This window comes from Desulfatiglans parachlorophenolica (assembly GCF_055394735.1).
Genome location: NZ_AP042460.1, coordinates 1,091,344 through 1,547,328, shown reverse-complemented (window position 1 = coordinate 1,547,328; position 455,985 = coordinate 1,091,344). Strand labels below are relative to the sequence as shown.

Sequence of the window (455,985 nt, the reverse complement as noted above, 5' to 3'; positions counted from 1 at the left end):
GCCGATAAAGAGAAAGATGACGGCCAGAACGAGGATGAGGCCGGAGATGATGTTGTTTTCGAGATCGGCGATCATAAGCCGTACATCGTCGGACATATCCGAGGTCAGACTGATCCTGAGGGCGGGTGGCAGGAGCGGCTTCATCTCTGCAACCACCCGTTTGACCTCGTCCGTCACCCGGACGATGTTTTCCCCCGTGCGCTTTTTGATGGCGAGGGTCACGCTCTGCTCGCCGTCGATGCGGCTTCTGGTCAGGGGATCCTTGTGGGTGTCCTGAATGACGGCGATGTCCCGCAGGTAGACGGGTTTCCCGTCGCGAACGAAGACGACGATGGAGAAGATCTCCGAGGGGTGTTTGAAATCCTCCGGGACCCGCACGAGGTACTTTCCTTCGCCGATATCCATGCTGCCGCCCGGCATGTTGACGTTGCTCCGGGTGACCGCTTCCACGATGCTCGAGAAGGGGACGTTGTAGGCCGCCACCCGGTCGAGGTCGAGGGCGACGTGGATCTCCCGTTCGAGCCCGCCGCTCAGTTCGGCGTCCAACACACCCGGGACGGCCTCGATGCGGTCCTCCAGATCCTCGGCGAAATTCTGCAGGCGCCGGAGGTTGAACGGGCCGGAGAGCACCACACGGATCACCGGGAGATCCGAAAAGTTCACCTCCTGGATGACCGGTTCGTCCGGCAGGTCGTCGGGCAGGTCGGGCTTGGCCTGGTCCACCTTGTCCCGGACCTTCTGCAGGGCATCGTCGATGTCGATGTCGGGAAGGAATTTGATGGCCACGGTGGCGATCCCCTCGGCCGATGTCGAGCGGATTTCCTCCACGTCCGAGAGCCCTTTGAGCTTCCGTTCAAGGGGGACGGTGATCAGCTCCTCCATGTCCTCGGGCGCGACGCCTTCATAGGTCGTGGTAACGAAGACATAGGGAATGGTAATGTCCGGAAAGGATTCCCGCGGGATGGTCAAGTAGCAGTACAGGCCTGTGATTACGATCAGGACGAGCAGCGCGAAGACGGTTACCGGGCGTTTGAGGGCGAGTTGATTGACGATCATTGAATCCGGACCCTCGTTCCCTCTTCGATGTCGCGCTGCCCTTTGACGATCAGCCGGTCTCCAGGTTCGAGCCCCCGGGTGATCTGGACGCGGTCTCCCTCGATGACGCCGATCTCCGCCTTGCGCGCGTGGGCGACGCCCTCTTCGGCGACAAAGATCAGACGTTCACCGCTCCTGTCGACGACGGCAAAGAGGGGAACCGACAATGCGTCCGAGATGACGCGGCGCAGGAAGGCGAGCTTCGCGATCATGCCGGGCCGGATTTCATGGGCCGGGTTTTCCATCAGGACCTTTACCCGGAAGGTCTTGGTGGCCGGGTCGGCCTTGAAGGCGACGAAATCGATCCGTCCGGTGAATTCCCTGCCCGGGATGGCATCGATGCGGATCAGCACGTTCTGACCGTTCCGGAGATAACGCACATCGCGTTCGGGGACGTTGGCGACGATCTCGATCTGTTCGATGTCGACCAGATCCATCAAAGGGTCGCCCCGGTTGATGAACTCACCCTGGTCGACGTGCAGGAAATTGACGCGGCCGCCGATCGGCGCGTGCGGGAAACCGTCCTGGTATTCCACGCGGGCCTGCTCGAGATCCGCTTCGGCCCCGGTCAGTTCGGCGATGCTGTAATCCAGTTCCTCCTGGGTGGAAATCCGCCGATCGAAAAGTTTCCTCCGCCTTTCGTGAACACTCCTGGCCAGTTCATAGGCAGCCTTCGCCCGGTCGAGGGCCGCCTTGCGCGCCGCGACATCGATTCTGGCGAGAAGATCGCCCTCCTTGACGGCGTCCCCTTCGCGGAAAGGCAGCGCTTCCACCCTGCCGGACGCATCGGAGGAGACCCGCACGTCGAGGTGCGGATCGGTCTCTCCAGGCAGGATCAGGATGTCGCGGATCGGGGCAGGTTGTATCGTAAGGACGGATACAGTCACTTCAGGAGGTTCGGGGCGGGCGGCTTCCCCGGCGGTTTCAGGATCCCGGCATCCGGAGGCGAAGAGAAGCCCCAGGAAGACGGCGCAGATCAGCAAGGGCGAATAGCCGGTCCTCGATCCAATGGGTGTCACGGGGTGCGACCTTTCAGTGAGCGGGTTTTAAGGTTCATCCTCTGCAAAACAGTCCAAGAGAAAAGAGAAGATGCCCGCCCCCGGAATCAGGCTTCGCTCTCCGTGGCGGGGATGGTCCATCGTGATCCGCGGCCCTTCAGGGCTCTGCTCGGGTCCAGTCCTTCATCAAGGCGACGATTTCCTCGGCCAGTTCATCGGCTGCAGGGTAGGGGGCGTGCGAAAAAGAGGACTCGATGACGCCCACTTTTGCCAGTGCCGCTTTGATCACGGCCGCCGGGGAGGGGTCGTAGCGTTTCTTGACGAGGCGCAGAAAATTGCCGAGTTCCCAGATCTGCCGCAGAAAATCCGGGTAGTTTTTCGAGGATCCCTCGAGGTGCAGAGAAGACTGGGTGATGGCGCGCCAGCCGCCCGAAAGGAGGTTTGCGCCGCGGGAAACCACACCGCTCATGCTCGGGTAATCCAGAAAATGCTCCTCGTCGCCGTCGTAGATCCGAAAATCGGGGCGTGCCCTCACGGCTTTCTGATAATCCCGGGCTCGGTCGAGGGACCCGTGAAAGACGAGCCCCGCGAGCTGCGGGAGCGCACTCAGCTCTTTCAGAATGGCGGTGCGGATGTTGCTTCGCTTAAGCCGTTTCGCCGTCGAACCGACCAGCACCGGGTCGTTGTAGAGCAGAAACATCCCGTCGCCGGTCAGCTCCCTGTATTCCTGATACAGGGCGCTCAGGCCCCGGTTGCTGTGGTAATAGAGGGGGGCGTCGACGAAAAACACAGGATCTCCTGCGGCGTGCCGTTTGCGCAGGCGATCCAGGAGGATGAGGGTTTTCCGGGTGAGTTCCGCATCCTCGGCGGTGATCCAGATCAGGATCGGTCTGCGCCCGCGGAGCACCAGCAGGGCGTCTTCGAGGAGTCTGGCCCTTGCATCCGGATCGAGGAAGGTGCCCTCACCGGTCCTTGGGCTTGCGAGGAGCACCGCCTGGCAGTCTTCCGCCACGCGGTCGAGCAGGCGCCCGAAGCTCCGGCTGTCGAGCGATCCGTCGCTTTGCAGCGGCGTTGCGAGATCCGTCAGGAGCCCTCTAGGAAACTGAATGTTTGCCATTGATTTTGAACTCCTCCCGCCCAAGCAGATCATGAAGATGGACGATTCCGACCACGCGGTGGCTCCGGTCCACGACGGCAAGGTGCGTGATCTCGTAGAGCTCCATCAGCCCCAGGGCTTCGAGGGTGGTCTGACCCTCGTCGACGGTCTTGGGGGAGGGGGTCATGACGGTGCGTATCGGTTGGCCGAGATCGGGGTGCTCGGAAAGCAGGATGCGCCGTATGTCACCATCGGTGAAAATGCCCTCGAGGGTACGCTCTTCCCCGACGACGAGCGTTGCGCCGAGATCCTTGACGTTCATCTCCCGGATGGCTTGGGCGATCGTCGTGTCCAGTGTCACGATAGGGATGCGGTCGCCGGTCAGCATGATCTCACGCAGTTCGACCGACAGTCTTTCACCGAGGCTTCCGCCTGGGTGAAAACGGCGGAAATCATCCCGGCTGAACCGATGCTGGTTGATGAGGGCGACGGCTAAGGCGTCTCCCATGGCGAGGGCGGCGGTTGTACTGGCTGTCGGGGCCAATCCCATCGGGCAGGCCTCCCTGTCCACCCCGACGTCGATCAGTTCGTCGCAAAGGGTGGCCATCGAGGAGTCGAGCCGCCCGGTAAAGCCGATCACGCCCGTACCCATCTGTTTCAAAATGGGGAGTATCGTGTTGATTTCATTCGTCTGGCCGCTGTTGGATATAGCCAGGACGATGTCATCGCGCGTCACCATCCCGAGGTCTCCGTGGATGGCCTCTGCGGGATGGAGGAAGAGGGCGGGGGTGCCGGTGCTGTTCAGGGTGGCGGCTATCTTGCGGGCGATCAGACCGGACTTGCCCATGCCCGTCAGGATGACGCGCCCTTTGGATTTGAGGATCATTTCAATGGCCCTTACAAAGGGAGGGCCAACCTTGTCCACCAGGGCAAGGATGCTTTCCGCTTCGATCGTCAAGACCTGTTTTGCCTGATTGAGGATTTCCCTGCCCGAACGTTTCTGTTTCGTCATGTCTTTAGGGTCCTGGTATTCTTTTCGCCGTTTGAAATGGGGTGTTCGAGAGAATATATGTTTAACACCGGGCTGGATGGAGCTCAAGTCTTTATTGTTTCCATCCGGAAATGGTCTTTTTGCCAATCTCGGCGTCAACGTGCACGTTTGCTTGTGCGGCGGCCACCAAGCCTCCTCCGCGCAAACGCCTGTTTTCCTGGATATTAGCAAAAACTCCTCATTTTCGGATTGCAAACTTGATGGTGCCGGGTAATCATCTCCAGATAGGCAGCCCTCTGGTGTGGAACCGGCGGCTTGGAATGGCTGATCCGCTCGAAACAGTTTCCATCCGGAAATGGTCTTTTTGCCAATCTCGGCGTCAACGTGCACGTTTGCTGGTGCGGTGGCCACCAAGCCTCCTCCGCGCAAACGCTTGTTTTCATTTATATTTGCCAAACAGGGACCCGCCGCGGAGCGTGTGAAGAAAAGGTCCTCATTTCAGGATCGGAAACGGGGTTGTACCGGGAAATCATTTCCGGATAGACACAATATAATGGATACGGGAGGATTCGACGATGGCCGATACCGACAAACGAAATGGAGAACCGCTCGATTTTTGCAGGACCGCTCCCTCCGCCGAACACGCGAGCGCCGCTGAGGCCGACGAGCCCTGCGACGATTTCAGGGCGGGCACCGGCATCAGCCGCTCTGAGGCTGAAGCGGGCGCTGTTTCCGTGCAACCGGGCCCGGGCGATGCCCTGCTTCTCATCGACATTCAGAACGACTTTATGCGGGGCGGCGCGCTGGAGGTGCCGGGCGGGGACGAGGTGGTCCCGATCTTGAACCGTTACATGAAGATCTTCGAGGACCGAGGGCTGCCGATCATTGCGACGCGTGACTGGCACCCCCCGGATCACAGCTCTTTCAAGGCGCGGGGCGGACCTTGGCCGCCGCACTGTGTTCAGGGGACGCCCGGGGCGGCCTTCGCCCCGGGGCTGCATCTGCCGGGATCCACCGTCATCGTCTCGACGGGTTCGGATGTGGCAAAGGACGGCTATTCCGGCTTCGAAGAGGAAACCCTCGAGTATCGCCTTAAGGATGCTGGTGTAAAACGGCTCTGGGTGGGCGGGCTCGCCACGGATTACTGCGTCCGCAGCACGGTTCTCGATGCCCTTGGGCGGGGCTATGAGGTTCTTCTCCTCGAGGATGCGGTCCGCGCAGTTGATGTGAGCCCGGGAGACGGGCAGGAGGCGATCGAGGAAATGCAATCCAAAGGAGCGAAGGTCAGCCGTTTGGCGGCGGTCCTCGGCTGATTTCGGGACGGTCGTTTTAGGGGTAGCCTCGCTGGTTCGATGCGCGTAAGGAGTCGAAGCCGTTCATCCCCGAGGACGGTTTTGTTGCGGGGCAGGGGAGGGGGTTTCGGGTCCCGAGGATGGGAGAGGCCATGTGTGCCGGGTGGTCCGCTCACCGGGATTGAAGAGAACCCCTTTGTGCATCGAAGACGCCGCGTGCAAAGGAAAGGAAGGGAAGGCCTTCGGCTGCCGCGGTTCCAGTTTGGGCATGCTGCAGGATGGGTTTGAGGGTCTCCGGTCACCTGGAATCGGTGCCCGGGATTTTCGATGGCCTAGGTTCGTCTGGTATGATCCAGGCAGTGGAGAGCCTGTGCCGTGGCGTGAAAATGGGGATCTTTTATACTGTCTAAATATGTCTTTGATCTGTCTAAATACAAGGGTTCAAATTTAGACAGATACATTTATCGATTGACTTTTCCTGATGTGTCTGTCAAAACGGTTTTAAACAGTGTAATGGCTCAGACAATTCATTCCCTCGGTTTATTTCACAATGACTGGATATCCGTTGCGAGAGTGGATTTCAAGTAAAAGAATTCTTGAAATTACAGGCATATCCAGGGCAACCCTCAACAATTATATCCGCTTGGGCCTTTTACCGAAGCCTGTCTTGGCAAACCCTCGATTCGAGACAGGCGGCCCGAAGCGCTTGGGCTATTTTCCCCCCTCTGTACTGGATCGTATCGAAGAAATTAGACAATTGAAGAAGAGCGGCAAGACGATCGAAGAGATCGGCTTATGGTTCCACAAGCGCTCGACGGAAAGAGACGATCTTCCGACCTATGGCGATGAGGCCCATTTGCAGCCTCCTGTTCGGGAAAAGGAAAATGCCCGCTGCGGACCTTCTTCCAGCATGGGCGGCGCCGATGGCGGACTGTGCCTTACGTTCGATGCGGAGGGGGACCCAGCCTATCTGATCGATAGGTCTCTCCGGGTGTGCTGGATGAACCGGGCCGCCGAGGAGCGTTTTTTCATGCAGGAAACCCTCGGTGGTGAGATTGAAAAGGGCTTGAGCATCTTCAAACTGCTTTTCCATTGGAAGGTGCATGAAAGCGTCTCGAACTGGAAAGACCTGATGCGGTTTCATATGACCTATGCAAAGGGCTGGATAGATCCTGAAAAGACGGATCTTCTTTATGCGGGCATTACCAGAAGCGAAGCTGATCTGTTGCAGGAGCTTTGGGAGGTGACGGACGAGATCTCGGATACGGTCTTCCGAGTAGCGCGGATTCCTTTGCTGACCAGAGATGGGCTGGCGGAAACGATTCGGATCCACAGCCTGGTGTTTCGAGAGGGGGTTCTCTTTGTGGTGGGAACCGATGCTTCCCATTTGGCTTGACGGCAGGGCTCTTCTCATATTCATCCGAAGGTGGCCTTTTTCTGAGCAGGTGCAGCCTGGGGGGAGAGGTCTCGTTTTTGTATCGGCAACCTGATTGTTCCCAAGAATCATTCCATTACGGACATTCTTTAAATGTTGACACGGTTGGAAATGGGAGTGGGACGAAGATGGAGAAAGGCAAGGCAGCGGATGTGGTATCGGGGTCCGGCAAACCGAGAGCAGAGATCGTCCTGCTCGACAGTCAGCTTCCTCCCTCGCTTTTTAAGCATAGCGATCTGATCGAGAGCGGAGGGGAAGGTTCTTCGGTTGATGAAAAATATATCATAAACATTTTGAATTTCATGAATTTTACTGAAAGCGGGGTTCTACTCCGTTTGCAGCATTCACGGTTTGAGGAGAGCATTCTGATTCGGGTTTATCCGAATGTGTGCGTCGGGGAGGGGTTGAGCTGCCGATGGGAGGGGGAGCCGCCTGCCGGGTTTCTGGAAGATGCTGTGAATACAGGGCATTTGCTGATCGACCGGGGAGCCTCTGTGCTCGTTGTCCCAATCAGTCTCAGGATGGGGGAGGGGGGGGAGCCTGTATTGCAGTTCACGCAAGGGGCCTATTCGGTGGCACGTCGGCAGACACGGCGCTATATCTGCCAGAAGCTTCTGCACGTCGAGGTTTTTCAGAGCGGTTTTCTCGCTTCAGGCAGTCTGATGGATTTCAATGCACGGGCCTTCAAGGTCTGCGTGCGTCCCATGTCGTCCGGGGCTTTTCACTGGCTCAACACGGAGGAGCCGATCGGTTTACAGATCAAGACCGATCATGATGTCATTTACTCCGGTCTTTGCCGGTTTGTACGCGGACAGCAGCCCCCGCTTACGATGACGGAGGACAGGCAGATCGTCCTCGAGCCCGCTCAGAAAGAAATCAGCCGCTTTCAGCGGAGGCGGATCAGGAGCCCCAGACAGCATCTGTCGCCACCGCCCATGGTCAATTTTCTCCATCCACTCCTCGATACATCCGTGACGCTGGATGTATGTGATCTTTCGACATCGGGATTTTCCGTCCGTGAACACGGTGATGAAGGGCTGTTGATGCAGGGGTTGATCGTTCCTGATTTGGAGATCGAATTTGCAGGCGGTGCCTGCGTCACCTGTTCGGCTCAAGTCATTTATAGAAGAGAAGAAGAGGATGCGGGAAGCTTTCGATGCGGGTTGGCCATACTCGATATGAGTTTGAAAGATTTCAATAAATTGGCGAATGTTATCAATAAGGTCCAGGATCCGCATGCCCATGTTTCTCCGCATGTCAGCCCGGATGCCCTCTGGGAGTTTTTTTTCGAAACGGGGTTTATATATCCGGGGAAATACCTCCTGATCGATGCGGAGAAGAGCGAATTCAAAAGGACCATCAAGAAGCTGTATGAGGAAAGTCCTGACATCGCCTGCCATTTTACCTATCAGCAGAACTCGAAGATCTTTGCACACGTCTCCATGGTGCGGGCCTACGAAAAGGCATGGTTGATCCAGCATCATGCGGCCAAGGTTCTGGAAAGCAAGCCGACCGGGTTTCATGTGATCAAACAAATTATGTATTATCTGTACGATATGTGTCGCCTGCCGTCCGCAAATATGGATTATCTGCTCTGTTATTACAGACCTGATAATAAGTTTCCGGACAGGGTTTTTGGCGGTTTCGCCAGGCAGTTGAACGATAATAAAAAATGCTCGACGGATATATTTTCATATTTCCCATTTTACAAGACAATTCAAAGGGATATAAATCTTTCAAATTTTGATCTGAAATGTTCTAGTAAAATGGATTTGTTTCAATTAGGCCTATATTATGAACATGTATCAGGCGGTCTGATGCTGAATCTATTTTCAATATTGCCTGAAAATGTGCAAAGTGGCAAAACGCTGGAAAATATTTTTAAAAATGTGGGTTTCACAAGGAAAATAAGGTTATATTCTCTATTTTATAACAAGAAATTATCCGCGGTTATTATCCTGGACCAATCTGATTTCGGCTTTAATTTTTCAGAACTGATGAATGGCATCAAGGCGATTGTCCTGGAGCCGACATCCTTGCCATGGGTTGTTTTTTACGAGGCCATCAATCAGTTGTCGTCGGAATATAAGACGGACAAGGTACCCGTCATGGTTTTTCCAGACGATTATGTTTCTTGTGCGAATAAGGTTCCGAAAGATCTAAAGCAGTACGTGCTTTGGTCTTATGATGTTGCTATTATATCACAATTTATTGAATTTCTTAAGAAAAAATTCCGTATCCGCTATTGGGAGGAGCCTGTGAGTGAGGATGCTTCTCCAGAAAAAGCTTCTTGATATTTTCCCCTTTATTAAGTATAAGTCCTGATAATCATAATAAATTCCTCCGTCTCCCCTAACAGAGCGGTGCCAATCCGAATAGGGGTTCATCGTTGCGTGCCCACACCGGGGTTGTTCCCGAGGTGGATCTGTCTCGAGTATGGGGGTGTTTTGGAATTTGTTTCCATCCGGAAATGGTCTTTTTGGCCCATCTCAGCGTCAATCTGCACGTTTGCTTGTGCGGCGGCCACCAGGTCGCTTCCGCACAAACGCTTGATTTTCTTGATATTGGCCAAACCGGGACCCGCCGCGGAGCGGTGGGACTGAGCGGCGAAGCGGTGAAGAAAAATCCTCATTTCCGGATTGGAAACTTTACCGCGCCGGATGCTCTTTTCTGGATGGAAACTTCCTGATCACCGACGGATATTTCCGGATGGACACTGATCTGATTTGTTTCTGCATTTCAGGATGTTCGATCCTGAGCCTAAACTCATTTCCGGATGGATACTACACTCGTGTCCATCCGGAAATGATTTTCTTATAGAACCCAGTTTCCAATCCGGAAATGAGGATTTTTTGCCAATATCAAGGAAATCAAGCGTTTGCGCGGAGGCGACCTGGTGGTCGCCGCACAAGCAAATGTGCAGATTGACGCCGAGATTGGCAAAAAAGACCATTTCCGGATGGAAACTACACTCATGAGAAGGCCGGGGACAGGCTGCCATGATGGAAGACGCAGCGATCTACAATAGCAGGATCACCAAAGGATACATCGAGTTTCTCAAGAGAGAATACCCTGAAATTGCGGTAGAAACGCTGCTCCATTATGCCGAGATGCCGGTTTATGCGGTGGACGACGAGGCCCACTGGTTTAGCCAACGCCAGGTCGATCGTTTCCATGATATTCTGGTCGAGAAGACCGGAAATCCCGGTATCGCCCGGGATGTCGGCCGGTTTGCCGCCTCATCCAATGCGATGGGCGTCGCGAAAAAATACACCCTCGGACTTGTCCATTTAAGCACCGCCTACCTCCTGATGGCCCGTCTCTACCCCATGATCAGCCGGGGGGCGGATATCACCTCGAAAAAGCTGGCTTCCAATCAGATCGAACTGGTCGTGACCCCCAGAACCGGCGTGGAAGAGAAGCCGTACCAGTGCGAAAACCGCATGGGGACGTTCGAGGCGCTCGCTCGGTTTTTCACGGACAAGTTCGCGACCATCGAGCATCCCGAGTGTTTCCACAAGGGGGGGAAGGCCTGCCGCTACATCGTCAGCTGGGAGAAGACGCCTTCCAGCATATGGAAGATGGCGCGTAATTATGCCATTCTGTTCGGGGTGCTCTTGACGGGGGCTTCTTTGTTCTTCTGGCATTTCGAAGTGAGCATCGCGATAGCGGAAGTCTTCGCTTTTACGGTTCTGGCGCTTTCCGTGTATGCAGATAACCTGGAAAAACAAGAGCTTGCCAAGACGCTCAAGCAACAGGGCGATACGGCGAAGAAGCTTCTCGATGAGATGAATATCCGCTACAACAATGCGCTGCTCGTAGAGGAGATCGGCCGGGCCACGTCTGCAGTTCTTGACATCGACCAGCTTTTGGAAGAGGTGATGGCGGTGATTTCGAAGCGGCTCGACTTCGATAGGGGGGTCATCTGGCTTGCGAATCAGAAAAATGACAGATTGATCTACAAGTCCGGTTATGGATACAGTGCAGAGGAAGAAAAGGTCTTGAAGGAGGCGGAATTTCACCTGGACAATCCGGATTCCAGAGGGTTTGCCGTCCAGGCCTTCAAAGAGCAGAAGGGATTTCTCCTGGATGATGTGGAGGCGGTGAGAGACGATCTTTCAATGAAAAGTTATGAATTGATTAGTCAGTTCAACGCCAAGTCGATCATCTGCGTCCCACTGGTATACAAGGGTGAATCATTAGGGGTACTGGTCGTTGACAATGTTGAAACCAAAAGGTCTTTGACCCAGAGCGACATGAATCTTTTGCTGGGCGTGGCATCTCAAACAGCCGTGAGCATTGTAAATGCACGCTCCTTTCAAGAATTGCAGAATAGTGAAAAAAAATACCGCGAACTCGTTGAGAACGCCAACAGTATTATCATGCGGGTCGATCCTGGATTCCATGTGACTTTTTTCAATGAGTTTGCCCAGAATTTCTTCGGCTACAAGGAACTGGAAATTATGGGGAAAAATGTCCATGAAACGCTTTTTTCCTCGAACACGGGTGCGGGTTTGAACCTCTATCGTTTGTACAAGGACATGAGAGGAACGCCGCAATCGCTTCTGGTTGCAGAAGGTGAATGTACAAGGCATGACGGCCGCCAAGTGGTTGTGGCGTGGACATTCAAGCCTATTTTCAAGGGTGCGCAGCAGGATATGCAGGAGATCCTCTGCATCGGTAATGACGTAACTGAGTTGAAGAAGGCGGCGGATGCCAACAGGACCTTGGAGATTCAGTTGCAGCAGGCCCAGAAGATGGAGGCGATCGGCACCCTGGCCGGAGGGATCGCGCATGATTTCAACAATATTTTGACGGCTATCATCGGGTACGCCGAGATAGCCAAGCTGCGTCTGCCGGGTGAGAGTCGGGCGAGAGAAAGTCTTGAGGAGGTCCTGCGGGCCAGCGATCGCGCGAAGGATCTGGTCGGCCAGATCCTTTCGTTCAGCCGGCAGGGACAGCAGCAGCTTTTGCCGGCCCAGATCGGCCCGATCGTTAAGGAGGCACTGAAGCTTTTGCGTGCATCTTTGCCTTCCACCATAGAAATCAATCAGAATATCGATCCGGATGCGGGGGTGGTCAAGGCGGATCCTACCCAGATCCATCAAGTCCTGATGAACCTTTGCACCAACGCCCTCCACGCCATGCAGGAGAGGGGTGGGATCCTCAGCGTAAGCCTTCGCAACTCGATGGTGGATGAAGTTTTTGCCTCCCGCCACCCTGGACTCGAGCCGGGACTGTATGTGAAGCTGCATGTTCAGGATACGGGGTACGGGATAGCGCCGGAGGTCCTCGACCGCATTTTCGAACCTTATTTCACGACGAAGAAAACGGGGGAGGGGACCGGGCTTGGGCTCGCAGTGGTGCACGGGATCGTAAAAAGCCATGGGGGGGTCATAACCGTCTCGAGTCACCGAGGAGAAGGGACGGCTTTCGATGTTTTTCTGCCCGTCATCGAGGGGGATGAACTGCCTCTGCAGCAGCAGTCCGAGGAAATGCCGCGGGGGGACGAGAGGATCCTCTTCGTGGATGACGAGCAGGCTCTGGTGCATTTGGCCAAAGAGATGCTGGAATTTCTGGGGTACCGTGTAATGACTTGCACCAGCGGTGTAGAGGCGCTCCAGGCGTTTCGGTCCATGCCGGATGATTTCGACCTGGTCATAACGGATCTGACCATGCCGCATCTGACAGGAGAGGGGCTGGCGCAAGAGATCCTATCGCTCAGGAAGGATATTCCGATTATCCTTTGCACGGGATTCAAGCAGAAGATGACAGAGCGGCATGTGAAGGAGATCGGCCTCCGGGCCCTACTCATGAAGCCGTTGACGATGAAGGAGATGGCCGAAACCATCAGGAGTGTGCTCGACAACGGCGGACGGATGGATGAGCGTCTTGAGGCCTGATCCCCCTGCACAGGATGACGGGGGTATATGTGAATCGGCTGGGGTCGTTGAAGAAGGCCCTGAACGCCTCGAAGAATCCGCTTCTTCCACCCGGGTAGTCCTTGAAAAGATGCTCCGCCTTGCGGGTCACGACCTCGGCCTTTTTCAGCCAGTTAAACAGGTCGGTGTCCTTCGGAGGGCCGTAAATCAGGTGATGCGCACGCATGTCCACCGTGATGTCCCGGTACCCGGCGTTATAGAGGCAGGCGTATAGTTTGCGGCCGGCATAGGGGTCGAAGTTGAATTTTTCCTCCAGAAGATGCATGAGATCCACAAGGCGGCTTTCCATGGCGGGCGGCAGAGGATAATGACTGAGGCAGTTGTAGTCGAGATCGATCAAAGAGATGATGCCTTCCTTTTTCAGTGCCGGGGTCAGGTTGTTCACGATCCGCTCCGATTCGGCGAGGTTGTATTCCAGAACGAACCGGACGATGACGGCGTCAAAGGAGCAGAATTCCCTCAGCGGTTCCCGGATATCGTGTGTCTCGAAGCGGATACCGGGGGTATCGGCGTACTTTGTGCGGGCGTATTCGATGAGCGTGGGAGAGTAATCGATACCCAGGGCCTCCCCGCCGGGCTGAACCATGCGGTGGATGATAGCCGTAGTCAGGCCCGGTCCACAACCTGCATCGAGGACGCGCATGCCGGGGCGGATGCCGGACCATTCGGCTTGGGCTTGAAATGCCTTCGGATCGGTTTTGGTCTCGAGGCGAAGCCATTCTTCATCGTTTTCCATCAGGTAGGTTGAACCGGTGGGCATGCGGTTCCTCGCATCGTTTAGGATGAACTCCATGCGGCTATAGACATTTTCCTCACAGTCCTTGCCCAGGCATTTCCACTCCTGCGGGAGGGGGCCCGATTCGGCTGATATCGGCGTCAGTCTGCACATTTGTTTGCCCGGCGGCCTTGCCGGGTAAGCCTGTGTACGGCGTTTACCCGATGCAGCGGGCTTTGTTCGGATCGGTCGGGGTATCATATAGCGTCAAGCCGGAGTTTGCCAATCGGAAAAAGCCGGGTTTGCCCGCCGGCAGATCTTTTCATGTCCCGGGATCCATCCACCGTGCTTCTTCACACGAGTGCCGTGTTCGCTCCTCTATCGAAAATCTGAACGATGTGGATCTCTCCTCCCGCCCTTCCGGCCCGCCTGCGGTGCGACCCCGTTCGCTTTTCGAGGGCGAGGGGCGTATCCTGGAATGAGGTTGATATATTTCGGGAGGTCTGTCATATTTAAAAGCCGATTTCCGGAGGCAAGTGGCTTCTTCTACCCGTTTTCGCGGCGGGCCGGGCGCAGCGATGGACCAAAGAGCCCCTTTCCGGGTCGGAAACTGGCTCCCGGATGGAATCTGGCCGAAAAAATGCAGTTACAGGGAGTTGTCCAGGATCATGAGTCGCAAAACATTCGAGCAGGGGCCCATTCGGCCGCCGAATGAGGCGCGCAGCCTTCTTCTGCGGTTTACGCGGAATTGTCCTTGGAATCAGTGCCGCTTTTGTCCGGTCTACAAGAATCGGAAATTTTCGCTGAGGACGGTCGAAGAGATCAAGGAAGACATCCGCACCGCGCGTGAGATCGCCGATGAGATCAAGGCCCTTTCCCGGGAGCTTGGGGAAGCGGGCGAGGTGACTGACAAGGTCGTGAGCCGCATCTTCAGCGGTGGAGGCTACAGCGATGCCTATCATAGCGTGGCGGGATGGCTCTATTACGGCACGGGGGCCTGTTTTCTTCAGGATGCCGACAATCTCGTCATGCCGACCGAGGATCTGGTGGCCTGTCTGAGCTTTCTGCGGGAGACATTCCCGGAGATCGAGCGCGTCACGACCTACTCCCGGTCCCGGACGATCGTACGCAAAAGCCTCGAAGCGATGAAGGCCATCCATGCCGCGGGGCTCGATCGGGTCCACATCGGGCTCGAAAGCGGCTACGACCCCGTGCTCAAGCTCATGAAAAAGGGCGTGACGGCCGCCCGGCACATCCAGGCCGGGAGACTGGTGGTGGACGCGGGCATGGAGCTATCCGAATACGTGATGCCCGGGCTGGGGGGGCAGGAGATGTGGCGGGAACACGCGGTCGAGACCGCCAGGGTCCTGAATGCCATCAACCCTCATTTTATCCGCTTGAGAAGCCTCCGCGTGCCGAAGCGCGTCCCTTTGTACCAACTCCTCGAGAGAGGGGAGTTCACCATGCAGACGGACGACATGCTGGCCGAGGAGCTCAGGGTCTTCATCGAACACCTCGAGGGAATTACGAGCACCGTCACGAGCGACCACATCATGAATCTGTTGGAGGACGTTGCGGGAAAGCTGCCTGAGGACAAGGATAAGATGCTGGAGGCCATAAAGCGTTACCAGGAGCTTCCGGACGAGGAGAGGCTGGTCTACCGTGTCGGCAGGCGCGGGGGCGCCTTCCATTCGCCGCTCGATCTGAAGCGGGACCCATCGACCTATCAGAAGATCCAGCGGTTGATCCAGGATGTGGAAGGGCGGGAAGGCCGAGACGGGGTGGAGAAGTTCATCACGGAACTCGTGGATCGCTATGTTTGATGAGGATCGGACGTGAAGACGTCTTTTGAGGCAGGCGGGCTCAGCCCGCGGGAAGACCCATGAAGTATTTTCCGGTCATGCTTGCGCTCGAAGGCCGGCGTGCGCTGGTCGTCGGCGGCGGAAAGGTCGCCGAACGAAAGGTCGAGACGTTGCTCGAGTACGGGGCGGAGGTCACGCTCGTTTCGAGGGATGTCACCCCGCTGCTGCAGAACCTGGCTGAAACCGGCCGGATACGCTATATCGGGGAGGCATACGATGCTTCATGCCTTGCAGGCGCCTTTCTGGCGGTTGCGGCCACCGATGACGCAGCGCTCAATCACACCGTCAGCGAAGACGCCCAGGCGCGCGGGATTTTGATCAATGCGGTCGATCAACCGGCCGACTGCACCTTCATCCTGCCCTCCATCGTAAAGCGGGGAGATCTCGTGCTGGCCATTTCGACCTCGGGCCGCAGTCCGGCAACCGCCAAACGGATCCGCCGGAGGCTCGAAACCCTGTTCGGCCCCGAGTACGCTTGCTTTCTGAGGATGATGGGCTGTGTCAGAGAGGCTGTCATGGCGCTGGGCCTGCCGCAGGAAGAAAACAGCCGGATCTTTCATGAATTGGCGGGCTCCCGGGCCCTCGAAGCCATCGGCCAGGGCGCATGGAGCGAGGTTGAAGGCATCCTCGCCGGGATGCTGCCCGCCGGGATCGATCCGAAGGAAATTTTTCGAAGCGCGCGAGAGGGCGCAGAGGCGGAGGGGTAAAGCGCTTGCTGTGGTTTTATCTGGCCCTGATTCTCGAATGGATCGCCACCGCCGGTTTCCTGGTCTTCATCATCACGCGCCGGAAGGCGTTTTTCCAATGCGGCTACGGATTCCTTCTGACCGGGTTCATCGCGCACACGATCTTTCTGGGTTATCGATATTATCTTCTGGAGACTGCGCCCGTCTTGAACTTCAAGGCGGCGCTCGGATTCTTCGCCTGGAGTATCGTCCTGGCCTATCTGATTTTCGAGGTCCGATTCAAACTCAAGGTCCTCGGTTCGTTCGTCGCGCCTTTCGCCGCCTTCCTGATGGCCCTCTCGTCCACCTTGACCGGGGTCGATGAGCCGGTCAAACCTATCTTCAAAAGCCTTTGGCTGACGGTGCACGTGGTGACGGTCTTTGCGGGAAACGGCCTCTTCACGATCACTTTCGTGGCGTCCGGGATGTACCTCCTCCAGGAGCGATTCATCAAACGCAAACGGCTCGGAGCACTTTACAGCCGGCTGCCGTCCCTGGCGACCCTCGATGCGATCGCCCATTATGCCCTGATTTACGGGTTTTCTTTTCTGACGGTCGGGATGATCACGGGCTCCATCTATGCACAGGTGGCCTTGGGGACCTATTGGCAGTGGGATCCGAAGGAGGTCTGGTCGCTGATCACCTGGCTCTTTTACGCCGTGCTGCTGCACCAGCGGCTGACAGTCGGCTGGCGGGGCCGGCGCGCGGCCATCATGGCGATGGTCTGTTTCGCGATGCTGATCTTCACGTTTGCAGGGGCGAGCTTCTGGCTGGGGGGATACCATAGCTTCGAGAGTCTCGGTGCCCGGAATGGATTGAGATGAGCATCATCGGCATCGGCATGAACCACGAGACCGCGCCTGTGGAACTGAGGGAATGCTTGGCGGCGGACGCGGGCAGCGCCGGGCGGGCCTTGAGGGCCATGCGCCAGATCGACTGCCTTCAGGAGAGTTTTTTCCTTTCGACCTGCAACCGGGTGGAGGCCCTTTTCACGACGGACGCCCCCGGGCCGGCGGTGGACGCGGTGATGGAGCTTATGGCCCGCATGGGGAGGATCGAAAGAGTCGCCTTCCGCGGGCATCTCTATGTGCTCGAGGACACGCAGGCCGTTGCGCATGTGTTCAGCGTCGCCTCGAGCCTCGATTCCATGGTGGTGGGGGAGCCGCAGATCCTGGGCCAGATCAAGGAGGCCTACTTCCTGGCGACCCGCGAAAAGACCTCGGGGGTGATCCTGAACCGGCTGATGCATCGCGCCTTTCACGTCGCCAAACGGGTCCGGACCGAGACGGGCATCTGCGAGGCGGCTGTCTCCATCAGCTACGCCGCCGTGGAACTGGCGAAAAAGATCTTCCACGAGTTGGAAGGGAAGAAAGTCCTCCTCATCGGGGCGGGCGAAATGGCGGAACTCGCCGCCAAGCATCTTTGCCGTCAGGGCGCAAAAGAGATGCTTGTCGCTAACCGGACCCTCGAGCGGGCGCAGCAGGTCGCCGCTCCTCTCGGTGCGGTGGCGGTTACACTCGAGCAGGTCGATGCGCGTCTGCAGGACGTGGATATCGTCATTGCCTCGACCGCCGCCTCCGGCTATGTCATCACCCATGCCCAGGTGAAGGGCTGCCTCAGAAGGCGGCGCAACCGCCCGCTCTTTTTTATCGACATCGCTGTTCCGCGGGATGTGGAGCCGCGAGTCAACACGCTCGATAACGTTTATGTTTACGATATCGACGATCTGAAGGGGGTCATCCAGTTCAACATGGCACAGAGACGCCAGGAGGCGCTCAAGGCGAAGGCGATCGTCGAGGAGGAGGTCCGCAAATTCGAGAAGTGGCTAAAGACCCTTTCCGTGGTTCCTACGATCGTATCTCTGCAGCGCAAGGCTGAAACGATCGTGCAGGCAGAACTCAAGAAGAGCCACTCGGCGCTGGGGACGCTGCCTGAATGGCAGCGGGAGGCTGTTGCGACCCTTGCACGCTCGATTGCGGAAAAGCTGCTGAACGATCCCATCCTCTTCCTGAAGGGGCGGGCGGACCGCAAGACGGTCAACGATTATCTCGACGTGGCACGAAGGCTCTTCAACCTGGACGAGGAGCGCGGGGGCGCAGCGGCGCACGGCGCGGAAGAAGGAGGCGACGATGGATTTGAACGCTATGATACAGACGCTTAAACGACACCCCCAATTTCATGCAATGGGCATGATCGCGAGCCATCTGGGGATCGTCAGGGGGCATTCCTTGAAGGGGGGACAGGTGAAGGCCATCGAGGTGGTCTTCGATCCGTCGGTGATTGACCGTATTGTTAAGGAAACCAAGTCAATGAATGGCATCGTTGATGTTCTGGTCGAAGTAAATCCGGGGCGTCTTTCGGTGGGGGATGAAGTCATGGCCGTTGCGGTCGGGGGGGACACCCGGGAACACGTGTTCCCGGCCCTGGAGCTGACGGTGAACCGCATCAAGGCGGAGGCGAGCCGCAAGCAGGAGATCTTCCAGGGAGACGAAGGAGGGCATTGAAGATGGGGATGATCGATGTGGGTGCCAAACCGGTGATCAAGCGGGAAGCCGAGGCCGCCGGGGTCATTCATTTGCGGACCGAAACGGTTGCGGCCCTCAGGCGCGGAGAGATCCGGAAAGGCGATCCGCTCCCGGTGGCGGAGGTCGCCGGGATGACGGCTGCCAAGCAGACCCACCTGCTGATCCCGCATTGTCATCAGATCCTGCTCGAGACGGTGAGTGTCCGCTTCGATGTGAGAGACACCAGCGTCGAGGCCCGCTGCCTTGTGCGCGCCGAAGCCAAGACCGGCGTCGAAATGGAGGCCTTGCTTGGGGTTGCGATGGCCCTCAACACCATCTGGGACATGGTGAAGTACCTCGAAAAGGATCCGCAGGGGCAATACCCTGAAACGCGGATCGACGATATCCGGGTGCTTTGGAAGAAAAAAGGTTAGGCTGAGAGGGGTAAGAGGAATGCGCATATTCGGTCCGGCGCTGGGATGGGTTCTCCTGCTGCTGATAACAGGTGGTTCCGCTTGGGCGGAGCGGGCGTACGTGACGGATTCTTTCCAGGTGACGGTCCGAACGGGGCCGAGCACGGGGCACAAGATCATGGCTTTTCTCGATTCCGGGTCGCCCGTAGATATCCTCGGGGAGGAGCAGGGCTGGAACAGGGTGCGTTTGCGCGATAAGGAAGACAAGACGGTCGAAGGCTGGGTGTTGACGCGCTATCTCATGGGGCGTGAACCCTGGGAGGCGAAGGCCAGATCTTTCGAGGAAAAATACGAGCGGCTGAAAGCCGTGACGTCGAAGACGAAAGTCGAATGGGAGTCCGTCTATGAGGAGAATCAACGCCTGACGACCCAACTGGCTGAAAAGACGGGTGCTTTACAAATGATTGAACAGGAGCACGAAACGCTCAAAAGGGAATCGGCGGATGTCCTTGCCATCAAGGAGGCCCACCGCCAATGTTCGGAATCCTTGGCGGGGCTCGAAAAGACGGTTGGCGAGCTCCGTGATGAAAATGCCTCGCTGCGCTCGAACGAGCGGAATAAGTGGTTTGCCACCGGCGCGTTGGTGCTTTTTGCGGGTCTCATCATCGGGCTCGCTCTGGGGCGGCAGCAGAAGAAACGCAAGTCGCTTCTGATGGACTGAGACGGCTCTGAAGAGGGGTTGAGACACGGCAAGCTCGATCCAGGCAGAAACTGCCTGTGTAGGATCCAGAAAGATTTTCATAAGCTTCTATTTTTGTTGATGCCATATCTTCGGCAATGGGAGTCATCGAGTGTCTTCAGTCGTTGAAAAGCGTCCTGACGCAGGGAGGGGTGCTGGCCTCCAGGACTGTGCGGTCGTCACCATCGGCACCGAGCTTCTGCTCGGGCAGATCGTGGATACGAATGCCTGCTACCTCGCCGAGCAGTTGGCCGAAGCAGGACTGCGGGTCAGGTTGCGCATTGCGGTCGGTGATGAAATCGGGGAGATCGTCGATGCCCTGAAGGTGGCCCTCGACCGCACCTCTCTGGTGATCACGACCGGTGGGCTCGGGCCCACGCTGGATGATCTGACCCGGGAAGCCGTGGCGAAAGTGGCGGGGGTTCCGCTCGAATTCCAGCAGACGCTGATGGCGGATATCGAGGCGATCTTCAAGCGCTATGGTTATCATATGGTTGAAAACAACCGCCGCCAGGCCTTTGTTCCACAGGGAGCCGAGGCTGTGCCGAACCCGGTCGGGACCGCCCCGGGCTTTATCTGCAGGATCGATGGGAAGGCCATCGCCTGCCTGCCAGGTGTTCCCCGGGAACTCGAGTACCTTTTCCCTCGCGCGGTGCTCCCCTGGGTCCGTCGTTTTTTCGACTTGCCGGAGCAGGTGATCTTTTATCGGACGCTCAAGACCGTGGGAATCGGAGAGAGCCAGGTGGATCAATCCATCGGGGATCTGATTAAGGCGGGCGGCGATCCGGAGATCGGCCTCCTGGCTTCCGAGGGGGAGATCAAGATCAGGATTGCGGTCCGCGCCCGAGATCGGGAAGGTGCCTTGGGCCGGATTGCACCGTTCGAGGAGGAGATCCGTGCACGCCTGGGTAGACGGATCTTCGGCTATGACGAAGAGACCCTGGAATCTGTGATCGCGGGTCTGCTCACTTCCCGCGGCCTGTCGCTGTCGATCCTCGAATCGTTCAGCAGCGGTGCCGCCGCCTCACTTGTCTCCCGCATCGAGGGCTTCCCCCTGGAAGAGGCGCTGGTGATCCGGAGCGAATCATCCCTTGCCTCCTGGACTCGTGGCCCTCGACCCGATTCATGGAATCAAGCCCCTCGAAGCAGTCTATGGGAAGACGAGGCGGAGCATAAGCGCCTTGCAGAGCGACTCCTTTGCGAAAATAGGGCCGATCTGGCGCTCCTGCTCCTGGGTTTTCCCGAGGAAGGCGCCGACGGTTGGCAGGTGGACGCGAACGCGATTGTCGCCGGCAGGATGGGGATTCTGAAGACCTTTTCATGGCACATGGGCGGCGCCTACGAGACGCTCCGTTCCCGCGGCGCAATCACCGGGTTGAACACCCTCCGGCTTGCCCTGCTCGATTCTGCCTGTCGGTAGGTTTCCCGGCCTCATTTTTTTGCTGCAATGAAGAGCCTTTTGCGGTATAAAACAAGTTTAAAGTATTTTACGCGCCTGTAGCTCAGTTGGATAGAGCAGCGGACTTCTAATCCGCAGGTCGGGGGTTCGAATCTTCCCAGGCGCGCCAAGAATTTCAAGGCTTGAGGATATGACCTTAAGCCTTTTTTTGTTGGTGCGTGAATCGGTGTGCGACTTTCGTCGAAGTTTTTGTCCAGGTAATCCAAGCCGTTCCTTTCCGCTTCCCCGATCGAGTGCAAAAAGATCCCGGTCGGGGTTCTGTTCGCATACCCAAAAAGCCCCTGAATCGATTCGAGGGAAAGCTATTGTTGGTTGGCACGATTGGCTGTTGGGAAAATGGCGGAATTTTTCACCGATGACGCAGATTACGCAGATGGAATAAAGGGAAACGTGCTGGAGTTCACCCGTGAGAGTTTCATTACATGACAATAACTGACGATGCATGACCAAGGCCTTATGATTCATGACAACCCTTGACGATATATGACCGGATCCAACCCGCTGAAGCAGTAGCTTCGCGTCGATGAAGAGGCCGACTATTTCGCCGTATCGGTGAGGACCCTCTATCGCCTCATTGACGAGGGGGAGCTGGAGCGGACCAAGATCCGGGACGGCCTCCGGGTGCCGGTCTGGGAGATCGAGCGGGATGGGAAGGAGCTTGAGCGTGGGATTGGGCAGGTATAACCGTCGCATCCTGGTTTAAAAATATTGTCATTTGATGATGCATAATAATGAAATAGAAATAAATCCAAACTAACCCTTGACTTTGGTTTAAAAATATGGTTATTTAATGAGCATGTTTAACGAAACGAAATCGAAAATAAACCGTCTTGTCAGTGAGTGGCCAAGAGGCACCCCCGCTGCCGCGTCCTACTTGAAAACAAAGGGCTTCAGCCACGATCTCCTTACCCAATACAAGAAAAGCGGTTGGACCCAGTCCTTCGGAAGAGGTGCCTACATCCTGAGCGGTGATCGTGTGGAATGGCCGGGGGCTGTCTACGCCCTTCAGAGCCAACTGGGGCTGAACGTCCATCCGGGCGGGAAAACCGCCCTCGAACTGAAAGGGTTTGCCCATTACCTCCCTTCCGGCAACAGAACGATATTCCTTTACGCAACCCAGGGCCTGGTTTTGCCCACCTGGTTCAAAGGGGAGCGATTAGGGGTGGAGGTCTCGCTGACTCGCACCAACCTATTCCCCGCAGCCCCGGAACTGGGGTTCTCCGAGGTCGAGGAAAAGGAGTTCCGTATCAGGATATCCGCACCGGAAAGGGCCGCCATGGAGATGCTTCACCTGGTGCCCGGGACCGTCGGTTTCGACGAGGCCCTCCTGATCATGGAAAACCTTGCGACCCTCCGATCCGAGACGGTTCAAAGACTGCTGCAAGCATGCCGGTCCATCAAGGTCAAGAGACTGTTTCTGGCTATGGCGGAAAGGCACGGCCATCCCTGGGTCTCCGAACTGGACCTCTCGCCGGTCGATCTCGGCAGGGGCAAGCGGATGATCGTGCCAGGCGGGCGTTACGACAAGAAATATCGGATCACGGTCCCTATAGACAGGTATGAAGAGGCGGCGGGATGAAGGACACCGTCTTCTTCAGGCAGGCGGAGCTACTTCTGAGAATCCTGCCGCTGATACACAAAGAAGAGGCCTTCGCCTTGAAGGGAGGCACGGCCATCGATTTTTTCGTGCAGGATCTCCCTCGGTTGTCCGTGGACATCGATCTGACCTATTTGCCCTTGCACGAAAGGGATCTCGCTCTGGATGAAATCCGCAACGGCCTGGCAAGGATAGCCGAGGCGATCGAAGGCAGGATGCCCGGCACGAGAATCCTGCTGAAAAAGATCCATGAAACCGATGTCGTGAGGGGGTTGATTATCGAGAGAACGTCCCCTTGCGGGGGTGCAGACCCGCGATACTATCGCAGGTGGGGTTGACGATACTTATCGTACATAATCGCCAAGCCTCATCCGAACTCAAGAGAAAAACGCCATTATCCGCCCAATAAGGATATCAGTCCCAGATAGCATTGTCGTTTTCAGAGAAACAAAAATGCGTTTTTCTGAAAAAAATCCCCTCGCCTGTGACCGTATCTGACAAACGCCTATGCTAAGATGGCCCCGTTTCGATTGACATCTCCAGCATGAAAGACTATGAAATTATCGGAAAAAGTCAATTTTCACTGCCCGTTGGGTGAAAGCCGGGGGCGCGGCTTCGGACAATTCCAGGGCGAATCGGGAAGGATCCGAAAGTTATGCATTGCTTCGAAGGAACTCGCAACCAGAAACAGCGATCGAACCGGAAAATCTGGGCCGTGGATTTGTTCTGCGGTGCCGGGGGCCTGACTCACGGACTCGAAAGAGCGGGCATCGATGTCCAGCTCGGGATCGATATCGACCCCGCTTGTGAATATCCCTTCTCGGCGAACAACAAAGCCAAATTCCTCCTGAAACCCGTCGAGGAATTGACGGCGAGCGATATCGAGAGATTTTTCCGGAAAAACGGCATCCGTCTCTTGGCCGGATGTGCCCCCTGCCAGACGTTTTCCACGTACAACCAAAAGGCCACTCCGGACGACAAACGATGGTGGCTTCTTCGGCAGTTTTCCAGACTCGTTCGGGAAATTTGTCCTGAACTGGTCACGATGGAGAACGTTCCACGACTCAGGGGTCAAGGGGTCTTCGAGGAGTTTATCGGGGCCCTTCGCGACGCCAATTATCACGTCGACATCGAGACCGTAAATTGCGAGGACTACGGCATCCCGCAGCACCGACAGCGACTCGTGCTGTTGGCTTCGAGTCTCGGGCCCATCCGGTTGATTTCTCCTTCCGAATTCAGCACCGATCGAACCACGGTTAGGGAAAGCATAGCCGATTTACCCCCATTGAAAGCCGGAGAAGTGGACGAAACCGATCCTCTGCACCAGGCAGCTATCTTGTCGGATCTGAACAAGAAGCGCATCGAGGCCTCGAAACCCGGTGGCACTTGGCGAGATTGGCGAGAGACACTGGTCGCCGACTGCCACAGGAAAGGAACAGGCAAGACCTACCCGAGCGTATACGGTCGCATGTGCTGGGATGAACTGGCTCCAACGATCACGACCCAGTTCTTCGGCTTCGGGAACGGTCGTTTCGGGCACCCCGCTCAAGACCGCGCCATTTCGTTGCGCGAAGGCGCCATCCTACAGAGCTTCCCGAAAGACTACGCGTTCGTGCCTCCCGGGAATCCCATCCACCGGAAATCGGTCGGAAGGTTGATCGGCAACGCCGTGCCACCGAAACTCGGAGAGGCGATCGGACTGAGCGTACTCGGCCACGTCGCTCGGTGGGACCGGGATCGAAGGAAAACCGGTTCGGGAGCGAAAGCGGATGCCTGAAAGAACACGACCCGACACGAACGGTTATGTCTGGAATCGGTCGGTACCGGACCCGGGTCAGTTCGTCGAGGTCAGACGCCGTCAGTGGGTGGTCGGTGACGTGGCGACATCGGCCTTTTCGTCGACGGGCAACGGAAGACAACACCTCGTCACTCTGGCCAGCCTCGACGAAGATTACCTTGGCGAAAGCCTGCAGGTCCTGTGGGAGTTGGAGCCGGGTGCACGCGTCCTCGAAAGAGCGGGACTGCCTAAAATCACCGGTTGGGACGAAACGGACAAACTGGAGGCGTTTCTGGACGCCGTTCGCTGGGGAGCTGCGACCAACGCGGACAGGTCATTCCTTCAGGCCCCTTTCCGAAGCGGAATTACCATCGAAGACTACCAACTCGACCCCCTCGTCCGTGCCATCGACATGGCTCGTGTCAATCTGTTGATCGCGGACGATGTCGGTTTGGGAAAAACCATCGAGGCGGGCCTGGTCATTCAGGAGCTTCTGGTCCGTCACAGAGCGAGATCCGTCATGATCGTCTGTCCCGCGTCTCTTCAGGTCAAATGGCGGACGGAAATGCAGGAAAAGTTCGGACTCGAGTTCCGTATCGTCGATACGGATTACGTCAAGACGCTCCGCCGGGAACGCGGCATCCACGCCAATCCGTGGACGTCTTTTCCACGACTCGTTTCCTCCATGGACTGGATGAAATCCGGGGAGGGCCTGCGGCTGCTCGAGGACATCCTCCCTCCTCACCCGATCTATCCACGCAAGTTCGACATTCTCGTGGTGGACGAGGCCCATAACGTCGCTCCCGCCGCCGCGACCCGATACGCCCTGGAAAGCCAGCGCACGCGATCGATCCGCACCCTGGCTCCCCATTTTTCCCATCGTCTCTTTCTGAGCGCGACCCCTCACAACGGATATCAGGAATCGTTCACCTCTCTTCTGGAGTTGCTCGACGACCAACGCTTCGCCAAGACCGTGATGCCGGACGAAAAGCGACTTCACCGGGTCATGGTCAGACGAATGAAGAGCGACATCGTCGACGCCGACGGCCAACCGGTCTTTCCCGTTCGGCGACTCGAGTGCCTGGAAATCGCCTATTCGGAGGAAGAACGGGATGTCCATCGCCTGCTGCGCGATTTCACGGCCGTTCGAGCCAACAGCGTCAAAGGGACAAGATACGAATTCGGTACCGACTTCGTGCACATGCTGTTGAAGAAGCGCCTGTTCTCGTCGCCGATGGCCTTCGCCATCACCCTGGCGAAACACAGAGAGACGCTGCTGCGCGGTCGCCCCCGGACAATTTCGACACTGGACGATCGAATTCTCCGCAAGGCGATCGTTCGAAGCGAGGAAGAGTACTCGGACGAAGGGAGAGCGGAAGAGGCCCAGCTCGAAGCGGTCGAAGTGGCGAGCGAAATGGCCGTAAAGCTCGGAGAAACGGAACGCGCCATGCTCGACCGCCTCGGCGAACGGGCCGAGAAACACAAGAATCGGGTGGACGCGAAGGCCAAGGCCATCCTCCGCTGGCTCGAAACCTACCTGAAACCGGACCGACAGTGGAACGAAAAGAGGGTTATTCTCTTCACCGAATACCGAGCCACCCATGTCTGGCTCCATCAGATTCTGACGGCCAATGGGTACGGTGGAGATCGTCTCGCCATCCTGCACGGAAGCATGCGGCCCGACGAACGCGAAGCGGTCAAGGCGGCCTTCCAGGCGCATCCGAGCGTAGCCCCGGTTCGAATCCTGCTGGCGACCGACGCGGCCTCGGAAGGGATCGACCTCCAAAACCATTGCAACTATTTGATCCACATCGAGATCCCCTGGAATCCCAACGTGATGGAGCAGCGTAACGGCAGGATCGACCGTCACGGCCAGAGGCGGAAGGAAGTCTTCATCTGGCACCCGGTGAGCCAAGGATTCGATCCTCGTGAAATAGCCAGACACCGGAAGGTGGGTGAAATCGAAGGCGATCACGAGTATCTCATGAGGGCCGTCCTCAAGGTGGACACGATCCGAGAGGACTTGGGCAGCGTAGGCCCCGTCATCGCCAAACAGATAGAAGAGGCCATGCTCGGGAGACGTAACGGTTTGGATACCGGGGCCGCCGAGGCCAGGGCGACGAAAACGCGCCGTTTCGTCGTCGCCGAGAGAAGGTTACAAGAGCGAATCGCTCGCCTTCACGAAAAACTCGTGGAGTCGAAGACGGATTTCCATCTCGATCCGGAAAACGTGCGCCGTGCGGTCGCGATAGCCCTCGAACTCGCCGAGAAGCCGCCTCTGAAAGCGGTTCCGTTGTCGGGCGTTCCGCATGACAAGGCGTTCGAAGTCCCGGTGCTGCCCGGTTCGTGGGGAAGGGCGACGATCGGACTCGAACACCCGCACACCGGTGTGCGCCGTCCCATCACCTTCGATCACGAAGTGGCCAAGGGACGGGACGACGTGGTCCTGGTCCACCTCGAACACAAGCTGGTCCAGATGAGCCTTCGTCTGCTGCGCGAGGAAATCTGGAAGTTGGACGACGTCAAGTTGCTGCATCGCGTCACCGTTCGGACGGTTCCCGACCGGGAACTCGATCGCCCTGCGGTGGCCATCTGGTCGCGCCTGGTCGTGACGGGCGGCGGGCATCACCGGCTACACGAGGAATTGACCCTCTCCGGCGGCGAACTGGAACATAAGTCGTTCAGAAGGATCGCCCAGGTCGGGAGGCTCGAAGCTCTCGTCGAAAAGGCGGATTCGGTCGCCCCCGGCGACGATGTTTTCGCGGTCTTGAAAGATCGATTCGAAAGGCACGAGGAAGCGATACGGGCAGCCGTCGAGGCGCGTTCCCGCGATCGTTTGAAGTATCTCGAAAATACCCTGAATCGCAGAAAGGAAAGCGAGATCGCCGATCTCATGGCCGTCCTCGACGATCTGGAGAAAAGCATCCGGAAGGAACTCGCCGACTCGGGACCGCAATTCGTGCAATTGACGCTCTGGCCCGACGAAGAACGCAACCAATTGAAGCGGGATGTCGAGGCATTGAGAGCCAGACTCGCCCGCATCCCCGAAGAGAAGAAAAGCGAGGCAGCGGCCATCGAAAGCCGCTACACCGCCCCCACAGCCAGAACCTTTCCCGTGGCGGTCGTCTTTCTCGTTCCCCGTTCCTCGTTCGGAAAGGTACGACCGACATGACCAAGCCATCGAGACATACGGAGTGGCTTTCCCTTGTCGAGGTTTCCGGGCCTTTCCTCGCCGTCCCTGTCCTGGAGAAGGCGTTTCCCCAGGGTTTGGACGTGGTCGAGACTCCGAAACGCCAGCGCCTTCGTGCGGCCTACGAAGAATGGCGCGATGCGGTCGACGACAACGACCCTCTGCTCGCCGACCTTCATCGCGAGTGGATTCGACTCGTGTTCACGGAAATCCTGGAATACGACGGTTCGACGCTGAAGACGGATGCCGAAACCTCCAACGCCTACATGGTGTCGTCCCCGGAGCGGACGGAGACCTTCGTTCCGGACTGGACGGTGGTTTCGCTTTCCGGCGACAAGCCCCGTCTCTTCGTCTCCATCCAACCTCCGGGAACGGATTTCGAAAGGGTGCGCAAGGACGACAGGTGGCCAGCGTCGCTTATCGAGCGAATGGTGGCGCTCTGTAGAACTCACACCGTTCGACTGGGAGTGTTCACCGACGGCGAACGGTGGATGCTCGTAAACGCACCGGTGGGAGGGATGTCGAGCCATGCCTCGTGGTATGCTCGACTCTGGTTCCAGGAGCCTGTCACCCTCAAGGCGTTCCAGTCCCTGTGGAGCGTTAGACGCTGTTTCGGTCCGTCGGAAGAGACCTTGGAAGCGCTGCTCGACAGATCGCTCGAACATCACGAAGAGATCACGGACACCCTCGGCGAGCAGGTCCGCCGTGCCGTGGAAGTTCTCGTGCAATGCCTGGACAAGGCCGATGCGGACCGCAACAGGGAGTTGCTCCGGGACGTTTCGCCCACCGAGCTTTACGAAGCCGGGCTGATTGTCATGATGCGGCTGGTGTTCGTTCTTTGCGCCGAGGAGAGAGGTCTCTTGTTATTGGGCGATCCCGTTTACGACGAGTGTTATGCCGTCTCCACGTTGCGCGCTCAGCTCGCCGAGGAAGCCGATCGCCACGGTCCCGAGGTGCTCGACCGGCGTCACGACGCCTGGGCCCGCCTTCTTTCGGTCTTCAGGGCTGTCTACGGCGGGATCGACCACGAGTCCCTTCGCATGCCCGCCCTGGGTGGGTCACTGTTCGATCCGGACCGCTTTCCCTTCCTGGAAGGCCGGCCCAAGGGGACGAGTTGGCGCGATTCGGACGCCGCCCCGCTGCCGATAGACAACCGGACGGTCCTGCTTCTTCTGAACTCGCTTCAACTGCTCGAACAACATGGTGGAGCCCTTCTGCTGTCCTACCGGGCGCTCGACGTCGAACAGATCGGCCATGTCTACGAAGGTCTTCTCGAACACACCGTCGCCCGTATGCCGTCCGTGACCGTAGGCCTGGTAGGTTCCAAAAAGGCGAAGAACCCGAATCTCCCTCTTTCCGAGATGGAATCGGCGCGCATGGCCGCCGAGGATACCCTGGTTTCTCTGGTCAAGGAAACCACGGAGCGCAGCGAGGCTGCCATAAGAAAGGCGTTGGCTCGCCCTGTCGACGACGCGCTCTTCGGACGCCTGCTCGCCGTATGCGGTGGCGACACGACGCTCGCCGAACGCATCCGCCCGTTCGCCAATCTCGTCCGTACCGACGCTTGGGACGATCCCATCGTCTATCGCGAGGGGGCCTCCATGGTCACCCTCGGAGCCGACCGTAGGGAGACGGGAACGCATTATACGCCCAAATCGCTCACCGAAAGCATCGTGGAAACGACACTCGAACCGATCGTCTATTTCGGTCCCGCAGAAGGAAAACCTCGCGAAGAATGGCGGCTCAAAACGCCGGCCGAACTGCTCGACCTCAAGATTTGCGATATGGCCATGGGCTCCGGGGCGTTTCTTGTCCAGGTGTGCCGGTATCTCGCCGAAAGGCTTGTAGAGGCTTGGGCTGCAGAAGAGGCTACCGGCAAATTCGTCACTGCAGAAGGAGAGGTCAGGCCATCGGCCGATGATGCCGATCCCATTCCAAAAGGTCTGGACGAAAGGCTCCTCATCGCGAGACGTCTGATCGCGGAGCGGTGTCTGTACGGCGTAGACATCAATCCCCTCGCCGTCGAACTGGCCAAGCTGTCCATCTGGCTGGTCACCCTGGCCAAGGGGCGTCCCTTCGGGTTTCTCGACCACAATTTGCGGCATGGAGACAGTCTCCTGGGCATACACCGGCTGGATCAGCTAACGAAATTCAAATTGAACCCGGGCGACGGTCCCTACCAGCAGCGAATCTTCGGCCAGAACGTAGCCGGTGCGGTCGCCGAGGCGGTGAAAATTAGGAGACGACTACGTGCCATACCGATCCGGGACATTCGTGATGTCGAGATAATGGCCCTCTTGGACACCGAAGCGAGGAAGAAACTCCAATCGATAGAAGTGGTGGCCGACGCCATGATCGGAGAAGCCCTAAGGTCGGATGACAGAGCCCGGTCACTGGATTCAGCATTGGATTCACTTGCAGTTCAAGCTGGAGAATTTCTTACCGGAAACGGAAGTATGGGCGAGATTATAGCCAAGCGAGCCCAGGCTGTATTATCCGTAGGCCTGTCTGAAGGCAAACCATCGCGACACCCGTTTCATTGGCCGCTTGAATTTCCAGAGGTATTTTGTCATGAGAACGGTGGATTCGATGTAATGATGGGTAATCCGCCATTTCTTTGGGGGCTTCGAATATCAATCAGGATATCAGTTCCGTTTAGCCATTTCCTAAAAAGAGAATGGCCTCATGCCAGGAAAAACGCAGACCTTTGCACCTATTTTCTATTACGTTCAAATTTAATATTACGGGCGACCTCATCAGCAATGGGTTTTATTACAACGAAATCTATTGCCGAATCAGACAATAAGGAAACGTCCTTTGATTATTTGTCTACAAATGGCCTGACTATTTTTGCAGCAAATACAGACATCAGATGGCCAGGAACTGCGATGGTTATTGTTTCAACAGTCAACTTGTTCAAAGGAACGTGGAGTGGGTCATTTTCACTAAACGGGGAAATGGTGAAGAGGATTTCTACTTCGCTTTCTGACGAGATTTCTATTGGAAACCCTCGCAGGCTTTTGTGTAATAAACATAAATGCTTTCAAGGATCAGTTCCTTTGGGAGATGGATTCTTTTTGGCTGAAGCTGAAGCCAATAAGTATCTTAAAATTGGAAACAATAAGAAGGTTATTTTTCAGTACATTACAGGAAAAGAGCTTAATAATTCATACTCTTTTGAACCAAGTCGTTGGGTAATATATTTCAGCGATTGGTCACTTGAGGAATGCAAAAAATATCCTGAATTGCTAAGTATCGTTAGGGAAAGTGTTAAGCCAGAGAGAGACAAAATCATACCCAAGAACAATATGGCAAGGCAAAGAAAGGACCTATGGTGGAAGTTTACCGGACCAACAGTGGATCTATATAGAGCAATATCAGCGAATGAGAGAGTGTTAGTATCTGCTGTTGTAGGTAAACATCATGCATTTGCTTTCATACCAGCTAATTATATTTATGCAAATACAATCAACGTATTTAGTTTCAATGATTATGAACATTTCATTGTCCTACAAAGTAATTTTCACATGGCTTGGTCATTACATCAAGGATCCAATTTGGGAGAGACACCAAGATATAATGTCAGTGATTGTTTCGAGACTTTTCCTTTCCCCGACCCATTTATAGATATCAATTTTATTGGCATCAAATACCATAATCACCGACGAAATATGATGTTAACGAGAAAAGAGGGCCTGACAACGATATACAACCACTTTAATAATCCCAATGAATTGTCTGAAGACGTCAAAATGTTGCGTTACTTACACGTCAAAATGGACAATATCGTAGGTGCTGCTTATGGCTGGTCAGACCTCAACCTGGGGCACGGCTTCCATCAAGTCCGGTCTCTACCTGGGAATGACTGTGTCCGGTTTACAATCTCTGAAGTGGCGAGGCTCGAAGTGTTAAAGCGACTATCGGACGTAAATCGACAGCGGTATGAGGAAGAAGTTGTCAGGGTGCATGAAAAAAAAGGTAAGCCAACCAGTAATTCACGTAAAAGGTCATCAAAAGAGGGAAACGGCCTACATTTGACTTGCCCAAAACAGACCTATTCTTCGAACCAACCCGCACAATTAAGATTACCCATTGATGAAGAACGGCAATTGTCCTATGGAGCGGACTTTAGCAACTTGGGTCGAAACGGTTCATTGAGGTGGTCTGGTTTATCGGCGGTCATGTCCTATCTTCGTGCCCATCCCGGCTGGCACATGAAAAAGGACATTTTGGCCGCTACAGGCCTAATCGACAGTCATTGGAACGCCTCCATCGCCGACCTTATACGAAAATGCCTCGTCGAAAGTCAGGGCGAAGGGCGCAGTACGAGATACAGGGCAAAAAAAAGAAGAGGTAATCCGGATGATTGATGAGAAACAACAAGACAAGGCAATTGCCATCCCGACCAAAACGTTTTTTGTCTCCATGTTGACCAGGGACATCAGCTTGGCCGATGCGATTTTAGATCTCGTTGACAACTGCCTTGATGGAGCGCTCAGGTCCGCAAATGGAGGCGAAGTCGATTACTCGCAGTTTTTCGTCAAAATCTCATTGAACGATGAGTATTTCTCTATTGAGGACAATTGTGGGGGTATTCCAAGAGAAATAGCCAAAAACTACGCTTTCAAGATGGGGCGCGAGCCTGATGACAATCGTGACTTGGATAACGAGACTATCGGCATGTATGGGGTTGGTATGAAACGTGCGATATTCAAGATGGGTCGCGATGCAAAGGTCAAGACCCTTTTCAAGGATGATGCATTCGAAGTGCCCATCACCTGTGAGTGGCTCGAAAACAAAGAATGGGATCCGCTACCGATTATGGATACCGATACGAATTCTCGGTTGCCTTTTCCGGGCACACACATCAAAGTTGACAAACTGTATCCTGGAGTTTCAAAGCATTTCACTAACGATGCTTTTCGAAACGAGCTTCGAACATCAGTCTCAGAGCATTTCACAATGTTCCTTCAGCGAGGTCTCAGAATATTTGTTAACGAAAAACCGATAGAACCGGTACTCGTGGAGGTTCTTGTTTCCGAAGATTCTCAGGGGCCAGCTCCTTATATATTCCAAAAAGATATAGAAGGTGTCATCGTATCGATCACGGTTGGCCTAAATACTGGACGGGGGCTGTCTACAGACGACGATGAAACCCCAGAGTTCGAGAGAGATAGATCCGCCGCCACTGCGGGATGGACCGTTTTCTGTAACGATCGTGCGGTGATCTTTGGCGACAAGAGCCGTCTTACGGGGTGGGGAGATAGTATTCCTCTGTACCATTATCAGTTTTCGATCATCACTGGGATCGTCGAATTCAGATCCAAGCGGGCAGAAAAGCTCCCGATCACTACAACCAAACGTGCTCTCGATGCATCATCCGATATCTGGCTTCAAGCACTTGTCAAAATGAAGGAAGGTATGCGTGTTTGGATCAATTACACAAATACATGGAAAAACCACCCGAGATCCGATCAAACAAAGCATTGGGAAACAGCCAAATCAATGCCATTGAGGCAGGCTGTCGAAGTAGTTTCGGCAAGGGAGAAAGTAATTAAAAAAAGTGGTGAGATTGAATTCAATCCACAGAAACGAAATGTCATTCCACTGCCTCCAACAAAAAAACCTTCATCGCGTAGGATAGTATTTTCTAGACCTATCGAAGAAATCAAGACTGTCTCGAAGTCGCTTTTTGATAGATACGACGAAAAGCCGGGTGTTATAGGAGACAAATGCTTCGAAATTGTGCTTCAAGAAGTGCGAAAGGGGGATGGCGATGAGTAAAGAATCTACTCTTCCTTATAAACTGAGGCCGAACAAGGCTGTTGACAGGGAACTCTTCATTGCACTTTTGGCTAGACTCGCTGCAACTTTGAAAATCGAAACCTATCGTTACATAGGTCTGGGAGGCGCTTTTTTGGAGGATTTTCGGCTTATTCACGCACGATTGGGCATCAAGGATATGGTATGCGTCGAGTTCCTTGAGAGCACTCATTTGCGCCAAAAATTCAATCGCCCAGTCGATTGCATCGATTGTGTCTATAGCACTCTTGAAGAATACATTGATTCGACAGAATTTGAGAAGCCCGTAATAATCTGGTTCGATTACACCGATCCGAGGAAAATAACCAGCCAGATAGAAAGGTTTGCGAGAACTATTTCGGAGGTTCAAACTAACAGTATTCTGAGGATAACGCTCAACTCTAATCCATCCTCGCTGGGTGAACCTGATCCCAAGGAAATTGCCACCAAGGTGGGTACTTTGGAAAGTGAAAAAGGTCAGAAAAAAACCATTCATGAATGGCGATTGGATCGTTTTCGTGAGCGGATGGGTAATTTGTTCCCGATTGATTTAAACGCCGAGGGAATGACCTTCAGAACCTTCGGAAAGAGTGTTTTGAGGGCTCTTTACCTCGCGGTCGAAAGAGAGATTTTAATGCTTCCAGACCGAAAAGTCGTTTGGGCTCTGGCGACCCACTATGCAGATGGTCAGCCGATGGTCACCGCAAGTCTCATTGTCTTAGACAAGGACCAGCAACAAATTGAGACGCTGGCCCGAGACTGGCAGTTTGCATCGACCCCAGAAGAGCCTTTGAAGCTCGATATGCCTGCTCTTTCTACACTGGAAAGACTGACAATGGAGTCTTGCCCAAACCCGAAGGAAAAAATGGGCTACGACCTTCCTATGTCGGAACTCGGTGAAGATCCATTCAAGATGTTTCGGCGCTTTTACAGGGTTTACCCACATTTCGCTCGAATCGATCTATGAGCAGAAGATACGATATGAACGATTATCCAATTTCCAAAACTACGGCAACTGATGTTGGACAAAATGCTTGGCTGATTCTGATAGGAGTGGAAGCTCGGTTAGAAGGATGCACTATCATCGTGGATCAGGTTTCTTCGGAACTCGGGGGGGGGGTCCGTGAAGGCGACGCTGTTTTGATAGTTGAAGAAGAATCGGGCGCACTCATTGTCGTGTTTTTCGCACGTGTCTATCGCTTGCGACGCGCCCTTCACGAAATCACGCTGCTTGTCGACGGGCTGGTTCCAGTCGAACCTCCCCGTCCCCTGGGCGATTTTGGCATCCAGCCGCCGACCGTGGCGGTCTGCCGCTTGGAATGGCGGTCGTTCGAAACGGCCCTGAAGAAGGCCTGTGGCATGGATTTTCCTGCACTTCCTGTTTTCGAGGGGAAAACCTCGCGGGAACAGGACTACATCCGAGACCTCCTGCAATGGGCGGTCGAAGACGACCTGCTCGGGCCCGCCGACGGACCCGCCGAAGAAATCATAGGGATGAGCGTGAGGGACCGGTACCTGGTCGGCAAGCTCGCTCCGCCGGATACGCGAGTGCAGGACGACCAGGTGGAGGATCTGGCGGACGCGGCGACCACCGACCCCGAAGCTGACGACCGAGAAACCGAAGCCTCCACCAGCAATTCGCTGGTGCCTTCGTCTTTCGGCTTCACGTTCTGCGTCGACGGATCTGCGAAGGCCGTCGAGGTTCGCGCCAATTGGGGAAGGTACGAACGCACCGAAAGCGAGCGGATGAACGAGAAGACCGACAAACCCTTTCGCTGCTGGAAAAGAATACCCTCGGGCGGCACAGTGACCGTTTCGTTGGACCGCCGGATCGTCTCTCCCATCGTCATGGACAGCGCCTGTCCCGATGTGGTCGTCCAGGGACCCGTCGGCGATCCGCTGCCGAGTGGCGACCGGTTGGTGACCCTTTTCCTGGTGAACGGGCAGACCAAGCCGAACGAGAATCAGGACCGGGCGTGGGTTTTTCAGCCCGAACTGATCGTCCGGGACGGAGAGGGACGATCCATCTTCAGGAAGAGACCTTTGCTATCCGATATCGGCTGGGACGAAGAACGCGAATCGCTGGAGATGATCTACCGACGGCGGGTGGAATTCGCCGTCGGACACGGCGTTTCCGTGCACGCCACACCATCGGCGGACGATCCGGAACGGGCGTCCGAGGTCAGGACCCGCGTCATGCCGCGTCACGAGGTCTCGGTCACCGAGACACCCGGAACCGCACCGGAGGACAGACCCGTGATGAATCGGCTCGTCTCGGACGGCTCGCTCGACATGCTGCGTCTGGCGGAAATGGAGCGTGCCGATCTCGTCGCCGTCCTCGATGCACTGGCGGACGACTACGCCGCATGGATCGGAGAGCGACGGGCAAGGATAGGAATCGACGTGCGGGGGTACGACTCTTCGGCGACTGCCGCTTTGGACAGATGTGAAGCCGTTCTCGAAAGACTTCGAGAAGGGATCGGTGTTTTGGCATCGACCGACTCGGCGCTCGAAGCGTTCCGTTTCGCCAACCGTTCGATGGCGTGGCAGCGTGTTCACAGCGTTTATTCCCTGAAGGTGCGGCGGGCGGAAACCGTCGATCTCGGGAGCCTCGACGTCCCCGAAAACCGTTCGTGGAGGCCGTTCCAGTTGGCCTTCATCCTGCTGTCCGTTCCCGCCCTGACGAATCCCGTTCATCGCGACCGCACGGAACCGGTGGAAGCCTACGCCGATCTTCTGTGGTTCCCGACCGGCGGCGGAAAGACGGAGGCCTACCTCGGGGTGGCCGCTTTCGCCATGGCGATCCGTAGACTGCAGGGGAACCTCGGCGGACTCGACGGTAGCCGGGGGTTGGCGGTGATCATGCGCTATACCCTGCGATTGCTCACCATCCAGCAGTTTCAGAGGGCCACCACCCTGATGTGCGCCATGGAGGTGCTGAGACGGGCCGACACCGCCAAGTGGGGCGCCACGCCCTTCACGATCGGGCTATGGGTCGGCCAGCGCGTGACACCGAACACCACAGAGGAAAGCCACGAAGCCATCGAGAGGGAAAGGGACGGCAAGTACGGAACCGGTTCGACGCCGGCGCAGCTCACCTTCTGTCCATGGTGCGGCTCCGAGATCGTACCCGGGCGAGATATCAGGGTGGACCGGGACATCGGCCGAACGTTCATCCACTGCGGAGACAAATACGGAAACTGCGAATTCGGAAAGGTCAAGTCTCCGAACCTGGGCCTGCCGGTGCTCGTGGTGGACGACGAGATATACCGTCATCCGCCCTCCATGCTCATCGCCACGGTCGACAAGTTCGCCATGATGGCCTGGCGCGGCCAGGTGCGAACGCTGTTCGGAAAGGTCGATGCGGAATGCCCGCGTCACGGTCTTCTCTGGCCAGGGGCCGAGTGCAGCGGGATGCATCACAAGAAGGGGTCTCTTCCGGCCACGAGGCCCCGGCCCATGACGCCGATTCGCCCTCCCGACCTGATCATCCAGGACGAGTTCCACCTCATTGGTGGTCCGTTGGGCACCATGGTAGGTCTCTACGAAACCGCCGTGGACGAACTTTCGGTCTGGACCTTGGACGGCAAGACCGTGAGGCCGAAAGTGATCGCGTCGACCGCGACCGTTCGCAAGGCCGACGAGCAGGTCAACAACGTCTTCCTCCGTCGCGTGGCGGTCTTTCCCCCGCACGGCATCGAGGTGGAAGACAATTTCTTTTCCGTGCAGCGATCGATCGATCGGAAACCCGGACGCCAGTACTTGGGCATCTGTTCGCCCGGCAGCTCGCGTCCCGCCGTCCTCATCCGGGTCTACGTGGCACTGCTGACGGCCGCACAATCCCTGTTCGAGCGATTCGGGCAGGCCGCCGATCCGTACATGTCCCTGGTAGGGTATTTCAATTCTCTGCGCGAATTGGGTGGAATGCGTCGGCTCGCGGAAGACGACGTCCAGACGCGTTCCTACCGTGTCCAGATGAGCGACGTGTCGCGACCGGGGCTGAGCCAGCGCTCGATTCGAAACGTGGACGAACTGACCTCGCGCGTTTCGAACAAGGAGATACCCAGAAAACTGGATCAACTGGAGGTGAAGTTCAAAGCGACCTGGGCCAAGGGCGAGACCCGCGCCATCGACATCGTCCTCGCCACGAACATGCTCTCGGTCGGTGTGGACGTGAACCGGCTCGGCCTGATGGTCGTGAACGGGCAACCCAAGAACACCGCCGAATATATCCAGGCCAGCAGCCGTGTCGGTCGTGTCTTTCCGGGGCTGGTCTGCACGGTACTGACGTGGTCCCGTCCCCGTGATCTGTCCCACTACGAGACCTTCGAACACTACCACGCGACCTTCTACAAACACGTGGAGGCCCAATCCGTCACGCCTTTCGCGCCACGGGCACTCGATAGGGGCCTGACGGGAACGATGGTGAGCGTCATGCGCCTCTTGAACGAAACCTTGAACCCGAATCTCGGGGCCGGCGCGCTCGACAACTCGGGGCGACCGGAGGCCTCCGCCGCGAGATCCGTGGTCTCGGATCGTGCCTGGAAGGTCAAGGACAGGGCGGCCCGGCAAAGGGCGGACACGATGGTGGCGGATCGCATCGATCGTTGGGTGAAGGAAGCTGTCAAGCCAGGGAGACGGCTCGGCTACGAGAGCGCCAAGGACGATGTCGTGGGTCTGTTGCGAAAACCGGGAGCCACGGCATGGGACGAGTTCACCGTGCCGTTTTCCATGCGGGAGGTCGAACCTGGCGTCCGCCTGGTCATGGACATGGCGAAGCTCTCCGACGCTCCAGAGTGGTGCGCCAGAGCGAGAGACGCGGAAGGCGACGGAGGGGAGGCATGAGTACCTATCTCGTGGGGCAAGTCCGCCCGAGTCAGTTGCTCTGGACGTACGGTCCCGGAGCGCTGGTCGATCTTCCGAACCTCTCGGTGGTGACGATGGGTCTGGATCGGTGGGATGTCAACCAATGTCTGCCGGTGGAGGAAGCCAGATTGCTCGCCGCGGTTCGTCGGGTGCTCGGCCCACAGGTCGAGCGTCTGCGGGTCCCTCCTTTCGTCCGTGAGGAAGGGGCCAGCCCCATGTCGGCGGAGGGCAAGATCGGCGTGCCGGTGAGGCCTTTCCCACGATGGTTGCGCTGCGTGAAATGTGGATTGCTGGCCGAATACGACTCCGGCCTTTTCGACATCAAACCGGACCCATATCGACCGGAACGGACACATTTCGTGCATTCGAACTGCGAAAAAGGAAGAAACGCGGACGCGGTCCCGGCCCGTTTTCTGTTGGCCTGCAGGAACGGACATCTCGACGATTTTCCTTGGCACTGGTTCGTTCACGGAGGGCCGTCCGAATGCCGGGGGACGCTGCGGTTTTTCGAGAGAGGGGCTTCTCTCCAGACCGAAAACCTCTGGGTGAAATGCGATGGGTGCGACGCCGCGCGCTCGTTGGTTCACGCATTCGGCCGGGAAGCCAGGGAAAATCTACCGGCCTGCAGGGGTAGACACCCGCATCTGGATATCTTCGACGCGTCGTGCGACGAGCCACCCCGGGCGGTGCTGCTCGGAGCGACGAACAGTTGGTTTCCCATGAGCTTGTCGGTCCTGGCCATCCCCTTGGAGGACGACCCGGTCGTTCAGGTCGTGAAAGACGGGTGGACCTATTTTCAGGACGTGGAATCGGCCGAAGAGACCGGCTACGTCCTCAAGACGCTGAAGAAAACGGGAACCCTTCCGGGAATCCAGGTGTGCGAGCCCGAGAGAACCTGGGAGATCATCGAGGCGAAACGGGAAGGCACCCTCGAAACGTCGGTGGCCGTGGAGGACCTCAAGTGGCCCGAGTGGCAGGTGTTGACGGCCGCGGCGCCTCCCACCGACTGGCCCCAATTCATGAGCCGGGAAGTGAGCCCACCCGCCCCATACGTCGGGGAGATAACCCGTGTCTTGCTTTTGGAGCGGTTGCGGGAGGTAAACGCCTTGATCGGTTACACCCGAGTCGAGGCCCCCGAAGAAAGCGGCGATCCCGACGACCGCCCGGAAAGGGGGCCTCTTTCTCGAAGGAGGCCGGAATGGGTGCCGGCGTGCGAGGTTCACGGCGAGGGGATTTTCATTAGATTCGACGAGGAGTCCGTCGAATCTTGGGAATCCCGGCAGTCAATAAAGAGACGGAACACGAAACTGGAAAACGGGCATCGAGGATGGCGTAACGCCAGACGGCTACCCCCGGACGAGGGCTATCCGGGTGTCCGATACGCCATGCTTCACACCTTCGCCCACCTGCTCATCCGCGAACTGGCCCTGGAATGCGGATACAACGCGGCCAGCATTCGTGAACGCGTCTACGCGAGTTCCGATAAGGAAAAACCCATGGCAGGCGTCTTGATCTACACGGCGGCAGCCGATTCGGACGGAACTCTGGGCGGACTGGTGGAGCTGGGGAATCCGGAAAATCTGGGGCGTCTGATGACTCAGGCACTCGATCGGGCGTGTATCTGTTCGTCGGACCCGTTGTGTTCGGAACACGATCCAGGGATCGACCGGTCCCTTCACGTCGCCGCTTGCCACGCATGCACGTTCGTGTCCGAAACTTCTTGCGAGAGAGGCAACCGTTATCTGGACAGGGCCTTGCTCGTGCCCACTTTCGAGTGCCGCGATGCCGCTTTCTTCGGACGAAGGGGCGAGGACGATGGATGAGCTGTGGCGAATCGTCGCCGAACTCGGACTGGAGCTGCACCCCGACCGCATCGCTGCCGTCGCCACCAAAATCGAATCGGCGGGTTCGATCGAACGGTTCGCATCGGTGAAACCCGCCTTCGGTCCCAATGCGGACAAGTCCATGATCGGCCGTCTGGACGCCGCCTGGCGGGATGCGAAGGGCGTGACGCCGAAGGAATTGGCCGCCGCGTTACGGGGCGCTTCCGCGACCGCTTCGATGCAAGAGGGCCGCAGCGCCGTCGAGATGGTCTGGACGGGCCCTTCCTCCGGCATGGTCCCTGTCCGACACACGGAACAGGTCCTCTGCGAGGTTGTCGACTCGGCACGCAATCGCCTCTTCATCGTGAGCTTCGTGGCCTACGAGGTGGGCTCGATCGTCCGGGCGTTGCAGGAGGCGACTCGACGGGGGGTTCGAGTGGGCGTTTTGCTCGAATCCTCGACCGAGCGAGGAGGAAAGGTCACGGTGGACTCGGTCAAGACGATGAAAGCGGCTGTTCCGTCCGCCGATGTCTATGTGTGGCATACCGGAACCCGGAACGAGGGGGTCGGCGCCACGATAGGCTCGGTACATGCGAAATGCGCCGTAGCCGACGGCAAACTGGCGTTCATCACCAGCGCCAACCTGAGCACGGCGGCGATGGAGCGAAACATGGAACTGGGTGTCCTGGTCAGAGGCGGACACCTGCCAGACGAACTCCACAGACATCTCGAGGCCCTCGTCGCGACGGAAACGGTGGACCTCGTTTGAATGGATACGGTCGACAGAAAAACGAGATCGCGGATCATGGCCAGCGTGGGGCAACGCGACACCGGTGCGGAGATGGGGCTTCGGCGTGCGCTTCATCGGCTCGGGCTGCGATATCGGCTGCACGACCGAAAGCTGCCGGGTTCGCCCGATCTCGTGTTCCCGCGGTTTCATGCGGTCGTCTTCGTTCACGGTTGCTTCTGGCATGTCCACGAAGGCTGTAAGTACGCTACCATGCCCTCTTCGAGGAAGGCATTCTGGGGTGAAAAATTCGAGGCGAACAAGAAGAGGGACAAAAGAAGTTACGACGCCCTCTTGGCTGCCGGGTGGAGGGTCCTGGTCGTATGGGAGTGCGCGATCAAAGGAAAAAAGGACGAGGAACTCGATAAACTGGGTGCACACGTGCATGCATGGCTATCGTCCGAAGAGCGGTGCGGTGAAATCGGTAACTCGGACAAGATGCGGGTCCTTGACCGAGGAGTGAAGAAAAACTCCGTAAGGTGAGACATCTCGAAGAGGGAAAGGTGATGAGCGATAACGACCATCCATATCGAATGACCGTCGATCTCAACGTACTCGATCATTTGGCAGACGGACTTTACAGTAGCGTCGCCGCCGTGATCACGGAGACCGTGGCGAACGCCTGGGACGCCGAAGAGCTCGAGCGAGCGTTGTCGAGAGGAGTGGATGCCCTTCTACGACTGCTGGCCGACCGGGACTCTTTGGAGGCGTCGTTTTATCGAGATATCGTGCACAACCGATTGGAGATAATCCAGGAGCTGCAGGGGTTGGTTGACGAGAATTACCGGGAACGCGTTCTGCAAAAGTATCTGTTCGATCACCTTTGGCTGCTCGACCCCGCGTGGGAACGCGCCACAGGCAGTGAGGAGATGGAGCGGAGATTGCGTCTGCACGATCCGTTCCGCGATGACGATAGGACTAAGGACGAGTATGGTCGGGTCGACATTCGGTACAGCACTTTGGCTGGCAAACACGTGATTGTAGAGTTGAAGAGAGCATCGGTTCGCGTCGGTATCTACGAACTCGCCGGGCAAGGGGCCAAATACGTAGACGCCATAAAGGAAATCTTGCCTCCGGAGGAAAAAGACAGAGCCCAAATCGAAGTCGTGTTCGTCGTCGGCAGGAACCCGCCCGATCCCTCTCAACGGATCGAGGATGCGATGAACAGTGTATCTCCCGGTTCGAGAATCTTGACTTATGAACTTCTGACCGGTAGGGCTCGGGCCGCATACGCCTCGTATCTCGAAAGCGCGAAAGCGGCGGATCGAATCGATGGGTTGTTCGCCCAGAGGGACGGGAGTGCTAATCCAGAAACGTCTGCGGAGGGATGATTGCTTGAGGCATGGACCCACGGCAACTGTTCATCGATAAACGTCACACCGGCATGTGTGTTTATTGTGGCACCTATCCAGATACTGGTGACCACGTGCCCTCGAAGGTCCTGTTGGATGAACCCTATCCGCTGGAGCTGCCGGTTGTCGGTGCTTGCCGAAGATGCAACGCCTCGTTCTCGCTGGATGAGCAATATCTGGCTTGCTTTGTGGATTGTGTCATCTGCGGCGATGCTGAGGCATCAGATGCCCATCGTCCCAATGTAAAGCGGATTTTGGAAGATAATCCGGCGCTGAGATACAGGATAGAAGATGCCCGGAAAAGGGACGAGGCGGACAACTTGCTTTGGGAAACGGAAGCCGATCGGATTAGAAACGTGGTCCTGAAGCTCGCAAGAGGACAGGCTGCGTATGAGTTGTACCCGAAACTGGAGGAACCGAGCATAGTCGGTTTTGCACCGTTACAGATATTGAGCGATGACCGAAGATTCGCCTTCGAGCAGGTTGCCGGCGGCGACAGAATCGGGTTGTGGCCGGACATCGGCAGCCGGTCGTTCCGCAGGGCGTTCGGGAAATCTCCTGATCGACTCCCGTTTTCAGGTGGTTGGGTTGTGGTTCAGCCTGACCGTTATCGATATGGAGTGGTCGAGACCGGTGGCGTGCTTGTGCGAATGGTCCTTAGTGAATACCTGGCCTGTGAGGTCGTATGGGATTGTTGACAAAATGAGCCTTTGCGTAGGAATTCCTTCGATGGAGATCAGTCTGATCTACTTTGTAGCGACAATGAGATGTAACCCATGGCCGGACCTTTCACCCATTTCCTGATTGCTGATGCAGCCAAGCGAAGGCTCGCTTCTCGCCCTTTTCTATACAGGATTCTCAACAGGCACTCCGAATTTCTCTATCTTGGCGCGGTGAGTCCAGACTTGCCCTATCTGAGCCTCAAAACGGGAACTGTCAATTGGGCGGACCTGATGCACTACAAAACGACGAATGGCATTGTTTTGCACGGTTACGCCGACATCAAAAACACCTGGGCCGAGGGTCCTCTCGGTCCCACGGATGAGCGTATTCTAGCCTGGTTGTTCGGTTATGTCTCCCATCTCATTGTGGATGCGACCATTCATCCCATTGTCGAAGCCATCGTCGGACCCTACGAAGAGAATTCAAAAGAGCACCAATTATGTGAAACCACCCAAGATTCCCTGATATATCATCAGGTTAAAAAAATGGATGTCAGGTACACCGAGTTTTCCTCTGTCTTGAAATTTTGTGGTCAACAAGAAGAGGATTTCGAGGCCCTCATGGAATTCTGGCGAAAACAGACCCAGAGAACCTATCCCGATACGGGTGAGGAACCCAAGCCGTCTCTTTGGTTTATCACTTATTCAAACGCCATCGATGCCGCAGAGGGTGGATCGAGCATCGTCGCGCTTTTCCGCCATGCCGGGATCGCCAATAGACTTTTGTACAAGACACGCGACGAAATCGCTGCCAAATACCCTGAGGAACAGGAAAAATACTACATGAAAGTCAGGATGCCTGGAGGTGCGACAGGAAGGTTTAGAGCCGTGGGGTTCGACAGGGCTGTGAACAATGTCGTTGGTGCATGGGATCGGCTGTACGACGGTTTCGAATCGGCTGTCCAGATTGCAGAGGTCATTCGGAATTGGAATCTGGACACGGGTGTCGATATGGATTCAAGCGACCAAATCAAGACCTATTGGGTGTGAGATGAGAATCGGGTTGAAAGCGACGATATGGCTGTCCCTCACGGTCTTTTTCATTTCTTCTTGCGCCACCCTCGATGAGCACCGCAAACAGGAGTACGGAATCCTCAAATCGGCGGTGACCTTTTCGAGTGACAAGGTGATCGGGGAATATGGCGATCAGATCCCGGTGGATTTTGACGACAAGCGGTTTATTGAGTTTGTCAGAGACAAGATACCAGGAGATTACCTCGATGCACTCAAAAAGCACAGATTGGAAGTCGATCCTCGTGGGTGGTATTATCTCATCAAGGTTTATCGAGACGGAACCCTGATCCTTTTCGATTACACCTGCACTATCGAACTGGATGGTCCTGTCCTGGACTGTCCTGACGTATTCGACCTGAGCAATATAGATAACTACGATAAATGTAAATAAAGTCGAGAAGAGCTTTGAACGAAGTCAACTCGAAAAAGGACGATACAGGTGGGTCAGGCGATTCAGATTATACCTGTCACCCCCCTCGAAGCACCTCCTCGTGTCGCTGAATATATTGTTGATAGTGGATATGGTTCCCCGAGTCCTTTACGCTGCCTTGAGCCGCAACAAATTCTCTTATCCTCTGCTCGAGCCTGTCAGGATCTCCCTCTCCGATGCACGCCAGCAAATGATTCCGGCTGGTTAGATCCAGCCCCCATTGCTTGTACCTATTAGCCAGGTCTTCCCGGTCCGAAATGACTGCGGTCCCACAGAACAGAGCTTCTGGGACCAGGTTCGAAAAGACCGGAAAGGGAAGTTCGCCTTCAAAGTGGAAGAGAATGTCTACGGACCCGAGCAGAGCGGGCATTTCCCACGGAGGGACAAAGGGTCTCCAGCTTACCCGATTTCCGAGACGCTCTCTCGCGTATGTTTGAATTCCTTCCAAACCGATCCCCTGGCTGATCACCACAAAATCGAATCCTTCTCCCATCCTTGACCAGATATCGATCACCCGGTGCCATCCCTTGTGTTTCCAATGATAATTGGCCTTTCCAATGAGGGCCAAAACAGGGCGATCTCGTCCTTTTCGGGGGACTGCTGAAAAAGCAGCCGGGTCCGGAACATAGGGCACGCCGACGCGGGTCCGGGCATTGTATTGGTTCATTTCGGGCCTGTGCTCCGTGTCAGTCATGATGCACCTGGCATTTGAAAGGACTTCGCTCAATAGATCAGGCCAGATACCGCCTTCAACGAATTTCTTTACATCAGATCCCCCGTGCTGGAGCATATATGGAAGCCCTGTTATTTTGCCCGCGAGATACGCGACCAGGCCATAAGGGACCAGATAGCCCGCCTCGATCATATCCGGCCTTTGCCTTTCGACAACTTCCAGTGTCTTGTTCAGGAGACGCAAGGCCCGATGCTCATTATGTGGAATGTGCCACGGGACCTTTTCTTCGGGTCTATGTATCGTTACATTGGGATGGTTTGGAATCGGCCTTCTCGAGTGGGCGGTGTGGACCTTGTCCTCTCCTTCCCGGTCCGTGACCACATGGATGTGGTGCCCCCGCTTTGCCAGGGCATGGGCAAGCCAGTAGGTCTTGGAGGCGATACCGCCCTCCAAAGGCGGGTATTTGCCGATGTAGACTACTCGGGCCACAATCGAGCCAGAAAGGAGTTTTCAGGCGGGGCGTCGGCGTGGTGGTCCCAGCCCTCAAAAAATATCTGTTCAAAGAGATCGAAAAGGAGAAGATTCATCTTTGAACCTAGGATTTCCCCAAGCGGGTGGTGGTGAATCTCTTTGTCTGAAATGGCCTGATCCACCTCATTGAGAACCTCCCGGTCCAGGTGTGAGATCGCCGAAGGCATACCCGTTTTCAGCCTTGTCAGGACCCAACCCAGACCGAGCTTCCTGTAATCTTGTTCAAAGGCGTCTCGAAGGATCTTCTTGGTCGTATTTTTATCCGGCACTTTGTAGTCAATAGGGAGTTCCATCGCCCACTGGGACAGGTCGTCCTCGAGATACAAGGGCCTGATCTCGAATCCAAAGGCCCCGCCGGAGCGGTCCACGCTCTGCAAGTGGTAGTTGGACAGTCCTGCGCGCAAGAGGTCATCAAACAGGTTACGCCTGTAGACCTTTTCCTCCTCTGGGCGAGGGAACAGCTTCTCTATGGCGTTTCTGAGTCCTTTATTATTCTTTACGGGACCCAAGTTGTTTCTCATACGATCCGAGAAGCCCAGCGGGTGGGTGTAGATCCAGTAATATCCGCCGAAAAGCTCGTCCGCCCCCTCCCCTGAAAAGGCAACCCTCACATGTTGGGACACGAATCGGGACAATAAGTGAAAGGCCAGGCCTCCCTGGATATGAAATGTGCCCCCTGCCATGAGGCCCTCATAGTGGGCCACGTAGTCGGGAAGCCAGCGCCAATAGTCATCTATCGAGACCATGAATTCTCGGTGTTCTGTCCCAAGTGCCCGAGCTACCTTCCTAGCAGCGTTCAGGTCATCGGTGTCGGCACCATCGGCGAGCGTGAAGGTCTGAAGCGGATACCCCAGTTCTTTGCGTGCCGCAAATGCAAGGGTGGTGGAGTCCAATCCCCCTGACAGATAGAGTCCCTTTTCCATCGAGCCGTGCTGGAACATGCGCTCGGCTGCCTGAAGGACACGGTTTCTTGTTTCTCGTACGGCGGCCGGATACTCGGGTACGGGAAATCCGTTCAGGTAGCGGGCCTGGGGCAATACCCCAAAACGTTCCTGCAGGCCAACTCCCTCGGAGCCAAAGCGCATGGCCGTCCCTGGGAGGACCTGCTTTATGCCCTGAAAAAGGGTTTCGTCCTGTGAATGGACATATCCGAAGACCCGCGTCTCTTCCAGGGCATGGACATTCAGAAGGGGGGTCACCTTGGGATGGGCGAGGATCCCCTTGATCTCGGAACATACAAGGATGCTTGTGTCGCTTTTTGTGTAGTAAAGAGGCTTGATCCCGAATCGGTCCCTCGCGAGAACCAGGCGTTGTCCATCAACGATTGCGATGGCGAACATGCCCTTTAACCGTCGGGCAAACCCCAGGCCATGGATCTGGTACAACCTGGCAATGAGCTCTGCTTCCAGATCATTTTTGGGGTGGTACCCTGTTTTAGAGAGTTCCTGCCGTAAGTCTCGATAGTTATAGATCTCGCCATTCAGGAGCGCCACCAGTCCGGTTCCCGGATCGTGGTAGATCATGGGTGCATTCGGATTACCGAAGATGGACAGGCGACAACCGGCTGCACCATGTTTTTCGTTGGTCCAGACCTCGAAACTATCCGGACCCCTGTGGCGAACGGCTGCTGCCATTTTGCGGAGGGTTTCAGGCTGGTTTTCATTGAAGGTCACGACAATGGTGCACATGATGATTCCTTGGTTGCCAGTGCCTTCATGGCAGAAACGGCCCCGTTCAATGCCAGAGATGTCCCGTCATCCAGATAATGGTAAGGCCAGTAACCGGACGGCAGTTGGGTTTTTCTGAGCCAGTCGATGGCCTTTTCAATCACAAGGGGGTCCACATGCTCTATCCATCTGGAAAGCCCCCATAGCACAACCCCCGTTGACCACGGGTCACTCCCAGTGGGATGCTCTTTCCATGGGCCGAAACCACCGTCCTCGTTCTGATCTTTGGCCAGATGGTCTATTGTCCGAAACACAAGGGCATTTTCCTGATCTCGGGGCGTTCCCAGCAGAAAGAATCCCCCTTTGTAGGAAAGCCTCACCGGTCCTTCAAAATCCCGGTTCCATTCGGATCGCATCCAGTCCACATCCCTTTGCTCAACTACGTCAGGCACCAGTGCCGAGACCAGACCGGTTATCGGTATCCGAGCCATGTCCCTGGGGTGCCGACCCCATCCACCTCCCGCTTTACGTTCCGACCTGAGCCAGCTCTTCGCAGCCGCAAATCCAGCGTCCTTTTTCCCCTTTACAGCACGAATAAGACCAGCAGCCCAAGCCGTTTCCTCGGGGTCGGACCACCCGCCGTCCGGGCTTTGCTTTTCAGCCAAACAGTCTAAGAGGACTGAAAAGACAGCAAACCGTGACTCACAACCCACCGAGATCAAGGTCCAACCGACCCGAGCTAAGCGAACTGGCTCCAAAGACCTCTTAATCGCGTCATTGATGAAAGTACAAAGCGCACAAGTGGCGCAGAGGAAGAGGTCATCCGATTTGCCACTAAGACACATCATATTCAATTCGCATCGCAGGTTTCAACTCGCGGCCTATCTCATAAAGCTGTCTAAGTTTATTTTGCCTCACATCGTCAGGGGTGGCCTTTTTACACGTCTTGCAAATGTGAAAAATGGCTTCATCCTGCCCGAACCTGAAATAATCAATTTCTGTTATTGGACGATGTTCATCGCACAGGGCACACAAGAACTTAATGCCACCTGATTCATTCCCCCTTTTACTGTAATCGTACAACAAAACATCAAATCCTACGTCCACCGGCACAATCGGCCAGCCAGAAAAACCTTCACCTTGAAGACGTTTAACTATATCGGTGCGAATACCTCCGCGCAATTCTTCGCCGAATTCGCCTATCAATATCAGCTTGTTACGCCTCTCTATTCCATCAATAAAATTATTACCAGGATACCCGAGCTTCTTCAGAAAACGAATTGTACCCATGAGATACGGATGGTTTTCTCTTCTTATTAGTCCTTCGCACTTATCAGGTTCATTATACTCTTTAAATGTCTTCCCTTTCTTATGATCGATAAGTGAACCAATATGAAACAGTAATACATTGCAGTTCTTATATTGTGATGCGACGTCTATATTTTCTTTTGGATAAAGGTCTTTGTCCACCCACTTTGTATCCCCGGTATATCCGAAGCGCAAAAACTTGCTTGGATCTTGTCTGTCTAACGGAATGGAAATAACAAATCCAAAACTATCAGATATGCCTGTGTAGTCCTCATGATAGGCGTGGGTCGGTCGTATTTTGATTTCTCCTTCTTCTTGGTTCCCAAGAAGAGGCAGAACTGGTATCCAATGTATTGGACTTATTTTGTTATCTTCTTCAATATTTGTCTTAAATCTAAAATTGCAATGAATTGACTCGCTAATATTGCTAAAGAAGTCTTGGTCAATCTCCTTCCGAATATCCACTACCAAAGGGTTGATGAATTTACGCAGTTTTGGATTTTTGATAATATGCCTAAGTCGTTCATAGATTCCGAGCGTCATAATCACATTGAGTCGATGGGTAATCTTCTTTTTCCGTTCCAGTTCACCCAACAACTGAACCAAAGTCTCGAAATCCCAGAGATGATCGGGGTGGGCATGGCTGATAATCACGATATCAATATCTCTTAAGCTAAAGCCCATCCGAAAGAGATTGCGGACAAAATCGAATCCAGGGTCGATTGCTATTCCCAAATCGACATTCCCTTTGCTATCTGTGCGATAGATCAAATATCCGCCACCAACTGATTTTCCCTGGGCAGGAGTTAGTGAATTCCATCTTTGCAGTCCAACAAAATGGAGGCCTTCTTTGTGAGGTTTCTGTTGAGAAGGAGTTTCCAAGTGTTTGATAAAGTCTTCTTCTGCCTTCTCCATAATGCGCTGATAATCTTCATCATATAAGAACTTATCCAGTTTTTCCACCGGTCGACCTTGGCATGCCAATACCCCAGGGAAGTAATAAGGACAGTCTTTCGAATTAGCTGCATTGGCTTCCGCTTCGTCTTTGCATTTAGTTTCTTCAAGGCATCCTTTGCATTCTTTAGTAACATCTGCAGTCAAAAATAGCCTTTCGTTACCTCTTTCAAGTGACTTTATCTTTTGATTCTCCCCGAATTCGATTTCATATTCGTCGAGAGCGTCCAATAATTGAATATGATGTTTCTTCAAATAGTCGACAGGCTCTCCATTATTGACTTCCTTCAGCTTTTTTTCCACCAGCACTTTCAGATCTTGAGAGAGCCCTTCTTCTTCTGGTCGTAATAATATATCACCCATTTTTTTATAAAAAGTAGAAAGTCCGTTGCTAAAATCAGGGAGGTCATCGGACCTGAGATTCTCTAATTCAATTGTAAGGTTGGGCTTGGGACGGTTTTTGCGGACTATAGGCAAGTTATCTGATTGTGAGAGATACAATTCTATTGTGACTTTGAGAATCTGAGAAGAGGCATCTTTAGGAAAAGTAAATTGGCCATTTCTTGCACGTTTCGTTTTGCCGAGCTCACAAGCGGTCTCCATCCCAAGTTTAATTATCTGTGCCCATCGCGAATAAAATATGCGTTCATCCTCTTTGTTTCCTTCAATCCACTTCCAATAATCTTTAAATGCTTCAATCGTTTTTGTTATGTGATTGAAACTGAATGCCATGTTTTCTTGATGCTTATCAGGCGATTGGGAATTACGTATGCTGGCGGCTGTCCTTCCAGCTTCTTGATGCCACCAATTGACAGCATGCTCTACGAATTGAGTTGCGATTGCCCCTAACTGATGATGATCTATAGGTGGTAGGTTTACATCAGTCACCTTCCATCTGTTCCCCCTTGCGGCCTTGCCAAAAATAGCGCTATAGCTTTTTTCAAGGCGTTCTTGGGCCTCCTTCAACATTTCCAGTTGAAGCAAAGCCTCTATTCTGTGGAGTTCTATACGGATTTCAAGATGCTTAACGGCAGCACCAATCAACTTGCAACGATATTTCGCTTTAATATCAATAAGATTTGTATCTATCTCTTTTTCTAATGTCTGCAGAGCATGGTATCCTAACTGGAGCTTGAGATTGATAGCGGTGCGTTGGAGGTAAGCCGGGACGATATTGACCAGATATTCCAAGACAGCGTCAAACCGATTGAGTTCTTTAGGAAACTTTCTAATTACCTGATTGAATTCCAGGACGGCTTTCTGACTGCGATCAATATGCTGATAGGCCGTGCCCATATTCCACCAAATCCACCGGTCATAAGGCCCTCTTTCAGGGTCGTCGCAACAAGAGAATAAGAACTTGACTAATTTCCTGGCTCTTTCAGCGTAGCCGAGACTAGCTTCGCCATGGGTAACAGCAGATAATTCCATAAGATAACTGAATTGCGTCACATAGAAATCTGCTTTAACTCCACCAGGAGGGATCCTTGAGGGCATTCGAGTCTCCAAGAAAATGGTCAGATCCTCGTATCTATCCAGCCAGTCGGCCTGATTATATTTTTGCAGTTCGGCCCGGACTCGTTTCGCCCAAAACAGATCCGACCATGATTTGAGAAGGGGAAAATCTTTTCCTTTTTGCTTGAGTTCGAATGGTGGTTTTTCAGACTTGAAAAGCTGCGAGTTCTGAAAAAGCTCGGCGAATTCAGGCATAGAGATCCTTCCAACGCTTAGAATTGGAAAACTAATGTTGGAAAAATCGAATTCTTCAAGAGATGTCTTGCCGTCAGTGTCTCTAAGTTTTCGTAGAAATTGGGAACACTTTCTCCCTCCTCGCAGAATTCGATCTACGTATTTATATAGCTCTCGGTCAATGCACAAGTCGATTATCTGGTTAATTCTTTCTAATCCATAGATAAGGTCGGAAACTTTGGAGTTCGTGTTGTTAGGCATATGTGATGTGTTCATCTGTAATGGCGAAGAGACCATATGTAGCGTTACCGGCAATTGTGGCACGAAGAGCACTGCCTGCAGACAACCCCTTTACCCGTGGCCTCGATGATGTCGAGGGGGAATCGCATTTTGTCTTTCTTCACGATTCTTGGTTTCTCGTAACCTTTTGATTTTTGTTTCTCTTTCATGTCTCCACCTCCTTGATGATCTGGTTTTTCATGCCAAAGCCGAGGACCTCGGTCAGGTCCTCGTCCACAGTTCCAGGATCGATATCAAACTGACCTTCAAAGCGTTCACGTAATTCTGCTAAGGTTACACCTTGCCCAATTGTCTCCAGCACCCAATATGCAGTGTGATTCAACTCGAAGTGATCTCCGTTTGCCACATTGAAGGCATAATAGTGGTCAAGCTCCGGGATGGCCTGGAGCATGATGTCTTCTGTCAGAGCCAACCGGGTGCCCAACTTCATCGCCAGCATTGTGGATCCTCCGCCATATAGTCGCCGGTGGTAAAGTAGGCCATGGCGCGGCAGCCCCGGCATTGGGTAATTAGGTCGCATTCCTTGCATTTGCCGCCGAGGTTAGCGGGGTTCCTGAGTCGCCAGAGAACTTCAGAGCCGTACCAGATCTTGAAAAAGCCGTCCGTCAGGACATTTCCGATCGAAATGGGCAGCCGACGGCACGGGTATACGGTTCCGTCCGGCATAATGGTCAGGGCATTGTTGCCAGCCGAGCAGAGCGCCCCTACAGTGGGATCCCCTGGCGACAGGAGGGCAAACAGAGGCCGATAAAGGAGTATCCGAACAGGCGAACCATTTACGGCAATATGATAGATGCCCTCATACACGGTTTTCAGCTCTTGGGGACTGAGCACCTGATCCGAAAGCCTTGCCCCTGTCCCTTCCGGGATCAGCCGTTCCAGTGCCAGGGTAGTCACTCCTTCTCTACCGGCCAGATCTATCAACGCAGGGATCTCATCTTTATTGAATCGGCTGATGGTGGTCATTACCGAGACTGCAATGCCCGCGTCCTTCAAAAGCCGTATCGCAGAAACCGTGGATTCAAAAGCTCCTGGACCTCGAATCTCATCGTTGGTCCTGGGTGAGGCTCCTTCCAGGGATACCTGCACGCGTCTCAAACGGGAATGTTTTGCTAGAGTCGACGTTTCCGTTTCCGAAATCAGGGAACCGTTGGTCAGGATGTCATAGTATGCCAGGCAGTCCGATCTGTCTATGCGGTCCATCAGTGCGTGGAGATCGTCCCGGCGGAGGTAAGGTTCGCCCCCCGTCATAGACAGGGTTCCCTTCTTCCCCCACTTCCTGACAGCCTCTTCCATTCGATCTATAATGGTCAGGAGATCTGGAAGGGCGAGTTCTGCCCCCGGAATACCATTTTGATAACAGTGTTTACAGGCGCGGTTACATCTTTCCGTGATGTGCCATTGAAAATAAAATTCTTCTCCGGCAGTCAGATCATCTGTTGAGATTTCTTTATCTTTGAGCATAGCTAACCGGGAGATATCGGTGGGAGAATTGATATTTTTCCGTACTTTTATCTTGAGGATAATCGTATTTTTTTATAATGTCAACAGGTTAATTGCCCATCGCAACGGGTACTCTTACGGATCAGTATCCGACCCAAAGCCGAAGAACTGCATGAAGGGAGATGAAAATCCTTCGAAGGGGTACACCGGTATGTCCGATGGAATTGGACCTATTGCCGCCATGGTTGCATTCAACGGCTCGTTCTGACCCGGACCAATACCAGGATGAAGAAACCACAGAGAATTCGTATTCTTCTTGTTTGGTGAATCAAAAATGTTTTGATGCTGATTGAGATCCCCCCTTCAGGCTTTTCGAAGCGCCCAATCCTTTGTCCAAAGTTTGGCTCCCTGCCCATCCAGATCCACCAGATACTTCTCGCCATCGATCTCGACGACCGTCCCTGTGCCGTGCTGGTTTTCACTTTATCGCCGACCTTGAAGCGTTTCTTGCTTAGCGGATTGGGCTCGGGGGCCTTGGCCGGCGATGGGGTGGAGCGGGTAGCTGAATGAGCACGGAGTTCCGTTCGTGCAGGTTTGGGCCGGGGAGCATGGGCGATCTTGGGAGGCGGGGGTTCGAACCGCTCGAGGGCCGCCTGCCACTCGGGGGTGAGGATGTCCTTGAAGTCCGGGGGGAGATAGGGTTGCCGGATGGCACGGGTGAAGGCCAGGTAGGCGATATTGGCCTCGTCGCCGAATGTGGGGGTCACGAGGGCCTCCGGTCTGGACAGGGAGGCGGCGATGTCGGCAGCGATATAGATCCGGTCGTATTCCTGGCCCTTGGCCCCGTGGAGAGGATGATGCCGGGACCATTCGGGTTGTCGGCCGTGCTCTTCGAGATCTTCATGATGTCGAAGACGGCGTCCGGGAGGATCCGGGCATATTCCCTGACCACTTCGACCATGTTGGCGAACTGGAAATCGTCCAGGTCTTTGGGCACATGTTTCGAGGCCCTCCAGGTCTTCGAAAGGCCGAATGAAGGGGCCCCTGATCTTGCCGCGTGTCCCTTCTGACAACCAACACAGATCCACCGATATCCGACCCAGAATCCCGGATATATTCCCCTGCAATGAAAACGGAATCCCGGTTCTGCGAAGACCCAGGGCGTGTTCGAAGAGGGCCAGGTTGGTCCGGCTCAGGATCGCGCATCGCTCGCCGGCCTTGGGTCTCGGGGGGTTCGCATAAAAGGCCATTCTGGATTTCTTTTCCAGGTTTCCCTTGCTCCCGAATCCCTTCTCTCCCTTTGCCTCCCGAATGAAGACCGATGCCAGGTCCGCGATCTTCTTGCCGAAACGAAAGCTCAGGGTCAGGTCCCGCCTGTCGTCACAGGAAAATCGCTTCATGGTGTCGATGGCATAATACCGGAAGCTGTAGATCTGCTGGTGGGTGTCGCGCACGATGAAGATCCGTTTTCGGAACCTGCTTTCCAAAATTTGCGCCAAACTTTTTGGATTTCTTAACAATTTATATTCATTTCGCTGAATTTTTTCAACGGCACCGTTTGTCTGAAGGAGATTTCTCGCAATCCTAAGCTCCCCTTCAGCACCGTTTCACTTTTTCTCGTGAATCTCGTCCGCTGTTCCTTACAAAGGGAACTCGACGGTTTTTTCAACTACTTGGATCTTCCGATCGCTCTGAAAGAAAGGTCATGGCTGGCGCGTTCTGTCGAGCCAGGAGCAAATTTTCTTTCGAGGCTTTCGTTGATTTGAATCGGAAACTGCTTTTCTCCTTCTATCAGTCTTTCCCCATTCGGCGCTGGACGGGATTTCGTCTGCCGGCTATCGACGGATCCACCTTGTGTGTCCTTGATGACGATGAAACCAAAAAGTTCTTTGGTGTTTGGCATCTCGCCAAAATCAAGAAAACCCGTCCCTTGGCCAGAGTTTCGTCGCTCTATGACGTCCTGAATCGGATCACCGTCCATGCACTCATGGCACCTGAAAGCGAAGGCGAACGGTCATTAGCCGCTAAACAGATGCAGGGAAGGGGACCTTTTTCTTCTGGATCGGGGATGCTCCGCATACTGGCTCTTTGCCCTGATCTTGAACCGTGGCTCTCAATTTCTTTGTCGAATGAAAAAGAATTCAGATCTTGTCAGGGAATTCCTCCACTCCGGAAAGCGTGAGGCTATCGTTACCCTCAAACCGTGCCCCGCGGCCAAAAATTTCTGCGAAGAGAACAACTTGACTACCAACCCGCTGAAAGTTCGTGTTCTCCGGTTCACACTGAAAAACAGGGTTAAGGTCGTTCTCTTGATTTCCCTCCTCGACAGGCGCCCGTTTCCGTTGGCTGAACTCAAAGAGCTGTACATCAAGAATCCGCAGGTCGGGGGTTCGAATCTTCCCAGGCGCGCCAAGAAAATCAAGGATTGAGGATATGACCTTAAGCCTTTTTTTGTTGGTGCGTGAATCGGTGTGCGACTTTCATCAAAGTTTTTGTCCAGGTAATCCAAGCCGTTCCTTTCCGCTTCCCCGATCGAGTGCAAAAAGATCCCGGTCGGGGTTTTGTTGGTTGGCAGAATATACTCCGGGCGTTTTGGATGCGGGTATGATCTATCTAGATCATATGAAACGGGCTGGTCCGGGGTGTAAAATACACCCCAGCCAAGAAATCCAAAACGGAGGACCAGCCCATGAAAAAAGTAGCGTATGTCGGTGTAGATTACCACATGAATTCTCTTTCGATCGCCGTAGTGGTCGAGGGTGAGAAGAGGATTCACCAGATGATCTGGACCGCTTCGCCGCTCAGTCCCACCGCTACGCGGCGGGTCCCGGTTTGGCCAAATCAAGGAAATCAAGCGGTTGTGCGGAGGCGACCTGCAGGTCGCCGCACAAGCAAACGTGCAGATTGATGCCGAGATTGGCCAAAAAGACCATTTCCGGATGGAAACTATCTATTACGACCATAAGGAATTCCCAGCTTTTTCATCCGGTTTCTGAGCGTGCTGGGATGGACTCCCAACAAATCTGCAGCGCCATCCGATCCATTGATCTTGCCTCCTGTCCTATTGAGGATCCCTTCGATATGTTTAAATATAACATCATCCAGTTTGATGGATCCGTCACCTGAGGCTCCGTCGCCATGGGTTTCTTCCCTCGAAACGCAGGGCTCAGGATCAAACAAAAGGGGGCCGTTCTTATAGCGGAGCAGGGCGCGCTCCACCACATTTTCCAGTTCCCGCACGTTTCCTTTCCAAGGGCAGGCGGTCAGGCGATCCATGGCGCCGGGGGCCAAAGGCGGGATGGTCTTAAGTTTGAGTTCCCCGCTTTTGCGTCTCAAAAAATGATCCGCCAGCATAGGAATATCCTCCCTTCTTTGTCGTAGCGGGGGTATACGAATGGGAAACACACTCAGCCTGTACCACAAATCCTCTCTGAATGTTCCGGCCGTCACCATATTTTCCAGGTTACGGTGCGTGGCGGCGATGATGCGGATATTCAGGGAAATCGTTTCGGTTCCGCCCACCCGTTCGATCTCTTTTTGCTGGAGAACCCGCAGGAGCCTTATCTGGGCCTGCATGGGGAGATCCCCGATCTCATCCAGGAAAATGGTCCCCCCATGGGCCCGCTCAAAACGACCCCTCTTTTTCGAAACGGCCCCGGTAAAGGCGCCCTTTTCGTGGCCGAACAGTTCGCTGTCCATCAGGGCATCGGGAATAGCGCCGCAATTGACCTTGATAAACGGTCCATCGCTTCGGGGAGAGGAATAGTGAATGGCGTTGGCGATGACCTCCTTTCCCACCCCGGTCTCTCCCAGAAGGAGCACCGGCGTGTCGCTCGGGGCCGCTTGCCGGACCATTTGCATGACATGTTTCAGGCCGAATTCCGCACCGATGATGGTGTCCCCGCTAACATGCCGAAGTTCATTCTTGAGATAGCGGTTCTCATCGTTGAGCAAATCTTTCAGGCGCAGGACCTCCTCATGCTCATGGATGTTGGCTGCTGCAACGGCAAAGGGATCATGCAAGAGAGCTAACAACCGCGCATGCTCCCCGGTGTATCGGTCATATCCCGAGGCCCTGACGGTTACCCCTCCCAAAGGCACACCCCCAATACACAAATGCAGGATCAGCAGCGAGGAATGGGCCACCTCGAGGGCATCCCATACGAGACGGCGTACCGGCTCACGGTCCGGCCGATTGATAACCACCACTTCTTGGGTTCCCTCTTCCCGTTTCACTACGTCGTCTTTCAAGTACCGTGGCATGGGAATGATCCGGTTCACTTTTTGTGCGTTCTCAGCGGTCGCCCTGGCCACGCAACGGACCGCAAAGAGGTCCGGATCATAGTGGTTCATAATCATTTCATCCATGGGTATGAAATCCTTCAGATACTGAAAGCATTCCATCATGGCCTGCTCGATCTCCAGGCTTCCGCAAATACGTACCGTGGCCTGGTGAAAGAATTCTCTCTCGTCGATGGACATGAGCTCTCCTTCCTACGGGTGCGATACCCCTTGAGGGCTTCCGGTTCGGGTTGCCATATTCGGAAGATCGTACAAAAGACTTCCATATATGGAAAGTATTTTATCGTATTTGGAAGTACGGATTTCATGTAGCATTCTATCTATTTGATATATAGATAAAAATCTAATTGGCACGATTTGAGCGAAGATTCTCTTTGAAAAAGAGTGACCTGGAAACCCGGAGAGGGGCAGCAGATCATGAATTGGCTTGAGATCATCCATCTTCGAACCAACCAGCGTAACCAGGAAACGCTTCTGCGGAATCTCGCAGGACCCATAATGGCGATCGAACCCTATGAGAACCTGGTGGCAATCAGAATCCATGCTCATCCTCGAGTGGATACAGCCCTGATCATCCATGTCCATTGGAAGGGCGACAGAGCGCAAGCCCTGGAGAGTCCGCTTGGGTTGCGGCTTGAGACGTTACGGAATGAATATGGGGTAAAGAATCATTCCATTTGGCTGGAGATGATGGAAAACAAGGAGGTGCCGGATTCCTTTCGAACCCCATCGGTTAATGGTTCAGGATGGGAAGACTGAAACGCACATATATCGAGATCCGAAGCCGCGACAGAGACCATTGGTTCGCCAATATGTCCATCGGGTTCCTGGTTGGCTATGGGACCGTGGCTTTTTCGTCTACATCTCACAATATTGTTGACGCGACCTATCTTTCACAAACGCCGTTTCCGGCAACCAGGGCAGTTATGGCACACTTGTTTTGACGGTTTTCCTGGGTTGGGCTATGCGGTTTGCATAAGAAAAGGAAGGACTTTTCCAATAATCGATATGTCCCACATCACCCATCGTTTTTTTTGGAGAGAAAAAATGAAAAACATCAAACACAAACTTGTCGATTTTTCCATCAATCATTACAAACTGGCAACCCTTCTCATGGTTCTCCTGACCCTGGCTGCGGCCGCATTTTTTCCGTGGGTGGAAATCGATACCGATCCCGAGAATATGCTCCCTGCTGACGAAATTCACCGCGTGTTCCACAATCAGACCAAGAAAGCGTTCTCTCTCAGTGAGATAGTGGTGGTGGGCGTCGTCAATGAAAAGGACCCGGACGGCGCCTTTAACCCGGAAACGCTTTCCCGCATCTATGAACTGACCGAATTTGCCAAAACGCTTCGATGGCCCGATGAAAAAAAACCCGGTGAATTCACAGGGGTCATCGAAGCGGATATGGTCGCGCCGTCGCTGACGGATCATATGAGCCAGGGCGGCCCCGGGGAAATCCGATTTGAATGGCTCATGGGCAAACCGCCCAAAACCAGGGCAGAGGCACGGGCCGTCAAGGACAAGGCCTTTTCAAACCCGCTGCTCAAAGGGCGGATGTTCTCGGATGACGGCACGGTCGTCTGTATCTATCTGCCGCTCACCGACAAACACCTGAGTTACCGGATCTACAATGAACTACGGCAAAAAGTCGCTCGAATGGGAGGGGAGGAAACCTATCACATCGCCGGTCTGCCGGTGGCCGAGGTGGCCATCGGTGTGGAGATGTTTTCCCAGATGGCCTTCGGCTCTCCCCTGGCCATGGCCGTCATTTTCGCGCTTCTGTTCTTCTTTTTCCGCAAATTTCGCCTCATTATCCTGCCCATGATCATTGCTGTGTTTTCCGTCATTACCACTATGGGTTTGTTGATTGCATCGGGTTTTCCGGTCCATATCCTGAGTTCCATGATTCCTATCTTTCTGATGTGCATCGGGGTGGTGAGTTCCATCCATATACTCTCCGAGTTTTTTGATATCTATACCAAAGAAAATGGACGGGAAGAAAGCATCAGGGAAGTGATGCACACCCTCTTTACGCCCATTTTGTATACGTCGCTGACAACCGCTGCAGGATTCTTCTCTCTGACCTTCACATCCATACCTCCGGCACGCGTCTTCGGCGCGTTTCTCAGCATCGGTGTCATGATCGCATGGCTGTATACCGTCATATTCGTTCCCGCCTATATTATGATGATTCCCGATGCAAAGCTGGAAAACTTCGGTATGTCCGCACGCGGCAAGGAAAAGGAGAACGGGTTGACAAGAATCCTGAAGGCCACGGGGAGACTGACCTATTATCGCGCGAAATCGGTTTTGGTCTTATCGGTCATCCTGGTCGGCGTGGCCATATGGGGCATCACGCAAATCCGTATCAACGACAATTACGCCAAGCGATTCACCGCAAGCCATCCGATCCGCCAGGCCGATGTGGCCTTCAACAAGCACCTGGACGGCACCTATGCGGCCTATCTGATACTGGAAGGGGAAAGACCTGAACGCCTCACGGATAAGGGCATAGAGAAAGCAGCCCAAGACTTGATGCATTTTGGCGATGAAATCAAACCCCAATTCCCCCAGGCCCCGGATTTGGCCAAACGTATTCAGGAGAGCCTGCCGAAGTTGAAGAGAAATAACATCTCCTATGAAGATTTTCTCGGTGCGGTCATGGCACATATCGATGCACTGGCCGAGCCCGCGTCGGATGAGGACTATGACGCTTTTCAGGAACTCCGTGGCTTTCTGGGCGTTGAAAAGGAAAAGCTCAAGGTCTTCAAGCGTCCGGAAGTGTTGAGGTACATGGCCGGACTTCAAAGATACCTGGAGGAATCAGGACTGGTGGGGAAGAGCACCTCCCTTGCGGACGTGGTGTGCAAGGTCAATCAGGAACTCATTGACGGAAAGTCGGAAAATTTCCGCATACCCGATACATCTCCGGGCATTGCGGAGTGTTTTCTTCAGTTCCAGCAAGGACACCGTCCCCATGATCTGTGGCATATGGTCACACCGGACTATATGAAGGCCAATATCTGGATGCAGTTGAAAACCGGCAACAGCATGGACATGAGAGCGGTGGTCAAGGCGGTGGATTCATATATCAGGGAGCACAAACCGCCCGTTGAACTGATCTATCGCTGGGCAGGGCTCCATTATATCAATCAGGTCATGGAAGAAGAACTCATCTCGGGCATGTTTACCTCCTTTATGGGCAGCTTTGTCGTCGTCTTCCTCATGATGGCCTTCCTGTTTCGCTCACCCCTGTGGGGGCTGCTGTGCATGGTGCCTCTGAGCATTACCATTCTGGCCATTTACGGCATCGTCGGGCTTTCGGGAAAAGACTACGATCTGCCCATTGCGGTGCTGGGCGTTCTGGCCCTGGGCATGGCCGTGGATTTTGCGATTCATTTCCTGCAACGCTCCCGTATCAAATACAGAGAAAAGGGAAACTGGAAAGAGGTCATCACTCTGATGTTCGGCGAACCGGCCCGGGCCATCAGCCGAAACGTGCTGGTCATCGCCATCGGATTCCTGCCGCTTCTGGTGGCGCCCTTAATCCCCTATAAAACCATGGGTGTCATGCTGTTTGCCATCATGTCTCTTTCAGGGATTATCACCCTGGTGGTCCTGCCGTCCCTGCTGACCCTGTGCGAAAAACGGTTCTTCAAGAAACGAAATGAAAGAGATGCAGATGCGGGTTAATGGCTGTCTGTTGGCTGCTTGACGCCAAAAATCCGCGGGTGAAACAAACCGAAAAAAAGGAGGACAACATGAGAAAAATCAAACGGCTTTTATTCGTGATGGTGGTTGTCTTGCTGGCCCCGGCGACGTTGGCCTTGGCCGATGAAGATCCGAAGACCATGAATGTGGATGAGATCATTCGAAAGGCCAACCATGCGGCCCTATATCAGGGAAATGACAGCAAAGGAAAGATCAAGATGGTGATTACGGACAAACAAGGGCGATCACGGATAAGAGAACTCAACATGCTTCGAAAAGATGTGGGGGACACGGATGGGGATCAGAAGTATTTCGTCTACTTTCAGTCGCCGGCCGATGTCCGAAAGATGGTCTTCATGGTGCACAAACATGTGCTCTTGGGCAAAGAAGACGATCGCTGGCTCTATATGCCCAGCTTGGACCTGGTGAAACGAATCGCAGGGGGCGACAAACGCACCAGTTTTGCCGGTTCGGACTTCCTGTACGAAGACATATCCGGTCGCCACGTGGCCGCGGACATCCATGAACTGATTCAGACAACGGATCGGCACTACGTGGTCAAGAACACACCCAAAAGCCCTGACGACGTGGAATTCGAATACTACACCGCCTATCTGGACAAAACCACCTTCATCCCCATGAAGATGGAATATTTCCGCAAAGACGGGCGGCTTTATCGCGTTATCAAAACAACCAACATTGCAAAGATTGAGGCAGAGGAAAACGGAAGCAAGGTCGTTTATCCGACGGTTGTGGAATCAACGGCCGAAGACCTGGAAAGTGGGAGCAAGACCATCATGACCTTTTCCAACGTTCAGTACAATGTGGGGCTTGATCATGGCATTTTTTCAGAACGCTATCTCAGAAGGCCGCCGAGGGAGTTCATGCGATAGACACATGAACACCTTTGCTAACATCCTCTTTTCGATGTTGTTGTGGGCGCTGATCCCCCATCCATGGCTTCACGCCGGGGAAGGGGGTGAAGGCGCCCTGTGGGATTCATTCGTACCCATTGAATTCAACGGCTTTGTTGAATTGAGAGGGGGCATGCGTACCCAGCACGATCCCTATGAAAAGGATATTTCTGTGATGGAAGCCAGGGCACAGGTGGAGCTCTTCACTTACACCGATTGGGCGGAATTCAAGTATAAAGGGGACGGCTGGGCCGACGGCGTCACGGAGCGGTTCGAGTACGATACCCGCGAGGCTTTTATCTTTTCCCGGCCCACCGATTTCATGGATGTCAAGGTCGGCCGTCAGATCCTGACCTGGGGGACGGGGGACCTGGTCTTTTTAAACGATCTGTTTCCAAAGGACTGGCAATCCTTTTTTATCGGGAGGGATGCCGAGTACCTCAAAGCGCCTTCCGATGCCATGAAGGTGAGCCTGTTCATGTCGGACATGGCGAACGTGAATCTTGTTTATACCCCCAAATTCGATCCGGACCGCTTTGTCGACGGGGAATATCTTTCATATTGGAGTGGCGCGCTAAACCGGATCGTGGGACGGGATGCCATCGTCGTTTCCGATACGCCCGACCGATGGTTCAAAGACGATGAAATCGCGGTCCGCATCTACCGAAACATGCACGGCTTTGAACTGGCCCTTTACGGCTATTGGGGGTTTTGGAAAAACCCTGCCGGAGAGACGCCTACAGGCATCGCCCTTTTCCCCGGCCTGCATGTCTACGGCGCCAGCGCCCGGGGGAATGTGGGACCGGGAATCGGAAATATCGAGATAGCTTGCTATGACTCCACAGATGATTCCAACGGCGCCAATCCATTCATCAGAAATTCGGAGATGCGCTACCTTATGGGATATGCCCAGGAGATCGGAAAAGATTTCAACGGGTCCCTTCAATACTATGTGGAACAGATGCTGGATTATGACAACTACAAGAAAGGCCTCAAGGGAGGTCTGGATAAAGATCACTTCAGACATGTCATCACACTGCAATTGACGAAATTGCTGATGAACCAGAACTTGGAACTGGGCCTGTCCGGCTACTTCTCTCCGAGCGACAGGGATGCCTACCTTATGCCGAAAATCCACTACAAATACACCGACAAGATCGGATTGGAGATCGGTGCCAACATCTTTTTTGGCAGTGATGACGATACCTTTTTTTCTCAGTTCGAGAATGATACAAATGTCTATGGGGCAATCAGGCACAGCTTCTGACGGGCTTAAATAGGACAGAAGATTATAGGAATCAAACCTGTCCCTTGCCAGGGCAAGGGACAGGTTTTTCCCCAAATGACAGTTATAGAGGAGACGAAACCATGCTGAGCCTGGGATTGGATATCGGATATTCATCCATCAAGCTGGCAGTGATCAATACAAAGGGCACGGTGTTGCACCATTGTTACGCACTGCACAGGGGAGATATCCGCGACACCTTGTGCACCATCATCAATCATTTGCCAACATGCCTTGACGCCACAGAGATAAGACAGGGCGCTGTTACCGGCAGCGGCGGCAAGTTCCTTTGTAAGAGAGGCGAGATCACATTTGCAAACGAGGCCACCGCCATTGTGGAAGGCGCCATTTGGGAAAACAATGCCTGCGAATCCATTGTCGAAATCGGAGGGCAGAGCGCAAAATATATTGGCGGATTCAGTGCCACAGATCCATCCGGAATCAAAATTGCCATGAATTCCAACTGTTCTGCGGGCACCGGCTCCTTTCTGGAAGAACAGGTTTCCCGACTGAAGCTGAAGTTGGAGGACTACGCCCTGTACGCTGGAAGGGCCAAAACCATCCCCCGCATCGCCGGCCGGTGCAGCGTATTTGCCAAGACCGATATCATCCATCACCAGCAGGAAGGGGTTCCGGTTGAGGATATCCTGTGGGGATTGGCATGTGCCATGGTCCGAAATTACCGGGGTGCGGTGATGCGAAAAATCCCTTTGAGGAAGCCGATCCTGTTTGCGGGAGGGGTGGCCCATAATCAAGCCATTATCAACGCTTTTAAAGAGATCCTCCATCTGAGAGAAGACGAATTCATTGTCCCTGAGCATTTTGCCGTTATCGGTGCGCTGGGGGCCGCGCTCATAGCGAATAAGGAAAATTGCCTATTGAATGTGGATAGGTTGTTGGTGGCCCTGGAACAAACCCATGACTTCATCGATGAGGACCCGTCAAAAACGCCATGGCCTGATCTCTCGGGCTTTGGCAGCGACGATGCATCCGGCAAGCATGACTTTAGGCCCGTCACCCCGGGTCTGAATGGACTGAAATGCTGGCTCGGCATCGATGTGGGCTCCACAAGCACCAATCTGGTTTTGACGGACCCAGACGATCGTATGGTGTCGTTCCAGTATCTGAGAACCATGGGCAAGCCCCTGGCGGTTGTACGGGAAGGGCTTAGAACCATCCAGAAAGAATTCGGAAACAGGATCCAGATTGTTGGGGTCGGCGTCACCGGCTCCGGCAGGCTCATGATCGGAAGGGTGGTCGGGGCCGACGTCGTAAAAGACGAGATTACCAGTCAGGCCAGGGCCGGCGTTCAGATCGATCCCACTGTAGAGACCATATTTGAAATCGGAGGGCAGGACTCTAAATACATCCGCCTGAAGGACGGCACTGTAACGGACTTCCAGATGAACAAGATCTGTGCGGCCGGGACCGGCTCCTTTATCGAAGAGCAGGCTATCAAGTTTGACATCCCGATTCAGGATTTCGGCAAAATGGCCCTTAACAGCACCCACCCCATTTCATTGGGGGAACGATGTACGGTCTTCATGGAAACCAGCATCGCGGCCCATCTGGCGAGGGGGGCGCGCCCGGAGGATATTGCCTCGGGGCTTTGCTATTCCATTGTTCAGAACTACCTCAACCGGGCCGTGGGTCAGAAAACCATCGGGGAGAAGATTTTCTTACAGGGAGGCATTGCCTACAATCAGGGGGTTGTCAACGCCTTCAGGGCACTCACCGGAAAGGCCGTCTTTGTGCCGCCTTTTTTCAGCGTCACCGGGGCCTATGGGGTTGCCATGCTGGCCCGGGAAGAGATGGCTGGTGCCAACACCCGCTTCAAAGGATTCGATATCCACTTGGATATCCGGCATGACAACGTCCAGGAACGCCGGGAAGACTTACATCGCTCCGAACGATTCAATCAATCGATCGCCAATCTTGTCTTTGAGGGATATGACGGCACCTTGGACCCGGAAAGGAAGACCGTGGGTATCCCCAGGGCACTGTTCACCTATGGCATGTTCCCCCTGTTCAACGCTTTCTTCAAGGAGTTAGGCCTGAACGTGCTGTTGTCGGAACCTACCAGCGAAGAGACGATTAGGGCCGGCCAGGAATATGCCCTGGATGAAACCTGTTACCCGGTCAAGCTGATCAATGGGCATGTTGCGGAACTGGTTCAAAAGAAGGTCGATTACATCTTCTTTCCCGATCTCTTCACGGTGGAGCATCCAGGGTCCCATACCAGGCAGAATTACGGATGCGCCTATATGCAGCTCGCCTTCAAAATGGTCAACCAGGCCATGGAATTGAACACCCGAGGCATCGAACTCCTGGCGCCAACCATCGCCTTCAGCCTCGGAAGGGAATTCATGATGAAGGCTTTTTCAAACCTGGGAAAGCAGATGGGGAAAACACCGGAGCAAACAAGCACGGCCCTTCAAAAAGGGATGATGGCCTTTCAGGCATATGAAAAGAGGATTGAAGTGTACCGAAAGGCCGTGATTCAGGAAATCGGGCCGGACGAAAAAGTGTTTGTCATCATCTCAAAGATCTACGGTGTCGCAGACAGGGTCCTCAATCTGGGGGTGCCCGACAGGCTCATGGATATGGGGTATCGGGTCATCCCCTTTTTTGCATTGCCGGAAGCGGATATTTCCAGAACACACCCCAATATGTATTGGCCGTTTGGCCAGCATATTCTCCAGGCGGCTCAACTGGTCAAAGCGCATCCCAATCTCTATGCGGTTCTTCTGACCCACCACGGTTGCGGCTCTGATTCGGTCTTGTCCCACTATGTCAAAGAAATCCTGGACGAAAAACCCTACCTCCATATGGAAGTGGATGAACATGCGTCCCATATCGGGGTGATTACCCGATTAGAGGCCTTTGTCAACAGCCTGCACAGCAGAAAGGCTGAACAGGCAGGGCCGGTCGATCATTACTTAAAGAAAACCGTTTCGAAAAGGATAAAGATCGATACTGATTGGACGCGTTTAACAACCTACGAAAGCGTTCTTTTGCCCCATGTCTTCCCCTATTCGGAAATATTCGCAGCATGGCTGACCCGCAAAGGCGTGAAGGCCCGGGTATTGCCGCCGACCGATCGGGCCGCTATCGACCTGGGAAGGAGACACACCCTCACCAATGAATACTTTTCATTGATCGCCCTGCTGGGGGACGTGCTCAGGGCCTTTCAGGGGGCAGACCCCGGCAGGGAATCAGCCCTGTTGATCCCCCAAACCGAAGGCGCTGAGGTACAGGGACAATACAGCCGTTTCATCAGGACCAAACTGGATCAGGAAGGCCACGAGGGGGCCAATATCATTGCGCCGTTCGTGGAAGATGTCATATATGAAAGCGATGAGGTCCTCGATGCCGTGTTTTTGGGTTTGCTGGCCGGGGATGTTATCAGATCGGCTCATTGGGCACACAGAAACCGATATCTGACCGAACTGATGGAACTGATGAAGAGCAGGCCCCTCGGCATCCGCCATGTTGAAGCAATGGCAGCACAGATCCGGGTTGAATTAACAGCTATTGGACGAAAAAAGCGGATCCTTGCGGGAGGAGAGCCATTCATCCTCTATAACGATTTTCAGAACAACTTCTCCTTCAGGAACCTGGAACAGGACCATCACAGGGTTCTCTACAGCCCTCTCAGCGAATCCATGTGGTTGATGTGGAAAGACTTCCTGGATCAGAACCAGGGAAAGGATCAACAGGCTCCAAGAGAGGCGCTGAAAACACTGGAAGATTATATGCACGGCATATCCGCTATACTGAAAGATGAAAGTCCTTTTGAAGATGATTTGAACCGACTGGTTGCGTTGGCGGACCATGTGGTTGGATACTATGCCGGGGCAAACGGGAGATACAGAGAGGCAAAGATGCATTGCGATCTGCCGAATATCGACGGCATTATCAATGTCACGCCGATGTATGAAAACACCGGCATCGCCCTCGGCATACTGCATCAGCAATTTGACAATAACAAGCCTGTCCTCAACCTGACGTTTGACGGGAACCAAAATGAAAACGACCAGACCAAGATGGATGCTCTTCTGCGTTATTTCTAAGCCGGCCTGTCAAAAAGGAAAAATCATATGAAAAGATCCTCTGACACGTCCGATGTCTCCCAAACAGCCTTCGACCCCATCGTCCTCAGGCCGGTAGGCGTTATCCGAAACGAAATTGATGAACCCTTCCTCAAGGCTGGAGAAGCGGGCATTGAAATGAAGGAACGGATGGCCGCCATAAAGGCCCAAGTTCGCAAAATTCGTAAAATGAAATCGGAGATTGTCATCACCCGGGAATTGAGCGGGATTCTGGATGGTCTGAAAGCTTACTCCCACCTGGTTATTCTCTACTGGGCGCACCGGGTCCCCGAGCAGAGCAGGTCCATCACCCGGGTCCATCCCATGGGAAGAAAGGACATTCCCCTTACGGGCATCTTTTCCACGTGCAGCCCGGTCCGGCCCAATTCAGTGCTCACCACCGTTGTCCAACTGGTCAAAATAAGTGGAAACATCCTGGAAGTGGTCGGCATCGACGCCATCAATGGAAGTCCTGTGATCGATATCAAACCGTATGCCAGACAATGGTATCCCCAAGAAGGGGTTCGAATTCCTGAATGGATGCGTCGCCTGCTTGAGGAAGTGGGGGAAGATGATTCGGACATATGAAAAAGTCGACTGCCAATTCAAAGATCGAAACAAGAGGAGAAGTCATGGAAGAGATTGAAACAGAAAGAGTCGAGAATGGATCCAGGTTACCTGCTCGCGATACAACGTGGATCGAACAACTCAAACAAAACCCCAGAAGAGATTTCATTCAAGCCATACGCGACAACGATGCGGCTCGCTGTCTGGTAAAAACGGCCGAAATCCACGGACACTTTTGTCCGGGGAGCGCACTGGGCGTTATGGCCTCTCTCTGCGGCCTCCGGCGACTGGGGGGAGAATCGATTCCCTCCGATGGATTGGAAAATCTGATGGCCATTGTCGAGATAAACGCCTGCTTTGCGGACGGCGTGCAGGCGGTGTCAGGATGTACCCTCGGTAACAATGCGCTGGTATATCGAGACCTGGGTCGCATGGCGGTAACCTTTGCGATCCGCGGAAAGGAGTCGGGGGTGCGCGTCCGGGTTCATCCGGAGTTTCGCTCACACATCACGCGGGCGGTTCCGGAGTTTCACCCCCTTCTGGAAAAGGTCATCAAAAACCGGGAGGGGGGGCCCGAAGAAGAAACGGCCTTCAAGAAAAAAGCGCGGGAGGCGGCCTTTGCCCTTATTGGCCTGCCCTTTGAACTGCTCCTGATTACGGAGAGCGTCCGACCCGATTTGCCGGAATACGCCCCCATAACCGAAAGCGTTGTGTGCCCGGCCTGCGGAGAAACGATCATGGCGACAAAGGTGGTAAGCGATGGAGAAAAATCCGGTCTCTGTTATATGTGCGCGGGCGGTCCATACCGTCAGGTGGAAGGGCGGGGGATCGTCACCGTCTCCCACGGGAAGTAGCTTGTTTTACCGAGGGGCCGCTTCAGATGGCCGTTTAAAGAAAGGAAATCGGGACCATGGATAACGCAGGATGCAACCACCACCATCAAGGGCATGGAAAACTGAGACGGGGACCCAGCAGTTTCTGGATGCACGATCCGGAAGTGATCTTCGATCAGCTCTCCCTGAAACCGGGGGATCATTTCCTGGATCTGGGGTGCGGGCCGGGCGAGTATGCCATTTATGCCGCCAGGCTGATTGGAGACTCGGGCGTTGTCTACGCGTTAGAGAAGTGGGACTACATGATCGACGGTCTGGCGCAAGAGGCGGCAGCCCAGGGGCTTTTGAACCTCAAACCCATGACTGCGGATATCACCGAACCGCTGCCCATTAAAGATAAATCCATCGATGTCTGTCTTCTGTCAACAGTGCTCCACATCTTCGATCTTTCCAAGATTGAAAAAACCCTGTTCAATGAAATCCGACGCGTCCTGAAACCCGATGGGCGCGTCGTTATTATCGAGTGCAAGAAGGAGGACCAGTCCTTCGGTCCGCCCAAACATATGCGGTTATCGCCCGAAGAGGTGGAGACTTCTATTGCAAAATACGGATTCAAGAAGCTCAGCTTAACGGATTTGGGGTACAACTACATGGTCCAATTTGAGATTCATCGCCCCTGATTCATGCACGCAAATAAAGGGACGGGACCATCCATATGAATAGGATAGACCATTCAGGATCAAAAGGAGAACCATGGTAAAAAAGACAACCTCCCTTACTCTCACCTTTTCCGGCCTGATACTGCTGATTTCCAGTGTCGTCCTTTACATCGGGCCGCCCGGCCATGTGGGCCATTTCTCACCATGGCGACTTTTGGGGCTGTCCAAACACTATTGGGGTGTGTTGCATCTGAACAGCGGCATCCTTTTCTGCCTGGCCATGATCATTCATGCCTGTTTTAACTGGAAACCGCTGATCTCTTATCTGAAGAAGGGGGCCAGGGAGAAGATTCCGTTCCTCCCTGTGGCCGCCTCCCTGGTTTTGACCGGCTATATCTGTGTGGGCGCCTGCCATGAGGCGTCTCCCATGGGGCAGGTCATGGATTTTGCACGGAAGCTGAAGATGGGGGCCGTGAAACGATATGGTTCTCCCCCCTATGGAACATCCAGAGCATATCCCATCAAAATCATCGCCTACTACATGGGTTGGAATGTGAAAACCGCATTGGCGCGCCTGGCCGAGCACAACATCAGTGTCGCGTCTCCGGATGAGCCGCTTAGGGACGTGGCTTGGAACAACGGGACAACCATCGGCAGTCTGCTGGATATCATGGCCGGGGACCAGGAAATAGGTGGTGATAAGATAGAAGGTCGATGATAAAGAAAATGACTGTAGATCAAGATGGATTTTCGAATAATGAAGGTGCCGTGGCCACGGCATCCAAATACCTCAACCGGGCTTCACCGTCTGAAATCATTGTAGAGTATGCAAAACAAAACAGTGACTTTTTGTTGGAAAATATCCCCCTCAGGCCCGGACTTCAGATGATGATCTGTAATCACACCCGCCGAGAGGGCTTTCGAATGATCTATGAAATCGAGCATGCGCCCATCGGCTTCTCTTTCAACCTCTCCCAAAAGATTCGACTGACGCTTAACGTTGGTGGAAAGAGCCGGATCGTGGAAAGATCGCCCGGGGACGTCCTGGTCACCTATTTGCCGCGTACAAGCGGGCTTGTCGAGTCCTCCGGAGGACGGGTTGCGGGTGTATCGTTCTACTTCACCCCGCACGCCTTTAGAGACCTGTTTCAAAAGACGCCCGAATGCCTGAAACACCTCGGCCTCAACCCTTGCCTGGTCGTTCCGGAAAAACGGTTTTTTCATCAAAGCATCTTCAATGGAGATACATTTCTGATCCTGAAACAGATTTTCGAATGCCCGTATCAGGGCGGACTCCGCAGGCTGTTCCTGGAAGCCAAGGCCTTGGAACTGGTGGCGAACAAGCTGTCTGAACTGGAAAACAACGCCAAAGGGAATGATTCGACGTTAACCCGCCAGGATCTGGAACGGGTCCATGAGGCGCGTCACACCCTTTTGACCAGGCTCGACGATCCTCCAAACTTGACGGCCCTGAGCCGGCTGGCCGGAATCAACCGCAATAAACTGAATCATGGCTTCAAACAGCTCTACGGAAAAACCGCCTTCAACGTCCTTCGCGATGCCAGGCTCTCCAAGGCCCGGACACTCCTGCAACAGAGCGATTTGAGCCTGACCGAGGTGGCCTTCTCAGTCGGGTACAACAGTCAGGCCAATTTCACCAAGGCCTTTCACAGACATTTCGGACAGACCCCCAAAACAGTCCGTCGGCAGGGGATGGTCGGAAGTTTTTTATAAATGTGATAGTGGCGTTTGGCTGTACCGGCCGTGCATTTCACACAAAAAAAAGTGCATTGCGGAAAAGACAATAGCCATATCCTTCTGCTATGCATACCCCGTCGATAATCAATCGATGGCCTCAAAATAATGCCTCGAAAAAGTTCCGATCAGGTGTGAGGCATATTTTTTTATCAATTTGGTTAGATGAATGAAACAAATATAGTGCATCAAACTAAACTTAACGGTATGGAATTAGGTCTAGGGGAGACGGCCATAGGTATGGATAAAGATGCCAGTGAGGCAGTTCAGAACAAAGTGGAAGGGACCGCATTTAAACTCATGCTGCTGGCATCCATGTATACCTGCCAGACGATTCCCGTGGGATTCATCATCAGTTGTCTGCCCGTGGTGTTGCGGCACCAGGGGATGACTCTCCGTTCTGTCGGGTTCCTTTTTCTGCTGCAGGTGCCGTGGGCGATGAAATTCCTGTATGCCTCTCGGATCGATCGATTTTACATAAAACGCCTGGGCAGGCGGAGAACCTGGATATTCCCCCTTCAATGGATCGGCGCAGGGCTCTTCTTCGCCCTTTCTTTCGTCCCACCGGATCGATCCTTCGGGCTTATGTTCATACTCCTTCTCTTGTTCAATACGGTCATGGCAACCAACGATATTGCTGTCGATGGCTATGCGACCGATATCCTCTTGCCCGAGGAGCGGCCATGGGGAAATACCATTCAGTCGGGCGCCAGACCCATCGGGATGCTCTTGGGTGGAGGGTTGGTCCTGGTCTTTTTGGAGACCGTGGGATGGCAGGCCATCTGTTCTGTGCTGGCCGTAACGATTCTGCTCCTAAGCCTGCCGGTGGTGCTGCATCGGGAAATCGCCTCTGTCTATCCGGAACGGCCCATACCGCAGCGCGGCTGGAAAGGGAAGTCAGGACTGCGGGAATTTCTGAACCAATCCGGGATCCGATGGCTCATGTTGTTTCTGTTATTGCCGACCCTCTTTTTCTTTAACGGTTTCCAGATGCGGATGCCGCTCTTGACTGATCTCGGACTGAATCCGGGCGCCATTGGAAAAATTCTCATCCAGTTCGGATATCCTGTCGGATTCCTGGGGACGCTCCTGTGGGGATGGTTCTTCCACAGAGTGGGGCCGGTGGCTTTTCTTCGAACATTCGGCGCCCTTTCCCTGATGTTGACCGCTTTCACCATCTTTGTGGCTGCCAAAGGCATGATCTGTCCCTGGCAAGGAATGCTGATCCTGGCTGGCGACAATATGATCCTGGGAGGCATCCATATATGGGGCTTCACGCTGATGATGAAGGCGAGCGTGGGAGAACGGTCCGGAACCGGATTCGCCTTGTTGAGCACGGTTTTTATACTTCCACCTCTCCTTTTGGGACCCCTGTTCGGCGCTCTGGGCGATGCCTGCGGTACGCTCATTCTTTATGTAACGATCGGGGCATTGATGGTTGCGGGGCTTTCGGGCGCCGAACTGATTTTGCATTTTCGATTGAAGGAATTCGTATCAGGCCGTTCCCGTGCGGCACATCAGAGGCAATGTTCTGTTGCGTAAATGGGGATGAAGGCCCACGTAAGACGGCGAAATCAGAAAACCCAATTGACTTCAAGGAGGTAGGTTCAATGAAAAATTGCCGGTTTTTGAGGATACTCACCCTGTCCGCAGCCATCACCCTGATATGTTCGATGGCACATGGAGAGACATTCGGCGAAGACCAGGCCCAACAACTGGAAGACCTTACGGTCACCGCACAAAAAACAGAGGAGAATGCACAGGAGGTTCCCATCAGCATGGATGTCTTTTCCGAGATGGAAATGGAAGACGCAAAGATTGAAAACACGCTTGATTTGACCAAGTTTTCCACAAACGTGTTCATGCAAAATCGCTACACCGAACATGTTGTGGTGATGAGGGGCATCTCTTCATTTAAGGGGTGCAACTATTCACCCGCAGGCTTTCATGTGGATGATGTGAGTTATCCGCTCCACTACATGCAAAACATCGAATTTTTTGATCTCGAACGCGCCGAGGTTCTCAAAGGCCCACAGGGCACCCTGTATGGCAGGAATGCCGAATCCGGGGTCATCAATATCATTACCCGGCAACCCGGCAATCAATTGAGCGGCAAGGTGTTGGGCGAGTATGGGAACTACAACACGTTTCGGACCGTCGCAAATATCAGCGGACCCGCGGTCAAAGATACCCTCTTTCTGGGGGGCGCATTTCAATACAAATCTTCGGACGGGTACGTGGAAAATCTCTATAACGGCGATGACCGTGCCGCGGATCTGAGGCATCTCGCCGGCCGTGCTACATTGCGGTGGACCCCTGCCGATCCATGGGACATCTCCTTGATTGCGGACATCATGGATCTGGATGATCACGGGGGCGGGTACAGACTGATTGACGGTCCCCATGCCACCGATCCCTTCAAGGTCCGTAAGGATTGCGACGAGTATCTCAAGCAGGAAGGGAACAGCCAAGTCTTGCGGGTGAGGTACGGCGGTAATGAATTCAACGTCGTGTCCATTACCAATGTCCTAAACCAGGATTTCGACAAAGTCAATGACGCAGATTTATGGGACGATCCCACCAATGAAAAGCTGGAATACGCCAAGATCAAACTGAATCAATACAGCCAGGAATTCCGTGTCGCTTCCCAAACCGGTCCCTTCGAATGGCTGGCGGGTCTTTACGGGTTTATTGAAAAGACAGACTACAATTACAGATACGACATTGCGTCAAAACACATGACCTACCTGAATCCGGAGACAAAAGTGGACGCTTCCGGCTGTGCCGCTTTTGGTCAGGGCACCTATACCCTGTTAGAGAGACTTCATCTGACAGCGGGGCTCCGTTTCGACCATCAGGACCAGGAAGGAAATCTTAATGATCCTATCAGAAGAATAACCTGTCACAAAGATGTGAGTCACAATGAAGTGTTGCCAAAGTTTTCTGCGGCCTATGACATGTCAGCAGATGCGATGATCTATGCGTCAGCATCCAAAGGCTATTTGATAGGCGGATATAACTGGGCGATGATGCCAACCCAGGAGAGCTTTTATTATGACCCTGAATACACATGGGATTATGAAGCAGGGGTGAAGACCACCTGGTTCAACGATAAATTACTGGCCAACCTATCGGTTTACTATATTCACATGGATGACAAGCAGGTTACCCAGATGGACGCGACCCGGTTGGCAACCACCATCACCAATGCGGCAAAGGCCCACTCCAGAGGAGCTGAACTGCAGTTTGAGGCAAGGCCGATTCAGGGATTGAGCCTATCGGCGGGATTCGGTTACACCGATGCACAATTCGATGACTTCAAGGCCATGGAGTGGAACTCCACACAGACGGCGCTGGTCATGAATGACTATAAAGACAACTACCTGCCTTTTGCGCCGAAGTACACCTACAATGCGAGCGTTCAATACCGCAGTCCCAACGGTCTCTTTGCTCGGGCCGATATCCTGGGAACAGGCCCCTTCTACGGGGATGCCGCAAACAAGGCCGAGCAGAAGGCATACGAAACCGTCAATCTGAGGATCGGATACGAAATAAGGCACTTCGACGTTTACCTCTGGGTGGAGAATGTCTTTGATCAGGAATATCTTACCTGGCTCTCCCCTTATAACAACAACACCGTTGGACTTGATGGTCCGCCCAGGACCTTTGGCGCGACATTGGTCTGGCGGTTTTGATGCATGAAGGCCATTTGCCAAAAGACAAGACTCGGAGATGTACATGCGCGTTTGGTAGGCTTGCATGGGTCAAACCGGGCACATTCGAGCAGGGCGCCCAAAAAGACGGATAAGAGACGGAGGACGAGAGGATTGAAAAGAATAACATGGATCGCCGGGTGCGTTGTTGGCGTGCTCTGCCTTTTTCAAGGCCAGCCAGGATTCTCGGAAGACCTCCCGGCACGGGTGAAGAGGCCGGTGGACGAATCCATAACCATCCGTCAGTCGACGCAGAAGGCCGAGGACAAATGGGCTGAGGAGCGACTGAAGCTCAAGGCGGAGTATGAAGTCTTGGAAGGCGAAAGGGATCGACTAACGGCTGCGAACAATGCATTGAAACGGGAGGTTGGGGCACGCATGGCCTCGGTTGAGGCGCTTGAAGAGGAGATGGCGCAGATCGGGCGGATCTCCAATGAACTGATCCCGTTTCTTGAAGAGACACATAACCGGCTGGCGGCCCTGGTGAAGGAGGATGTCCCCTTTCTTTCGGAAGAACGGAGGAGCCGCCTTGAGACCCTGAGGCGGACCCTGGATGATCCCATGGTCTCTGCCGGGGAGAGGTTCAGGAAGACCATGGAGGCCCTGTCTGTGGAGCCGGAATGCGGTAACACCGTGGAGGTGTATACGGAAGAGATTGGCCTGAATGGAAAAAAGATCCAGGTGCATGTTTTCAGACTAGGACGGATCTCCCTGTTCTTTCAGTCCTTGGACGGGAAGACATCGGGGTATTTCGATCCAGCGGTCTTTGAATGGAAAACACTCCCGCCGCGATACAACCGCCAGATACATGCGGCCATGGAGATGGGGGCGAAACAACGACCGGTGGATTTGCTTGTTTTGCCCATTGGAAGGTTGGTGAAGGAATGAAAAGAGGGTTTGCATGGGGTCTTGTCATTGTCTAGGGCCTGCTTTTGGCGACAGGCGCCTATGGCGAAGATATGCGTGCCGTGCAGAAAGAGGCCAGGGACAAAAAGGCGCTCCTGCTCAAGCAAGCGAAGGAAGAGAGGGAGCGCGCTGAAGGGGAGGCCGCGGAGAGCAGACAGAGGATATTTGCGGACAAATCGGCGCTTAAGGCATCGATAGAACAACTGAAAAGGGAGGATGAGGACCTCGCGGCCCAGAACCGGGCGCTCGATACGACCCTAAAGACCTTGGAGACCAAAGAGACGGTGTTGCGCGCCCAGCGCGAAGAGATGGAAGGGACGGTGCGGGAGTTGGTCGGATCTGCCCGGGTGAATGCCAGAGACGTGGAAACCCTCCTAAGCCGAAGCCTCCAGAGTGCCCTTGTCCCGGGCCGGGAGGAGGCCCTCCAACCGATCCTGAACCAGACGGAATTCCCCGGAATGGATCACATCCGGTCAATGGTGGATCTGTTGTTTGATGAGATCATGCTCTCGGGTCAGGTCCGGATTCAGAAAGGCCCATTCGTGAATCGGGCCGGGCAAGAGGTCGTAGGTGACATTTTGGTACTGGGCAATTTCTCGGCAGCCTATCAGATACCTCAAGAGTCCGGCTTTTTGCTCTATCCTGAGGATAGCCGGCGGTTGTTTGCCCTGTCCAAGCCCCCGCCACCCCGCATGGCAGAAAAGTTAGAGGCATATCTAAAAGGCGAATCCGAGGACGTTCCCATGGATATGTCCAAGGGCGCGGCCCTGCGGCAAATGACCCATCAGTTGAGCCTCCCGGAACAGATCCCCAAGGGCGGCCCCATCGTGTATCCGATCCTCGGCATCGGGGTCCTTGCCTTGCTGATTATTCTGGAGAGGACCTTCCATCTTTTCCGGAAAGGCATGAAAACAGACCGCTTTGCGGATGCGGTGTGCACCCATGCGACCCGGAGCGAGTGGGACAGATGTTTAGACCTCTGCAGGCAGGCCGGGAAAAGGCCGATACCCACCGTGCTCCTGGCCGGGGTCAAGAGCCGGGACATGGGCCGTGAGGACCTGGAGAATGTGCTCCAGGAGGCCATTCTGAACGAGGTGCCGAAACTGGAACGGTTTCTGTCCACCCTGGGCATGCTGGCGGCCATTGCGCCGCTGCTGGGGCTTCTGGGGACGGTTACCGGCATGATTAACACCTTTCATGTGATCACCTATTACGGCACCGGCGACCCGAGGATGATGTCAGGCGGGATATCCGAGGCCCTGGTGACCACCATGCTGGGGCTGTCAGTGGCCATTCCCATCATGCTGTGTCACACCCTCTTGTCCGGAAAGGTGGAGAACCTGATCGGCCAGATGGAGAAAAAGGCGGTTTCGCTTGTCAACACCCTGTTCAAGACACGGGACGGAGGATGATGGGGATCCTATACGAGCATATCCTGGACATGGAGGACTATTTTTTTCAGCCGGGGGCCTCGTCATGATCCCTCTGGCCGTCATTGTGGTGGCCCACCGGGAAAGCCGGACCGGCATTGCCATCGACGTTATGGACGAATGCAAGCTGGCAGGGGCCAAGAACGTATCCTTGGGAGCAGGGCTGCCATCGGAGAGAGGGGAGTAATGCCATGGGCATGGTGATGGAATCGGTCTCGCCGAACCGGATGGAAACCTGGAAGGGCATGCGCTCCTCCGGGATCTGGACTGTCGCGGTGATTGCTTCCCTGATCCTCAATATGTTTCTGTTTGACCTCATGCCGCGCTTGATCGACAGGGACTTGGGAAGGCCTGTGTGCGGCCCATCTATCGAGAGGGTCAATGTGGTCCGGATCAAGCGGCCCGAGCCCCCGGCCCGCAGGGAAGAAAAGAGGGAAGCGCCCAGGCCTCGGGAACCCCCCCAAAAGCCGAACCCCCAAAAGAGGGTTTATGAAAACCGTCCGATGAAACAGGCCGTTGATCTTCCCTTTGAGATCAACCCGAAGCTGCCCACCATTTCCGGCACGGTGCCGGCCCTCCCCATGCAGACGGTTTCACTGGCCGCACCGGACCTGAAGGGGTCCTATGGGGTGGGAGAGATCGATCGTCCCCTGACGCCGCTTGCCCGGGTCCCGCCCATATACCCGATGCAGGCGAGACGGAGGGGGGTCGAAGGGTGGGTCAAGGTCCGGTTTATTGTGAACGAGGCGGGGAAGGTCGAGGATATCCGGATCATTGAAAGTCATCCGCAAGACGTGTTTGACGAGGCGGTCATCCGCTGTGTTTCAGACTGGCGCTTTACGCCCGGGACCGTGGGCGGGGTCCCGGTCAGGACGTGGGTCAAGACGACCATTCAATTTGATCTTCAGGAGGAGCGAAGATGATCCCGTTGTCAAAATATGCCTTGGGTCTATTGGCCTTCATTATCGGGCTAATGGCGTCTCATGGCATCTCCTGGGGAGGCCAGGGAGAAACCGATATCCCCCTGCCAGTCCGGGTAGCCATCCACGAGGCCCAGCAATTGATGGAAAAGGAGCGGTTTGCAGAGGCCGCGGCTGTTCTGAAACGATTCACGGAACAAGGGGAAAAACTGGACGCGAAGGAAAAGGCGTCAAAGGGGTATGACCATTACCTGGTCCATTTCATTCTAGGGAACTGCTGTTTGATGAGTAAAAGCCACTCCGCAGCGGAGAGCCATTATCGATCTGCTGTGAGCCGGAACCCCCAATTTTACGAAGGCTGGATGAACCTGGCCAGGTGTTGCTATGACATGAGCGACCATGGCAAGGCGGCCGACGCCTTCTTAAGGGGGTACGAGACCGCCCCCAAAAAGGACCCTGAAACCCTCTATTACGGTGCGATCTGCTTCATGACTGCAAGGGATGTCAGAAGGGGGCCCTGGCCACCTTTCAGAGGCTTTTGAATGAGCATCCTCATTCAGACATCAAACTTGAATGGAAGGAGGCCCTGGTCCAGACATTTCTGGATTCGGATCAGCCTCTAAAGGCCCTGCCCTTTATCGAGGACCTCTCCGAGAAGGCAGAAGGAAAAAAACGCCAACAGTGGCAGGAACTGAGACTGCACACCTATCTCTCTCTGGGCATGAAGGCAAAGGCCCTTCAGTACGTAAAGCGCCTGGTCATGGAATACCCGTCTGAGCCCAAATGGTGGAAGGGACTGGCCCATTTTTACCTGAAGGAGAATCAGTACAAACACGCCCTGGTGGCGCTGACCGTTAAGGGGTTCCTTGAGCCCCTCACAGCCCAGGAGGAAAGGATTGTCGCGGATCTCAACATGACCCTTGATGTCCCGGTGCAGGCGATTCGGATGTATGAAAGGCTTGCAGGGCAAAAACCTGGGCCCGATATGGCATACCGGATCGCCCAGGGATATATCCGGCTCCACCGGCCTGAAAAGGCCCTGGAATGGGTGGAAAAGGCCCTTTCCCTGCAACACAGTCCCCGTCTGGTGTTGCTGAAAGGAGACCTCCTTTATGAACTGGAAAGGTATCCGGAGGCCGTGAGCGTTTTTGAAAAGGCCGCCCAACAAAAGAAGAATGCCGGGAGGGCCTGGCTCATGGCAGGGTATGCGGCCTGGAATGCAATGGATCTCCATAGCGCGCACCGCGCGTTCCAGAATGCGGCCAGGCATTCAAGTCAAAAGGATGCCGCACTCGAGGCCTTGCGGCAACTGGGGCCGTAAGGCTGTAAATGATATCAATGAGAAGACGCGTTGCCTTTTCAGCCATGCCCTTCCTGTGAGCGATTCGACATGGGCCTTCATGAGCTAGCCCGGATTCAAACCGATCTCTATGACCATCCCGGAAAGGCTATTCATTCAGGCAGCGCTTTCCCTCAAAACTGAAGTGAGCCACACGGCTGCTCCCTGAAGACATCATCTGATTCAGTGAGAGAGCACTGAAGATGAATGGATTATTGTGCATATCTCACAAGAAAACGTGCATTGCGGAAAAGACAAGACCCATCCAATTGTTCTAATTGACTGGTGTCGCGCAAAATGTGGGCTTGCAATCCTTCGGGAAAATCATCCGACAGAGCAACCTCGACATGTCGTGCTAAAACCCAAGGTGCATCATTAGATAACATCAAGAAGATGTTGAAATAAGAATCACCGGGTAAGGCGTATTTATCAAAAGGCCATGAAGGCATACAGACAAGAAGTCTGTATTCTTTTCATGGCCTTTTTTTGTTTTTGACGCATGAAAATATCCAAAAGCGGATCAAAGAGGTGAGAGAAATGCACATTACAGTAGCAAAAATTCTAACGACCGTGGTTGCGACCCTGCTCTGTTCCAACGCATATGGCGATTCCCTTGAAGAAGAGAACGTCCTTCAACTGGAAACCGTAACCGTGACTGCGCAGAAAAAGGAAGAAAATGTGCAGGAAGTTCCCATCAGCATGGATGTGTTTTCGGAGATGGAGATGGAAGATGCACGGATACTGGATACGCCCGATATGGTGCGCTTCTGTCTCAACGTCAGCATGATGGAGCGCTCTTGCGAACATATCGTTGTCATCAGGGGCATCTCCCCTTTCAGGGGTACTACCTATTCAAACGCCGGCTTTTATGTGGATGACGTGAGCTATCCGTTGCATTATGGCCAGAATATCGATTTTTTCGATCTTGAACGGGCGGAAGTGCTCAAGGGTCCTCAAGGCACGTTGTATGGAAGGAATACCGAGTCCGGGGTCATCAACATCATTACCAAGCAACCCGATAATCAACTCAGCGGCAAGATACTGGCAGAATACGGAGATTACAATTCATTCAGGTCGGTTGCAAATGTCAGCGGACCCATCGTGGACGACACCTTATATCTGGGGGGTGCGTTTCAATACCGATCTTCGGACGGGTATGTGGAAAATGAATCCAATGGCGATGACCGGGCCGCGGATTTGAGCCATCTGGCCGGACGCGCCACGCTCCGATGGACGCCTTCCGATCCATGGGACATGTCCCTGATTGCGGATATCATGAACGCCGATGATCATGGCGCCGAAACCAGGTTTCTTACCGGCCCCCACGAAACAGACCCCCATAAAATCCGGAGAGACACCGATGCCTATTTGAAACAAAACTGGAACAGCCAGATCATGCGCGTGAAGTACGACTCGGATGCCCTTCGCTTTCTCTCGGTAAGCGGCGTGTTATATCAAGATCTTGACAAGGTCAATGACTGTGATATGTGGGATAACCCCAAGGACAAAAAGATAAATCCCACGCAATTGAAGGAACGGCAATACAGTCAGGAGTTTCGCGTATCTTCACAGGCCGGCCCCTTTGAATGGCTGGGGGGTCTGTATGGATTCATTGAGAAATCACGATTCAACTACAAGTATGAGATTATTTCAGCGGGAAAAACCTATATGAACCCGATTACCGACGTGGATTCAACAGGATGTGCCGCTTTCGGTGAGGGGACCTATACATTCATGGACAACTTCCATTTGACCGCAGGTCTGCGTCTGGACCACGAGGAAATGGAGGGCAATCTCAAAGACCCGGTTCAGAATAAGGCGTACGGAAAGGATCTCAGTTATAATGAAATGTTGCCGAAATTCTCCCTCTCCTACGATGTCTCAGGGGACATTATGGCCTATGCATCCGCATCCAAGGGGTATCTGGTGGGCGGGTACAATTGGGGCCTGACCGGAACGCTGGAAACGTTCACTTATGAGCCCGAATACACATGGAATTATGAAACCGGCATCAAATCCTCCTGGCTGAATGACAGACTGATGGCCAATCTGTCGGTGTTCTATATCTCCATTGACGACAAGCAGGTGTCTGAATTGCACCCGACCATTGCCATGACCACCATTACCAATGCGGCAAAGGCCCACTCCCAAGGTCTTGAACTGGAACTCACGGCAAGGCCATTGCATGGATTGGACCTGTCTGCAGGGTTCGGTTACAACGAGGCCCGATTTGACCGGTTTATGGCAACTGTATGGAACGACGCAGGCACGGCGCAGGTCAAGAAAGACTATAAAGACAACTATCTCCCCTATGCCCCCAAGTATACCTACAATCTGAGCGCCCAATACCGGAGCCTCAACGGCCTTTTTGCCCGGGCCGACCTCCTGGGAACAGGTCCATTTTATGGGGATGCCGAGAACGAGGCCGAGCAGAAGGCATACGAGATCTTGAGTCTGCGTGTCGGATATGAGTGGAACGACTTCGATCTTTCCTTTTGGATCGAAAATGTGTTTGACGCGCAGTATTGCACCTTCCTGAGCCCTTTTCAGCAATCCATTGTGGGCATTGACGGCCCTCCGAGGACCTTCGGCGCCACATTTACATGGCGGTATTAATCCGATTCATTTAATGCCCTTTCAGGAACGTGTATTCCAATTCGAAATCATGATCAGACATCTTTAGAGGTCGCTTCTGGGTTTTGGGGTGCCTTTAAACTGAAAGGGAGGCCTTTCTTAAGCCTCCCCTTCATCCCAATTCTCACCCAATGCCGAATTTCCGTTAGACAATTTTCCGGTCTGCATTATATGGAGGCTATTCCTTCAAATCGCACTACCCCTCAAAGGTGAAATCAGCCCAGGACCCGCACCGATCATTATAATCGAAATTTCGATTATGGTTCTTGTAGTTCCAGAAGTCGGTGTGGCACGCCGTTACCAGTCCGAGAAAAGGCAACAATACGTTTTGAATCGTCACTGGTCCACCTGAAGGTCCGACTGTTTTGGTTTGCTTCATCTCGCCGAAAGCCATTTTGATATGAAACGTGTCGCCTTGTTCAATAACCGACACAACCGAACTGGAAACCATTTCGGTTACGGCCCAAAACTCCACCTGGATGGCCAACCACGAAAGGGCCGGCATCGCCCAACAGATGTCCCGGATGGCATTCGATCTTCCGGAGTTCCCTTCCTTTCAGAAAATGCTCGATCTGGGAGGGGGACCCGGGATATTCGGCATTGCCATGGTGAAAAGGCATCCCTCCATGAAAGGGGTCATCTTTGACCGGAAAGCCGTGGTAAGCGTTGCATAGACCTTCATTAATGAGTACCAACTCAAAGAAAGGGTGTCGGTCCTTGCGGGGGACTACAACAAGGACCCCATCGGAGAGGGATACGATCTCATCTGGGCAAGCGCGACCTTGAATTTTGCGCAGCACAACATGGATGCGGTCATGGCAAAGATCTATGACGCCCTGAATCCGAAGGGCCTGTTCATCAATCTGTCCGAAGGTTTCACAGATGAAGGGACCCGGCCCCGCGTTTGGGCCATCCACAGGGTGGGTTGGGCCATGAGCAACCCCATGACACCCTTTGAACAGGGCGTCATTGCCGATGCCATGCTGAAGGCAGGCTTTAGATCGGTGCGATCCCGTACCCTGAGCACGGGATGGGGCCCCATGGACCTGGACATCGCTCGAAAATAGCTACCTGGTGTCCATCCGGAAATGATTTCCCTATAGAACCCAGTTTCCAATCCGGAAATGAGGATTTTTGGCCAATATCAAGGAAATCAAGCGTTTGCGCGGAGGCGACCTGTGGGTCGCCGCACAAGCAAACGTGCAGATTGACGCCGAGATTGGCCAAAAAGACCATTTCCGGATGGAAACTACCTGGTTCCTGTTCTGTTCGATACAATCCTTATTCAACCGGCCTAAAACCCCACACAGGGCAGGTGCCTGCGGATATTGGTGCATCCATCACAAAAAAATGTGCATTGCGGAAAAGACGGCGTTCCATTTTCCTGCTATTGTTCCCCTTTCGATGAGCAACCGTTTCGAAACAACAGCCCAGAAAGGTCTCCGTTGGGCACGAGGCATATTTTTTTTGCGCTCGAAGTTAGTTATCTGAAACAACATTAGTATTTTAAAATCAAATTTGCAGGTTTAACCATATGGATAAAGATGCCATTAGGGTGGATCAGAACAAACGGTGGGGCATTACATTTAAACTCATGCTTCTGGCATTCCTGTATACCTCCCTGATCGAGCGATTCCCCATTAAAGGCCTGGGCAGACGCAAGACATGGGTCTTTCCCCGTCAACGGATTGGAGCAAGGTGCAATACGAAGAGAGGATCAAGAGTGGAATTCTCGACTCTGTGTGTCAGAGTCGGGCATTTTTTTGTGGATAAAGAATAAACCCATAGAGGCAACATCGTGCATAGCGGCGTCCCTTGCGATCGCCGATAGGTTTTGCATATCATCAGCGAGCGAATCTATGAACATCACCAAAGCTGTTTTCCAATCCCGCCAATGTGTATGGTCCACACTGCACAAGATGGGACTCTTGTTCCTCATGTACCTTTCGCAAAAGATTTTCCTATGCTTTTCCTGGGTTCTGCTGCCCATAATTCTGCGGAAACAGGGCATCAGCCTGGGCGCTATCGGATTTACAGCCCTGGTTCACAGCCCCTGGGCCCTGAAATTTCTTTACGCCTTCATGGTTGATCGCTTTTACAGCACGCGCATGGGAAGGCGAAAATCATGGGTCGTCCCCTTGTTGATGGTTTCACTGTTCATGCTGCCCTGTATTGCCCAACTTTCTCCCCAAGAAGACCTTAGGCTTCTTCTGTCCGCTGTGTTTGTGCTGAACTTCATTTTCGCCACAGTAGATATCGCCGTGGATGGCTATGCCACGGATATCCTGAAGCCCGATGAAAGGCCCTGGGGTAATACGGTCCAAATAGGCGGCTACGTCATCGGCTATATGATCGGTTCGGGCGTTTTTCTCATTATCTACCAACAACAAGGCTGGCGAAATACCCTCATGATCATCGCGGCTTTGCAGCTTCTCATCATGGTGCCCATTGTGATTCACAAGGAAATGCCCCCCGTGTTCCGCGAAGAATCGGGACATAACGGATTGAAAGGATGGGGGCTCAAGCTCAACGCATGGGAATTCATCAATCAGCCGCAAAATCTGTTTTTTTTACTATTTGCAGGATTGATTGCGCTGTTTGATCGAGGCGGTTCCCAACTCCGTCTCCCCATGGTGACGGACATGGGCATCGAACCGGTCGTTTTAGGAAAATTGAACATATGGTTCAGTTCACCCATGTGCCTTTTTGGAGCCGTGATGGGAGGAACCCTATTAAGAAAGCTGGGAAATCAGAAAATTCTTGTTCTGGGTTGCCTCATTGCCGCGGGGGTCAATTTTTTTTCGGCCATTGTGTCTCAATGTCCATCGTCCGGTTGGTTGAGCATCGGAATCATGATGGGGTCCGAAAAACTGATGGGCGGCATTATATCCATCTTGATCTCCAACATGATCATGACGTTGAGCGTGGGATCTCAGTCCGCCACCCACTACGCAATACTGTGCAGTTTGGTCTCCCTGTTCGGGATGGGAGCAAATCCCCTAATGGGGAAATTATGCGATGGCGCAGGGTATTTTAATTATTACATGGGGCTTGGGGTATCCAATATCCTCATCATCTTCGTCGGCACTGTTTTATTGAGGCGTATCCCTAACTTAGCCAAGTGACGAGGGTTTCATTCGGGCATTCGACCCGCGGATTCACTGGAACAGGGCTTTTAAATAGTGTCCATCCGGAAATGATTTCCCTATAGAACCCGGTTTCCATTCCGGAAATGAGGATTTTTGGCCAATATCAAGGAAATCAAGCGTTTGCGCGGAGGCGACCTGGTGGTCGCCGCACAAGCAAACGTGCAGATTGACGCCGAGATTGGCCAAAAAGACCATTTCCGGATGGAAACTAAATAAATTCAATGAGGACTCATACAACAGAAAGGAGGAGGAAAGGGGTGGGAAGAACGACTTATTTTATGATTGTATCAATATTTGTGCTTTCGGCGCTATACGGTTCGAATGTTTACGGGGATAATTCGGATGATGCGGAAAAAGCCGGGAATACCCAACTGGAATCCATTACGGTCACTGCACAGAAAATCGAAGAAGATCCCCAGGAAGTACCTATCAGCATGGATATATTTTCGGATATCCAAATCGAGGATAATCGGATTGAGAATACATCCGAGCTGGTGAGGTTCTCCCCCAATGTATTTATGCAAACAAACCCCTTTGAGAACCAGATCGTCATCAGGGGAGTATCCTTTCTCCCTTCATCCATTTATGCTCCTGCAGGCTATTATGTGGACGGTGTAGCGTATTCTTTAAACTGGATGCAGAACAACGAGTTTTACGACATCGAACGGGTGGAGGTCCTCAAAGGCCCACAAGGGACGCTATATGGTAGAAATGCCGAATCCGGTGCCATCAACATCGTTACCCGTAAACCGGATAATCTGTTCCGAACCAGTGTTTATGGCGAATACGGAAACTATCATTCAATCAGGGCGGGTGCAAACATAAACGGCCCGATTGTCAATGATCAATTCTATATGGGCGCAGCCATCCTGTACAGAACGTCGGACGGATATGTGACCAATGAATTCAACGGCGACGACAAGGCAGCCGACATAAACAATAAAAACGGACGTGCCACATTGAGGTGGACCCCCACCGACCGCTGGGACATTTCCCTGACGGCCGATGCCATGGAGGCGGATGACCACTGCGGCCAATACAGATATGTCACAGGCCCCTATGCAACTCCTGCCCATAAAACCAACAAGGACGAGGCCAATGAATATTTGAAGGAAAACGGCAATAGCCAGACCCTGCAACTGAAATACGGAGGAGATGTTGTTGATATCAAATCTATCACGGGCATTTTGTACAGATGGCGGGAGAAACTCAATGACTCGGATCTAACCGCCAATCCCAAAAACCCCACGACCAATCTTAATAAATATGATCTTCATCAGTACAGTCAGGAGGTTCACTTTTCCTCGGTTCGCGAAGGCCCCTTTCAATGGCTGGGCGGTCTGTACGGATTCAGTGAAGATACCCACATGGATCACAAGAACGAATATACCTCAAGTGGAAAGATACTTAAGCATCCGGTTGCTGATGTCGCTACCAAAGGCTATGCGGTCTTTGGTCAAGGCACCTATTCCGTATGCGGCAGGCTCCACCTGACCGCCGGTCTTCGTTTTGATCACCAGGATCTGGAAGGAGATTTCAAAGACGCGGCCAGAAATGTGATTTGCGACGACGGCTTGCGTTACAATGAGGCATTGCCCAAGTTTTCCGCCGCATATGATCTTTCAGGCACCGCCATGGTCTATGCGTCCGCAGGCAAGGGGTATATGACGGGCGGATTCAATGTATTTGCAGACCCCACCCAGAACACGTTTACCTATGATCCCGAGTATACGTGGAATTATGAAATAGGGGCAAAGAGTACCTGGTTTGAGGGAAAGCTTATGGCCAATCTGTCTCTTTTTTACATTGATATTGACGACAAACAGGTCATGGGTATGAATCCCGAAACCTATGAATACAGAATCACCAACGCTACAGGCGCCCATTCCCAGGGTCTTGAATTGCAATTACAGACAACTCCGGTTCAAGGCCTGAATCTGTTTGGGGGATTTGGTTACACCGATGCCAGATTCGACGATTACAAGTCCTTCGATTGGAACGCGGATTATACCCAGCGCGTCCTGAACAATTTTGACGGCAACGCCCTTCCCTATGCCCCCCGGTATACCTACAATCTGGGTGCCCATTATCGTACCCCCATCGGCATTTATGTCCGGGCCGAGCTTTTCGGAACAGACGGGTTCTATGGGGAGGCGGCCAACCTTTCCGAGCAAAAGGCCTATGAACTGGTGAATGCTCGTTGTGGATACGAATGGAAGGGTGTCGACCTCTGCCTGTGGATGGAAAATGTGTTCGATACTGAATACCTCACCACCATCAAGTGGAAAAAGAGTGGCATTGTCGGACTCGACGGCCCGCCGCGCAGCTTTGGCGTCCAATTAACCTGGCGGTATTGAGTCCAACTTATCGAGGTATTGCCCGGTCCATTGACAATAATCAATCCGCCTGGGCCTGGCCAGGGCGGCCTCACAATTTCTATTAACGCCATCAAAGACAAGAGGAGAAGCTACCATGAGTCTGCCGGAAGTAAACGTCAGTCCTGAAAATCTCTATAGAATGAGTTCTGCAACCATCCAGTTCAGACTGCTGACCACAGCCATTGAACTGAAGATCTTCAACCAGTTGTCCGAGCCCAAGTCCGCAGAACAGGTGGCAGAGGCCATCAGCGGCCACCCAAGAAACACAGCCTTCTTCCTGAATGGTCTGGTTGCATGCGATCTGCTGACCAAAAAAAACGGCGTCTATTGCAATACACCGACCTCCCAGACCTTTCTGGTGGAAGGAACCCCCACCAGCCTGGGACAGGGCTTTCTTCATCGGGCTGTCATGTCAGAAAGACAGCTCGCAGATCTCTCCAAGCTGATTTTGGAGGGACCACCCTCCCATGCTTCCGGCCATGCGGTGCATTCCGAGGAAGAATGGGGCAGCCGTGCCACCTGGATGGCCAACCACGAAAGGGCCGGCATCGCCCAACAGATGTCCCGGATGGTAGCCGATCTTCCGGAGTTCCCTTCCTTTAAAAAAATGCTCGATCTGGGAGGAGGACCGGGAATATTCGGCATTGCGATGGTGGAGAAACACCTGACCATGAAGGGAATCATTTTTGACCGGGAGCCGGTGTTGAAAGTTGCGAAAGGATTCATCCATGAGTACGGCCTGGAAGACAGGATCATGGTTTTGGCGGGGGACTACAACAAGGACCCCATCGGAGAGGGATACGATCTCATCTGGGCAAGCGCGACCTTGAATTTTGCGCAGCACAACATGGATGCGGTCATGGCAAAGATCTATGACGCCCTGAATCCTAATGGCGTGTTCATCAATCTGTCCGAAGGTCTCACAGATGAAGGGACCCGGCCCCGCGTTTGGGCCATCCACATGGTGGTCTCGGCAATGAGCAACCCGATGACACCCTTTGAACAGGGCGTCATTGCCGATGCCATGCTGAAGGCAGGCTTTAGATCGGTGCGATCCCGTACCCTGAGCACGGGATGGGGCCCCATGGACCTGGACATCGCTCGAAAATAGGCACCCGATTTTTGTTTGATACAGTCCTTATTGGGCCGGGCCAAAAGCCCGGCCCAAGGCAGGTGCCGACCGACCTTGGTGCATCCGCCACAAAAAAAGTGCATTGCGGACAAGACGGTGCTCCATTTTTCTGCTATTGATCCCCTCCCGATGAGCACACTGCCTCGAGATAAAAACTCAGAAAGGCTGTAATTGGGCGCGAAGCATATTTCTTTGCGCTATAAGTTAGCCTTTTAAAACAATCATGGCAGACCAAAAGTACGACTCGCGAGGAAAGCATATGAATATGGGAGTCGATAGGGCGGTTCAGAGCAGAGCGGAAGGGATGGCATTTAAACTCATGCTGCTGGCATCCATGTATATCTGCCAGACCATTCCGGTAGGATTCATCATCAGTTGTCTGCCCGTGGTGTTGCGGCACCAGGGGATGACTCTCCGTTCTGTCGGGTTCCTTTTTCTGCTGCAGGTGCCGTGGGCGATGAAATTCCTGTATGCCTCTTGGATCGATCGATTTTACATAAAACGCCTGGGCAGGCGGAGAACCTGGATATTTCCCCTTCAATGGATCGGCGCAGGGCTCTTCTTCGCCCTTTCTTTCGTCCCACCGGATCGATCCTTCGGGCTTATGTTCATACTCCTTCTCTTGTTCAATACGGTCATGGCAACCAACGATATTGCTGTCGATGGCTATGCGACCGATATCCTCTTGCCCGAGGAGCGGCCATGGGGAAATACCATTCAGTCGGGCGCCAGACCCATCGGGATGCTCTTGGGTGGAGGGTTGGTCCTGGTCTTTTTGGAGACCGTGGGATGGCAGGCCATCTGTTCTGTGCTGGCCGTAACGATTCTGCTCCTAAGCCTGCCGGTGGTGCTGCATCGGGAAATCGCCTCTGTCTATCCGGAACGGCCCATACCGCAGCGCGGCTGGAAAGGGAAGTCAGGACTGCGGGAATTTCTGAACCAATCCGGGATCCGATGGCTCATGTTGTTTCTGTTATTGCCGACCCTCTTTTTCTTTAACGGTTTCCAGATGCGGATGCCGCTCTTGACTGATCTCGGACTGAATCCGGGCGCCATTGGAAAAATTCTCATCCAGTTCGGATATCCTGTCGGATTCCTGGGGACGCTCCTGTGGGGATGGTTCTTCCACAGAGTGGGGCCGGTGGCTTTTCTTCGAACATTCGGCGCCCTTTCCCTGATGTTGACCGCTTTCACCATCTTTGTGGCTGCCAAAGGCATGATCTGTCCCTGGCAAGGAATGCTGATCCTGGCTGGCGACAATATGATCCTGGGAGGCATCCATATATGGGGCTTCACGCTGATGATGAAGGCGAGCGTGGGAGAACGGTCCGGAACCGGATTCGCCTTGTTGAGCACGGTTTTTATACTTCCACCTCTCCTTTTGGGACCCCTGTTCGGCGCTCTGGGCGATGCCTGCGGTACGCTCATTCTTTATGTGACGATCGGGGCATTGATGGTTGTGGGGCTTTCGGGCGCCGAACTGATTCTGCATTTTCGGTTGAAGGAATTCGTTTCAGGCCGTTCCCATGCCGCCCATCCGGGACAACATCCTGTTGCGTAAACGGGAAATCAAGGCCCCCAGGGCGCATTGTATGGAAGAAACGCTGAATCTGACGTCATCGACATCATTACCCAGCAACCCGGCAATCAACTGCGCGGGAAGGTTCTTGGCGAATACGGGAATTACAGTTCATTCCGGACCGTCCCAAATATCAGTGGACCCGTGGTCAAGGACAAAATCTATCTGGGAGGAGCATTTCAATATAGGTCTTCGGATGGATACGTGGAGAATCAACATAACGGCGATGACCGTGCCGCGGACCTAAAGCATCTGGCCGGACGGACTACACTGAGGTGGACCCCGGACGATCCCTGGGAGATCTCCCTGATTGCAGATCTCATGGATGCTGATGATCACGGCGGCGGGTACAGACTCGTTGTGTCGAGCAGGAAGCATACGAGACCGCCAATCTGAGGTTCGGATATGAAATGCGACACGTCGACATTTATCTGTGGCTGGAAAATGTCTTTGACCAGGAATATCTTACCTGGCTGTCACCTTATAACAATAATACCGTCGGGCTTGACGGTCCGCCCAGGACCTTTGGCGCGACAGTGGTCTGGCGGTTCCGATGCATCGAGGCCATTCTCCGAAGAAGAGAACTCGGAAATATCCACACGAGTTTGGCGGGCTTGCATGGGTGAAACCGGGCATATTGGATCAGGGTGCGGAAAACGGCGAATATTAGAGTTGGAGGCTGAGAGGATAGAAAAGAATTGCATTGGTCACTGGCTGTGTTGTTGGGGGACTCTGCTTTTTTCAAGGCCAGCCAGGATTCTCTGAAGATCTGTCGGCAAGGGTCGAAAAACCGGTGGATGAATCCATAGCGATCGGGCATGCGGCCCAGGACGCCGAGGATCGATGTGCGGAGGAGCTACGCAAACTCAAGGGGGAATGCCCAAGACGTGAGGGCCATGCAGGCGGAGGTTAGAGAGAAAAGGGCGCTCCTGCTCAAACAAGCGAAAGGAGAAAGGGATCCTACCGAAAGGGAGGCCGCGCGGAGAGCAGACAGAGGATATTTGCGGACAAGTCGGCGCTTGTGGCATTGATACGGCAGCTTTAGGTGGTTTGGGGGCAAGGCGATTTCGGCTGTCTTATACCTTGAGCGGAATTTGCTGATTCACCAGATTCATCCGCTAGATCCGGTAGTTGATGAGCTTTCCGCTTTCAAAAAGATCCACCAGCCGCCAGACCTCCTCGCCATCCTGCTCCAGCACATCTACCGATGCCATGATCGAGAACTCTGCATCTCCTTCGGCAAGATACGCATTGGATTCACACACACTCTAATATCTCCTTTACGAGGAGCACAGCCTCCTGTACCAAGTGGGGGAGGGGTTCTCCGAGCAGGCCGACGATCCGGACACTCTCTTGCGTGAGGGGAATCAGGATCTTCGGCACAGGACTTGAGGTTATGGCCATAGCCATTTTTGGGGTCACTTCGCCCAGCATGGCATTGGCCCATGTCACAGCGATCGGAGCCACGATGCAATCGGCCTCCAAAATGCCGCAGCACACGGCGTTTTCGCCGGACGCCCCTTTGTTGGCCCCCGCTTTGAGCATTTGGGCCGCAGCGATGGCGCTTGTCCCCAGGGCGATGATCAGAACGTCTTCTTGCACTACCGGTTTCAAATATTTGATCAGGGTAGCGCCGATGCCGCCGCCTTGGCCATCGATAACACAAATGGATTTTCCCACAATGATTCCGCTAACCTCTTGATTTATAGGGCGTTTTGGCTGTCGATGTTTTTTGCGATGGCAGGAAGATAGACAGTGAAACAAGTGCCTTGGCCGATCTGACTTTTCACATCAATCCAGCCTCGATGCCTTTCGATGATGGCGCGAGCCATAGTGAGGCCCAATCCGGCATTGTCTCCGCTATTTTTTGTTGATACGAACGGATCGAAAATTCTTGGGATAAGGTGTGAGGAAATACCTGGCCCGGTATCGGATATTGCCACTGCTGCGAAGTCGCCGCCATTGGTATCAGCGTGCTGCTGACAACCAACTTCTTCCTGGCGGATACTTTGGCTCGTTATCATGATCTGGCCGCCTTCGCCAACAGCATCTTTAGCATTATTGACGAGATTCACGATAACTCGGCCCATCTCGGAGGCATTGCCGGCAACGGCGGGTAAAGAGGGGTCGAGATCCATTTTAATCTGGACGTTGTCAGGCAAGGTCCCTCCAATTAAGGCCGCCCTTCGCTCTACCTCCCTATTCAGATCGATCTCATGAAGAGAGTTTTGATCGCCTTTGGCCAGGCAGATCGTGTCATTCACCAATTCGAATGCCATACGACACACATCGATAATAAGATCACACTGCTTCACCATCTTGATGTCCTGTGTAGATTTCTTCATCCTGTTGGCGCTTACGGCGATGATGTGGATGAAGTTCCTGAAATCGTGGGCGATACCCCCGAGCATGTGCGAAGGCCCGGCGGAGTTACATGCGTCAAGATTTTCGACGGGCACATCATGGTCCAGACTGAGCGACATGTTTCGACCTCCTCTACACATATGGACAAATACGTCAGCTCTTGATGCCCAACTCTTCCTGTAATTCTTCCCTCAAAGCGGGCAAGATGGACGCCAAGGTCGAACAGAGCCTCTTTGCCTCGGGTTCGGATCCCGAAAAAGCGACCCAGCAGTCCCAAAGCTCATCCTCACTCTGCCACGTATTCCCATCCGGTTTCAGCAATCCTTCGCTTTCATAGATTCTCGCAAACAGATTGACTTTCTTGATAAAGTCCGACTCGGGCTTTTCCCCGCCTTTTTGCCTGTATTCGGCATAGAGTGCGTCTGCGGCCCTCTCATAAATGCCGTTCCGAAAATCCTGGATCATCCTGGGCAGGAAGGGTTGTATCCACGACATGTTGCTCTTTATGAACCATTCACGGCACAGCCTTTGGCCTTTTTCCATTGCTGCGATCGATGCTCTGTTAATCGCCTCAACGTCCATATGACCATCACTGGTTTGAGGCAATGAGGAAAACCATTCACTATAGGCCCTCTCGATTTCTTTTCGCGTGCGGTCATCGATCGCATCGCCCTCCAGCCCGCTCAGGTCCAAGGCTCTATCAGGTTTCAGCTCGACAAGGCCGTGTCTGTTGGTGCAGGAATACAGTGCTCCGGTTGCCTCGTCCGTGAATTTTTCATCAACGATGTGCATGTACTGGACAGCTAATCGAAGATCTTCACTGACGAGGAGGCGTGCACCGCACTCCTGTCGAATGGGAGGCCGATGTTTGAACCGGCCGGACTCATGAAGGTTAAAAACGTTCGGGTTTGCGTATTCCGGTTGATATAGCACAAACCAGCCTCTTGGCGTTTTCATGGGTAGGTACAGAACACTCATTTCCACTGTAGTTTTCATTCGATCGATCTCCTTCTTGCCTACTTTTTATGGTTGCGCTTTCCTTGTGGTCGATCTTTTCGATGGTAAAAGGGAGGTCATACCACATGAGATGCCGGCTTAGAGCTCCTCGAATAGGATCTTTCTTTGCGTGTTGTCATAGCGTTTGAGCCGGGCCCTGATGGCTTTCTGCTCCCCAAAGATGTTGATCAGTTTCACATCATCGACTTCTATTTCTACAATATCAACGCTTTCGAGCAGCTTCTCCTCCTGCTCGTTTCTGCAAATAAAGGCATGCGCTTCGCACATAATAAACCTCCTATTATCAGCATATCAAAATATTGTCTGGGAACTGTTTGGATAATTGTTGGCCCGCACTATCAATACCGCCACTTACTGTATGCATTGTGCTCTCTCATTCTTGCTATTTGATTCCAATTCGGTGCAAAATGTTTGTATTCATTTATATGATCATTGCTATTTTCATTGCAGTGATTAATAAATTTTCGTGACTTTCCAATAAATTACATAGCATATCCTTTCAGTGAATGCCGAATCGCCGGGAATCTATATTGATTTCTCTGAAACATGGGACACAATACATTGCACCATCGCGTTCAATGATGCGGCTTTTTAATGCTTGTTCTCGACATTTGCAGCAGGTTAGATAAACGCTGGTCAACTCCGTCGGGTCTTGTCGGGGTTCAACAGCGGCTGCAGCATAAAGATTTTCAGGAGACAGACTGAGAAGGTGTTTCACGCGACTGTCCAGCAGTCCCTGAAGTTGGAGCACGTCATCCAGTACCGCCTGATTGTGCACGATCCTTTGTTCGAGTGCGTTGTATGTTTTTTCGTCCCCGTAGAATTGGGGCAACAGTGAGAGTCTGAAGGCCGCGGGTTCGGCTTTGCTCATAAAGGTATAATTGTGCTTTCCAAAATCCATAACCCTAAGACGCTGGTTCCCGATCATGGCGCCCAACATAACTTGAATTGCGTCGAGAGCGGATGTCGAATTTTCAGTGATAATGGAGATGCCTCCTGCCAATTTTCCGTTCAATGACAGCAGTTTCTGCGCATATTGGCAGGCTTTGCCACCCAACACCAGATCTGGGCATAGGTGCCCATGAAAATCGACAACTCTTTTTAACGTCATATGGACGAGCATTTTTCTATCCTCCCGATACAGGGCCATCAATTCACCATCCGTCAGGATCCGAAAGGAGAGGACCCAGCAGCCCTCGTGGAATGGACTGCGATGATTCACAATCCAGGTGTAAAATTCAGGAAATAGACCTCGTCGCTGGCTGCGCAGATCAAAAACGCATTTTGAGGGCTTGTTTCATGCAATCTGAATCGGCCTAGTATCTCCCGGATCCTGTAGGTCTTTCCTGCAAAAAGAAAGGAGGTCGGCATCTGCTTGATATGGTCAAAATCCACCGGTACGCTCTCCTGAATATATTCCACCAACTCATAGGAAATAGAACGTAAGGCTTCCGTCCTTTCCATCGTCAGTCTCCTTTATGTGGATAAACGGGGTTGACGCTGAAGAACCGAGATACCTTCAAGGCCTTCTCAGGCAATAACCCTCTCGCAGAAAGCCGTTGTTTGATCTCCCCAACACCTTTCCACATTGCCTTGCGCATTTGGCCGGACATGCCAAAGCCTTCTATCTTGTAGGGTTCGATCCATAGGAATGTGAGGTCTTTCGGCAATCCTCCCGCCAGTTCGGCCCTCGCCAGAGCCTGTGCCAAAAACTGTATCGTTTGATATACATTGGCCATCCAGTCGACATGGCGTTGAAACACCTTATAGGACCACATGTGGAACCGGCCAGGTGGTCCGCCAAGAGCGAAAGCCCCGACAATGAGGACCAGGTCCGCAGCGTGGATCAATCCTCCAGCCCACCGCGGATCATCGCCCAAATAGGTGAGATGGACCGAGTCGCCAGGAATATCCTGTGCGAGGATCTCGATGAGGAAACTGCCGACTCCCTCATCCCCCTTCAGAACATCGCCGAGACCGATGATCAATGCATTTTTCAAGGTGTGACACCCCGTATCCACAAATCTATCAGTCCGCCGACCCGATAGCTTCATAAGGGTTGTTGCTGACGGATATCATCTTCACGCATATTTCCGATGTCAGCTCAATCTTTTTGGCTATGCTGACAAACCCGAATGAGCCCACCCACTCAGGATGCCGGTAAGGCTCAGTGCCTCGCTTGGGTCGCCGAATTGTTTCATGACAGGCGTATAGGAAAATGTTGAACCAAGCTTCTGTGTTTCATGAAAGGGCAGGGGCAGAGCCACCAGAAGATAGCCGTCGCGCGAAACAAAAGCGCTCATAAAATATCTCTTGCAAGAAAAGGGCTTCTTGCCGAAATTCGGTTCTTGAAGGTTGGATATTCGGACAGGTTGGCGTCCTTTCCACAATGGTGGGGCGGACAGGCGCTTCTCCGAGCCGTCATGTTGGAAGTCGGTTTTTCAGGACCATAGGACCTTCAATGCTATGTAGTTTCCATCCGGAAATGGTCTTTTTGGCGAATCTCGGCGTCAATCTGCACGTTTGCTTGTGCGGTGACCCACAGGTCGCCTCCGCGCAAACGCTTGATTTCCTTGATATTGGCCAAAAATCCTCCTTTCCGGATTGAAAACCGGCTTGTACCGGGAAATCATTTCCGGATGGATACTATGTATATATGGAACACCATGGTTTATCCGCTCATCAGGCGAGGGAATCCAGGACTTCTTGTAAGTCCCCTTTTTCAATAAAAAAGCCACTCACACCTTTCCCCTTCTGGGGGAACAGGCCTTCGTGGCTTTCAGTCAAATGGATTCGAGACTCTTTAAAACGAGGGAACTTCTGTTCCTATTTGCTAATTTAACAATATATCTTATACAGAATTAAATGGTCTCTGTCAAGGGTTTTCCTTTGTCAAGGGAATTTTTTCGTATGGCAGGTTCCCCTTGCCTGAGCGTTTTGAGTTCTATGGCGTTGATGTTGCTTGATAGGATATGCTGTTGGGAAAGGGACGGAATTTTTCACAGAAGTTTGATTGGAAGGGGCCGGATGTCGGAATATTCTGACTTTGGGAATTGGGCGAAAGCGAACATAGAAAAGAATTGGGGTAAACGATGTATGGATGTCCCAGGTATCCAGTGATGACTATGAAGGTGGGGGCGTAAGTGGATAACCGAGGGGCACCCAAAGCGCCGCTTTTTGAAGTCCAAAACGTGCTGCTAAGCTGCTCGAAGTGCCTCTTTTGCCCATGTTTTCTTTGTTTTGCAGTTGGTTATCTTGGTCCGAACCCAAGAAAACTAAGAAGTGGAAGCTTCTTTCGCTAAATACGGCTTTGCCAAGATGCGTTTAACCGATCTTGGATACAATTATTTGATCCAGTTCAAAATTGCGTACCCTGAATCATCGAATGCCAACCCGAAACTCCATGGAAAAATGTTATGAACCGGTACATTGATGTAACAGAAGAGGAAAAGGTGTCAACACGATCGAGTCTTTCCAAAGATCCTTGCCCATCGGAAATCGTTGTGAACCACGACGAAGAGAACGGGGAAGGGATGTTTGAGAATATCTATCTCAGGTCCGGCCTTCGGATGATTGTAGGCGACCGTGTAGCGTCTCGTGGCTTTCATATGGCCTATGAAGTCGAGCGTGCCCCGCTGACCTTCTGCTATAACCTTTCCCAGAGAATGCGAGTCACCATAAAGAGCGGCGCTAGAAATGAACAGGTGGTGGAACGATCGCCCGGAGACGGTGTGATAGCCTATTTGCCAAAGACTAAAGGCATGGTTGAGTCCCAGGGAGGCCGGATTTCCGGCGTTTCTCTCCACTTTTCCATGCTCGCTTTTGGAAAGCTGTTTGACAAGCTTCCTGGGTGCCTGAGAAAGTTGGACATAACCCACTATGGCACCTTTCGGGAACGACGGCTTTTTCGACAAAGTGCCTTCAACGGAGACACCTTTCTGATCCTGAAACAGATTCTTGAATGTCCGTATCAGGGAGAACTCCGCAGACTGTTCCTGGAAGCCAAGGCCCTTGAACTGGTGGCGCTCAAGCTATGGGAACTGGAAGACACCGTGAGACCGAATGCCTGGGAATTGAGCCGTCAGGACCTGGAGCGGGTGCGCGAGGGGCATCACACCCTTTTGGCCAGGCTGGACGAGCCTCCGAGCCTCACGGCCCGGAGCCGACTGGCAGGAATCAACCGCAATAAACTGAATCAGGGCTTCAAGCAGCTCTACGGGAAAACTGCCTTCAATGTCCTTCGTGATGCCAGGCTATCCAAGGCCCGAACCCTCCTGCAACAGACCGATTTGGACCTGGCCGAGGTGGCCTTCTCAGAGGGGTTGTCGTCTTTCACAATAATCTGACATTTTTTTTCTGATTATCCTGGACGATTGGTGGTGATTTTCGGGGTAATTTGGACAGACTTGTTTTCGATGATGGTCTTGGCCTTGGCGATGGTTCTATCGAGGTAGGCATTTTTCCTCCGTTCGCCCTGGTGATGATCCCAGGAGGTCCGTTGCTCGATGAGCAAGGACTGGATATCGTGTTCGGAGTACCCGCGTCTGAGGAGGGCGAGGATGTAGGCGAAGTCGGTTTCGGATTCGGTAGCGCGCACATATCTGGAGCGAGATGGAGGGGAAAGAAGACACACGGCCCCCCCTGTGGGGGTAAAGGGTGCTGCTGCATCCTTTACCCCAATTGCTTTCGATGCCCGCTTTCGCCCTATTCCCAAGGCCAGAATAATTCGACATCCGACCCCCTCTAGTCAAGCGTTTGTGAAAAATACGGCCCCTTCCCGACAGCATATTCTGCCAACCGACACTTTGATTCAATGAGGATATGCGAGGAGACCTCCGGGCCATAAAATTCAAAATAAGGTTCTATCTATTCGTAATATATATGGATTTTTTCCTGGCGCAAACCGAAAGGTGAGGATATTGTCGAAGTAAGGAAATGTGCAAGGAGCGCTTACGAAAGAAGCGCAGGCGGAGAATCCAGGCATTTTGTTGTTTGAAAGGGGCTTACCTTCAAAGATTGACATCATGGGCGCAATTTATACATGACGACATAGATGATAGTTGCGCATAATGGAAACTGTTGATATGCTAGCCTACGAAAGGAGATGGAGCATGCGCAAGTTGGAAATTACAGATCCCGATATCATGGGGATGGCGATCCAGGACGAGATCATGAGATCCAAGGAATCGCGTTATTACGGGCAACATAATGCATTTCCATTTCTACCACGTTGTCTGCCCTTGACCTTCGTCAGGAGATCTTCCCCCGGAGATGGAAATATTTGATGCCCCGGTAATACGATCATCGACTTCATGGCGTTCTGCTGGTCAGCCAGGGATTCAGTTGTGCGAAGGTTTCAGTCAACTGGCGCTTTTTCACCTCAAGGCTCTCACGGAACTGTTGAAAGCCGATATTCGAGACAAAATGACACAAAACGAACCGCTTTTCGGCTTTTGCTTTGGGTAGTGCAACTGATCTGAAATAGAGAAAAGGAGTGTAAAGATGAAACATTTTTGTCTTTTCGCAACTTTACTCATGACATTTGTGTTAACCGGAAACAGTTCGTTTTCCGATGAATGGGTTTTTGGTATGGAACCTGTCGAACCTAATGGGATGATGAGCGATTTATCGGTTTCAAACAATAGAAAATGCGGACCAGTGAATCAGATGGGATATGATGAGTTTTCTAACACTGAACTAACAGCAAAAATAATCAACCCTTTCTCCCATATTCAGGAATATTCCGACAGTTCTATAGCGTTCGAGGGTTCTGCAACTGGGGGAACGCCACCCTATTCTTATTATTGGGATTTTGAAGGAGCACCCGATTCATCACAAGAGTATCCTGGAAACATAAGTTTCAGTTCGGGAGGTGAGCATTATGTTTCTCTTACGGTTACAGACAGCAAAGGTAGTTCCGCAACTGACTGACTAATCGTATACAATGAAGATCCTGATAATTATTCTATTGGTAACCCGACGGACATAGTTCGAGATCCTGACACAGAAAGCTGCACAAAATTCAACATTGGAAACGAAACACTGGAAACAATATCTTGTGAGTATTCTACTAGTGAAGATGACGATTGTTACCATTACGTAGTCCATTTTCATGTTGCATACTGTGGAGCTGACCAGGGCCACAAGAAATTTTGGACAGGGATGATAGGGGAAGTGCGCGAAATATGGCTCTCAACAAAGAATATCACTATCGAAAAAGGGAGCATATTGACTGGAGTGCGATATCATAAAAGCGTGAACCTTTATGATACTGCTTATCTTAACCAAGCTTATCCTTCGGAAAGAGTTGCAACCTGCGATTGTAAATTCCCCCATTCCTCCTGATCCCCCTGAACCTGAACCATCGTGGAATACTGCTTATGAGAAATTAATCTTCGATTCACACCAGTTAAGAAAGCTTAGAAAATATCGGGACGAATTTCTTTCTAAGACAAAAAGAGGAAAATTGCTTGTAAATTTGCTTTATGAAAGCTCTGAGGAAGTGTTGGATGTACTTCTCAATAGTCCAGTCCTTATGGAGCAGGCAAGATGCATCATTCAAGACAATATGGAAGCTGTTCAATCCGTCCTTCGTGGCGATGAAGGTGTTTTGCGAAATACTGGCGGAATCGCTTATTTCTTGACGGAATTTGCCCAGGAAGCACCTCAGGAATTGAAGCTTCTGGCGATAGCGGTCGAAAAAGAAATGTTGCACAAGCAACAAAAAGGAGAAAATTTTTTTGGCTTCTGGTTAAATTAAGTTAAGTATGACTTGCACTTGTTTTAAATGGTTTTAAAATAGCATGGTGCAGGCACGAGTTTTAACTATAACATCTTTTGTAACTAATCGAGTTTGACAGCAATTCCGTAGTTCAAGTTTGAAGTTCAGAACTTCTGTCCGGCCGGGTTTTTTTGTTCGGCTCTTGAGGCAATTTTCAGATCCAGGACTGAATGCTTGAACTCAAAGGGGAGATGGATTGCTATGTTCAAGAGGCTGAGTGCTTTGATGATCCTTCTTTTGGTGACCTTCCTGCAGTTGCCAGAAGCCGGGGCGGTCGTGCCTCGTATCTTTTTCGTTGAACCCGCCCAGGCCGGCCTCGGCGGCAAGTTTCTCGTCAAAGGCGTAGGTTTTGGGAATCGGGGCGGTCTCGTGAGAGTGGGCGGCGCACCCTGTCGAGTGCTCCGATGGAGCAGCAGGGGCATATATTGCGTCATGGACAAGGCTCTGTCACCCGGTCCGCACGACATCGTCGTCAGGCCTTTCTCAAGGCGCTCGTTTCCTCCTTGCACCCTGCTGGACGGTATGAACGTCATGCCGCCGGAAATCCATACGCTGATGGGACCCGCCAATGTTGTGCCCTACGAGGAGGTGACGATTCACGGCGCCTTTTTCGGCACGCTGACAGGCACGGTGCAGATGGTCAGCGGAGAGACGCGCATTCCCTGCGAAATCGTCGAGTGGCAGATGGACCGTGTTACCGTGACCGTGCCCGATGCGCCAGGCGGCGTATATGGGATGGAGGTTTCAAACCTCATAGGGATCGCCTGGGATGACGACTTCCTGAACCTTGTGCCCGATTCGCCCATGCCGGGAGATTATGTGGGGGGTGACTGCTCCATGTCCGCCCTCAAAAACGCGCAGGCGGTGTACTATCTCGGAAAGCTGTGGCTGTTTTTCCCGGTCAACTACTCTCATAACATCGAAGCCATTGCCTTTATCCGCTATGATCTGACTACTGGGATCTGGGAGAGTGAATGCCATTACCTGAAACTGTCGGACGGCACCATGCCGGTGACCGGCAAAGGGGTGGTTCCCCTGCTGGTGCGTGACGGACTGCTCGTGTTCTGGATGGAGGAAAACAGCAGCTACCGCTGCGCCTTTCACCGTGAGGAAACCCTGTACGATCAGGGTAAAGGTGAGTTCTTCGTGGAGGATGTGTGGGACATCGGCGATCTTCCGTACATCAAGGATGCCACGGATGAACCCGCTCCGGTCTATAATCCCACCACCAACCGCCTCGAACTTTATTACAAACTCGCCAACAAGCACGTTTACTGGATATCGGCGCCTGTTCCACCTTCAGACCAACCGCTCCTGCTCAATTGGGATCGCACCCAACGCGAAGTGGTCTTTCAGAACGGGGGGGTGGTTTATACCGACAGCGCACCTACCGCCACATTTGTGCGTACCGGCACCGATCCCGGGACACAGGATCCCGTTTATCAGACCATGCTGGCTTACCGCGATACGGACAGTCACATCAACATCGCCTATCTCAATCAGAACGGCACGGGCGTCAAGCACAGTGCGCTGAATGAAAAAACGGATACCAACCCCTTTGTCACCAATACAGGCGTTGGACAGGTGGCCCTGGTGTGGCGGGGCACAACCGGTTACGTCAATATTCTCTATTACGACGAGGCGAATCCCGACCAGGGGGACCACGGCTGGGTCGACAAGCACAAGTGGGGAACCATGACCATGCGCCACCCCACTGCGACGGTGGCTTACGCGCCTTCGACCTCGAACGCCGGGGCTGATCCCTCGGGCGGGACGACTTACCCGGACCTGATCGGTGGCCTCTATGTCTTCTACGATCCCCTTTTGGGGCTATGCCACTGGCGAAAGGAAAAGGATCTGGGCTCCTGGCGCTACCAGGGTACCACGACGGTCGATTTCGACAAGGAGCTTTCTTCGACCTTCGACCAGTGCCCCATTCTGGGGGTGGTGGACGCGCCGCCGTTCGTCTACAACGGTGGGACGGTCGAGGAAAACCTGACCTGCCTGACCCTTTACAGGGACGACCAGGAAACCACCTCCTTCGAATTGGACTTAAAGGCGGGGGCCTTTTTCGAAGAGGGCGGGAAAAAGTCACCGATAGAAATGCAGGTGAGCGTCGGGGCGCACTATGCCTACGGCACGGAATTCACCCGGTCACTGGCGGTGAGCAACGCAAATTGCGCGACCGACGGGGCGGACATCATGTTGGTGATGCTGGTGCCCGTGTTCGACTTCGTGGAGTATGAGTGGTTCGACTACGATGAACACCCCTCGGGGAATACCGTTATTTCCATCAGTCTCAATCAGACGCTCTTCATACGTCCCCAGCAGTTCGCCGCGGACAGCTCCTACGTTACGGACTATCTCCCGGACCTGCCTACCCACGTGGCCGGTTGCGTAAACACTTACAAGGATGAAGATGTGCCGGACGGCGAAATCTATGCCCAGGCTTCTGCACATTGGTACTACGTCCAGGACGAAACCGCCATATCCGCTCAGTTGGTGTTGGAAGACTCTGTCATGGACACAGTGGGCGGTTATGCGAAATTCAAAATGGACGCCAAACTGGGGCAACTCTTCAAAGTGGGTTTCGAGGGTGAATTCAACGTGAACTGGACCAACGTCACAAAAGTGACCAGAGAGTCGAAGCTCAACCTCTGGAATCCCAAGGACAAGCAAGAGGGCGATGTGAGCGACTTCGACGTCCATGTTTACTGGATCGAGCCGGATGCGGATGGCGCATGGGTGCCTTCCTGCCGCAAGGATTCCGGAGACAGGCCATGGTACATCACGTATTCGGTCAGAAACATCGAGTACATGGGCGGGATGACAACCCCGGGTTGCGAATCGTTCGAGGACTGACGCGTGAAAAGATCCCCCAGGTGCAAGGCATCTCACCGGCCGGCATCGATTGTCAGCCCAGCCAGGTTCCCGGCGGTAATCGTGTCCAGGCCGAGTCGGTCACACAGATCGTTGAGGTAAAGGATTTCCTCGATGCTGTCGATCTCGCACAGTCCGCCGAAGGCATAGATGGTTTCATATTCCGGGCCCTCCAGCCGCAGGCCTTTGTGGAGGCCTGATTTGACCGTCGAGAGCCGTCCGCAGGCCATGAAACATTTCAGACAGGACCGGGGCTGGACGTCGCAACCCGGATGCAGTGCATCGGCATTGATTCCGGCTGTTCCCTCAAAACGCCCTTTCTGCCAGTAACGCGTAGGGAACGCGCCGATCTTGTTCATGATATCCATCAGCATGGACGTTCCTTTGGTCTTGTAGGCGATGACCTCCGGATTTTCCTTCGACTCGGCGGCCATCTCGGCGAATTTGCGCATGTTGCCGAGCATGTATGTTGAATGAAACGGCGAGCAGACCTAGTTTCCATCCGGAAATGGTCTTTTTGACCAATCTCGGCGTCAAGCTGCACGTTTGCTTGTGCGGCGACCTACAGGTCGCCTCCGCACAAACGCTTGATTTCCTTGATATTGGCCAAACCGGGACCCGCCGCGTAGCGGTGGGAATGAGCGGCGAAGCGGTGAAGAAAAATCCTCATTTCCGGATTGGAAACTGGGTTGTACCGGGAAATCATTTCCGGATGGATACGACCTAAGATGAGAATTTGGCTTACCGCATCGAGCTTAGGGCGGATTCGTGATGACGTGCACCCGAAGACGGGGCCGGGGACATCTGAAGAGCGCTTTAAGGTTGGCATTTTGAGTTCTAAAAGGGGCTTCTAAGCTCCTGGGAGTGCCTCTTTCGCCAATTTTTTGCTTGTTTTTCATTTATTTATCTTGGTCCGACCCCGACCTCAACCTGCAAACGATGCAAAAGTTCATGAAACTCAGCGTGCTTGCCCTCGCCGATACGTTCCCGTTCGAGTCGCTCGAATGCTTCAAAAAGCTCTGCGTCTTTATCCGGATCCAATTTGGCATCCGCCATGGGAAAAAGAACCGTGTTTTCCTTGTCGATATGTTGGCTAAGGAGTGCGACATATTCTGTAATGATCACCTGGGCCTCTTCCATGCGCGAGAGGACCCCGGACCCATGGCCTGACAGGGCGTCTTTGAGCCTCGCAACCAATCTGCGGCCCTGTTCGTGTTCCTGCAACATAACCCCGATGGGACCTCCTTCACGCGGCACACCAGCATTTTCCAAGGCTGGGAAAAGGAATTCTTCCTCCTTGCCATGATGGCATTTGTCGACGAAGATCGACAGGAAATCAAGGATGCCGGACAGATACTTTTCGTCCACGTCTTGGCCGTGTTCGAACCTGTCCGCAACTGCCTGCAAGACCCGAAGCATGATTTCAATGCCGTGGTGTTCGTTTTTGAGTTCCTCAGTTGCCTTCATCCTGACATCTCCATGAATTTTGGTTTATGCGCAGCGAGGCTGCTTCAGAAAGTCAACCTTGACGCCGCGAGGTTGCGGTCCAAAAAAATAGGGCGCTTATCCATTTTCCATGGTTCTTGGCAATCACATCCCCTCGATGATCTGGTCAATTTTTTGCGAACGGATTTTCTGGGCGATTTTCTTCACGGGCTGAATTTATTCTCAATGAAAGAATCATCCAAAGTCCAGGGTTTTTGTTCTCTGATGAGCGGGTAGAGAGGGGGTGGATTTCGCGGCCTGCGCCGCTGAACTTTTTCGCCAGGCCTCAATTCTGCAATCTTGCTTGTGCGGTCAACACCAACTCTCTCGCACTCAACAGATTGATTTCCTTGCTGTTGATAAGTAAGGCCCATTTCGGGAGTGAAAATTGCTCTTCCTGGGGTAGCCATCTCCGGTATATTCTGTTTTTTAAGGTCGAAAAGGTGCATCTAAGCTCCTGGAAGCGCCTCTTTTGCCGATGTTTTCTTTGTTTTTCAGTTGCTTATCTTGGTCCGACCCCAAAGGAGGAATGCCATGAGGACATACGATTATGACATGGGCATTATCGGCGGTGGGGCGGCGGGTTTGACGGTGGCGTCGGGTGCGGCCCAGTTGGGTGCCAAGACCCTCCTGATCGAGAAGGAAAAGGTGCTGGGCGGCGACTGTCTCCATGTCGGTTGTGTGCCGAGCAAGACGCTGATCCATACCGCCCGGGCCTATCATACCCTGAAAATCGCTCAGGACTTCGGGCTCCCCGCCCTCAACCTGCCGCCGGTGGACTTCGCGAAAGTGCGGGAGAGGATCCAGTCGGTGATCGCGGCCATCCAGAAGCACGACTCGGAAGAGCGGTTTTGCAGTCTTGGCGTCGGCGTGGCGTTCGGTGAGCCCGCCTTCGTTGACGAGCACAGCGTCCGAATCGGCGGCCGAACGGTCTCGGCCAAAAACTGGGTCGTGGCCAGCGGTTCCTCACCGCAAAGGCCCCCTGTCGAGGGGCTGGAGAAAACGCCCTACATCACCAACAAGGAGATCTTCTCCCTGGATCGGCTTCCGGCATCCATGGTCGTTTTGGGCGCCGGGCCCATTGCCGTGGAGATGGCTCAGGCCTTTTGCCGCCTCGGGACGAAGGTATCCGTGGTCCAGCGGAGCGGACAGATCTTGAGCAAAGAAGACAAGGACATGGCCGACGGGATCATGCAGGTTCTGGCTGCTGAAGGCGTCGTCTTTCATCTCGATGCCTCGGTGATCGGGGTCGGGGATCTGGGGCATGAAAGAGAAGTCCGCATCAAGACCAGGGAAGGCGTCGCCATCTCTCTGAAGGCGGAGCAGATCCTGGTCGCCATGGGACGCGAACCGAACCTGACGGGTCTCAACCTGGAAGGAATCGGCGTTTCATTCGACCGTAAAGGCATCGAGACGGATGCGCGGATGCGAAGCAGCCGGAAGCACATCTATGCGGCGGGCGATGTCACCGGGGCGTTTCAGTTTACCCATGCGGCAGGCTACGAAGGGGGAATTGTGGTGAGCAACGCGATTGTTCATCTTCCCAGGAAGGCCGATTACACGTTCCTGCCCTGGTGTACCTACACCGACCCTGAGCTCGCCGGCATCGGGATGAACGAAAAGGCGGCCGGGGAAGCCGGTCTGGAGTACGACGTATTTACGGAGGTCTTCGAGGACAACGACAGGAGCCTCGCTGAAGGGGAGAGGGTCGGAAAGATCAAGATGCTGCTGGACAAGCATGAGAAGCCGATCGGGGTTCAGATCCTGGGGCCTCGGGCAGGCGAACTGTTGAGCGAGTGGGTCGTTGTGCTGAACGGAAAGGTGAAGCTTTCCACCTTGGCCTCCGCGGTCCATCCCTACCCGACCCTCGGGGAAATCAACAAACGGGTTGCGGGCGCCTACCTTTCACCGAAGATTTTTTCCGACAAGGTGAGGAAAGGACTCAAGTTTTTCTTCAATCTGAAAGGCAGGGCCTGTGGGCTGGAGGATGGGGCATGAGGCCGCTCTTCAAGGCACTCTTGTTCGCAGCGTTTATCGCTGCGGCCGTCTATGTGGTCAGGTTTACGCCGGTGAAGGGATTTCTCACTGCCGACGCGCTTGGCCGGTTCCTGGACAACGCAGGCCTATGGGCGCCCGTCGTCTATATGGTCGTCTACGCCGTTGGGGTGTGCCTGTTTCTCCCCGGGACCCTCCTCACCGGGCTGGGTGCGGCGATTTTCGGTCCCTACTGGGGGTTTCTCTATGTGTGGGTCGGCGCCATGCTGGGGGCGAGTGCAGCCTTTATCATCGGCCGAACTTTGGGCAGGGAGTTTGCCGCCTCCCTTATCGGAGACCGACTGAAGAAATACGACGATGCCGTCGAGCGAAACGGCTTTGCGACGGTGCTCTATCTCCGATTGGTCTACTTTCCATTCACCCCCATGAATTTCGGCATGGGGCTCACCAAGGTCCGGTTCTGGGACTATGTGGCCGGCACGGGTCTCGGCATCATCGTGGGGACCTTCATCTTCACGTTTTTCATGGGAACCGTGAAAGAGGTGTGGGCCTCGGGCAACTGGGGCGAATTCCTCTCTTTCAAGGTGTTTTTCTCGGTCGGCCTGTTCGTTTTCTCATTTTTTATCCCGAAGATCATCCAAAAGATCCGGGGCGAGACTGCGCCGGGTCGGCAAAGGCCTCTCGATGATCAGCGACGGGCTGAAACAGGGCGGCTCTGAAGTGGAGGCATGGTTGGAGAGGCGGTTTTCATGTCCGTCTCCAGGCCTTTCTGCCGCCACGAATGGAGGCTGTTAGATTCCTTTGATACGGTTGCTTGAAAAAGGTCGAAATGGAGCTGCCCGGGAGGGGGCGGGTTTCATCTGGGAGGAGTGGACGAAAAATGGGGTGGAAAATATCCTCGAGGGTAAGCGATATACTGGAGAAGGCGGGGGGCTTTGAAGGAATCAGCCGGGAGGATGCGGGTTTTCTTCTAAGGCTTGATCTTGAAGCGAGAGAGGTCTATGCGCTCATGGAAACCGCCAATCGGCTGTCCCGAGAGCAGTTTGGAAAGAAGGGGGAGAACCATCTCCACATCGGGGTCAATGTGGCGCCCTGTCCCTTCAACTGCGCCTTCTGTTCCCTGACAGAGCATGCCGGGATCTTCAAGGAAGATGTGGACTTTACAGAAGACGCTATCCTGGCGTGGGCCAGAATGGGAGAGGCCCAGTCTGCGGATGCCCTCAACCTGATGACCACAGGCACATTTTCCTTCGAGCGGCTCCTGGAGATCGGAAGGCTTCTCAAAAAGGAGGTCAGGGTTCCTCTTGTGGCCAACACCCGCGACATCACCCATCGGGAAGGGGAGCGGCTCCTGGAGGCCGGTTTCGTCGGGGCCTATCATGCCGTCCGGCTGGGCGAAGGGGTGGACACCCCTTTCAAGAGAGAGAAGCGCATTCAAACCATCCGGGTCCTCAACGACGTGGGGCTGCTGTGGATGAACTGCATCGAACCGGTGGGGCCGGAGCATGCCCTGGACGAGATCGTCGATCTGATGTTCCTGGCAAGAAGATATGGGGCCGTTTACAGCGGGGTCATGCGGCGCATCAATTTCCCGGGGTCGCCCATGGAACGGTTCGGGATGATCACGGAGCGGGAGATGGCGCGGATGGTGGCGGTCAGCCGGTTGGTGATGGGGGATGTGCCGCGCGCCCACTGCACCCACGAACCGCACTCGGCATCGTCGATGGCAGGGGCCAACCTCTTTTTCCCGGAAGTGGGCGCCAGCCCCAGGGATGGAACGGCGGACACGGGAAAGGGCCGGGGGAAAAGCCTCTCGGTTTGCAGCGAGATCCTGAGAGAGATGGGATGGGATCCGCACTTGCCGTCTAACTGCTTTCCCGCAGTCGCTGCCCGGTAAGGAATCGGTCTGTCAGGGTTCGAGGATGTTTGCGCAGAGAATGATCTCGGGACGGAAATCCGAACGGCTCGCAGGAGGTGAATATCATGCGTCGGCCAACCGCAGTTTTTGGAATATTGCTTGGGGTCGCCGCTATTTTAGTGATGGCCTCCTCCGGGTCTCGGGCGGAAGACATCCGGGTGGGCACCTGGAAAACGCCCCAAACCATACAGCCCTTCTTTTATGGGCGGTTTTTTCCCGCGAACCAGAAGGTGACGGTCTATTCTTTCACCAATCCGGCCGACCAGAAGACGGCCCTCCTGGCCGGGAGCCTCGATATGTGCGGGACGACGCTGGCGCATGCAATCCATTCGGCCTCACTGGGTCAACCCGTGGTGGTGGTCGCAGCCCTGTGCAACAAGAGCTCGGCTCTGGTGGTCAAAAAGGGGGGACCGATCAAGAAGGTTGGAGACCTTATCGGGAAAAAGATCGGTTACGTTCCAGGAACCATGCACGAGATCCTGCTGAGGGGACTCCTGACCCGCAACGGTCTTTCTCCTGAAAAAGACGTCTTTCTGACCCGCGTGGATTTTTTCGACATGGGGATTGCCCTGGCAAGGGGCGGTATCGACGCCTTTCTCTCCGGCGAGCCGCTTCCGAGCCTTGCCGTTGCCCAAGGATACGGTAAAATCCTCGCCTATCCTTACTATGACGAGTCGATCGGTGCCATCAATGCCGGGATGCTGGTGCGGCGGGATACCATTGAAACGGATCCGGAGCGGATTCTCAGACTGGTCAGGGCGCACGCGCAGGCTACCCAATACCTTCAATCCCATCCCGAGGTCTGGCTTCAAAAGGCCGTGTCTTTCGGCACGGAGCGGAATATCCTGGAACAGGCCGCGGCCAACATCGAGTTGGCTTGGGACATGGACGCTGATTTTGTCCGGAAGGCCAGTGCGCTGGGGGAACGGATGGAAGCCCTCGGAATCATCCGAGAGCAGCCTGATTACGAGCGGCTTTTCGATCTGTCATTCGTGAAACGGGTGGTGAAATGATAGTGTTTGATGGCAGGAAGACCGTTAACCCAACCGGGTGGTTTCTGCCCTGGGTGATCCCTGCTCTCTTCTGTTTTCTCTGGTGGGCGGTGAGCGCCACGGGGCTGATGCCTGCCTATCTGTTGCCTTCCCCCAGGGCTATCGTCGAGGGCGGCTATGCATACATCCTGGGGGCGCCCGAAGGAGGCCCTTATGCCGGCCGATTTGTCAAGGACTTGGTGGCAAGCCTCTGGCGGGTGTTTTGCGGTTTTTCGCTTGCTGTGGCCTTTGGTATGCCTCTCGGGATTCTTTCGGGGCGTTTGTGGATTGTCCAGCGGCTCACAGGCACGACCGTCAATGCGTTGCGGGCCGTCCCCGGCATTACCTGGCTGCCGCTGGCCCTGGTCTGGTTCGGCATCGGGATGAAAACCACCGTTTTCCTGGTGGCCCTGGCCGCGTTTTTCCCGGTCTTCCTGAATGCGGCTGCGGGGGCCAGGCAGGTGAACCCGCTTCTTCTTCAAGCAGGTGCCATGATGGGCGTCAAGAGGGTGAGGGGCACCTTTGCCATCCTTCTCCCCGGGGCCATGCCCCATATCATGACCGGGCTGCGTTTGGGATTGGGGATCTCCTGGGCCTATCTGGTCCTGGGGGAGCTGACCGGGGTCCCGAACGGGCTGGGCGCGGTGATCATGGATGCCCGGATGCTCGGGCGCATTGACATGATCGTGGTGGGGATCATCGTGATCGCTGTCATGGGGCGGATCACGGATAAGCTGCTTCAGGGCGGGTTGCGTCTGTGCTTCAAGAGCGCGAGGAGGATGACATGAGGACGCGCCTGAAGGCGGTGGCTGGAAACCGGCCTGCACCAAGAAGGGAGGAGATCCTCAAGCTCGAGCGCATTTCGAAGGGGTTCCACACGGCCGGCGGGTACCTTTCGGTCCTGGAGGATGTGGGCTTTCAGGCGGAAAGCGGGGAGTTGGTTTCGATTCTCGGCAGGAGCGGATGCGGAAAGTCGACCTTGCTGAAGATTGTGGCGGGCTTTGTCTCTCCGAGTTCCGGGAAGGTGCTGCTGAACGGAATACCGGTGAAAGGGCCGGGCCCGGACCGCTGTGTCATTTTTCAGGAGGATGCCCTGTTTCCCTGGTTGACGGTGGGAGAGAATATCGCCTTTGGTTTGAAAGGGCGGAAACAGTCCCGTAAGGCCAAGGCTGGAGAGGTGAGTCGTTTCCTGAATTTGGTCGGGTTGAGCGAGTTCAGGGATTATCTCCCCAGTGAGATCTCCGGGGGCATGAAACAACGGGTGGCGCTGGCCAGGGTGCTTATCCTGGAGCCCGAAGTGCTGCTCATGGACGAGCCGTTTGCTTCTCTGGATGCCCAAAGCCGCGAAGAGATGCAGCACCTCCTCCTGACGCTGTGGCAGGAACTGGGCCACACGATTCTTTTTGTAACGCACGATGTCAGCGAGGCCGTGATCCTGGCGGACAGGACTCTTCTCATGAGCAAGAATCCCGGTCGGATCCGTGAAGACATCCCTGTGAATCTGCCGCGGCCACGGGAAAGGGAAAGCGCCGCCTTCGCGGGCCTCAGTCGAAGGCTGCATGCAGCGCTTCGGGATTAGCTCGTTTCCATCCGGAAATGGTCTTTTTTGCCAATCTCGGCGTCAATCTGCACGTTTGCTTGTGCGGCGACCACCAGGTCGCCTCCGCGCAAACGCTTGATTTCCTTGATATTGGCAAAAAATCCTCATTTCCGGATTGGAAACTGGGTTCTATAGGGAAATCATTTCCGTTCCATAAGGTGTTTTTATCGACCGGCTTGTTCATCTTTGATTATTCATACCGATGATCGTCAATCGCCGCTCTTGGCTCCTCGCTTGCCGATGGCGTAGGTTCCGCCCTTGCCTATGAAGGGGAGAGCGATCATCCAGGGAAGGGTCAGGCGGGATGGGTCCCTGAACTGGTTCAGGCCGATGGTCATCTGTTCGTGGCCTTTCGTGGGTTGGGGTTTGTACGTTCCACACAGACGATCCCACCACGGAAGGTTGAAGCCGAAGTTGGAGTTGGTTTCATTGGGGAAGACCGAGTGATGGACGCGGTGCATATCCGGGGTGACTACCAGGAGCCGCAGCACACGGTCGATCCCCAGTGGGATGAAGAAGTTGCCGTGGTTGAACATCGCCATCCCGTTGAGGATGATCTCGAAAATGATGACGCCCAGCGGAGGGGCGCCCAGAATAATGATGGCCCCGGCCTTGATTCCTAGGGAAATGACGATCTCGATGGGATGAAAGCGGTTTCCGGTGGTCAGGTCGTAGTCCATGTCTGCGTGGTGCATCATGTGCAGGCGCCAAAGCACCGGGACCGCGTGAAACATGACGTGCTGCATGTAGATGACAAAGTCCAGGACGATGATGGTCAGCACCACCTCCAGCCAGAAAGGCCACTGGAAATATTGGAAGATCCCCCAACCCTGGTGTCCGACCCAGATGGAGATCCCAACCGCCCCGGCAGGAAACACAACCCTCAGCAAAGCGGTGCTGATGAAGACGATGCCGATATTTCCTATCCAGCGAGATAGCTTGGAGGTGGTCAGGATGCGCCGGGGTGCGAGCAGTTCCGCCAGGGCCACAGCCAGAAAGATCCCAACGAAAAAGGCCATCCGGATGGTAGGTTCATGGGCGGTTACGAATTCTGTCATTTCTTCCGCTCCTTGCTGATCTCTCGTCATGATCCGGTTTGGATCTGCGGGCGGGCGATGGATCCAAACTAGGGTGGCAGGAGGATTTTGAAAGTCTTCGATCGCTGCGCCGAGAGGACCGGGCTGCAATATGCAGGCACAGCAAGGCCCGAAATACGTCTCATTTCGTTATCGGCGGCAGCGTTCATCGCTCCCATGTTCCAGCGGTTATGTCGTAACGAGTTGCAGCCCTTTTTTATCGATCTCATTTAATGAATTTTAATGCCTCTATGCCATGAAACAAGGTGCCCCTCATCTTTTGATTTTTGCGCGATACCCTGAGCCGGGGAAGGTCAAGACCCGCCTCGTTTCAGCGCTGACGCCGCAGGTGGCCGCCAGGCTTCACCGCCGCATGACCGAGGCCGTCGTGAAAATTGCGCGGGCGGCCCGGAGGGCGGCGGTCACCCGTGGGGAAATGCCGGTCACCATTTGGTATACCGGAGCACGGCGGAGGGATTTCCGGGCCTGGCTGGGGACCGATCTCGGTTTCGCGGAGCAGGCCTCAGGGGATTGCGATCTCGGCGTCCGCATGCTCGATGCCTTCGAAGCGGCCTTTCAGAGTGGAGCCGGGGCGGTGATCGGCGTCGGGTCCGATATCCCCGGCCTGACCTCCGAGATCCTCGAACAGGCTGTTGAAGGCCTTCGGTCTAAGAATACGGTTGTGGGACGTGCTGCTGACGGTGGGTACTACCTCATCGGGATGAAGTCGGTGCATCCCTCGCTTTTTGAGGGGATTGACTGGGGAACCGGCCGCGTTTACGCCCAGACGTGTGAAAGGATCCGTCGTCTCGGTTTGAGTGTAGCGGATTTACCGCCTCTACGGGATGTGGATCGGCCCGAGGATTTGGATGTCGTTCAATACGACCCTCGTTTCTCGGATGTCTTTTCGGGGAAATCTCTGATCTCCGTCATTATTCCCACCCTCGAGGAATCTGGCACGATTGGGCGTTTGCTCAAATGTCTTGGGCGATCGGCGGGGATCGAGCGGATCGTGGTTGACGGCGGAAGCTGCGATCGGACCCGCCAGATTGCCGCGCGGGATGGGGCCAAGGTGTTGACGGTGTCCGGCGGGCGGGCCTTGCAGTTGAATGCAGGGGCCGCTGTAGCCCGTGGAAGAATCCTGCTCTTTCTCCATGCCGACACCCTCCCGCCTCGTGGATGCGCCGAGGCGATATGCGCCGCCCTGGATCGTCCGGCGACGGTGGCAGGGGCATTCCGGTTCAAGACCGACGATCCGAGGGCCGTGATGCGCCTGGTGGAACGGGTGACGCACATCCGGTCCGCGCTTTTTCAGATGCCTTACGGCGACCAGGGGATCTTTATGGAGAAGCGGGTTTTCGAGGAACTGGGCGCCTTTAAACCCATGCCGATCATGGAGGATTTCGAACTGGTGCGGCGCCTCCACAGGCGAGGCAGGATTGTAACGCTCTCTGAGGCTGCCATCACCTCGGCCAGGCGTTGGCAACGTCTTGGCGTCATACGCACGACCCTTCTAAATCAGGTCATGATTGCGGGCTTCCTGGCCGGTATGCCGATCCAAAATCTGCACCGTCTCTATACCGGTTCACTCCATTGAGCACGAAACCCATATTCGGGAATTTCAGGATGCGCCGGCCAACTGCAGGCTGGGGAAAAACTCACTCGTCCCCTGATTCATCCTCTTCATGCTGTAAACCGGAGGGTGTATTCGGCTGCGGCAGGATGCCCGTATCCTGCGAAAAGTCATCCTGACGGGGCATTATCCTGCCTCTCTTCGATTCATTTCTTGATCCAGGACTTGGCGGTTTCTTTACTGGGGTTTTTGTCGATCGACTTCACTTCACCGTCCACATTTTCGGATCGGGAACCGGGGTGTGCAGGGTAAATCATTTCCGGATGCAAACTGTTCATAATTCGTATCCATCCGGAAATGATTTCGCGGTAGAACTCAGTTTCCGATCCGGAAATGAGGATTTTTCTTCACCGCTTCGCAGCTCAGTCTCACCGCTATGCGGCGGGTCCCGGTTTGGCCAATATCAAGGAAATCAAGTGTTTGCGCGGAGGCGACCTGGTGGTCGCCGCACAAGCAAACGTGCAGATTGACGCCGAGATTGGCCAAGAATCCTCATTGCCGGATGGAAACTAATTCGCAATTTAACGATATGAAAAGGTCGAAAAAATCACGCGCCGCAGATATTCTCCCTTCGAATTTCCGGTAGGTGCATGTACAACTCCGTAAGCCCAGGTGCTTCCTCGAGCCAGTGCTCGAGGTTCCGCAGCATGGCGGCCGCGTACGGGTTGGGCGGGTCCGCAAGCAAGCTGTAGTTGACCCAAAGCCCCTCCTTACTCCAGGTGACAAGGCTCGCTTCCTCTAGAATTCTCAAATGTTTGCTGACCGTAGACTGAGCCAGATCCAGAGCGGCCTGGAGTTCGCATACACACATGACACGCCTCTGCAGAAGCTTCAGGACCGTTACCCGGTTCGGGTCGGAAAGGGCCTTCATCACCTTGATGAAATCTTTCATGGGGCCTCCATATCGTTAATCAGCAATATAGTGCCAGGGCGGTGGTCTGTCAAACGGAATAATCGCTTGATCCCTTTGTTTTTGCAGGGATGCAAAAAAATGGCTGAAAGATCCGATCCCCTGCAAACCGCTTAGGCTGGCACCCATTCCGGGATTCATCGGTTGCTCGAAGCTCGAGGGGGAGGAAAAGGAAATTTTGCCCCTTCATTTCAGTTGATATTTCTAAAGAGCGCTGCCTCGTTTAATCCTTGCATTTTGAGTCTCAAGTGGTAGGTTTAGAATGGAAAAACGGTGTACACAAAAAATTCTCTATTATTTAGTATCCATCCGGAAATGATTTCCCTATAGAACCCAGTTTCCAATCCGGAAACGAGGAGTTTTGGCCAATATCAAGGAAATCAAGTGTTTGCGCGGAGGCGACCTGGTGGTCGCCGCACAAGCAAACGTGCAGATTGACGCCGAGATTGGCCAAAAAGACCATTTCCGGATGGAAACTATTTAGTATGCTATCTTGGTCCATCTTCTGAAGAACAGATTCTTTCAAGGGTATTTTTGTTGGTCCGACCCATAGAGAAAGGGAGTTATGTTAAGCACGAGAGTTTGCGATGTTTTGGGAATCCGCTACCCCATCCTGCAGGGGGGAATGGCGTGGATTACCGGGTGGGAAATGGCAGCCGCGGTTTCGAAAGCCGGCGGATTGGGGACGATCGCCGCCGCCACCATGGAGCCTGACGAGTTGGTCGATCATATACGGAAAATCAGGGAGGCCACCTCTCTCCCGTTTGCGGTGAACATCCCGCTCAGGCTTCCATCTTCGAAGGAGGCGGTGGAGATCGCGATCGAAGAGCGGGTCCCGGTTGTGGTCTCTTCAGCGGGGGACCCTGTTCAGTATACCGAGCGGTTCAGGGCGGCCGGGATCAAGATATTCCAGGTCGCCTTCACCCTCGAAATGATCAAGCGGTGCAACGAGGCCGGCGTGGATGGGATCATCGCCATGGGCATGGAAGGTGGCGGAAACATCAGCCCATCCGAGATCTCCACATTTGTCCTGGTTCGGGAGGCGACTCAGATAAGCGACTTGCCCGTTGTTGCCGCTGGTGGAATCGCCGATGGGAAGGGATTGGTTGCGGCGTTTGCCCTCGGAGCTGAAGGAATCCAGATGGGTACCCGGTTTCTGGCGATTCGGGAGGCCACCCTCCACGATAACTACAAGCAGGCCGTGTGCAACGCCCTCGACTCGGATACAGCGGTCACCGGCAGAACCACCGGCCTCCAGTTCCGGGTTCTCAAGAACCAGTTGGTGCAAAAGGTCCTTCAAATGGAGATGGAGGGGAAGGACAAGCACGAGATCGACGGTTTTACGATCGGCTCCCTTCGGAAGGCCGCGGTATTGGGCGACATGGAGTGGGGGTCGGTGATGATGGGACAGGTCGCCGGACTGATCAAAGGCGTGCGCCCGGTTGCGGAGCTGCTGCAGGATATCATGACGGAGGCCGAAGGCGAGATCGGACGCCTCTCGCGCTATGTCGCCTGACGGATTGTCATGGTTGAGACGTGCCGAGTGTCTCTGACATATCTGGAGTATTTTGACCCTCAAATGGTGCTTCTAAGCGTTGAGAAGGACTTTTTTGGAGGATTTTATCTTTTATTTGCAGTAGTTTATCTTGGTCCGACCCCACCGTTAAACCCCACCGTTAACTCCACCGTTAACTCCACCGTTACGCCGCGCTATGATTGTTTGCACTCAAGGTCACAGACGGCTGGTTCAGATTCGACTTTGACCTCCAAAAGGGGCGTTTAAGCTGGAAAAAAGCTCTGCTTAGAGTGCTTTATCTCATTTTTTCAGCTACTTCGCTTGGTCCGACCCCACTTTACTTTCACTGGACATGTTATATCATATTTGATATATGAAAGAGCAGTGTTTGACGCCTCTAACGACAAGTGGGAAAGTCATTATCGAGGAAAGGCGATGCGAATGAAAAAGATTTCACTGAACGTGAACGGAAGACGGTATCAGTTTGTCGTTGATGCGGAGAGGGTGCTTCTAGATCTGTTGCGGGAGGATCTGCATCTGATCGGGGCGAAGCAGGGCTGCGATCGCAAGGGGCAGTGCGGGGCGTGCACGGTTCTGGTCAACGGCAAGGCGACGCGCTCCTGCTTGAGCAGGGTGACGGATCTCGACGGAGCCGAGGTGGTGACGGTGGAGGGTCTCGGTACGCCGGATAATCCTCACCCGATCCAGGAGGCTTTTGTCCTTTCGGGGGCTGTGCAGTGCGGATTTTGCACCCCGGGGATGGTTATGTCGACGAAAGGCCTTCTCGATCGGAACCCTGATCCCGGCAGGGAGGAAATGAAGAAGGCCTTTGCCAGGAACTTATGCCGCTGTACGGGATATGCGAAGATCATCGATGCCGTGAAGCTGGCTGCCCGGTTTCTCCGCCACGAGACCTCGCCCGATGAGGTCAGACCCCCGCTCGACGGCGCCATGCTGGGGGTTTCCCATCCGCGGCCCTCGGCTATGATCAAGGCCTGCGGGGTGGCAGAATTTGCGGCGGATATCAGGATGCAGGGTGCGGCTGAGTTGGCCGTTGTTCGAAGTACGGAGCATCACGCGAAAATCCTGTCGATTGACGCTTCTGAAGCCGAAAAGATGCCCGGGGTCATCGGGGTCATGAGGGCTCACGATATTCACGGCACCAACAGGATCAAATTTATAGTCGATGATCAGCCCGTTCTTTGTGATGACAAGGTCCGATGTCTGGGGGATCCCATTGCCGTCGTGGCGGCCGGGACGTTGGCCCAGGCGCAGGCCGCGGCGGGCGCGGTAAAGGTGCACTACGAACCTCTGCCGGTTATGCTGAGCCCTCTGGAGGCCCTTGCGGAGGGTGCTTTGCGGGTCCATGACGCCTATCCCAACCTCTGTTATCGACAGCCTCAGATCAAAGGAGACGCGAAGCGGGCTTTCACGGAGGCGGCGGCGGTGGTCGAGGCGGAGTTCCAGACACAGATGAACCACCAGGCCCCGCTCGAACCGGAGGCCTGCATCGCCTACCTCGAGGGGGAGGGGGAAGATGCCGTACTCGTGGTGATCGGGCGGAGCATCATGATCCACTCGCACAAGGCGATGCTGCAGGGGGCACTCGGATGGAAGAATATCCGCTACGAGGAAGCTTACAGCGGGGGGCAGTTCGGGATCAAGATCGCCATCACTTCGGAAGGGATCGCAGGGGCGGCGGCGCTCCATTTCAGACGGCCCGTACGATATGTTCCCAGTCTCCAGGAATCCATGCTGATGACGACCAAGCGCCATCCGTTCAGCATGAAGGTCAAACTGGCGGCCGGAGCAGATGGCCGGCTGACGGCCTATGCCAATGACTTCACGGTGGACAACGGGGCCTATATGATCATCGGCAGCACTGTAATCAGACGGGCCTTGAGCATGCTATCCGGGGTCTATGATATCCCCAATGTCGACGTCATGGCGCGGCTCGTGTATACCAACAATCCGGCGGGTGGCGCCGCACGGGGTGCCGGGCCCCCCCAGGTCAATTTTGCCCTGGAATCCGCTGTGGACATGCTGGCGGAAAAGCTCGGAATCGATCCGCTCGAATTCCGGCTGAAGAATTCGCTTCTGTCCGGTCAGACCGTGTCCACCGGGGCTACGGTGGAGCAGTGGACATTCCCGGATATCTGTAAACTCATTCAGCCTCACTATGAGCGCGCCAGAAAGGAGGCTGCCGCTTTCAAAGACGGCCCTATCAAACGGGGAGTCGGCCTGGCCGCTCACTCATATGGTATTGGGGCGCCCGGGGATACGGCCGAGGTGACTGTGGAACTCGTGCCGGACGGCGGTGTGACGATTTTTGCGGCAGCGGCGGACCCCGGCGAAGGCAACGACTCGATGTTGACCCAGATCGCCGCCCACCTGCTGAAACTGCCCCTGAAAATGGTCCGGCTGGTTGCGCGGGATACAGATCAAACCACTCAAACGGGACCGGCGTCAGGCAGCAGAATCACGTACATGGTCGGGGGTGCCTTGGTCGCGGCGGTTGAACAACTGAAGCAAAGCATGCAGCAGGCAGGTGCGGCGACATTCGAGGAACTCAAAGAGAAAGGAAAATCCATTCGCTACACAGGAAGAAAAACCGTACCGGCTGGAGCGCTCGACCCCCAGACAGGTCAGGGGCCGACTTTCGAGTCGCAGGTCCACAATATCCAGATGGCTGAAGTGGAGGTCGACACGGAAACGGGGGATGTGCGGGTCTTGAAAATGACCACGGCTGTAGATCCTGGACCGGTGATCAATCCGAAGAACCTGGAGGGGCAGCTCGAAGGCGGAATGGATCAGGGGGTGGGGTATGCCTTGAGGGAAGAATACATAGCCGGCAAGACCCGGGATTGGGTCACGTTCAAGTTCCCGACGATGAGAACCTCTTTTGATGTGGAAGTCATTACACCCCTTGAGACGCCGCGGAACAAGGGGACGCTCGGCTCAACCGGCATCGGGGAGATGACCATGGTGTCGACCGCCCCGGCGGTGATCAACGCCATCGAGGATGCCTGCGGCGTGAGGGTATTCAACCTCCCGGCTACCCCGGAAAAGATAAGGGCGGCGTTGGCGGAGGGTTGAGCCGCTGGATTGGAGGGAGGTTGTCTTCGACAGCGAAGCGTTGCTGTGCAACACCGAATAAAGGCCGCGGTATTTATTGGGCGACATGGAGCGGGGGTCGGTGATGATGGGACAGGTCGCCGGACTGATCAAAGGCGTGCGCCCGGTTGCGGAGTTGCTGCAGGATATCATGACGGAGGCCGAAGGCGAGATCAGGCGCCTTTCGCGCTATGTCGCCTGACGGGGCACTACGGCGATGAAGCGTCGGAGGGCTGGGGCCTCTTGCTCATTTTGACCCTTAAAAGGGGCTTTTAAGCTCTAAAAAAGCCTCTTTTTAACGGGTTTATTTTTTATTTACAGATACTTGGCTTGGTCCGACCCCACCACCTAGGGATTTGTAGAGGGTGACGTAGGCGGTGAGGAGGAGGGTGCGGGTTTGGGCGACGTTGAGTTCGGCGGGAAAGAGCTGTGATTCGGCGTCGAGAACGGTGAGGTAGGGGGTGTAGCCGCCGGTGTACTGCATGCGGGCGAGGCGGGCGTATTCGCGGAGGGCGGCGGCGAGGGCCTCGCGGGCCTCGAGTTCGTCGGAGAGCTTGCGGCGTGAGACGAGGGCGTTTTCGGTGTCCCTGAAGGCGCTCAGGATGGCGTTCCGGTAGGTTTCAAGGGCCGCGCGCTGCGCCGCTTCGGCCTGTTTGACCTGTCCCTTGACGGCGCCGGCGGTGAAGATCGGGCCGGTGACGGACCCGGAGTAGCTCCAGGTCTTGGAGGATCCCTGGAAAAGGTCCGAGAGTTCGGAGCTTTCGAAGCCGAGTGCGCCCGTCAGCGAGATGGTCGGGAAGTAGAGCGCCTTGGCGGCCCCGATCCGGGCGTTGGCGGCGATCAGGTTCTGTTCGGCCTGGGCCAGGTCCGGACGGCGTTCGAGCAGTTCGGAGGGCAGGCCGGCGGGTACGGCCGGGGGGACCAGTTGGAGGATGGATCGCCCCCGTTGGATAGGCCCGGGGTTCCGCCCAAGGAGGATCGACAGGACGTTTTCCGTTTGGGCGAGCTGGGATTCGATCTGAGGGATGGCTGCAGCAGCTGTTTGGTACTGGGAGCGAGCTTGTTCGACGATCAGCCTGGAGACCTGCCCGTGGCGGTGCTGCAGTTCGAAGAGCTCGACGGACTCCCCATAGGCCTCGCGGGTGCGCCGGGCGATGGCAAGCTGCTCATCGAGGCCGCGGAGCTGAATGTAGCCCTCGGCGACCGCCGACACGAGGGAGAGGATCACGCCCCGGTAGGCCTCTTCCGTCGCGAAGAGATCGGCCTGCGCGGCCTCCGACAGTCGGCGGATGCGCCCCCAGAGGTCGATCTCCCAAGAGGCGCCGGCGAAGACCTGGAACGAATCGCTGGGGTTTTCGATGAGGGAGGAGAGGGGGCCCGTGCCGAGTCCGCTCGTCTGTGCTCGGCCAGCGGCGGCGCCGTAGTCGGCCTGCGGGAAGAGCGGGGAGCGGACCTGCATGAGCACTGCGGCCGCCTGCTCGATGTTGGCCGCCGCGGCCTTGAGGGTGTGGTTGTTTGCCAGGGCGTCGGTGATCAGGGCGGCCAGCACCGGGTCATCGAAGCTCTTCCACCATTCGGTGTCGGCGGTCTGCTTTGCGTTTGCTTCCGCGTACCGGAAGGCCTGCGGGAGGTCGAGTTCCGGGCGCTGGTAGTCGGGGCCGGTCATGCAGCCCGCGAGCAGGAGTAGAGAGGCGAGAAAAAGGAAGCGGCGCATGTCAATTCACCTCCGGGTGCCGGTCCTCGGGAGGGGTTTCCACGGCTGTCGGCGGCGGTGTGTGTTTTGATGCGGAGCGTTCGCTCCAGCGGTCGAAGAGATAAAAGAAGAGGGGGACGTAGAGCATCGCCAGGGTGGCCTCTCCAATCATGCCGCCCATGATGCCGGTGCCGATCGAATGGCGGGCGTTGGCCCCGGCGCCTGTGGCGACGGCCAGGGGGAGCACCCCGAAGATGAAGGCGAGGGAGGTCATGATGATCGGCCGCAGCCGCTCCTCGCCTGCCTTGATGGTCGCCTCCATGACCGAGAGCCCCTGCTTGCGCAGTTCCACCGCGAAGGTGACCCGCAGGACCGCATTCTTCGCGCCCAGCCCGATCAGCACCAGCAGCCCGATCTGGAAGTAGACGTTGTTCTCGAGCCCGCGCATCCAGTTGAACGCGAGGGCCCCGAGGACCCCGAAGGGGACGGCCGTCATGACCGACCCGGGAAGGGTCCAGGACTCGAACTGCGCGGCGAGGACCAGGAAAACGATGATCAGGCCGAAGGCGAAGGCGGCCGTCGAGGTCCCGCCCGATTGCCTCTCCTCGTACGCCATCCCAGACCAGGCAAAACTGTAACCCTCCGGAAAGACCTCGGCGGCGACCTGCTCCATGGCGGCGATCGCATCCCCGGAGCTGTACCCTGGCGCGGCCGAGCCCGTGACCTGGGCGGCGGGGAAGCCGTTGAAATGAGGCACCATGTCAGGCCCGCTCACGTAGCGGGTCGTCACGACGGCTGAGAGCGGTATCATCTCCCCATTGTTGGAGCGTGTGTAGAGGCGGGTGATATCCGCGGGCTCGCGCCGGAAGGGGGCGTCGGATTGAAGCACGACGTTCCAGACCCGACTGTACTGGTTGAACTGGCTGACGGTGATGGAGCCGAACTGGGCCTGGAGGGCGCTGTACACATCCTCGACCGGCAGGCCGAGCAGCATCGACTTGTCCCGGTCGACCTCGGCCTTCAGCTGTTGAGAGGCAGCCCGGAAGGTGGTGTTCAGTCCGGAGAGTTCCGGCCGCAGGCGAGCCTTGGCCAGGAAGTCCTGGGCGATCTCGTAAAGCCGCTCCGGATTGCCCGATCCTTTGTCCTGCACCCAGAACTCGAACCCGCCCGTGGTGCCGATGCCGGGGATCGCCGGCGGCGGGATGGGGATGAGGCGTCCGGTTTCGATGCCTCGGGCCTCGGCGTAGACCGATTGGAGGACCGCGCGGGCGTTCTCCTTGCGGGCGCGGTCGATCGACGAGTACCGCTCCTCGAAGTCTTCGAGGGTGACGAAGAAGGTGGCCGCATTGGGCTTGTACTGGCCGTCGATCAGGCTGAAGCCGTTGATGGCGCTGCGGACGGCGACGGCCGGGTTCGCGGCGAAGATCGCATCGATCTTGGTGGAGGTTTCGACGGTCCGCTGAAGGCTGGCCGCATCGGGCATCATCACCAGCCCCATCAGGTAGCCCTGGTCCTCGTTGGGGACGAAGCTTGTCGGCGTGGTGCGGAAGAGGTGTAGGAGCACCCCCATGAAGACGGCGAGCAGGAGGAAGGCGATGGCCATCCGCTTGATCATGAGGACCACCGCGTCGCCGAAGGCGAGGGTGAAGCGGTCGAAAAGCCGGTTGAACCAGGCGAAGGGCCCGCGGCGCGGGGGCGCCGAGTGCTTGAGCATCAGCCCGCACATGGCCGGGGTGAGCGTCAGGGCCACGAAGCCGGAAAGGGTCACCGAGATGACGATGGTGATCGCGAACTGCTTGTAGAGCTGCCCGGTGGTGCCTGGCAGGAAGGCCGCCGGGATGAAGACCGAGGCCATCACCAGCACCACGGCGACGAGGGAGGTGCCGATCTCGTCCATGGCCCGGATGGTCGCTTCCCTGGGCGCCAGGTTGTTCTTGGTCATGTTCCGTTCGACGTTTTCGACGACCACGATGGCGTCGTCGACCACCATCCCGATGGCGAGAACGATGCCGAAGAGTGTCAGCAGGTTGATCGAAAATCCCAGGGCAAGCATCCCGGGGAATGTGCCGATGAGCGCCACGAAGATCGCCACCGTGCAGATGATCGTGGCCCGAAAGCTCTGGAGAAAAAGGTAAACGACCAGGACGACCAGCAGGATCGCCTCGAAAAGGGTGTGGATGACCTCTTTGATGGACAGGCGCACGAAGTCCGTGGTATCGAGGGCGATCAGGTAGTCGATGCCTTCCGGGAGCGTCCGCTTCATCTCCTCGAGGGTCTTGCGCACGGCCTTGGAAACCTCGAGCCCATTTGCGCCCGGCTGCTGATAGATGGCGATGAAGGTCGCGGGCTTCCCGTTCAGACGGGTGTCGTCGATGTAGAGCCTGCGGCCGACCTCGGCGCGGGCGACGTCCTTCAGGCGCACGATCGCGCTGCCTTCCTGCCCCGCGCGCAGGATGATGTTCTCGTATTCGGAAGGGCTCACGAACGGTGCTTCGGTCACCACCGGAAAGGTCAGCTGGACAGGGCCGTCAGTCGGCTGCTGACCCACCTGGCCGGCCCCGAAGAGGGCATTCTGTTTGGCCACGGCATTCTGGATATCGGTGGTCGTGATCCCGAGGGATGCCATCCGGTCCGGGTTCATCCAGATGCGCATGGCCTGGTCCGGGACGCCGAAGATCTGGGCCTGGCCGGCGCCGTTGACCCGTTTGATGGCATCGAGGATGTAGACGTTGGCGTAGTTGGTGACGTACTCCGGGCTGTACCGGCCCTCGTTGTCGGTCACCGCGACGATCATCAGCGTGCTGGAGGATTTCTTCTGCACCGAGACGCCATAGTTCACCACGGCCTCGGGGAGCTGAGGGGTTGCGAGGTTCACGCGGTTCTGGACCTGCACCTCGGCCATGTCCGGGTCGGTGTCGAGGCTGAAGTAGACGGTGATGGTCATCTGGCCGGTGCTGGAGCTTGTCGAGGTCATGTAGAGCATGTTGTCGACCCCGTTGATTTGTGCCTCGATGGGGGCCGCCACCGAGTCTCCGACCGTCTTGCTGTCGGCGCCCGGGTAGGTGGTGGTCACCTGGATCTGGACGGGGGTGATGGTCGGGTACTGGGAGACCGGCAGGGCGCTCATGGCCACCAGGCCGGCGATCACGATGATGAGGGAGACGACGGTGGCGAAGATCGGTCTTTCGATGAAGAATCTCGAGAACATGGGTGGACGCCCTCTCCGCCTAGCGGCCGCTCTTCGGTGGGTTGTTTCCGGCCTTGGACGATCCTCCCGGCCTCTCCTGATCGATCGGGTGGTTGACCTTCAAAGGGGTGCCGGGCCTGAGGGCGATCTCACCGTCTACCACGACGCGGTCCCCGGGGTGCAATCCCTCCGAGACGAGCCACTGATCCCCGTGCCATTCGCCCACCACGACCGGGCGCGTTTCGGCCTTGTCATCCTTGCCTTGAACCCATACGAAATGCCCCTTGGACGACTGCTGGACCGCGCGCTGAGGAACGAGTACCGCATCGGGGCGGACGGCTCCCTTCAGGTGAATGCGCACGTATTGATTGGGGTGTAGCTGACCGTCGGGGTTGTCGAAGGTTGCGCGGATCAGGAAGGTGCCCGTCTCGGCGCTGAAGGAGGGATCGGCGAAGGTCAGCTTGCCGGTATGCGGATAAAGCGAGCCGTCGGCCAGGATGATCTCGGCGGTGTAAGCCTCCGCTTCGGGTTCGATGAGCTGTCCCTTGCCGATCTGATCACGGGAGCGCAGCCAGTCGTTCTCGGAGACGCTGAAGTTCACATAGATCGGCGAGAGCACGGTGACCGTGGTCAGCTGGCTGTTCGTGAAGCTGAGATAGGTGCCGTCGGCCTGGTCCGCCGAACCGGAGATGCCCGTTACGGGCGAGGTGATGACCGTGTAAGAGAGGTCGAGTCTGGCCTGCTCGACGGCGGCCTTGGCCTGCTCGACGGCGGCGGCGGTGGACTGGTACTGGCCGGTCGCGTCGTCGAGGTCCTTCTGGGAGAGGGCGTCGGCGGCGGCGAGGGGCTTGACGCGGGCGAGGTTCCGGCGCGCGACCTCGTAGGCGGCCTGCTGGCGGGCGAGGGCGGCCTCGGCCTGTGCGAGCTGCGCTTTGAAAGGTTTTTGATCCATCTGGAAGAGGATTTCGCCCTCCTGGACGATGGTCCCCTCGGTGTAAACCCGCTTTTCGAGAAATCCGCTCACGCGCGCCTGGATGTTCACCTGCCGGGAGCTTTCCACCTGGGCGATGAATTCGAAGACGACGGGGACGTCCTGCGTCTTCACCGTGCTTACTGTGACGTTCACCGGCTGCTCTGCGGACTGGGCGCCTCCCGGATCCTGTTTCTTGCAGCCGAAGGCCGTGAGGGCAAACGACAGGGTCAGAATGGCAGAGAGCAAGCCCCGCCTGCGCCGCTTTCGGCGTGGGACGGGTAAAGATTCGAAATGGGATATGTTTACCACTATCATCCTCCGGTACAGGGAACCCGTGACGGTTGTCTCGAGGAAGGCGGGTGGATCGCGAATGGTTGGGTCTGCATACGGAAAACGTATTGTCGGACAAATTTAGGATCAAAAGGACACAAAAGGTCAAGGAAAAATTACGAAACTTCCATTTTTTTGTCGAGCGGTCAGAGTGGCTGCCGCAATTGGACAGGGGGCGCGCCCAGTCCCGGCGCTGCGGGTTCCCCGATTGAGCGATACCAAAAAAATGAATCCCTTGTGTCGATGGGACCTGTAGGGTTTGATCGAAGGAAACGTGCGGATTGATGTCGAAATCCGAAAAGAATCAGCGATTCGGGTTCGAAAAAAAATATGGTGAGGAGAGTTCTTGCTAAGGGTGTGTTTTCTGGGGTATAAATTTTCTCGGCATCCCATCCGGTGGAGCAGGTCTTATGCCTGAATATCAAGTGATTGTTTATCACGGTATCCTTGACCATGAGGTTGATTTTACAGAAAAGTTTTTTTCGCCGGATCATTTGTATCCATCAGGAAATGCTTTATCCAGCACGACCCGGTTTCCAATCCGGAAATGAGGATTTTTTCTTCGCACGCTTCGCGTGCTCAGTCCCACCGCTTCGCGGCGGGTCCCGGTTTGCCAATAGCAATGAAATCAAGCGTTTGCGCGGAGGCGACCTGGTGGTCGCCGCACAAGCAAACGTGCAGATTGACGCTGAGATTAGCAAAAAGGAACATTTTCGGATGGAAAATTTGGCAGTAAAGCTCGCGCAGCTGTTCGAGAAGTAAGATAAAGGTTCTTCTGAGTCTGAATTCGGCTCAAGAGCAGTTTGAAGAGAGAGGTAGTTATGGTTAAGACGAATATTCTCCTTGCCGATGATGAGGAATTGATTCGGAAATTTCTGACGCAGGCTTTGACAAAACATAAATATATGGTTTTTTCGGCATCCGACGGAGAAGAAGCGGTTCGTTTAGCGGGTGAGCATGAGATCGATATCGCCATTCTGGATATTTCTATGCCTATTATCGATGGGCTTGAAGCCAGTCGAAGGATTCAGGAAATCAATCCGTTGACGCAGATCCTCATAATCACTGGGCGGTCAGAAGCCAGCCTTTTGTTTGAAGCTTTTTCAAAACATGATATTTTCGATTATCTCTTTAAACCTCTCGAGCTTCATATGCTTTTGAAATCAGTCGAAGAATGCATCCAAAATCTTGATCGATTACGATTGGGTCAGGTGGTTGGGCGAAAAGAAGCTAATTTGCTGACTGCTTCAGGAGAATTATATCAAAATAAAAAATTCGAGCTTAGAGATTCTCAGCTGAAATTCAAAAACATAGTTGAGCACTCCAGGGACATGATTGTCATTGTACAGGACGAAAAGATTCAGTATGCAAATCCACGCGCTTTGGAAATTACTGGCTATTCAATTCAAGAGCTTGAAAAACTTACTTTGTCTGATGTTGTTTATCCCAGCGACTATCCTGTCATTATAAGCGCATATGAAAATCGATTATGGGAAAAATCTGTCCAATCATTGATCTCTTTCCGTATCCCTAAAAAGGATAAGAGCTTGGTTTGGGTGGAGATGAACCTTATCGGTACAACATGGCAGGAGAAGCCGGCTGTTCTGATTATATTGCGTGACATATCCGAGCGGATTCAATCTGAGAATGAGTTGCGGATCAGGGATTATGCGATCGCTTCTTCTTCTAATCCCGTTGCTTTTGCCGATTTGGAAGGTATTTTGACATATGCCAATCAAGCTTTTATCAATATTCTCGGTATGAAAGTTGAATCTGAAATCTTGGGGAAGCCGATTTGGGATTTCATTGGTTGTCCATTAGATGGCCAGTTGAGTGACGAAGCGAAAAAAGTGTCAGAGCTTCAGTCTTATTCCAGTGAAGCGGAAATCAAGCGAAGCGATGGTGCTCATCGTCATGTTCATTACACCATTAACTCTGTCGTCGATTCATCTAGCAAGCCTATTTGTCTGATGGTATATATTGTGGACATCACACATCAGAAGAATATGACAGATTTGATGCTACGGTCTGAGAAGCTATCAGCCTTAGGTCAATTTGCAGCTGGACTTGCGCACGAGCTCAAGAATCCTTTAGCCGTTATAAGTTCTTGTTCTCAATTTTGTCTGGATCACTTGTCCCCTGATAAGCTTTTGAAAGAGAATCTTCAAGTTATTTACCGTAACAGCCTGCGTGCCAATCGACTCATAGGGGAGCTTTTGAATTTTGCTCGTCCACCCCGTTTGGAATGGAAGGAAGTTGATATTCATGAGATTATTGAAAAGGCGATACGGATGGTAAATTTGGAACCTCGGTCTTATGACATCAATTATTTACTGAATTTTGATAAAGAAAACCCAAAAATTCTTGCCGATGAGGATAAGTTGGGGCAGGTGTTCGTTAATATTATTATCAATGCCGTTCAGTCATTTTCTTCCAAAGGGCAAATCATCATTAATACCCGTTTTCTGCCTTCCGAAGAAACCCTTCAGGTCGATATTGAGGACAATGGTCCGGGGATTCCGGACGAATACCGGCAGCGCATCTTCGATCCTTTCTTTACGACAAAGGACGGAGGTACGGGTCTTGGATTGAGCATCTGTCAGTCGATTATAGCAGAGCACGGGGGCGACATTGAGGTGGATTGCCCTAGCGGAGGCGGGACACGTATCTCCGTTCATTTCCCATATAACCGGTCGTTGCCGGAGGGGCGATAGGAGGGAGAAAATGATTTCAGTTCAAAATTGTGTTGGTGGAAGGAAGATACTGCTTGTCGATGATGATTGCGACTTTGTGTGGGCTACCGGAAATGTGCTCAAAGCCGCCGGTTATGAAGTGTTTGGCGCCGCCAATGGTGAAGCTGGGATTGGGATACTTGATGAGATGAAGCCTGACCTGGTGCTGTTGGATTATCATATGCCTGGGAAAGACGGGCTTTCTGTGGCGGAAGAAATGCTTCAAAGCGGATCGAAGCCCTCTATCATAATGGTCACCGCGTACGGTGAAGTCAAATCAGCTGTTAGAGCTATGAAGATGGGCGTTTATGATTACATCAGTAAACCGGTGGACAACAACGATCTTCTTTTTACCGTTCAACGAGCTATCGAAACCCGCGATCTGACCCAGGAAGTGCAGCATCTCAAGAAGGTCCTCAATGGACGATCTTCTCTGTACGAACTTATGGGATACGGCGATAGAATCCGAAACCTGGTTCAGCTGATTGAAAAGGTTGGCCCTACTTCGTTCAGTGTGTTGATCGAAGGTGAAAGCGGGGCTGGAAAGGAATTGGTGGCGCGGGCTATTCACGATTTGGGAGGGGGAGAAAACCGTCCTTTTGTAGCCGTCGATTGCGGAGCCATACCTGAATCTCTCATAGAAAGCGAACTGTTCGGCTACATGAAGGGGGCCTTTACCGGCGCCGGGCAGGATAAACCAGGCCAATTCGAGTTGGCCGAAGGGGGGACCCTCTTTTTGGACGAAATAGGGAATCTCCCTTATTCCGCTCAGCAGAAACTCTTGCGCGCGATGCAGGAAAGGACGGTCCAGAGATTGGGGGCGACGAAGACCCAGCCTTTCTCGGCTCGCATCATCGCGGCCACAAACAGGCCTTTGGAAAAACATATTGAATGTGGGGCGTTCCGCTCAGATCTCTACTTTCGGCTGAAAGAGTTCGTCATACGGGTTTCCCCCTTGAGGGAAAGGGCCGAGGATATCCCTCACCTGGCCAACCGCTTCATCAAAGAGGCCTCCCAGGAATTGGATAAACCGTGCAAAGGTCTTTCAAAGGCCGCCTTGCAAGTCCTTTCTACCTATGCCTGGCCTGGAAATGTCCGTGAGTTGCGTAATGTTATCCGGCAGGCGGTCCTCCTGTGCGAGCCCGACAACCTCCTTCACCCTGACCATTTTATGATGGATTGCGTCGCACCTCTCGCTAATGGAGTCCTGGATCCGATGCCCGCGGCTCCCGTGAATTATGACGGGGCTTCATTGAAGGAGAGCGTCAGGCTCGTAGCCGATTATGCGGAGCAGCGGATAATCATGCAGGCGTTGGCCGATGCCGGTGGTAATAAAAGCGAGGTTGCACGCAGGCTGTGCATTGATTACAAGACCCTGCTTCGAAAGATGAAAAAATGGGAGGAAGATTCCAACTTTTAAAATTCCCTACTATGGCATTTCTGCCCTAATTGGGGTCTGGATGCCCTACCACATCTTTCTTCCTAGGTTTCCCCCTCTGTTTGACCCAATCGCTGCCATTTCTTCCGAAGTATTTGGAATAACGCTGTAAACACTGCAAAAACTCACCGCCGACAGCTCCAACGTTCCTGCATATCATTCTTGGCACAGAACTGGCATATCTGATGAAATATCCTCATCAGTCCATCCGGAAATGATTATCCAGCAGAATCGCGTTTCCAACCCGGAAATGAGGATTTTTGGCCAGGATCTAATGATACCAGGTATTTGCGCGGGAACGACCTGGTGGTCGCCGCACAGGCAAACGCCCGGATTAGGGCTGAGATTGGCCAAAAAGACCATTGCCGGATGGAAACTCATTAGATGTTCAGCGAACATATTCGGGATAGGACTATGAGTAATGGTTTTCAAGTTTTGATCATCGAGGATTCAGAGGAGATGCTCTGGGTTATCGGCAATGTGCTGGAGACTGCGGGATTGGCCGTGGAGGCTGTAACCAATGGAAAGGATGCAATGGAAATTATAAAAAATCATCCTGAAATTCGTTTGATCCTCCTTAATTACGTTCTGCCGGACCATTGCGGATTGTCAATTTTCGAAGAAATCAAGACGCTGGGCTGTCGTGCTGAGGTGATCGGTATATCCGCCTTAGGGGAAACGCGATCCGCATTCTTGGAGAAAGGGGCCTATGCCTTTCTCGAGAAACCTTTCGACATTCGGGAGCTTGTCGAGCTTTGCAGGCAAGCCATAAACGGGGGCCGGAGGGCGGTTGACCTGGCCTTGTTCAAGTAAAAAAGAGAAAGGAGGTGAATGCAAATGGCGATGGAGAAATCGATGGCATCCTCCAGCTTGGCCGAGGTAGTGGACAGGATCCTCGACAAGGGTGTGGTTGTGGATGCGTGGGCCAGGGTTTCCCTGGTGGGCATCGAGCTCTTGGCGATTGAGGCTAGAGCGGTTGTGGCCGGCGTCGAAACCTACCTCAAGTACGCCGAAGCGGTAGGCCTTACGGCTGCTGCCTAAACAGCAGAGAACCAATCAGAATGTAAAAGGAAAGGAGAATCACAATGGCAATGGAAAAATCGATGGCATCCTCCAGCTTGGCTGAGGTGGTGGACAGGATTCTTGACAAGGGTGTGGTTGTGGATGCGTGGGCCAGGGTTTCCCTGGTGGGCATCGAGCTCTTGGCGATTGAGGCTAGAGCGGTTGTGGCCGGCGTCGAAACCTACCTCAAGTACGCTGAGGCGGTGGGCCTGACGGCAGCTGCATAAATACATTTATTGAAGGGAGATTGCCAGATATCCTGGAGGGTGTGAAGGCGCACGAGACCCCTTCGCAAGCGCAATAAATCTTAGCGCTGTGATATCTCAAGCATATCTGAAATCTCCGCAACGCACCGAAAGACCGTTACTAAACCTGACAGGTCTCCCTTCATTGGTTCTTATCGTAGGGTTTTGTGTCCGGTTTATTAACGGTTTTTTTATTGGTAGACGAATTAATGATGCCATCCAATTGTTATCATGATAAAAAGACTATATAATGGATGCTGATTATTGAAAGTGTTCATTTATAAGTTGAATATGATCGAAATTTGAGAGGATCCTGGAGGTTGTAGTAATGAAGTCAAGAGATGATCTGAAGCAATTTGCAGATGCTCTTCTCGACTCCTACGAGATGCGGGTCAATACCGTCAATTCTCTCATGGGACAGGCTTATGAAGCACTGAAGTGTTATCAGGTTGAAGTCCAGGATATGATCCTACGCTTACGGGATAATTTGGCGAAGGCGGAAAGTCTCAGAAAAAAAGATTTTGACCGAATGATAGAGGATGTAGCCACACGATGGAGGTCACACGCAGCGGACACCGAACAGATTTTTCACAGCTTCCAGGATCAGGAAAAAAAGATGGTCGATCGTCTTAGAATCCTTCTTTTGAGCGGGTCTTCGAATGGTTTGGAGGAGGTGCACGAGATTCGCACCGATCTGTCGAAGAAGCAGAAAGAAAGGGAAATCAAGATTCTTCATGCGCTCAAGCTGCTTCAGGTTGAACAGGAGGAACTGCGTACATCGTTGATGAGCCTTTTGTCAAAAGGGGAAAGCATCCGCATGAAGGATTTCAGAATGATGCTCAAGGCACTGAAGGCTCAGCAGAAAGAGAGAGAGGGAGGGCTGATCCGCATGATCGAAGATCTCAATCGCGTTCGTGAAGGAATTCAGAGCCGGTGGCGTACAATCGCTTGCGGAGCGGACCTTTTTCAGGGCTCTTGATCGAGGGCATCAGAGTAGTTTCCGCCAATCGGTGGAGAAAAGGTACATATCCATTCCGCCGATTCGCATAACCAATCGGAGAGACATCCTTGAGGTAGACCAGGTGTTAGTGATACCCCTCAGTCCGAAAGAAAAGTCTCAAGCATGTCCTGTACGGATGATGAAAGGACAAGGAGGGAAAAGATGCTACAAGATGATTTGAGGAGATTGGCGGAAGAGATTGCAGCGGCGCATGAAGAACGTATGAATGCCATGGATCGGATGAGGCAGGACATGGCCACGTCAAAGGCCCAGACACTGGAATTCATCTCGACTCTGGCCGAGAGTCGGAAGAGTATGGCGCAGGAGATGCTCGCTGGATTTGATCAAATTCGTGAAAATCGAAAAGAAGATGTCTCGACATTATGCAAGGCCACCCGTGATATGCTGGATGATATTTCCACAGCGCGGAAAGAATCAAGCGAGAAGCTACGGGATGAACTTGAGCAATTTTCATTGTTGCTTCAGCAGTACAAGGCCGACCTGGATGTGTCTGAAGCCGGCCGTAAGGAGCAGACACAAACTGAAATTGAAGATAGAAAGAAGCTGATTGCGGAACTTGGCGCAAAAACGAAGTCGCTGTTGAAGGAATTTGAAGAAACCCGAAAGGGAGTATCCGAGGCTCTGAGATTGAATCTTCAAGCCCTGAGACAGAGCCTGGTAGAGTTCAAAACCAGTTTGCAGAAAGCGGAAACAGAGCGCAAAGAGGGCGTTCAAGCGGAATTGAAGGAAAGCGCGGAATTTCTTAGGGCTATGCTGGCTGACGTTATTGCGGGGCTTCGCCGTTTCATGGAGGGTTTGGACGCTGCGGAAACAGAACGGAAAAAGGCGGACCGATCCGAGTTTGAAGAGATGGCGGCTGGACTCAGGGGAAGGCTTTCCGAGTTCCGAAGCAGTTTGACCGCATCTGTTTCTACGCTCTTAGGTGAATTGAATTCAGACCGGAGCAATGCTGCACGGATCTGGAAAGAGATCCTCTCCGCGGTTCAGTCCGGGAGGGCTGGCGAGTCGGTGGCTCCGGTCGAAGTCGCGGCGGAGGAAAAGGTCGGAACCGTCGAGGAGGTTTTGCAGTCTTCGCAATCCACCGAAAAAAAGGCGTCCGAACCGGTGGCCGAGGAGCCTGCAGAGGATTTACCTGCCGAAGAAGGAAGCGAAAGCTCACAAGAAGCTACGGAGTGGGGATCGGATTTTGAGGATCGAATCCTGGAATTGCTCAGAGAGCGTCCGCAGGGATTGAAAATGGTGGAGATCGCCGAAGAACTGGGTTTGGCTAATTGGCGTTCCCTTATCCCTGTGATTCGGGAGCTTTTAGAGAACGGGGATGTAAGGAAAGAGGACTCGAGCTATTTTATTGCCTGAGATTCCAAGATATTGGGGTAACACCAAGCGGCATCTCACGTAGACTCCAGGACACGCCTGATTTCTCCCCCATGCGCTGCCGTGCGGGGGAGAAATCAATTCAAACAAAGCAAACGACATTATCAGGCATGAAAAAAGGAGGATCAGATGTTGACGCAGGAAATGGCAACGGTCTTGGAGCCGAGATCTCTTCCCAATTTTGTTGAGACTCCCTACGTAGAAGATATCACCGGAAGAGCGATGGCTTATCTAACGGCGGGATTTCCCATTCATTTCAGGGGAATTTCTGGAACTGGAAAAACGACTCTGGCGTTGCATGTAGCGGCTAAGATCGGCCGGCCCGTAGTGATGATCCATGGCGACGAGGAATATTCGACATCGGATCTGGTGGGAGGGGAATATGGGTTTCGGTCAAAGAAGGTGGTTGACAATTTTATCCACACCGTGCTGAAGACCGAAGAGGAAATGAGGAAGCGCTGGGTTGACAATCGACTGACGGTAGCATGCAAGAATGGTTTTACCCTCATCTATGATGAATTTACACGTTCACGCCCGGAAGCCAACAATATACTGCTTTCTGTCCTGCAGGAGAGGATGCTCGATCTCCCTGCAGCAAGAGGCGGTACAGATGGAGGGTATATACGAGTCCATCCCGATTTTACGGCGATTTTTACCAGCAACCCGGAGGAGTATGCAGGAGTTCATCGGAGTCAGGATGCTCTTCGGGATAGAATGATCACGATGGATCTGGATTACTTTGATGAGGAGACAGAGGTTCGTATCACTCAGTTCAAATCAGGCCTGCTCAATGGGGATGCAGGCAAGATCGTAAAGATTGTTCGAGGTCTGAGAGAATCCGATACCTATGAATTTGCCCCCACTATCCGGGGATGCATCATGATAGCAAAGACCCTCTCGGTTCAAAAGGTTTCAGCCAACAGAAACGACTCCGTATTCAGGCAGATCTGCCTGGATATTTTGGCCTCCGAGACAAGCCGCATCGGAAGCATCGGTAATCAGGTCAAGGTCAGGGAAACGATAGGGCGCTTGATTGAAGAGATCTGCTAAACGGTGTCCATCCGGAAATGATTTCCCGGTACAACCCAGTTTCCAATCCGGAAATGAGGATTTTTGGCCAATATCAAGGAAATCCAGCGTTTGCGCGGAGGCGACCTGTGGGTCGCCGCACAAGCAAACGTGCAGATTGACGCCGAGATTGGCCAAAAAGACCATTTCCGGATGGAAACTAAATGGCTTATGGATGCATACTCGGAGAGGATCAGTATGGAACGAAAGATCAGAGGCCTCAAATCGATCAGTACAATAAAAAAACTGAGACAGGGAATTTTGCCGCGTGCTGATAAATCGTCTATTCAATTGGACCTTTATCTTCTTGAAAACAATAAGTGTATTCTGCAGAATGAATTGGTTAATGTGATCAAGCGTAAAGAACAAATTGAAGGCAAGATACAGTCTCTCGAGGATCAAATTTCAAAGCTGATCGGCATTGATCAAGAAGATGGCAAGAAAGCTAATTTTAGAAAGCAGCCGATAAAAGAGGATGTATCAAAATCTATAAATGTTGTAAAAATAGAATATTGATTAACGCATATCTGGGAAAACTGGTCGGTGAGGATATGGTTATGAGTAAGGAAGGAAAATATATTTATTGCATTATCGGAGCCAACGAAGGCAGAAATTTTGGCACGATAGGCATCGGCCAGAGAGGTGATGTGGTTACAACGATTGGTTATAATGACATTAGTGCAGTAATCAGCAACTCTCCGTTGACCCGCTATGTCATCAATAGGGAGAATCTTATGGATCATGAGCGAGTCATAGAAGAGGTCATGAGGGACTACACGGTTTTGCCGGTCCGTTTTTGTACCGTAGCGAACAATGCCGAAGAAGTGCGGATGTTTTTACGAAAACGATATGTGGAGTTCAAAGGGCTCCTGCGCGATCTGGACAACAAGGTGGAAGTTGGTCTCAAGGCGCGCTGGACCCAGATGAAGACCATTTTTGCCGAAATCATGGCATCCGGTCTGGAAATGAAGGGCAGCCTAACGCCTTTGGCGGGTGCGTGCGAGGAAGCCGATTCCGAGAAAAGAGTCGCTTTGGGTAGGGCCGTCAAGGATGCCCTGGAGAAAAGAAAACGGGAGGAATGTGAGAAGGTCCTGAATACTTTGAAAAGGATTGCCATTGATATTCAAGCAAAGGACGGGGTGGGGGACGAGATGTTTCTCAATGCCGTTTTTCTCATAGATCGGACCCGCGAAAAGCAGTTTGATTTTCTGGTGGAGGATTTGGCTGAAAAATATAGCGGGACCGCGGATTTCCAGGTAGTCGGTCCTGCGCCGCCGTTTAACTTCGTCAACCTGGAGATGAAATTGTAGTCCGGTTCCGAGGTGTGAAAAGGTGCCCGTTCGGAAACGGAGTCATTCCACTAAGAGTTTGCAATTCGAAAGTGAGGTTTTTTAGCCAAGCAGATCGTTTCGGAGTGGGATTTAACCAGTGTTCATTCGGAAATGATTATCCAGAACGACCAGGTTTCCAACCCGGAAATGGGGATTTTTGGCCAATATCAAGGAAATCGAGCGTTTGTACGGAGTCGACCTGGTGGTCGCCGCACAAGCGAACGTGCAGATTGACGCCGAGATTGGCCAAAAAGGCCATTTCCCGATGGAAGTAACCAGCCGCCGCTTTTCCATGCAATAGCGCAGAAAAACGGTGCGCAGAGAGGATGCGTAAAATGCCGACACGGAAAAAGGGAGATGATGAAAAGGAAGGCATCGGCTTTGATCTGGGTTTGGGGGGACTCTTCAAAGGCATTACCAATCTGATCGAGGCTGCCAATCGTCTGGCCGAAAAGGGCGAAGAGGTGGGGAAAACCGGAGAAATCGACTTCGGAGATCTTGGAAAACTCAAAGGCCTCAAGGACTTGAAGGCAGTTTACGGGATCAATGTCCGAACCATGGCGGATGGTCGTCCTGCGGTTCAGCAATTCGGGAACGTCAAGAGAACGCCCAAAGGTCCTGTTGTAGAAGAGTTTCGTGAACCGCTCGTGGATGTCTTCGATACTCCGGATGGAATGCAGATTGTGGTCGAGATGCCCGGGATCGAGGAGACGGATATCAGGCTCGAGGTGAGGGGGGATATCCTGACGATTCGGGCGGAGGGGGAAAAGAGAAAGTACCACAAAGAGGTCCTGCTCCCGCGGGAGGCTGCCAAAGACAGCCTGACATCGGCTTACAAGAACGGTGTGCTGGAGATCAGGATCCGGCCTTCGGAAGGGGCGGTTTGAGAGCCGGTTTTTGATTTGAATCAGGAGGTTTGGTGGAACGATGGAAGGCAGACAGCTGATCCTCAAAGTAACGGAAGCCGCTCCTAAAGACGCAGGCCGGGGCATTGTCCGTTTCGATCCTGCCGACTTCTCTCGAATTGGGGTGGAAGTGGGGGATGTGGTCCAACTGAAGGGTAGGCGGGAGACGGTGGCCAAGGTTATGCCGGCGTATATGGAGGACCGAGGCAAGGGGCTTATCCGGGTCGATGGGATAACTCGGGAAAATGCCCAGGCGGGGATCGATGAGAAGATCGTTCTGGAGAAGACCTCCTGCGAGGCGGCGGAGAAGATCGTGGTGGCCCCGCTCACTCTGATGCGTTCCTATGATGCTCGGTACATAGGAAGCCTTCTCGAGGGGCTTCCGTTGAAGGAGGGTGATAAGGTAAGAGCGCGGCTTTTTGGAGCACGGACACAGGATTTCGAGGTTCTTGGCACGAGGCCTGCCGGCCCTGTGATCATTCACCCATCAACCTCCATCCATATCCAACTGGAGAAGGAACCTAAGGAAGGAAAAAGCCGCATCGCTTACGAAGATATCGGCGGCCTGGGAAAAGAGATCCGCAAGGTCCGCGAGATGATCGAACTCCCGCTCCGTTATCCGCAGGTTTTTGAAAGGCTTGGGGTCGATCCTCCCAAAGGTGTGCTGCTTCACGGACCACCGGGCTGCGGGAAGACGCTCATCGCTCGGGCGGTTGCCAACGAAACGGATGTCCACTTCAGACATCTGAGTGGTCCGGAGATCATGAACAAGTTCTACGGCCAGAGCGAGGCCAATCTGCGCAAGATATTCGAAGAGGCTACAGCGCATGCCCCCAGTATTATCTTTCTCGACGAGATCGATGCCATTGCGCCCAAGCGCGAGGAAATGGGCGGGGAAAAACAGGTCGAGAAGAGGGTCGTAGCCCAACTCCTGGCCCTCATGGATGGCCTGTCCTCCCGCGGACAAGTGATTGTAATCGGCGCCACCAATATCCCCAATGCCATCGATCCTGCCCTGCGAAGGCCGGGGCGCTTCGATAGGGAGATCGAGATCGGAATTCCGGACAGAAACGCACGCTTGCAGATTCTCGAGATTCATACGCGGGGAATGCCCTTGGCCGAAGATGTGGACGTTCCTCGATTGGCCGAGATTACCCATGGGTTCGTAGGGGCGGATCTGGAGGCCCTCTCCCGGGAAGCTGCTATGGCCACCCTGAGAAAGATTTTTCCGAGGATCGATTTTGAACTGGAGCAGATTCCGTATGACACGCTGATGGGCCTTCAAGTGGCGATGGAAGATTTCACCGAGGCCCTGAAAGAGATCGAGCCTTCGGCTATCCGCGAGGTTTTTACGGAGATCCCGGACGTTCGCTGGAGGGACGTCGGAGGGCTTGCCGGAATCAAACGCGTCCTCAAGGAAACCATTGAATGGCCGTTGAAATACAGCAAACTGTTTGAGTATGCCCGGACCTCCCCTCCGAAGGGCATCCTTCTTTATGGAGAGCCTGGAACCGGCAAGACGCTTTTGGCCAAGGCCGTCGCCTCCCAGTCAGAGGTGAATTTCATATCCATCAAGGGGCCGGAGCTGTTGTCCAAATGGGTCGGTGAGAGCGAGAAGGGCGTCCGGGAGATTTTCAAGAAGGCGAAGCAGGCCTCTCCCTGCATCATATTCTTTGATGAAATCGATAGCATCGTCCCCAGGAGAGGCTCGGAAATGTCCTCACATGTGGTCGATCGGGTGATCAGCCAATTTTTGACCGAATTGGATGGGATCGAGGAACTGAAAGGCATCGTCGTCCTGGGGGCCACCAACCGGTTGGACATCATCGATCCGGCGATGCTCAGACCGGGACGGTTCGATCTCCATCTCAAACTGCCGGCCCCTGATGAACCTGCAAGACGGGAGATATTTGCCGTCCACACTGAGGGCAAGCCTCTGGCTCCTGAAATCGACCTCTCGGTCTTGGCTGAGCTGGCCGATGGCATGGTCGGAGCGGACATCGAATCGATCTGCAGAAAGGCCAGCCTTATCGCGATCAGGGAGTTTCTCGATGTTGGTGAACAGGACGTGAGTTCCTTCAGGATTTTGCTGAGACATTTTGAGGAAGCCTTCTTTGAAGGCAAAGGAGATGCGGCACGGTGAAGGTATCAGGCCACTTTCTTTATGGTTTCATCGAAACGGATGCGCCGATCCATCTCGGGCCCAATGGGATCGACGGCGGGGAGACCTACGCTGTCTCCCACGAGGGGATTTCCGCCTTGGTGAGTCCGGTGGGAGAGTTCGACATGGATGCACTCCCCAAGGCGGCCCTTTTGAGAACTCTGGCGCTTTATCAAGCGACCATCGAAAAGGTGATGAGCGATTACCCTGTGTTGCCTGCCAAGTTTGGAACCATCCTCGAGGGGAATGAAGAAATCCAAAGCCTGCTGAATGGACAGCATAGCGAGATTCTCCAGAACCTTCACCGGATCAGAGGCATGATAGAGTTGGACCTGGTTGCTCTTTGGGCGGACATGGACGGGCTTCTGCGGGAGATCGGCAACGAGGAGGAAGTCAGAAGGCTCAAGGACGTAGCCGAATCGTGTGCGCCGGAACAGGCTCTTGAGATCAGGATAAAAACCGGAAGGCAGGTCAAGGCTCTGCTCGACGTGAAAGCCAGAGCAAGGAAAAAGGAGATCGTGCAAAACCTGCTGATGGAAGCGGAAGATCATTGTCATCATCCCGTCATGGATGAATTCATGATCTTGAATACCGCGTTCTTGTTGCGCGCGGAGCGCGAAGAATCCTTTCTGAGAGGGGTCAGGAGGATGGACCGCGAATATCGGGATGCCATCCGCTTCAAGATTGTCGGCCCCCTTCCGCCGTATAGTTTCTGCACCATGGAGATCGTCAAGGCCGAATTTGGCGCCGTCGAAGAAGCGCGAAGATGTCTTTGCCTGGGGGAAGAAGGCACGCCGGAAGAGATACGGGATGCCTTTTGGGAATTGAGCAGGCGGTTCCATCCGGACAACAGACCCGGTGACTCGGAGGCTCCCAAGTATTTCGAAAAGCTTCATAAGGCTTATCGATTTCTTTCTGGTTATTGCGGGGACGGCCGCGCATCGTTCCGTGAAAAGGATGTGAGGGAATGGCTTCGTGTTCGCCTTTTAGAGAAGCCGGCCCGGAACGATGACTGAGAGGACCCTGCTCTATGTTCCGGTGATCCACATCGCATCCGATTTGGGAAGCCTTGCGCCGCAACTCGATCGGAGAAGTGCCGAGATTTGTGGAGAGGAGCGGTGGGCGGCGCACAAGGAGATCATCGCCCGTTTCTGGGAAGGGATCGAAGTCTATTTCAGGTCCATCGATGCCGCGGACCTCAAGATTTTCCAGGATGGATTGATAAGCGGGGGCGAATTCGGAAAGAGAATCATCGAACAGGGTGCGCGGACAGGAAGCCAAAATTACAGGATCGTGCGCGATCTTGTGGAGCGTGGGGCACTGATCCAGAAGACCGAGGATATCGCCCTGATCCAGGAAGAATACGAACGTCTCCTCAGATCATCCCAAAGCCCATCACGGTGGGATAGCTCGACTGCCCAGATTGGATACGAGCATGAGGATACGCGGCTTATGGAAAGGAGAGACCGCTTTGTGGCCGAGGCAATCCACGTGAATCTGAAGGACGGTGAAAGGGGAGCCCTTTTCATGGGGGCTTTTCACAAGGTCTACGAATATCTCAATCGCTCAATCCGGCTTATTACAGTCAAGGATCCAAGTTTGGTGAGAGAATATTTCTCGGCTCTATTGACAGGGGCGGATGAAGAAAGATTTTCACGATTGGCGGAATACATGATCAGAGCACCGAAATGAATGGGATAGTAAACCGATGACAAAAGAAGGAAAGTATATTTACGCGATTGTGTCGGGTCGTGAACCGAAAAATTTCGGTTCTACAGGCATGGGTGGACAAGATAAATCAGTCTATATGATTAACCATATGGATTTGTGGGCTGTGATCAGTGATTCGCCTATCGATAAATATCCCGTTTCCAGAATAAATACCATGGCTCATCAACGGGTCATGGAGGAGGCAATGCGGCATTATGCTACCTTGCCGGTGCGATTTGGCACTATCGCAGAGGACTTGGATCAGATAGAGAAAAAATTGCTGCACGCACGCTATGATGAACTGATGGGTTTGCTGTCTTATATGGAAGATAAAATCGAACTCGGATTGAAGGCTCTTTGGAAGGATAAAGACTCGATATTTCAAGAGATTGTGGATGAAAACCGTCAGATTCGAGTGCTCAGGGATCGATTGTTGGCGAAAAAAAAGTTTCCTCAGCACCTGCAGGTCGAGTTGGGGGAGATGGTAAAAAAGGCGTTGGATGAGAAGAGAGCGCAGGAAGAAAAGGGTATTCTGGATGCTTTTAGAGGTATGTGGGTAGACCGCCGGGAGAATCGGGTTTTTGGAGATCAAATGGTCACGAATAGTGCATTTCTCGTAACAAAGGACTTGGAGATGGATTTCGATCGAGCAGTCGATGAATTGGCGAGCGCGTTTTCGGAGAGACTTTTATTTAAATATATTGGGCCGGTTCCACCCTGTAATTTCGTTGAAATCCAAGTAAAATGGTGAAGGTTTATCTTTATGTATGACATTTATTATTAGTGATACGGGTTACATGTGATATGGCATTTATTATCGACGATATATTGTTTTCTCCTTTGAAATTCACTATCTGGCTTGCTAAAAAGCTTCGGGAATCCGCTCTTCAGGAAATGACGGATGAATCACAGATTCATGATGAATTGCTTACGCTTCAAATGCAGCACGAAATGGGCGAAATCAGCGATGATGAATACGAAAAGGAGGAAGCGAAAGTAATGGAACGGCTGGAGGCGATACGGGAGCTTAAAGAGGAGATCTAATTTCCGGATCGAAAAAACTTAGGAAAGTGGAGGAACATTGTTATGGCCCTGGGCCTTGCACAAATCGTGAAGCAGGCAAGATTGGAGTTGAACCAGTTGACCGGCCTGGATATCTCATCCACCTTGGAGGCTGCGAGGGAAGGGGATGAGTGGTTGGTGAATCTGGAGGTAGTCGAAAAACGTTCGATTCCCGAGGCGATGGATATCTTGGCAACCTACCGGGTGCAACTCGATGAAGAGGGCAGCGTCTTGGGATTCAAACGAATCAAAATGCGTAAGCGGATCGACACAGAAGAGGCCGAGGAATAACAGGCAAAGACAATCCGCGGCTATCGGGCGCGGCAGTGCGGGAGCGAACTGGAGGGAAAAGCGATGGCATTGGAGCCGCACAGAGATCGACATGCGGAAGGATTGGCCGACCTGATTGACCGGATCTTGGATAAAGGATTGGTTGTCAATGCGGATATTGCTGTTTCTGTAGCCGGTGTGGAGCTTTTGGGCATCAAGATCAGGGCGGCGTTGGCCTCCTTTGAGACCGCTGCCCGCTATGGCCTCGAGTTTCCCTCTGGCACCCGCTTGCCTGCGTATGGTTCGCCGGGGCATGCACATCTGGAGGAGCAGTGTCCGCAGTGCGATAAGCGCGTCTCTGCGCACACATTGATGACGGAGGGGTGTCCGTGGTGCGGTTGGGTCAGTGCCAGGCATGCCCCTGTTCGGATTCAAGAAGAGTGAGAGATGGCTATCGATATCGATGAAAAGAATTTCAAACACGGGGTTTTGGGCCTCGTCATGGCGCTGGTGGAGATCATCCGCGATACCCTCAAGCTGCAGGCCTTGAAAAGGATGGATGGGGGCACCCTGACCGAGGAAGAAATGGAGCGGCTGGGATGCGCCTTAATGGAACTCGATCAAGCCATTGAAGGCATCAAGCGGGATCAGGGCGTTTCAGAGTCGGTGCGGTCGGTAAGAAGAGACCTCGACCGCATCGTTGACGATCTTCTCTTGACGCAGACGTCCGACAAACACATCGATTGAGGGGTTTTCGAGCGATGAGTACGATGCTGAAGGCGATGATCGAGGAGCTGGTGCGCGAGGAGGCCGGCACAATGTTGGCTGAAGGGCGGGCCATGATCAGCGATATGATTCGCAAGGCCATGATTCCGGAACTGAGGGCTATGGTCCGGCAGGCCCTCGAAGAGGAACTGAGAGCCCAAGTCGCTGTCTCCTCAGATTTGCCGCCCCTTCAGCTTGATTCTATCCAGCCTGAAAGCCGGTTGCCCGGTGGTATCCCGGACCCGGCGGATCGAGGGATGACGTGCGATTCTGATCCGTCCGAGGACTGCCGAGACCCATCGTTTGAAGGGTTCTATGTCTACGGGGTTATCCAGACTGACGAACCTATGAGCCTAGGGCCTATCGGGGTTGAGGAAAACGAGGTCCGCACCGTGTCTTTCAGGGATCTATCCGCCCTTGTGCACGGTTGCGGGGGCAAGGCATACCAGTCTAAAGACGAGGCGACCGTCAAGGGATGGGTCCTGGCCCACCAGCGGGTGGTGGATGCAGCTTGGGAAAAGGTCGGTACGGTGATTCCTGCGGGGTTCGACACGATCATCCTGGGAAACTGCGACCAAGGCCCGGATGAGGCGGTCAAAGGGTGGCTCGAGAGGGAGTATGACCGCTTCAGGGGAAAACTTGCGGAGCTTCAGGGAAAAGCGGAATACGGGATTCAGGTCTTCTGGGATGCAGAATGTATCGCGAGGAAAGCCGTTGCGGAAAATCCGGAGATCTGCCGACTGCAAAAGGATATCCAATCAAAACCGCGCGGCCTAGCCTATCTTTATCGTGAAAAGCTGCAAACCCTTATGAAGCGGGAAATGGAGCGATTGGCAGAGCAGTGGTTCGATCGATTTTACGCCATGATCAAAACGCATGTGGTGGATCTCCATGTCGGGAAGATTTCAGAGAAGGAGTCTGAGCAAAGGGCAATGATGATGAATCTTTCTTGTCTGCTCCAGCAGGAAGGGGTCCAGGCCCTGGGAGAAGAATTGGAGAAGATCGAACATTTGGAGGGGTTTGGAGTTCGATTCACTGGCCCGTGGCCACCCTATAGTTTCGTTTGAAGAGGAGGCATCTTTGGCAATGACTCCCACTCGGAATTGCAATGGGGCTCTTGTGGATTTACTGGAGAGAGTTCTGGACAAAGGAGTGATCATCAATGCAGATCTCATCATTTCTTTAGCCGGGATCCCCCTGGTTGGGGTTCAGCTTCGGGCGGCCCTGGCTGGGATGGAGACCATGCTCGAATGGGGTTTGATGCGGGATTGGGATAGGAAGCTCAGGAGTGAGGAGAGTGGTACCCATGCGCGGAAAATGGCGGCCCTATTGCGCGGGGAAACCATTCTCTTTAAAATGATAGGCGCCTGCTTCGACGAGAGCGGCCTTTATAGAACTTGGCGGTATGGGCATCTTTATGTTACTGATCAGCGGATGATGCTCATACAGGGCGAGGTTGAAAATGTGCTTTTCCAAAGCCCGCTGGTCGATATCGAAGAAATCGTGTTCGTGGGGGAAGCAGATGGGGAAGATTTGCGCGAGGATGACTTGCAGGTGACGATTCGAGGGGGGCTGAACGTAAGACTCCGAACCGCTGATCCTCATGGCATGCTGGCAGCGTTGGAGAGAAGGGCGGAGGCTGTCGGGATATGATGGTGAGCAGGCTGGCCCGGTTTCTTCAGCGGCTTCGCCGCTCAGCCCCATTCTTGCGGGATGAGTCCCGGTCTGGTCAACATTAAGGAAATCAAGCCTTTGCGCTGAGAGGAGCTGTAGCTCGCCGCCCGGGCAATCGTGCAGATTGACGCAGAGGTTGGCCCAAATGACCATTTCCGGCTGGAAACTACCTGTCCTGCCGAGGTGTTGTGAAAGGGTGAGAGAATGGGAAGAGTCATCGGCATCGATCTGGGAACGACTTACTCGGTCGTGGGCATTATGGATGGAGGCAAAGCCAAGGTTGTCCCCACCCTAGATGGGCGTATTTTGATTCCATCGGTTTATGCCGAGACACCCCGGGGCGAGCGCCTTGCAGGGGCCGTGGCGATGAGCCAGGCTGCGGCCAATCCCGAAAGAACGGTCTCGTCCGTGAAGCGGCATATGGGTACGGATTTTCGGGCTGTGATCAATGGAAGGGCCTACTCACCCCAAGAGATTTCCGCGTGGATTCTGAAACACGTCAAGGGCGAGTCGGAGCGCGCTCTCGGCGAACCCGTTACCAAGGCTGTCATTACTGTTCCCGCCTATTTCAATGACGGACAGAGGCAGGCGACCGAAGAGGCAGGACAAATGGCCGGTCTGGAGGTCTTGCGCATCATCAATGAGCCGACTGCCGCGGCGTTGGCCTACGGCCTTCATCAGGAAGATATTCAGACGGTTGTTGTCTGGGATCTCGGAGGGGGCACGTTCGACGTATCCATCCTCGAATTGGGGAAGGGGATTTTTCATGTAAAGGCGGTCAACGGAGATACGCAGCTCGGAGGAGACGATTGGGACGAACGTTTGGCGGCCTATGCGGCCCGTCTTTTTGCTGAACATCACGAGGTCGAGCTGCAGAAGGATCCAAGGGCTTGGCAGAGCCTGAAAGAAGCGTGCGAGAGGTCCAAACGAAGCCTTTCACTCTATCCCAACGTTGGCATTTCGGTCGCCTTACCGGGGAAGGACGGCGAGGGATGGCGTATGTTGAAAACCCGGGTGGATCGGGAGACCTTTGAAAACATGACGGCTGATTTAAGGGAGCGGCTTGTCCGCGCCACCCGTCAGTCTCTTGCTGATGCCGGTGTTTCAACTGCGAAGGTTGACCGCGTCATTCTGGTAGGCGGTTCTACCCGAATGCCGATTATCCGGCGGTTGGTATGGGATTTTTTTGGTCAGGAACCTTATACGCACCTCAATCCCGATGAGGTGGTCGCTCTGGGGGCGGGTGTGCAGGCGGGGATCCTTACGGGGCAAGTGCGGGATCGCGTCCTGATCGACGTCACTCCTCTTTCCCTAGGCGTGGAGGTGCAGGGGGGGCTCTTTGCACGCATCGTTACCCGGAATGCCTCGATTCCTCTTACGGCTAGTCAAATCTTTACGAACGCAGAAGATCAACAGACGGAAATGTCCATCCATATCCTCCAGGGTGAGCGGGAGATGGCAAAGGATAATTTCAGCCTCGGTCGATTTGAATTATCTGACATTCCCCCTCTTCCTAAAGGTAAGGCCCAAGTGGAGGTGTCATTTCAAATCGATGTGAACGGCATGGTCACGGTTTCTGCCGAAGAACTCTATACCGGCGAACAGGCTGAAATAACCGTCGACGCGATCCATCTGCTTTCTCCGGCAAGAGTCTCGGAAGTGCTCAGAGAGGCGCAATCGCAAAAAGAACCGGACAACCGAGCGAAAGAGACCGCTGAAGCCCATATCCGTGCGGCCGATTTGATCCAATCCGCCTTGTCCTTCCTCCAACAAGAAGAGAATACGGATCCGCCTGCCTTTATGGAAAAGGTGATGAGTACGGTTCAGGATTTGAAGCAGGCCATTGCTTATGGAGACCTCGATACCGTCAGGGAGGGTGTGCAAGTTCTGGAGGGATTACTCGAGGAGATTTCCGAGATAGGTCCTATCCGGAAATGCCTATGAAGCACAGGCACGTGTCCAATCCGGAAATGAATGAGATGAGGTCGTTACGTCTATGCGTATCAGTTGTCCAAAAAGCACCCTTCCTTTCAGAGTCGACGATGTCCCTGAACTGGAGGATTCGGAGACCTTGCTCTTGAAGGGGCAGTGCGCCTATCGGAACCATCCGTTTTCAGGGTGGCGCCCGGTTCAGAGCTTCTTGACGGATCAACGGCTCATTCTTTACCTGAGGCCGAAGATCAGAGTGGCCGTACCTCTGGCCTCGATCCGTCGGATCTTTAGCGAACGGCAGTATTGCCTGTTGAAAATGCGGGAAGTCATCTGCGTTGTCTATGGCAACGCAGGACCCGGTAAATCAGCCAAACTCTGGTTTGTAGCCAATGAGCTCAAAAGATGGCGGATGTTGATCTACCAATTGTCTCTTTTCGAAGTGAGTGCCGAGACCCTGAAGCAACTGGCCCTTCAACTCGATTTCGATGGGCAGGAAATCCTTTGGTATCTTTGGGAAAAGGGGCATGCCAGCATCCGGGAGCTTTGTGATCTGCTCGGTTCTCAGGATCCTGCCTACGTATTGGATGTCATCAAGGCAGTCATCAACCCAATCGCGGTCAAGACATTTGCGTGTCCGATCCTTTGTTTCGAAAGGAGAAAAGTCGACCTGCGGACGGGTGAACCAGTGTTTTTCCACTGGTGGATCTTAGGAAAAGGAAACTGTTCCGCGCATAGCAGGGATCGGTTGGTTGACATTTTCGATGAAGGTACGCATGTCGCCGTGCTGTTGGAAGTAAAAGGAGTGTCAGAGTCCGATCTCAAGGTCGATATCGATGGTTGCCGTCTAACGCTGCGATCACATAAAATCGGGGCTTCCTTGCGGGTAGATATGAAACTGCCTGCGGAAGTGGAGCCGACAGGGCATTCTATCCGTATCAAGAACAACCTCCTGCAAATGCGTCTTCAGAAACGTTGACATAAGAGACGTTCAATTCCAACCCTCTGCATAGGTGTGCTATGCGTCATTACCTGCAAGGCGACACCTTGCGATTGATTCTGGTGGGCGGCAAGGGGGGAGTCGGCAAGACGACGCTTGCGGCTGGCATAGCTCTTGACCTTGCCAGGGCTTGTGTTCAGCCAAAAAAGATCCTTCTCGTATCGACGGACCCGGCGCACTCTCTGACCGATGCGCTGATGGTCCCCCTCGGCGGCCGGATTACACCCATTCCGTATGAGCCGTTTTTACCTGACAGTTCTTTTATCTCAGATAGAAAGATTTCCAATATTATCGAATCGAGATCGGGTGCGGTAGGGGATCTTTTCGCTTGGGAACTGGATGCCTCGGAACGCGCGGAGACTTTCAGGAAAAAGAACGAGCGCGCCTTGAGAGATCTCGCAGATCGCGGCACTTATTTTGACCAGGAGGATATCTCTCAATTCCTTGATTTATCCATTCCGGGGATCGATGAAGTCATGGCCATGCTCGAAATCGCTCGGCTTTTGGACGAGGGATTGTATGACCACATTGTCGTCGATACAGCTCCAACCGGGCATACCGTCCGGATGCTTGGCCTGCCCGTTCAGATGTTGCAGTGGATCGAGGTGCTCGAGTTGATGCAGGGCAAGTATCGTTACATGAAAACCCATATCACGCGCAAGTCCTGGGAAAAAGACCACTGCGATCGGTTTCTGGAAGAGCTTTCCTGCCAGCTTGAAAATCTGCAGAGACTCCTGGGAAATGCGGATCGAACCCGGTTCATTCCTGTGACCCTCCCCGAGCCGATGGTCATCGCGGAGACGGTCAGACTCTTGCGGAGATTGAAGGAATTGCATTTATCCGTCAGAGAGATTTTTGTGAATCGGGTGATCGCCGACAGTGATTGCCCATGGTGTCTGCTGAGAAAAAAGGAACAGGCGCGGCATCTGGCTGAGGCCGAGGTAATTTTTTCCTCCTACCGACTGATCGAGATCCCGCTTTTTCCAGGTGAGGTCTATGGAGTCCCTGCTTTGCTTCATTTAGGCGATGTGTTGGCAGGCAGGGCCGATCCTGTGCCTCCACCACCAGGGGTGGATCTGCCGCCGGAACCAGAAGAGCGGGTTCTCGGTTTTCCTTCCCTTGTCCGTTTTGTTCTTGTAGGGGGGAAGGGCGGGGTTGGAAAGACCTCCATCGCGGCGGCTGTGGCCTTGGAGTTGGCTTGCCGACACCCGGACAAGAAAGTCCTCCTGTTTTCACTGGATCCTGCCCACTCATTGAGCGACGTTCTCGATGCACCGATCCGAAACAGCCCGACTCCAGTGGCGTTTGGACCTGTGTCATGCCGTGCGCGAGAACCCGGCCTGCCGTTTGCGGATAACCTCTACGCTATCGAAATCGATCCGGAAGAACTCTTTGGGCGATTCAGAAAGGAGTTTACGGACGAGATAAACGAGCTTTTCAGTCGTTTTTTGGCCAATGGTTTCGATCTGAAAATGGATCGGGAGATCATGACAAATCTCCTGGCCTTTTCCCCTCCGGGGTTGGATGAAATGATGGCGATGGAAAGAATCGTCGGGTTGATGGAGGAGAAAGCCTTTGATCTCTATGTGCTTGACACAGCACCTACCGGCCATTTTCTGCGTTTTCTCGAATCTCCCGATCTGATCCGACGATGGGCCTATACCCTTTTCAGGTTGCTGATAAAGTATAAGGGTGTGGTCCGGCTGAGCCGGCTGGCCGAAAAGGCCCTGAATCTGGTTCAGGCCGTTAAGAAAATAAGGCAAACCTTCTCTGACTCCATGCAGACGACCTTCATAGGGGTAACGACCCCCGAACGGATGGCTGTGGAGGAGTTTAAACGACTTCGTGAAGCAGCCGGGAAGACGGGGCTCGATTGCGGGCAGCTTGTCGTGAACATGATCAATCCAGCAAACGACTGCTCATTTTGCCGGGCTGTTCGCCGAGAGCAGATAGGGCGAATTCAGGAGCTGCAAAAAGCGTTTCCATCCCTGTCCATTATTTTGGCTCCCCTTTTCAGCCGACCGATAAAGGGTATCGGGGATCTCGGCTGCATGACAGGGAAATTGTTTAAAAAAATAGGAAGCAATGCGACATTAATATGACCATTTACAACATGAAATGATAAATCGTATGATAATTAGATATAATCTAAAAAATAATGCATGTATCGTGTGTATATGTTTATTTTGTTCGATCGTATTGGCGGGTATAACATATGGACAAGACTTAAAATATATAAAAGAAAGTGGAATGTTGCGCCATCTTGGTGTCCCATATGCAAATTTTATCACTGGGCGTGGCGATGGGCTTGACGTAGAACTGATGGAACGCTTTGCGGAATATTTAGGCGTAAATTATAAATTTATAGAGACGACTTGGGAAAATGCCATTGTCGATCTGATTGGCAACAGGTTCACGGTCGAGGAGGGTCAGGTTCGGCTGCTTGCCTCCCAGCCTGCCAAGGGGGATATCCTGGCCAGTGGGCTTACTGTTTTGCCTTGGCGGGAGCAGATTGTCGATTACTCTGTCCCGACTTTCCCGACCCAAGTATGGTTTTTGGTTCCGGCTGATTCGCCTGTGCAGCCTATCCGTCCGTCAGGAAAGATCGAAAAAGACATCGCCTTGGTAAAACGGTCGATGGCCGGTCTTACCGTGCTCGTGAAAGGTGGTACGTGCCTTGACGGCACCCTGTATCACCTGGCTGAAGCCGGCGCGGAAGTCGTCGAATTTCCGGGCTTGTTGAATGAAATGATACCTGCTGTGATTTTCCACAAGCATGCCCAATCATTGATACTGGATGTGCCGGATGTGCTGGTCGCCCTACGGAAATGGCCTGAGCAGATCAAGGTCATTGGTCCCGTTTCCCGTGAACAGGAGATGGCTGTCGCATTCAGGAAGTCAGATAAAGAGCTGAGAAAAAATTTTAATCTGTTTTTTCAGAGGTTCAATGAGAGTGGTGCATATGGTGAACTTTTGAGAAAATATTATCCTGGATTGACTTATTGTTTTCCTCGTTTTTTTAAATGAAAGAAATACATTCCGCCCATATAGCGATGAATATGGGCTTCATAAAATCTATATCTTTTAAACACTCACGAATTGCTGTTTTAACGATGACAGTGTGCTTGGTGCTGTTTGTCGGTTTTCTGGTGAGCATAGATTATTATTGGCAAGTCAAGGCTAGAGAGTTGGCCATCAAAAATGTTCTTGACGAAACCGTGCAAAGAAGCACTGCAATATCATATTTTTTTTCAGAACGGTACAATGACATGGTTCGACTGGTAGAGGGCGGTGCCATTGATACCTACTTCGCCAATGAAGCGCTCGGAATGTCTATGCAGTACGGGCTCGGGGCTAGCCTTCAGATGATCGAAAACAATTTTCGACGACTGCTTGATGAACGTCGTATCGGAGGGGTTCCTATTTACCAGGAAGTAATCCTGGTCAGCCGCGATGGGGAGCCGCTTATGCGAGCCTGTGGTCTTGGTGAATCGCCATCCGGTTTGAGGGATTGGAGTTCTTTACTGACACGCAATCGGTCGGATGCCTTTCTCTCGATCGGGCATGAGGATCATGGGGCTGTGCCAGAGTTGATTGTTTCATGTCCTTATTGGTTCAAGGGGGCATATGAAGGACAGATTCTGGCCCGGCTTGCACCGGCGGCCTTGGAGGTTCTCCTTGCCGGTCAAGAAGATGGAAATCCAGGAGGAGTGTACTTCATTCTTTGCGAGGGAGGGGAGCTTTTTGCCTCCGGAGAGCAGAACCAATCTGTTCGGCAAATAGACCGAGCCGTTCTTCAGGGCATGAAATTCCGGGAGCCGACCTTCATCCCCGTGAAAACAGGTGGCACCGAGAGAAGGGATGTCCTGGCCATTCGCCAGCAGGTGGGCGATTTTCCACTTTCCCTACTTACCCTTAGGCCGAAATCGGAGATATTCGGGCTTTTGGAGCCATGGCACCTCCCTATTGCGATGTCGGTGCTGGCACTCTTCTTCTTGGCCGGTGTGGTCGAGGCCTTCAACATCCACACGCGAAACGGGATGCTCCATGCACGGCTGGAAGCAGCAGATGCAGCTCGCGGGCAAATCGAGAAAAACAATCGGATTCTGGCGTTGGAGGTGGCTGAGCGAAAGGAAAAAGAGCGGGCGCTGGAGCATGAAAAGTACGTCAATGAGTCCTTGGCGCGGCTGGGGGGTATTCTTATCGCTTCGCCCTCGGTTGAAGACATACTGACCAGTGTGCTGGATTACGCCATGTTCTTGACAGAAAGCCCGACTGGTTTTGTGGGGCTTCTCGACCCTGAGAGGGGAGTGATGCCATCTCGAAGTTTTGATATGGGAATATGGGATATCTGTAAAGTTGCGGGGGCAATTACGCTCTTCGAAGATAATCCCGCTCTTTGGGGGCGAGTTTTCTCCCATAAAGAATCCTTGTTGAAGAATGACTCGGGCTGTGGCTCGATCCGGCGCATCATATCGGTGCCGGCGCTTATAGACGGCTGTCTGATGGGACAGATTACGCTTGCACAAGGCGTCCGGCCTTATACCTCGAATGACCTCGCTGTGCTCAAGAGTCTGGCTGCGTTGTATGCAATATCAGTGCAGCGCAAGCGGGATGAGGAGTTGCTCAAAAACAGCAATGCTGAGCTAGAGCGGCGTGTATTGCGCCGAACGAAAGAATTGACTGCTTCTTATGAGTGGATTGAGCGTGAGATGGCTGAGAAGGAAAAAAGCCAGGAGGAGCTATTTCAGTGGGAGAAGCGGTTCAGAAATGTGATCGAATCTGCACCGATCGGGATTGGAATAATCCAATCTGGTAAGTATCGCTTCGTCAATCCCGCTTTTGTACATATGTTTGGATACGATTCAGAGGAGGAGATTTTAGGGCTGGCTTTAGAAGATATTTATTCTCCTGAAGCGATAACTCTTTTGCTGCAGCAGCAGAGCATTCATCTTAATGGAAAAGATTTGCCAAAATATTATGAAACGAAGGGAGTTAAAAAAAGCGGTGATTTATTTAGTATGGCGGTTGGCTTTACTTATATTATCTATGAAGGAGAGAAAAGTATTCTCGGGTTTGTTTTGGATATCAGCGAGCAAAGAAATCTACAAGAACAGTTGTTCCATGCTCAAAAAATGGAAACTGTTGGGAGGTTGGCTGGCGGGATAGCTCACGATTTCAATAATATTTTAAGTGCAATTCTAGGATTTACACAATTATCAATAGAACAAATAGATATAAATAGCATAGTATATGAAAATCTAAAAGAAGTCGTTGTGGCTACTAGACGTGCTTCTGATATTGTTCGTCAACTTATGGCTTTTTCAAGGAAGCAAGATGCTTTACAAAAAATTGTTGATGTTAACGTCATTGTGGTAGGGATGCTCAAGATGTTGAAAAGGATGATTGGTGAAGATATCAAGGTTGAATGGCTTCCTGGAGAAACCGTATGGAATGTTAAATTTGATCCGGTACAGTTGGATCAGGTGCTTGCTAATCTTTGTGTCAATGCCCGTGATGCAATTTCCGGAACTGGAAATATCGTTATCAAAACATCAAATATAGTCTTGGATGAGTCATTCTGTAGCAGATTTTCCAATGCGACTCCCGGTGAATATGTCGTTCTTTCAGTTCTCGATGATGGGTGTGGTATGAGCGAAGAGGTCTTGAGTAAGGTTTTCGAGCCCTTTTTTACGACCAAGGAATTAGGCAGGGGGACCGGTTTGGGGCTTTCCACTGTTTACGGCATTGTGGCTCAGAATGGAGGATTTATTGATATCCATAGCAAAGTCGGCAACGGCACCAGTGTTGAAATGTATATGCCACGGGATGAGGTCCATGAAGAAAAAATGCTTGAAAAACCATTGAATACAAACATGAACTCACAGGGAGATGTTGAGTCGATTCTTTTGGTGGAAGATGATCCAGTGATGCTCAGGCTTATGGAAAAAATGCTGCAAAATATGGGGTATCAAGTGTTTGCAGCTGGAAATCCCTTGAAGGCGATGAATATAGCACAAAAGTTATTAGATGAGGTTGATCTTCTTATTACTGATATAATTATGCCAGATATGAATGGAAAAGAGCTAGCGAAATATATTGCGGAATTGATTCCGGGCATCGGAATCTTATTTATGTCGGGTTATGCGACCGATTTTATCGGAGAGAGCATGCCTTTTGGAAAAGATACAGTGTTTCTTCAAAAGCCTTTCAGCGTCAGTGAATTAGAGTGTTGTTTGAAGAATATAGTAGTGTCTAAGAATTTTTGCACGAAGACAGTATTGAATAATATAGATTTACTTGAAGAGAAATGAAGGTCTTAATTCTTGTTCAGGCTGGTTTTCATGTATCCAGGAGAGTGCGCACCTTCGTGACAAGATCGTCGATCGCAAAAGGTTTGCGAAGATAACCGAGAGCTGGATCTTTGCGTTGTGTGAGAGAGCGCGTATCCGGTGGGTAGGCGGACATGTACAGCACCTTGATTTCGGGGCGTAAGGCGGTGACATGCTTCACAAGGGTCAAGCCATCCATATCGGGCATAAAAATATCTGTGAGCAATAGGTGGATCGGATCTGGATCTTCTTTAACCAGTTTGAGTGCTTTTCTCGAATTTGCGGCGCTGATTACACTGTACTCATGGCGCTCCAAAATCGTTTTCACGAGGCCTAGGAGACTCTGATCGTCTTCGACGAGGAGGATGGTCTTGCCTCTTTCGGGAATCGACGTTCGTACTGGGGCGGTGTAGTCTCGAGTACTCTTTCCGGTTCCTTCGGCACGCGGCAGGTAGATCCTAAAGGTTGCACCCTGAGCAGGGCTGCTCTCAACGCGGATAAAGCCCCTGTTTTGCGAGACGATGCCGTAGACGGCCGAAAGGCCAAGGCCCGTGCCCTGTCCAACCGGTTTGGTCGTAAAGAAAGGCTCGAAGAGGGTGTGCCGGATTTCAGGGGTCATCCCGCAACCATCGTCCCGCACGAGGAGTTGCACATAATCACCGGGCACCGCGTTTTCTCCCCCTTCGGCGGACAAGTTTTGCTTGTGGATATTCTGTGTCCCGATCGTGAGTGTTCCGGTTCCCGCAATGGCATCGCGTGAGTTAAGTGCCAGATTGATGAGGAGTTGGTCGATCTGGGAAGGGTCGATTTGTATACGCCAGAGATCGGCTGAGGGTTTCCAGATGAGAACGATGCGCTCCCCGATCAGATATTCGAGCATACTCATTATGCCTGAGATCTTCCGATTCAGATCGAGCACCTCGGGTAGGACGGTCTGTTTCTGCGCGAAGGCCAGCAGTTTCTTGACCAGATCCACTGATTTGAGTGCGGCATCCTGAATGGCGGAAAGGTCCTCCTGAAGGGGGCTGGCCAGGTCGATCTGGTTCATGACGAGTTCGATATATCCAAGGATGATCATGAGTTTGTTGTTGAACTCATGCGCCACCCCGCCGGCCAAACGTCCGACCGATTCGATTTTCTGAGATTGGGCGAGGTGCGCGCGCAGCTTTTCCGCCTCGGCCTCGGCCTGCTTCTGCTCGGTGAGGTCATCGATGGCCATCACGGCAATTCGTTCGGTGTCGAGCTGGACGGGCCGAACCCTATACTTCACCCACATAGGTTCGAATCCGGGGTCTCTGGCGATCGGCGCCTCGCCGGTCTGGACAGGGTTGAGGGCTTCGGCGGCCAGGGCCGAGCGGATCGCCCTCAAGAGGGGGCAGGTTGGACAATCAGGTGAATACCCGCATCCACGCGGGTCGCGGTGGCGGTTGCCGCAGTCGATGAAGTCCCCACATCGGATCGTCGGCCCATCGGGTTTCAGCCTCTTGGCAAAGAGCCTTTCGGCAAGGTCATTCGCGTAAACGACCTCTTCGGTTTCATCGAAGACGATAATCCCGATTGGGACGGCCTCGATGATGGTCTTGAGCCCGGCATAGGTTTCTCCAAAACGGGGTGGAGGAGGGTACTTGTCAAATGTGGTCATGTTGGAGGGACCCTTTCCCGGAAGCGATAAAGCCCCCGGACGACGCATCCGATGGGCTTCGAGCGCGGTGGTGGTGCGCGGGCAAACTCAGAAGACGGAGAGGATGCTGAGACCCCTAACCCTCAATCTTGGGTGTCTTTACCTCTAGATTACTATACAATAGGTGGATAGACAGAAAAATAGAAAAATGGGATTCATGTTCACATTTTTGTGCAGGGGCGTGTCTGTCGAGAATAACCTTGCCATTCCACCTGTTTTTGGGTAAATGTGGGGGCCGGTTCATCGAAGACATCGGTCCGGGGCGTCTCGACCGGTCGAAGACTGCAAACCTCCAGGAGAAAAGGGGAGTGGAACATTTCATGGGCAAGGTGAAGCGCATCCTCAAGGTTACTGCCGTGCTGCTGATCAGTGTGCTTTTTCTAAGCGGGATGATCGGTTGTGGGACTACGGATCATGGTCGTTCGTATGACGATTCGCGCTGGTGGGCGCCTGCAAAACCCCTGCCCGACCATTCCGATTGGCGTTCTCCGTTCGACATCCTCTAATGTCGGCCGGCCGGACCCGAATGTGTTGCACCGCTCCGTCCGTCCGGCGGTCTCCCCGGGTGATGGATTGCGTCCGCGCGGCGCGGAATCTGTTGCCGAATTTCGATCCGGAAACGGTCTTTTTGGCCAATCTCGGCGTCGATTTGTGCGTTTGCTTGTGCGGCGGCCACCAGGTCATATCGGTGTAACCGCTTGATTTCCTTGATATTGACGAAAAACCCTCATTTCCGGATGGGAAACGGGTACTTGCCGGCTAATCATTTCCGTATGGGCACGATCTGCCCATTGCCAAGTCGCTTGCAATTTGCAATGATAATTCGATTGTGCCCCGCTCCGGAAGGGAACGTACGGGCTGATGAAGGTTCCGGATGAGGGCGGGATGCGCCCGCTCCGGCCGGGATCGGACGGGAGGCTTCGCTCTGCATTGTTTGTCATGACATTCAACCTGCGCTTCGAAAATCAGCGGGACGGCGCGAATGCCTGGGAAAACAGGCGCTCGGAGGTCGCGGGGTTGATCGAACGGCATCGCCCCGATCTGCTTGGCACCCAGGAGGGGTTGCCCTCGCAGCTGCGATACCTGGAGAAAAATCTCTCTGAATACAGGCTGCACGCCCCCGACCGCTTCTGGGATGACACCTGCCAGTATCCCTCCCTTTTCTATCGCCTGGACGCCTTCGAGCTTGCTGCCGGCGGGGAATTCTGGCTCTCGACGACGCCCGGGGTGCACCGGAGCAAGGACTGGGACAGCGCCTTTCCGCGCATGATGAGCTGGGCGAGGCTGAAGATGCGTGGAAACGGACGTCTGCTGACCGCAGCGGTTACCCATTTGGATCATATCGGCACCGAGGCGCGCATCCGGCAGGCCGGGATCATCGCCCAGTGGGTGACCGGGCAGATGCCGCCGGTAGTGCTCCTCGGGGATTTCAACGATGCGCCCGGGTCGGATGTCCACCGGATCCTGACAGCCCCCGCGACCGGACTCAACGACACCTGGGAGGATCTCGGCCTGGCCGGGGGCGAAAGGAGCTTCACGCATCACGGATTTACCGGCATCCCGCAAGTTGCTCGAATCGACTGGATCCTGGCGGGTGACCCGCTTCGGGCTTCGCGGGCCCGCATACTCCGGGATCGGTCCGATAACGGGCTTTACCCTTCCGATCACTTCCCCTACTGTGTGGAACTGGTGTGGGATGAGGGTCGTGAGGGCCTTCAGCGGGAGGAGGGGCGATCCGGCGGCCGCGCTGTTTAGAGACGAAAGAAGAATGAAGGATCGAGGGGCGTGTGCGCTTGCCGGTTCAGGCTGCTGCGTGGCCCCTGTTCAAAGGGGTTTTGCCCGGAGGAATGAATCATGTTGGAACTTAAATTTGTACGGGCCAATCTCGACGCCGTTCGGGAGATGATTCAAAAGAGGCACTCTGATCTCGATCTGGATGCATTCGAGCGGCTGGATCAGGAGCGCCGGGAGGGGCTCACTCTCCTCGAGGACCTGAGGTGCCGGCGCAATCAGGTGAGCGAAGAGATCGCAGCGATGAAGAAACGGCGCGAGGATGCCACCGAGCGGATCGAGCAGATGCGGGAGGTCTCCTCGCAGATCAAGGACAAAGAGAAGACTCTCGCCGCGATTATGGAGGAGGTGGATCGGCTGCTGATGATCATCCCCAACATGCCGCACCCGAGCGTTCCGGTCGGGCGCGAAGAGCGTGACAACCCGGTCGCGAGGACCTGGGGGAGCACGGCCGGGATGGACTTCGACCCCAAGGCCCATTGGGATATCGGCGAGGCCTTGGGTATCCTGGATTTTGCCTGCGCGGCCAAGCTTTCCGGGGCGCGCTTCACGCTTTACCGCGGCGCCGGCGCCCGGCTCGAACGGGCCCTGATCAACTTCATGCTCGATATCCACACGCAGGAGCACGGCTACACCGAGATCCTGCCCCCGTTTCTCGTGAACAGCGCCTCCATGACGGGGACGGGGCAGCTTCCCAAGTTTGCGGAGGACCTCTTTCGGATCCAGGATTGGGACCTTTACCTGATCCCCACCGCCGAGGTGCCGGTGACCAATATCCACCGGGACGAGATCCTGGACGCGGAGGACCTGCCCCGCCACTACGTCGCCTACACGCCGTGCTTCCGGTCGGAGGCGGGCTCCTACGGCAAGGACACCCGCGGTCTGATCCGCCAGCATCAGTTCAACAAGGTGGAACTCGTCAAGTTCACCCGTCCGGAGGACTCGGAGGAGGAACTCGAAAGGTTGACCCGGGACGCCGAGGATATCCTTCAGCGGCTGGAACTCCCTTACCGGGTGGTAACGCTGTGTACGGGGGATCTGGGGTTTTCCGCGGCCAAGACCTACGATATCGAGGTTTGGCTGCCGGGGCAGGGGCTTTACCGGGAGATCTCCTCCTGCAGCACGTTTACCGATTTTCAGGCTCGGCGGGCCAACATCCGCTTCAAGACCAGGGGGCAGAAGGGGACGACCCTGGTGCACACCCTCAACGGGTCGGGCCTGGCCGTGGGCAGAACCTTCGTCGCCATCCTCGAGAACTACCAGCAGGCCGATGGAACCGTGCGGATACCCGATGCATTGAAACCTTATATGGGAGGGCGCAGCCATCTCTCAGCAGATTAAGGCCATGCCGAATCGAAGCAACGGTGGGTGGTGGAGGGATTACCAGCGCAGCCTGCGCCGAGGAAGAGGCAAGGGTCTGGCACCGGATCGTCTGTCGTTTTTTTTCGTCTGCGCGGGCGGGGTGTTTGCGCTGCTGGCGGTCGCCCTGCTCTGCGGATCGCTGATCTCGCAATGGCGCTCGGAGCCTCAGGATGCGGGCAAGAAGACCCCGGCGGCGGGGAAACCCGATAGGACCGCCTGGGAAGGAATTATCCGGACGCGGGAGGATCTCTGGCCGATCCTCAAGGATTTCGACCCCTTGCTTTACGCGGGCGAAAGCGGCCGTGTCGTTCACTTCGAAGGGAAACCCCTGACGGTCAAGACCGGCCTTGATGCAGCGATTCAATCCGCCGTCGCGGCGCTTCTCAAGAAATCCCAGACCATCAAGGCGGCGGCGGTGGTCATGGATCCTTTCAGCGGGCGGATTCTTGCGCTGGCCGGCTACGACGCGAACGGCGGAGGGAATGAGATTTGCCTGCAGGCGTGTTTCCCGGCGGCGAGTCTGTTCAAGATCGTCTCGGCCGCGGCGGCGATCGAGGTGGCCGGCCTGATGCCCGAAAGCCCCCTCTATTACAACGGCGGCCGCTATACGCTCTATAAGAGCCAGTTGAACGACAAGCGCAGCCGCTACACGCATGAAGTGCCGCTGAAAGAGGCCTTCGGACTCTCGATCAACCCGGTCTTCGGAAAACTCGGCAGCCTCACCCTGGGGCAGGATGTGTTGAACGACTACGCCGGTCGCTTCATGTTCAACTATCCTATTCCGTTCGATCTACCCCTGGAAGAGAGCCGGATCGAGGTGCCGGAGACGGCGTTCGGCCTGGCGGAGATCGCATCGGGCTTCAACAAACGGACCCTGATATCACCGCTTCACGGCGCCCTTTTCTCCTCGGCCGTCGCCAACGGCGGGGTCATGATGGTGCCTTGGCTGGTCGAGGAGGTGAAGGACGAATCGGGCCGTACCCTCTACAGGGCGGAGCCCGCCGTGATGGCCAGGCCCGTCGAGGCTGCCACAGCCCGGAAGCTGCGGGTCCTGATGCAGGAGACGGTCAAGGGCGGGACCTGCCGCAGAACGATCAAGCGCCTCACCCGAAAAAAACCTTTCGATGCGATGGAAATAGGGGCCAAGACCGGGACCATCAACGATCCGACAAACACCCACAAAGTCGATTGGTTGAGTGCTTATGTCATCGACCCGGACCGAAAAGAGGGGGTCTGCATCGCGGTCATGGGGATGCACGGAGAAAAGCTCGGCATCCGCGCACCCGATATGGGCCGGCTGATCCTGGATGAGTGTATTTTTTGATATTGAACCAAAGGCCTCCGGGTGATTGATTGTCCGTTTGGATTGGACGGGCGATATTTCGATTTTCGGTTTGAAGGTTTACGTTTTGATTCTTACGTTTCGAGCTTTAACCTCTAGTTTTTTATAGGGTGTCCATCCGGAAATGATTTTCCGGTATACCCGGTTTCCAATCCGGAAATGAGGATTTTTTCTTCACACGCTTCGCGTGTGCAGTCCCACCGCTTCGCGGCGGGTCCCGGTTTGGCAATATCAATGAAATCAAGCGGTTGCGCGGAGGCGACCTGGTGGTCGCCGCACGAGCAAACGTGCACATCGACGCCGAGATTGGCAAAAAAGACCATTTTCCGGATGGAATCTGGGGTAAGGAGCCGGACTTGAGTCTTAAAATGGGATGCTTGTCCCCTGAAACGGGACATACGCCCATTGGGGCCGCGGACCTTGCGCGCTGAGGCCCGAAAGGTGGAACCTGAAACTTGAAGCGCAGGATTCGGAAGAGGAACTTATGTGTGGAATCGTCTGTTATGTCGGGCCGCGGGATATCAAATCGGTCCTGATCGAAGGGCTGAAGCAGTTGGAGTATCGCGGATACGATTCGGCGGGGATTGCGGTGCAGAACGGCAACCGGATCGCCTGCTACCGTGCGGTGGGAAAGATCGTGGAACTGGAGAAGAAGATCGCCGGGATCGAGATCATCGGCGAGAGTGGGATCGCGCACACGCGCTGGGCCACCCACGGGGCGCCGACGGAAGAAAACGCCCATCCCCACCGGGATGGGAAAGAGAACGTGTACGTGATCCACAACGGGATCATCGAGAACTATCACTCCCTGCGCAGGAGGCTGCAGCAGGAGGGTGTCCATTTCCGGTCGGAGACCGACACCGAGGTGCTCGCGCATCTGATCGCCCTTCACTACGACGGCAGCCTGAGCGAGGCGGTCCGCAAGACGATGGGGCAGGTGGAGGGGACCTTCGGCATCGCGGTGATCCACCGCAACGAGCCGGGCAGGATCGTGGTGGCGAGGCGCGGCAGCCCTTTGATCATCGGCCTCAGTGACGGCAGCCACTTCGCGGCCTCCGACGTTTCAGCCATGGTCCGGTATACCAATCAGGTCATTCATCTGCAGGACAATGAACTGGCGGTCCTCACCAAGGACGACGTGTCGATCTCCACGGTGCAGGCGGTCAGCGTCAAGCGGGTTGTGGAGACGGTCGAATGGCGTGGCGAAGATGTCGAGCTGAACGGGTTCCCGCACTTCATGCTGAAGGAGATCTACGAACAGCCGAACACCATCGAAAACGCCATGCGCGGCAGGCTCGAACCGGCCGAGGGGGTGCCGAAGCTCGGCGGGATCATGCCCGTCTGGGACCGTTTGAAGGACTGCCGGCATCTGGTGATCGTGGCCTGCGGGACCTCCTTCTATGCGGGGTGCGTCGGCCGCTATGTCTTCGAAAAATTGACGGAGATCGACGTGCAGGTGGAACTCGCGTCCGAGTTCCGCTACCGCAAGCTGAATTTCCCGCCCAATACCTTTATCCTGGCCCTGAGCCAGTCCGGCGAAACGGCCGATACCCTGGCGGCCATCAAGGAGGCGAAGCGGAAGGGCGCATCGCTTCTCGGGATTGTCAACGTGGTGGGGAGTTCCATTGCGCGGGAGACCGATGCGGGCGTATACAACCATGCCGGGCCGGAGATCGGCGTGGCGTCGACCAAGATCTTCACCTCGCAGCTGACCATTCTGACCCTCCTGGCACTGCTGCTCGGACGCCATCAGAACCTGTCGCTTACCGACGGCATCGAGGCCATCCGGGCCCTTCAGCGGATTCCGGAACAGATCAACGCCATTTTCGCCCAGGCAAACCACATCGAGGCCATCGCCGAAAACTACTATCGTTGTTCGAACTGGCTCTTTCTCGGGCGGAAGTACAACTACCCGATCGCCATGGAGGGGGCTCTGAAGTTGAAGGAGATCTCCTACATCCACGCCGAGGGGTATCCGGCCGGGGAGATGAAGCACGGGCCGATCGCGCTGGTGAACCCCGAGATGCCGACGGTGGCGATCGTCCCTCAGGACGACATGTACGAGAAGATGATCAGCAACATCCAGGAGGTGAAGAGCCGCAGGGGCCCGGTGATCGCTGTTGCAACCCAGGGCGATGCGAAGATCCGGGAACTGGTCGATGAGGTCATCGAGATCCCCCCGACGCTCTCTTTCCTGAACCCCATCTTGACTGTAATCCCCTGTCAGCTTCTCGCCTATTACTGCGCGAAGTTCCTGAACCGAGACATCGATCAGCCGCGGAACCTGGCCAAGAGCGTGACGGTTGAATGAGCGACGCGACAGCCGCGTCGGGCGGGGCAAAGACCTGAGCGGGTTGCCGCCCGGCCCGCATGCCCGGGGTCTGCGCTTCGAGATGGGAAAAGACATCCCCTGTCGGCGGCGGGAAGGGTTTTGCCGATTGACCCGGATGGTTGCCGGACTGAGTCTCCGCCCATTTTTCAATCTCAGGGTGGAGGGGGCGCACCATGTGCCGGAAGAGGGGGCATTTCTCCTCCTCGCCAAACACCAGCGTTGGGAGGACATCCCGTTGCTTGCGCTCAGCGCGCCCCAGGTGCTGTACTACGTCGCCAAGGTCGAGCTGTTCGAGCACCCGGTCGTCAGCTGGCTGCTGCATTCCCTCGGCGGGGTGCCCCTCAATCGGCGGCATCCGCTGGAAAGCCGACGTTACCTGAAGCGCCTGGTCGGATTTCTTCGGAGCGGCGAGGGGGTGGTAGTCTTCCCCGAAGGGACCTACTACCCGCGGCGTATGGGACCCGGATTGAACGGGGTTGTACGCCTCGTCCTGGGGCGGCTCGAGGTGCCCCTGGTGCCGGCAGGAATCGAGTACACCCCGAAGGGCCGACGACGGATCCGGGTGAGCGTGCGTTTCGGCCCTCCGGTCCAGCCGCCCTTCCCCGAGATCGATTTTCTCATGCCGGAGATCATGCACCGAATTGCACTGCTTTCGGGCCTTTCAAACCCCGCCTGCGCCCCATCCCTGAACTGTATCGAGGAGGAAAGAAAGGAATGCTGAACCATTTGGACCAGATATTTGCCCGTATCGATGCGAGTGCCATGGACGTCATCCGGCTGCAGACCGAGTTGACGGCCCGGGTGGCGCTCGGGCCGGAGAACGGAGGTACGGGCGAGCACGAAAAGATCGCGTACGTAAAGACCCTCCTGGAGGAGCTGAATCCCGCGATGCTCGAGGAGATTCACGCCCTGGACTCCCGCGTTCCGGCAGGGTATCGGCCTAATCTCATCGCCCGCTGGGGTGAGGTATCGGAGGCACCCACGCTCTGGATCCTCAGCCACGCGGATATCGTTCCCCCCGGGGATCTGAGTCTGTGGCAGAGCGATCCTTACAAGGTCGTGATCGAAGACGACCGGGTGATTGGCCGGGGGGTCGAAGACAACCAGCACGGCATCGTCAGTTCGTATCTCGCGTTGAAGGCCGTTCTCGATGCGGGCGTACCCCTCACCCGATCCGTGGGGTTGGCGATCGTGGCGGACGAAGAGACCGGGAGCGAATTCGGCCTGGTGCAGCTCCTGGCCCAACGCTCGGACCTGTTCAAGAAATCGGATTGGATCATCGTTCCGGATTCCGGCAACGAGACCGGAACCATGATCGAGGTGGCCGAGAAGAGCATGCTCTGGCTGAAAGTGACGGTGACGGGCAGGCAGACGCACGCGAGCACACCGCATCTGGGCAACAACAGTCTGTATGGTGCGGCGCGGCTGATCGTCGCGCTCGACAGGATCAAATCCCGCTTCGGCAAGAAAGACCCGCTCTTCAGCCCGCCGGTCTCTACCTTCGAGTGCACCAAGATCGAGGCTAATGTCCCCAACGTGAACACTGTTCCGGGAAAACAGGTCTTCTATGTGGACTGCCGTATTTTGCCTCTATACGACGTTGAAACGGTTATGGGGGCGATCGGGGATATCGCTGCGAAGGTGGCCCAGGAACTGGATCTGAAGGTGGAGATTCAAGTGGTTCAGCGTCAGGAGGCGACCGAGGCGACATCTGCCGACGCCCCGGTGGTCAAGGCGTTGATGCGGGCCATCATGCGGGTGACAAACCGCGAGGCCCGGCCGATGGGCATCGGGGGCGGGACCTTCGCCGCCTTTTTCAGGAGGGCGGGCTACCCGTCCGCGGTCTGGTGCACGGCGCCGCAAACCGCCCACCAACCGAACGAATCGTGCCCGATCCCCGACATCCTGTCCGACGCGAAGGTCTTCGCATACCTGTTTGTGGAGGAATAGTTCGCAAAGGCCCTCTTGCCGGCGCCCCAGGCTCAGCGGGGAGGCCTCCTGAAGGACATGAAGCTTCCCGCACATCTTCTGGAATTTTCTTATTGGTTCGCAAATTGAGTTCTACCGCGAAATCATTTGGGTGCGGCTCTTTTGGAACCACGCTAAAAAATAACAATCATAGCGAGTTAGGCACTGTGCAAGCCTAGGCATTGGTTGTTTGTGGATGAAATAGCATATCGGGGAGACGATATACCCTTTTTTCTAGATCTCCCAAGGGCAATAGCTCGGGACAACGATGAAAGCACTTTTTTGCGGAGATGATCATTTTTTGCTGGACTTTGCCCCATTTCTTTGTTATGGAAAAATGGTAAAGGAGGACTGGGATGATCACCGCAATAGACAATCAGCGATTCTGTGGTCGGGAGTTTACGCGCGAAGAGCTTTTTTTGATGCAAGAAGTGGTCGAGACCTGTGCAGGAATCAGCCGAACCGAACTCTCGCATACGGTGTGCGAGTTGCTGGAGTGGCGCCGAGCCAATGGCGGACTGAAAGCTTGCGAATGTTTGGACTTTTTGGAACGGCTGGAAGGCCAGGGGTTTTTGAAACTTCCGGAAGCTCGGCAGATTGGACCGAAGAAAGGCACGAGGCGGCACATTGCGCCCCAGACAGGCGAGCAACCATGGGCCGGACTGGCGGGGAGTGTGGAGTCGTTTTTGCCCTTGGATGTGGAGGTGGTGAAGAGCCAGAAACAGCGCAGTCTTTTCAAGGATCTTGTGAGCCGGCACCACTACCTGGGATATGCCATGCCGTTCGGGGCGAGGCTTCAATACCTGGTCTACGTGATGAAGCCAGGACGGCAAGTGGTCGGATGCGTACAGTTTTCCAGCCCGGCCTGGCGGATGAGGGTCAGGGATCGATGGATCGGCTGGGACGATGCGGCACGGGAGCGAAGTCTTCAACGGATTGTGAACAACAGCCGGCTGTTGGTGCTGCCAAGAATACGCAATCTGGCCAGTGCGTTGCTCTCCTGCGTGCTTCGGCGACTGCGAAAGGACTGGCGGGATCATTATGGGATCGATCCCTGGCTGGTGGAAACGCTGGTGGACCGGGAACGGTTTCACGGAGGGTGTTACCGGGCCGCCAACTTTATCGTTCTGGGGGAAACCAGTGGTCGAGGCCGGATGGACCGCGCCCATCAGCGTCATGGAGCGGAAGTGAAAACCGTGATGGTCTACCCACTTGTCAAGGATGCAGCGATAAGGCTCCGAGACGGCTTCGGAGGGTAAGGAACGATGAATGCATTGGCCGTATTGTCGTCCCGGGAGCGCTTTTATGAGCAGTCGAGGCAGGGGTTTGAAGAAATGGTTGGGCGCCTGGATTCCGAGGAGGTTCGCTCGATGACCCATAGTGAGATTGAACGGGAGCTCGAGAAGATGGGTCGGGAACTGATGCGCAAACTCTTGCAGGAGCATTTGGAATCCCGGGGTCCTGGAGAAAGTGCACAACCCGTTCAGGGCTCCGATGGCGTCAAGCGGCCGCGGGCGAGGCTTCAGAAGCGAGAGTTCGAGACGATTTTCGGCACGGTCTCGATAAAACGCGCGGGCTACGGCCAGGAGGGGAGCCGTAGTCTGCATCCGCTGGATGCCGAGCTCAATTTGCCCGACAAAAAGTATTCCCTTGAACTGAGCCGCCGTGTGGCAGAAAAAGCTGCAAGGAGCTCCTTTGACGAGACCTTCGAGAGCATCGGTAAAATCACTGGAGGTCATGTCCCGAAGCGTCAGATCGAGGAACTGGTCAGGCTTGCAGCCCAGGACTTCGATGCTTTTTACGAGACCCGTCAAGCACAATCGGCAGTGGTTGAAGAAAATGACTCGATTATGGTGATAAGCGTCGATGGCAAAGGGGTAGTGATGCGGACGGAGGATCTTCGAGAGCAAACCCGTAAGGCCGCCAAGGCGCGTAAGCACAAGATGGGCGCGAGGCTTTCCAAGGGGGAGAAGAAAAACGCCAAGCGCATGGCTACTGTGGCCGCCGTTTACACGATTGCGCCCTTTGTGCGTAAACCGGAGGACCTGGTTCCCGAAACCGACTCTGAACGTGTCGAGCTGCCTCGCCCCCGGCCTGAGAGAAAACGGGTTTGGGCGAGTCTGGAGAAGACCCCGGAAGAGGTGATCGAAAAAGCGTTCGAGGAGGCAGTTTGTCGGGATCCCGGGCATCGAAAGAAGTGGGTGGCACTGGTTGACGGCAATAAGACCCAGATTCGCCTCCTGCGCCGCATAGCCAAAGAGAGAGGTATCGATCTGACCATCATTCTCGATTTCGTTCATGTAACAGAGTATCTTTGGAGTGCGAGCAGGGCGTTTCACTCCGAGTCCGGTGAAAAGCTGGAAAATTGGGTTCGCGTGCGGCTTCTTGAAATCCTGCGGGGAAAGGCCGGGTATGTTGCTGGAGGCATACGCCGCAGCGCCACATTGCGAGACTTTACCCCGCCAGAACGCAAACCCGTCGATGTCTGCGCCAATTACCTGCTCACCTATGGACCCTATCTGAAATACAACGATTACCTTGCTCAAGGATTTCCCATTGCTACGGGAGTCATTGAAGGCGCTTGTCGCCATCTGGTCAAAGATCGCATGGAAGTGACTGGCGCCCGATGGAGCTTGAACGGGGCCGAGGCCGTGTTGCGTCTCCGTGCATTGCGCTCCAGCCACGATTTTGATGAGTACTGGGAATTTCATGAAGTACAGGAATATGAAAGAAACCATCGAAGCTTTTACGCCGGTGGCATCGTACCCTCCACAATCAAGCCAACACACGCTCCCGAACGTAGCCGTAGTCATCTGAAGATCATTAAATAAGGGAAATATTTCCGTTCAAATGTTTGATAACATACGATGAAAAATGCTGCTCAAAGTCGTTCTAAAAGAGCCGCACCCAATTTTTTTTTCAAAAAAAACAACTAATATAAAAACACTCCAAAAAAGAAAAATTTTCAAAAGAATATTACCTGGAACATTGGTTTTTTGATTATTAAAAAATATCATAGACATGGCTTGTATTGATTGTAATCTTTATTAATTGAATCAATTGTTTTATCAAATATGAATGGATGCCTATCAATTAGATTTGCATCGTTATTTCCATTTTTATTGTCCCATTGATAAATCAAATACTCCTCATCAACAACTCCTGCTGCTTTTGGATTTAATAAATCAAAAGTCAAAATTCCAAAACTAGACATTGGAATTGCTGATCCTTTTTCCAGTATAAGGACAATTAAATGTACTCGATCAGGCGGCCGTCCGGGAGGCTGATCGACAGAAGCGCGCCGCGGCTCGCATAGCCGTACCGAGTCCTGGCGCCTCCGGCGAGGAGGGAAGCCTCTTTCATGACCTCCCCATAGCCGTTGAAGGTGCGGGAGGTCTCGAGGCCGTTTCCTGTGACCGTCTCAGGAAGCCCGTTCTGCGCATTGCGGCCGATCGCGCACGCCCCCCGGCCGTTGTGAGGAAGCCGTCGCCGTCGTAGAGCAGGGCGGAAGTGCCGCCAGCATAGCTCAGGCCGCTCAGCTGGAAATCATTGTCCCAGGCGTAGCTCAGCGTCTGGCTTAGGGTGCCGCTGCTGGTTTCGGTCGCCGGGAGGCTGCTGTTCCAACCATAGAAGAGTTCCTTCGCACCGGCTTTGATCCGCTCGGATTTGTCGGCGCATTTGTCGGCGCAGAGGTAGCTTAGACCCAGGTCGCCTTCGGGGGTGGCAATCCAGGCCAGGAGAGCGTTCTCGTAAATGTGGCGGATCTGTTTGCCCGAGGGAAAGTCACGGCCTGCAGCCTCCGGTCACGGTCGTAGGTGTAGCTGTATGAACCGCTGAGCGGCGCTTGGTAAAGGTTTTTCAGATTGACCCGATTGTAGTCGAACGCGTGGTCGACCGCAAAGGGATTGGTCAGCACCCGCAGATTGCCGTTCAGGTCGTACTGGAGGTGGACTGTAGCGCCTTTGGGTCCGGCAATCGATGTCACCCGGCCCATGGCGTAGTGCAGGCCGTGACGCCGACGGCCTCGAAGATCTCGAGCCTGCTTCTGGCCGCCATCGCGCTCATGATCGTCCGCAAAGACGTCCTCGCCATCCTCGCTGCGGGGCTTGAACACGGCTCGTGATGAACGAGCTTCCTGTGTCTGCAGGGATTCCTCAATTTTTTCTGTGGCAGGTCTCTCCGGTAGGAGCCGTGGCCTGCCCCTACAAAATGTGAACAAGGAAACAACGTCCGTATCTTTGACCCAGGTATTTGATAACCTGGGCGTCGGGTATCTTTGTGGCGGTAAGCTGTACAAAGATTTCGTCGCCTTCGTTTAGAAGCTGCCCGAGAAATGCTCGCAATTCTATGCCAAATCCGCAGACCCGGACGACGACGAGGGCATCTGGGAGTACGTGGAATTCGGAGACCGCAGGGAGAGTTAGAGCCGTTTTTGCCGGGCGTTGTTCATCCGCCTCGTAATATCCGACAATCATGTCGTTTTTTTTGGGCGGCCCTGCTCGGTTATCTATACGAATCTTGGGATGCGTTACAGGATCGACGATTAACTCCGCGACTCGGGATTTGAGGAATTGCTCGATCCCGAGAGGATGATCAACTGCTACCATCAGCGCGGCCACAGTGAAATGACTTTCCGTGCGCTGAGGAATTTTGTGGAACAGCGACTCCCCCTACGCAAAATTCTGCCCCAGCGCGGTCTTTTACTACCTGATGGTCATCGGATTTTTCCTCTTTAAAGTCTTCAAGGAGGATGTCTGTCACGATGTGGTCCCCATCAGTTGCTATGCGACAACCTTTCAGCGCAAGATGATTGAAATTGCCTCAAAAATTGTTCGTGGACACAGGGCAATCAGGCTCAAAGTATCGCAATGGGTATGGGAATCGCTGGATTTCGAAGTGCTTTGCAAAAGAAGCAACTCGCCTCCCAGCCTCTGCCTCGTATAAAAACCTATCCGCGCATATCGTAGTTGCCGGTGGAGCAACCCAGGGAATGGCGTTTACAGTCTTTGGAGAACGAACTCTTGTCATAACCATTTGCTATTATTGTTTAAAACATTTGAGGTTATCAAAAACCTGCAATTTGGGCTGGCTCCAACTTGTAAACCTGTGCCGGTAGCATGGTTTCCGCCTTGTAATGCAACGGGCAAAGCGGTGGAGGCTCGCCTTTCTCCTGATCGAATCGGGAATCTCCTGGTAGCTCGGGAGAATTTCAAGGTTGAGCACCTTATTACGCTCAAACAATCGCTGGCAAACTGCTGCCGATGGTAGAATCGCTCAATTTAGGTTTATCATTCTCCTGCCACCCGCCCCAAAAAACAGAAAAGCTGTTAAGAATTAAATCTCAACCGCTTTCTTTAATGTGTAGTTAAAAACCACCTGAAAAAACATCAATTACATTTATGGCCCATTCTTTGATAGTCTTCCACAAAGGTTGCTCTTTCGCTTTTGCTTTTTTGACAAACAAAAAAGTAACGTATACAAAAAAGCATAGTGCAATTAATAGCCATATCCAAAAAATCATTTCAATTACCACATCAGTGTACCAATTTCTTTAATAATATCCCAATATAAACCGGATCCGTATCTAAGATTTTCATACTTATCTTTCAAATAGTCTTTGATTTTTCGTTCACACGGATCATCAAAATGCTGGCCATGAGGCAGTAAACCATTCAAGTTTCTCCAAGAAGCATCTGACCAGTCTTCTTGAAAAGCCTCGGCCCACTGTTGCATAGCTCTCTTTTGTGCAGCTGTTGCACTGCTAATATTCCACGCGCCTAGTAACGCCGTTCCTATACCAGCAGGTATGCCTATTCCCGTACCATCAAGACCCGCGGCAGCCGCTAACTTTAAAGCCCCCGATGCATATAAACGACCTGCATTAGCCGCATTGCCTAAAGCAACGATTCCTTTTGTTGGATTAAAGAGGCCGTAAGGATCAATTGAATTCAGGCAACCATTTAGACAGTATCCGTACAAATCCGTATCTCCCCCGGCAAAGCCGATGGGGTCTTTGGCGGTCCAGCGGCCGGTGGCGGGGTCATAGTCGCGGTAGCCGAAGCGTGAATTTACAAAACCAGAATAAATATTATAATCCATAATGAGGCCAAAACAAATATGATTGTTTTATTATTAACAAATTTCAGAATTGAGTCAGTTATAATTACTGTAAATATAAATGTAGCTAAATTTTTTATTAAATAATCATAATTATCGCTCGGATATTTAAAAAATTTTTTTTCACAAAATACAACTAATATAAAAACACTCCAAAACAGAAAAATTTTCAAAAGAATATTACCTGGAACATTGGTTTTTTGATTATTAAAAAATATCATAGACATGGCTTGTATTGATTGTAATCTTTATTAATTGACTCAATTGTTTTATCAAATATGAATGGATGCCTATCAATTAGATTTTCATCGTTATTTCCATTTTTATTGTCCCATTGATAAATCAAATACTCCTCATCAACAACTCCTGCTGCTTTTGGATTTAATAAATCAAAAGTCAAAATTCTAAAACTAGACATTGGAATTGCTGATCCTTTTTCCAGTATAAGGACAATTAAATCTGCTCCAGCAACATTCGCTTTTATGAAATTTCGTATCGGGATAATTAAGCCACCTTTAAGTCCCACCGGATCAATCCAATTCACCGGATCATTGAGACAGTACCCATACAGATCTGTATCCCCGCCCGCGAAACCGATGGGGTCTTTGGCGGTCCAGCGGCCGGTGGCGGGGTCGTAGTCGCGGAATCCGAAGCGCACCAGGCCCGTGTCAGGGTCGTGGAGACCGCCGGCGAAGCCCAAGGGGATGTGCAGGCCGGGGTTGCTGTCGCTCAGGACCGAGCCGAAGGCATCGTACTGGATCTCTTTGGCCACATTGCCCTGGCCGTCCACCACCAGGCGGAGCGAGCCGACCGGATCGTAGAAGAGGTGAGAGCGGGCGCCGTTTTCTCCGGTCATGGCGACGGGAAGACGGCCGCCCGCGTATTCGAAGCGGAGTTGGAACCGCTCGTTTGCGTCATAGACCGCAAGGAGCCGGGTCAGGCCCTGCCAGAGGTATTTCTGGGTGAAGGCACCGTCGATCTTTTTTGCGATGCGCCGGCCGAGGGGATCGTAGACGTACTCGATCAGCCTACCGTCCGCGAGGCTGACCGACAGAAGCTCGCCGCGGCTCGCGTAATCATACCGGGTCTTGGCGCCTTCGTCGTCCCGGTAGAGCAGAAACCCATCGAGATCATAGCCAAAAGAGGTCTGCCCGGTGCTCACCAGGTGATCTTCATCGGGCTCTTCTTTTCTCGACGACACATCACCAAAATCCTGCAAGCCGTCCTCACGCTCCACAGTAAGTCTTTATCGAGTATCCGATCTGGCCAGAAAAATCCCCGAAAGATGAGGTGGACCCCAAGTACGGGACCAGTTTTCGAGAGATTTAAGGTGTAAGAACTCCAATTTCACTCCGACTGTTCGTTAGTCGGGGCTTGGCCTCGCCTCGCGGAGCCTTGCGGAGCTCAGGCGAGGCGTGGCCAAGCCGGCTGCGGCTTACTGTACCCGAGCCCATCAGGCTGCCATCCTAAGCAGCGGTGTTTGATAGTAGACCTCTGCCGGGATCCGGCCGTTCAGCCCCTGGTGCGGCCGGCGGTTGTTGTAGAACTCGAAGTAGGCCCTAAGGCCGTCGATCAGGTCCGCTATCGTCTCGTATTCCCTGATGTAAATATCCTCGTACTTTAGCGAGCGCCATAGACGTTCGACCATGATATTATCTGTCGCACGGCCTTTGCCATCCATGCTGATTTTGATTCCGTGGTCCGTGAGCACCCCCGTAAAAGCGGCTCCGGTATATTGCGATCCCTGGTCCGTGTTGAAAATCTCCGGCTTCGAATACCGTCTCAGGGCCCGCTCGAGGCTGCTCACGCAGAAGCTCTCATCCATGGTGACCGACACTTCCCAGGATAGAACGTAGCGGCTGTACCAGTCCATGACAACCGTCAGATACACAAATCCGCCCCGCATCGGAACGTACGTAATGTCACTTGCCCATACCTGGTCCGGCCGTACGATTGGGAGATCGCGCAGCAAATAGGGATAAATCTTATGACCTTTGTCAGGCACGGTTGTCCGCTTTTTTCGGGGAGCGATGGATTCAAGCCCCATCAGCTGCATCAGACGTCGAACCCGCTTCCTGTTGACCCCATGCCCAAGCTGTACGAGATAATCGCGCATTTTACGGCTTCCGAAAAACGGGTGCCGAAGATATTCTTCGTCAATCAACCGCATCAGCTCGAGATTCTTCTCGCTCTCACCCCTTGGGCCGCGATAGTAGCTGGATCGGTGCAGTTTCAGCAGACCGCACTGCCGGCGGATGCTCAAGTCCGGATGATCCTGTTCAACCATAGACCGCTTCGCCGCAATCGTCAGTCCAGATGACCGACTTTTTTTTTCAAAAAATCCACTTCGACCTGAAGGCGTCCGACCTGCCGATACGCCCGATCCAATTCAGCCGCCTGGGCGGCTGTATCTGCGTCCTGACCGCGATCAAAAAGCTGCGAGGCACCTTCCAACAGCTGCTTTTTCCATTGCCCAATCTGGTTCGGATGGACATCAAATTCTTTCGCCAGCTCGTGAACCGGCCGTTGTCCCTTGATTGCCTCCAGCGCCACCTTGGCCTTGAATTGCTTGGTGAATCTCCGTCGCTTCGCCATCGTTGTCCCCCTTTCTTGACCTCAGATTATACCTTAATCTGTGGTCCCATTTAAGGGGTCCACTTCCAGAGGGGGCCACAATTGAAAATTTTCGCTATGGCTTACAAGCCCATAGCTTAAGTCAATGACATTGATTCTTTCCGGTGGATAGGTGCTCCTAAAATCAGGTCAGAAGCCTTAAAAACAAAGTTACTGCCGATTCAAAATGGGTTTGCACGGAAATTTTATCGAGCGTTCCTCTCTTTAAAGGGCGCTACTGATGATCATAAAGTAAAATAACCTTTTTGTGTTTAGACACTATATAAATATTTATTGTTATCACGTTTTATTCCTGTTTTTCTTATAGCGATGTTCCGTGAGCAGTCCAGTAATCCACAAAGAGAAAATAAAAATTATCCAAAATAATATGAATTTTAAACCATTGAAATATCTCAAAGAAACAAAAAATAACACACAAATAATGATTGTAGTAAGAAAAATTTTCATTGTTATAACAAAACGATTACATTCTAATAATCTGTTTTGTAAAATCTTATTATCTTTGCCAAATATCCATACGTCAATTTTGTGGAAAATGGTAAACGAAACTATCCAAAACAAAATGATATTAACTCCCCCAAAAAGATTTTGTATAATTTGATTTTCTGAAAAAAGCTCTCTCAGTCCAAACGAACTGATCATAACCACTACAATAAAAACGGCGCTGATAAGTATTCGTTTATTCACAGGGGAAATCTTTTAGTTGCTGTAGGTTAATCCAGTCATAAATATCTTCACCTAGACTTTGACCGGAGATACATTCATATATCGCATTGAAAAGACCACCTATTTCTAATCCCGCCAAACTGGACAATCCAACAGGTAACCATGCTGGTGCCGAAGCTGCAGAGAGGCATCCTAAGGATACAGTTTGAAAAGTACCCCATCCTTGTATCCCCAGAAGAACATTCACTACAACTTGACTATTGACCTTGGGAACAACAGTATTATTAGTATCAAATGTGAAAACAGCAGAAATTGCTGCATCAGCAATCTTACCTGACAGTGCGGCTTCTTGAGCAGTTTGACCAACAATTTTCCCTATACCATTTGATAGGATACTCCCTATGATCAAACCATGTGGGTCAATCCGATTTATTGGATCATTCAAACTGTACCCGTAAAGATCCGTATCCCCTCCTACAAAGCCGATGGGGTCCTTGGCGGTCCAGCGGCCGGTGGCGGGGTCGTAGTCGCGGAATCCGAAGCGCACCAGGGCCGTGTCGGGGTCGTGGAGACCTCCGGCGAAGCCCAAGGGGATGTGCAGGCCGGGGTTGCTGTCGCTCAGGATCGAGCCGAAGGCATCGTACTGGATCTCTTTTACCACATTGCCCTGGCCGTTCACCACCAGGCGGAGCGAGCCGACCGGATCGTAGAAAAGGTGAGAGCGGGCGCCGTTTTCTCCGGTCATGGCGACGGGAAGACGGCCGTCCGCGTATTCGAAGCGGAGTTGGAGGCGGTCGTTTGCATCATAGACCGCAAGGAGCCGGGTCAGGCCCTGCCAGAGGTATTTCTCGGTGAGGGCACCGTCGATCTTTTTTGCGATGCGCCGGCCAAGGGGATCGTAGACGTACTCGATCAGCCTACCATCCGGGAGGCTGACCGACAGAAGCTCGCCGCGGCTCGCGAAATCATACAGGGTCCTCGTGCCTCCATCGTCCCGGTAGAGCAGAAACCCATCGAGATCATAGCGAAAAGAGGTCTGGCCGGTGCTCACCAGGTGATCCTCGATGGAGTACTCATACGCGCGGCCGGCGATATCCCGCAAGGCGTTATGCTCCCGGACCCGCCGGCCGTTTTCGTCATAGTGGTATTCCTCCACGAGCCGGCCGTCGAGGTGAACCGTGGCAAGCCGTCCAGCCGCATCATAGCCGTGATCGTAGACGGCCGTCCGGCCGTTCAGGACCTCGGTGCGGCGGGTGATCCGACGGGCTTTGTCGCGGAGAAGCTCCCACGAGGAAAGGGCGCCAGGTCCCGTCCGCGGCCAGCGATCCCAGGCCGGCATAGCGGATCCTGCCTTCACGATAGGGAGCCGCGTTGCTCGGGAGGTAGACCAGGGGGGCGGGCTCGCTTTGCCCCTCCTCCAGCACATAGATCCGCAGGTCGAAATCGCCTTCGAATCGCTGGCTCCACTGGAGGACATAGCTCTCGGCCGCCCAGCGGAAACGCTGGCGGGTGCTCGTCAACCAAAACGTTGCCAGCGGATTCGGGCTGTCCAGGATGATCACCCGGCTTTGCCGTCCCTCGTCATAGAGATTCGAGACCGTTGCCGTTCCAGCATCCGGACCTGTGATGCGCCAACGGTTCGTCCGGCCGTCCTCGGCATCCTCGAACACCATGACCCGGCTGTTCGCGGCCCTGGCAGGGAGGAGGAAAAGGAAGGTGATGATCACAAAAAGTGAAAGAAAAGCTGCTCTGCCATGGTTCATATCCGCCCTCCCGGCTTCTGGTTGCCATCATCACGGATCGGCCAGGCACTGGAAGGCGGCTCTTTGTGCGTATGCTCAAAACGGTGTGCATGCCTTCGGTCTGCGCAGGTCAGGTAGGGATATATCGCAAATTCTGCGCCAAGCTGGGTGAGGGCCGCGCCATCGGGCGGTCGCTATTCATGCTGCAGGCATGCATCCGGTTGAATTTATGCGGATAGGGGATTTTTTGCTCGGGAGGAGATTCGGCCGGGAACGGGGACGGACAAGGCAATGGGGGATCCTGGAAGAGGCCTCAAAACGGGTCGATGCACAATCGAGTGGGCATTGCCGCCGGGATTCAGGCCACCGATGAGCCTCCCTCTCTGATCTGACAGCCGCGAATTTGATACAGCGTCTCTGCCAAGGTGCTGTTCCCTCCTGGGGAAGCACCTTGCCAAAATTTAGCAGACGACGTCAGGGAAAAATGCACCCCTGTGATCGATAACACAAAAACTATGCAACTGGAAGCGTTGCCATTATCCCGACCACAAGGAACTACATCGCTGGACGCTTAAAACCATTCTCAAACAGGCAGAAATTTCCGACCAACAGTTCAATGACCTGCTGAAAAAGGGATGATCTGTGATTGTATAGAAAAAAAACGGCGGTTAAGGAAGGCTCAGCTTTTTCCTTAACCGCCGTCAATTAATCGTTGGCAGATATAAGTTTATTTGCCTAGGGTGTCCCAAAGGACATTTAAAATAAATGCAAGGAGTCAATTTACTTCAAAGGAATGAAGGCACCACCAAAAATATCTATTTTGTCTAACAAGAGAGTCTCCTTTCCCTCACTTAAAGTATAAAGAAATAAACCACGTGACTCATTCAACCTTAAGATATTTGACCAGGTTTGCATGGTAAATAAAAAACCACTTCCATCAGGTAACCATATAAAGCTAGTGCCCATAGACCGCAATTTATTTTCTTTTATAAGCTCTATCGTATTTGATAGTGGAAAATAAAAATAGATTTTCATACCATCGCTACTTCCGCACAAAACTTTTTTACCATCAGGCGATAGAACCCCAGGCACGATACTACTATATCCGACTTTCTGCTTTTCACCATTAGGCACATCAAGCAATACCAGTTCGTTATTCAAATCAATATACAGCAAATGAGTATTAGATACCCAAACACATGGCTGATAATTTGCAATATCACTGGCAAAATTTTGAGCATTCATATTTTTCAGGTTTTGAATCCACAACTGATTAGGATGCCGATAAAATGCCAAAAGGTTCTTTTTTGGAGAAAGTGAAGGGTGTCTTGCATTATCAATCAATTTCTTAGGTTTTTGACTCAGCGGCAGCAAACTAATGCTATAAATATTTGCGTCTGCATCTTGATCAAGCCCATCCTTGGCAACAAAGTAAATGCTTTTTTTAGCTTCATCATAAGATGGCCAATAAACATGAGACCACTTGTCATTATTTAAGATATCTCCAGCAATGCTAATTTTATCCCGCTGAAGGATACACTTGTGCAACACACCTGAAAAGGAAGCCAAAAATGGTTCATGTTTCATTGTATCATTTGCATAAACAGGCATTTTAAACAAAAAAACAATAATAAGAAAAATTGATAGAACATGCCAAAGATTCATTTCTTAGTACCTTATTTAGTGGCATGGGTTATTCTGCTGATTCCACTCGTCTAATCTGTATTCTTCCATTACTGCGTCTGCATAATCCTGGCAGTTGTGAAATAGTAAATTATACAGAAAGATTGGTGGCGTCTCTGGGGCAGTTCTATCAAAATTCCACATTGGTCTTAAATTCGCTTCAGCCTGACGTAAAATATCGTCAAACAAATACTCCCCGACATTCCGGTATTGATCCTGTAAATATTGACTTGCACGGTCCTCACGAACCGTTGAGTCCCCATAGTATCCCGAGTCATCACCGTTATCATAAAGAAATCTGTCATGGTGAAATGGCCCGCGCGTAGTATCTCGCAAACGAGGTAAATCTAAAGGCCGAACCTGTCTCCATGCCAAACCATACGGATCAATCAGATTAACCGGATTATTTAGCACATATCCGTACAAATCCGTATCCCCTCCCGCGAAACCGATGGGGTCTTTGGCGGTCCAGCGGCCGGTGGCGGGGTCGTAGTCGCGGAATCCGAAGCGCACCAGGCCCGTGTCAGGGTCGTGGAGACCGCCGGCGAAGCCCAAGGGGATGGCAAGCCCCGGGTTGCTGTCGCTCAGGACCGAGCCGAAGGCATCGTACTGGATCTCTTTGACCACATTGCCCTGCCCGTCCACCACCAGGCGGAGCGAGCCGACCGGATCGTAGAAGAGGTGAGAGCGCACGCCGTCTTCTCCGGTCATGGCGACGGGGAGACGGCCGTCCGCGTATTCGAAGCGGAGTTGGAGCCGGTCGTTTGCGTCATAGACCGCGAGGAGCCGGGTCAGGCCCTGCCAGAGGTATTTCTGGGTGAAGGCACCGTCGATCTTTTTCGCGATGCGCCGGCCAAGGGGATCGTAGACGTACTCGATCAACCTACCGTCCGGGAGGCTGACCGACAGAAGCTCGCCGCGGCTCGCGTAATCATACAGGGTCCTGGCGCCTCCGTCGTCCCGGTAGAGCAGAAACCCATCGAGATCATAGCGAAAAGAGGTCTGCCCGGTGCTCACCAGGTGATCCTCGATGGAGTAATCATAGGTCCGGGCGTCGATCCCCCTCAGGGCGTTGAACTCAGCGATTCTCCGGTCGTTTTCGTCATAGCGGTATTCCTCCACGAGCCGGCCGTCGAGGTGAACCGTGGCAAGCCGTCCGGCCGCATCGTAGCCGTAATCGTAGACGGCCGTCCGGCCGTTCAGGACCTCGGTGCGGCGGGTGATCCGACCGGCTTTGTCGCGGAGAAGCTCCCACGAGGAAAGGGCGCCTCCGGCGAGGAGGGAGGCCTCTTTCGTGATCTCCCCATAGCCGCTGAAGGTGCGGGAGGTCTCGAGGCCGTTTCCTGCGACCGTCTCAGGAAGCCCGTTCTGCGTATTGCGGAAGATCGTGTATGCGCCGGCCGAAGAGAGGAGTCCATCCAGATCGTAGCCATAGGAGACGGTCTGGCCCGCGTAGCTCAGGGCGCTCAATCGGAAGTCATCGTCGTAGGTGTAGCCGAGGGTCTGGCTCAGGGTGCCCCCGTGGGTTTCGGATAGGAGGAGGCCTCCTTCCCAGCCGTAGTGGATCTCCTCCGGGCCCGAGCGGACCCGCTCCGGTTTGCCGGGGCACAGGTAGGCCAAGTCGATATCGCCTTCGGGGGTTGCGATGCGGGTGAGCAGGCCGTTTTCGTAGAGGTGGTCGATCTGGAGACCCGAGGGGAACCGGATCGTTCGGAGCCGCCGGTCCCGGTCGTAGGTGAGGCGGTAGGAGCCGCTCAAAGGTGCGGCGTATCCGGTTGCGAGGTTGACCCGGTTGTATTCGAAGCCGTGGTCGATATCGAGGGGGTTTGTCAGGACCTCGATATTGCCGTTCGGGTCGTAGTGAAAGCGGATAAGGGAGCCATCCGGGGCGGTGATGGAGCTGATCCGGCCCATGGCATCGTGGGTGTAGGAAGTGCGCTCGAGGTCGGGCCCCGTGATCGCGCTGAGGTTTCCTCCGGCATCGTAGCTGAAGGAGGTCTCCCTTTCACCGGTAAGGGTTCGGGTCAGCCTGCCCCTGCTGTCGTAGGTGAAGCGCGTCTCGTGAAGACCCGGGATGAGCACCCGGGTCGTGAGATTTGTCTCCGGGCCGTATTCCGAGAGCGTTGTCCTCCCTTCAGGGGAGGTCAGGGTGCGGGTGGCCGCAAGGGTGTCGACCACGTACGTGCCGGTGCGGCCGTTGGTGCAAAGGGTTTCGGTCATACGGTCGCTGCAGGAGTCGGCGTCGGTGTCTTCGTAAGCGCGCTCCCGGGTCAGGGTGCGCTTCAGCCCGCCGGCCGATTGCGTCATCCCTTTCACATAGCTGAAGCGGTATTCCGGATCGAGCCCATAGGTGAAAGCGAGGTCTGTGCCGCACGCAAGCGCCTTGGTAACCGAGAGGCCGTCGGGGGAACGCGCATATTGCGTGGCGGATCCGTCCGGCGCGGTGATGGTCGAGGTGTACCCGGTGCTTGCCTCTCGGTCGAGCCAGGTGGTCCATCGGCCTTCGGCGGTGAGCATGTCGTGCTGCAGGGCGCCCTCCGCGGTCAGCTCGCGGAAAAAGTGCCACGCCCCGCCTTCTTCATCGGTGATCAGGGCGAGGCGCCCGTCCCGGTCATAGGTGTTGTGGAAGCGGTTCCCGTTCGGGTCGGTCTTGGAGGTGAGAAGGCCCTGGTCGGTATAGGTGAACGAGTAGGCGCCGCCGTCCGGGTAGGCGGCGCGGGTAAGCCGCCCGTTTCCGTCCACCAGCAGTTCGGTGATCCAGCCGTCCGGCGAGAAGATCCTCCAAGGGGTTCCATCCGCCTGCCTTTCGATCGAAAGGGTGTTTCCGAATCGGTCGCGGACCTGGACGAGACGGCCTGCTGCGTCATAGCTGAAAGCCTGCACGGTGAGGCCCGTCTCGATGTCGAAGCTCAGGAGATGATCCCCCGATGAGGAAAAGACGTAGCCCGAATCCCCGTCGGCTGCGGGGATATCCCCTTGCCCCATCACATCCGAGAAGGTCGTGGGCGGCCCCACGCGCCGGATGCACTGGTTCTTGCCCTCGGAGAAAAAGATCGCGCCCGAGGGGGTCGACACGAGGCTTTCGGGCTCGTTCATGAGCGCCTCGGTCGCAGGGCCACCGTCGCCGCTGTAGCCTCTGAAGGCATAGCGGTTTTCAGGGGGACGCATCTTGCCCGCCACCCGCACGAGGGTTCCATCCGGGTTGAGGCGTGAGATGAAGTGGTTGTAGGTGCCCGAGTTGTAGCCGTAATCGTAGCGGTAGTAGTGGGTGAAGTAGAGGGTGCCGTTCCGATCGACACAAAGATCCTTGACCGATCCGAGACCCGAGGAAAGCGCCTGCTCGTTGTACCCGGCGCAGTTCTTCCCGGCGACGGTACGGATGATGCCGTCCGGGCCGATCCTGCGGATCCTGGCCCAGATCGTCCAGGCGCAGTGGCCGTCGTAATATTCCGAGACGTAGACGTTGCCCTTGGAATCGACCGCGAGGCCGTTGCTCGAAGACCCGATCCTGAGCTTCGCATCGACGGCGCGGCCGCCGTCTTCCCGCTCCGTTCCGCCGCCGGCCAGGGTGGTTCGGCATACCCGGGGCCCACCGGTTTTCCACGGTAATCCAGACCGTCCCAATCGAAGACCATCGCCTGATTCGGAAGGGGTGCCAGGTCCTCTTCGAAGACCCTCCCCGCCGCCTCGACCCGGACGATGATCCGCTTCAGGCTCTGGGGAACGCTCGCCCCGTGTTGGTCGGTCACGGTGTAGGTGAACCGGTCGTTTCCCACAAAGCCTTCAGCGGGGGTGTAGGTGAAAACCCCTCCGCCTTCATGGGTCGAACCACCAAAGCCGGGTTGTGTGAAGGCAGTGAGGTGGATGGCGTCCCCGTCCGGGTCCTCGTCGTTTGCAAGGACGTCCGTAGTGGCGGCCGGCGTATCCATGAGCGTTTCGAGTCGATCGTCGCGGGCGACAGGGGGTCGGGTGGGCGGAGTCCGATCGAGGCCCCGGATGTCATCGACCCGCCCGGTGCCGTGAAAGGAGAGCCCCACGACGGCCTCGATAGGACCGCAGGGGCCTCCGGCCGCCGCGAAATCCGCCTCGATGTCCCTCAGGAAGGTGCGCCAGTTCCCGTCCGCGGCCAGCGATCCCAGGCCGGCATAGCGGACCCTGCCTTCACGATAGGGGGCCGCGTTGCTCGGGAGATAGACCAGGGGGGCGGGCTCGCTTTGCCCCTCCTCCAGCACATAGATCCGCAGGTCGAAATCGCCTTCGAATCGCTGGGTCCACTGGAGGATATGGTTCTCGGCCGCCCAGCGGAAGCGTGGGCCGGTGTTCGTCAGCCAAAACGTTGTCAGCGGATTCGGGCTGTCCAGGATGATCACCCGGCTTTGCCGTCCCTCGTCATAGAGATTCGAGAGCGTTGCCGTTCCAGCATCCGGACCTGTGATGCGCCAACGGTTCGTCGTCCGGCCGTCCTCGGCATCCTCGAACACCATGACCCGGCTGTGCGCGGCCCCGGCAGGGAGGAGGAAAAGGAAGGTGATGATCACAAAAAGTGAAAGAAAAGCTGCTCTGCCATGGTTCATATCCGCCCTCCCGGCTTCTGGTTGCCATCATCACGGATCGGCCAGGCACTGGAAGGCGGCTCTTTGTGCGTATGCTCAAAACGGTGTGCATGCCTTCGGTCTGCGCAGGTCAGGTAGGGGTATATCGCAAATTCTGCGCCAAGCCGGGTGAGGGCCGCGCCATCGGGCGGTCGCTATTTATGCTGCAGGCATGCATCCGGTTGAATTTATGCGGATAGGGAATTTTTTGCCCGGGAGGAGATTCGGCCGGGAACGGGGACGGACAAGGCAATGGGGGATCCTGGAAGGAGCCTCGAAACGGGTCGATGCACAATCGAGTGGGCATTGCTGCCGGGGTTCTAACCCTCGATGGGCCTCGGATGGATCCGACCTCCGCGTTTTGGCGGACCGGCGATATGCTTCGTCAAACCTTCGGGCTTCGGGGCGGCGCCCTTCTCGATACCCTGAAGAGTCTGCTTGAAGCCAGGACGATGGGCGGCCTCGAATCTCCTTATGTTGTGGACCAGACAAACTCACCCCACGCTTGCTTCGGCTCTTCGGGCCAGTCGACAAAAGGCCCGTCATATTACGGTCGGAACCCTGCTTACCGAAGAGGGTTGCAGCGTCTGCCATTTTACGCCCCGAATCACAGCCTGAAGGCTTTGCCCAGGCCACCCAGGAAATAGCCTAGCGCTTACCCGGACCACCCGCCACCGATCGGAGTTTATGAAGACATTTTTATCCAAAGGTTCTGCTCCTTTTAGAATCGAGAATCCCCCCATATTCTGTGCCTGTCTGATCTAAATAGGTTCCACTCGGAAATGGTCTTTTTTGCCGATCTGGGCGTCAATCTGCACGTTTGCTTGTGCGGCGAGCACCAGGTCGCCTCCGCGCAAACGCTTGATTTCCTTGATATTGGCAAAAAATCCTCATTTCCGGATCGGAAACTGAGTTCTACCGCGAAATCATTTCCGGATGGAAACAAGCTAGGGCAGTATGGAAATGACCATTTAAAGCAATTTATAAGGTATTGCTTATAACATGATAGAATACAAGTTGTTTGCATGATATATCAGGCGGGCAGTTTGATGACCGCCGGGACATCGAAGCAGGCGACGATGGCGGCGATGGCCCTTTCGGCCTCCTCAGGGGCGACGAGCCCCGTGATGGAGGCGACCGAGCAGTTGAGGGCGATGAGGTGGACGCCGGCTTCCTCGAACGCCTGAAGCAGGGTCGCGGTGATCCCGTAGCGGTCCCCGAAGTGCGGCCCGTTCATGGTGAAAAGGACGGTCGGGCGGCTGGTTGCGGAGACCCCGAGTTCTGCCTCCCGGCCGATGGCGGCTGACCACGCGAACTGGGCGTTTCCCGGAACGGCGATGAGGAGCCGGGTCTTCGAAACCGGGTCGGCGAGACTCGACATGAGGAAATGGAGCGGGCCGCCGGTGGGGGCGAGCGCTTCCAGGATCATGCCGGCGAGCGGCATGGACCGCTGGTCGAGGGTGAGGCTGAAAAGGTGCAGGTTGTCCGCCCAGCGAAGCCCGTAGACCTTTGGCCTTCTTTCCCTGAAAGAGGCCACGACCTCTTTGAAAAGGGCCTCTTTTCCCTGCTGGGCGAGGCGCCAGTCCACGGGCGTGTGATAGGCGCCGAAGCAGAACGGGCCGAAAACAGCCTCGGTTGCTTGCGGAACGGCTGCAGCGGGGAGGACGACGGAGAGCGCCGAGGGCGAGAACGCGAGCACATAGGGCCAGAGCGATGCGTGAGCGAAGGCCTGAATGAGCCTGCCCGCCACGACGGGGTCGTTCCGGTGTGGAAAAAGGGAGAGGACGGCCCCCGGCACCGCGGACCGCCCTCCGCATAGGATTTGATCGGGGAGGATCTCGTCGGCGCGGGGGGCGTCCTCTGACCCGAAAACAATGTTCCAGTAGGTCTGAGGGCCCGAACGTTCCAAAGTCAGGAACGGCAGGTTGACCTCGCGGGTTGAGAGGAGTTGGCAAAACTTTCTTCCCGGAGAGCCGTCCAGACCGGTCTCGGCCAAGGGGGTCCAGAGCACCTGGTCAAGAATCTTGAAGCCGCCCAGTGATAGGGGAGCACAGGTCCCCATGCCATTCCCCGCCGCCGGTGTTGTAGATCCTTAAAGAAGTCCGCTGACCACTTTCCAGAGCCCTTCGGTGTCGATGGGTTTCGGAATGTAGTCGTCGGCTTCCGTGGACATGCCGTCCCGGTGGGTGTACGTCGTTGTCGGGACGGCCTCGCCCACCGCGGTCAGGAGCACCACCGGGATGTCCTTGGTCTCGTCCTTCGATTTGAGTTCGGCGCAGAGGACGTAGCCGTCTTTCCTCGGCATCATGACGTCCAGGATGACGAGGTCGGGCCGGCGCTGCTCGATGGACTCCTCCCCCTCCACGCCGTCATAGGCGCGGCCGACTTCGCAGCCCTTGCTCTCCAGCATCATCGCCACGGTTTCCACCAGATCGGGATCGTCGTCAACCACCAGAATGTAATGTTTTGCCATATCGAAACCTCCTGAATTGTGAGTTCCCTATTTCGAAATGCTCCACGCGAGTCGAGACAAAAATGGCCCTAAACAAATAAGCGAAAACGATTTGAATGAGTTGGCAACCCTCTGGAAAGGATTTGCCGGAACAAGCCGGTTTCCAAATCTAATCTATCTGGGGCCGGGGATAGAGTCTACCCCTTTCGACGAGTTCCGGAACTTTATCTTCCCATTCGATGGCCATGATGTGAAATCCGTGTACGCCTTCCACTTCCTTCAAACGCTGGATGGCCTCGACGCAGATGTCGAGCCCTTCCTGGGGCTGTTTTTCCTTCGGGACGCCGCTCATGCGTTTGATGATCTCATCGGGCACATCCATGCCCGGCACCCGGTTCTTCATGTATTTGGCCATGCCGGCCGATTTCATGGGGGTGAGACCCGCCAGGATGTGGACCTTTTCGTGCAGGCCCCGGTCCCTGACGCCCTGCATCCATTTTTCGAACTTGTCGAGGTTGTAGATGCACTGCGTCTGGATGAACTCGGCGCCCGCCGCGACCTTCTTGGCCAACCGGGCGACGCGGATCTCGAAGGGGTCGGCGAAGGGGTTCGCCGCGGCCCCTACGAACATGCGGGGCGGGCGTTTGATCTCGTCGCCGCCGAGGAACTTGCCTTCGTCGCGCATGCGCCGGACCGTCTGGATGAGCTGCATCGAGTCGATGTCGAAGACGTTCTGGCCGGTCGGGCAGTCCCCGAAACTCTGGTGGTCGCCCGAGAGGCAGAGCATGTTGAAGATATCGAAGGAGGCGGCCCCCAGGATGTCGCTCTGAAGCGCGATCCGGTTGCGGTCCCGCACGACCATCTGCAGGATGGGCTCGAGGCCCATGAGCTTGATGTGGATGCAGGAGGCCAGGCTGCACAGCCGCGTGACCGACGTCTGGTTGTCGGTGATGTTGATGGCGTCGACATGGCCCTTGATCATCTCGGCCTTCCGGGTGATCGCCTCGGGATCGCTCCCGCGCGGGGGGCCGCATTCGGATGTGACGGCGAGATGCCCGGCTGCCAGGATCTTTTCCAACTTGCTGGGTGTCTTCAGGGTAGCCATTCCGCTCATAGTCTCACATCCTCCCTCACCACGGTTCTGGGGCCGCCGGCCCGGTCGGTCGACCAATCCTTGATGGGCGCAAGAATCTCGTAGTCGTCGAGGCGTCCGAGTTCCTTCAGGCGGTCGATGATCAGCTGCCAGGCGCAAGGGACGTCCTTGCTGATCTCGCACTTGCCCTTTGAGGATCCGCCGCAGGGGCCGTTCAAAAGCCGTTTCGCGCAGCGGGAAATAGGACAGATCCCGGCGGTGCGGCCCAGTATGCACTGGCCGCAGCCCTGGCAGCGCTCGCTCCAGACCCCGCGCTCCTCCGTGACGCCCATGAAGCAGGTGTTGACGCCGGGATAGATGGGGGTCGAGAAGTATTTTTCCGCCATGAACTGCACGCCCACGCCGCAGGCGATGGACACGACGGCATCGTACTTGTCGATTACGTTCCGGATCTCCTCGAGGTACTCGTGATCGCACTGGCGTTCGAGGGTGACCTCGTCGATCTTGACGTCCTTGCCCTGGTTCATGAAGTACATGCGCAGTGCGGAGGCCAGGACCCCGACCTCCTTCTTCCCGCCCGCTTCACAGACGGTGACGCACTCGTTGCAGCCCGCTACGAGAATGGATTGTTTGTCCTTCACGTAGTCGATGATCTCTTCGATCGGTTTCCTTTCGGCAACAATCATGTCTTGCTCCCTCTCAATCAATCGCGCAGGGTTGCTCGGCTTCCCCTCTCACCGAAGGGAAACGTGCCACGCTCTCCGGGAGGCATTTCTCAACCGCGCGCGGCAGGCCGTGGAAGGCCCCGGAACGGGCACTGGTTCGTCAAAACGCTTGATGCTTTCATAGTGGCATTTCAAAATTTATGCAATCCAAAACAGCACAAAAATCCGGGTGCCGTCGACTGGATTCGAGCATTCTGGATTCAGCCTCGGCGCTCCATCAGGCGGCCTTCCTGGCGAGCTTGATCGGATTGGGGCCGAGGGCCTTGATCTTCTCGGTCATCTCGGTGGCGATTTCCGCGAAGCGGGGTCCCTCACCTGAAGACAGGTTGTACATCTGCAGCCGCTCTCCGCCGATCCCGACGGCGTCGAGGATCTTCTGCGCCGCCTCCACCCGCCGGCGGGCCCGGAGGTTCCCGCGGATAAAGCGGCAGTCCCCCTCCATGCACCCGACGATGTAGACCCCGTCGGCGCCCTTTTCGAAGGCGTGCAGCATGTGGATGATGTCTACCTTGCCGGTGCAGGGCACGCGGATGATGCGGATTGTCCCGGGGTACTGAAGCCTCATCGAACCTGCCAGGTCCGCGGCGGTGTACCCTCAGAAGTTGCACGCAAATGTGACGATGATCGGTTCGCTCTGTTCCATTGTGATGACCCCTTTGCGGCAAAGCCTAGGCCTCGCCGAACTGTTTGGTTGAGCCGGCCCCCTAATCTGTCTGCGGGGCATCCGCCTTTCCGTCGCGCGGAGTCGCCCGGTGCTGTCCGGAGGGCGGCGTTTCGCCCGGACTGTGGTCCGCCGATCCGCCTGCCGGAGGCCCCTTTTCAGGGGAGCGCCCCGGCCTTGAGGATGCGCTGACTACAACACCCCCTCGAGCAGGGCGTCCACCTTGCTGATCAACTGTTCGTCCTCGTACCAGTTGAGCTCGATCGCCTTGGCCGGGCACTCGGCCGCGCAGATGCCGCAGCCGTGGCAGAGGGCCTCGTCGATCTCGCTCGCACCGAGTTCGTTGATGCGCGGCACGCCGTAGGGGCAGGAGCGCACGCAGATGAGGCAGGAGGCGCACTTGTCCTGGTCCACCCGGGCCGTCACCGCCGAAAGGGTGATCTCGGTCTGCGACAGGAACGTGGTGGCGCGCGAGGCGGCCGCCAGGGCCTGGGCGATGGTCTCCGAGACGAGCTTCGGGCTGTGCGCCGTTCCGCAGACGAAGACCCCGTCGCTCGCCATCTCGACCGGCCGGAGCTTTACATGCGCCTCCAGGAAATACCCTTCCGCGTTCCGCGGGACCTTCATGATGCTGGCGAGTTCCTCGGTGTCCTGTGCGCGCATGCCGGCGCTGAGGGCGACGAGTTCGGCCGCGACCCGGATGTCGCGCTGCAGGACGTGGTCGGTGAAGGTGACCGTGAGCCCATCGTCCGAGCTTTCCACCCGGGGCGGGTTTTCCGGCTCGAAGCGGGCGAAGATGACGCCCATCTCGCGGGCCTTGCGGTAGTAGTCTTCGAGGAGCCCGTACATCCGCATGTCGCGGTAGAGGATGAAGACATCGGTCGCCGGGTTCATCTCCTTGATGTGGATCGCGTTTTTGACCGCGCTCTGGCAGCAGATCCTGGAGCAGTTGGGGTTCTCCTCGTTGCGTGAGCCCACGCACTGGATCATGACCACACGGTCGACGCCGTCGATCCCTGTTTCCTCGAGCCGTCGGCCGAGCTCGATCTGCGTGAGCACGCCCTCGTTCTCCCCGTAGAGGAACTCCTTCGGCACGTACTCGGTGGCGCCTGTTGCGATGATCACCACCCCGTGATCTATTTTCCGCTCGTACATACCGGGGCCGACCAGGATCTCCGTCGTGAAGTTCCCCTTGAAGCCGCCGAAGTTGACCACGAGGCTGTTGGTCAGGACCTGGATCTTCTCGTTTTGGTTCACCCGCTCGATCAGCTTGTCCATGTAGGCGCGGATGTCGGCCCCCTCGATGGTGGTGGTGAGCTGTCGTGAGAGGCCGCCTAGCTGCGGCTCCTTTTCGACGATCACCGTCTCGAAGCCCTGGTCGGCCAGGCCGAGGGCCGCGTTCATGCCGGCCACGCCGCCGCCGACGATGAGGGCGCGCTTGTTGACCGGGATCCGCTTCTCGTGGAGCGGATGCAAAAACCCGGCCCGTGCGACCGCCATGCGGACGAGGTCCTTGGCCTTGAGGGTCGCGGCCTCGTGGTCGCCGGCGTGCACCCAGGAGTCCTGGTCGCGGATGTTGGCCATCTCGAAAAGGTACTTGTTGAGGCCGCAGGCCTGGAGCGTCTCCTGGAAGAGCGGCTCGTGGGTCCTCGGTGAACAGGAGGCGACGACCACGCGGTTCAGGTTGTGCTCCTTGATGACCTCCTTGATCTTGTCCTGGGTGTCCTGGGAGCAGGTGAAGAGATTGTGGTCGGCAAACGCCACGTGCGGCAGCCCCGCTGCGTACTCGGTCACCGCCGGCACGTCCACCACGCCCGCGATGTTGATCCCGCAATTGCAGACGAAGACGCCGATCCGGGGCTCCTGCCCCGCCACGTCGATCTCGTCCGGGATCTCCAGGACCTTCGTCTCGAGCCAGCGCGCCGAGTCGAGCTTCGAACCGGCCGCACAGGCCGCGGCACTCGCTTCGACGACCGAGGTGGGGATGTCCTTCGGGCCCTGGAAGATGCCGCAGGCGTAAACACCGGGACGCGACGTGCTGACGGGCCTGAAGGGCTCGGTGGCGGCGAAGTGGTAGCGGTCGAGATCGACCCCGACCCGCTCGGCCAGACGCACGGTCTCGGGGTTGATCTGGAGGCCGACCGACAGCACCACCATGTCGAAGGTCTCCCCGTGGATGGTGCCGCTTTCATCCGAGTACTCGATCTGCAGGTCATCGGTCCCGGGGATCGGGCTGATGCTGTGGACACGCGAGCGTACGAACCGGACGCCGTGCTCGCGCTCCGCCCGGTTGTAGTACTTCTCGTAGTCCTTCCCGTAGGTGCGCATGTCCATGAAGAAGATCGCCGTGTCCAGCGCTTCCTTGCTGTGGTCCTTGGCGATCACGGCCTCCTTGATGGCGTACATGCAGCAGACGGCCGAGCAGTACCCGTTCCCGCACGTGTGCGGATCGCGCGAGCCCACGCACTGGAGCCAGGCGATCTTCCGCGGCTCCTTCTGGTCCGACGGCCGCTGGAGGTGGCCCATCGTGGGGCCGGAGGCGCTCAGGATCCGCTCGAACTCCCCGCTCGTGAGGATGTTCGGGTGCGACTGGTAGTGATAGAGTTCCTCGTATGGGGAGGGATCGAACATGTCGTTGCCGGGGCAGAGGATGACGGACCCCACGGTGATCTCCCGCTCGAGGGCCTTCTGCTCGTGGTCGATCGCCTGGGCGAGGCACGCCTTCACGCACTGGTAGCACTCGCTGCAGATCCCGCACTTGAGGCATCGTTGCGCTTCCTCCCGGACCTCCTCTTCGCTGAAGCCGAGGTTGATCTCCCGGAAGTTCCCGCGCCGCTCCTGGACGGGCAGATGGCGCATCTCGACCCGCGGACGGAAGGGCTCCCCCTTGGCGTCGGGCTTCTCGTAGGACCAATCCTTTTCACGCCCCTCGCGGAGGTCGACGTTGTTCAGGTACCGGTCGATGCTCTCCGCCGCGGTCTTGCCGCACTCGACCGCCTCCACGACCGATTTCGGGCCGTAGAAGACGTCGCCGCCCGCAAAGACCCATTGGGCCGGCGTCTGGAGCGTCACCGGGTCGGCCGTGAGTCCCCCGCGCGCACCGACCGTGATCCCTTCCTTCTCGGCGTAGGAGAGATCCGCCGCCTGGCCGATGGCCACGATGACCGTGTCGGCCTCGAGGGTGGTGAGATCCGCCTCGTCGTACTGCGGGCGGAAGGCGCCCTTTTCGTCGAAGACGGCGGTGCAACGCTTGAACTCGAGCCCGGCGAGCCGCCCGTCCTTCTCGATGAAGGCGCGGGGTCCGAGGCTGTTCACGATCTTGACCCCTTCCTCGAGCGCCTCTTCGATTTCGTAGTCCCAGGCGGGCATCTCCTCGCGCTTCTCGAGGCAGACGAGGGTGACATCCTTCCCGCCCTCACGGAGGGCCGTCAGGGCCACGTCTACGGCCACGTTGCCGCCCCCGACCACGACGACGCGCTCGCCCACCGCAACCGGCCGTTCGAGCGCCGTTTCACGCAGGAAGTCGACGCCCTTCAGCACACCGGGGAGGTCCTCCCCGGGCACGTTCAGGCCGCGGCTCAGATGCAGCCCCGTCCCGATGAAAACGGCCTTGTACCCGTCGGCCTCGAGCCCTTCGAGGGTGATGTCCTCGCCGAAGGCGACCCCGGTCCGGATCTCGACCCCCATGGCCTCGACGATGCCGATCTCCCGCGCCAGGATGTCGCGCGGCAGCCGGTAGGCCGGGATGCCGACGGCCATCATGCCGCCCGCCACCGGGAGCTTTTCGAAGACCGTGACGGTATACCCCTTCAGCGCCAGGAAATAGGCCGCCGCCAGGCCGGACGGGCCGGCGCCGACGACCGCCACCTTTTCGTCCCGCTTCTCCTCGGGGACCGCCGGCACATACGGCTCACCGCCGCTCCGGTCGACGTCGGCGAGGAACCGGTGGAGGTACTGGATGGAGATCGGTTCGTCCACGTCCCCCCGCGTACAGATCCCCTCGCAGGGATGGTGGCAGACGCGCCCGCAGACCGCGGGGAAGGGGTGCGCCTCCATGAAGAGCTCGAGCGCCTCGCGGTATTTCCCCTGGTTGATGAGGGCGATGTAGCCCTGGATGCTGACGTGTGCGGGGCAGGTGGCCTTACAGGGCGCGGTGCCGCGTTTGCTGATGGCATAGCCGCCCGGGATGGCCTGGGGGTATTTCTTGTAGGTGGCTTTGCGTTTGCTGAGCCCGAGGTTGTACTCGTCGTCGAGTTCGATCGGGCAGACCTTGGTGCACTCGCCGCAGCTCGTGCACTTCGAGAGGTCCACGTAGCGGGGCTCCAGCCTCACGCGGGCCTGGAACAGCCCCTCGTCCCCTTCGAGGTCCATCAGTTCCGCATTGGTCAACAACTCGATGTTCAGGTGCCGGCCGACCTCGACCAGTTTGGGTGAGATCACTCACATGGCACAGTCGTTGGTGGGGAAGGTCTTGTCCAGCTGGGACATGAGCCCGCCGATGGCAGAGGATTTCTCCACCAGGTAGACGTAGTACCCCGAGTTGGCGAGGTCGAGGGCGGACTGCATCCCGGCAATGCCGCCCCCCACCACCATGACCGATCCCGATACCTTTTTTGCCTGATTCTCCGTCATGATGCTGGTTTCCTTTCTTAGAGCCTGGCGATGTCCAGGACCTGGGGGAGCTTGTCCTCCCACCCGATGGTTGAAATCAAGGTTCCGGCAAGCCCCATCTCCCTGAAGGCGGCCACGAGCTCACCGGCGATCTTCGTGCACTGGTAGGCCTTGTCCCCGGCCTTCTGGATCGATTGGATGGTGTCGGGAGGAATGGAGATGTGGCGGATGTTGCGGTCGATGTAGCGCGCCATGCCGGCGGATTTGAGCAGCAGGACGGTCGGGATGACGGCGACGCGCGAGGTGTCGATTCGCTTCAGGACGGCCTTCAGCCGATCCGGCTCGAAGATCGGAGTGGTGACGATGAAGCGTACGCCGAGGTCGGTCTTTTTTTGCAGTTCGGCCAGCTCCACCTCGAGGGCGCCGCCTGCCGCCCCGGCGTTGAAGGTGCTACCCACAAGGAAGTCCGGCGCGGCGCCCTGCAGTTCGATGCCGGCCATGTCCTTGCCCCGGCCGAGGGTCTGGAGCATGCCGAGGAGTTCGAGCAGATCGAGGTCGTTGACCGCGCGGGCCTGGTGGTGGTCGCCGAAGGTGATATCCTCCCCCTGCACGGCCATGACGGATGGGATCCCGAGGGCGGCGGCTCCGAGCAAGTCGGCCTGGAGCGCGAGGCGGTTCCGGTCGCGGCAGCAGGCCTGCATAACCGTGTCGAACCCGTGCCCCTGCAGATAGGCGCAGCCCGCAAGCGAACTCGCCTTCATGACGGCGTTGGCCATCTCGGGGATCACCAGCGCGTCCACGCGGCCCTTGACCAGGTTGGCGTTTTTCAGCAGTATCGAGAAATCCGCCCCCTTCGGCGGCTCCAGTTCGCCCAGGACGATAAATTCACCGGCTTTGATCTTTGCCTCCAGTTTCATGCTCATGATTCCTCCCAGGAATTAATGTGGCGGCCTGTTCATGGCGTTGGCGATCGCCATTTCGAGGTCCTGAATGCCAAACGACTTGATGTGGTAAAAAAAGATTCGCTGCTGGCGCACCTTGCTCTCGAACTCCGGCGTGTTGGTCTCGGCGCAGATGATGATCGGAAGATCCTCGGCCATGCCCTTGATGATGGAGATGAAGGTGCAGTCTTCCTCGAGCAGAGATGCGTCGAGGACCAGGGCGTCCACGCGCTGGTTCTGGATGGTCAGGAGGGTCTCCTTGAGGGTGCCGGCATGCACCCCCTCGAGTCCGTTGTCATCCATGAAAGGCCGCAGCTCCGGGGCCATGACGCTCTGCGGTTCGGCGATGAGAACGGTCTTGCGCGATGCATCCATAAGGTGTGACCTTTTCAGGTTGTCTTGCTGTCCACCGTTCAGCCCTTCTCTCCGGGGCCTGCATCTCTGAGAGGGGATTCCGCGAACCAAGCGCCGGATCCCCGGATGCGCCCGAGTAAGAAGCATCAATAGTGCCAAAAAGACTTAATGATTGAATTTACACGAGAAAGAACTGTTCGCACCACTCAAGGGGAGGGGGAGGAGATGAGGTCAGTGGGGCAATTTGTACCAGTCTAACGAGCGGTGACTATTAACTTATTGATATAAAATTGTTTTATGCAGATGCGTCATAATGCCCCATCTGTTACCTTGTGCCTCATGGGGTGCTGATCCAGCAGCAGAACCTCTATAGCCTGGGCAGATTTCAGAAAGTCCGTATCGTTGGTGACGATAGCGTCGGAATGGGTTGCCAGCGCAGTCGCGGCGTGGATGGCGTCGGGGGGGTCCGCAGTCCGTACAGTGCGCGCAGGCGAGCCGCTTCAGCGGAGATTTTGGAGTCAAGGGGACATATCTGCAGATTTGGGAAGGTGGTTAGAAGGTTGAGAAGGGTATTCGCCCTTTTGGGGTCCTCTGCCCGATATGCAGGAACAAGCAATTCTGCGAACAGCAGAGTAGAAATCACGCCCGTGAAACGCCCCGCTTCGATCGCGCGGAAAAGTTCCCGCACCACCTCGAAGTGAACCGGATGCTTTTCGAGAAAGTAGATGAGCACCGGGGTATCCAGCGCAAGCTTTTGGCCTTGCGCAAGGGATGCGATCTTCAACTGTCCCATTGCGCCCTGGATCCCTCCATTTCTAGTTCATAGTTGCGCCAGATAGTCGAGGCACACTGTTCCAAGGCATCTACATGGGAATGGGCTGCCTTGCGGATGACAATGCTGCCCCTTTCCTCCAAGACTTGAAGCACGTCGCCAGGCTTCAACCCGAGGCGCCTGCGGATATCCGCTGGCAAAACGATTTGTGACTTGCCGCTGAGTTTCACGAGGGGCATGGTTTGACTCCTGATTTGACGGTTGTTTTACCGCATTATAAAGCAGGTCCGCCCAATCTGTCAATGCGTAGGGGCGTCGCTGCGTCGAGAGCAGAGGTGTCCCTCAGAATGGATGCCTTCTGATTGGCGCTTTTTCAGTTGCAGGCAGGCCTTGATATTGTCAAAAGTCAGTTGCGGATAGTAGCCCGTTATGATTTCGTCGAAGGGTAGGCCTTCCTCAATCAATTCCAGCACATTCTGCACAGGAATCCTTTTCCCCGCCACACAAGGTTTCCCAAAATGAACGTTTGGATTCACCGTAATTCTTTGCTGCATGAGATGCTCCCTTTTCCGCTAGAGGCGGCTCGCAATTCAAATGGGACGATTTTCTTGCCTTCAATGCCAGTAAGAGCGTGTGTCTCCTGATAACTCGATGTCACACCGCATCATCCGATGAGAGGGCGGGAGCCTCATCTATTCGAGCCCGTACTTCTTGATCTTCAGGCCGAGCGTCTTGCGGTTGATGCCGAGGATCTCGGCGGCCTTGATCCTTTTTCCGCGGGTGAGGCGCAGGACGAAGGCGATGTACTTCTTTTCGAGCTCTTCCAGGGTGAAGGGCTCCTCCGAGAACATCTGAAACTCGCCCTGGCGCTGGGAGATGAAGGCGGGCAGGTCGCGTGCGCGGATGACCGGGGTGTCCTCCAGGATCAGGACCCGCTCGATGGTATGCTCGAGCTCCCGGACGTTGCCGGGCCACCCGTACTCCTGAAGGATCTCCATCGCCTCGGAGGAGACTTCGGGGAGGGCGCGCTTCAGCTTGCGGCAGTACTTTTCGAGGAAGTGGTGGATCAGGAGCGGGATGTCGTCGGTACGCTCCCTGAGCGGCGGGAGCCTGAGCGGCACGACGCTCAGACGGTAGAAGAGGTCTTCCCGGAAGGTCCCGGCGGCGACGCTTTCGGCCAGGTTCCGGTTGCTGGCCGAGAGGATCCGAATGTCGAGGCGCGTCTTTTTCTGATCCCCGACCTTCATGAACTCGCGCTCCTGAATCACCCGGAGGAGCTTCGCCTGGATCTTGAGGCTCAGGTTGGAGACCTCGTCGAAGAAGAAGGTCCCGTGGTTGGCGAGTTCGAAGAGTCCGTGCTTGGTCTGGATGGCGCCGGTGAAGGACCCCTTGACGTGCCCGAAAAGCTCGCTTTCGAGCAGCGTCTCGACGAGGGACGAGCAGTCGACGGCTACGAACTCCTGGTCCTTCCGGAGGCTCTTAGCGTGGATCGCCTGCGCGACGAGCTCTTTGCCTGTCCCGCTCTCGCCCGTGATGAGAACCGTGCTGTCCGTCGGTGCTACGCGCAGGATCTTCTCGAAGATCTTCTTCATCGGACGGCTCTGCCCGATGATGAGGCTGTCCTTAGAGTCGATCCGGAGGCCCTTTTCCCCCAGCGCCTCGGCATGGCCCTGGTCGCCCTCCGGCGGCCAGACGATCTTTTTGAGGGCCGCGTCGAGGTCGTCCAGGCGGAAGGGCTTGACGAGGTAGTCGAGCGCCCCGAGCTTCATCGCGTGGACCGCGGTGTCGATTGTCGGGTATCCGGTGATCATGATGGCGGGAAGTTCGGGGTGCGCGGTGCGGATGCGCTTCAGGAGTTCGACCCCGTCCATGTCCGGTATGCGGATATCGAGGAGGGCCAGATCGAAATGCTCCCGGGCGAGCATCTGGAGCGCCTCCTCGGCCGCGGCGACGGCGACGGGCTCGAGTCCACGGCTCTGCAGCGCGCGGCTGATGCCGCTTCGGACGACCGCCTCGTCGTCGACGATAAGGACGCGGCGGATGGAATCATACGTCATCGGGATTCCTTTTCGATCAGGCCCGGGAAACAAGCGTTCTCATTCGGGACTGCAAAAGCTCGACGCCTGTGCAGGCGGCCCTCAGGGCGCCAGGGCGGGCAGGAGGATCCGGAAGGTGGTGCCGCCGTCCGGGACGCTTTCGACATCGATGCTCCCGTGGTGCGCCTCGATCACGCCCTTCACGATGGCAAGCCCGAGCCCGGTGCCCATGACCTGGCGCGTCCTGGGGTTCTTGACCCGGTAGAACTTGTCGAAGATCTTGGGCAGTTCCTCCGGTGCGATGCCGATGCCCCGGTCCCGGATCTCGATCTCCACATACTCCCCTTGTCCCTCGGCGCTGATCGTCACCTCGCCCCCGTCGGGCGAGTAGTTGATCGCATTGCTGATGAGGTTCGTCATGACCTCGTCCATGTGCTTCGGGTCGGCGGGGATCGGCCCAAGATTGCGGGCCGTAAAGCGGACCGTAACGCCCTGCTCGCGGGCGCGCGGCTCCATCAAAGCGACCGTCTCTTCGATGATCTTCTGGAGGTCGGTTGGCACGCGCGTCTGCGTGGAGTGGGCGGATTCGATCTTGGCGATGTCCAGGAGGTCGTTGATGAGGTCCAGCAGCCCGTCGATCTTCTTCATCCCCCGCGCGATGAAGTCCTTCTGCTTCGGGTCGAGCGGCCCGGCCAGGCCCTCCAGCATCACGCTCTGCTGCTGCCGGATGGAGACAAGGGGGCTGCGCAGCTCATGAGCGACCATGTGCACGAAATCCGTCTTCATCGCGTCGAGCTGCTTGAAGGGCGTGATGTCTTCGAGGACCGTCACGGTTCCCACGACCCCGTCTTCGGGGCCGAGGGCCGGTGCGGAGATGGCTCGCAGAAACCGCCGCCCGGCCTGGATCTCCTGCGCGATGGTGGCATCCGGGGCCGATTCGCCTGACTGGATCTTCTTGAGCGTCCCGATCAGGGCCTCGTCCTGCAGGAAGGCCTTGACGGAGGCGGGGAAGGCCGTGTCGGGTCCGAGTTCCAGAAGCCGCATCAGGGCCGGGTTGTGCAGCACGACCTCGAGGTTGCGGTTGGTCACCATGACGCCGTTCGCCAGGCAATTGATGATCGTGCGCAGCCGGCTCTTCTCGAGGCTCAGGTCGTAGAGGTTGCGGCTGTTCTCTTCCTGGAACCGCCTGGCCTGCTGCTCGAGCCGCCGCTTTTCCGCGGCCCGGGCGATGGTCAGGAGGAAAGGGTCGATCTGGAACGGCTTCGTGATGAAGTCGTAGGCGCCTTTTTTCATGCACATGACCGCCGTATCCACGGTCCCGTGCCCGGTGATGATGATCACGGGGATGTCCGCATAGCACTCGTTCAGGATCTCGAGCAGCGTCTCCCCGTCCATTACGGGCATCTTGAGATCGAGCAGGATCACGTCCACCGGCTGCTTTTGCAGGATGTCGAGGGCGACCTGTCCGTTCTCCGCTCCGGTGACCGTGTAGCCCCGGGTCGAAAGTACGCGGTGGCAACCGTCCCGGATGGTCTTCTCGTCGTCTACCACCAGAATGTCGGGCTTGTCATCCGTCATCGTCCAGTCCAATGAATACGGGTTTATCCTCTTCCCTGCACGTGTAGTCGAGCGGGAGTTCGATCCTGAAGGTCGTGCCGCCTCCCGGCGGGCACTCGAAAGAGATCTGGCCGCCATGGAGCTTGATGATGTTCTGGGAGATGCTCAGGCCCAGGCCCGTGCCTTTTCCAACCGGTTTCGTACTGAAGAAGATGTCGAAGACCTTGTCGCGCAGTTCCTCCGGGATGCCGGGACCGGAGTCCGAGACCTCGATGATGAATCGGCACTGGCCTGGCTCGTAGCGCGCCTTGATCGCCAGGTTACCCTTGTAGTTCATGGCGTCGGCCGCGTTGATGAAGAGGTTGGTGAAGACCTGCTGGAGCTGCCCCATGTCACCTACCATGTCGGGCATCTCGGGTTCGATCTCCTTCGAGACCTGGATGTTCTGGAAGGTGGCCTGGTGGACCAGAAGGTTCAGGGTCTTGGTGATGAGCTGTTCCAGGCCGAACGAGGCGACCTTGCCGACGGACTGGCGGCTGAACTCCAGAAGCTCCGCCACGATATGCTTGCAGCGCAGGGTCTGGTCGATGATTTCCTGGATGTCCTTCAGGTGCTGCTCGCGGCCCTGCAGCGCTTCCTTCAGCAGTTCGGCATAGATGAGGATGCCGGAGAGCGGGTTGTTGATTTCGTGGGCGACGCCGGCCGCCATCCGGCCGACCGAGGCGATCCGCTCCGACTGCACGAGATGAACGTGGGCCTCCTCGAGATCCCGCCGCATCTGCAGCACCTCCCGCATGTCGGTGAAGACGCCGACGCTGCCGATGTCCTTCCCGTCGATCGTGATGAGCGAGGCGGTCAGGGTGATCGGGATCTTTTCGCCGTCCTTCGCCGTGATCTGCATGCTCGTCGGGTTGAGCTTCCCGGGTGGTCCGTAGAGGCCGCTGCGCATCTTCTTCATGTTGGCGCGCGCGACGTCTATGTCGTAGAAAATACTGAGATGGCCGTGGTCCACGATCTCCTTGGCCGAAAAGCCCGTCAGCCGCTCCATCCCCTCGTTGAAGATCAGGACGTTGCCCTTTGTATCCACCACCACGATGCCGTCGACGGTGCTCTGGATGACGTTCTGCAGAAAGATGTTGCTCTTTTCGACCTCCTTTTCGAGCCGGATGCGGTCCGTGACGTCCCGTGAGGCCTCTAGCAGTTGCACGGTCTCGCCCTTTTCGTTCAGGATGGGGGAGACGGTGACCACCTCGTAGCGCGTCTCCCCGTTTTCATCTTCGAACTCGTGGATCGTGCTGATGGTTTCCCCGGTCTTCTGCACCTCCTCGAGGTAGCACGCCCGCCCGCACTCTTTGCAGGGCTTCGTGAGTCCGTAGCGCAGCTCGTAGCAGTGCTTGCCGAGGATGTCCTGATAGTCGAGGCGGTTTTCGCGCAGAAAGGTCTTGTTGACCGTGTGGATCGTCATGTCGGTGTTGACCACCATGATGCGGTAGGGGAGGGAGTCGAGGATGGTCTGGGTATCCTGGACGGTTCCGGGCGTGCAGACGTCACGGGGCTCCGCCGCATGCTCCCGGATGAGCGGCTGGATCAGGAGGCTGCAGATCTTGCCGTCGATCAACCGCACCCCGGCGGGTTTGCACGCCGAAACGGCGGCTTCCGCCTCCGGCCGGTCCCCTGTTACGAGGAGGGCGTCCAGCCCCGGCTGGCCGCAGAGGTCTTCATAACGCTCCGTCGTGTAGATCCCCATCGCGCGCGCGAGCTTCATGCCCACCGCCTTCCGGTCGGGGTCGGCGACGCCGATCACCTTGACGGCAAGCCGCTGCCTGGGCCCCTCGTAGAGTCCCGTCAGGATCCCGCAACTGTGCTCTCCGCCGCCCACGAGCCCCACACGGAGCATCTCCGTCGAAGGCCCTCGGCCGCCGCCGGGCTTGGCCGGCGGCATCACGCGCTTGTGGGGATCGGATTTCAAGGCATCGGGATCCTTCTCAAGCATCTGGCAGATTTCGTCACGGGCGGCGCACCTCCGCTCGATGTAGAGGATCTTTCTCTGGAAAGGCATCTCAGGCAAGGCGGTCACGGACCTTCCGTTCGAGATCGCGAATGATCGCCTTCAATGCCGCTCCGGCCTCAACGGGGCCGGACTGGTTCCAACCCTTATCGAGCGCCTCGCGCTTCTTTTCCTGAAACTGTTCCAGACTGCTCGAGAGGGCCTCCCAGGCGAAAAGCTTCTGAAGAATGTGCCGCTCCGGCGCCGAGAGGTCCCTGTCGGTGTCGAAGCTCTGTCCGTTTTGGGTGGTGAAGATCATGGGGTGCGCGTTTCCGGCGGAAAGTTCAGATCGAGAATGCTCCGGTTATTATCGGGAATATCGATTGGAATTCAAGGAAAAAACATCGGTCGGCTTTTTGGGAGCGGATGCTTTGCCCATTGCAACCGGCATCGGGTTGGGGTAAGAAATAAGCACGTCGACGGAAATAGGTTCGTTCTGATACAATGTTTTTTGTCACAGGCATCGCGCCGCCTGCTCCTTACCATCTCTTCGGGATGCACCCTGATGCCGCTGCAGGCTGCAAATGCGGACCGCGGCCCCCGTAAGGACGGCCGCTGATGCCGTCAGAGGCAGAGTGTGCCCCCTCTGGTATCAGCCCCCAATGCCTTTCCGGGTTGTCCGACGTCCATCGCCTGGTCAGGCGTGTCTCGCGGGGGGCTTACCGGCGCAGGCCCGACCGCCGCGTTCAACCGGAAGTGAGGCCGCGGCTCTCCGCAGCCCATTGGGGAAAGACTGCATCATGGTTGCAGACAACCCGCAGACAGGAAACCCGCTGCCGAATCATGTGTCCGGGCGGAAGCCGCTGGATTCGCTCCCGTTGCTCGGCCTCTACCTCCGCAACCTCGGCGCCAACCTGCTCGGGCTCGGGATCGTCCTGGGGTTGAATCTCCTGACGCCGCTCGGCTATTTTCGGGAACTGACGAGGCTCTTCCTGATCGAGGGCTGCTGGATGAGGCTTCTTCTCTGGGAAGCGGGGATCATGCTCTTCGGGGCCTGCCTCCAGTACTTGCTTCAGCGGCCGATCTCGGATTACGCGGCCTGCTTGCGGAAGGGCGGCACGGCGCCTCCGGCCATGCGCGAGCGGGCGGAAAGACGCGCCGTCAACCTGCCCTTCGTGATCGCCCTGGCTAATTTCTGCATGTGGATGGCCGTTCCGGCGATCCTCGTGACGGGCATGTGGCTCTGGTTCGACACCCGCACCGAATCGGCGATCTTCGGCTACTTCCGTTCGGTGATGGTGGGGATGATCACGGCCACGGCCTCCTTCTTCCTGCTCGAGGATTACCTTCGCCGCGGGATCCTTCCCGCCCTGTTCTCGGAGGGGAGGCTTGCCTCGGTCCGGGGGACCATCAAACTCCCGATCCTCCGGCGCATCCGCTTTCTCTATACCGCCGGCACCCTCATCCCCATGGTCATGCTGGTGGGGACCCTTTATCTCAGCCTGAATGGGGCGGACCACCTGGCCCCCGCCGCCCGCGAGGTGGCGCAGGAGATCCTCATTTTCTGCTTTTTTCTCTGTACGGTGTTCGCCCTCTTCGCCCTCCGCCTCAATTTCCTCGTCGGACGATCGATCTCAAAGCCGCTGACCGGGATGATGCGGGTGATTCGGAGCGTACGGCAGGGGGATTTCAGCCAACGCATCCGCGTCGTGTCGAACGACGAGATCGGGATCCTCGGGGATGCCGGAAACGCCATGATCGCGGGCCTCGCCGAGCGCGAGAGGATCCGCGAGACCTTCGGCCTCTACGTCAGCCCCGAGATCCGCGACGAGATCCTCTCCGGCCGGATCCCGCTCGAAGGCGAGCGCCGGATCGGGACGCTTCTTTTCAGCGACCTGCGCGATTTCACGGCCTACGTGGAGCACCATTCCCCCGAAGAGGTGATCCGCAGCCTCCGCGCCTACTTCACCGAGATGGAGGCGGCTGTCCGCGCCCACAACGGCCTCGTCCTCCAGTACGTCGGCGACGAGCAGGAGGCGGTCTTCGGCGTTCCCGTCTATCATGAAGACCACGCCGACAGGGCGATTCTCGCCGCCCTCGAGATGCGCCGCCGCCTGGCCTCCCTGAACGAAGAGCGTGTCCGCGCGGGCCTCGTCCCGTTCCGCCACGGCATCGGCATTCACACCGGTGAGGTCTTGACCGGCAATAGCGGAAGCGAATCGCGTCCTTCCTACGCCCTCATCGGCGACACCGTCAACATCGCCTCCCGTGTCCAGGACCTCACCAAGACGCTCAAATGCGACATCCTCGTTAGCGAAGACACCGTTGCGCACTTGCACCAGGCCTTCCCCCTGACCCCGCAGCCACCGCAATCCCTCAAAGGCCACACGCGCACGATGACGGTTTACCGGCTGGGTTGAGGGCTTTTCCTGCTCAGGGGCGTTTTTCAAAGGCGAACTGCAAAGAGAGAGTTCTTGTCAGCTCATGGGTTTAATGATTTACAACAAAGTCCTTTCGGTATTTCTTGTCTTCCAATTTGAAACGGTTTAAACTGCTTCATCTTTTTCTTTTCGAACCTTCTCAATTTCTCTCACACGTTTCTGTTCGCAATGCCGTCTCTCCATCTCTGGCTTGGAGAATGTGGAGTTACGGGTGTTCAGGCGGTTTCTTCATACTGAAATTCTGTTGCAGGGCCGTATGGAGTGTATCGTGTCTCAAGACAGCCAGTCTGTGTATGGCTTCACGCTGGTGGAAATCATCCTTACGCTGGTGCTGATGGGGTTGCTGGGAGCTATGATCGTGCCATATTTTCAGGCCGGCGTTTTTGATTCGTCACGGCTTCTGTCGGAGCAGCAGAACATTCTGGATCTGAACAGTTGTATGGCTCACATGGTGGCGGATTACGAAGAGAATTACAAAAATGATATTGGTGGGTTTTCCAGTGTTATAGGAGCGGAAAATTCTGCTCAGGATAACGCTTATGGGCAATATCAGGTGGCAGAAAAATTGCAGCGAACGATAGCGGGAAACGCGGCGCTGCAGCTTACGATAGAAAGCCCCTCGGGCAACGGAGCGAAATTGAGCTATCTTTTCACGACCAAATTTTGATGCTTCAGGATATCCGCTGAGATGCGCAGTAAAGATGGTTTTACGCTGATTGAACTGATCGCGGTTCTGATTATTATCGGGATTCTGTCACTGGGTGCTACCTTTGGTTTGTCGCATATCGTGCGGAGTTCTTTATTTACGGAAGAAAATATTAAAGCTACGCTTGAATCGCAGAACATGACCCGTCTGTTTATCCAGCTGTCTTTTATTAAAACAGTTGTCAGCATAACTTCCGATAGTATTGCGTGTACATTGGAATATCCTGATGGTACATCTCAGAATATCTCTATTGAAGCTCCATCAGACACATCGTTTACCTATTTTGGAAGCGATGCATCTACAGTAGTCAGTGTACCTGCAGATGTAAGAATCATCCGCATTAACATGCTTGTCGCAGCTGCCGAAGGCATCACAAAAACGTTCAGCACCGATGTGGCGCCTTATAGACTGAATGATGGATAATTTTTGTCTTGTCGTATTTAGGCGCAAAGCTTCTTAGAATAGCACAGTGAACAATCACTAAGAATGTCCATCCGGAAATGATTTCCCGGTACAACCCAGTTTCCAATCCGGAAATGAGGATTTTTGCCAATATCAAGAAAATCAAGCCTTTGCGCGGAGGTGACCTGTAGGTCGCCGCACAGGCAAACGTGCAGATGGATGCCGAGATTGGCAAAAATGACCATTTCCGGGTGGAAACTGTAAATCATGGCAGACATCAGTGTGCACCCAAGATTGGGGGGCAATCTGACAATAGGTGTGAACCCATCGACAGGCGGTTGCTGAAGGGGAAGGACAGGAAGAAGATTTTTTGATTCGATTCTTCCCTGGCTTCAGGCTGTATGTCTTCGAAAGGGAGGCAAGTGGGTTACATGAGAAGGACGTTGATCGAGCAGGTGGCGCAAAACGAGCGCGGGTTGAGCCTTTTCTTCGTTATTGCAGCGATGCTGGTGGTCAGTATCCTGGTTGTGGGAATTCATAGTATGTCTTCCAAGACGGCCATCGATCAGGCGGAGAGCCAAAGTCTCTATCAAGCGGTCTATTTGGCTCAAGCCGGTATGAACCATGCGGCCGCCTGGCATAAATATCATGAAGATATGCTATTGAGCGCGGCTGAAAAAGCACAGAATTTCCAGGCAGATGCCAATGTAGATGGATGGGATCAGGCCATGGAGACTGGATCGTTCACCCTTTCGGCCTCTCAAGTGGAAGATGATCCAAGTGCTGTGGATGTCACATCGACGGGACATGCAGGTGGAAACGCGCATGACTTGCTGAAGCGGTTTTTCTTCTTGGATAGTTCGGATGACGATGATGACGATGATGATGGAGGTGGTATTGACACTGGAGAAGGCCAGTCTGAACTGGCCTTGAATTCCATGAATGGAAATCAAAATTTGGATAACCAGAATCTGGTCGAAGGGAGTGTTTCGGGGAAAAATGTGGTTTTAGGGAACCAGTCTGAGGTTACCGGAAACATCTTTGCGAGAGGAAATGTTCAACTGATCAATCATGCAATCGTCGGGGGCGGCATCTGTGCCGGGGGCGATGTAACGCTCCAAAATCAGACCTTTGTCGCCGGAGACATACACGCACAGGGCCATGTTACCCTGGGTGCCAACTCAAGCGAGGTGTCCGGAAGCGTCTATGCTGGCGGGGATGTGGGGCTGCAGAACGGGGCACAAGTGATGGGGGAGGTTCACGCGGGTGGCAGCGTATCCTTGGGGGCGAACAACAGCAAAGTTCATAATAGTGTATTTGCCGGTGGAACCGTTACAATGGGGCATTTGACGTCCATTGGAGATCAGGTCCAAGCTGGTGGAAATGTAAGGCTGGTTTCTCAAGCGACAGTGGAGTCTGATGTAACTGCAAAGGGTGATGTAACACTTGGCAACCAAAGTGTCATAGAAGGCGATGTGACGGCTGGAGGCGCGATTGTTCATGGTTGGCAGACTCGGATCTTGGGTTCTGAACATGCGAACACTTCGAATCCTCCCGTTGTCGATCCGACGGAGCCTGCCGAATGCCAGGTATGTACCCCTAGACACGCCGTTTTCACGCCTGGAAGCCGGAACATCACCATAAACTGGCAAGCCGATAGAGCGATCGATCCTGGAAGCTGGGGTGTGTTGACCTTGGGCGGTGCAAACAAGGTTTACTTGACAAGTGGGCGATACACCTTTAAGCGGATATATACAGGCACGCGGCCATCGCTTTATTTAGATGTTTCGGCGGGGGATATAGAAATATTTGTTCAGGGCGACGTTGTTTTCGGGGATCAGTTGAAGGTATATGTCAATGGAAACGCGATTACCCAAGGAAATCACATCAACGAAGATCTAAGGCCGCTTGCAGCCAGGGTTTATTTGGAGACATTGGACAGCTTTACGATGAGCAATCAGAATCAATGGTTCGGGACTATTTATGCGAAAAACAATATAACATTCTCAAATCAAAACCTCTTGGTAGGTTCCTACCATTCCTCATCCGGAAGGGTGATCCCGGGCAATCAGATGGAGGTGTACTTCGTACAGTCTAAATACGCCAAGGATCATTGGACATGCGATTGATCAGAATTAATCTGATTTGTGTGGATTCATGAGATTCTGCAGATGGGGTTTTATATTGAGAGATAAAAGTTCAGCTTTGTAGTTCGGGTATTTGCGTTCTATTATATTCGGATCACAGGAGAGTTTGTGATTGCTGGGAGTAACCTTCGTTTTATGGTATTATATTTTTCGAAATTAGCCGACCACTCCAGATAGTGGGTGCAACTTCATGCCATTCCAACTCCCCAATCTTTGGTTTTTCCATCCTCACAAGGATCATCCGATCGGCAACGGTCATTTTTTCGATCCATGGAATATAACTTTCGTCTTTCCCTCTAGTCAACTGGATACGACGGTAGATTTCCAGATCTTCAGCAGGCATCCAACCTGGCTCGAAACCGAGAATGTATCTCCAAGAACCATACGGGTTTTGAAAAAAAATATTGTAGAACACGCTCATGCTGTCGCTGTAAAGGATACCATCCTTACCCGGGAGCCAAGGCCGCTGTTCGGCGTTTTCCGTTCTCGGCCATTGAAGGATTGTTTTAGAACTCCACCGACCACCGTAATCGTTCGTCACTGCAAGAAAAAACACCACGCAAAGAACAATCACAACTCCGCACCTTCTTAGACTGAGGGGAGCAACTGATTCGTCAAAAATAGCCTGGATCTCTAAAGCCACCCAGCAGGCCATAGCCGGCCAGCCCCAGTCTGTCCAAAACCTGGCGGCTATGAATCCCAGGATCCAACCGATTACCCCTAAGACAAACGCAGGGTTCTCGACTGTCTTTCGGGTCCATTTGCCTCTGGCCATTCGCCACAGTAACAGACCCGCGACCAGCACGAGTACAAGTACATCTCCGTTAAATGGCTGGAATTCGGTGACCAATTGACGTTGAAAATCGTGAGTTCCAAGTGCTGTCATTGCATGAAACAACATTTGGTGCAGAAATGTGATTGGTTTTCCAGTCAATAAAGCACCGATGATAGTTCCGATGGCGAAAGCTATTGATAGAATGGAAGCAGATCTCCATTTCTTACATACCAAAAGCGAGATAATAGGAAGGAATAATAAATACCAAACGCCGTGGATCCATGTCGATAGTGTCGAGAGAGCTATAAAAATCAGCATATATGAATATTTATGTTGACCTTTAAGCTTATCCCAAGAGAGACAGAATATAATGACGAGAAGCATACTGATGATGAAAGGTCTTCCATAGAACAATCGGTAAAGCGGACTGAAAGAACATAGAGCAAGAAGTAGCAGAGATGTAATCCATGCTTCGGGACGCTGAAGGAGAAAGACCGGTGGGACGGCGAAAACGGCAAAAAGAAACAGCACCGAAAAGTTCAAAAGGTTGATAGGTGAAAGCGGGATAATTGCATTTATTGCGGAAAGGAAATTGTGCCAGCCAGGATGGCTATCCATGGTAATTTCACTTCGAATTACCAAAATGTCATTCCATGGTTTGCCTGATATTACCTTCGCTACATGTCGAAGTGCGTCATCCGAGGGAAAATATCCATGACTCAGTATAACAAGGGCAATAAAAAAAAGTGTGCTTAATGATAAAAGAAGAATTGCTGAATTTCTTATGCTTTGGCTGATATTGGAACTAAGCAAGCCGGCCCTTTCTAAACAGGATGATATTCGTGGCAAATCGGAAATTATTACACCGAAGAAAGTGCAATTGAACGATCTGCAACAGTTAAGAAAATCGGGATTTGTGAACTTGCCAGTTTGCTTGAAAGGGACCTTGGGATCGAAGTAGAGACCCCGTCACCAGGGGCGAGGTTTCTACTCCGATTCAAGAACGCTGCACTTTCAACTGCTTTCCCAGAAGCAAGGGCGTATATGGGCCGCACTTTCCGGCTCGATCGGAAAAGCCGCTGCCTTACGACGTGGCTGTAATCTACTGATTAGGATCTGAAAATACACCGCTTGCCGTTTGGCCGGATCCAGCGGCCGCTATCGTAACGCTTGCATCCCCTTTGGTGCATGTCAAGGTTGTACCAGTTGGATAACCATCTTTACTCACATTAGCGCATACACCAGCGTCCAGATTTGACCAAGCATCAGCAGCATTCCCCTTATTTAAAAGCTCTTTTGCATATTCCATCGATAGTTGGCTTTGTGCGGCGGCGACCAGCCCTTGAAGGGCCTTTGCTCTAGCCTCATCCTGCAGATCGAGGAATTTTGGAATAGCGACTGCTGCGAGTATGCCGAGTATGACTAAAACAGCAATAATTTCGATGAGTGTAAAACCTTCATTTCGTTTGAGGCAATTTTTATTTCCCATGCTCATATCCTCCTATTGATGGATTTAATAAGAAACCGAACTAAACGAGAAAATAAGGTCTTAAAATCCTATCCAAAACGTTCGTTCATTCCATCCAGACACCTCCTTTCCTGGTGTGCTAATTCCTTCTGCTGAAGAACAAAATCTTTTCCGAAGCCCCGAATAAACGTTTCGTAAATATTTATACGCAATATTGATGCCATAGACCTTGAACAAGGAATGCAGAAATCCTTAGAAGCGAAGAACCGGTCAAAAAAATCAACTTTTTCTGATCAGGCGTCAGAATGTCTTGTAGTTGCAGCTAGTTCTGAGAATCTTTCGTACCACGTCAATCGGTCTCCATCTTGGCCTTTGGCATCTAGTAGCAGCCGAATACTTTAAGAGGAAAAAGGCTGCTACCAAAATTGTTGCCGAACCAGCAAAAATTGGAGATCCCCGAATTTGTAAGCACCCATTAGTCATGTTTATACTGTCGGAAAGTTGAGCTTTCCCCAAAATTTTGGTGAGGAGTATACGTCTTGAAGGAGTTTATTGTAAACGTCGGCTTGTTTTTCAAATTTTTTGATACCATGTGGCAGGTTCTTAGCCGCATGTGCAAAGACTATGAAAAATTTCTTTTTATACCAGAGGTATCGATTTGATACTTTTTCACCCGGTGCCAGAGGCTCCGCTGGTTGATGCCGAGGGTTTCCGCCGCCCGTGCCTGGATGCCTCCAGTGGTGTAGAGGGCGTCGATGATCAGGTTCCGCTCGATCTCGGCGAGCTTTTGGTCGAGAGCGGCATCCGGCGGAAGGTGATCGAGTGGCCCGCCGGCCTGCTGGACCAACTCCGGCGGGAGGTGCTGAGGTTCGATGGGGCCCCCCGCTGCCAGAAGGGCTCCGCGCTCAAGGACATTCTGGAGTTCGCGGATGTTGCCCGGCCAGTTGTGGGCCGTCAGGGCACGAAGAGCGGCGGGGGTCAGTTCCCCTGTGGGTGACGTCAGGTTTTTCAGAAAATGGTCCGCTAGGAGCCGGATATCTTCTTTGCGGTGCCGTAAGGGCGGCAGGTTGAGATCGAAGACGTGGATGCGGTGATAGAGGTCTTCGCGGAACGTGCCCTCCTGCACCATTTTTGAAAGGTCCTTGTTGGTAGCGGCCAGGATGCGGACATCGACCTGGATGGTCTGGTTGCCGCCGACCCGCTCGAATGTCCGCTCTTGTAGGACGCGCAGGATCTTGGCCTGGGTGATGGGGGGCATGTCGCCGATCTCGTCCAGAAAGATTACGCCGCCGTCGGCCGCCTCGAACTTGCCGGGCTTGCGGCTTGTGGCGCCGGTAAAGGCGCCTTTTTCATGTCCGAAGAGTTCGCTTTCGAGGAGTCCTTCGGGGATGGCTGCGCAGTTCATCTTGATGAAGGGCCCGCCGCAACGGGGGCTGAGGCGGTGGATGGCCAAGGCCATCAACTCCTTTCCTGTTCCGCTTTCACCGTGGATCAGAACCGTCGTTTCCGCAGGGGCCACCAGCGCGGCCTGGCGGAGGGGGGTGCGCAAGGCGCGGCTCGAGCCTATGATCTCGGGGAAAAGGCGGACGGCTTCTTCGGTGTCGAGCGCCCCGGTCATCTGCTGGATGGCCTCTTTGAAACAGTCGAGTTCATCTTTCTCCGAGATAACCTCTAGTCTTGGGTAGGGGTCAGCGGCGGGGGTCGCTTCCCGGACGGCCCGTTTGATGGGCTTCAAAAAGAGACGCACGATGATGATCCCCGCAAAGGCCGCGATCCCGCCGCTCATGAGGAAAGCCGCAAGGAGGGTTGATAGAGAAGGAGGTCGGTCCATCTGTCCAATGTGAAACCCGACGAGGAAGGCAAGGAGCGCCATCCCGCCCACTATAAAGGGAATAAGGACTTGAAGGCTGAGTCTGTATTGCTTCATACGGATAAATAGGTAGTGTCCATCCGGAAATGATTTTCCTATAGAACCCAGTTTCCAATCCGGAAATGAGGATTTTTGGCCAATATCAAGGAAATCAAGCCTTTGCGCGGAGGCGACCTGTGGGTCGCCGCACAAGCAAACGTGCAGATTGACGCCGAGATTGGCCAAAAAGACCATTTCCGGATGGAAACTAGGTAAGGGACGGGCTTAAAAGCGGTCCCTCGATGCTTTGCTCGCCTCCTCAGTTTTGATGAAATCCCGAGCTGATAGGCAGGAGCACGCCTTCTAAAAGAGTGAATAAGTGTCAGCCTTTAACTGCTGCGATGGCTAACGCGTCAAAATTTCGCCTGGACCTTGACCATATCCCACATGGGCAGGAAGATCGACAGGGCGAAGAACAGGACCACGGCCGCGAGACCCACCGTGAGGATGGGCCCGATGGCGTCGGTCAGGCGCTTCATGGCGAAATCCACTTCGTCATCGTAGTGGACCGAGACCTCGCGAAGCATCTCGTCCAGCCGCCCGCTTTCCTCTCCGACAGCTACCATATTGATCACCATGGGGGTGAAGTATCGGGCCTGTTTCAAAGGGTCCGCGATCCCTTTTCCCTGTTCCATGCTGTCCTGAATGCGACTGAATTCGCGGGAAATCACTGCGTTACCGATTGTGCCGGAAAGGATGCGCATGGATTCAAGTACATGGATACCGCTTGCCTGCAGGATGGCGAAGATACTCGCAAAGCGCGACATGGCGCTCTTGATGAAAAGCGGTCCGACGAGCATCGTATTGATCAGAATGAGATCACGGATGTAGCGGCCTGCAGCGGTTCGGAGGGCCAGGACCGCCGAGATGATCAGGATAGTCAGTCCGCTCAGGAGATAGGGCCAGTAGTTGGAGATTACTTCATAAAGAATCATGCATATCCGGGTCGGGAGCGGGATTTCCACTCCGGCTTCGATAAACATGCCGATGAACTTTGGAACCACGAAGGTCAGCAGGACGAAGAAGGCGACGAAGAGAAAGATGAGAACGATCATGGGGTATTGGAGGGCGGCACGGATGTCTGATTTGACCTTGTGCTCGTGCTCGACAATGTAGATCAGCCGGTTGAAGACCTCGGGCAGGTCCCCGCTCGATTCTCCTGCGCGCACCATCGCGACATAAAGCGGGGGGAAAATGCGTGGATGCGCTTGAAAGGCCTGGTAAAGGCTGTTGCCTCCTTCGATATCACTTGCAAGCTTCCTGATAACCCCTTTCAGGCGTTTGTTTTCTGTCTGACTTTCGAGGATCAGGAGCGTCCGGATGACCGGCACCCCGGCGCGCAGGAGGGTTCGGATCTGTTTTGTGAAGAGGATCAGGTCGAGGGCCTTGATCGATCGAAGACGGTCGAAGAAGCCGATGCCGTTTGCGGTCGACGCCGCACCAGAAAGTTCACGGATGCGGTCCGGTATCAGGTCGCGGTCGAGGAGCATGGCGGCGGCCTGCTCCCGGTGTTCGGCCTCGAGCCGCCCGGAGCGTTTGTGGCCGCTGACGTCGATCGCTGTGTATCGGAAGGTCGGCATACGTCGCTACACCATGACGGCCGAGGCCGCCTCCTCCAGGGTGGTGATGCCGCGGACGACCTTGTCCATGGCGTCCTCTTTGAGGGTCCGCAGCACGCCTGCCTCCCGTGCGGCGCGGGTGATCTCCTGGGCGGAGCGCCGCTGGAGGATCAAATTCTGGACCATCTCGTCGTTCACGAGGACCTCGAAGACCCCTGTGCGGCCGCGGTATCCGGTGTACATGCAGCTCAGGCACCCACGCCCGCGCTGGAAGTCTGCGTCCTTGACATCCGTCAGGCCCCACTGCGCGAGGGCCTCGGGCGCGGGCTGGTAGGCTTCCTTGCAGTCGGGGCACACCTTGCGTACCAGGCGCTGGGCGAAGGAAACGAGCATCACCGAGGCGGTCAGGAAGGGTTCGATCCCCATGTCCAGAAAGCGTGTGACGGCCCCCGCGGCGTCGTTGGTGTGGACCGTGCTGAGGACCCTGTGTCCGGTCAGGGCCGCCTGGACCGCGATGGTGGCGGTTTCGGAATCCCGGATCTCGCCGACCATGATGACATCCGGGTCCTGCCGGAGGATGGAGCGCAGGCCGCTCGCGAAGGTCATGCCCGCCTGGCGGTTCAGTTGGGTTTGCCGGACCTTTTCCAGACGGTACTCGACCGGGTCTTCGAGGGTGATGATGTTGATGTCGGGCTGGTTGAGTTCCTTCAGGATGGCATAGAGGCTGGTGGTCTTGCCGCTTCCCGTCGGGCCGGTGCTGAGGATCATGCCGTAGGGTTTGCGGATCATGGCCGCGATCTTTTCCTGGTCGAAAGGGGCCATGCCGAGGGCCTTCAGGGAATAGACCCCGGCCGACATGTCGAGGAGCCGCAGCACCACGTTTTCGCCGTAGATGGTCGGGATGACGGAGGCGCGGACGTTGACCTCCCGGTCGTGCATCCGCACGGTGAATCGGCCGTCCTGCGGGATGCGGGAGACCGCGATGTCCATTCCCGCGAGAATCTTGATGCGGGAGGCCAGAGGCAGGAACAGCGATTTGGGGGGCGCGGGGACCTCGTGCAGCTTTCCGTCCAACCGGAAGCGGATCTGGATGTACTCCTTCTCCGGGCTGATGTGCACATCGCTTGCGCGCTCACGAATGGCCTGGGAGAGGATCGAGTTGACCAGGCGGACGACCGGCGCCTCCTGCGCCATGTCCTGCAGGGAGCTTAGTTGAAGATCCTCTCTGCTGCCTCCTCCGGAGGCATCGAGGACCCCATCGGCCTCACTGGGTTTGTTTTCTTCGATGCTCTCGAGGATCCCGCCGATATCCGAAAAGGCCCCGTAGAGGTTGTTGAAGATCTGGTTGAACTCCTGCTCGCTGCAGAGCACGGGCTCGACCTCGAGGTTGGTGTAGACCTCTATGGCATCCTGGGCGAGCACGTCCAAGGGGTCGGTGACCGCGCAGTAAAGGACGCGTCCGCTCCGCCGGAGGGGGAGCACCTGGTAGCGGGAGGCCGTCTCCTTCGGGAGCGTGCGGGAGAGGCTTGGGTCGATCGGAAAGCGCGTTGGTGAGTATTTCTCCAGGCGGAGCTGCCGGGCGAGAAGATCGATCAGGACGGGTTCGGAGACCAGGCCCTCGCGGACAAGGTACTGCCCCAGCTTGAGATTGCCGCGCTTCTTGTCCGCCAGGGCCTTATCGAGCATCTCCCCGGCCAGGACCCCGGCCTCGATCAGCATCTCTCCCAGGCGTTTGCGCTCCCTCACTTCGACCTCGCTTGCGCTTCACGGGGCGGGATATCCCCGTCCGGCGGAGCGGCCGCCGCCCTCAGAGGCGGCTGAGCAGGGAGGATGCGGGGGGTGATGAAGATCAGAACATCCTCCATCTTGTTCATCTTTCCCGTGTGGCCGAAAAGCCAGCGTAGCCCTTTGATGTTCTGCAGGTAGGGGATCCCGTCATTATTGTCCTGGTCGGTCTGCTTCGAGAGCCCTCCGATCACGGTCGTCTGGCCGCTTTGGAGGATGAGGTTCGTCTCGGCCCGTTTGGTCAGGATGGTGGGGTTGCCGAGGACGGTGCGGGTAAAGTCGAGTTCGTCTTTGGTGGTGACGATGTTCATGCGGATCGTGTCGCCCTCGATGACGCGCGGCGTGACCAGAAGGCGCAGGGCGGCGGTCTTCCACTCGATGGAGATGTCCTTGTCGAGTCCGGTGCCGGTGATCGTCTGGTAAGGCACCTCGGCGCCGCTCTCGATGACCGCCGGCTGGTTGTCCATCGTGGTGATGGAGGGCCGCGAGAGGATGTTGAGTTTTCCGTCGGTCTCCAGGGCGGAGAGTTCCACATCGAGGACGTATTTCCCGAACTTTTCGTAGAGGTAGCCGAGGGTGAAGCCCGACGGGAATTCGTCGGGCCCGAAATCCGCCGGGAAGTTGCTGGATACGCCGGTGGTGGGATCGACGCCTTCGGAGAGGGTCCTGTCGAAGATCCCGCTGGTGTTGGAGCCGGGGGTGATCCAGTAGTTTCCGGCCCGATACAGCCCCCCCCATTGGATGCCCAGTTCGCGTGCGACCTCGCGGGTGGTCTCGACGATGTGGGCCTCGATCAGGATCTGGGGGGGTGGGCTGTCCAGCTCATGGATGAGGGCAAGGATCTTCTCGGTGTCGCGGGGCAAGGCATGGACCAGCACGGAGTTGGTCTGTTCATCGAAGAGGATATTCCCGATGGGATCGCCATTCTGATTCTTGCTCAGAAGAGCCTCGAGATTTTCCTTGAATTTTTCATCGATATCGCTATCCCGCTCCTCTTCGATGGTACGTTTCTTCGAGTCGCCGCTGGTGTCCTGGTCGGTGATCTTGCGGCGGGTGAAGCTGTAGTAGCGGAGTGGCACGATGCGGGTCACCATCGGCTCGAGGGTCTGGAGATCCCGGCGGGTGGCCTGCATCTTGAGGTCCGTTTCGAGTTGTTTAAGTTCGTTTTCCTTGTCCTCGACCGAGATGACGCGAATGATGTCGTTTTCCCACTGCCAGGCCAGGCCGTGGGTGGCGAGGATCCCGGTGAAGACCTGGTTCCAGGGGGTGTTCTCGACGTTGATGCTGATCAGACCCTTGACGCTTTCGCCCAGCATGATGTTTTGGCCGGCGGCGCGTGCGAGGGCGCGCAGGACGGCCGGCACGGAGGCGTTGTGCATCCGAAGGCTGACCTTCTGGGCCGGCAGGGCCTTTGAGTGGACAGGGGCCTTGGGCTGCGCCTGTGGCCGGGCGGAAGGGCGTCCGGTTTTGACGGCGGGGGGGGTGGGCGCTGTCTGGGAACGGGCCTGATTCGTTTCGGCCATTTGCTTCCACTTCTGGTATTCCGTGTCCAGGGGGGAGGGCGGGGTCGGCTCTTTTTGGCCGCAGCCGGCCGCAAGCAGCATCAGGATCAATCCCGCGGCAAAGCAGGCGGAGAGGCACGCCGTCCGTCCGGCATCGTGTATGTTCAGCATGTGTGTCATCCTCTCCTGATCGACGCCGTAAGAAACCGTCTGGTGAAGGGCCTTTGCAACAGCCCGCTTTCTCATTCGTCCAACTGCAGCACGAAGCGCTGTCCATCCGTCTTGTGAACCAGAACGACGTTGGTTCGATGGATCTCTTCGAGTCGGTAGTCGCCGGGTTCGATCCACTCGCCCTTCTGGTACTCGATGTCGTTGATGACGGCCAGGTGGGTGTCGCCCAGTTCGACAAAGCCCGAATACAGGAGCCCCAAATCCTCCGTGGAGCCCGAAGCGGCTGCATCGGAGGTGTTGAGGAACTGCTGCAGGGCATAGTCCTGATCCCAGAAGGGATCCGACGGCCATTCGAGAGTGCAATCTTCGGCTACCTGCTGAACCTTTTGCTCTTCGGGGCTCTTGGTGAGGTTCTTGGCCATGTCCGCGACGAAGGTATTCAAATCGAGGTTCGCGGCAGCGGGCGTCGAAGGCTTCGGGGCGGAGGTGCCGCCGGATAGAAAGATTTCATAGACACCGTAGGCGAGGGCGAGCGCCATGATGATCACGAGGTATATCTCCCGTTTGGCCAATCCACTCACTCCTGCGCCGTCTGGGTTTTGGTCAGGATGATCAGGGTCAGGTCAAAGAGCCTCTGTTCTCCGGCCGAGTGGATCTGGAGCTGTTCGACCTTTTCGACGCAGCTCATACCATAGATGCGGATCAGAAACTCCCGCAGCTTCGCCCAATCCCCCAGGAGCTGCAGGTTCAACGGCATCCGTTGCCCGGGGCGGTGGCCGTTCGGCTCGGGGCGGATGGTGTGCACCTCCATGCCGAGTTCACAAGCGAGCCGATCTATCTGTACCATCAGGCCCTCGAACGCCTCCAAGGCAACGGGGGAGGGAGCGGGGAGCGGAAAGGGCGGGTCGCCGATCTCCTTCAGCTCCTTCAATAGATTCTGAAAAAGCGGACCGAGGACGTCCTGTTCGCTCACCTCCGCTTCGAGCTCGGCAATGCGTGCCTCGGCTTCTTTCAACACCCTGTGCGAGGGGTAGACGGCCAAGAGATAGAGAAGGGCCGCTCCCGCAGTGCACAGGAGGAGATAGCGGAAGCTGCGCCCGGGGATCAGGTCAGAGGTTTTCCGGTCCATGGATATTCATCCGTAAAACGAAGTGGGTCAATTCGGCCCCGCTGTCGAGAAACCGGCGGTTCTGCCTTTCGACGACCGGGCTTCCGAGGAGCGGAGAGGTTTCGAGAGCCGCGAGATAGGCGCTCAGCCGGATATCGAGGCTGCGCTCTTCCCCGGAGATGATCCCCTCGACGGTGGCGATCTTCACCGGCGCCGATGGAGCCGCTGAAGCCGTCTGTTTCGAAGTGGCGGGCTTCGCCTCCTCCGATGGGCCTGCGTCTGCATAGCCGAAACGGACCAACCGGATGTGGCTGGGCGTCTTCGCGGTGAGTTCGTGAAGAATCGCCAGAAGGGCGTAACGCTCGGAAAAATCGAGGAGCTTCCGTCGCTCCGTCCGGACTCTGCCGGCCAGATCGAGCAGAAGTGCCCGATTGACCCGCGGGTTGTGGCGGTCCAACTCGGTTTCCAGCCGTGCGATGTCTGAGCGCCGTTGTTCGATCTCGTGCCCCTGCCAGAAGAGAAGCCCTAAGCCGACGGCGACGGCGGCGATGAAGACGACGAATATACCGCGGTTGAGGAAGGTGATGCGGGCGGTCTTCTCGCGGTCCAGGTGGGTCTGGAAGAGATTCTGGGTCTTGCGCGTGGGCATGGCGACAGCGAGGGCCGAACTCAGGCGCCCGAAGGCCCCGGGATCCTCCGGTGGCGGTGTAAGCCATGCCAGAACGCTTTGGAGGCGCGCCGGATCGATGCGCTCGACCGAGATTCCCAGCTGCTCTTGGACATAGCTCAAAAGGGGCTGATAGAGGGTGATCTCTCCGACCAGATAAACCTGTGCTACCCTCTCCGTGCCGGCGCTTTGAGCGAAATGGGTGAAGCTCAGTTCGGCCTGCCGCACCAGTCGCTCGATGGGAGGAATGACCAGGCGCAGGATGTCGTTGGCATCCAGGCGCGCTTCGGGGCGCCCGGATTCATAAGGATAGGGGGATGATGTGAGCAGGGAGAGCATCTGCCGGCCGTGGGTTTCACCGAATTTCAGGGCCTCCTCTTCCAGGCAGAGTCCGTCGTTGTCCCGTTGGAGGGAGAGGTGGGGTGAATCGGCTCCTTCATGCAGACCGTTTGCCATCAGGGCCTCGAAGAGGCTTTCCATCCCGGTTCGGACCGAGCGGGTGAAGACCAGGCGTTGATTCGAAAAGATGCTGATGCAGGAGCCTGTTTCACCGACGTGCAGCAGGCCGAGAAGCCCGCCGGCTTCATCGGCCGGCATGGTTTGGAGCATGTTCTGGAGGGCGAAGGGAGGCAGGGTCACCCCCGCCAACGGGAAGCCGGCCCGTGAGAAGAGGGTCTTGAGGCGGTTCACCTCGCTGCGAGGCAGGGTGTAGGCGAGGACCTCGGTCTTCTGGATGCCTCCTTCCCCCGTTTGCCCCAGGATCTCGTAATCGAAGAGCGTTTCATGGTCATCGAAGCTTGCGGTCTTTCGCAGGCCCCAGTAGACGGCTTGGGTCAGGCGCCTGCGGGCGAGGCGTGGCACCTGCAGCCGGCGGATATCGCAGGTGCTGGGTTCCAGAAGAGCCCAGATGGACACCCGCCGGTCATTTCCGCAGAACAGGTTCAGCTTTTCACGCAGGCGACGGTGGGCGGCCGCGCCGGTCGGGTCTTTCGGCCCGCTTTCAAGCACCGTTTCGACGTAGTCGAGGACCTCCCAGGAGCCGGGGATGCCGCTCTTGAGCTTGCGCAGCTTGAAGAGGCGCAGGTGGTTGTGCGCCATCTCGACGCCGACGAAGAGGCGTTTTTTGGCTGGGAGGACCCCTTCGAGTGAAAGAGAAAGACGACTGCGCTGGGCGATCCGGGCGGCCGAGGGGATGAAATCGACGGTACCCGCTCCCGGGGGGACGATGGCACGAACCGCTCGGGGGGATGCTGTATGGTCTTTGCCGCCCAAGACGACCTCCGGATTGTCTGATTCGCGCGTATTTGGTTCGAACAGAAAGTGAAGATGCACCGTCATACAGGATTCAGACGACGATGTAAAGCGAAAAACCCTATCGAGCACGGGTTTTGAGAGGATCTTGAATAGCTAGTTTCCATCCGGAAATGGTCTTTTTGGCCAATCTCGGCGTCAATCTGCACGTTCGCTTGTGCGGCGACCACCAGGTCGCCTCCGCGCAAGCGCTTGATTTCCTTGATATTGGCAAAAAATCCTCATTTCCGGATTGGAAACTGGGTTGTACCGGGAAATCATTTCCGGATGGATACTAGCTATTGCGTGGAAATTGCGGCTGTGATAGTTATAATCTATTTATCCGAGGAAATGAGATGGGGGCTGCGGTTGTTTGTCCTGAATCATGAACTTGCGCTTCGAACGACAGTGGGGACCGATATCATCGATCTCACGCCTGACGTCGCCGGATTTGTTGGGGCGAGCGGGATTGGTACGGGGTGTCTGACCCTGTTCGTGCCCGGCTCCACGGCGGCCCTGACGACCATCGAATACGAGAGCGGGGCGTTGAACGACCTCAAGCGCGCGGTCGAACGTCTGGCCCCGGAGGGTGATGTCTACGAGCACAACGAGCGCTGGCACGACGGCAACGGCTACTCTCACGTCCGTGCCGCCCTGCTGGGCCCCTCGCTCAGCATCCCTGTAATCGGCGGAAGGATGACGCTCGGGACCTGGCAGCAGATCGTCCTGCTCGACTTCGACAACCGCCCCCGCACGCGGCGGGTGGTGCTGCAGGTCATGGGGGAATAAAGCGTTGTCCAAGCGCCCGAACGGATCGCGGACCATGCCGGAGGAGCGGAAGAAGATCGTCTTCCCGGAGCAGGAGGCCTTCCAGAGCCTGGTGGGAGAAAATAACCGGCACATCCAGGTCCTGGAAAACAAACTCGGGATCGCCGTTCACGTCAGGGGCGACAGCCTGATCCTCGAGGGGGGCGACTGGCAGGTCGAGCTTGCGGAGCGGGCGCTTCGCCAGCTCTATGAACTGATCAAGGTCCGATACCCGGTTTTTGTCAACGACGTGGATTACGCCGTTCGGATCCTCAGCGCGGACCCCAACGCGGATCTCAAGAAGATCTTCAAGGACGAGGTCTACATCCCTTCGAGCAAAAAGCTCATCACGCCCAAGACGATCCATCAGAAGGCCTATATGGATGCCATCCGGCACTACGATATGGTCTTCGGGATCGGTCCGGCCGGGACCGGCAAGACCTACCTGGCCATGGCCATGGCGATATCCTTTTTGTTGAAGAAGTCGGTCAAGCGGGTGGTGCTGGCCCGTCCCGCCGTCGAGGCCGGGGAGCGGCTCGGGTTTCTGCCGGGTGATCTGGCCGAGAAGGTCAACCCCTACCTCCGGCCGCTCTACGACGCGCTCCACGACATGATGGATTTCGAGAGCGCTTCGCGCTTGCTCCAGCAGGGCGTGATCGAGGTGGCCCCGCTCGCCTTCATGCGGGGCCGGACCCTGAACGACTCCTTCGTAATCCTGGACGAGGCACAGAACGCGACCCCGGAGCAGATGAAGATGTTCCTGACGCGGCTTGGCTATAGCTCGAAGGCGGTGATCACGGGGGATGTCACCCAGACGGATCTGCCCGAAGGCAAGGTCTCGGGCCTCGTTGAGGCCCGCAGGATCCTGGAGGGGATCGGCGGGATCTGCTTCATTCAGTTTTCCCGCGAAGACGTAATCCGGCACCCCCTGGTGCAGGAGATCATCGACGCCTATGAGCGGACCGAGAGCGGCAAGGCTCCGGCCGGAACTGGGCACAGCCCGGAGGCTGCATGAAGATTCTGAGCTTGAGGACGGGAAAAGACCCTAAAGGCAGACAGCGGGCCAAGCCCCCGGCCAGACGGCGCGAGAACCGGTCGGGTGCGGGTTGGCTGCCGGGCTTTTTCAAGGACCCCGAGTGCCAGCGCTGGATGATCCTGATCGGTCTGAGCTGCGTGGTGGCGCTGCTGATCTATCCAAGCGGTTTCAGCAAGCCGGCGGATTACAAGATCGGGGATGTGGCGGAGCGGGACATCAAGGCTTCCAGGGATTTCCTGGTCGAAAACGAGGCCCTGACCGCAAAGAATCGCCAGGGAGCCGAGAAGGAGGTTTTATCGGTTTACGACTTCGATCGGAGCGGCACGAACCTTGTTCAGCGGGTCAACGAGAGCTTCCGGGCCGGTCGGGAATATGTTGCGGCGGCGAAGGCCGCGGCCGAGGCGCGGAGAAAGGCCGAAGCGGAGGGCGCCGGAGAGGCGGAGGAAGCCGTTGCGGCGGAGCCCGAGGTGGAGCCGTTGAGTGAGGCCAGTGTGCGGGAAGGCTTTTTCGAGATCCTCGATATCCCGGTCGATGACACTGTTTTCAGGACCTTTCTTGCGGCCGGGTTTCCCGAAGAGGCGGAGAAATGGGTGGTGGAACTCGTCCAGCCGGTGATCGAAAAGGGTGTCGTGAGCAACAAATCCATGCTCATGAGCCAAAGCGACAAGGGCATCCTGCTCCATGACATCCAGACCGGAAAGGAGTCCGAGGTCAAGGATCTGACGACGTTCTACAGCCTCGAGAGCGCGCGGAAGACCATCCAGTCGCGGCGGGACGAACTGCGCAAGTCCATGCTGCCGAACGTGCTCGCGAACCTGTGCGTCGAGCTGGCCGCGGTGATCGTCAAGCCGAACCTGACCTTCAACAAACGTGAGACGGAACTGCGGATCGACGAGGCGAGAAAGTCCGTAAAACCCTTTTACTATCTCGTGAAAAAGGGGGAGATGCTGGTGCGCGAAGGCGAGCGGGTGACGGATGAGCACGTCCGCAAGCTGGCCGAGCAGAACAGGCGCCTGCATCGGGAAGGCGGTTTGGGGCGTATCCCGGCGATTGCACTCCTTTTCGGGTTGTTGCTTGCGGCGATGTACATGACCGGCCTGATGCGGCGGCGGGTCCCGACAAGCGAGACGCGAGACGTCCTCTTCACTGCCCTGGTGATCCTGACGATGTTCCTCCTGCTGCTTGCAGCTGACATCGTCTCGCACGAAGTCGCTCGTGGGTTCCATTTTTTCAGCCCGCGCGCCCTCCTCTACGCTGCGCCGGTGGCAAGCGGGGCGATGCTGGTCTCGGTTTTCATGGGCATGCGGGTGGCGGCGAGCTTTTCAGTGATCGCGGCCATCCTGGCGTCCCTTGCGGTGGAAGGGCAGGCGACCTTTTTTATCTATTTCTTCGTGAGCGCGTTGGTCGGGGCGCACGGGGTCACCCATTGCCGCGAGCGCGGCGTGCTTATCCGGTGTGGGCTCAAGGTGAGCCTGGTCAATGTCGTCATGGCCTGCGCCATCGAGGCGATCGTCGGGAATTTTTATGCCGTCGAGACCGTGATCGCCGCCACGGCCGCCTTCGTGGGCGGGATCCTTGCCGGGGTGGTGACGACGGGCCTGCTGCCGCTGATCGAGATGTGCTTCGGCTACACCACCGACATCAAACTTCTGGAGCTGTCGAACCTGGATCAACCGCTGCTGAAGGAACTGATGGTGCAGGCCCCGGGCACCTATCACCACAGCGTGATCGTGAGCAACATGGTGGAGGCGGCCGCCCCCGCCGTCGGCGCGAATCCGCTCCTGGCGAAGGTCGCCGCCTATTACCACGACATCGGCAAGGCCCGCAAGCCGCTCTATTTCATCGAGAACCAGATCGGCTGCGAAAACCGGCACGAGCGGCTGGCGCCCTCCATGAGCGGGCTCATCCTGATATCGCATGTCAAGGACGGGGTTGAACTCGCAAGGCGCTACAAGCTCGGCAAAGAGATCACCGACATCATCATGCAACACCACGGGACGAGCCTGATCCATTTCTTCTTCGAAAAGGCCAAGGAGCAGGCCGAGAAGAAGGGGCTGAAGGGCCAGCAGGTGAAGGAAGAGGACTTCCGCTATCCCGGGCCGCGGCCTCAGACGAAGGAGGCGGGGCTGGTGATGCTGGCCGACATCGTGGAGGCGGCCTCCAAGACGTTGGTCGAACCGACGGGGGCGAGGATCCAGGGCCTCGTCCAGAAGATGATCAACAAGGCCTTTTCCGACGGGCAGTTGGACGAATGCGAGCTGACGCTCAAGGATCTCCACGAGATCGCGAAGAGCTTCAACAAGACCCTGAGCGGGATCTTCCATCACCGGATCGAATACCCGGACGCCGCCGCGAAGTCCGGGCCGCAGCGGCTGCGTGAAAAGGCGGGCCCGGGCGCGGAGGGCGCCGAGCGCCGGATGGCGCCGATGGAGCGCGCGGCCGACGGAAAGCGGATAGTGAATGGACATACAGATGCAGTTCCGGAGGCGGATCAGAGGTCTAGGCGTCCGGAAGATCAGAAGGAAACTGGAGAGAGCCTTAAGCGCCTTGGGCTGTGAGTCAAAGGAGTTGAGCGTTCTCTTCGTGGACGACGCCGAGATGGCGGACCTGAACGCGCGCTACCGGAGCCGGAGCGGCCCGACGAACGTGCTTTCCTTTCCGATGGGCGGCGGGGACCCGCTGGAGCCCGAGACCGCGATGCTCGGAGACGTGGTGATCTCGGTCGACACCGCCCGAAGAGAGTCCCGGACGGCGGATGAAACGTTGGAGGAGACCGTGGATCGCCTGCTCGTGCATGGGCTGCTCCATCTGCTCGGGTATGACCATGAACGCGGAGAGGTGGAGGCAGTGATCATGGAGCGCGAAGAAAAGAGCGTGCTTGCACGCATGCGAGAGGAAGCGTAATGGCAAGACTGGCAGTGAATGTGGATCACGTGGCGACGGTGCGGCAGGCGCGCGGAGGACGGGAACCGGATCCGGTCGCGGCGGCCGTGATGGCGGAGCTTGCCGGGGCCGAGGGGATTATCTGCCACCTGAGGGAAGACCGCCGGCACGTGCAGGACCGGGACCTGAGGGTCCTGCGCGAGGTGGTGCAGACCCGGCTCAACATGGAGATGGCGGCGACGGACGAGATGATCCGGATTGCGGGTGAGGTCAGGCCCGAACTCGTGACCCTGGTCCCTGAAAAGCGCCAGGAGTTGACGACGGAGGGCGGTCTGGACGTGTTCGGGAGTAAGGACCGCTTCAAGGATGTGGTTCGACGGATGCATGAGGCGGGGATCCAGGTGAGTTTTTTCATAGACCCCGATACGCGGCAGATAGAAAGCGCCGCCGAATGCGGCGGAGACATCGTCGAAATCCACACCGGGGCCTACGCCGAAGCTGCGACGGGGCCTGCGGCGCGGGGCCAGTTGGCCACGATCGCGACGGCCGTCAACGTGTCCTCTCAGCTCGGCCTGCGCGTAAGCGCCGGGCACGGCCTGAACTACGTGAACATCAAGCGGTTTAATCGCATCCCTTTGATCGAGGAATACAGCATCGGACACACGATCGTCGCGCGGGCGGTGCTGGTCGGGTTCGAGCGAGCCGTGCGGGAGATGCTCGCGCTCGTCAGGGATTTCTAGCAGGATCGTCGCGCGTATGATCTACGGCATCGGTGTCGACCTGGTCCATATCCCGCGGATAGAGAGGGTGCTTCACCGGTGGGGGGAGCGCTTCACCCACCGGGTCTTCACGGTGGGGGAACGGATGCGCTGTCTGAGGCGCCCGCGTCCTGCGGCGGCTTTCGCGCTTTATTTTGCGGCGAAGGAGGCCTTTTCCAAGGCGATCGGCCTGGGGATGCGGCAGGGAGTCCGCTGGGCGGACATCGAAGTCGTCCATGATCGCCGGGGAAAGCCCGGCCTTCGCCTGGGCGGCGCGTCGGCGTCTCACTGCCGGCGGGAGGGCGTCGTTTTCGCCCACTTGAGCCTGTCGGATGACGGGGCTTACGGGATGGCGATGGTGGTGCTGGAAAAGGCCGGCGGGGATGAATCGGGCAGGGGGAACCTGGATGTTGAACGGGAGGAACGCGGCGGGACCGCCGCCGAGGAACGCAAGGGGAGGTGACGTATGCTGATCGCCAGCGATATCATGAGCACCGATGTGGTGACGGTCAAGAAGGATACACCGCTCAAGGATCTGGCCGCGATCCTCTACCAGCGGCACATCAACGGTGTCCCGGTTGTAGACGATGATGGAAAGCTCATCGGGATCATCTGCGAAAGCGACCTCATCCGCAAAGACCGAAAGCTGCACATCCCGACGGTGTTCACGCTCCTTGACGGCCTGATCTTTCTCGAGCGGCCGAAGAAGATGGAAGAGGAGATCCGGCGGCTCGGGGCGAGCGTCGTGGAGGACTTGTACAGCAGAGATGTGATCACGGTCGACGAACGGACGCCGATCGAAGAGATCGCGACCATCATGAGCGAGAAAAAGGCCTACACGATCCCCGTCATGGACGGCGATCGGATCATGGGAATCATCGGGAAGGCGGATCTCATCCGGACGCTTGTGGCGTGAGATCCGATCGTGTTATATACCGGGCGGCCTCGGAGCGGGATACGATCGCCTTCGGGCGGAGGCTCGGGCGGTTGCTCGAACCGGGCGATGTGCTCGTGCTGACGGGGGATCTCGGCGCAGGGAAGACGTGCCTTGCCAAGGGGATTGCACAGGGGCTCGACGTCCCGGCCGATCAGGTCATCACGAGCCCCTCCTTCGCGCTGGTCAACGAATACGAAGGCCGTTGCCCCTTTTTCCACATGGATGTCTACCGGCTCGAGGGCCTGGAAGAGGTCCTATCGGCCGGGTTGGAAGAATACCTCTATCAGGGCGGGGTGACGGCGATCGAGTGGGGTGAACGGTGCCCGGAGATCCTGCCTGAGGGGCATATGGTCGTGATGCTGACCATCCTCGGGGATCTTTCTCGGGAGATTGTCATCGAAGGGTCCGCCGGGCGGGCCCTCATCCTATTGGAGAGACTGAATCAATTGCTGGGTTGAGGTTGAAGAATGGCACTAGTGGTACAGAAATTCGGGGGAACGTCGGTCGGCAGCATCGAGAAGATCCAGAACGTCGCACGGAGGGTCATCGAGACCTTCGAGCAGGGGAACCGGATGGTGGTGGTCCTGTCGGCCATGGCGGGACAGACGGACGGGTTGATCAAGTTCGCAAAGGAGATAGCCTCGGAGCCGGATGCGCGGGAATTGGATGTCCTGATGGCGACCGGTGAGCAGGTGAGCGTGGCGCTCTTTTCGATGGCCGTGAAGAGCATGGGCTACGATGCGTGCTCCCTGCTCGGGTTCCAGGTGGCCATCCACACGAGCGACCTTTACGGGAAGGCGAGGATCCACGAGATCGACCACGAGCGGATCACACGCGAGCTGTCGTCGAACCGGATCGTGGCCGTGGCGGGTTTTCAAGGGCTGGATGACGCCGGCAACATCACCACGCTCGGGCGCGGGGGATCCGATACGACGGCGGTGGCGCTCGCTGCGGCGCTTGGCGCCGATGTCTGCGAGATCTTCACCGATGTGGAGGGGGTTTACACCACCGATCCGCACGTTTGCCCGCAGGCGCGGAAGATGGATTCGATCTCGTATGAGGAGATGCTCGAGATGGCGAGCCTCGGGGCCAAGGTGCTGGAGATCCGTTCGGTGGAGTTTGCCAAGAAATTCAACGTGCCCATCCATGTGAGGTCCACGTTCAGCAACGAAAGGGGTACGATGGTGATCGGTGAAACGAAGGACATGGAAAAGGTGGCGGTTTCGAGTGTCGCCTACAACAAGAACGAGGCGCGCGTGACGATCCGGCGGGTGCCGGACCGGCCCGGCATCGCCTCGCAGATCTTCGAGTCGGTCTTTCAGGCGGGGATTGTCGTGGATATGATCGTCCAGAACACGAGCGAGGACGGCTACACGGATCTGACCTTCACGGTGCCGAAGCCGGATTTCATGAAGACGATGAAGCTGGTCAGCCAGGTGGCCGAGGCCATCGGCGCCGAGAAGGTCCTCGGGGACGAGAATATCGCCAAGGTGTCCATCATCGGGGTCGGGATGCGAAGCCATGCCGGCGTCGCGAAGAAGATGTTCGAGAGCTTGGCGGCGGAAAACATCAACATCATGATGATCAGCACCTCCGAGATCAAGGTCTCCTGCGTGATCGAGGAAAAGTACACGGAGCTGGCGGTTCGCGTCCTGCATGAGGCGTTTGGTCTGGACAAGGTCTAGAGACGGCCACCGCCTGATGCGGGGTGGCCTGCTCCTGCTCCTGCTGCTCCTCCTTCCCCGAGCCCTGGCGGCGTTATTCGATTCCGCTTCACCCTCCATGTCGAGGGATGAGGCGGTTTTTGTTGAGGTCGTGCGCCCGGGGGGCGATGCCCGGGTTTATGCCTTCGAGCGGGGCGCGCGTCTGGCGGAACTCCTCGTCCGGTTGGAGGGAGAAGGGTGGGTCGCGCCGGGTTCGCCGCAGGGTGAGGCGCTCCTCGGTTCGGGGGACCGCGTCGAGCTTTGCGAAGGACCGCCGACCGTTCGGGTTGTGGCGCGGGGCATGTCGGCGTTCTACAAATGGACCCTGAAGCTACCCATCGACCTGAACCGGGTGGACCGTGAGGGGCTGACGGTTTTGCCGGGGATTGGTCCCAGGCTTGCGGAGCGGATCGTGGTCGAAAGGGAGCGGCGGGGGGGCTTCGTCGCGCTCGAAGAACTGATGCAGGTCGAGGGGATCGGACCGCTGAAATGGTCCAAGATCCAGCCGTATCTGACCCTCTAGGGATTGGCCGGTCCTCTCGCTGAGCGCTCGTTACGAATGGAAAGAAGGCGATTTTGCTGATTCTGGGCATCGATACATCCTGTGACGACACCTCTGCCGGGGTGATGCGGGACGGGCGCGAGGTGTTGGCCAATGTGGTGCACTCGCAGATCGCGCTGCACCACCGTCATGGCGGCGTTGTGCCGGAGCTGGCCTCGCGTGAGCACCTGAAGAATCTGATCCCGGTGGTGGAAGAGGCCCTGAAGACGGCGGGGGTGGATTTCCACGACCTCGATGCACTTGCCGTGACCCAGGGCCCCGGGCTCGTCGGGAGCCTCCTGGTGGGGCTGTACTATGCGAAGGCGCTCGCGTTGGCGTTGAAGATACCGCTTATTGCGGTCAATCATCTGGAGGCGCATCTCCTTTCGATCTTTCTGGAGCCCGAGGTGCCTCCTTTCCCCTACGTGGCTCTGACGGTTTCGGGGGGGCATACGCAGCTTTATCACGTCCGCGGCTACGGGGATTACACGCTCCTCGGTCAGACGGTGGACGATGCAGCCGGGGAGGCCTTCGACAAGGTGGCGAAGATCTTCGGACTCGGGTATCCCGGCGGCCGGGTGATCGAGGGGCTTGCCAGGAGCGGGGATGCCCGGGCGATCCGGTTTCCGAGGGCCTGGATGGGAAAAGATTCTCTGAATTTCAGCTTCAGCGGCCTCAAGACGGCCGTTCTGCTTCAGCACCGGCGGTGGATCGAGACGCCCGAAGCCGAGCGGACCCTTTCCCTGGCCGACCTGGCGGCCGCCTTCCAGGAGGCGGTCGTGGACGTCCTTGTCCAGAAGACCCTGGCGGCCGTGGAAAGGACGGGCGTTTCGGCTGCGGCGGTCGCGGGGGGCGTGGCCTGCAACGGGCATCTCCGGGCCCGTATGAGCGCGACGGCGAAGGAGGAGAAGGGGATCGCGGTGTTTTACCCGCGGCCGGCATACTGTACGGACAACGGGGCGATGATTGCCCTGACCGGCTACCGCAGGTTCCTGAAGGGTGAAACGGCGGGCCTGGATGTGGATGCCCGGTCGAAGTTTCCGATGGGCGATCTCATGGGGGTGCGTCCTATGAACTGCATGGATAGGGAGATTCGTGTGAGGTGAAGCTCAGCCGGCGAATTCGCTACTGGTACTGGCGCTTTAGCCGCCTCCGTGGAAGCCCGCATGAACTGGCGCTCGGCATAGCGGTCGGTGTCTTTGCCGGCTGCATGCCCATACTGCCGTTTCAGAGCGCGCTTGCGATTGCGCTGGCCATCCCGCTCCGCGCGAGCAAGATCACCGCGCTGATCGGCACGTGGGTGAGCAACCCTTTGAACTGGTATTTTCTCTATCTCTATGCGTACAAGCTGGGGGCTTTCGTGCTCGGCATGCCCCATGGCAATGGGGTGGTCCGATCGGTCATGGGGATGATCCGCAACGGCGAGGATCCCATGGATATCGCTATGCAGATCCTCGGAGACGGCGGAGGGATGGCCGCGGCCTTTCTCGTGGGAGGGGTCGTTATCGGAACGGTCTTTGCGGTGCCGGCGTATCTGGTATCCATCCGGCTCTTCCGATTTTTCCAGGAGATGCGGCGGAGGCGGCGGCTAAAACGGGCTGCGCGCAGCGGGGATTCATGACGGCTCCAGGGGATTTCCGAGCGCGAAAAGGCCTCGGGCAGAACTTCCTCATCCACCAGGGCGTGGTGAACCGGATCGTGGCCGCCGCGAGGCTCCAGGCCGATGAACCCGTCCTCGAGGTCGGGCCGGGGCGGGGGGCTTTGACGGTGCCCCTGGCCCGTTCGGCAGGGCATGTGGTCGCGGTCGAGAAGGACCCGTGGCTGGTGGACTATCTTGGCGGGAAGCTGCGGGCCGCGGGAATGGAGCATGTGAGGCTCGTGCAGGCAGACATCCTCCGGTGGAATTTCGAGGGGCTGGTGGCTGGGAAAGGCAGCCGTTTCGTCGTGCTGGGCAATATTCCCTACAATATCTCCTCGCCGCTGATCGAGACGCTGCTCAGACACCGCGGCCTTTTCAGCCGGGCGATCCTCATGCTGCAGAAGGAGATGGCCGCCAGGCTGACCGCCGCCCCGGGGGGAAAGGCTTACGGTGCCATGACGGTTCTCGTGCGATACGCGACGAGCGTCACCCACGTCCTGGACGTGTCGCGGGAGGCCTTCCGGCCGCGGCCGAAGGTCGACTCGGCGGTGGTGCGCTTCGACTTCGGAGCCCCTTACCCGCGGCGGGCCCGTGACGAGGCCGTGTTCCGGCGGGTGGTAAAGGGCGCCTTCGGTCACCGGCGTAAGACCCTGCTGAACGCGCTCCTCCGCATGTTGGAGCCGTGGGCGGCAGAGGAGCTGGGGGCCGCTTTCGAGCATTGCGGCATCGACCCGCGAAGGCGCGCCGAAACCCTCGATATGGAGGACTTTTTGTGCTTGAGCGATGCCCTGGCGTTGACAAAGGTTGCCGGCGGTGATACCTAGTTTCCATCCGGAAATGGTCTTTTTTGCCAATCTCGGCGTCAATCTGCACGTTTGCTTGTGCGGCGACCACCAGGTCGCCTCCGCGCAAACGCTTGATTTCCTTGATATTGGCCAAACCGGGACCCGCCGCGTAGCGGTGGGACTGAGCGGCGAAGCGGTGAAGAAAAATCCTCATTTCCGGATCGGAAACTGGGTTCTATAGGGAAATCATTTCCGGATGGATACTACCTAGTTGCCATCCAGAAACAGGGATTTTTGAATCGAACGAAAGGTCCCGATCCTGAAGGCCGCTGTGACGTCCGGGATGGGGGTCGAGGGGGCTTTATGGAGATCATCGAATCGGTCCAGGAGATGCAGGAGAAGGCCGAGGCCCTGCGGGTGGCTGGGCACACGATCGGCCTGGTGCCCACAATGGGATTCCTGCACGAGGGGCACCTCGAGCTGATGCGCGTAGCGAAGCGCTTGGCGAGCCGCGTGGTCGTCAGCATCTTCGTCAACCCCTCGCAGTTCGGCCCGAGCGAAGATTTCGAGCGCTACCCGCGGGACCGTGAAGGGGATCTCGAAAAGGCGCAATCGGTGGGGGTGGACATCGTGTTTCTGCCGACGGCGCCAGAGATGTATCCGGCCGGTTTTCAGACGCGGGTGCAGGTCCTGGAGGTGACCCAGCACCTGTGCGGAGTTTCGAGACCGACGCACTTCGATGGGGTTGCGACGGTAGTGATGAAGCTCTTCCATATCGCTCGGCCACACCTGGCCGTTTTCGGCCAGAAGGATTTTCAGCAGCTGACGGTCATCAGCCGGATGGCGGCGGACCTCGACATGGGCATTGAAATCGTGGGCGTTCCCATCGTCCGGGAGCCTGACGGACTCGCTATGAGTTCGAGAAACAAGTATCTGAGCCGCGAGGAGCGGATCGTCGCCCGGTGCCTCAAGAAGGGCCTGGACCTGGCGCAGGACCTGGTGCGCGCGGGTGAGAGGGATGGCGCCGCCGTTCGCAGAACCGTCGAGGCACTGATCTCGGGTCAGCCGTTTACGCGGATCGACTACATCAGTCTGGCAGACCCCGAGACCCTGGAAGAGATATCCGTGCTGCAGCGGGATACCCTGATGGCGCTCGCGGTTTTTGTGGGGAACACCCGGCTGATCGACAACGCTGTATTGGAGGTTCGGGCCTGAGCCCGGATGCGGCAAGCAGGCCGCCAACCCAACTACGAGAAGGAGTACCGGATGAAAGCAACCAATTTTCTCTTCACTTCGGAGTCGGTCACAGAGGGCCACCCCGACAAGATCGCCGATCAGATCTCCGATCACATATTGGACGAATTCATGCAGCTCGACCCGAAGTCCCGGGTGGCGTGCGAAACCCTCGTGACGACCGGCATGGCCATCATCGCGGGCGAGATCACGAGCGCTGCCTATGTGGATTTCCCTGAAGTGGTACGTTCCACCATCAAGGATATCGGCTACAACAACTCCTCCATGGGGTTCGATTGGGAGACCTGCGCGGTGCTCTCGAGCATCGACAAGCAGTCGGCCGACATCGCGATGGGGGTGAACGGGACCGGGCTTTTCAAGGAGCAGGGAGCCGGTGACCAGGGGCTTATGTTCGGCTATGCCTGCACCGACACCGATGTATTGATGCCGATGCCTATCTACCTGGCCCACCGCCTCACCCGGCGCCTGGCGCATGTCCGCAAGTCCGGGCAGCTCCCCTGGCTGCGTCCCGACGGCAAGAGCCAGGTGACGGTCCATTACGTCGACGGGCGGCCGCACCGGGTCCACACGGTCGTGATCGCGGCCCAGCACGAGCCCGACGTGGATTATGACACCCTCCGGGAGGCTATCATCGAAAAGGTGATCGAAGAGGTGATCCCGGGCGAACTGCTGGACAACGAGACGCAGTATTTTATCAACACGACCGGGCGTTTTGTCGTGGGCGGCCCCTTGGGGGACTGCGGCCTCACCGGGCGGAAGATCATCATGGACACCTATGGCGGCTTCGGATATCACGGCGGCGGCGCCTTCTCCGGGAAGGACCCCTCGAAGGTCGACCGGAGCGCCTCCTACATGTGCCGGTACGTCGCCAAGAATATCGTTGCCGCCGGCCTGGCCGCGACCTGCGAGATGCAGGTGGCCTACACCATCGGCCGGGCCGAGCCCGTTTCGGTGATGGTGGGAGCTTACAGCACCGGTGTGCTCCCCAGTTCGGAACTGACCGAGATCGTCAAAAAGACCGTGGATCTTCGTCCGGCGGCGATTATCGAGCGCCTCGACCTGCTGCGGCCCATCTACCGGAAGACCTCCAACTACGGGCACTTCGGCCGGGAGCTGCCGGAGTTTTCCTGGGAGAAGACCGATCTCGTGGACGATCTCAAACGTGCCGTGAAATAGTTTCCATCCGGAAATGGTCTTTTTGGCCAATCTCGGCGTCGATCTGCACGTTTGCTTGTGCGGCGACCACCAGGTCGCCTCCGCACAAACGCTTGATTTCCTTGATATTGGCCAAACCGGGACCCGCCGCGTAGCGGTGGGACTGAGCGGCGAAGCGGTGAAGAAAAATCCTCATTTCCGGATTGGAAACTGGGTTCTACCGCGAAATCATTTCCGGATGGAAACGAAATAGGGGTTGCGCGGCAGGCGGGTTTGAGACCGGGATGGCCACCCTCTTGTGAAGGCAGGCTGGTTTGGTGATTGAAACTGGAACAGGGATAGGGGACCGGTGTCGGCACGAACTGCTCGACACCGGCGCCGATCCCGAGGACGAGATCCTGAGTCTTGTGCGTGAATCTCCAACCCATCGGGATGGACCTATTGGGCAGGGGCGCACACGGCGCGGAGTGATCGGGAAGAGAGAGGAAGGATAAGAATCGATGGATTATGATATCAAGGATTTGAGCCTGGCCGCTGCGGGGCGGTTGCGCATCGAGTGGGCGGCCATGAGCATGCCGGTCCTGGCGAAGATCAGGGAGCGCTTTGCTGCCGAAAAACCCCTGGCCGGGCTCAGGCTTTCTGCGTGCCTCCACGTGACGACCGAGACGGCCGGTCTTGTGAAGACCCTCAAGGCCGGCGGGGCCAAGGTGGCGGTCTGCGCCTCGAACCCGCTTTCGACGCAGGACGACGTTGCGGCATCGCTGGTGGCCGACGATGAGGTCCCCGTCTTCGCGATCAAGGGTGAGGATCATGCCACTTATTACAGCCACATCCTTTCGGCGTTGAAACACCGCCCCCATCTGACGATGGACGACGGCGCGGATCTTGTCAGTTCGCTCCACTTTATCGCCCTCCGTAAGTGGGGCGAGCTCGAGCCCACGGTGGCCAAATGGGCCCAGGGGCTGGGCGAGGCCGAGCAAAAAAGCCTTCTTGCGCAGGTTGTGGGGGGGACCGAGGAGACGACCACCGGTGTGATCCGCCTGCGCAGCATGGAGCGGGACGGCGTGCTCCAGTTCCCGGTGATCTCGGTGAACGACGCCAATACGAAGCACCTCTTCGACAACCGCTACGGCACCGGGCAGAGCACCCTCGACGGGATCATCCGCGCGACCAACCGTCTGGTCGCCGGGAGCATCTTCGTCGTGAGCGGCTACGGCTGGTGCGGCCGCGGTGTTGCCGCGCGGGCCAAGGGCCACGGAGCGCATGTCATCGTCTGCGAAGTGGATCCGCTGCGCGCCCTCGAGGCCGTGATGGATGGCTTCCAGGTGATGCCGATCGCCAAGGCCGCGCCGCTCGGAAATTTCTTCTGCACCCTCACCGGGGACATCAACGTGATCCGCAAGGAGCACTTCGCCCTGATGAAGGACGGCGCCATGGTCTCCAACTCCGGCCACTTCGACGTGGAGTTGGACCTCCCCGGACTGGCCGAACTGACCGAAAGCCGCAGGGGCATCCGCCCCTTTGTCGAGGAGTTCCGTTTGAAGACCGGGAGGCGCATCTATGTCCTGGGGGAAGGGCGCCTCATCAATCTGGCCGCCGCCGAGGGGCATCCTTCGAGCGTGATGGACATGAGCTTCGCCAATCAGGCCCTTTCGGCCGAGTATATGGCCAAGCGGCACAGCGAACTCGAGAAGCAGGTGTACCCGGTGCCGAAGGCCATCGATGAAGAGATCGCCCGTTTGAAGCTCGAGGCCATGGGCGTCGAGATCGACACCCTGACCGAGGAGCAGGCGGCGTATCTATCCTCCTGGGAGATGGGCACCTGATCCGGTTCCGGGAAAGGGTTCGCCGGACGGTCAACGATTGCGCCTGGCGGGGGTTCCTTGTGTCAGGTTTGGAGACGCCCGGGACTCGGGTGTTGCGTTTCGGATGAATATTATCCGGACTTCGAAGCCGGAAAAGGGCCAGATGACGGATTTGTCGCGCTCGACCCGTGAAGGGTGCGGGGCACGCGGCCTGAGGGGCGCGTGCCGCCGGGCCCGGGTTCTGGCTGGATGGGGGGTGCGGCGCGTCCCATGACGGTCAAACGCATACTCCTGTGGGTGCCTTTGCTGCTCATGCTCTTTCTGGTGCAGGCCTATTTCTGGGTGCCGAGCTATGAGGAGCAGACGCGGGGGAACCCTGAGCGGCTGGAGTCGTTCATTACGGGTTCCATCGGGGATGCGAGCATCTTGAACCCCATTCTTTCGGCGGACTCCGCGAGCAGCGAGATTACCGCTCTGGTCTTCGAGGGGCTGCTCGATCGGGATGAAGAGCTGCGCCTGCGGGGCCGCCTGGCCGAGTCCTGGGAGATCCGGGAGGAGGCGTGGTTTTGTGTGGATCCGGCCGCTGCGAAGGCCGGGGCCCCTGGCGGCGCTCAGATCGTGGCGAGTATCATCAAGGCCCGCGGGGGGCTGCTGGACCTGCCGGGCGAGGTGATGGAATCCCTCTCCCACATTCAGGGGGTGGAGGTTTTTCCGGCCCAGGTCTATACCGTGGTCCGAACGGTGCCTCAGCGACCCGCGGACGGGGAGCGAAGCGAGATCGAACTGACGGTCCATGCGCCGGAAAGGGTCCGGTTGAGCCTCGACCGAGTCGATCCGGAGATCTTCGAGCGGCTTCAGACGCTCCTCGGACCGGGTGTTTTCGGGAATTTCCGGAGCGCGGACCACGTGCGCGCATCCCTGCCGCTCGAAGAACCACTTCTTGCCCGTTTGGCGGAGGAGGTGTTGCCGCAGACCGAGCACAATCCAATCGTCACCTTCCGCCTCCGTTCCGAGGCGTGCTTCCACGACGGCCATCCCGTCACCGCCCGCGATGTCCGCTTTACTTATGATGCCATCATGGATCCCCGCAACCTCTCGCCGCGCGTCTCCGATTACGAACCGGTGAAGTCGGTCGAGATCCTGGACCCGTTGACGGTCCGGATCGTGTACAAGCGCCTGTATTCTCCTGCCCTGGCGAGTTGGGGCATGGGCATCCTGCCGGAGCATCTCCTGAATGCGGAGGCGTTGCGCCGGGAAGCGATCGAGCGGGGGCTGGACCCCGAGGCGTTTTCCATGCGCCAGAGCCGTTTCAACCGCCGGCCGGTCGGATGCGGACCGTTCGTCTTCAAGGAGTGGCGCTCCGATCAGCACATCGAGCTGACGCGTTTCGACGACTACTGGGAAGGCGCCCCCAACTACCGGCGCTACGTCTACCGGGTGATCCCGGACCTCCTGACCCAGGAGATGGAGTTTTACGCCGGGACGGTGGACAACTACGCGGTGCAGCCGCACCAGGTCGAGCGCTTGTCCCGGGATGCGCGTTTCCAGAGCTTTTCCGGGGTGAGCTTCGGGTACACCTACATCGCCTACAACCTGCGCCGCGAGCCCTTCGATGACGAACGCGTCCGCCGGGCGCTCGGGATGGCGATCGATGTCGAGAAGATCATCCGTTTTGTGCTCTACGGGCAGGGCGAGCGCATCACCGGTCCTTTCGTGAAGCAGACCGATTTCTACGACCAGTCGATCGCGCCGCTTCCCTATGACCCGGAAGCGGCTCTCGAGCTGCTGGCGGAGGCCGGCTGGCGCCGCAGCCCGCAGGGCTGGCTCGAGAAGAACGGCCGCCGCTTTCAGTTCACACTCATTACGAATGGCGGGAACGATACGCGGAAGGCCATCCTGGCCATCGCTCAGGACGCCTGGAAGCAGATCGGGATCGATGTGCGGACCGATATCCTGGAGTGGTCCGTCTTCATCCAGGAACGGGTCAATAAGCACGATTTCGATGCCTTGGTCCTCGGCTGGAGCATGGGCGTCGACCCGGACCTCTTCCAGATCTGGCATTCGAGCCAGACGAAACCCTTCCATCTGAACTTCGGCGGGTTCGCGAACCAAACGGCGGACGAGCTGATCCTGCGGATCCGGGAGACCTACGACCATGACCGGCAGGTGCGGTACTGCCATGACCTGCACGCGATCATCGCCGAGGAGCAGCCGTACACGTTTCTCTATGTGGGGAAATGGACCGCCATCCTGGACAAGCGCATCGTCATCCAGCGGACCGCGGATGATGGTGCTCCTGTCTATGAACGGATAAAGCCAACAAAGACAGGAAGCTATATCTACTATTTCAACCGCTGGATCAAGCTTCCCCATGTGCCCGATTTCGCGGCGGAGGGCTGATCGATGCTGTCGTTTCTGGGCCGGAGCCTGATTCAGAAGATCGTCACCCTCTTTTTCGTGTCGGTGGTCTCTTTTCTCATTATCCACCTCGCCCCGGGGAGCCCGAGCCAGGTGGACCCCATGAACCCGAAGTTCACGCCCGAGATGGTGGAGCGTTTCCGGGAGGCCTTTCATCTGGATGAGCCGCTCCATGTTCAGTACCTGCGCTTCTATTCGGACCTCCTGACGGGACGGAGCGTCTCCTGGAAGGACAACCAGCCGGTGCTCCTCAAGATCTGGGAGCGCTTTCTGAACAGCCTGCCGCTTTTCATCGTCGGGACGCTCATCACCTGGACCCTTTCGTTTCCGGTGGGAATCCGTTCGGCCATCTATCGCGGCGGGTTCTACGACCGGAGCACCACCTTCATCGCCTACTTCCTCATCTCGATTCCGGGGTTTTTCTTCGCCTACGTCCTGATCATCCTCGTCGTCAACACCCTGGAGGTGCCGGTGATCGGGATGGAGACCTTCGGCGTGGGGGGGTCCTCCTGGATCCACGGGGTCATGGACCGGGTCTGGCACCTGTTGCTGCCCTCCGTCCTCGGGGCTACAGGAGGGATCGCTGTTCTTTCGCGCTACGTCCGCAGTCAGATGCTCGAGGTGGAAAGCCAGGACTATGTGCGCACGGCCCGCGCCAAGGGGCTTACGTTCGACCAGGTGCACTACAAGCACGCCCTGAGGAACGCCTTGCTGCCCTTCGTCACCATGTTCGGGCTGATCCTGCCCGGCCTGATCGGGGGCTCGGTGATCATCGAGTCCATCTTCTCGTGGCCGGGCATGGGGCGGATGGCCTACGAGGCGATCCTGGCCAGGGACTATCCCGTGATTTTGACGGTGAATTTCATCTCGGCGGTGCTGGTCCTGGCCGGGACGCTGATTTCGGACATCCTTTACGTGGTGGTGGATCCGAGGATACGGCTGTGACGGAGGCAGAGAGCATATATCGAGCGGACCTCGCGGCCGCAGCCGCTTCGGCGGACGGGCGTTTCGATGCCTTCCGGCGGATGATCAGGGGAAACCGGATGGCCTTTGCGGGGCTGGTGGTCTTCGTGGCCTTCTTCCTGACCGCGTTCGCCGGGCTGTTCCTGACCTCCGGATCGAACCCGGTCTTCGACCCGGCCTTGGTGCGGCTCGAGAACAAGTTGCGTTCCCCCTTGAGCGGCCCTTTTGCCGGCACTGTCGAAACGGATGCTATGCCGCCCTTCGGGGTCTTCCTGCTTGGGACGGACGATCTTGGCCGGGACGTCTTCGCGCGTATGCTGCAGGGGGCCTGGGTCTCTCTCACCGTGGGGTTCGTGGCGGTGGGGATCGCCGTCGCGGTGGGGCTCCTGATGGGGGGGATTGCAGGGTATTTCGGGTCGAACAGGGTGGTGCTCTGGCAGGTTCTCTGGGCCAGCGCCTGGGTTGGGGCGCTGTTTGCCTTCGCGCAGGGTGGTGCACGCTTGGCGATTGCCCTGTTCCTTGCCGGGCCTGCACTAGGGATTCTCTACCGTCTGACATCCTCGGGGCATGTTTTTCGCTTTTTGGGGTGGGGGACCTTTTCGGTCGAAACCCTCGTCATGCGACTCGTCGACATCATGCTCTGCTTCCCGAGCTTTTTCCTGATCCTGACGGTGGTGGCGCTTCTGCCGGCGAGCATGTACAACATCATGATCGTCATCGGGCTGACGAGCTGGATGGGGACGGCCCGCTTCGTGCGGGCGGAGTTCCTCTCGCTTCGGGAGCAGGATTTTGTGACGGCGGCCAGGGCGCTCGGGATCGGCACCTGGCGCATCATCTTCCGCCACATGATGCCGAACGCGATCGCCCCCGTGCTGGTCTCGGCCACCATCGGCATCGCGACAGCCATTCTGACGGAGGCCGGGCTGAGCTTCCTCGGTTTCGGCGTCCCGCCGCCGCATGCCACCTGGGGGAACATCCTCTCGGACGGGAAGAACTTCATCTTCGACGCCCCGTGGCTGACCTTCGTGCCCGGGGTGGCGATCCTGATCGTCGTGCTGTGCTTCAATCTCTTCGGCGAGGGTCTGCGGGAGGCCCTGAACCCGAGGCTGCGCGAGAGATGATGCAACCGCGTACAGAAGCCCTGTTGAACCTGACGGATCTGCACATCACTTTCCGGACCCTGGCGGGCCGGGCGAAGGCGGTGGAAGGCGCGTCGCTTGCGGTCTGCAGGGGCCAGACCGTTGCTCTGGTTGGGGAGTCCGGCTGCGGCAAGAGTGTCACGGCCCTTGCGATGCTCGGCCTGCTGCCGCCCTCGGCCGAAATCGAGCGCGGGAGTGCGCTGCTGGGGGGGGTGGAACTGCTAGGACTGACCGAGGAAGAACTCCAGAGGATCCGTGGAAAGCGGATATCCATGGTTTTCCAGGAGCCTTTGACATCTCTGAACCCGGTGTTCACGATTGGGGATCAGATCGGAGAGGCCATCCAAGCGCATGAGGCGGTCGAGGCGGCGGAGCTGAGGGGCCGCGTGATCGCGCTCTTGCGGGATGTCGGCATCCCGAACCCGGAGGAGCGCCTCGAGGACTACCCGCATCAGTTGAGTGGCGGACAGCGCCAGCGGGTGATGATTGCCATGGCCCTTTCGTGCAACCCCGAGCTCATGATCGCCGATGAACCGACGACAGCCCTTGACGTGACCGTACAGGCGCAGATCCTCTCTTTGATGCGATCCCTCCAGCAGGAGCGCGGGATGTCGATCCTTTATATCACCCATGACCTCGGGGTCGTAGCCCAAGTGGCCGAGAGGGTCTACGTGATGTACGCCGGGATGATCGTCGAAGAAGGGGGCACACGGACGCTTTTCGAGAATCCCCGGCACCCTTACACGCAGGGGCTTCTGGCCTCGCTGCCGAGCCCCGGAAAAAGGGGGCGGAGACTGAGCGGCATTCCCGGACACGTCCCGGACCCGGTCTGTAAACCCGGGGGCTGCCCCTTCCACCCGCGTTGCGCCAGGTCCATCCCATCCTGCGCGGTATCGATCCCCCCTATGATCGACTTGGGTGATGGGCACCTCGTGCGCTGTACGATCGACCAGAAAGGCGCATGGCCTCCGGGAGAGGCGCGCAAAGGGGAGCGCCTTGGCGAGTGAGAGCATGAACCGGAAGGCCCTATCGGATAATGCCCCGATCCTCGAAGTGGAGGACTTGAAGGTGCATTTTCCGGTCCGGCGAGGGTTCCTGCAGCGGATTCACGGCTGGATCAAGGCCGTCGACGGCGTCGATCTGGAGGTCGCCCGAGGAAAGACCCTGGGGCTGGTGGGCGAGTCGGGCTGCGGGAAATCCACTCTGGCCCGCGCCGTCCTCGGGCTTCTGCCTGCGATTGGGGGCAGGGTGATCTTCCGAGGCCGGGATATCTCCGGAGTTTCGGAGAAGGAGCTTCGACCCTACCGGCGGGAGCTCCAGATGATCTTCCAGGATCCTTACGGCTCTTTGAACCCCCGCATGACCGTCGGCCAGTCGGTCGAAGAGGGGCTGCGGACGATCGGGATGGAGCGGAGCGAGCGGCAGGTGCGGGTGGGGGAACTGCTCGAACAGGTGGGGCTCGCTGCCGCGAACAGGGACCGCTACCCCCACGAGTTCAGCGGGGGGCAGCGGCAGCGCGTGGGGATCGCCCGCGCCCTGAGTGTGGGGCCGTCGCTGATCGTCTGCGATGAGCCCATATCGGCTCTGGATGTCTCGATCCAGGCGCAGATCATCAATCTCCTGAACGATCTGCAGGAAAGCCTGGGTTTGGCCTACCTCTTTATTTCGCACGACCTGAACGTGGTGGGGTATCTTAGCCACTTTGTCGCGGTGATGTATCTCGGACAGATCATGGAGTACGCCTCGGCTGAAGCCCTCTATGCCGATACGCGGCATCCCTATTCGAAGGCGCTCCTGGCGGCTGTTCCATCGATCGAGCAGGGGTCTGGTGGTGTTGTGCGTCCGCTCGGCGGCGATGTCCCCAGCCCCATGAATCCTCCTCCGGGCTGCCGCTTCCAGGGGCGCTGTCCTCTGGTGGAGGATCGCTGCCGCGAGGCGCCCGTCGCGCTCGAGCCGATCGGCCCCGACCACCTCGTGCGGTGCTGGAAAGTGCTTTGAGTGGGCCTCAGGCGGCTGGTTTTTGCTTGACATGCTGCATTCATTCAGGCAAAATTCAATTTTTGACTGGGGGATCGTCCAGCGGCAGGACGACGGGTTCTGGCCCCGTTAACCGAGGTTCGAATCCTCGTCCCCCAGCCACCTTTCCTTAGCGTTTATTTGCAAAGCCGATGCGTCGCGCGCAGGTGCGCCGCGCATTTGCGTTTTGAAGGTCCCATCGTCTAGCGGTCCAGGATATCGGCCTCTCACGCCGGGGACACGGGTTCGAGTCCCGTTGGGACCACCAAGGAAAAACAAGGGGTTGCGAGAAAATCGCAGCCCCTTTCTTATTTTTCGCGTACTGTCCGCAACCGTATCCCCAACCCTAAATAGTTTCCATCCGGAAATGGTCTTTATGGCCAATCTCGGCGTCAATCTGCACGTTTGCCTGTGCGGCGACCACCAGGTCGCCTCCGCGCAACCGCTTGATTTCCTTGATATTGGCCAAACCGGAACCCGGCGCGAAGCGGTGGGACTGAGCAGGTGAAGCGTGTGAAGAAAAAATCCTCATTTCCAGATTGGAAACTGGGTTCTATAGGGAAATCATCTCCGGATGGATACTAAATGAAATTCCAACCCCATTCCAACCGGCGGGCCCGGTCACTCGTCTGCAAAAATTGTGTGGTAACGCTCCGGGTCCACAATGCATTACCACTCTTTGAAAAATTTGGAGGCCGGGTGATCCCGGGCCGCTGCCAAACCTGGATTTCCGCAGATTCGAACTGCCGCAACATAACGCGGCTGGTGCCTCAAGTCGTGGTTTTGCTGCGCGACCTATGCACTGGTGGGTAACGGTGAGTTCAGGAAGCGGAAACCGGGTCGCGTTTGATGATGATTTCCCGATAGACACTCCCTAGCGGAGGGCCCTTTTTCTTTTCATATAGATGACACTCAGTATCATCATTATAGCGATCGACGCAGCGCCGCCTAAGGCGTTGAACGTCGGGACGGCCTGTGGCTCTTGCGTTGAACACGGCTGCGCATCATTCAGGAGGATCGGCCCGAAAATCGTATAGTCACACTGGTCGGATTCCAGCAGGATAAAATATGCCCCGTTTGCACCGGGATCGGCGCATGCACGGAAGGACAGAGATGCATTGTTGGGGAAACAGAGCGCAGGTTCCGGGTGATACCGTTCCAAAAAGCGGTTGAGCAGGGTCTTGTTGAAAGGTGCGCGAATGATTTCACACATTTCGGTGGTGTTTGCGCCCTCGACGTAGACAATCGCGCTGTCTATTTGACTCGCTCCCGGGAAGGAGATGGTTCCATTCCAACTCTCGCATGATTTATTTTGACCGGATGACGTGATATGCCAATTATAGATAGTCTCCATCCGGAAATGATTTCCCGGTACAACCCGGTTTCCAATCCGGAAATGAGGATTTTTTGCCAATATCAAGGAAATCAAGCGTTTGTGCGGAGGCGACCTGTAGGTCGCCGCACAAGCAAACGTGCAGATTGACGCCGAGATTGGCAAAAAAGACTATTTCCGGATGGAAACTAGATAGGATTTCCCAAAGAAACATATTGGGGATCGGTGCAATTGAAATCGCACTCTTCTGCGGATAAATCACCGTCTGCAGTGATGGTCAGGTCCGCCGAAGAAAGTGAGGCCGAGGCGAAAAGGATCAATCCAGCCAGAACTACCACCCAGAATCGCTTTTTCATCTCTTCCCTCCCGCTAAGGATGTTTTCCGTCCCTGATATATTTTTTCACCCTATAAATCAAGACAATTATTTCCGGTATGGGTACACGGAGTGGCTGTCTTCTTCATCCCAGAGGGCACTCCAGGCGGCGTGGTTATTTTGCAGCTTCCTCCGGCAATGTTACCGATGAGGTAGTAATGTGCAATATATTGAAACACAAGATCTTGCAGAGCGTGCCCGCTATGGCGACTTTACGATAGGACTCTAAGCCGCGTTGACGCGGAGGCGATCCTGGTGGTCGCCGCACAAGCAAACATGCAGATTGACGCGGAGATTGGCCAAAAAGAGCATTTCCAGGTCGAAAAGAACATAGCAAATTTTTGCAACTTATGGATGACCCGCCTCATCCCCTGCATTTATTATGGAAATTTGAGAAATTTGCGCTCGATCACATCTTCACAAGCTGAGGGTCTGTTTCTCCATTGTGCTGAAAGTTGGGCTGTTTTGCCTTCGGCAGCAAGGCAGGCTTTGATATTGACTTCGATAGTCAGTGCGCCTATGTTGCCAAATAGGTCGTAGGGGTCATTTTAAAACAAAAGCACTTGTTTGAGGATGAGACAATGGGCTTGCTCAGATGGGCTATCGGAGTCGTTCCTTTCGTTTGTTTTTGCTGCTTGGCCGGGTGCGGGGAGAAGGCGTTAACGGAGCTGCCTGAGGCGTTGAGCGTGCAGTTGAAATGGGTGCATCAAGCGCAGTTTGCGGGCTTCTATGTGGCTCAGGAAAAAGGCCTGTACGCGCGGGAGAATCTGGAGGTCGGCTTTATCGAAGGCGGAGAGGAGGTCGAACTGGCGGCGCCTCTCCTTTCGGGCAAGGCGCAGTTTGCCGTATCGAGCCCGGAGGATGTCTTCGTCAGGCGGGCCGCAGGGGAGCCCCTGGTGGCCGTTGCCGCCATCTACCGTCGCAGCGCTGTGGTGTATGCGGTCAAGACGGGCTGCGGGATCCAGAAACCCTATGATTTCCGGGGCCGGTCGGCTGCCGTGGCAGGCTTGAAGGACTCGTTCTGCGAATTCGAGTATCAGTTTCGCGAATTGATTGAAAAGGTCGGCGTGCCCGAGTCCGAAATCACTTTCCTGCCTTATGACCCATCCTACAAGGACTTCATCGAAGGCAGGGCTGAAATCACTGCCGCTTATGTCACGGGAGGAGTGGTCAAGCTGAACCGCGAGGGTTACAGTCTCGATCTTTTCTGGCCGGGAGACTACGGAGTGCAGTTCTATTCGGATCTCCTCGTCACGACTGAGGATATGCTGGAGCGGGACCCGGATGTGGTCGATCGGTTCGTGCGGGCCACGCTCGAGGGGTGGAGTATGTCCGTGGGGGACCGGGATATGGCCGTCGATGTCACGATGGGGTATGCCCGTATCAAAGATAGAGAACTCCAGTCGGCGATGATGGACGCGCAGGTGCCGCTGGTCCGCACCGGTGAAGACCGGATCGGGTGGATGAAGGAGGAGGACTGGCGTGAGATGCACAGGGTCCTGGTGGAGGAGGGGATCCTGTGTGCGCCTGTGGATGTGAATCGGGTTTTCACGACGGCTGTCCTCGACAGGATCTATGGAGGTGGCGGCAGGTGAAGTCGGGCGCCTGTTCCGCATGCGCCGGGATGGACATCCCTGCCCGGATCGAAGCGAAGGACTCCTGATGTCAGATACCCATCCAAACGATATTCCCTCTCCGGATCGGGCCTCCAGCTCGGAGCGTGAGACCCGGTCGATCGGGCGGGTCGCCCTTTATGCGTTTTTGGTGAACGTCGGCCTCGTGGGGATGAAGACGGCTCTGGCCTTTTTCTCGAACAGCCTGGCGGTGACAGCCGGAGCCATCGATTCGGGGACCGATGCCGTCGCCTCTCTGGTCCTCTTTGCCGGCGTAAAGCTTTCTACGCGCAAGTCCGCCTCCTTTCCTCTGGGGCTTTACAAGATCGAAAATCTCCTTTCGGTTTTTGTCGCTATTTCGATCTTTTTTGCAGGCTATGAGATCGCACGCAAGATCCTGAGCCAGTCCATCGTGCCGCCCGAGATCTCGATGGACATCCTGCTGTTGCTTCTTGCGGGCACCGTGGTCACCTACCTTTTCGGGCTCTACGCGCTGCGGATCGGACGCCGCACGGGGTCGCCGACCTTGATCGCGGAAGGGAAGCACCGGCAGGTGGATGTCCTTTCGTCTGTCGTCGTTTTGGCAGCGGTGCTGCCGCCTTTTTTCGGGTGGGACCTGAAGGTGCGGGGTGTTTCGGTCGATCAGATCGCGGCGGGCGTCGTTTTGCTTTTTATTGCAAGGGCCGGTTGGGAACTGCTTTCGGACGGGATGCGGGTGCTGCTGGATGCCTCGGCTGATTTTAAGACCCTGTCCGATGTACAGGAGATCCTCGAGGCTCATCCCCTGGTGGTTGAGGTTGGATCCCTGATTGGCCGCAATGCAGGCCGCTTTCGGTTCCTGCAAGCGAGCGTGGTGGTGCGGACGAGCGATCTCGAGGCGGCGCACCGGATCAGCGTGGACCTGGAGGCGGCCATCCGGGAAAAGATTCCCCACGTCGAGCGGGCGATGATCTACTGTGAGCCGGAGCCGCGGGCCCATTACCGGATCGCGGTTCCCCTCGCGGACCGTGAGGGGACCGTAAGCCGGCATTTCGGCGAGGCGCCGTATTTCGGGATTGTCACCGTCAGGACCTCCGACGGCGAAGCCGAAGCCCGGGAACTGGCGGAAAACCCCCATACGCGGGTCGGCACAGGCAAAGGTCTGCGTGTGGCGGAGTGGCTTGTCGGGCTGAATGTGAACGAGGTTTACGTGACGGAGGACCTTTCGCACAAAGGTCCGGGATACGTCTTTGGAAATGCGGGTGTGAGAGTCGAGACGACGGGTTTCACTCAGTTGGAGGAGTTGCTCGGGGCGATCCGCGACAAACAAGACAAAGTCAGAGATAGGGGATAGATCTGTCCGCTTCCTCCTGCCTTGTCTTTATGTTTCCGAGCGCACCTCCACGGGCAGGAGACTTTGCGAGCGCTTCGGCTTCGGCAGCACGACGCTGAAGGTCGAGCCCCGGCCCCAGACGCTCCGAACCTCGATGCGTCCGCCGTGGGCCTTGACGATGCGCTTGGCTCCGGCAAGCCCCAGACCGAAGCCCTCCTTATTTGGAGAGGTGCGGCCGCGCCCGAAGGCGTCGAAGATGAACGGGAGGTCTTCTGAGGGGATGCCTGTTCCCTGATCCTGAACGGTCACGCGGATCTCTTCCGGTGTTTCGGAAAGCGAGACGGTGATCTTCGTGCTGGGTTTCGAGAACTTCAGGGCGTTGTCGAGCAGGTTTCTGAAGACCCTCCGGAGGTGCTGGCTGTCGGCTTCTACAGGGGAAAGGGGCTCATCCGAGACCAGCTGGAGTTCGATGCCCGAGGCGGCTGCCTGAATCTGGTAGCTTTCGAGAAGGTCCAAAATCTCCTTGTCGATCGAGATCAGGGCCAGGTCGAGCTTGAGCCTGCCGGACATGAGGCGGGAGAAGTCCAGGAAGCTCGAGATGAGGGAGTCGACCTGGGAAACCTCTTTGCGGATAATATTCAGATACTCTTCCTGCTTCTCGTTTGAGAGACGTTCCCTGTGTTTGAGCAGCCGCAGCACGAACCCGCCGATGATGCTGATGCTCGACTTGAGATCGTGGGCGAACATGGAGACGATATTGTTCCGCTCCCGCTCGAGGGTCTTGATACGGGAAATGTCCTGAAAGGATTCGACGCCCCCGATGAGCGCCCCCTGATCATCCAGCAAGGCGGCTGCGCTCATCCTGACAGGGATGATCTCGCCATACCGGTTCGTGACGGTGCTTTCGACCAGCGAAACGGGCTTCATGCCATTGATGGCCGCCTGTAGAGGGCAGCGCCCGCGGCACATGGAACTTCGCAGGATGTCCCCGCAAAACCGGCCTTTAACCTCTTCCAGGGTGTAACCCAGTATCCGCTCGGCCCAGGGATTGAGGCCGGTCACCCGCATATCGGAGTCGACCGTTACCACAGCGGTGGGGAGGCTGTTGATGACGAATCGATGAAACTTCAGTTGTTCGTCGCTTGTCTCCGACGATGGAATCCGGGCGTTCATGATGAATCCTCCCCAGGAACTTACAAAAAAAGACCCGCTCCAGCCAGCACGGCACCGGATCAGGAAAGCGCCCTGATCCTCCTTCTAATTCTTGCCCTTGCCCTTTGATTTGCCGGATTTTTTCATCTGCCCGGGCGGATAGCGTTTGACGATGTCGGAATGGTAGACATAGGGTCGATCGGTATCCGTTTCGATGACGACATAGCGGTCGAGATCGATGTGGATGGAAGAGGGCAAGGCAACGGCGGCCTTCCAATCCCCGATCGAAGAGTAGAAATAGAGGCGCCTGCCGCTGTCGTAGTAGACATAGGAATCCGGATAGTATCGATACCGGTGTTTGGCCCGGTAGCCATGTGCAGGGGCCCAGGGCGGCGGTCCCTGAGCGCCACGACCGGATTCGTAGGCGGCACCTTCATCTCCGGCCGCAATGTAGGTGCCTGCGCATCCCGAGAAAAGCAGCCCCACGCTGACCAGGATCGAGAAAAAAGAAATGAGGACCCTTGTGTTCTTCGGCTGATTTCTGTGCATATTTACGTCCTTTCAACTCGGCTACGTCCGCAGATGCAAAATCCCACTTTTTTCGGCCGCAGTCAAATCAAACGACTTCAAGCGGGATATGGTTCGCGGAAGAGGCAGCCGCCGACAACGCCCGCTGGCATGCGTCCAGTTTCCATCCGGAAATGATCTCATTCGTCAACCTCGGCGGCAATCTGCACGCTCGCTTGTGCGGCGAGCTGCAGGCTGCGTCCGCGCAACTGCTTGATTTCCTATATATTGTGCAAAAATCCTTGCTCCCGGATGAGAGGCTGGATCGCGCTGGATAATCATTCCCGAGTGAACATCTATTGAAGCGCGATTGAAGACACCTGTCAAGGAAGACCTGTTCGAGGCGACGGCCGCCGCCGATGCAGTGTGGAAAGGCCGGGGAGAGGGGCAAGGGAGAGCTTTCACCATCGAGCCGCATTTTCCCCTTTATTCCGCTGTGCGTGCGGCCGATAATGGTCCGCTCAACACCTGATCCTGATGCATATCCGGGGGGCCATATGTTTCTACAGTTGCTGTTTCTGGTCACAGGGTTCGTCTGCCTCGTTCTGGGGGCTGAGATGCTGGTGAAAGGTTCCTCGAGGCTCGCCTCGGCATGGGGTGTGTCGCCCCTGGTAATCGGGTTGACGGTCGTGGCCTTCGGCACGAGTTCACCCGAGGCGGCGGTGAGCGTTTGGGCATCCATCGGCGGACAGTCCGGGATCGCCATGGGAAACGTTATAGGCAGCAATATCTTCAACATCCTGGTGGTGCTGGGCATGTCGGCGGTTGTATGCCCCCTGGTGGTCGCCCAGCAGGTGGTCAGGCTGGATGTGCCGTTGATGGTGGGCGCCTCGGTTGTCCTGTATGTCCTTCTTCTGGATGGGGCGCTCGGAAGGTTGGACGGGGTGCTCCTCTTTACAGCGCTCATCGTCTACACGTTCTGGGCGATCCGCAAGAGCCGCAGGGAGATGAAAGAGGTGAGCGCCGGTTACCGGAAGGCGCTCGATCTGCCGCCGGCGAGCGCGGGTCGCACCAGGCCGCTCGTCAACGGGCTGCTTGTGGCGGGGGGGCTCGGACTTCTTCTGGTGGGTTCGCACCTGCTCGTCCAGAACGCGGTGTTTATCGCCAGGGTGCTCGGGGTGAGCGAAATGGTGATCGGCTTGACGATCGTGGCGGCAGGGACCTCCCTGCCGGAGTTGGCCACGTCCATCATCGCGGCGTTCCGGAAGGAGCGGGACATTGCAGTGGGAAACGTCGTCGGAAGCAACCTCTTCAACATCCTCGGCGTGCTTGGGATGAGCGCCATCGCCGCATCGAAGCCGTTGAGCATCGGGGATGCCTCGCTGAGGCTCGATCTGCCCGTCATGGTCCTGGCAGCAGTTGCCTGCCTGCCCGTGTTTTTCACCGGACACCGGATCAACCGCTGGGAGGGCTTCTTTTTTCTGGCCTATTATGGCGTCTACATCCTCTATCTCATTCTGGTTGTCAGGGACAGAGGGGGTCTCCTGACCCTCGGGTGGGTCATGCTTGTCTTCGTCTTACCGGTTACGGCGGTGACCTTGGCCGTTTCGCTTTACAGACAGCTGAAAAGGCGGTAACCGTCGGAAGGTATTCATCCGGCAACCTGCCGCAAGCCTTCAGAATCTGCGCATCGCGGTCAACGCCTGGATTTCCCGCATGACCAGAGCCCGTGCATCGGGCCGGGCGAAGGCGCCGATCCCGCGCGAAAGCGCACGCAGTTCCTCGGGACGGCAGATTACGGCGAGGATGGTGTCCGTGAGGGTTGCAGCAGCGGTCTCTTCCCTGACGAGAATGCACGCGCCGGCGTCGGCGTATGCTTGGGCGTTGCTGATTTGGTGGCCTTCGGTGGCCTTGGCGGATGGAACGACGATGGCCGGCTTTCGCCACAAGGCGAGTTCGGCCATCGTGACTGCGCCGGCGGCGGTCACCACCAGGTCGGCGGCGGCGTAAGCCGGAGCGATGGACGGGATAAAAGGAAAGATTCTGCAGCGAGCCGTGTCTTTTCGATGGATGCCGGCATGGATCTGGGCAAAATGGCGGTCACCGGTCTGCCAGACGATCTGGATGCCGTTTGCGCTCAGGCGATGCGCCTTGTGAAGCAGGGCTTGGTTGATGCCTTCGAGCCCCAGACTGCCTCCCATGATCAGAACGGTCTTCAATGCGGGGTCCAAATCGAATGCAGCGCAGGCCTCCTTGCGGGTGATATTCGAAGGGAGTGCGGCCTGGCGCACCGGCGTGCCGGTCAAGGTGGTCTTTCGAGGGGGAAAGCACGCCCCTGTCTCCTCGAAGGAGACGCAGATCCGGTCCGCCACCGTGGCGAGAAACCGATTGGCAAGGCCGGGCAGGAGGTTCGGTTCGAGGAGAAGCGTGGGAATATGTCTCATTCCGGCCGCCAGAACGAAGGGCCCTGTGGGGTATCCTCCGAGGCCGAGGACGACGTGGGGGCGGTGTTTGGCCAAAATGCCCAGGGACTGGTGCAGACTGCGAAGGAAATCGAATGGAAGGCGAAGGTTGTTGATTGGGTTTGTCCTGTCGTAGGGGTTGATATCGAGGAAAAGGATGTCATACCTGGAATCGTGCATACGTTCGGACGGAAACCTCCCGGCCGCCCCGATCAGGACGACCTCCGCCGCCGGGAAGCACATGGACGCCTGCTCAGCGATGGCGACCGCCATATGGATATGGCCGGCCGTGTCACCCACACCGATCATCATCCTGAACGACCGATCGAGGAAGGCGGCCCGAGACGGTGAGCCTATTGCCGGTGAGGTGGCCGAATCGATCCGAATGTCCTGGCAGGTTTCGGAAGGATCGACTGAAGGATGAACAGGTTTCATGAGCGGACGGCCGCAAAACGCTGCACCCTGGTTGATCCTGTTTCGGCAGGAAGAGGGTTTGGGGAAGTCGCTCATGGCTTCAACCTGAAGATTCTGACCGCTGGAGACCGGTCCAGAACCAGCTCGAAATACCCTGCGAAGGTCTCCGGCTCACCAATCAGCATCTGGACCATCATAGAGCGGTAGATGCCTTCGTCCATGATCGCGATGCTCTTGTCGACCTGATTACTCAGGACGTGCATACCGCTCCTGTTCCAGGGGTACTCCAGGTGGCGGCTGCCTGTCTGGGAGAGCATGTCGATCGTACGGGCCCGGAACCGCTTCCCGGATACGCTCAGGGACCCTTCGGCCGTGTCGATGGTGATTCGGCCGGCAGGGAGCATGAGGCTGGGTTTTGCTGTTTCGCCGGTGACGATGTCCCAGGTGCCGAATTTTCGGATCGCTGTCGAAATCCTGATGTTTTCCCAGGCAAGGACCAGATATTGTTGAGGGATGGGAATCTTGTCGGGAAAGGTCAGGCCTCCGATGCCCTCGAAAAAGGACCGGGCTTCCTGCGGGGGCATTTTTTCCAGGATGGCGGAAATGGGATTTGGATAAACGGGTCGGTCGGCGCACGGATGCGCTGTGTTTCCGTTCAGAGCCTGCTGCCGGGCAACGAAACGGATCAGGGCGTGCGCCTCACCGGGGGAAGCGGTGGCATGCACCCGGGCGAGCGGCAGGATGTATTCGCCGCTGTTGCGGGCGCCGTCAGCGAATGTGCTCACCCCGCTGTAAAACTGGCAGGCATACCCGAAATCCCACCAGAGCCAGAACTGTGCATCGGGTGAGACCTTCGGCCGCATGGCTGCCAGAGCCTCTGCAAAAGGCTTCGAGATGAAGAAAAAAGGCGCATTTTGATGGATGAACCGGGCGGGGAGCCACAGGACCGAGGCGAGAAGCAACAGCTGCAAAGCAAGGTTGACGCGCTTGGTCCAAGGCTTCAGGGAACAGAGCAGTGAAAGGCCGAAACCCAGCCCGAGGCCGACGACGACGCCGCCGTACATGGAAAACCGCGCGCCGAATCTTGTGCTGGCCATCGCAAGAAAGAGAAGGGGTGCAAAGACCAACGCTGCGGGATGCCGCCAACAGAGGAAGGCATAGGCGCCTGTACCGATGACGAGGAGCAGTCGGCTTCCTGCAACCGCCTGTTCCAGTTGATGCCAATCCACTGTCCGGGCCTCGATGATGGTCGAAATGGTGGCGGGATAGCGGATGGATACGCCGGTGGACGACCGGTCGCCGTAGCGGATGATGTGCCCGATGGATGAGTGGATCCGTTCGCTCAAACCGGAAAAGAGAATCAGGCCGGTCGAAAGGCCCAGAAAGAGGAGGATCGCCCCTCTTCTGCCCTGGCAGAGTTCGGGGCGGAGAAAAACCGCGAGGGCAGCGCCTCCTCCGAATGCAAGGCTCGCCCATCCGCCGTTTCCGGCCAGAAATGCGACGAGGAGCCCTGTCAGCACGAAGAGGCGCTTTCCGTTCAGGCTAAAGACCAGGCCGACGGATACGGCGATCGCGAAGAGCGCCAGAATAATCGGTTCGGCGCTGGGGTAGACGAACAGGTGGAGCTTGATCCAGATCCCTATGAGGAAGGCGAGGGCAAACGATATTCTCGGAGATGGTACGGGGTTGGTTTTGCGGGGAGGGCGGAGATGGGGCTCCAGCCAGCAGACTAAGGCCGTAGCCAGGGCAACGGTGAAAAAGAGGGCGAGCGGGTCCGTGTCGTAAAATCCCAGCCGGGTGCGGATCAGATAGCCTCCGCAGGTAGTGCACAGGACGCCTGCAACGAGTGTTCCCGGGGGGAGCCTCCACCACAGACCAAGGAAGGCGATCGGAAGGGCGGCCATGGGGGCCATGACGACGGGAAGCCAGAATGCCAGGGTGGCAAATCCTATGCCTGTGGAGGCATGCAGGAGGCGCAGCAGAACGGCGAGGGGATGGCAGCTGTACTGGTTGACTCTTTCGGCTCCCGCAAGCCAGGCATAGGCATCGTGCGTGGCCATGACCCTTTCCCCATGGACCAGGAGCGCCGGGCTATCCCAATGTACGAGATCGACAAGCCGGAGGCCCGCGCTCAGCACAAAAACGAGGACAAATGGCAGGAGCCAGTCTCGGTGCCGGAAGATGAAGCGGTTGGTGTCGCGTTGCATGGATGATCAACCCTGTCTTTCGATCTGCTGCAGGAGAAATGCGGCGATGCCGAGGAGGGCCGACAAAAGGCAGAGCAGGGTCGTGGTGCCCTGGATGCCCAGACCGGAATCGGAGAGCAGATGGTGCAGGTGGTCACGTCCCCCCTGCCATGGTTTTTGCCCTCTGAAGAGACGCATGACGATCACTCTTGCCATGTCGAAGAGCGGTATGCTCAGAACCATCATCGCCGTCACCAGTTTCCCGGCTGTGAGGATGGCGCTCACCGCCAGGACGAATCCGACCATCATGGCGCCGGCCTCTCCGTAATATATCCGTGCCGGGTGCCAATTCCAAGGGAGATACCCGAGCAGTGCTCCTCCAAGGAGAAAGGCGAGGGATCCGGTCTGTTCGTCGCCTTGCAGCATGAGCGCGACGCACCCGATGGTTGTGGATGCAATGATGCCGATCCCGGCCGACAGGCCATCGATGCCGTCCAGGATTTTGAGGGCTATGATCATGCTTACGATCCAGCAGACGGTCAACAGATGGGCGCACCACAGCATGGTTTCGAGGTTGAAATATCCGTTGAAGGGATTCGACAGGGTGCGGATGTGGAGCCCGGTCAAAGAGACAAGGAGCGCGGCAGTGATGGGCGCGAGGAGTTGAAGGGCAGGGGAAAGGTCGAATCGATCGTCGAGGGTGCCTGAAATCGTGAGGATGCAGACGCCGAAAAGAATGATGCCATAGGGACCCCGCAACGGGAAGAAGAGGCAGAGCGGGATGAGGAATCCGAGGCAGAGCACGATCCCGCCGCCTTTGGCGACGGGACTGGTGTGCATCCTCCTGTAGGTATCTCGTTGGTTTGGGTTGTCCGCAAAGCCGATTTTTCCGGCAACACGGATCACGACGGGCATCAAACTGACGCTGATGATAAAAGCGATGAAGCCCGGGAGAAAAAGGTCTATATTCATGACGATCGATCCGGATCGGAGATATCCCCGTCCCGGGGGCGGGTTCCCCCGGCCGGGCTCGGTGCGAAGCGGCGAAGCCGGTGAAGAAGAGTCCTCGTTTCCGGATTGGAATCCTGTCGCCATGTGATGGACAGTTCCGGATGCACACGGGTTACGAACATACCCGTGCCAGAAACGGGGATAACCTACAACAGATAGGCCTGAATGGCAACGACAGAGTTTGCGGATTCCCCTGGCCCCGGGCTGTGCGGCAAGCCGCTCTCGGCGGCACGGAAAAGAGGTGGAAACTGAAAGGGGTTTTTATGGAATGGGAGACGCATCGCGGGGCTGCCTCGGGCGATGACAGGGCCGAAGCGGGGGCGAAGGGGCTCAAGATAGCCTTTTTGCACCCGGAACTCGGCATCGGCGGGGCTGAACGCCTGATTGTGGATGCGGCAGTGGAACTGAGCGCCCTGGGTCATGAGATCCGGATCCTCACTTCGCGGCATGATCCGGGACGCTGTTTTTCCGAGACGCTCACAGGCCGGTTTTCTACTACGGTCCGCGGCGGTTTTGTGCCAGGCGCTGTCCGCAACCGCTTCCGTGCGGTGCTTTCAGTGGTCCGGATGCTTATCCTGTCTCTCTCCCTGCGTTCTGGGGGATTCAAACCCGATGTCGTCTTCTGCGATCTGGTTCCCCATGTGGTGCCATTCCTCCGATTCGTTACAGACGCCCCGGTTGTCTTCTACTGCCACTATCCCGATTTGTTGCTTGCTCCGGCAAGGCATGGACTTTATGGTTGGTATCGAATCCTTTTCGATTATCTCGAAAGAGCGGGTATGCTCAGCGCGGATCGGATCCTCGTCAACAGCGAATTTACAGGCACGGTGTTTCGTGATACGTTCCAGGGCTTGAGCGGGCTGGAACCGATCGTGGTCTATCCCGGTGTGCCGGTGGAACGGTTCGCGCTCGAAAGCCCCGCCCCGGTGCGGGATCTGATCGGAGGAGAAGCGGATGACCCATTCATCCTCTCTCTGAATCGTTTCGACCCGCGGAAGAATCTGGGCCTTGCCCTCAAGGCCTTGAACCGCATGCGGGAGATGATTTCCCCTGAGATGTTTTCCCGTGTGCGTTTGGTTGTGGCAGGCGGATATGACGAGAGTCTGCCGGAAAACCGGCGGACCTTTGAAGGGCTTCAGGAATTGGCTCGGAGGCTGGGTGTGTCGAACCGGGTGGTCTTTCTCAGATCGGTGACCGACGAGCAGCGCTTTGCCCTGCTGAAAGGCTGCGTGTGCCTGGTTTATACCAGTCTGGATGAGCACTTCGGCATCGGTGTCGTCGAAGGTATGGCGGTGGGCCGGCCGGTCCTCGCGGTCAACCGAGGCGGCCCGCTGGAAACGGTTTCAGATGGGATAAGCGGGTTTCTGAGGGAGCCCGAACCGGGGGCGTTCGCCCAGGCACTCGCCCGGCTCATCGTTGAGCCCGGGCTGGCCGACAGGATGGGGACGGCCGGGAGTGCGCGTGCGCGTAGCATGTTTTCCCGCAGGGCCTTCGGCCGACATCTCGATGCGGTTCTCAGATCCCTCACGAACAGGCACGCCCGTGATTGAAAGCATCAAAAAGGCCTATCTTCTGCTCGATCCGCGGACTCGCCGGCAATGGTTCTGCCTGGTGCCGCTCGCCTTTTTGGAAGGAATCGTGGAGAGCGTCGGCGCCGCCGGCGTCTTCACCTTGATCCGGGTGATCGAACATCCCGCCATGATCCTCGATCTGCCTGTCCTGGGGGCTGTTTATCGCTATCTGGGATGGGAAAGCGGCCGGATCATCATCCTTTCATTCACTTTTTTGGTCGCCGCTTATTATATCGGAAAGAATGTTTTTTTGATTGCCTCCATTTATATCCGTTCGTCGCTGACATCTTCGGCGGTCGAAAAAATCAGTGTCAGGCTGCTGAAAAAATATCTGAATGCACCTTATACGTTATATCTCGAGCGGAACCATGCAGACCTTATCGACAGGATTTCACAAAGCGTAGATCTGGCTGTACGCATGACACTGGAATCTTGTGTCGCACTGATATCCGAGGTGTTGATTCTGGTCGGCATAGCCGTTGTCCTCGTAATGGTTTCGCCGTTGATGACGTTGTTGTCGATGGGAATCCTTGCCGGTATTTTGGGAGTTTTGCTGGCGCTGACCCACAAGGTGTTCTTCAAAATCGGTTCACGGCATCAAGTGCTTCGTCAGGAATCTCTCTCAACCATCAACCAGAGCCTGGGTGGGATCAAAGAAATCAAGGTAATGGGCAGAGAATCCTACTGGCAAGAGCGATTTGCCGATAAGCAGAGGGGGATCGCCAAGATCCGGCGCTGGTACACCACACTGAATCATATGCCGCGGGCCATGGTCGAAACCGTTTTTATCTGCATACCGCTGGTGATGGTGCTGCTGTCGGTCGATCGGCTGGATCAGATCGGCGGCGGCATTCTGCCGCTCCTGGGGCTTTTTGCGTATGCCGGGTTCCGCGCGATTCCATCCTTCAACCGGTTATCCCTCAATATTACGAATATGCGGTATTCAGGGGCTGAAGTGGATCTCCTGTACAGGGATCTCCGGATGCTCGATGAGCGATCGATCGAATCGGAGATGGACCTGCCGAACGCCGATGCCTTCCGGTTCGAGCGGGAACTCATGCTCGACGGGGTCTCGTTTCGTTATGAGGGGAAGGACCAGCCGGTCCTCGAGGACATCGGCTTCTCGGTGAGGACAGGTGAATCGATCGGGATCGCCGGGGTGACGGGATCAGGGAAGAGCACGCTCCTCGATCTCATCCTCGGCCTCCTCGAGCCTTCCCGTGGATGCATTACGGTCGACGGGAGGAACATCCAGGACTGCCTGCCGGGATGGCATCGTCTGCTCGGTTATGTCCCGCAGCAGATCTATCTGACAGATGACACCCTGCGCCGGAATATCGCGTTCGGCGTGCCTGATGAAGCGATTGACGGGGAGCGTATGGCGGAGTGCCTCGGCATAGCCCAACTCGAGGCGTTTGTGAGGGAGCTGCCGCAGGGGCTCGATACACGCCTCGGGGAACGGGGGATCAAGATCTCGGGGGGGGAGAAGCAGAGAGTGGCTATAGCCCGGGCTCTGTATCGCGATCCGGAGGTGCTGGTATTCGACGAGGCGACATCGGCCCTGGATCGGTTCACCGAAAAGGTCGTCACCGACGCGCTGCATACGCTGCACGGGCGGATGACGATGATTGTGGTCGCTCATCGTTTGAGCGCCCTGCAGCACTGCGACCGGGTCATCTTCATTCAGCGCGGAAGGATTGAAGCGATAGGGTCTCTCGAGCGGCTGTTGCGGGAAAACGACGCCTTCCGGGGGACGGTCTCGACTGAGCGGTAAGTCTCCGTGAGAAAACGTCTTCGCTTTATCGAGGGGAAAAAGCGAGCATGGGGTCAACGATCCCTCTGAACTCGGAGATGAACCGCTCCCGCGAGTAGCGCGCCTGCCGGGTTGCAAGGTGCTCTCGCAGGCGGGTCTGCTCTCGGCCGGAGCGGAGTACGCGAAAGATCTTTTCCGCCGCTTCCTCTTCAGAGCGGTACAGGAGCGGTTCGTACCGGTCGACGATTTCCACCTGACCGCCGCCATCCGGGATAAACACGATGCAGCCCGCCTGCACCATCTCGGCCACGGCCATCCCGTAGTGCTCCTCCTGCATGCCGTGGATGCCATAGCGGTGAGCGGCTACGAGCCGGGAAAGCTCTTCCCGGGGCGGGGAACCGTTCATTTTGACCCAGACGGCGTTTTTCCGTACAAGAGTTCGTATGGAGGAGAAATATTCGCTGTCGTCGTCGGGCCCGACGATGTGGAGGTGGATGAGGCAGCCTCTCTCCCGCACGAGGGCGAGGATACGGATGATCTTGTCGATCTCTTTTTCACGCGAGATACGCCCGATGCAGACGAAACCGTCTTCGCGCCGCTTCCACGGGACGGACGGGAAGTCGCCCAGCACGGGTGGGTAGAGCGTTCGGGTCTCGATGCCCGGATAAAGGTCTTTTACGAGTTCTCCAGTCCAGTCGGAGTTGACCAGCGTCACGTTCTGTTTTATCCGGCTCATGGAATAGTCCGTCAGGGCCGGAAGCAGACGGTAGTACAAAGCGTTGGTGGCGCGGTTGGCATACCAGTGCCTGTCTACTGAAGGCCTCGGGAAGTGATTCCATGGGTAGTGGATATACTGAATCCCCGGCCGGCCAAAATCCGCCTCATTGTTCACCGAAAGAACGAGATCGAAACCAGGCTGGATCGAGCGTGACCGTTTCAGAAGCAGAAAGGTCTTGAGGAGTGTCCATGTCCCCGGCACTCCGTCCAGGAATCTGCGCAGGAGCGGCGGATAAACGAAGCAATGAAGATCCGTGGGTCGTAGGGATGTACCGAAGTGTTCATTGATGGCATCGAGGTCCACGGGCCGCCAGGAAAGGACGGCAAGGAGATAATCGTCCCGAAGCGCCTGGAGCATCCAGGAACACACGCCGTTGCCTCCGCCCGGAGGCTGGAGGCTCGGTTGGATCAGCAGGATGCGTTTTCGTCGCATGTGAAGGTGTCTCGCGTTTCGCTAAGCGGATTCGGATTCGATGAGGGAGCGGGTTGCACAGCGTATGAGCTGCGTGTTTCATAACACAGCGGGCCGACAGAGAACAAGCCCGGAATTGCAGCGCGGCGGAAAGGCACGCGGCCGAAGGGTGCGCGTCCTCTTCTTGTCCCACCGGCTGCCTTATCCACCTCTGAGCGGGGGAGCGATCAAACGCTGGAAGGTGGCCGAATACCTTGGCCGGAACTACGATCTGGGCGTTTCGGTGCTCTGCGCCCCGGAAGATCTGCCTCACAAACAGGACTTTCTCCGCCGGGTAAGCCTCGTTCAGTTTTCCGAAACGCTCATCAGCCGCCCGAGAAGCCTGCTGAATCTCCTCCGCAGTGGGTCGAGGGGCCTGCCGTTGGCGGTCTACCGCAACGATGCTGCTCTTTTCAAGGCACAGGTGGAGAAGGCGGCGACCTTTTTCGATGTGCTTTACCTCGATTCCCTGCTCGTCTTGCCCGCCGTCCCACCGATGTTCGGAGGAAAGATCGTCCTGCACGCCCACAATGCCGAATATATGATCTGGAGGCGTTATGCGGGAAGGGAGAAAAACCCCGTCCGCAGGGCGGCAGTGCTGCTCGAAGGGGGCCGCATGCGACGCTACGAGGCGCTCGCCTGCCAGCGCGCGGGCCGCATTCTGGCCGCTCCCCACGATCAGACTTTCTTGTGCGGGCTCGGGGTGAACCCGGAAAAATTCCTGGATACCTTCCATTTCGGAGACGAGACGCTGCTCGCTCGGCCGGACGTTGCCTTTTCCGAAACGGAGCCGGCGCTCCTGCACGTCGGGTCCCTTGATTGGGAACCCAATCTGGACGGCCTTCTGTGGTTTCTGGAAAAGGTCTGGCGCGGACTGAAGCAGAAACACCCTCAACTGCGCTTCTACATTTTGGGGCAGGGAGGCGGCGAGCGACTCCGGGCGGCAGCACGCGGCCTCGCAGGGGTTCGGATGACCGGGTTTGTGGAGGACCTGGAGCCCTACCACAGGCGGTGCCGCCTCTTCGTCGCTCCTTTGCGCTTCGGTGGAGGGATGAAAGTCAAGATCATCAACGCCATGTATCGGGGCATTCCGGTGCTGACCACGCCGATCGGCGCCGAAGGCCTCGAGACGGCGGATGGCCGGCATCTCTCTATTGCCGGCGATGCCGCGAAGATGCTCCGCGATGCCGACCACCTGCTGCGGGATGCCGCATCGTGGACGTGCATGCGCGACGAGGCCCGCCAGCATGCCCGGGAACGCTTCGACTGGGAGCGGGTCTATGGTCCGCTGCGCAAGGCGATCGAGGAGTGAGGCGGAGCGGAGCGGAAAAGTCTATTGACAGCCGGCCTGCAAACAACGACATTAAACAATTCAAATCCGCTTTAGGCATAATCGAGGAGGACGCTTTACACCATGACCACGGAGTCGACCGCTCAGGGGCAGGACTTCATCCGCCGCACCATCCACGAGCACAACAGGACCGGCAGGTTTCAGGGGCGGGTCCACACGCGCTTTCCGCCTGAGCCAAACGGGTATCTCCACATCGGGCACGCCAAATCCATCTGTCTGAATTTCGGGATCGCGGCGGAATTCGGCGGCCTGTGCAATCTCCGCTTCGACGACACCAACCCGACCAAGGAAGAAACGGAATACGTAGGGTCGATCCAGGAGGACGTCCGCTGGCTCGGCTTCGACTGGGGCGACCGGAAATACTACGCGTCGGACTATTTCGAGACCCTCTTCGACTACGCCGTGGCGCTCATCCGCAAAGGCAAGGCCTACATAGACAGCCAGAGCGCCGAAGCAATCCGTCAAAGCCGAGGGACCCTCACAGAACCGGGCACGGAGAGCCCTTACCGGGGGCGGCCGGTCGAGGAGAATCTCGATCTCTTCAGACGCATGCGGGCGGGTGAATTCCCCGACGGGAGCCATGTGCTCCGGGCGAAGATCGATATGGCCTCGCCCAACATCAATCTGCGGGACCCGGTCGTTTACCGCATCCTTCACGCGCATCATCACCGCACGGGCGATAAGTGGTGTATCTATCCCATGTACGATTTCGCCCACTGTCTCTCGGATTCCATCGAGGGAATTACCCACTCGATCTGCACCCTCGAATTCGAGGATCACCGTCCGCTCTACGACTGGTTCCTGGACCAACTCGAGGTGTATCACCCGCAGCAGATCGAATTTGCCAGGCTCAATCTGAGCTTCACGGTCATGAGCAAGCGCAAACTGCTCAAGCTGGTTCAGGAGGGTGTTGTGGACGGCTGGAGCGACCCCCGTATGCCCACCATTTCAGGGCTGCGCCGCCGCGGCTACACGCCGGAATCGATCCGCGCCTTCTGCGAGCGGATCGGTGTGGCGAAGCGCGACAGCACGGTCGATATCGCCCTCCTCGAACACTGCCTACGGGAGGACCTCAACCTTAGGGCCTCGCGCGTCATGGGGGTCTTGAACCCGCTCAGGGTCGTGATCGAAAACTACCCGGATGACCGGGTCGAGGAGCTCGAGGCCGTCAACAATCCGGAGGATCCTTCAGCCGGTATCCGGCTGGTGCCTTTTTCGCGGGAGCTTTACATCGAACGGGACGATTTCCGTGAAGACCCGCCGCGCAAGTATTTTCGGCTTGCGCCCGGGCGTGAGGTGCGCCTGCGCTACGGGTATTTCATTACCTGCACCCATTGCGTGAAGGACGAAAGGGGTGAGGTTCGAGAGCTTCGCTGCACCTATGACCCCGAGACGCGGGGAGGGGCGGCACCCGACGGCCGGAAGGTCAAAGGGACCATCCATTGGGTGTCGGCGCGGCATGCGATACCGGCGGAGGTCCGCCTCTACGAGCATCTCTTCACGGTTCCGGATCCGGATGAGGCCAAGGGGGGCGGGGGTTTCATGGAACATCTGAATCCGCAGTCCCTGTCTGTGCTCTCTGAGTGTCTGGTGGAGCCGACCCTGGCCCAGACCACGGAGGACAGGCATTATCAGTTCGAGCGCCAGGGGTATTTCTGTCTCGACGCTCGGGATTCGCGGCCTGGCAGATTGGTCTTCAATCGGACGGCTACCTTGCGCGACAGTTGGGCCAAGATGGAAAAGAAGATTTGAAGTTCTGAAACTCCTTGACATCGCCGATCCGGGTGTCTATGAATCAAACTGCGGCGTTCATCTGTCCAAAATATGAACAGGCATGCGGGGAACGACGGTTATTCATGGCTTGACTTGAGGGACCTTTTTTGAAGGAGCGGCGTCGGGCGGCGGAGGCGCGCATCGAAGCCGGTGCCCGTCAGGAGAGATACGTGACGAAGTTATCGGAAGAAATCGCTTTTTCTGTCTGCCCGGCCGGGGAACAATTTCCGCTTCCGGGCCCGGAAGACTATGAACGTGAGGCCTTGCGCCTGAGGGAGTGCGCCGCCCTGGAACGTGAAAAGGGCCGGCAGATCGTCGTGGTGATGGGCGTGGGGTTTGTGGGCGCGGTCATGGCGGGCGTCGTCGCCGACTCGGTAGACCGCGAAACGGGGGAGTCCTGTTTTTTCGTGATCGGGATGCAGCGTCCGTCTCCCCGCAGCTACTGGAAGATCCCCTATCTCAACCGGGGGGTTGCGCCGGTCGAGGCCGAGGATCCGGAGGTCGCGCCGCTGATCGAGCGGTGCGTCAAGAAAAAAAGGACCCTGACCGCTACCTTCAGCTACGAGGCGCTGGCCTTGGCGGACATCGTCGTGGTCGACGTGCAGTGCGATTACCGCAAGGAGGCGCTGGGTGAAGTCCGGCAGGGCTACGCGGAGATCGCCGCGCTGGAGGACAGCCTGAGGGTGATCGGACAGCTGATCGCGCCCGAATGCCTCGTCCTGATCGAGACGACCGTCCCGCCGGGGACCACGGAATACATCGCCTACCCCATCATCAAGAAGGCCTTCGACAGGCGTGGCTTCAAGGATCGGGAGCCTCTTCTCGCGCATTCCTTCGAGCGGGTCATGCCGGGGCGAGAATACGTGGCTTCGATCCGGGATTTCTGGCGCGTGTGCAGCGGCATCAACGAGACGGCGCGAGAGGGAGTGGAACGGTTTCTGACGCGAGTCATCAATGTCGAGCGGTTCCCGCTGACGGTCCTCGACCGTCCGATCGAGAGCGAGACCTGCAAGATCGTCGAGAACGCCTATCGGGCGACGATCCTCGGGTTTCTGAACGAGTGGAGCCTCTTTGCCGAGCGCAACGGCGTCGACCTGACCAAGGTGATCCAGGCCATCAAGGTGCGTCCGACCCATTCCAACATCATTTTTCCCGGGCCCGGCATCGGCGGTTACTGCCTGCCCAAGGACGGCGGTCTGGGGGTCTGGGCTTATCACACCCTGATGGGGTTCGAGGACGACATCTTCAAGATCACTCCGCTCGCTATCGATATCAACGACACGCGTGCGCTGCATGTGGCTCGGATCACCCGGGACGCCCTCAGAAACATGGGGCGCATCGTGGCGGCCTCCAAGATCGCGCTGCTCGGTGCTTCCTATCGGGAAGACGTGGGCGACACGCGCTACAGCGGCTCCGAAATGGTGGTGCGTAAGTTGACGGAGATGGGGGCCGAGCTGAGCGTGCACGACCCCTATGTCAAACACTGGTGGGAGCTCGAGAAGCAGGAAACCTACCCGGCGCCGGGCCAGTCCTGGTCGCGCTTTTTCCGCAACCAGGAGCGCTTGACCGAGACCCGGGTGCACGACGATCTCGCGGAGGTGCTTGCCGGCGCCGACGCCGTCATCCTGGCGGTCCGCCACAAGGCCTATCTCCACCTGGACCCCGATCGTATGGTCGAGATGATCGGGCGGCCGGCGGCCGTGATCGACTGCTTCGGCATCCTGGATGACGCCGCCATCCGCCGCTACTTCGAACTCGGCTGCGAGGTGAAGGGACTCGGAAGGGGGCACGTCAAGCGGATCAAGGACTCCGTCAGGAACAGGCCTGCTTCCTGAGGCCCTCTTCATTTTCAGGAATGCTTTGCCCGCAGACGCGGAAAGGAAATCCATCATGCAGATTCTAGTAACGGGGGCGGCCGGCTTCATCGGTTTCCACCTGAGCAAACGGCTGCTCGAACTGGGCCACAACGTAACGGGGCTGGATAACCTGAATGTCTATTACGACCCCAAACTGAAAGAAGACCGCCTGAAGCTTTTGAAGTCCTGGGAGGCTTTCAGCTTCAAGAAGCTCGATCTCGCGGACCGTAAAGGCATGGAGCGTCTTTTCAAGGCTCAGTCCTTCGAGAGAGTGGTCAATTTAGCGGCCCAGGCAGGGGTGCGCCACAGTCTGGAAAACCCGCACGCCTACATCGAAAGCAACGTCCTCGGATTTCTGAACCTCCTTGAAGGCTGCCGCCACAGCGGCGTGCCGCAGCTTCTTTTCGCGTCGAGCAGCTCCGTTTACGGGCTCAACACCCGCATGCCCTTCTCGGTCCACGACAACGTGGACCACCCCATCAGCCTGTATGCGGCGAGCAAGAAAGCGAACGAGCTGATGGCGCACACCTACAGCTACCTCTATAACCTGCCCGCCGTAGGCCTGCGGTTTTTCACGGTCTACGGGCCCTGGGGGCGGCCGGACATGGCGCTTTTTCTCTTTACCAGGGCAATCCTCGAAGGGAAGCCGATCAACGTCTTCAACCACGGACATATGAAGCGGGATTTCACCTACATCGATGACATCGTGGAGGGCGTGGCGAGGCTGCTCGACGCGATCCCCGCTGCGGATCCGCTCTGGTCGGGCGCCGCCCCGGATCCGGGTTCGAGCCCGGCTCCCTATCGGCTCTACAATATCGGCAACAGTCAACCCGTTGCCCTGATGGATTTCATCGGCGCTATCGAAACCAAGCTGGGGAAAAAGGCCGAGAAAACCTTCCTCCCCCTTCAGCCGGGAGATGTGCCGGCGACCTACGCAGATATCGATGACCTTTTCAAGACGGTGGGCTTCAGACCGCAGACCTCGATCGAGGACGGCGTCTCGCGGTTCATCGACTGGTACAGGGATTACTACGGCGTTTCCAGAGCTAAACCGGCGGAATCGGAGGGGTGAAGTGGTTGCAGTAGGCGGGCGGATACGGGCGCCAGCCCGGATGGGATATCAGATGGCCGGCCGAGAAGCCGGGCAAACGGCTTTCCGTGGGCGAGGAATTTTGCAGTCCAGCGCACGCCTTTTGGGGCACCCTGTCCGGGGGTCTTCATGAGGACTGAACGATGGTGAAATCGGCACGTATCTTCTTGGCGGGGCACCGGGGAATGGTGGGGTCGGCGATCCTGCGCAGGCTGCAATCTGAAGGGTATACGAACATTATTACACGAGCCCACGCGGATCTCGATCTGATCGATCAGCAGGCCGTACGGGCCTTTTTCGCCTCCGAACGGCTCGATCAGGTGATTCTCGCCGCCGCGCGGGTCGGTGGCATCTGGGCCAACAACGCCTATCCGGCCGAGTTCATTTATCAGAACATCATGATCGAGGCCAACGTCATCCACGAGGCCTGGCGTGCGGGGGTCGAAAGGCTCCTCTTCCTCGGCAGCTCCTGCATCTACCCGAAACTGGCCGCTCAGCCCATGCAGGAGTCGTGTCTGCTGAGCGGCCCCCTCGAGCCGACGAATGAACCGTACGCCATCGCCAAGATTACGGGCATCAAACTCTGCGAATCCTACAACCGGCAGTACGGCACGAAGTTCCGCTCGGTGATGCCCACCAACCTTTACGGACCCTATGACAACTATGATCTCCGGACCTCGCATGTTCTCCCGGCGCTGATTCGTAAGTGCCACCTGGCCAGGCTTGCGTCCAAAGAGGATTGGGATGCCGTGCGCAGGGACGAAGCGCTGCACGGACCCATCCCGGAAGACGTGCGCGAAAATCTCGGCTTCGGGGCCGTTGGCGGGCGGACGCCGCGTCTGCTCCTCTGGGGTACCGGGGGCGCCTACCGCGAGTTTCTGCACGTGGATGACATGGCTGCGGCCTCCGTATTTATCATGTCGCTCGAAGACGACAGGTACGCCCGCTTCACCGAACCGATGCTTTCCCACATCAATGTGGGTTCGGGAGAAGATCTGACGATTGCCGAACTGGCAAGGATAACGGCGGAGGTGGTCGGCTACGCCGGGGAGATCGTCTGGGACACGTCGAAGCCCGACGGGACCCCTCGCAAGCTTCTGGATGTATCGCGGCTCCGGACCATGGGCTGGCAGCCTTCGATCGGTCTGAGAGAAGGCATCGCGGCGACCTACCGCGCCTACTGCGAAGCGGCAGCCTGAATTCGGCCGGTTCAAGTAGGATCGGTCCACCTTTCCGGGCGGTTTCTCTGATGAATGCAAACTGTGGAACAGCGCTCCGTACTGCGGCCGGTCGCATCCGCGACCGGCTGAAGACCGTGAATGTTATGTTTTTCAGGGGGGAGGGGCCCAGTCGGAGCGGCAGCGGCTCCCCATGGGAAGCTCAGGCAGGGGGCTTTGATGAAAAGTGCGAATCTCGGTGTATATCCTTTTGGTGTTGACTCTTTGACGGGTGAAGGTGTGATGACATGAGAAAAAGGACCATGATATGGCTGTCGATCGCGTTGATGGGGATATGCTGGTGCCTGGCGGAGACGGCCGACGCCCGCCGGATGGGGGGCGGAAAATCCTTCGGGAGCCGGCCGCAATACAACAGGGCAGCCCCCAGCCCCTCGAGCCCGCAGCGGAGTGCGGACCAGCCTTCTCAGGGACAGAAGAGCACCCCCGATCAAAGCGGGCGGCGTCCGGGGCTTCTGGGCGGCTTCGGCGGGATGCTCGGCGGCGTGTTGATGGGGAGCATGATCGGGTCGCTCCTTTTCGGAGGAGGGCACGCGGGCGGCTTCGGGATGTTGGATCTGCTGATTATCGGCGGGGGTATCTTTCTGCTGTTCCGTTTTCTGAGTGCCCGAAGGGCGGCGACTGCAGCGGCAGGGGCATCGTCGTACGGGCGGGCGTCTGCTGCCCCCTATGCGGCGCCGCAGCCTGGGGCGGTTTACAGTGAGAGCCAGGCGGCGGCAGTTCCTCTGCCTTCGGGCTTCGATGAGGAAGAATTTTTGAAAGGCGCCCGCGCGGCCTTTGTGAGGCTTCAGTCTTCCTGGGACAGGCGTGATATGGAAGACATCCGTGAGTTCACCTCGCCTGAGGTCTGGGAGGAGATCAACCGCCAGGCCAAGGATGACCCCGAACCAGGCAATACGGAAATCGTGACCTTGGACGCCGAGATGATGAGCGTCGAACAGAAAGACGGGAGGACTGTGGCAACCGTCCTTTTCAAGGTTCTCCTCAGGGAAGAGCCGAAGCGTGATACGGCCGAGGATGTGCGTGAGATCTGGCATTTCAGCCGCGAGGACTCGAAGCCCGCTTCCTTCTGGAAGCTCGAGGGCATCCAGCAGGTGGAATAGAACAGGGAATTTGGAGCGTTGGGGGCCGGGGCCGCTGCCATCCTGGGCGGCCCCCGCGCCGGCGGCGAATTTGAATTTCAGGTGGACCATGTCCACTGTGGAGAGGAAAGGAGGTGATCGGAGGCAGGCCTTTCGGGATAAGGTACAGGCTGTAGGTTCAGTCACACTGTTTCTTAACCGTCAGAGGAAAGGAGAAGGTCAAAATGAGCGAAAAAGGGTTCGTCATCTCCGCCTTTCTAGGCGTGGCGCTGTTTGTAATGTCCTTTTCAGCTGTCCCGGGTTCTTCCGCAGCCACCACCCTCACTTATAGCTGTTTCTTCCCCCCCACCCACATCCAGTCCATCCTTGCCGAACAATGGAGCCAGGAGGTCGAAAAGCGGACCAACGGCGAGGTCAAGGTCCAGTATTACCCCGGCCAGAGCCTTACCAAGGCCGATCAGTGCTATGACGGCGTGGTGCAGCATATCTCCGACATCGGGTTCTCGGTCCTGGCATACACGCGCGGGCGTTTTCCTGTCATGTCCGCCGTCGACCTTCCCCTCGGGTATATGAGCGGACGGGCGGCGACCGCTGTCATCAACGCCGTCCTCGAGAAATTCAACCCGGTGGAACTCCAGGATACGAAGGTGATGTTCCTGCATGCACACGGCCCGGGCCTGGTCCATACCAAAGGCAAGGCGGTCCGGAAGCTCGAGGACATGAAGGGGTTGAAATTCAGGGCCCATGGGACCAGCGCGGATGTCGTCAAGGCCTTGGGAGGCACCCCGGTCCCGAAGCCCATGCCCGAGACCTACGAGATGCTCCAGAAAGGCGTGGTGGACGGGGGCGTCTATCCGCTCGAGTCCAACAAGGGATGGAAGCTCGGCGAGGTAGTGGACTACTGTACGGCCAGTTTCACCTCTGCGTATACAACCTCCTTTTTCGTCGTGATGAACAAGGACAAGTGGGCCGAGATCTCGCCGGAGAACCAGAAGATCATCGAAGAGATCAACGCCGAATGGGTGGTCAAGCACGCCGAGGCATGGGATACGAGTGACATGGAAGGCCTCCGGTACCTGCTGAACCAGGGCGGCCAGATGATCGGCCTCGACGCCAAAGAGGCGGCCAGGTGGAAGGCGGGTGTGCAGCCCATCATCGACGGCTACGTGAAGGAGTTGGACCAGAAAGGCTTCAAAGGCCAGGAAATCGTGGACTTCATCACTAAGAGGCTCGAAAAGGAGCAGCCGTGATACCTGGGCCCTGAACCTCGAACGATCGATTGAAGTGCGCCTCCCGGCGCACGGGGAAGGTCTCTCACACGGGGCCTTCCCCGTAAGGGGATTGTTCTATGTCATTTCTGAGCCGTATTCTCGAATGGATGGTCCATAAGCTCAATGCCCTCGGGGCGATCACGCTGACCGGGATGATGCTGATGACCTGTGTGGACGTCGTCGGGCGCTTTTTCGGACATCCGGTCCTCGGCTCTGTCGAGCTGGTCGGTTTTATGGCGACGCTCACCGTGGCCCTGGCGCTCCCCTACACCCACAGTGTGGATGGTCATATCGGTGTGGAGCTCTTTATCCGGAGCGTATCGCCGAGGATCCAGGCGGTCGTCGGTCTTTTCACGACCCTCCTCTCTCTGGTGCTCTTTGCCATCGTCGCCTGGAGGATGGTCAATTACGCCCAGGTGATGAAGGCCAGCGGTCAGGTGTCCATGAATCTCCGCTTCCCGGAATACTCCATCATCTACGTGGTCGCCTTCGCGTTCCTGGTCCTGACCCTGGTCCTGATCCGGGATATTGTCCGGTGCGTCAGTCGATTGAGGGGGGAATCATGAGTCCCGCACTGATTGGAACGATCGGCATCCTGATCATGCTGTTTCTCTTCATGACCCGTATGCCCGTGGCCTACGTCATGGCCCTGGTGGGGTTTGCCGGTTTCTCCTACATGGTCTCCGGGATCGGGGGGCTCAATCTGCTCTCGCGCGCGATCTACGAGTCCTTCTCCTCCTATGGTTTGACGACCATTCCGCTCTTCATCCTGATGGGGCAGTTCGCTTTCAACAGCGGGATCGGAAGACGGATGTACGACACGGCCAACAAGTTTCTCGGCAGCACGCGCGGCGGCCTGGCCATGGCGACCGTAGTGGCCTGCACCGCCTTTGGCGCGGTCTGCGGTTCGAGCCCGGCCACAGCTGCGACGCTCGCTACGGTGGGGCTGCCCGAGATGCGCCGGTATCTTTACGGCGATGAGCTGGCAACAGGCTCGGTCGCCTCCGGGGGCGGGCTCGGGATGATCATGCCGCCGAGCGTGGTCCTGATCGTCTATGGCATCCTGACGGAGCAGTCGATCGGCGCCCTTTTCGTTGCCGGGATCATCCCATCGATCGTGGTGACGCTCCTGTTCATCGCCTGTATTTACGTCTATTGCCTCATCAAACCCGGGCAGGGCCCGCGGGGCGAAACATCCACCTGGAGCCAGAAGATACGCTCGCTCTCGAACATGGGCGACACGCTGTTCATCTTCATCGTCGTGATGGGCGGGCTTTTCCTGGGGATCTTCACGCCGACGGAGGCAGCGGCGGTCGGGGCCTTTGCGGTCCTTGCGGTTTCGGTGGTCCGGCGGCAGCTGAGCTGGGCGGGTTTCGTCAAATCGCTTTACGAGACCTTGCGGACGAGCTGTATGGTCATGTTCCTGGTGACCGGGGCGGTGGTGTTCGGCAAGTTTCTGGCGGTCACTCGCATCCCCTACAACATCGCGAGCTGGGTGGGCGGCTTCGATCTGCCGCCGTTCCTCATCCTGGCGGCGATCGTAGCGGTCTATTTCGTGGGAGGGTGCATCATGGACGCGCTGGCACTCGTGATGCTGACGATCCCGATATTCTATCCGGTGCTGATCGACCTCGGTTACGATCCCATCTGGTTTGGGATCATCATCGTGCTGATCACACAGATCGGGGTGATCACGCCCCCTGTCGGCATCAACGTCTACGTCGTTTACGGGGTGGCCCAGAGCGTTGTAGGGAAGATCAAACTCGAGTCGATTTTCAAGGGAACGATTCCCTTCCTGTTCGCGATTGTTGCGGCCATCATTCTCATGACCATCTTCCCGCAGATCATCATGATCCTGCCGCGGTTGATGTATTGAGAAACCATTTCCGGTCCCGGCCCGGAGCAGCCTTGCAGGTTGTTCCGCGGCTTCGGGAAGGTCCGCAGGGAAGGGCGCCCTGTAGTGTTGTAGCACGCAGGCTGCTGCACTTTTGATCGTTGTTTGGCCTGGTTTTGAGGGATCGGCGCGCCCTGTCTCAAGTCCAGGGCAGATGGTATGAATTTCTTCCCGAGGGAGTCGAGGCATGCGGTTTTAGCAGACAATGTCGATTTCCATGACAAGTGCAAAGGGGTTGGTCATGAGTGAAAGATCAAGGCTGAGCGGAAAAAGAATCCTTATCGTGGATGATGAACCGGACGTACTGGAGACCTTGGCCGACCTCCTGTCGATGTGCGAACTGACCAAGGCGACGCGTTTCGAGGAGGCGCGCGACCTGCTCGAGTCGCAGCCGTTCGATATGACGATCCTGGATATCATGGGGGTCGCCGGATACGATCTGCTCGAGATCGCCAGCAAACGGAACATCACAGCGGTCATGCTGACGGCGCATGCCATCAGTCCCGGTGACATCAAGAAGTCCTTCAAGGGAGGGGCGGCCTCGTACGTACCCAAGGATGAAATGCTTCACATCGCGGAGTTTCTCGAGGACATCCTGGAGGCAAAGGAAAAGGGGCGGCACCCTTGGTCGCGCTGGTTCGAGAGAATGGCGGATTTCTGCGAAAAGAGGTTCGGCAAGGACTGGCAAAAGGGGGACAAGCAGTTCTGGGACAAGATGCCGTTTTATTGATGCGCCGGCCGTCCGGTCTTTGTAGGTGAAAGCCATCCCCCCCCGAAGCCGGGCCGAACCCATGTTTTCTTCGATCTAACCGGTCCCGAAGGCCGGCCCCCGGAACCGGTCCTTTTCGATCCCGTGTTTCCGCATCCGGTTCCAGACTGTCACCCGGCTGATGTTCAGGCGCCTGGGCAATAGGAAATGATCCCCGGGAGGTGTCTACCTTAAGGCGCAACCTTCCCGGGGCGTTTGCCGCAGGCAGCGGACGGGCCGTGCTTCCTGCTTCGCAACGTGCCTTCTCGGCCTCATGCCGGTGCAGGGCACGCCCGCATCGTCTCTTTGATCTTGCGGTAGACGTCCGAAAAACGGATCAGACCTACGATATCCTCGCCGTCCTTGACGAAGAGCGAGTCGTGCCGTCCGACGACAAACAGGTGAAAAGCCGTGTCCATTGTGTCATCGGCCTTCACCATGTGGTCGGCGGTCGGGAGGGTGATGAAGTTTTCGATCTTGATTTGATAGGCCTTCTTGCACAGTTCCGACAAAGGTTTCTGCCACAGGCGAAGCTCTTCCTTCATCATTTCGAACATGGAGTCCGCGAGGCCGAAGCGGGGGATGCCCTTCAGCCGGTCGATCTTGTCGTACCTCGGCTCCAACCCCTGCACTACATCCATCGGGGACATCTTGCCGATGATTTTTCCCGTCTTGTCGTAAACCAGCAGGATCCTCTGCGGGGCCTTTCCGGCCCGGAATTCCCCGTCCGCCTTCTCGAGCGCGTCGACCGCTTCCATCAACGTAGCCTGGCTCGATATGCTCGGGAAATCGCTGATAGGCCTCATCAGGTCTTTCACTTTGGTCTTTTCCATGGGCACACCCCTTTCTTTCGGTCGCAGATGGTTCTTTCATAGGACGATGTCCGTATTCTGACTTTACCCGCCGCAGTTCTCCCGGTCAATACGTCTTTGCCAGGTCCGATGAAAGAATCCCCGGCGGCGGGCCTCTGTTTGTTCAGCGGGCTGGGGGATTGAAGGGTGTCCTGAAGGGAAGGGGACGCAGGGCGGTTGACTCTTTGCTCCGGTTGTGCGATGGTTTCGGGGACGAGCACTGCTCTGCACGTCGTGGGGGTGGCGCAGGGCAAGCCTGCGTCGAGATGTTTCACCTGCAGCTTCCGGAAAAAGCCCCCCTGGGCGACATAAATTTACCGGATTCGTATCCATCCGGAAAATGATTTCCCTATAGAACCCAGTTTCCAATCCGGAAATGAGGGTTTTTCTTCACCGCTTCGCCGCTCGGTCCCACCGCTCCGCGGCGGGTTCCGGTTTGGCCAATATCGAGGCAATCAAGCGTTTGTGCGGAGGCGACCTGGTGGTCGCCGGACAAGCAAACGTGCAGATTGACGCCGAGATTGGTCAAAAAGACCATTTCCGGATGGAAACGAGTTCGGAAACCGCTTTATTTCCGGATTGGCAGCGCGCTTTTCCTCGATCATCATTTCAGGATGGACACGATCTATGAAAAACTTTTTTGGGCCTGAGAATCCAACGGGGGAGATGCCCCAGATCCGGATCGAAGATCTGGATTTCGCGAAGTTTCGTCGTATCCTCTATTGGATTCTTCTGATCCTCGGGGTGGTTTTTTTGCTGCGGGCGCTCGCCTGGGGCCTTTCTTTTTATACAGATCTTCTCTGGTTCGACGATCTCGGCTATCGATCCGTTCTGATGAAGGTTCTGTCTTCCCGGGTGGCGCTTTTTCTGAGCGGGGCGGTTCTGTTTGCCGCCTTTGCAGCCCTCAACCTGTTTGCAGCCTACCGGATCGCCGGGCGCCTGCTGCCCGGCCCGAACGCGAAACTGCCTTCGGGGGTTCAGAACTCCGCACGAAAACTCTTCCTCCTGAGCGCTGTCGTGATCGTGGTTCTGGGCGCTCTGCTCCTCGGTGCACGGCCTGCTTCCAGATGGGAAACGATGCTGCTTTTTATGAATGGCCAGCCCTTCGAGCAGATCGACCCGATTTTCGGGAAGGATTTGTCGTTCTACATCTTCAGCCTACCGGCACTGGCCTTTGTCCGCTCCTGGTGCGTAACCCTGGTCGCCGCAACGCTTTTCCTATGCCTTGCATTCTACTACGTGGCAGCCCCGCTTCGAGGTGAGCGTTTCGCTATCGCAGGAGTGCCCAAGAGACATCTCGCGGCCCTCGGGTCCTTGCTGTTTCTGCTCGTTGCCGCCGGGCACTGGCTCGGCCGGTATGAACTCCTGTACTCACAGACGGGCGCGGTCTACGGTGTGGGGTACACCGCCAGCCATGTCACGCTTCCGGCACTCGCTTTTATGACTGTCGTGGCGATCCTCTGCGCAGGGGCCATCCTGGCGGCCTCCTTCTACAAGCGTAACATGATGCTCCTATACGTCGTGGGCGCCTGGGTCGCCCTGAACCTTCTGGCGGGCAATCTGATCCCTGTCCTGGTTCAGCGGCTCCAGGTCGAACCGAGTGAAATGGCCCGCGAAAGGCCCTATCTTGCCCACAATATCGGGTTCACACGCCAGGCCTACGGCCTTTCCGAGATCGAGACGCGGAGCCACCCCGCCCGTGGCGATATCGATGCGGACACCGTCGCCGCGAATCAGGGAACGCTTCGCAATGTGCGACTTTGGGACGAAGGGCCCCTGCTTCAAAGCTACAACCAGATCCAGTTTTTCCGCCTCTACTACGATTTTCTAGCGGTGCACACCGACCGCTACACGGTCCAGGATGGCCTCCGGCAGGTGATGCTGGCGACCCGGGAGCTTTCGGCCGAGAAGCTGCCCGAGGAGGCCCAACGGTGGGTAAATCGGCATCTCCAGTTCACCCACGGCTACGGTGTGGCCGTAAGCCCGGTGACAGAGGTGGCATCAGGCGGCCGGCCGCGCTTTTTCGTCAAGGATGTACCGCCCGCCGGAACCATCCCGCTTACCCGACCCGAGATCTACTATGGCCTGCAGAGCCTGGATTTTCTGATTGTGCGAAGTCAGATGCAGGAGTTCAACTACCCGGGCCCGAACGGCCCGGTCTATACGCGGTATGGCGGAGAGGGCGGCGTCCCGCTCGACTCCCTTTTTCGGCGCCTTGTCTATGCCCTGAAGTTTATGGATCTGAACATCCTGATATCCGGGGAGATTCAGCGGGACAGTCTGATACAGTACCGACGGACCGTTCAGGAGCGTTTTTCGAGCGTGACGCCGTTTCTTTTGCGCGACCGGGAGGCCTACAGCGTCGTCGCGGACGGGCGGCTTTTCTGGATCCAGGATGCCTACACCTACACCACCCGTTATCCTTACGCGACGCCGTGGGAAAGACGGTTCAACTACCTGCGGAACAGTGTCAAGAGCGTCGTGGATGCCTATCATGGTTCGATCGATTACTACGTCGCGGATCCGGCCGATCCCCTGATTCGTGCCTACCAGGCGATTTTTCCCAGTCTCTTCAAGCCGATCGAGGAGATGCCGGACTATCTGCGGGTGCACACGCGCTACCCCCTCGATCTGTTTACCGTCCAGACGGAGATGCTGCTCCAGTACCATATGGAAGACCCGGTCGTGTTCTACAACAAGGAAGACCAGTGGTCGATCCCGGTGCAATCCTCCTTTGGCGAGACGCAGGCCCTCAAACCCTACTACATCGTCGGGCGGCTTCCGGGGGAGGCGCAGGAGGAGTTTCTGCTGATCCAGCCCTTCACGCCGGCCAGCCGGCACAACCTGGTCGGCTGGATCGCCGCCCGGAGCGACGGGGATAGATACGGGGAGAGGCTCCTCTTCCGGTTTCCGACCGGCCGCCACGTCGATGGTCCGAATCAGGTGGAGGCGCGCATCGACAACGACGCCGTGATCTCCGAGCAGTTCACGTTGTGGGGGCAGGTGGGCTCCGAGGTCTTCCGCGGGATCCTGCTGGTCATCCCGTTGGGGGAGAGCATCCTTTACGCCGAGCCGGTTTTTCTGAAGCCCGAGACGCTGGATTTTCCCGAGCTTCGGCGGATCATCCTGGCGGATGCCCGTCAAGTGGTGATGCACCAGACCATGGACACATCCATTCAGGCCCTGGTGGGTGAGGGCCCCGCCGTGGCGCCTTTGGTGGAGGAGGGCCGGGCGGCGCTGGACGCGGTTTCTTCAGGAGCGCCGGGCGAAGGCCTCGCTCGGATCAGGGAAGGTTTGGAGGAGGCGGTCGGCAAGCTGCAGGAGATCCTCGAAGAACTGAAGCGCTTCGGCCCGGGAATGGACCAACGGGAGACACCGGCAGACTGATCGTAGGGGGTACCCGAGCCTGTTCAGAAAGATCCAGACCAAATTGATGCTCCTCTTTTCGCTTTTCGCATTGGTGCCGCTCTGCGCCGTCGGGCTTTTTTCCATACGAACGGCGGAGGAGGTGATCCTCAGAACGGCGGCGAATCAGGTCGGGCAGCTTGCGCGGGACAAGGGTGCTCTCCTCGAGCGCTGGATCACGGAGCGCAAGGCCGATATAGCCGTAGTAGCGGGATCCTCTATCCTCTCTGAGGTCGACCCGGACACGATGGGCGCTTATCTGCGGCTGGTCAAGGATAACTACCGGGTTTACAGCGGGATTGCGGTCGTTGGCGAGGACGGTGGGTTGATCTATGCAACTCCCGGGGGGCCGCCGCTCCCGGAGCGGGGGTCCTGGTTCGAGGAGGCCCGCCGCGGCCATCTATACATGTCCGACATCCGGTTCAACCCGGAAGTGTCCCAGTCCTTCTTTTTCATCTCTGCACCGCTTGGGGATGGCTCCGGAAACGTTGGGCGCATCGTCTGCGCCACCGTCGGGACCAACGCAATCCTTTCAGCTGTCCTGGCCATATCCCTCGGTGAGACAGGCGAATGCTACCTTGTCAACCGCGAAGGCCTGTTTCTCGCCCATAAGGAGCCCCGCAGGATCCTCACCGAAAACATCGCCCAATCCGAGAGCTTCAGGAACATCTTTAGCGGGCAGAGAAAGCGGATCACCTATGTCGATTACCGCGGCATCGAGGTCATCGGGGCCTCGGCCAAGGTGGAGGGCACCGACTGGGCTCTGGTTGTTGAGCAGGATCGGGACGAGGCCTTTCGAAGCGCCGATGTCATGGGCCGGTACATCTTGCTGGTGACCGCTTTTTCAACCTTGGCGGCGCTTCTTTCCGCGTGGCTTCTTTCCCGGACGGTGGCGACCCCGATCCGAAAACTCAGCAGCGCCGCCCGGCGTTTGGCTGCAGGAGATTACCGGGGCGCCGATATCCGCGACGAGCGGAAGGACGAAATCGGCTTGCTCCACACAGCCTTTGCAGAGATGGCTGAACAGCTCCGGGACCGTCAGCGGTCCCTCGAGGCGCAAGTGGTGCTCCGCGAGGCCGAACTGAAGGAGACCGGCGTGGAACTCAAGCGGAGCCAGGAGGCGGCCGCCCGCTCGCAGCAGCTGGCGGCGCTGGGGCGGCTCGCTGCCGGTGTCGCCCACGAGATCCGGACACCGCTTACCTCCCTCAAGCTTTATCTGGAATCGATCGAAGACGATGTCGACATTTCTCTCGAGACCGAAGAGGATTACCAGGTGGCCATGACGCAGATCCGGCGGATGGAGGCGACGATCAACCGTTTCCTCGATTTTGCACGGCCGCAGGCCCCCATTCTGACCGACATCGATCCGGCCGAATTGATCGAAGAGGCCCTGCTCGTGGCAGGCCCCCGGGCAAGACAGCAGGAGACGCTGATTCTGCCGGAGGTCTCGGCGGTGCTCCCCCGGGTGCGAGGGGACAAAAAACAGCTTGGTGAGGTGCTCGTCAATCTGATGATCAACGCCCTCGAGGCCCTTAACGCCGGGGGGAAACTCCGGATCCGGGCGATGGTCGAAAACGGGGGGAGCGATCCGGCCGAAGGAGCGCAGGCCTTTGTTCGGATCGATGTCGAAGATACCGGGCCCGGAATCGAGCGACCAAATCTCCCGCGCCTCTTCGATCCGTTTTTCACCACGAAGGCCACAGGAACGGGCTTAGGCCTCTCCATCGCCTTTACGACCCTTCAACGACATGGCGGCATGATCAAGGTGAGGTCGCGGGAGGGGGCCGGGACAGTCTTTTCGGTCCTTATACCCGTTCCGCCGGGCGATGGAGCATAAGAGCCGATGGAGAAGGTCCTGATCGTCGATGACGATGAAGGTCTGGTGCATTTCCTGCGCCGGTTCCTTTCCAAAGAGGGCTACGCGGTGGAATCCTGCACCCGCGGAGAGCAGGCCCTCGATGTTGCGGGAAGGGAAAGCCTTGATCTGATCCTGCTCGACTACAAGATGTCGGGGATGAACGGCCTCGATACCCTGCGGGAGCTGCGGCGCCTGCAGGTCAAGACGCCCGTGATCATCATGACGGCTTATGGCACGACGGACACGGCCATCGAGGCGATGAAGCGCGGCGCCTACGACTACCTTCCGAAGCCTTTCGAGCGGGAGGAACTCAAGCGGCTGGTGGCGGATGCCCTGGCGGTGAACCACCTCATGAAGGAGGTGGTCAGCTACCCGGATGCCGGCCAAACGGCCGCGGAGCAGGGGGGCCGGGGCGCGGCGCGGATCATCGGCAGCCACAAGCGGATGCAGGCCGTTTACAAGCTGATCGGACAGGTCGCGGGCAGAGACGTGATCGTCCTCATCACCGGCGAATCGGGCACCGGCAAAGAACTGGTGGCGCGGGCGATCTACCACCACAGCCACCGGAAGGACAAGCCGTTTCTGGCGGTCAATTGCGCCGCCATCCCCGAGACCCTTTTCGAGAGCGAACTGTTCGGACACGAGCGGGGTGCTTTTACGGGGGCCGAGCGCATGCACCTCGGAAAGTTTGAACGCTGCGAGGGTGGAACCCTCTTCTTCGACGAAATCGGGGATATGCCTCTCGGCACACAGGCGAAGGTCCTGCGGGTCCTCCAATACGGTGAATTCGAAAGGCTCGGGGGCACCGAAACCTTCAAGGCCGACGTGCGGATCGTCGCGGCCACGAACAAGAATCTGGAGCGTGAGGTGGAGGAGGGGCGTTTCAGGGAAGACCTTTACTGGCGGCTCAAGATTATCTCGATCGAGCTACCGCCGCTCCGGGAGCGCCGGGAGGACATCCCTGCACTGGTAAGGCACTTCATCGCCCGTTTCAGCGAGGAATACGACGCCCCCATCCGCTACGTCGACGAGGCTGTGCTCGATCGGCTTCAAACCTATCCCTGGCCCGGCAACGTCCGGGAGCTCGAAAACTGCATCCGCCGCGCGGTTCTCCTCTCGCAGGGGGATATGATCCTCCCGGAGCACATCCAGCTGGCGCGTGAGGGAGTCGCTGTGTGTGCAGGTGAAGAGAGCGGCTCCGTAATCGAGCGGATCGAACGGAAAATGGACCAACTCTTCCCGGATCTTCTGCGGGCGGTGGAGGAAAACGAGAGTGGCGACATGCTCGAAATCCTCGAGCGCGGCTGCATCTGCCGGGTTCTGAGACACTGTGACCATAACCAGGTAAAGGCCGCGCGCATGCTCGGCATCAGCCGGAACACCCTCCGGCTTCGATTGAAGAAGTTCGGAATAAAAGGCATCCCCTCCGAATGATCGCTTCTCCGGCTTGAACAGGCTTCCCGCCCTTCTCCGGTTCGCATCCCTCCTCATTTCGAGAGGCTCTGCACCACCTGTTTTGTCTGTGCGCAGGGCGGGACACCCCTCTGGCGCCTCCGCAACACACCCTGAAAACAACCGATCATCTGCTTCCCGAGATGGGAGACTCATTGCCGGTTTTGACAGGAGTGTCGCCGCCGCAGGCCTCCATCGATGACGTTTGTTTGGCTTGCGCCGGTTGTCAAACCGTTCTTCAAACCGTATTCGAGTTCACCGCCTCGGCTGGTCCTGCTGCGATCGAAAGGGAAATACTCACTCGTTTCCATCCGGAAATGGTCTTTTTGACCAATCTCGGCGTCAATCTGCACGTTTGCTTGTGCGGCGACCACCAGGTCGCCTCCGCGCAAACGCTTGATTTCCTTGATATTGGCCAAACCGGGACCCGCCGCGGAGCGGTGGGACTGAGCGGCGAAGCGGTGAAGAAACCGGGACCCGCCGCGGAGCGGTGAAGAAAAATCCTCATTTCCGGATTGGAAACCGGGTTCTATAGGGAAATCATTTCCGGATGGATACTCACTAGTTTCCAATCCGGAGGCGAAGGGCATATCAGCACGTGGTGCTCCTGATTGCAAACACCCATGCAGGCATCGAGAGATGAGTAAATACGGAAAGTGGTTGCGGCATGTTTTTGAACACTGCTGCGCAGGGATTGCGCAGCGGGAGGGATTTATAAGCCTTTTGTAACACATTAAATATGTGCAGTAAATGCTTGGCATAGAATAAAAATTATGCATTTACGTTTTCCTGCTTCTCCTTTGGCATATCAATTGCTTCTCTGAAGTTCAAACCGTCAGGAACACCGGCTGTTCAACAATCAGGGTCTGCGAAGGGAGGCGGGGCGCAGCCGCCGGAAATGCCCTTCGTCCGATCGAATGAAACCTGCTGGAGAAGAAGGTGGCCACGATGAACGAAACCGCCAAGGCCCGGACCGGCGCGCAAGAGAAGACAAGCGAAGCCGAAAAAGGGCGGGAGATCGAGCGCGCCAACGCGAGGCTCAGACATTTCAGAGGGGTGGCTGCCAGCGTACTCACCGAGGCGCTCGGGTTATGGAAGGAAATCTGGTTTGCACTCGAGGATCCGCGCAGCTGCATGGAGATCCTGGATGGGGCGGAAGACCCGCAGCGGCTGCCGGTTCGCGATGACCAAGCCGATCTGCTCGAGAAGCTGCATGTTCTGGGTGTAAAGATCGATTATGCAAAACGTCTCTGCGAGGGGGATATCGGCAGGGAAAAGCAGGAAAGAAGGGAGACGGAGCGATGGAAAAACAGCTGAAGCTGGTCAGAAGTGCGCGTACGGAACAGGGGGAGCTTTCGCTGGAGGACAGACAGCGCCATTTTCGAAACGTCATGGGGTCTCTCATCCAGAGCGCTCAGGATAGCTGGGGCGACATCTGGCAGGAGTTTCAGGGAAATGTGGTCGAAAACGTGGTGGTGCATCCGAGTGCCAGGGAGGGATTCGTACCAGGCTGCGGATGGCCCGAGTTTCTCGAGAAGATGTGGATCCTGAAGCACTATCTCGACCACGCCAAGCGTCTTACGGAAAAAGGTTCATTATAAATTTTTTTCAGGAGGTATCGATACCATGTCCAGCGGCAACCAAGACAATCCTTTCGAGATCGCACAGCGACAGATCAACGCCTGCGCCGACATCCTCAAACTGGATGAGAGCACGCGCCAGGGGCTTCTGCATCCCATGCGGGAGTTTCACGTGACCTTTCCCGTTCATATGGATGACGGTACCACCCGGCTTTTCAAGGGTTACCGCGTCCAATACAACGATGCGAAGGGGCCGACAAAGGGCGGCATCCGCTTCCATCCCGATGAGACCATCGACACGGTGAGGGCCCTGGCAGCCTGGATGACCTGGAAGTGTGCCCTGCTCGATCTGCCGCTTGGGGGTGGGAAGGGCGGCGTCATCTGCAACCCGAAGGAACTCTCTCCCCAGGAACTCGAAAGGCTCAGCCGCGGCTACGTCAAGGCGGTCGCCCCCTTCATCGGTCCGGACAAGGATGTGCCGGCGCCCGACGTCTATACCAACCCGCAGGTGATGGCCTGGATGGTGGATGAGTATTCCTCGATCGTCGGGAAGAACCAGTTTGGCGTGATGACCGGCAAGCCGCTGGTGATCGGCGGCTCCCCGGGGCGCGGTGATGCCACGGCGCGGGGCGGCCTGTATACGCTGCGCGAGGCGGCGAAGAAGATCGGCCTCGACCTGGGGAAGGCCACCGTTGCCATTCAGGGGTTTGGAAACGCCGGCAGTTTCGCGGCTTCCCTTGCGGAATCCATGTTCGGCTCGAAGATTGTAGCGGTCTGCGATTCGCGCGGCGCGGTCTGCTGTCGAGGGGGCTTCTCGGCCGTTGCGGTGAATCAGCACAAACAGGCCACCTCGACCGTATTGGATTGCCAGGGCGGGGAGTGCATCACGAGCGACGATCTGCTGGAGATGGACGTGGACGTCCTGGTCCTGGCGGCCCTCGAGGGCACCCTGACGGCACGCAATGCCGGCCGCGTGAGGGCGAAGATCGTGATGGAACTCGCCAACGGTCCGACGACGCCCGAGGCCGATGAGATCCTTTACGAAAAAGGCGTACATGTGATCCCGGATTTCCTTTGCAACGCGGGCGGCGTTACGGTTTCCTATTTCGAGATGGTTCAGAACGCCTCCATGTACTACTGGGATGAAAAGGAGGTCCACGAGAAACTCGACAAGCGGATGACGCGCGCCTACCACGAAGTGGCGGACATGAGTGAGAAGCACCGTATCAACATGCGCAAGGCGGCCTACGCGGTGGCGGTTGCCCGGGTGGTGGAGGCCATGAAAGTGCGCGGGTGGGTCTGAGACAGACCGCCCCTTTGAAAATTTCCCGGGCCCCGTTTTCCGGCCTGCCGTCCCGGCGGCCGGGCTGCGCCGCCCGGGAAATCATGAAGGTGATGATTCGGGGAAGAGGCCTCCATGTTGCATGGCAAGACGGTTGACAGTGGTATTCCGGCGCTGAACCACGTTCTCGGGGGGCTGCGCCTCGGGGACAATGTCGTCTGGCAGGTGGACCGGCTCGAGAACTATCTCAGGGTCGCCTGCCCGTTCGTACAACGGGCCTTGCACGACGGCCGCAAGGTCGTTTACCTCCGCTTCGCCCCGCACCAGAGGATCATCCCGGAGAAGCCCGGGCTTCAGACCATCGAGGTGGATCCGCGCCCCGGCTTCGATCTGTTCAGCGCCCAGGTGAACAAGGTTATCGAGGAGCAGGGGATCGGCGTCTTCTATGTCTTCGACAACCTCTCCCTGCTGGTGGGAGAGTGGGCGACGGACGAACTCCTGGCGAACTTCTTTCAGGTCACCTGCCCGTATCTCCATGAACTGGATACCGTGGCCTACTTCGCGCTGAAGCGCGGGCAGCATTCCCACAGCGCTGTCGCGCGGATCCGGGACACGTCGCAGGTGGTCATCGACCTCTACCACGTTCAGAGCGATCTCTACATCCATCCCATCAAGGTTTTCGACCGCTATTCCTCCGAGATGTTCCTGCCCCATATCTTTACCGGAGAGACGCTCACCCCGGTCTTCCGGAGCGGCGATGCGTCGAGCATCCTGATCTCCGCCAGCAAATCGCCCCTCAAGATCAAGGCCGACTCGATCGCCCCGTGGGACAGCGTCTATCGGCAGCTGGCCCAGTACGACCCCGAGGAACTCCAGCGGCTGGAAGGCACGGTGGAGATCCAGGCCCTCAAGGTGGAACTCGCCCAGATGTTGATTGGGCCCTATCCGGAGTTCCGGCGGCTGGCGGAGCGCTATCTGACGATCCGCGACCTGCTGGGGATCCGCAACCGGCTGATCGGGTCAGGGAGGATCGGCGGCAAGGCTGCCGGGATGCTGCTGGCGCGGCGCATTCTCCTCTCGGATCCCGGGCCGGTCGATTTTAAGGAGGTACTGGAAGAGCACGATTCGTTCTTTGTCGGGTCCGACGTCTTTTTCACGTTTCTTGTCAACAACGGCCTGTTCAGGCTGCGGCTGCGTCTGACGCGCAATTCGCGGATCCTGCCCGAGGAGTTCGAGGCGGTGGAGGAGCGGTTTCGGGCCGGCCGTTTCCCGGACGAGATCATGGAGCAATTCAAGGATCTGCTGGACTACTTCGGTCAGGCCCCGATCATCGTGCGCTCCAGCAGCCTCCTGGAGGACGGCTTCGGGAACGCCTTCGCAGGAAAGTACCGGAGCGAGTTCTGCGTCAACCAGGGGAGCCCCGAGGAGCGGATGGACGTCTTCCTCGAGGCCATCAAGCTCGTCTATGCGAGTGCGGTCAATCCGGACGCGCTTGCCTATCGGCGGCAGCGCGGCCTGGGGGAATCCGATGAACAGATGGCGATCCTGATCCAGCGTGTGTCCGGTATGCGCCATCGGCGCTACTTTTTCCCCCCGCTTGCCGGGGTCGCCTTTTCGCACAACCTCTATCGGTGGACGGACCGCATCGACCCGGAGCAGGGGATGATCCGCCTGGTCCTGGGCCTCGGGACCCGTGCAGTCAACCGGCTCGGCGGGGATTATACGCGCCTGATCGCGGTGAGCCACCCGACCCTGCGGCCTGAGGCGCCCAGCAAAGTCGCGGCTTACTCCCAGCACCGGATGGACGTGCTGGACATCGCGAAAAACCAGCTCCGAAGCCTGCCCGTGATGGAGGTTGTGGGTAAGGACGGCCTCCCTTCCTTCGGTTTCTTTGCCTCCGATATGCAGGAGGGGTTCCTGAAGGAGGTGGAAGGGGACAGCCTCTCTCATTTGCAGCAGCCTGTCCTGACCTTCGACCGGCTGATCTCCCGCACGCGCTTCGTCGCCATCATGCGGGATCTCCTCGCCAAACTGGAGGCGGCCTACGGCTACACCGTCGACACGGAATTCACGGCGTTCGTGGGGCCGGATGGGGAGATCAAGGTCAATCTGCTTCAGTGCCGCCCGATGCGCCTCCCCGGTGCGGCTGCTTCGGCCAGCATCCCGGCCGACATCCCTCCCGAACGGATCCTCTTCCGCACCAACCGCACGATCTCCGGTGGGGTGGTGCGTGATATCCGCTTCATCGTATACATCGATCCGCAGGTCTATGCGCAGCAGACACCCCTCGAGACCAAACGCGTCGTCGGAAGGCTGGTCGGGCGCCTGAACCGCCACCCGGAGCTTCTGGCCCATCGCATTATGATGATGGGCCCCGGCCGCTGGGGCAGTTCCAACATCAACCTCGGGGTAAACGCCACCTATTCCGACATCAACAACACGGCGATCCTGGTCGAGATGGCCCGGGAGGAACACGGGCACGTGCCGGATGTCTCGTATGGGACCCACTTCTTCCTGGATTTGGTGGAATCCCGGATCATCTATCTGCCTCTCTATCCCGATGAGCCCGAAACGGCGTTCAACCGCGGCTTCTTCGAGCGCGCCCCGAACGATCTTCTCCGCCTGCTCCCGGAGGCCGAAGGGCTCGAGGCGCTCATCAAGGTAGTCCACGTGCCCTTTGCGGCACCGGGGCTGAGCGCGCGGCTCGTCGCCGATGCCAGGAACGGAAATGCACTCTGTTATCTTGCCGCGGAGGATGACCCGGATGAACACGCCACCGAACATCCGCCGGGCAGCGAGAAAGATCCCGCCAAGAGCGCCAAATTCAACTACTTGCCCTGAGAGCGGCTGCCACGGCAGAGAATCGGGCTAGGGGGAAGAGAGATCCGGGAATGCTGATTTAAAGCGGACCTGGGCAGAACGGGTCATGCTCATGAAAGATGTCGAGGCCCGAGCTGTAGGCGATGGCGAGGCATCCGCCGCACACGGGACGCACAGCGCACGAGGCGCAGGCGTGCGAACCCGCGCGGTACCGCCTGGCGGCTTCGCTGTCATAGATCTCGTCGATGTCATGCGTCAGGACACTTCCAATCGGGGAGGGAAATTTCCGGCAGGCATGAACTTCCCCGTCCGGCAACACCGCCATGAAGTTGAATGCGGCGCCGCATCCATAGCCTGCACACCCGCCGAAAAGCTCGTCGCCTCTTTCGTGCAGCAGTCGATTGAGGAGGTTGTCCTTGAGCCCTATAACAGGGTTTCTTGCCGCCGCTTCGAGGTATGCCTCGCAGAACCGTCGATACGCCTCCTGCGAAGGAGGGCGCAGGTGCGCCCCTTCTCCCACGAGTGAAAGCCGGTTGAAGGTGAACAGGTCAGTACGGCCCCTCAGGAGTTCCGCCAGCGGCAGGACCTGATCGATGTTCGCATCCGTCAGGGTGAGCATGACCATCGAATAGATCCGAAGCTCGCGCAGGAGGTCCAGAAAAACCAGGGTGCGGCTGAAATGGCCCGTCTGTCGGATGACATCGTTGTGCTCTCTCAGGCCCTCGAGACTCACCTGATAAAAGACCGGACACTCGATTTCGAGGATGGCTTCCATATCGGCGCGCGAAGCCGGGTTTCCGAGGATCGCCAGGGCAAAACCCAGATCGGACGCCCTCTGATAGAGTTCCATGAAGTGGAGGTGCAGGAGGGGATTTCCCCCCGTGAAGGAGATTTGACCACGGACATGCCTGGCATCGCAGAAGTCGTAAAATTCCTCGAGGATTCTGAGCGCCGTTTCATAAGGAAGCGATTTGCGCGCCGAGCGGTCATAACAGTGTTTGCAGTGAAGGTCGCAGGCCTGGGTGATATGCCACTGAAGCGTGAAGACCTCGGCGGTCAGAAATCGCTCGTCGAACCCCTCGGGGATCGAAAACGGCTCATCGGTGCGCCGGATCTTCGAAGGGGGGACAATCAGCAATCCACTTTGTGCCACCCGCTCAAAAGCCTGGTCGATGGCCGCGCGGGGGACGCCGGCTTCTTGCGCGGCCTGCTTGCGCGGGATCTCGTCGGCGAGCAGTTTCAAGGCGAGCAGGTCGTCATCAGAGGCCGCACGAACGATCACCTCGCCTGTCCGAGCGTGCCGATAGACCAGGGCGAAATCCTGCCCCTCCTGTGGTTCAGGGGCGCAGTCAGGAGAAGCGACCAATGATGGAAGATGTCTCCACGAAAGGTCGAGGAGTGTCAGGGTCGGATTGAGGGCGAGCCGCTCAGCCGAACCATACGTGGGCGGGGGCATGGAAACGACCTCTCCGATGGCCCTTTCGAGGCGTGCAAGATCCACGATGAAGGGCCTTTCTCCGAACGTTTCCCCCAAGGCCTGGTAAAAACCATCCGATCCGGGTGGATGCGGGCAGGATGCACCGAAATGCAGCCAACGGGATTCGCCGATCAAAGCGCGGCAGCGGGGAAACTCTGTACCGAAAGGTCTTTGTGCTTCGGTTTCCATCTTTCACGCACCCGCTTCATCCGATCTGGTAAAGGAGCGATCGCCTGACCGGCTCGCCGCGCAGCCTCTTCAGCAGGCAAGAGGATCAGGCCGACGTCGAAAGACCCTCATCGAATCTCGTCGCTGAGGTCTTCCTCAGTATGGGGGGGCAGGGGGAGGATGGTTACACCTTTTCAAATAAGAGGTATGCAGTGCGAACCGCACTACTTCTTGCTGCCGCCTCAGCCGCTTTGGCCGGGCAGCTTCTGCTGCGGGGTTTCTTTTACGTCAGGCTGGGTTGCATTCTGATCGGTTTCACCGGGTTGGCTCTGTGTGGCGCTTCCAGCGCCGCTCTGCTGCCCGCCTCAACCCGAGGAGCCGGCGGCTTTTCCGGGTGGCTCGGTGCTACCTGCACCTCCCCCGGCGCCGCCTCAACCGCTCGAGGACCCGGCAAACACCAGGCCCGCGCCGGAAATGAGGGTTGCCACACAGACGCCCGAAAGCGCCTTCTTGAGTTCTTTCAATTCCATGGGTCACCTCTCGAAACGATGGGTCCTACGTTATTGGATCTCGATTGGTTATTCCGATGCCTCCCCCTGCTATTGATACGATACACCGATAACCTCGAGAATGCAATCGAGGGTTCATCGCTCTTGACATTCAGTCGGAAGGCCGCTAAGGGTTCGTTTAACCAACGTTCAAGATCCTGATCGTGAACCTCATGGATTTCAGCCCATAGTGGATGAGAGGATGGCGTTTTATGCTCTTTTTTCTGAAAAAAGCGGTATCACCGCTGTTCTTGCCGCTCAGCGTTTCGCTCCTTTTCCTGCTCTTGGGATTGGCGCTGCTCTGGATGGGCAGACGGCAGAAAGCAGGGCGGCTTTTGGTATCGATCGGCACGTTGTGGCTTCTGATCTTTGCTTACCCGCCGGTGCCGGAGTTTCTGGCCGGATGGCTGGAGCAGCGGTATGCACCGGTCTTGGAGCTTGATCATCTGCCGAAAGTGGAATATGTTGCGGTGCTTGGCGGCGGAAGCATCGAAGCTCCCGATCTTCCAGCCACAGGACGTTTGCGTCCGGTCAGTGCGATACGGCTGCTCGAGGGGGTGAGGCTTTACCGCGGCCTTCCGGAGTGCAAGCTGATCGTAGCAGGGGGGGGCTGGAGGGGAGAGGTCGGGAGCGGGGTGACGATGGCCGAGGTAGCTGGGACACTCGGAATTCCGGCCGGCGACCTCATAGTCTGTGATACGCCGCGCGATACGGAGGAGGAGGCGGAGGCGATCCTGGAGATCGTTGCGCACGAGCCCTTCGTGCTGGTCAGCTCTGCAGCGCACATGCCACGGGCAATGTTCCTGTTCGAACGGCTTGGGATGCACCCGATTGCCGCGCCCGTCGACTATACGGCGGCGGGAGGCGCCTCCTGGTCGCCGGCGAATCTGTATCCCGGAAGCGAAAACCTGGAAGCAGCCCACAGCGCGATTCATGAGTATCTAGGGATCCTCTGGGTCCGCTTGCTGAAACGGGGATCCTACCCCCCGAAACATTTGAGCAGAGGGAATGGCTCCGAATAAGGTCACGGGCGGTTGCCTACCTTCAAGCGGTTCGGTCTCCCTTCCTCGGGAGATGGCAGCTCGGAGGGTCTATCCCTCCCGATCCGGGATTGCTTTGCTTCCATCCGGAAATGAGGATTTTTTGCCAATATCAAGGAAATCAAGCGTTTGCGCGGAAGCGACCTGGTGGTCGCCGCACAAGCAAACGTGCAGATCGGCGCCGAGATTGGCCAAAAAGACCATTTCCGGATTGGAAACTCATTAGGTTTGCGTATGCTGAGCTTGATCAGAAGACGAAATTTTTACATCATGCTGGGGATGGATTGCCTGCTTTCCTGTGCAGCCTTTTTTCTCGCCTTCTTCTTCCGCTTCGAGTTCAGCGTGCCGGACCTCCAATGGCGCCTTTTCACCCAGACCCTTCCGGTTCTCGTCCCCCTCGAGACAGTCTGCTTTCTTGCCTGCGGCATGTACCGCGGGATGTGGCGCTATACGAGCCTGCGAGACCTCTATCATGTGCTGAACGGCGTCGTGGTTTCGTCGCTGCTCCTGACTGTCTGGGTAGCGTTCTCCTATCAAATGGGAGGATATGCACGCTCGGTCTTCATTATCGATGGCCTCCTGACCCTGCTTTTTCTGGGGGGAATCAGGCTTCTGGTGCGCGTTTATTTCGTAAAGCGGGGCTCTATCGGTTCACGCTTTTTCGACCATTTCCCGGCCGGAGCATTTGGCAAAAAGAGGTTGATCATCGCGGGAGCGGGCAATTTCGGTGAAAAGGTGCTGCGGGAGATAAGAGAAAACCCCAGGATGTTTTACCAGGTCGTCGGTTTCGTCGATGACGACCCTTACAAAAGAGGATTGACGATCCACGGTGTTCCAGTCTTGGGGCCTATTTCCGACTTGGGGAACCTGTTGGCTGAGAAGAATATCGAAGAACTGCTGATCGCCATGTCATCCGTGAAAGGTGAAGTTGTCAGGCGGATCGTGGAATTCTGCAAGGACTCCGGCGTTTCCTACAAGACCCTGCCGAGCATCGGGGAACTGATCGACGGAAGGGTGAGCATCAAGACGCTGCGCGATGTACGCTACGAAGATCTCTTGGGAAGGGAGCCGGTGGATCTCGATCTCGGCGCCATTCTAGACTACCTGAAGGATCAGACAATCGTGATCAGCGGGGCCGGGGGGTCGATCGGCTCCGAGATCTGCCGGCAGTTGATCCGCTTCAACCCTGGAAGGCTGGTGCTGGTGGATGCGGCTGAATCCAATCTTTACAACATCCAGATGGAGCTGAAACACCAGGTCGGTTATCTGGATTACGCCGCGATTCTCGGAAATGTCCAGGATCGACTATTGATCGACAGGGTCTTCGAAAGGTACCGCCCCGATGTGGTCATCCACGCGGCCGCATACAAACATGTGCCGATGCTCGAACGAAACCCCTGGGAGGCGGTCAGCAACAATATCGTCGGTTCGAAGACGCTGATGGATGCAGCCGTTGCCGCCCGTGTGAAAAAGTTCATCATGATCTCGACGGATAAAGCGGTTCGGCCTACCAATGTCATGGGGGCCAGTAAACGCGTCTGTGAAATGATGCTGCACCTCCATCGAGGCAGTCCGACGCGCTTCATGGCTGTCCGATTCGGGAATGTCGTCGGATCGTCCGGTTCGGTTGTACCCCTTTTCCGGGAACAGATCGCCCGCGGCGGCCCGGTCACTGTCACACACCCGGAAGTCACCCGTTTTTTCATGACAATCCCCGAGGCCTGCCAGTTGGTGCTTCAGGCCGGGGCCTTGGGTCATGGCGGAGAGATCTTCCTCCTCGACATGGGGGTCCCCTTGCGAATCCTCGATATCGCGCGGGATCTCATCCGCCTTTCAGGGAAGGAGCCTGAAAAGGACATCCGGATCAGCTTTATCGGTCTCCGTCAGGGCGAAAAGCTCTATGAGGAGTTGATCACGCAGGAGGAAGGAATCGTCAAGACCACCCATGACAAGATCATGGTGCTGTACTCGGACTACAGTGCCAGATTCGATGAGACCTTCGATTTCGCCGGTTATATGAGGATGCAGATCGAGAACCTGGTGCGGGCTGCGGAGGCGAAAGACGGGCGTGCAATCCGCACACAGCTCAAGGAATGCGTGCCGGAATACACTGCAGACGATGGAGAATGCGTGATCTAAGGGCCAGGGTAGCGGTTGCCCCGGGGCGAAAGAAAATCGGGCGCAGGTGGCCGTGTCAACGGTTCCGGGCGGCCTTTTCTTTAAAGGACTGGCGGGCCGTCGTCAGGAGCAGCTTCAGGTTGAAAGGCTTCGTGAAATAACCATCGAAGCCTGTTCGGACGCACTCTGAAAATTCATACTTGCTTGGGTAAGCGGTGATCGCAAAGATCTTCGGTTCAGGCATGGTCGATCGGATCCGCTTGCAAAGCTCGAGCCCCCCCATCTCCGGCATCCAGAGATCGATGAACATGACGGGATACGTATCTTCGCTGAGACGCTCCAACGCAACGGCCGCGCTTTGAGCGGTTTCGACCTTGTAGTCTTCCTTCTGAAATGCATCCGCCAGCATTTCCAGCATGGAAGGGTCATCGTCGACGATCAGGACTTTTCGCTCGGTAGTCTTCGGCATCGTTTTCCAACCCGTGTGATGGCAATTCAAGAACTCTATTTATAAAACAGTTCAAAAAAAAGCAACAGATAAATGTCGCTTATGTCGGCAACTTGTTCCTGAGGTGCAAAAAAACCTTTTTGCAGGGCCTGCGCATCGCTTTTCAATCCAGGCGCCTTTACGTCCTGTGGCCTAAAGGTCGATGGATGCAGTCCGGGCAAAAACCTGGTTTATACCGTAGTTTTAGATACTTGTTCACGCTTCGCATCTGCAGACCGACCCTTTCGGGACACAGGCAGGCCCTTTTTCGAGGGGTGCACCCACCCGCCGAGGGGCGGTTCGCACCCCCACATTGACACAGAGGGCAGGTATAGCGGGTGGGCTGCATCCTATCCCGCCTTGGCACAAGCGCTCAGGAAATCCCAAGCATACCCTGTTTCAACTCTTTGCTGGGGGGAAAATCCCCAAGCCAGATCCCGAAGAGCACCTTTTTGAAATCAAGGCCGGCGATGGTCGTCTTGAGCTGACCGTTGAACCGGACCGTGACGCCATCGTGCGGGAGATAGACGAGGTCCCACACGTCCCCTTCACGGGTCTTATCGGAAAAACAGGCATTGAACGCCTCGATCTTTTTCTGGAGCGCAGGCGTCATTCCGCCGCTGGTCTTCGAAAAGCTTTCGTTCCAGGTCTCGACGAGGGTTGCCGGGTCGATGTCTCCCCGGATGAACTGCATGCGGATCGCCATGGGGGCATCGGCCTCGAGGACCGCTTCGGCGGAGCGGTTCTGCGCCGTCAGGTAGAGGGCGCATGCGTAGACCTTGACCACGAATTTCTTCCGCAAGCCCGCGCCGTTCAGGATCAAGACCTGCTCGCCCGCCCTGAATTCGAGGGGGAATTCCACCCCACCCGTTTCGAAGGCCGGCAAAAGGGACGGCAGAAGCAACAGACCCAACACCGCACAGAGCATCTTTCTCATCATGGCCACCCTCCTTTTTGGTTTTCCAACCCGTTTGAAATCGTTCTTCTCCTCCAGAACTCCCAGGAACTTTGATGGCTCTTCAGCCGTTAACGGTTCTTTGTAACCTGCAATACGACGTCCCCGAATGAAGGGCAAGGCGCGCCGATCTTTGAAAAAGCCAGCGGGATGAGGGTGTACCCGATCAGTATTTCCTGAGTTCGAAGAGTTTCTTGTCCTGCGTCGCGACGATATGGTAGTACCGGTCCTGCGGCATGTAGATATAGGGGACATCCTCCTGCCGCCGATAGAGAAAGTGGGAGAGGACCATCCGGTTGACCGCGCGGTGACCGATGATCATGATGTTCTCGGAATTGCAGCTCAGATAAAGCGCCTTCTTGATGCCGAGATCGATCCGGTCCTTCATGGTGGAGTATCCTTCCCCCTGCGGGTAGACGTAATGATACTTGTCGGCTTGGCGGGCGCGGTACACCTCCGGCTTCTTCAGACGGATCTCTTCATAGCTCATGCACTCGCAGATGCCGCTGTCGATTTCGTTGAACTCCGGTAGAGGAATGATCGTGCAGCAAGCCTGAAGGGCCTGGATCGGCTGGGCGGTCTGGATCGTGCGGACGCGTTTGCTGGTGAAGATGATGGGGATCTTTTTGTGCTGGAAGTGCGCCGCGAGGGCCTCGGCCTGCCAGACACCCTTTTTCGTGAGTTCCGAGTCCCCTCCAATCCTGTTTTCGAGATTGAAGAAGGTTTCGCCGTGTCGGATGACATAGAGGTGCTTGACGGTGTCGGTGACGAGGAAGTCACGGATACGGTCATAATGGGGAATTGGATCCTGTATACGTTCTGCGCTGATGCGATTGTATAGGGAATCGAGCTTGACGAAATTCCGTTCGTCCGAAAGGGGAACATAGATGCTTTGATAATAATGGATGCGCTTCTTGAAGCTCGCTACAGCCTCCTCTGCGGAGAGGTGCTGGAATTCGTTCAGGTCTATCTTGCGGAGAATGCTTGCCTCGAGGATCTCCGGGTCGTTGTTGATGCACTCGATGAAGAGCAGTGGGTGCCCCTGGAGACGCTGGACCAGTGTCTTACGGCGCTTCAAGCTGGCGTTGGTGGCATCCAGAATCGCCACCTGGCCCTTGCCGCTTTCGAGGTAGCGCCGTGCCATATCCATGTTCATGAAGGCGATTTTTTCACGGAGCCCGACGCCATCCTGATTGCTCGGGTCGTAGAATTCCGCATAGGAAGTATCTTTGCGGATATAACGGCGCCGAAGGTTGCCGTTGTTGAAGATGCGGGCTTTTATCCCATCCCGGACGAGGTTTTCGCGAAGCTTGCTGGCGATGGTCGATTTTCCCCGGGCCGGGAGTCCCACCATGGCGATATAAAGGCGATTGTGATGGTCCATAAGGCTATCCAATAGGCGCAAACGCCAAAAAGATCAATCGAAAAGTATTGAAGGAGCGCCTTCAAACCCCTATGATATAGAAAATGTGTTGATATCGGAAAAGCGTTATCGGCGGCGGTGCGTGGAGCAGCGCCGGACAATGGTTTTCACCGAGATAGAGGAGGTCTGAAGAAATGGTATCGGCTGCTTCGACGCAGACCAGAACCGAGGTTCTGGTCAACAGTTTTGTGCGCAGTGTCTACAACTGGATGGCGGTGGGCCTCGGCCTGACCGGTTTTGTCGCCTATTACGTGGCCAACAGTCCGGGGATCATGGGGGTCCTCGTCCAGAACCCGCTTTTGCTGATCGTGCTCATCGTTGCGGAGCTGGGCCTCGTCTTCGCCATCAGCGGGGCGATCAACCGCATCAGCGCCGGAACGGCGACCGGGTTGTTCGTGCTTTACGCCGGTTTGAACGGGGTGGTCCTGTCGTTTATTTTTCTGGCCTATACGCAGACATCCATCGTCAGCACCTTCTTCGTCTGCGCCGGGACCTTCGTAGGCTGCAGCATTTACGGCTGGACGACCAAGCGTGATCTGACCTCCTTCGGGGGCTTTCTGATGATGGGCCTGATCGGGATCATCATCGCATCCCTCGTGAACCTGTTCATCCGCAGCAGCGGAATGAGCCTCATCATCAGCTACATCGGCGTCTTCGTCTTCGTAGGCTTGACCGCCTGGGACACGCAGAAGCTCAAGAACATGGCGCTTGCACAGCCGGCGGATCTGGAGGCCGGTGTCGTGCGGAAAGGGGCCATCCTGGGAGCACTCTCGCTTTACCTCGACTTCATCAACCTCTTTCTGATGCTGCTGCGGATTTTCGGGCAAAGCAGAGAATAGAAGAAGGCGGGAGCCGTTCTCATGATCCGGATCGTCCCCCCGGGGGTGCCTCCCTCAGGGGGATCGTTTTTTTGGGGGTTTCGCTGGAAGAGGTTTAGAGGAAAAGGCCCATGATCGGACAGAAATGGACGTCAGCCTATGTCGCCCTGTTCGAAGCCGGAGGACTCGCACACCGGATCGAGGCCGGCCTCGAAATGATGAAATCCTGCACGCTTTGCCCCCGCTGCTGCGGCGTCAACCGTCTGGCGGGGGAGGTCGGCTATTGCCGAACCGGCCGCAAGGCCCGTGTCGCAAGCTACAACGCGCATTTCGGGGAGGAGGCGCCGCTGGTGGGGCGCCGCGGGTCAGGGACCATTTTTGTGAGTTCTTGCAGTCTCCTGTGCAGCTTCTGCCAGAACGCCGAGATCAGCCACGGAAACGAAGGGGTGGACGTCACGCCTGAACAGATGGCGGCCATGATGCTGGACCTGCAGGCGATGGGCTGCCACAACATCAACGTCGTCACGCCGACCCACGTGGTTCCGATGCTGTTGGAGGCTCTGTCGTCTGCTGTCCCGGAAGGCCTTTCGATCCCCCTCGTTTACAACTGCGGGGGATATGAATCCCTGGAGACCCTGCGTCTACTGGAGGGCATCGTCGACATTTACATGCCCGACTTCAAGTTCTGGGAACCCCAGTGGGCCGAGCGGTTTTGCCAGGCGGCGGACTACCCTGAACGGGCGCGGGCTGCGCTGCGTGAGATGCACCGGCAGGTGGGGGATCTGATCCTCGGCGAGACGGGGATCGCCCGGAAGGGGCTTCTGGTTCGGCACCTCGTGATGCCCCACAACGTGGCGGGAACCGCCGAGATCATGCAGTTCCTGGCCGGGGAGATTTCGCGGGATACCTATGTGAACGTCATGGACCAGTATCGGCCCTGCTGGAAGGCCCAAGAGGATCCGCTCATCGACCGCGGGCTGACCGCCGCCGAATACCGTGCCGCGTTGGAGGCGGCCCATGTCGCCGGGCTGCACCGGTTGGACCGGAGGGAGCACCCCCGGATCCTCTTCGGCCTCTGATGCATCCGCTTACGAGGAACAGGACGATGGACAGACGGGTCGGCATCACGGCCACGGTACCGGTTGAGATCATCCTCGCCGCCGGCCTGACGCCCGTGGATCTCAACAATATCTTCATCGGCGCAAAGGATCCCAAGCGGCTCGTCGCAAAAGCGGAGGAGGCGGGTTTCGCGCACAATATCTGCACATGGATCAAAGGGATTTACGCCACGGTGCTCGAGGGGGGGTTCAAACGGGTGGTGGCGGTGACGGGCGGCGATTGCAGCAACACGATCGCCCTCGGGGAGGTCCTGGCTCAACGCGGTGTGGAGATCATCCACTTCGAATATCCCCTCGACCGGTCCGCGGCGGCGCTTGAAAGCCGAATGAAAGCGCTTGCAGGTGCCCTGGGTGCAGCCTGGGGCTCGGTGGAAAAGACCCGGAGCGGGGTCCAACGGATCCGGCGGAAGCTCAAACGGCTGGATGAGATGACCTACCGCGAGGGGTGTGTCAGCGGCCTGGAGAACCACCTTTTCCTCGTCGGCAGCTCGGATTTCGATCAGGACCCCGAACGCTTCGAGGCCCGATTGGACGCGTTTCTGGAGAAGGCCCGCAGCCGCCCGTCGCGCGATCCGGCGATACGGCTGGGTTTCCTGGGGGTGCCGCCCATCTTCAGCGGGTTCTACGAGGCGGTGGAGGCCATGGGCGCCCACGTGGTCTTCAACGAGGTGCAGCGCCAGTTCTCGATGCCGGCGGGGGGCGAAGACCTCGTGGAGACCTATCTGCGCTACACCTATCCCTACGATATGGGCGGACGGATCACGGACATTCGGGGCGCAATCGCCGAGCGGAGGCTCGACGGCCTCATCCACTACACGCAGACCTTCTGCTACCGTCAGATCTACGATATCCTCCTGCGCGAAGGCGTCGACATCCCTATCCTGACCCTGGAAGGCGACCAGCCGGGCCCTATCGACAATCGAACCCTCCTTCGGATCGAGACCTTCTGTGAAATGCTCAAGACCGGAAAGGGCATCCTCCTCTAGTGTCCATCCGCAAATGATTTTCCGGTACAACCCAGTTTCCAATCCGGAAATGAGGATTTTTCTTCACCGCTTCGCCGCTCAGTCCCACCGCTTCGCGGCGGGTCCCGGTTTGGCCAATACCAAGGAAATCAAGCGTTTGAGCGGAGGCGACCTGCAGGTCGCCGCACAAGCAAACGTGCAGATTGACGCCGAGATTGGCCAAAAAGACCATTTCCGGATGGAAACTACTCTAGCAGGGCTCAGAGTGGGCGCCTGCCGCTGATGAAATCCTCCGCCAGTTCGACGTCCTTGCGGCTGCCGATGAAGAGCGGGACCCGCTGGTGGAGGGTCGTCGGCTCGATCTGCAGGATGGAGCCCTTTCCGTCGCTCGCGTAGCCTCCGGCCTCCTCGACCACCATGGCGAGCGGATTGGCCTCGACCATCAGGCGCAGCTTGCCGGTGGGCTTCTTCGGGTCCTTCAGGTCGGCCGGATACATAAAGATGCCGCCTTTCAGAAGGTTCCGGTGAAAATCCGCCACCAGGCTGCCGACGTAGCGCGAGGTGTAGGGCCTGGAGGTCTCCTTGTCCGGCGTCTTGAAATAGTCGACGAGGGCGCGGGTGCGCTCGTCCCAGTAAGCGTAGTTTCCCTCATTGACGCTGTAGGTCTTGCCCTGCTCCGGGATGCGGATGTTCTCGTGGGAGAGGAGGAACTCCCCGACGCTCGGAAAGAGCGTAAATCCGTGTACCCCGGTGCCTTGCCCCGTGGTATAGACCATGATCGTGCTTGATCCGTAGATGAAATACCCCGCCGCCACCTGCTTCATCCCGGGTTGAAGGACGTCGTTCAGAAGCACCTCATTTGTTTCGGAATCCTCCGGCCTCCGATAAACCCCGAAGATCGTGCCGATGCTGACATTGACGTCGATATTGCTCGAGCCGTCCAGCGGGTCGAAAACCAGGATATAGCTCCCCTTGGGGTACTCCGCCGGGATCTCGATCAGGTCCGGGTCCTCTTCCGATGCCATGCACCAGAGCTGGCCCACGTGGCGCATACGCTGGATGATGACCTGGTTGGCGAAGAGGTCCAGTTTCTGCACCCGCTCGTTCTGAATATTGATGCGGCCGGTATCCCCCAGGATGTCGGTCAGTCCGGCCTTGTTGACCTCGCGTGAAATCACCTTGGCCGCCACGATCAGTTCGTTCAGGAGCGTCGTGAAGGCGCCGGTGGCCTCGGGGTTCGTTCGCTGCTGTGTCAGAATATGCTCGGTGATGGTGGTTCCGACAGATCGCTTCCCTTTCATCTTCGCTCCTCCAGAGGTGCAGGTCCCCCGGGCGTATCGCCCCGGAACCCTTCGGAAAATTCATCCTTCATAGATCTTTGTTGCGGGGCCGGCAGCCTTCAAAAAACCTTTTTCGGCTGTGAACGCCTCGATCATGTCTATCCGATTGTAATAGTCCCGCACAACCAGGTTTCCAATCCGGAAACGGGGATTTTGTTTCAGCGGCCCTGCCGCTCCGCCCAACCCCTGCGGAGCGGGTCCCGGTCGGGCCGATATCGAGGAAATCCAGCGCTTGCGCCGAAGCGACCTGCAGACCCCGCACAAGCGGCCGTGCAGATTGACGCCGAGATTGGCCGAAAAGACCCATTGGGGAGGGAACTTCAGTACTTGAGCAGATGGTCCCAGAATCCGGGGTCTTCATCCTTCCAATTCGGACCGAATCGGCGGTCGCAGAACCCGCTGAGCCGCTCATACCATTTGGCCCAGACGTTCTTCTTCCGTTCGCGGGCATCGAGGACATCGGCCAGAAACAGATCGATCTTGCCGATTTCCTCCTTGGGTACGTAGTACGACGCCCCTCCTTCAAAGGATCGTTTGAGATTGTCCTTGGAAAGGGCATGGGCGGTAAGCATCAGGGCGGGGACATCCTTCTCCCGACAAATCTCCAGCAGTTCATATCCCCGCACGCCCATAATATCCAGGATCGCTGCGTGATAGTGGTTCGCTTCGAGGAAGGCCTTCCCTTCTTCGAAGGTGGAAGCCGAATCGATCCTGCACATATCGAGCAATTCGATGAGGAATTCCAGGATGTCCCGCTCGTCGTCCACAATGAGAATACGTTTACCTTTCAACACCTTTTCAGGTTCCATTCCATCGATCCTCCTTGGGATAGATCCAATCGTATGCGCGAGTTTACCCGGCGGGAGCAGGGATTTCTAAATCCACAGCTGTGGCATCCACATTACACGGAACCTTCCTGATATTCAAGCCGGTAGATTTCAGCGAGAGTCAGGAAAACCGTTATGACCAGCGGACCGTAAAGGATGCCCATGATGCCGTACAATTTGATGCCCCCGATGATTCCGATAAACACCAGCAGGGAGTTCATGTGCACCCCATGGCCGATCAAACGCGGTTTGATCAGGTATTCAATAGTGGCACTGTAAAAGACGTTGTAGGCGAAGAAGAGGAGCCCCGCGGCCAACTTTCCCTGAAGGATCATGATCGCCGCCGCCGGGATGAAGACAACGGATGCCCCGATGATCGGGAGAAACGCCATGAAGGCAATGACTGTCCCCCACAAGAAGGGGGAGTTCATGCCGAAGAAAAAGAACCCCAGCCCGCCCAGGAACCCCTGGGTGAGCCCCGAAAGGCCGTTGACCAGAATGATGACCCGGCCCATTTCATAAAAGGTGTGGGCGACCTTTTCAAGCTGTTCCCGGGGGACAGGCAGGAGCTCGATCAGGTAGTTCCTGAGCCGGGTGCCATCCCTGAAAAGGAAGAAGATCATCATGATCATGAGAAAAAAATGGACCAGAAAACTGAGGAGATTGGAGGCGACATTGCTCACCTGCTTGTAGAGGAAAAGCCCCACATTCTTGCCGATGGCGCTCGATACCTTGGCAAGGTTGTTCTGGTCCAGATCGATTCCTGCCATGGCAGCGAATCTGCGCACCCTTTGCACCCAGATGTTGTCGCTCTCGAGAACATCCTGGAGATGTCCGATGGAGACGGCATCCCGCGTGTTGACATAAAAATCGAACGCCTCGTTAGAGAGTGTGGTGAAGAACCATCCGGCAGGGATGACCAGCACGAGGAGGACAAGCAGTGTGGTCAGAAAGGCCGCGAAAGACGGCCTTTCCCCGAGAAGATGGGTGATGCGCTTGTGGATGGGATAGAAGATGCCGGCGATGAGGAGCGCGAGCATGATCGCAGGCAGATAGGACCAGAAGAGCCGGAGGAGAAGCAGAGACGAGCCGGCCAGAAGGATGAAAAAGAGGACGGTGCCCACGCGTTTTCCCGTCACCTCACTGCGCTCCTTCTTCGAGTGGTTTAAAGGACCGCCAGCAAACCCTGCTGCGGGCGCCCGCAGTTTTGCCGCCTACCGGCGCTTCAACTGCGGCTGTTGATAAGCGTGACCTGATCGTTGAGTGTCCAGTAGTCATAGATGTACCCTACCAGGAAAAGGCCTCCGGTCAGGAGGTAAATGAACCCGCTGATCCATTTCCGCATGTACATCCGATGCACTCCAAAGATTCCCAGGAACGTGAGCAGAAGCCAGGCGACATTGTAATCGATCGGCCCCATTCGAAAGCGGAGATCCGCCTGGCGATGGAGGGATGGAATCAGGAAGAAATCGACGATCCATCCGACCAGAAACAAGCCGAAGGTGAAAAAATAGATCGTACCGGAGATCGGCCGGCCGAAATAAAATCGGTGCGATCCGGTGAAACCGAAGATCCAGAGGATATAACCGAGGGCTACGCTATGGGACGAGTTGGCCATTGTTCGCTCCTCGAGCTTGATCAACACTGAGGCAGAATTGCTGAAATCCGTTTCAATCTTGCGAAACGGGTCTCCACCCGGAGATGCTCTTTCGAACCGATCCCGACTTCAATCCGCCCGTTTCTTTGCGCGGGGGCCTGCAAGTTGTTTCCACGTAAGATCTTGATTTTATATATATATTAGTATCCATCCGGAAATGATTTCCCTATAGAACCCAGTTTCCAATCCGGAAATGAGGATTTTTGGCCAATATCAAGGAAATCAAGCGTTTGCGCGGAGGCGACCTGTGGGTCGCCGCACAAGCAAACGTGCAGATTCACGCTGAGATTGGCCAAAAAGACCATTTCCGGATGGAAACTATATTAGCCAAACCGGAACCCGCCGCGAAGCGCTGAGCCTGAGCACGCGCAGTGTGTGAAGAAAAGTCCTCATTTCCGGATTGAAAACGCGGTCGGTCCGGGAAAACCAATTCCGAATAGACGCGAAACTATCAGGTAAGATGAGGGGTTTCAAGAAGAATCACGAGATCCAGAAATCTTGTCACAGCAGAACCATGCTGTACCAACCCGGCACGAGATCGCCCTTTTTGTCGTAGCGTACCTTGAAACCATGAGGTTGCACGGTCTTGGCGATATCGATTCCGAAAGCGTCCATGGCAGGTCGTGCGAGGTGGGGATAACGGCAGGGCTCTGGATAAGCACACACTTCACACTTGACGCAGAGCGTCATCCCGAAAGCGAAAGGCATGCCGAAGGTCGACATGGCCTCCTTCTCGATGGCGAGGGTCACGTCCTGGCCCGTAGGTGGATCGGGTGTCTGGATGATGAGGGCCTTTTCGTAATTGTCGAAAGCGGTCATGAACTGCTCGGGGGAAAGCTTCAGGTTGGGGGGGCATGTCCAGTACCGACCCCAGCGCGCGCATCCGAAGCGGCACTTCAGATAGGCGCGCTCATCGAAAACGATCCGAGCGGTATCGATCATTTTGGCGTCCATCGCCCCCAGCTCGATAGCTTTGGCGACCAACGGCTCGCTCTTGTCGAGGATTGCCCTGTCATTCCTGCTCATGATTCCCCCTCGGTGCGCGCTTTTTCTGAGAGATGGTCCAAAGTGGATTCGGGATGACGAGCCGGTGGAACCCTGCGCCTGTTTAAACAATCCTGGTGGAGACCTTCGACCAGTAATGGGTGCATGAGGTTTCGATCCGGAGCGGATCAGTCGTTGACTGCTTGGGCGATGGGTACCGAAAAAGGGTGCCGCTCGAAGTTCAACCATCCTGCTTCAGGGAGAAGATCAGTGAAGCTGCAAGGTTACTGGATTTCAGGGATCACCTGCCGCCGCCTTTCCGCTCATCTAGTCTCCATCCGGAAATGATTTCCCGGTACAACCCGGTTTCCAATCCGGAAATGAGGATTTTTTGCCAATATCAAGGAAATCAAGCGTTTGTGCGGAGGCGACCTGTGGGTCGCCGCACAAGCAAACGTGCAGATTGACGCCGAGATTGGCAAAAAAGACCATTTCCGGATGGAAACTCGTCTAGCTTTCTGCTGACAGGGTTAGCCCTGCCAGACAAGATCCTGAATGCTATCATATGGTGAGATATCTGCGCAATTCACTTTTTGGCCGTCCCACCCCGGCGAAGCCTCAGCTGCGGTGCTCATGAGCGGGCGAAACCGGTAAGAATCGCGGCTACAAAAAAACGCTTTTTTGCCACGGCTTCTTTTTCTTTTTTATCCTTCCCAGTCCAATCGCTGATTTTTCGACCGGGTTTGGTGGAGATTTTGGATGTCTTGAGGACATTTTCGATGGTGTGGCGGCGAGGGGTTGATGAAGGTACACTCCCGGATCGTCTACGAGGAAAAGGTGGCACTGCTCTTGCGCGAGGAGAGGCTGGAAAAGAGTGGCGGAAGTGCATGGGAATCGAACCCACCTACCAGGGTTTTAGCCCGGTACACCGGATTTGAAGTCCGGGAGCCCCACCAGTGAGCTTTCCACTTCCACAGACGCATCGTTTGGATCGCATCAATTCTAACGATACGGGCGGATTTGTCAATAAGACATGGCGAGATCCAGGCGGTTTTCAAGGGATTTCACTGAAAAATCGCCTCAATCCCGCGCATCGGCAAGGATCTTCGGATACGTCGGCTTTCCCGCCCCGATAAAGAGGGCCTTGGACCCGCCGTTCGGGCGCGGCGGGTGCCTGCAGCGAAGCGGCCCGCAGGGCCGCTTCAGGAAAAAAAGGACGGGGCACGGCCCGGAGATCGGCCGGGTCGAGCTACTCCAAGCGGGCTCAGCGTGTCAAGCGCCCGACGATGATCTTCAGGATGCGCCGTATCGGCTCGGCCGCCCCCCACAGGAGCTGATCCCCGACCGTGAACGCCGCCAGGTATTGCGGGCCGAAAAGCATCTTGCGGATCCGGCCGATCGGGACCCTCAGGGTGCCGCTGACGGCCGCCGGTGTCAGTGCAGCCAAGGTCGCGGGTTTATCGTTCGGTACGATTTCGATCCAGGCGTTGGCCTCGCCGAGCATGCCGTGGATCTCATCGAGGGGGATGTCGCGCTTCAGTTTGATGGTCAGGCCCTGGCTGTGGCAGCGCATCGAACCGACCCGGACACACAGGCCGTCGATCGGGATCGGCACCTCGGTTCCGAGGATTTTGTTCGTTTCGACGTAGCCCTTCCATTCCTCTCGGGTCTGGCCCGAGTCCATGGGGCTGTCGATCCAGGGAATGAGGCTCGCCGCCAGAGGGGCCCCGAAGTTTTCCTTGGGAAAGGCCGCGTCGCGGAGCCTCTCCGTCACGGCCCGATCGAGATCGATGGCCGTTGCGGCGGGATCGTTCAGATAGGGACGGCCGGCATCGACCAGCGCTGCCATCTGGGCGATCAATTCCTGCATGTGCTTCGCGCCGGCGCCGGATGCGGCCTGGTAGGTCATGGAAGAGATCCATTCGACCTCGTCGTGCGCAAAGAGCCCGCCCAGCGCCATGAGCATCAGGCTGACCGTGCAGTTTCCGCCGACATAGGTCTTGATCCCGTCGTCGAGAGCCTTGTCGATCACCGCGCGGTTGACTGGATCGAGGACGATGATGCTGTCCTTTTCGAGCCGGAGTGCAGAGGCTGCATCGATCCAGTACCCTTTGAAGCCGGCCCGGCGGACCGCCGGATAGACCCTCTTCGTGTAATCCCCCCCCTGGCAGGTGACGACGATATCGAGGGCACTCAACCGTTCGATGTCATAGGCGTCCTGAAGCGGCGGGATATCCGGACCGACGTCAGGCCCCTGTCCTCCAACGTTGGAGGTCGTGAAAAAAACGGGCTCGAACCCGCTGAAATCCCTCTCCTCGATCATGCGGCCCATCAGGACCGACCCCACCATGCCTCGCCAACCTGCAAAACCAATCCGTAGCATTCGAAAACCCCTCCAGAGCCTTGAGCGAGATGTAAACCGATAATATAGGAGGGTTGGAGGGGTGAATCAAGCAAAAAGGGGGTTGTAAGCGGAGTTCGGGTGGGGCCCCGGATGAGCGTGTCCTCAGGCCGGTCTTCCTGGCAGAAAGAGGCTCAGCGCGGGCCAGTAGGTGATGACGAGGAGCACGAAAAGGAGGAGGATCAGCCACGGGAGCGTCGCGCGGTAGATCTCGATGACGGGCCGCTTGAAGCGGGCGCTCGCGATGAAGAGATTCAGACCCACGGGGGGCGTGTTGTAGCCGATCGCGAGATTGGCCAGGAAGACCACGCCGAGGTGAAGCGGATCGATCCCGAACCGCGCGGCGAGCGGGGTGACCAGAGGCACGATGACCAGGATCGCGCTGAAGATGTCCATGAGGCAGCCGACCGCGAGCAGGAACAGGTTCAAGACGACGAGAAAGCCGAGGCGCGACTGGATCGCGCCCTGGAGAAACTCCAGGATCCTTGCCGGAATGAATGCATCGACCATATAGCTGGTAAAGGCGAGGGCTGCCGCGAGGACGACCATAATGGCGCCGACCATCTGCATGCTTTCGACCATGATCCGCGGGAGTTCTTTGAACGGATCGAGTTCGCGGAGGATCAGCAGTTTGACGAAGAGAACATAGACCACGGTGATGGCGGCCGCCTCGGTAGCGGTGCTGAGGCCGCTGTAGATGCCGAAGAGGATCAGGAAAGGGAGCGGGAGTTCCCAGGCGACGGTTCGAAGGGCGGAAAGGCATTCGAAGAGGGAAAAGGGGCGGGGTTCATGGCGGGAGCGCCTTCCGCACCAGAGGGCATAAACGCAGGGGACGGCCAGGAGGAGAAGCCCGGGCAGAAGGCCTGCCAGGAAGAGCTTTTCTATCTGTACGCCCGCCACGAAGCCGTAAAGAATCACCGGAAGGCTGGGGGGAAAGTGGAGCCCCATGCTTCCCGATACGGTAAGCAGACCGAGGGAGAAGCGCTCCGAATATCGCTCACGCTTGAACATCGGCAGCAGAAGGCCTCCGAGGGCGACGATCGTGATGCCGGTTGCCCCCGTAAGGGCCGTAAAGAACGCGCACGTGACGAGCGCGACCACGCCGAGACCGCCGGGAAGCCATCCGAGGAGGCTTTGCGAGAGGCGGACGAAGCGGGCGGAGGTCCCGCCCTGTGCCAGGAGGTAACCCGCGAAGGTAAAGAGAGGAATGGCGAGCAGGACCGGGGCATTGGCGAGCCGGTCGATCTCGACCGCGATCACGGTGAAGGGGACCTGGGCGCCGTGAAACCCGAGCATTGCGGCGGCGAGGATCCCGGCAAAAAGAGGCAGCCCCATCAGGAGAAGGCCGATCAGGAGAAGAATCAGGGCGCTCAAAACGGCGGCCCTCCTGCTCTTCGGAAAACCCTTTGAGCGGCGTGGAGGAGAAAGCGCACCGCTATCAGCCCGAATCCGGCGGGCAGGATGATCCGTGTCGTCCAGGAAGGGATGCCCCAGAAAAACGGCTTCCCCATCTCCATTTCGATGCGCAGGTAATCGAGGCTCACCACGGACATGATGCCGCATACGACGGCGGCCCCGATCGCAAGCAGCATTTCTCGGATCGGGGCGAGTCTTTTCGGGGTGAGGACGGCGGCGAGGTCGATGCGGATATGCGACCCCTCCCGGGTGGCTGCGGAGGCACCTATAAACGTCACCCAGAGGACCAGGAGTCGCACCGTGGGCTCCGACCACTCGAGGTGCCCCATCATGCGACTGGCCCACTCACAGCCCGCGTGGGTGTAAAGGCCGCGCAGGCACACGGCGATGAAGGTAAAAAGCACCATCGCGCCTAAGGAGAGGACCAGGATCAGGTTTTCGATTGTCGTCAATGCTCGGGCCAGTCGATCGATCGCCCTGGAGACGCTCTTTGCACGTAGAGGTGATTGATTGTCCCTTTGTGGTTTTTCTGCCTGAGGATTCATTGTGAACGATTCTGATATTTAATGTAATATATTATATTATAATGTTCATGTTAAATTTTAGATATATCGACAGCGAGATTCAGACGAAGTTCGAGCGATATCCGTCGCGATCGGCCCGCGCGCCGGCCTTTCAACTCGCCCCTTCGTACAGGGCCGGGGGATGTTCGGTTCTTCCCGGATTCGGCTCTCGGACAGCCGCCGGACAAGGCGATGCCTTCACAGCGGTTCCACATCCGCTCATGCGTCCCTGAGTCGAAGATGCAAAAAAGGGAACGTGGGGGCACAGCATGGCAGGCCCGCGAATCGCTCACTGAGCGGCGGCCGGCTCGCGGCCAAGGAGCCGGTACACCTCTTCGAGCAGTTCGGCGGGATAGAGATCGTCCTCGAGCGTTTGGGCCACTTGCCGGTGGATGGCCTCGAACGGGAGCAGCGCTTCGCCTGTCGGCGCCGGGACGATCTCCACCCCGGAGTTTTGGAGCGCGGTGGTGGTCTGTTCGACCTGGCGGCGCAGCTGCACGGTCAGACGTTCCATCGCAGGGGGGAAGACTGCCTGTAGTTCGCGGGTGAGGTCGGCGGGCAAACGCTCGAAGAAGACATTGGACAGGAGCACGGCGGCGTTGGCATAAGCAAGGGGGAGAGCGGACATAAACCGGAGGCTCGTTTGCCACTGGAGGGCGAGTGCCCCGAGGGGTGGTGCGTAGACCGTGTCGATCATGCCGGTGTTGAGCGCCGTGCCCACATCGGTGATCGGCAACGGAATGGGGTGGGTCCCCAGGGCCTTGAAGGTCTCTTTTGCGATCGGATCCCCCGACCAGGCCCAGACCTTTGCCCGTTTCAGGTCGGCGACGCTGCGAACGGGTGTCTTCGAAAACAGATGGACCGGACCGATCTCGGCCCAGGCTATGAACTGAAAACCCTCCCGGGAGAAGTCCTGCGTAAAGCGGGGGGTAAGCCCCCCCCGGACCCGGTCCACATCCGCCGCGTCCCCGAAGAGCATGGGCAGATCCAGAACCCTCACCGCAGGGAGAACCGCTCCGAGACCCACCCCCGAGAAGGCGGCGCAGTGCAGCTGGCCGATACGGATCTTTTTCAGGACATCCAGCTCGTCCCCGGCGATCCCGCCGGCGTAGATCAGGAAGCCCAGGCGCCCGCCGGTGCGCGCCCGAAGCTCGGCGTCGAGCTCGTTCATGGCCTTGACCCAAGCCGAGCCTTCCGGTGCGACCGTGGCGAATTTGATGCGGTATTCCTGCCCGGCGCCGAAGGCAAGCGGCGCCGTCAGCAGGCAGGAGAACAGCGCGAAGCGAAGCAGCCATTTCATGAGGAGATCCTTTCCACCCGAAGGCCAATCCACCCACACGGTCTAAAAGAAGAGTTCCTCTCGGCGGGAGAGCAGCCGACGGGCCTTCTGTTGCATGACGGCATTGATGAGGCACACATCCTCGAGCCCGTCGGGACCGCTTTGCAGAATCCCTTCCAGAAGCTCGCCGAAGCGGTCTTTGTCCTGCGTTTTTACGGCGACCTCGCGCGCGTACAGATAGGGGGCGAGGAAAAAGCGGCCCTGCCGGACAGCCATCGCCTTTTCAAAGAGGGCGCCGGCCCGGCCGAGGTTGCCCCCAAGCAGGGCGGGCTTTGCCGTCTCCTGCATCGCGGCGAGGAGATAAGGCGTTCCATAGAGCATCAGAGGGCTTCGATTCAGCATATCCGCGAGATAGGCCTGCGCGGTGGGGAGCTGCGCCAGGGCATCCGGGAGGTCCCGGTTGAGGTTGAGCCATCCGAACCATGCGAGGGTCGCCCAGAAAAAGGATTTATCCCATCGTTCGGCATCTCGGGGCCGGCGCTGCAACACCTTCTCCAGGGGAGGCGGAGGGGCTTCCGGCAGGGAGACTTCGAATCCCAGGGCCTTGAAGCCGTATCGGGCTGCCCGGGCATAGAGCGGGGAAGCACGCCCCGGGTCTTCGTCTTCGACAAAAAGCATGGCATACCCGGTGAATCCCATGCAGAGGGCGTCCAGAAGCCGATCGTAGCCGGGGGCCTCCCCAAGCAGGCCCTCCACGAGCTTCAACTGCGCGGGGAGCGCTTGGCGGGCAAGCTCCGGGTCGCACTCTTCGAAGAGGGTGCGGGTCATATTTTCCCAGAGCGATGGCGCACTCCGGAGAGCGACGCCCGCGCAGCCGGCTGCCGTCAGCAGCACCAGGGGAAGTATCCGGACCGCCCAACGAAGGGTGAGCCTTCTGCCGATGACCTGTCTCATTTTTTGACTGGAAACTCGCCTGTGGCTGAAAATCGTTTATAGAAACCACCCTACCGGAAACGCTTCCTTGGACGCAAGTGCGAAACGGCGGCGCTGCTGGGCCGAATGGGCAACGAAATGGAGCAATTGGCAATGAGTTCGGTATTTTGTAGATTTTGACGCAATAATCGGTTATTATATTGCATAGGGTTTATAGACGAACATGCGAGGTTAGTGAATCATGAAAATACTCCTTGTTGGAAGCACCGGGATGCTCGGCAGCGCCTGCAGCCACATTCTGGGGGAAGATCATGAGATCGTCGCTCCGTCTAGCAAGGAGCTCGATATGACGAGATGGGATGGGGTGATCGAAACCCTTGACAGGATCGCTCCCGACATCGTTATCAACTGTGCCGGCTATACGGATTTGGAAGGGTGCGAGCGGGACGGGTTGCTTGTCCGTAAGATCAATATCGAAGGCCCCAGGAACCTGGCACAAGGATGTGCGCGCTTCGAGTGCAGGCTGCTTCACCTGTCATCCGACTGCGTTTTTGACGGACGCAAGGAAACCCCCCAGCCGTATTTTGAAGACGACCCCCCCAACCCTCTCTCGGCATACGGGAAGAGTAAACTGGACAGCGAGATAGCGGTAAAGGAAAACGTCCCCAGTTACATTGTCGTGCGCTCAGGATGGGTCTACGACACGACCAGCCATGGCTTCATGCGCAGCGTCATCCGGCAGGCCGTCGAATCCCCGGGAGCCGTGATCCAGGTCCCGGCACTCGAAATGGGCGCACCGACCTGGAGTTATCGCCTGGCCCTGCAGATCCGTGAGCTTCTGCGCACCGATGGGCACGGGACCTATCATGCGACCGCGGAGGGTTGCTGCACACGGATGGAGTATGCGCAGGCCGTTTTGGACGCGTTGGGCCTGAAGGCTGTCCTGGAGGAGCGGCCGCTCGAAGGGGTGTCTCCCGCCATAGAACTGCCTGTCAACAGGATCCTCGAGAATCGGCGCCTGAAAAAGCAGGGGATCCATGTCATGGTGGATTGGAGGGAGGATCTGGAAATCTTCTTGAACGGGTACGGCGAGGCTCTCATCCGGGATATTCGGGCCGAGGGCCGCAGCGGGATCGCCGCCTGAGAGGTCCCGCCCGATGAGCAAGTGGCTGTTGTGGCTTCTGGGAGCGGCCTATGCCGTCTGGCCCTACGACCTCCTGCCTGATTTCCTGCTGGGGCCGGGCTGGATCGACGATATCCTTCTTCTGGGGGCGATCTGGTGGTATGTTTCCTCGCTGCGGAAAAAGCAGGCGTGGCAGCACCGGGGCGCGCAGGGGTCGGCTTCCTACGACGGGGGCCGCGCGGGGGCGGGGCACGCCGACGGGGGGGAGACCTCTGAACAGACCCGGGGGGAGAGTGGACCTTCTCCCTACGAGGTCCTCGGGGTGGACCGCAATGCCGGGCAGGAAGAGATTCGATCCGCTTACCGCAAACTTGCCGCGCAGTACCATCCGGACAAGGTGAACCACCTCGGGCGGGAGTTCCAGATCCTTGCCGAAAAACGCTTCAAGGAGATCCAGGAGGCCTACGAGATGCTCAAAGCCTCCGGCCCAGGACAGCCCCTTCATAGATAGCGTTTTTGGCGCTGCTCGGCTCCCGGCAGTCGCCGATCTGATAGACCTCGTATCCGGCTTCGGCGATCTCTGCATAAAGCCTGTTGTCCGGCTGATTTCCTATCGCCACGACAACGCGTTCGGCCGGCACCGTAAACGGCTCTCCTGTCTCACCCTGAATCTCCACACCGCCCCCGCCGATGCGGACGAGGCTGTGGCTCGTATAGGCCTTGACGCCGTGCGCCTTGAGCTGCGCCAGAAGGATCTTCCGCGTCATGCTCTCGAGGCCCGCCCCAAGATCCTTGAGTTTCTCGACGATTGTCACCTGGCAGTCGCTTTCGGCCAGATGCAGGGCGATCTCACACCCGGTGGGGCCCCCGCCCACGATGAGGATTTTCTTCCCGGCGGGGCGCGCGCCGTTCAGGGCCTCGGCCGGGAAGATCACCATCGGTTGGTCGATCCCCTCGACGTCCGGGCGGATCGGGCGCGAGCCCGCCGCGAGGACGACGGCATCGGGCTGTTCGCGGCGAATGGTCTCGAGGGTGGCCTCTTCGCCGAGATGGCAGATGACGCCGAAGCGCCTGATCTGGGACTCATGGAAGCGGATGAGGCTCAGGAGTTCACGCTTGTAGGCCGTGACGCTTCCCAACAGCAGTTGTCCGCCGAGCAGGGGCGCCTTCTCGTAGAGATGGACCTCGTGCCCGCGCTGCGCGGCCACCCAGGCCAGGTTCAGACCGCCGGGCCCCCCTCCGATGACCAGGATCTTCCTTTGTACCTCGGCGGGACGGATGGCCATCTCCTTCTCCCTCCCGAGGGTCGGATTCACCAGACATTCCACGCGGCCGCGCCGAAAGATGGACTGCATGCAGGTATTGCAGGCAATGCATCGGCGGATCTCGTCCAGACGTCCCTCCATCGCCTTGCGCGGCAGCTCGGGATCGGCGATCAATCCGCGCCCGATGCAAACGAGGTCGGCGACGCCTCCGCTGATCAGATCGTCGGCCAGCTGCGGGTCATTGATGCGCCCGACCGTCATGATGGGGACCTGGATGGCCTGCCGGATCAGGCGCGCCGCCTCCGAAAGGCACGCCTGCTCCATGAACATCGGCTGACAGATCCACTCCGGGGTGGCGTCGTTTCCGGCTGATACCTGGACGACATCCAGTCCGGCCGGGACGAGGATCTTCAGGATCTCGATGCTTTCGGGCACATCCAGGCCGCCCGGGACGAATTCCTGCGCGCTGATCTTGAACGAGAGAGGAAAATCCGGTCCGATGCGCCGGCGGATCTCCAGAATGATCTCCCTGGCAAAACGCGCGCGGCCGAGGATGTCGCCGCCGTAGGCGTCCTCTCGGATGTTCGAGAAAGGGGAAAGAAACTGGTTGACGAGGTAGCCGTGGGCCCCGTGGATCTCGATCAACTCGAAGCCCGCCTCGACCGACCGCTCGGCGGCGCGGCCGAATCGTTGGACCAGATCCTGGATGGCATCGATGGTCAGAGGCTCGACCTCCCCCCGGATCGTGGGGCAGGGGAGGGGGGAGGGCGCGAGGGGTTTGCGGCCGATGACCTTGGCGGAGGTTTGACGGCCGCCGTGGTGGATCTGGATGGCCGGCACGGCCCCTTCCCCTTTGATGGCGCGCGAGATCTCGGACAATCCCTTGATGAGCCGATCATGGTCGATGCGGGCCTGGTGGGTTGAAACCACCCCCTCCGGCGAGACCGAGCAGGCCTCCATGATCACCATGGCAACGCCGCCCGATGCCCTGCGCCGGTAGTGCTCGATCGCCCGTTCAGGAATATGCCCGCCTTCTTCGATCAAGAAGGAGGCCAGGCTCGGCATGACGATACGGTTCCTGAGTTCCAGACCTCGGATGCGGAATGGGGAAAAAAGCGTTTGCATGCGTCTTTTCTCCTTGCGACTTGAAGGGTTGATACAGGGGCATCATAGAAACTGCGGCGTTTTCTTGTCAAGCCCAAGCATCACCGGTCCCGGGCGATCCGCCTGACTGGAGGCGTTGAAACGGCCTCTCCTCAGCAGGCGGGATCACAATCCGAGATAGGCCTCACGCACATGGTCATTCTTCAACAGTGCATCCCCCGTCCCTTCGAGGACCACCCGTCCGTTTTCGAGGGCGTAGGCCCGATGGCACATCCTGAGCGTTTGCGTGACGTTCTGCTCCACGAGGAGGACGGTCACCCCCTCCTCGTTTACACGCCCGATCATGGAAAGGATCTCCTGAACAAGGAGGGGCGCGAGGCCAAGGGACGGCTCATCGAACATCATCAACCGGGGAAGCCCCATAAGCCCCCGGCCGATGGCGAGCATCTGCTGTTCGCCGCCCGAGAGGGTTCCGGCCATCTGTTTGCGCCGTTCGAGAAGGCGCGGAAACAGTCGGTAGACGTGTGCGACGCTTTCAGGCCGCTGCGCCTTGGCCCTTCGGCAGAGCGAGCCCATGAAGAGATTTTCCTCCACGCTCATCTCGGAAAAAAGGCGGCGGCCTTCCGGTACGTGCACGATGCCGTGTTCGATGATCTGGTGGGGCGCCAGTCTGTCAAGCTGCACTTCCCCGAAACGGATGCTTCCCTTCCGGGGTTTCAAAAGGCTCGAAATCGTTCGGATGACCGTAGATTTACCTGCACCGTTGGCCCCGATCAGGACCAGGATCTCGCCTTCCCGGACGTGGAAGGAGACATCCCACAGGACCTGCAGATCACTATAAAAGACATCGATGTTCTGCACGGTGAGCATAATCCTCCCCCAGATAGGCCTCGATGACAGCGGGGTGGTGCGCCACCTCGCGGGGCGTTCCCTCCGCGATGGTCCGCCCGAAGTTGATGGCGTGGATGCGGTCGGAGATCGTCATGATCAGCTTCATGATGTGCTCAACGACAATCAAGGTGACCCCTTTTTCCCGAATCCTCCGTATGAGGTCGATCGCCGCCTCGAGCTCGGAGGGGTTCAGGCCCGCGGCGGCCTCGTCGAGAAGCAGCAGGCGGGGTTGAGTGGCGAGGGCCCGCGTAATTTCGAGGCGCTTTCGCTCGCCGATCGGCAGGCTTTTCGCCAGGTCGTCTTTACGGTGAATGAGTCTGCAGAAGGACAGAGTCTCGAGCGCGATCTCCCGCGCCTCGTTTTTCGTCCGCGCGTGTGAAAAGGCCCCGGCGACAACGTTGTCGAGGACGGTCATCCGCTTGAGGGGCTTGACAACCTGGAAGGTGCGGCCGATGCCGAGGCGGCAGATCCTGTGGGTCTTCAGGCCGGTGATGTCCCGCCCCTGGAAGAAGATCCTGCCGCTTGTAGGGGTGTGGTAATGGCTGATCAGATTGAAAAGGGTCGTCTTCCCCGACCCGTTCGGGCCGATCAGGCCGAAGATCTCCCCCTCGGCGACCTCGAAGCTGACGTCGTTCACAGCGGCCAGACCGCCGAAGAACTTGGCCAGGTTTTTGACCTCGAAGAAACTCATCCGAGCACCTTTCTTTCACGACGCCGAAAGAACACCCTCGTGATCCGGCTCCAATCCCCCACGATCCCGTTTGGCAGGACCAGAATCACGATCACGACCAGGACCCCGAATCCGAGCACGTGGGCCTCCATGACGACCTTGGCCGCCGCCTCCACGGCCGACGAACCGGTAAGACCGGCCAGACCCTTGAAAAGGCCGAAGAATCCGGTTCTGAAAAACTCATGCACGGCGACCATGATGAAGGCGCCCACGACCGGGCCGTAGAGGGTTCCGACCCCGCCGACGATCCCGACAAGGATCGCCATGATCGAAATGTCGTGCAGGGAGAACACCACCTCCGGGTCGATGAAGCCCATGTAGTTCATGTACAGGGCGCCGGCCGTCCCGGTCAGAAAGGCTGCGATGTTGAGGGAGCACATCTTGTAGCGATGGGTGTCGATACCCAGGCTCTCGGCGGCATCCTGGTCCTCGCGGATGGAAACGAAATAATATCCCCACTTCGAGCCCATGACGAACTGGACGCTCAGGACCGAGAGGACGGCCATTCCGAGCGCGATGTAGTAGTAGGGGATCTTGGAGACGAAGGTCTGCATGATGAGAAGCCCGACCATGCCGCCGGTCAGAGGCTCCCAGATCGTTGCAATGTGGCGCATGACTTCGTTCAACGCAAGGGAGGCCAGGGCGAAGTAGGCTCCGCGAAGGCGGAAGCAGATCCAGCCGAAGGGGAAAGCCACCGCCATAGCGGCCACGCCCCCGAAGGCCATCGCCCACCAGGCCGAAAGACCGAGCTTGTACACGAACAGCCCGGCCGTGTAAGCGCCCGTTCCGAAAAAGGCCGCATCGCCGAAGGAGACCTGCCCCGTGTAGCCGGCGATCACGTTCCAGCCGGTGCCGATGGCCACCCACATGAGCACTAGGATCATCAGGTGCTGGTAGTAGCTGTCCTGCACGAGGACCGGGAAGAGGATCAACAGGGCAAGCAGAAAGGGCGGTGCGAATCGTCTCATGAGGTCGTCACTCTCCGGGCCCGGGCGCCTTCAGATCTTGGTCAGGCGTTTGAAGCCGCTAGGCAGAAACAGCAGGACCAGGATGAAGATCAGGAGCCCGATCATGTCATCGAATGCCATGCCGATGTAGGTGGCGCCGAATGCCTCCGCGAGTCCGAGGGTCAGTCCGCCGAAGATCGCTCCGACCGTCGAGCCCAGTCCGCCCAGGATGGTGATGACGAAGGCCTTGCGGGTGAAGGGGCTGCCGATATCGGGAAAAAGGTAGTAGATGGGCATGAGGAGAGTTCCGGCGGCAGCCACCAGCGCGGATCCGATGCCGAACGTGAGGATGGTGATGCGTTTGGCGTTGACCCCCATGAGGAGGGCCGCGTCCCTATCCTGGGCGGTGGCGCGGATGGCGCGTCCAAGATCGGTCTTGAGGAGGAACCAGAACATGAAGAACGTGAAGAGGATGGCGATGAAGAAGGCGGCTGTGAGTGCCACGCTGAACGAGATCTCTCCTACGAAAAAACTCGAACTGCTGTAGGCGGTCTGGACCGATTTATAGTCCGAGGAAAAGATGAAACGGGCGATCTCCGTCAGGACCATACCGATCCCGACCGTCATCAGGACCTGATTCTCGGGGAGGAGCGATTCCACCTCCATGAGCGGGTTCAAGGCGTATTTCTGGATCAGGGCCCCGAGCAGGAAAAGGGCCGGCATCGTGATGAAGAGGGCCAGATAGGGGTCCAGGCCAAGGGCGGTAAAGCAGACGAAGGTGATGTACATGGCCACCATCATGAGCTGGCCATGGGCGAGGTTGATGATTCCCATGACCCCCATGATGAGCGACATCCCCATCCCGATCAGACCGTAAAGACCTCCCTTGAGGATGCCCGCCACCAGCGTCTGCATGAAAACGTCCATCGGATCTCTCCCTGGATCGTGTCAGCCGAGCGTTTGCTGCCGCCTCAGCGCTTGTCCCAGGGGGGGAAGGGGTAGACAGGCTCGGCGGTAGCCACGTCTTTGGGCCAGACCGTCTCGAGCCTGCCCTCGATCCACTGCACCAGAAACGTGGGGAGTTTGTTCTGCTGGGTCATCTTGCCGTAGGAGATGAATTTGACCGGTCCGAACACGGTCATCGTGTCCGTTTCGGCGAGGGCGGCCCGCACGCCTTCGGGGGTGAACGTCGGGGCGCGTTTGAGCGCGTCGGCGATGACATACATAGCGGCATAGGCCTCGGCGCCGTGATACTCGGTGGGTGTCCCGTACTTCCCGAAGAACTTGTCGTAGTACTCACGGGCGCCGGGATAGGGCACGGAGGGGGTCCACAGGGTGGCCGAAAACACGAACTCGGAGGCTTCCCCGGCATTGGTTTGAAACTCCGGGAGGGTGAAACCCGCTCCGCCGCCTACGAAGAGCCGCGGATTCAGGTTCAGCTCCTTGGCCTGGCGCATGAGAAGGGCGGCATCCATGACGTAGGATATCATGTAGATGATGTCCGGATCCTTGGACTTGATCTTCACGAGCAGGGGCTTGAAATCCACCGCGCCGGCCTCGTAGCCTTCTTTCATCAGCACATCCAGACCGAACGCCTTGCACTGCTCCATGAACTCCTTGGAGCCTGACTGGCCAAAGAGCGTGTTCTCGTGCAGGATCACCACCGACTTGATCTCCGCCTTTTCCCCGAGGAAGGAATGGAGGGCCTGCGGGTATTCGCTTACGGGGGGATTGAGGCGGAAGATATAGTCCCAGCCCTGCTCCGTGATGTTGTCGGCCGAACCGGTGTTGACGAGGAAGGGGACCTTCCGCTGCTGCGCGACGGCGACGGAGGCCCAGGTCACCGAACTCGAATAGCCGCCCCCGACGACGAGGACCTGGTCTTTTGAAATGAGCTTTTCGATGGCGGATCGGCCGACGTCGGGTTTCCCGGTCGTATCCTCGATGATCAACTGGACCGGTCTGCCGTTGATCCCGCCGGCGGCGTTGATCTCCTCGGCCGCCATCAGGAAGGATTTCTGTTCTATCTCCCCGAATTTGGCGAGTTTGCCGGTCAGGGGGAGCACGACCCCCACCTTGAGCGGCGGCTCCCCGGCAGGGGCCGGCCCTGCATATGCGACAAGAAAGCAGGCTGCAAGAACCAGACACCCGATGAATTTCAGAGCGGCGTTCTTTCTCCCCTTCATGGCAATCCCTCCCTGTTCGCTGGATGTTTGTACTGTTTTTCGGCCGGCAAAATCATCTTCCGGCCGAATGGGACTGTGCAGGCGAAACATGCAAAGAATAATCCTCATTTCCGGATTGGAAACCGGGTTGTGCTGGATGAAGCATTTCCGGATGGATACTATCTTGATGACATCTGTTCGGCGTCTGGATATATATTTCCGAGTGAGCATGGGCTGTCAGCAAAAAACGCGTTTTCAGGCCGGGCATACAAGCGTGCCCCGTGCAAGGAGAGGCACGGATGTGGTGATCGATGCGGGGGGCGCGGATCGCAGGGAAGGGGTTTCCCCGTGCAATCTGCATATGGTGCGGCATGATACGCTTGCTTCAGGAGAAACGCAAATCATTTGGTCAAAGAAAAGAAGGAAGGGATGCAAGGAAGGCATCTGGAGGAAAGACATGAGAAACGAGATCCGAGAAGAACCGCTCCGCCGCTTCGATTCTGAGCCGGGGCCCTTCACCATGAGCTACGGCTTTTCGACCGATGCGCTGGTCCGTTCGATCGAGGCCGTCGGCATCGTTCAACCGCCGCTGGTCCTGGAAACGGCTTCCGAACCTTGGCCGATCGTCTGCGGTTTTCGGCGGATCGCGGCGGCACGCCGGCTGGGGTTGCCCGAGGTCCCCTGCCGGGTGCTGCAGCCGGATGAGCGGAGCACGAGCGAGTGGCTGCTCATCAACCTGCACGATAACCTCGCAACGCGGGGCTTCAACGTGGTGGAGGCGGGGATGGCGCTCGCGCGCCTCGCCGAGCATCAGCCTATCGACGCCCTCAGCCGTGTCTATGCGCCGCTTTTTGGGCTTGCGCCCCGTACGGAGACGGTCCAGTTGTATATCACGGTGGCTTCGAGCCTGGAGCCGCCTTTGAAGGAGTCCCTGGCCTGCGGCGAACTCAGCGTCCCCGCCGTTCGTGCCCTGCTCGCTCGGGGTACGAAGGAGCGAATCGCAATCCACGGCATCATCAAAAATCTAAGTTTAAGCATTAATAATCAGATGCAATTAATAGAATTAATAGATGATATAATACGCATCGAATCGGTCCAGCTTGAGGCTCTCCTTGGATCCCAGGCGCTCGGGGCGATCCTCGAAGACAGGTCGCTGAATGGACCCCAGCGGGGAAAGGCCGTGCTCGCCTACCTCAAGGGCCGTCGCAGCCCGCGGTTCGCCGCCGCAGCCAAGGCGTTTCATCGGCGGATCGCCAGGCTGCCGCTCCCCAGGGGGGCACGTCTCCAGGCGCCGCCGTTTTTCGAGGAGGAGACCCTTCGGCTCGAAATGGCCTTCAAGGATGGGCGCGAGCTCAAAGAAATGCTCAGGGATATCGAAGGAATCGACGGGCTGGAGGAATTGCGGCTCCCTTCCTGGAAGGAGATGCGATGAGCTTTTACCCGATCCGCAAGACGATCGTCGAGCCGGAAAGTGCAGGGGACCCGCTTGCGGCACAGATGACCGAGAGGCTTTCCGCGCTGCCCGGACCGACCTTACGGCGCGGTCCGGCCGATGACCTCGGCAAGGACGTGCTCCATATCCTGAGAAACAAGGGCGTTTTCCTGAGACCCTGCCCCGGCACCAGCCACTATATCTGCTGCGGCTACCGGATCCTCCATGTGGGGACCAACTGCCCGCTCGACTGCAGCTACTGCATCCTGCAGGCCTACTTCAATCAGCCGAACCTGCGCGTCTTCAGCAATCTGGGGGAAAACCTCGCGCCCGTGCTGGCCGAAATCGACGCGCATCCCGATGAGATCTTCCGGGTCGGAACCGGCGAATTCACCGACAGCCTGGCGCTCGATCCGCTGACGGACTGGTCGCGGACCCTGCCGCCGTTTTTCTCCTGCCGGCGCAATGCGATCCTGGAACTCAAGACCAAGACGGATCACATCGAAGGGCTCCTGCGCTCCGATGTCAGAGAAAGGATCATCGTCTCCTGGTCGCTCAATGCCCCGTATATCGCCGCCCGGGAAGAAAAGCGCGCCGCGGGCCTGAAACAGCGCCTCGAGGCTGCCCGTCTCTGTCAGCAGGAAGGATTCACCCTGGGGTTTCATTTCGACCCGATGGTCGAACATCCCGATTGGGAGGAGGGGTATGCGCAGACGGTCGAGCTGATGGACCGCTATATCGACCCGAAAGGGATCATCTGGATCAGCCTCGGGAGCATGCGCTGCATGCCTCAGCTCAAACCGATCATCCTCCGCCGCCACCCCGGGACCTGCGTCCTCGACGGGGAGTTCGTGACGGGGCTGGACGGGAAGCTGCGCCTCTTCCGGCCGATCCGGGTCGGGCTCTACGCCCGGATGGCCGCCCTCCTCGAGCGATGGTACCCGGATCTGGGCCTTTACCTCTGCATGGAATCGGATATGGTATGGCGCGAGTCTTTCGGCTGGTCGCCCGGCGATTCGCAGGGCCTCAAGGCCTTCCTGGACGGCCGGGTAAAGCGCTTTTTTGGTTGGTCTCCCTCCTGAATTTGTGTTATGAACCAATTTTTAATGTCAAGGAGAGGAGGCCTACCATGGAGACGCTCAAAGAGAAGGTTCAAAAGGCGCTGGAGAAGGTCCGCCCGTCGCTTCAGGCCGATGGGGGAGATGTGCAACTGGTGGATGTGACTGAGGACGGCGTCGTGAAGGTGCAGTTGATGGGCGCCTGCGGCGGGTGTCCCATGTCCCAGATGACCCTCAAGATGGGAATTGAAAAGATCCTTAAGCACAATGTGCCTGAGGTGAAACGGGTCGAACAGGCCTAGAACGAGGGATATGCCTCCGGCCCGAGGGCGGGGAGACGCCGGGAAGAGCCTCAGGTGCTCTGAAATGGACGGCGACGGTCTCGGCGCCCCAATCGAAGAAGAAGGTCATGCGGTCTTCGTGCGGAGACGGGGGCAGCGAGAAATGTCCCGGCCGGATGTCCCGGCCGGGAAATCGTAACGGCAGAAGGCGGGAAGCCGCCTACCTGCGCGGAAAACCCATGCGAAGTCGAGAAGGAGGATGACAAGGATTATGGAGATCAAGAAAATCGGCGTGATTGGAGCCGGAACGATGGGTAACGGTATTGCACAGACTGCGGCATTGATCGGCTGCGACGTGGTGCTGCGCGATGTCCAGGATGTTTTTGTCGAGCGCGGCATGAAGAATATCGAGAAGTTCCTCACCAAGAGCGTCGAAAAAGGCAAGATGCAAGCCGCCGAAAAGGACGCCGTCCTGGGTCGCATCAAGGGCACCACCGATATAAAGCAGCTCAAGGATGTGGACTTCGTGGTCGAGGCGGTGATCGAGGACCTGGATCTCAAGAAGAGCGTTTTCAAAGAACTGGATGAAGTGTGCCGGCCGGAAGTGATCCTGGCCTCCAACACGTCTTCGATGTCGCTCACCGAGATCGCCGCGGCCACCAAACGGCCCGACAAGGTTTGCGGCATGCACTTTTTCAACCCCGTTCCCCTGATGAAACTCGTGGAGGTCATCCGGGGTTTTGCGACCAGCGACGAGACCGTGGCTGCCACGACCGCGCTCGCCAAGAAGATGGGCAAGATCACGGTCGAGGTCAAGAAGGATTCCCCCGGCTTCATCGTCAACCGGATCATGATTCCGCACATGCTCGAAGCGATCAAGATCGTCGAAGAGGGGATCGCCAGCATCCCGGACGTCGACGTCGCCGTCAAGAACGGGTTGAATTACCCCATGGGTCCCTTCGAACTGATGGACCTGACGGGGATCGACATCGCCTACTTCGTGACGGAGTATTTCTATAAGGAACTGAACAAGGAATCGAAATGGGTCTCGCCGAATCTGCTCAAAACCATGATCAGGGCCGGCAAGCTCGGACGGAAAACCGGCGGCGGGTGGTATGACTACAGCCAGAAGTAGCCGATAAGCGCCTCGAAAGCGATGGGGCACCGCATTCGATTCGGTGCTCCCATCCGGGGACACCGATGAGTGAACCGCTGAAAGAGCACACCCTGAACCCTGAGGGGCTGCTCAAGATAGCATCTAATCTAAAGGGAACTCAGAGAGAGCCTGCGTCCGAGGGGTTCGGATCGAATACACAGCGTCCCCTCGAGGGCCTGGCGGCATCTCTTGAAAGCTGACAGGACATCGTTCCGGTCCCGAAACACCCATGACCAAACAGCAAGGCAGGCGGGGAAATCAACCCCGGCCTGCCTTTTTGTATGGGTGACCACCTTCCCCGAAGGGAAGGGGTTACTTGTTTTTATGCCGCATCTTTTTCTTGAGCTTACGGTATTTATGCTTTCTGATCTTTTTCCGCCGCTTTTTGACCACACTGCCCATTCACGTAACCTCCCAGAAATAAGATCGTTGTTTCTACTATTTGCCGGGCTGAATGTCAAGAGGATAAAAGAGCGAAACGCATTTGGCTGCGGATTGAAGAGGCGCCCGCGATGCACGATCGCATTCGCGTAGGGAGCAACCTGCTGATAATATTGCAAACAACGCCGTTTTCCGCCTGGATGGGCCGTCGGCCGCACCAGGATAAATCCAGCCAGGGGTAAGTTTACATAATATACATTATCAGACGTAAAATCGTCACTCCAGGCAGGGCGGCCTTATGGTGCGACCCCATCGCCGTTCAGCGCAACCCCTTTAGCCTGATAAAGACGGCTGTCCGCCAGCGCGATCAGGGCCTCCGGATTCATGCCGTCGGCCAACACGGCATGTCCGAGGGTCACGCTGATGTTGCACTCTTCCTGTACCCCGCTCCTGATGCGCATGCCGATCCGCTCGGCTATCGGGGCGTCCGCGTCGACGAGGATGACAGCGAACTCGTCGCCGCCGTAGCGATAGGCTGAATCGACCCCATCGCGGATGCGGCTTCGAATGACTCCGCCCACACGCTCGAGCAATCGGTCTCCGGCTATATGCCCGTAGCGGTCGTTGAAGGCCTTGAATACGTCGAGATCCAGGAGCACGAGTGAAAGCGGATATTTTTGCCGGGCCGCCCGGGTGATCTCTTGTTCGAGGACCTTATAAAAATGCCTCCGGTTGAAAAGCCCTGTCAGGGTATCGGTGATCGAGAGGGTCAAGAGTTCGAGGGCCCGATCCCGTTCGATGACGGCGCGCAGGATCTTGGCCTGCAGTTCCTCCAGTTCGAAGGGCTTGCGAAGGAAATCCGTCGCACCCGCCTGGACAGCACTCATATACCCGTAGTCCTGGGCGTAGCCGGTGACGGCTATGCACAAAATCTCCGGCCGGAGTCGGCGCGCCTCCCGGATCAGTTCGAAGCCGTCGATCCGGGGCATGCGCAGATCAGCCACAAGAAAGGTGTACAAACCGTTCTTGAGTTTCTTCAGCCCCTGCTCCGGCTCCGAGCACGTGTCGACAGGATAGCCCCAACTGGAGATCGCTTCCTGCAGGACCTTCAGGATATACGGATTGTCATCGACCAGGAGAAAGCGTTCTCTTTGTGGGTCGATTGCCCTTTTTCGATGGTTATCCATGGCTTATGCGTCTTCTGGCCGCTCGAAAAGACCCGGGTAAGGCTGGGTTTCGTCTCATCCTCATTCGAGGGCTTCACCCCGCAGGGAATGGATAAAGGATTCCTTAACTAAAACATTAATAATCTTATTCAACCATTTTTTACTATAAGTAAAATTGACGACCTTATTGCAGCCCGTGCGGCCTGAGAGCTGCGTCCCGCGGCGGCTTTCCCCCTCCACGAGGACTTCGACGACGGAGCCGATCAACGCCTGGTTCCGCCGCAGGGTGATTGTCTCCTGGATGCCCTGCAACGTTTCGAGCCGCGCCGCCTTTTCCGCTTCCGGGATCTTTCGATCCATGTCCGCGGCAGCCGTTCCCGGTCGGTCGCTGTATTTGAAGGAGTAAAGATTGTCGAATTGGATTCGTTCGATCAGGTCGAGCGTCTGCTCGAAGTCCTCCTCGGTCTCGCCGGGAAACCCGACCATCACATCGCTTGTCAACGCGATGGCGGGCTGCGCCTCGCGCAGCTTCTCCACCAGCCGAAGGTAATCTTCCCGTGAATAGCGGCGCCCCATGCGCTTGAGAATCCGATCGCTCCCGGCCTGGAACGGCAGGTGGATATGGGGGCAAAGCGTCGGGAGGTTTCCGAAACAGGCGATCAAGTCGTCGGAGAGATCTTTCGGATGGGATGTGGTGAAGCGCAGGCGCAGCAGCCCTTCGCGCTCCGCGACCGCGCGCAGGAGATCGGGGAATCGCCGGATCCGACCGGTTTCCCAGCGGTAGGAATTCACGTTCTGCCCCAGAAGCGTCAGTTCCTTGACGCCCTCCGCAAGGAGGGCATCGGCCTCGGCAAGGATATCGGATGGGTCGCGCGATCGCTCCCGGCCTCGCACATACGGGACGATGCAATAGGTGCAGAAGTTGTCGCACCCCTGCATGACCGCGATGAACCCGCTCACCCTCCCCTTGAAAAAACCGTCCTCCGGCTCGGGGTCGAGCGGAAAATCGGATGTGCCGATTGCAACCAGGGGCTCAGCGGGATCCTCTTCGAGGCGGGCCAGAAGGCTCGGGAAAGTGCCGAGGGCACGGGGGCCCATGACCAGATTCAGGGTCGGGAAGCGCCTGAGGAGTTCCGCACCCCGTTGTTGGGCGAAGCACCCCATGATCCCGAGGATCATGTCGGGGCGCCGGTTCTTGAGGGAGGCCATCCGGCCCAGCATGCTGACGGCCTTGTGCTCCGGTTTTTCGCGCACCGAACAGGTGTTGATCAGGACCAGGCGGGCGTTACGGGGGTCGGTGACAGGCTCCCATCCGGCCCTCATCAGCATGCGGGCGGCCGTGTCGGAGTCATAGACGTTCATCTGGCAGCCCATGGTGACGATGTGGAAGCCGCCCTTTCCGGGCGCAGCGATCTGCTGCCGGAGCGAGGTCTGCGCTGGGCGATCCTCCCCCGCTGCATCGGGTGTTTTCAACGCGTCCAGTTCTTCGATCAAAAGTCCTTCCCCTGTTTTGAGGGATGCGATCAACTCGGCGACCTCCGCCTCGCACCCGGGGGCCACACTGACCGATATGAAGGCCTCGCGGGGGTCCAGGGTCGTCACCGCAGCCATCCCATCGTAGGATTCGAGCGTATAACGGATGTAGCTGATCTCGCGGCGCTCGACCCGGAAGAGGCGCTTACTGGTCTCTTTTGCCATTGAAGGTGGCCCCGCCCCACATCAATTTACGGCGCAGGAGCTTGAAATAGTTGTGATAAGGCGGCAGCAGCAGCCGGATCCCCTGACCGGCCTCGGCGATGGAGACCTCGTCCCCGTACCGCAGTTCAAACCCGATCTGGCCGTCGAAGGTCAACAGGACCCGCTCCTCGCTTTCCTTACCCATGGTGATGTGGATGGTCGTGTCTCTGCTCGGTACGATAATCGGGCGGTTGGTCAGTGTGAAGGGGCAGATGGGCGCCAGGATGAAGCATTCGAGCGTCGGATAGACGATAGGTCCTCCAGCCGACAGATTGTAGGCGGTCGATCCGGTGGGGGTGGAGATGATGAGTCCGTCGGCGCGAAACGTCGTCAGCAGGGCGTCGTCGATGCAGACATCGAGGTCGATGATCCGCGCCAGGGCGCCCTTGTTGATGACGACGTCGTTCAGCACCTGGAAACGGCAGACCTCCCTCTCCCCGCGATGGACGCGGGTCTCGAGCATAGAGCGCCTTTCCACGTCCAGGCGGCCGGCGATCATCAGGGCAATGACGCTGTAGAGGTCGCGGAGGGGTGTCGCCGTCAGGAAGCCCAATCCGCCGAGATTGACGCCAAGGAGGGGAACGCCGTACCGCCCCACCTGTCGCGCTGCACCGAGCAGCGTGCCATCCCCCCCAAGCACCACCACCCAATCGACCGTCTTGGGGATCGAGGTCGCTTCCTCCTCCGGGTGGTAGCGAGACCCGACCGCAACCATTTCCTCCGTATAGACCCGGATGCCACGCTCATGGAACCATTTCTCGAGCTCCATGGCCGCCTGACGCGCAGGCTCGTGGTGGTGTTTGTAGATGATGCCCACCGAGGATTGCGGCTTCACAGCGCTCTGGAGATTACCGTTCTTCATGGGCCTGGCCAGAGGAGGTGGAGGCGCCGTTGCCCTGTCCCTGCGCAGGGAAGACCGGCACGACCGCAAAGCGGTTTACGTCGACGAGCCCTTGATCGGTCAGTTTGAGTTCGGGGATAACCGGCAGGGCAAGAAAAGAGAGCGCCATGAAGGGTTCGGGGACCGTGGCGCCGAGTTCTGAGGCCCGGTCTTTGGCTGCCCGGATCTTTTGAACGAGTTCCTCGAAAGGCGCTCGGGTCATGAGTCCCGCGACCTCCAGAGAGACCTCTGCGAGAACGCGGCCTTCAGCAGCCACCACCAGTCCGCCGCCCATATCCCGAACGCGCATAACGGCCTGGTGGATCGAGGCGTCGTCGACGCCGACCGCAATGACATTGTGGGAATCATGGGCCACGGACGATGCCAGAGCGCCCCGCTCGAGGCCGAAACCCTGAACCAGGCCGAGCCCGATCCGCCCGCTTGCCTTGTGCCGTTCGACGACGCAGAGCTTGAGGATGTCGTTCGCGACGTCGGTCTGCACCCGGGCCTGCACGGCGGGAACGGGCAGGGTCAAAACCCGGGTGATCAACTCACCGGGGACGAGCCCGATCACACGCGCTTCACCGCCCGGGTGGGGCATGCCGAGGCGCTCGGGCGTGAACGGGGCGATTCGAAGCGGTTCGGGGAAAGGCGGACGAACCGGAGCCCGGTCGGTGACGCCCCAAGGTTGAATGCCGGTCAAGCGTCCCTCCTCCGCCACCAGGATCCCATCTTTGTAGACAGCCTGGATCTCGAAGCTCTCGAGTTCCTTTGCGACGGCGATATCCGCTCGATATCCGGGCGCAAGGGCCCCTCTCCGACGCAGTCCGAAATAGTGCGCGGGGTTGATGGTTGCCAGGCGGACCGCGGTGACCGCGTCGAGCCCCAATTGCACGGCCCTGCGCAAAAGGTGGTCGAGATGTCCGCGCTCCGCAAGGTCTTCGGCGTGCAGATCGTCGTGCACCAGACAGAAGCGATTCCAGTTCGCCCGGTTGACGAGTGGAAGCAGCGCGGCGAGGTTCCGGGCGCTGGTCCCTTCCCGGATCATCAGCATCATTCCCGCCTCCACCTTCTCGCGACCCTCGGCCAAGGCGAAGCTTTCGTGGTCCGAACCGATCCCCGCGGTCACATAGGCCTGGAGATCCCTTCCCGTCAGGCCGGGGCTGTGTCCGTCCACGACGCGATTCCGGAAGAGATCGATCTTGCGCAAGACCTCTTCGTCGCCCGCGAGGACCCCGGGGAAATTCATCATTTCGGCAAGGCCCAGGATCCGGGGTTCATAAAGAAGGGGGGCCAAGTCCCCTGCGTGCAGCTCTGCCCCGGAGGTTTCCATGTGCGTGGCGGGTACGCAGGAAGGCGCCATGAAAAAGAAGTCGAAGGGGATATCGCGGCTGTCCTCGAGCATCAGGCGGATACCGTCCATGCCCATGACATTGGCGATCTCGTGGGGGTCGGCGATCAGCGCCGTGGTACCGTGTACGACGAGGGCAGCGCCAAGCGAGCGAGGCATCATCATGCTGCTTTCGATATGCAGATGCCCCTCGATGAATCCAGGCAAAAGGAAGCTTCCGGAAACGTCCCGCTCTTCGGCCGCTAGGTAACCCTCCCCGAGTCCGACGATGACCCCGTCTTTGACCGCGAGATCGCGGACAGCGATTTCCCCCGAAAAGACATTGACGACCGAACCACCGCGCAGGACGAGGTCCGCAGGGCTCTCTCCCCGCGCCGCGGCAATCCGTCTTCTCTGCAACTCGATCCGCTCGTTCATGGCCTCTTTTGCCGGTCGATCACCAACCATTCCTCGGTGAGGTCGGATGAGGTGTCCACCAGCAGGTGCATCAACGGTGTCGTCGGAAAAAGACCCAGCAGGTCATTCAGGTCGACCGGTTCGAACTTCTTCACATTGTTGTCGTAGGCCTGTTCGGTCAGCGCATTGGATTCGTAGTTTTCCTTGGTCCGATTGGAGATCCGCCGGAGCGAGACCTCTCGGGGGCACTGGGTCTGCTGGATCACCAGGTTCATTCCGGCCCCGGCGGCTACCTCTCCAGCCCGCCTTCGAAGCGCCTGGGTGACGAAGGTCGCATCCAGGATGATGCCTTGGCCCTGCGAGGCCAGTTCGTGCGCCCGTCGAAACATCTCGTCGTAGACAAGGGTCCGCTTCTGAAAGTTGGAGGCGACCTTCTCGTCGAAGATGTCCTCGTTCTTCAGGACGTCCAGGCGGATCAGATCCGAGCGCAGGATCGTGTAGCCCAGCAGATCGGCGATGACTTCGGTCGTCTCGGTCTTGTAGCTCGCAGGCAACCCGCAGGCGATCAGGACGCTTCGAGGCTCCAGGTTATTTTGCATAAAAGGGACAAAGGGTTCACGCATATTCGACTCACCTCATGGAAAAATTTCCGCTCTGAAGCACCGGCCTCCGGGCCCGGGGTCCGGGATAGATCAGGCGAAGCCGGTGAAAAAAAGACCTTCCCGGATGGATCTAGATGTAGCCTCCAGCCAGCTCGAAATAGGCCCGGGCGGTTTGGGCCGCCTTCTCCTTGGCCTCATTCCGGATGTTGGGATCGTCCAGCTGAAAACTGATGACCTTTCCCCTGACAAACGCCCTGTAGACCTTGTAAAACGTCAAGAGGTCGTGCCGATCGCCTTCTTCTGCGAATCTTCTATAGGCATCCCAGAAGATCTCGGAGAACGAGCCGCCCCCGTGATAGTCGAGGTCCATCATCAGGAATGCGACGTCGGCGAGCGTATCGCTGTAACGGAAACGGTCGTTGAACTCGATGCAGTCGAAGATGGGGATTCCTTCGGTCAAGCAAATATGTTCCATATGGAGATCCCCATGGCAGTCGCGGATCTTCCCGGCGGCGATGCGCTCCTCGAAGAGCGCCGCCTGAGCGCGGTAGAAGACGTCGGTCCACTGCCGCAGCGCCTCGAACAGAGGCCGGTCGATGCTGATCCCGCAGTATTTTTCGACCTGGGCGAAGTTTTCGTCGGTGTTCACGCGGAAGGCCTCCGCTCTCCCGAACGTATCGATTTCAGGGGATCTGCGCGCGCTCCGGTGGAAATTCGAGAGCACCCGGGCGATGTCCTCCAGATGCCTCTCGTTCAGTTCACCGCGCCGAAAGACCGCCTTCATCAAACGCTCCTCCGGGATCCGGCGCATCTTCACCGCATAGTCCACCACCTCTCCGCGCTCGGCGCCCACGCGGTGTCTGAAGCCGTCAAAGACGACCGGGACCACCCCTTCGTAGATCTCAAGCGCCAGACGGCGGTTGAGAAGCACCTCCTGACGACAGGCATGCGCGCGCTTGCCGAGGCTCGTGAAGTCCAGAAAACCGAAGTCGACCGGCTTCTTCACCTTGTAGACGAAGGCGTCGGCGATAAAGACGAGCGAGATGTGCGTCTGGACCAGGGTAACGCTGCCCGTTTCATCCGGCAAGGCTGCGGGGTCGAGGAGATCGTCGATCATGGCGCTCATGCGGTCCTCCTTTCGAGATGAACCCCGAACTGCTCCGCGACATAGAGCGGCACCTGGATATTCCCCATGATGACCGGGTCCTGGTGACAGTCCGAACCGCCCGTCACCATCAGCCCCTCCCGGCGGGCAAAGGCAAGGTAGGCGGCGGTGGTGCCGGGGTCGTGGCGCGAGTGCCAGCACTCGATCCCGTCCAGGTAGGGCAGCAGCCTCCGGCGGATGATCTCCTGCTGCTCGTTCAGATCCGGGGTCAGGGCGAAGAGCGAGGTTCCATTGGGGTCGCTCGGATGGGCCAGCATAAGGCGGCCGCCCGCTCCGTGGACGAGTTCGGCCGCTTCTTCCAGCAAAAGGGGCATTTTGGGGACATCGCAGCGCACCAGATAGCGGTCGAAGGCCTCCTGGCGGGTGTGGACAATACCCTTCCGGACCATGTAATGGGCGATATGAGGCCTGCCGAAGCTGCCGTCGACCGTCGCCTCGATCGCCTCCATGTCCTCGGCGGCGAAAGGCGCCCTCCCCTCGCGGGCGAATTCTTCATTGATCCGTTCGAGGATCTTTTCCGCGCGGGTGCGCCGGAAGGCCTTCAACTGCAAGGTCTTGTCGAGAAGCCGCTGATCGGCGGCGTCATAGCCGTAGCCGAGGAGATCCAGCGAAACCGCTTTGCCGCCGCGGTAGGCCGGATCCGAGAAGGTGATGTTCAGCTCCACCCCGGTCAGGTACCGCAGGCCCAGCTGCCCGGCTGCCGCTTCGATGCTTTCCTGACACTCGACCGAATCGTGGTCCGTGATGGAGAGCATCGTAATCCCGCGGCGGCGTGCCTCGCGCAGGATCTCTCCTGCCTCCATCTTGCCGTCCGAGCAGGTGCGCGAGTGGATATGAAGATCAATTTTCATAGGAAAGGACCATCTCGCGGCCGGTTTGAAGGGCCCGACGGTTCGGTTCGAGCTTTGAGGCCGGGAAGAGCTCTCCGATGACAGCCTCGACGTCAGCCGGCACGACCGGCATGCCTTCCAGTGCGCAAAGGGCGCCCAACATCACCATATTCAGCATGATCGGTCCGCCGAGCTCGATCGCCCGGCGTGTACCTTCGAGCCAGTAGAGCCTTTTGGCGCAAGCCTCGAGCGTTGCACGCATCCAGTCCGAATCGGGATAAGCGACATCTCCGGCGATAACGTTCAACGGGTAGATCGGGCGAGCATTGACGATGAAGGTGCAGTCGTCGTTCCCGAATTCGGAGAGGATCCGGACGGTCTCGAGCGGTTCGAGCCCCACCACCACGTCCGCGCGGTTGGGCGGAATGATCGGGCTGTAGAGCCGCTCATCCGAGAGGCGCACGTGGCTCATGACCGGTCCGCCGCGCTGGGAAAGACCGAAGGTTTCCCCGATGGTCACCTCCAGCCCCTTCTTGACCGCGGCGCGGCCGAGGATCTGCGAGGCCAGGACATTCCCCTGGCCGCCTACCCCTGTAATGATCAGATTCAACAGCATGATTCCCTCGGTATGCGTAAGCGTAATCAAATACGCCGTCTGCCGGAAAGGTCTATTTAGTGTCTATCCAGAAATGATTTCCCGGTACAACCCAGTTTCCAATCCGGAAATGAGGATTTTTCTTCACCGCTTCGCCGCTCAGTCCCACCGCTCCGCGGCGGGTCCCGGTTTCTTCACCGCTTCGCCGCTCAGTCCCACCGCTCCGCGGCGGGTCCCGGTTTGGCCAATATCAAGAAAATCAAGCGTTTGCGCGGAGGCGACCTGTGGGTTGCCGCACAAGCAAACGTGCAGATTGACGCCGAGATTGGCCAAAAAGACCCTTTCCGGATGGAAACTATTCAGGTTCACGGATGATGGCGGATTGCGGGCAGATGTCGGCGCAGATGCCGCAGCCCACGCAGATCACCTCATCGATCCGGGATTTCTGCATCTCCTCGTCCCAGACGAGGCCGGGGCAGCGGAAGATACGGGTGCAGTACCGGTTGCAGCCGCAGGATTCCCCCAGGCACTTCTCCTGATCCACATGCATGCGGAAGGGGAACCCCCCTTCCCTCCCCTGAACAAGGGCACATTTTCGCTTCAGGATCAAAACACGCGGCCCCCCTTGCTGCATCAACCTGTACAGGGTCTCGGCAGTCTCTTCCATCCTGTAAGGATCGGCGACGGCCACCGTGATCCCCAGCGACCGGCACAAGGCCTCTACGTCAACCGGTTCGGTAGGGTTCCCCATGGCTGTCCTTCCAGTCCCGGGATGAGGCTGAAAACCCGTCATGGCGGTGGTGCTGTTGTCCAGGATGAGAAGCAGGATGTCCGCCTGGTTGAATTTCGCGTTGACGAGCCCGGGCAACCCCGCGTGGAAAAAGGTGGAATCCCCGCATACCGTCACCACAGGCTGATCGAACCCGAGGGTAGTCAGCTTACCATACCCGCAGGCCAGACCGATGCCGGAGCCCATGGCATGAACGGATTTGACCTGACTGAAACCCGTGGGCCAGATGCCCATCGTGTAGCACCCGATGTCGCCCGAGACGAACCCGTCCCGGCCGTCCCAAGCGAGAGCCTTTTTAATGGCGTAGTAGGATCCCCTGTGCGGGCAGCCCGGGCAGAAGCCGAACTCGCGCTGCGGGAGCGAATCGCCGATCAGCGCCGCCACCTTATGACGGTAAGTCGCATCCCGCCAGTCGATCCCGAAAAACGCCCCCATCACCTCCATGAGGTGCGCGGGGGTCAACTCCCCGCACGCCGGGATATGCCCCGAGTTCTTCCCGAAAAACTCACGGACCCCGATGCGCGCGCCCAGATCGGCCACGAGCGTCTTGACCAGGTCCTCCACGAACGGATCGACGTCCTCGGCGAAAAGGACACGGGTCGATCGTTCCAGGTGCCGCGCGACGAGTTCTGCTGGAAGAGGCCAGGTGGTCCCCATCTTGAGGATCCCGACCTTTGCGCCGAGATCGAGCAGGTCTCGCGCCTCGGATGCGTAGCTCCAGGCGCAGCCGGAGGCAATCACCAGGAGCTCGGGCTTTTCAGGACCTTCATAGTCGTTGAAGGGCGATTCCTCGAAGAGGCGCGCCGCCTTCTCGAGCTTCCGGTGGCGCTCCGCGTGCTTGGCGACGACCGGAAACGTGTGGAAGGCGTGCTTGGGGTCGAACCAGGGGCGCGTCTCGAGAGCGGGAAGCGCTCCCACCTGCACGCAGGAGCGCGTGTGAGAAAGCCTCGATACGCTCCTGAGCATGACCACGTTTGAGATCTCCTCCGAAAGCTCGAAGGCCCAGCGGGTCATTTCCAGGGCCTCCTGGGGCGTTGCGGGCTCAAGGAGCGGGATGTCCGTCATACGCGCGAACAGCCGCGCATCCTCCTCGTTTGTGCTGGAGATGCCGGATGGATCGTCGCACGAGATGAGAACGATGCCCGCCTTGGTGCCGGACAGGGTCAGATTGGTCAGAAAATCGGAGGCGACGTTCACGCCGTTCTGCTTCATGCTGACCACAGCGCGGCACCCCGCGAAGGAGGCGGCTGTCGCCGCCTCGAGCGCAACCTTCTCGTTGGTCGACCACTCGACATACATCGGCAGGTCTTTGCTGCACTCGGCCAGGGTTTCGAGGATCTCCGAGGAGGGATTTCCCGGATAGGCCGCGCAGAAAACCGCCCCTCCCTCCAGGACCCCGCGCGCAATGGCCTCGTTCCCCTGAAGAAGCACTCTCTCGCCTGCATGAAAGGCTGCGATACGGTTCATGATCGACCTCCGCGAAGCTCGGAGAGGGCCTCTTCCCCTCTCCGACGCTTGTTTCGGGCCGCTTCCCCGAGGTGTTCGAGATTGGCGTCGGGCAAGGGCCGATGCTCCAGAAGACCGGCGGCACACGCATCCGCGAAGAGCTGTCGGCCGGTCTCCGTCCGGACCAGAACGGTGTTCCAGCCCGGGTATCCCTCAGCGGCACCGATCGAAATATCCGCCCATTCCGCAGTCATATCCCGGCAAATCCGGCATCCTTTCTGGATGGCCGGCCGGATATCGTCCAGAGGGAAGCTTCTCAGACCCTGAGGGGTTTCGACATCGAAACGCGCCGCAGGCGGCGGCGGAATATCGTATTTGCGGACGGGCGCGTCAATCCCCTTCCCCTTCAGAAAATCTCTGAGCCTGCGGTAATCGAGGGCCCATGTGCAGAAAAGGCCAAGCTTGACTGCGACAGCCCGGCTTCGTTCGGCACCGTCAGGCTGGACGCCGGCCATCTTTTCAAGGGCCAACATCTGGCAGGGAAGCCCGGCTACGGCCATGCGGTTGTTCCCATTACCGAAGGCGCGGTTCACCGCCGCCAATGCCCCGGCGGAGCTGTAGCGGGAACCTGCACAGACGAGGATCTCTTCCCGGCTCCGGGCCAGGGTTCCCGCCGGCGCATCGGATGCCCCTTTCGTGGTGAGAACGGCGCTTTCGACGAGCCTTGTTTCGAGTGCCCGGATGAGAAGCGACGAGATGATACCGCCGTATTGACTTCGAGCAGTGATCGCGTCATCCTTGGCTCTGGCCATGTGGATTTCGAGGCACACGCCGATCCCGGGGGGCGTGCATGCGTCGTTTTCGGCGCATCCGGCCTTTTCGGGCCCGCCGCCGCACTGCGGGCAGATCTGATAACAGCGGCTGTTCTCCGCATGGCACCGATCGATCACCACGATCCGTCCGTCCTTGAATTCCTGATAGGGGCAAAGGCCGACGCAGGCTCCACAGCCGACGCAAAGCCCCGGTGCAATGACCTGTTCGATCAGGCCGGCTTGCCCTCCACTAAGGCTGGGTTGCATGGAAGATCCCCTCGCAATGAGTTTTGACGCAGTTTTATATGAGCGGAGGCACGATGGTCAAGTCAGAAATTGGCCATACAAACCTTTCCAGGTGGAAACGGGCCGGGGTACATGAGCGTGGGGGTAAAGAAGATCAAGCTGGCTGCCGCGGGAGAGGGTCCCCGGCAAAAAAGCCTTTCCAGTCGACTGTTTTTACCCTGATTCCTCCCACGGGCGTTCCGGCGCCTCCGCTGTGATGAAGGGATTACGCGCCGGACGGGTTGCTGATTGACAGACCGGGGGGACCTGCTGAAACCTTGCTTGCCTGGCCTGGCAGAAGCGTCAATGACCCTGGGCGGCGAAGGCCTGTCCCGCTCAGGCGTTTTCGGAATCCCGGGCGGCTTCCATCTGTTCGAGATGGCGCTCTTGGTAATACTGGTAATATCCCAAAACCTTCTTCACATAGGCCTGCGTGGCTTTGAACGGTGGGATCCCTCGGTGCTCCAGCACCGCGCCCAATCCGGCGTTATAAGCAGCAAGCGCAAGCTCTACATTGCCTTTGAACCGGTCCAGCAGTCTCTTGAGATATCGGACGCCGCCATTGATGTTGTGGGCCGGGTTGTAGATATCCCTGACACCCAACGATTCAGCGGTCTCGGGCATCAACTGCATCAGACCTGCCGCCCCTCTTGGGGAAACAGCCCTCGAGTTGTAGCCCGATTCGGCCATGATGACGGCTTTGATAAGCAGCGGGTCGACCTCATAACGCTCTGCAGCCGAGTTTATGAGCGGCTTGAGATGCGGAACGACCGGTTTGCCTTTCGCATAGGGAATTTGTTCCGGCTTCTCCGCCGGGGCTTCCTCTTGGATCAGTGCCTCTTCTCTGAAAAACGCATCGGGCGAAAAGGTTAGAAGGCAAAGGTCAGGTTGGCTGCCAGAATGGGTTGGAGCTTGAGGAACCGTTTGAAAGAAAACCGGAACAAGAGCCGCCAGGAGAATGCAGATCCCGATCCCTCGACCAAAATCGTGCAGCCGGAAAGGCCTCAGGATTTCCGTCGTCATATAAATCACCTCCAAATTGGGGATAACCCGAGATTCTATTTGCCGATATCAGGGATGTCAACCCGTTTCGAGCATCCTGGGCCTGGGCGGCGCCCTTCCCGGGCCATTCGGAAAGGCCTTATCCAGCACGAACCAGGTTCCAACCCTGAAATGGAGGTGCTTGGCGACTGTTCATGAAATCAATCGCTTACCGCAGAGGCGAGCCGTAGATTGCCGCAGAAGCAAACCTGCAGATCGACACCGAGATGGGCCAAAAAGACCGTTTCCGGGTGGACACTTCTTGAGGGAGCGGCATTCGAGGTATTCTCTATGGCGGAGGGTTATGCTGGAGTGCCGACCCTGAAAGTGGTATACTTTTAATTTTGGTTTGTCACGTGTCCCTATCGAGATGATCGTCCAGCACAACCCCGTTTCCAACATGGAAAAGATGATCCAGCACGATCCAGTCCCCCATCCGGAAATGAGGATTTTTGGTCAATGTTTAGGAAATCAAGCGTTTGCGCGGAGGCGACCTGGTGGTCGCCGCACAAGCAAACGTGCAGATTGACGCCGGGATGGGCTAAAAAGAGCGTTTCCGGATGGAAGCTGCCGAGGCATAACGCTCAAGAAAGGAATCTTTGCATGCTGATGAAATTGGAATCGGCGCGGCGTTTTTTGGCGGAGAGAGTCGGGGAGAGGCCTCGCTTTGCGATGGTTACAGGCACGGGGCTCGATGCGGTGACAGAAACCCTGGAGGTGGATACCCGCATCCCCTATGCGGAGATCCCGAATTTTCCGGTCTCAACGACCGAAGGACACCGCGGGACGCTCGCTGTTGGGAACTTCGGGGGGATTCGGCTGATCGCCCTCGAGGGCCGTTTTCATCTCTATGAAGGCTATGCAGCCGAAGAAATTGCGCTGCCGATCCGCGTCATGCGGCTGCTAGGCGTCACCCACCTTTTCATATCGAGCGCCGCCGGCGGCCTCAATCCCCGGTTTTGCCCCGGTGACCTTATGCTGATCACGGACCATATCAATCTAACGGGCAAGTCTCCTTTGACCGGCCCCAACCTCGATGCGCTGGGGCCGAGATTCCCTGATTTAACAAGAGCCTACGCGCCGCAGCTCCAACGGCTCGCTTCAGCGGCGGCCCTGCAGGAAGGCCTCGAACTTCAAAAAGGCGTCTATGTGGCCGTTCACGGCCCGCATCTCGAGACACCGGCCGAGACCCGTTTTCTGAGGCTCATCGGTGGAGATGCCGTAGGGATGTCGACCGTGACGGAAACTATCGCGGCGGTTCATGGTGGCATGAAAGTCCTGGCGGTCGCCGTCCTCGCCAATATCAACAGGCCTGACCTCATGGAGGAAATCAGCCTTGACGAAGTGATCGCCCAGGCGAGAGAGGCCAGTCCCCGACTGGCCCGTCTCTGGAAGCGGATCATGCAATTGATCGAGGAGGATCCCTTCTGATGCCTTATGATATCCTGATCGAAAACGCGACGATCATCACCTGCAACGCCCACGCCCAACTGATTCAGGGTGGATGGCTCGGGATCGAAGGGGGCAGGATCGTCTACCTGGACGGGTGCGCACCCCAAGATTCAGACGCCGCTAAGATCATCGACGGCAAAGGTTTCCTGGTTCTTCCGGGCCTCGTCAACGGGCATACGCACGCGGCCATGACGCTCTTCAGGGGGTTGGCCGACGATCTGCCTTTGATGGAATGGCTCGAAAATTACATCTTCCCGGTCGAGCGCCGGATGGATGCCGAGTTCGTTCACGCGGGCGCGCTCCTCGCCTGCGCGGAGATGATCATGTCCGGAACAACCACTTTTTCAGACATGTACCTTTTCGAGGATGCCGTGGCGCAGGCAGCCAGAGCAGCGGGGATGAGGTGCCTTGTGGGAGAAGTGCTCTACGATTTCGATTCTCCGAGCTACGGTTCGGTGCAAAACGCGCTCGATTACACCGAGCGCTTCATCGAGCGCTGGCAGGGGGATCCGCTGATCCATGTGGCGGTCGAGCCGCACTCGTTGTACACCTGCAGTCCCGATCTGCTGAGAAAGGCGAATGAACTGGCCCTTCGCCATGGAGTTCCGTTGATCACGCACATCGCGGAAACGCTGAGCGAGTGCGCGGAGATTCAGCGCCGGTTCGGTTCGACCCCCATTGCCTACCTCGAATCCCTCGGCTTGCTGGGAGAGCATCTGATTGCCGCTCACGCGGTTCACCTCGAAGACGCCGATTTGACGGCGATGGCGCGGGCCGGCATAAAGGTCGTTCACAATCCCGAAAGCAACATGAAACTCGCTTCGGGCATCGCACCGGTGCCGCGCATGTTGGCGATGGGCATAACGGTCGCCCTCGGCACCGACGGGTGCGCCTCGAACAACAACCTCGATATGATCGAGGAGATGGACACGGCCGCCAAACTCCACAAGGTCAGCCAACAGGATCCGACGGTCATGGATGCCGAGACCGTTCTGCGGATGGGCACGATCCAGGGCGCCGCCGCACTGGGCCTGGAGCGGGAGACCGGCTCGCTCGAACCGGGGAAAAAGGCGGATATCATCATGATCGATACCCGTCAACCTCATCTGACCCCCATGTACAACCCCTGTTCACATGTCGTCTATGCAGCGCGGGGGCAGGATGTCCGCCATGTCATCATCGACGGACGAATGGTCATGGAAGACCGCCGTTTGTTGACGATGGATCTGGCCGGGGTATTGGCGCGTGCGGATAAAATGGCCGAACGCGTCGCCCTGTGGTTGAGAGGCTGATCCCTATGAGGACGGAATACCGGCGGTACATCGCGATCGGAAGCCGCCTCAAGGGAATTGACGGTGTCAGCACGATAGGCCTCAAACCCAATTTTCAGGATTACAGCACTGAAGAGAGACGGCTGATCCGGGAAGCGTCCATCATCCTTTACCCGACGCAGAACTACGCGGAATTCTTCACGACTATGGGTAAACGCATCTTTCCGAGCCTCGAAACACACCTTTACGCGGATGAAAAGATCAAACAGAGCACCCTGTTCACCCTTTTGGATCTCCCGCATCCGAGGACACGCTTTTATTATCACCGGCACCATGGCGCAATCACGAAGGATTTCGAGTATCCCTTCATTGCCAAGATTCCCCGCCGTTCGGCGCGAGGCAGAGGGGTCTTCCTGATCACCGACCCTGCCGCCCTGGAGACATATCTCGCGCGCACGTCGGTCGCCTACATCCAGGAGTACCTCCCGCACGCGCGGGACCTTCGCGTTGTGCTGATCAACTATGAACCGCTTCTCGCCTATTGGCGCGTCAAGGCGTCCGAAAATTTCCGGGCGAATCTGGCGCAGGGCGGCAGGATCGTTTTTGGCGGGGTGCCGGAGGAGGCCGTCCAAATCGCACGCGATGCGGCCCTCAAGTGCCGGTTCGACGATGTTGGGCTCGACCTGATTCACGCTGGAGGAAAATGGCACGTCATCGAAGCCAACATGAAGTACGGCCGAAAAGCGCTTGAACTCAAAGGAATCGATCCCCGTGAGACCATTCTGCGAAAACTGCATCGGGACGAACTCGGGAGGAGGGCCGGTTTCCCTTGCATGCCTTGAAATCAGACTTACGTTTTTAGAAGTGAAAGCCGACAGGAAAAACTGGACAAGTCTGTAACCTTTTGCCAAGATCCGGTTCTATAATTCTATTAGACGTATTCAGGAGGATTTAGAAATGCCTATCTATGAATTCAAGTGTAAAGCCTGCAACACTGTTTTTGAGCGGCTCTGCCTGAAGGGTGACGATACTCGGAAGGCGACCTGTCCGAAATGCGGCCACCCGGAGGCCGAGCGCATGATGTCAGCCTTTTCCAGTTTTTCCACCGGAAACGGCTTCGCGACAGGCGGCACCGGCTCCATCCAGGGCGGGTGCAGCTCGCGTGGTTTTTCTTGAGCTTCTTGATCTTCGATCGCCGTGAGCGATTATCGACCCGGTCTCCGAGGCGTGTTCGCGCTGCCTCTTGAAACGGATGCCCATCCGGATCCACGTCAAACAGGGTGCGGCTTCAGCGTTATTGAGGGGATTTTCTGAAGGAAGACGCTGTTGACTGAAAAGATCCAAAAAGAGGAAAAAACGATGAGTCTTTGGATATTGCTGGCAATCGTCGCCGGTTGGGTCTTGCTTCAGGCCGTCATTCTGCCGAGGTTCGGCATTTCCACCTGAATGCGGAACGCCTGTCAGTTGGACAGGTCGCAGACCAAGACATCTCAAATTGCGGAGCTTCCATCCACCAAAGCCAGCCGGCCTGAAAAAAACCCGAGGCAGTAAAATACAGAAAAAGCTTCTCGTGCATTAAAAAAAGCGCTCTCATGAAGGCGCTTTTTTTAATGCATCAAAAGACGAAAACCAGGCCAACCCGGCGCCTGCCGGGATCAGATGAGGGAACGAACGTGTCTTCTCTGCCCTTTGAGCCCTGTCATGAAATCCTCGATCAGACGGTCCTGATCTTCGCTCGAGAACCCCTTCCGGATGCGCTCGTGAACCAGTTCGATGGCGATCTCGGCCAGTTCGGCATTCAACTGCTTTTTGGCAGATGCGACCATTGATTTGGATTCCAACTCCGCCTTCTCGAGCATCCTCTGCGCCTGTTCCTTGGCCTGCTGGATCAATCTCTCCTTCTCGCGCTGCCCGATGTCCATCAGCCTCTGGCGTATCTCCGCGATCCGGGCATCGATGTTGGCGAGCTTTGCAACCTCTGCCTCCATGGCCGTGCGCTTCTCGCGAAGCTGGCCCTCCAAATCCTGCAGGTTCAGCTCAATCTTGTCCTTCTGACCACGCAGAAAATCCATCAGGGGCTTTTTGGCGAATTTCATGAACAGGAAGACCAGGATGCCAAAATTGACCCACAGCATGATGTTGTCCCAGAGCTTCCGGCCGCTGCCTGCGCCCTCGGCGGCCTCCGCCAGGGAGAAGGTCAAGAGGACACCTGCGCCGAGGCAGATGAAAAGGATCAATCTCCTGTTGAACGCGTTCAAGCTTCTATCCTCCTGCCGATCACCTTCGGGATGATCTCATCGACGAGCGCGACGGCGTGGTCCCTGAGCGAGGGTCTGGCCTGAGCCAACTGCTGCTCGACTTCCTGGGAGACCCTGGCGCGGATCGACGCGACGGTCGCCTGCGCCTGGTCATACTCGGCCATCGCCAGGCTTATGGCCTCTTCCTTCAGGAGGTTCCGCTCTTTGCTGGCGGCGCGGACCGCTTTTTCTTCTTCCTTCATAAAACGCTCCGCCAGTTCGATCGCCTTCCGCTCAGATTCCAATATATCGTTTTGGGCCTTTTCGATATGATCCCGCCTTTCCTGCAGCAACTTCCAGATCGGCAGGATCATCAGGTGCTTCAAGATATACATCAGCACCAGGAAATGGATCACCTGGATAAATAGGGTTGCATTGATACTAATCATCGCATATCTGCTCCGTAGGGATCCCTAAACCACAAAGAGGAGTAGCAACGCCACGACCAGGGAGTAAATACCGGTCGATTCGGAGACCGCTTGACCGACCAGCATGGTTCTGGTCAACAAACCAGCCTCCTCAGGCTTTCGCCCGATCGCTTCACACGCCTTCCCGGCGGCGAAACCTTCACCGACACCTGGGCCGATCGCGCCCAGTCCCATAGCTATACCGGCACCCAAGAACGCTGCTGCCTTAACGATATCCACACCTTCAATAGCCATTTTGTACATCCTCCAAAAATATTAAGTGAGTGTATCGAAAACCCTTTAGACGACGAAGATCAAAACCAGACTGACAACCATGGCGTATATGGCGGTGGACTGCGCGACCGCCTGCCCGACGAGCATCGTGCGGGTGAGATCCCCAGCCGATTCGATGTTGCGTGCGACCCATGCTACCGCCCCTTCGGCCGTCATGCCATTGCCGATACCGGGACCGATCCCCCCAAACCCCATAGAGATGCCGGCGCCTAGCAAGGCCATAGCCGGCGCCAGGGCAGTCGTTTCGGGCAAGACCCGGAACATGAGCACAAAGCTGATGAGGAGTCCGAAGATGGCCGGGGTTTGGGAAACGGCCTGCCCGACCAGCATGGTCGTTGTCACCTGCCCCAACGTATCGGGGTTGCGGGCGATCCCCTGGCAGCTGGCACCTGCCGCCATGCCGCCGCCGATCCCGGAGCCGATGGCCGCGAGGCCCGTGCTGAGACCCGCACCGATGTAGGCAGCCCACATCGGCATAACCGGAATGGTCCCCGGGTTCATGAACATCAGCATGAGCGAGACGACCATCGCGAAAATCGCCGGGGTCTGGGAGACCGCGGAGCCGATCAGCATGTTGGTCGTCAGACGGCCAGTAAAGGCGGGCTGCCGCGCAATGCCCTTGCAGGCCTCTCCGGCAGGGAACCCCGCGCCGATGCCCGATCCGATGGCTCCGAACCCCATGCAAATGCCGGCGCCGAGCAGCGCTGCCGCTCGCAGGAGATTATCCCCCGCCGCGGTCGTGAAGAGCAGCAAGATCGCGATGACCAGGGCAAAGATGGCCGCCGATTCGGCGATGGCCTGCCCCACGAGCATGTTTTTGAGAATATCCCCGGATTTGTTGGGCCGGTAGGAAAGACCCTCGTTTGCGAGGCCCGCTGTAAAGCCTTCCCCCAGCGCGGCGCCGATGGCCCCGAGCCCGATGCATGAGCCCGCGCCGACATAGGATGCCAGTCTGATGATAGTGGCGGTGTCCATGTCCATAAACATAGCTACTTTACCTGTACCGAGATGTAAACAAGGGTTAACATGGTAAAAACGAACGCCTGAATCGTGCCGACGAAAAGACCGAAGAAGCAGTTGAGGAGAGGCGGCAACAGCACACTGTAGACGAGGTGGGAAACAACCAGGATGATGATGGCGCCACCGAGGATGTTACCATACAGACGGAAAGAGATGGAAACGACCTTGGCGATCTCCCCGATAATATTGAGCGGAGCCATGAAGAACATGGGCTCGCAATACTCCTTTGCATACTTTTTGAAGCCTTTCGCCTTGATGCCCGAGTAATGGGCGATGACAAAACCGAGAAGTCCAAGGCTCAATGGGGTATTGAGGTCTTTTGTAGGCTCGGAGAGCTTCGGAAAGATGCCGAGCCAGTTGGAGAGAACCAGGAACATGAAAAGGGTGCAAATCAGCGGAAAATACTTTCTGGCCATTGCCTCGTCGAGTGCATCGCGGGTCAGGTCGTGAAAACCACCGACGAAGAGTTCCGCAACGACCTGAAAGGGGTTGGGCAACAGGCTTTTCTTGCGTGTCGCCAGAAACCCGAAAACAATCAGAATACCCATCACGATCCATGTCATGATGATCGTGTTTCGGTTGAGCACGAGGTTCAGACCGAAAAGTTGCAGGGTCCACTGTGGGATGATGGTCATGTCTTCCATAAGCTTTTAATTCCTCAGCAGTGTTCAGTATGAAGTAAGGAACCTCACTCCGATCCCCCCTTGCCCATCCATGGGCCGGGGAGCAGGTGGTCGGCAATGATGACGATCTGAACCGCAAAAAGCCCGACCGCCACCGCGGGAAAGCTGAAGGATGAGGATTTTACCGCTACCACCAGGGGCACCGCCAGAACGATGTAACGGCTGATGATCGAAGCAAAACCGGTCATCCTGGCGCGGGCCTGGCTCGTGCCGAGAAGGGAGGGACCCCAGATGCCCATCAACAGAAAGTTGAGCACGCTGAAGACGGTGCCGAGAATCAACCCCTTAGCCAGTGCACGCTCGCCGGCAAAAAGGAGAATCACCGCGATGACGATAAAGGCCAACAACGCCTTCCCGATGATCCGCTTCTGGAATCGGCTGACCTCAGCAAACGCCTCACTCACCGTCTGGATTTCCTCTCGCTGTGCCTTTACCTTTTCCCTCTTCGCGGGTCACGTCCATGATCTGCCGATAGGCGGTGTAGCCCCCACCCGCAATACCCAGAAGGATAAAAATGGTGATGAACAGACCCTTGGTGTGCAGCCATTTGTCGAGGTAGTACCCGATAGCGAAACAGAACAGGATAGAACCAGCGATGGTCAATCCGACCTGGCTGACAAGAGCGACATCATCAACCCATTTGCCGTGCTTCTTTATGTTGAAGATAGGCCTCTCTCCGAGCTTCGGCGCGGCACCGTCCCATGATGTTCCGATGCTCGCGCGGATTGGGGCACATCTATAGAATGAAAGACACGGTCTGTCAAGGGCAAAAATGAGAAGAAACGCTCTGCTCCGGATGGCCGGGACCCCGTGGAGGGCCGATGCTTTTTTGCTTGACCGCCTATTTCATTCCGTAATATTACGAAAAGGAAAAAGTGGGGTTTCAATCGGGAATGAAGGCACGAGAATCTGTGGATTATCTGCTCCTTGGCGCTCTGGCGGATGGACCGAAACACGGCTATGAAATTCTGCAGTTTCTCGAGCGGCATTTCGGCCCAGCCTGGTATGTCGGCAACAGTCAACTGTATACCGTCTTGAAGAGGCTCGAACGGAAAGGGCTCGTTTGCTCGGAGGTGAGATCTCAGGAAAACCGCCCGGCCAAACGCGTTTTTTCGCTGACGGCCGGAGGCCGATCCGCCTTCCAGGGGTGGCTCGGCAAGCCTGTGCAGCACATAAGGGATATGCGCATCGAGTTCATCGCCAAACTTTTTTTTGCCAGGCACATGGAAACCCTACGGCTGCACCGGCTGATCGATGCCCAGCAGGCGATCCTGCACAAGGCTTCAGAGCGGATCGCCTCCCGCCTGGAAAAGGAGCAGGACGCCTTCGCGCGGATTGTCCTTTCGTCCAAGCTGCATATGGCAAAGGGATGGACTACATGGCTCCAGGACAGTGCGGGGCCTTATACCGAAACATTTGGAGGATCGAACCATGGTTGATATTTTTGAAGAGTTGAAACAACGCCTGCTTCAGAGCGAAGCGGTCCACGGGCTTCTGTCCGAATCGTTGAAGGTGACGGCCAGGCCTTTGTCCGTAGAGGAGGCGGTAGGCCATCCGGAGGAGAAGGATTTTCCACTGCAAAAAGGCAAAGAATCGCTGATGCAGGCCGAATTCAGAGGCGCACTCGGGCAGGCTTTCACCGATCAGTACGGCGATTTTCAGGCAACGCTCGAAGAGATCCTCGATATGCCGCTCGACAACAATTTCAGGCGCGCTGTTTTCACCGCTTCGCTGAATGCTCTGATGCGTCATCTTTCCGCCGCAGACAAAACGATCCATTGCCGGGACCAGGAGCCAAGGCGCTGCGCGGCCGAACTCCTGCGCTTCTTCGAGGCGACTTACCCCGATGCAAGGGTTCTGCAGATCGGTTTTCAGCCGAGGATGATCGAGGCCCTCGGCAAACGATTCCCCATGCGGGTCCTGGACCTCGACCCCGACAACATCGGCACCATCCGTTTCGGTGTACCGATCGAAGGCCCGGACACCCAGGTGCAGGCCCTGCAGTGGGCTGAAGTCCTGCTCGTGACCGGAACCACCCTGGTCAACCATACCATCGACGGATTTTTGACAGGGAAACCGGTCGTTTTTTACGGCACGACGATCGCCGGGGCGGCAGCGCTCATGGGATGGCCGCGCTTCTGCGCCGAAGGCCACTAGACTCTTGTCAAAAAGACTTTTCCCCTGTAGAATTTACAATCTCTTCTCCATTTCATTCTCCCGAACAGCCCCTCGGAAAAACCAAGGAGGTTCGATCCATGCTGCACATCGAGGACCTGCAGGTTGAGCTTGCGGGCAAGATGATTCTCAAGCACATCGACCTGGATATCCATCCGGGGGAAACCCACATCCTTTTCGGCCCCAACGGTTCCGGCAAGACGTCTCTGCTCATGACGATCATGGGCTATCCTCAGTACCGGGTGGTGCACGGGAAGATATTCTTCAAGGGCGAGGACATCACCCACTTGCCGATCGACGAACGAGCTCGGCTCGGCATCGGGATGTCCTACCAGCGCCCGCCCACCATCAACGGCCTCAAGACGCGTCAGATGGTCGCGCTCTGCGCCCGAAGCCGGGCGGGACTGAATGTGGAGACGCTTGCATCCCGTTTGGCCTTCATGGACTTTCTCGACCGCGATGTCAACGCCGGTTTTTCGGGCGGCGAGATCAAACGCTCCGAACTTCTCCAACTCCTGGCGCAGGATCCGGATCTGATGCTTTTCGATGAGCCTGAATCAGGGGTCGATCTCGAGAATATCGCGCTGGTTGGAAAAACCATTGCATCGCTCCTCCAAAAGGACGAAGAGTCCCTCGGCAACACGCTCAAATCCAAGATGCAGCGCAAGATGGAGCGGACGAAGATGGGGCTGATCATCACGCATACCGGCTATATCCTTGATTATGTAAGCGCTGACCAGGGCCAGGTCCTGTTCGACGGAATGCTCAGTTGCGTCAGCAACCCCCGTGAGATTCTCACCTGCGTCGGCAAAACCGGTTACGAGGAGTGTGTCAGATGCATCATGCAGCAGAACAGCTGAAAGAGAAGGCCTCCAAGGCCAAGGAAAAACGCGCCCTCCTGGGCCCCGACGTCGATCTCACCCAATTTGTGACGGCGGCGGAACCGGCGGGGGCGCTCGGAGTGGACGGGCTCTTGTCGCTTCCCGGTGACGAAAGGCGTACGCTCGTCATGGCCGGTCTCGACCCGGCGGAAGGCAGCCGAGGAGGAACTTTTTTTCAGAAGGATACATCTGTCCTGCACTGCCGAAGCAAACAGCCCGGGATCGAAGTCATGCCGATCACGGAGGCCCTCGAAAAACACCCCTGGATCGAAGAGTATTACTGGAAACTCGTCTCCGTCGATACCGACAAGTACACCGCCGCAGCCGAGATCGGCCTACACAACGGCTACGTCATCCGCGCTCTGCCCGGCGTCAAATCCGTCTATCCCATCCAGGCTTGCCTGTACATCGGCAAGGAAGGCCTGCAGCAGAACGTCCACAATATCATCATCGCCGAAGAGGATTCCGAACTGCACATCATCACGGGGTGTGCAACCTCGCCCCACCTCAAGCGCGGCGCCCACATCGGGATATCCGAATTTTTCATCAAGAAGAACGCGAAGCTCAGCTTCACCATGATCCACAACTGGGCCGAGGATATGGTGGTGCGCCCCCGATCGGCGGCGCGCGTCGAGGCAGGCGGCCTTTTTCTGAACAACTACATCTGCATGAAGCCCGTCAAATCCCTGCAGATGTATCCGGTCACCTATTTGGAGGGGGAGAAAGCGGTTGCACGCTTTTACAGCATCATCGTAGGGAGCCCCGGTTCAGAGTACGACCTCGGCGGCCGTGTGTTCCTCAGGAAGCCCGGCAATCGCGCCGAGATCATCGCGCGCACGATCAGCAACGGAGGAAAGATCATCGCGCGCGGCCATCTGATCGGGGAGGTCTCGGACATCAAGGCCCATCTCGAATGCCGCGGGCTTATTCTGAAGGGCGGCCTCATCCACGCGGTTCCGGAACTGGAAGGCCATGCGGACGGGGTCGAGATGTCCCACGAGGCGGCAGTCGGCAAGATCGCCCAGGAGGAGATCGCCTATCTCATGTCGCGCGGCCTCAGTGAGGACGAAGCGACATCGACGATCGTGAGAGGATTTTTGAGTGTGGACATCCCCGGACTGCCGGCGGAACTCAAGGCGGAGATCGATCGTGCCATCGAGGAAAGCGACAAGGATGTGATGTAGTGTCCATCCGGAAATGATTTCCCGGTACAACCCAGCTTTCAATCAGGAAATGAGGATTTTTTGCCAATACCAAGGAAATCGAGCGTTTGCGCGGAGGCGACCTGGTGGTCGCCTCACGAGCAAACGTGCAGATTGATGCCGAATGCCGAGATTGGCAAAAAAGACCATTTCCGGATGGAAACGATGTAGGCCGGGTTACAGCACGCCGATCAGGCGGAAGAAGCCCTCGCCTGCGAAAAGATGTGCGAGATGGAACATCGGCTTCAACAGGATGAAGCCGATGATCCCTGTGTGAGCGAAATTGTCGAGCAGGATGATCCCGATCAGCACCAGAGGGCCGTACCGCCTCAGGCGCTGATAGCCGACGGCCGCCCGGCGGGGAAGCAGATTCTCGAGGACGTGCGATCCGTCGAGCGGTGGTATGGGGATCAGGTTGAAAAGACCGAGCCCGATATTCATCAGGAGCAGGTATAGCAGCACCTGCCGGTAGACCTCCCAGGGCATGAGTGCGTAGCGGACCAGCAGGCCCGTGCCGAGCGCCGCGCACAGATTGGCCAATGGGCCCGCAAGGGAGACGTACACAGTCGCACGCCGGTAGTCTGTGAAATTTCGTGGATCGATAGGCACGGGCCGCGCCCACCCGAAATTGAAGAGAAAGAGGCAGATCGCCCCCAAAGGATCGATGTGACGGATGGGGTTCATCGTGAGGCGCCCCGCACGGAGGGCTGTCGGATCCCCCATGGCGAGCGCCACTCGTCCATGGGCATACTCGTGGATGGTGAGCGCGAAAAGCAGAACGGGAATCTTGATGATCAGGCTTGCGATATCAAAAGACATGAAGGCCTCGAACGAAAACATGGAAGACAGGCCCTCTGCCGCCGCCGGGCCCTTTGACGGGTTTTCACCGGGCCCGTCGGAGACCCCGCGGCCATACGGAGATCTTCAAGGAGCCCGCACCAAACCACGAAATTTAGCACCTTTGTCTTCGTCATGCAACCTGCAAGCCCCAGAACCTCACCGGAAGGGTCGAAAGGAGGGGAGCTTATGCTTACACGTCCAGCCGATTTCGCAGGCACATGGTACCCGGGAACGGAACGGGAGTGCCTTGCCGCCATCAGGAGTTTTTCCGACCCGGCCCTTTCCTGCCCCGCCGATGCACAGGCGATTCTCGGGGGGATTGTCCCCCACGCGGGATGGGCGTTTTCGGGGAAGATCGCCTGCAATGTCATCCGGTGCCTTTCAGAGCGGGGCGAAAAGGCCGATACCGTCCTGATCTTCGGACACCACATGCGCCCTCGAAGCACAAACCTCCTGATGAAGGAAGGTTTGTGGGAAACCCCTTTCGGTGCGCTGGAAATCGATTCGGAGATCACGGCCCTGCTGATCGAAGAGTTCGATTTCGAGGTTGAAACGGCGACGCGCTACGTGCAGGACAACACCATTGAACTCCAGTTACCCTTCGTCCGGCACTTCTTCCCCGGGGTGCGCATCGTCCCGATCGGTCCGGCACCCCGGGAAGAGGCGCTTGCCATTGCCCGCCGCGCGGCCGAGTATTGTCTTCGACTCGGCAGGAAGGCCAGGGTGCTGGGCTCAACCGATCTGACCCACTACGGGCCGAGCTACGGCTTCATGCCGAAAGGCGATGGAACCCAGGCTCTTGAATGGGTAAAAACCGTTCAGGACCGCGCGGTCATCCAACACATGCTCCGGATGGACGCCCGAGGCGTCATACGCGAGGCCCTGCAAAGTCAGAACGCCTGCTGCTCCGGGGCCGCGGCAGCCGCGATCGCCGCCGCCCAGGCGCTCGGCGCCTCCCATGCAGAGGAGATCGCTTACACGACCAGCTACGACGTGCGTCCCGACAGCAACTTCGTCGGCTATGTCGGCGTTCTTTATTACAGCTAGTTTCCATCCGGAAATGGTCTTTTTTGCCAATCTCGGCGTCAATCTGCACGTTTGCTTGTGCGGCGACCACCAGGTCGCCTCCGCGCAAACGCTCGATTTCCTTGATATTGGCAAAAAATCCTCATTTCCGGATTGGAAACTGGGTTCTATAAGGAAATGGTCTTTTTTGCCAATCTCGGCGTCAATCTGCACGTTTGCTTGTGCGGCGACCACCAGGTCGCCTCCGCGCAAACGCTCGATTTCCTTGATATTGGCAAAAAATCCTCATTTCCGGATTGGAAACTGGGTTCTATAAGGAAATGGTCTTTTTTGCCAATCTCGGCGTCAATCTGCACGTTTGCTTGTGCGGCGACCACCAGGTCGCCTCCGCGCAAACGCTCGATTTCCTTGATATTGGCAAAAAATCCTCATTTCCGGATTGGAAACTGGGTTCTATAGGGAAATGGTCTTTTTTGCCAATCTCGGCGTCAATCTGCACGTTTGCTTGTGCGGCGACCACCAGGTCGCCTCCGCGCAAACGCTCGATTTCCTTGATATTGGCAAAAAATCCTCATTTCCGGATTGGAAACTGGGTTCTATAGGGAAATCATTTCCGGATGGAGACCAGCTAGTTTCCAATCTTCATCTCGGATTGGAAACTGGGTTGTGCCGGGAAATCATTTCTGGATGAATATCAGCTGGTTTTCATCCGCTGAGGGCCTTTTTCTTCACAGGTTTCGCCGCGCAGTCCCGCCGTCCAGCCGCGGATTCTTCACAGGTCCGGTCTGGAAGGACCGTTCACGGACTGGCCGGCCTGCCGAGGTGGAAAACAATCACCCATCCGGACCCCAGCCCTTTGGAAAATCTTATGACAGGAGGGTTCTCGAGATTTGATTTTTTCTAAGGGACTTGATATGATTCGGGCGACATTGGGTCGACGGGACGGCAAGGCGCAGCTACCGATCGAGACCGAAAGGCAATCGTCTACGGGGAACGATGCAATGAAGAACGAGATCGAGCAGAGAACGTCGGATAACCGACAACGCATCAAAATCGATCTGCTGGTGCATGATTTGAAAGTACCGTTGGCCGTTATCGAGGCAGGTATAAGCTCTCTCCTGACCCGGCCTGAAAAATACGGTCCAGTGACGGAGAAGCAGCAGAAGGTGCTCGCTCGAGTCCTCAGAAACACCAAAGTTACGCAGGCCCTGGTCAATGACACGCTGGAACTGGGTCGGTCGAGGGAGGGGTTGATGAACTACATCTCCCTCCCCCTCTCGGAGCTGCTGGAACAGGCGATCGGCCAAATCTTCGACCTGGTCGATTCCGATATGGCGGACTCCATCAAAACCTGCGCGTCGCTGGATGTGTTGAGGCGTGCCCTGCAGGAAAAAGGGCTTTATCTGCAGCTCGATGAGGCGCTTTGGTGTCGTGAGGTCTGTATCGACGGAAGCAAGGCCACCCAGATCCTGCGGAACCTCCTGACCAACGCCCTGAAATACCGGAAAACCCGGGTGGAGTTATCGGTGGATCTCGAAAAGGACGGAGAGGCCATCCTGTTCGCGGTCAAAGACGACGGGGAAGGCATCCCCGCCGTCTTCCACAAAAAGATTTTTGACTGCTACTTCCAGATGGATGCGACGGATGTGTGCAGTGTGCGCGGCCACGGTCTCGGGTTGGCGGGAGTCATGGTGCTGATCGAAGATATGGGTGGGAGCCTGTGGCTCGAAAGCGACGAGGGGAAAGGCGCTACGTTCCGCGTGAGGCTCCCTTTGAAAGTCGATCAGAAAGGGGCTTCGGCACCTACGCCACCCGCTACATGATATCTTCCAATTCCTTTTTCGAGACCCGATAGGTCTCGTCGAATTCGTCCCAGAACTCTCTGTGCTTATCCCGCCAGTTCGGCCCGAATTTCTTGTCGAAAAAGGGTTTGAGCCTAGTGAACCAGGTCCCTTCGCGGATCTCTCCGCTTTCCGCCGCCTTCAGCATTTCTGCCAGGTAATGAGGAACATCGGACAGTTTATCTTTGGGGATGTAGGACCGTGCCCCCTTCTTGATCGACTTGACGAGATTATCCGGATTCAGGGCATGGGCGGTCAGCATGAGCGTCGGGATACCTTTTTTTCTGGTCAGATCGAGTAGATCGTAACCCCTGACTCCCATGATATCCAGGATGGCTGCATCATAATTCTCTTTGACAATGAACTTCTCGGCAGTCTCGTAGTTGGGCGCCGTGTCGATGAGACAAACATCCAGAATTTCCTCCAAAGTTTCAAGGATATCTGGCTCATCGTCAACGATCAGGATCCTCTTCCCTTTCAAGGTCTCGTTCATGTGTCCCGCCTCCGTGCTGGCCTCCATGTTGGCATTTATACGTTTTCGGAATCTTAACCTGTTAAGCCTCGGTCGTCAATATTTTTTAAAATTAGCCTAGACTTAATTCGTGTTCATCCAGAAATGATGGTCGAGCACTTGCAGTTTTCCAACCCGAAGTGAAGATTCTTCTCACCGGTCCTGCCCGCCCGTTTGCACCTTTTCAGGCCGACTCCAGGAGGTTTCTTCGCGGGGTTCGCCACTCAGTTCCACCCTTTCGGACCAGCAGACCCCCGTACCGATTGCCGAAATCAAGCAAACGTGCACGTTGACGCCGAGGTTGACAAAAGAGACCATTTCAGGATGGACACAGGTTGTCAGTCCGGATATAATTTTATAGATAGTGTCTATCCGGAAATGATTTCCCGGTACAACCCAGTTTCCAATCCGGAAATGAGGATTTTTGGCCAATATCAAGGAAATCAAGCGTTTGCGCGGAGGCGACCTGTGGGTCGCCGCACAAGCAAACGTGCAGATTGACGCCGAGATTGGCCAAAAAGACCATTTCCGGATGGAAACTAGATAATGTTGTTCCCCGATCGGGCTGCTTCCCTTCGCCGTTGGCTGCGGAATCATCCCGTGAAAGTGTGCGTTTTTTTGAGCGGGCGCGGATACCCTTTTTCCGCAGCCGAACCCTGCGCTTTTTTGAAGTTTGTTTCAGTAGCAAAACTATTCAAGGAGAACCGTAATGGACAACCTCGACAAGGCCCGGATCAGAATAGAGCACTGGATCCATCATAATGAACATCACCAGGAAGAATATGAACTATTCGCGGATCAACTCGAAGAAACCGGCAGAAAAGAGACTGCCCGATATATCCGCGAGATGATCGAGTATACGGCAAAAACGAATGAAGCGCTTCGTAAGGCGCTCACCTCTCTCGCTTGAAGCGGTGTAAAAGGAGACAGCCGATGTGTGAAGCTCATGCTTTTGTCTTGAGGGGCGGCCAGGAAGAGAAACTGCTCGAGAATGTCGATTTGCTCGAGGTCGAAGGAGAAAGCATCCGTCTGGTCAATATCTTCGGCGAACAGAAAAAGCTTCGGGGGATCTTTCGCTCTTACGACAACACGCAGCGGAAGATCCTGATCGAACCCTCATAGCCGCTCTCCAATCGTGGAATAACGAGTTTCACCGATATCCATTGGATCGTGCAACCAGCTGGGCGGGGGCATTCATTGCAAATCCGCTCAGCGATGGGCGGGGCGATCCATGCCCAATCAGTGCAAACAGAGAGCCGCCCAAAATGGGTGTAGCTCAAAATTCGAGGTGTTTGGAGAAGCAAGACCCTTCTCCGGATGCAAGCGGGGGGAATCGCCTTTTTATGCTTGATGAACGTCTGATAAAACACGCAGCGAAGGAGATCGCGCACTCCAAGCTGACCTTGGCGCTCACAGGCGCAGGCATCTCGGTTCCCTCCGGCATCCCCGACTTCAGAAGCGCGGACGGACTCTGGGCGCGCTACGACCCTGCCGAGTATGCGACGATCTCCGCTTTCCGCTCCAATCCCCTGAAGGTATGGGAGATGCTGAGGGAGATGGAGGATTTACTGCGGCGCGCTCAGCCTAACCTTGCGCATCTCGGCATGGGGGAGATGGAGAGGATCGGCTGTCTGCAGTCCATCATCACCCAGAATATCGACAATCTTCACCAGGCCGGCGGTTCGCGGGATGTCATCGAATATCATGGCAATGCCGCTTCGCTCACCTGCCTGGCATGCGGCCGCAGGTTCAGCCGAAAAGAGAAGGAAGGCGAATACACCCCGACGTGCCTCTGTGGGAACATCCTCAAACCGGACGTTATTTTTTTCGGAGAGGCCATCCCGGAAGATGCTCTGAACCGCTCCTTTCATCTGGCTTCATCCGCACAGGCCTTGTTGGTGGTCGGTACTTCGGCCGTCGTTTCCCCGGCCAATACGATCCCCTCCATTGCCAAAAGAAGCGGAGCCTGCGTTATCGAGATCAATCAGGAACGGACCCATCTGAGCGAAAGCATTACGGATATCTTCCTCGAGGGCGATGTGGTCGCCGTAGTCCCCCTGCTGGTTGATGCCCTCAAAAAGGAAAGGGCCCCTCGTTGAATCGTCTTCATTCCATACGATCAGAGCGTTGAATCTGCCTGCCCATGCCGAGAACTTCTCAAACGGGGATTCCGCTCCTGAGAAGCTCTTCAAGGCTCCCCGGATGCCTGGCTTTTCCCCTGCCCGGAAGATCGCTGACTTTCTTATTGACAAATGGCTCCTTATGGATAGATTAACTCTGCATCCGCTCCGGACCACCGCTCTTCTGAAGCGATGGATACCGGAGGATTTCAGCAGCCTCGAAGGACGACAGTTTTGACCATACGGATTGACCAGCCTACACTTGAGCAGGCCTGCAAGAGCATCATCGAGACGATCCTTTTTTGCCTCCCGAATGCTTACAAGGGGACTGTTTATCTCATCGGCGGCCCACCCAGACTGACCGCTACCAGGATCACTTCGGGTGTGATCGATTCGGATCGTCAGAGCATCTCATGGGGTCTTCCACAAGCCTCGGATTACAACTACCCCGGCAAAACCTGGATGGAATACCGCGATGAGCCCAACCGCCCGCAGGAGGCGATGGCCTGGTGCGTTGAAAAGCAGAAAAGCTGGACAGCCGAGGACCCGCGCGCGGACTCCCGGAGCGTGCGGCTCCAGGTTGAAGGCGTATGGGAAGATTTCCATCACATGGAGCCGGTCCTGGTCCGGAAAAAGGATCTTTTCATCAACAGCCGAGGGGTTTATCCGGAATTCCCTGAGAGCGCTTACGGGGAGACCCTCTGGCAGTTCAGCGACCATGTCGTGGTCGCCGTCATCAAGATCCATTTCCGGCCTTATACCATTCGAATCGGGAGTCCGGAGACGCGGCTGATCAAGAAACTCTCTCGTACCCTTGGCACCGAACTCCTCTCCTATCAGTTGCGGGAGCAGTCCCTCGAGAGTATGCGGCACCTCGCCGAGGACAAGATCAAGGCATGTAACATCCTTGCCCATTCGATCCGGAATGCGATTACAAAATCAGGTCTGATCTTATCCCTCATCAAACTGGAGTTGAATTTTCTGCGCGAACAGTGGGAAAAGATCATCTTACAGCTCTGCGATCCGGTGCTTACCAAGAAGGGGATCATCGAGGAGCTGAACAAGGCTGCCATGGATTTTAAAAGCGAGGAGAACCAGCCCGCGATTCTAGACCTCGTTGAAATCCAGACCCGTTTTCTCGAGCTTTTCCTCTCCCCTGAGACCGGTGAGAACTGGGTGCATCTGCAGATCGAAGAGCGCTGGAACGATCTGCTGCGGGCGGCGCATGCCTCCGATGACCAACGTCAGCCCGTCGAGGAAAAGATCTCGCGGCTCCGCCAATCGCTCCGCTTGGGCAAGACCGCTGACCTGCTCACCAACTACGTGGACCTTCCGACCGAGGCCAAACAGGAATGGGTCGACCTGCTCTATCAGAACACCGACCAGATCGATCTCCCTTATCTCGAGCGGCTGATCCGCATCCTCGATTTACATAACCTGAAGCTGCCCTACCAGGACAAGTCCCGCAAGACCATCCTCAGATTGAAGGTGCTGATGGAGATCATGGGCGAACTCGAATCCGATACGAATATCGCCCTGAGGGAAGTCCTCAACGGCAAGTCGAACGGAATCTGAGCGCTGCCCAAACTCTCCGACGTCTGCTGTTTCTGCCCGCAGCCCGGTTTGCCTCCCCATTTCGATCCATGCTTGAAAATTGTTCGATACGGAGGACGAATCGCTTGGGTTCTAGAGCGCAAAACGCCTGAGTCCAACCAGGCCTGCTTTACAGGGCATTGCGGTGGTTCGATGCACCGCTTTCCGGTGCAGGATCTTGAAGGGCCAACCAGCAAGACCGATCGGTTCAAGGGCCCGTTCAGGCAAAGGTCAACCAAAGTCCTGGAATCGGCCGAGCCCGTGCAGATAATGATAGGCGACGATTCCTACAGAGGTCGAAAGATTCAGGCTGCGGACCTTCCCCCAGATCGGGATCGTATAGAACGGGAATAGCGATCGGAAATCCTCGGGGAGTCCTCTCGTCTCGGGCCCGAAAAGCAGGTGATCCCCGGCCTTGACAAAGGCCTCGGTATAGAGCGGTTCGGCATGGCGGCTGAAGGCGAGAACGCAGTCCGGCGCCGCCGGCGAAGCATCCAGATAGGCCTCGAAAGAACGGTGGTGTACGACATCCACCTCGGGCCAATAATCGAGTCCGGCCCGTTTCAAGTGGCGGTCGTCGACCTTGAAGCCCAGCGGGTGGATCAGATGCAGCCGGAGTTGCGCCGCAGCGCAAAGGCGGGCGATGTTCCCGGTATTGGCCGGGATCTCGGGCTGATAGAGGACGATATGCAGGGCGGGTTCAGGCAGCGGGAGGTCAACCATCTAAAGGGAATTCCGTGATGCTCCAGGTCGGGCTATGCCTGTCCGGCGCATTGCCCACGCCCGGTCAGGGGTTCATGGGCGGTCAAAAGACATCCTTTTCCATTTCGGAAAGGGCCGTTCGCTCAATGGCGAGGCAGCTCAATTTACCGAGGGTGTTCAGCAGTTCCATTTCCTCGTGGGTGGGTGTCTTCTTCATGGGGTAGTAAACCCGCAGGATGCTGTAGGTCGTTTCGTTGACGGTAAAAGGGATCCCGATGACCCCGGCGATTCCTTCCCGGCGCGCGACATCCCGGTTGCGGATGCGGGGATCCGTTTCGAAATCGTTGATGATGATAATGTCCCCTTCCGTGATCTCGGTGATGCTCTTCCCGCAGTCGATGGCCCCTGTCTGAAGATACTCCTGGCTGAGGCCGTAGCTCGACACAACCTTCAGATTGAAGGTGCCCTGCTCCAGCACACGCAGCGTGCTGCCCTTGCCCCCGGTCAGTTCAGTCGCCAGGGAGAGAATGAAATAAAGGCAGTCGCTGAGATCCTCGTCCTGGTATACGGTATCGACTACGCGCACCAGGGCGTAAAAAAAGGTATCCATCGGGTTGGTCTGCATCGTCGACTCCTTCCCGGTTCAGAAAGGCACCGGATCTCCGGATGGTACGTTCAGTGCACCGAGCCCGCGCAACGCTGATGTCGCGCTCAGGCCGTCCATCAGAACCTCTGCTCGATCCGCCCCATTGCTTCGGTGGGGTAATCGATGGTTCTCAGATGTCGGGCGTAGCCGATCAGGGCTTCGAAATCCTTCCAACGGGTCATTTTCCAAGTGATGCCCCCGGGGGGAATGTGCAAATATCTTTGCATATTCCGCGGGTCGGCGCAATAGGCGTTGTGCGTGAGGGTGTACCACCGCCCGGGGACGAGTGGCTTGCCGTTGACCGCGACCTCCTCGACCCTCTTTCCTGGAGGGTTTTTCATGTTCACGGTATACCGGATGCCCGAGACCTGATTCTGAAAGTCTTCGGCCTCGCCTTCCAGTATCTGAAGCACCTGGGCACCGCTCACCTTGGTGGTCACGAGTGCGTTGCGAAAGGGGCTGATGTCCTTCATATCTCCTTCCCGCAGTTCGAGCGGCTGATCGTAAGCGATGGGAAAGTCCATCCTCAGCGATGACCCGTTGGTCATCGCGATATCCGTCCCGGTCGCCCAACGGAAGGCGTCGGTTACAAAGTCCCCGAGGCTGCTCTCCCGCTCCCGCAGATAGCTCCCTGCGAGCGATCGCTCGAGAATGGCCACCACCTCGCCGCGGCCCGCATCGAAGGACTCCTTGACACGCATCGTCGCGTGGGTCAGACGGTCCGGACCCCACAAAACGATCTGGCTCTCCAACCGTGTTGCCTCGCCCTCCGATACAAGGAGGTCGACCCGCCCGTAGAAACGGTTCATCGCCCCGGCCTCGCAGATCGGGATCCCTCCGGAATAAATCGGTTTTTCGAGCACCAGGTGGTCATGCCCCGCCAGAATGAGATCTACGCCCCATTCAGGCGGCAGATCGCGGGCCAGTTCCTGGATGACGTCGATATGGTCGTGGATCAGCAGCACCGTCAAGTCCAGGCGGCCCATCTCCTGGAGGGCCTTCCCCACCGCCTCCCGCATCGGGAGGAAGGCAAGCCCCGCCTTTTCGACCTCCTGCAGCACCCGCGGATTTTTCTCCAGCAGCAGCCCGACCCATCCGACCCTCAGGCCCTCGTCCGTCACAACGACCTGATATGGCTTGTAAAGCGGCCCCTGACGCGGGTGAACGAGATTGGCGCAAAGCGGCGGGGAGGCAAATGAGGCCGGATCGGGAAGCCCATAATCGAATTCGTGGTTTCCAAGCGACCAAATCACTCGATCGCCGAAACCCTTCTCCGACAGGTGCCGATGGAAGGCATTCCAGAGTTCCGTCTCCATTCTCCCCTTTCGGGCCGCCGGCAGATCCGGTCCGGTGAAGAGATCCCCGGCCATTGCATAAAAGCTGTTGGGCTCCTCCCGAAAGATGTCCTCGAGGAGCCTCGCCGCCTCGGAGAGGCCGTTGCGGTTCCCCGCAGGAAAAAGCCAGCCGTGCAGGTCGTTCTGATGAAGGATGACGACGCTTTGCTCGGCGCCGTTAGAGGCGGACGGGGACAGGAAGAGCAGGACAGGCAGGAAAAGGGCCAACAGAAGCTGAAGCAATCCAAACCTCCAAGTGGAAACGGCCTCTTTACAGACGTAAAGCGGCTAAAACGGTCGCAGCCGGCCGCAATCGGGGCACTGCCACTGAACGCCGCTGCAGGTCAGTCCCCAGAGGTTTTCGTCCATACAAGTGTTGCAGATCTGAAAACCGCACGGGCATGTCCAGCAGAAGGGCTGCTCCTTGCCGCAGACGCTGCAGATATAGGGGCGGCGCCTTCGTTTTGGGCGGTTATCGGAACAGGCTTTGTCGAGGGAAGACATGGGTGCTCAGGTCATTCGATTCCGGTGTGGCCGAACCCACCGGAACCCCTCTGGGTTTCTTCGAGAGCGGCGCTTTCGACCCACATCGCGCGGTAGACGCGCGCGAGGACCATCTGCGCTATCCGGTCACCGGGTTCGATCCGAAAGGGCCGCTCCCCCCAGTTGATCAGGACGACGCCGATCTCCCCCCGGTAATCCGAGTCGATCGTTCCGGGGGCGTTGACCATCCCGATGCCGTGCTGAAGAGCCAAACCGCTCCTGGCCCTGATTTGAACCTCGAAACCTGGCGGGATGGCGATGCTGAGGCCTGTCGGGATCCGTCTGAACTCCCCCGGGGCCAGTGTAATGGGCTCATGGATCGCCGCACGGATATCCATCCCTGATGCGCCTTCGGACGCGTAGGCAGGCAGAGGCATCCATTGCGTTGCATCCAGGCGCTTCACCCGGAGGACTACGGGTTTCATATCGTATCTCCATCCCCTGCCGGGGTTGCGGCTCCGGTGATCTTTACAAGGGTCCACCCGCCCGAACCCGCGGCCTCTTGCCGAAGGCCGCAACGTCCTTCTTTTCGGGCATGTTCACTCTTGTGCGTGCGGGCCGCCCTGCGTCCGTCCGGAGATCCCGTCGGGCCGGCGCTTCTCGGCCGCCCGGGAAAGGGCATTCCCTATTTTCAAAGGGTCGGCAGGCGCAGCCCTCAGACTGCGCAAGCCGCCGCATCGTTCAAAAATGGAGGATATCGACTGCGAGTTCCCCCTGCTTCAAGGGCCCGAGTGTCGCAAGGGCCAGACGTCCGTTTTCGAATACGCTCCGGCTCACCTCGACGACCTCATCCAAACGCACCCTTTCGATGGATTCGGCCAACTCGTCGTAGGGAACGTACCGGCCGAAAAGGAACTCGTTTTTCGCGAGGCGCATCATGCGCCCTTCGGCCCCCTCCGCTCCCAGGTAAAGCCCTCCGACCAGATTTTCCTTGGCATTGGTAAGATCGTTTTCGCTCACCTCGCCGCGCCGGATCTTACCGATCTCGCGGTGGATGATCTCGAGGGCCGGGTTTACCTGCTGTGCATCGGTTGCCATGTAGACACCGAGAAGCGCTGCATCGGCATAGGAAGACAGGAAGGAATAGACTGCATAGGCCAACCCGCGCTTTTCGCGTATCTCCTGGAAAAGCCGGGAACTCATATTGCCGCCGAGGATGGTGTTGAAGACGGCGGATGCAAAGCGCTGCGGATCCCGCTGCGAGGGCGCCGAAGCCCCAAGGCAGATGTGCACCTGCTCGAGGTCTTTTTCATGGACGATCACACCGGGCGTCAGCTCCGGGATCGACCTCGCCGGCGCGTCCCCTCCTGGCGGAAAATCCTCGAAGAGGGGCTTGAAAACCGCTACCACCTCTTCGTGTTCGATATTTCCAGCGGCGGCCACTACGGTCCTTTCGGGCACGTAGCGCCTCCGGATGAAGTCTGTAAGCGCCGCCCGATCGATTCCGTCGACGCTCTGCTCAGTCCCCTGGATCGGCATACCCATCGGGTGATCCTTCCAGGAAAGGGCGGTGAAAAGGTCGTGGATATATTCGTCCGGCGTATCTTCCACCATGCAGATCTCCTGGAGGATCACCTGGCGCTCGCGCTCGACCTCCTCCGGAGCGATCGTCGAGTTGAGGACGATATCCGCCAGGATATCCGCAAGCCGCACGAAATGTTTGTCCAGGACCCGGGCGTAAAAACAGGTATTCTCCTTGGCGGTAAAGGCGTTCGATAGCCCCCCGATCGCGTCCAGTTCCAGGGCGATATCGAGTGCGCTCCGGCGCCTTGTGCCCTTGAAGAGCATGTGCTCGATGAAATGGCACGTGCCGCACTCGACGGCAGTTTCGTCGCGGGATCCGATGTCTACCCAGATCCCGAGGGATACGGATTTAAGATACCGAAGCGGCTCCGAGACGATCCGGAGTCCATTCGGCAGTACGGTTTTCCGAACCATCAACCCACACTCTCTCCCAAGGCAGCCTTGCGGGACAATCTGATTTTTCCATCATCATTGATTTCAAGCACCTTCACGAGGACTTCATCCCCCTCTTTCACGATGTCGGATACTCTGTTGACCCGCTCGTGATCCAGTTGGGAGATGTGTATCAGCCCGTCCGTGCCCGGAAAGATCTCGACAAAGGCTCCGAAATCCATGATCTTGACCACTTTGCCTTTGTAGATCCTCCCCACCTCGGCCTCCTGGGTGATGCTGCGGATCATTTCGATGGCGATATCGGCCGATTTCTTGTCCTGGCTCGCGATGGTCACCTTGCCGTCGTCCGTGACATCGATCCTGGCCCCGGAGGTGTTGCTGATCTCCCGGATCATCTTACCCCCCGGGCCGATGATGTCGCGGATCTTTTCCGGTTTGATCTGAACGACAGAGATGATGGGAGCATACTGGGAGACCTCCCCACGCGGTTTGGCGATGGCCTCCTCCATTTTCCCGAGGATATGGACGCGGCCCTCACGCGCCTGTTCGAGCGCCCGTCCCATGATTTCGGGCGTGATCCCCTCCATCTTGATATCCATCTGAACGGCGGTGATGCCCGTCCGTGTACCCGTCACCTTGAAATCCATGTCCCCATAATGGTCCTCGTCTCCGATGATATCGGTCAGGACCGCGACATTATCCCCCTCACAGACAAGACCCATGGCAACGCCGGCCACCGGCTCCTTGATCGGAACGCCCGCGTCCATCAGCGAGAGGCACCCGCCGCAGACGCTCGCCATGGATGAGGAGCCGTTCGATTCGAGGATCTCCGATACCACGCGGACGCAGTACTCGAACTCGTCGCTCGAGGGCATCACGGGCTCCAGTGCACGTCTGGCAAGGTTGCCGTGGCCGATCTCACGGCGCCCGGGTCCGCCGAGCCGTTTGGCTTCTCCAACGCTGTAGGGCGGGAAGTTGTAGTGGAGGATGAAGGAGCGCATCTGATCGCCGTAGATGGATTCGATCTTCTGTTCGTCCTGCTGGGTGCCAAGGGTCGTCAGGACCATGGCCTGGGTCTCACCCCGCGTAAAGAGCGCGGAGCCATGGACCCGCGGCAGCAGCCCTGCAACGCATTCGATCGGTCGGACCTCGTCGAATGGCCGCCCATCGATCCGCTTGCCCTGGTCCAGGATCATACGGCGGACCAACTGCCGCTCTAGGGCGTCCATCTGCTCCCTGATGAAGGAGGACTGGTCCGGGTAGTCCGCCTTCAAAGCGTCGAATACGGTCTTGAGCGCGGCTGAGCGGCTGCGCTGCCGCTCCTGCTTGTCGGCAATGGAAATGGTCGTCCCCAGCAAAGGGCTCGCGAGTTCCTCGATCCGCGCGATCAGGGCCGCATCGCGTGCAGGGGGTTCGATCACCCGCTTGGCTTTGCCGACCGCGGCCTTGAGCTCCTCCTGCATGTCGAGCATCGGTTGAATCGCCTTGTGACCGTAGAAAATGGCGTCGATCATCTCGGATTCGGAGATAAATTTTCCGCCGCCCTCGACCATCACTACCGCAGACCGGTTGCCGGCTACGATCAGATTGATGTCGCTCTCAAGAAGTTCGCTTTGTGTCGGGTTGGTGATGAAGCGTCCACCGATCCGCCCGACGCGCACGCCCCCGATCGGGCCGGCAAAGGGGATGTCCGAGACCTCCAGCGCGGCCGATGCGCCGATGATAGCGAGCCCCTCGGCGTCGTTCTCCCGATCGGTCGAAAGCACCGTGGCGATGATCTGGGTCTCGAAATGATACCCCTCCGGAAAAAGAGGTCTCAGAGGGCGGTCGATCAAACGGGCGGTCAACGTCTCGCGCTCGCTCGGCCTGCCCATGTCCCTGCGGAAAAAGTTCCCCGGGATGCGCCCCCCCGCGTAGGACATCTCCTGGTATTCAACAGTCAGAGGAAGAAAATCGATCCCCTCGCGGATATCATCGGTGGATACAGCGGTTACGAGCACGACGGTCTCCCCGAATGTCACAACGACCGACCCGCTTGCCTGCCTCGCGATCCGTCCGCTTTCCAGATGCAACGGCCGGCCTTCAATATCGATACTGCAGCTTTTTATCATGTTTTTCCCATTCCTTTCAGTTCATGTACAACGAGCACGTGAGCCGGGAAAAGCCCACTGTCTACTTGCGGATACCGAGTTCCTTGATCACGGTCCTGTATTTTTCCACGTCCTTTTTCTTCAAATATTCGAGCAAACGCCTTCTTTGTCCTACGAGTTTCAACAGACCCCGACGTGAATGATGGTCTTTTTTATGGGTTCTGAAATGGTCCGTAAGGTACTGGATTCTTCCGCTCAGGAGGGCTATCTGCACCTCAGGCGAACCCGTATCTTTCTCGTGGATCTTGAAATCGTCGATAATCTTCTTCTTCATCTCAGGCGTGAGAACCACTTTTTATTACCTCCTGTCTCGATTGCTTCTTTATGTGGCCGGCGGGATAGCTCTTTTCTCAGGATGCCGCCTTCCTCTTCGGGTCTGTTTCATTCACCGTGAAATGGCCAAGGGCATGGCCGCCTCAAAAATCATGAAAACACTCTGGTGATGCTCAATCGCTCATAACCTACCCCCTGATCTCCCTTGATTTCCAAGATGGCCACCAACGCATCCCGGTGGACGAGCTTCGCAAGCCCACCAGGGAAAATCTCTGAAAAACCCTGCTCCAAACCCAGATCCTCCGGCAAAGGCTGGTAGCCTTTGCGGATCTTTTCCACCAGTTGCCGGTCGATCTCCACCCCCGGGAAGTCAGAAATGGATGCATTCAGAGAGAGCAGGCGCGATCCGATCAGGTTTTCATCCCGCAGTTGGTCGATGCAGGCCGAAGGGAAGGCATCCCCCACATCCAAGCCCCCGCTTCGAATCCGCCGCAGCGACGTCAGATGAGCACCCGCGCCGAGGTCATCCCCCAAATCGGCAGCAAGGCATCTGACGTAGGTCCCGGAGGAGCAGAACACCTCGAAATCGACAAAAGGCAGCTGCACGCTCACGATATCCAAGGCATCCACCTCGATCGGCCTGGCCTTGAGTTCCGGCTGAAGCCCCTTTCGGGCGAGTCTGTAGGATCTTGTGCCGTTGCACCACACTGCGGAATAGATCGGCGGGACCTGCTGCCGGCGCCCGACAAGGCGCCCGGCCGCCGCCTCGATATCCTTACGGCTGTAATCCTCCACCGCGCGGCGAGCGGTCACTGTACCGTCGGGGTCCAGGGTGTCGGTTTGGACCCCGAGCCTCATGGTAGCCCGATAGTGCTTTCTCCCACCCATCAGGAAAGGCGACAGCTTCGTCCCCTGCCCCACCAGGATAATCAAGAGACCTGTAGCGAAAGGGTCCAGCGTACCCGCATGCCCGACCTTTCGGACCCCGAGCCCCTTCAGTACCGACTTGACACGGGCCACCACAGCGTAGGACGTCTGACCCGGCCCCTTGTCCACCAGCAGAATGCCGTCAAGCCGCATGGATCTCCAGAACCTCGGCCGCTGCGCCCAGAAAAATGCCCTTCAGATCCGGCAGCAGCCCCTCGGCATCGAATCCGGCAGCCCTTTTGTGCCCCCCTCCCCCGAACCGTTTGGCAAGCAGGGCCACGTCGACGAACTCGTTGGATCTGAGGCTGAACTTGTAGGCTTCTTCAGCGGTCTGCCGCACCAGAACGCCGATCTCGACGCCCGAGAGGTACCGTGGATAGTCCACGAAGGTGTCGCTGTCGGAGGTTGAAGCGTCGGCCTCATGGCACATGTCGAGCGAAACCGTGAGCATGGCGAGCTTCCCCTCGAGATGCGTTTCAAGGGTGCCGAGCGTGGCTCTCAGGAGATGCAGCCGCGCCTGTGAATACTCGTCCAGAATGAGCCGCGCACACCTCGACGGCTGCACGCCGTAGCTCCCGACAAGCGCCGCTGCGGTGCTGAAGGCCGCGGCGGAAGCATTCTCATAGCGGAAAGAACCCGTGTCGCTTTGAATGGCAATAAAGAGGTTTTCCGCAACACTGTGGTCAATCGGCAATCCGGCATACTGCAGCAGCCTGTAGATCAACTCTCCGGTGGAAGAGCAGTCAGGCTCCACCCAGTTGCAGCGCCCGAAAAAGGTATTGCTGGCGTGGTGGTCGATGTTGACCACCTGGATGTCGCCCTTCAAATCGTCGACGACCTTTCCCGGCCGGTCGAGATCAGCACAATCGAGGAGGACCAACGTCTCCGATCCCCCATCCGCGCTGTAGCGCTGCACCGCGCGTTCCGCACCGCTCAGACGATCGAAAGGCGAGATGATCGGCTCCTCGGTCACCAGGACGGTCTCCTTCCCGGCCAACTGGAGCGACCGACCGAGCGCCAGCATGGACCCCAAACCATCCCCGTCTGGATGTTTGTGAGTGGTGATGACAAAGCGCCTTTCCTCGCGCAGGATCCGGGCCAGTTCATTCAGCATCGTTTGTGGGGGTATCCTTCCGAATAGATTCGAAGAGCCGTTCCATTTCACTCCCTCTCTCGAGGGAGGGGTCATGCTCGAAGACGATCTCGGGCACGTATCTCAGGGACATCTTGACCGCGATCCGGCGTTTGATGAACCCCTTGGCGCTGTCGAGTCCCGCTTGCGCCTTCTGCACCGTCTCATGCCCGCCGATGATGCTGTAATAGACACGCGCTTTTTGGAGATCGCTGCTCAGCTTGATGCCGGTCAGAGTGACTTCGCGGGTACGTGGGTCTTTCACGCTTTCGAGAAGGATCATGGCCATCTCCCTCAGAATCTCGTCTCCGACCTTTCTGGATCTTGTTCCAGCAAGCATTCTTTCGACCTGATTGTCTAATTCCTTCGCTCTTGAAAAAGCCGTTCCGGGCGCTGCACCGGCTCGCGGCCGGAGCCAACGCCGGATGCGGTGCGCCGGACACCCACATCGGGCGGGACACCCATCGAACGGCGGACATCATACCAAAAAGAACAGCCGCCTATTCTCCTCTGCACCTTCAAGGAAAGGCAGGCGGCCGCGGGGAAGAGCATTCCGTGCAGGGCGGCGATCACAGGTTGATCACCTCCGTCTCAGTGTGAACGATATCGGCGAGATACAAGGACTCCAGATAATCGCGGACATGGTTGAGGCATGAGTCGACATAGCGCCGATCGTTGCCGATAACGGCGACACCCAACTCGATCTTCTGCCATTTGTCGTTGGAGTCGACTTCGGCGATGGAGACGTTGAACTTGGCCTTGACCTTGTCCACCATACTGCGGACCACCTTGCGTTTTCCCTTGAGCGAATGGCAGTCCGCCAGAAAAAACACGATCCTGAGCGCGCCTACGACCATCTCTTCTTAGAGCTCCGCGGCCACTTCTTCGACGTGGTAAGCCTCGACGACATCTCCGCTTTTGATGTCCTGAAAGTTCTCGAGGCCGATGCCGCATTCATACCCGGTCTGCACATCTTTGACATCTTCCTTGAATCGGCGCAGAGACGCGAGGCGCCCGTCGAAAATAACGACGTCCTCCCGCAGCAGCCTGACGCGTGCATTCCGCTCGACATGTCCGTCGGTCACCTGGCATCCGGCAATGACCCCCACCTTGGGGATCTTGAACGTCTCCCGGATCTCCGCGCGTCCGATCACCTGTTCCTTATAAACGGGCTCGAGCAGGCCGGCCATCGCCAGACGAATATCCTTGATGGCGTTGTAGATGACATCATAGTAGCGGATATCGACCTGCTCCTTCTCGGCGATATCGCGCACCCGCGGGTTCGCCCGGACGTTGAAACCGAGGATGATCGCACCGGAGGCAGCCGCCAGCATGACATCGGATTCCGTGATGGCCCCTGTAGCCGAGTGGATGATCTTGAGCTTGACCTCGTCGGTGCTGAGCTTGACGAGCGAGTCCGCAAGGGCCTCGAGCGAACCCTGCACATCTGTCTTGAGGACGATGTTCAACTCCTTGACCTCGCCCTCCTTGATGCGGTCGAAGAGGTCGTCGAGGCTCACCAGACCGCGTTTGGCCTCCTGGGGCTTGACGCGGCCTTTGCGGTGTTCGATGATCATCTTGGCGGTCTTCTCGTCGGGCACGACTGCAAACTCGTCGCCGGCCATCGGTACGCCGTTGATGCCGTAGATCTCGACCGGGACGGAAGGACCGGCCTTGTCCACCCTTGCGCTGCGATGGTCGGCCATAGCTCTCACATGGCCATAGTATTCTCCTATGACGATGTAGTCGCCCGGGCGCAGCGTCCCGTTCTTGTTGAGGACCGTCGCTACAGGCCCTTTGGACTTATCCAGTTGGGCCTCGATCACGATGCCCCGCCCGGGTTTGTTCACGTTCCCCCTGAGTTCCATCATCTCGGCCTGCAGGAGGATGAGCCCGAGCAAGTCGTCGACGCCTTCCCCGGTCTTGGCCGAGATGTACCCGAAGATCACCTGCCCGCCCCATTCCTCGGGAACGAGATCGAGTTCGGCCAGTTCGCGCTTGACCCGGTCGATGTTGGCCTCGGGCTTGTCGATCTTGTTGACCGCCACGACGATCGGGATCTGCGCCGCACGGGCATGGTTGATCGCCTCCCGTGTCTGCGGCATTACCCCGTCATCCGCAGCCACGACCAGCACGATCAGGTCCGTCACCTTCGCACCGCGTGCACGCATGGCGGTGAAGGCCTCATGACCGGGCGTATCCAGAAAAACGATGTCGCCCCCCTCGGTCCGGACGTAGTAAGCGCCGATATGCTGGGTAATCCCGCCCGATTCGCCCTCGGTGATCTTGGAGTCGCGGATGTAGTCGAGGAGAGAGGTCTTGCCGTGGTCGACATGCCCCATGATGGTGACCACCGGCGGCCTGGGAATCAGATCCTCCGGACGGTCCTCCGTCTCCGCCAGGATGGCGGCATCCTCGAAGACCTCCCTCTCGAGCTCGTAGCCGAAATCGTCCGCCATCAGAGAGGCCGTCTCGTAATCGAGGGACTGATTGATGTTTGCCATGAGCCCCTGTTGCAGAAGCTTGCGGATAAGGTCAGCGGATTTAACGCCCATCGCCTTGGCCAATTCGCCGACGGTCGCCGATCCCTGAAATTTGATGCGGCGTTTGATGGCCTTGGGCACTGTGATCTCGGTCTGTCTTGCACGCTTGGGCGCCTCCTTGCCGGGCTTTGCACCCTTCTTGTCCTTGCGCTTCCCACGGCCCTGATAGAGATCGGCCCGCTCATAGACCTCTTTCTTGCGCGCCTTGCGTTTTTCCGCCGCCTCCTCCGCCTCTTCGAGCTTTCGATCCTTTTTCTTGCGGGTGGGTTTTCCCTTCTTGGCCTTCTCCGAGACATCGCGGGCGATTTCGGCAGGTGTCATAGCCCGTGCGGCGGCTGCAGGCACCTCCTCTTCCGCGGCCTCCTCGACGCCCTCCCTGGCTATCAAATCCTTCAAAGGGCCTTCTTCAGCGCGTTTGATGATCCTCGCGGGCTGATCTATCTTTTTCTTCTTGGATTTCTTGGCTTTGGATTTGCCCTCACGGGGCGATGGAAGCGGTTCAGCGGATGGTGCCTTCTGCATCGCTTCAGCGGGTGCAGCCTCGATAGCAGCCGGTTTCCCTTCTTCGGCCTTTTGCGGCGCCTCCTCGGGTTGAACGGTCTCCGCGGCCTCTTCAGGGGCGGCAGGAATCTCCTCCGCGTAAGCCGCCTGTCTTTCCACTTCTTCTTCCAATTCCGCCGCGGCCTCCAAAGCCGGCGTCTCCTCGGCCCTCGCCCCAACTTGAACGCCTTCCTGCGTCGGGGGCGGGGCCTCTTCGAACATAGCCTCTTCCACTGCATGCGGGGGGCTTACCTCGATCGAGACCTGGGCCGCCGCTTCCGGCTGTGCACCAACGAACTCCTCTTCGGGAATTCCGACCGGGTGAAGGCCTTCCTCGGCCGGGGGGGCGGCCTCGGCTGCAACGGGTTCCTCCACCTCGATCCGCTTTTTCCTGCGCCGGATAACGGTCGGCTTGACCCGCTTTTCCTCGATCACTTCCGCGACAGGGCTCGAGCCAAGTTTTCTGGCTTGCGCAACCGCTTCTTCGTCAAGGGTGCTCATGTAATTCTTGACGTCGATGCCGACTGCATTCAGATCCTCCACCAGCTTCTTGCTGTCTACGCTGAGCTCTTTTGCAAGTTCGTAAACTCTGACTTTCGCCATGTAACCCCCCCAGAAGTTTTACAGATATCTTTGCAGCCGCACCGCCTGGAAAAAACTCTCTCACCCGTTCCAGGGCGGATCCGCCGGAACGCGCCCCTTCACCTCGCGTCTGAACGCCCTGCGCAGCCGACCCCCTTCGAAAATCGCTGTCCAGCACTGCGCATCACGGCAAACATAAGCCCCGCGGCCTTCCGATCCGCCGTAAAGTATCTCACCCCCGTCCGCACCCACAGTCATCCGGACCATCTCCGCCTTGGGACGTTTCCGCCTGCAGGAGATACACGTCCTCATGGGGATATGCCTGCCCCCACCCCTTCTACGCACCGGGGGGTTCCTCCGCCCCAGGCGCGTCCGGGAGCACCTCGTCTTCGCGGTCGGTTTCCTCGGGCTTCGCGATTCCCTGCCTCGCGCCCTCGATGATGCCGGCCGCTTTTTCCTCGGTCATATCCGGCAGAGATAGAAGATCGTTCGTGGAAGCGACCGCCAGGTCGCGGGCCGAGCGAAACCCGTCTTCATAGAGTTCGCTGGCTATCTTTTCGCTGACGCCTTCTATAGCGATCAAGGATTGATACCCTTGTTTCAGGGCGGCGTTATAATTCGTCTCACTGGTAACCTCGATCGCCCAGCCGGTCAGGCGGGAAGCCAGTCTGACGTTCTGTCCCTTTTTCCCGATGGCAAGAGACAGCTGATCGTCCGGAACCACGACTTCCATGGAGTGGCCGGTTTCATCGACGATCACACGGACGATCTCGGCCGGCGCAAGGGCGTTGCAGATGAATTTGGCCGGATCGGGATTCCATGTGACGATGTCGATCTTCTCCCCCCGCAATTCCTGCACAACGGCCTGCACCCGGCTGCCTTTCATGCCGACACAGGCCCCCACCGGGTCGACGTCGCTATCCCGGGAGGCGACGGCGATCTTCGCACGACTGCCAGGCTCCCTCGCGACCTGAACGATTTGAACAATCCCCTCGCTGATCTCCGGGACCTCGTTTTCGAAAAGGGCCGCCAGAAAATTCGGATGGGTCCGCGAAAGGATGATCTGCGGACCCCGGCTGAATTGCCGCACATCCAGAATATAGGCCCGGATGCGGTCCCCTTGCCGGTAGGTTTCTTTGCTGATCTGTTCCTTGAGCGGCAGCTCGGCCTCTGTACGGCCGAGATTGACAACGATGTTGCCCCGGTCGAAGCGCTGCACGATGCCGTTGATGATCTCGCCGCGCCGATCCTTGAAATCGTCGTAAACGATATCACGCTCCGCCTCTTTGAGCCGCTGCATGATGACCTGCTTGGCCGACTGGGCCGCGATCCTCCCGAACGCCTCCGTGTCCATCTTCACGCCCAGATCGTCACCGAGTTCGCATTCCGGGTCGATCTCTCTGGCCTTCTTCAGGTCGATCTGCAGGGCCGGGCTAGTGACCTCGGTAACCACCTCTTTGAATTCGAAGACCTCTATCTCACCCAACTCTTCATTGTAGGTGACTTCCAGTTCATAATCCGGACCGTGCTTCTTTCGGGCAGCCGCTTTGACAGCCTCTTCGAGGGCCTTTACGAGGATGTAGGGGTCAATGCCCTTTTCACGGCTCACCTGCTCGATCATCCGTTTTAAATCCGAAATCATCGCTTATTTCCACTCCGGAGTTTCAGTGTGAAGGTAGAGGTCAATCGACAAACTCGTAAACGAGATTCGCCTTGCGCACCGCATGCAGAGGGATCTGAAACACATGCTGGTCCACGGCCACCTGCAAAGTGTCCTCCTTGAAGGTTTCGAGCAGCCCCAGGAAATTCCTACGCCCCTCGATCGGGGTGTGGGTGGCGATCTTCACCCTTTTTCCAATGGCCTGTTCGAAATCTCCGGCCTTTCTGAGCGGCCGGTCGAGCCCCGGGGAGGAGACTTCCAGGACATATTCGTGATCGATAATATCACGGATATCGAGGAGATCACCGATTTCGCGGCTCAACCGCGCGCAGTCGTCCAGGGTGATCCCTCCCGGCAGATCCGCAAAGATCCTGAGAACCCAACGCCCACTCTCCTGCAGATACTCGAGATCGACCAGTTCACAGCCCTGATCCTGAAGGATCGGATCGATCAATTCCTCCACGGCATCGAGGACCTTTTCGCTGGACATGCGCCATCCCCTGAAAACAAAAAAAACGGGCACAAGGGCCCGCTTCAAACGTGCAGACTAGATTGTTCAGCGCTTAATCACATCATCGCGTGCTGAGGTTTAAAGCATGTGATAAAACGTCACTAGGTCCGCAATTCAAAGTCGTTCCCCTTCCAACCCGGGCAACCAACCTCAAAAAGGGTTCAGGGCCCACAAAAAGGGCTAAGGCTGGAGCGGGCAACGGGGGTCGAACCCGCGACACCAAGCTTGGGAAGCTTGTACTCTACCAACTGAGCTATGCCCGCTCATGACCTCGAACAAGGATATTCTATATCCTTTTGACTTAGCAGGATAGATGATTCGCGAACCTTAGTCAAGCTATATTTTCACATGTTTGCCGCTTTCCAAAAATCTTGACTTCAATCGGAACTCCGCTTAGAATTCAAAGATAATTCAAACTGGAAATCCCGTTTTTTCAGTCATCCTGGCATTTACTCCAAGCCGTTTTCAGAGGAGCAGAAAAGATCATTGGAAGAACCTCCGGGACAAGGTTTCGTCAAGTTTCTCCGCTTATTGTTCCGCAAAAAGCACGCCCTCGGGAACCATTCTGACCTTGCGGAAGAAATGCATGGCCTGATGGACGAAGGGCAGGCAAAAGGCCTTATCAGCGACGAAGAATCGGATATGGTCTTCGGCGTGCTCGATCTGAGAGAGACGAAGGCCCAATCCATCATGATCCCCCGCATAGAGATCTCCTCCGCCTCGATCGACGCCACCCTCGGTGAAGTCATCGCTCTGGTCAATACCTGCGGACACACACGCATACCCATTCACAGGAACAGCGTCGACGATATCGTTGGCATTTTACACGCTAAGGATCTCCTTCGGCTCTGGGGGCACGATCCAGGCATGCCGCTGCCGCTCGACATCCTGCGGAAGCCATTTTTCGCGCCCCGCGGACAGTTGATCGGAGAATTGCTCCGGGAACTGCGAGCCCGCAAGACCCACATGGCGATCCTGACCGACGAGTATGGCGGCACGGCCGGCATCATCACGATCGAAGATATTGTCGAAGAAATCGTCGGTGATATCATGGATGAACACGACACCGAAGAGCCTTTGCTGAGCGTGCAGGATGACGGGTCGCTTCTGGTGGACGCGCGGCTCGAGGCCGACGAGATGGCCGACTATCTCAAGGTCGATCTGCCCGAAGGGGATTTTGAATCCGTCGGCGGCCTCGTCATTCATCTGTTCGGTGGGATCCCGCAAAAAGGGGCTTCCGTTCCATTCCATGACTTCGACATCATCGTTCAGGAAGCGGATCAGCGACGGGTCGACAAGGTTCTGATCACCCCCAGAAAAAGCGGGGTGCCCGATCCCTCCAGCGGGTTCCCCTCGTGATCTCGAAGCATGGCTCTTCATCGGCAGTGAACCCGCCAGGCAGCGTCTTTTCACCCTCGAGGGGCAGCCTACCGCGTCTGCTGCGCTTCTGTCTGGCCGGTGTGAGCGGCCTTGCCCTCAGCGCTGCATTTCCGCCCTCCCCGCTCGATTGGCTTGCGTGGGTGGCGATCATCCCGCTCCTGTGGGCCGCGGAAGGTCTCGCCCCGGCGGCCGCCTTCCGCATCGGCCTCTGCGCCGGGTTTGTCCACTACGTAACCCTCCTCTACTGGATCCTCTTCGTTCTCGGTCACTACGGCGGACTGCACCCGCTGCTGGCAGTGCCGCCTCTTCTCTTGCTCTGCCTCTACCTGGCGCTTTATCCGGCCCTTTTCTCGGCGCTTTACCGTCTGCTTGCCGATTTGCCGGCGGCTCCCCTTTGGGGCGCAGGCTTGTGGACGGCCCTCGAACTCGTCCGCGGCCGTCTGCTGAGCGGTTTTCCATGGTGCCCTCTCGGAGTCTCCCAGTTCGACAACCTTCCGTTGATCCAGATGGCCGATATAACCGGTGCCGGCGGCCTTTCGTTTTTGATCGTATTGATCAATATCGCGCTTTACCGTCTGGTCCGCAATCCACGGAACGCCTTCACGGCCAGGAGCGCGGTCGCTCTTCTCATTGGACTTCTCATGCTGGGCGCCGCGCTCGCATACGGATTCGCGCGCCTCGATCGACATGTAGGCTCCGCTGCGCGGGACGCAGAAGGCCTCGATGTTGCCCTCGTGCAGGCCAACATCGATCAATCCCTCAAATGGGACACCGCTTATCAGGAGCGGACGGTCGAGCGTTATCGGCGTTTGACCGAGGCCGCCATGAAAGAGGGTCCCGGGTTGGTCGTCTGGCCCGAGACGGCGGCGCCTTTTTTTTTCGGCCTGGATCACGAAGACCTTTCGGAGCGCGTGAGTCAGACCGCCCGGGACTCCGGCGTACCGCTTCTCTTCGGAAGCCCGGCCTACGATCGAGCAGAGGGCAGGACCCGTTACTATAACCGCGCTTATCTGCTTTCGCGCGACGGGCTTACGGTCGGCTTCTACGACAAGGTCCACCTCGTGCCATTCGGTGAGTATGTCCCCTTGAAGCGTCTACTCTTTTTCATCGATCGACTGGTCCCCGCAGCCGGAGATTTCACCGCGGGGCGGGGACCGATCCCGATCCGCCACCAGGGCATCGACCTCGGTGTCCTGATTTGTTTCGAGGCCGTATTCCCTGAACTGGCGCGGGGCCAAGTCCGGGCGGGCGCCAATCTGCTCGTCAACATCACGAACGATGCCTGGTTCGGCCGGTCGAGCGCCCCGTATCAGCACCTGGCCATGTCCGTCTTCCGGGCGGTCGAAAACCGCGTCTCACTTGTCAGGGCGGCCAACACGGGGATCTCCGCGTTTGTCGAACCGACGGGAAGGATCCTCGAAAGCAGTCCGCTCTTCACGGAAGCCGTGCTTGTACATGAAGTTGCGCTCACACCTTCGACGAGCGGAACGATTTATACCCACTGGGGGGATGGGTGGATCGTCCTCCTGGGCCTGATCGTCCTGATCCGCACCACCCTCGCCTGGAGGCGCAGGCACTGACGGCAATCTCCTTCGCAGAACTGCATACCATCGCGTATCCATCCGGAAATGCTTTATCCAGCACAACCGGCGCACCATCGAGGAGCGCCTGAAGGAAGGCTCTCCGGCGGTGGCCCCACCGGGCCTCGCCCGGGAGACCCCGCCCCAAAGGAGATGGATGCAGCCCAAGCCCGGAGGGGCACCCCACCGTTTTGAGGTTTTCCCTCCCGCAGCAGGATTTGACCATCCACCCGGAGCGGCCGTGGAGCCGGCGCGAGAACCGGCCTTCTCGCGGAACCGAGAAATCATTTGCTTGCATTCGTTTCCTCAAGCGTTAAAATAGCTTGTATCTGGAAATGGTCTTTTTGCCCAATCTCGGCATCAAGCTGCACGTTTACTCCTGTGCCGATCTACAGGTCGCCTCCGCGCAAACGCCCGATCTCCTCGATGCTGGCAAAAATCCTCATTTCCGGATTGGAAACGGGGTTGTACCGGGAAATTATTCCCGGATGGACACCAGACAACGAGTCAAAGTAGAAATACGGCCGTATCGGCGCAGGGGGACGCAACCCCCGCTGTCGAAAGGCCGTACGTTTCACGATGGAAAATGTTCAATGCCTTCATTTTCATTTCCCAAGGTATATCCAAGGAGGTTTATATGTCTCAAGAATTGATTGAAAGAATCGATCAGGTGATGGACGTCTTATATGCGCTGCGAGGTCATCTTTGACTTGGAGAGCCGCTCCGAAGCCTTGGCCAAACTCGAAAAAGTCATGGCTATGCCGGATTTCTGGCAAAGGGATCAGGACGAGATCTCGAACATGACTCAGGAGCGAGCCGCACTGTCCGAAGTGATCACCCTGTGGGAGAGATTTGTCCGCGAGGCCGAGGAGGCCCGGATCATGGCCGAGATGGCTATGGAGGAAAAGGACGAGAAGACGCTGAAGGAGGTGGAGCGAGATCTCGATGAACTCGAGAAGGAGATCCGCACCCTAGAATTCCGATCCATCCTCGGCGGAGCCGACGACAAGCGCAACGCTATCGTCGCGATCAACGCGGGGGCCGGCGGCACGGAGGCGCAGGACTGGGTGGAAATGCTCTTCCGGATGTATGCCCGATGGGCCGAACAAAAAGGCCTGAAGGTGCAGGTGATCGACTACCTGGAAGGGGAAGAGGCGGGGATCAAGAATATCACCTTTACGGTGCAGGGCCCCTACGCCTACGGGTATCTCAGGTCCGAGCACGGAATCCATCGCATGGTGAGGATTTCCCCGTTCGACGCCACGGGCAGGCGGCATACCTCCTTCGCGTCGGTCTCGGTTCTGCCCGAAATCGATGCCGACATCGTCATCGACATTGACGAAAAGGACCTGCGAATCGATACATTCCGGGCCAGCGGACCAGGCGGGCAGCACGTCAACAAGACCAGTTCGGCTATCCGGATCACCCACCTACCCACCGGCATCGTGGTCCAGTGTCAGAACGAGAAATCGCAGCACCGGAACAAGGACATGGCGATGAAGGTGCTCCGTTCGAAGCTCTATGACCTCGAACGTGACAAGCAGGAGCAAAAAAAGCAGGAGATCCACCACGCGCAGAAGGAGATCGCCTGGGGGAGCCAGATCCGCTCATACGTCTTCAATCCCTACAGACTGGTCAAAGACCACCGCACGAACACCGAGATCGGCAACGTCGAGAAAGTCATGGACGGCGATATCGATCTCTTTATCGATGCCTACCTGAAGCGGGGAAGAACAGCGCATTAAAGCCGGGGGGGCTTCGAGCCCCCTGAGGCCTTGGCAAAACCCCCGACCGATCGGGGGCCGGCGGCGCGGTCTTGGGCGAGTTACCAGCCGCCTGCTGTGCCAGGGGGCCCCTTTGGAGACGCACAAGAAGGCATCCGGAGGCCGGATCAACCTCCCTTGTAAGCCGCTGTCATCTCCTGCACATACGCTTTGATCCCCGCAGCGATGCCCTGCGCCACACGGCTTTGATAGGTCGCAGTAGGCAGGCGCTTCCGCTCCGAGCCGTTCGTGATGAAGCCGATCTCGACGAGGATGGCGGGCATCTGGGCGCCGATCAGAACGTAGAACGGGGCTTGTTTCACCCCGAGATCCTTTAGATCCTTGTAACCGCGCCTGAGCCGCTTCACCATGCCGCCCTGCACCTGGTAAGCCAGACGGCTCGATTCGTTGATCTTCGTATTCATCATCAAATCGTTCAGGATGTTTTGCAGGTCGCTGATGCTCTTCTCCGAGGTGGCGTTTTCCCGGGCGGCCACCATCATAGCGTTTTCGTCCAGGGCCATGTTCAGAAAATAGGTTTCGAGGCCGTTAACGCGGCTGTCGCGGTGGGCGTTGACGTGCAGTGAGATGAACAGGTCCGCCTTCTCCATGTTGGCGATGGCCGTTCGCCGCTCGAGGGGTAGATAGACATCCTTCGTTCGCGTGAGGATGACCTCACAACCGAGTTCCTTTTTGATCTCTGCAGCCAGTACCCTGGCAAGGGAAAGGGTGATCTCCTTCTCGCGCAGGCCGCCGTAACCGCTGCAGCCCGGGTCCTTGCCCCCGTGCCCGGGGTCGATGACGATCCGATTGACGCCGAGCCCCAGCTGGCGAGCCAGCGAGACAGAATCCTTGCTGGATTTTTCGGCCTTGCGGACCCCTTTCTGCACGGGTCGCTTGGTGGGGGCTGAAGCCTTCGGGGCGGCCGCCGCAGGCTCCTTTTCTTCCAGCCGCTGGATATCCACGACGATCCTGAACGGATCGTAAAGATGGAACACCTTGTAGCGTCCCACCTTCTCCATGTCCAGTACAACCCGCACGGTATCTTTGTCGTACTGCCCGGCCCGAGCCTTCTGCAGAAGGTCGTCTTTGATGGGAATGACGGGGCTGATTTCAGCCGGTACGACGGCGTTTTCGAGATCGAGGTAAAACCGCCGCGGTTTATGGGCATCGGGATCTGCCTTGAGCAGATGTTCCTTGTAGCTGACAGGCGCACTCAGATCCACGACGACGCGCGTGTAGCTCGGGGTTGACCAGTAGCGGATGTCGGTTACCCGAGCCTTCCCGGAAGGCGCCTTCCCCGGTTGAGCATCTCGCTCGCGAGGCGCGGACTCCTCCGGCGGCGCCGCCACGCCTTTCCCGCCTCCTGAGGAAGCGGTGCCCTTTTGCCGGCTCATGACCTTGCTGAGGACATCGAGCCGCTTCGAGGCGAAGGGCCGCATATCGCCATCCGGATAACGGATCGTGACCTTCAGATACTCGAGGTAGGCCTGGGTGAAATCTTTCCGCTGGGTTTCATGGATGTCGGCCATGCCGAACAAGGCATCGTCCGCGAGGCGGTGATCCGGGTATCGGTCCAGCAGGCGCTGAAAGAGCTTCAGCGCCTCATCGATATCGCAGGGCAGGCGGGAAACCTCGAACATGTCGCGGTAAAGCCTCGCCGCGTGGTAGAGGGCCCAGGCCGATTCATCCTTGTCTGGATAGAGCGTATAGATCCGGGAATAGGTCCCGATACAGGCGAGCCAGTTCTCGCGGAATTTTCTCTTTTCGGGGGATTGGAGCAGGCCTTTACGGCAGACGTCACCGGAATGGAGCAGCACCTGCGCGGAGGGGACAGCCTCCCCCGTTGCCTGCCCTCCTCCGAGGCAGGCCAGGGCCAGCATGGTGGAGGTTGCCAAAAGCATGATCTGGATGAAACGGGTTATTTCGGCCTTTTTCACAAAGGACCTCAGGTCGTCGTCATATCGCGTGAGTGCGGCGTAACTGCCGCGAGGCAAGGAAAAGTGCTTCAGCCGGAAAGACGAAGGGGGCTGCCTTTTTCGCGCGCGGTCTTATGGTTTATCGATGAACTCCTGCAGTTTGTTTAATTCCAGAAGGGCCTCGAGAGGCGTCATGGAGGAAAGGTCCAACTTTCGTATCCAATCGCTCAACTGCGCATCGTGATGCGGAAACAGATGCAGCTGTGCTGCCCTATTTTCATCCTGACGTCTGCTCTTCGAACGAGCGATCTGGGGTCTCCCGATCTCGTCGAGTTCCCTGCCTTCCAGATTCTCCAGGATTTCCTTCGCTCTTTCAAGCACACTTTCGGGCAGACCGGCGATCCGTGCCACCTGGATGCCGTAACTGCGGCTGGCACCCCCGGGCGCAAGTTTGCGCAAAAAGATGATCCGGTCATTCCATTCCCTGACTGCAATCGTCAGGTTCCGCGCACGCGGCTTGGTGGCGCACAGATCGGTCAATTCGTGGTAATGCGTCGCAAAAAGGGTTCTGACCCCCTGTCCGTCCCTGTCGTGAAGCGCCTCGGCCACGGCCCAGGCAATGCTCAACCCGTCATAGGTGCTGGTTCCCCGTCCGATCTCGTCCAGGACCACCAGGCTCCTCGGCGTGGCGTGGCGGAGGATATTGGCCGTCTCGGTCATTTCCACCATGAAGGTGCTCTGACCCCTGGCGAGATCGTCCGACGCGCCGACGCGGGTAAAAATGCGGTCGACCAACCCGATGACCGCCTTTTCTGCTGGGACGAAACTGCCCATCTGCGCCATGAGCACCGTCAGCGCTGTTTGGCGGAGGATAGTCGACTTCCCCGCCATGTTGGGTCCCGTGATGATCAGGATCTGCCGGGATTCGTCATCCATCAGGATGTCGTTCGGGACGAAGTCCTCCTCCCGGACGGTCTGCTCGATGACAGGGTGGCGACCCTCCGTGATCTCGATCGATCTTCCCTCGTGGATGACCGGGCAGCAATAATGGTATTTTTCGGCCGCTTCGGCCAATCCGGCAAGGGCGTCCAGCTCCGCGATCAACGCCGCCGTCGCCTTGATCCGTTGATTGTGGGACGCCACCCGCGCACGGACCTCTTCGAAGAGTTCCAACTCGAGCGTAATGCGGCGCTCCTCCGCACCGAGCACCCGCTCCTCCATCTCCTTGAGTTCCTGTGTCACATAGCGCTCACCGTTGGCGAGCGTCTGCTTACGGATATAGTCATCCGGAACCAGATGAAGGTTGGCCTTCGAGATCTCGATGTAATAGCCGAAGACCCGGTTGAATCCTACCTTGAGGTTTGCAATGCCCGTCCGCTCCTGCTCGCCTGCAGCAAAGCGGGCGATCCACCCCTTCCCGTCCCGGGCCATGGAGATCAGGCGGTCGAGTTCCGCATGATAACCCTCGCGGATGATCCCGCCCTCCTTGAGCCCGGCCGGGGGTTCCTCGTGGATGGCCTCCCCGATGAGAGCGGCGACTTCCTCGAGGGCATCCAGGGCGTCGGCCATCTGCGCCACCTTCTCGCAGGCCGCACCCTGCAGGCGTGCCTTCAGCGCCGGAATCAGATCGAGGGACAGCTTCAGGCTCACAAGGTCACGCGCGTTGGCACGGCCCATCGCTACCCGCCCGTTCAGACGCTCGACGTCATACATCCGCTCCAACCGCTCCCTCACGACGCTGCGATCGAAGGGCGCTTCGCGGAAAAACCCCACCGCGGAGAGGCGCTCCCGAATCGATTCGGGCCGGATGAGCGGATAGGCGATCCACCGCCTGAGAAGCCTGGATCCCATGGGGGTCACCGTGCGGTCCAGGATCTGGAAGAGCGAGCCCTTCTCCGATTGCCTCCGCATGGTCTTGAGCAGTTCGAGATGGGCGACCGTCGCCTCGTCCAGGAACATGTAATCCCCCAGGTGATAGCGGACAAGTTCCTTGATGTGCTCCGGGTACCCCTTGTGGATCTCGCGCAGATAGTAAACCAGCGCCCCGGCGGCGGTAAGCCCCGCCCGAAGTCCTTCGCAGCCGAATCCATCCAGGGAGCAGACACCGAACTGCGCCTTCAGGAGCCCAGCCGCGCCGGAGGGCTCCAGGCTCTCGGCCCGCAGCGTTTCGATGCGGTAACGCGACCTGAGCGTCCCATCCGGTTCAGGCGTGCCTTCCGGGACAAGCACCTCGGCCGGGGCGATCCGGGCAAGCTCGTCCATGATTTCCCTGGGCGAGCCCGACTCGGTCACCCTGAATTCCCCTGTCGACAGATCTGCGTAAGCCAGACCGTAGACTCCCTCTTCGGCGCTCAAGGCCGCCATGAAAAGGTTGGCCGATCTTTCGAGATCTTCTTGGTCCAGGATGGAGCCGGGGGTGACCAACCGCACGACCTCCCGTTTGACGATTCCTTTGGCAAGCCGCGGATCCTCCATCTGATCGCAGACAGCCACCTTGAACCCGCTTTGGACGAGCCTCGCGATATACCCCCGAACGGCATGGTGCGGAACCCCGCACATCGGGACCTTTTCACCCTGCCAGGTCCCCCGATTCGTCAGGGTAATGCCCAGCACACGCGAGGCCGTCAGGGCGTCGTCGAAAAACATCTCGTAGAAATCGCCCATCCGAAAAAACAAAATGGCATCCGGGTATTGCCCCTTGATGCCTGTGTACTGTCTGAGCATCGGTGTCATATGGGACATCGGATCTAGGAGTGTGGACCGCCGTTGACAGCCACCGGATCGCGAACTTCGTTCTGGATGGCGACCGTCCGCCTGCGTTGGGTGTCCACGGGCTTGATGCTGTCCCAGTGCCTGCATTGAGGGCACTGCCACAGGAGTTCCTTCGGTTCGAAGCCGCAGCGTTCACACTGGAAGGAAAGGTAGGGAATCGTCAGAAACTCGAGGAGCCTGCCGTATTCGGCAAGGGCGTCTTCGGTCCGCCCCTCGTCCAGCAGCAGACGTCCCTTGAAACGCCGAGCCTCCCAGAGCGAGGGGTTCAGCTCCAATGCCTTTTCGATCTCCGCGAGGGCGGCGGCACCGTCCTTTTCAGCCTGAAAATAGCGCGCCAAGGCCATATGGCCGAAGGCGTCCGGCCGCTTTTCTACGCACGCCTTGAGAAATTCTCCGATCGGTTTGAGGTTTTCCATCCTGGAACAGGCACGCTCGAGCCGGTTGTAGCACAGAAACAGGAAATCGGGTGCCACGTCGAAGATCCTCTCCCAGATGGCGATCGCCTTCTTGTACTCCTCCCGCTCGAAATACAGATCTCCAAGGTGGAGATAGGCATCGACGCACGCCTTGTCGCTGCCGAGAGCCTTGTTGTATGCGCTCTTCGCACGGTTGAAATCCCCCTGCTCCTGGTAGACCTTTCCCGCCTCGACCAGATGATGCGCAAGGATGTGCCCCTGGTCTTCCCGCATCAATTTAGCGATCCTCTGACGGATGTTGTAGGCCTTCTCCCACTCGCGCAGCTCTTCGTAAATCTTTTCGATCTCCTGGAGGTTCTCGAGATTGCCGGGGTCCTTGTGCGCAACATCGAGGAGGACCTTGAGGGCCCTGTTCAGGAAACCGCCTTTGCGGTAATCCAGGCCGAGGTCATAGAGCGCGCGTACCCTGATCCGTTCATCGACATTGGGCCTCAGCATGATGCTCTGGCGGATGCGTATCGCGCGGTCGATATCGCCCTTGGAGCGGTAAAGATTCCCCAGGGCGACATAGGTCTCGATGGTGTCCGAATTGACCTTGACGGATTTGGTGAACTCCTCGATGGCATGATCCTGATCGTTGGACAGGATGTACTGGATCCCCTTGAAAAAGGCGGGATCCTCTTTCTCGTTTTTGCGCTGCCGCCTGTCCTTTCTCGATCGCCAGAAACCCATACCGGCAAACACCCCTCCCACGAAGGCCGTCCCGGCAAAAAAAACGGCTTTCCCTTCCGTCAAGACAGCCAGCCAATCCTGGACCTTATCGAACAAACCCATCCCCTTTCGAGGAAATCACCGCGGCACCACAAACCCTGCACATCCGGCGCAGCTCCGATATCTTTTTGGCGGCGAAACATCTAACGAGGCGGCGCCCGCAAAGTAAGCGTCAGGGGAGTTCTTCCGACTCCTGATTGGGTACGACTTCGCTGGTTACCGGGAGATTTCGAAGCGTGTTCAACTCTTCGTCTTTCTGCTTTCCCTGTCGGATCAGTGTTTTGATCTCTCTGCGGAGCCGGAAACGTTCAACCGCTCCGTAGAGACCCGCGATGAGGACCCCGATCAGAAAGGTGATGACCGCTATGAAGTAGAGAGATAAAGGAACGGTTTGCCCGCTCCAGAACTTGAGGTCCACTTTGAACTGCACCTGGGTCGAGAGTGCCGGGTGATTCTGAACCGCCACGATAACGATCAGCAACAAAACGAGAATGATAATCAAGGCCCTCAGATGTTTCATACCTCACCTCCTGCGGGGGTTTTCAAGCGGTTGAAATACGGTAACAGCTTTTCGTAGGTGGTCTGCAGGTGCTCGGGTATCACCCTTACATCTCCGATGACGGTCATATAGTTGGTGTCGCCGTTCCATCTCGGTACGATATGAAAATGCATATGCTCTTCGACGCCTGCGCCTGCAACACGGCCCAGATTGAGTCCTACGTTGAACCCGTCGGGCCGCATCAGCGTTTTGATGATCCCCATGCTTGCCCGCACCATCTGCAGGAGCGCCAGCATTTCCCCGGGTTCGAGTCCGTCCAGATTCGGGACATGGCGGATGGGCGCTACCAACAGATGGCCATTCACATAAGGATACTTGTTCATGATCACGAGAACCGTGGAATCGACGTAAAGAATCATCCGCTCTGCGTCCATCGAGCGGTCCTCGCCAGGGCAAAAGATGCACCCTTTGTATTTGTCGTTTCCCAAAATGTATGTCATACGCCACGGCGCCCACAACACTTCCATAATGCCCCCTCGAAAATTCGCTGATCTATGCCCTCGATCTACGCCGCTGCAGCGGCGAAAGACAGAGACCACACTTTGCGTCTATCCGGAAATGATTACTCGGCACAACCGGGTTTCCAATCCGAAAATGAGGATTTTTTCACCGCTCCGCGGCGGGACCGATTTGGCCAATATCAAGGAAATCAAGCGTTTGCGCGGAGGCGACTTGGTGGTCGCCGCACAAGCAAACGTGCAGATTGACGCTGAGATTGGCGAAAAAGACCATTTCCGGATGGAAACTACTTCGGATTCAAGAAATGGTTCCAGAGCACCATCCATCTTCAGGATGGCCTCAGGCCCTGCAGCATGCACGGTGATCTCATGGCTCAGCCGGAAATCCCGCATCAAACCAGGCAAAAGAGTATAACAATCAAGGAAAAAAAGACAAGGCGAAATCTGACGGCGCCATAACGGTTGACGTTCGCGGCAGTCGTTCATATATTGAATTCCGATCCAAAAGACGCAGCTCTTCCTGCAGATCCGCAGTGGAGATTCCTAGCCCATGGTTGAAGGTGGATGAAGGGATCCCCGATCCCAAAGGGCTTCCCTGTAGCCAAGGCCCCGGGCTGCGCCAACTCGTGCGGCGGTTGAGCCCCCGACACAGGCGCCCGCGCACGCTCGAATTTGTCTGGATCCTGCCTGGACTCGTCCAGGAGTTCGCCCAGTACCCCTGAAGGGGATAGATCAGCCGCTGTCCGCGGCGGGGTCTTTTCCCGATAAGAATGAACGATACAACCGGAGGGTTACCTGTGCCGATCTACGAGTTTTACTGTCCTAAATGCCACATGATCTTCAATTTCTTCTCGCGAAGCGTCAATACGGACAAGCGGCCTGCCTGCCCGAAATGCCGGACCCCGAACCTGGACCGGCGGATGTCCGTCTTCGCCTTTTCACGCAACCGACCCGAGGAAGAGGACACCCCTATGCCAGACCTCGACGAAGGCAAGATGGAGCAGGCCATGGAGTTGCTTTCCCGCGAGGTCGACCAGGTGGATGAGGAGGATCCGCGCCAGGCTGCGGCGCTGATGCGAAAGCTGAGCGATATGACCGGCCTCGACCTCGGGCCGGGCATGGAGGAGGCCATTCGGCGCATGGAGGCGGGTGAAGACCCCGAACAGATCGAGGCCGAGATGGGGGATCTCCTCGAGCAGGAAGATCCCTTCTCCTTGAAGGAAAAGGCGGCGCGGATCGCCCGGTCGCTGCCCCCGAGGGTGGATGAGACCCTTTACGATCTCTGAGGGCAGGCCGCAGGGAAAAATTTTCCCCGGCGAAGAAGGTCTTAAAAGGCGCCGACCCGAGAGTCGGGGGGGGCCACAGGCCGCTCGGCAAAGGCTCCCACCGGATAAGATCCGGCGGTTCAGAGGGCGAGAAGCTCGATCTCTCCCCAGCTGGCCAGACGGTCTTTCAGGATGAGCACCCCGCCGAGGACACCGGGGATGTGAGAGGCCTCGCGCGCAGCCGCGGCAAGGTCCGCCGCCTTGAACAGGCGGTTTCCCACGGCCGTCGCAGCCGCATCGGCAAGGGCGGGGGAGCGCGAGACGATGCAGACGGCGTCGCTCTCCCCCAGGCTGAGGGAATGCCCGACGCTCCCCGAGGAGGTGCAGACGCCTGTCGGCATCCGCTCGGCGGGGATCCTGATCCCCACCCGCTTGCTGAGAGGTGATTTTCCGGCGTAAATGGAGACTTTGGCGTCCCGTCGCGTGGCAAGGAAGATATCCCCGCCGTTTTCGACGATCACCTGCGGACTCAAGCCGAGAAGGCCCTCGCCCACATACTGGGCGACGGCCCCGGCCACCGCTGCCATGGGGCCGACCCCGGCTGCCCTCCCCGCCCTCAGCATGGTCTTGACGAGCGGAGGGGCGAGCACATCTTCCTGCAGCGGCAGAAGGGCCTGCACAAAGCCCGGGTGCTCCGCGATGTAGGACTCGATCTGACGGCGCGCCTCGAGGACGAGGCCACGCGTTTCGTCGGGGAGAGGGGTCTCCGTCTGCACCCACAGATCGGTCTGCCTGACCGCTACCCCAAAGGCCGTCAAACCCCGTGCGTGGGCCTTCTGCCGATAATCGCGCGGTTCGTGAGGTCTCACGGATGATTCCCTGCCTTCCTCTGTGTCAACCGGCTGGGGAGGTCGCTGTAGCGCCTCTGTGTGCGGTCATTGTGCACCGCCATGGCGAGGGCCTTCCGGCTCCCGATCAGGATCGCCAGTTTCCGGCCGCGGGTAAGGCCCGTGTAGATGAGATTGCGCTGAAGCATCATGTAGTGCTGGGTCAGAACCGGGAGAACGACCGCGGCGTACTCCGAACCCTGCGCCTTGTGGACGGAGACGGCATAGGCCAGCGAGATCTCTTCGAGATCGCTGTATTCGTAGGTGACCCGCCGCCCGTCGTAGAGGATGAAGACCTCCTGCTTCTCGCGGTCGATGCGCTCGATGAGGCCGAGGTCCCCGTTGTAGACATCCCGATCGTAGTCGTTCCGGATCTGCATGACCTTGTCTCCGACCCTCAGCGAACGGCTGCCCCAAACAAGGGTGTCGCCCTTCGGGTTGAGGGCGTTCTGGAGATTCAGGTTCAGATTCGAGGCACCGACCACCCCTTTGTGCATAGGGGTCAACACCTGGACCTCTTCCCGGGGGTCGAAGCCGAAACGCTCCGGAATCCGCTTCCCGACCAGTTCGATGATCAGGCGCAGGACCTCTTCGGGATTCTCCTGTTCGATAAAATAGAAATCCTCAGGCTCCCCCCTGCCGAGGTTTCTTTGCGGCATGAGCCCCGCGTGGATCCGGTGGGCGTTGACCACAATCAGGCTTCGGCTGGCCTGCCTGAAGATCTCCTTCAACGTGATGACCTTGATCACCCCGGACTGGATCATGGCCTGAAGGGGATATCCCGGTCCCACGGGCGGAAGCTGAAACACATCCCCGACCAGGATGAGGACGGCCGAAGTCGGAACCGCCTTCAGGAGGTGGTGCATCAGGACCAGATCGATCATGGAGGCCTCGTCCACAATCAGGAGGTCGCATTCCAACGGATTTTCCGTATTCTTTTTAAACGCCCCCTTGGCCGGCGCAAACGAGAGCAGGCGGTGGATGGTCTTCGCCTCCATGCCCGTCGCCTCGGCAAGGCGCTTCGCCGCCCTCCCCGTCGGTGCCGCGAGTAGAATGCGTGCGCCCTTGCGGGTGAAGATCTTGACGATCGCATTGACGATGGTTGTCTTGCCGGTCCCCGGCCCGCCGGTAATGACCAGAATGTGGTTCAGAAGCGCCGCCCGCACGGCCTCCCGCTGCTTTTCCGCCAGGCTGATGCCCGCCAGTTTCGCCTCCACCCACCGAAGGGCCTTGTCTGGATCCACCCCGCGCCACGGTCTCTCCCCGCCGGTGAACTCGAGGATCCTTCTGGAAACCGCCACCTCGCAGAAGTGGAGCGCCGCCAGGTAGACCTTCTTTTCGCCTCCCTGGAGCGATCCCCCCTCCGTGCAGCGTTCTTCGATGACGATGCGCTTCTCCTCAACGGCTCCGATCGCCGCTTGTTCGAGGATCTCCTCTTCGACTCCGAGGATCTCGCGCGACTTTTCCAGCAGTTCCCGGTAGGGATAGTAGACGTGCCCTTCCTCCGAGGCCTTTTGAAGGACATACAGCATCCCGGCCTGCGCTCGGAGCCTGGAGTGTTTCGCGAATCCCAGCTTTTCGGCGATCCGGTCCGCCGTAATGAATCCGATTCCCGCTATATCGGTTGCCAGCCGGTAGGGGTTTTCCTTGATCACCTGTATCGAGCGGCCGCCATAGGTCTTGAAGATTCGGGTGGCATAGGCGCTGCTCACCCCATGCTCCTGCAGAAAGATCATGACCTGCCGGATTTCCTTTTGCTCCTTCCAGGCCTGCCGGATCATTTCGATGCGCTTCGGGCCGATCCCCGGGACCGCGACGAGCTGCGCGGCATCCTGATCGATCACCTCCAGGGTCTTTTCTCCATGCACCTTGACGATCCGCTTGGCCATGATCGGCCCGATGCCCTTGATCAGCCCGGAGCCCAGGTACCTCTGGATGCCGTAAACCGTCCCAGGGACATCGGTGCTGTACTGCTCGATCTTGAACTGCCGGCCGTAGCGGGGGTGATTCCCCCAAACCCCCAGCATTTTGAGAATCTCCCCGGGAATCGGCGCCATCAGATTCCCGACGACGGTCACCAGTTCGCGCTCTCCGCGCACCTTCATCTGCACGACCGAATAACCGTTCTCCTCGTTCAGATAGGTAACCCTTTCGATCCTGCCCTGAAGTTCACACGCCATCCGGGCACCTCTTAGCGTCCTTTCCCCGCCGGCCGCCGCCCCGGGAACATGAACCACCCCCGAAACTGCAGATGCCGACTTCAAAAGAATTGTCTATATTTTCCAACGTGTTAAGGTGGTATGACGTACAGTGGGATCAACCAACGAAAAAAGCCCTATCAGGAGCACCCTCCCAACAAGGCCGGTTGAACAGTGCGGTAAATGACAGAATCCGGCTCGCCCCGAAAGCACTTTGAAAAGGCTTTGCCGATTCCGGTCGGTGATCAGCTCACAGCGTCCTTGAGCGACTTGCCCGGAACAAATTTCGGGACCTTTCTGGCCGGGATGTCGATCGTTGCACCGGTCTGGGGGTTTCTTCCCTGCCTGGCCGGCCTTTCGTCCACCTTGAAGGTCCCGAAACCGATCAGGGTAACCTTCTCCTGCTGCTGAAGGGCTTCTGTGATCGACCCGAAAACCGCGTCGACGGCCTGCTGGGCATCTTTTTTGCTACCGAGCACCTTTGCCACCTCATTGACCAAATCACCTTTGTTCATCTCTTTCCTCCCTTGTTGAAGTGATTGAACCCCGATGAATCCGTGCATTTGCTGGTGATAATCCAATCCGGGCCGTATTTCAACAGAAAAATCTCGGCCGGCGTAGGTCGCAAGCCCTTTCCTGCATCATTTCCGACATCCGCCTAACGTTCTTGACAGACAGTCGACCCGGCTCTTGCCGGATTTTTCGCCCCGCCCTTCCAGCGGGATCTCAAAGGGCCGGAGGCAGGTAGTCCACCCTGACATTGTGGAGCGCATGAAAGAGGTTCCCTTTGATCTTCCTGTTCGTGCGCTGCAAGGCCGCGAGAAGTTCCTTGATCTCCCGCCGTTTGGATGAAACGGCGGTAGGACAGCCCAGGTCGACAGGGGGCCAGCCCATCTCACGAGCGTAACGCGAAAGGTGAGCCTCCGGCACCTCGTAGAGCGGTCGGATGACCTTGATCCGACCGTCGAAAAACGTCTGGACCGGGAGCATGGTGCTGACTGAACCTCCGTAAAAGAGATTCAGCAGGAATGTCTCGATGACATCGTCCTTGTGGTGCCCGAAAGCCAGGAGGTTGCAGCCGAGTTCCCGGGCATTGTCGAACAGGATTTTCCGCCGCAGCCGCGCACAGAGAAAACAGGGGTTCTCAAGGTTTTCGGCGCTGTGGGCGCGCGGACCGATGCCGCTCCGGACGATCCGATGTTCGAAGCCGTTTTCCCGGAAAAATTCCGACAGCATGGCGGCGGAATCCCCGCCGAAGCCCGGGTCGACATGCACCGCCGTCAGCCGGTACGAGATGGGGATCCGCTCCAGACGGTCCCTGAGCAGCCAGAGGACAGCCATGCTGTCCTTTCCCCCCGAAACGGCCACGAGGACGTGGTCGCCATCCTCTACCATCGCGTACCGATGCATCACCCGGCCCATCAGGCGCCCGACCTCTTTACGTGCGTACCCCACGAACCGCCCCCTTCAGGCATTCCCGCGCGGCGGGCGTTCCCCGAACAGGGCCGTCCCGATCCTGACGAGGTTCGCCCCCTCTTCGATCGCTACGCGGTATGAATCGGACATGCCCATGGAGAGATACCGCATGTCGACATGCGGCAGCGAGAGCGAACGGATCTGCTCGAAAAGCTCCCGGGTCCGCCTGAAATAGGGCCTTACAGCTTCCGGATCATCCAGCAAAGGCCCCATGGTCATGAGACCCATCAAACGGATATGATGCAAATCGCTCAGCCGCCCGATCAATTTTACCGCCTCGCCGGGAAGGACTCCGTGTTTCTGGGGCTCTTCCCCGCTGTTGATTTCGAGAAGCACCGGCATGATCCTGCCCTCCTTTTCGGCAGCCCGGTCGATGGCCTGCGCCAGATTGAGAGAATCAAGGGTCTCGATCATGTCGAAGAGCTTGACGGCCTTGTTGGCCTTATTGGATTGAAGATGTCCGATCAGGTGCCACTTCACCCGTTCGCCGATAGCCTCCCGTGCCCTTTCAGCCTCCTGGACATAGTTTTCGCCCACAATCGCAAGGCCGGCTGCGACCGCCTCGAGAATCTCCCCGGGGGTCCTTGTCTTGGCAGCCCCGACGAGGATGACCCCCGCGGGCAGTTCATTCAGGATACGTTTGACGTTTTCCTGGATCATTGGCTCTATCCCCTATCGTGTTCGTCCGCCGCGAAAGGCCGTTCAGCAATCGGTGTCGTAATGCCTTCGCAAGCGGCGCAGGACAAATCCACAGGTGCATACCCATCATCCCTTTTGAATGGAATCCTGTCGTGTTCTCCGGAACGAACCTCCCCACCATCGATCCGGAAATGACGATCCAGCACGCCCCGCTTTCCAAATTGGAAGGATGGCTGCACCAGCAATTGCCGGGGCATTCAGGGCGGAAGGAAGCCGTCTTCAGGTAAAAAGGCTTTCCAAAGCCCCAGTTCATACGGATACCGCAACTTTGACTCGGTGTAAAGCGAAAGCCCGGGATCACATAGGCTTCCCCTGCTGCGCCGCGGTCCCTCGACGCCGTTGAAATCGAATTACTAAATTCAGTAATAATAAATAGCTATGCATATTTTGTTATCTTTCACATGAGGATTACACAGCCTTCTCCCTGCCTCTGTTTCTTCGGCGCTGAATTTCTGGATTTTATTATATCGATCCTCCTTCCCTGGTTTCTGTGCTGCAACGTTGCCGCCTTGAACCCGGATGTCGAAAACTGAGAGAACGTCTTGCCTGATTCAGGCGCTTGACAGACCTATGGCTCTAGGCTAGTGTCCGATCGTAAAGGGTCTTTTTGGCGAATCTGGGCGTCAACCTGCAGGTTTACTTGTGCGGCGACCCACAGGTCGCCTCCCCGCAAACGCTTGATTTCCTTGATATTGGCCAAACCGGGACTCGCCACGGAGCGGTGGGATTGAGCGGCGAAGCGGTGAAGAAAAATCCTCATTTCCGGATTGGAAACTGGGTTCTATAGGGAAATCATTTCCGGATGGATACAAACTTGATTTCCTGGATATCGCCGAAGCTGGGAGCCGCCCCGAAGGAGTGGGACCGAGCGGGCAAAGCTCACGAAGAAACTTCTCCATTTCCGGATTGAAAACCGGGCGGTGCTGGATCATCATTTCCGTATGGATACCTGGCGATTCGCAAGTATGGACAAGTAAGGGTGACACGGGTTCGAGGACCGGAGGGATGAAAGATGACCCATGAGATGAAAGGCCATTATGCCAAGAAACATGCGTCGGAGCGATCTTACCGAGCGGAGATCGCCGCCGCACTGCGGGCGGCGGCGCAAACCGATGGCGTTCCCTGCGCCGTCGCACATGACATCGCGGCGCGCTTCGAGGTGGCGCCCTCCGAGGTCGGCTTTACCCTCGATGCGCTGGAAATCCCCATTTGCAAGTGCCAGATGGGCCTCTTCGGATACCAGCCCCAACGGCGGATCGTAAAGCCTGCCGAAAACGTCTCCCCGGAACTCGAAAGAGCCATCGAAGCCGCACTCCTGAACGGCAAACTGCACTGCAAACAGGCCTGGGACATCGCCCTGCGCCTGAAAATCCCGAAAATGGCGGTTTCTGCAGCCTGCGAGACGCTGGGTGTCAAGATAGCCGGTTGTCAGCTGGGTGCATTTTGAAAGAACACCAAAAGAGACCCGCACCAAGCCCTGATCCGGAGCTTGGTGCGGGTCTTCAAAAGCATCATGCGCTTATCATGCCGTTTCCATGCGGATGGGTTGTACCGGGTGGACCGTGATTCCTGTCCGGGCGCACGGATGCGGGTCGGTACCCTGCTCGATCCGTTCGAGCTGGTTTCCATCCGGAAATGGTCTTTTTGGCCAATCTCGGCGTCAATCTGCACGTTTACTTGTGCGGCGACCACCCGGTCGCCGCACAAGTAAACGCGTGATTTCCTTGATATTGGCCAAACCGGGACCCGCCGCGTAGCGGTGGGACTGAGCGGCGAAGCGGTGAAGAAAAATCCTCATTTCCGGATTGGAAACTGGGTTCTACCGGGAAATCATTCCGGATGGATACGAGCGAGCCCAAAACCCGGCTGCGCTCCACCACCCGAACCCGCTCCGCACCGCAAAGTTTAGCAGCTGCCGCAGGAGCCTCCGCAGCCGGCACCCATCGGCATGTTGGAAGAGATGTTGAAACCTGATCCGAATGCCGAATTGACGTAATCGACCTTGACCGGTTTGATCCGTGTGTACAGATCCTTCTCGATGACATAGGTCAAACCGCGATCGTCAAAAACCTCGTCGTTGTCCCGTGACTCGTCCAGAGCCATGCCCAAGGAGGGCCCGGCTCAGCCACCCTGCGACATCATGATCCGAATCGGTGGGATCATGTCACGATCTTTCAGAAACTCCTTGATCATCTCGCTTGCTTTTTCAGTGACTTCCAACATTGCTAAACCTCCTTCAGGGTAATGGGCTGACCTTCGTTGATCTCTGTGGTGCAAGTTTTATCAAAATAGGCACTCAGAATGATTTGTCAAATAAAGAACCATTTTTCGCGGTTTGGTTACAGATTTTTTCAGGGTTCTTCGAGCAGGCGCTGCTGGAGCCAGATGAGAACCTTTTTGAATTCATCCTTCAGTTCCTTGAGGGCACGGCCGCGATGGCTCACCTGGTTCTTCTCCTCCGTATCGAGCTGCGCGAAGGTCTTCCCGAGCAGGGGGTAAAAAAACACCGGGTCATAGCCGAATCCGGATGCCCCAGCGGTCTGCCGTGTGATCTCCCCCTCACATTTCCCCTCGTAGATGAGCGCCGGACCGCGCGGGACAGCAATGGCGATCACGCACCAAAACTCGGCCTTCCTGTCTGTAACGCTTTCCATCCGTTCGAGAAGCTTTGCGTTGTTTTCCGCATCGCTCGCTCCCTCTCCCGCATAACGCGCCGAATGAACGCCCGGTTCCCCACCGAGCGCATCGACGACCAGGCCGGAATCATCGGCCAGGGCCGGAAATCCGAGGACCCGCGCCGTAAATCGAGCCTTTTCGACGGCGTTGTCCTCAAAGGTCTCCCCATTCTCCTCAACGCTCGGTATCGGCCCGAAATCATCCAATGTTTTAAGCTCTACATTGAAATCCTTCAACAATGATTTGAATTCACGTATCTTACCCTGGTTGCGAGTGGCGAGAACCAGAGGAATCCGATCGGGAAGAATTTTCGTTGGCTGATGCATTCGGTCTTCCTGCACTGGAATCATGTCTCCTTTGGCTTTTTTGGGAAAATGCAACCCTTCGAGCAGTCGTACCCGCATTTTAGGGTAGACAAGCCGCCAAGGCTTCGCTAGGTTGTTTCCTTCCGGAAATGGTCTTTTTCGCCAATCTCGGCGTCAATCTTCACGTTTGCTTGTGCGGCGACCTGCAGGTCGCCTCCGCGCAAACGCTTGATCTCCTTGATATTGGCGAAAAATCCTCATTTCCGGATGGGAAACCGGGTCGTCCTGGATGATCATTTCCAGAAAAACACTACGCTGTTTGCGGTCCGGAAATGGTCTTTTTCGCCAATCTCGGCGTCAATCTTCACGTTTGCTTGTGCGGCGACCTGCAGGTCGCCTCCGCGCAAACGCTTGATCTCCTTGATATTGGCGAAAAATCCTCATTTCCGGATGGGAAACCGGGTCGTCCTGGATGATCATTTCCAGAAAAACACTACGCTGTTTGCGGTCCGGAAATGGTCTTTTTCGCCAATCTCGGCGTCAATCTTCACGTTTGCTTGTGCGGCGACCTGCAGGTCGCCTCCGCGCAAACGCTTGATCTCCTTGATATTGGCGAAAAATCCTCATTTCCGGATGGGAAACCGGGTCGTCCTGGATGATCATTTCCAGAAAAACACTACGCTGTTTGCGGTCCGGAAATGGTCTTTTTCGCCAATCTCGGCGTCAATCTTCACGTTTGCTTGTGCGGCGACCTGCAGGTCGCCTCCGCAGGCAGTCCGAATGGCCCGGGGATGCATCCCCGGGCCATTCATTACCTGGACAACATCAAAATTTGTTCAAGGATCAACCGCATGGATCTCGAAGCCTTTCAGCGAAGCCACTCCACTCGGACCGAAGAGGTGCTCATCCGAAACCGCCGCTACCGCCTTCTGCTCCCCAAGACCCTCGATTCCTTCATCGACCCGGATGAACCGATGCAGAATTTTCCGCTCTGGGCAAAGATCTGGGAGGCGTCGCTCGTCCTGGCCGATGCCTTGGCCGGCATATCTCCGGATCCATCGCGGCATATTCTGGAGATCGGGTGCGGTGCGGGGCTTGTGGGGATTGTAGCGGCATCCTTCGGCCACCGTGTCACCATGACGGAGTATAACCCCGATGCGCTCGCGTTTGCCGAAGCGAACGCCGCTTTCAATTTAGCAGATCCCGGCGCCAAACTCAAGATCCAGCGCCTCGACTGGCACCGGCCCGATCTGGAAGGGCCGTTCGACCTGATCGTGGGCTCCGAGGTGGTTTACAGCGAAAAGGATTATGAGCCGCTCGAGCGCCTGTTCAAGACCTGCCTGAGCCCCTGGGGTGAAGTCATCCTGGCCGAGGGGATGCGGCGCACGAGCATGGCCTTCTTCCAGCGCCTTTCCGAATCCTGGACGATCGAGGCGCGCCGCATGACCCTGCGCGCCCAGGAAAAATCGGTGACGATCATCCTTGCGCGCATGCACTCCAAGGTGCATGGCCTATAGAAAGGCGTCCTTCCCCTTGGACTTGATGGCATCGACGATCCTGCGGATATCCTGCGACCGGTCGAGGCGGGCGACCAGAAGGGCATCGGGCGTATCCACCACAAGGATGTCCTCCAGCCCGAGACAGGCTACGATTTTTTTGCCGGCGGCCTGAACGAAGGAACCCCGGCAATCGATCAGGACCGCATCGGCGTCGATGTGGTTGCCATCCGCATCCTGCGAGGCCGATCGCAGCGCATACAGGGAGGCCCAGGACCCGACATCGCTCCAGTCGCAGCGGCACGGGACGACATAGCCCTCCACCCCCGGTTTTTCCATGACGCCGTAATCGAAAGAGATGCCCTCGATGCTCTCGTAAACCTCCTCCAGCCTCCGCGCGAAGTCCTCGCCCCCGAAAGCCCCCTCGAGCCGGGAAAGATTCCGGTGGAGGGCCGGCAGATGCCGCTCGACCTCCCGCAGGATGCTCTCCGCCGTTGCCACGAAGACGCCCGCGTTCCAGTAGTATTCACCGCTCGCCACATAGCGTCTCGCGTGATCGAGGTCCGGTTTCTCGACGAATTCCGCGACCCGGAAAACCCCGTCCACCGGATCGGAAGCGGCCGAGGACTCACGGCGGATATAGCCATATCCTGTGTCCGGCCGATCGGGCACAATCCCGAGCGTGACGATTCCGCCTGAAAGACTCTTGTGGGCTGCGGTGCAGAGGGCATCGAGGAAGGCCTTCTGATCGCCGGTATGGTGGTCGGCGGGGAGAAAGGCGATCGCGCCCTGTACCCCGCGCGAGCGGGCGTAGAGGGCCCCGAGCGCGATGCAAGGCGCCGTGTTCCTGCCCACCGGCTCCCCGATCAGCCGGATCGGCCGGTCGGCGAGGCATGCCTTCGCTTCGGGAAGGTGCCCCTCGCCGAGGATCGCGACCATCCGATCGTCCCCGAGTAGCGGGTTCAGACGGTTGCAGGTCTGGACGAGCAGAGACTCGCCCCCGGTGACAGGCAGAAACTGCTTTGGCTTGCACACCCGGCTCATCGGCCAGAAGCGTGTCCCCGACCCTCCCGCCATCACGACGGCGCATTCGATCACGTTATTGTCCATTGGAACGTCTTTTCTCCTTGACCCATCCTTTTCGGGCCGCAGGCAAGAACTGCGGCATGATTCGAATCAGGTCCGGTAGTCGGCGTTGATGCTGACGTACTTGTGGGTGAAATCGCACGTGCTGACCCGCTCCTCCGCGCGCCCCATATGAAGATCCACCGTAACATCGAAGACCGCCTCGTGCATCCTTTCAGCCGCCCGCGCTTCGGCCTCCACCCCGAGCCCTAATCCGGCTGCGACGATCTGGACATCGTCGATCCAGATGTCCACGCGCTCTTCCTGCATGATGACGCCCGAGCGCCCGAGCGCCGCCATGATCCGCCCCCAATTGGGGTCCTGGCCGTAGAAGGCCGTCTTGACGAGCGGTGAATTGGCCACTGTCTTTGCGGCAAGGATCGCCTGGCCCTCGTCCACGGCTCCCTTCAGGTGGATATGGACCAGCTTGCTGGCCCCCTCGCCGTCGCGTACGATCATCTCCGACAGCTCGCCGAGCACCTCGGTCAATCCTGCGCGGAAGGCGAGTTCACCGCTCTCCCCCAGGGAGCCGTTCCCTGCCAGCCCATTGGCCAGAACCAGCACCGTGTCGTTCGTGCTGGTGTCCCCGTCGACCGTGATCCGGTTGAACGTTTTTTGAACCGCTGCGCGCAGGGCGGATCGGAGCGCCAGGGTTTCGATGCGCAGATCGGTCACTACGAAGCAGAGCATCGTTGCCATGTCCGGCATGATCATCCCGGCGCCTTTGGCCATTCCAAGGATCGTAAAAGGCTTTCCCCCGACTTCTCCCGTAAAGCGGCTAAGCTTCGGGAAAGAATCGGTGGTCATGATCGCCTCGGCCGCCTTCGGGGCCCCGCGGGGATCGAGCCCCTCCACGAGCTCCGGAAGGGCGTTCTCGATGCGCGCCACCGGAAGCACCTGCCCGATCACACCCGTCGAGGCTACGAGGACCTCCTCCGGTTTCACCCCGACTGTGGCCGCGAGAAGCTCGGCGGAGCGCCGGGCGGCATCGAGTCCTTCGCGCCCGGAGCAGGCGTTGGCATTCCCCGCATTGGCGATGATCGCCCGTGCGGCGCCCGTGCGGATCCGCTCCTGGTCGAGTCGGACGGGTGCGGCCTTGACCCGGTTCGTCGTAAACATCCCGGCGGCCGTAGTTGTATCCTGATCGGAAAGGATCAACGCCAGATCGAGCCCAGCCTTCTTCCTCAGCCCGGCGGATACCGCCGAGAATCTGAAGCCCTGCACCATCATGTCATCGTCGTTCATTCCTCTCACCTCTGAAAAATGCACCACCGTGGGGCGTTGCCCCCTCCATCGATTCCGTGTCCGTGCGAATCATTTCAGTCGTTTACTGCTGATGCAGGCGCCCTGGACACCGATTCCGCGTCTATGTGGATCATTCACTTCAACAGGTACGTCAAAGGACACTTCCGGACTGGAAGCTTTGTCGTGCCGGATGCTCATTTCCGAATGGACACGAAGCTAACGTCTCAAAGACCGGCGCCGCAGCATTTCTTGTACTTTTTGCCGCTTCCGCAGGGGCAGGGATCGTTTCGACCCACCTTGGCCGCCTGCCGCCGCACCGTAGCCGGTTTGGAGTTCTCCGCGCTGCCGCCGTGGCTCATCTGGATCTGTCTCTTTTTTTGAAGCTCGGGCTCCGGCTGCCGCCTGACGAACTGCAGCTTGAAGAGCGTCCCAAGGGTCTCCTCCTGGATGCGGTCCATCAATCCTTCAAAGAGCGCAAACCCTTCCTTTTGATATTCGCGCAGGGGATCGAGCTGCCCGTACCCCCTCAGTCCGATCCCCTCTTTCATATGCTCCATGTCCTGGAGATGGTCGACCCAGCGGGTGTCGATGATCTGGAGCATGATCAGACGCTCCAGTCGCTCGAAGTCCTCCGCCCCGAGGAGCTGCCGCCTCTCCTCCAGGGCGGCGCGCGCCTGTTCTTTGATGAGATCGAGCACATCTTCAGGCTTGAGGCTCTCGAACGCCTCCTCCGTCATGTCCTTTTCCGAGATCCTGGGCCGGAAGCCGAAGACCCGGATGATGTGATCGCTCAGCGCCTGGACGTCCCAGTCCTCCGGATGGGCCTTCGGGTCGACGTACTGGTCGACCAGCGCTTCGATCCGCTCCTCCATCATGGTATCGATGATGTCCCCGAGTCCCTCCCCTTTCAGGACGTCCCGGCGCAGGGAGTATATGATCTCCCGCTGCTTGTTCATGACGTCGTCGTATTCGAGGAGATGCTTGCGGATATCGAAGTTGTGGGCTTCCACCTTCTTCTGCGCGTTTTCGATGGCCTTGGAGATCAGACCGTGTTCGATCGGCTCGCCCTCCTCCATGCCGAGCCGCCCCATGATCGACGAGATCCGCTCCGAACCGAAGATCCGCAGGAGGTCGTCCTCGAGGGACAGATAGAAGCGCGAACTGCCGGGGTCGCCCTGCCGCCCGGCCCGTCCGCGGAGTTGGTTGTCGATGCGCCGGCTCTCATGGCGCTCGGTGCCGAGGATGTGGAGCCCGCCGAGCTCCCGCACCCCCTCGCCGAGGACGATGTCGGTTCCACGCCCGGCCATGTTCGTCGAGATGGTGACGGTCTTGGCCTGCCCCGCCTGGGCGATGATCTCCGCCTCCTTCTCGTGGTGCTTGGCGTTCAGAACGGAGTGCGGGATGCCGCCGCGTTTGAGCATCTTGCTCAGCATCTCGGATTTCTCGATCGAGATCGTGCCCACCAGCACCGGCTGGCCCTTTTCATAGAGTTCGCTGATCTCGTCCACGACCGCCTTGAACTTTTCCCGCTCGGTCTTGTAGATCACATCGGCGAAATCCTTCCGGATCATCTTCCGGTTGGTGGGGATCACCGCCACGGAAAGCTTGTAGATGTTCTGAAACTCCGCCGCTTCCGTGTCGGCGGTGCCGGTCATACCGGCGAGCTTTTCGTACATCCGGAAGAAGTTCTGGAAGGTGATCGTCGCAAGGGTCTGGTTTTCGCCCGCGACCGAGACCCCCTCCTTCGCCTCCACGGCCTGGTGCAGGCCGTCGCTCCAGCGCCGCCCCGGCATCATCCGGCCGGTGAACTCGTCCACGATCATGATCTGGTCTTCTTTGATGACGTAGTGGACATCTTTCTCGAAGAGCCAGTAGGCCTTGATCATCTGCTGGGTGGCGTGGAGGAGTTCGGAGGATCGGATGTAATTTTCCTCCATCTCCTTGATACGCTCCACCTTTTCCTGCTCGCTCAGATCCTCTCGTTCCTGGATTGCGCGGCCTTCCTCGTCCATGTCGGGCATAATGAACTCCCCGAGATTTCCGCTGGAGAGGAGTTTGATGCCCTTGTCGGTCAGTTCGACGGCGTTGTTTCGTTCATTGATCATGCAATAAAGGATCTGATCGAGGTCACCGAGCATCTTCTGTGCACTGTAAAGGCTCTCGAGGCGCTCGATCTCCTTCTTGAGTGCGGGCTGATCGGCCAGGATGCCGAGATAAGTCGGATTTTTGGGGTCTCCGCGCTTGATCTGAACCAGGATCTCGATCGTCTTCTCGCTGAGGTCCCCTTCCTCGATCCGCCGGCGCGCCTCGGTGAGCAGTGCGCGGATCTCGGTCCCCTGCTTTTTCTTCAGGTTGATGACGAGGGGCTTCACCTCGTTGTAGATCTTGTTTTCGCTGTGTTCGACGGCCCCGCTGATGATGAGCGGGGTGCGCGCCTCGTCGATCAGGATGCTGTCGACCTCGTCCACGATCGCGTAGTAGTAATCGCGCTGGACCAGGTCCACCGAGTCGAATTTCATGTTGTCGCGCAGGTAGTCGAAGCCGAACTCGTTGTTGGTCCCGTAGGTGATGTCACAGGCATAGGCCTGCTTGCGCTCGGCATCGTTCATACCATGGATGATCACGCCGACCGTCAGCCCCAAAAAGCGGTAGATCCCTGCCATCCACTCGGCATCGCGCCGGGCCAGATAATCGTTCACCGTCACGAGGTGGACGCCCCGGCCGGTAAGCGCGTTCAGGTAAAGGGGAAGCGTTGCGGCGAGGGTCTTCCCTTCACCGGTCTTCATTTCGGCGATCTTGCCTCGGTGCAGGACCACCCCGCCGATCAGCTGTACGTCGAAATGGCGCATGCCGAGGACCCGGACGGAGGCCTCGCGCACGACCGCAAAGGCCTCGGGCAGGATGTCTTCGAGGGTTGCACCCTGGCTCAGACGCTCGCGGAACTCGACGGTCTTTCCGCGCAGTTCCTCGTCGGAGAGCTTCTGGATCGAGGGTTCCAATTCGTTGATGCGGGCTACGATGGGCGCGATGCGCTTCAGTTCGCGTTCGTTCTGACTGCCGAAGATTCCTTTGATGATTTTTCCGAACATGATTTCCTTCCACGCCTCGTGCATGCTGCTTCACGGGTGGCAGAGATACCGGACCGCATTTCCAGAGATTCACAGGTCTTCAGCCCGAGCCCCATTGAACAGAGAGTCCCCGCGCAACCGCCGGTCTGAAGAATAAGGAGAGCATGGGGCAACTTCAACGACCTGTGGCTTATCCGGGGATCCCCCGGAGAAAAGCGATCCAGAAGGGCGTACGGTTTCAGGCGCGGGTTTCGCCGGATGGAGTGGAACCCCGCGCTGAGAACAATCATATATTAAAAGATTTTAGGACGAAAAATGCAAGCACTCATGCGTCCCCGTCCGGAAACAATCGATCCCCGGGGGGCATGGCCTCGGCATCGCCCTGCACAGCTGCCGGGACGGATGCAGCCTGTACCGTGTTCAAAAAGGTCTTTAGCTCGCCCGCGAGGGAGGCGGAGATGCCCGGCACCGCGGCGAGTTCTTCGACCGTCGCCTGCATCAGCGTTTCGATATCCCGAAAATGCGTGAGCAGGGCCTTCTTGCGCGCCTTGCCGATCCCGGGGACCCCGTCCAGGATGGATGCATGCATGCGCCGGGCGAGCAGTTTCTGATGGTGGCCAATCGCGCGGCGGTGAGCCTCGTCGCGGATGTGCATCATCAGGAGCAGAACGGGATGATCGCCGGGAAGCTGGATCGGGTTCTTTCTGCCCGGGACATAGAGCTTGTCCCACCGCTCATGCCGCGCCTCGTCGGGCTTCGCGATCGAGACGGCCTCGGGCGCCCGTGCCTCCGGCCGCGCGCGGGGGCTTCGATCGATCACGGCCCGGACCGCCGCAAGATGGCCCTTGCCCCCATCGACCAGGAAAAGGTCGGGCCAGGGTGTCTTTTCGAGCCGCCGCGACACGAGTTCCCCCATCATAGCGTAGTCGTCGATCCCCTCGACAGCTCTGATGCGGTAGCTCCGGTACCCGGGCCGGTGCGGAATCCCGTCCACGAAGGAGACGATCGTGCCGACCGGGGCCTGCCCCTGAAAGTTCGAGATGTCGAGCCCTTCGATGACGTGCGGAATGCCCTCGAGGGCGAGGACATCCTTCACCGTCATCATGAGGTCCTCGTGCTCCTGTTTCAGACGGGCCTCGAGAACGCTTTCCGCATTGGCCGCCGCCATCTCGATGAGCTTCCGGTTTTCACCGCGCTGAGGCTTGAGGATCCGGACGCGGGTCGAGGCCTCCTGCGAAAGCCAATTTTCGATCGCCTCCCGATCGCCCACGGCCTCGGGGACCAGGATCCGCTTCGGGATGAAGGACTCCTGGGCGTAGAACTGCTTCAGAAAGGCTTCGAGGACCTCCACCCGATCGTCTTCCTTTTCACGGATGAGGTACGGGCGGCTCCCGACCAGAACCCCGTTCCGTATAAAGAGCACGACCATCTGAAAGAGGTGCCCCCGCTCGGCGAGCCCGATCACGTCCTGGTCCTCGAAACGGGTGGACACCACGTGCTGTCGCTCCACCGTCCGCTCGATCGCCACGATCTGATCGCGGAGCTTCGCCGCCTTTTCGAAGTCCAGGGCCGCGGCCGCTTGACGCATCTCCTGTTGGAGCTGTGCCACGAGTTCCGTGCTCCGTCCTTCCAGAAAGAGGCGCACCCGCTCGACGATCCGGCGATATTCGGCTTCATCGACCGGCAGGCAGCAAGGCCCCGGACATCTTCCCATCTGGTAGTTCAGGCAGGGCCTCGTGCGCTTGGGGACCTCGCGGTTCCGGCATTTCCGCAGAAGGAAGACCCGGTCGATCACCCGCAGGGTCTCCCTCACCGCGTTTGCGGAGGAAAACGGGCCGAAGTACCAGGCCCCGTCTTTGCGGGTCTTTCGGACGATGAAGGGCCGCGCGAAGCGCTCCCGCGGATCGAGGCGAACACTCGGGTAGCGCTTGTCGTCCCGCAGGATGATGTTGTAGCGCGGGGCGTGTTTACGGATGAGGCTCGCTTCGAGAATGAAGGCCTCGTTCTCCGTGGCGGTGAGGATGGTGTCGAGCCCCCTGGCCCGCTCCATCAGGTGGGCGGTCTTGCGGGGGAGTTCATCGAGGGTCTTGAAGTAAGAGAGGACGCGTTTGCGGAGGCGTTTCGCCTTGCCGACGTATAGGACACGGCCGCCGGCATCCTTGAAGAGGTAGACGCCGGGCCCGTCCGGCAGGATTTCCTGCAGCCGCTTGGGATCGAGCCCGTCCTGGACGGCCATCTCCTGCTGCGCCATGTTCAGAAGGTGTTCCAGCGGGACGGAAGGTGTTTGATCATAACCACGAGATCGTGCGCCTGCCCGGTGCGGTCCAGCACATAGTCCTTGAGAACCGCCTTCTTCTGGAAATCGAGCTTCCTGACCCCGTCGATAACCGCCATATCCCGGTCCGGCACCAGCCGGATGACCAACGCCCCGAGCCCCATGGAAATCCCGAGATTGATGAGATCGAGGAGCATCCAGGTCCCAAGGCGGCGCTCCCGAAAGGCAGGGTCCACCATGATGCGGATCTTGCCGATATGGCTCTTCGCCCCGAATCGCTTGCGCATCAGGGCGGCATTGCCGATGATCCGCCCTTCGAGACATGCTACGATGGAGACGATGCGCGACGGATCGAGGTGTCTGATCCAGTTCTGGATCACGGCCGGCCGCGTGACATCGTCGTTCAAAAACCAGAGTTCATCCGCGGAAAAATGCCGGAACATCCCCGCAAGCGCCTCCTCGTCGCCTTTCTGAAGGGTGCGCAGTGTGACGCCGGTTCCATCCTTGAGAATGATCTCGTGAGGGTAGCCTTTGAGGGGGTGCTGCCCTGCGCCTCTGGTATCCATGTTCCTTCTCGCCCCCGGGATCCTTTTTGATCTGATTGGCCTCTGCAGGCACCGCATCCTCGTTTTAGGGATAGACACCTGCTAACCTAAATGATAAGGATGCTAACAGTCAAGTTCATTGCCGATGCCGTCGGTCCAGCAAAGGTTGGGAGGCCTTTTGAAACGAAACACCGTCGTCTGCAGATTGGTTGGAACCCTCTTCATGGGTCTCCTGCTTTCAGCCGGCTGCGCTTTACACAAGCCCCTCATGAAGCCCGCAACAGTCAAAGTCCAGGGGAGTGAAGCCGCCTTCAGGGCCGGCGAGATCATCGACCTCGAGACCGGTGCGTCGGTGGACTTCGAGGCCATGATGGGGATACTCCAGGAAAAGGATCTCGTCTTCTTAGGCGAGGTCCACAGCGACCCTGAACACCACCTGATGCAGGTCCAAATCCTTCAGCGATGGGCCGAGGATCAGCCCCATCCCGTGATCGCCATGGAATTCTTTCAGGTGACCCAGCAGGATGCCCTCGACCGCTTCCTTGCCGGCGACCTGGGTGAAGCGGCCTTCCTCGAAGCGGCGCAGTGGGATGCCGAATGGGGATTCCCGTACCACTATTACCGTCCGCTTCTGGACCTGATCCGCGCGAAGCGTGGGCGGATCCTCGCGATCAACGCCCCCCGAGGGATCGTGAAAAAGGTGGCGCGTTCGGGCATCGAAAGCCTCTCGCCGGAAGAAAGGGCGCAGATCGCCTCTGAAATCGACTTCAACCGCGAGGCGCACCGGGAGTACGTCCAGGCCGTCTTTCCGCTCCACCCCGGGCATGGCGGGACGATAGACTTCGAGCGGTTCTACCAGGCTCAGTGCATCTGGGAGGATACGATGGCTGAAAATATCGCACGGTTCAAGCTCGAGAATCCCGGCATCCGGATTGCCGTCTTCGCCGGCAGCGGGCACCTGAGATACGGCTTCGGCATCCCGGAGCGTACGCTCGAGCGCTCGCCTGCCACAGCGGCGGTCGTTCTGCCCTATCCGGCCGAGCCGGACCTGGTCCTGGACCGGGATCTGGCCGATTTCATCTGGCTGAGCCGGTCGGCGCGGGGCGCCTCCGGGAGGCATCCCGGTCATCCTTCCACCGGGCATGCAGGGGGTCTTTCGTGGAAACCATGATCCAGTCTCCCTATGAGGCGCACCATGGCCCTTTCCGGTTCTGCCCGGTCTGCGGCGGGCCTCTCGAACGGAAGCGCCCCAAGGCGAACGAACCGTTCCGGCTGGTGTGCAGCGCCTGCCGTTTCATCCTTTACCAGGACCCCAAACTGGTGGCCTGCACGATCCTCGAAAAAGATGGGCACATCGCCCTGCTGCGGCGGAGCATCCAGCCGGAGAAAGGCAAATGGGTCATGCCCGGAGGCTACGTGGACCGAGGGGAAACAGTGGAGGGGGCGGCCCTCCGGGAGACATTCGAGGAATGCGGGCTTCGAAGCCGAATCGAACGCCTTTTAGGCGCGTATTCCTACGAGGGGCAAGCGAATGTCGTGCTGGTCTTTGCCGCCTCCCCGATCGACGGAGACTTCTACGCCGGGGACGAGACCAGCGAGGTGTGCTGGTTTTCGAGGGAGGAGATCCCCTGGGATAACCTCGCCTTCCAGAGTACCACCGATGCCCTGCGGGATTTTTTGGCCCGCGGGTGCCGCCCTTGAAGGGTCCACGCGCTACGTGCCTTCGGCTGAAAACGCACGCAGAGGCTGGGAGGACCGCCCGCCGAGTGGTTCCGGGAGGGAGGCCCGGCAGCAGGACAACCCAGGGAGCGGTCCTCGAGGCCATTCTCGTCCGGGGGTTGGCACAGCCGATTCCTATGCCCCCAGCCTGAGGGAAGGGGTTTCCACTCCGATTCAACGATAGAACCCAGTGAAGCAAGGAGATTTTTTCCGATATGATCATCACACCCAAGCCATTGGCATCGCTCGGCCCGAAGGAGCGCGCCGCGATCCTCGACCGATCGATGGCCGATATCTCCGCCGTCTACGAAGACATGCGAAGGATCGTGACGGACGTCCGGGACCGGGGAGACGCCGCCCTCCTCGACATGAGCCGGGAGTTCAAATCGGATGTCGAGGCCGCCGATCTAGCGGCCTCCCCCGGCGAGATCGACGCCGCGATCAAAAAGGTCGAACCGAAGGTCATGGACGCGCTGCGCGTCGCGGCAGCGAATATCACCCGCTTTCACGAAGCGCAGCGGGAGCGGGAGATGTGGTCGACCTACGTGGCCAACGGCATCCTCGCCGGGCGGGTCACACGCCCGATCGAGCGGGTGGGCTGCTACATCCCGGGCGGCCGGGCGGCCTACCCGAGTACAACCCTGATGACCATCATCCCGGCACGCGTAGCCGGTGTGGATGAGATCATCGCCACGACCCCTGCCGGACCCAAAATGCAGGTCAACTCCGTGACTCTTGCGGCCGCTCACCTTGCCGGCTGCCGGCGCATCTTCAAGGTCGGCGGGCCCTGGGGGATAGCAGCCATGGCCTTCGGAACGGCGTCGGTCCCGCGGGTCGACAAGATCGTGGGCCCCGGAAACAAATACGTGACGGCCGCCAAGATGCTGGTTTACGGCCGGGTCGATATCGATTCCCCCGCCGGGCCGAGCGAGGCCCTGATCCTCGCAGATGAAAGCGCCGATCCCGAGTTCGTGGCCGTGGACCTGCTCTCGCAGCTCGAACACGATCCCGATTCAGCCGCCCTGCTCGTCACTCCGTCCGCACAACTGGCGGAGCGTGTCGCGCAGAGCATCGAGACGGCCTTCGAGGATCTCCCCCGCAAAGAGATCATCGAGGTTTCGATCCGCCGAAACGGCCGCATCCTCACGACCACCTCGATCGAGGAGGCTATCGCCTTTACGAACGAATACGCCCCCGAGCACCTGCAGATCATGACCCGTGACCCGTTCCTGACCCTGCAGGGGATCCGGCACGCGGGTTCGATCTTCCTCGGGAACTATGCGCCGGTCCCGGTCGGGGACTACGCCTCGGGCACCAATCATGTGCTGCCGACCGGCCAGTGCGCCCGGATGTTTTCGGGGCTTTCCGTGGATGACTTCATCAAGAAGCCCACATTTCAATACCTCAGCAAGGAAGGCCTGGCCGGCCTGAAAGAGACCGTGCTCACCTTGGCGGAGGCCGAAGGGCTGCCGCTGCATGCAAGGGCGGTCCGTGCACGATTCGAACGTCGCACTTGAGGATTTGACACCGCACCTGAATGTGCTTGATTTCTGACCTCTCTGCTGCTAAAAACTTTCGCACCGGAAAGTGTGTAGAGGTAGCCGGCTGCACCTGCTAAACCCAACCTGCATCGGCCGCTTTGGGGTGATGTTCAGGCCCCCGCCCAAGCGGGCGGATCCTCTGCGCAAAGGCCCCTGGACACCCCTTTTGAGCGCTTCCTTGCGGAGGAATGCACCTCGGTACGGAGGGCCTTTCCGGCCCTGCGCCTGCGGAGCCGGACGCATGTGAAGGCAGGCAACGGGAAGACCATCCCCTCCCGCTCGGACAGGGGAAAACCCCGCAACCGGAAAGATCGCGCAACAAAGAACAAGGAGGGTAAGGACATGGCGGATATCAAGGGCTACATTATGCCTGACGAGTTCTACTACAGCGAGGACCACAGCTGGGCCCGCGTCGACGGCGACAAGGTCACCGTGGGCATGACCGATTTTTTCCAGAAGGAAGCCGGAGACATCGTTTTTGTTGACCTTCCGGAAGAGGAAGAGGAAGTCAGCCGGGGAGAGGTCTGCGGCAAGATCCAGTCGCGCAAGTGGATCGGCAAACTGGTCGCCCCGGTCTCTGGTGAGATCATCGAGATCAACGAGGATCTCGAGGAAGACACCAGCCTCATCAACACCGATCCCTACGGCAAAGGTTGGATCCTCGTCATAGAGGCCTCCGCCCTCGCCGATGATTTGGGCAAACTCATGCATGGGGCAAAGGTCGTAGAGTTCATCGAAGGCGAGATCAAACGTGCCGAAGAGGAGAAGGCCAAGGCCTAGGCTGAAAAATGATGGTCCGTTCCTGGCGATTGTTCAAAGAGCTTTCGCGGTCCCTCTCGACAGCGGAGGGACTCGCGATCGATGATACGCTGCCCCAGTCGGTGGCGCACCATCAGTCTCCTCCGATCCTGCATCTGTACACCTTCGTCCCATCGGTGATCGTCGGCAAGTATCAGGATATCGAGGCGGCGCTCAAGCTCGACCGCTGCCGGGCGCGCGGGGTGGAATACAACCGGCGCAGCACCGGCGGCGGCACCGTCATCATGGGGCCGCGCATCCTTGCCCTCGGCCTCGGAATCGACGTCGATTACCCCGGACTCAAGAAGGGGGTTGGAGGGGTTTTCGAGTCCCTGAGCCGGGTGCTTGCGAACGCCGTCGGCTCTTTCGACGTCCCGGCCTATTTCAAGCCGAAGAATGATCTCGAGGTAGGCGGCCGCAAGGTCGCCGGCCTTTCGGCCGCTGCGGATGCGGGGAAAAGCCTTCTTTTCCACACCAGCCTGCTGGTCGATTTCGATGTCGAGCTCATGACCGACATCATGAACACGCCCCTCATCAAGCTGCAGGATAAGGGTTACAACTGCTTCAGCCAGCGAATGACGACCCTCGCGCGCGAAAGCGGGTCCGATCTGTCGATGGCCGAGGTGATGCGCGCCGTCGAAAAGGCCTTCGAGGATGAATTCGGGATCACCTTCCGGCAGGACGAACCGGACGATTGGGAAAAGGAGACGATCGACCGCTTCATCCGAGAGCGATACACCCGGGATGACTGGATCTTTTCACACAAGCACCCTCGCGTCCGCATGGGCGTGGGACAAACCAAGACACCCGGGGGACTCCTCGAGGTTTATCTGTCCCTTTCCGGGGCTGCCATCGAGCAAGTGCTGATCACCGGGGATTTTTTCTCGACATCCGCCGACATCAAGCAACTCGAGGACGCCCTCAAGTGGACCTCCGCCCGGCCCGAGGCCATCGAGGAAAAGCTGGCCGGGGTCTGGCGGGACGACATGATCCACGGCATCGACCTGCCGACGCTCACCGCTGCCATCCTGAAGGCCAAAGACCACCAGGTGCGGCTTTGAGCACCCGATAGACAATCGTAAAAATTACTTATCCACTTTAAGCTATCTATGTAATGGTATGAAAAAAGAAGAAAGTCCAGCCGTTGCCAAGATGAGCCAAGCCACGGCGATTTCCCTCGATCTCATTCGCGGACGAATGTATCGCGGGGCGGTCAACCGCTGCGTGAATCTTCTGGTGCATTACCCCGAGGGCTGCGCAGCGAACTGCGCCTATTGCGGGCTTGCGAAAAAGCGCCCCGGCAGCTACCGCGAGAAAAGCTTCATTCACGTCGCGTGGCCCGTGTTCCCCATGGACGAGATCATTGCGGCGATCAACCGCGCTCCCCGCTTCGTACAGCGCACCTGCATTTCCATGATCACCAACGGCAAATGCACCCGCGCAACGATCGAGATGACGGAGCACCTCAGTCGCGAAACCGCCCTGCCCATCTCGATTCTGATCAGCCCAACGATCATGAAGGAGGAGGATTACAGCCGCATGTGCAAGGCGGGCGCCGACAAGATCGGCATCGCCATCGATCTCGCCACGCCCGAGCTGTTCGACCGCTACCGCGGCAAGGCCGTCTCCGGCCCCCATCGCTGGGAAACCTATTGGCGAGCCCTCGATCAGGCCCTGGCCGTCTTCGGCCCGCTGAACGTCGGCGCCCATCTGATGGTGGGCATGGGCGAGACCGAGGAGGAGATGGTCTCCCTCATGGATCGCCTCTGGCGAAAAGGCGTCGTGAGCCACCTCTTTTCCTTCTTTGCCGAGGAAGGCTCCGCTCTGGGCAACCGCCCGCAACCGCCCTGGGACACCTATCTCAGGGTCCAGCTCGCGCGTTATCTGATCGAAAACGAGCTGAGCAGCCACGACCGGATGCGCTTTTCTACATCAGCACAGATCACGGATTTCGGCGTCTCTCCAGATGAGCGTGACCGTGTCATTTCGCTCGGCACACCCTTCATGACGACCGGCTGCCTCGGCCCCGACGGCGAGGTTGCCTGCAACCGCCCCTTCGGGAACTGCCTGCCCGACGAGCGCCAGTGGAACTACCCCTATCCGCCGAATACCGAAGAACTGGCGCTTATCCGCGGGGCCCTCGTTCCCGACAGCGCGATCCCCGAGCGCAAATGTGTAGCCGCCCAAGGGGCTGGCTGATGCCCTTGCCCCGGCTTCTTCTCTCCATCGCCTCCTGAAGCCCCAGACAGGCCCGCAAATGCCTCGCTTCTTCCAAAAAACTTTTGACATATCGCCGGGGACTTGCTAAATTAAATTTTTCATTGGGCCGTTAGCTCAGTTTGGTAGAGCAGCGGACTTTTAATCCGTTGGTCGTGAGTTCGATCCTCGCACGGCCCACCAAGTGAAAACAAGGACTTAGGGAAACCCTCTAAGTCCTTTTTTGTTTTCCTGTCGATTCTATCCCGACCTTTTTCCTTACACTTAGCAATTTAGCGCATTTCTGTGTTTGGATGGGCGCCGGCAGGCCGGCACGTAATGCCGGTAATCCTGTCTGTTGTGAAGTCAAAGACAGTTTGGGATTCGAATCCACTTCTGATCGTTACTTTCCTCTGTTCCATTACCCTGCCGACAACCGCAGCATGAATGAACCTTTCCCGGAAGAGATCAATGACCGACTGGGAGTTTTCGGGTTTAACAGAAAGGATGAATCCAAAGCTTTGAAACGAGACCAGCCAGTCAAGAAGATCGAGTTCCGGTGGGCAGGGGATCGCATCCAGGTCGATATTCGCACCCCTTCCCGAGTTTTCCATCATGATGGAGAGAGTTCCCAAAAGCCCGGCATTGCTCACATCCTTGCAGGTCTGGGACCACCCATTCTCGGCGATGATCGGAAGAACCTCCAATCGACGGATCAATTCTTCTGACGTCTTTCCCGAGTTGGCATCCCAGCTTACCACAGAATAGCACCCCACTTGGCCGTTGAGATCTGCTGCAAAGATCAGGTCATCCCCGGGGGATGCCAGGTGGCTGCGGAGAAGCTTGTTTGCATAGCCCAAGATAGCAACCGAAAGAGAGGGCGCCTCCGAGGAGGCGTCGGGATGGAGGTGGCCCCCAACCATAGGCACCTGAAGCTTTTCACATCCCTTGCGAATCCCGTCGATGACCTTTGAACGGTGCGCATCGTCGCCGCTGGCCAAGACATTCACCATGGCAAGGGGCCTCCCCCCCATTGCATAGATGTCATTAACCGTTACCATCACGGATGCTTTGCCGGCAGCATAGGGTTCATTCACAAGCAGTCGGGTCATCATGCCGTCGGCGGCCAGCAACAGATAACCGTCCATCCAGTGGATCACTGCGGCATCATCTCCGTAGTTAGGCAGATGGTGATCAAGCTGGGTCCCCTGAATCAGTTTTGCATAGACCTCTTCAATCGGTCTTTTTCGCAAAAGCCCGATGTAATTCCTTGTATCACTAATTAGTCGTGATAGATTTCGCATCATAATACTCGTGGGCTCCATAGATTTTGAAATAACTCATACGATTTATCACAATTATCTTATCAATCAGATTTTAAATCATATCTTCCATTGAATAGTTGCGCATGATCAATGCACAATCATTGATCATCGAGGTCTGCCTCCATGATTTGATGTACTCTCCCAAAGTGGAGTGTGGGATTTTCAACACTTCTCCATCCTAATCGTGAAAAAAAAGGAACGTTTTCCTCCTGAATGAAGGCTGTAAACCGGGTACACCCTTCTTTTTTAATAGTTGCCACAGCTTTCCGTACCAGGAGCTCTCCGGCGCCGAAGGCTCGATACCCTTTTTTGACTGCCAGTCTCCCGCCGATCCAATGCTCATTCCCGTCGCCATTGCAAAAAACCCTAACCGTCCCAACCACTTCCTGACCGTGCTTCACCACCAGATGGATGCTGTGAGGATCGTTTGCGTCTGTATCGGAGTCCTCAAAGATCTTTTGCTCATCTACAAAAACCTGCTTCCGGATCTCAAAGGCCTGGTTCAACTCAAGAGATGTCCTCGCCCGGTGACAGGTGAGGGCGGGCTCGGCACGTTCATATAAGGGAAGCGCTGAGCAGGCACCACACCTGACGCACCCTGCCAGAGATCGGCCTGCAGAAAGGCCGGCCCGCTCCAATATCGCCGCCGCTTTTTCGTAAATATCAGTCATGATGGTTGGATCTGGGGGAATCGCATCTTCCATCAATGATCCTGGGATAGGGCGGAGTGGAACAACAAATGGATAGACGCCAAGATCTGCAAGATATTCACAGCCAAACAGGATGGATTCGGGTCTTTCACCCAGGCCGGCGATCACGAAACTGCTGACCTGATTCGGCCCAAAGATCTCTACTGCTGCTTTCCATGCCTCATCATATCCCCTTAAACCGATTGCCGCCTTCACAGGCGCGATTCTGGAGAGGGTCTGCATATCAAAGCATTCGATATGAATGCCGACGGTGTCTACCCCTGAACGCTTTAGATCATGGAGTTTTGTTAAGTCGACAGGCGGAAGAAATTGGGCATGGATCGGGAGGCCAGTGGCCTTTTTGATGGCCGAGGACGCATCAGCCAAAACAGTAAGCTCGGCATCTCGGGGTCGCGCTGCTCCAGTAGTCAGAACCACGTGTTTGACTCCGTCCAGAGTCTTTGCAAGAGAAGCTGTATCCGCGAGTTGTGAAGGCGTTTTCAAAGCAATCGTCTGCTGATTCTTCAATGAAAGTTCGATTCCGCAGAAGCGGCAACGGCTCTCTGATTCCCAGTAGACACAGGTCTGCAGCACCGATGTAGCCAGACAGTCCTTTCCATGAAGAAGGGCAATCTTTGAACATGGGGTCCCATCCCCAGCGGTTTGATCATAAAACTGTGGTCGAGATATCATCTCCAGCGGGAGGAGATCCCGGCCATCCTTGCACAAAAAAAAACTCTTTTCCTCCGCCCTGAGGGAATACGGAGAATCCGATACATAAGGACTAGCCGTCGGCACGGATACCGCCTTCCCATCGATCAAAAACGTCCCCGCGTCCGCGGGGCCAGCCCCACCTTGTCTATGTAGCAAACCCTTTCCGAGTTGTACCCCAAGGCTCTGAATCTGAGTTACGATATGGGCGCTCATATAACCAGGTCCTCCTGTCTTCGAGCAAAGCTCCGCCTCACTCAGTCAAGCAGCCGAGACCATCACGACATCTCCCTCGTGTTCTTCAATCCCGCAGGCTCCTCCAAATACATCTCTTATCTAGTTTCCATCCGGAAATGGTCTTTTTGGCCAATCTCGGCGTCAATCTGCACGTTTGCTTGTGCGGCGACCTACAGGTCGCCTCCGCGCAAGCGCTTGATTTCCTTGATATTGGCCAAAAATCCTCATTTCCGGATTGGAAACTGGGTTGTACCGGGAAATCATTTCCGGATGGAGACTATCTAGATTCCATCCGGAAATGGTCTTTTTGGCCAATCTCGGCGTCAATCTGCACATTTGCTTGTGCGGCGAACACCAGGTCGCCTCCGCGCAAACGCTTGATTTCCTTGATATTGGCAAAAAATCCTCATTTCCGGATTGGAAACTGGGTTGTACCGGGAAATCACTTCCGGATGGACACTACCTAATGTCAGCCCAATCCCTGCACCCCTCAACGCTGATCACATCTTATAGCATCATGATGACATAAACGTTCCGATTCGAGACCTCCGGATCAGATGCGGGCATCGAACTAAAACCCGCAGGAAAAATGATGCTTTATGATAAATCTGAGTTGCAAAAGCATTTGTCCTCAAACAGGCAAGCGGGGTATGGTCGCGATTTATATGCAAAATTACTCAATCTATTTGTACTTTAGTTGGAGAGGAATCACATTCGATGTGATATTTCTTAAGTTTATATCTCAATGTGCCTCTGGAAATACCCAAAATCTGGGCAGCTTTTATCTGGTTACCGCTAGACATCAAGAGCGCTCTATGAATTAATTTCTTGATATTATCGTGTAAATTCATGCTGTCATAATGCAACTGCGATTGCGCTGTATGCAATAGATTATTGCTGATTGATTAATACGAGTAAACCCCCGGCTTTGCCGGGGAGACACACAAAGTTTGACAATTCCGGGAATATACGAAAGCCTCCAAGATTGTGAACCGGTCAAAGATCACTTTCAAGGAGGCTTTCGATGAACAACGTTCAAAGCTTAAACCATACGGCATGGGATTGCAAGTATCACCTGGTTTGGATTCCGAAGTACCGAAAAAAGATTCTTTACGGGGAGTTGCGGAAATATTTGGGAGATGTGCTGCGTGAATTGGCATCGCACAAAGAAAGCAAAATCCACGAAGGACATCTGCGAGGCGACCATGTTCACATGCTGATATCAATTCCGCCAAAATATGCTGTCTCCCAAATCGTCGGTTACCTGAAGGGGAAAAGCGCAATTCACGTTGCTCGCCAATATATGGGAAGGCAGAAGAATTTCACCGGTCTTCACTTTTGGGCAAGAGGCTACTACGTCTCTACAGCCGGTCACGATGAAGAGGTGATCCGCCAATACATCAAAAGACACGAAGAAATCGACAAAAAACTCGACCAGCTAGGTTTGTTCAAATAGCAGCCACCTTCAGGTGGCCCCCGATTTCATTGACCGCTTTGAGCGGTTCACAAATTCAAGCCTCCGGCTTTGCCGGAGGTTATGACATCGAGTGCATAGTTATAATATCACTATTCTCCAGTAGCACTGCCCTTTCAATGGCGTTTCTAAGTTCACGCACATTACCTTTCCATTCCTGCTGAGAGAGCAATGTCATAACTTCAGGACTCAGTCCTTTTATATTTTTCTTCAGCCTTCTGTTAAATTCAACAATGAAATATTCTGCTAAGGGGATTATATCACATTTTCTTTCCCTTAAAGGTGGTACACGGATTTTGACAACGTTGAGCCTGTAATATAGATCTTCTCTGAAATTTCCCTTCTTGATTTCCTGTTCTAAATCTCTATTTGTAGATGCTAAAATCCTCACGTCACAATGTTTCTGCGCTGTTCCTCCAACCCGGAAAAATGTCCCATTCTCAAGAACGCGGAGGAGTTTCACCTGTCCTTCCAAGCTAAGATCTCCGATTTCATCCAAAAGCAGCGTTCCATCATCAGCTAACTCGAAAAGGCCAGGCTTGCTTTTATCAGCACCAGTAAATGCGCCTTTGTTATATCCAAATAGTTCTGATTCGAGGAGTTCTTTTGGAAACGCACCGCAATTCAAACACAAAAAAGGTCCTTTGCAACGAGGACTGTAATAATGGATTATCTGCGCAACGATCTCTTTACCAACCCCTGTCTCCCCTTGAATAAGAATCGAAGTATCACTGCTTTTGGCAACGTCTTTTGCAAGTTCCAAAATCTCACACATTTCAGCGCTTTTCGCTCTGAATGAAATGCCATCACCACGATTGCTCTTGTATTGAAGTTGCCGGACCTCCCTCTTGCTTCTAATGGCTTCGTCAGCTTTAAGAAGACTGATCTTGATTGATTCATTTGAGAATGGTTTTTGTATATAATCAAATGCTCCAGTTTGAATCGCTTCAACTACATCTTTGAATGTGCCATACGCACTTATAAGAAAAACGACAATATCTTGATCGAAAGCCTTTATACCTTTAAGTACCTCCAAACCATTCATTCCAGGGAGCCGAAGGTCAAGATATACTATATTCGGATTGTGAATCCGAAGACTATCTAAAGCCGATTCTCCACTATCCGCCAATATCGTATTGAACCCAATTTTATCGATAATTCGCTTTAATGCATTTCTTACAGATAATTCATCGTCAACAACAAGAACGGTATATTTATTCTGATTCATTTTTCCCTGTAATCTAATCTGAATTGAATAATTGTTTCAGTACCTTTTCCCTCTTCGCTATGCACTTCAATCAACCCACCGTGGTCTTTTACAGCCTTATAAGAAATATATAACCCAAGGCCAGAGCCAGTTTTTTTGGTAGTAAAGAACGGATCGAATATTTTTTCCAAATTATCTGAAGCGATGCCACACCCCGTATCGCAAATTCTCAAGCGGATATACTCACTATTTGCTTTATCTAAAGAGTTATCAGCCTTTGACATATTCGTTTCGACTCTAAGCGTCCCGCCATTTTCCATTGCTTCCAGACTATTCAGCACCACATTCACAACAACTTGCTTTATTAGCTCATAATCTAAATTGACATAAGGGATTTCCTCATCAAAAAGCAGATCCAATTTTACCCCCATTTTGTTCATCTTTTTTCTAAAAACGCTTAGCGCTTCCAAGATAAGTTCGTGTAAATTTACGTTGGTTAGATTTGGTTCAGGGGGATGGGCCAAATTCAGGAATTTCTGAAGTGTTGCCTCAATTGAATTTGCGCTCTGAACAATTTCCTTGATGATAGAACGATGACTTTTGGAAATATTAGACTCTTCATAGAGGTACTGTGCATTACAGCTTATTCCCGTTATAGGGTTTCGAATTTCGTGTGCCAACTCAGCAGCAAATTTCCCTACGGTTGATAGTTGCTCAAAATGACGGATTTTTTCCTCTAACTGAATGCGGTCCGTAAGATCCCTAACGAGCGCTACTCCATAAATAGTCTCATTTTGTACATTTTTATTAAAAAAATAGTCACTTTTAACAATTCTTTTTGTTCCGTATTTATCCAGCGTGTATATTAATTCTTTCGAGGCTGATTTACTTTCCGTCAAGGGCTTTAACATTGGACATTCATTCGAGTTACACATGGAGGTTCCAACAAAATTACAGCTATGATAAAGCATATAGCAAGGTGCCCCTATTGCCTCTTTTCTTGACCAGCCCGTGAGTCTCTCTGTCGATTCATTTATATCGACGACAATCCTGTTTTTATTTACCACGAGTATCCCATCATTTGTGTTATCAAATAATGCGATTTCAGTTCCTTTCCTCGCCAGCAACTCTTGAAAAAAGAACGTGTTATCGATTACAAACGTAAGCTGTTTTTCAATAAATCTGAGCAGTTCGCGTTCTTCAAGACTAAGCTTTTTTAGTTTGCTGAAAAACTCCAGGTAACCAGTTGTATATTTTGAATCAATATCAATAAAGATATGGTGGTTTATACCTAATTCCATTAATGGAATCCTGATGTCTTTGGGCTTTATTTCATTAATATTTTCAATTATTAACCCAATAATAGGATCAGATTGTTTATCACGACCATATTTATAATGCAAGACAGAACGAGAGGTAGAATAATGATTTTTTCTAAATATCTCTCGCTGATTATTATTCTTTGCACATAAGAGCATTTCTCCTTCTTCAACCAAAAAGTAATCTACTATATTGGAAAAAATTGTATTCAAATACTCATCAAGATTTAAATGTGATTTATTGACAAAAATATGCCTTAGCATAAACAGGTGATATGCTCTTTCAAGAAGTTTTTCGCATAATAATTTATTATCCCGCAAATCACTATTTCTCAATAGATGCTCAATAAGCGGGCGTTTTTGGAGTATTTTATTTTGAATACTAATTTCTTTAATTTGGCTCATGCGCGCCAATGGAAATACATCAATTTGAATATTGCTTATATTTTTATCTAAAATAAAATCAATTGTACTTTTTGTTTGGAATATCATTTCATCATTTTCGTAGGAATATAGACAAACTAACGCGTATGGAGCCGACCAAATTCTGCGCAGGCTTTTATTAAAATATGTCTCGAAATCAGGAAATATATTCATATTCACATGGCTATATTTTATCTTTAGCTCAGAATAAAGATAATTAGCCAAATAAATATCATTAATAAAATATGATCTATAAACTGTTTTCATTGTATTTCATGCTAATATTGGAAAATGTGGAATTTCAGTTAGTTTAGTTTCCATCCGGAAATGAGGATTTTTGGCCAATATCAAGAAAAGCGAGCGTTTGCGCGGAGGTGACCTGTAGATCGCCGCACAAGCAAACGTGCAGATTGACGCCGAGATTGGCAAAAAAGACCATTTCCGGATGGAAACTGGGTTACGATATTATTCGAATGCAATACCTATAATAGCAAAGCTGTTGTTAATTATATGTAAAATTAATCGGAAAAAGTATTTATATTTGGATTTGTAATCTAACTCATAGAATGGTATTTTGATGCCATCGTAGATAAAATATGATTATTAACAAATTTGGATATAGATGCATTAAATAAATTTCACAGTGTTAACATAATTATTTCTTATGTCATGATAATTTTGTTTTCATAAGCTAGGCAATTCAGAACTTCTTTCCGAACCCAATTACAATCCGGGCTTGTACGATCTCTGGGTCTTACGCATTCTACATTTACCTCTTTTACTATTTTAGCAGGTCTTCTGCTGAGAACAAGAATTTTATCGCTAAGGAATACAGCTTCATCAACATTATGAGTTACAAATAATACCATTTCTTTTTTCTCTCGCCATATTCCTAGGAGGAACTCTTGCATGGAATTTCTTGTTTGGCTGTCCAATGAGCCAAACGGCTCATCCATCAGGGTAACCTTCGGTTCGGTAATCAGAGTCCTTGCAATGGCAGCACGTTGCTGCATACCCCCTGACAGTTCACGAGGATAGCGATTTTCGAAGCCGCTGAGACCGAATCGGTGGATATAGGCCATAGCGGCTTCAAACCTCTCCTTTTTGGGTACACCCATGATCTCCATTCCCAACTGGATGTTCTGAAGGGTCGTGAACCAAGGGAAAAGGGCATATTGTTGAAACACAAGGCCAATTCGATCGGTCTCGTGATTGATTATTCTCCCATCGAGGAGGACCCTTCCAGACGAGGGTTTTTCCAATCCAGCAATTATTCTCAAAAGGGTTGTTTTTCCACATCCGCTTGGCCCGATTATAGAGACAAATGTTCCTTCTTTCACTCGACAATGGATATCATTTAGGACATGGATCGCTGCACTGGAGTCCTGCTTGGGGAAGATCTTGCTGAGACCGATGAGTTCCAGCGCCATAATATCCTTTCCCCGCTTACTGCCAGCGAATAATCCTCAATTCGCAGGCGTGCAGAGCAGCGTTGATCAGAACGCCGATCAGGCCGATTATCAGCATGCCAGCGAGAATCTCGTCGGGCCGCTGAATGTCCCTGGCTGTCATAATCATGTAACCGAGTCCGTAGCCGGATTTAACGCCGGTAAATTCGGCAGCCACCAGGGTCATCCACCCGATGCCCATGCCGATTCGCATCCCTACAAAAATAGAGGGAGTAGCTCCAGGAAGCAATATTTTAAAGAAAATATCCTTTTTCACCGCATTGAGGGTTTGGGCGACCTCGAAATAAACCGGATTGATCGAGACTACCCCTGAGACGGTGTTAAGGAGGATGGGGAAAAAAACACCCAAAAAGATAATAAATGCGGCCGACTTCATCCCGATGCCAAACCAAAGGATGGCAAGAGGGATCCACGCAAGTGGGGGTATCGGTCGGACGAGTTCGATCACAGGGTTGATGATCCGCCAAAGTCGGGGAGATCCGCCCATCAGCAGTCCCAACGGAACTCCCAGAAGTGCGGCGATGACAAATCCCAGGGTAACGCGATACAGACTGTGGAGGATATGATGCGGAAGAAGGTATTCAGGTGGCATCCCGATGGTCATCAGATCCTTCAGGCCTAGGAAAATGCGGGACGGGGCGGGGAGGAGGTGCAAAGGAATCACCCTGATCAAAGAGAGCCCTTCCCATAGCAGGATCAAAACGATTGGTAAAATGAACCGATCCCATCTCATTTCTTGATGATCTCTCTGAGTATTTCCTGGTTAATGAATTTTCTGACAAATGCCTTTGGATCCGAGATCTGGATGTATTTCATACGTGCCAAAAAATCCACATATTCCATCTCCTCTTCAATGCTCAAGTCATAGGTATAGACAACGTTTTTCATGGCCAGACGAATGGTTGGTACGTCCATACCTGTATATTGGACCCCGATTCTGGCGGCATCGTCAGGATTGGACTTGATAAAATCAGTGGCCTCCACATGGGCTCGGACAACGGCTCTGGCATCCCGAGGCCGCATAGAAAGGAAGTGGTCGCTTGCCAAAAGAACACAACAGGGGTGATTTTCCCATATCTCGTGTGAAGTCAGAAGGACCCGGCCAACTCCCATAGTCTGCGCTTTTGCGGGATAAGGCTCCCATGCAATAAATGCATCGATCTGTCCAGCCCTTAGCGCTCCGATCATCTCGGGCGGCTTCAGAACGATCATGTTTACATCCTTTTGACCAAGCCCGAATCTCGACATGACCTTCTTGATCAGGAAATCCTGGACAGTGGAATAACCAGGAATGGCAACCCGCTTCCCAGCGAGATCGAGCATATTCCTTTGCGGGGCATCTATCCCCACGATAACCGCAGACCCCTCGGTATTCACCTGTGCCAGAACCGTCGCCCTGGTTGTTTTATTAGCAACGGCCGTCGTTGCAGGCGCTTCTCCCACGTAGCCCATATCAAGAGCCCCGGCTGCAAAAGCGCTCATCTCTTCGGGTCCGGCCTTGAACACACCAGCTACTTCCACCTCGACTCCGTTCTTCCCATAAAGGCCCCTTTCCAGGGCTACCCAACAGGCCAAGTGATGGATATCACTCTGAAGATATCCGATCCTTACCGGTTTATCCCGGCTATTTGCAGGAAATGCGATTCCTAAAAAGACGAGCGAAATACCGAGGGTCAAAACCGATGCAGATCTCATCGCACACTCCTTCGGGCCCCTATTAAAGCCCCATCTCATTACTGGGCGAACCGAGAAAAACGCTTATTCCGGCTGCAGAACATCATAATACCTGTTAGGCGCCATGCCGGCGAATAAAACAGCCCCTGGACAAGGGACAACAAGTTTCTCACGAAACTGGTAACCAATGATGTTAAACAACTCTAAACAAGCGGAGCAAATATGATTAGTCTTGGCAATAGAATACGGAACAGTTCCGTTTTCATTGCTTATGAAATAGTTTGGTTCGATAAAATTTGAATGATTAGCACAGTGTGTAATGAAAATTTCTTCATAGGATATTCCCCTAACACCCATAATTTTTAACCATTTATCATGCAACCCCGAGTCATCTGCGGCGATATTTTCCCATTCCTGAGGTTTCGCACTTTGATACTTTTTTGATTCTATCATTATCATTTTTTCCGCCCTGCTCGGCACCAATCGGACATGGAATTTGCTAGGCCTTATAACGGTTTCAGGCTTTACACCTTTAGCTTCAAATTCATAAGAAGAAACAACCAAAAATTGTCCAGCATGCAACGAGTTTCGATACCAGGATAATTGCCTTTTGCACAATTCATACCTTTCCCATGCATCCGGAGCAACAAATCCAACTTTCACATTTTTGGAAAGAGGAACGCAAACCGCCTTCTTGGCTTCGATCATCGGCTTGCCATCTTCCTCCAGTACTCCTTTCAATGAAGAAAAATCACAGGAATCAAGCCAATAAACATACTTCTCATATGCCAAAATCTTTTCTTGCAGCACATTCCATTTAAAATGATCAGCAAAAAAAGACTCCAGCCTTTTGTACCATTTCCCAAACTTCCCGAGCCCTTTTTCCTGGGCTTCCAGAACATCGCTGAGGTAGACATCAATCTCAGAAATCTTCTCCTTAGGGATGAAAGCCATCGCTCCACTTTCAAGCGAACGGTCAAGATCGTCCTTTGTCATGGCGTGAGCAGTGAGCATAAGGGTGGGAATACCTTTCGCTCGTGTAAAATCCAAAAGCTCATATCCTCTAACGCCCATGATATCCAGAATAGCGGCATCATAGTGATTCTTCAGAATCAGTTCTTTGGCAGTCTCATAATCTGTGGCTTTATCGAGAACACATACGTCTAATAGTTCAATAAGTGACAATAAAATGTCTAACTCATCGTCAACTATAAGCACACGAATTCCATCTAATTTATCACTCAATTTCACGCTCGCTTTTTTCGTTCAGTAAATAATACGCTTCTTTGAATATTTACTTAGTATACATTCGGAAATTCTTTCATGCAACAAGCTGATTTTCGATCCAGAAATGAAACCGTTTTGCCAATGTCAAGTCAATCAAGCGTTTTTCACAAAACGCCCTGTAAATCGCTGCACAAGTAAACGTCAATATGGATTATATGATTCGTATTTCCGAATGACAACTAGTTAGCTTGTCGCGTCAATTCCCATAGAAAGCGCAACAAGCTCTGTCAGATCAGTCATTCTCACCTTAGATTGGATAGCATTAATGCCTATCTGTAACCCTTGATAGCAAAACGGACAGGTTGAAACAAGACGTTCAGCGCCTGTTCGCTCAGCATCCCGGACCCTTTCTTGGGCCATTTTGTTTTGAATGTCACTAAACCCAGCCTTGAGTCCACCTCCGGCACCACAGCATCGAGAGAATTCATAAATTCGATCCATTTCGACGAATTCGATACCGGGTATCGCCCTCAAGACCTCTCTCGGAGTATCATAGACATTACTATGCCTTCCCATGTGACAAGGGTCATGATAAGTTACCCTTAGCGGAACTTCATGCTTCAACTCCAGCTTTCCTTCTTTTAAAAGCCTGGCCAAAAATTCACAAGTGTGCAGCACTTCCATATTCAGCACGCCCATTTTTTTGTAATCTTCTTTTATGGTACGAAAACAACCGGCGCAAGATGTGACCAGCATCTTCACGTTTAATGAATTAAATAGCCGAATATTATATTCTGATAGCCTTTCAAACTCATAATCGCCAATCCTCAGCAAAACGCTTCCACAACACTTCTCCTCGGTTCCAAGGATACCAAATTTCAGCCCAAGTGCATCAAAAATATTAATCGTGTTGATGCCAACCTCTTTTACATTTATGTCATATGAAGCAGTACAACCCACATAATAAAGAATATCGATTGCGTCAGCTCTATCTATTTGCTTGTCTCTTAGAGATTTATTATATTGGTTTTCAATTTCCGCATTTTGCATTGGATCTTTTTCATCTCGATTCAATAAATTATCTACCTTTAGACTCTTCTTTTCCTCTTCCACATTCAATCTCCTTTTTTCAAAATCCAATAATTTAACTTCACTCCCGGATTGGTTTTGGCGGAGGCAAATTCTCGGGGGGTTTAAGCATATTCGGTATGGCTTTGATCCTTCCTTCCTTTTTTGCCACTCTGGTCCAACGTGCCCTCTGACTCCTAGGTTGTTGCCAGGGATCATCATAAGCTTTTGAGCTGGCTACCATTGGGAGATGGGTATCAATATGCGGTACCCCGGAATCTACAAGGGATCTTCTCAGTGCTTCATATAATTCTACGGTATCAATCCTGGACGGACAAACGAAATGGCACTGCCGACACGTGCTGCACTCATACAGAGCCGCCGCAGCTGCTTTTATATCATCCTCAGTAGGAAGCTTCGGGCATAAAATTCTGCCGATCCAGCTTTCCGGATTAAAATACTTTCTCCTTAAACTATTTTGTGCACTGATGATTTTTCTGAAAGCGCGGAGTTTTTCTTTTGGTGTTATTGTAATACGTGAATCCTGAACATATACGGGACACCATTTGACGCACATGCCGCATCTCGTACATGCATACAGCTCCATCACTTGATGCCAACTTAAATTACTTATATCAATATATTTGCCTTGTTTTTCTTTCTCATTCATTATGAGAACTCCACTCATTAGTATATATTTAAATTATCTTTTTTTAATCCACCCCATTTTTGAATACCGCTCTCCAGTAGTAACGAAGGCAAAATCGAGCGGAGAGGCGAATATATGCCTAAACTTGCTGAATGGTATATAAGCTATAAATATTAAGGATAGAATGCTATGGCCCCAAAAAAGATATTTCAGGCTTGCTGCTGTTAAGTGAAAATTATCAAGGAAAGGGACGAACCAGCCCACCGCAAAAGAGTAACCTGCGTCAAGGGCATCAGGGTACACTGCAATCCGAACGGCTTCACAAAGAAAGCCGGATACCGTTAAAATAAAGAGAAACCAAATGGCTATTGAATCGCTGCTAATGGTGCTTATAATTTCCGGTCTTATGATATATCTTCTAATAAGAGCGATCACTGTCCCAGCTAGCATGATGAGACCCCAGAAGTCACCCCAGACAGCTAGAAAAAGATTACCGTCTCCGGAGTTGAAATAAGCGAAAAAGGAAGATGTTGATGGCATAAGCCAATTCATAATAAAGTGGAAGGATGTCAGCAACAATAACGATATAAACCCCCAAAAAATCATTATATGAGCCAACCATGCTAGAAAACTATATTCCAATATCTGTGTTTCCAGAATACTCGCTTTCAGTAAAGCACCCGTCCATCGCCAGCCGTTAATATTTTTATTTAAAGTCGGTGCCTTGCCAAGCCGCCAAATATGGAGCATGCTTACGACGCCTAGTACCATGATAAAACTTGCAATGATAGCTAATATATAAAAAGTAAGGTTTGCTAGCTTTTCATAATGCATCTTTACCCCCTCAGTTTTGCAAACTTGTTCGAACTGTCTTAAAATAAATGTTTAAAAATATCTTTGACATTATTATCAAATTCGAAAATACAATGCGCGCTAGTCGAAATCCATCCAGCCCTTTATCAAGCTTTCTTTTGATCATCCGCAGCAAATTTGTAGTCTCAGAGCAATAAGCAATTAACTGGCGATCCTCCCCACTTTTTAAAATGAGTTGTTCAATTTTTTCAAGCCGCTTAATTCTCACCCAGATTGATTCGAGAAAAATACGAATTTTGGCTGGTTGATAAATCTTCCTGCCGATAAGCCAATTGACAGGTGCCATTTCCATACCTAAAGCCACAATCCTAGAATTACTGACCTCTCGCTTTATATTTCCGAGAAATTGCATAGCTTTTTCAGCCTTGAGAACAAGGATATTTTGGTCATTCCTGTTTTCTTTTACCGTGTGATTTTTCACATCCCAGTACATAACATCTGCTACAAGCATATTGGCTACTGGGAAACTTGGGTGCTCAAAATGTGGACCGAACAGATAGAATTTGCCAGACCCCATTTTTGTTCTGACAGCAGCTGCTTTGCCGATTATTGTCATCTCAGCGATGTCTTGAGATACGAAAAACTGGGTTTTCTCTGTAAAGCTTTTGTAGAATGCCAGCACTTTAACGTTTTCAGACTGTGGAACAATCATCGGAGGCCCGCCATAGAGAGGGGCCAACAATTCATTTATTGAACAAAAGGGAGCCTCGCCATTTGTTCTCAGCTTCACCTCTTCTCTGACCGGATGAAAGATAAAGGAGCAACCATACGGCGAGCAGTATTTCTCAGACACCGCTTTTTCCTTTGGAATCGATTTTATCAAATTTGCAATTTTTACGTTTACAAAGTTAAAAAGATTCAGATACTGCTTTGAGGAATTGAGAGGAAGGTAAGCTCCGGCGCATGCCCCAATGTAGACACCACCGTCTCTAACAAAACGCTCCAACCTATTGGAACCGATCATTCCTAATGCTTGGGCAACAGCAAATGTGTCTCCTCCTGACATGGCGAATACATCAAGATTATTTAAACCATCTTTTTGAATTTGACTTTCATCTAGAAAAATCACGTCATAAAAACCCATTCTGTCAAATAGCTCAGCAAACCATAACCATGAATGGGAAGCTCCACTCCCGGCATATACGCCTATTTTCGGATACTGCAGAATGTGGTTTGCAGCTAGACATCCTGCAGCAACTGAGCAAGCCATTCCCTGCTCTCCCCAAAAAACGCTTTCTCCCTGAAGAAGTCGTTCGTTGACGCGTCTATAGTTTCTGAAGATTTCGAAATGTTTTTTCATTGTTAGCCTACAATACATCCATTATATGACAAACATATACTGGGAATGTTGCGGCAAAAATATTTTTTATTTAGAAACATCAGCGACTGCTTGATCCAATGTTTCACTTGTTATCCCCAAGTCTGTACCTGTGTTAAAAAGATCAATCAATAAATCCTCACTTAATTCGGGCACCATCAGCGCAAAGATCGGATGTATGCCAAATAGGTAGGCCACGGCTTGTCGTCTTACCCACCATGCGCCATTCTTGCTTCCATCCCCAGGAAGACCAAAATCTGAAAAGAGAGGTTTCTGCGGACTCCATGGACTAAACCTGCTGGTTTCCTTGGATTCAAAGGGACCTTTCAGATTGATAAGTTCATTCTTGAGCTTCTCGATATCTGATATGCCCTTTTTCTGGAGTATTTCGCAGGCGGCGACTGCATCGATTCCGTATTTAGCACATGCCTCCAACAATCGGCAGGAAAGTTCGGCTGATAGCCCAAGTTTTTTAACTCCCAGCAAGGCATAAATGTCAGTAATAAGATACCCTGGTTCTTCCACATCACTTTCTTTCAATATCCTCGGATCTTCATTATACTTTACGAACGTATTGCTGGGGTATGGACAGTTAAAACAGGAACTATGCCTATGAACGAGAGGGGAAATCCACTCCCTGATATCTTCTTCCCCTAAGGCTACAGGAAATTCAATGCAACCTTTTTTATTTAGAAAAGGCTTTTTCTTTATTAATGACAGTATCTGCGCGCATTTCTCCAGAAATAGATTTGGATTGGCGATTTCAAAGAGGCCCATGCCCCTCAACACAAGGGATTTCAATTTTTTTCTTCCAAGAACTTTTCCAAATCCCCATCTGTCACCACTTGGCCAGCAGTTGATCATTATTTGGGCTATGTCCGAACCGTCCTCCCCTGCTTTTCCGATTGTCAAGAACTGGATAAGTTCATCTCCAAGGACGTTCCTCAACCCAACATTGAGATCTGCAATTTCCCAAGGAGTTTTCCCCCAATACTGACTCGCGTCATTTATATCCGCGATACCATCATGTAGCCATAGATACACGGGTTCCTTAGAAGCACCCTTAACAACAATATAATCAAAGCCAGCATATTTCATTTCCATGGCTGAATAGAGACAAAACGGGGCATGAGACATCTCCCCGGTTAGTGGGCTTTTAGCTGTTATAATTCCTAGAGATGCTCCGGGAACCAATGTTCCCGTAAGCACACCGGTTCCGAATACAATTGGATCATCTTCAATAAATTGTTCATACAAATATTTCGTGATACCAACACCGCCTATACGCTCTCTAATCAGCTCATCATCTACCTCTTGATTGCTTACTGTTCCATTTGATAGATCAATAACCGCTATATTATTCGATGACAAATATTCCATTTACTCACTCCTCTTCTCATTATTCTAATATTATGGCATCCTGCGGACAAAATCTTACGCACAGGGGTCCGTCATCTAGCCCTTCGCATAAATCACAGGCTTCTCTGAGCAAAATAGGCTTTGCGGCCGGATCGGCTACAACGTTCTCATCGACGATTCCAATACGTTGGATTTCCAATCCCTCGGGTCTAGCCAGGATCAGGTTCTCATGCTCCTTAAACATAAGCCCAAAATAATTTTTTTTCTCCCTGTTCCGATATGTCACAATACTTGAAGCAAGTGTAGCAAAGGCATCATCCCTGTGAAAATCACAGGCAAGTTCACAGGCCATACAGGCGGTGCATCTTAAAGAATTGAATTTTAATCCCATAATCGTATCTCCTCCCAACGGTACCTCTGTTTTTTGTTAAATTTAAAACCGTCTAACCCCTTTGCTTAATTTATTTTCATCCGGAAAGGGCGTTTTTTGACAGTCTCGGCGTCAATCTGCACGTTTGCTTGTGCGGCGACCACCAGGTCGCCTAGGCGTACACGCTTGATTTCCTTGATATTGGTAAAAACTTCATTTCCGCATTGGAAACTCGGCTGTACCCGGAATTCATTTCCTGATGGAGATCTAATTTAGGCATTTCCAATATTTCTTATGGATATTTCTAATCCTGGCGATTGATTCCCTATTTTGCTCTGAAACATCAGGCAAATTTTGTGGCATATCGTAGGGCTCCCGAAAATCTATATTTACATTCAGGCCCCCAGCAATAGTAGCTAAGAAACCTAATGGAGATAAATTCCGATCTAGACTGAACCCGCCGACATGCACGAATTTCCCGTTACATGTCACTCCGGCGATTTGTGATAAAATGGACACAGTTGATTTTAACCCATTCAGTGTTAGCATCATTTGATTGATTTCTACCGTATAATGTGCACCATTTAAACCAACTGCCACAACCAACTCAGGCTTGTATTCAACTCCAATGGGTAAGACAATCTCGCTTAGAGCGAATAAGAAATCCGCATCCGAAGTATAAGGCGCAATCGGAATATTGACAGTATATCCTTTACCTTTTCCCCTTCCGACCTGTTCAGGGAATCCAATTCCAGGATAGAGTGTTAATGGATCCTGATGTATATCAATACATAACACCTCTGGTGTATCATAAAATATCTTTTGAGTTCCATGGCCCGTATTGGCAGCATAATCAATTAGTAGCACTCTTGATAAACCGTAGTTGATTCGCAGGAACTCAATCATGATTGCAACATCGTTTAAAATGCCAAAGCCCCCGCCAAAATCGGCACCAACATGATGCCCCATTGTCGAGAAAACGAAACTTTTATCACAGCTTTCATCGAGAACGAGCTTCCCCCCAAGAATATCAGCCCCGGCAAACAGCCTGGCCACATCATAAACCCCCTTTACAACGGGGGTATCCAATGTAAGCAATCCACCATTCTCATTAAGGCTAATCACCAAATCCAAATATTCCTTCGTATGGACTGCCAAGATATCCTCGTTTCTGGCTTCATTTGGCTTAACAAATTCAATTTGGGTGATAGCAGATATTTCCTTGTTTGTCTTAACAAGCCCAAAGGCGATATCTCCATCCATATAGTCGCCTATTAAAGGGTGGTGAGGTCCAAAGGAATAGTTTCTGAAGTCTTCATGATATACAATCGCGACCTTCAAAGAAAAACCCCTCCTATTTGGCGTGTGGCTGATATGCGCACAAAAAATCTATCGAGAATTTTTAGCGCATCGGAAGCCAATATAGTTGTCGGCATATTCAGGACGTCTCCAATATCGTCGCGCACACCTGCTAGAAGCGGCATCATGGATCCAGGATCCACCACGAAGAACACGCATAGCTCCTTCGCTCGGTCCCCTGGGATTAACGCTTGGAGCTTTTCTATAATAGTCTTCTTGATACCAATCCCCTACCCACTCCCAAACGTTGCCAGCCATATCGTAGCAGCCAAAAGGACTTTTCCCCTCTTCGTATCCCCCAACCGCTTTGGGCGACCCCGAGCCTGTAGAGACGGAACGCCCCTTGCTCCATTCATTTCCCCAAGGCCATATCAACGCGTCGTTTCCTCTGGCCGCCTTTTCCCACTCCGCCTCTGTTGGCAGTCTTTTTCCTGCCCATTCTGCATACGCAGCAGCATCGTGCCAGGTTACCAACACAACTGGGTGATCTCTGGTGCCATCGGGATAACGATTGTCTTTCCAGCAATATTTCTTTGCCCACACTCTATCGATGTACGGAGCTGCATAGCCAGTGGCAATTATAAATTCCCTGTATTGCTCATTCGTTACAGGGAATTTGTCGATAAAATAAGCGTCTAGAAAGACCTTTCTCTGAGGCTGCTCATCGAAATTTCCGTCTGTATCACTTCCCATTATAAATTCCCCGGCCTCGACGTATATCACATTCCCTCCTTACAATTGCCTCCAATACCGCTCATGGATAGTCTTTAAGCGCAAAGTCATTTTAGATACCAATTCATTAACCCCGGAGACCATTTCTGGAATTTTATATGGTTCCTTGACATACATCATTTCATTACCAAGAACGGCACCAATTAACGCTTCCCATGCAAGAGGAAATATTTTCGCATCGTATGAGTGACCTAAAATTAGCACCATCTTTCCACTGCACAGCGTGTTTGCTAATTCAATAATTGTACGCATCTGATTAAACAATCCATTCAGCGTCATATGCAAGTGGGATAGAGGATCGGCAAAATGCCCGTCTATTCCCCCAAATACTATTATTAATTGTGGCATGAATTCAGTAATGATTGGAATGCAAATCTCGTGAAAGACATAGAGCGCATTATGATCGCCGCTTCCTTGTGGGAGTGGGACATTTACAGTAAATCCCTTGCCTCCTCGTAAGCCGATTTGCCAAGCAAACCCGGTCCCAGGAAACAAATATAATGGATCTTCATGAATGTCGATGCAAAGAATATCAGAATCTTCATAGAAAATATCCTGCGTGCCATTACCACAGTGAGCATCGAGATCTATTATCGCGATCTTTTTCAGTCCATAAAATTGTCGAAGATATTCTACCGTAATGGCAATGTCATTAATCAGGCAAAACCCGCCACCAAAATCAAAGCCCGCATGATGTGCCCCTCCACCCAATACTATCGCCCTTTTAAATATGTTCTCGACAACCAAGCGACCGGCTAGAATGCCAGCACCTGAGAGCAGTTTCGCAATGTCATATATGCCCGGATGAATCGGGGTGTCCATGCTAAGAAACCCGCCCCTGCTATTCAATGTATCCAGCAATTCAAGATAGTCCTCACCGTGGACGAGATTGACAACTTCTTGTGAGGCTGAATTTGGTGTGACAAAAGTAAGGTCAGCCTTGTGCCCACAAATAGATTGCGAGGCGAATATTTCAGGTAGAGCAGAGTATCTGTCGCCATGAAATGGATGATTTATCCCGAAATCATATTCTTTGAAATCGGGGTGATAAATTATGGCGGTTTTCATTTATAATCCTTCCAAAAGATTATTTTGAATCCCCGGAAGAACAACTTCCGCGTTGTCCCGGCAAATATAATCGGCTTTTTTATCAAATGTTGTTTTTGAAAGATTAATTATAGCAACCTTGCCATTATTTGCCTTAACCAAATTTGGAAGGAGGCCAATGGGTCCCATTCTTAATCTTGTACCGATTACCAGCATGAGATCAGCCACAATGGCAATTCGTTCAACCTCAAATGCTTTTGCGATAGGAAGCCCCTGATCGAAAAACGGGATGTCTACCTTAAGCACCGCATTGCACAATTTGCATCGCGGCATTTGTTTTCCCTCTTTTAAGGCCCTTTCGATCTCCTCTTCGGAAAGAGCTAAAAGCCTTTTTACACAGGAGTATGTAGTTACTCTCCTAGAACATTTAGGGCAACTGCTGGTGTAAAATGATCCATGAAACTCAATGACATTTTTGCTGCCAGCCTCTTGGTGCAGATGGTCTAAATTGGTTGTGACAATGGCTTTGATACTTCCATCTTTTTCCATATTGGCAAGCGCGATATGCGCAGCACTCGGTATCGCTCGCAACATCGTTTTTAGAAAGCAGATAGCTACAATCCAGTGGTAAGAGGGATCCTTCTCAAAGAAAGCTAACATCTCAGCTTTTTGAAAGTCATATTTTCCCCACATCATATTATCAGCATCAAACATTGGAACACCTGCTGGAACGGAAATTCCGCCACCTGTCATTGCAATGACACAGTGGGCCTGACGCATCTCATTAGAAATTATCTCGATAAATTCGCTTGTGTCCATGTTAATAGATTTCACATTCATCGCTGTCGTATCGTTGTTTAATAAACAAAGTGTTTAACAGATGCATTTTCTAGAATAACAGACGCATGTCATTTTACAGTCTAGAACTCCGATAAATGTTAATACGGGATTGCATTTTATTCAGTCTAAATTTACTTATGCCTTGCATTATTTTAAATAATGCTTTTTTATGCATCTAAAACAATTTGAAAGCGGCACACTAACACAAATAATCGTCGTTAAGCACTCACTTGCACGCGAAAGTTAGCATTTGCATTCATGGCATTCTATACTTATTAATCAAAAAATCGGCATACGCACTTTTTTGAATAAGATCCCCGTCATAGAGTTCCGTTTACAAATTGTTATGATGCACATTTATAACGGGGATCTTATTACTAAAGCTTTTTAAAAGCTTTCATTGAATAAATAGATCAAGACAATGTCGGTTCTCCGCCAGGAAGATGCTGTCTCTCAAAGGATTCTTCTTGGTTAGCTTTTTCATCCATAAAAGCCCTCGTCGGCCGATGGAAGGGTTGGCTTTTTGCACTGAAAATTGCATTCTCATCAATTTCCTTAAAACCCATCTTTTTTATCTGGGCTCTCCATTCCTCCGCCTCAAACTCACCGAAGCCGATCATTTCACCATCGGCACCACACCTGTTTAGCTCTTTGTACCAGTCTGCCTCCCCAAGCATTTTCTTTTTTCGCCAATATCCCATACCCTTTTGTATTCGATGGTAATGCGGAATCTCACTTTCAAACCAGGTACGCTTACCAGGCTTTGTCAAATGGTCATCCAATTTCCCAGCCTTTAGATCATCAAGTAAGGTGTCGATATCCAAACCCACTTCCTTGGCTGCAGACCACTGACGTCCATGCTCTTCGTACCACTTTTCTTCCTTTGGAGTAAAAAGGTACTGCACCTTTTTTGGCTTTTCTTGGACCTTTCTATGTTTATCTCGTACATAAACGCCAGGGATGTTACAGTCATTTGTGCCAATTAACGTTCCAAGCCGCGGGAAGTTGTAATTCGCAGTGAATATCATATTGTTGGATGGGAGGGGATAAACCCAGCCTCTCTCAAAGGACTCAGCAAACGCCATGCATGCCTCAAGAGCGGTTTCAAAATGAGCAAAGTTGAAAGGGTAGTTTACATCTCCGGACCACTGCATGAATGTCGATGGTGTTGTTTCAACAGGATGCCTTTTACCAATCAGAGGCTTAACATCCGGATCTTCGGTTAAAAGGCCAGGCCTGGTTATCCATTCATCGCCCTGCCCCATATTGAATTTATGAAACATAATGGGTTGTCCAAAAAATTGCACGCCAGACTTGTCAGGCGCAGTAAAGCGCTGCACTAATGTAAGGCCATGTGACCAGAGCCAATTCATGATTCCGGTGACCTTTTCTGACCACAGGGGATCCTTCAGATCGAGTCTCTTCTGAATACCAAGTTCGGACAATTCATCGTAAATTTTGAAACTTTTTAAGAATCGCTCCTTGACTTGCTTAGGGACTAAAACATTATAACCAGGTAGTTCAGTCACCTCCACTTTTCGCCTGTCGCCCCCAAGATCAACTTTTTCCAGTGGCATAATTCAGCCCCCCTCTTCTAAGATCTGATTTTGATAAAGATAGTCCTTTTCTGTCGACGCGAAATGTGCACATTTTAGGTACCCAGGGATTTAAGAGCTTCTATGGGTTTCGCCCCGCAACTTACTGCAACGAGTTGAACTGAATCGAAATTTTTCAGTTCGGATTTGATACCGATTATCCCATCTCGAAAATTTTGCTCGCAAAAAGGGCAGTTGTTGACAAGAAATTCAGCCCCTGTCAACTCAGCTTCTTTCACTCTGTCCAAGCTTATACGTGTTGCAAGATCACCATAACCGCTTTTTACCCCACCCCCGGCACCACAGCAGCGCGCATTCTTTCCATTTCTCGGCATCTCTATCAATTGGATTCCCGGTATTTCATTCAACAATTCTCTTGGTGTTTCGAAGTATCCACAATGCCGCCCATTGTGGCACGAATCATGATATGTAACTCGGGCATTGACTTTGTGGTCCAGGGTTAGTTTACCGTCTTTGACTAGCCTGAGAAGAAAGTCGAAAGTATGCATCACTTCTGGTTTTACGACTTCACCAATTTCCTCATACCACTCGGGATAATCTTGAAAGATTGTCTTGAAACACCCTGCACATGATGTAATAATCGTTCTGCAGCCATATTGCTCGTATAGATCATTAAATTCTTTAACATTGTGCCGCGCCACCCTCTTAAATTCTTCTCTTTCGCCAACGCGCATAAGGATCGATCCGCATTCCACCTCGTTTGCACCTAAAAATCCCCAATTGACTCCAGCCTTGTCAAGGCACTGGGCTGTCGAAATGACAACATCCGTCATTGTCCGATCCAAAGCGGCAGTACATCCGGTGTAATAGAGAACATCGATCTTTTCTTTCTTTTTAGCGAGATTCTTCCCTTTTGGCTCATAGATTCTTGTCCAATCAGCTTTGGCCCTTCTTGGTTGTCCCCACGGGTTGTCGTTTTGTTTAACACTAGCTAGAAGCACCTTGTGCCCGGGTCTGTGCTCAAAACCAAGCTCAACAAGATCTGCCCTCAGTGCCTCATATACTGCCGCATGATCCATAACGCGATGAATAGGAAAGCTTGCTGTCCCTCCATCCTCGATCTCATCCCAGGTATTGTGGCACATATGGTTACATAGGTTGCATACCGTGCACATATAGACGGCATCCGCAAGTTCTTGCGATGGTTCGAGTCTACCCTCAAGCAGTGCTCTGATAACCATGTTCTTGCCCCTGGAATAGTATGGCTCAAACCCTGGAGTGAAATCATATACCGTGCATGTACCGTCAGCGCCCACTTCGCTTCTCTGATCATTAATACAGTTGCCACACTGCATACACCATGTAAGAGCGCGGATATCCATCTGTTCCAGATTATGAAACTTGGTCCTGTACATTGTTCTCGCTTCTCTATCCATACCCAGCCCTCCTAGCTGCAATCTGAAAAAATGATTTAATACCGTGCATCCGGCAGATCGTTAATATGAAACTTTCCCGGGCTTAAAATGCCGTTAGGATCTAATGCATCTTTTACAGTTTTAAAAAGTTTCATATAGGATTCATTTACTATGCCCGCTTCGACTAACCAAGGGCTATTGATATAACCAGTCCAAATTGGCAGCGCTCCATTCTTCCACATAATCTCAGAAACACCGCGATGTAGCTTTCGCCTAATAGCCCATTCTTCTTCAAACTCAGGAATTTCGTTTCTGGTTGGAGCATAAACCAGGAATTTAACGCCACCGCCCACTACCGTCATTTGTGTCGCAAAACCCATTTTCACGTCCTGAAATTCATTTAAATTGTCCTGGTAGTAGGTTGTGAGTTGATCTAGCATCTTGTCAATGCCAGACCATTGAATATCCGCAATCCAAATGACGATCCCTGTTCCGCCCACCGCTCCCCAAGCAGGGTGCGCATAAAGCGTATTTCCAGTTTTTTCTAATAGCCATCGTGCATAGTTTCCATCCTTGATTTCCTGTCCGAACTCCTTGCAGCCGTATTTCGCTAAAACGCCATCCAAAGTTTTTTCGCAATAATCAAGCTCTTCCTGGCATTTGGCTGCAACTACATAGACGAGTGTCGCATTGTTTACTGGCTGGCCTGGATCAACGGCTCTTGCGTACGGCTCAAAGAACTCATACCCACCATAAATTGCCAGAAATTCGTGATCCCATATTCCAGTCACGAAAAGACCAGGAGAGCCCAATTTTTCCCACTCTCTGTAAATCTCAACGCAGACTTTTACATCCGCCAGAGGATTATCCACCGTAACCTCAGCGGGAACCATTACGCTCTTAGCTAACATGTGGGATGGCATGGGCTGAATTCTGAATGAGACTCGTGTCTTTATTCCCAGCATTCCAGGATCACCGATAAAAAGCCCAGTCAAATCGGGACCAGCAAGGTATCTTCCTCCATACCATGGTTTGCAGTAGTTAGACATCTCTGCCCCTGTTCTTACAATAGTTCCGTCGGCAAGGACCACCTCTACGCCGGTTGTCTGATCTCCGGGGCTTCGAAAATAGCACTCGCCCCCACCGCCAACTGAGTTACAACTTAAAGCTCCTCCAATTCTAGCCATGTTGTTCGCCGGGCCGTAGGTCGTCCACCAGCCAATTTTGTTCAACTCCTTTCTCAATTGTCCAAAGGATGCCCCGGCCTGTACGTTCACAACCATGGAGTCGGTGTCGACTTCGATTTTATCCATTTTTTTCAAATCCATTACTATGCAGCCGTTTCCTGGAGGCCTTGACCCAGAACTCAAATCAGACCCATTGCCTCGCGGCAGAATGGGTATCTTATACTCGTTGCATAGTTTTACTATTCCTGAAACCTGTTCAGTGGTCTTCGGCACTACAACCGCATCGGGAGGGATACGATAACTGAAATCATCAGCAGGCTTGGCATAGCTTTGAGTAATGAAATCCGCTGTAGAAATATTATCCTCTCCCACAACCACTTTCATTTGTTCAATTATGCTTGCATCTAATCCCATTTTAATCTCCTTTTCGTTTCGAATTTAACCTACTAATAGAAGCCATCGCTTGGGTAAATTTCGAGGATCAATTAGCGTTTAAGTCGTATTATTACCCAGCAGGCATATCCTACAATTTTATATCTCCCCACCCCCTTTCTTTACTGAGTCGCTAGACCACTCTCTATATCTTGGCAAATAAGAAATAATTTACATTATGGTTCTATAGTATAAATTGCAGGTGAATATAACTTATCAAAGAACATCATCTTTCTTAATTGTATATTGATAATGACACCCACGCTTCTTGTGTTAGTAGATTTCGTATTGTCCTATAACTGGGATTAGACACACCTTTATCTTCATCCAAATCTGTATCGACAAAAATCAAAAAAACATTTTCGTAAGTCAATTTTTTCAGAATCAATTTTATCTCGTCAAAAATAGCAATTTTATTGCTGGTAGGAATATTTGCCTTTCCATCAGACATTAGTATGATTATTGGAATCACTGCTTTACACTTCCTTTTTTCATTTACTAGAAGGCGAAGAGCCTCCACTAAACCTGAGGCCAGAGGCGTACCACCACCTGAAGGTAAATCCTCTATGTATTTTTCCGCCTGCTTTGAATATGCTCTTGAACAAATTGGCATTAATAGCTCAGATCTATGGTTCCTAAAGGTTATTAAGCCTATTCTATCGCGTTTAAGGTAACCTTCTTTAATAAAAGCCAGAGCAGCAGCTTTTAATCGCTCCATTTTTTCTTGACTAATGGATCCACTTGAATCAATGACTAGAACAGTCGCGAAAGGAAGCATTTTCTTTCTTGCTTTTTCCCTTATGTCTTCTTTTTTAATGATCAGTATTTTCTTGCTTTTGCCAGCTTTTCTATCCTTCTGGTATGGAGTTGCAGCACGTATGGTCGCCACAAGGTCTAAATTTTTTATTTGAATAGGGGCAAGCTCACTACCGATATGGCGGATGCCGTTTTCTGCAAATGCTTTTCCTCTCGCTCCAGTTCTAGCTCGAGCTACTTTTTTTTTTGCTTGAGCTTATCCCATGGTTTTGCAGCGTAGGAGGCGCCCACCTTAAATATTTCACCTTCATTTATTACTGGAATATCACTTATTCCGTTATGAACTTTTTCCACCTGTGTTTGTCTATTGAGAATGGAATCTTCTTCAACAGCTGCTAATCCCAAAACTTGCTCCACATCTGCCATTTTCTTCCGCAACAAAGCTTCATCCATAAAGGGTTCTTCAAACGGTTTGACCTGCATCCTGTGTGGTAAAACAAGACCAGCCGCTTCTTTTATGTCATCCATAATCACTTGTAGGCGTCCGTTATAAGCTGCAATTGTTCGAGATGCTCTTACTAGGCTGACTTCAGCGCGATGGGTTTTTATGTCTAATGACGAAGCGAGATAGGCACAAAATTCAATTAGTATCTCGTCAATTCTAACAGATGCAATAATGTCTCTTGCTGTTACCATACTTGTGAGAATTTCATGCTGCTGCGTCTCATATATCTTTCTGAACTCCTCAGGTCTTGTTTCGAACTGATTTACCAACAGGGCTATCTGGAATCGCTGATCGCGGTCCGTAATGCTTTTGACTTCGACATATAATCCAAATCTATCTAAAAGTTGTGGCCGTAGCTCGCCTTCTTCCGGGTTCATTGAGGCAACTAAGGTGAATCTAGCGGGGTGATAAAGAGATAAGCCTTCCCGCTCTATAACATTGACACCCATCGCCGCTGAATCCAACAATGTGTCTGCGATTGTGTCATCCAAAAGATTGACTTCGTCCACGTAGAGTATACCCCTATTGGCATTGGCTAGAAGTCCGGGTTGAAGGGTCTTGATACCCTCTGTCAAAGCCTTTTCAATGTCTATTGATCCTAATAATCTATCTTCAGTCACTCCTAATGGGAGATTTACAACCCGGATTTTTCTCTTTTCAGCAACTAATTTCTCTCCTCGCAATTGTTTTTGACGGCAAATTAAACACAAATTGTCCGGATCGAATGGATCACAACTAAACGGACAATCGTTGACTACCGAAATTTCAGGAAGCAGATGCGCCAAGGCCCTGACTGCACTTGACTTGCCCGTACCCTTTTCACCACGAAGCAATACACCTCCTAACTTTGGATTAATTATATTTAGAATGAGTGCCTTTTTCATTCTTTCTTGATTGACAAGTGCAGCAAATGGAATTACGTTCTTAAACCTTATATCTATCATACCGGATATCCGCTTTCATTGGGTATATACACTGCAGTAACGGCAATTCAAACCTGAAGCTCTGGGATATCTTTATAATAGTCTAATACATCCGGATTCGCTAAAGCGTCTCTGTTCAGCACGGGTTGATTATGGATAATTTTTCTTACCGCGAGTTCAACCTTTTTCATGTTGAGCGTATACGGGACACCTTTTACTGCTATAATTTTTGCTGGTACATGTCTCGGTGATGCGTTTTTTCTTATAAGGCTTACGATCTTGTTTTTTATAACATCTGTTAATGCAGTGTTTTCCTTCATAACTACAAAAAGGATGACTCTGACATCTCCTTTCCAATCCTGTCCGACGACAACGCTGTCGGCTATCTCTTCTATTGCTTCCATCTGTCGATATATTTCGGCTGTGCCGATTCTCACTCCTCCAGGGTTAAGTGTTGCATCGGAACGACCATAAATTATGACTCCCCCGGTATCCGTTATCTCTATGAAATCACCATGGCGCCATACGTTTGGAAAGACGTCAAAATATGCAGCATGGTATTTCGTCCCGTCTGGGTCATCCCAAAAATATATCGGCATTGACGGAAAAGGTGCCGTGCAGACGAGTTCGCCTTTGTGATTGTAAACAGGCTTGCCTTTTTCATCGAATGCTTCAACCTTCATACCCAGGTTCCTGCATTGGAGCTCGCCCCTGTATACTGGAGCGATAGGATTTCCTCCTGCAAAACAGCCATTCAGATCCGATCCGCCAGAAATCGATGCCAATTGAACATCTTCTTTTATATCGTGATAGACAAAATCAAACTGCTCTGGGGAAAGCGGCGAACCGGTGGATAGAACTGAGCGCAAACTCGATAGATCATACTCTTTACCGGGCCTGACCCCTGCACCCTCGAGGGCTGAGAGGTATCCGGCACTTGTACCGAATATGGTGATCTTTTCGTCCTGGGCCATTTCCCACAGCGCTCCTGGATGTGGATGGAACGGATTCCCATCATAGAGCGTAAGTGTCGCTCCCAAAGCTAGAGAAGTTGTCAGCCAGTTCCACATCATCCAGCCACATGTTGTATAGTAGAAAATGTTATCATTCCTACTGACATCTGCGTGTAGCTTTAATTCTTTAATATGATTGATTAATATCCCTGCTGCACTCTGTACCATACATTTTGGAAGGCCAGTGGTTCCGGAGGAATACATTATATATAGCGGGTGTTCTGCGGGAAGCTGCTCGAAGTGAATTTTAAGTCCGATCTCTTTAGATATAAAATCATCATAACATATGGCATTGGGAATCTGTTGGATGCCGCTCAAGTTATCGGTGTAGTTAACGACAATCACTTTCTCAATGGATGGAATATTTTCGACGATATTTGCAGTCCGTTCAAGTGAATCGAATTTTTTCCCTTTGAAATAATATCCATCGCCTACAAGAAGGACTTTCGGCTTGATTTGTCCGAATCGATCCAGGACCCCTTTGATGCCAAAATCGGGCGAACAAGAAGACCAGATGGCCCCTACACTTACGGCGGCTAACATGCCTATAATGGCTTCTGGCATGTTGGGGATAAATCCTGTAACGCGATCCCCTGTTTTTACCCCCATATCTCTCAAAGATTTGGCCAATCGCGCTACATTATCGTACAGTTCTGAATAGGTCATCCGGGATCGCTTTTCTGACTCCCCTCTAAATATCAATGCAATGTGATCGTCTTTGTATCGCAAAAGGTTTTCTGCAAAATTGAGTTCCGCGCCGTTAAACCAATGAGCTCCCGGCATTTTGTTTACATCATCGACCACACTATCGTATTTCTTGGATGCTTTTATTTCGGCGTAATCCCACATGGAAGTCCAAAATTCCGGTATCTTCTGTATGGACCATTGGTACAGATCGTCGTAAGATTGAAGCGTGCTTCCATACGTTTTGTTGATTAATTCAATGAATTGAGCCATGTTTGATTTTTGTTTACGTTTTTCACTCGGAGTCCAGATGGGTTCATTAATGGCCATATTTACCTCCTATTTATTGATATAATATCCACACCATATCCTTTTTCCGTATTTGGCTATCCAAAATCTCCCTTTCCGGGTTTTTGTCGTCTTTTTCTTGCAATTGACTAGGTTTGCACCTCCCTTGTAAAGCTAAGGACTTACTCTGGTTAACTATTTGCAATTTCGTTGCCGCTTTTACATTTTTACTTATCTTTTTTTTGTTACATAAGAGAATTGCCTCTATGTCATTGATCTAGAAAACATTTTTAATTAATTTTTTCTGTTTTTAGGCGTGGCTGGCTTTTATTTGTAAATGGGAGTGTGAGCAATAGTGGCTAATTTCAGCCATGCGTAGAATCCAAATATGGCTTAGATTAGATTATTCATTTGATAACAGGAACTTATATTATGGCTGAAATCAGCCATCAGCAGATGGCGTCCATAGGATTTCGAAAAGGGGACTTTTTTTCTGAAATACCTTTTCTCGAAGGATGTTTAAAAATCGGCTGGGGGATAATGCCGCGCGGCTCTTTCGAGTATGTCAGCCACGGCAAACAGACCGAAGCGCATGATGGCCGTGCCGCAAACGGCGAGGGAGAGGTTTGAACCAAAGTGACCGATACGGGTGTCGGCATGTCACCGGCTGGTAATCACCAACTTTGCGAATCGATTCAAAAGGCCCACGGGGTATCCCATTTATCTCATTGATTGCTCCTAATGGTTTCTGGTACGCTGATTTTCATCTTGGTTCACGCTTCGCGTTTCTTTCATGGTGTCTTTGGCAAAATCTCTTTTATATGATAAGCCCTTTTTTCATGACAAACGCGCACTCGAAAGCAAGAGGAGAATGGATATGGAAAATAAAACGCGACCTAGCTGCTCCTTTTTTAAAGACAAGGTGGCTATCATTACAGGGGCATCTACAGGCATAGGACTCGGTTTAACCCGTGGTCTGCTCGAGCGTGGGGCGGAGGTGTACATGTGCAGCCGAACGGCGAAAAACGTCGCGGCGGCAGCGGAATCCCTACGGAAACACGGCGGGCGCGTCCACGCGCAGGTGCTGGACGTGCGTGACGAAGATGCAGTCAATACGTATATCGAATACGTAGGGAGCCGAGGTCCCATCGACTACATATTCTGCAATGCGGGGGTAGGTTTCGGTCAGGCTTTCACCGTAACCAAGCGAGAAGATTGGAATACCGTATTCGACGTCAATCTGTTCGGCGTTGTGAACTGCGTTCACGCGGTCGTGCCCTGCATGATCAAGCAGGGATACGGGCATATCGTGAATACCGCTTCCGTGTGCGGGATCGTGCCACTGCCTTATCAGACCGTTTACGCGGCATCGAAGTATGCCGTTGTGGGGTTCGGCGAGGATCTGCGCTACGAGATGTCCTTCCACAATATCAAGGTGACGACGGTCTGTCCCGGCGCGGTGGATACGATGATCTTCTACCGCTCTCTGGATTATAAACTCCACATGGATCTCCCTAAGCCACCGGAGGCGATCGGCATTGACCAGGCGGCTGACGAGATTCTCGAAGGCGTGGAGGCGGGACGCAATATCATACCCGTCGAGAACTTCGCGCGCAGAATGTATCATGCCATGCGCACGAACCCGTCGGAGGTCGAAGACACGATGTGGTCATTGGCGAACCTCAGGCGTGAGGAACCGCAATATAAGGCGGACAAGCCGTCCGGGACCTGATCTCGATTCCTTGCAGGCAGAGAATATGCCGATGAATCCGTAAGCGGTTTATCCCCTTATCCTTAGTTTCGGAACGTCTGCCCCAGAAGCTGTCGACCCTGTGAATCCGAGGGGCACGCCCGGGGCGGCATCCACTAAAAAGGGCACCCATCCATCCGCGAGCACCACGGGTAGGGAGGCCTCCATGGAACGGCGGTTCTTAAACAGCCAGTTTCTTTTTGTGTTTCTTTCACTCATTCTTGCCCTTCCCTGCCCTGCACAGGCGGACGCGCTCATGGGCGGTGGAAACCCGGAGAGCGGGGGAATCGCCGCGAACCCCCAGACAGTCTACACCTTCCTGGGTTGGGATCAACTGGGCCGCGCCCTGGGCCTGAAGGATGAATGGGGGATCCGTGTGGGAGGATTCCTCATCCCCGAATTCAACCGGATTGCCTCTGGCGGAGCCGACCCGAACTCGAGTCATGTGAGCCTCGCCGTGGGTATCCACACGTCTGTCGATCTTGAAACGGCCTTCGGCATCCGCGGGGGGACGCTGGGGGTCGAATTCCTCGGGTTTACGGGGGATCCCATCACCCACGCCGCCGGCTGCATCCAGATGTTCAGCAACATGGACGGGTCTCCCCCCAGAGGCCGCGTAGAAATGATGCAGGCGTGGTGGCATCAGCGTTTGTTCGAAGACAAGCTCACCTTTCATATCGGGAAGATGAACGCGGCCGGCCACTTTGGCACGGTTACGAAACCGGTCATTGTCACCGAAGCACACCTTCAGGATCGAAGCAGCGACATCAGTAGTTTGATCTGGGTCCCCGTAGGCCTCAATCCGACGTTGCTCACTATACTCCCAGCCTATTACAACACGGCCTACGGGGCCACGATCCACTTTGCCCCTACCCGGGAGTTCTATGTCTCCTACGGGTTTTTCGACGGTAATTTAGCCCGGGGCGTACAGACGGGCCTCAAGTGGAAACCGCAGTTCAACAGCTATAAACTTCACATTGGAGAGGCGGGATATTCCTGGCGGGTGGGAGAGCACCGCAAGCCGGGGCGGTTTGGCGTTGGGGCATGGCAGCAGACAGGAGAATTCTACACCCCCGCTCTCACCCTCGAGGATGGGGCAGAAGGGTGTTATTTGTTTGCCAACCAGCGACTTTGGTACATGCGGCCGAACATCGACAACGCCGGAGTCATCGGCTATTTTCAATACGCCCACACAGGCGCAGACTCAGTGATGGTCAATGATTATGTGGGCGCCGGGCTCAGCGGGGTCGGTCTGGTGCCCGGGCGCCCATACGACACCATCAGTGCAGGCATGGCCTGGTCAGGGCTGAACGACCTCCCGGGCGCTGGCGCATTCTTCTGCCCCGAGACTCCTTCAAGCTCGAACGACCTCCGGGGACATGAAGTGATGCTGCAGACCGCATACCTGACCACCTTTGTTTTCAAGACGTCCAAGGCCTTTTGGACCCTCAGCCCGCAGTTGGCCTACACGTATATCCCCACCCCGGGGCGGCGTCCAGACCTCGAGGCGGCCCACGTATTCACGGCAAGATTCGTTGTGTTGTTTTAGAACAGCTGCCCCTCCGGGACCTTCTGAACCGCCGCGGAGGGGCTTCGCAGGCAACCGCTTCGGTCACACATCGGCCGCTGCTCGCCTGCAGGGCTATATCGATGTAAAATCTCCGGCCTTCCTGGCCCGGGCGACTCCCAGCAGGTAGGTATTCAAGAATGCATCCGTGCTCGGCATATAGGCCGCTCCCAGGGCCATGTTGACGCAGCCGCTCCGGTCGTCCTCGGTGACAAAGATGACGCGCCTGTTCTCCCCCGCGCCCTTGAGCACCGCCGCTGCACATTCCTCCGGCGTGATGGCCCCGGCCGGCGCCCCGCCCGCCCCTTCCCAAATGGCGGTGGCGACAGTGCCTGGAATGACCGTGGAAAAGCGGACACCATCATCCCAATACTCATAGCGCAGCGAGTTGGTCATGCCCAACAGCGCCGCTTTCGTAGCGGCATACATGCTCTGCAGAGGAAAATTCACGAAGGCGATGCCGGAGGCGGTGTTACAGATATGTCCACTTCTTGCCCCCTTCATATAGGGCAGCGCTGCTCGGATCCCATAGAGCGCCCCGTAGAAATTGATGGCGAAGGCCTTGGCCCAGTCGTCATTCCCCAGGTCGTCGAAGGCGCCGCCGAGGCCAAGGCCGGCGTTGTTGAACAGCAGGTCCAGACGGCCGCCGCCGAAGGCCGCCGCGCTATCCACCATGGCTTTGACGCTCTCCTCTCGGGTCACGTCGGTCCTTACGCCCTGCACCTTGCCGGGATACCGCCCGCTCAGGCGCTCCACGTGTTTCGCCAGATTGGTTTCGTTGATGTCGGCCATGGTTACTGCCTTTGCACCTATCTCCAGCATAGCCTCCACCAGCGCCAGCCCGATTCCTGAGGCGCCGCCGGTCACGGCGGCTACTTTGTCCATATAATATTCTTTCATTTTTTATCCTCCTTATCTTTCGACGTCGCCGAACATCCACCCATCATAACCGTTGAAAGCATGCGGCATCAGAAGCCGCGTTTCTTCCGGCCTGTATTCATAACAGATGGAAGAAGCTGTCTGATAGTTGTCGTTATCGTTCAGGAATGCGCCGAGCAGACGCTTCGGAGCGAGTTCGCACCTCGGATCGTTTATACAGATGGCTCGAATTCGAGCTTGTTGATGCGTGCGTGCTCTATCCCGTAAACATCGTTGAGGCATTCGCACCGGAGATTGCGAAAGTTGTAGAAAACGCCTTCCTTACGCCCGACGTCCGAATCCCAATTGAGCATGTGAAACGCGCCAGGGGTCCGAAGGTTTGCGGAGGGCAAGCTGATTGGGCATCCCCGCGCCGTGGCTGTCCATCACCCGCGTGATCTCAGTAATGATGAGGCCTATGGCCTCCCTTCGCCCTCTCTTCGTAGAAGGCGATAATGTCGTCGCTCACGCCCCCCTCCGGCGCCGCGAGATTCGTTCCCATGCCCGTCATGGCAACACGGTTTTTCAGTGTCAGTCGCCCGATGTCGATGGGGCTGTTCAAAATCTCGTACATTTTCTAACCCTTTCCACCGTTTTTGTCCTGCCATTATGGTGAGCCTAAATCTATCCTCAACCGGCACAGGGGAAGGCCTCATGGTCCCTTGCCCGTCCGCATCCTCAGTCCGTGCCCGATATTCTTCCGAGCAATGCACTCTGAACAACTGCGCCACACGAAGCACATCCCTTGTGAAATGATCGGAGATCGACCTTCTCCTAAGACGCTACGGCGCCCCCCCCTTGTCCTTGGAACTTTTTCAAGCTTTCGAGCTGATAGAGCAGGTAGAGCAGGACGCACCCGTTGGCAGCGAGGACGCCCCCAAGAACCAGCCCCGGGATCAGGTTGGAAATGAGCATCGTTATCCCGAATAGAATGGTCAAGATGTTCATGACGAGAAGCGCCGAGTCGACCTTGATGCGGATCGGCGGGATCGGCCCGCCGGCCTTTCTCTCCTTCAGCAACGGAACGCTGACCTTTGCAATCGTGATCATGCCTCCGGCCATGTTGAGGATACCGACCATGAGGGTAAGCGGTGCAACCAGGATATCGGGGATGATGCAGGAAACGACTCCAAGCCCACCGAAGACGAACCCGAGCAGAACAATAAGCCAACTCCTCTCGAAGGCCCCGATAGGTGTGCTGCCGACCGCCAGCATCTGGATGCCGAACAGGACCATCAGAAGACCAAGCTGGGCGCTCGGGGAAAACGGGATGAGGCCGAGACTCACCGGCAGGAGCAGAAGCCCCAGGAGCAGCATGAAAACACCCATCAGCAGGAGCATGGCGTTGTCCAAAGAAAGGCCTGCATGGGAATCCGGCAACTGGCCGGCCAGCGGATAGCGTCGTGTGATTTTCTGCAGCACCCAGGCTAGGTAGACGAGCGCAAAACCATAGAGAAGGGCGGCGGAAGCGACGAAAAAACCCGGCACGAGGTTCGGTTTGAAAATCAGCACCGCAATCAGAATCTGCACGAGATAGACCGCACAGGATGCGAAGATGAGCTGATTGAAGATGCTGCCGTAGGTGCGCCAGAGCCGTCCCTGGCCTTTGACGATGATCATCTGCAGCAGAAGGACGAGGCCGCCCGCTCCGAAGAACAGGATGAGGAGCATCCGGGGAACATGTCCCAGGACATCCGGGATGAAGCAGGTGACAATCCCGACGGTAGCCACGGTTACCCCGCAAAACATGAGGGTTCTGGTCCGCTTAAGGTCGCCGAAAGGGGTCCTTCCCATGGAAATGATCTGGAGGGCGAAGATGACGAGGAGAAGTCCGAACAGGCCGTTTTCGTAGTAAGGGAGAACCCCGGCATAAACGGGAAACAGCAGAATGCCCAGGAGAACCATGGCCATCCCTCCGAAGAGGAGGATGACGACTTCCAGCGAAAGGTCGGCCGCCTGAAGCAACCTGGATTCCCTCATCCGTTTCCTTCCCGTTCGGCCCAAAGGTATCACGGCAGAAGCCCTTGCCGGAAGGGCTCCCGCATGGAACCTGGGTTTACTCAAACAAACGGTCCGACATCATTGGCTCGCCTTTGTCAGGATTTTCGTGAAGTCAGCTGATCATAGCATCATAGTGCGGTCCGACGTCAAGTAGTTCCTCACTCTAAATATTATGAAACAGTTTATTGGCTCTTTTATGGTAAATACGCTTCGGCCGTTTATGATAACCCACCGGAAACCACAGCCTTTTTCCCTGTTTCCAGCTCGAAACATCATTCCCGGTCAAGTGCTCTACGATCTCTTTGCAATCCGGCGCAGCTATTTCGCACATAAGGCCCGAACCGATCCGCTTCAGCATGCTGCCGCTCAAGCTGTTTCCGGTCGGCGTCAGGTCCGAGCGACAGATGGGGGTTCCCTCACCCCCCGGGGCGGCAGAGCCGACGCTTCCCCATCATTCGAGCAGGCCCAGTTTTTTCAGCCTCGACTGAACGGCCCCGGGCCTCCTGGCGTGCGCCTCGGCTGAGCTCCGCGAGGCGAGGCCAAGCCCCGACTAACGAACAGTCGGAGTGAAATGGGAGTTCTTACACCTTAACTCTCTGGAAAACTGGGCCCGTACTTGGGGTCCACTTCACCCTTAAGCTCCTTTTTACCATTTAGTTTCCATCCGGAAATGGTCTTTTTGACCAATCTCGGCGTCAATCTGCACGTTTGCTTGTGCGGCGACCACCAGGTCGCCTCCGCGCAAACGCTTGATTTCCTTGATATTGGCCAAAAATCCTCATTTCCGGATTGGAAACTGGGTTTTATAGGGAAATCATTTCCGGATGGAGACCATTTATCTTGTCTCTAAAGGCATTATCATCTATACTTTTTCTCTCGAGACGACATTTAATCACCCACCCACGCTGTGAGACCTAGCAGGAATTTGCAATGGATGAGAGCTGTCTGCAATCGGATATGGTGAGCCGGAAAAGACCTGCCTCAGAGCAGTTACCACACGATATCCGGATCTTTTTCTGGGATGTGGATTTTGACAGACTTTCCGTGGTGGAATCAGCCCACTTCATCATCAGCCGTCTCATGGAACATGGCGACGAAAACGCATTCCGGTTTCTCCTGAAAAATTACGACCGTGACGAATTGGTTCGGGTTCTGAGGAACAGTCGATCTATCTCCAAGCGCTCGCGTATCTTCTGGAGCCTTTTTTTTGAAATTGATAAGGGATCATGTACCCCAAGACGATATCCGACGGCTTATACCGATTGCTCAAGCGCCTCGATCGATCCCTGGAATTGAGGAGCGGATATTTAGGGGGCGGAACAGCGCTGGCACTCCAATTGGGACACCGAAGGTCCGATGACCTGGACTTTTTTTTTCGGGAAGTCTTTAGTCCAATGGCGATCATCAGTGAACTGAAGGAGCTGGGACTGGCAGTCACGGTTCTCAATCAGACGCCTCGACACACGGAACTGGTTGTTCAGCGGTTTAAGGTCGATTTATTAAGCGAAACCATTCCTTTGAAGCGGTTGATAGGATCCATCCTTCCGGAGATCAATAATCTAAAGATGGCAGATGCCGCCGACATAGGCCGCATGAAACTCCTGACCATTGGAAGCAGGGGCTGCAGAAAAGATTTCGTGGACCTCTTCTGTCTCACAAGACACACGATTTCCCTTAAGGCGCTGATCGATGAATTCATTTTAGAGGGGCAAGGCATCAGGTTCAGTAAACTGCTGTTCCTCAAAGGGCTTGTGGATTTTGAAGCAGCGGATCTTGAACCCGATCCTGTTGTGTTCTGGGATATTGACTGGAATGGCGTGAAAGAAACCCTTATAGCAGAGGTCAAGCAAATCGCCCATGAGATTTGCTGAATTCCAGACCCAATTACAGCGTGGCGCCATAAACCGGCCTAATCTGTAGATAGGAGGCGTCTATTAAGCGCGAGACCTCTATAGCAACTCTTTTTCCTTTAGAACCGTCTCCACTATGGCACGGGCCTCTTTTCTCATGGTGTTCTCCCCCTTTGCGGCGCAGGCGAAGCTGTATGTGCCGTCCTCGCTTACGACATAGCCCACGAACCAGCCCAGGACAAAATTCCCGTGGCCGTCTGTGACGGACCGGGTCTTCCCGAAGAGGATCCCACGTTCGGTCTTCATGACAAACATCAGTTCCCTCAAAACCGACAAGGGTGCCTGAGAAAAGGGCAGTCGGCCCGTGGCCAGTTCTCTGATCGGCTTTGCCTGCTCGGTCGGTGAAATCAGGACCGTCTTGCGGCCTTTCGCCGGGGGCCATCGGGGCAATGCTCGGCGAGCAACGTGGTCAATCCCTCCGCTACAAGGAGTTGCCGCGCTTTTCTACTTTCTCACTCCGGCCTCGAACCAGGCGCTCACAACCCTGAACGCTCCTAGCTGGAGGGTTTCAAAGCATCCACCAATGCTCGGGCCTGATGGTGAAATCGATGAAGCGAAGGCCTCGGGATGTCGATACGATCTGGAAATCCGCAAGATGGCCGATGGGCAGGCTGCCAAGAGTGGGATGGTGTACCACAGTTCCCGCAAAATCCTTGACCGCGCGCCCGTCCTGAGGGCTGCAGCAGGCTTCTGCGTGGTCAACATGCATCACTTGACCTTTAAAAAGCTCCTCGTCAAAATCGAAGACAAGACCGAACCGCTGCTCATAATCGACGGGCAGAACCGCCCGGGTGTCCAGCCTTGCCAGTTCCGTGTAAAGCTCCATCTCGAGTTCCAGCTGTTTTTCCTGATCGAAGGAATATTTCTTGGCCCAGTAATCCCTTCCGTTTGTCTTGTCCTGAAGCCTGAAAAAAATCACCTCGTCGCTGAGCCGACCTCTTGCGCGGCCGAACGGCAGCGGCGCATCACCCGCCGACGCCACGGCCAACAGCTTTTTGTCAGATGGATTGAATGCGACCGTTCTTCTGTAGCTTTGGATGAGGCAGTAGGCGGTGCCACCTCCAGTCCGCTGTTGGAAAAACGGGTGAGCGCGTATCTTGGCCCGCAGCCCGGCTCGGCGGCTTGCGCTGGCGGGGTTCAACAGCACGTCCATTTTTTCATAGTGCAGCCACCTGCCGCGCCACCTGCCCTCTCCGCATGAGTGCAGTTCGCAGATGACGCCTCGTTTGCCGGAGATCACAAGTCGCACTTCGCCGTGCCGGGACATCAAGCGCCAGCGCCGCTCGAGCTCACCAGCCCCCCTGCCGATTCGGTGCCCAGGCAAAAGCTCCAGGGTTATTTGGTCAAACCCTACGCGCACGTAGCTGAAAAACCTTTGGGCGATCACGTCCCGTTCCACCCGGCGGCATTCCTCCCGGCGAAAGTGCAACGTATGCAACCATGAGATGAAGCCCCTCATGGGAGAGTTCTCATGGTCCGGCCGCCCGGATCCATTCTTTCCGGGAGGATCCTGATCACATCGTGCAGAACGGTGAACGATAGATCGTTTCCGGTTTTCGAGACAAAATCTCTGAGCGTTTCCAGGGAAGGAAATCCACGTCCAGGGATGAAGCAATGGGCGTCATCCACGAGGATGACGTGCCTCCTATCGCGCTGGGAGAGGATTGCCTCCAATTCCTCGAGCACGGGCGTCTCCTTGGGACCACGGGCTGATCTCCCGTAGCGGAAATAATGCGCATCGAGCCAAAACAACACATCGGTTTGAATCTCGGCAAGAATTTCGCCTGTCTTTTCTGCGCTGTCACCCTGCACAAGGGCAACGTGGGGCGCCGAAGCAAACCGTTTCAGGCAGAAAGCGAAGAGGTCAGGGTCAAGCTCAATGCTGTAAAGGTGCTCAAAATGCTTCATAACGCCGAACACCATATCCCCATACTGCGTGCCGGTTTCGACAAAAACCCGAAGGCCGAAGCGCCGCGCGTAATCACAGACCAGCGACTGCTTGTAAGCATGGGGTGTACGAAACGGGCACCCTTTCTTCCGCCAGGTATCGATACGCCTCCGGTTCAGAGCCTGCAGGGTCCAGCGCCCTGGGCCTGTCGATCCAAGCAGATCAAGGACTTTCGATCTTCGCCATGTCATGGTTTGCACAACCCCCGATTTGCGCCTTGGAAGCGGTGTGCATCAAAAACGCCGGGCCGCCTCGAAACTGGCTGAAGATTCCGCTGCACTTACTCATTGAAGGATCAACCCATCGAAGGTCCCGCCTGAAACGTGCCAGCCGCCGCCATACTGCAGCCCAGCCACATGCACAAAACCAGCATACAGGCACGAAGAGGCCAAGGGGGCGTGCGGCGGGCCCCCGGTGGCCCGCCCGAGATTCGGTGAACGGCCATATACCTTATCCTCCTGTTCCGACGTCCCACCCGTTCATCCGTATTCCCGACATTTCCGGATTGCACACCGGGTCGTTCTGGATAAACCATTTCCGGACAGGAACGAGCACAGCAAACAGCCTGACCGGGATTTTGCACCGTCCCCAATATATTGCCTTCTTCCTGCAGAGGTCCGGTTTTCTATTTCACGGTGCAAATCAATCAGTTTCATCAACTATTACAGACCCTTAAACGGTGTCTCCAGACCACCGGTTCTCCCGAATGTCTGCTGATCCTATGAATTCTTGCGCGCCGGTTTCGCTCTCATGCCCCAATCTTGGGGGGGCCCTTCTGGCGAGCCACTTTCCTCACCAGCGCGGCCTCTCCGATCTCCCGCATCCGGCGGATGAGCGGCGCCGGATCGAAATACCGGTTGGGTCGGTTGTTATGAAACCAGGGTTCCGCGAGCACCGCACGCCGTACTTCAGGGTTGCGGTCGATTTCCCGCACCACGGCCGCCGCCCGATCCATGGCGCGGGGCATGATATGATATTTCCAAAACCGCTTGTATAGGAAGGGAAACCGTTTGAGCCACCTGGGACAGCGGGCGGATTCCTCGGCCTCGTAGTCATTGACATTGACGAAGCTGCGCGGGTTGAATTCCCGCACCACCGCCGGATTGCCCCAGTAGATCGGAATGCAGCCCGCCCTCATGGCGTCGACCAGCTTCTCCGAGGTGTAACCGGGATAACTGCAGTTCTCGAAGACCAGGGCGAACCGGAACGTTTGGAAAAAGCTGCATTTGAGCGCTTGAAATTCATCGTTCATCCTTGATTTTTCAGGATCCCCGTCAGAAATGGGCGCCGCGTTGCTGCGGCTGCGCCCCGGCGCGACGACCCTGCGGTACGCCGCCAATCGGTCGAACATGGCGCAACGGGTCCAGGCATCTTTGTAGGCGACGTAGGCGCAAAAACCCTCACGCCCCTCCGCCATGATCCGGTCAGCGTAATCCCCCGTCTTGATCAACTCGCGCCCCCAGTCATCGCGGAAAGCGCGGCCGTCGATCTCGATGGCGTACAACGGCACCCTGAGATGACGAGGATGACGAAACTCTTCATCACATTCATAGGAAAAGGCCCAGTCGGCTGCCGACATATCCGGGCGGCGTGCTTCACCCGTATAAAAAACCTTCAGGTAGTCGCCTGCCGGCCATTCACCCTGGAACACTGAAAAGAACAGGATATCCGGACTGGCCCCAACCTGGACATCGAAGTGCATCCGCAGGGCATTGACCAGAAAGTTATGCTCGGGGTTGAAATTCGGCCACCATCTTGCGAAATCTACACGCAGCACCGGACGCTCATTCTCCAAAGAATTCTGAACCTCCTTCAAAATCAGAGGGGTCACTGTGCATATTCCATGAACTCACGCATAGGAATCTGTGCAGTTTCCCTCAACAGCACAAAGCGCTGCCGTTCCTTTCTCCGCTTCCTTCATCTACCCGCGCCCTTGTCGAAGAAACGCATCGAGATAAAAACCTATCGCTCTTTTGGATGCTTGGCCATATGCTGTGGCCTCTCCCCCATCCGCACACCTCCTATCCTATTGAAATCAAAATGGTCCTGGCACGCAATTTGCGTCGCCAAAATCGCCGTTGCGAATGATTCCGGACTCGGAAAACCTGCCTGGTGTTTATCCAGTTTCCATCCGGAAATGGTCTTTTTTGCCAATCTCAGCGTCAATCTGCACGTTTGCTTGTGCGGCGACCACCAGGTCGCCTCCGCGCAAACGCTTGATTTCCTTGATATTGGCAAAAAATCCTCATTTCCGGATTGGAAACTGGGTTGTACCGGGAAATCATTTCCGGATGGAGACTATCTAGAAAGGATGGCGAGCGATGATCCAGATCCCGGTCCGGAAACGAGGATTTTCCCTGACCGGCTTCGCCACTCAGTCCAACCCTTCGGCGGCAGGTCGCGGTTTGGTTTAGAACCAGGAAATCAATCGTTTGTGCGGAAGCAGCCTGTGGGTCACCGCGCGGTCTTCTATCAACCAGGAACACTATCACCTTATCCTGAAACTGCAAATAGGGAGCTTTATCATGGCAAGAAACCTGCTGTTCATAATGGCGGCCCTTTTCCTCTGCAACGCCTGCGCAACCAAGACGCCTTTTCTTTACAATCATCCGGCCATCAGCGCAAACCCCTCCGGAACCATCACGATCAGCCTGGAAAAACTGGATGACAGGCGGCAGGGTGACACCGGCATCGACGCCATCTTCGAACAACAGCCGGTCGAGGAGATCGATCGCATCATCGAGCACGAAATGATGAGCACCGGCCTCTTCAAACGCGTCGTGCGACTCGATCCCAAGGCTGCGAACACGCCACAATCTACAGAATCAAGCCCTATTGACCTGCATGCGGATCTGGATCTTCTCATGCTGCAATGGGAGTGTCCGGATGGAGACGAGATCGCCGCCACAACAGTTCTCCTCAGCGCGTTGACGGGTGCAGTGGGAGGGTTGATCTACGGCTGCACAGAAACCTATGTCGTCGGAACAGCTCACATGGATCTGAAACTGACCGACGTGAAAACCGGCGAACTAGTATTCGAGAAGACCTACATGGCCGACTACAACCACCCATGCTCCAAGATGAAATTTGACCTCCCGTCCACAAAGGCTGAATCCATTGCCGGATCCGTTTACATGATCATGCAGGAATTCAAAGCGGATCTGAATTCGCTGCTGAAACAACCCGCATTTCAATCAGCAGGGATACCAACCGCCTACAAATGATGTCAATGCGGGATGGCCGCGCAAAGCACTGAGTAAGGGTTTGCCGCCCGGCCGGAATCCCTTGGACTTTGAAAAGAAATGGCCCCCGAAGGGGCCAGAGTGAACGTCTGAAGAATGTGGCCGTTAATCTTTCAGCCACAGTTGAGATGAGAAATTTCCGAGCGGGATGGGAGAAAAGCCCCAGGCCTCCTCTCCACCAGTGCCTTGATACGTACGTTCCCCCTGATCGGCCTCTGCCTCGGGTCGAAGGAATCCTGTCTGAAGCTGGTCAACCACGTTTTGTTTCCGAAGTCCACCTCGGCATAGAGTCCATCCCGCTCGTAGACGATCGTTTCTCTGTTCTCCATGGCCTCTTGAAGGTTGGGCAAGTCGTTGACCAGCCATGTGTTTGATGTTTCCTTAACCGCCCCATATCCGATGAACTCGTCCGTTGACCAAGACCGCGCCTCCCGGATTGCCCCATGCGGCCGGTTCGTAGATCAAGAAAAGCACAGCAGCCAAAAGCGCTGATGCATTGAACCTACGACGTAAACATGCCTTCCTTTGATGCCCCCCTGTGATGAAATCGGCACTTCCTTCTGTCAGCATAGGGCTCAGCGTTCCCCATGCAAAGAGAAAGAACCATTGCGCTGTAGGCCTTCCACTGGATGTAGCCATGCCCAGGCCGGTTACGCTACGTAGCGCTGCAGCTCGGAAACGGTTTACAGGTCGCTGCACCAGCCCGGCGGGACATTGAAGCGGGACACTGACCCGGGGCCTTGACAACCAGCCTTCGACATGATGATATCATCGACTTCCAAGACCCCGTTATTTGCAAAGAGAGGTATGGCTCCGATATAAAAACACCCAGACCGGTCAGCGTCATCATGCCCGTCTACAACGCCGCCCCGTACCTATCAGAGGCGGTGGAAAGCATTCTCAATCAAACCTTCCGCGATTTCGAATTCATCATCAATGACGGGTCGACAGACGCCAGCTTGGATATACTGGAACATTATTCCCATATTGACCGCCGCATCACGGTTCACCATCAGGAGAACAAGGGGTTGATCCACGCCCTGAATAGGGCAAGCCGGTTGGCACAGGGACCTTTATTAGCGCGCATGGATGCAGATGACATCAGTTTGCCCACTCGGCTCGAGCGGCAGGTCGCCTTTCTCGAAAACCACCCCGAGGTAGGTGTGCTGGGCTCCTGGCATGAGAGCTTTATCCAAGACAAAGAAGAATCCACCTTGGTGCCGCTGCCAACACAACCCTTGAGTACAGCCTGGAGACTGCTCTTCGGGACGCCTGTGCCTCATCCAACGGTTATTTTACGCAAGGAATTGTTGGAGAAATCCGGTTACTACAGGGAAACTGCACCTTTTATCGAAGATCGCGATCTTTGGCTTCGAGTGTCCAAAATTATGGTGAGCCTAAATCTATCCTCAACCGGCACAGGGGAAGGCCTCATGGTCCCTTGCCCGTCCGCATCCTCAGTCCGTGCCCGATACTCTTCCGAGCAATGCACTCTGAACAACTGCGCCACACGAAGCACATCCCTTGTGAAATGATCGGAGATCGACCTTCTCCTAAGACGCTACGGCGTCCCCCCCTTGTCCTTGGAACTTTTTCAAGCTTTCGAGCTGATAGAGCAGGTAGAGCAGGACACACCCGTTGGCAGCGAGGACGCCCCCAAGAACCAGCCCCGGGATCAGGTTGGAAATGAGCATCGTTATCCCGAATAGAATGGTCAAGATGTTCATGACGAGAAGCGCCGAGTCGACCTTGATGCGGATCGGCGGGATCGGCCCGCCGGCCTTTCTCTCCTTCAGCAACGGAACGCTGACCTTTGCAATCGTGATCATGCCTCCGGCCATGTTGAGGATACCGACCATGAGGGTAAGCGGTGCAACCAGGATATCGGGGATGATGCAGGAAACGACTCCAAGCCCACCGAAGACGAACCCGAGCAGAACAATAAGCCAACTCCTCTCGAAGGCCCCGATAGGTGTGCTGCCGACCGCCAGCATCTGGATGCCGAACAGGACCATCAGAAGACCAAGCTGGGCGCTCGGGGAAAACGGGATGAGGCCGAGACTCACCGGCAGGAGCAGAAGCCCCAGGAGCAGCATGAAAACACCCATCAGCAGGAGCATGGCGTTGTCCAAAGAAAGGCCTGCATGGGAATCCGGCAACTGGCCGGCCAGCGGATAGCGTCGTGTGATTTTCTGCAGCACCCAGACTAGGTAGACGAGCGCAAAACCATAGAGAAGGGCGGCGGAAGCGACGAAAAAACCCGGCACGAGGTTCGGTTTGAAAATCAGCACCGCAATCAGAATCTGCACGAGATAGACCGCACAGGATGCGAAGATGAGCTGATTGAAGATGCTGCCGTAGGTGCGCCAGAGCCGTCCCTGGCCTTTGACGATGATCATCTGCAGCAGAAGGACGAGGCCGCCCGCTCCGAAGAACAGGATGAGGAGCATCCGGGGAACATGTCCCAGGACATCCGGGATGAAGCAGGTGACAATCCCGACGGTAGCCACGGTTACCCCGCAAAACATGAGGGTTCTGGTCCGCTTAAGGTCGCCGAAAGGGGTCCTTCCCATGGAAATGATCTGGAGGGCGAAGATGACGAGGAGAAGTCCGAACAGGCCGTTTTCGTAGTAAGGGAGAACCCCGGCATAAACGGGAAACAGCAGAATGCCCAGGAGAACCATGGCCATCCCTCCGAAACTGAGTTCTACCGCGAAATCATTTCCGGATGGATACTACCTACTCCATCAGGGTGAAAGAAACTACGGCAAGGGCATCTCAAGGCGGCGGCCAATCGGCGGCAACCCACCGGATGTGTCGTTGCGCGGACACATCCGGTGGCAGGTCGCATGAGCGGATCACGAACGGAATTTTCCGCTGATGCTTTCCTTACAGTGAGTGCGCCTCTTTCGATCCTATCTTTCGCCTGGAACGGCGACTAAGCAGGATCCAGCAGGCCAGGCCGGCGGCGAGCAGTGCCATGAACACAAGGCCATATCCTGTCATCGTGGGAACAGGCATAGCCAGAGGGGTGTTTGATCCTGCCAGAGCAAAAGGTAGCCCCGAAAGTGCCATTAGATCGGGGTTCGTACAGGAGTTGATCGTCACCTCGATGCCGCCGTTTCGATAGGTTTGAGATGAACATAGGCGCCAGCCGGAGTACCCGCAAAAGTAGATCTTGTCCCCGCGTTGGGCGGGGCTGAAGGTTATTTTGACCTCTTCCAACTCGAACACGTCGTCCAAGTGTACGTCCCAGTAGCTTTGGGCGTTTGGCAGAGCACCGCTGCACGGATTGTCGGTGTACTGAGCAGTTGTAACGTAGTGAGACAAGGTATGCAGCAGGCTTTTGACTGCCACTTCAACAATCCCGGGAGTCGTATCCTCGGTGCTGCCGGAACCAATAATCTCCACGGTATGAATGCCATCCACGCCGCCTGGAGTGTCGTCTGGGATGAAGAAGACAGCCACTCCGTTCCGGACACCGCATACCCTCGCGATGACGGTCGCCACGAGCACGTCTCCGCTCGCCTCGGAGGTCAGAGTCGCGGTAGCGACACCGTTGACCGTAGTGGTTGTGATCGATGGCGAAGCAAAGGAGCCATGATCCGTACTGAATGTTACGCTCGTCCCATCCGGCACGCGGATACCGTCGCCGTGGGTCACGAGGGCAGTGATTGTTGCAGTGGACAATCCGTCGGCGGAGATACTCGTCTTGTCAGTCTCCACCGTGACCGCGAGCTCCGTGAGGCGGATCAGCTCCCATCCCCCATGGGGGATAGCGGATGTATCCGCCAGCAGGTTAGCGACATTTGCTGTGCCGATGTATAGACCGTCATCGACGAGCATGTTGCGGAGCCCATAAGCGGCATAGTTTCCCAAACCGTTCAGGCTTTCGGGCAGGGCGTGTACATCGGATCGGGAGAACCGCCACAGATCGGCACCAAGAAACATATTCAACAGGTCCGCGTTCTGTTCGATTTCAGGGTGGTCTGCAAGGAAACCTTCGACAAAGGCCGTGATCTTCTCCCTGCATTCCTCGCAGTCATCAAAGATGGTATCGAACAACATTTTGCCGACATCATAGGCCATGAAACTCCAGTCCATGGTCCCGACGTACAACTGGCCGCCATAGACTTCCATGGTCCAGGTGTAACTGTTGAATATATTGCCAAAACCTGAAAGGCCATATAGCACGGGGCCGGTCCGGTTGGGCTGAAGGCTCCACGTCTTGTCGGCAGGTGAATAGGCCGGCAGCATGTCAAGACCGTTGACCACCTCTATAACGGGGTTATCCGGGAAACCTTTTGCGCGAAAGATACTGATATTCCGCCAGCTCCCAAGAAACGCGAGAATAAGGTCCTCGGTCTCGGTCGGTTCATAGACCATCATGTGAGTAAGGAAGGAAACAAGAGGGAAATTGATGGTGCCCCAGTAGACATAGCCATCGTAGGCGGTCATGGCACCCATGAAGTAGGCTCTGGCCAGGACAGGGTCGGGCTCATAGTTCTCGGCACCCCAGATCTTGGTCCAACTCTCCATGTGCGCGCCGGTGAGACCTCCAGGCGGTATCAAGGGGCTCATGTAGATGCCGGATGTCGCCTCATCGGTCGGAGTGGCCCATGTGCTTACAAACAGGCGCCCGTCCAGAACGGTCAGCTCCGCTCCTTCTGCATCCAGACGGCCGACTTCCTCGAACTTCAGGAGTTCGTTGATATCGGTCGAATTGGAATCTCCGATCCACTTGAGCACCCGCCCCTTTCCATCTTTGGATCTGACGGCCGAGTAAAGGCAATCCCCGGCCACGATCCACTTCCGGATATCCAGATACTCCGGAAACGCCTTGGACCCGAGGTATTCGCCTGTGTCGGCTTTGAACGCGAACAGATTGATGGCGGCGTGATCGATGAGGCTCGGGTCACCCTGAAAAAAACTCGCGATGAGGTTAGGACCACCCAGGATCACGATATTGCTGAGGGCGCCGGAAGCGCGGATACCGAGGGTATCCTGGACCAGCGGGTCGTTGGGGGTCTTGTCGGTTCTTACCTTGGTTTGGGTGTTGTAAACGAAAATTTTCGGCGGCCGCCAGTCGCCGAGCGAATCAGGGAGTTCGGATAGGTTTGGATTGGTCGGGACGAATTGATTTTTGAATGAACTGAATCCGAATTCGCAGACGAAAGATTCAGTCTTCAGAGCGAAATCCTCAATGGGAATCATCTGGTTGATGGTTGCGATATAGGTTCCCAGCACAGTGCAGAACTGATTGGCACTTGTCCCGAACCAGATGTCTGACCTGGTTTTGACCATGCTGAACAGATAAGCCTGGTTCAGTTTGGCTTGTCCTTCGTTGCAGGGCGGTCCGGCAGGGTAAGGAAGGCCAATCTCCTTGAAGCATTCGTCCTGATCCGAGGTTGCAAGGACTTCTTTATGCATGGTCAGCGTGCAATCAGGGGTGGTAAATTCCTTATTGAAATGAGAGTTCCAAAATTGGATGATCTCTTCTTGGAGCATCGCCTGGCAATAAGCAGTGGAAGATGACAAGATAAAGAACGAAAAGAACAGCACGGAAGCAAAAAACCTCATCAGCATGTTTTATCTCCCTTCCCCTACTGTGTTGACAAAATGGGTCTTAATAATTTTCGCGGATAACTCCGAGCCCGTCTACTAGATACTTTTCATAAAGTCAAGAAAAAATTTTCATAAGCAAAACTTAAATAATTGCTTCAGAAATTATCGCCTCCCTTATAAGCAATAAGTTCAACCACACGACTATTTTTGCTTGGCTTCGCCGGCTCTTTCGCTGAATACTGCCCAGATCGACACACGCGATAAAACAGTGGGAATCTTTTTCAGTAAACCGATCCGCTTCAGCATGCTGCCGCTCAAGCTGTTTCCGGTCGGCGTCAGATCCGACCGACAGATGGGGGTTCCCTCAACCCCCGGGGCGGCAGAGCCGACGCTTCCCCATCATTCGAGCAGGCCCAGTTTTTTCAGCCTCGACTGAACGGCCCCGGGCCTCCGGGCGTGCGCCTCAGCCACGGTCCGGATATCCGCGCCGGAAGCGCGCTCTTGGCGCAGCCGCGCATCCTCCTCAGGGCTCCATTTCCGGTAGGCGTTGGGATGCTCCCTGCGAATCGCCTCGATCGAACTCTCCGCGCCGCCCTCCCCGCCCGAACGTAAAACCTCCTCGGCAACCCGCAGGGCATATCGGCAGAGCTCGCTGTCCCCGGAGTAGAATCGCTCCACCGCCTGGAGATTACCCAGGCTCAGGATCTTCTTCCGGACGTACTCTTCCACCTCCGGCGGCGGCTGAGGTGCCGCACCTGTGGAATCGGCCCCCTTTTCCACAACCGGTGTCGCCTGATGCGTCCTCATGGTCACGTGGTTCTTGTACGCCTGAACCGTAGGAGGCGAAACCCCCATCTGTCCGGCGATTTCTTTTGAATCGAGCTTCCCTTCCCTCTGAAGATCGAGAATCCGGCCCTTTCGCTCCTCGGACTCCGTCATGCCCTCCGCCTTTGCCTCAATCGCACACTCTGCCTCGCGCTCCCCCCTTGCGCCGGCGCCCTCTCCCTCGAGGTGCTCCCGAATGACATTCAGGAAAACCGCACCAAACCGCTCCGCCCTTTTCTCCCCCACCCCGCTGATCTCACGGAACGCCTCCTCGTTCGCCGGTTTCCGCTCCGCCATCTCCCGCAAGGTGGCATTCGAAAAGATGAAAAAAGGCGGGAGGCTCAACTTCCTTGCCGTTCGGACCCTGAGGCCCTGAAGCTTGTCGTAGAGCGACTTCGCTCCGGCATCCTGCAGGGCGGCATCGGTGCGCGTCCTCCCTGATGCCCGGGCTGAGCTCTTCGAGGACCTTTTCCGGTCCTGCCTCCGGAGATCGCGCCTGAAGCGGATCTTCACCTCTCCCTTCAGCACCCCCCAGCTCTTCTCGCTCAGCTTGAGGCCTGGGTGCGGCCCGGTGGCAGGCGTCAGGTAACCCGCAGCCAGGAGCTGCCTGAAAATCGAGCGCCACTCCTTCTCGGAGAAGTCCTTTCCCACCCCAAAGGTCTTGATCCGGTCATGACCGAGCCCCTTCACTTTGTCGTTCAGGGCGCCCCTCAAGACATCCGTCAAATGGACCACCCCGAAGCGCTGGCCTGTCCGGTAGACGCAGGAAAGGGCCATCTGGGCGGGCACCGTCCCGTCCCAGGTCTCCGCAACATCGAGGCAATTGTCGCAGTTTGAGCAATCCTCCGGATAACTCTCCCCGAAATACCGGAGCAGAAACCTCCGGCGGCACTCCGCTGTTTCGCAATAGGTGAGAAGGGTCTCGAGTTTTTTCCGCTGGATCTCCTTGAATCCCTCGTCGCCTTCCGACGCCTCGAGCAGCCTTCGCCTCGCGACCACATCTCCAAGCGAGTAGAGCATCCATGCGTCCGCCGGCTCCCCGTCCCGCCCCGCGCGCCCTGTCTCCTGGTAATAGGCCTCCATGCTCCCCGGCGGGTCGAGGTGGGCCACGAACCGCACGTCCGGCTTGTCGATCCCCATGCCGAAGGCGACCGTGCCCACGATCACGATGCCCTCCTCTTTCCGGAAGCGTTCGAGATGTCTGCGCCGAACCTCCCCGTCAAGCCCCGCATGGTATGGGAGGGCGTTCACCCCCGCCTCCTGCAGCCACGCAGCCGTTTCCTCCGCACTGCGCCGCGTCCGGACATACACCAAACCGGCATCCCCCGCATGCTCCTTCTTCAGAAAGGCGAACAACTGCCTGCGGGGCTCTTCCTTGAGTTGGACGCGGTAAAGGATGTTCGGACGGTCGAAGCTCGAGATGAAGGCCTTTGCATCCCCGAGCCGGAGCTTTTCGAAAATGTCCTTCCGTGTGATGTCGTCCGCGGTAGCCGTGAGCGCCATACGGGGCACACCGGGGAAATCACGCGTGACCTCCGCTATCCGCAGGTAATCCGGCCTGAAGTCATGCCCCCACTGCGAGACGCAGTGCGCCTCGTCAATGGCGAAGAGTGCGATGGGCATATCGGCCAGGAACGCCCGGAACCCTCCGAGGAGGAACCGCTCCGGGGCAACGTAAAGGATGTCTGCTTCTCCCTTCCGGATACGCAACTGCGCGCGGGCGGCCTCTTCATCCGAAAGCGTAGAGTTCAGGCACTCCGCCCTGACCCCGATCTGCCGCATCGCCTCGACCTGGTCCTGCATGAGTGCGATCAGCGGAGAAACGACAATACCGACCCCCTCCCGCAGAACGGAGGGGATCTGATAACAGAGAGACTTGCCACTGCCGGTCGGCATCAGGACGAAGACATCGTTTCCGTGCATCACGGTTTCAATGATTTCCAGTTGGTGCTCGCGGAACTCGCCATAGCCGTAATACCTTCGGAGGATATCGTACGGGTTCATTCAATCACGCTGAAATAGAAAGGGCTGGTATCTCGACAAACAGGGGAATTTACAACATCTCTGCTATTTTTTGTCTTGTCATCCACATCCAGCATGTACACACCACCTTTTATGTTCGCAAAGGCCGGCAGTTCGTCGGCCGGCAGCTCAACGCAAGGCGCGGAGATTCGTTTACCGGCAAAATGCACGGTCTTCAGTTTACGAAAACCACCCTCTCCAAAATCGGATTTTTACAGTGATTCCATAACGCTATTGGCCACGACACATCCCGGGATCCGATTTTGAGTTATCCTGTCCTGCGATCGAAGCGCGAAAGCTCCGCCTCGACAAGCGCCACCGCCCATGACGAAAACCTACTTGCGCTAACCTCACACGAGGTGAATAACCTCCGCCCCTTCCCACAGTCGGCTCAGGTGCTCAGCCACCAGGCGACGGTGGCAGTGTTCTGGTTTGTCTTCGCTGCACAGGAGTCACGTCCCGTCAAAGGCCTCTGGGTCGAACTCCAGCACCCCCTCCGCCTCCCTGGCAGCATGGAGGCAACGTCAAAACCAAGTCCGAGTCTCGACATTTTTTCTTGCTTTTCTATAAGTACAGATTTCCATTTTTCGCTATCAATAGATACTACATGTAGTATCCATCCGGAAATGATTTTCCGGTGGAACCCAGTTTCCCATCCGGAAATGAGTATTTTTGGCCAATATCAAGGAAATCAAACGTTTGCGCGGAGGCGACCTGGTGGTCGCCGCACAAGCAAATGTGCAGATTGACGCCGAGATTGGCCAAAAAGACCATTTCCGGATGGAAACTAACTCTATACTCGACGAACAAGGGCGGGTGATCCCGGTCAGTGCTCTTTGCTAGCCGATTCCGCGGTAATGTGTCGTCAGCCCTTAGGCGGAGCGACCTTCACTTTCAGGTTATCCGGAGGGAAGGGGCTGAGCTATAATACTGTGCAGTCGGCAATTTCCCTTGTCGTTCGACCAAAACCAAGGCGTCGGAAAGATATTTTGTTGCAATCTTCGTTCATGGATATGGTCCCACCCGGATGGCCAGACAGGAAAGAGTGCCCCACCTCCCTTTCGGAAAGCATCTCATTTGGTATGGTACCGGGGACCAGTGCCGCCGCGGTAAGACAACAGGAGTCCGTGCATAAAAAAGTAGGATGCATGGTCTTCCAGACCACCAACTTGCCGACCAATGAGCATTCCTCTTTCCTGACTGTTCTGCCGTACCCATGTTCTCAGGTTGTCATCTCACTCATAATGTGTCCACATTCGGATGACCTTTACAGTCTTGATGTCGTCCAAGATTTGGTAGACCAAACGATGTTGTATAGTAATACGGCGTGAGCATGCGCTGGAAAGGTCTCCGATGAGTTTCTCGTACGGCGGCGGTGTCTGGCAGGGATCTTCTCTGAGAATGTTGAGGATTCGTTCGGCTTGAGGCTTCAAACCGGATCTCGCCAAATTCTTTGCATCTTGTTTTGCGTGCTTGGTATAAACCAGCCGCCGGCTCACCAGTCCAACTCCTCATTGCATTCGTCAACGGGAGTATTCAGTCCCTTGCGAATGGACTCCCGCATGCCGGGGATAGATGTAAGGTACAGGGTCTCCTGAATCGCATGCCAATCCTCCTCCGCAACGAGGATTGCAGTATTCCTTTTCCCCACGATCTGAACCGCCTCATGTGATTCGGCCACATCGTCAACAAGGGTGTACAAACGCTTTCTTGCTTCAGACGCTGTCAAAGTAGTCATTTCTAAAGCTCCCGTATCGTACGTAATATGGTACGGTCTGGGAATCCCAAAGTCAAGCCCGGATCTTAGGCATGGATTTTAGGCGAACGATCGAACTGTACGACGCGGTTTTTTGCGTCCGCTGAATTTTTTGGTCAGCTATGGATCAGATCATTTTGTTTTCTGCTCCAAGACCTCACTGACTTTGGCGGCCAGGCCTTTGGTTGAAAAAGGCTTTTGGATAAACTGGAGGCCTTCGTCGAGCACACCACGGTGTGCAATGACGTTAGCGGTGTAACCGGACATAAATAAGCACTTGATCCCCGGACAAAGTTTTTCCAATTGGTCGGCCAATTCCCGGCCATTCATTTCGGGCATGACAACATCGGTGATGAGCAAAGAAATCTCACCTGAATGCGCTTGAGCGGCTTCCAGTGCTTCCGAAGGGCTCTTGGCCATTAACACCTTGTAGTTGCAGCGCAAAAGGATTCGTTCAACCAGTTTCAAGATCGACATTTCGTCTTCAACCACCAGTACCGTTTCACCGTTGCCATTCGGAACCTGCTCATCAATTATCCTCTGTTTTCCAAAGATATCGCCCGAATGTCCGGGTAGGTAGATTCTGAACGTCGTAC

441 protein-coding genes, 6 tRNA genes and 2 pseudogenes (2 of these 449 cut by a window edge) are annotated in these 455,985 nt (G+C 56.1%); 229 read left to right on the top strand and 220 right to left on the bottom strand.

Annotation, left to right across the window (positions count from 1 at the left end; translation table 11 throughout):
* From ACZ500_RS07320 to ACZ500_RS07305, 4 genes are all read right to left on the bottom strand, one after another.
* Positions 1-1,056, bottom strand: the 5' portion of a protein-coding gene (locus ACZ500_RS07320) for an efflux RND transporter permease subunit (RefSeq protein ID WP_464231852.1). The gene continues 2,067 nt to the left of window position 1, outside the view; only the first 1,056 of its 3,123 coding nucleotides appear in the window; it begins with the start codon at positions 1,054-1,056; its stop codon lies beyond the left edge, outside the window.
* The gene (locus tag ACZ500_RS07315) at positions 1,053-2,078 is read right to left on the bottom strand and encodes an efflux RND transporter periplasmic adaptor subunit (RefSeq protein ID WP_464231851.1); all 1,026 of its coding nucleotides are present in this window, start codon (positions 2,076-2,078) and stop codon (positions 1,053-1,055) included. Before ACZ500_RS07315 ends, ACZ500_RS07320 begins: the two co-directional genes overlap by 4 nt.
* Positions 2,079-2,250: 172 nt before the next feature.
* Complete coding sequence (locus ACZ500_RS07310; protein WP_464231850.1) at positions 2,251-3,210, bottom strand: dihydrodipicolinate synthase family protein; 960 nt, start codon at positions 3,208-3,210, stop codon at positions 2,251-2,253.
* Positions 3,188-4,201, bottom strand: a complete 1,014-nt coding sequence (locus tag ACZ500_RS07305) for a KpsF/GutQ family sugar-phosphate isomerase (RefSeq protein ID WP_464231849.1) — start codon at positions 4,199-4,201, stop codon at positions 3,188-3,190. The genes ACZ500_RS07310 and ACZ500_RS07305 overlap by 23 nt, the downstream gene beginning before the upstream one ends.
* A gap of 76 nt (positions 4,202-4,277) precedes the next feature.
* On the opposite strand from ACZ500_RS07305, the gene ACZ500_RS07300 reads away from it, so the two are divergent.
* The 6 genes from ACZ500_RS07300 (at position 4,278) to ACZ500_RS07275 (ending at position 9,596) form a co-directional block, all read left to right on the top strand.
* Entirely contained in the window at positions 4,278-4,454 is a 177-nt protein-coding gene (locus ACZ500_RS07300) for a hypothetical protein (RefSeq protein ID WP_464231848.1), read from the top strand.
* A gap of 81 nt (positions 4,455-4,535) precedes the next feature.
* The gene (locus ACZ500_RS07295; protein ID WP_464231847.1) at positions 4,536-4,838 is read left to right on the top strand and encodes a hypothetical protein; all 303 of its coding nucleotides are present in this window, start codon (positions 4,536-4,538) and stop codon (positions 4,836-4,838) included.
* Complete coding sequence (locus ACZ500_RS07290) at positions 4,756-5,493, top strand: nicotinamidase (protein WP_464231846.1); 738 nt, start codon at positions 4,756-4,758, stop codon at positions 5,491-5,493. The genes ACZ500_RS07295 and ACZ500_RS07290 overlap by 83 nt, the downstream gene beginning before the upstream one ends.
* 529 nt (positions 5,494-6,022) lie before the next feature.
* A complete protein-coding gene (locus ACZ500_RS07285; RefSeq protein ID WP_464231845.1) occupies positions 6,023-6,868 on the top strand; it encodes a MerR family transcriptional regulator in 846 nt (281 codons plus the stop codon).
* A gap of 167 nt (positions 6,869-7,035) precedes the next feature.
* Positions 7,036-9,201 carry a PilZ domain-containing protein gene (locus tag ACZ500_RS07280; protein WP_464231844.1) on the top strand — a complete coding sequence of 722 codons (2,166 nt, stop codon included), beginning with the start codon at positions 7,036-7,038 and terminating at the stop codon, positions 9,199-9,201.
* A gap of 176 nt (positions 9,202-9,377) precedes the next feature.
* Positions 9,378-9,596 carry a hypothetical protein gene (locus tag ACZ500_RS07275; protein WP_464231843.1) on the top strand — a complete coding sequence of 73 codons (219 nt, stop codon included), beginning with the start codon at positions 9,378-9,380 and terminating at the stop codon, positions 9,594-9,596.
* Here the strand turns inward: ACZ500_RS07275 and ACZ500_RS07270 are convergent, their stop codons facing one another.
* A complete protein-coding gene (locus tag ACZ500_RS07270) occupies positions 9,597-9,860 on the bottom strand; it encodes a hypothetical protein (protein ID WP_464231842.1) in 264 nt (87 codons plus the stop codon).
* A 46-nt stretch (positions 9,861-9,906) separates the two neighbouring features.
* Here ACZ500_RS07270 and ACZ500_RS07265 point away from each other — a divergent pair, with 46 nt between their 5' ends.
* Positions 9,907-12,810, top strand: coding sequence for an ATP-binding protein (locus ACZ500_RS07265; RefSeq protein ID WP_464231841.1), 2,904 nt, complete (start codon positions 9,907-9,909; stop codon positions 12,808-12,810).
* Here the strand turns inward: ACZ500_RS07265 and ACZ500_RS07260 are convergent.
* Entirely contained in the window at positions 12,758-13,738 is a 981-nt protein-coding gene (locus ACZ500_RS07260; RefSeq protein ID WP_464231840.1) for a methyltransferase domain-containing protein, read from the bottom strand. The two genes, ACZ500_RS07265 and ACZ500_RS07260, sit on opposite strands and share 53 nt — an antisense overlap.
* A 494-nt stretch (positions 13,739-14,232) precedes the next feature.
* Between ACZ500_RS07260 and ACZ500_RS07255 the strand changes: the two genes are divergently transcribed.
* From ACZ500_RS07255 to ACZ500_RS07135, 25 genes are all read left to right on the top strand, one after another.
* Positions 14,233-15,387, top strand: a complete 1,155-nt coding sequence (locus ACZ500_RS07255; RefSeq protein ID WP_464231839.1) for a radical SAM protein — start codon at positions 14,233-14,235, stop codon at positions 15,385-15,387.
* A gap of 59 nt (positions 15,388-15,446) precedes the next feature.
* A complete protein-coding gene (locus ACZ500_RS07250; protein ID WP_464231838.1) occupies positions 15,447-16,133 on the top strand; it encodes a precorrin-2 dehydrogenase/sirohydrochlorin ferrochelatase family protein in 687 nt (228 codons plus the stop codon).
* A 5-nt stretch (positions 16,134-16,138) separates the two neighbouring features.
* Positions 16,139-16,975: a c-type cytochrome biogenesis protein CcsB gene (ccsB, locus tag ACZ500_RS07245; RefSeq protein ID WP_464231837.1), complete on the top strand. Its 837-nt coding sequence runs from the start codon at positions 16,139-16,141 to the stop codon at positions 16,973-16,975.
* Positions 16,972-18,312, top strand: a complete 1,341-nt coding sequence (gene hemA / locus ACZ500_RS07240) for a glutamyl-tRNA reductase (protein WP_464231836.1) — start codon at positions 16,972-16,974, stop codon at positions 18,310-18,312. The genes ccsB and hemA overlap by 4 nt, the downstream gene beginning before the upstream one ends.
* Positions 18,281-18,655 (top strand): molybdenum cofactor biosynthesis protein MoaE, encoded by a 375-nt coding sequence (locus ACZ500_RS07235; protein WP_464231835.1) that lies wholly within the window; start codon positions 18,281-18,283, stop codon positions 18,653-18,655. The genes hemA and ACZ500_RS07235 overlap by 32 nt, the downstream gene beginning before the upstream one ends.
* A gap of 2 nt (positions 18,656-18,657) precedes the next feature.
* The gene (gene moaC, locus ACZ500_RS07230; protein WP_464231834.1) at positions 18,658-19,089 is read left to right on the top strand and encodes a cyclic pyranopterin monophosphate synthase MoaC; all 432 of its coding nucleotides are present in this window, start codon (positions 18,658-18,660) and stop codon (positions 19,087-19,089) included.
* 19 nt (positions 19,090-19,108) lie between these two features.
* Entirely contained in the window at positions 19,109-19,789 is a 681-nt protein-coding gene (locus ACZ500_RS07225; RefSeq protein ID WP_464231833.1) for a TIGR04211 family SH3 domain-containing protein, read from the top strand.
* Positions 19,790-19,919: 130 nt separating this feature from the next.
* The gene (locus tag ACZ500_RS07220; RefSeq protein WP_464231832.1) at positions 19,920-21,227 is read left to right on the top strand and encodes a competence/damage-inducible protein A; all 1,308 of its coding nucleotides are present in this window, start codon (positions 19,920-19,922) and stop codon (positions 21,225-21,227) included.
* Between the two features lie 71 nt (positions 21,228-21,298).
* A tRNA-Arg gene (locus ACZ500_RS07215) sits at positions 21,299-21,375 on the top strand.
* 443 nt (positions 21,376-21,818) lie between these two features.
* Complete coding sequence (locus ACZ500_RS07210; protein WP_464231831.1) at positions 21,819-21,950, top strand: hypothetical protein; 132 nt, start codon at positions 21,819-21,821, stop codon at positions 21,948-21,950.
* Positions 21,951-22,056: 106 nt separating this feature from the next.
* The gene (locus ACZ500_RS07205; RefSeq protein ID WP_464231830.1) at positions 22,057-22,845 is read left to right on the top strand and encodes a type IV toxin-antitoxin system AbiEi family antitoxin; all 789 of its coding nucleotides are present in this window, start codon (positions 22,057-22,059) and stop codon (positions 22,843-22,845) included.
* Positions 22,842-23,201: a nucleotidyl transferase AbiEii/AbiGii toxin family protein gene (locus tag ACZ500_RS07200; RefSeq protein ID WP_464231829.1), complete on the top strand. Its 360-nt coding sequence runs from the start codon at positions 22,842-22,844 to the stop codon at positions 23,199-23,201. The genes ACZ500_RS07205 and ACZ500_RS07200 overlap by 4 nt, the downstream gene beginning before the upstream one ends.
* Before the next feature lie 317 nt (positions 23,202-23,518).
* On the top strand, positions 23,519-24,640 hold the full coding sequence (locus tag ACZ500_RS07195) for a DNA cytosine methyltransferase (RefSeq protein WP_464231828.1): 1,122 nt from the start codon (positions 23,519-23,521) through the stop codon (positions 24,638-24,640).
* Positions 24,633-27,812 (top strand): DISARM system SNF2-like helicase DrmD, encoded by a 3,180-nt coding sequence (gene drmD, locus ACZ500_RS07190; protein ID WP_464231827.1) that lies wholly within the window; start codon positions 24,633-24,635, stop codon positions 27,810-27,812. Before ACZ500_RS07195 ends, drmD begins: the two co-directional genes overlap by 8 nt.
* Before the next feature lie 101 nt (positions 27,813-27,913).
* Positions 27,914-32,200, top strand: coding sequence for an Eco57I restriction-modification methylase domain-containing protein (locus tag ACZ500_RS07185; protein ID WP_464233013.1), 4,287 nt, complete (start codon positions 27,914-27,916; stop codon positions 32,198-32,200).
* Positions 32,193-33,614, top strand: coding sequence for an ATP-binding protein (locus ACZ500_RS07180; RefSeq protein WP_464231826.1), 1,422 nt, complete (start codon positions 32,193-32,195; stop codon positions 33,612-33,614). The genes ACZ500_RS07185 and ACZ500_RS07180 overlap by 8 nt, the downstream gene beginning before the upstream one ends.
* The gene (locus ACZ500_RS07175) at positions 33,607-34,599 is read left to right on the top strand and encodes an O-methyltransferase (RefSeq protein WP_464231825.1); all 993 of its coding nucleotides are present in this window, start codon (positions 33,607-33,609) and stop codon (positions 34,597-34,599) included. The genes ACZ500_RS07180 and ACZ500_RS07175 overlap by 8 nt, the downstream gene beginning before the upstream one ends.
* 14 nt (positions 34,600-34,613) lie before the next feature.
* Complete coding sequence (gene drmA / locus ACZ500_RS07170; RefSeq protein ID WP_464233012.1) at positions 34,614-38,477, top strand: DISARM system helicase DrmA; 3,864 nt, start codon at positions 34,614-34,616, stop codon at positions 38,475-38,477.
* Positions 38,474-40,321, top strand: coding sequence for a DrmB family protein (drmB, locus tag ACZ500_RS07165; protein WP_464231824.1), 1,848 nt, complete (start codon positions 38,474-38,476; stop codon positions 40,319-40,321). The genes drmA and drmB overlap by 4 nt, the downstream gene beginning before the upstream one ends.
* The gene (gene drmC / locus ACZ500_RS07160) at positions 40,314-41,090 is read left to right on the top strand and encodes a DISARM system phospholipase D-like protein DrmC (protein WP_464231823.1); all 777 of its coding nucleotides are present in this window, start codon (positions 40,314-40,316) and stop codon (positions 41,088-41,090) included. Before drmB ends, drmC begins: the two co-directional genes overlap by 8 nt.
* 36 nt (positions 41,091-41,126) lie before the next feature.
* The gene (locus tag ACZ500_RS07155; protein ID WP_464231822.1) at positions 41,127-41,591 is read left to right on the top strand and encodes a very short patch repair endonuclease; all 465 of its coding nucleotides are present in this window, start codon (positions 41,127-41,129) and stop codon (positions 41,589-41,591) included.
* A gap of 23 nt (positions 41,592-41,614) precedes the next feature.
* Complete coding sequence (locus tag ACZ500_RS07150; RefSeq protein WP_464231821.1) at positions 41,615-42,439, top strand: PDDEXK family nuclease; 825 nt, start codon at positions 41,615-41,617, stop codon at positions 42,437-42,439.
* Between the two features lie 11 nt (positions 42,440-42,450).
* Positions 42,451-43,158, top strand: a complete 708-nt coding sequence (locus tag ACZ500_RS07145; RefSeq protein WP_464231820.1) for a hypothetical protein — start codon at positions 42,451-42,453, stop codon at positions 43,156-43,158.
* A 78-nt stretch (positions 43,159-43,236) separates the two neighbouring features.
* Complete coding sequence (locus tag ACZ500_RS07140) at positions 43,237-44,172, top strand: zinc dependent phospholipase C family protein (RefSeq protein ID WP_464231819.1); 936 nt, start codon at positions 43,237-43,239, stop codon at positions 44,170-44,172.
* A 13-nt stretch (positions 44,173-44,185) separates the two neighbouring features.
* Positions 44,186-44,587, top strand: a complete 402-nt coding sequence (locus ACZ500_RS07135) for a hypothetical protein (protein ID WP_464231818.1) — start codon at positions 44,186-44,188, stop codon at positions 44,585-44,587.
* Positions 44,588-44,663: 76 nt separating this feature from the next.
* On the opposite strand, the gene ACZ500_RS07130 is transcribed toward ACZ500_RS07135, so the two are convergent.
* The 9 genes from ACZ500_RS07130 to ACZ500_RS07090 form a co-directional block, all read right to left on the bottom strand.
* A complete protein-coding gene (locus ACZ500_RS07130) occupies positions 44,664-45,788 on the bottom strand; it encodes a glycosyltransferase (RefSeq protein ID WP_464231817.1) in 1,125 nt (374 codons plus the stop codon).
* Positions 45,776-47,518, bottom strand: a complete 1,743-nt coding sequence (gene asnB / locus ACZ500_RS07125) for an asparagine synthase (glutamine-hydrolyzing) (protein WP_464231816.1) — start codon at positions 47,516-47,518, stop codon at positions 45,776-45,778. The genes ACZ500_RS07130 and asnB overlap by 13 nt, the downstream gene beginning before the upstream one ends.
* Positions 47,500-47,913 (bottom strand): prenyltransferase/squalene oxidase repeat-containing protein, encoded by a 414-nt coding sequence (locus ACZ500_RS07120; RefSeq protein WP_464231815.1) that lies wholly within the window; start codon positions 47,911-47,913, stop codon positions 47,500-47,502. The genes asnB and ACZ500_RS07120 overlap by 19 nt, the downstream gene beginning before the upstream one ends.
* 418 nt (positions 47,914-48,331) lie before the next feature.
* Positions 48,332-51,469, bottom strand: a complete 3,138-nt coding sequence (locus tag ACZ500_RS07115; protein ID WP_464231814.1) for an MBL fold metallo-hydrolase — start codon at positions 51,467-51,469, stop codon at positions 48,332-48,334.
* Between the two features lie 284 nt (positions 51,470-51,753).
* Positions 51,754-51,897: a hypothetical protein gene (locus ACZ500_RS07110; RefSeq protein WP_464231813.1), complete on the bottom strand. Its 144-nt coding sequence runs from the start codon at positions 51,895-51,897 to the stop codon at positions 51,754-51,756.
* Positions 51,894-52,187 (bottom strand): PqqD family protein, encoded by a 294-nt coding sequence (locus ACZ500_RS07105; protein WP_464231812.1) that lies wholly within the window; start codon positions 52,185-52,187, stop codon positions 51,894-51,896. Before ACZ500_RS07105 ends, ACZ500_RS07110 begins: the two co-directional genes overlap by 4 nt.
* Positions 52,175-53,212, bottom strand: a complete 1,038-nt coding sequence (locus ACZ500_RS07100) for a radical SAM protein (protein ID WP_464231811.1) — start codon at positions 53,210-53,212, stop codon at positions 52,175-52,177. The genes ACZ500_RS07105 and ACZ500_RS07100 overlap by 13 nt, the downstream gene beginning before the upstream one ends.
* Positions 53,213-53,442: 230 nt before the next feature.
* A complete protein-coding gene (locus ACZ500_RS07095; protein ID WP_464231810.1) occupies positions 53,443-54,678 on the bottom strand; it encodes a hypothetical protein in 1,236 nt (411 codons plus the stop codon).
* A 182-nt stretch (positions 54,679-54,860) separates the two neighbouring features.
* Positions 54,861-55,172, bottom strand: a complete 312-nt coding sequence (locus tag ACZ500_RS07090) for a hypothetical protein (RefSeq protein ID WP_464231809.1) — start codon at positions 55,170-55,172, stop codon at positions 54,861-54,863.
* A 148-nt stretch (positions 55,173-55,320) separates the two neighbouring features.
* Here ACZ500_RS07090 and ACZ500_RS07085 point away from each other — a divergent pair, with 148 nt between their 5' ends.
* On the top strand, positions 55,321-55,620 hold the full coding sequence (locus tag ACZ500_RS07085) for a hypothetical protein (protein WP_464231808.1): 300 nt from the start codon (positions 55,321-55,323) through the stop codon (positions 55,618-55,620).
* A gap of 517 nt (positions 55,621-56,137) precedes the next feature.
* Here the strand turns inward: ACZ500_RS07085 and ACZ500_RS07080 are convergent.
* Positions 56,138-57,673: a sigma-54 interaction domain-containing protein gene (locus ACZ500_RS07080; protein ID WP_464231807.1), complete on the bottom strand. Its 1,536-nt coding sequence runs from the start codon at positions 57,671-57,673 to the stop codon at positions 56,138-56,140.
* Positions 57,674-57,991: 318 nt separating this feature from the next.
* Here ACZ500_RS07080 and ACZ500_RS07075 point away from each other — a divergent pair, with 318 nt between their 5' ends.
* The 19 genes from ACZ500_RS07075 (at position 57,992) to ACZ500_RS06985 (ending at position 82,235) form a co-directional block, all read left to right on the top strand.
* Positions 57,992-58,252, top strand: coding sequence for a hypothetical protein (locus ACZ500_RS07075; RefSeq protein ID WP_464231806.1), 261 nt, complete (start codon positions 57,992-57,994; stop codon positions 58,250-58,252).
* 288 nt (positions 58,253-58,540) lie between these two features.
* A complete protein-coding gene (locus ACZ500_RS07070) occupies positions 58,541-61,189 on the top strand; it encodes an efflux RND transporter permease subunit (protein ID WP_464231805.1) in 2,649 nt (882 codons plus the stop codon).
* Between the two features lie 68 nt (positions 61,190-61,257).
* The gene (locus ACZ500_RS07065) at positions 61,258-62,100 is read left to right on the top strand and encodes an outer membrane lipoprotein-sorting protein (RefSeq protein ID WP_464231804.1); all 843 of its coding nucleotides are present in this window, start codon (positions 61,258-61,260) and stop codon (positions 62,098-62,100) included.
* Between the two features lie 4 nt (positions 62,101-62,104).
* Positions 62,105-63,388, top strand: a complete 1,284-nt coding sequence (locus tag ACZ500_RS07060) for a hypothetical protein (protein WP_464231803.1) — start codon at positions 62,105-62,107, stop codon at positions 63,386-63,388.
* Positions 63,389-63,489: 101 nt separating this feature from the next.
* The gene (locus ACZ500_RS07055) at positions 63,490-67,479 is read left to right on the top strand and encodes an acyl-CoA dehydratase activase (protein ID WP_464231802.1); all 3,990 of its coding nucleotides are present in this window, start codon (positions 63,490-63,492) and stop codon (positions 67,477-67,479) included.
* A gap of 27 nt (positions 67,480-67,506) precedes the next feature.
* Positions 67,507-68,085, top strand: a complete 579-nt coding sequence (tsaA, locus tag ACZ500_RS07050; RefSeq protein WP_464231801.1) for a tRNA (N6-threonylcarbamoyladenosine(37)-N6)-methyltransferase TrmO — start codon at positions 67,507-67,509, stop codon at positions 68,083-68,085.
* Between the two features lie 44 nt (positions 68,086-68,129).
* Complete coding sequence (locus ACZ500_RS07045; RefSeq protein ID WP_464231800.1) at positions 68,130-68,918, top strand: FmdE family protein; 789 nt, start codon at positions 68,130-68,132, stop codon at positions 68,916-68,918.
* Positions 68,919-69,061: 143 nt separating this feature from the next.
* Positions 69,062-69,577, top strand: coding sequence for a class I SAM-dependent methyltransferase (locus tag ACZ500_RS07040; protein ID WP_464231799.1), 516 nt, complete (start codon positions 69,062-69,064; stop codon positions 69,575-69,577).
* A gap of 73 nt (positions 69,578-69,650) precedes the next feature.
* A complete protein-coding gene (locus ACZ500_RS07035) occupies positions 69,651-70,274 on the top strand; it encodes a DUF4405 domain-containing protein (protein WP_464231798.1) in 624 nt (207 codons plus the stop codon).
* Positions 70,275-70,480: 206 nt separating this feature from the next.
* A complete protein-coding gene (locus ACZ500_RS07030; protein ID WP_464231797.1) occupies positions 70,481-71,290 on the top strand; it encodes a helix-turn-helix domain-containing protein in 810 nt (269 codons plus the stop codon).
* A gap of 261 nt (positions 71,291-71,551) precedes the next feature.
* On the top strand, positions 71,552-72,853 hold the full coding sequence (locus tag ACZ500_RS07025; protein ID WP_464231796.1) for an MFS transporter: 1,302 nt from the start codon (positions 71,552-71,554) through the stop codon (positions 72,851-72,853).
* Positions 72,854-72,921: 68 nt separating this feature from the next.
* On the top strand, positions 72,922-75,006 hold the full coding sequence (locus ACZ500_RS07020) for a TonB-dependent receptor (protein WP_464231795.1): 2,085 nt from the start codon (positions 72,922-72,924) through the stop codon (positions 75,004-75,006).
* 132 nt (positions 75,007-75,138) lie between these two features.
* On the top strand, positions 75,139-75,912 hold the full coding sequence (locus ACZ500_RS07015; protein ID WP_464231794.1) for a DUF3450 domain-containing protein: 774 nt from the start codon (positions 75,139-75,141) through the stop codon (positions 75,910-75,912).
* Positions 75,913-75,983: 71 nt separating this feature from the next.
* Positions 75,984-77,342, top strand: coding sequence for a MotA/TolQ/ExbB proton channel family protein (locus ACZ500_RS07010; RefSeq protein WP_464231793.1), 1,359 nt, complete (start codon positions 75,984-75,986; stop codon positions 77,340-77,342).
* Positions 77,343-77,406: 64 nt separating this feature from the next.
* Entirely contained in the window at positions 77,407-77,547 is a 141-nt protein-coding gene (locus tag ACZ500_RS07005) for a hypothetical protein (RefSeq protein ID WP_464231792.1), read from the top strand.
* Between the two features lie 4 nt (positions 77,548-77,551).
* Complete coding sequence (locus ACZ500_RS07000) at positions 77,552-78,283, top strand: energy transducer TonB (RefSeq protein ID WP_464231791.1); 732 nt, start codon at positions 77,552-77,554, stop codon at positions 78,281-78,283.
* A complete protein-coding gene (locus ACZ500_RS06995; RefSeq protein WP_464231790.1) occupies positions 78,280-78,822 on the top strand; it encodes a tetratricopeptide repeat protein in 543 nt (180 codons plus the stop codon). The genes ACZ500_RS07000 and ACZ500_RS06995 overlap by 4 nt, the downstream gene beginning before the upstream one ends.
* Positions 78,819-79,601 carry a tetratricopeptide repeat protein gene (locus ACZ500_RS06990; protein WP_464231789.1) on the top strand — a complete coding sequence of 261 codons (783 nt, stop codon included), beginning with the start codon at positions 78,819-78,821 and terminating at the stop codon, positions 79,599-79,601. The genes ACZ500_RS06995 and ACZ500_RS06990 overlap by 4 nt, the downstream gene beginning before the upstream one ends.
* 555 nt (positions 79,602-80,156) lie before the next feature.
* Positions 80,157-82,235, top strand: a complete 2,079-nt coding sequence (locus ACZ500_RS06985) for a TonB-dependent receptor (protein ID WP_464231788.1) — start codon at positions 80,157-80,159, stop codon at positions 82,233-82,235.
* Between the two features lie 214 nt (positions 82,236-82,449).
* On the opposite strand, the gene ACZ500_RS06980 is transcribed toward ACZ500_RS06985, so the two are convergent.
* Positions 82,450-82,740: a hypothetical protein gene (locus ACZ500_RS06980; RefSeq protein ID WP_464231787.1), complete on the bottom strand. Its 291-nt coding sequence runs from the start codon at positions 82,738-82,740 to the stop codon at positions 82,450-82,452.
* Here ACZ500_RS06980 and ACZ500_RS06975 point away from each other — a divergent pair.
* A complete protein-coding gene (locus tag ACZ500_RS06975; protein WP_464231786.1) occupies positions 82,733-82,927 on the top strand; it encodes a methyltransferase in 195 nt (64 codons plus the stop codon). The genes ACZ500_RS06980 and ACZ500_RS06975 overlap by 8 nt on opposite strands.
* A 322-nt stretch (positions 82,928-83,249) precedes the next feature.
* Here the strand turns inward: ACZ500_RS06975 and ACZ500_RS06970 are convergent, their stop codons facing one another.
* Entirely contained in the window at positions 83,250-83,489 is a 240-nt protein-coding gene (locus tag ACZ500_RS06970) for a hypothetical protein (RefSeq protein WP_464231785.1), read from the bottom strand.
* Positions 83,490-84,112: 623 nt separating this feature from the next.
* Between ACZ500_RS06970 and ACZ500_RS06965 the strand changes: the two genes are divergently transcribed.
* Entirely contained in the window at positions 84,113-85,378 is a 1,266-nt protein-coding gene (locus tag ACZ500_RS06965) for an MFS transporter (protein ID WP_464231784.1), read from the top strand.
* A gap of 33 nt (positions 85,379-85,411) precedes the next feature.
* On the opposite strand, the gene ACZ500_RS06960 is transcribed toward ACZ500_RS06965, so the two are convergent.
* Positions 85,412-85,597, bottom strand: a complete 186-nt coding sequence (locus tag ACZ500_RS06960; RefSeq protein ID WP_464231783.1) for a hypothetical protein — start codon at positions 85,595-85,597, stop codon at positions 85,412-85,414.
* 62 nt (positions 85,598-85,659) lie between these two features.
* Here ACZ500_RS06960 and ACZ500_RS06955 point away from each other — a divergent pair, with 62 nt between their 5' ends.
* From ACZ500_RS06955 to ACZ500_RS06945, 3 genes are all read left to right on the top strand, one after another.
* Complete coding sequence (locus ACZ500_RS06955) at positions 85,660-87,759, top strand: TonB-dependent receptor (protein WP_464231782.1); 2,100 nt, start codon at positions 85,660-85,662, stop codon at positions 87,757-87,759.
* Positions 87,760-87,874: 115 nt separating this feature from the next.
* Positions 87,875-88,891: a class I SAM-dependent methyltransferase gene (locus tag ACZ500_RS06950; RefSeq protein WP_464231781.1), complete on the top strand. Its 1,017-nt coding sequence runs from the start codon at positions 87,875-87,877 to the stop codon at positions 88,889-88,891.
* Positions 88,892-89,216: 325 nt separating this feature from the next.
* Complete coding sequence (locus ACZ500_RS06945; protein WP_464231780.1) at positions 89,217-90,473, top strand: MFS transporter; 1,257 nt, start codon at positions 89,217-89,219, stop codon at positions 90,471-90,473.
* Between the two features lie 1,136 nt (positions 90,474-91,609).
* On the opposite strand, the gene ACZ500_RS06940 is transcribed toward ACZ500_RS06945, so the two are convergent.
* From ACZ500_RS06940 to ACZ500_RS06900, 9 genes are all read right to left on the bottom strand, one after another.
* Positions 91,610-91,756, bottom strand: a complete 147-nt coding sequence (locus ACZ500_RS06940; protein ID WP_464231779.1) for a CooT family nickel-binding protein — start codon at positions 91,754-91,756, stop codon at positions 91,610-91,612.
* Complete coding sequence (locus ACZ500_RS06935) at positions 91,749-92,171, bottom strand: DUF3842 family protein (protein ID WP_464231778.1); 423 nt, start codon at positions 92,169-92,171, stop codon at positions 91,749-91,751. The genes ACZ500_RS06940 and ACZ500_RS06935 overlap by 8 nt, the downstream gene beginning before the upstream one ends.
* A gap of 23 nt (positions 92,172-92,194) precedes the next feature.
* A complete protein-coding gene (locus tag ACZ500_RS06930) occupies positions 92,195-92,974 on the bottom strand; it encodes a two-component system sensor histidine kinase NtrB (protein ID WP_464231777.1) in 780 nt (259 codons plus the stop codon).
* Between the two features lie 34 nt (positions 92,975-93,008).
* Positions 93,009-93,851: a hypothetical protein gene (locus tag ACZ500_RS06925; RefSeq protein WP_464231776.1), complete on the bottom strand. Its 843-nt coding sequence runs from the start codon at positions 93,849-93,851 to the stop codon at positions 93,009-93,011.
* Positions 93,852-93,950: 99 nt separating this feature from the next.
* Positions 93,951-94,139 (bottom strand): CooT family nickel-binding protein, encoded by a 189-nt coding sequence (locus ACZ500_RS06920; RefSeq protein ID WP_464231775.1) that lies wholly within the window; start codon positions 94,137-94,139, stop codon positions 93,951-93,953.
* 232 nt (positions 94,140-94,371) lie between these two features.
* Entirely contained in the window at positions 94,372-94,995 is a 624-nt protein-coding gene (locus ACZ500_RS06915; protein WP_464231774.1) for an FmdE family protein, read from the bottom strand.
* Between the two features lie 95 nt (positions 94,996-95,090).
* The gene (locus ACZ500_RS06910) at positions 95,091-95,336 is read right to left on the bottom strand and encodes a hypothetical protein (protein WP_464231773.1); all 246 of its coding nucleotides are present in this window, start codon (positions 95,334-95,336) and stop codon (positions 95,091-95,093) included.
* A 2-nt stretch (positions 95,337-95,338) separates the two neighbouring features.
* Positions 95,339-95,872 (bottom strand): hydrogenase maturation protease, encoded by a 534-nt coding sequence (locus ACZ500_RS06905; protein WP_464231772.1) that lies wholly within the window; start codon positions 95,870-95,872, stop codon positions 95,339-95,341.
* Between the two features lie 117 nt (positions 95,873-95,989).
* A complete protein-coding gene (locus ACZ500_RS06900; protein ID WP_464231771.1) occupies positions 95,990-96,175 on the bottom strand; it encodes a hypothetical protein in 186 nt (61 codons plus the stop codon).
* A 182-nt stretch (positions 96,176-96,357) separates the two neighbouring features.
* Here ACZ500_RS06900 and ACZ500_RS06895 point away from each other — a divergent pair, with 182 nt between their 5' ends.
* Positions 96,358-96,480, top strand: a complete 123-nt coding sequence (locus ACZ500_RS06895; protein WP_464231770.1) for a hypothetical protein — start codon at positions 96,358-96,360, stop codon at positions 96,478-96,480.
* Between the two features lie 808 nt (positions 96,481-97,288).
* On the top strand, positions 97,289-98,218 hold the full coding sequence (locus ACZ500_RS06890) for a helix-turn-helix domain-containing protein (RefSeq protein ID WP_464231769.1): 930 nt from the start codon (positions 97,289-97,291) through the stop codon (positions 98,216-98,218).
* A gap of 14 nt (positions 98,219-98,232) precedes the next feature.
* Here the strand turns inward: ACZ500_RS06890 and ACZ500_RS06885 are convergent, their stop codons facing one another.
* A complete protein-coding gene (locus tag ACZ500_RS06885) occupies positions 98,233-98,469 on the bottom strand; it encodes a hypothetical protein (RefSeq protein ID WP_464231768.1) in 237 nt (78 codons plus the stop codon).
* Between the two features lie 514 nt (positions 98,470-98,983).
* Here ACZ500_RS06885 and ACZ500_RS06880 point away from each other — a divergent pair.
* The 5 genes from ACZ500_RS06880 (at position 98,984) to ACZ500_RS06860 (ending at position 103,515) form a co-directional block, all read left to right on the top strand.
* Positions 98,984-99,157 carry a hypothetical protein gene (locus tag ACZ500_RS06880; protein ID WP_464231767.1) on the top strand — a complete coding sequence of 58 codons (174 nt, stop codon included), beginning with the start codon at positions 98,984-98,986 and terminating at the stop codon, positions 99,155-99,157.
* On the top strand, positions 99,144-99,338 hold the full coding sequence (locus tag ACZ500_RS06875) for a hypothetical protein (RefSeq protein ID WP_464231766.1): 195 nt from the start codon (positions 99,144-99,146) through the stop codon (positions 99,336-99,338). Before ACZ500_RS06880 ends, ACZ500_RS06875 begins: the two co-directional genes overlap by 14 nt.
* A gap of 36 nt (positions 99,339-99,374) precedes the next feature.
* Positions 99,375-99,803 carry a PKD domain-containing protein gene (locus ACZ500_RS06870; RefSeq protein ID WP_464231765.1) on the top strand — a complete coding sequence of 143 codons (429 nt, stop codon included), beginning with the start codon at positions 99,375-99,377 and terminating at the stop codon, positions 99,801-99,803.
* A gap of 334 nt (positions 99,804-100,137) precedes the next feature.
* On the top strand, positions 100,138-100,632 hold the full coding sequence (locus tag ACZ500_RS06865) for a hypothetical protein (protein WP_464231764.1): 495 nt from the start codon (positions 100,138-100,140) through the stop codon (positions 100,630-100,632).
* 222 nt (positions 100,633-100,854) lie between these two features.
* On the top strand, positions 100,855-103,515 hold the full coding sequence (locus ACZ500_RS06860; RefSeq protein ID WP_464231763.1) for an IPT/TIG domain-containing protein: 2,661 nt from the start codon (positions 100,855-100,857) through the stop codon (positions 103,513-103,515).
* A gap of 32 nt (positions 103,516-103,547) precedes the next feature.
* Here the strand turns inward: ACZ500_RS06860 and ACZ500_RS06855 are convergent, their stop codons facing one another.
* Positions 103,548-103,985 carry an aldehyde ferredoxin oxidoreductase C-terminal domain-containing protein gene (locus tag ACZ500_RS06855; RefSeq protein ID WP_464231762.1) on the bottom strand — a complete coding sequence of 146 codons (438 nt, stop codon included), beginning with the start codon at positions 103,983-103,985 and terminating at the stop codon, positions 103,548-103,550.
* A 56-nt stretch (positions 103,986-104,041) separates the two neighbouring features.
* Between ACZ500_RS06855 and ACZ500_RS06850 the strand changes: the two genes are divergently transcribed.
* Positions 104,042-104,260: a hypothetical protein gene (locus tag ACZ500_RS06850; protein WP_464231761.1), complete on the top strand. Its 219-nt coding sequence runs from the start codon at positions 104,042-104,044 to the stop codon at positions 104,258-104,260.
* Between the two features lie 176 nt (positions 104,261-104,436).
* On the opposite strand, the gene ACZ500_RS06845 is transcribed toward ACZ500_RS06850, so the two are convergent.
* Positions 104,437-105,000, bottom strand: coding sequence for a hemerythrin domain-containing protein (locus ACZ500_RS06845; protein WP_464231760.1), 564 nt, complete (start codon positions 104,998-105,000; stop codon positions 104,437-104,439).
* A 182-nt stretch (positions 105,001-105,182) separates the two neighbouring features.
* Positions 105,183-105,467: a hypothetical protein gene (locus ACZ500_RS06840; RefSeq protein ID WP_464231759.1), complete on the bottom strand. Its 285-nt coding sequence runs from the start codon at positions 105,465-105,467 to the stop codon at positions 105,183-105,185.
* An 85-nt stretch (positions 105,468-105,552) separates the two neighbouring features.
* On the opposite strand from ACZ500_RS06840, the gene ACZ500_RS06835 reads away from it, so the two are divergent.
* The 7 genes from ACZ500_RS06835 (at position 105,553) to ACZ500_RS06805 (ending at position 111,768) form a co-directional block, all read left to right on the top strand.
* Positions 105,553-107,016: a dihydrolipoyl dehydrogenase family protein gene (locus tag ACZ500_RS06835; RefSeq protein WP_464231758.1), complete on the top strand. Its 1,464-nt coding sequence runs from the start codon at positions 105,553-105,555 to the stop codon at positions 107,014-107,016.
* Positions 107,013-107,732, top strand: coding sequence for a TVP38/TMEM64 family protein (locus tag ACZ500_RS06830; protein WP_464231757.1), 720 nt, complete (start codon positions 107,013-107,015; stop codon positions 107,730-107,732). Before ACZ500_RS06835 ends, ACZ500_RS06830 begins: the two co-directional genes overlap by 4 nt.
* A gap of 161 nt (positions 107,733-107,893) precedes the next feature.
* The gene (locus tag ACZ500_RS06825; RefSeq protein ID WP_464231756.1) at positions 107,894-108,910 is read left to right on the top strand and encodes a biotin synthase BioB; all 1,017 of its coding nucleotides are present in this window, start codon (positions 107,894-107,896) and stop codon (positions 108,908-108,910) included.
* A gap of 86 nt (positions 108,911-108,996) precedes the next feature.
* Complete coding sequence (locus tag ACZ500_RS06820) at positions 108,997-109,944, top strand: ABC transporter substrate-binding protein (RefSeq protein WP_464231755.1); 948 nt, start codon at positions 108,997-108,999, stop codon at positions 109,942-109,944.
* The gene (locus ACZ500_RS06815) at positions 109,941-110,750 is read left to right on the top strand and encodes an ABC transporter permease (protein ID WP_464231754.1); all 810 of its coding nucleotides are present in this window, start codon (positions 109,941-109,943) and stop codon (positions 110,748-110,750) included. The genes ACZ500_RS06820 and ACZ500_RS06815 overlap by 4 nt, the downstream gene beginning before the upstream one ends.
* Positions 110,747-111,541, top strand: coding sequence for an ABC transporter ATP-binding protein (locus ACZ500_RS06810; protein WP_464231753.1), 795 nt, complete (start codon positions 110,747-110,749; stop codon positions 111,539-111,541). The genes ACZ500_RS06815 and ACZ500_RS06810 overlap by 4 nt, the downstream gene beginning before the upstream one ends.
* Before the next feature lie 17 nt (positions 111,542-111,558).
* Positions 111,559-111,768 (top strand): hypothetical protein, encoded by a 210-nt coding sequence (locus tag ACZ500_RS06805; RefSeq protein ID WP_464231752.1) that lies wholly within the window; start codon positions 111,559-111,561, stop codon positions 111,766-111,768.
* A 3-nt stretch (positions 111,769-111,771) separates the two neighbouring features.
* On the opposite strand, the gene ACZ500_RS06800 is transcribed toward ACZ500_RS06805, so the two are convergent.
* Positions 111,772-112,620, bottom strand: a complete 849-nt coding sequence (locus tag ACZ500_RS06800; protein WP_464231751.1) for a sterol desaturase family protein — start codon at positions 112,618-112,620, stop codon at positions 111,772-111,774.
* Positions 112,621-112,894: 274 nt separating this feature from the next.
* Between ACZ500_RS06800 and ACZ500_RS06795 the strand changes: the two genes are divergently transcribed.
* Positions 112,895-114,235, top strand: coding sequence for a TIGR04283 family arsenosugar biosynthesis glycosyltransferase (locus ACZ500_RS06795; RefSeq protein WP_464231750.1), 1,341 nt, complete (start codon positions 112,895-112,897; stop codon positions 114,233-114,235).
* Between the two features lie 351 nt (positions 114,236-114,586).
* Here the strand turns inward: ACZ500_RS06795 and ACZ500_RS06790 are convergent, their stop codons facing one another.
* From ACZ500_RS06790 to ACZ500_RS06780, 3 genes are all read right to left on the bottom strand, one after another.
* Positions 114,587-114,757, bottom strand: coding sequence for a hypothetical protein (locus ACZ500_RS06790; protein WP_464231749.1), 171 nt, complete (start codon positions 114,755-114,757; stop codon positions 114,587-114,589).
* 61 nt (positions 114,758-114,818) lie between these two features.
* Positions 114,819-115,163 (bottom strand): ArsR/SmtB family transcription factor, encoded by a 345-nt coding sequence (locus ACZ500_RS06785; protein WP_464231748.1) that lies wholly within the window; start codon positions 115,161-115,163, stop codon positions 114,819-114,821.
* A gap of 316 nt (positions 115,164-115,479) precedes the next feature.
* Positions 115,480-115,644, bottom strand: a complete 165-nt coding sequence (locus ACZ500_RS06780; RefSeq protein ID WP_464231747.1) for a hypothetical protein — start codon at positions 115,642-115,644, stop codon at positions 115,480-115,482.
* A gap of 102 nt (positions 115,645-115,746) precedes the next feature.
* Between ACZ500_RS06780 and ACZ500_RS06775 the strand changes: the two genes are divergently transcribed.
* Both ACZ500_RS06775 and ACZ500_RS06770 read left to right on the top strand, forming a co-directional pair.
* Positions 115,747-116,697, top strand: a complete 951-nt coding sequence (locus ACZ500_RS06775; RefSeq protein ID WP_464231746.1) for an NAD(P)H-dependent flavin oxidoreductase — start codon at positions 115,747-115,749, stop codon at positions 116,695-116,697.
* Positions 116,698-117,138: 441 nt separating this feature from the next.
* Positions 117,139-119,793, top strand: coding sequence for a molybdopterin-dependent oxidoreductase (locus tag ACZ500_RS06770; RefSeq protein WP_464231745.1), 2,655 nt, complete (start codon positions 117,139-117,141; stop codon positions 119,791-119,793).
* A gap of 322 nt (positions 119,794-120,115) precedes the next feature.
* Here ACZ500_RS06770 and ACZ500_RS06765 read toward each other — a convergent pair whose 3' ends face one another.
* The 3 genes from ACZ500_RS06765 to ACZ500_RS06755 are packed head-to-tail and all read right to left on the bottom strand — an operon-like array spanning position 120,116 to position 125,910.
* Positions 120,116-121,525, bottom strand: a complete 1,410-nt coding sequence (locus tag ACZ500_RS06765; protein WP_464231744.1) for an efflux transporter outer membrane subunit — start codon at positions 121,523-121,525, stop codon at positions 120,116-120,118.
* Position 121,526: 1 nt separating this feature from the next.
* Positions 121,527-124,712, bottom strand: coding sequence for an efflux RND transporter permease subunit (locus ACZ500_RS06760; RefSeq protein WP_464231743.1), 3,186 nt, complete (start codon positions 124,710-124,712; stop codon positions 121,527-121,529).
* A gap of 19 nt (positions 124,713-124,731) precedes the next feature.
* Positions 124,732-125,910, bottom strand: coding sequence for an efflux RND transporter periplasmic adaptor subunit (locus ACZ500_RS06755; protein ID WP_464231742.1), 1,179 nt, complete (start codon positions 125,908-125,910; stop codon positions 124,732-124,734).
* A gap of 494 nt (positions 125,911-126,404) precedes the next feature.
* Between ACZ500_RS06755 and ACZ500_RS06750 the strand changes: the two genes are divergently transcribed.
* Complete coding sequence (locus tag ACZ500_RS06750; protein WP_464231741.1) at positions 126,405-126,545, top strand: hypothetical protein; 141 nt, start codon at positions 126,405-126,407, stop codon at positions 126,543-126,545.
* A 28-nt stretch (positions 126,546-126,573) separates the two neighbouring features.
* Here ACZ500_RS06750 and ACZ500_RS06745 read toward each other — a convergent pair whose 3' ends face one another.
* The gene (locus tag ACZ500_RS06745; protein ID WP_464231740.1) at positions 126,574-126,705 is read right to left on the bottom strand and encodes a hypothetical protein; all 132 of its coding nucleotides are present in this window, start codon (positions 126,703-126,705) and stop codon (positions 126,574-126,576) included.
* Between the two features lie 110 nt (positions 126,706-126,815).
* Here ACZ500_RS06745 and ACZ500_RS06740 point away from each other — a divergent pair, with 110 nt between their 5' ends.
* Complete coding sequence (locus ACZ500_RS06740; RefSeq protein WP_464231739.1) at positions 126,816-128,708, top strand: PAS domain S-box protein; 1,893 nt, start codon at positions 126,816-126,818, stop codon at positions 128,706-128,708.
* Entirely contained in the window at positions 128,626-130,146 is a 1,521-nt protein-coding gene (locus ACZ500_RS06735; RefSeq protein WP_464231738.1) for a sigma-54-dependent transcriptional regulator, read from the top strand. The genes ACZ500_RS06740 and ACZ500_RS06735 overlap by 83 nt, the downstream gene beginning before the upstream one ends.
* A 174-nt stretch (positions 130,147-130,320) precedes the next feature.
* Here the strand turns inward: ACZ500_RS06735 and ACZ500_RS06730 are convergent, their stop codons facing one another.
* The gene (locus ACZ500_RS06730) at positions 130,321-130,527 is read right to left on the bottom strand and encodes a hypothetical protein (protein ID WP_464231737.1); all 207 of its coding nucleotides are present in this window, start codon (positions 130,525-130,527) and stop codon (positions 130,321-130,323) included.
* 51 nt (positions 130,528-130,578) lie between these two features.
* Between ACZ500_RS06730 and ACZ500_RS06725 the strand changes: the two genes are divergently transcribed.
* The 8 genes from ACZ500_RS06725 to ACZ500_RS06690 all read left to right on the top strand — a co-directional run bounded on the left by ACZ500_RS06725 (position 130,579) and on the right by ACZ500_RS06690 (position 136,244).
* Positions 130,579-130,977 (top strand): response regulator, encoded by a 399-nt coding sequence (locus tag ACZ500_RS06725; protein WP_464231736.1) that lies wholly within the window; start codon positions 130,579-130,581, stop codon positions 130,975-130,977.
* A 24-nt stretch (positions 130,978-131,001) separates the two neighbouring features.
* Positions 131,002-131,205 (top strand): gas vesicle structural protein GvpA, encoded by a 204-nt coding sequence (gvpA, locus tag ACZ500_RS06720; RefSeq protein ID WP_464231735.1) that lies wholly within the window; start codon positions 131,002-131,004, stop codon positions 131,203-131,205.
* A 44-nt stretch (positions 131,206-131,249) separates the two neighbouring features.
* Complete coding sequence (gene gvpA / locus ACZ500_RS06715) at positions 131,250-131,453, top strand: gas vesicle structural protein GvpA (protein ID WP_464231735.1); 204 nt, start codon at positions 131,250-131,252, stop codon at positions 131,451-131,453.
* Between the two features lie 346 nt (positions 131,454-131,799).
* Positions 131,800-132,450 carry a hypothetical protein gene (locus ACZ500_RS06710; RefSeq protein WP_464231734.1) on the top strand — a complete coding sequence of 217 codons (651 nt, stop codon included), beginning with the start codon at positions 131,800-131,802 and terminating at the stop codon, positions 132,448-132,450.
* 183 nt (positions 132,451-132,633) lie between these two features.
* On the top strand, positions 132,634-133,848 hold the full coding sequence (locus tag ACZ500_RS06705) for a hypothetical protein (RefSeq protein WP_464231733.1): 1,215 nt from the start codon (positions 132,634-132,636) through the stop codon (positions 133,846-133,848).
* Positions 133,849-133,998: 150 nt separating this feature from the next.
* On the top strand, positions 133,999-134,916 hold the full coding sequence (gene gvpN / locus ACZ500_RS06700) for a gas vesicle protein GvpN (protein WP_464233011.1): 918 nt from the start codon (positions 133,999-134,001) through the stop codon (positions 134,914-134,916).
* Positions 134,917-135,132: 216 nt separating this feature from the next.
* A complete protein-coding gene (locus ACZ500_RS06695; RefSeq protein WP_464231732.1) occupies positions 135,133-135,450 on the top strand; it encodes a hypothetical protein in 318 nt (105 codons plus the stop codon).
* A 41-nt stretch (positions 135,451-135,491) separates the two neighbouring features.
* Positions 135,492-136,244, top strand: coding sequence for a GvpL/GvpF family gas vesicle protein (locus tag ACZ500_RS06690; RefSeq protein ID WP_464231731.1), 753 nt, complete (start codon positions 135,492-135,494; stop codon positions 136,242-136,244).
* 136 nt (positions 136,245-136,380) lie between these two features.
* Here ACZ500_RS06690 and ACZ500_RS06685 read toward each other — a convergent pair whose 3' ends face one another.
* Positions 136,381-136,524: a hypothetical protein gene (locus ACZ500_RS06685; protein ID WP_464231730.1), complete on the bottom strand. Its 144-nt coding sequence runs from the start codon at positions 136,522-136,524 to the stop codon at positions 136,381-136,383.
* A gap of 76 nt (positions 136,525-136,600) precedes the next feature.
* Between ACZ500_RS06685 and hsp20 the strand changes: the two genes are divergently transcribed.
* From hsp20 to ACZ500_RS06605, 16 genes are all read left to right on the top strand, one after another.
* A complete protein-coding gene (hsp20, locus tag ACZ500_RS06680; RefSeq protein ID WP_464231729.1) occupies positions 136,601-137,152 on the top strand; it encodes an archaeal heat shock protein Hsp20 in 552 nt (183 codons plus the stop codon).
* Between the two features lie 40 nt (positions 137,153-137,192).
* The gene (locus ACZ500_RS06675; RefSeq protein ID WP_464231728.1) at positions 137,193-139,313 is read left to right on the top strand and encodes a CDC48 family AAA ATPase; all 2,121 of its coding nucleotides are present in this window, start codon (positions 137,193-137,195) and stop codon (positions 139,311-139,313) included.
* Positions 139,310-140,347, top strand: coding sequence for a GvpL/GvpF family gas vesicle protein (locus ACZ500_RS06670; protein WP_464231727.1), 1,038 nt, complete (start codon positions 139,310-139,312; stop codon positions 140,345-140,347). Before ACZ500_RS06675 ends, ACZ500_RS06670 begins: the two co-directional genes overlap by 4 nt.
* On the top strand, positions 140,340-141,023 hold the full coding sequence (locus tag ACZ500_RS06665; RefSeq protein ID WP_464231726.1) for a hypothetical protein: 684 nt from the start codon (positions 140,340-140,342) through the stop codon (positions 141,021-141,023). The genes ACZ500_RS06670 and ACZ500_RS06665 overlap by 8 nt, the downstream gene beginning before the upstream one ends.
* Before the next feature lie 16 nt (positions 141,024-141,039).
* On the top strand, positions 141,040-141,792 hold the full coding sequence (locus tag ACZ500_RS06660) for a GvpL/GvpF family gas vesicle protein (RefSeq protein ID WP_464231725.1): 753 nt from the start codon (positions 141,040-141,042) through the stop codon (positions 141,790-141,792).
* A 53-nt stretch (positions 141,793-141,845) separates the two neighbouring features.
* Positions 141,846-142,085: a gas vesicle protein GvpG gene (locus ACZ500_RS06655; RefSeq protein ID WP_464231724.1), complete on the top strand. Its 240-nt coding sequence runs from the start codon at positions 141,846-141,848 to the stop codon at positions 142,083-142,085.
* Positions 142,086-142,127: 42 nt separating this feature from the next.
* Positions 142,128-142,394 carry a gas vesicle protein GvpO gene (gene gvpO / locus ACZ500_RS06650; RefSeq protein WP_464231723.1) on the top strand — a complete coding sequence of 89 codons (267 nt, stop codon included), beginning with the start codon at positions 142,128-142,130 and terminating at the stop codon, positions 142,392-142,394.
* A 63-nt stretch (positions 142,395-142,457) separates the two neighbouring features.
* Positions 142,458-142,817, top strand: a complete 360-nt coding sequence (locus ACZ500_RS06645) for a gas vesicle protein (protein WP_464231722.1) — start codon at positions 142,458-142,460, stop codon at positions 142,815-142,817.
* 3 nt (positions 142,818-142,820) lie between these two features.
* Entirely contained in the window at positions 142,821-143,120 is a 300-nt protein-coding gene (locus ACZ500_RS06640; RefSeq protein ID WP_464231721.1) for a gas vesicle protein K, read from the top strand.
* A gap of 14 nt (positions 143,121-143,134) precedes the next feature.
* A complete protein-coding gene (locus ACZ500_RS06635) occupies positions 143,135-144,205 on the top strand; it encodes a GvpL/GvpF family gas vesicle protein (protein WP_464231720.1) in 1,071 nt (356 codons plus the stop codon).
* Positions 144,159-144,791: a gas vesicle protein gene (locus ACZ500_RS06630; protein WP_464231719.1), complete on the top strand. Its 633-nt coding sequence runs from the start codon at positions 144,159-144,161 to the stop codon at positions 144,789-144,791. The genes ACZ500_RS06635 and ACZ500_RS06630 overlap by 47 nt, the downstream gene beginning before the upstream one ends.
* A 225-nt stretch (positions 144,792-145,016) precedes the next feature.
* Complete coding sequence (dnaK, locus tag ACZ500_RS06625; protein ID WP_464231718.1) at positions 145,017-146,756, top strand: molecular chaperone DnaK; 1,740 nt, start codon at positions 145,017-145,019, stop codon at positions 146,754-146,756.
* Between the two features lie 241 nt (positions 146,757-146,997).
* The gene (locus tag ACZ500_RS06620) at positions 146,998-147,720 is read left to right on the top strand and encodes an Hsp20/alpha crystallin family protein (RefSeq protein WP_464231717.1); all 723 of its coding nucleotides are present in this window, start codon (positions 146,998-147,000) and stop codon (positions 147,718-147,720) included.
* Between the two features lie 41 nt (positions 147,721-147,761).
* Positions 147,762-149,843, top strand: a complete 2,082-nt coding sequence (locus ACZ500_RS06615) for an ArsA family ATPase (protein WP_464231716.1) — start codon at positions 147,762-147,764, stop codon at positions 149,841-149,843.
* 148 nt (positions 149,844-149,991) lie between these two features.
* Positions 149,992-150,768: a transporter substrate-binding domain-containing protein gene (locus ACZ500_RS06610; RefSeq protein ID WP_464231715.1), complete on the top strand. Its 777-nt coding sequence runs from the start codon at positions 149,992-149,994 to the stop codon at positions 150,766-150,768.
* A gap of 26 nt (positions 150,769-150,794) precedes the next feature.
* Positions 150,795-154,055: an ATP-binding protein gene (locus tag ACZ500_RS06605; protein WP_464231714.1), complete on the top strand. Its 3,261-nt coding sequence runs from the start codon at positions 150,795-150,797 to the stop codon at positions 154,053-154,055.
* Positions 154,056-154,083: 28 nt separating this feature from the next.
* On the opposite strand, the gene ACZ500_RS06600 is transcribed toward ACZ500_RS06605, so the two are convergent.
* Complete coding sequence (locus ACZ500_RS06600) at positions 154,084-155,715, bottom strand: response regulator (RefSeq protein WP_464231713.1); 1,632 nt, start codon at positions 155,713-155,715, stop codon at positions 154,084-154,086.
* A 257-nt stretch (positions 155,716-155,972) separates the two neighbouring features.
* Between ACZ500_RS06600 and ACZ500_RS06595 the strand changes: the two genes are divergently transcribed.
* The 5 genes from ACZ500_RS06595 (at position 155,973) to ACZ500_RS06575 (ending at position 160,231) form a co-directional block, all read left to right on the top strand.
* Positions 155,973-156,260 carry a hypothetical protein gene (locus ACZ500_RS06595; RefSeq protein ID WP_464231712.1) on the top strand — a complete coding sequence of 96 codons (288 nt, stop codon included), beginning with the start codon at positions 155,973-155,975 and terminating at the stop codon, positions 156,258-156,260.
* A gap of 59 nt (positions 156,261-156,319) precedes the next feature.
* Positions 156,320-156,448, top strand: a complete 129-nt coding sequence (locus ACZ500_RS06590) for a hypothetical protein (protein WP_464231711.1) — start codon at positions 156,320-156,322, stop codon at positions 156,446-156,448.
* Between the two features lie 191 nt (positions 156,449-156,639).
* Positions 156,640-157,509, top strand: a complete 870-nt coding sequence (locus ACZ500_RS06585; RefSeq protein WP_464231710.1) for an endonuclease/exonuclease/phosphatase family protein — start codon at positions 156,640-156,642, stop codon at positions 157,507-157,509.
* 99 nt (positions 157,510-157,608) lie between these two features.
* Positions 157,609-158,886: a serine--tRNA ligase gene (gene serS, locus ACZ500_RS06580; protein WP_464231709.1), complete on the top strand. Its 1,278-nt coding sequence runs from the start codon at positions 157,609-157,611 to the stop codon at positions 158,884-158,886.
* Positions 158,887-158,890: 4 nt separating this feature from the next.
* Positions 158,891-160,231: a penicillin-binding transpeptidase domain-containing protein gene (locus ACZ500_RS06575; RefSeq protein WP_464231708.1), complete on the top strand. Its 1,341-nt coding sequence runs from the start codon at positions 158,891-158,893 to the stop codon at positions 160,229-160,231.
* Between the two features lie 113 nt (positions 160,232-160,344).
* Here the strand turns inward: ACZ500_RS06575 and ACZ500_RS06570 are convergent, their stop codons facing one another.
* Positions 160,345-160,572, bottom strand: a complete 228-nt coding sequence (locus ACZ500_RS06570; RefSeq protein ID WP_464231707.1) for a hypothetical protein — start codon at positions 160,570-160,572, stop codon at positions 160,345-160,347.
* 161 nt (positions 160,573-160,733) lie between these two features.
* On the opposite strand from ACZ500_RS06570, the gene glmS reads away from it, so the two are divergent.
* The 5 genes from glmS to ACZ500_RS06545 all read left to right on the top strand — a co-directional run bounded on the left by glmS (position 160,734) and on the right by ACZ500_RS06545 (position 167,380).
* The gene (glmS, locus tag ACZ500_RS06565) at positions 160,734-162,560 is read left to right on the top strand and encodes a glutamine--fructose-6-phosphate transaminase (isomerizing) (RefSeq protein ID WP_464231706.1); all 1,827 of its coding nucleotides are present in this window, start codon (positions 160,734-160,736) and stop codon (positions 162,558-162,560) included.
* Entirely contained in the window at positions 162,553-163,302 is a 750-nt protein-coding gene (locus tag ACZ500_RS06560; protein ID WP_464231705.1) for a lysophospholipid acyltransferase family protein, read from the top strand. Before glmS ends, ACZ500_RS06560 begins: the two co-directional genes overlap by 8 nt.
* Positions 163,296-164,531 carry a M20 family metallo-hydrolase gene (locus ACZ500_RS06555; protein WP_464231704.1) on the top strand — a complete coding sequence of 412 codons (1,236 nt, stop codon included), beginning with the start codon at positions 163,296-163,298 and terminating at the stop codon, positions 164,529-164,531. Before ACZ500_RS06560 ends, ACZ500_RS06555 begins: the two co-directional genes overlap by 7 nt.
* A gap of 374 nt (positions 164,532-164,905) precedes the next feature.
* A complete protein-coding gene (locus ACZ500_RS06550; protein WP_464229930.1) occupies positions 164,906-165,808 on the top strand; it encodes a DUF4338 domain-containing protein in 903 nt (300 codons plus the stop codon).
* A 6-nt stretch (positions 165,809-165,814) separates the two neighbouring features.
* The gene (locus ACZ500_RS06545) at positions 165,815-167,380 is read left to right on the top strand and encodes an ISKra4 family transposase (protein WP_464229929.1); all 1,566 of its coding nucleotides are present in this window, start codon (positions 165,815-165,817) and stop codon (positions 167,378-167,380) included.
* 182 nt (positions 167,381-167,562) lie between these two features.
* Here ACZ500_RS06545 and ACZ500_RS06540 read toward each other — a convergent pair whose 3' ends face one another.
* Both ACZ500_RS06540 and ACZ500_RS06535 read right to left on the bottom strand, forming a co-directional pair.
* Entirely contained in the window at positions 167,563-167,763 is a 201-nt protein-coding gene (locus ACZ500_RS06540; RefSeq protein WP_464231703.1) for a hypothetical protein, read from the bottom strand.
* Between the two features lie 483 nt (positions 167,764-168,246).
* Positions 168,247-168,534 (bottom strand): hypothetical protein, encoded by a 288-nt coding sequence (locus tag ACZ500_RS06535; protein WP_464231702.1) that lies wholly within the window; start codon positions 168,532-168,534, stop codon positions 168,247-168,249.
* 15 nt (positions 168,535-168,549) lie between these two features.
* Between ACZ500_RS06535 and ACZ500_RS06530 the strand changes: the two genes are divergently transcribed.
* On the top strand, positions 168,550-168,672 hold the full coding sequence (locus ACZ500_RS06530; protein ID WP_464231701.1) for a hypothetical protein: 123 nt from the start codon (positions 168,550-168,552) through the stop codon (positions 168,670-168,672).
* Positions 168,673-168,751: 79 nt separating this feature from the next.
* Here ACZ500_RS06530 and ACZ500_RS06525 read toward each other — a convergent pair whose 3' ends face one another.
* From ACZ500_RS06525 to ACZ500_RS06485, 9 genes and pseudogenes are all read right to left on the bottom strand, one after another.
* On the bottom strand, positions 168,752-169,168 hold the full coding sequence (locus tag ACZ500_RS06525) for a hypothetical protein (RefSeq protein ID WP_464231700.1): 417 nt from the start codon (positions 169,166-169,168) through the stop codon (positions 168,752-168,754).
* 907 nt (positions 169,169-170,075) lie between these two features.
* Positions 170,076-170,648 (bottom strand): RHS repeat-associated core domain-containing protein, encoded by a 573-nt coding sequence (locus ACZ500_RS06520; RefSeq protein ID WP_464231699.1) that lies wholly within the window; start codon positions 170,646-170,648, stop codon positions 170,076-170,078.
* Between the two features lie 235 nt (positions 170,649-170,883).
* Positions 170,884-171,885, bottom strand: coding sequence for an RHS repeat domain-containing protein (locus ACZ500_RS06515; RefSeq protein ID WP_464231698.1), 1,002 nt, complete (start codon positions 171,883-171,885; stop codon positions 170,884-170,886).
* A 234-nt stretch (positions 171,886-172,119) separates the two neighbouring features.
* Positions 172,120-173,261, bottom strand: a protein-coding gene (locus tag ACZ500_RS06510; RefSeq protein WP_464230987.1) for an IS3 family transposase whose coding sequence is annotated in 2 segments (ribosomal slippage) — positions 172,120-172,986 and positions 172,989-173,261 — 1,140 coding nt in all. Because the reading frame shifts where the segments join, the coding sequence is not laid out codon by codon here.
* Between the two features lie 718 nt (positions 173,262-173,979).
* Positions 173,980-175,203, bottom strand: coding sequence for an RHS repeat domain-containing protein (locus ACZ500_RS06505; protein ID WP_464233010.1), 1,224 nt, complete (start codon positions 175,201-175,203; stop codon positions 173,980-173,982).
* Positions 175,166-175,729 (bottom strand): hypothetical protein, encoded by a 564-nt coding sequence (locus ACZ500_RS06500; protein ID WP_464231697.1) that lies wholly within the window; start codon positions 175,727-175,729, stop codon positions 175,166-175,168. Before ACZ500_RS06500 ends, ACZ500_RS06505 begins: the two co-directional genes overlap by 38 nt.
* A gap of 759 nt (positions 175,730-176,488) precedes the next feature.
* Positions 176,489-177,373 carry a TolB-like translocation protein gene (locus tag ACZ500_RS06495; RefSeq protein ID WP_464231696.1) on the bottom strand — a complete coding sequence of 295 codons (885 nt, stop codon included), beginning with the start codon at positions 177,371-177,373 and terminating at the stop codon, positions 176,489-176,491.
* Between the two features lie 15 nt (positions 177,374-177,388).
* Positions 177,389-181,015, bottom strand: a complete 3,627-nt coding sequence (locus ACZ500_RS06490; protein WP_464231695.1) for an RHS repeat-associated core domain-containing protein — start codon at positions 181,013-181,015, stop codon at positions 177,389-177,391.
* Positions 181,016-181,161: 146 nt separating this feature from the next.
* Positions 181,162-181,320, bottom strand: a pseudogene (locus ACZ500_RS06485) (Ig-like domain-containing protein); the annotation flags it as partial.
* Positions 181,321-182,765: 1,445 nt separating this feature from the next.
* Here ACZ500_RS06485 and ACZ500_RS06480 point away from each other — a divergent pair.
* Positions 182,766-182,984 (top strand): hypothetical protein, encoded by a 219-nt coding sequence (locus ACZ500_RS06480; protein ID WP_464231694.1) that lies wholly within the window; start codon positions 182,766-182,768, stop codon positions 182,982-182,984.
* 32 nt (positions 182,985-183,016) lie between these two features.
* Here the strand turns inward: ACZ500_RS06480 and ACZ500_RS06475 are convergent, their stop codons facing one another.
* The 16 genes from ACZ500_RS06475 to ACZ500_RS06400 all read right to left on the bottom strand — a co-directional run bounded on the left by ACZ500_RS06475 (position 183,017) and on the right by ACZ500_RS06400 (position 199,491).
* Positions 183,017-184,045, bottom strand: coding sequence for a hypothetical protein (locus tag ACZ500_RS06475; protein WP_464231693.1), 1,029 nt, complete (start codon positions 184,043-184,045; stop codon positions 183,017-183,019).
* Between the two features lie 30 nt (positions 184,046-184,075).
* Positions 184,076-184,456 (bottom strand): response regulator transcription factor, encoded by a 381-nt coding sequence (locus tag ACZ500_RS06470; protein WP_296997431.1) that lies wholly within the window; start codon positions 184,454-184,456, stop codon positions 184,076-184,078.
* A gap of 148 nt (positions 184,457-184,604) precedes the next feature.
* Positions 184,605-185,540 (bottom strand): methylenetetrahydrofolate reductase, encoded by a 936-nt coding sequence (locus tag ACZ500_RS06465; protein ID WP_464233009.1) that lies wholly within the window; start codon positions 185,538-185,540, stop codon positions 184,605-184,607.
* Between the two features lie 5 nt (positions 185,541-185,545).
* The gene (locus tag ACZ500_RS06460) at positions 185,546-186,214 is read right to left on the bottom strand and encodes a methylenetetrahydrofolate reductase C-terminal domain-containing protein (RefSeq protein ID WP_464231692.1); all 669 of its coding nucleotides are present in this window, start codon (positions 186,212-186,214) and stop codon (positions 185,546-185,548) included.
* Positions 186,215-186,470: 256 nt separating this feature from the next.
* Positions 186,471-186,896 (bottom strand): hydrogenase iron-sulfur subunit, encoded by a 426-nt coding sequence (locus ACZ500_RS06455; protein WP_464231691.1) that lies wholly within the window; start codon positions 186,894-186,896, stop codon positions 186,471-186,473.
* Positions 186,897-187,106: 210 nt separating this feature from the next.
* Complete coding sequence (locus ACZ500_RS06450; protein ID WP_464231690.1) at positions 187,107-191,546, bottom strand: FAD-dependent oxidoreductase; 4,440 nt, start codon at positions 191,544-191,546, stop codon at positions 187,107-187,109.
* 17 nt (positions 191,547-191,563) lie between these two features.
* Positions 191,564-192,448 carry a methylenetetrahydrofolate reductase gene (locus ACZ500_RS06445; RefSeq protein ID WP_464231689.1) on the bottom strand — a complete coding sequence of 295 codons (885 nt, stop codon included), beginning with the start codon at positions 192,446-192,448 and terminating at the stop codon, positions 191,564-191,566.
* Positions 192,449-192,463: 15 nt separating this feature from the next.
* Positions 192,464-192,841 carry a hypothetical protein gene (locus ACZ500_RS06440; protein ID WP_464231688.1) on the bottom strand — a complete coding sequence of 126 codons (378 nt, stop codon included), beginning with the start codon at positions 192,839-192,841 and terminating at the stop codon, positions 192,464-192,466.
* Positions 192,842-193,128: 287 nt separating this feature from the next.
* Positions 193,129-193,254, bottom strand: coding sequence for a hypothetical protein (locus ACZ500_RS06435; RefSeq protein WP_464233008.1), 126 nt, complete (start codon positions 193,252-193,254; stop codon positions 193,129-193,131).
* Positions 193,206-193,613, bottom strand: a complete 408-nt coding sequence (locus tag ACZ500_RS06430) for a type II toxin-antitoxin system VapC family toxin (RefSeq protein ID WP_464231687.1) — start codon at positions 193,611-193,613, stop codon at positions 193,206-193,208. The genes ACZ500_RS06435 and ACZ500_RS06430 overlap by 49 nt, the downstream gene beginning before the upstream one ends.
* Positions 193,601-193,831 (bottom strand): AbrB/MazE/SpoVT family DNA-binding domain-containing protein, encoded by a 231-nt coding sequence (locus ACZ500_RS06425; RefSeq protein WP_464231686.1) that lies wholly within the window; start codon positions 193,829-193,831, stop codon positions 193,601-193,603. Before ACZ500_RS06425 ends, ACZ500_RS06430 begins: the two co-directional genes overlap by 13 nt.
* Before the next feature lie 60 nt (positions 193,832-193,891).
* Positions 193,892-194,146, bottom strand: coding sequence for a DUF433 domain-containing protein (locus ACZ500_RS06420; RefSeq protein ID WP_464231685.1), 255 nt, complete (start codon positions 194,144-194,146; stop codon positions 193,892-193,894).
* A gap of 138 nt (positions 194,147-194,284) precedes the next feature.
* Complete coding sequence (locus tag ACZ500_RS06415; protein ID WP_464231684.1) at positions 194,285-195,649, bottom strand: sigma-54-dependent transcriptional regulator; 1,365 nt, start codon at positions 195,647-195,649, stop codon at positions 194,285-194,287.
* Between the two features lie 81 nt (positions 195,650-195,730).
* Positions 195,731-197,206 (bottom strand): ATP-binding response regulator, encoded by a 1,476-nt coding sequence (locus tag ACZ500_RS06410; RefSeq protein ID WP_464231683.1) that lies wholly within the window; start codon positions 197,204-197,206, stop codon positions 195,731-195,733.
* Complete coding sequence (locus tag ACZ500_RS06405; protein WP_464231682.1) at positions 197,196-199,262, bottom strand: ATP-binding protein; 2,067 nt, start codon at positions 199,260-199,262, stop codon at positions 197,196-197,198. The genes ACZ500_RS06410 and ACZ500_RS06405 overlap by 11 nt, the downstream gene beginning before the upstream one ends.
* The gene (locus ACZ500_RS06400) at positions 199,246-199,491 is read right to left on the bottom strand and encodes a hypothetical protein (protein ID WP_464231681.1); all 246 of its coding nucleotides are present in this window, start codon (positions 199,489-199,491) and stop codon (positions 199,246-199,248) included. The genes ACZ500_RS06405 and ACZ500_RS06400 overlap by 17 nt, the downstream gene beginning before the upstream one ends.
* Before the next feature lie 481 nt (positions 199,492-199,972).
* On the opposite strand from ACZ500_RS06400, the gene ACZ500_RS06395 reads away from it, so the two are divergent.
* The 3 genes from ACZ500_RS06395 (at position 199,973) to ACZ500_RS06385 (ending at position 202,742) form a co-directional block, all read left to right on the top strand.
* Positions 199,973-201,592 (top strand): adenylate/guanylate cyclase domain-containing protein, encoded by a 1,620-nt coding sequence (locus ACZ500_RS06395; protein WP_464231680.1) that lies wholly within the window; start codon positions 199,973-199,975, stop codon positions 201,590-201,592.
* A 277-nt stretch (positions 201,593-201,869) separates the two neighbouring features.
* Positions 201,870-202,280: a type II secretion system protein gene (locus tag ACZ500_RS06390; protein ID WP_464231679.1), complete on the top strand. Its 411-nt coding sequence runs from the start codon at positions 201,870-201,872 to the stop codon at positions 202,278-202,280.
* 21 nt (positions 202,281-202,301) lie between these two features.
* Positions 202,302-202,742 carry a type II secretion system protein gene (locus ACZ500_RS06385; protein ID WP_464231678.1) on the top strand — a complete coding sequence of 147 codons (441 nt, stop codon included), beginning with the start codon at positions 202,302-202,304 and terminating at the stop codon, positions 202,740-202,742.
* A gap of 17 nt (positions 202,743-202,759) precedes the next feature.
* On the opposite strand, the gene ACZ500_RS06380 is transcribed toward ACZ500_RS06385, so the two are convergent.
* The gene (locus tag ACZ500_RS06380; RefSeq protein WP_464231677.1) at positions 202,760-202,966 is read right to left on the bottom strand and encodes a hypothetical protein; all 207 of its coding nucleotides are present in this window, start codon (positions 202,964-202,966) and stop codon (positions 202,760-202,762) included.
* A gap of 186 nt (positions 202,967-203,152) precedes the next feature.
* Here ACZ500_RS06380 and ACZ500_RS06375 point away from each other — a divergent pair, with 186 nt between their 5' ends.
* A complete protein-coding gene (locus ACZ500_RS06375; protein WP_464231676.1) occupies positions 203,153-204,850 on the top strand; it encodes a hypothetical protein in 1,698 nt (565 codons plus the stop codon).
* A gap of 151 nt (positions 204,851-205,001) precedes the next feature.
* Here the strand turns inward: ACZ500_RS06375 and ACZ500_RS06370 are convergent, their stop codons facing one another.
* The 9 genes from ACZ500_RS06370 to ACZ500_RS06330 all read right to left on the bottom strand — a co-directional run bounded on the left by ACZ500_RS06370 (position 205,002) and on the right by ACZ500_RS06330 (position 217,150).
* The gene (locus ACZ500_RS06370) at positions 205,002-206,261 is read right to left on the bottom strand and encodes a hypothetical protein (protein ID WP_464231675.1); all 1,260 of its coding nucleotides are present in this window, start codon (positions 206,259-206,261) and stop codon (positions 205,002-205,004) included.
* Positions 206,262-206,745: 484 nt separating this feature from the next.
* Positions 206,746-207,132: a prepilin-type N-terminal cleavage/methylation domain-containing protein gene (locus ACZ500_RS06365; RefSeq protein WP_464231674.1), complete on the bottom strand. Its 387-nt coding sequence runs from the start codon at positions 207,130-207,132 to the stop codon at positions 206,746-206,748.
* Between the two features lie 601 nt (positions 207,133-207,733).
* Positions 207,734-209,215 (bottom strand): sigma-54 interaction domain-containing protein, encoded by a 1,482-nt coding sequence (locus ACZ500_RS06360; RefSeq protein ID WP_464231673.1) that lies wholly within the window; start codon positions 209,213-209,215, stop codon positions 207,734-207,736.
* Positions 209,216-209,373: 158 nt separating this feature from the next.
* Entirely contained in the window at positions 209,374-210,600 is a 1,227-nt protein-coding gene (locus tag ACZ500_RS06355; protein WP_464231672.1) for a type II secretion system F family protein, read from the bottom strand.
* A 6-nt stretch (positions 210,601-210,606) separates the two neighbouring features.
* Positions 210,607-212,325: a GspE/PulE family protein gene (locus ACZ500_RS06350; protein ID WP_464231671.1), complete on the bottom strand. Its 1,719-nt coding sequence runs from the start codon at positions 212,323-212,325 to the stop codon at positions 210,607-210,609.
* Complete coding sequence (gene pilQ, locus ACZ500_RS06345) at positions 212,322-214,037, bottom strand: type IV pilus secretin PilQ (protein ID WP_464231670.1); 1,716 nt, start codon at positions 214,035-214,037, stop codon at positions 212,322-212,324. The genes ACZ500_RS06350 and pilQ overlap by 4 nt, the downstream gene beginning before the upstream one ends.
* Positions 214,038-214,108: 71 nt before the next feature.
* Positions 214,109-214,618 (bottom strand): hypothetical protein, encoded by a 510-nt coding sequence (locus ACZ500_RS06340; protein WP_464231669.1) that lies wholly within the window; start codon positions 214,616-214,618, stop codon positions 214,109-214,111.
* Entirely contained in the window at positions 214,615-215,166 is a 552-nt protein-coding gene (gene pilO, locus ACZ500_RS06335; protein WP_464231668.1) for a type 4a pilus biogenesis protein PilO, read from the bottom strand. The genes ACZ500_RS06340 and pilO overlap by 4 nt, the downstream gene beginning before the upstream one ends.
* Positions 215,147-217,150, bottom strand: a complete 2,004-nt coding sequence (locus ACZ500_RS06330) for a hypothetical protein (protein ID WP_464231667.1) — start codon at positions 217,148-217,150, stop codon at positions 215,147-215,149. Before ACZ500_RS06330 ends, pilO begins: the two co-directional genes overlap by 20 nt.
* An 86-nt stretch (positions 217,151-217,236) precedes the next feature.
* Here ACZ500_RS06330 and ACZ500_RS06325 point away from each other — a divergent pair, with 86 nt between their 5' ends.
* The 27 genes from ACZ500_RS06325 to ACZ500_RS06195 all read left to right on the top strand — a co-directional run bounded on the left by ACZ500_RS06325 (position 217,237) and on the right by ACZ500_RS06195 (position 239,449).
* A complete protein-coding gene (locus ACZ500_RS06325; RefSeq protein WP_464231666.1) occupies positions 217,237-217,401 on the top strand; it encodes a hypothetical protein in 165 nt (54 codons plus the stop codon).
* Positions 217,402-217,453: 52 nt separating this feature from the next.
* Complete coding sequence (locus tag ACZ500_RS06320; RefSeq protein WP_464231665.1) at positions 217,454-217,891, top strand: secondary thiamine-phosphate synthase enzyme YjbQ; 438 nt, start codon at positions 217,454-217,456, stop codon at positions 217,889-217,891.
* Positions 217,892-217,925: 34 nt separating this feature from the next.
* A complete protein-coding gene (locus ACZ500_RS06315; RefSeq protein WP_464233007.1) occupies positions 217,926-218,924 on the top strand; it encodes a PhoH family protein in 999 nt (332 codons plus the stop codon).
* On the top strand, positions 218,921-221,503 hold the full coding sequence (locus ACZ500_RS06310; protein WP_464231664.1) for an HD family phosphohydrolase: 2,583 nt from the start codon (positions 218,921-218,923) through the stop codon (positions 221,501-221,503). Before ACZ500_RS06315 ends, ACZ500_RS06310 begins: the two co-directional genes overlap by 4 nt.
* On the top strand, positions 221,493-221,849 hold the full coding sequence (ybeY, locus tag ACZ500_RS06305; RefSeq protein WP_464231663.1) for an rRNA maturation RNase YbeY: 357 nt from the start codon (positions 221,493-221,495) through the stop codon (positions 221,847-221,849). The genes ACZ500_RS06310 and ybeY overlap by 11 nt, the downstream gene beginning before the upstream one ends.
* Positions 221,849-222,568, top strand: coding sequence for a pyridoxine 5'-phosphate synthase (locus ACZ500_RS06300; RefSeq protein ID WP_464231662.1), 720 nt, complete (start codon positions 221,849-221,851; stop codon positions 222,566-222,568). The genes ybeY and ACZ500_RS06300 overlap by 1 nt, the downstream gene beginning before the upstream one ends.
* Before the next feature lie 16 nt (positions 222,569-222,584).
* Positions 222,585-223,049: a holo-ACP synthase gene (acpS, locus tag ACZ500_RS06295; protein ID WP_464231661.1), complete on the top strand. Its 465-nt coding sequence runs from the start codon at positions 222,585-222,587 to the stop codon at positions 223,047-223,049.
* A 3-nt stretch (positions 223,050-223,052) separates the two neighbouring features.
* Entirely contained in the window at positions 223,053-223,502 is a 450-nt protein-coding gene (locus ACZ500_RS06290; RefSeq protein ID WP_464231660.1) for a CBS domain-containing protein, read from the top strand.
* Positions 223,499-223,981 (top strand): tRNA (adenosine(37)-N6)-threonylcarbamoyltransferase complex ATPase subunit type 1 TsaE, encoded by a 483-nt coding sequence (tsaE, locus tag ACZ500_RS06285; protein ID WP_464231659.1) that lies wholly within the window; start codon positions 223,499-223,501, stop codon positions 223,979-223,981. Before ACZ500_RS06290 ends, tsaE begins: the two co-directional genes overlap by 4 nt.
* 9 nt (positions 223,982-223,990) lie before the next feature.
* The gene (locus tag ACZ500_RS06280; protein WP_464231658.1) at positions 223,991-225,208 is read left to right on the top strand and encodes an aspartate kinase; all 1,218 of its coding nucleotides are present in this window, start codon (positions 223,991-223,993) and stop codon (positions 225,206-225,208) included.
* Positions 225,189-225,749: a ComEA family DNA-binding protein gene (locus tag ACZ500_RS06275; protein ID WP_464231657.1), complete on the top strand. Its 561-nt coding sequence runs from the start codon at positions 225,189-225,191 to the stop codon at positions 225,747-225,749. Before ACZ500_RS06280 ends, ACZ500_RS06275 begins: the two co-directional genes overlap by 20 nt.
* A 53-nt stretch (positions 225,750-225,802) precedes the next feature.
* The gene (tsaD, locus tag ACZ500_RS06270; protein ID WP_464231656.1) at positions 225,803-226,873 is read left to right on the top strand and encodes a tRNA (adenosine(37)-N6)-threonylcarbamoyltransferase complex transferase subunit TsaD; all 1,071 of its coding nucleotides are present in this window, start codon (positions 225,803-225,805) and stop codon (positions 226,871-226,873) included.
* Complete coding sequence (locus ACZ500_RS06265) at positions 226,870-227,388, top strand: DUF2062 domain-containing protein (RefSeq protein ID WP_464231655.1); 519 nt, start codon at positions 226,870-226,872, stop codon at positions 227,386-227,388. Before tsaD ends, ACZ500_RS06265 begins: the two co-directional genes overlap by 4 nt.
* On the top strand, positions 227,385-228,230 hold the full coding sequence (gene rsmA, locus ACZ500_RS06260; protein ID WP_464231654.1) for a 16S rRNA (adenine(1518)-N(6)/adenine(1519)-N(6))-dimethyltransferase RsmA: 846 nt from the start codon (positions 227,385-227,387) through the stop codon (positions 228,228-228,230). Before ACZ500_RS06265 ends, rsmA begins: the two co-directional genes overlap by 4 nt.
* Before the next feature lie 13 nt (positions 228,231-228,243).
* Complete coding sequence (locus ACZ500_RS06255) at positions 228,244-228,432, top strand: hypothetical protein (RefSeq protein ID WP_464231653.1); 189 nt, start codon at positions 228,244-228,246, stop codon at positions 228,430-228,432.
* Between the two features lie 122 nt (positions 228,433-228,554).
* Complete coding sequence (gene panC / locus ACZ500_RS06250) at positions 228,555-229,406, top strand: pantoate--beta-alanine ligase (protein ID WP_464231652.1); 852 nt, start codon at positions 228,555-228,557, stop codon at positions 229,404-229,406.
* A gap of 51 nt (positions 229,407-229,457) precedes the next feature.
* Positions 229,458-230,621, top strand: a complete 1,164-nt coding sequence (gene metK / locus ACZ500_RS06245; RefSeq protein ID WP_464231651.1) for a methionine adenosyltransferase — start codon at positions 229,458-229,460, stop codon at positions 230,619-230,621.
* A 13-nt stretch (positions 230,622-230,634) separates the two neighbouring features.
* The gene (locus ACZ500_RS06240) at positions 230,635-230,853 is read left to right on the top strand and encodes a hypothetical protein (protein ID WP_464231650.1); all 219 of its coding nucleotides are present in this window, start codon (positions 230,635-230,637) and stop codon (positions 230,851-230,853) included.
* Between the two features lie 247 nt (positions 230,854-231,100).
* Entirely contained in the window at positions 231,101-232,426 is a 1,326-nt protein-coding gene (gene ahcY, locus ACZ500_RS06235) for an adenosylhomocysteinase (protein ID WP_464231649.1), read from the top strand.
* 249 nt (positions 232,427-232,675) lie between these two features.
* Positions 232,676-234,805 carry an ABC transporter substrate-binding protein gene (locus ACZ500_RS06230; protein WP_464231648.1) on the top strand — a complete coding sequence of 710 codons (2,130 nt, stop codon included), beginning with the start codon at positions 232,676-232,678 and terminating at the stop codon, positions 234,803-234,805.
* Positions 234,806-234,808: 3 nt separating this feature from the next.
* Positions 234,809-235,768 (top strand): ABC transporter permease, encoded by a 960-nt coding sequence (locus ACZ500_RS06225; RefSeq protein ID WP_464231647.1) that lies wholly within the window; start codon positions 234,809-234,811, stop codon positions 235,766-235,768.
* Positions 235,765-236,907: an ABC transporter permease gene (locus tag ACZ500_RS06220; RefSeq protein WP_464231646.1), complete on the top strand. Its 1,143-nt coding sequence runs from the start codon at positions 235,765-235,767 to the stop codon at positions 236,905-236,907. Before ACZ500_RS06225 ends, ACZ500_RS06220 begins: the two co-directional genes overlap by 4 nt.
* Entirely contained in the window at positions 236,904-237,932 is a 1,029-nt protein-coding gene (locus ACZ500_RS06215; protein WP_464231645.1) for an ABC transporter ATP-binding protein, read from the top strand. The genes ACZ500_RS06220 and ACZ500_RS06215 overlap by 4 nt, the downstream gene beginning before the upstream one ends.
* Positions 237,922-238,923: an ABC transporter ATP-binding protein gene (locus ACZ500_RS06210; RefSeq protein ID WP_464231644.1), complete on the top strand. Its 1,002-nt coding sequence runs from the start codon at positions 237,922-237,924 to the stop codon at positions 238,921-238,923. The genes ACZ500_RS06215 and ACZ500_RS06210 overlap by 11 nt, the downstream gene beginning before the upstream one ends.
* 67 nt (positions 238,924-238,990) lie before the next feature.
* Positions 238,991-239,064, top strand: a tRNA-Gln gene (locus ACZ500_RS06205).
* Between the two features lie 69 nt (positions 239,065-239,133).
* Positions 239,134-239,209: transfer RNA gene (locus ACZ500_RS06200), tRNA-Glu, on the top strand.
* Positions 239,210-239,308: 99 nt separating this feature from the next.
* Positions 239,309-239,449 carry a hypothetical protein gene (locus ACZ500_RS06195; protein WP_464231643.1) on the top strand — a complete coding sequence of 47 codons (141 nt, stop codon included), beginning with the start codon at positions 239,309-239,311 and terminating at the stop codon, positions 239,447-239,449.
* 366 nt (positions 239,450-239,815) lie between these two features.
* Here the strand turns inward: ACZ500_RS06195 and ACZ500_RS06190 are convergent, their stop codons facing one another.
* Genes ACZ500_RS06190 through ACZ500_RS06180 form a run of 3 tightly spaced genes read right to left on the bottom strand, consistent with a single transcriptional unit; the run spans position 239,816 to position 240,630 of the window.
* Complete coding sequence (locus ACZ500_RS06190) at positions 239,816-240,295, bottom strand: hypothetical protein (protein WP_464231642.1); 480 nt, start codon at positions 240,293-240,295, stop codon at positions 239,816-239,818.
* Positions 240,279-240,488: a hypothetical protein gene (locus ACZ500_RS06185; protein WP_464231641.1), complete on the bottom strand. Its 210-nt coding sequence runs from the start codon at positions 240,486-240,488 to the stop codon at positions 240,279-240,281. The genes ACZ500_RS06190 and ACZ500_RS06185 overlap by 17 nt, the downstream gene beginning before the upstream one ends.
* Positions 240,463-240,630, bottom strand: coding sequence for a hypothetical protein (locus ACZ500_RS06180; protein ID WP_464231640.1), 168 nt, complete (start codon positions 240,628-240,630; stop codon positions 240,463-240,465). The genes ACZ500_RS06185 and ACZ500_RS06180 overlap by 26 nt, the downstream gene beginning before the upstream one ends.
* Before the next feature lie 273 nt (positions 240,631-240,903).
* Here ACZ500_RS06180 and ACZ500_RS06175 point away from each other — a divergent pair, with 273 nt between their 5' ends.
* From ACZ500_RS06175 to ACZ500_RS06165, 3 genes are read left to right on the top strand one after another with little or no spacing between them, the layout of a single operon-like run.
* Entirely contained in the window at positions 240,904-241,188 is a 285-nt protein-coding gene (locus ACZ500_RS06175) for a hypothetical protein (protein ID WP_464231639.1), read from the top strand.
* 41 nt (positions 241,189-241,229) lie between these two features.
* On the top strand, positions 241,230-242,243 hold the full coding sequence (locus ACZ500_RS06170) for an ABC transporter substrate-binding protein (protein ID WP_464231638.1): 1,014 nt from the start codon (positions 241,230-241,232) through the stop codon (positions 242,241-242,243).
* Positions 242,230-243,594 (top strand): cation diffusion facilitator family transporter, encoded by a 1,365-nt coding sequence (locus ACZ500_RS06165; protein WP_464231637.1) that lies wholly within the window; start codon positions 242,230-242,232, stop codon positions 243,592-243,594. The genes ACZ500_RS06170 and ACZ500_RS06165 overlap by 14 nt, the downstream gene beginning before the upstream one ends.
* 27 nt (positions 243,595-243,621) lie before the next feature.
* On the opposite strand, the gene ACZ500_RS06160 is transcribed toward ACZ500_RS06165, so the two are convergent.
* Both ACZ500_RS06160 and ACZ500_RS06155 read right to left on the bottom strand, forming a co-directional pair.
* Positions 243,622-244,746 carry a PAS domain-containing sensor histidine kinase gene (locus ACZ500_RS06160; RefSeq protein ID WP_464231636.1) on the bottom strand — a complete coding sequence of 375 codons (1,125 nt, stop codon included), beginning with the start codon at positions 244,744-244,746 and terminating at the stop codon, positions 243,622-243,624.
* A gap of 84 nt (positions 244,747-244,830) precedes the next feature.
* Complete coding sequence (locus tag ACZ500_RS06155; protein WP_464231635.1) at positions 244,831-245,274, bottom strand: hypothetical protein; 444 nt, start codon at positions 245,272-245,274, stop codon at positions 244,831-244,833.
* 152 nt (positions 245,275-245,426) lie between these two features.
* Here ACZ500_RS06155 and ACZ500_RS06150 point away from each other — a divergent pair, with 152 nt between their 5' ends.
* The 3 genes from ACZ500_RS06150 to ACZ500_RS06140 are packed head-to-tail and all read left to right on the top strand — an operon-like array spanning position 245,427 to position 246,869.
* Complete coding sequence (locus ACZ500_RS06150) at positions 245,427-245,570, top strand: hypothetical protein (RefSeq protein ID WP_464231634.1); 144 nt, start codon at positions 245,427-245,429, stop codon at positions 245,568-245,570.
* Positions 245,571-245,602: 32 nt separating this feature from the next.
* Positions 245,603-245,764 (top strand): hypothetical protein, encoded by a 162-nt coding sequence (locus tag ACZ500_RS06145; RefSeq protein ID WP_464231633.1) that lies wholly within the window; start codon positions 245,603-245,605, stop codon positions 245,762-245,764.
* A 25-nt stretch (positions 245,765-245,789) separates the two neighbouring features.
* The gene (locus tag ACZ500_RS06140; RefSeq protein WP_464231632.1) at positions 245,790-246,869 is read left to right on the top strand and encodes a calcium/sodium antiporter; all 1,080 of its coding nucleotides are present in this window, start codon (positions 245,790-245,792) and stop codon (positions 246,867-246,869) included.
* Between the two features lie 39 nt (positions 246,870-246,908).
* Here ACZ500_RS06140 and ACZ500_RS06135 read toward each other — a convergent pair whose 3' ends face one another.
* From ACZ500_RS06135 to ACZ500_RS06125, 3 genes are all read right to left on the bottom strand, one after another.
* Complete coding sequence (locus tag ACZ500_RS06135) at positions 246,909-248,129, bottom strand: UDP-N-acetylglucosamine--N-acetylmuramyl-(pentapeptide) pyrophosphoryl-undecaprenol N-acetylglucosamine transferase (RefSeq protein WP_464231631.1); 1,221 nt, start codon at positions 248,127-248,129, stop codon at positions 246,909-246,911.
* 71 nt (positions 248,130-248,200) lie between these two features.
* Positions 248,201-250,315: an STT3 domain-containing protein gene (locus ACZ500_RS06130; RefSeq protein ID WP_464231630.1), complete on the bottom strand. Its 2,115-nt coding sequence runs from the start codon at positions 250,313-250,315 to the stop codon at positions 248,201-248,203.
* A 6-nt stretch (positions 250,316-250,321) separates the two neighbouring features.
* The gene (locus ACZ500_RS06125; RefSeq protein WP_464231629.1) at positions 250,322-251,266 is read right to left on the bottom strand and encodes a glycosyltransferase family 4 protein; all 945 of its coding nucleotides are present in this window, start codon (positions 251,264-251,266) and stop codon (positions 250,322-250,324) included.
* 302 nt (positions 251,267-251,568) lie between these two features.
* On the opposite strand from ACZ500_RS06125, the gene ACZ500_RS06120 reads away from it, so the two are divergent.
* Both ACZ500_RS06120 and ACZ500_RS06115 read left to right on the top strand, forming a co-directional pair.
* Positions 251,569-252,855, top strand: coding sequence for a glycosyltransferase (locus ACZ500_RS06120; protein ID WP_464231628.1), 1,287 nt, complete (start codon positions 251,569-251,571; stop codon positions 252,853-252,855).
* Entirely contained in the window at positions 252,848-254,650 is a 1,803-nt protein-coding gene (locus ACZ500_RS06115; RefSeq protein ID WP_464231627.1) for an ABC transporter ATP-binding protein, read from the top strand. Before ACZ500_RS06120 ends, ACZ500_RS06115 begins: the two co-directional genes overlap by 8 nt.
* A 25-nt stretch (positions 254,651-254,675) precedes the next feature.
* On the opposite strand, the gene ACZ500_RS06110 is transcribed toward ACZ500_RS06115, so the two are convergent.
* Entirely contained in the window at positions 254,676-255,839 is a 1,164-nt protein-coding gene (locus ACZ500_RS06110) for a glycosyltransferase family 4 protein (RefSeq protein WP_464231626.1), read from the bottom strand.
* Between the two features lie 115 nt (positions 255,840-255,954).
* On the opposite strand from ACZ500_RS06110, the gene ACZ500_RS06105 reads away from it, so the two are divergent.
* The 10 genes from ACZ500_RS06105 to ACZ500_RS06060 all read left to right on the top strand — a co-directional run bounded on the left by ACZ500_RS06105 (position 255,955) and on the right by ACZ500_RS06060 (position 268,139).
* Positions 255,955-257,169: a glycosyltransferase gene (locus ACZ500_RS06105; protein ID WP_464231625.1), complete on the top strand. Its 1,215-nt coding sequence runs from the start codon at positions 255,955-255,957 to the stop codon at positions 257,167-257,169.
* A 102-nt stretch (positions 257,170-257,271) separates the two neighbouring features.
* Positions 257,272-258,960, top strand: coding sequence for a glutamine--tRNA ligase/YqeY domain fusion protein (locus ACZ500_RS06100; protein WP_464231624.1), 1,689 nt, complete (start codon positions 257,272-257,274; stop codon positions 258,958-258,960).
* A 212-nt stretch (positions 258,961-259,172) separates the two neighbouring features.
* Entirely contained in the window at positions 259,173-260,816 is a 1,644-nt protein-coding gene (locus tag ACZ500_RS06095; protein WP_464233006.1) for a nucleotide sugar dehydrogenase, read from the top strand.
* 55 nt (positions 260,817-260,871) lie between these two features.
* Positions 260,872-261,909 carry an NAD-dependent epimerase gene (locus ACZ500_RS06090; protein WP_464231623.1) on the top strand — a complete coding sequence of 346 codons (1,038 nt, stop codon included), beginning with the start codon at positions 260,872-260,874 and terminating at the stop codon, positions 261,907-261,909.
* A gap of 161 nt (positions 261,910-262,070) precedes the next feature.
* A complete protein-coding gene (locus ACZ500_RS06085; RefSeq protein WP_464231622.1) occupies positions 262,071-263,126 on the top strand; it encodes a GDP-L-fucose synthase family protein in 1,056 nt (351 codons plus the stop codon).
* Positions 263,127-263,392: 266 nt separating this feature from the next.
* Complete coding sequence (locus ACZ500_RS06080; RefSeq protein WP_464231621.1) at positions 263,393-264,265, top strand: Tim44 domain-containing protein; 873 nt, start codon at positions 263,393-263,395, stop codon at positions 264,263-264,265.
* A 203-nt stretch (positions 264,266-264,468) separates the two neighbouring features.
* Complete coding sequence (locus tag ACZ500_RS06075) at positions 264,469-265,494, top strand: TRAP transporter substrate-binding protein (RefSeq protein ID WP_464231620.1); 1,026 nt, start codon at positions 264,469-264,471, stop codon at positions 265,492-265,494.
* Positions 265,495-265,592: 98 nt separating this feature from the next.
* A complete protein-coding gene (locus tag ACZ500_RS06070; RefSeq protein WP_464231619.1) occupies positions 265,593-266,081 on the top strand; it encodes a TRAP transporter small permease in 489 nt (162 codons plus the stop codon).
* Positions 266,078-267,391, top strand: a complete 1,314-nt coding sequence (locus ACZ500_RS06065; RefSeq protein WP_464231618.1) for a TRAP transporter large permease — start codon at positions 266,078-266,080, stop codon at positions 267,389-267,391. Before ACZ500_RS06070 ends, ACZ500_RS06065 begins: the two co-directional genes overlap by 4 nt.
* Positions 267,392-267,650: 259 nt before the next feature.
* A complete protein-coding gene (locus ACZ500_RS06060) occupies positions 267,651-268,139 on the top strand; it encodes a response regulator (RefSeq protein ID WP_464231617.1) in 489 nt (162 codons plus the stop codon).
* A 290-nt stretch (positions 268,140-268,429) separates the two neighbouring features.
* On the opposite strand, the gene ACZ500_RS06055 is transcribed toward ACZ500_RS06060, so the two are convergent.
* Together ACZ500_RS06055 and ACZ500_RS06050 are read right to left on the bottom strand one after the other, a co-directional pair.
* Positions 268,430-268,990 (bottom strand): CBS domain-containing protein, encoded by a 561-nt coding sequence (locus tag ACZ500_RS06055; RefSeq protein WP_464231616.1) that lies wholly within the window; start codon positions 268,988-268,990, stop codon positions 268,430-268,432.
* A 367-nt stretch (positions 268,991-269,357) separates the two neighbouring features.
* On the bottom strand, positions 269,358-269,546 hold the full coding sequence (locus ACZ500_RS06050; protein WP_464231615.1) for a hypothetical protein: 189 nt from the start codon (positions 269,544-269,546) through the stop codon (positions 269,358-269,360).
* A gap of 89 nt (positions 269,547-269,635) precedes the next feature.
* Between ACZ500_RS06050 and ACZ500_RS06045 the strand changes: the two genes are divergently transcribed.
* The 8 genes from ACZ500_RS06045 (at position 269,636) to ACZ500_RS06010 (ending at position 281,426) form a co-directional block, all read left to right on the top strand.
* Positions 269,636-272,395 carry a UPF0182 family membrane protein gene (locus ACZ500_RS06045; protein ID WP_464231614.1) on the top strand — a complete coding sequence of 920 codons (2,760 nt, stop codon included), beginning with the start codon at positions 269,636-269,638 and terminating at the stop codon, positions 272,393-272,395.
* A 46-nt stretch (positions 272,396-272,441) separates the two neighbouring features.
* Entirely contained in the window at positions 272,442-274,250 is a 1,809-nt protein-coding gene (locus ACZ500_RS06040) for an ATP-binding protein (RefSeq protein WP_464233005.1), read from the top strand.
* Between the two features lie 6 nt (positions 274,251-274,256).
* The gene (locus ACZ500_RS06035; RefSeq protein ID WP_464231613.1) at positions 274,257-275,705 is read left to right on the top strand and encodes a sigma-54-dependent transcriptional regulator; all 1,449 of its coding nucleotides are present in this window, start codon (positions 274,257-274,259) and stop codon (positions 275,703-275,705) included.
* Positions 275,706-276,040: 335 nt separating this feature from the next.
* The gene (locus ACZ500_RS06030; RefSeq protein WP_464231612.1) at positions 276,041-276,217 is read left to right on the top strand and encodes a hypothetical protein; all 177 of its coding nucleotides are present in this window, start codon (positions 276,041-276,043) and stop codon (positions 276,215-276,217) included.
* Positions 276,218-276,671: 454 nt separating this feature from the next.
* Positions 276,672-277,040: a hypothetical protein gene (locus ACZ500_RS06025; protein WP_464231611.1), complete on the top strand. Its 369-nt coding sequence runs from the start codon at positions 276,672-276,674 to the stop codon at positions 277,038-277,040.
* On the top strand, positions 277,025-277,324 hold the full coding sequence (locus ACZ500_RS06020) for a hypothetical protein (protein ID WP_464231610.1): 300 nt from the start codon (positions 277,025-277,027) through the stop codon (positions 277,322-277,324). Before ACZ500_RS06025 ends, ACZ500_RS06020 begins: the two co-directional genes overlap by 16 nt.
* Positions 277,325-277,349: 25 nt before the next feature.
* Entirely contained in the window at positions 277,350-278,606 is a 1,257-nt protein-coding gene (locus tag ACZ500_RS06015; RefSeq protein ID WP_464231609.1) for a Glu/Leu/Phe/Val family dehydrogenase, read from the top strand.
* Positions 278,607-278,720: 114 nt separating this feature from the next.
* Positions 278,721-281,426 (top strand): PEP/pyruvate-binding domain-containing protein, encoded by a 2,706-nt coding sequence (locus ACZ500_RS06010; RefSeq protein WP_464231608.1) that lies wholly within the window; start codon positions 278,721-278,723, stop codon positions 281,424-281,426.
* 58 nt (positions 281,427-281,484) lie between these two features.
* On the opposite strand, the gene sbtM is transcribed toward ACZ500_RS06010, so the two are convergent.
* Positions 281,485-283,071 (bottom strand): thio(seleno)oxazole modification radical SAM maturase SbtM, encoded by a 1,587-nt coding sequence (sbtM, locus tag ACZ500_RS06005; protein WP_464231607.1) that lies wholly within the window; start codon positions 283,069-283,071, stop codon positions 281,485-281,487.
* Between the two features lie 221 nt (positions 283,072-283,292).
* The gene (gene sbtA / locus ACZ500_RS06000; RefSeq protein ID WP_464231606.1) at positions 283,293-283,580 is read right to left on the bottom strand and encodes an SbtA family thio(seleno)oxazole RiPP natural product precursor; all 288 of its coding nucleotides are present in this window, start codon (positions 283,578-283,580) and stop codon (positions 283,293-283,295) included.
* A gap of 230 nt (positions 283,581-283,810) precedes the next feature.
* Between sbtA and ACZ500_RS05995 the strand changes: the two genes are divergently transcribed.
* Positions 283,811-284,620: an ElyC/SanA/YdcF family protein gene (locus ACZ500_RS05995; protein ID WP_464231604.1), complete on the top strand. Its 810-nt coding sequence runs from the start codon at positions 283,811-283,813 to the stop codon at positions 284,618-284,620.
* 69 nt (positions 284,621-284,689) lie between these two features.
* Here ACZ500_RS05995 and ACZ500_RS05990 read toward each other — a convergent pair whose 3' ends face one another.
* Positions 284,690-284,842 carry a hypothetical protein gene (locus ACZ500_RS05990; RefSeq protein ID WP_464231603.1) on the bottom strand — a complete coding sequence of 51 codons (153 nt, stop codon included), beginning with the start codon at positions 284,840-284,842 and terminating at the stop codon, positions 284,690-284,692.
* 30 nt (positions 284,843-284,872) lie between these two features.
* Between ACZ500_RS05990 and ACZ500_RS05985 the strand changes: the two genes are divergently transcribed.
* Positions 284,873-286,777 (top strand): polysaccharide biosynthesis protein, encoded by a 1,905-nt coding sequence (locus ACZ500_RS05985; RefSeq protein WP_464231602.1) that lies wholly within the window; start codon positions 284,873-284,875, stop codon positions 286,775-286,777.
* Between the two features lie 55 nt (positions 286,778-286,832).
* On the opposite strand, the gene ACZ500_RS05980 is transcribed toward ACZ500_RS05985, so the two are convergent.
* The 3 genes from ACZ500_RS05980 to ACZ500_RS05970 form a co-directional block, all read right to left on the bottom strand.
* Complete coding sequence (locus ACZ500_RS05980; RefSeq protein ID WP_464231601.1) at positions 286,833-287,225, bottom strand: response regulator; 393 nt, start codon at positions 287,223-287,225, stop codon at positions 286,833-286,835.
* 391 nt (positions 287,226-287,616) lie between these two features.
* Positions 287,617-288,183 carry a chalcone isomerase family protein gene (locus tag ACZ500_RS05975; protein ID WP_464231600.1) on the bottom strand — a complete coding sequence of 189 codons (567 nt, stop codon included), beginning with the start codon at positions 288,181-288,183 and terminating at the stop codon, positions 287,617-287,619.
* Positions 288,184-288,364: 181 nt separating this feature from the next.
* Entirely contained in the window at positions 288,365-289,582 is a 1,218-nt protein-coding gene (locus ACZ500_RS05970; protein ID WP_464231599.1) for a histidine phosphatase family protein, read from the bottom strand.
* Between the two features lie 173 nt (positions 289,583-289,755).
* On the opposite strand from ACZ500_RS05970, the gene ACZ500_RS05965 reads away from it, so the two are divergent.
* The 3 genes from ACZ500_RS05965 to ACZ500_RS05955 all read left to right on the top strand — a co-directional run bounded on the left by ACZ500_RS05965 (position 289,756) and on the right by ACZ500_RS05955 (position 292,543).
* A complete protein-coding gene (locus ACZ500_RS05965; protein ID WP_464231598.1) occupies positions 289,756-290,460 on the top strand; it encodes a Bax inhibitor-1/YccA family protein in 705 nt (234 codons plus the stop codon).
* Between the two features lie 110 nt (positions 290,461-290,570).
* Positions 290,571-291,518 carry a radical SAM protein gene (locus tag ACZ500_RS05960; RefSeq protein ID WP_464231597.1) on the top strand — a complete coding sequence of 316 codons (948 nt, stop codon included), beginning with the start codon at positions 290,571-290,573 and terminating at the stop codon, positions 291,516-291,518.
* 26 nt (positions 291,519-291,544) lie between these two features.
* Positions 291,545-292,543, top strand: a complete 999-nt coding sequence (locus ACZ500_RS05955; RefSeq protein ID WP_464231596.1) for a 2-hydroxyacyl-CoA dehydratase family protein — start codon at positions 291,545-291,547, stop codon at positions 292,541-292,543.
* Here the strand turns inward: ACZ500_RS05955 and ACZ500_RS05950 are convergent.
* The 14 genes from ACZ500_RS05950 to ACZ500_RS05885 all read right to left on the bottom strand — a co-directional run bounded on the left by ACZ500_RS05950 (position 292,515) and on the right by ACZ500_RS05885 (position 303,943).
* Entirely contained in the window at positions 292,515-292,754 is a 240-nt protein-coding gene (locus ACZ500_RS05950) for a hypothetical protein (RefSeq protein ID WP_464231595.1), read from the bottom strand. The genes ACZ500_RS05955 and ACZ500_RS05950 overlap by 29 nt on opposite strands.
* Positions 292,755-292,782: 28 nt before the next feature.
* Positions 292,783-293,823: a class 1 fructose-bisphosphatase gene (gene fbp, locus ACZ500_RS05945; RefSeq protein ID WP_464231594.1), complete on the bottom strand. Its 1,041-nt coding sequence runs from the start codon at positions 293,821-293,823 to the stop codon at positions 292,783-292,785.
* Positions 293,824-294,182: 359 nt separating this feature from the next.
* Positions 294,183-294,671: a response regulator gene (locus ACZ500_RS05940; RefSeq protein WP_464231593.1), complete on the bottom strand. Its 489-nt coding sequence runs from the start codon at positions 294,669-294,671 to the stop codon at positions 294,183-294,185.
* 92 nt (positions 294,672-294,763) lie between these two features.
* Positions 294,764-295,828, bottom strand: coding sequence for an AI-2E family transporter (locus tag ACZ500_RS05935; protein WP_464231592.1), 1,065 nt, complete (start codon positions 295,826-295,828; stop codon positions 294,764-294,766).
* An 86-nt stretch (positions 295,829-295,914) separates the two neighbouring features.
* Positions 295,915-296,307, bottom strand: coding sequence for an NINE protein (locus ACZ500_RS05930; RefSeq protein WP_464231591.1), 393 nt, complete (start codon positions 296,305-296,307; stop codon positions 295,915-295,917).
* Positions 296,308-296,486: 179 nt separating this feature from the next.
* Entirely contained in the window at positions 296,487-296,651 is a 165-nt protein-coding gene (locus ACZ500_RS05925) for a hypothetical protein (RefSeq protein ID WP_464231590.1), read from the bottom strand.
* 196 nt (positions 296,652-296,847) lie between these two features.
* Positions 296,848-297,372: a DUF2284 domain-containing protein gene (locus ACZ500_RS05920; protein ID WP_464231589.1), complete on the bottom strand. Its 525-nt coding sequence runs from the start codon at positions 297,370-297,372 to the stop codon at positions 296,848-296,850.
* 285 nt (positions 297,373-297,657) lie between these two features.
* Positions 297,658-297,822 carry a hypothetical protein gene (locus ACZ500_RS05915; RefSeq protein ID WP_464231011.1) on the bottom strand — a complete coding sequence of 55 codons (165 nt, stop codon included), beginning with the start codon at positions 297,820-297,822 and terminating at the stop codon, positions 297,658-297,660.
* 383 nt (positions 297,823-298,205) lie between these two features.
* Positions 298,206-298,303: transfer RNA gene (locus tag ACZ500_RS05910), tRNA-Sec, on the bottom strand.
* Between the two features lie 291 nt (positions 298,304-298,594).
* Positions 298,595-299,713 carry an aspartate-semialdehyde dehydrogenase gene (asd, locus tag ACZ500_RS05905; protein WP_464231588.1) on the bottom strand — a complete coding sequence of 373 codons (1,119 nt, stop codon included), beginning with the start codon at positions 299,711-299,713 and terminating at the stop codon, positions 298,595-298,597.
* A gap of 123 nt (positions 299,714-299,836) precedes the next feature.
* Positions 299,837-301,105, bottom strand: coding sequence for a TRAP transporter large permease (locus ACZ500_RS05900; protein ID WP_464231587.1), 1,269 nt, complete (start codon positions 301,103-301,105; stop codon positions 299,837-299,839).
* The gene (locus ACZ500_RS05895) at positions 301,102-301,599 is read right to left on the bottom strand and encodes a TRAP transporter small permease (RefSeq protein WP_464231586.1); all 498 of its coding nucleotides are present in this window, start codon (positions 301,597-301,599) and stop codon (positions 301,102-301,104) included. The genes ACZ500_RS05900 and ACZ500_RS05895 overlap by 4 nt, the downstream gene beginning before the upstream one ends.
* A 400-nt stretch (positions 301,600-301,999) precedes the next feature.
* Positions 302,000-303,010: a TRAP transporter substrate-binding protein gene (locus ACZ500_RS05890; RefSeq protein ID WP_464231585.1), complete on the bottom strand. Its 1,011-nt coding sequence runs from the start codon at positions 303,008-303,010 to the stop codon at positions 302,000-302,002.
* A 42-nt stretch (positions 303,011-303,052) separates the two neighbouring features.
* Positions 303,053-303,943 (bottom strand): TRAP transporter TatT component family protein, encoded by an 891-nt coding sequence (locus tag ACZ500_RS05885; RefSeq protein ID WP_464231584.1) that lies wholly within the window; start codon positions 303,941-303,943, stop codon positions 303,053-303,055.
* Between the two features lie 220 nt (positions 303,944-304,163).
* Here ACZ500_RS05885 and ACZ500_RS05880 point away from each other — a divergent pair, with 220 nt between their 5' ends.
* Positions 304,164-305,066 (top strand): SDR family oxidoreductase, encoded by a 903-nt coding sequence (locus tag ACZ500_RS05880; RefSeq protein WP_464231583.1) that lies wholly within the window; start codon positions 304,164-304,166, stop codon positions 305,064-305,066.
* 13 nt (positions 305,067-305,079) lie between these two features.
* Positions 305,080-305,556, top strand: a complete 477-nt coding sequence (locus ACZ500_RS05875) for a DnaJ domain-containing protein (RefSeq protein ID WP_464231582.1) — start codon at positions 305,080-305,082, stop codon at positions 305,554-305,556.
* Here the strand turns inward: ACZ500_RS05875 and ACZ500_RS05870 are convergent.
* The 6 genes from ACZ500_RS05870 to ACZ500_RS05845 form a co-directional block, all read right to left on the bottom strand.
* The gene (locus ACZ500_RS05870) at positions 305,519-307,435 is read right to left on the bottom strand and encodes an oxidoreductase (protein ID WP_464231581.1); all 1,917 of its coding nucleotides are present in this window, start codon (positions 307,433-307,435) and stop codon (positions 305,519-305,521) included. The two genes, ACZ500_RS05875 and ACZ500_RS05870, sit on opposite strands and share 38 nt — an antisense overlap.
* Before the next feature lie 144 nt (positions 307,436-307,579).
* Entirely contained in the window at positions 307,580-308,284 is a 705-nt protein-coding gene (locus ACZ500_RS05865; protein WP_464231580.1) for an ABC transporter ATP-binding protein, read from the bottom strand.
* On the bottom strand, positions 308,250-308,996 hold the full coding sequence (locus ACZ500_RS05860) for an ABC transporter ATP-binding protein (protein WP_464231579.1): 747 nt from the start codon (positions 308,994-308,996) through the stop codon (positions 308,250-308,252). Before ACZ500_RS05860 ends, ACZ500_RS05865 begins: the two co-directional genes overlap by 35 nt.
* Positions 308,993-310,003, bottom strand: coding sequence for a branched-chain amino acid ABC transporter permease (locus ACZ500_RS05855; protein WP_464231578.1), 1,011 nt, complete (start codon positions 310,001-310,003; stop codon positions 308,993-308,995). The genes ACZ500_RS05860 and ACZ500_RS05855 overlap by 4 nt, the downstream gene beginning before the upstream one ends.
* A 30-nt stretch (positions 310,004-310,033) precedes the next feature.
* Positions 310,034-310,909, bottom strand: a complete 876-nt coding sequence (locus tag ACZ500_RS05850; RefSeq protein ID WP_464231577.1) for a branched-chain amino acid ABC transporter permease — start codon at positions 310,907-310,909, stop codon at positions 310,034-310,036.
* A gap of 44 nt (positions 310,910-310,953) precedes the next feature.
* On the bottom strand, positions 310,954-312,168 hold the full coding sequence (locus tag ACZ500_RS05845) for an ABC transporter substrate-binding protein (protein ID WP_464231576.1): 1,215 nt from the start codon (positions 312,166-312,168) through the stop codon (positions 310,954-310,956).
* 436 nt (positions 312,169-312,604) lie between these two features.
* On the opposite strand from ACZ500_RS05845, the gene ACZ500_RS05840 reads away from it, so the two are divergent.
* The 5 genes from ACZ500_RS05840 to ACZ500_RS05820 all read left to right on the top strand — a co-directional run bounded on the left by ACZ500_RS05840 (position 312,605) and on the right by ACZ500_RS05820 (position 316,274).
* Positions 312,605-313,579: a ParB/RepB/Spo0J family partition protein gene (locus ACZ500_RS05840; RefSeq protein ID WP_464231575.1), complete on the top strand. Its 975-nt coding sequence runs from the start codon at positions 312,605-312,607 to the stop codon at positions 313,577-313,579.
* Positions 313,576-314,661, top strand: coding sequence for an SPL family radical SAM protein (locus ACZ500_RS05835; RefSeq protein ID WP_464231574.1), 1,086 nt, complete (start codon positions 313,576-313,578; stop codon positions 314,659-314,661). Before ACZ500_RS05840 ends, ACZ500_RS05835 begins: the two co-directional genes overlap by 4 nt.
* 47 nt (positions 314,662-314,708) lie before the next feature.
* A complete protein-coding gene (locus tag ACZ500_RS05830) occupies positions 314,709-314,939 on the top strand; it encodes a NifU family protein (protein WP_464231573.1) in 231 nt (76 codons plus the stop codon).
* A 250-nt stretch (positions 314,940-315,189) separates the two neighbouring features.
* A complete protein-coding gene (locus tag ACZ500_RS05825) occupies positions 315,190-316,053 on the top strand; it encodes a 3-hydroxyacyl-CoA dehydrogenase family protein (RefSeq protein WP_464231572.1) in 864 nt (287 codons plus the stop codon).
* Positions 316,054-316,118: 65 nt separating this feature from the next.
* Positions 316,119-316,274 (top strand): hypothetical protein, encoded by a 156-nt coding sequence (locus ACZ500_RS05820; protein WP_464231571.1) that lies wholly within the window; start codon positions 316,119-316,121, stop codon positions 316,272-316,274.
* A gap of 112 nt (positions 316,275-316,386) precedes the next feature.
* Here ACZ500_RS05820 and ACZ500_RS05815 read toward each other — a convergent pair whose 3' ends face one another.
* The 13 genes from ACZ500_RS05815 to ACZ500_RS05755 form a co-directional block, all read right to left on the bottom strand.
* Positions 316,387-316,476 carry an AURKAIP1/COX24 domain-containing protein gene (locus tag ACZ500_RS05815; RefSeq protein WP_084517006.1) on the bottom strand — a complete coding sequence of 30 codons (90 nt, stop codon included), beginning with the start codon at positions 316,474-316,476 and terminating at the stop codon, positions 316,387-316,389.
* Between the two features lie 275 nt (positions 316,477-316,751).
* Positions 316,752-317,642, bottom strand: a complete 891-nt coding sequence (locus tag ACZ500_RS05810) for a diguanylate cyclase response regulator (RefSeq protein ID WP_464231570.1) — start codon at positions 317,640-317,642, stop codon at positions 316,752-316,754.
* 60 nt (positions 317,643-317,702) lie between these two features.
* The gene (gene miaB / locus ACZ500_RS05805) at positions 317,703-319,319 is read right to left on the bottom strand and encodes a tRNA (N6-isopentenyl adenosine(37)-C2)-methylthiotransferase MiaB (RefSeq protein ID WP_464231569.1); all 1,617 of its coding nucleotides are present in this window, start codon (positions 319,317-319,319) and stop codon (positions 317,703-317,705) included.
* Positions 319,300-320,220: an NAD(+)/NADH kinase gene (locus ACZ500_RS05800; RefSeq protein WP_464231568.1), complete on the bottom strand. Its 921-nt coding sequence runs from the start codon at positions 320,218-320,220 to the stop codon at positions 319,300-319,302. Before ACZ500_RS05800 ends, miaB begins: the two co-directional genes overlap by 20 nt.
* The gene (gene ade, locus ACZ500_RS05795; RefSeq protein ID WP_464231567.1) at positions 320,207-322,036 is read right to left on the bottom strand and encodes an adenine deaminase; all 1,830 of its coding nucleotides are present in this window, start codon (positions 322,034-322,036) and stop codon (positions 320,207-320,209) included. Before ade ends, ACZ500_RS05800 begins: the two co-directional genes overlap by 14 nt.
* Positions 322,003-322,584: a P-loop nucleotide/nucleoside kinase family protein gene (locus tag ACZ500_RS05790; protein WP_464231566.1), complete on the bottom strand. Its 582-nt coding sequence runs from the start codon at positions 322,582-322,584 to the stop codon at positions 322,003-322,005. The genes ade and ACZ500_RS05790 overlap by 34 nt, the downstream gene beginning before the upstream one ends.
* Before the next feature lie 133 nt (positions 322,585-322,717).
* Positions 322,718-323,713: a phosphotransferase gene (locus tag ACZ500_RS05785; protein WP_464231565.1), complete on the bottom strand. Its 996-nt coding sequence runs from the start codon at positions 323,711-323,713 to the stop codon at positions 322,718-322,720.
* Positions 323,710-324,603: a PHP domain-containing protein gene (locus ACZ500_RS05780; protein WP_464231564.1), complete on the bottom strand. Its 894-nt coding sequence runs from the start codon at positions 324,601-324,603 to the stop codon at positions 323,710-323,712. The genes ACZ500_RS05785 and ACZ500_RS05780 overlap by 4 nt, the downstream gene beginning before the upstream one ends.
* A complete protein-coding gene (locus tag ACZ500_RS05775; RefSeq protein ID WP_464231563.1) occupies positions 324,593-325,198 on the bottom strand; it encodes an indolepyruvate oxidoreductase subunit beta in 606 nt (201 codons plus the stop codon). Before ACZ500_RS05775 ends, ACZ500_RS05780 begins: the two co-directional genes overlap by 11 nt.
* A 138-nt stretch (positions 325,199-325,336) precedes the next feature.
* Complete coding sequence (locus ACZ500_RS05770; RefSeq protein WP_464231562.1) at positions 325,337-325,546, bottom strand: hypothetical protein; 210 nt, start codon at positions 325,544-325,546, stop codon at positions 325,337-325,339.
* Positions 325,533-327,434, bottom strand: a complete 1,902-nt coding sequence (locus tag ACZ500_RS05765; RefSeq protein WP_464231561.1) for a thiamine pyrophosphate-dependent enzyme — start codon at positions 327,432-327,434, stop codon at positions 325,533-325,535. The genes ACZ500_RS05770 and ACZ500_RS05765 overlap by 14 nt, the downstream gene beginning before the upstream one ends.
* Positions 327,431-328,492, bottom strand: a complete 1,062-nt coding sequence (locus tag ACZ500_RS05760) for a Coenzyme F420 hydrogenase/dehydrogenase, beta subunit C-terminal domain (protein WP_464231560.1) — start codon at positions 328,490-328,492, stop codon at positions 327,431-327,433. The genes ACZ500_RS05765 and ACZ500_RS05760 overlap by 4 nt, the downstream gene beginning before the upstream one ends.
* A 354-nt stretch (positions 328,493-328,846) precedes the next feature.
* Complete coding sequence (locus ACZ500_RS05755; RefSeq protein ID WP_464231559.1) at positions 328,847-329,533, bottom strand: lytic transglycosylase domain-containing protein; 687 nt, start codon at positions 329,531-329,533, stop codon at positions 328,847-328,849.
* Between the two features lie 621 nt (positions 329,534-330,154).
* On the opposite strand from ACZ500_RS05755, the gene ACZ500_RS05750 reads away from it, so the two are divergent.
* From ACZ500_RS05750 to ACZ500_RS05735, 4 genes are all read left to right on the top strand, one after another.
* Positions 330,155-330,982 carry a purine-nucleoside phosphorylase gene (locus tag ACZ500_RS05750; RefSeq protein WP_464231558.1) on the top strand — a complete coding sequence of 276 codons (828 nt, stop codon included), beginning with the start codon at positions 330,155-330,157 and terminating at the stop codon, positions 330,980-330,982.
* Positions 330,982-332,295 carry an amidohydrolase gene (locus ACZ500_RS05745; RefSeq protein ID WP_464231557.1) on the top strand — a complete coding sequence of 438 codons (1,314 nt, stop codon included), beginning with the start codon at positions 330,982-330,984 and terminating at the stop codon, positions 332,293-332,295. The genes ACZ500_RS05750 and ACZ500_RS05745 overlap by 1 nt, the downstream gene beginning before the upstream one ends.
* A gap of 5 nt (positions 332,296-332,300) precedes the next feature.
* Complete coding sequence (locus ACZ500_RS05740) at positions 332,301-333,116, top strand: ATP-grasp domain-containing protein (RefSeq protein ID WP_464231556.1); 816 nt, start codon at positions 332,301-332,303, stop codon at positions 333,114-333,116.
* 115 nt (positions 333,117-333,231) lie between these two features.
* A complete protein-coding gene (locus tag ACZ500_RS05735) occupies positions 333,232-333,450 on the top strand; it encodes an FmdB family zinc ribbon protein (RefSeq protein ID WP_464231555.1) in 219 nt (72 codons plus the stop codon).
* A gap of 479 nt (positions 333,451-333,929) precedes the next feature.
* On the opposite strand, the gene ACZ500_RS05730 is transcribed toward ACZ500_RS05735, so the two are convergent.
* The 7 genes from ACZ500_RS05730 to ACZ500_RS05700 are packed head-to-tail and all read right to left on the bottom strand — an operon-like array spanning position 333,930 to position 337,578.
* Entirely contained in the window at positions 333,930-334,532 is a 603-nt protein-coding gene (locus tag ACZ500_RS05730; protein WP_464231554.1) for a F0F1 ATP synthase subunit B family protein, read from the bottom strand.
* A complete protein-coding gene (locus ACZ500_RS05725) occupies positions 334,529-334,960 on the bottom strand; it encodes a F0F1 ATP synthase subunit B family protein (protein WP_464231553.1) in 432 nt (143 codons plus the stop codon). The genes ACZ500_RS05730 and ACZ500_RS05725 overlap by 4 nt, the downstream gene beginning before the upstream one ends.
* A 24-nt stretch (positions 334,961-334,984) precedes the next feature.
* Entirely contained in the window at positions 334,985-335,233 is a 249-nt protein-coding gene (gene atpE, locus ACZ500_RS05720; protein ID WP_464231552.1) for an ATP synthase F0 subunit C, read from the bottom strand.
* A gap of 45 nt (positions 335,234-335,278) precedes the next feature.
* Positions 335,279-336,253 carry an ATP synthase F0 subunit C gene (locus ACZ500_RS05715; RefSeq protein ID WP_464231551.1) on the bottom strand — a complete coding sequence of 325 codons (975 nt, stop codon included), beginning with the start codon at positions 336,251-336,253 and terminating at the stop codon, positions 335,279-335,281.
* 8 nt (positions 336,254-336,261) lie between these two features.
* Positions 336,262-336,936, bottom strand: a complete 675-nt coding sequence (atpB, locus tag ACZ500_RS05710; RefSeq protein ID WP_464231550.1) for a F0F1 ATP synthase subunit A — start codon at positions 336,934-336,936, stop codon at positions 336,262-336,264.
* 44 nt (positions 336,937-336,980) lie between these two features.
* Positions 336,981-337,319: an ATP synthase subunit I gene (locus ACZ500_RS05705; RefSeq protein WP_464233004.1), complete on the bottom strand. Its 339-nt coding sequence runs from the start codon at positions 337,317-337,319 to the stop codon at positions 336,981-336,983.
* Between the two features lie 52 nt (positions 337,320-337,371).
* On the bottom strand, positions 337,372-337,578 hold the full coding sequence (locus ACZ500_RS05700) for an AtpZ/AtpI family protein (RefSeq protein WP_464231549.1): 207 nt from the start codon (positions 337,576-337,578) through the stop codon (positions 337,372-337,374).
* Positions 337,579-337,868: 290 nt separating this feature from the next.
* Here ACZ500_RS05700 and ACZ500_RS05695 point away from each other — a divergent pair, with 290 nt between their 5' ends.
* The 4 genes from ACZ500_RS05695 to ACZ500_RS05680 all read left to right on the top strand — a co-directional run bounded on the left by ACZ500_RS05695 (position 337,869) and on the right by ACZ500_RS05680 (position 341,215).
* Positions 337,869-338,414 (top strand): PadR family transcriptional regulator, encoded by a 546-nt coding sequence (locus tag ACZ500_RS05695; protein ID WP_464231548.1) that lies wholly within the window; start codon positions 337,869-337,871, stop codon positions 338,412-338,414.
* A complete protein-coding gene (locus ACZ500_RS05690) occupies positions 338,407-339,132 on the top strand; it encodes a Rossmann-like domain-containing protein (RefSeq protein ID WP_464231547.1) in 726 nt (241 codons plus the stop codon). The genes ACZ500_RS05695 and ACZ500_RS05690 overlap by 8 nt, the downstream gene beginning before the upstream one ends.
* Positions 339,133-339,230: 98 nt before the next feature.
* Positions 339,231-340,010, top strand: coding sequence for an ABC transporter ATP-binding protein (locus ACZ500_RS05685; protein WP_464231546.1), 780 nt, complete (start codon positions 339,231-339,233; stop codon positions 340,008-340,010).
* Positions 339,986-341,215: a SufB/SufD family protein gene (locus ACZ500_RS05680; RefSeq protein WP_464231545.1), complete on the top strand. Its 1,230-nt coding sequence runs from the start codon at positions 339,986-339,988 to the stop codon at positions 341,213-341,215. The genes ACZ500_RS05685 and ACZ500_RS05680 overlap by 25 nt, the downstream gene beginning before the upstream one ends.
* Positions 341,216-341,257: 42 nt before the next feature.
* On the opposite strand, the gene ACZ500_RS05675 is transcribed toward ACZ500_RS05680, so the two are convergent.
* Together ACZ500_RS05675 and ACZ500_RS05670 are read right to left on the bottom strand one after the other, a co-directional pair.
* The gene (locus tag ACZ500_RS05675; protein WP_464231544.1) at positions 341,258-341,383 is read right to left on the bottom strand and encodes a hypothetical protein; all 126 of its coding nucleotides are present in this window, start codon (positions 341,381-341,383) and stop codon (positions 341,258-341,260) included.
* Positions 341,384-341,410: 27 nt separating this feature from the next.
* A complete protein-coding gene (locus ACZ500_RS05670; RefSeq protein WP_464231543.1) occupies positions 341,411-342,052 on the bottom strand; it encodes a site-2 protease family protein in 642 nt (213 codons plus the stop codon).
* A 207-nt stretch (positions 342,053-342,259) separates the two neighbouring features.
* Between ACZ500_RS05670 and amrB the strand changes: the two genes are divergently transcribed.
* The 4 genes from amrB to ACZ500_RS05650 all read left to right on the top strand — a co-directional run bounded on the left by amrB (position 342,260) and on the right by ACZ500_RS05650 (position 344,922).
* Positions 342,260-343,120 carry an AmmeMemoRadiSam system protein B gene (gene amrB, locus ACZ500_RS05665; protein ID WP_464231542.1) on the top strand — a complete coding sequence of 287 codons (861 nt, stop codon included), beginning with the start codon at positions 342,260-342,262 and terminating at the stop codon, positions 343,118-343,120.
* Positions 343,121-343,276: 156 nt separating this feature from the next.
* A complete protein-coding gene (locus tag ACZ500_RS05660; RefSeq protein ID WP_464231541.1) occupies positions 343,277-343,558 on the top strand; it encodes a hypothetical protein in 282 nt (93 codons plus the stop codon).
* A 4-nt stretch (positions 343,559-343,562) separates the two neighbouring features.
* On the top strand, positions 343,563-343,790 hold the full coding sequence (locus ACZ500_RS05655; RefSeq protein WP_464231540.1) for a hypothetical protein: 228 nt from the start codon (positions 343,563-343,565) through the stop codon (positions 343,788-343,790).
* Between the two features lie 199 nt (positions 343,791-343,989).
* Positions 343,990-344,922: a sensor histidine kinase gene (locus ACZ500_RS05650; protein WP_464231539.1), complete on the top strand. Its 933-nt coding sequence runs from the start codon at positions 343,990-343,992 to the stop codon at positions 344,920-344,922.
* Here ACZ500_RS05650 and ACZ500_RS05645 read toward each other — a convergent pair.
* The 3 genes from ACZ500_RS05645 to ACZ500_RS05635 form a co-directional block, all read right to left on the bottom strand.
* The gene (locus tag ACZ500_RS05645) at positions 344,915-345,433 is read right to left on the bottom strand and encodes a response regulator (protein ID WP_464231538.1); all 519 of its coding nucleotides are present in this window, start codon (positions 345,431-345,433) and stop codon (positions 344,915-344,917) included. The two genes, ACZ500_RS05650 and ACZ500_RS05645, sit on opposite strands and share 8 nt — an antisense overlap.
* A 171-nt stretch (positions 345,434-345,604) precedes the next feature.
* Positions 345,605-345,769 (bottom strand): hypothetical protein, encoded by a 165-nt coding sequence (locus ACZ500_RS05640; RefSeq protein ID WP_464231537.1) that lies wholly within the window; start codon positions 345,767-345,769, stop codon positions 345,605-345,607.
* A gap of 37 nt (positions 345,770-345,806) precedes the next feature.
* A complete protein-coding gene (locus ACZ500_RS05635; protein ID WP_464231536.1) occupies positions 345,807-345,977 on the bottom strand; it encodes a hypothetical protein in 171 nt (56 codons plus the stop codon).
* A gap of 183 nt (positions 345,978-346,160) precedes the next feature.
* Here ACZ500_RS05635 and ACZ500_RS05630 point away from each other — a divergent pair, with 183 nt between their 5' ends.
* The 4 genes from ACZ500_RS05630 to ACZ500_RS05615 all read left to right on the top strand — a co-directional run bounded on the left by ACZ500_RS05630 (position 346,161) and on the right by ACZ500_RS05615 (position 349,146).
* On the top strand, positions 346,161-346,361 hold the full coding sequence (locus tag ACZ500_RS05630) for a DUF8180 domain-containing protein (RefSeq protein ID WP_464231535.1): 201 nt from the start codon (positions 346,161-346,163) through the stop codon (positions 346,359-346,361).
* 23 nt (positions 346,362-346,384) lie between these two features.
* A complete protein-coding gene (locus ACZ500_RS05625; RefSeq protein WP_464231534.1) occupies positions 346,385-346,573 on the top strand; it encodes a CooT family nickel-binding protein in 189 nt (62 codons plus the stop codon).
* 221 nt (positions 346,574-346,794) lie between these two features.
* Positions 346,795-347,550 carry an SIR2 family NAD-dependent protein deacylase gene (locus ACZ500_RS05620; RefSeq protein ID WP_464231533.1) on the top strand — a complete coding sequence of 252 codons (756 nt, stop codon included), beginning with the start codon at positions 346,795-346,797 and terminating at the stop codon, positions 347,548-347,550.
* Positions 347,551-347,805: 255 nt separating this feature from the next.
* Entirely contained in the window at positions 347,806-349,146 is a 1,341-nt protein-coding gene (locus ACZ500_RS05615) for a hypothetical protein (protein WP_464231532.1), read from the top strand.
* Between the two features lie 249 nt (positions 349,147-349,395).
* Here ACZ500_RS05615 and ACZ500_RS05610 read toward each other — a convergent pair whose 3' ends face one another.
* From ACZ500_RS05610 to ACZ500_RS05535, 16 genes are all read right to left on the bottom strand, one after another.
* Complete coding sequence (locus tag ACZ500_RS05610) at positions 349,396-349,887, bottom strand: tRNA (cytidine(34)-2'-O)-methyltransferase (protein ID WP_464231531.1); 492 nt, start codon at positions 349,885-349,887, stop codon at positions 349,396-349,398.
* Between the two features lie 82 nt (positions 349,888-349,969).
* On the bottom strand, positions 349,970-350,491 hold the full coding sequence (locus ACZ500_RS05605) for a GAF domain-containing protein (protein WP_464231530.1): 522 nt from the start codon (positions 350,489-350,491) through the stop codon (positions 349,970-349,972).
* A gap of 98 nt (positions 350,492-350,589) precedes the next feature.
* Positions 350,590-352,089, bottom strand: a complete 1,500-nt coding sequence (locus ACZ500_RS05600) for a bifunctional metallophosphatase/5'-nucleotidase (protein WP_464231529.1) — start codon at positions 352,087-352,089, stop codon at positions 350,590-350,592.
* 272 nt (positions 352,090-352,361) lie between these two features.
* A complete protein-coding gene (dut, locus tag ACZ500_RS05595) occupies positions 352,362-352,814 on the bottom strand; it encodes a dUTP diphosphatase (RefSeq protein ID WP_464231528.1) in 453 nt (150 codons plus the stop codon).
* Between the two features lie 256 nt (positions 352,815-353,070).
* A complete protein-coding gene (locus ACZ500_RS05590; protein ID WP_464231527.1) occupies positions 353,071-354,327 on the bottom strand; it encodes a M16 family metallopeptidase in 1,257 nt (418 codons plus the stop codon).
* Positions 354,327-356,417: a polyribonucleotide nucleotidyltransferase gene (gene pnp / locus ACZ500_RS05585; protein ID WP_464231526.1), complete on the bottom strand. Its 2,091-nt coding sequence runs from the start codon at positions 356,415-356,417 to the stop codon at positions 354,327-354,329. The genes ACZ500_RS05590 and pnp overlap by 1 nt, the downstream gene beginning before the upstream one ends.
* Positions 356,418-356,478: 61 nt before the next feature.
* Entirely contained in the window at positions 356,479-356,730 is a 252-nt protein-coding gene (rpsO, locus tag ACZ500_RS05580; RefSeq protein ID WP_464233003.1) for a 30S ribosomal protein S15, read from the bottom strand.
* A 149-nt stretch (positions 356,731-356,879) separates the two neighbouring features.
* Positions 356,880-357,809, bottom strand: a complete 930-nt coding sequence (gene truB, locus ACZ500_RS05575) for a tRNA pseudouridine(55) synthase TruB (RefSeq protein WP_464231525.1) — start codon at positions 357,807-357,809, stop codon at positions 356,880-356,882.
* Positions 357,799-358,770, bottom strand: a complete 972-nt coding sequence (locus tag ACZ500_RS05570; protein WP_464231524.1) for a DHH family phosphoesterase — start codon at positions 358,768-358,770, stop codon at positions 357,799-357,801. Before ACZ500_RS05570 ends, truB begins: the two co-directional genes overlap by 11 nt.
* The gene (gene rbfA / locus ACZ500_RS05565; RefSeq protein WP_464231523.1) at positions 358,760-359,128 is read right to left on the bottom strand and encodes a 30S ribosome-binding factor RbfA; all 369 of its coding nucleotides are present in this window, start codon (positions 359,126-359,128) and stop codon (positions 358,760-358,762) included. Before rbfA ends, ACZ500_RS05570 begins: the two co-directional genes overlap by 11 nt.
* Positions 359,129-359,357: 229 nt before the next feature.
* Positions 359,358-359,645, bottom strand: coding sequence for a DUF503 domain-containing protein (locus ACZ500_RS05560; protein WP_464231522.1), 288 nt, complete (start codon positions 359,643-359,645; stop codon positions 359,358-359,360).
* 6 nt (positions 359,646-359,651) lie between these two features.
* Positions 359,652-362,474, bottom strand: coding sequence for a translation initiation factor IF-2 (gene infB / locus ACZ500_RS05555; protein WP_464231521.1), 2,823 nt, complete (start codon positions 362,472-362,474; stop codon positions 359,652-359,654).
* Between the two features lie 60 nt (positions 362,475-362,534).
* Complete coding sequence (locus tag ACZ500_RS05550; RefSeq protein WP_464231520.1) at positions 362,535-362,711, bottom strand: DUF448 domain-containing protein; 177 nt, start codon at positions 362,709-362,711, stop codon at positions 362,535-362,537.
* A gap of 79 nt (positions 362,712-362,790) precedes the next feature.
* The gene (gene nusA, locus ACZ500_RS05545) at positions 362,791-364,095 is read right to left on the bottom strand and encodes a transcription termination factor NusA (RefSeq protein WP_464231519.1); all 1,305 of its coding nucleotides are present in this window, start codon (positions 364,093-364,095) and stop codon (positions 362,791-362,793) included.
* Between the two features lie 40 nt (positions 364,096-364,135).
* The gene (locus ACZ500_RS05540) at positions 364,136-364,603 is read right to left on the bottom strand and encodes a ribosome maturation factor RimP (RefSeq protein ID WP_464231518.1); all 468 of its coding nucleotides are present in this window, start codon (positions 364,601-364,603) and stop codon (positions 364,136-364,138) included.
* Between the two features lie 208 nt (positions 364,604-364,811).
* Positions 364,812-364,887, bottom strand: a tRNA-Gly gene (locus tag ACZ500_RS05535).
* A gap of 331 nt (positions 364,888-365,218) precedes the next feature.
* On the opposite strand from ACZ500_RS05535, the gene ACZ500_RS05530 reads away from it, so the two are divergent.
* The 4 genes from ACZ500_RS05530 to prfB all read left to right on the top strand — a co-directional run bounded on the left by ACZ500_RS05530 (position 365,219) and on the right by prfB (position 369,329).
* Positions 365,219-365,983 (top strand): hemolysin family protein, encoded by a 765-nt coding sequence (locus ACZ500_RS05530; RefSeq protein WP_464231517.1) that lies wholly within the window; start codon positions 365,219-365,221, stop codon positions 365,981-365,983.
* A complete protein-coding gene (gene lnt / locus ACZ500_RS05525) occupies positions 365,980-367,584 on the top strand; it encodes an apolipoprotein N-acyltransferase (protein WP_464231516.1) in 1,605 nt (534 codons plus the stop codon). Before ACZ500_RS05530 ends, lnt begins: the two co-directional genes overlap by 4 nt.
* 335 nt (positions 367,585-367,919) lie before the next feature.
* Entirely contained in the window at positions 367,920-368,237 is a 318-nt protein-coding gene (locus ACZ500_RS05520; protein ID WP_464231515.1) for a hypothetical protein, read from the top strand.
* Positions 368,222-369,329 (top strand): peptide chain release factor 2 gene (gene prfB, locus ACZ500_RS05515; protein ID WP_464231514.1). Its coding sequence is split into 2 segments (ribosomal slippage): positions 368,222-368,284 and positions 368,286-369,329, totalling 1,107 coding nucleotides; the frame shifts between segments, so codons are not numbered across the junction. Before ACZ500_RS05520 ends, prfB begins: the two co-directional genes overlap by 16 nt.
* Positions 369,330-369,475: 146 nt before the next feature.
* On the opposite strand, the gene ACZ500_RS05510 is transcribed toward prfB, so the two are convergent.
* From ACZ500_RS05510 to ACZ500_RS05485, 6 genes are all read right to left on the bottom strand, one after another.
* Entirely contained in the window at positions 369,476-371,287 is a 1,812-nt protein-coding gene (locus ACZ500_RS05510; RefSeq protein ID WP_464231513.1) for an N-acetylmuramoyl-L-alanine amidase, read from the bottom strand.
* A 111-nt stretch (positions 371,288-371,398) separates the two neighbouring features.
* Positions 371,399-374,008 (bottom strand): DNA mismatch repair protein MutS, encoded by a 2,610-nt coding sequence (mutS, locus tag ACZ500_RS05505; protein WP_464231512.1) that lies wholly within the window; start codon positions 374,006-374,008, stop codon positions 371,399-371,401.
* A 5-nt stretch (positions 374,009-374,013) separates the two neighbouring features.
* A complete protein-coding gene (locus ACZ500_RS05500; protein ID WP_464231511.1) occupies positions 374,014-375,282 on the bottom strand; it encodes a tetratricopeptide repeat protein in 1,269 nt (422 codons plus the stop codon).
* 115 nt (positions 375,283-375,397) lie between these two features.
* Positions 375,398-375,745, bottom strand: coding sequence for a lipopolysaccharide assembly protein LapA domain-containing protein (locus tag ACZ500_RS05495; protein WP_464231510.1), 348 nt, complete (start codon positions 375,743-375,745; stop codon positions 375,398-375,400).
* A complete protein-coding gene (locus ACZ500_RS05490; protein ID WP_464231509.1) occupies positions 375,742-376,251 on the bottom strand; it encodes an HIT family protein in 510 nt (169 codons plus the stop codon). Before ACZ500_RS05490 ends, ACZ500_RS05495 begins: the two co-directional genes overlap by 4 nt.
* A 139-nt stretch (positions 376,252-376,390) precedes the next feature.
* Positions 376,391-376,516 carry a hypothetical protein gene (locus ACZ500_RS05485; RefSeq protein ID WP_464231508.1) on the bottom strand — a complete coding sequence of 42 codons (126 nt, stop codon included), beginning with the start codon at positions 376,514-376,516 and terminating at the stop codon, positions 376,391-376,393.
* Positions 376,517-376,796: 280 nt separating this feature from the next.
* Here ACZ500_RS05485 and ACZ500_RS05480 point away from each other — a divergent pair, with 280 nt between their 5' ends.
* Together ACZ500_RS05480 and ACZ500_RS05475 are read left to right on the top strand one after the other, a co-directional pair.
* On the top strand, positions 376,797-376,964 hold the full coding sequence (locus ACZ500_RS05480; RefSeq protein ID WP_464231507.1) for a hypothetical protein: 168 nt from the start codon (positions 376,797-376,799) through the stop codon (positions 376,962-376,964).
* A gap of 75 nt (positions 376,965-377,039) precedes the next feature.
* Positions 377,040-377,528, top strand: a complete 489-nt coding sequence (locus ACZ500_RS05475; protein WP_464231506.1) for an FmdB family zinc ribbon protein — start codon at positions 377,040-377,042, stop codon at positions 377,526-377,528.
* A 119-nt stretch (positions 377,529-377,647) separates the two neighbouring features.
* On the opposite strand, the gene ACZ500_RS05470 is transcribed toward ACZ500_RS05475, so the two are convergent.
* The 5 genes from ACZ500_RS05470 to ACZ500_RS05450 all read right to left on the bottom strand — a co-directional run bounded on the left by ACZ500_RS05470 (position 377,648) and on the right by ACZ500_RS05450 (position 382,728).
* Complete coding sequence (locus ACZ500_RS05470; protein WP_464231505.1) at positions 377,648-378,376, bottom strand: UPF0280 family protein; 729 nt, start codon at positions 378,374-378,376, stop codon at positions 377,648-377,650.
* The gene (gene recD2 / locus ACZ500_RS05465) at positions 378,373-380,574 is read right to left on the bottom strand and encodes an SF1B family DNA helicase RecD2 (RefSeq protein ID WP_464231504.1); all 2,202 of its coding nucleotides are present in this window, start codon (positions 380,572-380,574) and stop codon (positions 378,373-378,375) included. The genes ACZ500_RS05470 and recD2 overlap by 4 nt, the downstream gene beginning before the upstream one ends.
* A 263-nt stretch (positions 380,575-380,837) precedes the next feature.
* Positions 380,838-381,107, bottom strand: a complete 270-nt coding sequence (locus ACZ500_RS05460; protein WP_464231503.1) for an HU family DNA-binding protein — start codon at positions 381,105-381,107, stop codon at positions 380,838-380,840.
* Positions 381,108-381,318: 211 nt separating this feature from the next.
* The gene (locus ACZ500_RS05455; RefSeq protein WP_464231502.1) at positions 381,319-382,047 is read right to left on the bottom strand and encodes a tRNA lysidine(34) synthetase; all 729 of its coding nucleotides are present in this window, start codon (positions 382,045-382,047) and stop codon (positions 381,319-381,321) included.
* Positions 382,048-382,059: 12 nt separating this feature from the next.
* A complete protein-coding gene (locus ACZ500_RS05450; RefSeq protein ID WP_464231501.1) occupies positions 382,060-382,728 on the bottom strand; it encodes a YggS family pyridoxal phosphate-dependent enzyme in 669 nt (222 codons plus the stop codon).
* A gap of 646 nt (positions 382,729-383,374) precedes the next feature.
* Here ACZ500_RS05450 and ACZ500_RS05445 point away from each other — a divergent pair.
* A complete protein-coding gene (locus ACZ500_RS05445) occupies positions 383,375-383,554 on the top strand; it encodes a hypothetical protein (protein ID WP_464231500.1) in 180 nt (59 codons plus the stop codon).
* 225 nt (positions 383,555-383,779) lie between these two features.
* The gene (locus ACZ500_RS05440) at positions 383,780-384,214 is read left to right on the top strand and encodes a hypothetical protein (RefSeq protein ID WP_464231499.1); all 435 of its coding nucleotides are present in this window, start codon (positions 383,780-383,782) and stop codon (positions 384,212-384,214) included.
* A gap of 213 nt (positions 384,215-384,427) precedes the next feature.
* On the opposite strand, the gene ACZ500_RS05435 is transcribed toward ACZ500_RS05440, so the two are convergent.
* The 3 genes from ACZ500_RS05435 to ACZ500_RS05425 all read right to left on the bottom strand — a co-directional run bounded on the left by ACZ500_RS05435 (position 384,428) and on the right by ACZ500_RS05425 (position 385,769).
* A complete protein-coding gene (locus ACZ500_RS05435) occupies positions 384,428-384,565 on the bottom strand; it encodes a hypothetical protein (RefSeq protein WP_464231498.1) in 138 nt (45 codons plus the stop codon).
* Between the two features lie 107 nt (positions 384,566-384,672).
* Positions 384,673-384,990: an IscA/HesB family protein gene (locus tag ACZ500_RS05430; protein WP_464231497.1), complete on the bottom strand. Its 318-nt coding sequence runs from the start codon at positions 384,988-384,990 to the stop codon at positions 384,673-384,675.
* Positions 384,991-385,118: 128 nt separating this feature from the next.
* Positions 385,119-385,769, bottom strand: a complete 651-nt coding sequence (locus ACZ500_RS05425; RefSeq protein ID WP_464231496.1) for an XTP/dITP diphosphatase — start codon at positions 385,767-385,769, stop codon at positions 385,119-385,121.
* Positions 385,770-385,897: 128 nt separating this feature from the next.
* Here ACZ500_RS05425 and ACZ500_RS05420 point away from each other — a divergent pair, with 128 nt between their 5' ends.
* Genes ACZ500_RS05420 through ACZ500_RS05405 form a run of 4 tightly spaced genes read left to right on the top strand, consistent with a single transcriptional unit; the run spans position 385,898 to position 387,265 of the window.
* Positions 385,898-386,041, top strand: a complete 144-nt coding sequence (locus ACZ500_RS05420; protein ID WP_464231495.1) for a hypothetical protein — start codon at positions 385,898-385,900, stop codon at positions 386,039-386,041.
* A gap of 39 nt (positions 386,042-386,080) precedes the next feature.
* Entirely contained in the window at positions 386,081-386,224 is a 144-nt protein-coding gene (locus ACZ500_RS05415) for a hypothetical protein (protein WP_464231495.1), read from the top strand.
* Positions 386,225-386,263: 39 nt separating this feature from the next.
* On the top strand, positions 386,264-386,407 hold the full coding sequence (locus ACZ500_RS05410; RefSeq protein ID WP_464231495.1) for a hypothetical protein: 144 nt from the start codon (positions 386,264-386,266) through the stop codon (positions 386,405-386,407).
* A 39-nt stretch (positions 386,408-386,446) separates the two neighbouring features.
* The gene (locus ACZ500_RS05405; RefSeq protein WP_464231494.1) at positions 386,447-387,265 is read left to right on the top strand and encodes a class I SAM-dependent methyltransferase; all 819 of its coding nucleotides are present in this window, start codon (positions 386,447-386,449) and stop codon (positions 387,263-387,265) included.
* Here the strand turns inward: ACZ500_RS05405 and ACZ500_RS05400 are convergent.
* The 5 genes from ACZ500_RS05400 to ACZ500_RS05380 all read right to left on the bottom strand — a co-directional run bounded on the left by ACZ500_RS05400 (position 387,260) and on the right by ACZ500_RS05380 (position 395,523).
* On the bottom strand, positions 387,260-388,354 hold the full coding sequence (locus ACZ500_RS05400; protein ID WP_464231493.1) for a mannose-1-phosphate guanylyltransferase: 1,095 nt from the start codon (positions 388,352-388,354) through the stop codon (positions 387,260-387,262). The two genes, ACZ500_RS05405 and ACZ500_RS05400, sit on opposite strands and share 6 nt — an antisense overlap.
* A gap of 66 nt (positions 388,355-388,420) precedes the next feature.
* Positions 388,421-389,599 (bottom strand): bifunctional glutamate N-acetyltransferase/amino-acid acetyltransferase ArgJ, encoded by a 1,179-nt coding sequence (gene argJ, locus ACZ500_RS05395; protein WP_464233002.1) that lies wholly within the window; start codon positions 389,597-389,599, stop codon positions 388,421-388,423.
* Between the two features lie 239 nt (positions 389,600-389,838).
* Complete coding sequence (secA, locus tag ACZ500_RS05390; protein ID WP_464231492.1) at positions 389,839-392,727, bottom strand: preprotein translocase subunit SecA; 2,889 nt, start codon at positions 392,725-392,727, stop codon at positions 389,839-389,841.
* A gap of 280 nt (positions 392,728-393,007) precedes the next feature.
* Positions 393,008-394,933: an excinuclease ABC subunit UvrC gene (uvrC, locus tag ACZ500_RS05385; RefSeq protein WP_464231491.1), complete on the bottom strand. Its 1,926-nt coding sequence runs from the start codon at positions 394,931-394,933 to the stop codon at positions 393,008-393,010.
* A gap of 2 nt (positions 394,934-394,935) precedes the next feature.
* Positions 394,936-395,523: an N-acetyltransferase family protein gene (locus tag ACZ500_RS05380; protein WP_464231490.1), complete on the bottom strand. Its 588-nt coding sequence runs from the start codon at positions 395,521-395,523 to the stop codon at positions 394,936-394,938.
* Between the two features lie 157 nt (positions 395,524-395,680).
* Between ACZ500_RS05380 and ACZ500_RS05375 the strand changes: the two genes are divergently transcribed.
* The 7 genes from ACZ500_RS05375 to ACZ500_RS05345 all read left to right on the top strand — a co-directional run bounded on the left by ACZ500_RS05375 (position 395,681) and on the right by ACZ500_RS05345 (position 401,960).
* Complete coding sequence (locus ACZ500_RS05375; RefSeq protein ID WP_464231489.1) at positions 395,681-396,673, top strand: ChaN family lipoprotein; 993 nt, start codon at positions 395,681-395,683, stop codon at positions 396,671-396,673.
* Positions 396,670-397,203, top strand: coding sequence for an NUDIX hydrolase (locus ACZ500_RS05370; RefSeq protein WP_464233001.1), 534 nt, complete (start codon positions 396,670-396,672; stop codon positions 397,201-397,203). The genes ACZ500_RS05375 and ACZ500_RS05370 overlap by 4 nt, the downstream gene beginning before the upstream one ends.
* A 233-nt stretch (positions 397,204-397,436) precedes the next feature.
* Positions 397,437-398,738 carry a histidinol dehydrogenase gene (gene hisD / locus ACZ500_RS05365; protein ID WP_464231488.1) on the top strand — a complete coding sequence of 434 codons (1,302 nt, stop codon included), beginning with the start codon at positions 397,437-397,439 and terminating at the stop codon, positions 398,736-398,738.
* A gap of 366 nt (positions 398,739-399,104) precedes the next feature.
* Positions 399,105-399,542: a glycine cleavage system protein GcvH gene (gene gcvH, locus ACZ500_RS05360; protein WP_464231487.1), complete on the top strand. Its 438-nt coding sequence runs from the start codon at positions 399,105-399,107 to the stop codon at positions 399,540-399,542.
* An 8-nt stretch (positions 399,543-399,550) separates the two neighbouring features.
* Positions 399,551-400,621 carry a lipoate--protein ligase gene (locus ACZ500_RS05355; RefSeq protein ID WP_464231486.1) on the top strand — a complete coding sequence of 357 codons (1,071 nt, stop codon included), beginning with the start codon at positions 399,551-399,553 and terminating at the stop codon, positions 400,619-400,621.
* 91 nt (positions 400,622-400,712) lie between these two features.
* Complete coding sequence (locus tag ACZ500_RS05350; RefSeq protein WP_464231485.1) at positions 400,713-401,759, top strand: radical SAM protein; 1,047 nt, start codon at positions 400,713-400,715, stop codon at positions 401,757-401,759.
* A gap of 124 nt (positions 401,760-401,883) precedes the next feature.
* Positions 401,884-401,960, top strand: a tRNA-Lys gene (locus ACZ500_RS05345).
* Positions 401,961-402,049: 89 nt separating this feature from the next.
* On the opposite strand, the gene ACZ500_RS05340 is transcribed toward ACZ500_RS05345, so the two are convergent.
* The gene (locus ACZ500_RS05340) at positions 402,050-403,063 is read right to left on the bottom strand and encodes an AIR synthase related protein (RefSeq protein WP_464231484.1); all 1,014 of its coding nucleotides are present in this window, start codon (positions 403,061-403,063) and stop codon (positions 402,050-402,052) included.
* Positions 403,064-403,179: 116 nt separating this feature from the next.
* The gene (locus tag ACZ500_RS05335) at positions 403,180-404,697 is read right to left on the bottom strand and encodes an MSMEG_0568 family radical SAM protein (RefSeq protein ID WP_464231483.1); all 1,518 of its coding nucleotides are present in this window, start codon (positions 404,695-404,697) and stop codon (positions 403,180-403,182) included.
* A 137-nt stretch (positions 404,698-404,834) separates the two neighbouring features.
* Here ACZ500_RS05335 and ACZ500_RS05330 point away from each other — a divergent pair, with 137 nt between their 5' ends.
* A complete protein-coding gene (locus ACZ500_RS05330) occupies positions 404,835-405,185 on the top strand; it encodes a hypothetical protein (RefSeq protein WP_464231482.1) in 351 nt (116 codons plus the stop codon).
* Positions 405,186-405,395: 210 nt separating this feature from the next.
* On the opposite strand, the gene ACZ500_RS05325 is transcribed toward ACZ500_RS05330, so the two are convergent.
* Complete coding sequence (locus ACZ500_RS05325) at positions 405,396-405,521, bottom strand: helix-turn-helix domain-containing protein (protein WP_464233000.1); 126 nt, start codon at positions 405,519-405,521, stop codon at positions 405,396-405,398.
* 221 nt (positions 405,522-405,742) lie between these two features.
* Between ACZ500_RS05325 and tnpA the strand changes: the two genes are divergently transcribed.
* Complete coding sequence (tnpA, locus tag ACZ500_RS05320) at positions 405,743-406,174, top strand: IS200/IS605 family transposase (RefSeq protein WP_464231395.1); 432 nt, start codon at positions 405,743-405,745, stop codon at positions 406,172-406,174.
* A gap of 79 nt (positions 406,175-406,253) precedes the next feature.
* Here tnpA and ACZ500_RS05315 read toward each other — a convergent pair whose 3' ends face one another.
* The 23 genes from ACZ500_RS05315 to ACZ500_RS05205 all read right to left on the bottom strand — a co-directional run bounded on the left by ACZ500_RS05315 (position 406,254) and on the right by ACZ500_RS05205 (position 431,927).
* A complete protein-coding gene (locus ACZ500_RS05315) occupies positions 406,254-407,420 on the bottom strand; it encodes a sigma-54-dependent transcriptional regulator (RefSeq protein ID WP_464231481.1) in 1,167 nt (388 codons plus the stop codon).
* Complete coding sequence (locus tag ACZ500_RS05310; RefSeq protein ID WP_464231480.1) at positions 407,417-409,315, bottom strand: two-component system sensor histidine kinase NtrB; 1,899 nt, start codon at positions 409,313-409,315, stop codon at positions 407,417-407,419. Before ACZ500_RS05310 ends, ACZ500_RS05315 begins: the two co-directional genes overlap by 4 nt.
* Positions 409,316-409,451: 136 nt before the next feature.
* The gene (locus tag ACZ500_RS05305; protein ID WP_464231479.1) at positions 409,452-409,580 is read right to left on the bottom strand and encodes a hypothetical protein; all 129 of its coding nucleotides are present in this window, start codon (positions 409,578-409,580) and stop codon (positions 409,452-409,454) included.
* 223 nt (positions 409,581-409,803) lie between these two features.
* Positions 409,804-410,571 (bottom strand): ABC transporter ATP-binding protein, encoded by a 768-nt coding sequence (locus ACZ500_RS05300; protein ID WP_464231478.1) that lies wholly within the window; start codon positions 410,569-410,571, stop codon positions 409,804-409,806.
* A gap of 16 nt (positions 410,572-410,587) precedes the next feature.
* The gene (locus ACZ500_RS05295; RefSeq protein ID WP_464231477.1) at positions 410,588-411,343 is read right to left on the bottom strand and encodes an ABC transporter permease; all 756 of its coding nucleotides are present in this window, start codon (positions 411,341-411,343) and stop codon (positions 410,588-410,590) included.
* Entirely contained in the window at positions 411,340-412,305 is a 966-nt protein-coding gene (locus ACZ500_RS05290) for an ABC transporter substrate-binding protein (RefSeq protein WP_464231476.1), read from the bottom strand. The genes ACZ500_RS05295 and ACZ500_RS05290 overlap by 4 nt, the downstream gene beginning before the upstream one ends.
* A 63-nt stretch (positions 412,306-412,368) precedes the next feature.
* Entirely contained in the window at positions 412,369-413,535 is a 1,167-nt protein-coding gene (locus ACZ500_RS05285) for a response regulator (RefSeq protein ID WP_464231475.1), read from the bottom strand.
* 219 nt (positions 413,536-413,754) lie between these two features.
* Entirely contained in the window at positions 413,755-414,624 is an 870-nt protein-coding gene (locus ACZ500_RS05280; protein ID WP_464231474.1) for a (Fe-S)-binding protein, read from the bottom strand.
* 37 nt (positions 414,625-414,661) lie between these two features.
* Complete coding sequence (locus ACZ500_RS05275; RefSeq protein ID WP_464231473.1) at positions 414,662-415,249, bottom strand: 4Fe-4S dicluster domain-containing protein; 588 nt, start codon at positions 415,247-415,249, stop codon at positions 414,662-414,664.
* A 33-nt stretch (positions 415,250-415,282) separates the two neighbouring features.
* On the bottom strand, positions 415,283-416,062 hold the full coding sequence (locus ACZ500_RS05270; RefSeq protein WP_464231472.1) for a respiratory nitrate reductase subunit gamma: 780 nt from the start codon (positions 416,060-416,062) through the stop codon (positions 415,283-415,285).
* Positions 416,063-416,072: 10 nt separating this feature from the next.
* On the bottom strand, positions 416,073-417,401 hold the full coding sequence (locus ACZ500_RS05265; protein ID WP_464231471.1) for a BPL-N domain-containing protein: 1,329 nt from the start codon (positions 417,399-417,401) through the stop codon (positions 416,073-416,075).
* 66 nt (positions 417,402-417,467) lie between these two features.
* Positions 417,468-418,799 (bottom strand): aldehyde ferredoxin oxidoreductase N-terminal domain-containing protein, encoded by a 1,332-nt coding sequence (locus ACZ500_RS05260; RefSeq protein ID WP_464231470.1) that lies wholly within the window; start codon positions 418,797-418,799, stop codon positions 417,468-417,470.
* Between the two features lie 19 nt (positions 418,800-418,818).
* Positions 418,819-419,169: a 4Fe-4S dicluster domain-containing protein gene (locus ACZ500_RS05255; RefSeq protein ID WP_464231469.1), complete on the bottom strand. Its 351-nt coding sequence runs from the start codon at positions 419,167-419,169 to the stop codon at positions 418,819-418,821.
* Between the two features lie 246 nt (positions 419,170-419,415).
* On the bottom strand, positions 419,416-420,489 hold the full coding sequence (locus ACZ500_RS05250; protein WP_464231468.1) for an arginase family protein: 1,074 nt from the start codon (positions 420,487-420,489) through the stop codon (positions 419,416-419,418).
* Between the two features lie 48 nt (positions 420,490-420,537).
* A complete protein-coding gene (locus ACZ500_RS05245) occupies positions 420,538-421,230 on the bottom strand; it encodes a formylglycine-generating enzyme family protein (protein ID WP_464231467.1) in 693 nt (230 codons plus the stop codon).
* Between the two features lie 9 nt (positions 421,231-421,239).
* Positions 421,240-422,307 (bottom strand): histone deacetylase family protein, encoded by a 1,068-nt coding sequence (locus tag ACZ500_RS05240; RefSeq protein WP_464231466.1) that lies wholly within the window; start codon positions 422,305-422,307, stop codon positions 421,240-421,242.
* Entirely contained in the window at positions 422,308-423,126 is an 819-nt protein-coding gene (locus tag ACZ500_RS05235) for a Sir2 family NAD-dependent protein deacetylase (RefSeq protein WP_464231465.1), read from the bottom strand.
* A gap of 413 nt (positions 423,127-423,539) precedes the next feature.
* A complete protein-coding gene (locus ACZ500_RS05230; RefSeq protein ID WP_464231464.1) occupies positions 423,540-424,703 on the bottom strand; it encodes a hypothetical protein in 1,164 nt (387 codons plus the stop codon).
* Between the two features lie 74 nt (positions 424,704-424,777).
* Positions 424,778-426,118: a (Fe-S)-binding protein gene (locus ACZ500_RS05225; RefSeq protein WP_464231463.1), complete on the bottom strand. Its 1,341-nt coding sequence runs from the start codon at positions 426,116-426,118 to the stop codon at positions 424,778-424,780.
* A 35-nt stretch (positions 426,119-426,153) separates the two neighbouring features.
* Entirely contained in the window at positions 426,154-427,698 is a 1,545-nt protein-coding gene (locus tag ACZ500_RS05220; RefSeq protein ID WP_464231462.1) for an FAD-binding oxidoreductase, read from the bottom strand.
* A gap of 253 nt (positions 427,699-427,951) precedes the next feature.
* Positions 427,952-428,605 (bottom strand): VWA domain-containing protein, encoded by a 654-nt coding sequence (locus ACZ500_RS05215; RefSeq protein WP_464231461.1) that lies wholly within the window; start codon positions 428,603-428,605, stop codon positions 427,952-427,954.
* Positions 428,606-428,706: 101 nt separating this feature from the next.
* Complete coding sequence (locus ACZ500_RS05210) at positions 428,707-429,921, bottom strand: ATP-binding protein (RefSeq protein WP_464231460.1); 1,215 nt, start codon at positions 429,919-429,921, stop codon at positions 428,707-428,709.
* Between the two features lie 47 nt (positions 429,922-429,968).
* Complete coding sequence (locus ACZ500_RS05205; protein WP_464231459.1) at positions 429,969-431,927, bottom strand: acetoacetate--CoA ligase; 1,959 nt, start codon at positions 431,925-431,927, stop codon at positions 429,969-429,971.
* Between the two features lie 390 nt (positions 431,928-432,317).
* Here ACZ500_RS05205 and ACZ500_RS05200 point away from each other — a divergent pair, with 390 nt between their 5' ends.
* The 3 genes from ACZ500_RS05200 (at position 432,318) to ACZ500_RS05190 (ending at position 435,184) form a co-directional block, all read left to right on the top strand.
* On the top strand, positions 432,318-432,515 hold the full coding sequence (locus ACZ500_RS05200) for a hypothetical protein (protein ID WP_464231458.1): 198 nt from the start codon (positions 432,318-432,320) through the stop codon (positions 432,513-432,515).
* Between the two features lie 247 nt (positions 432,516-432,762).
* Complete coding sequence (locus ACZ500_RS05195; RefSeq protein WP_464231457.1) at positions 432,763-433,617, top strand: SDR family NAD(P)-dependent oxidoreductase; 855 nt, start codon at positions 432,763-432,765, stop codon at positions 433,615-433,617.
* 184 nt (positions 433,618-433,801) lie between these two features.
* A complete protein-coding gene (locus tag ACZ500_RS05190) occupies positions 433,802-435,184 on the top strand; it encodes a carbohydrate porin (RefSeq protein WP_464231456.1) in 1,383 nt (460 codons plus the stop codon).
* Positions 435,185-435,277: 93 nt separating this feature from the next.
* On the opposite strand, the gene ACZ500_RS05185 is transcribed toward ACZ500_RS05190, so the two are convergent.
* The 3 genes from ACZ500_RS05185 to ACZ500_RS05175 all read right to left on the bottom strand — a co-directional run bounded on the left by ACZ500_RS05185 (position 435,278) and on the right by ACZ500_RS05175 (position 438,100).
* Positions 435,278-436,102: an SDR family NAD(P)-dependent oxidoreductase gene (locus ACZ500_RS05185; RefSeq protein ID WP_464231455.1), complete on the bottom strand. Its 825-nt coding sequence runs from the start codon at positions 436,100-436,102 to the stop codon at positions 435,278-435,280.
* A gap of 418 nt (positions 436,103-436,520) precedes the next feature.
* Entirely contained in the window at positions 436,521-436,694 is a 174-nt protein-coding gene (locus ACZ500_RS05180) for an oxidoreductase (RefSeq protein ID WP_464231454.1), read from the bottom strand.
* Between the two features lie 200 nt (positions 436,695-436,894).
* Positions 436,895-438,100, bottom strand: coding sequence for a hypothetical protein (locus ACZ500_RS05175; protein WP_464231453.1), 1,206 nt, complete (start codon positions 438,098-438,100; stop codon positions 436,895-436,897).
* Between the two features lie 691 nt (positions 438,101-438,791).
* Between ACZ500_RS05175 and ACZ500_RS05170 the strand changes: the two genes are divergently transcribed.
* The 3 genes from ACZ500_RS05170 to ACZ500_RS05160 all read left to right on the top strand — a co-directional run bounded on the left by ACZ500_RS05170 (position 438,792) and on the right by ACZ500_RS05160 (position 439,992).
* Positions 438,792-438,971 carry a hypothetical protein gene (locus tag ACZ500_RS05170; RefSeq protein ID WP_464231452.1) on the top strand — a complete coding sequence of 60 codons (180 nt, stop codon included), beginning with the start codon at positions 438,792-438,794 and terminating at the stop codon, positions 438,969-438,971.
* A gap of 107 nt (positions 438,972-439,078) precedes the next feature.
* Positions 439,079-439,417 carry a DUF6922 domain-containing protein gene (locus tag ACZ500_RS05165; RefSeq protein ID WP_464231451.1) on the top strand — a complete coding sequence of 113 codons (339 nt, stop codon included), beginning with the start codon at positions 439,079-439,081 and terminating at the stop codon, positions 439,415-439,417.
* Entirely contained in the window at positions 439,348-439,992 is a 645-nt protein-coding gene (locus ACZ500_RS05160; RefSeq protein ID WP_464231450.1) for a nucleotidyl transferase AbiEii/AbiGii toxin family protein, read from the top strand. The genes ACZ500_RS05165 and ACZ500_RS05160 overlap by 70 nt, the downstream gene beginning before the upstream one ends.
* Before the next feature lie 78 nt (positions 439,993-440,070).
* Here the strand turns inward: ACZ500_RS05160 and ACZ500_RS05155 are convergent, their stop codons facing one another.
* The 4 genes from ACZ500_RS05155 to ACZ500_RS05140 form a co-directional block, all read right to left on the bottom strand.
* Positions 440,071-440,277 (bottom strand): hypothetical protein, encoded by a 207-nt coding sequence (locus ACZ500_RS05155; RefSeq protein ID WP_464231449.1) that lies wholly within the window; start codon positions 440,275-440,277, stop codon positions 440,071-440,073.
* Positions 440,278-440,539: 262 nt separating this feature from the next.
* Complete coding sequence (locus ACZ500_RS05150) at positions 440,540-441,430, bottom strand: hypothetical protein (protein ID WP_464231448.1); 891 nt, start codon at positions 441,428-441,430, stop codon at positions 440,540-440,542.
* Between the two features lie 56 nt (positions 441,431-441,486).
* On the bottom strand, positions 441,487-442,170 hold the full coding sequence (locus tag ACZ500_RS05145) for a hypothetical protein (protein ID WP_464231447.1): 684 nt from the start codon (positions 442,168-442,170) through the stop codon (positions 441,487-441,489).
* A gap of 557 nt (positions 442,171-442,727) precedes the next feature.
* On the bottom strand, positions 442,728-443,774 hold the full coding sequence (locus ACZ500_RS05140) for a glycosyltransferase family 10 domain-containing protein (RefSeq protein WP_464231446.1): 1,047 nt from the start codon (positions 443,772-443,774) through the stop codon (positions 442,728-442,730).
* A 730-nt stretch (positions 443,775-444,504) separates the two neighbouring features.
* Between ACZ500_RS05140 and ACZ500_RS05135 the strand changes: the two genes are divergently transcribed.
* The gene (locus ACZ500_RS05135; RefSeq protein ID WP_464231445.1) at positions 444,505-445,203 is read left to right on the top strand and encodes a hypothetical protein; all 699 of its coding nucleotides are present in this window, start codon (positions 444,505-444,507) and stop codon (positions 445,201-445,203) included.
* Between the two features lie 131 nt (positions 445,204-445,334).
* On the opposite strand, the gene ACZ500_RS05130 is transcribed toward ACZ500_RS05135, so the two are convergent.
* Entirely contained in the window at positions 445,335-445,550 is a 216-nt protein-coding gene (locus ACZ500_RS05130; RefSeq protein WP_464231444.1) for a hypothetical protein, read from the bottom strand.
* 411 nt (positions 445,551-445,961) lie between these two features.
* On the opposite strand from ACZ500_RS05130, the gene ACZ500_RS05125 reads away from it, so the two are divergent.
* Positions 445,962-446,756, top strand: a complete 795-nt coding sequence (locus ACZ500_RS05125) for a glycosyltransferase family 2 protein (protein WP_464231443.1) — start codon at positions 445,962-445,964, stop codon at positions 446,754-446,756.
* Between the two features lie 18 nt (positions 446,757-446,774).
* Here the strand turns inward: ACZ500_RS05125 and ACZ500_RS05120 are convergent, their stop codons facing one another.
* On the bottom strand, positions 446,775-447,905 hold the full coding sequence (locus tag ACZ500_RS05120; RefSeq protein ID WP_464231442.1) for a hypothetical protein: 1,131 nt from the start codon (positions 447,903-447,905) through the stop codon (positions 446,775-446,777).
* Here ACZ500_RS05120 and ACZ500_RS05115 point away from each other — a divergent pair.
* The gene (locus tag ACZ500_RS05115) at positions 447,904-448,074 is read left to right on the top strand and encodes a hypothetical protein (RefSeq protein WP_464231441.1); all 171 of its coding nucleotides are present in this window, start codon (positions 447,904-447,906) and stop codon (positions 448,072-448,074) included. The two genes, ACZ500_RS05120 and ACZ500_RS05115, sit on opposite strands and share 2 nt — an antisense overlap.
* Positions 448,075-448,110: 36 nt before the next feature.
* Here ACZ500_RS05115 and ACZ500_RS05110 read toward each other — a convergent pair whose 3' ends face one another.
* The 7 genes and pseudogenes from ACZ500_RS05110 to ACZ500_RS05080 form a co-directional block, all read right to left on the bottom strand.
* Positions 448,111-450,807: an Ig-like domain-containing protein gene (locus ACZ500_RS05110; RefSeq protein WP_464231440.1), complete on the bottom strand. Its 2,697-nt coding sequence runs from the start codon at positions 450,805-450,807 to the stop codon at positions 448,111-448,113.
* Between the two features lie 378 nt (positions 450,808-451,185).
* Complete coding sequence (gene recQ, locus ACZ500_RS05105) at positions 451,186-453,615, bottom strand: DNA helicase RecQ (RefSeq protein WP_464231439.1); 2,430 nt, start codon at positions 453,613-453,615, stop codon at positions 451,186-451,188.
* Between the two features lie 368 nt (positions 453,616-453,983).
* Positions 453,984-454,085 (bottom strand): annotated as a pseudogene (locus ACZ500_RS05100) (DUF488 domain-containing protein); the annotation flags it as partial.
* Between the two features lie 151 nt (positions 454,086-454,236).
* Entirely contained in the window at positions 454,237-454,407 is a 171-nt protein-coding gene (locus tag ACZ500_RS05095; RefSeq protein ID WP_464231438.1) for a hypothetical protein, read from the bottom strand.
* 461 nt (positions 454,408-454,868) lie between these two features.
* Positions 454,869-455,135, bottom strand: a complete 267-nt coding sequence (locus tag ACZ500_RS05090; protein WP_464232999.1) for a Txe/YoeB family addiction module toxin — start codon at positions 455,133-455,135, stop codon at positions 454,869-454,871.
* Positions 455,129-455,371 carry a type II toxin-antitoxin system Phd/YefM family antitoxin gene (locus tag ACZ500_RS05085; protein WP_464231437.1) on the bottom strand — a complete coding sequence of 81 codons (243 nt, stop codon included), beginning with the start codon at positions 455,369-455,371 and terminating at the stop codon, positions 455,129-455,131. Before ACZ500_RS05085 ends, ACZ500_RS05090 begins: the two co-directional genes overlap by 7 nt.
* A 150-nt stretch (positions 455,372-455,521) precedes the next feature.
* Positions 455,522-455,985 carry the 3' end of a PAS domain S-box protein gene (locus tag ACZ500_RS05080; RefSeq protein WP_464231436.1) on the bottom strand. 4,345 nt of this gene lie beyond the right edge of the window, so 464 of the gene's 4,809 nt are visible here — the last part of the coding sequence; the start codon falls outside the window, past its right edge; it ends in the stop codon at positions 455,522-455,524.

Excerpts from the sequence above, each read along its gene's own strand:
- sbtM (WP_464231607.1), bottom strand. The coding sequence starts at position 283,071 with ATGGAAACCGAAGCACAAAGACCTTTCGGTACAGAGTTTCCCCGCTGC.
- fbp (WP_464231594.1), bottom strand. The coding sequence starts at position 293,823 with ATGAAAGGGAAGCGATCTGTCGGAACCACCATCACCGAGCATATTCTG.
- ACZ500_RS06495 (WP_464231696.1), bottom strand. The coding sequence starts at position 177,373 with ATGAATCTTTGGCATGTTCTATCAATTTTTCTTATTATTGTTTTTTTG.
- ACZ500_RS06465 (WP_464233009.1), bottom strand. The coding sequence starts at position 185,540 with ATGGCTACCCTGAAGACACCCAGCAAGTTGGAAAAGATCCTGGCAGCC.
- ACZ500_RS06110 (WP_464231626.1), bottom strand. The coding sequence starts at position 255,839 with ATGCGACGAAAACGCATCCTGCTGATCCAACCGAGCCTCCAGCCTCCG.
- ACZ500_RS05735 (WP_464231555.1), top strand. The coding sequence starts at position 333,232 with ATGCCTATCTATGAATTCAAGTGTAAAGCCTGCAACACTGTTTTTGAG.
- ACZ500_RS05160 (WP_464231450.1), top strand. The coding sequence starts at position 439,348 with ATGTACCCCAAGACGATATCCGACGGCTTATACCGATTGCTCAAGCGC.
- ACZ500_RS05860 (WP_464231579.1), bottom strand. The coding sequence starts at position 308,996 with ATGAGTTTCTTCGAGGTCAAAAACCTGGCCAAGTTCTTCGGCGGTCTG.
- ACZ500_RS05940 (WP_464231593.1), bottom strand. The coding sequence starts at position 294,671 with ATGGAACCTGAAAAGGTGTTGAAAGGTAAACGTATTCTCATTGTGGAC.
- ACZ500_RS05200 (WP_464231458.1), top strand. The coding sequence starts at position 432,318 with ATGGCTGAAATCAGCCATCAGCAGATGGCGTCCATAGGATTTCGAAAA.
- ACZ500_RS06040 (WP_464233005.1), top strand. The coding sequence starts at position 272,442 with ATGCTCCTCTTTTCGCTTTTCGCATTGGTGCCGCTCTGCGCCGTCGGG.
- ACZ500_RS05460 (WP_464231503.1), bottom strand. The coding sequence starts at position 381,107 with ATGAACAAAGGTGATTTGGTCAATGAGGTGGCAAAGGTGCTCGGTAGC.
- ACZ500_RS06830 (WP_464231757.1), top strand. The coding sequence starts at position 107,013 with ATGAGGCCGCTCTTCAAGGCACTCTTGTTCGCAGCGTTTATCGCTGCG.
- ACZ500_RS05240 (WP_464231466.1), bottom strand. The coding sequence starts at position 422,307 with ATGAAAACCGCCATAATTTATCACCCCGATTTCAAAGAATATGATTTC.
- ACZ500_RS06655 (WP_464231724.1), top strand. The coding sequence starts at position 141,846 with ATGGCATTTATTATCGACGATATATTGTTTTCTCCTTTGAAATTCACT.
- ACZ500_RS06665 (WP_464231726.1), top strand. The coding sequence starts at position 140,340 with ATGACTGAGAGGACCCTGCTCTATGTTCCGGTGATCCACATCGCATCC.
- pilQ (WP_464231670.1), bottom strand. The coding sequence starts at position 214,037 with ATGCTGAACATACACGATGCCGGACGGACGGCGTGCCTCTCCGCCTGC.
- ACZ500_RS06920 (WP_464231775.1), bottom strand. The coding sequence starts at position 94,139 with ATGTGCGAAGCGCATGCCTTTATTTGCAGAAACGAGCAGGAGGAGAAG.
- ACZ500_RS06160 (WP_464231636.1), bottom strand. The coding sequence starts at position 244,746 with ATGAACGCCCGGATTCCATCGTCGGAGACAAGCGACGAACAACTGAAG.
- ACZ500_RS07085 (WP_464231808.1), top strand. The coding sequence starts at position 55,321 with ATGAAAAAGAATTCAGATCTTGTCAGGGAATTCCTCCACTCCGGAAAG.
- ACZ500_RS06785 (WP_464231748.1), bottom strand. The coding sequence starts at position 115,163 with ATGAAAGATTTCATCAAGGTGATGAAGGCCCTTTCCGACCCGAACCGG.
- ACZ500_RS06390 (WP_464231679.1), top strand. The coding sequence starts at position 201,870 with ATGGAGTGTATCGTGTCTCAAGACAGCCAGTCTGTGTATGGCTTCACG.
- ACZ500_RS07100 (WP_464231811.1), bottom strand. The coding sequence starts at position 53,212 with ATGCTCAAAGATAAAGAAATCTCAACAGATGATCTGACTGCCGGAGAA.
- atpB (WP_464231550.1), bottom strand. The coding sequence starts at position 336,936 with ATGGAAGACATGACCATCATCCCACAGTGGACCCTGCAACTTTTCGGT.
- rsmA (WP_464231654.1), top strand. The coding sequence starts at position 227,385 with ATGACGGCTCCAGGGGATTTCCGAGCGCGAAAAGGCCTCGGGCAGAAC.
- ACZ500_RS05990 (WP_464231603.1), bottom strand. The coding sequence starts at position 284,842 with ATGGTCTTTTTGGCCAATCTCGGCGCCGATCTGCACGTTTGCTTGTGC.
- ACZ500_RS06840 (WP_464231759.1), bottom strand. The coding sequence starts at position 105,467 with ATGCACCTTTTCGACCTTAAAAAACAGAATATACCGGAGATGGCTACC.
- ACZ500_RS06545 (WP_464229929.1), top strand. The coding sequence starts at position 165,815 with ATGAATGCATTGGCCGTATTGTCGTCCCGGGAGCGCTTTTATGAGCAG.
- ACZ500_RS05110 (WP_464231440.1), bottom strand. The coding sequence starts at position 450,807 with ATGCTGATGAGGTTTTTTGCTTCCGTGCTGTTCTTTTCGTTCTTTATC.
- rpsO (WP_464233003.1), bottom strand. The coding sequence starts at position 356,730 with ATGAAGAAGAAGATTATCGACGATTTCAAGATCCACGAGAAAGATACG.
- ACZ500_RS05975 (WP_464231600.1), bottom strand. The coding sequence starts at position 288,183 with ATGATGAGAAAGATGCTCTGTGCGGTGTTGGGTCTGTTGCTTCTGCCG.
- ACZ500_RS07090 (WP_464231809.1), bottom strand. The coding sequence starts at position 55,172 with ATGGACGGTGATCCGATTCAGGACGTCATAGAGCGACGAAACTCTGGC.
- ACZ500_RS06835 (WP_464231758.1), top strand. The coding sequence starts at position 105,553 with ATGAGGACATACGATTATGACATGGGCATTATCGGCGGTGGGGCGGCG.
- ACZ500_RS06230 (WP_464231648.1), top strand. The coding sequence starts at position 232,676 with ATGACGGTCAAACGCATACTCCTGTGGGTGCCTTTGCTGCTCATGCTC.
- ACZ500_RS05420 (WP_464231495.1), top strand. The coding sequence starts at position 385,898 with ATGGTCTTTTTCGCCAATCTCGGCGTCAATCTTCACGTTTGCTTGTGC.
- ACZ500_RS06770 (WP_464231745.1), top strand. The coding sequence starts at position 117,139 with ATGAAAAAGATTTCACTGAACGTGAACGGAAGACGGTATCAGTTTGTC.
- ACZ500_RS06925 (WP_464231776.1), bottom strand. The coding sequence starts at position 93,851 with ATGAAAACTACAGTGGAAATGAGTGTTCTGTACCTACCCATGAAAACG.
- ACZ500_RS07060 (WP_464231803.1), top strand. The coding sequence starts at position 62,105 with ATGAACACCTTTGCTAACATCCTCTTTTCGATGTTGTTGTGGGCGCTG.
- ACZ500_RS05925 (WP_464231590.1), bottom strand. The coding sequence starts at position 296,651 with ATGGTCTTTTTGGCCAATCTCAGCGTGAATCTGCACGTTTGCTTGTGC.
- ACZ500_RS05740 (WP_464231556.1), top strand. The coding sequence starts at position 332,301 with ATGAGGACGGAATACCGGCGGTACATCGCGATCGGAAGCCGCCTCAAG.
- ACZ500_RS06695 (WP_464231732.1), top strand. The coding sequence starts at position 135,133 with ATGGAACGAAAGATCAGAGGCCTCAAATCGATCAGTACAATAAAAAAA.
- ACZ500_RS05625 (WP_464231534.1), top strand. The coding sequence starts at position 346,385 with ATGTGTGAAGCTCATGCTTTTGTCTTGAGGGGCGGCCAGGAAGAGAAA.
- ACZ500_RS07005 (WP_464231792.1), top strand. The coding sequence starts at position 77,407 with ATGATCCCTCTGGCCGTCATTGTGGTGGCCCACCGGGAAAGCCGGACC.
- ACZ500_RS06075 (WP_464231620.1), top strand. The coding sequence starts at position 264,469 with ATGAGCGAAAAAGGGTTCGTCATCTCCGCCTTTCTAGGCGTGGCGCTG.
- dut (WP_464231528.1), bottom strand. The coding sequence starts at position 352,814 with ATGAAACCCGTAGTCCTCCGGGTGAAGCGCCTGGATGCAACGCAATGG.
- ACZ500_RS07150 (WP_464231821.1), top strand. The coding sequence starts at position 41,615 with ATGAGCGATAACGACCATCCATATCGAATGACCGTCGATCTCAACGTA.
- ACZ500_RS06130 (WP_464231630.1), bottom strand. The coding sequence starts at position 250,315 with ATGCAACGCGACACCAACCGCTTCATCTTCCGGCACCGAGACTGGCTC.
- argJ (WP_464233002.1), bottom strand. The coding sequence starts at position 389,599 with ATGATGGTGCAGGGCTTCAGATTCTCGGCGGTATCCGCCGGGCTGAGG.
- ACZ500_RS05965 (WP_464231598.1), top strand. The coding sequence starts at position 289,756 with ATGGTATCGGCTGCTTCGACGCAGACCAGAACCGAGGTTCTGGTCAAC.
- ACZ500_RS06440 (WP_464231688.1), bottom strand. The coding sequence starts at position 192,841 with ATGGATGCATCGCGCAAGACCGTTCTCATCGCCGAACCGCAGAGCGTC.
- atpE (WP_464231552.1), bottom strand. The coding sequence starts at position 335,233 with ATGGCTATTGAAGGTGTGGATATCGTTAAGGCAGCAGCGTTCTTGGGT.
- ACZ500_RS05685 (WP_464231546.1), top strand. The coding sequence starts at position 339,231 with ATGCTGCACATCGAGGACCTGCAGGTTGAGCTTGCGGGCAAGATGATT.
- ACZ500_RS06865 (WP_464231764.1), top strand. The coding sequence starts at position 100,138 with ATGATACTGCTTATCTTAACCAAGCTTATCCTTCGGAAAGAGTTGCAA.
- ACZ500_RS05880 (WP_464231583.1), top strand. The coding sequence starts at position 304,164 with ATGAAAATACTCCTTGTTGGAAGCACCGGGATGCTCGGCAGCGCCTGC.
- ACZ500_RS07200 (WP_464231829.1), top strand. The coding sequence starts at position 22,842 with ATGAAGGACACCGTCTTCTTCAGGCAGGCGGAGCTACTTCTGAGAATC.
- ACZ500_RS06180 (WP_464231640.1), bottom strand. The coding sequence starts at position 240,630 with ATGAAAAAGCGATTCTGGGTGGTAGTTCTGGCTGGATTGATCCTTTTC.
- ACZ500_RS06140 (WP_464231632.1), top strand. The coding sequence starts at position 245,790 with ATGTTTCTACAGTTGCTGTTTCTGGTCACAGGGTTCGTCTGCCTCGTT.
- uvrC (WP_464231491.1), bottom strand. The coding sequence starts at position 394,933 with ATGGCGCAGCAGGAGATGGCCGTCCAGGACGGGCTCGATCCCAAGCGG.
- metK (WP_464231651.1), top strand. The coding sequence starts at position 229,458 with ATGAAAGCAACCAATTTTCTCTTCACTTCGGAGTCGGTCACAGAGGGC.
- ACZ500_RS06555 (WP_464231704.1), top strand. The coding sequence starts at position 163,296 with ATGCTGAACCATTTGGACCAGATATTTGCCCGTATCGATGCGAGTGCC.
- ACZ500_RS05890 (WP_464231585.1), bottom strand. The coding sequence starts at position 303,010 with ATGAAATGGCTGCTTCGCTTCGCGCTGTTCTCCTGCCTGCTGACGGCG.
- ACZ500_RS06965 (WP_464231784.1), top strand. The coding sequence starts at position 84,113 with ATGAACATCACCAAAGCTGTTTTCCAATCCCGCCAATGTGTATGGTCC.
- moaC (WP_464231834.1), top strand. The coding sequence starts at position 18,658 with ATGGGGATGATCGATGTGGGTGCCAAACCGGTGATCAAGCGGGAAGCC.
- ACZ500_RS07225 (WP_464231833.1), top strand. The coding sequence starts at position 19,109 with ATGCGCATATTCGGTCCGGCGCTGGGATGGGTTCTCCTGCTGCTGATA.
- ACZ500_RS06065 (WP_464231618.1), top strand. The coding sequence starts at position 266,078 with ATGAGTCCCGCACTGATTGGAACGATCGGCATCCTGATCATGCTGTTT.
- ACZ500_RS06760 (WP_464231743.1), bottom strand. The coding sequence starts at position 124,712 with ATGTTCTCGAGATTCTTCATCGAAAGACCGATCTTCGCCACCGTCGTC.
- ACZ500_RS06855 (WP_464231762.1), bottom strand. The coding sequence starts at position 103,985 with ATGCGCAAATTCGCCGAGATGGCCGCCGAGTCGAAGGAAAATCCGGAG.
- dnaK (WP_464231718.1), top strand. The coding sequence starts at position 145,017 with ATGGGAAGAGTCATCGGCATCGATCTGGGAACGACTTACTCGGTCGTG.
- hsp20 (WP_464231729.1), top strand. The coding sequence starts at position 136,601 with ATGCCGACACGGAAAAAGGGAGATGATGAAAAGGAAGGCATCGGCTTT.
- ACZ500_RS05530 (WP_464231517.1), top strand. The coding sequence starts at position 365,219 with ATGGACGAAGGGCAGGCAAAAGGCCTTATCAGCGACGAAGAATCGGAT.
- asd (WP_464231588.1), bottom strand. The coding sequence starts at position 299,713 with ATGCTACGGATTGGTTTTGCAGGTTGGCGAGGCATGGTGGGGTCGGTC.
- ACZ500_RS05820 (WP_464231571.1), top strand. The coding sequence starts at position 316,119 with ATGAGTGAACCGCTGAAAGAGCACACCCTGAACCCTGAGGGGCTGCTC.
- ACZ500_RS06575 (WP_464231708.1), top strand. The coding sequence starts at position 158,891 with ATGCCGAATCGAAGCAACGGTGGGTGGTGGAGGGATTACCAGCGCAGC.
- ACZ500_RS06155 (WP_464231635.1), bottom strand. The coding sequence starts at position 245,274 with ATGCACAGAAATCAGCCGAAGAACACAAGGGTCCTCATTTCTTTTTTC.
- gvpO (WP_464231723.1), top strand. The coding sequence starts at position 142,128 with ATGGCCCTGGGCCTTGCACAAATCGTGAAGCAGGCAAGATTGGAGTTG.
- ACZ500_RS07055 (WP_464231802.1), top strand. The coding sequence starts at position 63,490 with ATGCTGAGCCTGGGATTGGATATCGGATATTCATCCATCAAGCTGGCA.
- ACZ500_RS07265 (WP_464231841.1), top strand. The coding sequence starts at position 9,907 with ATGATGGAAGACGCAGCGATCTACAATAGCAGGATCACCAAAGGATAC.
- ACZ500_RS06850 (WP_464231761.1), top strand. The coding sequence starts at position 104,042 with ATGGTCTTTTTGACCAATCTCGGCGTCAAGCTGCACGTTTGCTTGTGC.
- amrB (WP_464231542.1), top strand. The coding sequence starts at position 342,260 with ATGCTTACACGTCCAGCCGATTTCGCAGGCACATGGTACCCGGGAACG.
- ACZ500_RS05840 (WP_464231575.1), top strand. The coding sequence starts at position 312,605 with ATGAGAAACGAGATCCGAGAAGAACCGCTCCGCCGCTTCGATTCTGAG.
- ACZ500_RS05750 (WP_464231558.1), top strand. The coding sequence starts at position 330,155 with ATGCTGATGAAATTGGAATCGGCGCGGCGTTTTTTGGCGGAGAGAGTC.
- ACZ500_RS06710 (WP_464231734.1), top strand. The coding sequence starts at position 131,800 with ATGAAGTCAAGAGATGATCTGAAGCAATTTGCAGATGCTCTTCTCGAC.
- ACZ500_RS05400 (WP_464231493.1), bottom strand. The coding sequence starts at position 388,354 with ATGGACAATAACGTGATCGAATGCGCCGTCGTGATGGCGGGAGGGTCG.
- ACZ500_RS06740 (WP_464231739.1), top strand. The coding sequence starts at position 126,816 with ATGGTTAAGACGAATATTCTCCTTGCCGATGATGAGGAATTGATTCGG.
- ACZ500_RS07030 (WP_464231797.1), top strand. The coding sequence starts at position 70,481 with ATGATCTATGAAATCGAGCATGCGCCCATCGGCTTCTCTTTCAACCTC.
- ACZ500_RS07110 (WP_464231813.1), bottom strand. The coding sequence starts at position 51,897 with ATGAAAGAGAAACAAAAATCAAAAGGTTACGAGAAACCAAGAATCGTG.
- ACZ500_RS05680 (WP_464231545.1), top strand. The coding sequence starts at position 339,986 with ATGCATCATGCAGCAGAACAGCTGAAAGAGAAGGCCTCCAAGGCCAAG.
- ACZ500_RS05295 (WP_464231477.1), bottom strand. The coding sequence starts at position 411,343 with ATGAGATGGGATCGGTTCATTTTACCAATCGTTTTGATCCTGCTATGG.
- ACZ500_RS05950 (WP_464231595.1), bottom strand. The coding sequence starts at position 292,754 with ATGGTCTTTTTGGCCAATCTCGGCGTCAATCTGCACGTTTGCTTGTGC.
- ACZ500_RS05195 (WP_464231457.1), top strand. The coding sequence starts at position 432,763 with ATGGAAAATAAAACGCGACCTAGCTGCTCCTTTTTTAAAGACAAGGTG.
- ACZ500_RS06600 (WP_464231713.1), bottom strand. The coding sequence starts at position 155,715 with ATGACCACATTTGACAAGTACCCTCCTCCACCCCGTTTTGGAGAAACC.
- ACZ500_RS05180 (WP_464231454.1), bottom strand. The coding sequence starts at position 436,694 with ATGTACGAGATTTTGAACAGCCCCATCGACATCGGGCGACTGACACTG.
- ACZ500_RS05970 (WP_464231599.1), bottom strand. The coding sequence starts at position 289,582 with ATGGACCATCACAATCGCCTTTATATCGCCATGGTGGGACTCCCGGCC.
- ACZ500_RS05850 (WP_464231577.1), bottom strand. The coding sequence starts at position 310,909 with ATGGACGTTTTCATGCAGACGCTGGTGGCGGGCATCCTCAAGGGAGGT.
- ACZ500_RS06080 (WP_464231621.1), top strand. The coding sequence starts at position 263,393 with ATGAGAAAAAGGACCATGATATGGCTGTCGATCGCGTTGATGGGGATA.
- ACZ500_RS06815 (WP_464231754.1), top strand. The coding sequence starts at position 109,941 with ATGATAGTGTTTGATGGCAGGAAGACCGTTAACCCAACCGGGTGGTTT.
- ACZ500_RS06010 (WP_464231608.1), top strand. The coding sequence starts at position 278,721 with ATGTTGCATGGCAAGACGGTTGACAGTGGTATTCCGGCGCTGAACCAC.
- ACZ500_RS06750 (WP_464231741.1), top strand. The coding sequence starts at position 126,405 with ATGCCTGAATATCAAGTGATTGTTTATCACGGTATCCTTGACCATGAG.
- ACZ500_RS07205 (WP_464231830.1), top strand. The coding sequence starts at position 22,057 with ATGAGCATGTTTAACGAAACGAAATCGAAAATAAACCGTCTTGTCAGT.
- ACZ500_RS07000 (WP_464231791.1), top strand. The coding sequence starts at position 77,552 with ATGGGCATGGTGATGGAATCGGTCTCGCCGAACCGGATGGAAACCTGG.
- ACZ500_RS06540 (WP_464231703.1), bottom strand. The coding sequence starts at position 167,763 with ATGTCTAGTTTTGGAATTTTGACTTTTGATTTATTAAATCCAAAAGCA.
- ACZ500_RS06170 (WP_464231638.1), top strand. The coding sequence starts at position 241,230 with ATGGGCTTGCTCAGATGGGCTATCGGAGTCGTTCCTTTCGTTTGTTTT.
- ACZ500_RS06120 (WP_464231628.1), top strand. The coding sequence starts at position 251,569 with ATGGAATGGGAGACGCATCGCGGGGCTGCCTCGGGCGATGACAGGGCC.
- ACZ500_RS06825 (WP_464231756.1), top strand. The coding sequence starts at position 107,894 with ATGGGGTGGAAAATATCCTCGAGGGTAAGCGATATACTGGAGAAGGCG.
- ACZ500_RS07255 (WP_464231839.1), top strand. The coding sequence starts at position 14,233 with ATGAGTCGCAAAACATTCGAGCAGGGGCCCATTCGGCCGCCGAATGAG.
- ACZ500_RS05955 (WP_464231596.1), top strand. The coding sequence starts at position 291,545 with ATGGACAGACGGGTCGGCATCACGGCCACGGTACCGGTTGAGATCATC.
- ACZ500_RS06480 (WP_464231694.1), top strand. The coding sequence starts at position 182,766 with ATGGTCTTTTTTGCCGATCTGGGCGTCAATCTGCACGTTTGCTTGTGC.
- ACZ500_RS06610 (WP_464231715.1), top strand. The coding sequence starts at position 149,992 with ATGTTGCGCCATCTTGGTGTCCCATATGCAAATTTTATCACTGGGCGT.
- ACZ500_RS05305 (WP_464231479.1), bottom strand. The coding sequence starts at position 409,580 with ATGGTCTTTTTTGCCAATCTCGGCGTCAATCTGCACGTTTGCTTGTGC.
- drmB (WP_464231824.1), top strand. The coding sequence starts at position 38,474 with ATGAGTACCTATCTCGTGGGGCAAGTCCGCCCGAGTCAGTTGCTCTGG.
- ACZ500_RS06775 (WP_464231746.1), top strand. The coding sequence starts at position 115,747 with ATGTTAAGCACGAGAGTTTGCGATGTTTTGGGAATCCGCTACCCCATC.
- serS (WP_464231709.1), top strand. The coding sequence starts at position 157,609 with ATGTTGGAACTTAAATTTGTACGGGCCAATCTCGACGCCGTTCGGGAG.
- ACZ500_RS06985 (WP_464231788.1), top strand. The coding sequence starts at position 80,157 with ATGCACATTACAGTAGCAAAAATTCTAACGACCGTGGTTGCGACCCTG.
- ACZ500_RS05995 (WP_464231604.1), top strand. The coding sequence starts at position 283,811 with ATGCTCTTTTTTCTGAAAAAAGCGGTATCACCGCTGTTCTTGCCGCTC.
- ACZ500_RS07145 (WP_464231820.1), top strand. The coding sequence starts at position 42,451 with ATGGACCCACGGCAACTGTTCATCGATAAACGTCACACCGGCATGTGT.
- rbfA (WP_464231523.1), bottom strand. The coding sequence starts at position 359,128 with ATGCTTGCTGGAACAAGATCCAGAAAGGTCGGAGACGAGATTCTGAGG.
- ACZ500_RS05205 (WP_464231459.1), bottom strand. The coding sequence starts at position 431,927 with ATGGCCATTAATGAACCCATCTGGACTCCGAGTGAAAAACGTAAACAA.
- tnpA (WP_464231395.1), top strand. The coding sequence starts at position 405,743 with ATGAACAACGTTCAAAGCTTAAACCATACGGCATGGGATTGCAAGTAT.
- ACZ500_RS06415 (WP_464231684.1), bottom strand. The coding sequence starts at position 195,649 with ATGACGTATGATTCCATCCGCCGCGTCCTTATCGTCGACGACGAGGCG.
- ACZ500_RS07180 (WP_464231826.1), top strand. The coding sequence starts at position 32,193 with ATGATTGATGAGAAACAACAAGACAAGGCAATTGCCATCCCGACCAAA.
- ACZ500_RS05620 (WP_464231533.1), top strand. The coding sequence starts at position 346,795 with ATGCTTGATGAACGTCTGATAAAACACGCAGCGAAGGAGATCGCGCAC.
- gcvH (WP_464231487.1), top strand. The coding sequence starts at position 399,105 with ATGGCGGATATCAAGGGCTACATTATGCCTGACGAGTTCTACTACAGC.
- ACZ500_RS06685 (WP_464231730.1), bottom strand. The coding sequence starts at position 136,524 with ATGGCCTTTTTGGCCAATCTCGGCGTCAATCTGCACGTTCGCTTGTGC.
- ACZ500_RS05845 (WP_464231576.1), bottom strand. The coding sequence starts at position 312,168 with ATGAAGGGGAGAAAGAACGCCGCTCTGAAATTCATCGGGTGTCTGGTT.
- ACZ500_RS06380 (WP_464231677.1), bottom strand. The coding sequence starts at position 202,966 with ATGGTCATTTTTGCCAATCTCGGCATCCATCTGCACGTTTGCCTGTGC.
- ACZ500_RS06765 (WP_464231744.1), bottom strand. The coding sequence starts at position 121,525 with ATGCGCCGCTTCCTTTTTCTCGCCTCTCTACTCCTGCTCGCGGGCTGC.
- ACZ500_RS05405 (WP_464231494.1), top strand. The coding sequence starts at position 386,447 with ATGGTCTTTTTCGCCAATCTCGGCGTCAATCTTCACGTTTGCTTGTGC.
- gvpA (WP_464231735.1), top strand. The coding sequence starts at position 131,002 with ATGGCGATGGAGAAATCGATGGCATCCTCCAGCTTGGCCGAGGTAGTG.
- recD2 (WP_464231504.1), bottom strand. The coding sequence starts at position 380,574 with ATGGCGTGTGAACTTCAGGGCAGGATCGAAAGGGTTACCTATCTGAAC.
- ACZ500_RS06085 (WP_464231622.1), top strand. The coding sequence starts at position 262,071 with ATGGTGAAATCGGCACGTATCTTCTTGGCGGGGCACCGGGGAATGGTG.
- ACZ500_RS05520 (WP_464231515.1), top strand. The coding sequence starts at position 367,920 with ATGGTCTTTTTGCCCAATCTCGGCATCAAGCTGCACGTTTACTCCTGT.
- ACZ500_RS06690 (WP_464231731.1), top strand. The coding sequence starts at position 135,492 with ATGAGTAAGGAAGGAAAATATATTTATTGCATTATCGGAGCCAACGAA.
- ACZ500_RS05870 (WP_464231581.1), bottom strand. The coding sequence starts at position 307,435 with ATGCAAACGCTTTTTTCCCCATTCCGCATCCGAGGTCTGGAACTCAGG.
- ACZ500_RS06400 (WP_464231681.1), bottom strand. The coding sequence starts at position 199,491 with ATGATCTTCACCACCCAAAACGGACAGAGCTTCGACACCGACAGGGAC.
- ACZ500_RS05825 (WP_464231572.1), top strand. The coding sequence starts at position 315,190 with ATGGAGATCAAGAAAATCGGCGTGATTGGAGCCGGAACGATGGGTAAC.
- ACZ500_RS06190 (WP_464231642.1), bottom strand. The coding sequence starts at position 240,295 with ATGGAGACTATCTATAATTGGCATATCACGTCATCCGGTCAAAATAAA.
- tsaA (WP_464231801.1), top strand. The coding sequence starts at position 67,507 with ATGAAAAGATCCTCTGACACGTCCGATGTCTCCCAAACAGCCTTCGAC.
- ACZ500_RS07175 (WP_464231825.1), top strand. The coding sequence starts at position 33,607 with ATGAGTAAAGAATCTACTCTTCCTTATAAACTGAGGCCGAACAAGGCT.
- ACZ500_RS06805 (WP_464231752.1), top strand. The coding sequence starts at position 111,559 with ATGGTCTTTTTTGCCAATCTCGGCGTCAATCTGCACGTTTGCTTGTGC.
- ACZ500_RS06215 (WP_464231645.1), top strand. The coding sequence starts at position 236,904 with ATGATGCAACCGCGTACAGAAGCCCTGTTGAACCTGACGGATCTGCAC.
- ACZ500_RS05810 (WP_464231570.1), bottom strand. The coding sequence starts at position 317,642 with ATGGATAACCATCGAAAAAGGGCAATCGACCCACAAAGAGAACGCTTT.
- ACZ500_RS05760 (WP_464231560.1), bottom strand. The coding sequence starts at position 328,492 with ATGCAACCCAGCCTTAGTGGAGGGCAAGCCGGCCTGATCGAACAGGTC.
- drmD (WP_464231827.1), top strand. The coding sequence starts at position 24,633 with ATGCCTGAAAGAACACGACCCGACACGAACGGTTATGTCTGGAATCGG.
- glmS (WP_464231706.1), top strand. The coding sequence starts at position 160,734 with ATGTGTGGAATCGTCTGTTATGTCGGGCCGCGGGATATCAAATCGGTC.
- ACZ500_RS05440 (WP_464231499.1), top strand. The coding sequence starts at position 383,780 with ATGACCCATGAGATGAAAGGCCATTATGCCAAGAAACATGCGTCGGAG.
- ACZ500_RS06375 (WP_464231676.1), top strand. The coding sequence starts at position 203,153 with ATGAGAAGGACGTTGATCGAGCAGGTGGCGCAAAACGAGCGCGGGTTG.
- ACZ500_RS06055 (WP_464231616.1), bottom strand. The coding sequence starts at position 268,990 with ATGGAAAAGACCAAAGTGAAAGACCTGATGAGGCCTATCAGCGATTTC.
- ACZ500_RS06420 (WP_464231685.1), bottom strand. The coding sequence starts at position 194,146 with ATGCAGCAAAGAATTACGGTGAATCCAAACGTTCATTTTGGGAAACCT.
- ACZ500_RS07295 (WP_464231847.1), top strand. The coding sequence starts at position 4,536 with ATGGTCTTTTTGCCAATCTCGGCGTCAACGTGCACGTTTGCTGGTGCG.
- ACZ500_RS07025 (WP_464231796.1), top strand. The coding sequence starts at position 71,552 with ATGGATAAAGATGCCAGTGAGGCAGTTCAGAACAAAGTGGAAGGGACC.
- ACZ500_RS05815 (WP_084517006.1), bottom strand. The coding sequence starts at position 316,476 with ATGGGCAGTGTGGTCAAAAAGCGGCGGAAAAAGATCAGAAAGCATAAA.
- ACZ500_RS05765 (WP_464231561.1), bottom strand. The coding sequence starts at position 327,434 with ATGAACCGTATCGCAGCCTTTCATGCAGGCGAGAGAGTGCTTCTTCAG.
- ACZ500_RS05230 (WP_464231464.1), bottom strand. The coding sequence starts at position 424,703 with ATGCCACTGGAAAAAGTTGATCTTGGGGGCGACAGGCGAAAAGTGGAG.
- ACZ500_RS06310 (WP_464231664.1), top strand. The coding sequence starts at position 218,921 with ATGAAGATTCTGAGCTTGAGGACGGGAAAAGACCCTAAAGGCAGACAG.
- ACZ500_RS07305 (WP_464231849.1), bottom strand. The coding sequence starts at position 4,201 with ATGACGAAACAGAAACGTTCGGGCAGGGAAATCCTCAATCAGGCAAAA.
- ACZ500_RS05300 (WP_464231478.1), bottom strand. The coding sequence starts at position 410,571 with ATGGCGCTGGAACTCATCGGTCTCAGCAAGATCTTCCCCAAGCAGGAC.
- ACZ500_RS07070 (WP_464231805.1), top strand. The coding sequence starts at position 58,541 with ATGAAAAACATCAAACACAAACTTGTCGATTTTTCCATCAATCATTAC.
- ACZ500_RS07235 (WP_464231835.1), top strand. The coding sequence starts at position 18,281 with ATGGATTTGAACGCTATGATACAGACGCTTAAACGACACCCCCAATTT.
- ACZ500_RS07155 (WP_464231822.1), top strand. The coding sequence starts at position 41,127 with ATGGCCAGCGTGGGGCAACGCGACACCGGTGCGGAGATGGGGCTTCGG.
- ACZ500_RS05675 (WP_464231544.1), bottom strand. The coding sequence starts at position 341,383 with ATGGTCTTTTTTGCCAATCTCGGCATTCGGCATCAATCTGCACGTTTG.
- ACZ500_RS06090 (WP_464231623.1), top strand. The coding sequence starts at position 260,872 with ATGCAGATTCTAGTAACGGGGGCGGCCGGCTTCATCGGTTTCCACCTG.
- ACZ500_RS07120 (WP_464231815.1), bottom strand. The coding sequence starts at position 47,913 with ATGCGATCCGAATGGAACCGGGATTTTGAAGGACCGGTGAGGCTTTCC.
- ACZ500_RS05785 (WP_464231565.1), bottom strand. The coding sequence starts at position 323,713 with ATGAGCGCCATGATCGACGATCTCCTCGACCCCGCAGCCTTGCCGGAT.
- ACZ500_RS06280 (WP_464231658.1), top strand. The coding sequence starts at position 223,991 with ATGGCACTAGTGGTACAGAAATTCGGGGGAACGTCGGTCGGCAGCATC.
- ACZ500_RS05310 (WP_464231480.1), bottom strand. The coding sequence starts at position 409,315 with ATGAATATATTTCCTGATTTCGAGACATATTTTAATAAAAGCCTGCGC.
- ACZ500_RS06475 (WP_464231693.1), bottom strand. The coding sequence starts at position 184,045 with ATGGGGACCTGTGCTCCCCTATCACTGGGCGGCTTCAAGATTCTTGAC.
- ACZ500_RS06605 (WP_464231714.1), top strand. The coding sequence starts at position 150,795 with ATGAATATGGGCTTCATAAAATCTATATCTTTTAAACACTCACGAATT.
- ACZ500_RS06135 (WP_464231631.1), bottom strand. The coding sequence starts at position 248,129 with ATGAAACCTGTTCATCCTTCAGTCGATCCTTCCGAAACCTGCCAGGAC.
- ACZ500_RS06635 (WP_464231720.1), top strand. The coding sequence starts at position 143,135 with ATGAGTACGATGCTGAAGGCGATGATCGAGGAGCTGGTGCGCGAGGAG.
- ACZ500_RS06500 (WP_464231697.1), bottom strand. The coding sequence starts at position 175,729 with ATGAACCATGGCAGAGCAGCTTTTCTTTCACTTTTTGTGATCATCACC.
- ACZ500_RS05085 (WP_464231437.1), bottom strand. The coding sequence starts at position 455,371 with ATGACTACTTTGACAGCGTCTGAAGCAAGAAAGCGTTTGTACACCCTT.
- ACZ500_RS07010 (WP_464231793.1), top strand. The coding sequence starts at position 75,984 with ATGCGTGCCGTGCAGAAAGAGGCCAGGGACAAAAAGGCGCTCCTGCTC.
- ACZ500_RS05495 (WP_464231510.1), bottom strand. The coding sequence starts at position 375,745 with ATGAAACATCTGAGGGCCTTGATTATCATTCTCGTTTTGTTGCTGATC.
- ACZ500_RS05260 (WP_464231470.1), bottom strand. The coding sequence starts at position 418,799 with ATGGAATATTTGTCATCGAATAATATAGCGGTTATTGATCTATCAAAT.
- ACZ500_RS06225 (WP_464231647.1), top strand. The coding sequence starts at position 234,809 with ATGCTGTCGTTTCTGGGCCGGAGCCTGATTCAGAAGATCGTCACCCTC.
- ACZ500_RS07020 (WP_464231795.1), top strand. The coding sequence starts at position 72,922 with ATGAAAAATTGCCGGTTTTTGAGGATACTCACCCTGTCCGCAGCCATC.
- ACZ500_RS07140 (WP_464231819.1), top strand. The coding sequence starts at position 43,237 with ATGGCCGGACCTTTCACCCATTTCCTGATTGCTGATGCAGCCAAGCGA.
- ACZ500_RS06845 (WP_464231760.1), bottom strand. The coding sequence starts at position 105,000 with ATGAAGGCAACTGAGGAACTCAAAAACGAACACCACGGCATTGAAATC.
- ACZ500_RS05715 (WP_464231551.1), bottom strand. The coding sequence starts at position 336,253 with ATGGACATGGACACCGCCACTATCATCAGACTGGCATCCTATGTCGGC.
- ACZ500_RS05635 (WP_464231536.1), bottom strand. The coding sequence starts at position 345,977 with ATGGTCTTTTTGGCCAATCTCGGCGTCAATCTGCACGTTTGCTTGTGC.
- ACZ500_RS06300 (WP_464231662.1), top strand. The coding sequence starts at position 221,849 with ATGGCAAGACTGGCAGTGAATGTGGATCACGTGGCGACGGTGCGGCAG.
- recQ (WP_464231439.1), bottom strand. The coding sequence starts at position 453,615 with ATGAACCCGTACGATATCCTCCGAAGGTATTACGGCTATGGCGAGTTC.
- ACZ500_RS06290 (WP_464231660.1), top strand. The coding sequence starts at position 223,053 with ATGCTGATCGCCAGCGATATCATGAGCACCGATGTGGTGACGGTCAAG.
- ACZ500_RS06460 (WP_464231692.1), bottom strand. The coding sequence starts at position 186,214 with ATGATTGTTGCCGAAAGGAAACCGATCGAAGAGATCATCGACTACGTG.
- ACZ500_RS07080 (WP_464231807.1), bottom strand. The coding sequence starts at position 57,673 with ATGTCCATCGACGAGAGAGAATTCTTTCACCAGGCCACGGTACGTATT.
- ACZ500_RS05220 (WP_464231462.1), bottom strand. The coding sequence starts at position 427,698 with ATGGGATTAGATGCAAGCATAATTGAACAAATGAAAGTGGTTGTGGGA.
- ACZ500_RS05830 (WP_464231573.1), top strand. The coding sequence starts at position 314,709 with ATGGAGACGCTCAAAGAGAAGGTTCAAAAGGCGCTGGAGAAGGTCCGC.
- ACZ500_RS05655 (WP_464231540.1), top strand. The coding sequence starts at position 343,563 with ATGGTCTTTTTTGCCAATCTCGGCGTCAATCTGCACGTTTGCTTGTGC.
- ACZ500_RS05800 (WP_464231568.1), bottom strand. The coding sequence starts at position 320,220 with ATGAAGAACGGTAATCTCCAGAGCGCTGTGAAGCCGCAATCCTCGGTG.
- ACZ500_RS06045 (WP_464231614.1), top strand. The coding sequence starts at position 269,636 with ATGAAAAACTTTTTTGGGCCTGAGAATCCAACGGGGGAGATGCCCCAG.
- ACZ500_RS06725 (WP_464231736.1), top strand. The coding sequence starts at position 130,579 with ATGAGTAATGGTTTTCAAGTTTTGATCATCGAGGATTCAGAGGAGATG.
- ACZ500_RS06035 (WP_464231613.1), top strand. The coding sequence starts at position 274,257 with ATGGAGAAGGTCCTGATCGTCGATGACGATGAAGGTCTGGTGCATTTC.
- ACZ500_RS05590 (WP_464231527.1), bottom strand. The coding sequence starts at position 354,327 with ATGGTTCGGAAAACCGTACTGCCGAATGGACTCCGGATCGTCTCGGAG.
- ACZ500_RS05570 (WP_464231524.1), bottom strand. The coding sequence starts at position 358,770 with ATGCTGAATGAACTGGCCCGGATCCTGCGCGAGGAAAGGCGCTTTGTC.
- ACZ500_RS07035 (WP_464231798.1), top strand. The coding sequence starts at position 69,651 with ATGGTAAAAAAGACAACCTCCCTTACTCTCACCTTTTCCGGCCTGATA.
- ACZ500_RS05865 (WP_464231580.1), bottom strand. The coding sequence starts at position 308,284 with ATGCTCACCGTGCAGAACATCGATGTCTTTTATAGTGATCTGCAGGTC.
- ACZ500_RS06330 (WP_464231667.1), bottom strand. The coding sequence starts at position 217,150 with ATGACGGTGCATCTTCACTTTCTGTTCGAACCAAATACGCGCGAATCA.
- ACZ500_RS06970 (WP_464231785.1), bottom strand. The coding sequence starts at position 83,489 with ATGGTCTTTTTGGCCAATCTCGGCGTCAATCTGCACGTTTGCTTGTGC.
- ACZ500_RS05875 (WP_464231582.1), top strand. The coding sequence starts at position 305,080 with ATGAGCAAGTGGCTGTTGTGGCTTCTGGGAGCGGCCTATGCCGTCTGG.
- asnB (WP_464231816.1), bottom strand. The coding sequence starts at position 47,518 with ATGTGCACCATTGTCGTGACCTTCAATGAAAACCAGCCTGAAACCCTC.
- ACZ500_RS05780 (WP_464231564.1), bottom strand. The coding sequence starts at position 324,603 with ATGAAAATTGATCTTCATATCCACTCGCGCACCTGCTCGGACGGCAAG.
- ACZ500_RS06550 (WP_464229930.1), top strand. The coding sequence starts at position 164,906 with ATGATCACCGCAATAGACAATCAGCGATTCTGTGGTCGGGAGTTTACG.
- ACZ500_RS06995 (WP_464231790.1), top strand. The coding sequence starts at position 78,280 with ATGATCCCGTTGTCAAAATATGCCTTGGGTCTATTGGCCTTCATTATC.
- ACZ500_RS05540 (WP_464231518.1), bottom strand. The coding sequence starts at position 364,603 with ATGTCCAGCGAAAAGGTCCTCGATGCCGTGGAGGAATTGATCGATCCG.
- ACZ500_RS05185 (WP_464231455.1), bottom strand. The coding sequence starts at position 436,102 with ATGAAAGAATATTATATGGACAAAGTAGCCGCCGTGACCGGCGGCGCC.
- ACZ500_RS05175 (WP_464231453.1), bottom strand. The coding sequence starts at position 438,100 with ATGAGGGAATCCAGGTTGCTTCAGGCGGCCGACCTTTCGCTGGAAGTC.
- ACZ500_RS05985 (WP_464231602.1), top strand. The coding sequence starts at position 284,873 with ATGCTGAGCTTGATCAGAAGACGAAATTTTTACATCATGCTGGGGATG.
- drmC (WP_464231823.1), top strand. The coding sequence starts at position 40,314 with ATGGATGAGCTGTGGCGAATCGTCGCCGAACTCGGACTGGAGCTGCAC.
- ACZ500_RS06975 (WP_464231786.1), top strand. The coding sequence starts at position 82,733 with ATGGCCAACCACGAAAGGGCCGGCATCGCCCAACAGATGTCCCGGATG.
- ACZ500_RS06425 (WP_464231686.1), bottom strand. The coding sequence starts at position 193,831 with ATGCCCCTCGTGAAACTCAGCGGCAAGTCACAAATCGTTTTGCCAGCG.
- ACZ500_RS05885 (WP_464231584.1), bottom strand. The coding sequence starts at position 303,943 with ATGAGACAGGTCATCGGCAGAAGGCTCACCCTTCGTTGGGCGGTCCGG.
- ACZ500_RS07250 (WP_464231838.1), top strand. The coding sequence starts at position 15,447 with ATGAAGTATTTTCCGGTCATGCTTGCGCTCGAAGGCCGGCGTGCGCTG.
- ACZ500_RS05610 (WP_464231531.1), bottom strand. The coding sequence starts at position 349,887 with ATGGTTGACCTCCCGCTGCCTGAACCCGCCCTGCATATCGTCCTCTAT.
- ACZ500_RS06185 (WP_464231641.1), bottom strand. The coding sequence starts at position 240,488 with ATGTTTCTTTGGGAAATCCTATCTAGTTTCCATCCGGAAATAGTCTTT.
- ACZ500_RS05930 (WP_464231591.1), bottom strand. The coding sequence starts at position 296,307 with ATGGCCAACTCGTCCCATAGCGTAGCCCTCGGTTATATCCTCTGGATC.
- nusA (WP_464231519.1), bottom strand. The coding sequence starts at position 364,095 with ATGATTTCGGATTTAAAACGGATGATCGAGCAGGTGAGCCGTGAAAAG.
- gvpA (WP_464231735.1), top strand. The coding sequence starts at position 131,250 with ATGGCAATGGAAAAATCGATGGCATCCTCCAGCTTGGCTGAGGTGGTG.
- ACZ500_RS07105 (WP_464231812.1), bottom strand. The coding sequence starts at position 52,187 with ATGCTGGCGATGAAGTTGGGCACCCGGTTGGCTCTGACAGAAGACATC.
- ACZ500_RS05690 (WP_464231547.1), top strand. The coding sequence starts at position 338,407 with ATGGTTGATATTTTTGAAGAGTTGAAACAACGCCTGCTTCAGAGCGAA.
- ACZ500_RS06015 (WP_464231609.1), top strand. The coding sequence starts at position 277,350 with ATGTCCAGCGGCAACCAAGACAATCCTTTCGAGATCGCACAGCGACAG.
- ACZ500_RS05190 (WP_464231456.1), top strand. The coding sequence starts at position 433,802 with ATGGAACGGCGGTTCTTAAACAGCCAGTTTCTTTTTGTGTTTCTTTCA.
- ACZ500_RS05550 (WP_464231520.1), bottom strand. The coding sequence starts at position 362,711 with ATGACTGTGGGTGCGGACGGGGGTGAGATACTTTACGGCGGATCGGAA.
- ACZ500_RS06795 (WP_464231750.1), top strand. The coding sequence starts at position 112,895 with ATGAAACAAGGTGCCCCTCATCTTTTGATTTTTGCGCGATACCCTGAG.
- ACZ500_RS06675 (WP_464231728.1), top strand. The coding sequence starts at position 137,193 with ATGGAAGGCAGACAGCTGATCCTCAAAGTAACGGAAGCCGCTCCTAAA.
- ACZ500_RS06875 (WP_464231766.1), top strand. The coding sequence starts at position 99,144 with ATGGAAATATTTGATGCCCCGGTAATACGATCATCGACTTCATGGCGT.
- hisD (WP_464231488.1), top strand. The coding sequence starts at position 397,437 with ATGATCATCACACCCAAGCCATTGGCATCGCTCGGCCCGAAGGAGCGC.
- ACZ500_RS05130 (WP_464231444.1), bottom strand. The coding sequence starts at position 445,550 with ATGGAGAACAGAGAAACGATCGTCTACGAGCGGGATGGACTCTATGCC.
- ACZ500_RS05450 (WP_464231501.1), bottom strand. The coding sequence starts at position 382,728 with ATGATCCAGGAAAACGTCAAACGTATCCTGAATGAACTGCCCGCGGGG.
- ACZ500_RS06950 (WP_464231781.1), top strand. The coding sequence starts at position 87,875 with ATGAGTCTGCCGGAAGTAAACGTCAGTCCTGAAAATCTCTATAGAATG.
- ACZ500_RS07115 (WP_464231814.1), bottom strand. The coding sequence starts at position 51,469 with ATGCCTGAATTCGCCGAGCTTTTTCAGAACTCGCAGCTTTTCAAGTCT.
- ACZ500_RS07310 (WP_464231850.1), bottom strand. The coding sequence starts at position 3,210 with ATGGCAAACATTCAGTTTCCTAGAGGGCTCCTGACGGATCTCGCAACG.
- ACZ500_RS06780 (WP_464231747.1), bottom strand. The coding sequence starts at position 115,644 with ATGGTCTTTTTGGCCAATCTCGGCGTCAATCTGCACGTTTGCTTGTGC.
- ACZ500_RS07075 (WP_464231806.1), top strand. The coding sequence starts at position 57,992 with ATGGCGATCGAACCCTATGAGAACCTGGTGGCAATCAGAATCCATGCT.
- ACZ500_RS06570 (WP_464231707.1), bottom strand. The coding sequence starts at position 160,572 with ATGGTCTTTTTTGCCAATCTCGGCGTCGATGTGCACGTTTGCTCGTGC.
- ACZ500_RS05225 (WP_464231463.1), bottom strand. The coding sequence starts at position 426,118 with ATGGATAGAGAAGCGAGAACAATGTACAGGACCAAGTTTCATAATCTG.
- ACZ500_RS06395 (WP_464231680.1), top strand. The coding sequence starts at position 199,973 with ATGGTTGCAGACAACCCGCAGACAGGAAACCCGCTGCCGAATCATGTG.
- ACZ500_RS07065 (WP_464231804.1), top strand. The coding sequence starts at position 61,258 with ATGAGAAAAATCAAACGGCTTTTATTCGTGATGGTGGTTGTCTTGCTG.
- ACZ500_RS07195 (WP_464231828.1), top strand. The coding sequence starts at position 23,519 with ATGCATTGCTTCGAAGGAACTCGCAACCAGAAACAGCGATCGAACCGG.
- ACZ500_RS05380 (WP_464231490.1), bottom strand. The coding sequence starts at position 395,523 with ATGGATACCAGAGGCGCAGGGCAGCACCCCCTCAAAGGCTACCCTCAC.
- ACZ500_RS05790 (WP_464231566.1), bottom strand. The coding sequence starts at position 322,584 with ATGCAAAATAACCTGGAGCCTCGAAGCGTCCTGATCGCCTGCGGGTTG.
- ACZ500_RS06125 (WP_464231629.1), bottom strand. The coding sequence starts at position 251,266 with ATGAATATAGACCTTTTTCTCCCGGGCTTCATCGCTTTTATCATCAGC.
- ACZ500_RS05695 (WP_464231548.1), top strand. The coding sequence starts at position 337,869 with ATGAAGGCACGAGAATCTGTGGATTATCTGCTCCTTGGCGCTCTGGCG.
- miaB (WP_464231569.1), bottom strand. The coding sequence starts at position 319,319 with ATGGCAAAAGAGACCAGTAAGCGCCTCTTCCGGGTCGAGCGCCGCGAG.
- ACZ500_RS05745 (WP_464231557.1), top strand. The coding sequence starts at position 330,982 with ATGCCTTATGATATCCTGATCGAAAACGCGACGATCATCACCTGCAAC.
- ACZ500_RS05235 (WP_464231465.1), bottom strand. The coding sequence starts at position 423,126 with ATGAATGTGAAATCTATTAACATGGACACAAGCGAATTTATCGAGATA.
- ACZ500_RS06705 (WP_464231733.1), top strand. The coding sequence starts at position 132,634 with ATGCTACAAGATGATTTGAGGAGATTGGCGGAAGAGATTGCAGCGGCG.
- ACZ500_RS06660 (WP_464231725.1), top strand. The coding sequence starts at position 141,040 with ATGACAAAAGAAGGAAAGTATATTTACGCGATTGTGTCGGGTCGTGAA.
- ACZ500_RS05645 (WP_464231538.1), bottom strand. The coding sequence starts at position 345,433 with ATGAACGAGACCTTGAAAGGGAAGAGGATCCTGATCGTTGACGATGAG.
- ACZ500_RS05835 (WP_464231574.1), top strand. The coding sequence starts at position 313,576 with ATGAGCTTTTACCCGATCCGCAAGACGATCGTCGAGCCGGAAAGTGCA.
- ACZ500_RS06195 (WP_464231643.1), top strand. The coding sequence starts at position 239,309 with ATGGTCTTTATGGCCAATCTCGGCGTCAATCTGCACGTTTGCCTGTGC.
- ACZ500_RS07290 (WP_464231846.1), top strand. The coding sequence starts at position 4,756 with ATGGCCGATACCGACAAACGAAATGGAGAACCGCTCGATTTTTGCAGG.
- ACZ500_RS06900 (WP_464231771.1), bottom strand. The coding sequence starts at position 96,175 with ATGAGCGCTTTTGTTTCGCGCGACGGCTATCTTCTGGTGGCTCTGCCC.
- ACZ500_RS05915 (WP_464231011.1), bottom strand. The coding sequence starts at position 297,822 with ATGGTCTTTTTTGCCAATCTCGGCGTCAATCTGCACGTTTGCTTGTGC.
- ACZ500_RS05210 (WP_464231460.1), bottom strand. The coding sequence starts at position 429,921 with ATGATAGATATAAGGTTTAAGAACGTAATTCCATTTGCTGCACTTGTC.
- ACZ500_RS05170 (WP_464231452.1), top strand. The coding sequence starts at position 438,792 with ATGGTCTTTTTGACCAATCTCGGCGTCAATCTGCACGTTTGCTTGTGC.
- ACZ500_RS05605 (WP_464231530.1), bottom strand. The coding sequence starts at position 350,491 with ATGCAGACCAACCCGATGGATACCTTTTTTTACGCCCTGGTGCGCGTA.
- ACZ500_RS06020 (WP_464231610.1), top strand. The coding sequence starts at position 277,025 with ATGGAAAAACAGCTGAAGCTGGTCAGAAGTGCGCGTACGGAACAGGGG.
- ade (WP_464231567.1), bottom strand. The coding sequence starts at position 322,036 with ATGGTTGGTGATCGACCGGCAAAAGAGGCCATGAACGAGCGGATCGAG.
- ACZ500_RS07275 (WP_464231843.1), top strand. The coding sequence starts at position 9,378 with ATGGTCTTTTTGGCCCATCTCAGCGTCAATCTGCACGTTTGCTTGTGC.
- ACZ500_RS06645 (WP_464231722.1), top strand. The coding sequence starts at position 142,458 with ATGGCATTGGAGCCGCACAGAGATCGACATGCGGAAGGATTGGCCGAC.
- ACZ500_RS05920 (WP_464231589.1), bottom strand. The coding sequence starts at position 297,372 with ATGAGCAGGAATGACAGGGCAATCCTCGACAAGAGCGAGCCGTTGGTC.
- ACZ500_RS06915 (WP_464231774.1), bottom strand. The coding sequence starts at position 94,995 with ATGCTCGTCCATATGACGTTAAAAAGAGTTGTCGATTTTCATGGGCAC.
- pnp (WP_464231526.1), bottom strand. The coding sequence starts at position 356,417 with ATGATAAAAAGCTGCAGTATCGATATTGAAGGCCGGCCGTTGCATCTG.
- ACZ500_RS06025 (WP_464231611.1), top strand. The coding sequence starts at position 276,672 with ATGAACGAAACCGCCAAGGCCCGGACCGGCGCGCAAGAGAAGACAAGC.
- ACZ500_RS05265 (WP_464231471.1), bottom strand. The coding sequence starts at position 417,401 with ATGAAAAAACATTTCGAAATCTTCAGAAACTATAGACGCGTCAACGAA.
- ACZ500_RS06385 (WP_464231678.1), top strand. The coding sequence starts at position 202,302 with ATGCGCAGTAAAGATGGTTTTACGCTGATTGAACTGATCGCGGTTCTG.
- ACZ500_RS06050 (WP_464231615.1), bottom strand. The coding sequence starts at position 269,546 with ATGGTCTTTTTGACCAATCTCGGCGTCAATCTGCACGTTTGCTTGTCC.
- ACZ500_RS06325 (WP_464231666.1), top strand. The coding sequence starts at position 217,237 with ATGGTCTTTTTGGCCAATCTCGGCGTCAATCTGCACGTTCGCTTGTGC.
- ACZ500_RS06820 (WP_464231755.1), top strand. The coding sequence starts at position 108,997 with ATGCGTCGGCCAACCGCAGTTTTTGGAATATTGCTTGGGGTCGCCGCT.
- ACZ500_RS06060 (WP_464231617.1), top strand. The coding sequence starts at position 267,651 with ATGAGTGAAAGATCAAGGCTGAGCGGAAAAAGAATCCTTATCGTGGAT.
- ACZ500_RS05270 (WP_464231472.1), bottom strand. The coding sequence starts at position 416,062 with ATGCATTATGAAAAGCTAGCAAACCTTACTTTTTATATATTAGCTATC.
- ACZ500_RS06890 (WP_464231769.1), top strand. The coding sequence starts at position 97,289 with ATGAACCGGTACATTGATGTAACAGAAGAGGAAAAGGTGTCAACACGA.
- ACZ500_RS05960 (WP_464231597.1), top strand. The coding sequence starts at position 290,571 with ATGATCGGACAGAAATGGACGTCAGCCTATGTCGCCCTGTTCGAAGCC.
- acpS (WP_464231661.1), top strand. The coding sequence starts at position 222,585 with ATGATCTACGGCATCGGTGTCGACCTGGTCCATATCCCGCGGATAGAG.
- panC (WP_464231652.1), top strand. The coding sequence starts at position 228,555 with ATGGAGATCATCGAATCGGTCCAGGAGATGCAGGAGAAGGCCGAGGCC.
- truB (WP_464231525.1), bottom strand. The coding sequence starts at position 357,809 with ATGCGGCTTGACGGCATTCTGCTGGTGGACAAGGGGCCGGGTCAGACG.
- ACZ500_RS06745 (WP_464231740.1), bottom strand. The coding sequence starts at position 126,705 with ATGTTCCTTTTTGCTAATCTCAGCGTCAATCTGCACGTTTGCTTGTGC.
- ACZ500_RS05775 (WP_464231563.1), bottom strand. The coding sequence starts at position 325,198 with ATGCTGTTGAATCTGATCATTACAGGGGTAGGCGGCCAGGGGAATGTC.
- ACZ500_RS05340 (WP_464231484.1), bottom strand. The coding sequence starts at position 403,063 with ATGATGCGAAATCTATCACGACTAATTAGTGATACAAGGAATTACATC.
- ACZ500_RS05330 (WP_464231482.1), top strand. The coding sequence starts at position 404,835 with ATGGTCTTTTTGGCCAATCTCGGCGTCAATCTGCACGTTTGCTTGTGC.
- ACZ500_RS07280 (WP_464231844.1), top strand. The coding sequence starts at position 7,036 with ATGGAGAAAGGCAAGGCAGCGGATGTGGTATCGGGGTCCGGCAAACCG.
- ACZ500_RS05670 (WP_464231543.1), bottom strand. The coding sequence starts at position 342,052 with ATGTCTTTTGATATCGCAAGCCTGATCATCAAGATTCCCGTTCTGCTT.
- ACZ500_RS05485 (WP_464231508.1), bottom strand. The coding sequence starts at position 376,516 with ATGGTCTTTTTCGCCAATCTCAGCGTCAATCTGCACGTTTGCTTGTGC.
- ACZ500_RS05165 (WP_464231451.1), top strand. The coding sequence starts at position 439,079 with ATGGTGAGCCGGAAAAGACCTGCCTCAGAGCAGTTACCACACGATATC.
- ACZ500_RS07270 (WP_464231842.1), bottom strand. The coding sequence starts at position 9,860 with ATGGTCTTTTTTGCCAATCTCGGCGTCAATCTGCACATTTGCTTGTGC.
- ACZ500_RS06860 (WP_464231763.1), top strand. The coding sequence starts at position 100,855 with ATGTTCAAGAGGCTGAGTGCTTTGATGATCCTTCTTTTGGTGACCTTC.
- ACZ500_RS05155 (WP_464231449.1), bottom strand. The coding sequence starts at position 440,277 with ATGAAGACCGAACGTGGGATCCTCTTCGGGAAGACCCGGTCCGTCACA.
- drmA (WP_464233012.1), top strand. The coding sequence starts at position 34,614 with ATGAACGATTATCCAATTTCCAAAACTACGGCAACTGATGTTGGACAA.
- ACZ500_RS05115 (WP_464231441.1), top strand. The coding sequence starts at position 447,904 with ATGGCCATCCCTCCGAAACTGAGTTCTACCGCGAAATCATTTCCGGAT.
- ACZ500_RS07045 (WP_464231800.1), top strand. The coding sequence starts at position 68,130 with ATGGAAGAGATTGAAACAGAAAGAGTCGAGAATGGATCCAGGTTACCT.
- ACZ500_RS06640 (WP_464231721.1), top strand. The coding sequence starts at position 142,821 with ATGGCTATCGATATCGATGAAAAGAATTTCAAACACGGGGTTTTGGGC.
- ACZ500_RS06615 (WP_464231716.1), top strand. The coding sequence starts at position 147,762 with ATGCGTCATTACCTGCAAGGCGACACCTTGCGATTGATTCTGGTGGGC.
- ACZ500_RS06730 (WP_464231737.1), bottom strand. The coding sequence starts at position 130,527 with ATGGTCTTTTTGGCCAATCTCAGCCCTAATCCGGGCGTTTGCCTGTGC.
- ACZ500_RS07285 (WP_464231845.1), top strand. The coding sequence starts at position 6,023 with ATGACTGGATATCCGTTGCGAGAGTGGATTTCAAGTAAAAGAATTCTT.
- ACZ500_RS07300 (WP_464231848.1), top strand. The coding sequence starts at position 4,278 with ATGGAGCTCAAGTCTTTATTGTTTCCATCCGGAAATGGTCTTTTTGCC.
- ACZ500_RS06030 (WP_464231612.1), top strand. The coding sequence starts at position 276,041 with ATGGTCTTTTTGACCAATCTCGGCGTCAATCTGCACGTTTGCTTGTGC.
- ACZ500_RS06150 (WP_464231634.1), top strand. The coding sequence starts at position 245,427 with ATGATCTCATTCGTCAACCTCGGCGGCAATCTGCACGCTCGCTTGTGC.
- ACZ500_RS06810 (WP_464231753.1), top strand. The coding sequence starts at position 110,747 with ATGAGGACGCGCCTGAAGGCGGTGGCTGGAAACCGGCCTGCACCAAGA.
- ACZ500_RS06320 (WP_464231665.1), top strand. The coding sequence starts at position 217,454 with ATGAGATGGGGGCTGCGGTTGTTTGTCCTGAATCATGAACTTGCGCTT.
- ACZ500_RS05095 (WP_464231438.1), bottom strand. The coding sequence starts at position 454,407 with ATGGTCTTTTTGGCCAATCTCGGCGTCAATCTGCACATTTGCTTGTGC.
- infB (WP_464231521.1), bottom strand. The coding sequence starts at position 362,474 with ATGGCGAAAGTCAGAGTTTACGAACTTGCAAAAGAGCTCAGCGTAGAC.
- ACZ500_RS06315 (WP_464233007.1), top strand. The coding sequence starts at position 217,926 with ATGCCGGAGGAGCGGAAGAAGATCGTCTTCCCGGAGCAGGAGGCCTTC.
- ACZ500_RS05255 (WP_464231469.1), bottom strand. The coding sequence starts at position 419,169 with ATGGGATTAAAATTCAATTCTTTAAGATGCACCGCCTGTATGGCCTGT.
- ACZ500_RS06870 (WP_464231765.1), top strand. The coding sequence starts at position 99,375 with ATGAAACATTTTTGTCTTTTCGCAACTTTACTCATGACATTTGTGTTA.
- ACZ500_RS05120 (WP_464231442.1), bottom strand. The coding sequence starts at position 447,905 with ATGGTTCTCCTGGGCATTCTGCTGTTTCCCGTTTATGCCGGGGTTCTC.
- ahcY (WP_464231649.1), top strand. The coding sequence starts at position 231,101 with ATGGATTATGATATCAAGGATTTGAGCCTGGCCGCTGCGGGGCGGTTG.
- ACZ500_RS06945 (WP_464231780.1), top strand. The coding sequence starts at position 89,217 with ATGGCATTTAAACTCATGCTGCTGGCATCCATGTATATCTGCCAGACC.
- ACZ500_RS05275 (WP_464231473.1), bottom strand. The coding sequence starts at position 415,249 with ATGAATGAGAAAGAAAAACAAGGCAAATATATTGATATAAGTAATTTA.
- ACZ500_RS05315 (WP_464231481.1), bottom strand. The coding sequence starts at position 407,420 with ATGAATCAGAATAAATATACCGTTCTTGTTGTTGACGATGAATTATCT.
- ACZ500_RS05370 (WP_464233001.1), top strand. The coding sequence starts at position 396,670 with ATGATCCAGTCTCCCTATGAGGCGCACCATGGCCCTTTCCGGTTCTGC.
- ACZ500_RS05355 (WP_464231486.1), top strand. The coding sequence starts at position 399,551 with ATGATGGTCCGTTCCTGGCGATTGTTCAAAGAGCTTTCGCGGTCCCTC.
- ACZ500_RS06910 (WP_464231773.1), bottom strand. The coding sequence starts at position 95,336 with ATGGAAAGGACGGAAGCCTTACGTTCTATTTCCTATGAGTTGGTGGAA.
- ACZ500_RS06410 (WP_464231683.1), bottom strand. The coding sequence starts at position 197,206 with ATGACGGATGACAAGCCCGACATTCTGGTGGTAGACGACGAGAAGACC.
- mutS (WP_464231512.1), bottom strand. The coding sequence starts at position 374,008 with ATGTCCCATATGACACCGATGCTCAGACAGTACACAGGCATCAAGGGG.
- ACZ500_RS05290 (WP_464231476.1), bottom strand. The coding sequence starts at position 412,305 with ATGAGATCTGCATCGGTTTTGACCCTCGGTATTTCGCTCGTCTTTTTA.
- ACZ500_RS06960 (WP_464231783.1), bottom strand. The coding sequence starts at position 85,597 with ATGGTCTTTTTGGCCAATCTCGGCGTCAATCTGCACGTTTGCTTGTGC.
- ACZ500_RS05660 (WP_464231541.1), top strand. The coding sequence starts at position 343,277 with ATGGTCTTTTTTGCCAATCTCGGCGTCAATCTGCACGTTTGCTTGTGC.
- ACZ500_RS05640 (WP_464231537.1), bottom strand. The coding sequence starts at position 345,769 with ATGGTCTCTTTTGTCAACCTCGGCGTCAACGTGCACGTTTGCTTGATT.
- ACZ500_RS05490 (WP_464231509.1), bottom strand. The coding sequence starts at position 376,251 with ATGGAAGTGTTGTGGGCGCCGTGGCGTATGACATACATTTTGGGAAAC.
- ACZ500_RS06360 (WP_464231673.1), bottom strand. The coding sequence starts at position 209,215 with ATGGTCTTTTTGGCCAATCTCGGCGTCAATCTGCACGTTTGCTTGTGC.
- ACZ500_RS05980 (WP_464231601.1), bottom strand. The coding sequence starts at position 287,225 with ATGCCGAAGACTACCGAGCGAAAAGTCCTGATCGTCGACGATGACCCT.
- ACZ500_RS05415 (WP_464231495.1), top strand. The coding sequence starts at position 386,081 with ATGGTCTTTTTCGCCAATCTCGGCGTCAATCTTCACGTTTGCTTGTGC.
- ACZ500_RS06880 (WP_464231767.1), top strand. The coding sequence starts at position 98,984 with ATGCGCAAGTTGGAAATTACAGATCCCGATATCATGGGGATGGCGATC.
- ACZ500_RS06070 (WP_464231619.1), top strand. The coding sequence starts at position 265,593 with ATGTCATTTCTGAGCCGTATTCTCGAATGGATGGTCCATAAGCTCAAT.
- ACZ500_RS05350 (WP_464231485.1), top strand. The coding sequence starts at position 400,713 with ATGAGCCAAGCCACGGCGATTTCCCTCGATCTCATTCGCGGACGAATG.
- ACZ500_RS05135 (WP_464231445.1), top strand. The coding sequence starts at position 444,505 with ATGGCAAGAAACCTGCTGTTCATAATGGCGGCCCTTTTCCTCTGCAAC.
- ACZ500_RS06240 (WP_464231650.1), top strand. The coding sequence starts at position 230,635 with ATGGTCTTTTTGGCCAATCTCGGCGTCGATCTGCACGTTTGCTTGTGC.
- ACZ500_RS06470 (WP_296997431.1), bottom strand. The coding sequence starts at position 184,456 with ATGGCAAAACATTACATTCTGGTGGTTGACGACGATCCCGATCTGGTG.
- ACZ500_RS06930 (WP_464231777.1), bottom strand. The coding sequence starts at position 92,974 with ATGTCGCTCAGTCTGGACCATGATGTGCCCGTCGAAAATCTTGACGCA.
- ACZ500_RS05335 (WP_464231483.1), bottom strand. The coding sequence starts at position 404,697 with ATGAGCGCCCATATCGTAACTCAGATTCAGAGCCTTGGGGTACAACTC.
- ACZ500_RS06430 (WP_464231687.1), bottom strand. The coding sequence starts at position 193,613 with ATGGGACAGTTGAAGATCGCATCCCTTGCGCAAGGCCAAAAGCTTGCG.
- ACZ500_RS05855 (WP_464231578.1), bottom strand. The coding sequence starts at position 310,003 with ATGAGACGATTCGCACCGCCCTTTCTGCTTGCCCTGTTGATCCTCTTC.
- ACZ500_RS06370 (WP_464231675.1), bottom strand. The coding sequence starts at position 206,261 with ATGGATAGCCATCCTGGCTGGCACAATTTCCTTTCCGCAATAAATGCA.
- ACZ500_RS05755 (WP_464231559.1), bottom strand. The coding sequence starts at position 329,533 with ATGACGACGGAAATCCTGAGGCCTTTCCGGCTGCACGATTTTGGTCGA.
- ACZ500_RS06445 (WP_464231689.1), bottom strand. The coding sequence starts at position 192,448 with ATGAGCATGAAACTGGAGGCAAAGATCAAAGCCGGTGAATTTATCGTC.
- ACZ500_RS05145 (WP_464231447.1), bottom strand. The coding sequence starts at position 442,170 with ATGACATGGCGAAGATCGAAAGTCCTTGATCTGCTTGGATCGACAGGC.
- secA (WP_464231492.1), bottom strand. The coding sequence starts at position 392,727 with ATGCACGAGGCGTGGAAGGAAATCATGTTCGGAAAAATCATCAAAGGA.
- ACZ500_RS05325 (WP_464233000.1), bottom strand. The coding sequence starts at position 405,521 with ATGTCTAGCGGTAACCAGATAAAAGCTGCCCAGATTTTGGGTATTTCC.
- ACZ500_RS06365 (WP_464231674.1), bottom strand. The coding sequence starts at position 207,132 with ATGGGAAATAAAAATTGCCTCAAACGAAATGAAGGTTTTACACTCATC.
- pilO (WP_464231668.1), bottom strand. The coding sequence starts at position 215,166 with ATGGACCGGAAAACCTCTGACCTGATCCCCGGGCGCAGCTTCCGCTAT.
- ACZ500_RS06355 (WP_464231672.1), bottom strand. The coding sequence starts at position 210,600 with ATGCCGACCTTCCGATACACAGCGATCGACGTCAGCGGCCACAAACGC.
- ACZ500_RS07260 (WP_464231840.1), bottom strand. The coding sequence starts at position 13,738 with ATGTGCAGACTGACGCCGATATCAGCCGAATCGGGCCCCCTCCCGCAG.
- hemA (WP_464231836.1), top strand. The coding sequence starts at position 16,972 with ATGAGCATCATCGGCATCGGCATGAACCACGAGACCGCGCCTGTGGAA.
- ACZ500_RS05410 (WP_464231495.1), top strand. The coding sequence starts at position 386,264 with ATGGTCTTTTTCGCCAATCTCGGCGTCAATCTTCACGTTTGCTTGTGC.
- ACZ500_RS06585 (WP_464231710.1), top strand. The coding sequence starts at position 156,640 with ATGCGCCCGCTCCGGCCGGGATCGGACGGGAGGCTTCGCTCTGCATTG.
- ACZ500_RS06100 (WP_464231624.1), top strand. The coding sequence starts at position 257,272 with ATGACCACGGAGTCGACCGCTCAGGGGCAGGACTTCATCCGCCGCACC.
- ACZ500_RS05425 (WP_464231496.1), bottom strand. The coding sequence starts at position 385,769 with ATGCATCAGCCAACGAAAATTCTTCCCGATCGGATTCCTCTGGTTCTC.
- ACZ500_RS06895 (WP_464231770.1), top strand. The coding sequence starts at position 96,358 with ATGGTCTTTTTGGCGAATCTCGGCGTCAATCTGCACGTTTGCTTGTGC.
- ACZ500_RS05725 (WP_464231553.1), bottom strand. The coding sequence starts at position 334,960 with ATGATTAGTATCAATGCAACCCTATTTATCCAGGTGATCCATTTCCTG.
- ACZ500_RS05560 (WP_464231522.1), bottom strand. The coding sequence starts at position 359,645 with ATGGTCGTAGGCGCGCTCAGGATCGTGTTTTTTCTGGCGGACTGCCAT.
- ACZ500_RS06520 (WP_464231699.1), bottom strand. The coding sequence starts at position 170,648 with ATGGATTATAATATTTATTCTGGTTTTGTAAATTCACGCTTCGGCTAC.
- ACZ500_RS05630 (WP_464231535.1), top strand. The coding sequence starts at position 346,161 with ATGGACAACCTCGACAAGGCCCGGATCAGAATAGAGCACTGGATCCAT.
- ACZ500_RS05435 (WP_464231498.1), bottom strand. The coding sequence starts at position 384,565 with ATGAGGATTTTTCTTCACCGCTTCGCCGCTCAGTCCCACCGCTACGCG.
- ACZ500_RS06800 (WP_464231751.1), bottom strand. The coding sequence starts at position 112,620 with ATGACAGAATTCGTAACCGCCCATGAACCTACCATCCGGATGGCCTTT.
- ACZ500_RS06255 (WP_464231653.1), top strand. The coding sequence starts at position 228,244 with ATGGTCTTTTTTGCCAATCTCGGCGTCAATCTGCACGTTTGCTTGTGC.